This is a genomic window from Candidatus Poribacteria bacterium (assembly GCA_026706025.1).
Taxonomy (GTDB): Bacteria; Poribacteria; WGA-4E; order WGA-4E; family WGA-3G; genus WGA-3G.
Window position 1 is genome coordinate 1 of sequence record JAPOZO010000063.1, and the last position, 400,897, is coordinate 400,897.

Consider the following 400,897-nt stretch of genomic DNA (forward strand, 5'->3'; position numbering starts at 1 on the left):
AAAAATAGAGTGGAGACGGCTTTTTGTAAAGATATCCGGGGCCTTCTTGCGCAATGCTAAATAAATCCGTCCGAGATCTTAAGGTATTTAGAGATTTTGTGGTAGCATCATGATATTTCTGCATACGCACAGGGTGTTCCTCGATATGGATCATCGCGTTAATCAACATCAAAACGAAAAGCAATGCTGTCGCAAGTGCAAATCGGAGGCTATTAAGGTTGTCATACAGTTCACGTTTTGTAATATGCCAAATCATATCTTAGTTCTCGGTTGTCAGCAATTAGGAGTCAACAAGAAGCCTTGTGGTATTCAAGTGAGAGGTACCTACTTACATACTGATGGCTGATCACTGACAGCCATCTTACACTTTACTCCTTTGGAAAACCAAAAGTATTACTATAAAGAGAATTAAGTTCATCATGAACAGCAGGAGTAAATCGGGTAGTGCTCGCATCGCATTTATATCCACACCACTTCTCTGAAAAGAAAACTGAGGAAAATTTTCCCAATCCACCGATCCCTTGTCAGCAGAAAACCACCGTCGATCCCCGAACGCGTTTATATCGTAGAGATAGTCAACCACAGTCCTCCGGTACTTTCGCGTCGCCTCGTAAAAATCTCTGAGTCCAAATAGGTCTGTACCCGCCCACGCTTGCGTCGCAGCGTCATACATCCCGACTGGCGAGAACCTCAAAAAGATGCGATCAACTATCGCTGGCTGAACGAAAACAGATTCAAGTACCTGTTTTCGCACAAGCCACGCACGTTCCGCGGTGTCGATGGTCTTTGGCACCGTGAAGCGGTAATAGTTCTGCACGTGCGGCACCCGTGCTTCAAATTTATCATCAAGCTTCTCTATGTTTGAACCAGCAAGATAGGTGTATAGAAGTGTTGATTGTATTTTATGCCAATGCTCATAGTTGAAACCTGAACCACCTACCATACCAAAATGCGGATCTTCCCCTACTATACCAAAATGTGGATCTTCCCCTTGAATTGGATCATTGGCAAGGTAGTCCTTACGTTCTCGGTCGAATGCCTCCCATATCTGTTCAATCTGATTAAAAGCAGATTCCAGACGGTCTTGGGAAGGCTGCGCGGGATTAATCGCAACAAGAATCACATTCGGATATACCAATACCAAAAATCCCCAGACAAACATCGCAAGCATTAGCGCAGTACCTGTTCTGCGGGCCATTACTGAAATCAACATACCGCTGAGGTAGAAAACCGAAAGATACGCAATTGAACTCAAGACAATCCCACCAATACGAAGAAAATCATCAACCTTTAGTGATACAATGGACGATGTCATTAGCAATATCACAACTAAGAGAAGACTTATCAAAAGCGGCACCAGCAAACATATCATTGCGCTAATGTATTTCGCCAATAAGATTTTAGCACGACTCACCGGATGCATTAGGACAAGACGCAATGTGCCGCGCTCACGCTCCCCGGCAAGTGCATCGTAGGCAAAAATAAGTGCCATAAGGCTCAAAACCACCTCAAAGATAAAGGTAATATCAATGGATGAGAAGAGATTCAGAAATGGATTCGTTGATCCATACTTCTGACCATCCCACAGTGTGGGCACATAACTATAAAATACAAATACTTCGTTATTCAACCGCTTATCCAAGCCAACATTGAAAATACTCAACAGATTAGGTGGACGGACAACATCCCAACTTACCCCCGAATAGGTATCTCTTTCCTGCATTTGCTCGTGATTCGATTTAACAGCAGCACTGTAACTTGCTAACCGCCGATCATAATCCTTAATCAGCACAATGGTACTTGCAACAACAAGCAGCAGCATAATGAGAACAGCTGCTGCAAATCGGAACGTCATTAGATTGTCAAGGAGCTCTCGGCGGATGAGTGTTGTTAGTATCATGTATTCCTCTCAACAAGTTTACCAGTTCCCACTTTTTCTTCTCGCTTATCACGCTGATCCATCTATTATGTCTACTTACTGATCGATCCTAAGCCTAGAGAGCGGTTCTTTTAGTTGTAAAAATTAAAACAGCTTCATGCTAAAGTTGCGGTGTCCAGTCAAGAAACTCACGGGGATTCAAGTGATTCTACCTCGCTCGGTTTCTCAAGTACCTGCGTAAATCGGTCGTGTTGTGCTATGTCGCTTTCTGTCGTCCGGATAACGTGCCAGGAATACAGCAGGCTACCGCCGACAACAAGCACAAAGAACGCGAAACAGCCTTGGAACCATCGACTGGATAGTAAACCGTAACATATTGTTCACCTCTCTCAGAGGCAGTGATCGGAAATTGCCGATAAAGTCAAACGTTGGAGAGATAGCAATCTTCCATTTGCTATAGATTGTAGTGCTTTGTTTGGTATATAGTGACGCGACTTAGCAATAAAAGCGTACATAATTCTGCAAAAAAGTAGAATTCTTATGAAAAATATTGGTAGGAAGCTTGCCTAAAACGGGAACGGAATTGGTAAGGTCGGAAAGCGTACCATAAAACACAAACTATTTCTGATTTACATTCAAATTGCTACAGTTTATTTGACGATCCGACCATCAATATGATGCGCCGCCACGTTGCGTCCACAGAGGCTCAACACTGTTGGAAAGACATCAACAGAACGGATACACTGCTCTGCAATTGGATAATTCGTCGCAAGCGGGATGTGCATGTGCTCCGCAATTAACGCGCCGTGTGTAGCGTGATGCCTTGGTATTTCATAGCGGGCGCGTAAATCGTAACCGCTCTCAGCACTTAAGGTAAGGTCACCGGTTCGTTCACTGTTGAAAATCTGCCACAATTGAACGATACCATCGGGATACGAACTGTCGTAAGTTTCTCGAAGTGCTTCTCGTGAGGACAGACTTTTGTAGAGGACACCGTATCCGAGTGGGTCTGTTCCAGCAAACTCGTAAGAGAAACGTAGCGCGTCTGCACATTCAATAGAATTCGCTACAGTTTGTGGGTTTCCGTGATCCGTACCCAGTGAGTGACAAGAGATTTTCGCTTGTCCAGTTCGGCTTTGGACGATGATGTTTCCTGTATCACTCTGTCCCGCGACGAATCCCAATCCTTCTAGCTCAATCAGAGAACCAATGATGCCCATTCGGTAGAGTTTCTCGAAAGGTGTTCGTTCCCCCCATCCTTTTTTACCCGAACTGTTTTTAAAATAGAGATGCGTCATCCCATTTCCTGAGACCATGCTGGCGGATACGGTGCCTTGCCGCCAAACTTTGGGATAGTGCAAACACCGCCAACCGCCGTCATCTAAACGCTGTGGGATATCAATGTGCGTATGTGTGTCGCTCATCCCGTGGTCGCTGGTAATTAGAATAAGTGTATCTTCAAGCGTATTCGCCTTTTGCAAAATGTCAACAAGTTTACCAATCGCAGCGTCTATCTCTCGGTAAGTTTGGAGCACCTGTGGCGATTGTATCTCTGTGAGGTGAGAAAAAGTATCGACTGCGGGAAAAAGGCACGTGATAAACTGGTCACCTGTTTCAGCGGCTTTGTGTAACTGGCGAATTGCAATCTGGTTGACGAACCGCCATCGATGCGAAAAATGGGCGTAGGTATAGAGAAACGGTTTAATCCAGCGCGTCAGATTTTTAGCGGGTGGACACCCGCGGGCAAGTAGGTTGTAGATGTTACTTACGGGTGAGAAGAAATTAAATAAAGTAGGAGAATTAGGGGGCAAGTCGGCTTCAAAACGCAGTCCATCAAGTCCCATATAACTGCAGATGCCGGGTCGTTTGAAGCGGTGTGGGAGTTGAAAATTTGATTTGGATAGCCACCGAATCCCCGGGATATTAACTGTACCCGGATACAACCCCATAAAAAATGGGATAAAGGCAGGTCCCGTTGTTGAAGGGAAGGCAGAAATCCCTTTGTTCAGACTACCGCGATCTACGACGTACTTCTTGATGTTTGGCAGGTCACCGTTTTCAATCAACGCTTTAAAGATTTCGTAGGGTGCCCCATCAATGATAATAAAGACCAAACGTTTGAAGTCCGGTTCGCTTGATACCATCTCTCCTCCCTAAATATGTGGGTGCGGTTTATGACCGCGCTGGAACGTCAACCGTCAAACCGGGGCAGAAGACCATTCTACGAATTTCCTCGTTCGGTATAGACTTTCCATAGCCGCTGTGGATTCTCAACAGAGAGACCAACGTTACCACACTCACCACAGACAGTCGCCCTTAGTGCCTCTCTGTGAGCCTGCTTGAAAATCAAGGCATCCGGGTTACCCTGTACCTCAACTTCCAAATCTTGTCCTACGCCAGCATCGTAGCGATCCCGAATCCGTAAGTTGGGCATGATATTCTCAGAACCGCACCTGCCACATTTCATCGCAGCCATCTGGATGGATCTCCTTATTTCGATAATCTGTTCTCGTTGGTTTAACTTACGCAAACTATTATACCGCAAATTTCAACCGATGTCAATCTTCTGATAACGAAATCACAGGACCATTCAATTTTAAGGAATTATTGGATTGGACGTCTTTTTTTCCAGGATCCGGTGCGAAACGCTGCGATAGGCTGCGACAGGCTGCGAAAATTTCAGCGGTTTTTTAAAAAACATAACATATATTAAGTGTTATCGCCTGCGAAAAGGACAACACCAAAAACGGACAATTGAATGACCCTGCACGAAATCGTGAAATCGCAAAACGTGTGTAAATATTTTGTTAAAAGTTCAGATTGAAAGGGACCATACACAAGAGATATTTCGTTGTATCTTTTCAGCATTTTCCCGTCCATATTAGACATACTGCACACGGTTTTTCTGAATGGACGAAGAACTGATAATCCACAAATGAAATTTTAATTTGACAACCTATTATGTAATGTTGTATAATGATTACATGTAATTAAATTAACTGTATTTTTAGAGAAAGAGGAGATTTACAATGCCAGAATTGAATCCAAGACAACAAGGCAGAAGGCAACGTGGGCGACGTGGCCCGCGGCATCCAAGAGAACCACGAAGACGGAATAATGTGGTTATGGTCAGGGTCGATGAGGAAAATCTCAGTCGGATTGACGAACTTGTGGAATCAGGACAGTTTAACAGCCGTTCTGAAGCGACAGCATTCCTCATTGGTGAAGGCATCAAATCCAAACAGCAGATGTTTGATAAAATGGCGGAAAAGATTTCTCAGATCCAAGGCTTGAGAGATGAACTTGAGGTGATGATTGCCGAAGACGCAAAACCATCCGAATCAGCCGAGTAGAAAATAGATGAAACCCCCGATAACGGAGAAGAAAGTCAATGAGAAAGCCAGCGATGCAGATTATAGAAATACTTATCTTGATTTTGTTTTTTGTAGCCACAACCTTGGTACTGGCACAGCGTCGAAGATCCACGGAGGCTATGAAAGTCCCCGAAGGTATAACAGCTTATCGGGACATTGCTTATGTTACGGATGGACATGAACGACAGAAATTAGACCTCTATGTGCCAGACACCGGAAAAAACTTACCACTTGTTATCTGGGTACACGGGGGAGCCTGGCGTGGCGGAAACAAGAAGCATTACGTCCCAATGGCATATCTCAATGCTGGCTATGCAGGGGCGAGTATTAACTATCGCTTGAGCCAGCACGCTATCTTTCCTGCGCAAATTGAGGATGTGAAAGCTGCTGTTCGGTGGCTGCGCGCCAATGCGGAGACTTACTGCCTTGACCCAAATCGTTTTGCAGCGTGGGGTTCATCTGCCGGTGGACACCTTGTTGCTATGCTCGGTACAACTGGCGACGTAGAGGCGTTTGAGGTGGGAGAAAACTTGGAAGTATCCAGTCGAGTCCAAGGGGTAGTCGATTACTATGGTCCCACCGATTTCCTTCAGATGGATGCACACCGCCTGCCTGAAGGACTGGTGCATGATACCCCTGACTCTCCTGAATCTCAATTGGTAGGGGGTCCGATTCAAGAACATAAGGATCGCGTCGCGAAAGCAAATCCAATCACTTATGTGTCCGCAGACGATCCGCCTTTTCTGATTATCCACGGAGATCAAGACAAACTTGTTCCGTATCATCAGAGTGTGTTGTTGAAGGACGCGTTAGAAAAAGCGGGTGTATCGGTCACATTCTATAGGGTGGAAGGCGGCGGTCACGGCTGGTTTAGGGATCCAAAGGTTCCAGAATTGACGAAAGTTTTCCTTGAGCAACACTTGAAACCGACAAAACCGAAGTAGGTGCGGTTTACCAACCACCACTACTTCAATATAACTTGCGGATCATCTGCATACGCCGAGTCTATTTGAACGAGACGCTGTAAAATCAGGCAGAACAGTCCGAACAGTGCTTTTAGTAACGCTGTCTCTTTGATAACACCGACGCATTCAAAATACAATTCATCAACACCTTCAGGGAAGTCAGAACCGAACCGTCCTTCATCATCCTTGATCCTGAGATGAATCCTTGGCTGTGTTTGACACAATTCCTTTATTCTGTCATCCGCGAGTAACAATTTGATTTTCTCTGGATTGTTGCCTTTGATGACAAACTGCTTATCAAAAAACGGATCCCCTATTTCTATGTCCTGCATACCGAAAAATTTGCGAATTGAACTGAAAAATCCTTCACGAAAGATCTGGAAATAGAGTCCATCCTTGTTTATAAACGGTGCGCGCATCCGAGTGCATATGATAGTGGTTGTTCCGGTTGAAACGGTATAAGTATCAAGTAGAATCTGCCATTCACCGTGTTTGTAAATAAGAACGTCCTTGCCCCAAAAGCCACCCTCAATAAATTCACCGTCTATATCCGCGGCAATCTGTCCCCAAATTTCGTCTTTAGAAGGTCCAAAAATAGATTTGCGTTTACTCATTTTTCCCTCATAATGTAGATTTTATAGAAATAGCGGACGAAAATCACACCAATGAAAAGACGAATTAACGTTTTACTGCAACCGAAACACCGTCCCGGAGCGGAATGATCGTTGTGAACACATCAGGTGAACTATAGAGAAGCCGAGTCAACTCCTTAACACCAATCGTCGCGGCGTGAAACCACTGTTCCCGTTCATCAAGTCCTTCTGGTGGGTTGCTGCCGGGTTCCTGTGTGACAACGCGCCCACCCCAGATCATGTTATCTGTAATAAACAACCCGCCACTCCTAAGTCGTGGAATTGCTTTTTGGAACGCTTCGGGATATCCGTCTTTGTCGATGTCGTTGTAGATGATGTCAAAATCGCCTTCGGTTTCGTCAATAATTTCGAGCGCATTACCAACCCGATAATCGATGCGGTCTGCGATACCGCCGCGTGCAAGATAACCTGCTGCACGATCAGCGTTCTCCTGTGAACCGTCGGTACAGATAATAGAGGCTTCCGGTTTTTGCAGTGCTTTCGCCATCCAATACGCTGAATAACCAAAACCTGAGCCCATCTCAAAAATCCGCGTCGGATTGGTGAGCAGCACCAATTGATGCAAAACACGCCCGACGAGTGGTCCCACAATCGGAAAGCGGTTTGCGCGTGCGTGTGCTTCCATCTCCGTAAGCACTTCATCGCGTTCAGGGATAATGTCGAGTAGATAATTGTCAATCGACGGATGAAGAATATCCAAACGTTGCATAAATCGCTCCTTGCTGGCGAGGTATCAGTTCGCTGTTTTCAATTACTTTCTTCTCTTTTCCACCGTTCAAGCGGGTGTTCGCGTGGTGTGAGTGGCATAGGCACCCGAGCCTGCTGACGATGTGATTCCCACGTCGCATGGATCATTTCGAGGCAATCCCGACCGTCCCTGCCGCTGGCGAATGGATCCCGGTCCTCCTCAATCGCTTCAATCAGGTCGCGTAGCATGAGGCGTTGCAATAACAACCGTATTGATGCCTTGTCTCGTGGGTTACCTTGCTCGTCAAGGTCCTCAGCGGGTAGATGTACCGGTTCCCACGCTTCTGCGGGGGTCTTATGTTGTCCTTTGTGAATAAACATCGTTGTACCGACGCTCTCTCGGATAGCAATTCTGCCCTCGGTACCGATGATGTCAATACCGTAAGCGTTATCGTTTGTCTGGGGTTGTGCGAGGAACTGCACATCGGCATGGATGCCATTCTTAAAGCGGAAAGCAGCGTGTCCCCGTTCTCCAAGCACAAGTCCTGCATCCCGGTCATGTGGATGGACCTCTTGGGTATGTTTGATGTCATCAACGGTTGATTCGCGTCCATCCATCTGCACGAGGTGCGCATGCGTCCACTCGACATCGCCGGCAAAGAGACGCAACCAATCATAAAGGTGCGTGCCCATCTCCATCAGCGAGTTGCCTACCTTGCGTCCGCCTTTATCCGTTGCCTTCAGCAGCACAACATCCCCGATTTCGCCTTTTTCGATCAACGAAAGCACGTGACGATTGTAAGGGCTGGCACGCTTGATGTGGTTAATGGCAAACTTGACGTGATACTCGTCACAGGTTTCAACCATTTCGTCGGCTTCAATCAGGTTGAGAGCAGTCGGCTTCTCACAGAAAACATGGATACCGCGCTGTGCCGCTGCTATTGTTGGCGGGTGGTGCATCGGTGCCTGCGTTGGAACGATCACAATATCGGGCTGTTGTTCGTCAAGCATCTTTTCGTAGTCGTTATAGATGGCATTGACCCCGAACCGCTCACCCCATGCTTCCGCACGTTCTGGGTTGATTTCCGCCCCAGCGACGAGTTCGCAGTTTGCCTCTAACTGCACTGCCTCGGCATGTGCTCCACCCATGCCGCCCAAGCCGATAATTGCTATACGATAGTTGTTCATGCGTATCTCCGAAGTTTGCGAAAAAAGTGTGCTGGTTTATACCTATCATAGCAACTTCAAAGTCAGAGTGCAACAAAAAAGTTGAAGAAAATGCTGTAGATATAGTTGAATAAAGAGGGAATTGATTATCACGATACCGAAGCAAAATTTGAACCCCAAAATCCAACCCCAAGACGAACCTAATAAGTGAACCAACGACCCATTTGATGAATAGGAAATAAACAGATGACAAAAGAACGAATTCAGATTTTAGTTGATACTTCACGCGATACCGGTTGGTCAAACGGATTGATACGAATTGAACCGGACAACATCTATCAAACTACTAACAACCGAGAGTATCTCAGTGAAGCAGTGCTAAAAAATTATGATGTACTGACAATTTGCAACAGCACCGCGCTAAAATACACCAATGCAGAACTCCAATTGATCCACGAGTTTGTGGAAAATGGTGGCGGGCTGTTTTTATCCGCCAGCACAAGCCGGTTCGAGCGAGATGTCCGTGAGCCGATCTCGGAATTAGGGATTAATCAGGTTGCCTCTCTTTTCGGTGCACAATTTCTCCCATTACCCGAAGGACAAGGCGAAATGGATACCGACGCGAATCCTTTGCGCGGCTATGCAAAGAAAGACCTCTGCTTCACTAACCACGAAATTACCGATGGATTGGGAATTGACGACCTGGGTCTCACGTATTGCGGTATCCTTGATATCCCTGCGGAGGGTGGCGTTTTCCTTGAACACTGCGAGACGAAAGAACCTGTTGGGGCATGTCTCGATTTTGGATCAGGACGCGTCCTGTTAATCAACACACAACTCTTTCAATGGGAAAACCACCCTGTATCTGGGCGATTCATCGATTGGTTGGGAACCAACCGCGAAGAAACACCCCAGCAAAAACCTTCTTTGACAATGGATACACAGACGATTCCCGATGAAATTCCGATCGACGAACAGGTCAGAGAGGACGGCAAGATCAAGGTTTTCTATACGCGCTTCGTCGAGGACCGTGTGGATACGTGTATGGCATTTGCTAAAAAACTGGCGGAGGAGATGCTCTCAAAATTCCCTGACAGTGAGAAAATTGATTGGAAAATCGATTTAATTCCGTCGTGTGTTCATAAATACGGCTCCAATTGGGAGGATTCGGTCATGACAATCGGGGCATGTGTCAACCCTGCAAGACTTGCCTATTCGCTCGGTGTTGAGGCGAGTGGGTTGCTCGCTGAGAAAACGCCGTTTGGGAAGGCATCGGATGTTCTTTTTGACGGCTACCAATTCTTCTTTGGTATCTGGGCAATGAAATTGCTCGGATTTGAGCGAGAAGCGGCGATGATGGTCGCCGAAGCCGAGCGGCAATTTCATGAAAATGCTGACGAGAAGCTGGTTGATGTCGCTAAGATTTACGAACAACGCTCTCGCAAGCCGATTTGGATACTGAAGGTACTCCTTGAGAAATATGGAGACGAGCTGTTTGTCCGACTCACTGAGGTATTCTCCGAAAAGGATAGCGACACAGAAGAGAATATGCCCCACCCAACCTTCTCACGGGTGAATCGACAGATCTACTACCTCAGCCGAGCAGTCGGTGAAGACCTATTTCCATGGTTTGAAGAGAATGGTACGACCGTCCATCCGCTTCCATTGTTACCGAATGACAGCGACGAATTTGCGGCGGAGATTCGTGGATACCTCAACACAATAATTCGTGACACAAGCATAGATACAAGCGACAGGATCGATGCAATTGATAGCCTTCTTGAAATCACTGACGACGCTGAGCATCAGATTTCGGCGTGTAGGGACGAGGCAACCTCGCCCCTACACACGGCGGACAGATATGAACGACTGATTGCAGCGGCGAAACTGATCAGGAGCTGCGATGACCGAGCGGTGAAAGTGCTTGAAGCACTAACAGTTGAAACGGGAGATGATGGACTTGTGGCGATGACGGTTCTGATGTTGGTTCATAATAGTCGAGGTGGCGAAATCGCGGATCGGCTCGCGGAGATTGCGCCGCATCATGATCACAGATACCAACTTGAAACTGGATACCTACTTGCCAAAATTGGGCATCCAGCCGCCGAAGCGTTCTCATACAAAAAACTCACAGACGAAAATGGAACACGTCTTTTAACAATGGATGTCAAACGCAATGCGGAATTATATCACTATCCGATCATTGCAGACGATCGCGTTGCCATTTGCAATGTAATTCTCCATACACACCATTTCCCTCACAACACGCACGCTCCAGGTACTTATGTGAGTTGGGTGCATACCACGCCAAAGTATCGCCGAAAGGGAATCGCGCGGCGGGCATTCGGTGCGTCGATGTCGCATGAACTCGTTCGCCGGTACTCTTGTATCTCTCTTCACACCGGTACAGATAATAACGCCCATGGCATGTACAGGAATTTTGGGTTCGTTGATGGGTTATTAGGGCGACAATTCACCAAAGCGTTGCGGGACGAACAGACAAAGGTCGTTGAGGACTTAGTCGTCCGTCCCTATAGACATGGGGATGAAGTTGCGATGGCAAGCGTGTGCAACGCATTTTATGTGGACCAGGTAGCCCTTAGACCGAGACATGCCGAGAGGCGTAGAACGACAGAAACTCGGTTGATTTATCTCGCAGAGAAGGATAGAGAACTGTTTGGGTATGTGCAAGCGCAGTGTTTTGAGAAGGAAAAGAATGTCTCAATCACCGAATTCTGTCTTAAAACCCAACCACCTGAAGATTCCAAACACCCGGAAGGTTTCCTTGAGGATGTCGGTGCAGCGATGCTCTGCGCGTTACATAACGAATTGGTGAAACGTGAATATAAAAAAATAAAATGGGGATTTGAAGGAGAGGCGGAAAACAGTTATGCGAGAATGCTGTTCCACAATTTTGGGTACACGTCGGAAGATGCAGGTTGGGTATGGATGTTCAAGATCGTTAATTTGCCGATGCTACTTGGCGAACTTTCCCCACTACTTTTGAAGCGACTGAATGAGAGCGATGATTACAAAGGTTGGCAAGGGACAATCAGCATCAAAGGTTCGGAACATCGGGCAAGTCTTATTATCAAAGATGGTGAAATTCGCGTATCAGAAGAGGTCTCAGAGGCGACTGGAATTTGTCTTTCTACGGACGATGACACGATCACCCGGTTCATTTTGGGGGTCATTACACCCTATGGAGCATATCTACAGAATCAATTACACATTGCCCCGACAGTCAACAGTTCGGTAACCCGTTTGTTAGGGACGCTGTTCCCTTCACACCAGCGATAGCAATCAGCCGATTGTCATTAGAAACCCATCATGGCTCGAACAAACGTTGTATTACTTGTTTTCCGTTGAAATAGATTCGTAGTTCTCCGGTGACCTGAAAGAATGATGATATAGAAGCCGAGCCAACTGCCCCTGCTGATGATTTGCGTTTCAAAAATACGGGTTCGCAAGTCAGAACGGTACAGGTTTGGCACGCGAGTGTCCGCTGGGAAGGTTTGTAGGTAGTTCCTGAAGTTTTTATCCCGATTCGTAAATTTCCGATACTGGAATCCGCCAATGATACTTAACCGCTGCGTAAACTGATAATCGAGACGGACACCGAGAATATCCTCTCGACTTCGACGATTGAATCGCAAATATTCAATCGGTTGATCGTCGGTTGGCAGGAACAGGTCTGGGTTGAGTGTTTTTAGAATTTCTTCGGCAGTTCGATCAAAAGCGCGGTCCCAGACGTACTTAACCATAGGTGTCAGCGTTAAATCTTCAGCAATTTTGTTGACATACGGGAGTTTTACAAGCGGAATCTTGTATCTCGCCTTCAGAATAGTGAGCTGATTACGGATGTTCCGTTTGGGGTAACGGCGTTTTTTCCAATTCGCAGCGTTATAGATTAAACCGGTGTCAGTCGGGTCAAGTGCGTTAATTCCGTGATCGGGATAGAAGGGATAAATACGTCCAGGATTGTCAGCGCGGACCTGTTCAATTGGCACCATAAAGTCAACGCGTTCATCAGGTTTAAAGTTTTCTGATGCCGGATCGTATTCAACATCCTTGAAAAGTGCCTTTTCTGCATCTTGTTCAAACTGTTTTTGCATGAGAAGGAACAATTTGGCTTCAAGGGTCAAGTTTGATACTGCGGTATAGATGCATTGAAGGGTTGTTGTATTCACCCGTGCGTTGTAAAAATCAAGTTCGTCATTAATGTGGATTGGCTCCAATTCTCCAACAGGCAAAACAATTGTGTAATCCGGAATATCATCCTGCGCGCGTACGAATCGATTTTGGAAATCAAAGCTGCCAAAATCGGGGATGTCGCGTTTGTACGTGACATGTATGTATTTGGCGTTATTTTTACGCCGACTTGAAATTTCGCTTTCGTTTAACCAACCCATTTGGACAGTCAGGTTATCAAGCAGATTATATTTCGCTTTAAGGTGATACCCCTGGCGGTCTATCCCGTATTCATATTCCGGTTCAAAGTCATCCTCAATGGTATCAATGGTACCGTTATTGTTTAGATCAATAGGGTTGGTAAACACAGGCGGGTCAGCATCAAAGATGAGAAAATCTTCTTGATAGTCTAATATCCCGTTCTGATCTCGGTCATCAGCGTGTGGAATTACGCTATTGAAATTAATGCTATCGGGCAAGTCATTGTCATCATCGTCATCCTCAACCAGCGTATAATTGATTGCGTCCCACGGAATTTGCTCTTCCGGGAGTTCGTCTTCTACCAAAGGCACACCCGGTCGCCTTTCAAGCGTATAAATTTGCCCGCGGTTCGGATGTGCCCCGAAATTCAGATAGTTAGTTGTATAGCCTGGATCAATATGATACAAGACCGCCTCTAAGTGGAGTTTGCCAAAGCGAGACTTAAGTTGAACGAACCATGCCGTTTCTCTACCGAGTTTTCCGTCGCCATTTTCATCTGTTCCGTCCCCGCCTAAAAAAGCTTCAAAACGTTCGCCTTCAGTTTCCGAGTAAGTGGGGATACCATTTGCATCTACTGGGAGACCGCTGAGAAAATCAATAAAGACCCCTGTTTCTTCCTCACCATCTGGACCTTGAATAGTCGTTTGGGTTCGACTGAACCCTATTTTATCTTTCGGAATAGTCGGGTACTGCTTGTATTTACCATTAATAGAGTAGTGTGCCCTGACGAAAACATTGCTGACAGTTCCTTCAAGGTCAAGTCCATAGAGCGTTGCTGCCCGGGCGGCACCATAGCGATATCGGACTTTCCGAGGTCTCCCTTCCCGTTTCCATTGCGTCGGATTATCTACAAGTTTTTTCCTGTTTTTGATATAATCCGGCGATTGCCCGTAATTCCCCGGTGCCTGAATTATGTCGCGATACGGCATCTGAATGCGCCCATCCGTGGTTTTAATCCATTCTTGAAGGTCAGGACTTTCCTCTGCTCTATTCGCTTCACTAAAACCGATAACCGCGATATTATAATCGCCTGCAACCACCATGTCAAATACAACGGATTTGATTGTTCGCGGGTCAATGTTAATCTTATCGTCAGTCAGGTTAAGATCGTACTTCATTTTATTGAAACCATTGACAATTTTCCACTTTCCGTCAACGGAATCGCGTATTTCAGAAGTCCCTCCGGCGTGATCAACCGGAACAAGTTCGTCAGCGAAAACCTCGAATCGGTGCGTCATCTCAGGTAGAAGGGCGGGTTCAACGCCTTTCACTATAGCTGCAAAGGATAATTTTTCAAATCCTTGTGTAACAATTGTAATCTTCATGCTTTTGAAAGCTGCACCGACACCGGCTTGGATATGATCGTTATGTCTGTCCGGATCATAAGCACGAAAATCTGTGAACGCCCGCGTGTGATTGTCTTCAGGCGAGTCATCACGGAAGACAACGGATATTCTTTCAAGCGGTGTATTTGCGACAGTCCCCATTAGCGAACTTATCAAACGTTCTGGATGTTCTTTATGTAAATTTACATAGGTAAATCCGACGCGGAACATTTCGCCTAAAAGTCCTTGTCCACGAAAACCGATGAGGCGGGCGTTTTCTATGTTCCTGACACCGCTTGATTGGTTCAAGCCGTTTCGGCGTCCAAGATCCCCTGCGAGTCTTTGCACTAAGGTATCATCTGTTAGTTTAATAGGATTAGAAATACGTGAGTGGATGAGGCTAAAGAGATGGTGTTCTTGGGCAAAAGAGATGTCCCACCGAAGCCCATCAAATTCAGTTTTGTATAGAATATATCGGTTTGGAAACAGAGTAGCGGGTTTGAAACGCATGTGATCGCCAATAGCAAACTCCGTATGTCTACCGAGAAAAGTTTCCTCAACCAAAATGGTCCGGTCTAATTGCGTCGTGAAACGAAGGCTATCGAGTTGTCCGCCCCACCCAACCACTAATTTACCGTTCTGATCAAATTCTTTCTGATCAGTATACGTATTAAGTTCATTGCCTTCCACGATCTCTTTACCGTAGAGGTCGTAGAAAAATTGCGGTTCTTCTTCCAATTGAAATCTGTTTGAGAACTTAGCTTCGCTCTCAATGGCAGGCAAGAGCGGTTGGTAGGGTCCGAGACTGTCCGCGCCACAACTATAGAAGACAGATGTGCTCAGGGCGCAAGCCGCTACAAGCATAAAATTAATCGCTCGTTTTAACTTATCCATTGGTTAAGTCCCTCCTTACGGACGAATTAACTGGAGGCGTTGAAGTTTTTCGTCACCATCAAACCGTCTCATTTCTGAATAAGCATTTTACGGGTTGCCGAGAAATCGCCTGCGTGAATTGTGTAGAGATAGACACCACTACTCACAGACTCACCGATCTGATTACGTCCGTCCCAATAGACGGCTTGTGCCTGTGAGGAATAATCGCCAGCAGGCATTAATCCGAGAGATAAGCGTCGCACCAACTGACCCGTTGAACTGTAAATCTGAATCGTGACATGGCTTTCGTCTGTGAGTTGGAACGGAATCCATGTTTCTGGGTTGAACGGATTCGGAAAGTTTTGTAGGAGCTGATCCCGTTTTACCGCTCCCAACATAACCACCTGTTTACCTCCTGGCTCAACGGCAACAGGCTGCGAAGGTAGCAGTACACTTCCATCCCAGATGCGGATTTGACCGCTTACTGCCTCCGAAAGCAGAATGCCCCCCTCTCGACTGATGTCAAAATACACTGGAATGGATGGATGCTCAAGCGGTGTGCCTGTCTGCCAGTCCCAGACTTGAGAGTAACCGTCTCGACGGGCAAAGAGATAGCGGCCATCTGGGCTAAAGTGCACTGGGTGATATCCTCCATCCAAGGTTGTTAGAAGTTGAGGACCGTCTAACAAGAGTTTCCAGATGTGGAGTTCCAAGTCTCCAGATGCTGCTAACACCGTTGAACCATCTGTGTTAGAAGTAAAGGCAAGCGTTGGCATTGGGCTGTTAAGAAGTTCTGGCACCTGCCATGCATATTGAAAGACGAAAGTATCACCCTCGCGTTTCCATAATTGAATCCAATCTTGATGGTCTCTCGTTCTGCCGGAAGCAGCGAAATATTCGTCATTTTTGCTGAAGGCGATCTGGTAATAAATATGTATTGATGCAAGTGGATTTTCTGACTTAATCTGTTGTAGTTTCTCCGGATTTTTGGTGTCCAAAATGGAAAGCCCTTCCCAGTAAGTCATCGTTGCAATCCACCTTCCAGAGGCACTAAAGACAATTTCTTCAAGGTTCCCAATAGGCTGGAGAAATTGGATTTCAATATTACCGGTCTGAAGGTTGCGGACCTCAACCCAAGGGTCCCTGCCAACAGCGAGTTTCTGACCGTCTGGAGAGATTGCAAGCCCCTCGAAAGTCATACCTTCTGCCGAAATGATACGTTTCATCTGCTGGGACGCGACCTCCCATGTCTTAATAAAGTATTCAGAAGTAGAAACTACGGTTTTTCCATCAGGACTCAACCTCACCACATCGTAGAACCGATCTCTGAGGAAACCAGTCTGCACATTCAAGGGTCGCTTTTCCTCTATATCCCATATTACGACAGCGTCCCAATAGTGCAGAAGCACGATTTTCCCGTTCGGTGATAGTGTTAACTCTTTTAATTCGCGGAACTCACTGCCAAACGTATCAATCTGCTGCCCCGATTTGACATTCCAGATGCGGACTTGATCATCCCATCCTTGCCAGGGTCCGGGAGCAGACCGACTCAGTCCAGCGGTCTCAGTCGTAACATACAGGTGTTGACTATCTGGACTGAATACCACATCTGAAATCCTTCCAACGCCGCTTTGTGCTTTCCAGAGTAACTGCCTCGATGCCACATCCCACACGTGAACGGAAGCGGGTCCTCTCTCGAACGACGCGATGTATCTGCCATCCGGACTGATAGCGACATCTTCAACCCAATTTCCTGTGTGCCCCTCAAAGTGTGTTTCTAACCGGCGCGTCTCAACATTCCAGAGTTCAATATCAGGTCGCATTGAGGCGACGATTAGATAACGACCATCCGGACTAAAAATCGCAGTTCGATCACGGAGACCGGATGTACACGAGCTGCCGTTGTCGAAGTAATAACACGATTTCAATGGACGCCGTGCGCCTACCATTCTTTCGAGGTACTCACCAGTCTGCCAATTCCAGAGATGAATTCCATCATTAGATGGGATTGCAAACAGCGGCTCTGCCGGACTAAATGCCGCGACATCATAGATGCGGAATCCGACTCTCCATTCACTGACTTGCTCGCGGGCCTTAACATTCCAGATACTTACAGTAGCACTCTTTCCATCATGAGCATGTGTAAAAATTGCTAAATGTGAGGCATCTGGACTCAACACGACATCGCTGAAATACCTGCGTTCGGCGAATTCATCTATAACCGCGCCGGTATTCGTATCAATAATTTGGATACGTGCTGGAGTAACACGTACAACGGCTTCATTGGAAAGAAAAGCGTGCTGTTCTGGAAAAGGTTGCCCAACCGTGCCAATCGGTTCAATCGCAAACGCAAGAGAAGAAAAATAGACAAGGCTCATTAGGACAATAGCAGTTTGAAAACTTCGTCTTATAAGAGTACTGTGCGTTTTCATGAGAAACCTCCGAATAGTGCAGTAGTCCGGATAAAACAATCAATCTCGCCTATAAGTGGTCTGCTTCAGGTGAGCCCATGTTGTTACTGTCCTTCCGTGCGGTTGTACAGAAACAGGTGGGATAACCGGAAGTTCGGCACGGTAAATGCCGTTATCTCGCGTCCCCACGTATAGTCCGTCTCCGTACGAAAGGAGAGCGTCAATAGATAATCCCTGAAGTCCCATGGCAGACCACGTCTCTGAGTGAGCATCAAAGGCATAAACACCATGAGTGGCCAATCCGGCAAATAAGTACCCACCGCGGACAGCGAAACTATAGACGTACGGTCGGTCATTTGAATCCTCAGTGTTATCAATTGGCAATCCGTCCATCGGATATTCCCATGTTTGCAGTGTTTCGCTCCAACGTCCGACGCCTTTTTGGCCTGCGACATACAGTTGCCCTTGAAGCACTGCCCAATCATTAGTGCGGTCACATTGGGAGAATGGAAGATTTTGCCATGTCAGTCCATCGTCGGGCGATCGCGCCATCGAATTGGTTGAGATGGCAGTCCATAGATAACCGTCGAACGCTGTTATTGCGTAGATGCTATTGCCCGCATACCACTCCTCTGAAACGTCGTGCCATGTCTCTCCACGATCTGTTGAGATGTAGGTGCCCCCGTGGTACATCACATTGATGATCGTATTGTCGATGATAAGGATGTGTCGGACTGTGCCGTAAAAGTGTTCTCCATCTACATCTTGGAAGCGTAGACCCTCATTTAAGGGTTTCCATGTTTCTCCGGCATCATCTGATCGGAATATTCCGTGTCGCCACGTTCCGACATAAACGGTATTTCGATCGGTTGTAAGTGTGGTAATGACCTCATCTTCATTTCCGAATGTAGTAATGACCTCATCTTCATTCCCGAATGTAGTAGGCGACCATGTATTCCCGCCGTTTTCGGAAAAAAGTAAGCCCGCTGATGTACCAGCGTAGAGTCGATGATCTGCCCCTTCGAGTACCGATACATAGTGCATGGGTGTCCCGTTATCAAGTCGGATCCACTCCAATTCTAAATCGAGTTCCTGTGCCCACGCCGTTCCCACCACGATAACCAAGAAAACTATTCGTGTACAAAGCCGAGTCCACATTGTTTTACTCCTTTTGTCTGTGAGAATCATAAAATCCCGCTATTTGAGGGCAACGGTGTAAAACTGAATTGTCTCAATGCGACTATTAGCTGTTCTTGAGAGCTTTATGATTTTAACGGCATCTGTCTCCGCAGTGAGTGGAGTTTCAAATGGAAGCCGCCCACCGGGTACTTTCTTAGCGAGTTCCCATTGTCTGCTCTCATCGCGAACATGAATTTCAATGTTTTGCAATTGTCCAGAACCGAGCAGCGCAATTTTCCGAATATCCGCACTTTCTGGAAGCCAATAAATTTCCCCGTGGAAAGTTACCTTCCCGTTCACTGGACGATTGATCAAGATGTACTCCTGATCTGTCAAAAGTGTGGCACAACCGATATATGATAAACAAGCGAGTATGAAGAGTAGACCTTTCCATCTTTTCATGATTTTTCTCCTTGCATATAGTATTTCGGGTTGATAGGTGGAGCGATACGGCAAGTGAGATAGGAGAGCCGATCACATCGCTCCGTGTTTCTCCAAGGAGAAAGGCTTTCCCATGGTTTACTCAGCGTTGTTTAATATGTCAGCAATTTTCATGCCAATGCCAAATATGTTAAATATGCCCATTATCTTGGTATTACAACTGTTAATGCACGTCGCATTTGGGTGAGTACGCCGCAAACTTGCACAAAAAGGGGCGAAACGGTCTAAAAAATGCCCGAAGAAGTGCAGTCTTCGCAGTCCAAATCATTGAAGTCGAACTTCCCGTATGGGGCAATGGATTATTTCTAATCACCTTTATCAGCAACCGTGTAAAACTGAATCGTCTCAATGTTCCCGGCTCCAGTCATTGAGTATTTTATAATTTTGATAGCGTCTGTCTCAGCAATAAGTGAGATTTCAAACGGGAATTCGATGCCGCCTGGCACTTTCTTAACCGGCTCCCATTGATTTCTCCTGTCACGCACGCGAATTTCAATGTTTCGGATTTTTCCAGAACCGAGCAGCACAACTTTCCGAATATCCGCTCTCTCTGGGAGTGAATAAATTTCTCCGTTGAAAGTTGCCTTTTCACTCACTGGACGATCGATCAAGACATATTCTTGCTCCGTAAAAAGCGCGGCGCAGCCAATCTGTGATAAACAAGCGAGTATAAAAAGTAAGCCCTTCCACCTTTTCATGATTCTTTCTCCTTTGCACATAGCACAGACGGATAGAGGGAGCGATGCAGTAATTGAGGTAAGGGAAAGCCTTTTGCATCGCTCCGTATTCCCCAAGGAGGTAGGCTTTCCCAGGTTTACTGAGCGTTTTAATATACTAAGCAACTTTCATGCCAAAGGCAACTCAAGCGCAAAATATCTTTGAAAGCGGGTTTTCACTGAATATTAGACAGCCATATTATTTTTAGTGTCCAATTTCTGAACAGTTTTGTTCAAAAATCTGGTGGCACGGAAGTCCTTGACATCTGTCAATTTTTTAAGTATACTTAGCCATAGGGTAATTCTCGCCTTTCAAACGGATTGGAGACATTGATGAAGATTTTGATCATTGGTGGCACAGGGTTGATTAGCACTGCGATTACGCGCACGCTCATTACACGTGGCGATGATGTGGTGCTTTACAACCGTGGACAGACGGATACCGATATTCCAGAAGGATATAACACTATTACCGGCAATCGTAAGGACTACGCCACTTTTGAAGCACAGATGGCAGAAGCGGGGAATTTCGACGCAGTCATTGACATGATCGGTTTCGGACCGGCGGACGTTGAGAGTGCCATCCGAGCATTTCGGGGTAACATTGGTCAATTTATCTTCTGTAGCACGGTCGATGTCTACACCAAACCCGCGCGTCGCTATCCAATCCGAGAGGAGGCAGAGCGGCAACCGATGCAGTCTTTTCCGTATGCCTACAATAAAGCAAAGTGCGAACGACTCTTGGAAGCAGCACACGAACGCGGCGATTTTCCGGTCACAATCATCCGTCCCGCGCACACCTACGGCGAGAGGCGCGGGCTGATTCACTCGCTTGGACTCGGGGGTGCCTATTACTTCAACCGAATCCGTCTCGGAAAACCGATTATCACACACGGCGATGGCTCTTCGCTCTGGGCAGCGTGCCATCGTGACGATGTGGGGCAGGCGTTCGCTGAGGCTGTTGGCAATGAGAAGACATTCGGTAAAGGTTACCATACGGCAAGCGAAGAACCGATGACGTGGAACCAGTACCACCAGACAGTCGCACAAGCGATGACTGCAGCAGCACCCGATCTAATTCATATACCGACTGATTTCTTGTTTGAGATTGCTCCAAAGGAAACAGAATGGTGCAAAGAAAATTTCCAATACAACAACATCTTCGATAACGCCGCGGCGAAAGCAGATTTGAACTTCCGTTATACAATCCCATTTGTTGAAGGAGTGCGTCGGATTGTGGCTTGGCTGGATGCACGGGACCGCATTCACGATAAAGATGAACCCGCGATTTACGGCGAAATTATTGAAAGATGGAAAAACCTCAGCACTAAAGAGACCTTTTTCGGTTCATCCGGCAACACATAGATTTAAATGCAGTATTCAATCTTCTTTTATTTACGGCGAAACTTGAAAGTTTTGTCCTTTGCGACAGTATTGACGCTTTTTGTTATGATTATGACACCATCCAATTTGCAGGCACAAGATACCGAAATAACGCCCCCCAAAAAGGTAATATTTGAGACGGATATGTCTACCGACGTAGATGATGTCGGTGCACTCGCTGTGCTGCATACCTTAGCAAATAGTGGGGAGGCAGAAATCCTCGCTATTAGTTTCAATGAAGTGCATCCAAGTGCTGCCAATGCTATCTGCGCGATAAATACGTGGTACAACCGGGGCAACATTCCCATCGGTATCTATAAAGGCGATCTCGCTGACCCTGACGAATCCAGTTACCTGGACACCATCGCTAAGTTCCCACACGATCTCCCGACTATTCCAACACCCAGTTCTCTGGAACTTTATCTGCAAGTACTTGGTGAGCAACCCGATAACTCAGTGACAATTATTAGCGTTGGGTTCCTCAACAATCTCTACGATCTCCTGAAAACCGATCCTGACCTCATTTCTCAAAAAGTCACTGAATTGGTAGTGATGGCAGGGCTTGTTGATGATCCTTATAACACGATCCGCCACGATCTGATTGGTAAATCGGAATATGTGATCCACAATTGGCCCACATCTCTCGTTATCAGCCATTATGGAGCGTCTGTACACACGGGGGCGAGACTCGCGGAAACGCCTGCTGGAAATCCTGTGCGGGAGGCGTATTATCGTCGATTCAACGAGCAGTACAAAGGGCGTTCCAGTTGGGACCAACTTGCGGTCTTATACGGTGTGCGTGGTCTCGGTGATTATTTTACTGAGGTTACAGAAGGCAGTGGGAGACTAATGAACGGTTTTGAGTGGAAGATGAAACCCAGTTTCAGGTCTTACTTGGACCCAAAATTGTCGGACGATGAGTTTGTCCGTATTATTGAAGATTTAATGATCAAACCGCCCGGAAAATAATCTATAGCGAAACCTAAAAATAAAGAAACACTTTACATCCTCCGGTAGGTTCGGTTTTGCGGTGTACTCACCCAAATGCGACCTGCATTATTGTGCGTTTGTGCTTTATCACAAAGGAACGCCAACCACAATGGCTGGTTTTTACACAATTGAGAAGCGGGACGGACGTTGGTGGTTCGTCACACCCGATAGCGCGCTGTTCTGGTCCATCGGCATGAACCATATCGACTCAGCTGCGTTGCGGTATGCAGCGTCGGATGGCGTGTGGGAGCGCGAGTTCGACAACAGCCATGAACAGTGGCTACGCGCAGTCGCCGATGATCTACGCGACTGGGGCTTTAATACAATTGGCTGGACTCAGGAAGTCGTAATCATCACCGAAGGCTACCACCGCCATTCGCGCCCGTTCACCTATGAGGAATACCAATGGGCGGACATGCCTTACTGCCACCTGCTACCTTTCACCGAGGCACATCAGTGGCAAGTTGAGGTCCGTATGCCCGACTTGATGAGCTCTGACTTCGAGGAGTGGTGCGACTACGTCGCCCGCGATGAGTGCGTACGCTTGCGCGACGATCCGAAACTGATCGGCTACTTCTACTGCGATTGTCCGCAGTGGGTGCACGCCTCGCCTGCCACGAAGTGGCGTGGATCGTTAGTCGATCCAGTCCTGCTCGCATCAGAGGCGGGCCGCCGCGAACTCTCTGCCATCGCCGAACGCTACTACAGGATCACCCATGACGCTATCCGTCGCTATGACCCGAACCACCTAATCCTCGGTGACCGATGGGAGGCAAATGCAGTGCTACCCGAAGAGGTGGTACGTGCAGCACTGCCCTACGTTGATGTGTTCAGTTTTCAATGTTTTGGCACAGTGAAGAATATCGCTACGAAGATGCGACACTGGGCTGATTTCGCAGACAAACCGGTTCTGCTGGCAGACGCGGCGGGGCATATACGCGCCCACGGTGACACCCGCTGGCCCCCGACAGCGGACCGTTTGCACGATGCAGACCACTATCGCCAAGTGATGGATGCCCTTTGGGATATCCCGCAATGCGTCGGATACCACCTATGTGGTGCCTACATTAAGAACAACGCCCGCAAGTCCGGATTTCGCGACCACGCAAACAATCAGATTGACGAGACGGTGGCTGGTATTCGCGCCGTCAACACCGAAATGCAGCGGAGACACAATCGAATAAATTAAAAGTTTGTACCTCGCCTAACGGAAGGTTGCAATGACAAGATATATCTTACGAATAATAATCTTCACGGCTGCTTTTTTCTTAGGTATAGCAGCTGCCGTGAATGCACAAAAAAAATCGGAGGTGAATATGGTTGAACGTTGGGGAATATTTGAATTAACCTTGGATGGACCGGACACTGGAAATTCGTTCACTGAAGTCGAATTGACAGCAAAATTTGAGCAAAGTGGTCGGACTTTCGAGCCACACGGTTTCTATGACGGAGACGGAATATACAAAATCCGCTTCATGCCGGATTCAATCGGCGAATGGATGTACAGAACAAAAAGTAACCGCGCCGAACTCAACGGCAAGACCGGGCAGTTTACGTGCATCGAACCCTCTGAAGGAAACCACGGACCCGTGCAGGTCTATAAAGACTTCTACTTGCAATACGCCGATGGAACGCCGTATCACCAATTTGGGACGACCTGTTATGCCTGGGCACATCAAGGCAAGGCAATGGAGGAACAGACGCTCGAAACGCTCGTCGAAGCACCCTTTAACAAGATGCGGATGTGCATTTTTCCAAAAGATTACGTCTACAACAAAAATGAACCCGTCCACTACCCGTTTGAAGGAAAACCCTTAAAAGATTGGGACTTCACAAGATTCAACCCAGAATTCTGGCAGCACTTCGAGCAGCGCGTTCAAGACTTGTTGGACCTCGGTATTGAAGCAGACATCATCCTGTTTCATACTTATGACCGGTGGGATTTTGAAAACATGGATGCCGAAAGTGATGACCGGTATATCCGATATGCCGTCGCACGTTTAGCGGCTTTCCGTAACGTCTGGTGGTCCCTCGCAAATGAATTTGACATCATGCCTGCGAAACAGGAATCAGATTGGGACCGATTTTTCCAAGTTATCCGAGATCACGATCCCTATCAGCGTTTACGTGGCATCCATAACTGTAGACGTTGGTATGACCACAATAAGCCATGGGTAACACACACCAGCATCCAAACCTCTAACATGACCCAAGGTATCAACTATCGCACGCAATACGGAAAACCTGTTATCTATGATGAGTGCCGCTATGAAGGCGATGTTCCGCAGGGGTGGGGAAATATCACCGCAGAACAGATGGTCCAAAACTTCTGGGCAGGCACCGTTTCCGGGTGCTACGTCGGACACGGAGAAACATACAAACACCCGGAAGACCTCCTCTGGTGGGCAAAGGGCGGTGTGTTGCGCGGTGAGAGTCCATCGCGAATTGCATTTCTCAAAGACTTCATGGCGGATGCACCAGCGTTTGATACGCTTGAACCGATCGGCGATGCAGCGGGGAGATATGTCCTTGCCAAACACGGGGAATATTATCTCACTTACACAACCGATCCGCAGACGATAACACTGGATTTGAAGGGAGAACAACCCTATAAAGTCGATCGTATAGATACTTGGAACATGAAAGTCGTTCCAGTCGGTACGGCACAGCCCGGGGAATATACGTTCGCTGCACCGAACGGTGGTTCTGCCTATCGCTTTACACCGTACGCACCCGGCGAGAAACTCCGTCCGGAGGCGAAAGCATCCGCCGATGTGCTTCAGGGTAGTGCCCCACTTACAGTGACTTTCTCAGCAGCAGGCGATCTGGCACACCACTGGACTTTCGGAGACGGCACAACATCCACTGAATCGGATCCGACGCACGTTTACGAAAGCCTTGGTCAATACGTTGTAACGCTCACGGTGATGGACCCGGAGGGTGACACGGCAACGACATCTCTCGCAATTCACGTATCACCGGAAGCACCCGCTGACATCGGAACGCACACAGAATTCCCCGGTTCACGCGATGGGCTCGTTTTTCTCTGGCACGGCACGCTTGAAGACAGTGGAGATATTGAACCCCGCGGCGATGCAACAATCGGTGAAGATGGACGGATGAATCTGACCGGCGGTGCGTTTCTTGCAGAGGCTGTCAATGATACGCTGCTCGCAGCGTGTCAGGAAAGCAATCAATTAACACTTGAGTGTCTCGTTACAACGGAGAATCTGAATCAGGATGGTCCCGCCCGGATTATCACGTTTTCAAATGACATTACCCATCGCAACTTCACCTTCGGACAGGATGGAAATCGTTTTGCTGTGAGAATTCGCACGCCACGGACTGGATCAAACGGATTAGGCGGTGAGTTTTCTTTCGGTAAGATTGAGGCGGGGAAATCGACACACGCTATCGTTAGTTATTTTCAAGGAAACGTCTACTGCTATATCAATGGCGAACTTGTCCATGTTAGCAACGGAACGCAAGGGGATTTCAGCAATTGGGAACGCTATCGGTTGCTTTTCGGTGATGAAGCGAGTGGCGGTCGGAATTGGGAAGGCAAACTCAGCCGTGTAGCGATCTACAGCCGATTCGTTGGCGTAGAAGAAGCCGCGCATAAGTTCAAACTGGTTCAAGGTGAATAAAATCTACATACTTGAGCGTTTGGAATCGGTCAACAATGAAATCAAAAGCACCGGACATCACTTTACGCCTCTGGCAGTGTATAAACACCGCGTCGAACCTTTACAATTTCACCGATCCCCACAAGGCGCGTGAGTTCAGTATTTATTGCTTTTGGATGTCCTTGAATCGCCGCCACGAGTTCGGGTGTTTTTTTCTGTCCATCGGCGAGAAGTGCGAGAATTTGCTCTCGGAAAGGGATGCGTGCGATTTTCCCACCCCTCAGCCTTTGCAAGACTCGGTTCGCCTGCCTTGGGGAGCATCCTAATATACGTTCTACTTCTTGTCTGCCGGATTCAGGTGTCAGATTGTCGCGTTCTGTCTCAAAACGTTGGCGTGTCGCTATCACCTCGGAAAGTTTGTCTAACCCACCGGCAACCTCGAAATCTGCCCAGTCAAAAAGGAGCGTTTCAGGTCTGTCGGTGATCTCAGGAACTCGCAACCCCGTAATCAACACAACTTTCTTGTTTGCCAAGCGGTTCAGCTGAGCTAGTCCTATAATCTGTGTGCATATACAGGTGACCGTCTTTTCATAAATGCTCTGGACGCGTTCGTCTTTGTAACGGTAGAGTTCAGGTTCCATTTGATAGGAGAGCGGTTCCTCATCGTTTCCAAACAAGGTCTGCGTGCGCTCCAAAATGGCGTGTGGTTCTATTTCCGGCATGCCAACTATCCAGATGACTTCTGCCTCTTGAAAAGCGGTTTCCAATCCTTTCACCCTTCGGAAAGCCGTCAAAAAACAGACGTTCTCATTTTTCGCGATATCCTTCAGCTGTCTAATTGTGTAAACATGCGTTATAATCCCGTGTTTAATATTCGGATCCCGTTCAATTTCAGCTTGGATTCTCGAAAAAATGTGTTGTCCTGTTTCAGACACTCCAAGAACATCCCACGTGTTATTGATATCTAAAATTGTCTTCCATGGATAAGTCCCGGTGCGAATCTGGAAAACGCGGTTCCCAGGAGCCCACGCTATCGGTTGGGTGGAAAGAATCTCGGTTTCCGCATCCAAGAACGTCCGATGTAGATGCTCGCCGTAGAGAGCTGGGGAGGTGACCAAAAGGTGTCTGACACTTGGATGTAGGGCCGGCGGCACCCAGAAACGTAGGACTTCGTCCTCCCATTGCATCGGGGCGTCGGTGTCCCTCCTGTAATGGAGAAAGAAACGTTTGAGTTGATGCCAGAACGTCCAGTTTGGATCCGAACAAACGGTTGGGAATTCCTGAATGTTTTCAATAGTTGCCGCATCCAAGATCCCCAGCCTGACAGCATCCGCTATAGGCATCAAGATTTTCATGTCTTCATTCGGTACAAAAGTGTGGAGTTCAAAAAGGGGCAACTCTTGTGCCGCCAGTCTATCCACAGCTGTAGCGTCCAAAGGAATATAAGCAGAAATCCCTCGCTCAAACTCGATTGTATAGCGTGCTAATTCTTCTCCGGTCTCTGCATCAATTGCCCCTCGTTCGACCACTCTGCCCTGGACTTTGACGTTGCACATCTGTTGGATAATTTCTTTTCCCAGCCATTCAAACGTCTGCATCACTGTCCGGAGGCGTTTGATGGAGTGAGCATGGGATTTGTCTCTGATTCCTACTGCATTGAGTAGGAGTATGGCAAAGTTTCCTAAGGCACTACCTCGCCAGTTGGCAACCCATTCCTCTAATACAGTTTTTGATAATTCGCATTCAAGAAACAGCGCGTTTTCTCTCAGGACATTGATGATACAAAGCGGATGTGTTCCATCCTGCCTTTCGAGAAGTCGTTCCACTATTTTTCCGTATTGTGGATCTAAAAATAGTCGAGAATCCTCTAATATTTGTGTTTTGGTAGTTTGTAATGTGGAGAATTGTGATAGATAACCACGCGCCTGACATGCTGTATAGACGGGGCACTGCGGACAGATAATTTCGTTCGGATTCCCACCCTTTTTCTCAAGTGCTTCGCACCGCTGAGGATCCTCACAGACGTTGCCATGTTCAAAAGGAGTTGCCATGCGGATGTCAACGGGGATATCTTTCACTTCATCCCAGAGATACATCCGATCCCGCCAGCGTGTGACCGATCCCACATTTCGTTTATGAAAAAATTGCTCTGCTTCTGCCGCAAGTTCAGAATCCTGCACGTAAATTACCTCACTATTTTGCAGAAGGGATTCTACTTCATCATCTTTCTCCGCATCTATATCGGAAATAAATCCAAGAACGCGCACGCTCCTATCGAAAGCACGCTGCACCTGAACGCTAATTTTTTCTCGTGTTTCGTGAATATCTTCTGTAGGTCTAAACTTGTGCAAGACCGGAGCCGGACGTTTTATTGCCAATGGACTGAGTGTCCCTTCCCGAATGGCAGGCACCTTATCATCTACAGGGAGCCCCGTCGCGGGGACAGGCAGGAGGATGCCAGTATCCTCCCAAACATCTGTTATGAGTGTGGCTTCCATAGGCAGCCCAACATCAGAGGTAGAGGCACATACCCACACGCCTTCGTCGTTTTCCCACAGTGATACCTCCGTGTTGCCGCTCTCACTACTTCGTCGGTCCCAATAGTGACATCCATCCTCTTGCTTGAGATAAGAAAACCCGCGCTTGAAAAACGCCTCTTTGGCGAGATCGAGTTTACCCGATCCGAGAGAGTATGGCACGTCGGAGGCACTCTCCTTGTATTGAAGGCTTTGGGGAACCGGTTCATGAAGCACAGCGCGAAGTGCATCGATAGGGGCAAAGAGAACCTCTTTAGGAATCACAGGCGGATCTAACAAGTCCCCGAGCAGGATTTCAGCGAGCGCATCCCAGCAAGTGTGTCCTTTCTCACCGAAAATTTCAAGATACGCGTCGTATTGGTGGGGATCTTCTGCTGTCGGTGGACCTTTATAGACATACAATCTTGCTCGCTTGGTGTTCGGGTGCAGGTACCCCGGTACCCTGCAAGAAAAGCGCAACCCCCCGGAGTTTGACATCGTCAACAACGGGTTGGCAACGGCATCAACAAGTGCTTGAACACAAGCAAGAACGGCATCAGGTGCAGCACATAAGGCTTGATATGTAAAGGCAATATCGTGCCAGGGCGCGCCATCGCGTGCCGACGGCATACCGGTATACACGTGAATCCCCCACGACTTCAACCATTGGATGGTGGCCCAGTTTGCCGTCTGTTGACGTTTCAAGAACCGATCGCCTCCAAAAGATCGCGGCGGTCGGTCAGTTCCTGGGGCCTGTCCTATCGGCATAAAGGAAATATTTGCTGCCTCTAAGTCTTGAAGCATCACAGGGTATCTGTGTGCACAATAGACTGTGAAATGGTAAGGAAGCCCTTTGTAAAGCCGAGGTGTTACAGTCGTCTTCCGTTGCTTTAATGGCTTCCCATGCCGTTGGTGGCAGCGTGCAATCACATCTTGCAAGACATTGGTTGTCATTGACACACTTCCCTACAGTAAGGCGTTTTTCTTGAGCTGGGTAAATTCCAGATACCTATTCTGCCAAGAAGGAGAACGCTAAAATCCAAAGTAGAATCCCTGACCTTCGCGAGTTAAATCACAAAAGTCGTAAAATTGCAATTATACTTTTTAATTTCATATTTGAAAAATATGGTTCGATATGATTATTATAGCACCATCCAAGATTAAATACGAAATAAAAGTTATGCTGCTTAAAAATGGCAACTTAGGTTATCATAAATTTCATTTTTTGTCAAGTTTTAAATTTGATATAAAGTCAATAGTAATCAGAGCTTAAGCCTAAGTTAGATTGCGCCATATCTTATTGAATTAAAATAAAAAATACAGTAATATCTTGATAAAACTTTTTGTAATTCACCTCTATTTTTTGGCAAACCTTTGCGATAAATGTTCACATCAGATCCGAATTTGTGTTCTCTTCCTTTTCCATCACGGGTAAAGGAGATAACTTGCTTTCGCAAGTTTAGTACCAAGTCTTTAACAAACCTGAGCTTGATAAAGACTTAGGGATCTACGCATTTTTTCTTAAAGTCCGCCTGATACGGGGATTTAGGGGGTTAGATCACTAAAGCTCCCGTCTTTTTGGATGAATATATTGCTTTTTTGCTCAATGTGCGTATGCCTTCTTGGCTTCTAATACTTTTTTCAAACTGGCGTTTTAACAAACCACATTTATATTCGCATTTTGGGGAAAGTAAAACAAATAATGTAGGGTAATCACTTTTGCTGATAGTCTGTGAGTTTCGATAAATGTGTTAAAGATCCCCGCGGTATTTAGAAAATGGACTTTTCTCATAAGAAACCGGATGAAATTTTAAAGTATTATGCAATTTTTATTGACATAATTTGCTTTTTCCCTAAAAATATCATATAATTTACAGTTATGTGCAGACTTTTAAATTTATAAATACAAATAATTATAGAAATTGTCTAAACATAACTATAATGGCATTTAGAATTAAAGAAACATTTTCTTTAGGGGAGTAAGACCATGACAAAAACGAAATTAAAAATCAGGCGTATGTCCTAAGAAGACCCAAAATACCCGCTTCGCTGGTGGGGTTGCCCAACCTCGCCAATTTTTATAGATAGTGCATTCAATTAGCTTACAATCGGTTGTGAGGACCTGTACGAAGTGTATATCAAATGTTCACTGTTGCTGCTATTAGTAACATCGCCTTATGCGCAACAGCCTTTCACAGTAAACAGATTGACGCGATGCGTCAGCTTCAGCTAGCGAGTGTTCCTTGATACCTTGAGATCAACCGAACTTTAGAAGTCCAAATAGATGACGTAAAACCGAATCGGAAGATACCCCAAATGCAATCTTTTATGCGAACGCAATTACTTGATTTCTTGAGCAAATTGAATGTCACTCTGAGGAGCCATGATGGTGAATGGTACGCTGCGACCGCGCCGATCTATAACCACCTCGGCGTAAATAAGTCTCACGCCAACCGCAGAATGAGGAAATACGACAACTTGAGCGTGAAAATAAAGAATAAACGCTTCATTCGGTTAGAGTACATCCCCTGGCATCTGGCGAATTTATATGGGCATCACACACTATCGGATGAAACCCAACAACGTATAGCAGGGCTCCTAAATCACTGGGGCATTCCTGTACCGCAACTTCAAGGCGTTTTTGATAAACGGAACACATGACACGTTAGTGGCTTATGCAACGGAGAATACCCGCGCGGTCTTTGGTGAGGGGAGGCATTTAGACACTCACCAGATACTAAAAGGCACCTGCGGACCGATATACCCAAAGTTGAGTTAACCCAGTATATCGGTTTTAAGGGAAAACCCGATACAACGCGATTGAATTCAGTCGATGAATAATATAATTACCACCTTTGCTATAGGTACTGCCACAACCGCATCCAGTCTGTTATGGCTTGTAGACGAATTCTCTGGAGATATGCCAGAAGCAGAAGCAGAAGCGGAACTACTGAGAGCAATTTCATGTTTTGGATTCTACAATGGAAGTCTTGTTTGGGAGGTATTTTGTGGGCATATAAAGGCGTTTTTATCAAAATCTTTACGCCCACCCCCAATCTCTTAGTTGACTTTAATTGAAAAGAAATTCAGAAGCAATGGATACCAACCTAACCCATCTACGAAAGGAACACCATGAAAATTCGTCTTGGTCGCAAGACAATAGACCCTGAAAAGGTGAATCACTTCAAACCCATCGGCCCAAGAGTTTGCATACTCGAATTCATAACCGGAGAATCCATAACCGTGGCATGTAGTGTAAAAATACCAAACAACACTATATCATTCGCTGGAACTCCTGAAGACCTAAAAACACTCTTGGCAGAATATATTGAAGCCAACAACAAGTCAACCAATAGAAGAACCAACTAAAAGGAAAATCGTATGCTTACGACTAACAGCAGACGTTTCATAGGCGGTTTTTGCTTGGGTATTTCTTCAGCATCTGTGTGGAAACGTGCATCAATCAAACACCCAAGCCCCAGAATGATGGCATTTGTACGGACCATGAAAATTAGGGGATGTTTATGAAACTTCAACTCGGTGGCAAGCAGATCCAACTCAGCAGAGTTCAACGTGTCCGTAGAATTGGACAACACATTGCCCAAATTAACTTCAAAACTGGTGAATCCATACACGTGAAATGCGGTGTCCGTTCCGCGGATGGCATGACAATCTCTTATCACGGCACATTTGAAGAACTCAAAGCGTTGATTGATAAGTTCAAGTGAACTTATGAAAATGAATACGGCAGAACGACCTGTCTAACATCACAGACCATCAGGGTGAAAATGGTTGAGAAACCATGCCTCGGTGCGTTTCTCATCAATCGAACATGAGTTTGATAAATACTTAGGGCAGATGCATTCCCGATTAAAGCCGCTCCGATAACGGGATTTAGGGGTTAATATAACCAAATACTCCCACGGCGAGGCATTTTCAGCAAAATAGGTTTCCTATTTAAAGCGAGATTAAAAACCGCGCCTACATCAAAAGATGGAATTGATCATCGTGCCACTGAAGCGAGGATTCATACATCTATCCGATACACACGGGTGGCAGTGTCATGAAACAGAGATGTACGTTCATCGTCCGAGTAACCTGACGACAAACGTTTAAACGCGTTATACATCACATTGTAGGCGAACGAGACCTTATCGACCGGGAAATTGCTTTCAAACATACACCGTTCCGGCCCAAACTGCTCAATACAGTAATTCATAAAGGGTGCTATAGATCCCGCCAATTCCTCAGAACCGATCGGTTTTTCGCGTTCGTGCCAATCAAACCCGGTGCGCGGCATCCCGATACCGCCGAGTTTGATGTGGACGTTAGGGCAAGCCGCCACAGCAGCGATACCGCTCCGCCAAGTCGCTAACACTTCGTCATCCTTACCACCGTAAGGACCAACTCGCAGCAAACCACCGATATGGTTCAGAATAATAGTCAAATCGGGTACGGCTTTCGCAAAATCCACGAGTTCAGGAAGTTGTGGGAAATACATCCAAGCCTCAAAGGACATCGCCATACTTGCCAGCACCCGCGCTCCAGCACGGAAATCCTCACGCGCCAGTTGTCCGGCTGTTCTATATGCGGAAGTGCCACCTATTTCTGGATGTGGATCCGAGGTGACAGAGTGTCGGATACCTCGGAATCGATTCGGACTCGCTGCTTGTAAGGCTTCCAATACAGGTGCAACGCGTTCACCCAAGTTCAAATTAGCATGTCCAACAATCGCATCGGCAGCACGACTCGGACCGTATAAACCGCTTGCACTCGCAGCCGCCAACCCTTGCACAAATTCTACCTCTCCAACAGGACGCATCTCTTCCGGCCCATCAGCGCGATACATTGCCCGCGCCTCAACAAACACGGTAGAACGGACATTGTGTCCGCTATCAATATCTGCAATCAACTCATGGAGCAAATAACCTTGATAAGGAATACGTTCGGTTCGGAAATCCCAAAAATGGTGATGTGGGTCGCAAATCGGTAGTTCCGGTTCCAGTATCGGTTCCTTCGTTAAAGCGAGCCAGTCGTTGCCGCCAAATGGCATAGAATACCTCCATCTCTATAGTCACTCAAGTTGTTTGTTCCACTCCTCACGTACACTGTAGGATATTTTTGTATTTTTGTCAAACAAGTTTTGATTCCTTAATTACACTTCTCTTGCTTATGAAATGTATTTATGCCATAATAGTTGTCAAATACTAAAATGACTCTTGGATTAACTGCGGTGAAGGGGTAACCTTAGCAATGATGAACCGATTAGCTGACAACGATCCTCCGATTATGTTTGAAAGCTTAGGACTCAAGCATAACCGTTCGTACACCGTTCCGGTTGTATGTCTCCTTTTTTTATTTCTGCTTTTTATAATTACCGGTTGTGGTCCATTGGTAACCACCGATCCGCAGTCCAGTGTTCCACTTGAGGGTTCAGGTGCAGATTCACATCCGAAAAAGGTATGGCCAGTACAACGGACGCTCGTCAGTAACGAAGTTAACTGTATTGCTGCCGATGCGGACAACGTATGGATTGCGACAGCACGGGGGGTTTCACGCTGGATACGTCAGCAGGATAGATGGCTACACTATACGATGGAAGATGGGTTAGCAAACGATATGGTGAATGCCGTTGCAATTGAAGGGCAGTGGATTTGGTTCGCTACAGATGAAGGCGTAAGCCGCTACGATACCCAAACAGACACCTTTTCAACCTTCCGAACGATTGATGGCTTAGCGAGCGACCAGGTTTCCTCTATTGCCGTGGATGGGAATTACGTCTGGTTTGGCACATCCGAGGGGTTAAACCGCTATGACAAAACGATTGATAGTTGGGCGGTACGTACCCGAAAAGACGGTTTGGTTAGCAAAATAATCACAACGATCGCAGTCGAGGCAGAATACGTCTGGGTCGGCACAGATAGGGAAATAAACCCGGATCCCCACGGATGGGATGAGGATCCGAGGTTCAGCAGAGGCGGCGTGAGTCGTTACCACCGAGACACCGATTCTTGGAATAATTATACAAAATCAGATGGCTTGATAGACAGCGAGATCGCTACGATTGCCGTGGACGATGACAGCGTTTGGTTTGGTACGCAAAAAGAAGGGGTCAGTCAATACAACAAAGTTGATCAGACCTTCATCAAGACGTATACGAAGACCGATCTCCTGAAAAGCAATATGATCACCTGTATCCGTTCAGATGGATTTCAAGTCTGGTTTGGAACTGCCAATGCTGGCATCCATCGGTTCATCAAACCTGTCAATACATGGGTGCATTACACCAAAGCAGACGGATTAGCAAGTAACCATGTCAGTTGGATTACTACACAAGGGAATGATGTCTGGTTTGCGAGCAAAGAAGATGGTGTGAGTCGCTTCGATAAGGTGACCGGGGAATGGACAATTTACAAGCAAGCAGATTTTCTTGCCGACAATGATGTCCGCGATATAGCACGTGATGCCGATGGGAACCTCTGGGTAGCGACTGTTGCGGGAATTTCGGTTTACTCCGCTCAAACGCGCAGCTGGGAAGTTATCTCGAAAGAAGATGGATTGCCGACGCCTTATGTCACGTCAATACTTATTAGCCAGAATAGCCATCAGCCATCAGCAGTCAGCAGTCAGCAAGAGGACTCTCGTGGCAGTGATAACAAAAGCAACATCCACAACAAACCTACTGATAGCGGACAGCCGACGGTTTCTGATAGCCGACGGTTTCCGACAGCCATTTGGATTGGGAGCGATCGAGGACTTGGTGAAGGGACATATCTTAATGATGAATGGGCATTTCATACCCCACCTCAAGCGGAGACGCAAGGTGAAGCCTTTATAACAGCACTTGATGCTGACGCTGCACAGCCTAATCCTACCATCTGGATCGGCACCACTTTGGGACCCGCCATGTATGACTCAACATCTCAAAAATGGACGCAGCTTGCCGTGCCAGACGCGCCCAAAAACCCGCTTATATTATCTGTGCTTGTTCACGATGGCAGCGTCTGGTTTGGTGGCACTGAAGGCATTTGGCGATATTCAATTGCCGATAAGAAGATGCATGCTGCTGCTGACGGACTTCCCAATCTCAATGTTAATGTCCTGCTATCCACAAGCGAAACAGGAAAGGAAGAGACGCTTTGGGTAGGAACAGGTCAAGGGCTTGCGAGATATGACAGCACCCGGCAGCGTTGGGTGTCGTTGTCCTTTAATGCCCAATTGCCTTCGCCTAATGTCACCGCGCTCGCTTTTCGAGATGGCATCCTCTGGATCGGTACACCCCAAGGCCTGGGAAGCTATACAATTGCCTCCAATGCTTGGAGTTCTCTCTCAAATGTACCACATAACATCCGAGACATCCTGTGTGAGGCAGATGAAACGCTTTGGTTGGCGACAGATATCGGTCTTGTTGAATATAACGTACAAAATGGAAAAGAGGCACTGCATCAATCCCGTCCAGTACGGGAACCGTTCCTTGAAATCAGAGTCTCAGACATCAAATTTGATGGCGATTATATCTGGTTCAACAACTGGCGGGCTTCACCGAACGGTAGTATTGTGCGGTTTCATCGTCCAACAGAGACGTGGCGGCGTTTCACACGCTTAGATATTCTACAATCCACCCAAAAAAGATCTATGACGTTTATACGTTGGAGTTATGTCGATACCAATGCCGTCTGGTTCACAACGGATTACGGTGTGCTGCGCTACGATAAAAGGGCAGATACGTGGCAGCATTTTACGACAGAAGATGGACTCTCTACAGATGATGTGGATAAGATCGCTGTCAGTGAGCAGAGTGTCTGGGTCATTCCGATAATAGGGCTGGAATTAAATCATTATAGTAAAGCAACTGGAACATGGCAGGTAGTTGAAGAAGAAGGCCACCGTGAGATTGAGCGCATAAAGACACTTGGGGTTGATGGACCGAATGTCTGGTTCGCATCTGGCCGTGGACTCACGCGGTACAATGAAATTACTGGTGAATGGAAGAATTTTGGACCGAGGGATGGACTGGCAGGTCGAGGCGGCGAATGGATTACTATAGATGATGATTTCATCTGGGTGGCACGTTCAGAATGGGACAGAGGCAGCAACCGTCCATTGTCACGATACGATAAGAAAACGAAAAAATGGACGACGTTTTCAACGAATGACGTGCTTGCTGCGAGTACCATTAGACGCGTTATCGCAACAGAGAATGATGTCTGGATACTCTACAGGCCTTGGGACGACGCAGGTGTCACTCGATACGACAGGCGTACAAAGGAGTGGACGACGATCCGATCTGGACGCGGAACGCTCGAACTGGCAGCCGATGACGACTATCTCTGGTTAGCTGCACCGAACGAAGGACTTCGACGATTTCATTTCGCCTCTGGTACTTGGACAACGTTTAAAGATCTCAAGGGGCTGCTCCACAATCATGTCGGCGAGTATGGACTCGCAGTCGATGAAGACTATGTATGGGTAGGGACCCTGCGCGGGCTTTCCCGTTATGATAAGCGGAAAGAATCCTGGACACCATTGACCGCTCTACCCACTCTTATTGGACGCACTGTTCGGACAGTAGATGCCGATGAACGTTTCGTTTGGGTCGGCACCGACGAAGGTATGTCCCGCTATGACAAGGTTTTAGGGACCTGGAAGAATTATCGACAGGAGGGTGGATCCGAAAATATAGAAACCCACGGGGGCCATTGGCACCGGCATGGACGAAAAAAGAGAGACTCTCTCTCCGATAACGTTGTGAGTTCTATTGTAACAGATGAACAATACGTCTGGGTCGGGACACGCGATGGCGCGAACCGCTTTGATAAAATAGCACTGCAGTGGGACCAGTACAAGACTGAGCATGGGTTACCCGCTAATAATGTGACTTCTGTCAGCAGCGATGGCAATAGTATCTGGGTCGGGACTAATTCCGGGATTGGGAAGTATCCGCGCACAGCAGATGACCTCAACGCATGGATTACCTACACATCCGGGACCGAGATCCAACCTTCTGCCGTATCTAAGGAGTTCGCCGAATCATTGGTTACCGACCAAATTTGGTGTATCACAGCGAGCAAGAGACACGTCTGGGTCGGCACACGCCGAGGTGTGAGCAAATACGATGTCGGTAGAGACATCTGGAAGACAATCACAATGGAAGATGGACTCGCCAGCGATGAAGTCAGTTGTATCGCTATTGATGGCGACAATGTCTGGTTTGGCAGTGATCGCGGCGTGACCCTCTATAATGAAAGAACAGAGGTGTGGGCTGCCTACACAACCGAAGCGGGACTCGCCAGTAACAAAGTTACCACTATCGGTGTTGATGGCGCAGAAGTTTGGATCGGTACTTACAATGCGGGCATCAGTCGATTTGATCAGTTAACAAATAGTTGGACGACTTATACGCGAGAGGACGGTTTGGCGCATAACGGTATCCTCTCTATGGCTATTGATAGGAACTACGTTTGGTTTGGCACATATCGTGGATTAAGTCGTTTCGATAAACGCACAGGTATCTGGACGGTCTTCACAGAGGTCTATGGCCCCGAGGATATTTTGAGATAAAGATGGTTATCAGTTATCAGTCGTCAATTGTCAGTTAAAGAGGGTTTCTGTGGCGAATACAGCAAACTGGACTGCCACAAGGTGACTCTTAACTGAAAACCGATAACCGACAACTGATAACTAATTAACTATGAACACAAAAACAGAGGTCCGAAAGTGGCTTATCTCTTGTCTCCTTCTCTTACTGCTAAATTGTGCTTTTGTATTCTATGCTGACGCAGAGGACGTATACAGCCTATTTGGCAAGTTATTCCTTTCTGGACGCGTCGAATACGATTTCACAAACAGACGAAACTTTCTTGCAGACACTGAAGAAGAGCGAGTCAGGCAAGACGACTTTGATTTTGATCGCCTCTTTCGGCGCGGTTTCCACAGTGTCATGGTTATTGAGGAAACCGCGGGCAGCGTCAAAAACATCCTCAGTCTCGGAGAGGTCCCGACAACCTTTACGAAATTCACCTTTGATCAGATTGACCTGAGTGGTGTCCGTTGGGAGGTGCGTTCCAATCGCACGGATTGGACGATTCTAATGGTGCCTGGCTTGCTCAATCGCCTGAACGGGCAAGAGGAAAGGACGGAAGGGTCTGGCATCGGTTTGCGTGAGGTCACAAAGTTCGGCAATTCACAACTGGGGCTTTCTTGGTACTTCCGAGAGGTACCCGTGTGGGCGGTGGACCTGGAAACTAATTTTACCAACTACGGTGTAAAAGCAGAGGTGGCTGTCACGCCAAAGAGTGCGTTGCAAAAGAATCTGACTTCACGTTTGGATGCGACGACAACGATTTTCAAAGCCTTCCAAACCGTCGGTGACACGATTTTTCAGGCAGAAGCCTTTCGCGTCGGTCCCCGGTTCGATGCCTCCCGCTCCGTCGGCGATAATGATGACCAAGACCGCTACTCCGATAACACGTTTCTTGACCCACCCTCCCTGATTATTCCCGGCGATCTTGATAAAAATAACAACGGTATTTTTGACTATGAGGACGACATTCTGCTTTTCGATGTCGATGAGGATTTCCTTGACGAAAGCGATCGGAACAACAACGGTATTCGGGATGAGGAGGAAAATGATAAAGACCCGAATTACGAATTCGATGTCGGACTGCGAGGTATACGGCTTTTTATGAACCGTAAGATAAGTCAGCAGGTGAGCGTCGTTGACCTCGATCTTGGGTTGCAGATAGAAGAAAACCTCAGACTCAGAAATACCCCCACCTCAACGAAAGCATTCGCTAACATTGTTTACCAAAAACAACTCGCACAAGCTTCTTCGCTTGTTGTTGAGAACGAACTCAAATTGGTAAAAGATCGGATTCCTGACGAAACCTGGTATTATGCCGGATTTTTGGGGAGACAAGAAGAACGCCTCTATCGATCCCAGCCGGAAATCCAGAAAATGGTCAGAGAGGGAGATCTACAATTCTTCTATGTCGATGGGGGTGTCGAAGTCGAAAAAAGACGCAGGGACCCGCGGTTGATGCAGAACGACCTCATTAACACCGCCAAAATCACGTATGAATATCACGGAATTGAACGAATGGTTACGACGGCTCGCGCCAAAATTCAGTACGATTACGATTTCGACAGAGATAATGAACACTACGAAGTCGGTATTTTCAAGACGTTGTACCGCCTGCGTCCCTCCAAATCGCTGGAAATTAGTCCAATGTTCAAATATACCATCCGCAACGGTTTCCGCATGGCAGAAGACAGGATCGAGTACCTTCCGCTAACCGCGGAAATCGACGGCGAGGAGATCTCACGCGGGCTCCGATTGCGCGAAATCGAACGTACACACGTGCGTGATATGACACCAGCACTTATCCTCAAGGTTGTCTATCAGTTTACGAAGACTATCAAACTTACTGGTGGTGGTCAAATTCTTTTATTCAATGATATGCGTGATGATGATAACGATTTTGTCCGTCAGGCGTTATTAGCTGAGATGGAAAAAAGTTTCACCGCCTATCGGAAGCAGATGTTTCTACATATCGGTGCCAGATACATAGACCAACGCGCAATCGGGGAAGTTAACGACCAAAACTACATGGAACTTTTCGTCCGCGTCTTTGGGAAATTCTAATAAGCTGCCTACTGCATTTTTCCAAAATTTCGTAAATTATGCATTTTTTTTGTAATTTAATTTGACAAACAGATGTGTAGGGTGTATAATACTATTACTACGTATTTAGTTTTAGTATTTACAGACCGTAATTCGCAACATGCGCCTTAACATTTTGACTTGTAGATCACATTCACCTTTTATATATAAGGATCAAATCAAATGAGACCCCAGAGATTACACCATTTAGAACTTGAAGTGATGAAAGTGGTATGGAAATTGACGCATGCCACGGTCAACGATGTCCTTGATAACATTGACCGCAAGCTCGCCTATACCACCGTCGCTACCACTATGAAAAGCCTGGAAAAGAAGGGTTTTTTGTCGCATCAAGTTGATGGTAGGACGTTCGTTTACCAGCCTTTAGTCAAAGAGACAGAGATTACGCATTCGATGCTCAACGATTTGTTAGAACGGCTTTTTGACAACTCAGCCGAGAAGCTGGTGAACACACTCCTCGAAGTGCGACAAACGAGCGTAGATGAACACAACCGCTTACAAGCGTTAATTAACAACTATCAACCTGAAGGAGAAGAAACCAATGAGTAAGCAAATCCTCCTTTCCCTGCTCAACTGCTCCTGGCAATGGATGCTCCTGAGCGGCTTGATATGGTTTGTAACAAGTTCCATGTTTCGCAAAAGTCGTCGTTCCAACACCACTGTCCATCTGCTTTGGCTGTTGTCTTTACTCAGTCTACCGATCTTGTTCGGTTTGAACCAGTTTGTGCCAGCCCTCTCCATCGCGGGAGACCCGGTCCCCGAATTAACTCAGGCGAAGCCAATAAACGTATCAGGTTTAGCTGCACTGCCTACAGATTTGCCGGAAATCTCATCCACTGAAAATAACACACAATCCGAAAACCAACTGTTTGCTGGTGGTAAATCCCTCGTCAATTGGACGAAGATGGATTTCCTACTCTGCGTCTGGGCAATCGGTGCACTCGCTATGTTCGTCCGGTTCACGTTTGGTTTGTCCCGAATCTATCAGCTCCGACGCAGTGCTGTAGTGGCTGATGACTCCTATCAAGCAATTTGCCGACGATTGGCGCGACAGCTGGACATAAAGCGTCCGGTCACCGTGTGTTTCTCGGATCGGATAGCATCACCGATTTCATTCGGTTGGTTATCCCCGTCCGTCCTGATGCCGCGAAAACTGGATTTGGAACAGTTTGCGTTAGTCGCCGCTCACGAATTGGCACATGTGCAACGACTCGATTGGTTAACGAACCTCTTTTCGCACTTGGTCGGGGTTATCTTCTTTTTCCACCCAATTTACCATCTCCTTAATCGCGAACTCGTCCATCTCCGAGAACGCATCTGTGACGATTGGGTTATCCAATTGACGGGTGCTCGGAAAAACTACGCGCAATGTTTATTGGATCTGGTGCGCCACAGAGATAGGGCTATTCCACTCGCTTTATCTTTAAATCAGCCATCCCAGTTGGAATCTCGAATTGATACTATTTTGAAAAACAACCGACGGTTAGACGTGCAGCTGAAGCCGCGCTTGCGGTTAATGGTAGCGACTTTGCTCCTAACCTGTCTACCCTTGTTGGCAATGGCACAGTTGGTGCCGTTGAAAACTTTCCAAGTCTCACTCTTCGCACAGACACCTGAGAAATCAGAAAAAGCGGTTGATAAGACTGCAGAAAAGCAAGACATGGGAAAAACGAAAGCTGGAAAAATGGCTGGGAAACAGTACAAAGACGAATCATATATCACAGTGAAGGCCCCTGTACTGCTTGAGCCGTCTGAAGAAAACCGAATATTCTCTGGACCGCAGCCCGGGGAAAAACTTTCACCGTTGACAGTGACGGGTATTGGTGGTAAAATTGACGGAACAACGTTTGATATGACCACGAAAGCAGATGGAAAACCGCTCGTCCTCTTCTTGCAAGATACCAATGCAGTTGGTATAAAAGGGCTTGTTAACGTGTTTGAATTGCTGCTTCAAATTGACGCTTTCCAAAAAAGGCAGAGCCAGGCAACGGGGACCGAAATGCCTAATCAAGGGCTCCAGATAGGTGTTGTGTTCCTTGCAGATAATCTCGATACCTTACCCGAATGGGCGCGTAACATGTTAAAAGAAGAGATCCCAAATGCGGTATTAAAAGGGATATCTCCCGATGGGCGCGAAGGACCAGGGAGTTATGGACTGAACCGCAATGTCGCACAGACCGTTCTTATCGCTGAAGATGGGCAAGTGCTACACAACTTCGCTTTCACACAACCGATGCTCTATACCGATCCACATTTTCTCGGTGCCATCGCACAAGCGATTGAAGTAGCACCTGCCACACTGGAGAAATGGCTGAATGAAGCGTCAGCGAACCGCCACTACGAGAAAAAGGTGAAGGCTGTCATCATTAAAGAGGGCGACGATATCTCTGGTGATGCGCCTGAATGGGTGGAACTCCGCAATCTAACCGATGAAGAACTGAACATGAAAGGGTGGATATTCAACCTTGTCACCACCGAATTGGACACCGAGAGGAAACTCATCCGATTCACTAACCATGTTGAAATCCCTGCTGGTAAGGTGAAGTATGTCATCATTAACGATAGCGACGGTACCTCTGGTGATACGCCTGACTGGATGGAACTCCGCAATCCAACCGATGGTGATACGTCTGAATGGTTGGAACTCCACAATCCAACCGATAAAGAACTGAACTTAAAAGGGTGGGCACTCGAAATTGTCCCCACCGTATTGGATACTAAAGGGAAGCGTATCCGATTCACTAACGATGTTAAAATCCCTCCTGATGGTGTCCTCCTTCTGGTTCGCGACCCAAAATCGCTGAAAAAATCGGGTATTATCTTGGAAGAAGATGAGCAACCCCAGAAGGAAAAAAAGGAACGTGGACGGACAATGGAGAAAGACGGTGCTCGCGATCGTGAACGCATGTCATCTCGGGAAGAGCTCGTCAAACGGTTCGACAAAGATGGCGATGGCAAATTGAATGCGGAAGAAGGCATGGCAGCGCGCCGCGCCTTAGCAAATCGAGCATCTCAAAACCGAAACCGCAGAGCAAACGTTGAAGTGAAAAATCCCGCTGAATTCAAAAAGGTTCAAGGCGCAACACTCTTCTCTGGTCCACAACCCGGTGAAAAGCTGCCGCCGCTAATGGCGACAGGCATACGTGGTCGCGCGAAGGGTAAAACGTTTGATTTCATCGCTAAAACAGATGATGGAAAGCCGCTCGTTCTGTTTTTGCAAGATGGAAATGTTACAGGTTTGCACGGATTGATTGGTATTTCACAGATGATTGAAAAAATCGCCAACAAATCTAAGCAAAAACTGCACATGAGGGCAGTGTTTCTCGGTGACGACCCTAAAACGTTGAAACGAAGTGTGCTGCAGTGGATCAATAGTTCAATCTCGGTGGAGACTGATGATCCTAACATGCCGGCAGGAAGTGTGACTGTTAGCCCAATCTCACTGCGTATGCCAGAGAACGTTTTACTTGGCATTTCTCCTGACGGGCGTGAAGGACCGGGTAACTATGGATTAGACCGTAATGTAGCACAGACGGTCATCATCGCTAAGGATGGAAAGGTACTTCACAATTTTGCTTTCACACAACCGATGCGCTCTAACGATCCGCATGTACTGGGTGCCATCGCGCAAGCAATCGGAGAAGATCCAGCATCAGTAGAAAAATGGTTAAACGAAGCACCTGCTGAAGATGCACGTACGGAACGAGACAGAAGGCAAATGGAGGATAAAAGCAACCACACGGAAGAGCTGCAGAAACAACTCAATACACTTCGTGAAAGGTTGCAGCGCCTAAATGAAACCGTAGCCAAGACGAAGGGTAAAGAGGATAGGCTTGATCAGGTGGAAGAGTTGCTCGAACAACTCAACGCGGATGTAAAAATATTGCGGCGCATGCAAAAGAGCATCTCCCCAGCAAAGACGAAGGGTAAAGAGGATAGGCTTGATCAGGTGGAAGAGTTGGTCAAACAGCTCAACGCGAATCTGGAAGCATTGCTGCGCATAAATAAACGTGCCTCTGCAGCAAAGCGGAAGAACGAAAACCGATATAGTAGAAGTAACGTTGAAGTGAAAAATCCGGCTGAGTTCAAGAAAACGCAAGGGACAGCAATTTTCTCTGGTCCACAACCCGGCGAAAAACTTCCGCCTCTGAAGGCTAAGGGCATCAACGGTGAAACTCAAGGCAAAACGTATGATGTCATCGCCAAAGCAGATGGACAACTCCTCGTTCTCTTCCTACAAGATGAAAGCGGTCTCGGGTTGCGCGGGTTGCTTGGCATTTCTCGTTTACTTGCTCGAATCGCCGAGAAGTCTGAACAGACAATGCATATAAGCGCTGTGTTTTTAGGGGATACACCGGATACCGTGGAAAGCCAAGTTAGTAGGTTAGTCCCACATATTCCAAGTGAGGTCTTACTCGGTATTTCTCAGGACGGGCGGGAAGGTCCAGGCAGCTACGGGTTAAATCGTAATGTAGCGCAGACGGTTATCATCGCCAAAGATGGAAAAGTGCTACACAACTTTGCTTTCACACAACCTATGCTCCGCCCCGATCCCTATGTGCTTGGTGCCGTAGGAGAGGCAATAGGGATAAAACCTGCGACGCTGGAAAAATGGTTGAACCCACAAAATCCTGTAATCGAAATCAAGAATCCTGCCGAGGGTGGAAAAACTGGCGAAATGCGCCTCAACGGAAACATTGTACAGTTTGATGAATTGCCTGGCCGCCTTCTCAACTTATCTGAAGAACAAAAATCTACGCTTATTATCCAATCTGAACGAGATGTACCTCATGAACAGATCGTCAAAGTAATGGATATAGCAAAAGAGGCAGGTATTGATAAAATTGAGTTCGCGATGCGTCCGTCTGAAAATAAGCGCATGGAAAGCGGTAGGGAACAGATGCGCCGCGGTAAAGAGGAGTAAACCTCTGAAGGAGAAGTGCAATGAACGCCGTAAAACGATGTGATGGGATTAGCCGCCGTGATTTTCTCCGCGTCGGTGGATTAACAGCCCTTGGACTCGGATTAGGCGACTTTTTTCACCTGCAACGCGCTTTTGCTGTAGAGGCGAGGTCACCGCGAAGAAACACCCAAGCAAAACCCCCTACACAGCAAAAGCAAAATCCTGCATCCTAATATGGCTTGATGGGGGTCCCAGCCATCTGGAAACCTTTGACCCGAAACCGGATGCACCACAGGAGGTTCGTGGACCGTTAAAAACCATTCCCACAAATCTGACAGGCGTACGCATCAGTGAATGCTTGGAGCGGACAGCAGACATTATGGATAAGATTGCTGTTATACGATCAATGACTTCACCGCTTGGTGAACACAATCTCGGTACGCAGTACCTTATGACAGGCTATAAACCTACACCAGCATTGGCGTATCCAACCTTTGGTGCAACGGTCGCCTATGTCAAATCTCAGAACAATAAGAACACTTCAGGGGATACACTAACCGCTTTACCGCCAAACATCGCAGTTCCGAACTTCACAGGTCAAGTGTCTGGGAGCGGCTATTTACCGAATGCTACGCGCCCATTTTCTGTTGGCGGTGATCCGAAAAGACCTGACTTTAAAGTTCGCGACCTTGATTTCTATGAAGGGATCGATTTACAACGCGTTTCCCGGCGGAGGCAGTTCGTCAACGCACTCAACGAATTCAGTCGTGCCAAAGACGCTGACACAACGGCAGTATCGGATCCCGAGTTAGAACGTGCCTACAATCTGATTACATCGCCCGAAGCCAAAGCGGCATTCACGCTTTCCGAGGAGCCGCGAGAAACGCGCCAGCGATATGGCACAGATGGTGTAAACGGCATCGGGCAGAGTTGTTTATTGGCACGAAGGCTCGTTGAGAGGGGTGTACCATTCGTGACGGTCAACCATACCGGGTGGGATACGCATCAAGATATCTTCACACTCAAAGAACGTTACCCTACGGATCGGAATGCACATCTACCCTCTCTCGATCGCGCATTAAGCGCGCTGATTCAAGACCTTACCGATCGGCGCATGTTGGATGAAACCCTCGTGGTAGTGATGGGTGAGTTCGGACGTACCCCGAAGATTAACTCGCAAGGTGGACGTGACCACTGGCCCAACGTGTTCAGTGTGATGTTGGCTGGCGGTGGCGTGCAAGGTGGACAAATCGTCGGCAGCAGCGATGCACTCGGCGAATTTCCGAAGGAACGTCCCGTAACGCCGTCGGATCTGGCAGCCACAATTTACACACTACTCGGTATCAATCCAAGTCTTGAACTGCATACAAGTGACGGCCGCCCAGTCCGCGTCGCGCCTGACGGTGCTAATATTGTCTCGGAATTAATCGCTTAATCCAACTGTCGTAGAGGAAGTTATCTGTGAGAAAAATAATTTGCAGCTTGTTGATCGGGATTGTTTTCGCTTGCGCGCTTTACGCACAAGGTGAAACAAAAGAGAATTATTGGAGTCAGTTCCGCGGTCCAAACGGAGATGGTAAAGCAATTGCGACTGACCTCCCTATCGAATTTAGCGAAACGGAAAACGTCCGTTGGAAAACACCGATTCACGATAAAGGGTATTCATCGCCAGTGGTTTGGGGAAATCAGATTTGGTTAACAACGGCGCGTGAAGACGGAAGAGAACTCTTTGCGATCTGTGTAGACTTAGAGAGTGGAAACATCCTACACGATATAAAAGTGTTTGATGTCGCGAAACCACAACTCGAACACGGGGACCTCAACAGTCATGCTTCGCCTACGCCTGTTATAGAGGAGGGACGCATCTACGTTCATTACGGCACTTACGGCACCGCCTGTCTCGATACGAAAACCGGCGAGAAACTTTGGGAACGTCGAGACCTTAATTGCGATCACCGGGTACGTCCCGCCTCTTCCCCGATTATTGATGAGGATACACTATTTCTTACCTTCGATGGCGTTGATGTACAGTTTATTGCCGCACTCGATAAAAACACTGGGGACACCTTGTGGCTGCAGCATCGAAAAGTTGACTCAAATTTTGAGGATGTCCTCAGAGCCAAGGGTGTTAAGGATATAGAAGCAACGAAAAAGGAAAAACCAAACGACAATCGGAAATCCTACGCGACCCCGACAATCATTATGTATCAAGAAAAAAAACAGTTGGTGAGTCCTGCGGCAGAAGTCACAATATCATACAACCCGAAAACAGGCGATGAACTCTGGCGTGTTCGACATAAAGGGTGGGGCTGGAACGTTGCATGCCGTCCGATTTTTGCACACAATCTCGTCTATTTTACAACTGGCGTGGAAAAATTGTTGTTGGCTGTTGATCCGTCTGGCATGGGTGATGTTACGGATACACATATCGTTTGGAGCAATCGCAAGGGTGTCCCTGAAATACCGTCGCCGCTCATCATAGATGATTTGATGTTCACGGTTAACGAAGGCGGTGTGGTTTCTTGTGTAGAGGCAAAGAATGGAAATCTTGTATGGAGAGGTCGTGTCGGCGGAAATCACTGGGCATCACCGCTATATGCGGGTGGAAACATCTATTTTTTTACCATGGAGGGACGCGTATCGGTTATTTCTGCGGGCCGAGTGTTTAAATTACTTGCACGGAACGAGTTTGATGGAGAATTCATTGCATCTGGTGCGGTTGCTGGTAATGCCCTAATCCTGCGTTCGCTTTCGTATCTCTATTGTATTGAGGGGAGAAAAATAAAAAAGCAAGAGTAGAAGAAGGCACACAGGACGACTCTTTTTGTTGCACAATCTGTTAGATTGTGGCACTTGGAACGCATGCCTTAACCAGCTTCCATCGGGAGATTGCCCGCAAACTTCATGAAGTTTGAAAAAATAATTCGGTAATATTGTTATTTATGTTATGCTACCGCCAAAGGAGGTATTCTCTGATGGCAAAACCCCATAAACTTGAGTTAACTCAAGGCGAAATACAAGCTCTCGTTGAACTCCGAGATAACGGAGAACCGGCTTATCTCCGTGAGCGCGCAAGTGCTATCTTGAAAATACATGCGGGGTTTTCCCCACATGAAGTCGCACGCAACCGACTCTTGAAAAGACGCGATCCCGACACCGTCTATACTTGGCTTCGCCGGTATCGCGAGCACGGCATCCCTGGGTTGTTTCATAAACCCGGCAGAGGCCGAAAACCTGCGTTTTTTCCCAAGTCGCCTGAAGCCGCTAAGACAGAGATCTTAGCGGCTATAGGTCAGGGACCCGAACACCTCAACCCACATCAGACGCGCTGGACGCTCCAGACGCTTCGAGAAGTTCTACCATGGTTGGAAAACGTCTGCGTCTCGGGCGCACATCGCATGCTCTCACGACTCGGTATCAGCTATAAGCGTGCCAGAGACTATGTGCGAAGCCCAGACGCAGCGTATGCTGAAAAACTCGCCTACGTTCAAGAGGTGCTAGCAAAGACCCAGGCAACCCCTGAAACTTATGTCGCTGTTTACCAAGATGAGTTTAGTTTCACCCTACAACCCACGCTGGCAAAGGACTGGGCAGAGACCGGCACAAAGAACCCTTTGGCACGTCAGAGCCATCGTTCCCAAGAGACTTGCTATGGGATCGGAGCCCTGAACCCCCACACCGGAGATGTCGTTTATCAGCAAGTGAAAAGCTGCACCGTATCCGCCTTGCATGCGTTTTACACGCAGATTTCCAAACGCTACCCAAAGGCTGAGCGGATTTACCTTATTCAGGACAATCGCGCCATACATTTTCATGCCAATCTCATGGCAGCACTGTTGCCACAGACCAAAGAGTTTCACAAACCTACACCCCAGAAATGGACAGGTAAACATTCAAAGAAAATCGGTAAACTTGCCAACTTGCCCATAGAGATAGTGCAGCTCCGAACGTATGCGTCTTGGACGAATCCGATTGAAAAGTTGTGGCGATGGGTGCGCCAATCCGTCATACATCTTCACCGACTCAGTAATCAATGGACCGCACTCCAAGAGAAGGTGATTGCCTTCATGGAACAGTTCAAAGGCGGTTCACAGGAGTTGCTACACTATGTCGGATTATTACCGAATTAATATTTCAATCTTCATACAGTTTGCGGTACAAAAATATTACAAATGAAAACAAACCAATTCACCCTTATAGCATTGACAGTATCAACCGTGCTATTCTTGTGCGGTCACGTTCAGCAAAATATATCCTTTGCAAACAACGTAGGCGCATCAAAACCGTCTGACCGTGTTGACTTTGAAAATGATTTGATACCGATTTTTACCAAGTTTGGATGTAATGCGGGGGCATGTCATGGTGCAGCTGCTGGTCGGGGTGAATTCAATTTGTCGCTCTTCGGTGGTAATCCACAAGCGGACTACGAGGCGATTGTTCGGCAGCTCGCAGGACGGCGCATCAATCTGATGTCCCCAGAAGAGAGCCTCGTCATTCTAAAACCGACAGCGCAAACCAGTCATGGCGGTGGGCAGGTTTTGGATGAAAATGGAGAAGGCGCGCGATTACTCCGCAACTGGATCCGACAAGGCGCGACTTACGAAACGCTCCGTCATTTGAAGCGTGTTGAAATATCCCCGCAAAAACATGTTATCTCTAATCTTAAGAGTCCGGTTCAACTGCACGCAACTGCCCATTTTTTAGATGGGACAAGGGAAGACGTGACACGATGGACTGTCTTTACACCAGAGGACACTTCAGCGATTGAAATTAACACATCCACTGCTGTCGCCAAAGTGCTTCGCCGTGGTCGGCATATTATCCTTGCTCGTTATCTCACGGAAATCGTTCCCATCGAATTTATCGCCCCCTTGAACGAAGTTCTGCCACACAGCCCAATCCAGAAAAACGAGCCTGAAACGAAGTGGAAGGCGACCCAAGAGAGAAGCACGTTGATACCTAAACCCACTTCACTTAACCGCAAGGAAAATTTAAAAATTGATGATGAAATCCTCAAGTTACTCTCAACGCTCCGATTGCCAGTATCCCCAACTGTTGATGCTGCTACCTTCTTGCGTAGGGTGACACTTGACCTCACCGGACACCTCCCTACACCAGAGGCGGTAACCGCATTCCTTGGAGATCCAGATACAAATAAACGGGAAACGTTAGTGAATGCCTTGCTTAACTCCGATGAATTTAACGAGTACTGGACATTGCAGCTGGCGAAGCTGCTACGGATTGGCGCGCAGGAAAGAAATACACAAGGCGCGTTTGTCTATCACCAATGGCTTTCGGAACAGATTCGCGATGGTATTGGATATAATCAGATAGCACGGTCAGTTATTTTAGCAACAGGCGATTCCGATGAGGTAGGTCCAGCAAATTTTTACCGCACAGTAAATGGACCGCGAGAACAAGCCGAATTCATGAGTGAACTCTTCATGGGAGCTCGGCTCCGATGCGCTAATTGCCATAATCATCCACTGGATAAATGGACACAAGACGATTACCACGGATTAGTGGCGATCTTTGCCAAAATAGATAGCAATCAGATCGTTAAGGTAAAATCGTCTGGTGAGGTCATCCATCCAGCGACACGGGAAAAAGCGATACCGCGGATTCCCGGCAATCGGTTTCTGTCTGCTGATGTTCCTGATGGTCGAGTTGAACTGGTGGATTGGTTAACAGGTCAGGATAACCCATATTTCGCTAAAGCCATCGTTAACAGATTGTGGAAGACGATGATGGGACGCGGCTTAGTCGAACCTGTTGATGATTTTCGGTCTACCAATCCAGCCACGCATCCCGAATTACTTACAGCACTCGCTGACGATTTTGTGGCGCACGGTTACGACCTGCGGCGGACGCTCAAGCAAATTTCGCTCAGTGAGGCTTATGCTCGCAGTTCTAATGCACTTCCACGAAACAAGACGGACGATCGCTTCTATTCGCACGCGCTGCAAAAGCCGCTTGAACCGGAGGTGTTAGCGGACGCAATCTCAGATGTTCTCGGTATACCTGACACCTACGGCAATGAACCGGAAGGCACACGTGCTGTTTCTCTATTCAATCCAAACACTGAATCCGAGGCACTTGATATCTTAGGGCGATGTGGACGTGAAACCTCATGCGAAAGTTCTGCCGGAGCGATAGATGGACTTCAACGTAAACTCCACCTATTCAATGGCGATCTTCTCAATGCACGCATCGGTGTACCTGATAGTCGGCTTGATAGATTGGTCTCCACCGGAAAATTACCGATGGAGATTGTCAACGAGTTCTACCTCGCTGCACTAAACCGACATCCAACGGATACGGAACAACAGTTTTGGGCGCAACACATTGATGTCAGCGCATCTGCCAACTCCCAACGCGCGATCCTTGAAGATATAGTGTGGAGTCTGCTAACTTGTAATGAATTTGTGACCAATCATTAACAGGACTTACGCAGCAAACCCCTGTTCGCCGAGGTCCCCGTGCCTCGGCGAACTCTCTTTTCAGAGGTTCGCTCATAGGATCCGAAGCGTCCGCTTGCTCCACAAATGGCGTTTGCGTAAGTCTTAATTAATATAACGGCTCTATTCAAATGGAAATGGGTCGTATCTGTTGTTTTATAGGAAAGTTTCGTGCTAAGCCCTTTTCTTTCAATTTTACTTGTACTCATCTGCGTAGTCCCTATTGTCCACGCACAGGAGGAAATTATGCATCACCAAGGGACAGCCAAAGCATTGATTGTAGACATGGTGCGTGAGGCAGGCAGCAGTTCAGGTGTCAATGTTAATCCGCTGTCGGATCGCCAGAAAAAATCCCAATTTGCTGGAACGGAGGAAATAATCAGGGAGTGGATTGACGAGAACGGTGAATCAATTATTGAGACTCGCAGTGGTCCCTTTACGCCTACTGATCAGTATGTAACCACCTATAAGAATAACAAAATCTATGTTCATGTGCTTTCTTGGAATGGAAAGAACAATATCACTCTTCCAGCGATCACCGATCGGATAGTGAAGAACGCTTGGATTCTGGGAAATCCCGCGGTAGACGGCACTTCGTGGGGAATCGTGCGACAGCATCCGTGGGGACTTTTGATTGTAGTCCCAGAGGAGTATCAAAACGGTGTTAATGACATCGTCGTTCTTGATGTTGAAGGGGATCCTGCTACACTTAAGAAGCCAAGATTGATTGAGGCAGATCCTTCGTCGGTTATCTATCTGTTTGGAGACAGTGCTGAAGTAGGTGGGGGGCTTGCGCACCTACAGGCACAGGACTGGATTGAAGGTTGGAACCAACCATCCGCTTCACTTTCATGGAAGGTGAAACTTTCCACATCTTCCAGTTATAAACTCGCTATGACCTATACTGCTGATGCGCATGCGGTGGGTTCGGCGTTTGAGATTGTCGCTGGAGGAAATAAAAGTGTTGAAACAATTCGCCAAACGACTGGATGGGCAGGAGATTCGCAGAATTTTGAAAGGATACCACTTCCGGGGACATTGCACCTCCCTGCAGGCGAAAGCATAATTACGCTACGTCTCATCGGAGAGGCTAAATCTAAAGATCGCGTGAGAGTCCATTCGCTTGAATTGATTTCGCCGCTCGCTGACCAAGCAAGGATTGTTTCAAACGAGAAAGCACAGCAGATGCGTGCTAAGGCAAATTGGTTCGTTGAGGCGAAGTACGGCGTGATGTTCCATTGGTCGACAACGACACAACCGTTGCGGGGTCCTCAAAAACCTTATGAGGAAGCGGTGAACGCTTTTGATCTTGATGTTTTCGCCGATATGGTGCGTGAAACCGGAGCTGGCTACGTCATTTTCACTGCTGTCCACGGAATTATGCATTTTCCAGCACCCTTAAAATCGGTCGAAGCGGTTATGCCGGGACGCACCTGCCAACGCGATCTAATTGGAGAAATGGCTGGCAAGCTGCAAGAACATGGTATTCCCCTGATTCTTTACTTTCATCACGGTGTAGGAGATTCGGAGTGGGTGAAAGCCGCTGGGTTTTTAAGTCAAGACAAGTCAGGGTTCTTCAAAATTGAGCGTGACATTCTTACCGAGATCGGCATTCGCTATGGTAAAAAAATTGCGGGATACTGGTTCGATGATCGGTATCCGCTTCAACCGTTTGAAAAGTTGTATAAGGCGACCAAAGTTGGGAATCCCGAACGCATCGTCGCTTGGAACAGTTGGATTCTCCCCAAAACGACTGAATTTCAAGAATATTATGCTGGGGAGTTTGGCGGGGCACTCGTGAATCCACCCGCAAGTTTCTTTGCAGAGGGTGGCAGCGCAGGCAGTTTACAACCGCACGGTTTGATTTTTCTCGACGATCCTTGGCAGCACGGATATCCAAATACCGATATTGCTCCACCCTTATTTACCACGCAGCAGATTATCGATTACGTGGAGGCGTGTATTGCCCAAGAACTGGTGATTACGATGAATATCGGGATTACTCAGGATGGAAAGGTCTCGCCTGAAACGCTCGAACAGATGAAAGTCTTACAAAGAACGATCCGAGAGGATTCAAACGCATCGGGAGTTAATTGATGAAGTGTGAACAACACCTAAATTTAGCAGTCTCTATCTTTAGTTTAATATTTATCCTTGTGTTTGCTGCACTTCCTATCTCAGCGGAACCTCAAACCAAGATTAACTTTGAAACTCAGATTTTACCTATCCTCCAAAATCGTTGCTTCAGTTGCCATAGTGCACCAAAAGTAGATGCCAATGGGAACGCTACAAAATCGAAGGGTGGTGTTCAACTGGACAGTGTAAAAGGCATTGAGACGAGCCTGCACGGAGAGGTTATTATCGCTGGCGAACCTACGGATTCTCTGCTCTACCAGCGTATCACGTTACCCGAGGGTGATACCGGTATTATGCCACCCGTTGAGGAAGGTGATCCGTTGACGGAGCAGGAAATCGATCTCATCCGAAAGTGGATTGAGCAGGGAACAGACTATGGAGCATGGACAGAAAATCAATCGGAGTCCAAACCATCGACGACTGACACTCATCCGCACCAACCTACTGTGATGCCACCAATTACTGCGCTTGCGTTTTCTCGAGATGGGAAATCGGTTGTAGCATGTTCACAGGTGGGTTTGCATGTTTACGATTGGCCAACGCTCAATCTACAGAGAACTATTGCGGTCCAAGCCCGTAATATTCACGATCTTGCGTTTTCACCTGACGGGACTCAGTTGGCTGTTGGGGGTGGGAATCCTGCAACCACAGGCACTATAGAGATTTTTTCATGGTCCCAAGGCGAATCGCTCCGTATCCTTAGCAAGCATCGCGATTCCGTTACGGCTGTCGCTTGGCGGGATGCGTCGTCACTCGCCTCGGCAAGCTTGGACCGACGCATCATCGTTTGGGACTTGCCTACTGGCACTGCCATCCAGCAGTTGGAAGGTCATTCAAAAGGGGTGTCATCCCTCTGTTTCCTGAGTGATAAGGATATACTCGTGAGCACGGGGATAGATCAGAGTGTCCGCGTTTGGGATTTGACCTCTGGTGAATTGATTCGCAGTATGAACAATCATACGCTGCCGGTTCATGACCTTGCCCTGCATCCAAGTGATGCTGGACTCCCTGTAATTGTTTCAGCAGGCGATGACCGCACTGTTCGGCTTTGGCAGCCAACTATCGGACGCATGGTTAAGTTCGCACGACTCAAGGAAGCACCACTGAATATAGCATGGCTAAACAATGGCTCAAAGATTGTCGCCGCTTGTGCCGATGGCGTTGTCCGTCTCGTTGATCCAGATTCAGTAGAAGTTACGGGTGAGATTCCCGCGCTAAACGGTTGGGCTTACTCTCTGGCTGTTCACCCAACGGATGGTAGTGTTGTTGTTGGCGGTCAGAACGCGCAGGTAAAGAAGTTACCAGCGACCAGTTACCAGTAACCAGAAAAGAGTGCCGCGCAGTGAGAGTTAACTGGAAACTGGAAACTCTTAATTATTTATGTCATTTCAACGACGGTGCCCAATCCTTTTGTTTCCGCTTCTGCAAGCACTGCTGATGCAGAGACCGCATCTTGCACCGCTACGCCTACGGATTTGAAAAACGTGATTTCGTCATCTGACTGCCGTCCCTGTTTGTCGCCGTTGAGGATTTCGCCGATTTCGGCATCAATTTGAGCGTTGGGAATAATCAGGTCTCCCGCCTCCTCCGAGCAGGCTTCACGCGAGTCAACAACAATTCGATCTGATCGCCTTATTGTCGTGGTATCGACTTCCCGTTTTTCTGGCACAAACGTGCCGACGGCTGTGATGTGTGTGCCCGGTTGTAGGTCGTTCCCGTCGAAAAGAGGCGTTGCCGATGTCGTTGCACATAGGACAATATCGGCATCCGCAACGACTTCTTGTGGTGTGGATACAATATTGATTTTGGGTGGGTCTGTCCACCCCGAAATTTCGGTAGCGAGTTGTTGTGCCGAGGCTTGTGTCCGACTGATGAGATTCACGCACGCGATGTCTCTGACCGCCATTACCGCCTGTAACTGTGCTCTTGCTTGGACACCCGCTCCGAAGAGTCCGACCTTCTTTGCGTCTTGTCTGGCAAGCAGATCTGCTGCCACGCCACCACCGGCACCTGTTCGAATGGCAGTAAGACTGGTACCGTCCATGAATGCTTTCGGCAATCCCGTCGTTGGGTCAAGGACTAAAACTGTCGCGGTGATACGAGGTAAGTCAAGATTTGGGTTATCGTCATAAACAGAGACAACTTTGATACCGAACTCACTGCGCTCTGGGAGATAGGCAGGCATTATGAGCGTAACGCCTTTGTCGGTAGAGATGTGTTGTCGTGGCGGCGCGACCGCCTTGCTTGCTGAAAGTTGACCGTAAGCGTGCCGCATTGCATCAATCGCTTTCGGCATCGGTAGGGCTGCTCGGACATCGGACGCGGAGAGAATTCTGATAGGCATGCAATTACTCCACCTGAACTAACGCTTCGCCTAATACATTCATGTTTGGTGTAATACCCAAACCCGGTTGCGTTGCGGCTGCCATTCTGCCGTTGACGCGTTGCGGAGCACCTTCCGCTGTACTGACGGTGACGTAACTGTTGAAATCGGTGGCGGTGAAAAGGAATTCTGTCGGTGTGCTGTGGGCGAGGTGGGCAATCGCGGCGGTTGTAATGTCCCCGCCCCAACTATCTTCAATTGTCATCGCCACGCCGAGTTCAACGCAAAGATCTCTGGCGAGTTTCGCTTTTGTCAATCCACCGAATTTGCTGATCTTAATATTGACGACATCCATCGCACGGTCGGCGTGACCGCGTAACAGCACATGAATGCTGTCAACCGTCTCGTCAAGAACAAAGGGATGATCTGTCCGCTGACGGATGGCGAGGCACTCTTCGTAGGAAAGGCAGGGTTGCTCAATATAGACATCCACATCCCTGACCCCTCGGACGACGCGAATTGCCTGATGCATCAACCAACCGGTATTCGCATCCGCAATCAGCACATCTCCGGGTTCCATTAGTTCGGCAACGGCGCGGATACGTTCAATATCGGTATTTGGGTCGCTACCGACCTTCAACTGGAATTTGCGGTATCCTTCCGCACGATAGGTTGCCACCTTCGCTGCCATATCTTCAGGAGATTGTTGGGAGATCGCACGATAGAGCATGAAATCTTCCCCATACCTTCCACCAAGAAGTGTGCAAACGGATTGGTTTGAAATTTTGCCGAGGATGTCCCAGCACGCGATGTCGATTGCAGATTTCACGTACGGGTGTCCCTTGAGCGCGATATCCATACGCTGATTCAGTGGGAGCAGTTGCGTCGGGTCTTCGCCGATGAGGTGCGGTGCAAGTTCAGCGATGCCGGTCCGGGTTCCCGTCGCATAAGCAGGGAGGTAGAACGGTCCCAACGGACAAACCTCGCCGTACCCCGTGATACCTTCATCCGTTTCAATTGAGACGATGGTGCTATCAAAGATGGATACAGATTTCCCACCGGACCAGTTATAACTGCCTTCATGGAGTGGAAGGTTAACTTGATAGGCTTTAATACACTGAATTTTCATATTTTTAATTTACCTTGCGGTTCAGTGAGGAGGATTGGTATTTTCATACGCTTCTCCGTATATCCATCTCGGCGCGCTGCTTGGGACTACTTCTTACAGTAAAGCCCCTAATTACTTGAACACCGAAAGAACGGCGGGTTACAAACCCCGCCTGCAAGGGACAGGGGTTTTGTGTCTCCGATAATTACTTGAACTTACCTTGTAGTGTTAGTTACTTGGAGATGGTATCTGTTCGATGATACGGTCGGCAAGCCGCGAAAAGGGGAGGCTCTGAAGGTAAACGATACCTGTCCCTTGCAAGGTTGCGAGGAAAAGTCCTTCACCGCCGAAGAACATTGATTTTAAACCTTTTACCATTTCAATGTTGTAATCAACACTGGATGAGAAGGCAACAAGGCAACCGGTGTCAACACGAAGCACCTCGTTGTTGAGTTTCTTTTTTATAACTGATCCGCCAGCATGCACAAAAGCCATGCCATCGCCACGAAGGTGCTGGAGAATAAAACCCTCACCGCCAAAAAAACCGGTACCCAATCTACGTGAGAAGGCAATATCCAGTTCGGTACCCAAGGCGGCACAGAGGAAGGCATCTTTCTGACAGAGCAACTCTCCGCCCATTTGTGCAAGATCAATCGGGAGAATATGCCCAGGATAGGGCGCGGCGAAAGCCACACGTCTTTTACTGTTGCTTGTATTGGTGAAGTGCGTCAAAAACAATGACTCTCCGCTGAGTGCTCGCTTACCGGCACTCAGGAGTTTGCCCATAAGCCCTTCGTCCCTTTCGGAACCATCGCCCATCTTTGCCTCATAGACAATGTCATCCTCCATCCAGTTCATAGCACCCGCTTCGGCGACGATCGTCTCGCCTCTATCAAGTTCAACCTCGACGACTTGCATATCGTTACCGAAAATTTCATAATCTACTTCGTGACTCTGCATTATTTTGTTGTCCCTTTTAACTTTTGAATGTTGTCGCAGCAAGCGGAAACCCTACAACCGCGCTGCGTTTTTATTACAAATAGGACTTACGCATTTTCTTTAAAGTCCCTGATAAGGGGGATTTAGGGGGTTTAAAACACTGAAATTACTGCTTTTTGCGGGAGTCCTAAAAAAATAATAACATGTTTAATGGAAACCTTCAAGGAAAAATCAGGATGATTTAGGGGGTTTAGTTCTCCTATAGGAGGGATCTCCGAATCCTGACACATTCCTATAGAAACAGTTCCGAATCGTCATTTCCCGACCAGAATGGTTAAAAATTGAAAACAAAATAGCCCTATCTCTCGTATAATATAGAAACATGAGTTGGGTTCAAGGATTTAGAGAACGCCAATCTCTGGTAGATCGTTCACCCCAAAATTTTCAAGTAGGAAAGATTTCGATGAGTTTAATAATTACCACTGCGATAGGATTTGGCGCAGCGGGGCTGCTATGGTTTTTCTTTCGACCACCGTTTGGAAAGAATATCGTTCGCCTGAACACAGACCAACGGGTCGTCGCACTTACTTACGATGATGGACCGAATCCGCCTTATACGGATCGGTTGCTTGATGTTCTCGCCAAGCACAATGTAAAAGCCACATTTTTCATGATTGGAAATCGGATTGAAAGGCACCCCGAAACGACAAACCGAGTTATCGCCGAAGGTCACCAGATCGGTAATCACTCCTATAGCCATCCGCTGCTGGGTTTCTTGCCTCCGTCCTATGTCCAGCGGCAAATTGAACGAACAGATGCGCTGCTTCGGCAACACGGAATTGTGGAGACAGTTGTATTTCGGGCACCGATGCTAACAAGGTTTCTACCCGTCGCGTGGGTGCTTGCAAAAGATGACCGAACACATATCAGTTGCGATGTGTGGAGTTGGGATTGGACGACACAGAACCCTGACAAGATCACTGAAACAGTGGTAAAAAAGACAAAACCGGGTTCAATCATCGTCCTACACGATGGAAAAGCGGAAAATAAGAATGCAAATCGTTCAGGGACGATCGAAGCGACAGACCGAATCATCACGGCACTTAAGCAGGATGGGTATCGGTTTGTACGGTTGTCGGATTGCCTCGCAGTGGAGAGTAATCAGAGTTAACAGTTAACAGTCATCAGTTAAGAGATAGTTTGCTTGGGCAAATTCCTCTTTAATTGACAACCGAGAACTGACAACTGTTAACTGACCACTATTCTTCAGTCTGCTGGCTCTACAGAAATTTTTGCCTTAAAAGCGTTGACAGACGTTTCTGCTTCATTTGAATACCCAATAGCACCCAACTTAAAGAACTGACCTCGGTCAAAACGATGCGTAATTTGTCCTGTCTCGCCGGATTCACTCCACGCCCAAGCAAGTAGGTCTTTTTGAGGTATTCCTGCTGTTGTGGGAAATTCTGTATCGCCGTTAACCAGATAAAACGTGCCATCACCGTCTCCCCTGCCAACTTCAATATCAACGGTTAGCGTGCCGCCCTTTTCAAAGGCACTTACATCAATGATGACGATGGTATAATCATGGCGGCCGCCTATTGGTGTCTGAAAAGTGTCCAATACGGCTTGCGAAGGATGCTCAGGGGTAAAAACAAGATTACCCAGTCCGGGCTGTTTTCCTGCCAAAGCTTCTTTGAGAAATGTGAGATAATATTCAGATATTGAAAGTTCCTTCTTCTCACTGTCGTCGCTGAGTTCGTTGACCAATTGCCTACCCATTAGTTCAAACGCAGACGATATAACCAAGCAATCTACGGGTGAGCCTTTTTTCGGTCCGGTTTTCCACCCCTTAATAATTGCTTGAGCCAGAGGATGCTTTGTGTCAAAGTTCTTAGCCTCGCGTTCGCGTCTTTTAGCAATCGGTTCCCGCAAACTCTGAATACGTCCCAATTCAGAATTGGGGACCCAGGTGTTAATAAAATTGTCATTCAAGAATTCTATGATTTTATCTTCAGAGAGGACACCTGCCCTCAACCCCTTGCCGCTCCCTCAGCAAGATTCATCGGCGAGCGGTCCATTTATTGAAATCGCATGGATCGGTTTCTGTTCTGCGGGTGCCACCTCCAACGCTTCCGCCAGCGGGACCCAGTTAATTTGTTCTGATTTGTAGAAACAGCGTATCAGTTTGTGCTCTGCTTCTTCTTGTGTAATGGATTCTATAAATTCAGTGCTTGGCACGCCATCTTCTGTTCCTGTATGGAGTTCCATTTGGGGGCAGAAACCTATATCCGTAGACCAAGTAGGGGTTTCAGCGTCTTCCGTCCTGTTCCACCAAGTGTCGAAATTCAGGGTGCCTTTAGGGACGTGCATCTGAAAAAATACGACGCTCTCTTTGGCTCGATCAATAACAAGATGTCCAGCGAATTGAGAAGGTGTGAACCAACCGTTAGGTAAGGCAAATTCCGCATGGATACGAAATACAATGTCAACGCATTCATCGTTGTAGGCACGCAAACATGCCCACAGTCCACAGGAATCCCCTGAATCGCCGTGCATGTCCAGATGGGGTTCAGGATGGAGTTGCTTCAGCAGTTCGAGAACACCAGCGTGTTCAATCTCCCAGAGAGTTCCCACTGAAACGGCTTTCTTAGGAAGGAAATCGCGAAAAATTGAGGTAGAATACTGTTTTTCTGGATCAGCGACGTGCAGATTTGCCAAGGCGTCCCATCTTACATGAAAGTTGTATTGTGTGTATTCAATTGGCGCGATAAAGCCTTTAACAGAAATTTCTGCGTTATTGTCAAGATTAATCGTGATTTTGTTTGGTGAAGTTTTCATTTTAAGTTCCTTCTACAGAAATTTTTGCGTGAAAAGCGTTTATATCGCCTATTTCACTCCATTGGTCTCCAGTTGCACATAACTTAAAGCGTTGACCACGATCAAACTGATACGTAATTTGTCCAAATTCACCGGGGAATATCCCCCAGACTCTGGTAAGTGCGCCAAGTGCCTTCTTATATTCATCGCTTTCTTGGCTGTTCCATTCTGTGGGATCAATGCCATCAGGCACTTTTTCCGTCGGGAGTTTTTTGTCTCCGTCAAGGAGATGGAAAATCCCTATTCCATTGTCTCTCCCGACTTGGATGTTGGCAGTGAGTGTGCCACCAGCTTCAAACGCCGTGGCATCAATGTAGACAACAGTGTAATCCTGATGTGCGAGCATCGGGGTCCGAAAAGTATCTACGACCTCCTTTGAGGGTTGCTCCGGCGTAAGGATGAGATCACCCAACCCGGGACGTTTTCCTGCCAAGGACTCCCTGAGAAATAGTAGGTAAGGTTCGGCGTGGTCATCAGACTCCGTCAGTTTGTCAAGGAACATGTAAGCCGCGTGGTCGGGTTCCGTCATGTTGTCGAGAAATATATTGTAGTCCATGCCACCCATCGCTTCAAACTCCGGTGAGATAACCAAACAATCCACTGGTGAACCCTTTTTCCAGGTTTTGATAATTGCTTGTGCTAAGGGATGGCTTGTGTCGAAGGTCTTACCTTCGCGTTCGCGTCGCCTTGCAATCGGTTCTCGCAAACTCGGGGTTCGTCCTAACTCGGCGTTGGGGATCCATGCGTTGATGAAGTTTTCGTTCAAAAATTCTATGATTCGATCTTCAGAGAGCTCAACTGCCCTCAGGATTTTACCAGTCCCTCAGCACGCCTCATCAAAGAGCGGTCCATCTATTGAGATGACATGGATCGGTTTCCCTTGTGCGGGTGCTGTCTCCAACGCTTCCGCCAGCGATACCCAGTTGATTTTCTGAAACTTATAGAAACACGAGAACAGTGCGCGTTCGGCTTCTTCTTCTGTAATTGACGTGGCGAGTTCGGCATCAGTAGGTTGTGTGCCAGCAGCAAGTTCTATTCGTGGGCAAAAACCGATTTCCGCTGCGCCACCCGGGTGCGCCGGTGCTTTCCAACCCGCGTCAAAGTTCAGTGTCGTTTCAGGCACGTACATCCTGAACGACACAACTTTCTCTCGGATTCGGTCAATAACCAAGTGTCCAGTAAATTGCGAAGGCGTAAACCACCCATTTTCCATGACGAATTCGGCGTGGATACGGAACAGAATCTCGGCAAATTCGTTATTGTAAGCACGCAGACATGCCCACAAACCAAAAGAATCTCCATTATTGATGTGCAAATCCAAGCTCGGATTCGGGTGAAGTTGCCTTAGCAACGTTAGCGCGCCTTCTGCTTGAATCTGCCAGCATTCACCCACCGAAACAGCTTCCGATGGCAGAAACGCTTGAAAAACGGAGGCAAGATACTGCTTTTCGGGTTCAGCGACCCGAAAGTTCGCCAACTCGTCCCACTTCACGTGGAAGTTGTATTGCGTGTATTCGATCGGCGCGATGAAGCCTTTGACGTTAACTTCTGTGTCCCTATCAAGATTAAGCGTGATTTTGTTTTCTAAGGTTTCCATGTCAGTTCTCCTCTACAGAAATTTTTGCGCGAAAGGCATTGATACACGGTTCATCTTTCGCCCAATGTCCGGTAACACCCAACTTAAAAAATTGACCTCGGTCGAAAGCGTGCGTGATTTGACGGGTGTCACCGGGTTCTCCCCACTCCCAAGTAAGCATGTCTTTAGGAGTTTCTTCTTCTGTGGAGAGTTCGGTATCGCCATCAAACAGATAGAACGCTGCTTCCCCCTCTTCCCTACCAATTTCAATGTCAACGGTTAGCGTGCCTCCGTTTTCAAATGCCGTGGCATCAATCACAACTACGGTATAATCCTGATGGTTTCCAGCCGTTGGAGTCCGAAAAATGTCCAACACCGATTGCGAAGTCTGCTCAGGGGTGAGAACAATGTTCCCCAATCCGGGTTGTTTTCCTTCTAAGGCTGCCTTGAGAAACGCGAAATAATACTCATGTTTCGACAGTCCGCTACGCTCACTGTCTTTACCGAGGTCATTGACCAGTAGTCTACCCATCAGTTCAAACCCTGGTGATATGACGAAACAATCTACCGGTGAACCTTTTTTCGCGCCGATTTTCTCCCCTTTGATCATTGCTTGTGCTAAAGGGTTCGATGTGTCAAAAGTCTTACCCTCGCGTTCGCGTCTTTTGGCAATCGGTTCCCGCAAACCAGGGATACGTCCTAATTCACAGTTGGGGACCCATGTATTGATGAAATTTTCGTTCAAAAATTCAATAACTTCGTCTTTGGAGAGCACACGTGCCCTCAGGCTTTTACCGCTCCCTCAGCACGACTCGTCCAAGAGCGGGCCATCTATTGAGATGGCATGGATCGGTTTCTGTTGTGCAGGAACCATCTTTAACGCTTCTTCCAGCGATACCCAGTTAATTTGCGCCGATTTGTAAAAACGTAACATCAGTGCGTGCAATGCTTCCTCTTGGGTGATCGCTTCCGTGAATTTAGCATTTTGCAAAACGTCTTGTTCACCTGCACAGAGTTCCATTTGCGGGCAAAATCCGGCATCGGCTGCGCGGAGTCCTTCTCTAATTCTCCAACGTACATCGAAGTTCAGGGTGGCATCCGGAACGTGCATCTTGAAGGCAACAACTTTCTTTTTTAACCGGTCAATAACCATATATCCGGCAAGCTGCGATGGCGCAAACCAACCTTTTTCTAAAACGAATTCCGCGTGGATACGGAACAGAATCTCAGCAAACGCATTATTGTAGGCGCGTAGACATGCCCACAAACCGTAAGAATCCTCGCCACCAATTTCCAAATCCAGTTGTGGACTCGGATTGAGTTGTCGTAACAGCGTTAGTGCGCTTTCTTCTTCAATCTCCCAGCATTCACCTACAGAGACCGGTTCTTGTGGCAGAAAAGATTGAAAAACCGAAGCAGGATATTGCTTTTCGGGTTCAGCAACACACAGATTCGCTAATTCGTCCCACTCTACGTGGTAGTTCCGTTTGGTGTATTCAATCGGAGCGATGAAGCCTTTGACAGACACTTCTGCGTCCGCGTCAAGATTAAGTGCAATTTTGTTGTTAAAAGTTTTCATTTCTCGTTATGAACTTCCTTTCCGGTATAGGATACCATTGCTATCAGAAGGTGGCAATGATTCGCTTATACACGCCTTTGGATGCACTTTTACAGACCCAGTAGGTGCGGTTTGCAACCGCACCATAGGTGTCAATTTAGCGGCTTTAATGGCATTTTGTCGAGTAGATATAAACATACTGAAGAAACACCCTATCAAAAACCCCTTACAGGGCTAAGGTCCTTACTTGATACCGCTGCTATAAACATATCGTCCTTACAGGACTGAAGAGGTTTTTGAAGTTATCAAGGTTTCCGCGTAGAATCCGGTTCGGTTGCAAACCAAACCTACCGGACCTGGGGGTCGCGACGATTATTTTTTCTAAAATTGACACCTATGGTGCGGTTTGCAACCGCACCGGACTTCGTTAAGAAATTTAGGACACAACCTAAGGGTTTTCCGTTGGTTCTACAGCGATCCTTGCTTGAAAGGCGTTGATACTCCCTTTCTCATTAAACCAAGTTCCTGTAGCACCCAACTTAAAGACTTTACCACATTCAAAACGATGCCGGATTTCGCCTATCTGTCCGGACGGAACGTCCCATACAGAAGTGAGTGCTTCATTAGGAATTCCCTTTGTCGGTAGTTCGGTGTTGTTATCAAAGAGATCGAATGACCCCCCCGGTTTTGCAGTGCCCATCCGAATATTAATGGTGAGTGTGCCACCGTCTTCAAAGGCAGTCGCATTAATTTCAACGACAGTATAATCTTGATACCCGTATCTCGGTGTACGAAGAATATCCAGTACTTCTTGTTCAGTCTGTTCACGATTGAGCACAACGTTCAAACCGCTTGGAGGCGAGTCTGAAGTTTCATCGGCAAATCCGGGAAGTTTACCATCTAAAGAATCCTCAAGAAACTTAAGGTAGGCATCCTCTTCTGGAATATCCCTTTGCGAACAGTCATCAAAGAAATCATTTAGCGGGAGTTTCCCCATCACATCGAATTCTGGGGCAATAACTAAACAATCCACAGGCGAATGTTCTTTCCACCCTTCCATGATGGCTTTTGCTAACGGGTGTGTTCTGTCAAATGTTTTGGATAGATCCTTACGTCTTCGTGCCATGTAGGCTTGTTTTCTGGGCGTGCGTTCTAATTCGACATTGGAAACCCAAACGTTAATGAAGTTTCCATTCAAGAATTCGATAACTCGGTCATCAGAGAGGACACCTGCCCTCAGGCCCTTGCCGCTCCCTCAGCAGGACTCATCAGCCAATGGGCCGTCTATTGAGATGGCGTGAATTAATTTCACCTGTTCTTCTGCCATCTCCACCGCTTGATATGGGGATACCCAGTTAATTTGTTCTGACTTGTAGAAACGTCCTGCTAACACGCGTTCTGCTTCTTCTTGGGTGATAGATGTTAAAAATTCTATGTTCTGCGCAACATCTCGCGCCCCAGCACGGAGTTGCATTTGCGAGCAAAAACCTGCATCCGTAATAGAATAAGATGCCTCTTTGTCTTCTTTCCAACCGATATCGAGGTTCACCGTGCCTTCGGGGACGGACATTTCAAAGAAAGCAATCTTTCCTTTAAGTCGGTCAATTATAAGATTTCCGGCAAACTGCGAAGGCGTAAGCCAGCCATCCTCTAATTTAAACGCCGCATGAATCCGAAACGCGATGTCGGCGAATCTATCGTTGTAAGCACGTAGGCATGCCCATAGTCCGATCAAATCTCCCGAACCATCGTCCGTATTCAGATTTAGGACAGTATGTAATTGCCTGAGCAACGCCAGCACGCCAGATTCCTGGATCTGCCAGCATTCACCCACTGAAACCGGTTCATCTGGCAGAAACGCTTGAAAAACAGATACGTGATGCTGCTTCTCTGGTTCGGCGACGCGCAAATTCGCCAATGCCTCCCACTCTATATGGAAATGGGACAGTGTATGTTCAATCGGCGCGATGAAGCCTTTAACGGACACTTCTGCGTCCCCGTCAAGACTGAGTGTGATTTTGTTGTTCAAAGTTTTCATTTTTATCCGTCTTCCGTTGTTCTTGGGATAATATCGTGAACACCGCCTTCACGGATACTTGCTGAAGAGACTAACACAAATCTCGCTTTTTGACGAAATTCCGGTAGGGATATCGCCCCACAATTACACATAAGCGACCGGATTTTTGCGAGGGTCGTTTTCAAATTATCGTTCATCTTGCCTGCATAAGGCACATAAGCATCAGCACCCTCCTCGAACAGTAATTCTGGACCGCCACCCTCATGGTAGCGTTGCCAATTGGATGCTCGCTTTGTGCCTTCTCCCCAGTATTCTTTCACTGTATTCATCCCCAATTTTCTCAGCTTACTCGGACTTTCATCAAATCTTGCGAAATATCTGCCCATCATCACGAAATCGGCACCCATAGCAAGTGCCAAACCGATATGATAATCTTGGAAGATACCACCATCTGAGCAAAGCGGCACGTAAACACCGGTTTCCTTCAAATACAGGTCTCTTTGCCGAGCGACTTCAATGACGGCAGTCGCTTGCCCACAACCGATGCCTTTCTGTTCTCTTGTTATACAAATAGCACCGCCACCGATGCCCACCTTTACAAAATCAGCACCGGCTTCTACCAAATACATGAATGCATCTCCGTGAACGACATTCCCGCCGCCCACTTTTACAGCATCACCGTACTCATTTTTGATAAATCGGATGGTGTCTGATTGCCATTCTGTATACCCTTCGGAAGAATCAACACAAATAACATCAACACCCGCTGCGACCAATGCTGGTACTCTCTCTCTGTAATCTCGTGTATTAATTCCGGCACCCACGACAAGTCTTTTCTGGGAATCTACGGATTCAAGTGGATTTTTCTTGTGGTCATCGTAATCCTTCCTGAAGACCAAATGTACCAGTTTACGATTTTCATCAACGATCGGCAGACAATTTATCTTGTGTTTCCAAATGAGGTCGTTGGCATCCTCAATCGTAATTCCCTTTTGACCGACAATCAGTTCAGGAAACGGTGTCATGAATTCGCTTACTTTGGCGTTTAAATCCACTCGACTCAATCTATAATCCTTATCCGTTATGAGTCCGAAGAGTTCTCCTGAAGACGAGCCATCTTCGGTTATGGGAATCGTCGAGTGTCCAGTTTCTTCGGTTAGCTTCACGACATCTTCTATTGTATTATCACATTTCAAATTTGAGTCGCTGACGACGAAACCGGCTTTGTGGTTTTTAACTGCCCGGACCATCGCTACCTGCTCTTCAATACTTTGGGACCCATAAAGAAAAGAGACCCCACCCTGTCTCGCCAGTGCAATTGCCAAATTGTGGTCCGAAACGGCTTGCATGATCGCAGAAGCAAACGGAATATTCACTTCCAGAGACGGTTGTTGCCCTACTTTAAACTTCACGAGAGGGGTTCTCAGGATAACGTTTTCAGGGATACAATTCTTCGTCGTTAAGTTAGGTAAAAGCAGGTATTCGCTGAAAGTCCGGCTTGCTTCAGAAAAAAAGTGAGCCATGATTCATTCCTCCTGTCAAAACAAAAATGGTTATCGGTTGTCAGTACGGTTTGCTCCGCAAACCTTTCGGTTGTCGGTTAAGAGGGGTTTGGTTCAACAATATCCCTCTTTAACTGAAGACCGATAACCGATAGTCCATTTCCGCTCATGATGATTTTAAGATAAAAACAGGCACTGTTATAGTTAACCTACAAGTGCCTGGTTTGTTCAAGTCTTTTCTCAGGTGCGCCGAGAGAATGATTAGATCAGTTGCGGTAGAACTTTTATACGCTTCCTCGATTTTCAAACGCTGCAATGTCCGCTTCATATTGCAAAGTCCAACCGATTTCATCGAGTCCGTTGAGCAGGCAGTACTTCTCAAAATCACCGATTTCAAAAGTGTGGGCAGTGCCGTCAGAACAAATCACTGATTGCTCTTCCAAGTCTATCATCAACTGGTAGCTCTCGGTGTCTTGTGCCTCTTGACTGAGCGAGGCGATAACATCCGCAGGTAGTGCTATAGGGAGGATGCCGTTCTTGTAGCAGTTGTTACGGAAGATGTCGGCGAATGAGGGGGCGAGAATCGCCTTGAAGCCGTACTGCTGGAGTGCCCACGGTGCGTGTTCACGGGAGCTGCCACAACCGAAATTCGCACCGGCGATGAGAATACTCGCCCCTGCGTAGCGCGGGAGGTTCAGCACGAATTCTGGGTTCGGATCTCCGTTTTCAAGGTAACGCCAATCATTAAAGAGAAATTCACCGAAACCCGTCCGTTCAATCCGTTTCAAAAATTGCTTCGGGATAATCTGGTCGGTATCAACATTAATCCGGTCGAGTGGGACAACAAACCCAACGTGTTCTTTAAATGCTTCCATTCTTCTATTTTCTCCTTTTGGTGTTTTTGGCTATTTTCAGTTTCCAACAAGGCTTCAAGGGAAATATTGGTATCCGCGAGGTACACTAATCCCTCCAATCTGACGCTTTTTTCTGGAGTTCGAGGGCTGTAAACTGGTCACGATACGCTTTTAATCCGCCAACCCATTTCAAGTTTGGTTTTTTCTTCCGTTTTGAACTTTTTTCGTTCGTAGGAAATCAATGAAATGAATGACTTCTTCTTGGAGTTCCGGAGGAAGCTCCCTGATTTTTTCAATAATGGTAGATTCCATTGTTACCCGGTATTTTTCTTGATAGTGAGGACGTTGTTGGTACGCTCTTGGCCATCTCGTGCAAGCCCGTATTTGACCTATCCAAACGTTCGGATGTCTACAAATCGGCCTGTAACCGCCGTTGCGGCAGCCATCTGTGGACTGACGAGGTGCGTGCGTCCACCTTTACCCTGTCTGCCTTCAAAATTCCGGTTCGATGTGCTGGCACAGCGTTGGCCTGGACTCAGGGTGTCAGGATTCATGCCGAGGCACATGCTACAACCGGCTTCGCGCCACTCAAAACCCGCTTCACGAAAAACCTTGTCAAGCCCTTCCGCCTCTGCCTGGCGTTTGACCGCTTGCGAACCGGGAACGACCATCGCACTCACGTTCTCTGCGACTTTCTTGCCTTTGGCGACTTCAGCAGCAGCCCGCAGATCACTGATTCGGGAGTTGGTGCAGCTACCGATGAAAACCCTATCGACAGGAATATCTGTTATCGGGGTACCGGGTTGGAGATCCATATATTCCAAGGCGTGTTCTGCAGCGCGCTTGTCGTCGGTTGTATCCATGTCCGTAGGATTCGGGACACGTCCTGTCACATCGGTTACCATACCGGGGTTTGTGCCCCATGTCACTTGTGGTGCGATGTCTGCTGCGTCAAGTTGTAGCGTTCTGTCATAGGTTGCGCCGTCGTCAGTGGGGAGTTGCTTCCACTGTTCAACCGCCGCATCAAAATCTGCGCCTTTCGGTGCAAAACGTTTGCCTGCGATATATTCATAAGTGCTATCGTCAGGTGCGATCATACCGGCGCGTGCGCCTGCCTCAATGGACATGTTGCAGACAGTCATCCGTTCTTCAATGCTGAGTGTGCTGATCGCCGAGCCTGTGTATTCGACCACAGCACCGTTGCCCCCATCAATACCGATATGCCCGATAATCGAGAGGATGATGTCTTTCGCTGTCACGCCGTAAGGGAGTGTCCCATCAATCCGAATCTCAAAGGTCTCTGATTTCTGTTGCAAGAGGCATTGCGTGGCGAGTACATGCTCAATCTCGCTGGTACCGATGCCGAAGGCAAGCGCGCCAAGTGCACCATGCGTTGAGGTATGGCTATCACCGCATACGATGGTTGTGCCGGGCTGCGTGATACCGAGTTCCGGTCCGATGACGTGCACGATACCTTGCTCAGGACTGTCAATGTCATAGAGCGGGATGTCGAACTCAGCACAGTTTTCCGCCAGTGTCTCCATCTGCTTCGCCGCAATCAAATCAGTAATAGGCAGCGCCCTATCTGTTGTCGGTACGTTGTGATCCATCGTAGCAAACGTCAGATCCGGACGACGTACCTTCCGATTGTTGAGCCGCAACCCCTCAAATGCTTGTGGGGATGTGACTTCGTGAACGAGGTGCGTGTCAATATAAAGAATCGGCACCTCGTCTGCGGAAGCACGCACAAGATGCGCCTCCCATATCTTTTCATACATTGTTCGGGTTTTCATATTTTTATACGCTTCCAATAAATTAGGCTTGTAGATTTCCAGAACTTATAACGCAAAGGCTACTTGCAAGTCATCCTTTACTCAAAAGGTTGCAATGTACCGTCTTTGACTATCAGCACTCCCGGCGTATAAACAGCGTCCCCGTCGGCATTAAAAGAGAACTTACCAAATACTGTGTCAAAGTCCATAATATCCGCCAGCGCATCTCGAATTGCAGTTGAATCGGTTGCTTCGGCATTCTTAATCGCCTCCGCTAAAATATAGACAGTGGCATACGACGCGGCAACAAAGGCGTTCGGCTCCATCCCGTAAGTCGCGCTGTAACTCTTAACGAAGACTTGATTTCCGGGTGTGTCGTCTGTAGGGAGCCAATCGATAAAAGTGATTGCGCCCTCAGCGGCGGCACCTGCGGCTGCTACCTCAACGTTGGTTAATGAGCTCACAATAAACGGAGCGGATATGCCGAGTTCGTCCGCTTGAACCAGTATCAACGGTTTTTCGGGCGGCAACGCCGAAACAAAGATTGCATCGGGATTCAACGCCTGTATTCGGGTTAATTGCGCCGAGAAGTCGGTATCACCACTCTGGAAGGGTTCCGTGGTGAGCACCTCAACACCCTTTGCAGTAAATGCTTCCTGCAATGCTTTGTCTCTATCTGCGGAGAAGCCATCGGTTTCGTCATACATCGTAGCCACGCGTTGATAGCCGAGCTTCGCGTATGTTACCGGAATGCCTTTAGCAACCACAACGTCTGTCGCGAGCGGGATCCGAAAGACAAAATCACTGATCGCGCCAAGCCCACGGGCCCCCGCTGTCGGGCTAATTGCGACAACCTGATTTTCACCGGCAATCGGAAAAGCCGCCGCCGTCGCGCTTGACGATGCGGGCCCGAGAATAACAGACACGCCGTCTTCATGAATCAGTTTATTGAAAGCAGCAACCGCCCCCTCTGGCGTACTGGCATCGTCTGCAATAATAAACTTGACTTGGGGATTACCGAGTTGTCCGTTGTTAATTTCACTGAGAGCGAGGTCGAAACCTTGTTTCATGAGTTCGCCTGCGGAAGCCAAGTGCCCAGTCAAAGGTAAAACGACTCCGATAGTAATCTCGTCGTTTTTATCTTCTACCTGTGGTATGGTAGGTTGGACAATTTGTGACACTCGGTCACAAGCGGAAAAGCCTATTATCAAGGTGGCAATTGCCACGATCAACATAAATGATTTCATTCGATATGTTCCTTTCTTTTCGTAGTTGTCAGTCGTCAGTTATAAGTTGTCAGTTAAGAGGGTTTTTGTAACAATACACCCAAACTTGGTGTACGGTATGGAGGGTCGCATTCATTTCTACAGATAGTTTTCTCTTAACCGATAACTGGAGACTGACGGCTGATGGCTGAAAGCCGATAGCCATTATCAAACCCGCATAACAACGGGGAAGATGAGCGGACTCCGTTGCATCTGTTTTGAGAAAAACCGACGGAGCGCGCCTCGGACTTCATCTTGGACAATCTCCGATTCGTGTTTCTGCTCATCACTCAGGTTTTCGATGACCCTTCGGGTAATTTCTTTCGCTTCTTCTATGAGTTCTTCAGATTTATCCATGTAAACAAAGCCACGCGAGATAATCTCTATCTCTCCGGCGTTCAAGCCCGTTTTAGAGTCGTTATCGGTAGATTGTGTGTCAGTTCCCGCCGTTTCGTCCGCCACAATGCCCTCTTGCGAACTGGCATCACCTGTGTCGCTGTGCAGAACAATAATAGGGACGACGATGCCGTCTTCTGAAAGTTGAATCCGGTCGCGTAAGACGATATCCTCAAGCTCAATTTCCGGTTTGCCATCAACAAGGACGCGTCCAGAACGTCCCTCGCGTCCAAATACTTCGCACGTCTCAGATGTCAGGTAGATGAGTTCCCCGTCCTCAGCGACCGTGATGTTCTCGCTTGGAATACCGACAGATTCAGCGAGTTCAGCGTGTCGCACAAGGTTTTGGTATTCACCGTGCATCGGCATAAAGAACTTGGGTTGCAAAAGATTGAGCATCAATTTGAGATCCTCGCTTGACCCGTGTCCCGATACGTGGACATCGGCATTGCGTTCATGGTATATCTTCGCGCCACGTCTGAGCAGATGGTTCACTACATTCCCGATAGCCTTTTCGTTACCGGGGATAATCCGGGCAGAGATGACGACGGTATCGCCCTGTTCTACCTTTAAAAACGGGTGGTTATCAAGTGCCATCAATGCCATAGCGGAGCGAGGCTCCCCTTGGCTACCAGTGCTTAAAATCACAACTTCATGCGGTTTGAACATAGACGCGTCGCGGGCATCAATGAGATAGTCCGGGTTCACATCAAGGTAGCCGAGTTCGGAAGCAGTGCGCACATTGTTGAGAAGCGAACGTCCACTGACAGCAATAAGCCGGCGGTGTATATTTGCCAGATCAATGAACTGCTGGATACGATGGAGACTCGAAGAAAAAGTGCAGAGAAACAACTTTTGCGCAGTTCTCTGAAAGATATGGTCTATCGTATCATAAATACTCCGTTCGGAGGGGGTCTGCCCAGGTCGCTCCGCGTTGGTGCTGTCGGAGACGAGCATCAGCACGCCTTCCGACCCTAAACGCGCCAGCGTCTGGACATCACTCAACTTGCCATCGACAGGTGTCATGTCGAACTTGAAATCGCCCGTATGGACGATAACCCCGACTGGTGTGCGAAGCGCGATGGCTACAGAATCCGGAATACTGTGCGTAACATGGATGAATTCGGCGGAGAAATCGCCCAATTCAACTGTATCACCCGGCGCAATTGTATTGAGTTGTGCCTTACCGAGGACACCGTATTCACGCAGCCTGCCACTTGCAATCGCGAGCGTCAACTGCGTACTGTAAACGGGTACATCCAACTGTCGCAAGACATAGGCTAAAGCACCGATATGATCTTCATGTCCATGGGTTAGGAGGATCCCTCGAATCTTCTCTTTTCGTTCAATTAGATAGTGAATATCTGGGAATATCAGATCAACACCGGGCATATCTGAATTTGGCAGCATGAAACCCGTATCAATGACGATCAGGTCATCTTCGGTTTCGTACACCATCATGTTAAGCCCGAATTCACCTAAGCCTCCCAATGGTATGATCGAAACATTTCCGTTAACGATTTCTTCATTATTAACAAGTGTGGAATCTGTCATAAAATAGTTGTCAGTTGTCAGTTGTCAGTTATCAGTTAAAGAGGGTTCTGATTAACCGATATCCTCTTTGTAACCCTCGCCACTCCAATTTTCTAACGCCGTTAATAGTTGTCAGTTGTCAGTTGTCAGTTATCAGTTAAAGAGGGTTCTGATTAACCGATATCCTCTTTGTAACCCTCGCCACTCCAATTTTCTAACGCCGTTAATAGTTGTCAGTTGTCAGTTGTCAGTTATCAGTTAAAGAGGGTTCTGATTAACCGATATCCTCTTTGTAACCTTCGCCACTCCAATTTTCTAACGCCGTTAAAGGAAGATTTTCAGCAATCCGAAACCCAAAACTGATAACTGCTCTCACTGTGAGGCACGATAACTGAAAACTATTCCCTACTGGTGTTCTTTATCGCCAGTGGAGATCGAAATAGTCGTGCGTCGTTGAGGTTATCTGCTGCATTTCTCCAGTTTCAATGTCTAAGATAAAAATTTCGCTGGTGCGTCGTCCGTCCGGATTTTTACCGATAAATGCGACTTGGTTTCCGTCCGGACTCCATGTTGCGTCGCGTCCTGGGTAAAGACTGAGGTTCAGATAACTTTTAAACCGTCCTTGCTCTATAGTGGCAACGCAGATCTCGCCTGATGTATAAAACAAAAGTTTTTTGCCATCAGGCGACCATTCTTCAATGTTGCCACACGGCGGTTCGTCGCGTTGCAGAAACCATTTTCTACTCATACTGACGACTTCCGGTTCCGCAAGCGCGAGGATCCCTTCGGTTTTAAACGCGATCCATTTACGGTCTGGCGACCACTCGGGCCAGCGTGTTCCCTTTGGCAAGACTTCAAGCAATCTCCTTTTCGGTTCTTTAATTTTTTCGCCTTTCGCGTCCCAATGTAGCCATCCCATTGCCCACTGCTCGCTCCGCCACCGCTTTATTTTTCCATCAACCGTCACTTCCCAATTTTCCAGCCGATCTTTCGGACGGTCAATCTCTACGACAACCAGAAGTGCGTGACTTAACGGAGACCACCAGAAATCGTGGATATCATACTGTTTCTTGATGAGTCGCTTGTTCTTGGTCCCATCTGCCCACATTACGTATAACGATTTTGCCCCGTCTACCCCGGATATGTAAGCAATTCGTTCCCGATCCGGTGACCATCGCGGGTTCCGCGAAACCGCATCATCCGTGAGTCGGCGAAAATCTGTGCCGTCTGGATTCATCGTACAGATGTTATACTGATAGAATTCCCACCAATTTGCTGTTCCTCGGACTCTCTGAAGCGTCCGTGTTACAGCGCGGAAACCGTCTTCATTCAGAAACGGCTCACGGATGGCAAAGACGAATTTATCCGCACCCACCTCTGCAAACCCAACACGACCTATTATGAAAACTAATATGAGCACGCCCGTTACCCGTCCGATACGCATAGGTCCACCTTTTTGATAGTACTCAGTTATCAGAAGAATGGTTATCGGTTTTCGGTTTGCCTCGCAGTGAGAGTCTTCGGTAAAAGATGTTTTGATTAAATCACACCGCTCTTTAACTGATAACTGACAACCGTTAAACAACGATATTGATAAGGCGATTCGGGACGACGATAACCTTCCGAACCGGTTTTCCCTCAATAAACCGTTGAACGCGTTCATCTGCGAGTGCGGCTTCTTCAATCTCTTTATCAGTCGCATCGGCAGGCAGTTGGAGCCGGTTGCGGAGTTTTCCATTGACTTGCGCGATTATGGTTACGGTGGCACTCGTCAGAACGGATTCATCGTGTGTGGGCCACTGCGCATGCGCTATAAATCCTGTTTCGCCGAGACGATGCCACAACTCTTGCGCGATGTGCGGGGCGTAAGGCGAAAGCAGATGCAAGAAAATTTTCAAAGCCTCTTTCGGTAGCGTTTTCGTCTGCGTAGCAGTGTTAACGAAGATCATCATCTGGCTAATCGCGGTGTTCATCTTATCAATGGACTCGGTATCCTCGGTTACCTGCTTGATGGTCTTATGGAGTTCGCGCCAGAGTTCGGACTCCGTTGTTCCCGGAGCGTCAGTCAACTTCTCGCGGAGTGCGCCACTATCTTCATCAATCACAAGCCGCCAAACGCGTTGAAGGAACCGATAGACCCCCTCTACGCCAGCGTCTTGCCACGGCGTGCTTGCTGTAACCGGCCCGATAAACAGCAGATAGAGACGGAGTGTATCCGCGCCGTAATTGTCAATTACATCGTCTGAGTTGATGACATTAAAGCGGGATTTGGACATTTTTTCGATCTGCGTTTGGAGCGGTACCCCTGAAGCCTTTGCGACGAATTTATCACCCTTCTGTTCGGCTTCGTTCGGATAGTAGTATTTGCCTCTGGCATCTTGGTAAGACTCCGCGAGGATTGTCCCTTGGTTAAGCAGTCCTTGGAACGGCTCTCTTGTAGAGACCAATCCACAGTCGTAAAGCACCTTATGCCAAAAGCGCGCGTAGAGTAGATGTAAAACAGCGTGCTCGGCACCGCCCATATAGGAATCAACCGGCATCCAATAGCGTTCAAGTTCGGTATCAAAAGGTGCCTCGGTATTGTGCGCATCAAGGAAACGGAGATAATACCAACAGGAGCCTGCCCATTGTGGCATGATGTTCGTTTCCCGCGTCGCTGCGCGCCCATCTGGTAGTGTCACATTCAACCACTCGGATCCGGCGCGAGCAAGCGGAGGCTGCCCGTCTTCTGTAGGTTTATAGGCATCAATCGGTGGCAGTTCCACAGGTAGTTCCTCGTTCGGCAGTTGAACGATGGTGCCATCTTCAAGGTGTACAAGGGGAAAGGGTTCGCCCCAATAGCGTTGTCGAGAGAAGAGCCAATCTCGCAAGCGGTATTGCACCTGACGCGACCCTTTGCCTTCACCTTCAAGCCAAGCAATCATCTTCGCCTTCGCCTCAGCAACCTGCAAACCGTTGAGGAAATCTGAATTGACGCAGACTCCATCTCCTTCAAAAGGTGCCTCTTCAATTGGCTGATCACCGCCCTTAATGACTTCAAGGATAGGAATACCGAAAGCGGAAGCGAATTCGTGGTCGCGCGCATCATGACCCGGTACTGCCATGATCGCGCCTGTGCCATAAGTCATGAGGACGTAATCCGCAACCCATATCGGGATAGGCGTGTTGTTACACGGGTTTATAGCGGATGCCCCTGTGAAAACACCGGTTTTTTCCGTCGCGAGGTCTGTCCGTTGGAGATCAGATTTGTTGATGGCTTCCTTTACATAGGCACCAACAGCAGATGCGGCATCAGGATGTGTTATTTCGGAGACGAGCGGATGTTCAGGTGCCAATACACAATAGGTTGCACCGAAGAGCGTATCTGGACGTGTCGTGAAAACGGTGAACGCCTTATCACTATCCTTGATCTTGAAGGTGATGTCTGCGCCTTCCGATTTACCAATCCAGTGGCGTTGCATCTCCTTGAGTCCCTCGGGCCAGTCCAATAAATCCAAGTCTTCCAGCAGCTGGTCTGCATAGGCAGTGATTTTGAGCATCCATTGGCGCATCAGACGGCGTTCAACTGGATCGCCGGTTTCAACATATTTGCCATCTTTCACCTCTTCGTTTGAGAGGACAGTGCCTAACGCTGGACACCAGTTGACGGGTACATCAGCAAGATACGCTAAACCTTTTTCATAGAGTCGGAGGAAGATCCATTGCGTCCACCTATAATATTCGGGCACGGAGGTATCAATTTTTCGGGACCAGTCGTAAGAGAATCCGATGCGTTGGATCTGTTGCTGAAAGGTTTCCGTATTTCTTTTTGTAATGTGTGCTGGGTGTTCGTTTTCACGCACTGCGGTGCGCTCGGTAGGAAGCCCGAAGGCATCCCATCCCATCGGGTGCATGACGTGATAGCCCTGCATCCGCCGAAAATTAGCGAACACATCGGTCGGTACATAATTCTTTGCGTGCCCCACGTGAAGTCCGGCACCAGAGGTATACGGGAACATGCCAAGCACATAGAATTTCGGTTTGGTTTTCAGTATTTCGATATCGTTTGGAACCTTAAATGCTTCTTTTTTTCGCCACTCGGCTTGCCAATAGGGTTCTATCTCCGCCGGGGCGTACGGATGGTTCTCCATTTCTTGTTCTTCTCCTTTTGCATCCCTGTATATCAACTTTACATGTATAAATTTTAACACAAACCTGACCAATTGTCAAGATTACCTGCTGCCAGTCCGGTCATTCAATTTTAAGAAATTATTGGATTGGACATCTTTTTTTTTAGGATCCGGTGCGAAATGCTGCGAAAATTTCTGCGTTTTTTCAAAAAACATAACATATATTAAGTATTATCGCCTGTGAAAAGGACAACACCAAAAACCTACACTACAATTGAATGACTCTGCTGTCAGTCCCAGGACTATTCAGTTTTCGGTTTTTTCGTGCGATTTTGGACCCTCGGGGTCCCCACCCGTTACTGGCAAGGGGGCGGTAGGTGTGAAACCCAACTTGAGACCCACAGGTGCCCGGAAACCGCAACGGTGTTGGGTTTCTCTCGGTTTTCTGTTTGGCATGCGCTCTTTAGTGGAAGTTGAGTGTCGTGTTAATTTTCAGCGTTTTGGGGTATCCGTTCAACCCAACCTACGGAACGATACTCCATAGGGTTAGTGTGTCTGGGAGCCATGAACAAAATATTTACACACCGATTTGTAATAAACTTTTGAAATAATCTTAAAAGTATTGTAAAATATTAACATTATACTTTAATATGTGAAGAAAAGTATTCCGTCTGCAACATGAAAATTCTAATGACCCCTTTAACGTTCGCTCAACGAGGAACTTTATGAAGAATAAATTATCACGACGGCAGTTTCTACGTTCTGGCGCGTTTGCGACCGCATCTGCAGCAGTCAGCCTCGGATTTTTAGGGTGCAGCCAAACCCTGATTCAAAAAGTGCCGGGCTTTAGACCCGAACCACCCTTCCAGTTTACCCCGAGCGCAAACCGGCTTCTTGATCTTCCAGAAGGGTTCACCGCACACGCTTTTTCGCGAACCGGCGAACAGATGGACGATGGGCTTTGGGTACCGGGCGGACACGACGGCATGGCAGCTTTCCCCGGTCCTAACGGCAAAACGATCCTCGTCCGAAATCATGAATTGGTCGCTACTGCCAAAAACGTTGGCCCCTTTGGCTGGAATAACGAAAAGATTGAACGCGCCGCGATTGACAAATTCTACGACGCTGGATCAGGCGAATTACCCTGCCTCGGCGGGACAACGACACTCGTCTATGATACGCGCACGAAGACGCTGGAGAAACACTTTTTAAGTCTGATAGGGACGATCCGGAATTGCGCCGGTGGGCTAACCCCTTGGAACACATGGATCACCTGTGAAGAGACTATGCAGAAATCTGAAAAAGAAAACACTTACGAAGCAAACCATGGGTATAATTTTGAAGTTCCTGCTTCTGCCGACATAGGATTAGCTGACCCAATCCCGTTGAAAGCGATGGGACGCTTCAATCACGAGGCAGTCGCCGTTGATCCGAAAACGGGAATCGTCTATGAAACCGAAGACAGAGGAGATAGTTTAATTTACCGGTTTATTCCTGACCAACCGGGAGAACTCGCTGCAGGCGGCAAGCTGCAAGCACTGAAAATTCGAGACCTCAAAGCGGCAGATACCCGAAACTGGCGAAGTCGAAACCAAAAGATTTTTTGGTGGACGTATAATCCGATACCGGTTGGAGAAACACTTGCAGTTGAATGGGTAGATATTGAGAACGTAGAATCGCCGTATGATGAGCTCCGTTATCAAGGGGCTGATGATAAAGATGCTGCAAAGTTCGCACGCGGTGAAGGGATCTGGTACGGCGATAACCAAGGAACGGGAGAGTTCTATATCGCTTGCACAAATGGCGGCATTGAATACAAAGGGCAAATCTGGCGATATATACCGAGTCCTTACGAAGGCACAAGCCGCGAAGAACAAGAACCGGGGACTATTGAACTCTTTATTGAGCCAAACGACAGCAATCTCATGGAGAATGCTGATAATTTGACGGTCACACCGTGGGGCGATCTCATTATCTGCGAAGACGGTCCAAACGAGGAGTTCTTAATTGGCGTAACCCCCGAAGGGAACCTCTATCGGTTTGCCCGAAATGCTGGCAACCTGTCTGAACTCGCAGGTGCAACATTCTCACCCGATGGTACGACCCTTTTTGTGAACATCCAGAGTCCTGGGATTACGCTGGCTATTACTGGTCCTTGGCATGAGATTCGACAGCGCAGCTTGACCTGAAACAGACAGGCGAGCCGTTAGAAAAAGTTGATCTCACTTGCGGAGTCGGCTGACTCCCTCGCGGACATCTCAATCATCTCACCTAAAAAAGGATACCCCGTCATAGCAAGAACGTTGGGTTTCTCTTGGTATTTTTGCAGGCACTGTGTGTCAGACGAACCTGGGTTTTCCTTGATTGGAAAGCCCCAGAAGGTGCCCCGTTCAACCCAACCTAAATAAGCCACCTTTCTTCTAAAATCAACGCCTATAGTGGAAGAGAAAAGCGCACAAGAAGTGTGAGACCCTAGTGACGCAACTTTTGCGTATGGGCAACAAGCCAAGGATGGTAACGGTTTTCATTTTGGTCACTTCCAAGGGGGCGGCTTTCCTCCAAAGCCTAAAGACTTGGATTTCCAAACGGTGAAACTTGATGAAAAAATATGTTTCAAGCATATTCGCGTTTTCCTGTAAAGTGTTGATATGCCTTCTCATTTTCAGTTTATGGTCTCCGATAATAGTCCCTATTCTCTTTTATTTTACTTTCGCAGATGATGACATGAAAGCACAGTTGTTATGGGATTGGAACGAGTTCTATGGCTTGGTGAACTCTGCGCAGCGACTTCAAAATGAGGAAATCCCGCTTCGTTTTGAAGATAAAGCCGTTTTAGTTGCAAAAACAGTCAGTGATATAGGTTTTCTATGGATTCCTATTGGCATCCTTTGGGGATTTTCAAAGGGGTTATCTTTGTTGTGGCACCGCTATGTAGGGGCAAACATTTGATTTGATTCCTTATCACAAATATGATATTATTTTACTAAGTTGCCCCTATTTCGCGAAGGCTTTTGTAGGAGGGTTTCTAACCCCGATTTGTAATTCTTATATCATGAAGTGCGATTAAAGGCAGATCATTGAATGACAGCAATAAAAACAGACCTTAACTGGAAATCGAAAACACAGTGCCGTTTTTCCTAAGTCGCTGCCTGATTGGTTTATCAAGTTGTTTACAAAAGAAGATGATTGGGTGCTTGATCCGTTTGCAGGTTCCGGTACGACGTGTCAGGTCGCTCAAAAGTTGTTAAGAAATTCCGCTGGCATCGAAATTTCGCCTGAGTATTATCAACTGGCACAGGAGAATATTAAGCAAAAGCCACATCTTGAAAACCAATTCCAGACGCAATTCAGTTCAACCCAATCTACGCCTCGATAGTTCAACTCCCTTAACAAAATCTACATATACTAATAAGCCAACATCAACGTACCCGTCTCTTGGCGGCTAATAGCCGATTCATTGATGCTTCTGTTGGCTCGACAGAGACCGTGTCTCCTGTAACGCGTTCGGGTGAAGGCAGAGTGTCCCCTTGTCCACCTACCGATTTGTCTGCAGGCTGTCCGCGCAATCGTCCGAGAAACTCAGCGAGATGCCTATTTGCTATGCTGTAACGCCGGAGAATCATCTCCAATACAAAGAATAGCGCGGCAGCAATTAGCAACGCATGTGCAAGCGAAACCTGCTTCTCAATGGGTGTACCTGCGGGTGATGCCATCTGGGTCGGTGTGGGTTCGTAGGTGCCATCAGTCTCCGATGCAAGCGTTTTCAGCAAGTTGGTATTGACCTCGAATTCGGCGTATTCTGATGGATAAGGGAGTATCAAGGCTTTGGTGCGTTTAGGACCATCGCCTTCACGCTGAGCAGTGACGATATAAGATCCGCTGTCATGTATCTGAAATGTGCCGTTGTGGCGCGTCAATGTAATCTGTTGCATTTCAATAGGTTCACTTGTTCCGTTCGGACCGGCAACACGGGCCTCGTAAACGGCTTGTGACGGGGTTCGCGTATCAATATTGACTTCCGCTGCACCGTGGCGGAGCGATACAGTGAGATCAAAGTCGGCATCCGCATCCGCCGCAGGAAGCACCCAATTGACAGATTGCCCCCAAAACTTTCCGAAATTGTGCCACGGAATCCACTCTTTTGCCCATGCTTTAACGTCCGATGTCCAGGCAACCGCTTTCCCTAACCCGATATTCCACCCTGCGAGAACGGGTTCATCTTTATGTGAACGGATGAAAACCTGGGCGGTATCTTTTCCTGTCGTCGCAACGTAGCCGTGAAGTTCTGGCGGCGTGCCGATGCCCTCCACAATTGGTTCACTCGGAACAGTGACAACAGGTTGAAAAGGTTCTTGAACGATGTAACGCTGCGTTTCTCGGACGGCTTCCGTTAAAACTTTTGGCAGCTCCTGAACATTTTTAACGCGGACTACATTCTCTGTAAGCTGCGTGAGAAGCTCTACGTTTGCATCGCCAATCGCAATCGCCGTGATACTGATACGTGCTTCGGCAATTTGTTCTGCTAACTTCAAAAAATCGGATTTCGTATCATCAGATTTACCGTCCGATAAGAGAACGATGTGCTTCCGTTTCGCACTGTCTGCTTCAAGTATTTCGGAGGCTTTGTCAATCGCCTCCATCATCAGCGTTGTTCCGCCTGTCGGCTTAAGCCTGCCAACGGCTTGAAGTAGCACATTACGATCAGATGTGAGATCTGAGACGACGTGAGCATCTTTGCCTGCGCTGAAACTGATGACCCCGGCGATGTCATCCTCTTCAAGATTATCAATACCCGCACTGATCCCTGCAATAGCGAGATCAATTTTACGTCGTTGTCCACCGACATAATTTGCCATACTCCCCGACGTATCTAATACAAAAAGAATAGCGACAGTGTCCTTCTGTTCGCGGGGTGTCATTTTTACAGGAAGTACACGTTCCAAGGCAGTATCGGTATAACCTCCGGGTCCGTAGGCGTGTCCGCCGCCGATAACTATTAACCCGTGCCCGAGGTCACGGACATAATTTTCGATGCTTTGCAGATGCTCCAATGAGAGGACATCTACGGAAACGTTACTGAGAATGAGGACATCGCTGCGCTTGAGTTCAATGAGATCGGTCGGCATTTCCACGGGTTCCCTAACGTCCACGTCAAATCCGTTCTCCTGAAGGACGGTTTTCAGGTGTGTAGCCTGTGTGGGATCCTCCTCTACATATAAGACGTGCGGTTTACCCTGAATTTTTACAACGCCATATCCTTGGTTATTCTCAAGAATTTCGTCGCGGACATCCAGTTTTAGTTCATATCTATGGTTTCTCTCTTCGGAAACTGGTGGCACCGGTAAAGAAAGAGAATGTGTTCCACTCGGCAAAGTCCACTCAAATGTATCAATCAATGCGCCTTCGTGATAGAGGGTACCGGGCACCTTTGGGAGGCTACCATCGGTTTCAATTATGGCACGCATCTCAAAACGCTGCCCTTTGCGGACTTGGGTAGGAACCTGGAGCTGCACGACCCGAATTGCGTCTTTAAGCGTATCAAGCGGTATTGTTGCTATCTCAACATTATTCGCCGAAAGTAACGGTAGGTAATCCTCCAAGCGTGTACCACCGGCGTTATGAATGCCGTCACTCAACAGCACGATCCGCCGATGATAATCGTCTGGCAGCGATGCGATCGCGTGTTTAAGTGCGGTGAGAATATCGGTACCATCGCGTCTAATTGCCTGCTCCGCGAGCGATGCCAGTAGTCCTTTCGATATGCCTTCCAAGGGTTGATCTTGTTTCTGTCGAATTCCTGTAAGGACAGAGGTTTCCTTCCCAAAACCGATGATGCCGAACAGATCAGTAGGCTTCAATTTTGCGACAGCGGCGTTGATCTGTTTGACTGCTTCTTCGCGCTGGATAGGTTGAACGCTTTCGGAGGTGTCAATTAGAAATACGACTGCAAGCCGTTGTTCTTTCTGTGTCCGGTGGAGGCTCGCTAAGGCGAGGATTGCGCATAGCAGCGCGGCACCTCTGAGGAAGAAGGTTACGCTTTTTCGCCACTTCGTCGTCCCGAGGTGTGCTTGCCGTTGCACAAAGATTAGCGCAGGAATCGCAGCAAGTAAGAGTAAGAAGAAAGGGGATCGGAAATCAAACATTTTATTAGTTGTCAGTTATCAGTTATCAGTTATAAGTACAAGAGGTTCTTGGTTTATTAACGCTCTGCTTTAACTGACCACCGAAGACTGACGACGCTTTAACCCATGAATGAGATTATTGGCTGCGGAGTTCCTCAAAATATGCTTCTGCTGCTTGCGTTTCTGCGGCATGTGACATGTTATAGCGTTCACACAGCGCGATGTATTCATCAATCAATGTGAGACGCTCTTCGGATGGCATTTCGCCGCCTGCTACGAGCATCGCTTTGTAGGCAGGGATAGCGGCTTTTTCGACACGCGCCCGAATTTCAGGTTTATCGGCAAGTGCTAACGCCTGCTGGAAATAGTCGAAAACTGCTTGTGCACTCTCCGCATCTAAGCCAACATCTTCGGGGGTTGGGAAACACCTCGGATGGAGTCCCCGCGTCTCTACGTTATCGTGGAGGAAAGTAATATATTCGAGAATTGCTGGTGCCGCGGCTTCGTAGTGGAGGTTTACAAATTCGTTTAAAAGGGCATCAGCATCAAGGTGCGGATCCCAGATAAGGTGAGAGATGAGGTAATTCCGTAGATCGGAAAATTCGCCTGATAACCCGTTGCCGTTCGCTTGCATAAACACGCCTTTGGCGTTATTGCGTAAGAAGTAGCGGACATTCGGAGCAATACTCCGCAGATTTGGGAAAGGCAGATCATAGGAACGGAAATTGGTATTATAATTCCAAATCCAGATGTCGTCGCAGATTTTTCCCCATTCGTTGGTATCTTGGCAAAAGGCTCGGTTCTGCTCACAATCCGGGTTATCAATAGCATGCAGGGTACAACATTCAATACTACAGAGTTGAATTTGCACATTGTGCCGCGGCTTTATCGTCTGGGGTGGTTTGCGAGTATACCAATACGCCAGCGTGCCGACTTTGACGTGCGGGTGTGCTTTCTCGATGCGTTCCGCGACAGCATTAACGAAAGTCAGCTGCGACCCCATCGGTGAATCCTCCGCTTCGTTAAGGGTTTCGCACGCTTCACAGCGACAGTATGCCGCCGTATCCGCTTGACTCACGCTGATATTGGTGGCTTCTGGTCGATCTGTGAGTTGCTGAATTGCGGATGCCGCAGCAACCTCAATAACTTCGGGATTCGTCACACATAGCTGCGGACCGCCACCGTGGGTATTCATATCCCGTTTTCCGTCCACGAGTGCATAATATTCCGGATGGCTCTCACCATAAGTGCTATAAGGTACCAACGCATGAAATGAGTGGTTAATCAGCTGCTGTTGTGTTTTTCCACCGAGATTTTCAGCATCCGTGACGGTGTTGACTTTCCGTTTCGCCGCGAATGTCGGATCCTCTGAATTCTCTCGGTAATAACTCCAACGGAACGAAAACGGTGGGGAGTAGATATAACTGCCATACGGTATTTGCCGGGTAGATGCATCTGGGATATAGGTGTGATCGGCGGTTAAGAACCGGACACCGATCAATTCTTCAAGAAACTGATACACCGCGTAAAGGATACCGCGCGGTCTGCCGCCCTTGATCTGAATCTGGCTATCACTAACCGTGATTTCGATGTCTTCATCACCGAGCATAGATGACCCTTTGATTGTAATCCACCCGTTATTGGTGTCGGTATTCTCATGGACGGTATCCAGCGGTAATGTTAATCGGGTTGCTTGGTTAAACCATTTTTGAAATTCTTCAGCGGCGTATTTTTCAGAGGCAGTAGCGTTATCAGAGACAGCAATGCGCCAATGTTGTCTTGCTGAGACCCTTAAACTGCCGCGAGTCGGGTAAAATTCGAGTGTTTTCTGGGTTGACATAATTGCTCCTTATGATGTGTCGGCAGTGGCTTGTTCCACTGCTTGGGCATCTGCCTGATATTTCTGTTCGTTGAACAACACAATGAAGGCGATCGCAGCGAGCACTGTTATGACAATGGGAACCATAAATATTTTTGCCCAAGCGTGTCCACCTTCTGGATAAGCGAAGTAATCATGTACCCGTCCACTGACGATATGCCCGACCAGCATGCCGAACCCATTTGTGACAAAGAGGAGCAGTGCTTGCGAACTCGCGCGGATGTCCTGCGCACTCAATCGTTCCACAGCAATCATACCGCCGACGAAAAAGAACGAATAGCAGATACCGTGCAATGTTTGCGCACCAACAACCAACCACACCGGCTCACCAATGGCGAAGATAGCATACCGAACGGGCCACGCAAGGATACCTAAAAAGATAGTAAATCGCATGCCGAACCGGCGCAGACACGGAAAGAGCAGCAGCATGAGCAAAACCTCAGCGACCTGTCCGAGACTCATTGCCAAGTTAGCACTACTTCCAGCAAGCTCAACGCCATGTTCTGCTTCGGTCAGGAAGAGGTAGGTCAAGTTATAATAGAAAGGGAGTTCAATCGCAACAACGAAAGAAATAATTAGAAGCACGGCGAAATTTCGATTTGCGACAAGGGAGAAGGCTTCAAGAAAAGCGTACGGATTCTTTGCCTCCTTACTCGGCGGTGTGTTGGGGAGTGTCAAGCAATAGGCACCCATGATGAAGGAAAGTACGGCACCGAAGAGGAGACAGTCGCCAACGTGTGGCAGCGTTGTTTCTTGCCCTTCCCAGAACCGGAGGTATAGGCTCAGGATCCAGTTAATCGCAATCCAACCGAGCGTTCCGAAGACCCGGATATTTCCGAATTTGTCTGACTGTCCCATGTGGTGAAAAGCAATGGCGTTGGTCAGTGCGATTGTCGGCATATAGAGGACGGCGTGCAGGAAAATCATACTCCACATCATTGGGAAGGAGGTCTGCTTCCATGCGACGAAGAGGCAGATACCACCGAGTAGATGAGAGATCGCTGCAAACACCTGTGCTGGCATTAGACGATCCGCAATCCATCCTGCAACGATTGGAGAAATTATCGAACCGATAGCCGTCGTGCCAAAGACGTAGCTAATCTGCTTGCCGCTGAATCCGAGGTTTTGCATGTGCCCAGCGATAAGGACTGCCCACGCGCCCCAGATGGCGAACTGTAGAAACATCATCCCAGATAATCGCGCGAAGGTTCCCAATTCTGTTCGTTTATCTTCCATAAGAGGTCTCCTCTTTTGTTTGATCCTAAAATTGGTTACGGGACTTCATAATTGTTGCTTACCGCCACTGGGCTATCGGTTCTGTTGACTGTACTATGTGCATCCCTGCGTCCGAAGCCTTGGTAAACGCAGCGTCTGCGGGTTCTGTATAGTCTACGATTCCTGACACGACAACCGGTGAAGTCAGATCATCAACAAGGTAGATTTTCTTGACTAATTCTGTATCGGTCTGCTGAATTTCTGTGAGCAGATCGCTGACAGTCCAGGCGACACAGTGGCTTTTCGCTTGCCCCGCAATAATCACTCGATCGTATTCAAAAAGTGTTTGGAGGAATGGACTATTTTTTTCTGCGATTGGTCTACCGTCCGCATCGTTAAGTACCTCCGGACGTAAGACGGAATAGTTTTCAGTCAACGGGTTCTGTCCTTTAATTTCGTAATGGATCTGGGTCTTACGGGCGATGGTATGGAAAAAGCAGGCTTCATCGACAGCAGAGACAACGGCATGCCCGATCCCACCGAGCATCGCATGGTAGGGCCATATCGCCAGCGGATATTTGCCATCTGCAGTAAGCGTTTTGACGTAATGTTCGCCGTACGCCTTGAGCCATGCGTATGGATTCGATTCTGGAACCTGATTCGGTAAATTTAGACTGCCAACAACAGCAGGATTGACGCGCCATCTGCCTGTCTCTATATCTTCTGGCGTAATCAGTGTCTGCAGTGGTAACGGATGCTCACCGGCATCGTTAATCCAGAAGACTTCATGGAATATCTGCATCGCCGTATGCGTATCGAGTGTGCAAGCGATTTTGGTGATATGCGGCAGATTGTGATAGATGAACTGACACAAACGCACATTGTCTTCTACAGCACCACTTCCTGACCTACCACCAACAAATAGTTCAAAACCGGGGATACAGAATGTATTTTGGACATCGACAAGGAGTAGGCAGGTCCGAAAATTGTCTTCGGATGCTGCGGATATTGAATACTGGTCTGCCCACGCGAGTCCCTCACGTTGACGTTCTTGATACGGGATTCGCCAGACCTTGTCTACCTGATTAACATCAAAGTGTTGCGGGAGTGGGAGTTGCGATGCAGACATTGTTCTATCCTTTTTTAGAGTCGTCAGTTATCAGAGGAATGGCTATCGGAAACCATCAGCTGTCGGTTGTCAGAAGAATGGCTATCGATAAAGAAGCATTTAGTTTAACCAGAACCGCTCTTTGCTGACGGCTGATAGCTATTCTTCTGATATTGGGAATTTTATAGAATTTCTCGGTTTTTATCAACAAAAATCGGTTGATATATGTTATGCATATACGGTAGAATAGCGTAACATTCTCCGGTTAGCATCTTTTAGTACCCTAAAGTTTGTAGGAAAAACAAATGAAAAAGTTTTTTAAGCCACTCCCAGATTTAGAAGAGCGGCTTGATCAGGTCAATGAGCGGGTTCGACGGGCACGCCGAACTTTGGATTGGCGAACTCGCGAAGCACGTATCCCGCTTGACATTCAAGAGGACTTCGGTGTCTCTGAATTGCAAGGCGATGTGATGCTCGTTTCACGTGATGACTATTTACATAACAAAGTCAGGAACCTCATCCGATCCGAAGGCTATGGGTGTGATTTTCCAGAGCGAAGCTCGGAAGCCATCGGTATGTTAAAAATGCGCAAATATCAGATGATAATTGCCGACTACACCCGCCGCTCGCGAGGGAGACTCTTTGAATATGTCAGGCGGTATCAGCCGCATATCAAAATTGTCTCGATTGTTCGTAATAACGACGAAGGAAGACAGGTCATGAGAGCTGGCAGCTACAGCTACCTGTTAGGGCGGGGTTTTGATCCAGAGCAGTTACGTACCTGTATAATAAGTGCTCTTAAATTAAAGCATCGCGCCTGTTGGTTGTTAACAAACGGCGAGCGTTGTAACCGGTCCTGTGTTGATGATTTCCAATCCGATGAAGATTTCGCGGAAATTGAATGAAAAAACGCGCCGACACCCACCCCATCTTACAACAGCGACTGAAACAGGTAGAACGTCAAGCACATGTTGCCCGTTACCAACTTCAGCGCAAAGTTGAGACAGCACTTGGACCGCTTGATATTCAAAGAAACCGTGGCATTTCACAAGTCCAAGGGGATGTGCTATTTATTAGTTATCACGCGAATGTCCGGCGTAGGGTGGAAGATGTGCTCCGCGGTGAAGGCTACCGATACGATGTCGTTAGTGCTGAAGATGCGCCCCGTTTTCTACAACTCGCGCGGTATCGCTTGGTGATTTTCGATTGGACTTCGCGCGGATATTGGCGGATTTTTAACGATGTACGTCGGGATAAGAAGCACATCAAAATCATTGTCCTTGTCACGAGCGAAGCACGCGCACGCGCAACAATGGAAGGCGGCGGCTATAGTTACATCTGGGGTGAAGACTTCGATCCTGAGCAGTTGCGTACATGTCTACGAAGCGCGTTACAACTACGGCACCCAGTTTGTGCATTACTTAAAGATAACGAACCTTGCAATCGTTCTTGTGTTTATGATTATGAACCGGGGTCGTCAGTTCATATTGCTTAAATTTAGAGCAAGTTTTCGATACTCGGAAACTACACCAAAATGGCAACAAACTTAGAATTCAAAGCACACTGTCCGTCGCTTGAAACCCTCTATCCGAGGTTGGCTGATTTAGAGGCGACACACTGTGAAACCGTCTATCAAATTGATACCTATTTTTATGTGACGCAGGTAAAAGACGCTGCGATATTAGAAACCTGTAAACCGCGTCTTAAATTGCGTGAGATTAGCGAGGCACGCCATCGCGTGCCCTCGCAAGATGAAACAGATGAAGCGTGGCTTATCTACTATGAGCGTCCGAATCAAAGCGAATCTCGTTATAGTCAGTACCAACTCAGCAAGGTTAGCGACCCGTCAACCCTCAAAACGCTGCTAACCGTTGCCTTGGGAGTTGAAACGATTGTCCAAAAACAGCGAGAGGTCTGGATGTTCAAAAATACCCGTATCCATCTCGATACAGTTGCCAATTTAGGACAGTTTATCGAATTGGAAACGGTGTTTCAGGGACAAACAGAAGTCGAAGCAGCAAATGAACACCAGTACGTTAAAAGGATACTTCATTTAGGCACTGCTGACCCAGTTGCTGTCTCCTATAGCGACCTTGTTATGCAAAAGCCGTAACCGAATATCAGCGGTATTGCGTAAGTTCTAAATTTTCATTTCACTATAAAATCTTAACTCACTACCCAAACACACGCCCATTTCCTGCAGAATTATGCACCCGTTTTACGCCTAAGTAGCGTCACCAGATTTGAAAACAGAATGATGAAACTACTCTTTTTTGGAGGCGACGCATGAAAAATGACGATGCTGAACTCATTCAACGCGTCCTTGAAGGCGACGATGATGCCTTCTCTGTGCTTGTGAGAAAATACCAGAAACAGGTGCACGCGTTGGCGTGGCGGAAAATCGGGGATTTCCACACCGCAGAGGAGATTACACAGGACACGTTCCTGAAAGCATACAAGAAACTTGCAACACTCAAGGAACCGCAGCGTTTTGACAGTTGGCTTTATGTCATCGCCGCGAATCGCTGTAGCTCTTGGCTCCGAAAAAAGCGGGTGTGGACGCAGCCACTTGAGGAGCTTGAGGAGACAGACAACGCGCACGTACAAACAGGTACATATTCGGGATACGTCGCTGCGGAAAACGAGCGCACAACCGCAGAAGCACAGCGCGATGTCGTCAAAAAGTTGCTCGCGAGACTCCAAGAGAGTGAACGCACTGTCATCACGCTCCACTACTTCGGAGAAATGTCGTGCACAGAGATTAGCGCGTTTTTAGGGGTATCCGCAAATACAATTAAGAGTCGTCTCCGTCGGGCACAGCAGCGTCTAAAGAGAGAAGAACCGATGATCAGAGCGGCTTTGGATAACTTCAAAATCACCCCGAATCTCACAGAGAATATTATGCGAGAGGTCGCCCGTATTAAACCCGCTACACCGTCCAGTAGCAAGCCTTTCGCACCGTGGACAATCGCCGCTTCTACAGTAGCAGTGGTGTTACTAATGTTAGGTATTGGAAATCAACAACACGCAATCCGTTTTCAACAACCCTATAGCCTTGATGCCGCATCGGAGATGACGGTTGAACTGATTGAGACACCCATCGTGCTGAATATTGCATCAAAACCCGATATACGGACGCAGATCGGAAGCACCAACACACCCAACAAAAGCAGCAAATCTGGACAACCATTTAAGGATACCCAAGCATTCGTCAAAGAAGCACACGCTGACGAATTTGTTGATGATTACACAAAATGGGAACTCCCCAAAGCGGCGAAAGCGCGCCTCGGAAAAGGCGGTATCAACGCGCTTCAATTCTCACCCGATGGTACACAAATTGCTGTCGGAAGTAACATCGGTGTGTGGCTTTACGATGCAGAAACAGGAAAAGAAATTAATATGTTCCCAGGCATGTGTGAGTCCATTGTTTTTTCACCGGATGGGCAATTCATCGCAAGTAGCGGGAGCCGCCCCGGACTTCAGTTGTGGGAGATAGTTACTGGTCAGAAAATGTCCCATATTGAGAAACTACTTCCTGCCGCGGCACTGCATTTCTCTGAGGATAGCAAAACAGTTGTCAGTTTGGGGAACTGGACAAACACCATTGACAAGTTAGATATTGAAACAGGTGAGGCAAATGTGAAGAAAATCAAAGAAATGGTAAAGAGAGCAAATTCGTCTCAATCTTACGCCCTCACAGCGGATAAATTTGCGGTCGGTAGGCAGGACGGAAAGATCGAACTGGGAAGCACAATGACCGGTGAAAAATTCTCTACCCTCAGTGGACATACAGGCGGAATCCAGGAACGGTTACCCCCCGCAGCAGATGAGGAGATCCCGCCAGCAGGAGAGATTCGGTGGCAGTTTTCAGACGGTACCCCTAACTCCGTGTTAGCCTTAGCATTTTCACCCGATGGAACAAAACTCGCCAGTGGAAGTAAGGATAAAACGGTGCGATTATGGGATACTTTCACCAACGACGAATTGGTTACCCTCCGAAAACATACAGGTTCGACAAACGCTTTAGCATTCTCACCGGATGGGAAAATGCTCGCAAGTGGGAGCACCGATAAGACCGTGCAGTTGTGGGATGCTGCGACCGGCGCGCACCTCGCAACGTTCGATGAGCATATTAGCGGTATTGCAGCACTCACATTTTCGCCAGACGGACGTACCCTCGCAAGCGGAAGTACAGATGGTACAATCCAATTTTGGGACACAACCACCAAAACATTGTTACCGATTCGTCTCACAGAACACATGGAGTGGGTGAAAGCAGTCTCCTTCCTTGAAGACAATTCTATGCTCGCCAGCGTTGACTTTAACGGCGTAATTACTTTGTGGGACCTAAAGACATCGCAAAAAACCGCGGTTCAAACGATAGGACCTCGGCATTTCTTAATGACTTCAGCGTTTTCACCGCATGGAACGAAACTCGTTAGCACCGGTGCAAAATCCGCCACATTCCTCAACATAGGTCCCAGTAAGCTTGTCACCACGCAGGAGCCAGATCATCTGGTCCGTCTGACAGATGTTCGTACGGGACGTGAATTAGCAACCCTAACAAAGACAGTTGGCGGAATGAATCAAGAAGTAGGTATGGCTTTTTCGCCTGACGGAAAAGTGGTAGCCTTCCACGGTTCGGGTGGGATTCATGTATGGCAGACAGAAACGAGGGATGTTCTTACTATCCGATTCTTAGAACAAAACAATAATGACGCGATGGTCGAGCAGCACATGGTGGCTCAACTGCTAAACGAAGTCACGGTTCTGATGTTCTCACCAGATGGCAAAAAACTTGTTAGTGGAACCATGGGCGGAAAGGTTCAGATGTGGGATCCAGAAACGGGTGTTGAGTTAGCACCCTTCCTTGCTGGACAGGAGCTGCCTGCCGATTTTACCGTGAGTTATGAAGATCCGATTACAGCGTTGGCGTTCTCTCCAAATGGGGCATTACTCGCTGTCGGAAGTCAACAAAAAATCCGTTTATTGGGTAGCAGTAAGCAGCCTCGCGTTAAAGATGTTCCACGCGGCACCAAGTCGTTAGCGTTCTCACCTGATGATACTGTTCTCCTTGCAGGACTTAGAAACGGTGGAATTGAATTATTGGATATGACAACAGGGGAAAAAATTACCACACTCAATGGGCATACCGCAACAGTGGAGACGTTAGTATTCTCACCCGATGCAAAGACGCTCGTTAGTACTGGACAAGACGGAACTATTCTTTTGTGGGATTGGGAGGAAGCCATCAAGGGCTCATCTGCAATGGAGGAATAACAAGAAAATAGTTATCGGTTGTCAGATGCCGCCCCTACGGGGCTTGGATTCTTTGGTCTTCACGTTGCTACACAGATACCACCCCTACGGGGTTCAAGAGGGTTTTGGCGTATACACGGTTTGTGGCTATGATCTGGTGCGGTTGATTGAAGATTAATTTATTAATTCGGTAATTTTTGGGGAAGTTCGGTTAGGTTAGGAATGCAGGTCGCATTTGGGTGTGTACACCGCAAAACCGAACCTACCGGGCCTGGAGAAAATATAGAATTACCGATTTATTTTCTTTAACTTCATGAAACCGCACCTACCGGATTTACGATTACCCCTCTAAAACCTAATCCTGAGAGACATGCGGTGGCTGCCCCCTAATGCCGGATGGTTTGCAAATGCGTAGTCTAACCCCGCGCCTGCCCCGGTGACGAACCGGAGGTTCAACCCAACGCCTGCCGTCAAACGTCGAGTGCGTTCAATTCCTTTACGCTCATCAAAGCCAATACGCAACGAAAGTAGATCAAAGAGTGTCCATTCAGCACCGCCATGCAACTCAACGCCATCCTTGATATAGGTATCCAAAGCTAAGATAAGGGTGCTATGGAAAATGGCAAGTGTGTGTGTCGTTGCAATGCCGATTTTCAGATGCGGTGGTATCGTCTCGGTGTGGGATGTCAGGTCTGCTGATGGCGGCGGTGTGTTCCAATAGATTTTTGTCCGAAAAACATCGCTGGCTTGCAGTCCGAGCGTCAGACGATGCGATTTTTCTGGATTTGTCATCGCAACGAAACCGATGTCTGCACCGCCACCGATGGCGTTTGTTGTCCGATATCCGCTCATGTAGAGCAGCTTGAGTGTGCTACCGAGACGGAGATCAATACCGTGAAAAGAAGGGAGCATCCAACCAGATGCAAGGAGGAAGGCGTTATCCGTACTATTGAAAGTCCCAATTACTTTTGGACGGTTCGTGGGTCCGACAGGACGCGTGACTACCGGTAGACTGGTAATAGGAATATCGTCAACGCCAACGCGTAGCCAACTTATACCGATCGCACCTCGTTTTTTAATCGGATGGACATAACTCACAAAGTCATACGCGTCCTCTCCATTGAGTGTGGAATGCATGAAACTAACTTCGTATCGGGTGAGGTATCCCAATCCAGCAGGATTCCAATAAGCCGCGTAGGCATTGTCACTCAGTGCAGTCCCCGCACCACCCATAGCAAGTGCGCGAGCACCGACACCAAGCGTTAGGAAGTCCGCGGTATACTTCGCATCCGCAGATGGAATAGTTACTACACAGAACGCAATTATAGATAGAACAAAAAGTTTGCAAGTGTCTCTAAAGTGTTCTAAAGTCCGGAAGTGAGGGAGGGGATTTTGAATAACTTTAGCACACTTTATGGACTTCAGCACACTTTTAAACATTGATTTATGTTTCATTGTTTTGGGTTATCGGTTGAAAACTATCAACGGAGTTTCATCATTTTGAGTATCTCGGTAATGTCTTTTTCACCTTCACGTTGGATTTTGAGTTTGGCGTAGTAAACACCATTTGCGACTTCAACCCCATCTGCATCCCTACCATCCCATTCCACCATCAAGAACCCCGGTGTCGCTGGTATAGAGAGTTCCCGAATTAATCTTCCACTCAATGTATAGATTTTCACATCAATCGAGTCAGCAGGTGCCGTTAGTTCACACGTGATCGTAGTTTTGCGCGGAAATGGGTTTGGATAATTCAGAAACGATAGCAGCTGCAAGTCGTCATGAACCCGAAATGTGATGCGTTTCGTGTCAGTATTCCCGTGTACATCGCTCGCTGTCAAGCGAAGTTCGTACTCGCGTGGCTCAAGTTCTGGAGACGGATATGTCAAAACAAGTTGATTGGAACCCGGATGATACGTCAATTGATAGGCTTCTGGTAGAATACGTTCAAACTCTCCTGATACTCTCCCCAACTCTAACAGCAAGGGTCGTGTCAGATAATCAAGCCCACTTGGGTCGGTTAACGTCGCACCAATAAGAGGTTCGGGGTCTGTTGCATCACCCGGCACGAAGTGCTGCTGGTTCCCAATAGTGAGTTGGATATCTGGTGGCACAGTGTCGTCGCTGTACACGAGTGTGACCGGTCCCAGTCTGTCGGTTGTCGCCCGAATGATACCAATGGGTCGGGTTTCAAAACTAAATCTATCACCAGGCGTGAAAGGACGTTCCCCTTGTGTAAGTTGAAAACGTAAACCGTAAGGTTCGTAGACAAACGGCTGCCCGGCTGTCCCTCGGAGGGGTATACCCTCGGATTGGGAGCGCAAGATCCCGGTTTTCTCACCTTCAATTTGAAACTCGGTATCTGTCAGAAAGAGGACAAACCACCGATCTTCAGGCATAGCCGTATCCGGTGGAAGTTCAATGTAGTTAATGGTCCCGCTGCCGTGATTGGTGTCTCTGAACCCGGATGCATACCAACGTAATTCTTGTTGCGAGGGGTCTTCAGCGTTCGTTGCCCCTTCCAAGGGTTGGTTGAGCGCGGTAATATTGAATGCCCAGATATCGCCAAACCTAAAAGGTTGCTCAAAGTCCTGTTCCATGTTAAGGGATAAGCCGTGTTTCCAGTTCGGAAAGTCTACACTAAAACTGACAAGCTGCTCTGCTGGCGAAATAACTTCCAACGCTCCAAGATTCTGTGAGTCCTCTGTGAAAGGCGCGAGTAGAAGTCGGTAGGTTCGAGGTCCAGTAAAGAAGAGGACATATTTGCCGGTCCGTGTGCCTTCCGGTTGAATACGGACATCATTGAGCCGAGTTATGCCAACATTTTCCTTACTCATGTTTGCCACATGCAGGCGTTTTTGTAGCGCGCCTGAAGCATCGGTCAGCTGCTGAGAGGGGAGTCTCACCCAGTTTCCAAGCACGGAACTAAACATATAGACCCCCATCTCACGTACGCGAGCGATAACTGCGGTATCAATCGTGGAGGCGACCCCTAATCCCTCGGTTACCTCCTCCGAACTCCCTAACAATTCTTCGGCGAGTTGGGTACTGAGAGTCCCAAAATCAAAGCTTAAGTCAATTGCCACTGGAGAAGCAAGGAGAAAGTCTGCCTCCTGTCGGAAACCATCAACGGTTGATTGTTGATTGCTGATTGCCAATTCGTAACCATACGTGACTTTCCCAGGCAGCGGTGCCCGCTTAGACACGTCGGTAATCTGATTTATAGTTTCTTTGCTTGGGTGTTTCTTCGCGTCAGATGTCCCTGTTCCTATAGCAGCGAACCTCTGTTTATCCAAAGGACGAATTGAAAGCACAGTTTCCGTGTCCCGAAGTACATCGGGCGGTGCAGTGACAACACAGTTTCTATCCAAACTGATAATTTGACCCGCTGCAGTGCCGACCACCCCCATATTAACAGAGATCCGCCGGTAAGCGATATTATCTTTTTCGTCGTTTTCAAGTACCTCACCGGGCTGGTCGGCTTCAGTTCTTGTCGCATCGACATAGGCAAATATATCGTGTGTGCCAAGCGGCAATTGATCTGTCAGATTTAAAGTTGCAGTTGCGATCGGCAAAGTATTCAGTGGATCTGGCTCATAGACATCCTTCTTTGAAGTTTCCGTAGGGGTTGGGTTGCCCAATCCGTTCGGACGAGGGGACTTCGCCCCGACTAACGGTGTGCGCTGTATCCAGTCTTCAGGTCTAATCCGAGCAGTTCCGAGCGATCTGGCATCGCCATCAACAAGCATATCGTCGTCAACATCCGGATTACCGCTAAAAAAAACGACCTCTATAGGGTTCTGTACCTCTGGTCCCTCTATCTGCACATCCGCCGACAGATACCACTGCTTCCTTTCGGAGTTGTAGCCGTACCCAATAACATCCTCTCGCCCTACCTGCACAACGGAGAGATTCGGATAGACGTAAGGATAATACTCAAGTCTGTCGCTTACGGTTATATTACCATCTGAATCTGTAACCCGAATTTCGTATCGGACGACGGAGCCGTCCGTCGGTGCATTTAGCGGTTCAGGCGTTGTCCACCACGCGCCCCCGCTTGTTTTTTCTGCAGTAACGGGTGCCTCCCTCGGAATGAGCTCTACTATTTCCCACTGACGAGCCGCTAAATTACGCCACTCCAAGACCACTAAGAGCGATTGTTCATTTTCATCGGAAACCTGAACAGAGATACGAAACTTGTCGTCGCCGATTAATTCTGGATGGATATCAAGAATCTTTGGAACATTAACTGTAAAACCGTCGCCACCGACTGCGACAGTGTTTTTGCTTGGGTGTTTCTTCGCGTCGCTTTGTGCATAGTACTCAACATGTGCATCTCCGCTGGCGATATTTCGTGGAACGGTGAAAGTCACAGCCGGATAAGCACCGCGACTCACAGTAAGCGTTTTTGTCAAAGACACATCACCGGTGTAGTATTCAACGGGACCAGCGACACCTTGAGAGACAGCAGTCTTACCTGGAAATAGTGCTTTGACAGTCAGTGTTCCGTCAAAATCGGTGTCCCGAACAAACCGTTTTGTTCGACGCGATGCATCGTAAGTGGCAGTCTGAATGTACCCGGGTGCTATTCGGAGCGTATCTCCGGGGGCAACAGTCTTTGTTTCAATAGCAGGACGAATCTCACCATTCGCAATAGCAATTTGTAAGGCAGGATCCCCGAAAAGTGTGTATTCCATCATCACATCAATCTGCCCTGTGCCTTCCGTCATCAAAAGTTCGACCTTTGAGTCAAAACTCAATGGACCGAGTTGTCGTACATTCCGTTTAAAAATCATATCAAAGATGATACGATTCAGGGCATCGTTGCCGCTGCCGTAAGTGAGGCGTGTCGCACTCAACATGCCGATGATCCCGCCTCTCTCTTTGCGTAACAACTTCTCTGCCATGCTCGGTTCACCCGGTTTATCAAAATAACCGTTGTAACAACTCAGGACTAACATGAAAGGAATCTTGCCAGTTTCCTCTACCTGATCAACAGATACATTGTCAAAAATGATTTCGTGTGCCCAGACAGTGTTTCCGCCGTGTCCGGCATATTGCGCTATGACAGCACCCTCCCCGAGTGCTTCTATTATTCTATCTTTTGCGACACGCTGCGGGAAGACATCGGGGTAATCCTCAGGCTTTGCCTCAACCTCGTCAGTAATATCTTCAAGGAAAATCTCAATGGTTTCGTAGCCTAAGCGCGTATGGTCTTTCGCGATCTCATTGAGACTTTTCCTAAAAATAAAATCTCCAGAATTGCTGACTTCGTCGTCAGCAACAGAAATAATCTTCCGCCGCCAGTCCCCATTCAGAGGGGATTGTTCATAATCCAAAATTTTATTAACAATTGCATCGGCTTGGCTGACGGTCTCGGCACTGAGTCTGCCGATATACATATCGGTAAATTCATCGTGTCCGGAGATCGTAACATACCAGTGATCTGACGCGGTTCGTCCGAAGGAATCTGTTCGGATGTAGTGTGTTGGAATGTAACCATCAAGCTCTGGGGGTTCCGTGTGAATTTCTGTGTCAATACCACGAAAATCATAGGTGCCGTCGCCGAGGAGGACAACGTAAGTTGGTGCCGGTGGTGTCCAAGATTGATACGCATGCGTCAGAAAATCTTTGATTGCTTTCGGGTTGACGCCACCGTCCCCGTAAGTGTTGTAAATATCGTCAGTTGTTACAACTTTGGTTCGGTGTCCGCCACCTCCGGATGTTTCACGCCATCCGGCTAACCTCTCTGCCGCAGCAAGGAATTTGCGATGTGTTATGACCACATAATCTGCCCCGTGTGTTGCAGTCGCTAAGTCTGTAGGTTCGACGATTTCAATACGCTCGGGCTGCCGTAACGCCGTATCAGAGACTGCGATAAATTGGGTTTTACGGGTATCAGGTACCTGAAACAGAGCGTTATACATGCCTGTACGTGTTACATCCGTCTCTATAGCAAAACCGCGCAGCCGAGCCGTGAGGTACGTACCATCTGTTTCAAATATATGAATACCCGGGTCTCGGAACGCCTCAATTTTGTACTGGAGTTTACGCCCGCCTGGCAGTTGCGTGCGCGAAGTATCATCTTCGGTAGGTGATCTGAACCAGAGTTCATCTGCAACAGCGCGGAAGAGGCGGGTATACTCGACAGAAAAACGATTGAGATAGACATGATACGGATATCGAGTGGTATCTTCGTCAACATTATCATCAACACGCGCGAGAGATAAGACGTTCAGCTCGCCTTTCGTGTCGTCCTTGAGTATATTCCAAGTTCGTAAGAACCTGTCAACAGTGAGCGTATCTTGCTGATTCCATTCCGCGACTTCAATGCGGACCCCGTTAACAGAGACTAAAATCTGATGTGGGACGGGTGTGCCGCCCTGCAATTCAACAGAGATATGTGATGGATCGAAACTTTTTGCGACATCATACAACGGAAATTCAAGGCGCATCTCGGCGGCATCACCCCCATTTTTGATGCCATCCCAGTACCAGAAATCATTTTCCTCAAACCACTTGTGTTTATCATCGTTATAGACAAATTCAAGATTATTTGTTAGGTAATCCTCTTCAAAATTCACCTTAGAACGGAAAGTAGGAATTTGCGTTGCCGTTGGGTCCGTTGGACTGGCTGCCAGCTGCGGCACCCGCGTCCGGACACGGCTACCGTCAAGTGCCAGCCAATAAATGTTCCAACGGCTGTACGGATTTCTCGGCTTATTTCCAAGAAAAAAGATAGTATCGCCCGGATCAAACTTTCCGTCTTCTACCCCGGTGATGTAGATCGGAATATCTCTGTTCCCTTGCGTTATGCGAAACCTTGCTGGGTTTGTACCGATGAGTTCCACCCCCCAGTCGCGCGCGAGGGATTCTGCTGTCACGGCATAGATACCGGTCTCTCCGACGAACAATTTGTAGCGTGGGTTTCGATTACCGTTGTTAGAAACAAGCGTCGGTGCTGCAGGCACCTGTGGTTGGGGTGCCCGAAAATGAGCAGCTTGCTCAGCATTGAGGAGTTGATGCGACAAGGCGCGTTCAAAAGCCTCTGATTCGGCGGGAATGGCTGTCGGCAATCGCGCTTGCTTCGCAGTGAGAACTCTCAGCAAAGAGGTTTCTGATGAAGTTACGCTCTCTATCTGACGGTTGACGGCTGATAGCTGATGGCTACCATAAGAAAAACGGATGCTCACTGTGAAACGTGAATACAGACGCAGTTGTCGGGTTTTTGGGGAATACTGCACAGGGTATAACGCCAATGCGATGATACGTTGGCTGCGGATATAGCCCTCCCGTATAATACGGGCAAGCGGTAATCCAGGGTATGAAGGGTCACCGGTATTCGACTGATACGCGCTTCCACTTTCCACCCAACGTTGCGATGAAGAAGTTACCAGTGGCCAGTTCGCTTCGCTTCCAGTGGTCAGAGAAGAGCCCTCTTGTAACTGGTAACTGGTAACTGAAACCGGCAAAAGACGTACACCAGGGCGGGACTCGGTAGGCGCAGCTGAAACATCAACCGCTTCAATTGTAGCCGTCGCGGGTATACCCAGCATTAACCGTGTAACTGGAACTTTGGGATTGCCGGGTTCAGCAGTGAAGTGACAGTCGGCGTAATGTGCCTCGTGATAGCGGACATTGTCTCGGACTGTTTCAGAGACAGTGAGTTCAGGTAAGGTGAACTGAAGCGTGATGCCTTCGGCTGACGTAGATTGTGTAACACGCGCAGACGCGCTGGAAGACCAGAGGAAAAAGAAAAGGATGGGGATGCATAGCATGACCCCGAGCCGTACTCTGATACACCCGGGTTTGTTCTTCTCTTTTGTGTTTTTTAAATATAATTGCATTTTTTAGGGTTGTCAGTTCAAATTTGAAAAGCGAATCGGAACCTTGCTAACGAAAATGTTGTCTATTACCTTATATGTGTTTTGTGAGAGGTAATTTCTTCACTTTTTTCTATCTGAGCGCAAGTTGCTACGGACAAGATTTCAACGATGCGGTTTTCTGCGTTTTTGTACCGTAAACTCGCCTCGCAGTGAGAGTTGCGGACGCACACATACAGACTAACAGTCTATGCGACAAACAAAAGGGACAACTTCGGTCATTTGACTTTCAAAAGAATCTTACCGAAATTGCGATTTGCTTCCATATATTCATGCGCTTGTCGCGCTTCTGCTAACGGAAAAACGGTGTCAATTACAGGTTGAAGGGCACCACGTTTTAATTCTGGTAACCATCGCTCAACAAAACGCTGTGTGATAGCGATTTTTTCCGCAATAGATTGTGGTCGCATGACTGAACCGATGATCTTGAGTCGATTGCGCATTACTGTACCAAGATTAATTTCCGTGGTTGAACCACCGATCAATCCAACTTGCAACAGCCTACCTTTTGTTTTAAGTATAGAAAGATTCCGCTCAAGATAGGGAGCACCAATAAAATCTAAGACGACATCCACACCTTGTCCATCTGTTAAACGCGCAATTTCCGCGACGAAGTCAGCAGTTTTGTAGTTGATTCCCTCTACTGCTCCGAGTGCATTGCATTTCTCAATCTTTTCCGGCGTTCCCGCAGTGACAAAAACGTTAGCACCTGCATGATGGGATATTTGGACACCAGCACTGCCGACACCACTTCCGCCAGCATGAATTAGAATTGTCTCGCCAGCCGATAATTCACCTAAAGTGAAGATATTTTCGTTTGCGGTAAAAAACACTTCAGGAACTGCAGCAGCTTGCTCAAAACTCCACTTGTCAGGTATCGGCATTGCCATACGGTAATCGATAACAGCTTGCTCAGCGTAACCGCCACCACCGACGAGTCCAAAAACGCGATCGCCTTTGGTTACACCCTCTACAGCACTTCCCATTGCTGAAACGGTGCCAGCAATTTCTAAGCCGAGTATCTCGGATTCACCCGGCGGTGGTGGATATCCGCCGCGCCGCTGAAGCGTGTCGGCTCGATTTAAAGCAGTGGCATGAACATCCACCACAAGTTGTGTTTCAGTCGGTTGCGGCGACGGTGCTTCGCCTAATTGGAGTACCTCTGGTCCCCCATCGCCTGTTCTGATAATTGCTTTCACCATTTACCTCGCTTTCTGAATCATGATAAATTTAAGTGACATGACTGGACGGATACGCCCCATGTTCAGCGAGGTCCCCGTGCCTCGCTGTCCTTACCCAGCAACTTGGTGCACCGCTAATTATTGATTTCGCTATAACAATCTCTATTGTAAAAAAGAAAGGGATTACAACTTTTTAGGCTTATTAACGTCTAAATGAATAGGATAGCATACAAAAAGACTAAATTTAACCGAAGAGAGGCACGTAAGATGGCAAAAAAAAACACAAATACGCCGAAAAAGTCGGCATCTCGTCGATTCAACCCTGTGAAAGCGAAGTTGGAATCCATAAACGAATGCTTTGAGCAATTACAGAACGGGCTGCCTGAAAGTCAAGAAGCGTATGTTGATGGGGACAGAATCACACATTCCTACGTTAAAAGCTGCTTCCTCATGATTATCCAACGCGCCGTGGATATCAACAATGTTATCATTGAATTTAAGGGGCAAACACCACCGCAACAAAAACATCACAGTTTTTTGACACTCCATCAAGACAACGCGATTGACAAAAAGACACTGGATTTTTTCATCAAAGCCCTAAGTTACTATGAAAACATCATCAACCCTTATCAAGAGCTCACGCCCTCCGAATTGTACGATGTCTCCCAGGATCTTCTGAAGTACGGTGAAGCATACACGGATCAACTCGAAAATTACTTCGTCAATTTCTCACCTTCAGTAAAATAGGCGCGGTTGCTCCCGCGCCTATTATATCGACATAATTCGTTTGGTTACAGACCGCGCCGATACGCCTCAATTAAATTCGACGATACCACCAGTCCCTTTTAGTTCGATATCTGGTTTAAGCAGAATCTGCTCTTCGGGTTCCAATTTTAATCCAGTTGGATGGAGGCTATAAGCGATCCTGAGCGGGAGATATTTCCCCAAATCGGCATATCTCTCCTCCTCAGTCTTATAGATTTGCTGTTCGCTCATCTGGGTCTGATAGGCGTACCAGTACTTGAGGTATGACCGGATGCGGTTACTAAAAATAATCTCACTGGAATTTGTATCAACGACTTTAACTTGGGTACGACCAATCGCAGTCAGCCGGGTACGAATATAAGTGGATGTACCAGAAATACCGCCTTGTCTACCTTGTTTCATCAGATGTTGGTCAAAGTCGCGCCGAGTTAGACTCGGTTTTTCAACCATCCCGACGATAACCATATCCGCCTCAAGTGCTTGTCCGAGTTTCGCTGCCAAAGCAGGGTCTTCATAAACTTGCGCCAATGTTAACCCCAATTCTGTGAGTTTGTCGTCAATAGGCTTAAGTTTGCTCGAACGGTCATAAACCCACTCTGCATTTTTGAATATGATCTCGAGTCGGGTGGCAAGGTTCACGCTGATTCTTCCACCTAACCTGCTTACCTCTTCTGCCGCGCCTGCCTCAGCGTAGAGTGGGGTAATTACAATGCGCTTCGCTTCGCTTATCGGTGGTGGGGTGGTAATGTTAGGCTCGGGCATGCAACCTACCATTGCAACACAGAGAAGCGGTATAAACAGAATTGTCAAGAAACGTATCACTGAAGTGTGCCTCCTATAATTTTGGGCATAACTTGAAAGCCAAATTTCCCGGATTGAGAAACCGAAAATTTGTGCTAATTTACATACTCTAAAAAAGTCTTTCTCTCGCTTCGCGAGGAAATAAATAGCTCGGTCTTCGACCAAAAGGCTTAGGCTTCCCACACGCGGGTTTGTAATCTCGTTTAACTGTAGGTGAGATATATGAAACACGCCCCCGCATATCGGAAACTGAATTACCAACAGCATACCACAAATTGCCGAAATTAGTCAAGCCTTATCCGACAGCCAATGCTCGAACTTCCCCAAATTCGTGTGAGAGTTTAGTCCATGAATCGCCAGTATCTGTGCTGCGATAGAGTTGACCGCTTACACTACAAGCGATTAGCAGGTCGTTGATTTTCGGATTATGGGCAAATGTCCAGATTGTGCTGTTCGCAGTTCTGCCGATATCCGCGCGATCCCATGTTTGCCCGGCATCACGGGTTGAAAAGATACCACCTTGGTCGCCCGGGGGACCATTGCCAGCACCGATGAACACCCTGCCTGAATCGCCGTTGAGAAAGAACGCGGCACGACAGTAAGGCCACGGGTAATGTGCTTTGACATTTAAGGGTGTCCACTGTTTGCCCATGTCTGTCGTGACACAAACATCGTTGTTCGTCGCTGCGATGATCGTTTTCGGTGAACCGGGGACGACACAAAGCCCGTGAATGTCCAAACTACTGAGTCCTTCGCTGCGCTCTGTCCATGTTTCACCGCCATCATTGCTGAGACGCATCCCATCAATTTCGACCCCAGCATAGAGTGTTTGTGAATCTTCGGGATCAATCACAAAGGTCGTAACGCGTGGTACAATCGGGATACCTTCACATTCTTCCGCCAAGTCAACATCAAGTTGTTTCCAATTATCGCCACCATCAGTAGATTTGAAAAGTGCGGAAGGACACGTGCCAGCATAAAGCGTTTCTGGTGTCCTTGAATCGATCGCTATTGACCAAACTTCCCGTCCATCCATAGGACTTGGAAGGTGATGCCACGATTCAGCAGCATTGTTTGTTCGGAAGATACCGTTTTCGGTACCCGCATAGAGGGTGTCTGAGTCACTTGGGTTGACAGCTATAGCGCGAACATCAGCCTCCGGGAAGAGCCCGTTACTAATTCTGCGCCATGTATCTCCGTTATCCGTACTGTGCCAAACGCTTTGTCCAATAGTTCCTGCATAGAGTGTAGCTTGCATCTTTTCCCCCTTTTCAAAGAGAAGAACGTGAAAACATAATTTCCTTTTTACTAACAATGAAAACCGAGCTGCAGATCAATTCCAAAAAAGTCATCAAGCATAAGACTTACGCGATTTTCCTATGAACAACAACCACACGCCGCTGGCAAGGCTTCAAACCTCGTCAGCAATGGAGGATGCGTAAGTAGTGAAGAAAAAATAGTAACGCTGTTATTTACTGCAGCTTGATGCTAATCCGTCGTGCATATATTATATTACTCGGTTAACGATCCTGTGTCAACAATTCGAGAATCAAGTGAAATCTGATATATAACAGATTCTGGTGCTATCTCCGGTTCAAGAAGAAATGAGAGTCGGTATAGGTGACTGCCCTGCACATCTTGTGTGATTTGGTACATTGCCTGTGTTTCCCTATAGAGGCGTTCCACTTTATTCTCAAAGAGCATCACCGTCACAGTTGGGGTTAACCCAACGAGAGATTCACTCGGCTGGGCGATGATGTCCCAGTACCGAGGATGCACAGGATTCGGAAGCGCAGCCGTGATAAAAGTGATATGTGCGCCACGCGCTGCACTATATTGATAATTAGAGCTATGTGTCTCAGCGTTGATTGTCTCTGTTTGTAAACTCGGCACTAAGAGTACTTCTGTAACAGCATTCGGCACGACAACGGAACCCGAGTTACCCGCAGACAACGTTATCTCTCGCACATGGACATCACCAGTGCTATGAAATTCAATTGCATGCGCAGCACTGTTGACTCCAGAATTACTCGAAAAACCGAGTGTCAATCCACCAGCGTCCTCAAATCCGATGTAATCTGCTGAAAAGTTCCTGAGTTTTCCGTCCTGTGCGCCACTTGGATAGGAATCGTGCCAGCGACGCGGTGAAAGCGTAAGTCTAACAGCATGATAATCAGAGAGGTAGTTTGCCAACTTCCATTGAATAAAGATATCAGAAACCTTCTGTGTAATGCCTTCCAAGGCAAGCGCATCGGCAATACCAGTGAGCGATGTACCACGGTTTCGGACAATTTCAGCCAGGGTTCCTGTACCACCGTGCTGTTCATGGAGGTAGAGCATCCATAGGAAAGCGGCACCATAGTGTGGTAGCGCGTCTGCATCCCTTTCGGGCCACGCTATAAGCGAAACAGAAGGCGTTTTTTCAAATGCACCTATATGCTCCATCACAGAATAGCCACAGAGAAATGATGCGTATCCCGCACAACCCTCATCAACCCAAGTTGCTTCGTGTGGATCGTGCCGCCAATGGATGAGATGTAGGAACTCGTGCGCAATGACGTTATGAGCGACTTCACTATTTGGGTTAAGCGGTTGTGTGTCAATATACAACATGTCCGCTTCGTTACTACGAATTGGAAACCCACGGAACCCTGGTGTCCTAAGTACACCCCGACTTTGATCCGCGGGATTGAAAAATCCTGCCGTGTATTGACTGGCATGATTTGCGTCTTGAATATTGAGTAGCAGCAAAATAACCCTGCCATTTTCATCAATATCCGGTGGGAATCCGAAGAACCTTGTCAATGTAGGATAAATTCCTTGCTCCGGATTCGCTGGTGTAGCAACCTCAAAAGCATGCACTATTGATGCTACTGTTTCCACAGTGACTCGTGTGTTCCACTCAGCATCCTCAACAAAGATATAGCAGAAATTGCCGATCCCCTGTAAAACCGCAGAGACCGTGTATTGTTGCATACTCCTAAAGTCAGGGACAAAGAAGGTCCGTTCTGTACCAATCGGGAGTGCTGGCGCAGCTGGCAACGCAGGGGCAGTCAGGTTGCCGGGCATGTCGAGTGGCATTGTGTTCGCACCCGGGTCTCCGTCCGTTGTTGGGAACGGACGGAACGGCATTTTTGTGTCCGACAATTGCGGTGTGCCACAGAGGTATGCCGAACTTCGACAAGGCGACCCTAACAGCAGTAGCATAAGGATGAAAAACACTATTATATTTTTCATCACTCTTCGGGCAGGAGACCCCATGCTTTAGCTTGGGGAGGAATGCCCGCTCCTATTTTCCTATTTTTTCTTCACATTTCTATCAAGATGTGGTATGATATATGTATCACGTTGGCAAGTCTAACAAGAGTTGCTGCTTAGCAACTGACTTGCCTCCCATTTGTTAGGGGTTAGAAGCGTGATACGTGAAACCCAATGAAAAAGAAACGAAAAAAGAAACAACGTTGCAGAACGTATAAGTATCAGATACGCGAGCATCCTCAGACTTATGTCGAAGGTTTGACGCGATTGCTACTGAGAAACTCAACCTTAGAGGTATGAAACGTCTCTGGGGACGCAAAGTCTCCGACCTTTCCTTTGGGCAGTTTGTTGAGATATTGAAGTTTAAGTGTTTCAAACATAATCGTGAGTTCCTTCAAACTGGACAATGGGCCCCTACAACAAAACCTTGTTCGGATTGTGGGCATCACAACAAAGACCTTTCTCTTTCAGATAGGCAGTGGACGTGTCCTGAATGTGGTTCGCACCACGATAGAGACATCAACGCTGCTATAAACATCTTGAGGGCTGCTCGGGGTCCCTCTGTGGAGCAGATGTAAGACGTTTCCGCGGAAACGCTAACTGCTATGAAGCACAAGCCCCTGCCTTTAGGCAGTGGGTGCCTTGACGGGGAATAACTATTGGCGTATTAATCGTCAGTGATTAGGGCATTCACTTCGCTCATGATCAGCAAGAGGTTTTAGATGACCCAAAACACTTTGCTAATCGCTGACCGCGATGGCTATTCCACTGAACGCTGACTGCTAAGGACTGATAGCCATAAACTATCTGCCGGATTTGATGATGTCAAGTTTCTGGCGGAGTTCGACGTTGTCGGGTTCAATCTGCATGGCATTCTCTAAAGTCTGCAACGCCTTCTCTTTCAAACCTTTTTCAAGGTATGCCTCAGCGAGATGCAAGAGGATTTCAGGTGTATCGGGTAGGTAGTGATTTGCCTGCTCCAAATTCTCTATGGCGGCATCCAATTTTCCCTGCTTAAAATAGACCAGCCCTAAACTGTCAAGATATGCCCCGGATGTTGGTGCGCTTTTGAGTGCACGACGAATAAGTGTTGCTGCTTCATCTAATTTAATGCCCTGCTCTGCATAGAGATAACCTAATGCGTTGTACGCATCTGGTAATTCCTCCTGAGAGGGCTGCTCTATCGCCTTACGCAGGTAGTTTTCTGCTTGCGTCACATCATCCAGCATCTGGTAAGCTATCCCAATACCTGTAAGCGCAGGGACATATTTGTCATCATAATCCAAAATTTTTTCAAAGGTATCCACCGCTTTTTGTGCCTGGTTGAATCTAAGGTAAATTTGTGCGAGTGTGTAACGAGTATCCCTGATACGAACAGCCAATTCAATACGTTCTGTACTTCTCGCGCGGCTGGTCCGAGTTCCACTTCGCATTGAAAGCGCGCGTTTTTCTAATAAGGCGATAGCACTTGTGATATGATGTTCAGCCTTTTCAAAATTGCCTTGTGCCTGATAGGCAAGGCTGATACCACTATGTGCGTCAATTTCCGTCAAACCAAGGTTGCGAGGTGAACGGGGGACAGCACCACTTTCAAGCGATTCCAAAACAGTTTGAAAGGAGCGCACTGCCGCTGAATCGTCACCGGTCTGAAGGTAAAGTTGACCGAGACGGTTCCAGACCCGTATTTCTTCTGGACGGATGGTTATAACCCTCTCGTAGGACAGCAAAGCTTCCTCAAGAAGGTTTTGGACTTCATAGAGTTCTCCGAGTTCCCAATGATATTCAGCTTTAAATGGTAGGATACGGGTAAGTGCTTTGTAAGACGTGATCGCGAGTCCAATCTTGCCGAGATAGCGCGCGATACCACCAATATAATAATGTGCTTCACCGTGATCAGGATCCAATTCAATAATTTGTTGTCCGACTGAAAGCATCTCCTCTTCTAATGCCTTGGTACCCCGGTTTCCACGTCCATTTCGATCTATAGAAGAGATGTACCGTTCTTTTAATATCTTAGCAAGGATCCATTTCGCCTCTACATTTTCAGGATTAAGTTGAATGGCTTTTCTTGCATCTTCTTCAGCACCGTTAATATCTTGTAACCTTGGAAGAGATCGAAGCGCAGCACGTTCTGTATAGATGAAACTGATACCCTGTGCAGATAAGACTTTGTCTTCAATGGATTCACTGTCAAGCTCCAATTCCTCAATTAAAGCATCGTAGGCGATTTTACTTTTGCGAATGTTGCGTTCGCCGGTTCTGCAATAAGCGGCCCACATCAGTTTTGCATAGATATCTGCTGCACGTGTCATGTCGGCACTCAACGTTGTGTCAGCATCGGTGAGCGGTACCAACTCAGGTGTTTCATCTGCAAGTACATCTGTTTGGGCGTGCGAACCACGTCCTAAAGCGAAACTTACCGCGATGAAGACAAAAATCGTGAACATGCCAAGATATTTCATTTTTTCCTCCGTATGTAACAATCCATTATACACCCTACGCATCCTCAAGCAGAGAAGACGAAAGTTCAATTTTAGCGGCATCGACAAGTTTTTCGTCGGGTTGAAGTGCCATGATACGCACACCTTGGGTATTGCGCCCGATACGCCGAATGTCGCCAACAGCTGTTCGGGTAACATACCCGTTTGAGCTAATGAGAACAAGCTCATCAATATCGGCAACGCGTTTTGCAGCGACAACTGCGCCATTTCGGGTCGACTTTCCGATGGCGATGATGCCTTTCCCACCGCGTCTTTGAGAGCGATAAGCAGAGACAGCCGTGCGCTTGCCATACCCGTTTTCCGTGACAATCAACAAGGTCTCATCTTCCTTAGCTGCTTCTTGTCCGGTTTCGATTTCTTCCGCCTCAGTACCATCGCCGTTAACAATAACCATTTGCGCTACGAAGTCATCAGCACCGAGTTCTATACCACGTACCCCGCGGGTATTGCGTCCAAGAGGTCTCGCGTCTTTTTCACTGAACCGAATAGCGGTACCCTTGTGAGTAACAAGGATGACATCGGAATTACCTTCTGTTACTTGCGCGCCAATAAGTTTGTCACCGTCATCAAGTTTAACAGCAATGATTCCATTTGACAGTGTATTCTCAAAACTGGTGAGTGTTGTCTTTTTAACAATGCCTTGCTGTGTCGCCATGAAGACAAATTTATTCGTTGCAACTTCGCCAGTATCAGCTCCCTCAGTGCCTTGACTGCCTGCTTTCAGATATACCGTAACATAAGCGGTGATGTTTTCGTTTCGTGCCAATCGGAGTAGGTTAACAACCGCACGTCCAGCTGACTGGCGGCGCGCTTCAGGTATTTGGTACACTTTCAACGTGTAGCATTTGCCCAAATCTGTGAAAAACAAAATGTTTTGATGAGCAGTCGCGACGAAGATGTGCTCTAAAAAATCGCCATCCTTTGTTGTAGCTCCCTTAATCCCAACCCCCCCACGATGCTGTTTTCTATAGGTATCCATCGGCAATCGTTTGATGTAGCCAGCGTGGGATAAAGTAACCACCATCTCTTCGTCAGCGATGAGATCCTCAACCTCAAATTCTTTGACATCGCCGGCAATCTCAGTGCGGCGCTCGTCACCGAATTTCTCTCTGAGCGTTTCAAGTTCTGTCCGAATAATATCTGTTATCAGCGTCTCACTGGCAAGGATTGCACGGAATTCAGCGATACGATCTAATATTTCCGTATATTCATTGTGAATACGCTGGCGCTCAAGGCCGGTCAACTGGCGGAGCGTCATCGTGAGAATTTCTCTTGCTTGCTGCTCACTGAGTTGGTACGTATCCTGAAGTTCTTGCTCCGCTGCTTGCGGGGATTCAGCTGTTTGGACAAGTTCTATAATCGCCTCGAGGTTCTGCAGTGCTAAGAGATACCCTTCAAGGATATGATTTCTGCGTTCGGCACGAGCGAGTTCAAATTGTGTGCGCCGGCGAACCACATCCCGTCGATGCTGAAGATAATAGTGTAGAATCTCCTCAAGCGTTAGAACCTTCGGAAGTCCCTCTACAAGGCAGAGAAGGTTCGCACTGAAGTGCGTCTGCATCTTTGAGTGTTTGTACAACTGATTCAGGATAACCTGAGCAATTTCTCCGCGTTTAAGGGGGATGACGATGCGAATCTCTTTGTCAGACTCATCCCGGATGTCGCTAATCCCAGTGATAGTTTTGTTGACTACCAATTGATACATTTGCTCAAGCAACTGATTTTTCTTTACCTGATATGGAATTTCTGTTATGACTATTTGTTCCCGCTCGGTTTCCCCTTTAGCATCAGAGATTCTTTCTATAATTGCTTTGGCACGGACAGTCATACTTCCTCTACCGGTGGTGTACATCTCCTTGATGCCGCTGGTACCAACGATAACCCCCGCAGTCGGAAAGTCGGGACCCATGATGTGTTCCATCAGTGTTTCTGAGTCAGCATCTGGATCTGAGAGTTTGCGGAGCAGTGCCTCAATCACTTCACCCAAGTTGTGCGGTGGTATGCGCGTGAGATAACCAACACCAATACCAGTTGTCCCGTTGACAAGTAGGTTAGGGAGGAGACCCGGAAGAACTGTTGGTTCTTCGACGGAGTCCTTGTAGTTGGGTTGAAAATCAACCACCTGCTTATCAATGTCAGTGAGCATCTCTTCGGCGATGGCTGCAAGTCGGCATTCTGTATAACGCATCGCGCCCGGTGGATCGTCGTCAATGCTGCCGAAGTTCCCTTGTCCATCCACGAGCGGATATCGCGTGCTAAATGGTTGTGCTAAACCGACAAGCGTACCGTAAATGGGTCCATCACCGTGTGGATGATAGTTCTTCATCACCTCCCCTACGACAGCGGCACATTTGTCATAGGGCCGGTTCGCGGTGAGATTTATCTCTCCCATAGCATAGATAATCCGACGTGTGCTTGGTTTGAGACCGTCACGGACATCCGGTATTGCGCGATTCGTATTAACACTCATCGCATAGGTGAGATATGACGTTTTCAGTTCATTTTCTATGTTGCGTTCTTGGATATTTTCCATATATTTTTTCGGCTATCAGCCGTCGGCTATCCGTTTTCAGTGAAGAGGGCTGATTGCGTAAAACCCTCCTTTTTGACAGCTGGTGGCTGACGATTTCTTTCAATTACGAGCGATACAGCGTTGATAGTTCGTAAACAACGCTTTATCGGGATGTCCTCCTCTAAGCACCGTACAGGTCAAGATTTACCTGAGTGCCGTAGCGTTCTATAAATTCGCGACGAGGTTCCACAATATCCCCCATGAGCAGTGTAAAGATGCGGTCAGCTTCAACGGCATCTTCAAGTGTCACCCTAAGCAGAACACGCTCATCCTGGCGCATCGTGGTGTCGCGCAACTGTTCAGCGTTCATTTCTGCCAAGCCTTTGTACCGGGTAATCGCAAGTCCTCGGTGTTCCATCTCAAAAAGGTGCTGCACGAGCGAGACAACATCGTCTGTATGATGAATGTCACCATTTTCGGACTGGACGCTAAACAATTTTTGGTTTTCTGAATCGCTTGAGTCATCTGTCCTTGCTGCAGGCAAGAGGTCTGTGTCTTGGATGTGAAACTCAGCGAGTTTCTCAAGTTCCTGTCGCAGTTCGTGCCGCCAAGTTCGAGGGGTCGGGTCAATCGCACTTTCAGGATCTACTGCTGCTGGTACGTTTTCAAAAAGCATCGTCTGCGTATGCGCATCGGATGATACTTGTTCGGATTCTGGAGGCTCTTGCGATGCCATGATAATGTCACTCCCCTGAGAAGGAGATATATCAAGCATCTCAAGTAGCCGGTCTATGTTATCAGATGTATCAGTTTCATTCGTCTCGTTTTCTTCAACGTGCTCAGATTCTTCAATGTTGGAAAACTGTGTTGGTGTTACACCGCTTCGCTTGATTTGATCGAGGAGCATTTGAACCTTGCGTACGGCATTGGAGACGGTTCTGTACTCAGATGCTGTGTAAGGCGTACCCCGGCGAGCATTTGTTATTTGTACCGTGTCAAGGGCAAGGGTAAGGAGATAATCTTCCATCTGCTCATCGTCTTGCAAATATTGTGAACTTCTCCCTTTTTTCACTTGGTAAAGTGGCGGCTGAGCGATATAAAGATGACCAGAGGCAATGAGTTCGGGCATCTGGCGAAAGAAAAAAGTTAAAAGGAGCGTGCGTATGTGCGCGCCATCTACATCGGCATCTGCCATAATGATGATTTTTGCGTATCGGAGTTTTTCGAGGTTGAATTCTTCAGCACCGATACCTGTTCCCAAGGCGGTTATAATGTCAATAACTTGTGCGTTTTTAAGTATTTTGTCAAGTCTTGACTTGTCTACATTGATCCCTTTACCTTTCAGAGGTAGGACGGCTTGATTCTGCCGATCACGCCCCTGTTTAGCCGTACCACCAGCGGAATCACCCTCTACGAGGAAAAGTTCCGTTCGGGTAGGGTCGCGTTCAGAACAGTCGGCGAGCTTTCCGGGCATTGAGGCGGAGTCAAGGACACTTTTGCGGCGGATAACCTCACGCGCACTGCGGGCGGCTTCACGCGCTCGCGCGGCATCAATGGATTTTTGGATAATACGTTTAGAGACACTCGGGTTTTCTTCCAAAAGCGTTCTGAGCCGGGAACCGACAAAGGTTTGGACAATACCTTCAACCTCTGTATTTCCAAGTTTTGACTTCGTTTGCCCTTCAAATTGCGGATCTGGAACTTTGACACTAATAATAGCCGTCATTCCTTCGCGGATGTCTTCACCGGTCAGGTCTATTTTAACGTTCTTCAGGAGATCATTTGCATTGGCGTAAGTTTTGAAAACACGAGTAAGCGCGCTTTTGAAACCGCTTTCGTGAAAACCGCCTTCAGCGGTGCGAATATTATTCGCGTACGAACTTATGTTCTCCGAGTAAGAAGTGTTAAATTGGAAGGCGATCTCTACGGCAACATCTGATTGAATGCCTTCCATGTAGATAGGTTCCGGATGGAGTACCTCTTTGTTCTGGTTGTAATAGGTAACAAAAGAAGCGATGCCACCATCGTACTGAAAAACGATCGGCTCAGCGTTATCTTCATCGCGGGCATCGTGAAATTGAATGCGGACACCTTTATTCAGGAAAGCGAGTTCTCTGAGTCGGTCGCGAAGCGTGTCGTGCGAGAAATCGAGGGTATCAAATATTTCTGAATCAGGCATAAACGTGGTACGGGTACCAGTTTTATTACTATTACCAATCTTTTCTACAGATGTCTGCGGAATACCACGCGCGTAGCGTTGTTCGTAGGTTGCACCGTTCTGCTGGACTTGCACATGAAGCCACTCAGAAAGCGCGTTAACGCAAGAAGCCCCGACACCGTGCAAACCACCGGCGGTTTGGTACCCGACCTGCTCGCGACCGTCAAATTTACCGCCAGCGTGCAATGTCGTCATCACTACCTCAAGTGCTGAGACCCCCGCTGTCGCATGCATGTCAACTGGAATACCACGACCATCATCGGCGACGGTAACACTACCATTAGTATGGAGTTGTACGTTGATCTGTGTGCCGTAACCTGCACCAATCTCATCTATGCAGTTGTCAACCAACTCTGTGACAAGGTGATGTAATCCAGCGGGACCGGTACTGCCGATGTACATGCTCGGGCGTTTTCTAACAGCTTCAAGACCTTCAAGGATTTGGATGTCACTCGCCGTGTATGTTCGTTCATCTTTTGACATTTCTAATTGTGATACCTCACTTTGAATTGATCTCTGCCTATGATACAGGATATTATCTCTAAATTAGCGATCTAAAGGCGCAATCCACCCTATTGTTATCGCACTTAGATACTTAAAATAGGATACCTTATTTTAAAAGTTTTGTCAAGGCTTTTCTTTACGCTGTGTAATGAATAATTGCCGCAAGGAAATTTTTAAATCAGTATCCGTCACATCAGCTATTGCCTGCTCAATTTGTTCTAATTCTTTCGAGGTTGGTGTCCGGAGATTGCTTGAGCGAGACGTTGATGTTGGGGGCTTTGGCATTTCTGAATCAGTGGAGGCATGTTTCGCGTGATGGGATGTTGCTTGATGTGCTTGGCGTAACTCTATCCGGAGATCTGTAAGAACGGGCTGCCCTAATTCCGCATTCAGGTCTGCTATAATCCTCTGTTTATGGAATGATAGTTCTGTTCTGTACGGAGGATATTCCGTGTAGACTTTCAAAACGCCATCCGACAGCGATACCGGCACTGTTTTCGTCCCAAGTGGTGTTCCGAGACGTTTGCGCCAAAGGACAAAGACTTTCTGCTCAAGCATCTTGGGCTCAAAGTCGCGGGAGCGGGCGAGTTCAGTGAGGAGATCGCGTAGGTTTTGGGTCTTGCGCATTTTTATACTCGATGGTGTGACTTTAGAAGCACACGAGTGGTAGTGTGTTAGGAGGACTCATTAGTTTCGGCGGCATAACTTATCTGCGCGTTCTCTACCGTCAAAACATTCGGTTGATCAAGATGATTTACAAGAGGTTCAGCGTGTGTAGCTGTAATGAAGGTTTGGGCACTTAAATTTTCGAGAACCTCTAATAAGTACCCTATCCGCTTGTAATCTAACTCTGAGGTAACATCATCCAATAAAACTATCGGGTCCCTGCCTGTCAGGTGTCGAATCAATTTTAGTTCTGCTAATTTGAGTGCTAATGCAATAGTCCGCTGCTGCCCTTGTGATCCATAAGATCGTGCTACCTCTCGAAATGCTCCTGTTTCAGGATCCAAATCTTGCGTATCATTTTCACTATGGTAGTAAGTGATACGCTCTTCGGGGCCACTCTCCAATTCAATGAGGAAATCATCTCGGTGTGGGCCGACTAAGGTTGTACCTCTCTGTAAATCTGCCTCGCGTGAAGCATTTAATGATGTGCCAAAATGTTTGGCTACCTTCTCTTCATCTTCACGGGTAGTCTTAGGTTCCGCTAACAAGTTGGGGGCAGCAGTTTCTGAAGTATTGCATGCGATACTGTCGATTGACGTATCGTTCGACACCGATGCCGAACGATACGTCAGCGCGATATCTTCTGAATCGCCGGTAAGTTTTTGGTGGTTTTGGATCGCGTGCGCTTTCAGTTGATGAAAGATTTCCAATCGCTTTATAGTGATTGCGGTACCATGCATGAGCAGCAATTTATCCCAAGCATCCAATTGCGTTACGCTTGCGAACGTCGCACGAATCTGCTTTAGCAACTCATTTCGTTGTTTGAGAACGAGATTGTACTTTTGCAAATTTTTCAGGTATTCGTTGTCAATCTGTGAGATTAGGAGATCTAAGAATCGTCGTCTTTCTGAAGGTCCTCCCTTCACTAATGTCAGCGACTCTGGAGAAAAAAATACAACGTTAAATTGACCAATCCATTCGGAACGTCTTGGCTGGAGAATACCGTTTTTCTTCAGTCTAAACTGTCCGCGTGCCTGCTTTATCGCCTCAAGAGATGTTACTTCATCACTTCCATTCCTCAGTGTCCCTTTTAGATAGAATCCTGACTCATGATGCCGAATCAATTCGGCATCATGAGTCGCACGATGAGATTCCGCGGTGCAAAGAAAATAGATTGCTTCAAGCAAACTGGTTTTTCCCTGGGCATTCCCACCGACGATTAAATTAACAGGTTTAGGGAAGTCTACTTCGCAATTGATATAATTACGGAAATTGCGTAAGACGATATGATTTAATAACATCTTTTTTGAATGTAAATATTTTTATTGAGTCAGGTGCAAAATTGACCAACTTTTAGCACTTATCCACAATCTCTAATATTAATACTAATTTCTATATAAATTTATATAGTACTTAGTAGTAGTAGTAGGGGCTGTTGATAAGTGGATAACTCACCTGAAGGCTTATTATCATTGACAAGTACCCTGTTGATAACTTGTTGATAAATCAGCGAGTTATCAACAAGTTATCAACAAAACCATACAACAGTCAAGTTATGCACAAGTTATGCACAAGTTATGCACAATGTTTTAACATAGTTATCAACAAGTTATCAACAGGTTTAGGATGCGGTATATCGTTTAAAAATGCCTCAAAAACGGAAGATAAAACGCAGAATTTGGCTATCGAAATTGATCAAGCAAAAACACAATTGTTTGCCGTTCATCATCACTTTTTTCGATAGTATCTTCTATCTGTTTACAAGCGTGAATGACAGTAGTATGATTTCCCTTATTAAACGCTTGGGCAATGTTTGAATATGACATTTGTGTCAACTCTCTGCACATATACATAGCGATTTGACGCGGCTGCACTAACTCCTTTGTCCGTTTCTGAGAGACGAGGTCTGTCACGTCAATGCCAAAGTAGTCAGCGACGACCATTTGTATCCCTTTTGATGTGGCTGTTTTACGGTCTCGCATTGGTGACGGGGTGCCCACATCGCTCAGCACCTGTCGTGCAAAATCTAAGCTCAAATTTTCCTTGAGTATTGTAGCTTGTGTAACCAATCGTACAAGCGTGCCTTCGAGTTCTCGGATATTCGTCTCGACAACTTCGGCGATGTAACTGAGTACATCATCAGGTAGGTTGTCAAACCCTTGGTCTTGACATTTCTGCCGGAGGATAGCGATACGCATCTCGTACTGTGGCATACCAATCTCAGCTACCATGCCGGATTGAAATCGGGATCGAAGGCGAACTTCAAGATTTTCAAGGTTATTCGGTGTCCGGTCGCTGGTCATGACTATCTGGTTTGAGTTCATGTGGAGGTCATTAAAGGTGTTAAAGAATTCCTCCTGTGTGCCTTCCTTGCGTTGTAAAAATTGTATGTCATCAATCAAAAGCATATCTGCTGTGCGATACTTTGTGCGGAATCCCTGTGCCGATCCGCGGTTGACGATAGACTCAACGTATTCATTCATGAAAGTTTCTGATGTAACGTACAGAACTTTCTTATCGGGTTGGTTTGCTGAGAGTCTATTGCCAATTGCGTGCAAGAGGTGAGTTTTACCCAATCCCACCCCGCCGTAAATAAAGAGCGGATTGTAGTCGCGCCCTGGATTTTCTGAAACGGCTAAAGCGGTTGCATGACAGATCCGGTTAGGTGTATCAACGACGAACGTATCAAACCGATATCTTGGGTTCAGTCCTGTCTGATTTTGCGGGACGGCGGTAGAAGGGGCGTTAACAAATATTTCACTTTGATTGGCAGATTGATCAGAAGTATCTTCTACTTCTATTAGATTAGAATCCTCACTGCCGTGAGCCGGAGATTCGTCTACCACAGATTCGTCTATAGTCAGAGTGAGTACACATTGTGCACCAATGAGTGTTGCCAACACTCGTTGGATGTCAGTTCGGAAACGCTCTTCAATTCGCGCGCGTGTATACGCTGAAGGTACAGCTATCTTCAATGCGTCTGCTGTGAGCGAAAGCGGAACTGCTTGATGAAGATAAACATCCTGTTGTGCTGTGTCGTTGAGATTCTCCAGTATTTCTGACCAGATTTCGTTGGGGGTGTGCCGCATGAGCGTGTATCCTAGCCTAAATGGCACATGAGCTTTCAGCTTTAATATCAGTTTTAAAGCTTAGCCATTATAATTCCTTAATACTTAATAAATGTAAAATAAAAATGAGACTATGCCGGTTAATTAACCGAGAGGTATAATAATAAATAAAATCGTATCATTTTCCTACAGAAATGTCAACACTTTTATCAGAGAATATTAAATATATTCCAAATCCCTCGGAAGAATATTTTGAACTAAAACCGAAATTTTATCAAGTTATTTTTTCTATGACCAGCAAAAATTACAAGGTCAAAAAATTTGACAAATGTCGAAAAATAGCGTATCATTTTAAAACGCAACGTAATACCATTCTGACGAATAGAAATACTTATGTGTGTAATGACCTAACACATAAAAGGTAACGCCTACATAGAAAAAGGAGACATTCATGAAACGCACATATCAACCACATCGACGGAAACGAAAAAATAAACTCGGTTTCCGCAAACGGATGTCTACAAGACACGGAAGACAGACCATTGCTCGCCGCCGCGCCAAAGGGCGAAAAGTCTTGAGTGCCTAAGAATTCTCAATAAGTAGTATGTGAAGAAGTAGTATGTGAAGTAACATATTGGCGCAGGCACTGTGAATGAGTTTCTTTAATGTTTAAACGGACAGTGAAGCAGTGAAGCGGTCAGATAACAACAATCTACAGTTCTGAAGAAGATACCACCACTCCTGTTGCTACGGACGGAAGTGCGAATGCCTCGAACTTTCAAATTACCCCACTTCTATCATAGCCCAATTATCTCTGTGGTCAAACAAGCGCGCCGTGATATTGATGTTCGGAAGCGGGACCTTGCACCAACACTATTGGATTTCGGACCCGTTCGATTCAAAATAGCGCGACACTTCGGCTTCTGCTATGGTGTCGAAAACGCTATTGAAATCGCCTATCAGGCACTCGCAGAAAACCCAGACAAACGTATCTTCTTGTTGTCGGAAATTATCCATAACCCCCATGTCAATGAAAACCTGAGACAGCGCGGTGTCCAATTCCTAATGGATACTGCTGGCATGCCACTCCTCCCTTTTGACATTTTGATGCCAGACGATGTCGTTATCGTACCAGCTTTCGGTACCACCCTTGAGGTGGAGCAAACTCTCAAGGCGCGTGGTGTTACGCTTACTGCTTATAATACGACGTGTCCGTTCGTGGAAAAAGTTTGGCGGCGGAGTGAGGAGATTGGTAAGCAGGATTACACCGTTGTTATCCACGGAAAGCGTTATCATGAAGAGACTCGGGCGACATTTTCCCACGCACAAGCGAGTGCTCCCGTTGTCGTTGTTCGTGATCTTGAAGAAGCGCGAGATTTGGCAAAGGTTATCTCCGGGGAGGCAGACACAGCATTCTTCTTTGAAAAGTTCGCTGATCGGTTCTCTCCGGGTTTCGATCCTATTCTGCATCTGAAGCGTATCGGCGTTGTTAACCAGACCACGATGCTCGCGACGGAAACCGAGGCAATTGCCAATTTACTGCAAGATACTATTAAGACAACATACGGTGAAGCTGATATGTCTTCGCACTTTGCTGATACGAGAGACACTCTCTGTTATGCTACTAAAGAGAATCAGGATGCAACACTTGCGCTTATTGCCGATGGCGGCGATATTGCAGTTGTTGTTGGGGGCTATAATTCTTCTAATACGAGTCATCTCGTGGAACTCTGTCAACAACACCTTCCGACCTATTTCATTCGAGATGCAGATGAACTCCTGAGTCCCAAACGCATTCGCCATCTCGAATTAGAGACAAAACAGGTCCAAACGACAGAGGATTGGCTTTTTCAGACAAACGAGAATGAAACAGACCAGAAAACATCTACTGATATTGTTCTGACTGCTGGCGCGTCTTGTCCTGATGTTCTTCTCGATGAAGTTTTGCAAAAAATTGTTAAGTGGTTTCCGAGTACTCGCTCGGTAGAAGAGGTGTTGGAACCTTTTCTATAGTGTAGAGAGTGCTTCTAAGAGTCGAGATGTTTGCGCTGGAGTGCCAACGCTGACTCGAACGTGGTTCTGCAGACGTGGTGTATCAAAATATCGGATAAGAATCCCTCGTTCAGCTAACGTTGTTTTCAGCACTGCTGCATCTCTTCCAATCACCCGCGAGAGAATGAAATTCGCTTCGCTTGGATACGGTTCCAAAAAGTCAAACGCCTGCAGCGCCGCATAAAGTCTTCCACGCTCTGCCACAATTTTCTGCACATTCTCCTGCAATTGAGACACATCCGACAACGAAGCCAAAGCAGCTGTCGCGCCAGCAACGTTTACGTTGTACGGCTGCTTAATCTTCAAAAGATGTGAGAGTATCCAGTGTGGAAAGATACCGTATCCTACCCTCAATCCTGCCAATCCTGCCCACTTGCTGAATGTACGCAGCACAATTAAATTCTCATGTTCCAAGACCCAATTCGCACGACTCCCACCAGAAAATTCAATGTAAGCTTCATCCAGCACGACGATTAACGGCAGTTGAAGTAAATACCGAAGGCATGTATCGTCAAGTATACCGCCATCAGGATTGTTTGGGCTTGTAATAAAAATGAGTTTGACATTTTTGTCGTTGGTAGCGAGATCAACTACTGATTCAGTGTCTAACGAAAAATCCTCTTTTCGTTCAAGGTCAATTATTTTTCCGCCGTTGAGTTCTGTGTCGAAACGGTACATCCCAAATGTCGGAGGGCAGTTAACGACAACATCGCTATGAGCAACGAACAACCTAATTACAAGATCAATCAATTCATCTGCACCGTGACCTGCAACGATATGGGTCGCATCAACACCTATGTATTGACTCAGTGCTTGACGTAAAGATGAACTGTCAGGGTCTGGATATATGTGATAATAGGTTTCGTTTGCTAATGCCTGATATACGCGCGCTGAGGGCCCGTAAGGGTTCTCATTCGCATCAAGTTTAATGATGTCCCCAGCCGGGATACCGAGGCGTTGGCTCAGCACATCAAACGGCACGATGGGCGTGTAAGGTGCCATATCTGCGATGTCTGGGCGGATAAAATTTTTATATTCCGTTTTAGATGGCATTTTTTAGAAGTCGTCAGTTGTCAGTCGTCAGTGATCAGTTAAGAGATGTATGGTTAATGAAACGCTCTTTTAACTGATGCTTGATAACCGATAACTGACAACTCTTCACTGTTACTGGCTCGGACTCGGTGAGGTTCGGACCTCAACTGCTTTCGGGGTCAATGCCCCGAGAGGTGCCTCGCCCTTCAGCACCCGCACAAAGTCATCCACAGTCATATCCGCCACGCGTAGGTTGGAATCTTCCGTTCTACCGGCGATATGCGGTGTATGGACAACGTTATCCCGATTCCGCAATTCATCATCGATGGGGACCGGTTCAATGTCGTAGACATCAAATGCTCCGGCAAGTTCATCCTTTACAATCCGTTCCCGTAGTGCCTCCATATCGACAGCAAAGGCGCGCGTAATTATGACAACCAAACTTCCCTTGCGGAGATGGTAGATCCGTTCTCGGTTTAATAGGTGTTTTGCTGAAGGTGTTGGTGGTACTGCTACGAACACGATATCAGATGTATCGGCAAGTGTGTCCATATCGGTGCGTTGTACATCCCATTCTTGAAGGAGTTCGTCTGAGACATACGGATCGAAGCCCACTACTGTTGCGCCAAAAACTCGACACCATTTTGCGATTTTTCCGCCAATCTGTCCGAGGCCGATGACACCAATGTTTTTAGTGCCAAGGTCGCCGTTGACGAAATCTGGATCGTCACAGAACTGATGTGCTGCCGGAAGTTTATCAAGGGGCGCGTCGCTTTCACGGGCGTTTAGCGAACCCCACATCGGGTTCTCCCAATCCCAGAGTTTTTCACCCTGTGCCATCCGTAGATGCCATTGTGCTGTCCGGCGCAGTGAGGACAGTGCAAGACCGAAGGCGCACTCAGCTACGGATTGCGACCAGGCGCGCGTCGATTCAATGACAGGGATACCCCGCGCTTGAAGTGCTTGATATGGAATACCGTGCCCGGAATTATCTGTCATCGCTCCAAACACTTTGAGTTTCGGGGCTGCTGCGATGCATGCCTCCGTCAGGTTTCCGCCAAAATGGGATATGCCAATAGTCTCGCTTAAATCGACCTGTTCGTGGATAGGGTCTCTGTTATTGTTGTTGAGCACAAGTGTTACGCCGAGTTCTTCTAACCGGCGGACCATCTGTTCGTGCACATAGGGCCAAGAAACTTCTAAATTCGGATAACGTGTGAATACAAATTCGGGACTTGCCATAATGGTTTGCCTCGCAGTGAGAGTTGTCAGTTGTCGGTTGTCGGTTACGCCTCCTGGGACGCGAGTATCTTCCGATAAGCTTCCAACCTTTTCTTCCTTTCTCAAGTGAAATTGGCAACGAGTGCCAACCTTCGTTGCGTTATCGTCATCAGAAAACTCTTTAACCGAAAACTGAAAACCGATAACCGATAACTATTTCCGACGTATAAGCAGATGCGGTCCAGTCGGGTATCTTCCCATACGTGCGCCGTAGAGCGCGAACCCGCCTGTCGCTTCAGCATCCGCTTTCACTTCATAGCGGACTCTTAATGTATCTGTCTCGCCATTTAGGACAAGTGATGGATCTACCTTGACATTGTGCAGATACCCGTAGATACCGGGCTGTTCATGAATATAAGAGAGTACACCCCGCGCATCCGCAGGGCAATCAGGAATGCAAACCGTTTCAATTTCAGCACCGTTGACTGAAATCGTCACATCAGACGGATATTTCTCTGGCTCCGTTTGACGTGCCCCTCCATAAAAACTGGATGCTTCAAAGATGAGCTCTATCTCTGCAACATCTGCTGCACGAAGTCCTTCTGGCAACGAGACCTCATATTCGACGTAACCACTCCCGACTGCAGAGAAAAGCTGCTCTTCGGTTGTCGGTTCGTTCCAAGAGGATTCAGATATGCTATTGGGTGTATAGTTGAGGCGGACCGCTCCTGAATCGGTTCGGAATTCGGGATTAGAAACCGATCCTACCGGTGCGTCAACGAAATGCTCGAAATTGATGAAGTTACGGGCAACGACGGTCCCTGAATGATCTGTTACCCAGATATGGAGCGTGCCGACCGCGGGGTGAATATCGGGGATACGCAGTTCAAGTTCATGCACGTGTTGTACCTGATACTGCGGAAATGGAATCTCAACGCTTCCTGAGACATTCCCACGTGTGACGTGTCCGCTCGCTGACATCGTATCCAGTTGCCAGTGGAGGGTTGTACCGGTGATGGTTTTGTGTGAGAAGTGGCTCGCGTAGATATCCGCTTTTATCTCATCACCCGGTGCCACCGTTGTTCCGGGTGGATAGTCGATGGCGATAAAGTCAAGCGTATTGATGTCCAGGTAGTCGTATCCAAACGCCTTTACTGACCTGTCATAGTTCATGAAGCCGTTGTGTTCCCACTCAATGTCCTGTAATTCAGTATAGATATAGCCACAGATTTTTGGATGGAGTCGGAGTTCATTCGTCAGGTATTTAAAACACCATGAAACATCCTTGTCGCCTGCGCCTGCGGAAATACCACCATACTCGCTATTAATCAGTGGCGCATCGCTCTGGACGTTGCCACCGGCATAATTGAACGCTGAGCCCGGATATGTTTCTGCCACAACGTTCGCGATGTGTTCCTTCGCGCGGTCATAGTCATTAATATAAAAATGCCATGAGTTGATGTCCGTTTCCACATGATCGTACAGACACGGTGAATTATCTTCGATCAGGCGGGTTGTATCTAAGGATTTAGCGAGGTGGTACATCTCGCGCACCCATTCCTGTCGATCCGTCATCTCCTTGTACTCGTTACCGCCGAGTCCCCAAGTTTCGTTGAAATTACACCAAGAGATAATCGACGGGTGATTGTAATCACGCGCAATGTTTCCGCGAAGCGTCTCTACAAATCGTGCCTGTGCTTTCTCCGTGTAGGTGCCAAAATTCGGAATATCGCACATGAAGAGAAGCCCTAACTTGTCAGCCCAATAGTAGAGACGCGGTTCATCGACTTTGATATGGAGACGCAAAAAATTGAATCCGAATTCCTTTGCGCGTTCGACATCCGTACGGATTGCTTCGTCTGTTAGGAACGTGTACACACCTTCCGGGCTAAATGACTGATTAAGGGCACCAAGGAGATAGATAGGACGGTTGTTAAGGTAGATATACTGGTAGTCTCCACCCGGGGCTTTTGCGATGGAAACCTTTCGCATCCCAAAGTAAGTGAAAATCCGATCAATAACCGTCCCTTCTGCTACCAATTCCAGCGTAACATCGTAGAGGTTTGGGGTGTCTACATCCCACAAACGCAGCTGCTCAGGGGGGATACTCACTGTGAATTGCGTCTCATTACTGGAAACCTGCTCAGAACCGCTGAGTTCACCGCAATTCCAGCGTAAGGACAACTCGGTATTCTTTGTGTCTCCATCTATATTAACAGCAAAGGTAGCCGTAGCGTTATCAATATCAGGGGTGATATGGCACTGTGTAATGTGTGTCGTACTTCTTGGTTCGAGGTAAACGGTTTGCCAGATACCACTGGTCCGTACATACCAACCTATCTGTTTACCCGCAAGTTGTTCACCGTGATCTTGTGCATCATAAGCGCGAACAACGATGACCGTAGATTCCCCTGGCGTAAGTGCATCTGTAATATCAAATTCAAAGGGTAGGTATCCGTTTTCGTGCGTGCCTATTTGGTTTCCATTTACCCAGACGGTTGCTTCCCAATCAACAGCACCAAAATTCAAAATAACACGTCTGTCGCCCCAATTTTCAGGGATTGAGACGACTTTACGGTACCAGCCGATTGTATGACGCGGTTCGCCGCGATAATTGCCTTCACGGTCTAAACCGCCACAGGTAACTTCTTCGGGGTTAAGATATGCGTTTTTGCTCAGGTAGTTTACGTTGTCTGCTTGTTCTTCCGCTCCCCATGCTGCAAGGCTTTCCCAAGGATAGGGGACCTGTATTTGCATTGTCCATGGAGAATCATCAGTCGATTCTGATGAATACCATTGGTTTTGCTCGCCAATATCATCTGGATCAAATGCGAATTCCCATGTGCCGTTGAGGCAGATCCAGTCGATTCCTTCTGATGTCCCGCGTTGGAAATCCGGACGCGGGTATTCCGGGCGCGGTGTGTCTGTATTGTTCCCTCTCATGTTTTTCCTTTTTTTATAGTTTTCAGTTTTGACCAACAACTCGCGCCTTAGCAAAAGTATCTGTAGAGGAGTTGTTGGTCAAGGTTATCGGTTATCAGTTAAGAAGCGGTTTGTAATAATCTACCCAAACTTGGAGGACTCCAAGGCATCGTGAATTGTCACAAAAAACGCCTTGACTAACAACTGATGACTGACAATCAATATATCATAAATTTGTTTTTTAATCAATAACTCTGCACCTTTTCCATTGAAAACTGTGTCTTTAATTATAACAGGACTTACGCAATACTTTAAAAATGTGTTGCACTCTTCTGTTATGACGAATATTAAACCTTCTGAATTGAAATGTCTTTAATCGTTGTCAATAATGCGTAAGTCCTATCTAATTCTTTCACCGAAAAATCTTGCGCAACGAAACGAAAAATACATACCTTCTTTTATATAAGCCAAAGATATCCATATTGAACGGATGAAAGCGGAGATCATGATGCGATATACCAAACTTGAAACGAACCATTTCTTTGGCGAAATCATCGGCAAAACCGAAAAAATGCAGCACGTATTCACCCAGATTCAAACAGCGGCAGCAGCGGATATTAGCGTCCTGATTCAAGGCGAAACCGGGACCGGCAAAGAACTGATCGCAAAATTGATACACGATAGTAGTCGTGGGAAAGAAGGACCCTTCGTTGCCATCAATTGTGCTGCAATACCAACCGAATTGATTGAAGGTGAGTTGTTTGGCAATGAACCCGGGGCTTTCACCGGCGCAATCGCGCGGCGGATCGGATACTTTGAACAAGCGGACACCGGGACACTTTTTCTTGATGAAATTGGGGATATGCCACTCATTTTGCAAGCGAAGCTGCTGCGTGTCCTACAAGAACGAGAATTTCAAAGGCTCGGTGGCACAAGCACCATCGCCATTGACATCCGGGTTCTGGCTGCTACGAATCAGGGTTTAGAAGATGCTATCAAAGAAGGATATTTCCGTGAGGATTTGTACCATCGCCTCGCGGCATTCCCTATCACGGTTCCGTCTCTGAGAGATCGGCGCGAAGATATTCCTATCTTGGCAGATCACTTCCTGAAAAAATATGCCGCAGCCGCCGAAAAACCCATTCGCGACATTTCTACTGATGCCTTACAAATGTTGATGCAGCATGACTTTCCCGGTAACGTGCGCGAACTGGAAAACACCATTGAGAGGGCAGTTTTATATGAGACAACGGACCTACTGCAACCCCAAAGCCTCCTTTTACATCAGACGCAAGAGCGTTCACAATCCGCTGCAAGCAGCCCGACGGGTGCCACTACTATTCTTCCGCTTGACGAAGTTGAACGAAGAGCCATCGTCCACGCACTCAAAGTGACGGACAATAATGTCCCTGCTGCAGCACAGGCGTTGGGCATCGGCAGATCCACGCTTTATCGGAAATTGAAGGAATATAACCTGCCAGAGTAAAATGTTGTCTCAATATGGGACAGTATCCCATATTGAGACAACACGCCGGAACCCGTGTTATCAAAGGCTTGGTCCCCGATATGCCTCCCAAACTTGTCTCATTTTGGGACAATTGACGAAAAACAACTTTAAGCGATCCGATCACATCGTGTACAGCCTGGATTCCCCGTACCGCCTTGACTGGTAAAGGTATAATAGGGCTGGATATCACAATTTCACCGATTGGCACGGTTTTTGCTTAAGTAGTGAGGTGTAAGCCAAATCCCTTAGATGTTGGTTGCGTCTTACACGAAGTATCGCGGGATTTTGGCGTTGCATCGCAGACGGCTCCAACAAGCGTGGCCCTTTGCGATTCGACTTTTGGATTTGACAATAACGCCGGAATGTGCTATTCTTATGTCGATTCTTGTTGTTGTCATAAATATTCTACAATTGGCAGACTTTCTTTTTTATCCTTTGGAGAAACCCGGACACAAAAGCGTCTCTCCAAAATCCGATCCATGCGAGGTAGGTATTGTAAGTACCTACGCCGCGAAGCACTGCCATATCAGTTTTTTAGTCAAGTATGACAGCACTGGTCTCTATTGTATCATAGATGCAGGTATAATTGGAAACCAGCACGCTATAACAGAGGAAGATTGCCCCAGAACGCAACACACTTTTTTGCTTTCCCTATGCAATCCCTCTTTTCAAAACAGGAGAATAACTGTGCAAAGAATCAGTTCCAAAACATTACTCACTGTAGCTCTGCTACTGATGAGCAGTTTCATTTTAGCTGTCACCATACTCCCGAATGCTATTGGTGAACCCAAGATTGAGGAAATGAAGCCTACTGGTCCCGCAGAAAATGTCATAAAAAATGTGACAATAGATGTAGATAACTTTGATGCATCCGCTTACATCTCAGCGGAACGTCTTGATGGGAATGGTAATGTGATAGGGTTTGTAGAGGCATCTGTGAGTGCCTATAAAAGCAATGATGATATCGTCTATTATTCCGCCTCAGCATATAGTAGTGTCCAAGGCTGCGACGAAAATCAGATGCCGAATAGTGCTCGGGCCAATGCATGGGTTAAGGTTCCTGGGAACCCCCGCGCTCATGACCAGGGGGGGACTGGCGATTCTTGGATAAATTCGTGTGACCCAAGCTATCAGAGCGCATACGATAGCAACAACCAAAATTTAAATGAAGCTGGTAATGAGCGTTTAATGGCGGCGGCAGGACTGCAGATCCATGGCCCTCGCCTCGGTGTTAAAATTATAATATCAGGGGTCTAATGTATTACATCCGTATCCTCTGTTTTTTAATAATACCCCTGTGTGTCTCACAAACAGGGTGTCAACAGGATGGGGACACGTCCTCCCCATCCTCCACCGGTGCCCTGAAAAAGTCAAAACAACAGCCTTCTGTAGAGGTCACTGCAGGCGGAAAAGTCTGGAAGATTGATCCTAATCTTTCCTATCAAGCGACTGGCGTTTGGACAAACCCGAACCCACGACCGCTTACATCCGTGGAAGCAGCTCGCCTTAAGGAAATTCAAGTTGAGAGAGACGCACTTCAGGCGCGGCTTGATGCACTCGACATCGAATGGGGGGCTTTACTTCGTATTGACCAGCTACAGATCAAAACCCGTTATAGTTTTGGCAAACCCCCGCACAGGGGCACTGGCAAAATTATAAACTTAGGCGAGTTCCCGATGGAAATAGAGGACCCACCGCACCACTCCCCAGAGTAACCACAGCTTTATTCACAAGGGACACACTTCATGAAACACTTTTTGTATATCTTACTCAGCTTGAATTTCTGGGTTGTATTTTTGTTACCCCACACGACCGATGCCCAACTCACCGGTGAAGTTATCTTTAGACACTCTGAATTTTCTAACGAACTCTGGGTGACCAATGTGGAATCCCCGCGCACCCCGCGTAGGATTTTAAAACACATCAATTCTATTTACGGGCTATCTGTCCAAAAAAATGGGAACTTTCTCGTCTTCCTTGCTGACGGAATCGGTCATACAACAGGCGTTTATCTTCTTGATAGAATGCAGCGGCGGCCAGAAGCACGTAACCTCACACATCATCATTTTGAAGAAGTTTTAGATGTATCCATCTCCGCGCAAGGTGATGTTGCCCTCACAAACATGTTGAGTGACCCCCCGGAGGACCGCGGGCTCTTTCTCATTGAAAAAAAAGAACTTAAACATTGGCAACCAGAAGTCAAACTATTAAAACGAGGCGAAGTTTTTTCCGTTGATTGGTCCCCAGACGGCACTCAGATTGCCTACGAGAACAACAACGGTATATTTCTGTTCAATCTGTTGACTCGAAAGACGGTACGCCTGCGTTCCCGTAGAGGCGAATATTTCCCTACTTTTTCACCCAATGGGAAATACCTCGCTTTCGTTCGCAAAAAGCCAAACGTGGCTGATCAAATAAGTGTCATCTCTCTTGTGACCCTGCAGACCGTGAAAACCATAGTACCAGAAGCCCACACATATATCATAGGTTTCAACTGGTCCCCAGACGGACAGTACATCATTTACACAACCCCGGGCGGCGGAAAGTTGAAAAAATTATATCACAATTGGGCGGTATCGCTCTCCGGCGGTGCCCATCAAAAACTTTTGGACATCTCTAAGAAGGGTGTGTTCATTTTTGATTGGACCAGCGCGGTATATGCCGTTGACGCTACCCACAAGTTGACTATACTCTGGGGACAACTCAAACAGCAGAACGAAAACCGTTAGAAGATTAATCAGTCTTCCTTGTTTTCACCCCAGTGGTTTCTTTTATCACTTGTTGACATGGTCTCTCCGTCATTTGGGTTATGATTCCCTTTTAACCTTCGCGACAAAGAAGCCCACTGATGTCTTGAAACACATCGGTGGGCTTCTTGCTTTCCATTGAGTAACACAAGAGAAGTCGCACGAAAGCAAAGAAGTTTGGGGGTATTTGAAATCGAATCTCCACGTCTCCGCTATGAGTCTCGAAAGCAGAGAAGGCGCGTATACGAGTCTGGGTATAAAAGTCATGAGTTATCTCATGTTGCTACAAGTCAGTATTTCACAACGACGCACATTCATCAAATACAACTTCAACTCACCGGAGAAAAACAGATTCTCATAGAGTTCATGGCGAATTTTCATAAACCTACCCCTAAAGAACCTTGATAATTAGTGCTTTAGGAAAACTTTTGAGAAATATCAGTTAATCAAAAATGTATTTGTCGGATGACCAAAAATCAGTGAACAAGAACACACAATTCACCCATTATTATATCTAATATCTATTTTATGCAACCTTTCGTCCTAACATACGCGTTACAGTAATATGAGGACTCTATTTTTTGTTTCGCATTACATGAAATACAATAGAGCTGACGCAAACTTAGTACAAGATGATAGATTTTTGACTTTTAAATAAATCCCACTTATCAGGATGATTTTAGGGGAAATGCGTAAGTCCTATAATATCAAATCTGAAAAATAAATTCGCATTTAAGAGATTTTGGAATTCATAGCAAGGCGAATGTCTGAGGCGCAATAAGGCAGGGCGCATTTAGGCGGGTACGTCTCAAAATTGTGCGACTACTAACCGGTTTTTTATTAACCAGAAGCCGTTACTCAGAAATGGTATGAGTTACCGCGACATGTCAAAAGGTGTTCATATCCAGCAGATGAAAAGGAGATTATGGCATTACGAACCGAACTTGAGACGAACCATTCTTTTGGCAAAATCATCGGCAAAACCGAAAAAATGCAGCACGTATTCACCCAGATTCAAACGGCGGCAGCAGGAGCTATTAGCGTCCTGATTCAAGGCGAAACCGGGACCGGGAAAGAATTGATCGCAAAATCAATACACGATAACAGTCCTCGGAAAGAAGGACCCTTCGTTGCCATCAATTGTGCTGCAATACCAACCGAATTGATTGAAGGTGAGTTGTTTGGCAATGAACCCGGGGCTTTCACCGGCGCAATCGCGTGGCGGATCGGATACTTTGAACAAGCGGACACTGGGACACTTTTTCTTGATGAAATTGGGGATATGCCACTCATTTTGCAAGTGAAGTTGCTGCGCGTCCTACAAGAACGGGAATTTCAGAGACTTGGTGGTACAAGAACCATCTCCATTGACATCCGGGTTCTGGCTGCTACGAATCGGGATTTAGAGGATACTATCAGAGATGGATATTTCCGTGAGGATTTGTACCATCGCCTCGCGGCATTCCCTATCGCGGTTCCGCCTCTAAGAGATCGGCGCGAAGATATTCCTATCTTGGCACAGCACTTCGTAAAAAAATATGCCGCAGCTGCCGAAAAACCCATTCGCGACATTTCTGCTAATGCCTTACAAATGTTGATGCAGCATGACTTTCCCGGTAACGTGCGCGAACTGGAAAACACCATTGAGAGGGCAGTTTTATATGAGACAACGGACCTACTGCAACCCCAAAGCCTCCTTTTACATCAGACGCAGGAGCGTTCACAATCCGCTGCAAGCAGCCCGACGGGTGACACTACTATTCTTCCGCTTGACGAAATCGTCCACGCACTCAAAGTGACGGACAATAATGTCCCCGCTGCAGCACAGGCGTTGGGCATCGGCAGATCCACACTTTATCGGAAATTGAAGGAATATAACCTGCCACAGTAAAATGTTGTCTCAATATGGGACAGTATCCCATATTGAGACAACACGTCGGAACCCGTGTTATCAAAGGCTTGGTCCCCGATATGCCTCCCAAACTTGTCTCATTTTGGGATAATTGACGAAAAACAACTTTAAGCGATCCGATCACATCGTGTACAGCCTGGATCCCGCGTACCGCCTTGACGGACAAGGTATAATAGGGCAATGATAAGAACGTTTTCACCGATTGGCACGGTTCTTGCTTAAGTTATTAGTGAAGTGTAAGCCAAATCCTTAGATATTAGTTGTGTCTTACACAAGGTATTGAGGCATTTTGGTGTTGCATCGCAGACTGTTCCAACAGACGTGGTCTCTCGCGATGCGACTTTTTTCGTTTGACAATAACGCTGGAACGTGCTATTCTTAGGCATGTTTCCTACTGTTGTCATAAATATTTTTGTAAATGGCAGCCTCCAAAAGTTTTAGAGGTGCGTCACCGGTGCGCCACCACCAAGCGATGCGGCACTGCCATAATCGGGCTATGACAGTGCTAACTTAATTGTAGCACAAAACATCCATGTCTTGGCAACTTTTAAGTTAGCACCTTATACAGAATACAGAGGATTGCCACAGAACGCAAAATACCTTCTATCCGTATCAGGCAATCCGAAAATAAAGGAGAAAATCGAATAAAAAAGTCTTTGTCTCAAATCATTGCCATTGCCTGCATCCTCACTATAGGGTTCATCGGGCTCTTTTCACAAGTGAAAAGCACAGAGGCTAACCCCAGCCATAGATCGCAAACGCATCAACTCGTTACTTGTTTAAAAAAAGAGGTACTGGGGGGTTTGCCTTTTTATAACATTTGTGACAGTTGGACAGAGTCCTTAGATCCTGTAGATGTTTACCCCGATCCACACGAAATCGATGCCCATGGCAGGCACGTTCACGGACCTCACGGTTTTAAGAAAAATCAACATGTCTACGACAATGTTACCATGACGGTGACTGGTTGTAGTGATTGCGATGAGGATGATTAAGTCGCCTGGTGGATGTTTTTCTCCAAAACATCCACACAGTCCAATAGGAGCCGTAACATGAGAAAACTTATGATAGGGGCTATCCTCTCTGTCACCTTTGCTTGTGGATGTTTTTTCTACGCGAAGTGGGATACACAAAGAGTTGCCGACAGCGTGCCCGAATCACCCATTGTAGAACAACAAACTGTTGACGCACATCCACATGAGCATCCACATGAGACCCCCGTACCGGAAACCCCGCCCGCAAAAACCAGCGTGTTTGTACCTAAAACTATTATCGTAGAAAATTCGGTTTCCACACCCCCAAAGCCTGAAGATAGCACAACGCAAGTAGACGCGGCGGAACAGACCGAGGATGTGAAAGAAAACGGTGCAGCGTGGCAAACCGATGATGCACACGAACATAAAACCACCCGAAGTCCATTTGCCCGAGAACTTCCAGATATCAGTGAAATGGATCCAGATGAACTGGCCGATATGCTACTTGTCGGGCTACTAAAACGTTTTGGTGACATCCCCGAGGTTCACACATTTATGGAATTAGAGCGAAAGAGGCTCAAGAACCAGCCGTGGTCCTTGGATGAACGCATTGATTTTACGCGAGCTCAGTATCATCTGTGGCCAGATCCAAGAACCAAGGAAACCCTGGAGATTTTCTTGGAGAAAAGAGCCGCCGAGTATCCAAGAGGCACTAAAATCGTGAGGTGAACACAATGAAAACTTTGAACGCTTTACTCGTTTGTTTTATGGTCGTAACTGTGCTATCGGGTTGCAGCGCGAGGCACGCCAACGCGCCCTTCCCCAACACACCAACGGCTCACGATCAACAGGATCCCCCAGAGCCCTTCGTACTCGTGAACCCAATGCGGGATGATCCAGACAATCCCAGTCCACACAATCCGCTGATTAAGAAGTTCGGGGATATTCCGGAAGTCCGCACGTATATGCGGCTGCAGCAAAAATTCTACACGGGGACCGGAATGACCATTGATGAGGCAATAGAACTCTACACTGCAGAAGCCCATCTCTACCCCTCAGATGCCACAAAAGCAAAATTAAAAAGGTGGGAAAAGGACAGAGAGCGATACATAAAAGAGGGGATACCATTAGGTGAAACCCCTGTATTGAGGTACGCCGGGAGCACTTCACATTTTTATCACCGAGGCCCCAGTGGCTACTACAACGTCAGAACGCTGCCAGATGGCACGCGAATCATAAATGATTGGAGCCTCCCCGGAGGGAAAGCCGTCATCCCAGCAAAAGAAACATCAAAATCAGAAAGTGCTGCTGCCGATGCTCATGATCAAAATTCAGTTTCCACCGAAGATGAGGAGTGATCGCTCGCGATAATGCTCAACCGCTCAATGCTACTCAAATCGGTTCTCCTCGGTGGTTTTCTCTGTGTTGTCTTCTGGATTCGTGTTCAGAGTGTCGGCGCAATACCAGAAGGGCATTTCACAGGCGTTGACGCTTATCTCTACTATTTTCAGGCACAACAGATCTCGGATCAGGGGACATTACCCGCCCGCGATATGCACCGGTGGCTGCCCCTCGGTAGGGATAACGAGCAACTCCTCAACCTCTACAGTTATACCCTTGCATACACTCACAAAACTGTGGCGTGGCTATACCCTTCTGTCACACTTTATGATGTTACCGTCTACATGCCTGTGGTCTGCTTTTGTATCGGGATCGGCGCGCTCTGTCTCTATCTCACTTGCTCCTTCGGGCTGCTCACTGCGAGTCTCGTCGGTGTGCTTTTGGCAACGCTCCCGGGGGCCATCAATAGAAGCACTGCTGGCTTCGGCGACCGAGATGCCTACTGTCTGATGCTCGGTCTCCTTGCCGTTGTGACCTATCTTGTCTCTTTCCAAGCAGGAACACCCCGCAAACGGCTGATTTGGACGATTGTGAGTGGCTTTCTTGTCTTTCTGGGCGGTATGAGTTGGGAAGGTTTCGGTGTCTTCCTGAGTGTGATTATGGTTGTGGAGCTGTGGCGATTCCTCTCTTCCGAAAGCGAAAACAACTTCGGCCTCTATCTGCTGTGGGTGTGCTGCTTTGTTCCAACACTCTATCTTGCCTCACCGGGCTATCGGAACGGCTACGGTTTTGCCGAACACCTCTTTGCGTTTGTGCTTGTCCCACCCGTTGTGCTTTTAGGCATACGCGCCCTTCGGTACCTGTTGCTGTCAAAAGTAGAAAAACTCCGCCCGCATGCCCGCACCCTTGCGCTCGGAGTGATGGTGGCAACCGTGTGCCTTGCAATCGGGTATGTTTTGATACAACGAAACACCTTCGCAGAAACGACCGTGCCGTTGAGTCAAACCCCCTTGATGCAAAGCATTGGTGAACTCGTACACACAGATTCAAACTATTGGAGAATGCTCTACGGATATATCTTTGTATTAGGCATCATGGGACTCATGACGACAGCCATGCACCAGTGGAAAAACTATGGTGCCCACCTGATCCTGCCGCTTACGCTTTTTACATTAACCACCTTTTTTAGAGAATACCCTGATAGCTGGTGCGGGACACAGAATACCAATATCCTCTTTTTCATTGCTATCGCTGCAACTGTGATGACGATCATGTTTATGGCTTGGCGGCGTGACTTCCGTCCGAAAAATGAACTTGCTTCTGTAGCCGCCATTGCATGGTTTCTGATTTGGACAGCCCTCTCGCGTGATGCAGAACGATATTCCATCTTTACCAGCCCTGTCCTCGCTTTCTTTACCGCGGAACTCATACAATTCTGTAGCGCGAAACTCTGTAACGTGAAACTGATCCAAAAACTCAGCGGACGGATACCACAGCGGGTCCTGAAAACAAGCTTGGCACTCGCAATGCTTGCAGTTCTTATATGGATCCCTTCTCCATTCGGATACGCCCAGAAAATCCGGCATGCGACACATGTGCGCAGAAGCATGCCGATAAACAGCACCGTTGCTGAAACTTTTCAGTGGATGAAAGCAGAACTCTCACACTCGGCTGTCGTCGCTACGGACTGGATACACGGTAGCCAACTCAACGTCCTTGGCGGTGTCAAAACGATTACGGACCAGGACACTTTCATACAGCATTGGATCCATCTTTATTACCGATACCTCTTCTGTGGACAATCTGAAAAAGAATTCCTTCAATTCCTAAAAAGCCACGGGGCAACCCACTTGATGTTAACTGAAGTCGACATCGTTGCGGATGCACTCACCTATTCTGTTATTGGAAGTCCATCCGAACACGACAAGCACTTTGAAATCATTGTACTCCGAGACCCAATATACGAAAAAGGAAATATCTTTCTATTTCCTGAAAAAGCAACACCCTTTTTCGGGAACATCCAGATTGATATGCATCCAGAAAACAACACAGCAACCACCGCTATACTTGTCCGCAAAAAAGGGATAGCGACGACTCTCCCTTACGTCGCTTTTGAGAATAAAAAACGCACCACCTCCGAAAATCAAGACGGGTCAAAAACAGGAGGCATCCTCCTCTATTTTGATGAGTCTCAGAAGTTCCAAAAAGGCTATTATGTCCCGCCCATCGCATGGGAGAACGTCGCGATCCGCCTGTTCCTACGAGGCATCCCAAGTGACGCGTTTAAGCTTGTTTACGAAACTCAAAAAACTGGCGGAACGCCTGTCAAAGTTTGGGAAATACACTACCCTCCCGACATCCAACCGGATCTAAAATACCTCAAAACCGGTTTCTCTGAAATAGACGAGGATTTACAACTGCAATAAACATGCTCGCAAACACGATCACAATCGCTTGCCCAGTCTTAACCTTTGCCGTTATGGCCCTCTTTGGACATCAGCGCGCCCTATCCATCGCCTTGATTTTCACCATCGCCCTCATCTTTGCACTCGATGCCGTTGATGGCTACATCGCCCGCAAACGCAACAAAACCTCTAAACTCGGTGAAATCCTGGACACCCTCGCTGACAGAATTGAGGAAGGCAACATGTCAAAACTCACGATCTCCGAACCTCCTCTTAAGCAACAATCTGCTAACGGTTAAATGTTGGTGGTTGGTGGCTATTTTGTTTGCGGTTGGTTGTTCTGCGCGATTACTGAATTTCGCCGCGGATGGTGAGTGCGCTTGCGACTGAAAGGAAGTCTCTACCTTCTTCGACTCTGTCGTGGTGGTAGCTGAGACCGAGGTGGAAGTTTGCTGTAATATGCGTGCTGATTTTGTAACCGACGCGCAGTGTCGTCTCGTAACGCTCGGAACGTTCCTCACGGTTCGCACCGAAATTTTCCCTGCGAATCGCCCAAGAGAGGGTATTCGTCAGTTCCAAGTCGTGTTTAAGTGGGATTCTGCCGAAAAACGGAAACCGTATACCGTTTTCTGTGCGATACCGATAGTCAATACTAAGATTTGGTGTTACGATCAAAGCCTTACTCTGTATGCCGCTCCGTTGTTGGTCTCGGAGTGTCGTGCGTATACCCAATGCTGTCCGCGTTTCTTTACCCCATGTGTGTATCCAGCTGAGTGATGGCGTGTGTGCCGTGCTATCGCTAAGCGTCGTTTCCAGTGTTGAATTGTCTCGTTTTGTGAAACTATAGCGCAGTTGAAAACTGGAGGCTTCTTGTGCCTTCAGTTTTAAATCGGCTTCGTAGGACTCGGCGTGCGACGTGTACGTGCTCCCTAAACTTTTCCGGAAACTTTCAGACGTGCTGAAATTTGTTCCTAAGGATGCCCAACTCCACGGGTCTACCGAGCCGCGAACTGTGTAACGATTACTGCGCCGGGAATTCGTCCGTTCCTTTGCGTCATCCGCAAGCGACCAAATTTCTAAGGCAGACAACCCGGATGCAAGCTGCCGATACGATTCGGTAGCCGTAAAATTGGCATTCGTGCTAATCGTGAAACTTTTCAGAATTCTATGCAAGATACCATCTTGTGCTGCTTGATCGCGAGTAGAACTCGCTCCTACACTATTTCCTGTCTCACCTTTATCGCGTTCAATCCAGGTGCCGCGGTTTTCTTCTAATTCTTGGATCTGCGTCTCGTCAATACCACTTTCTCGCAACTGCTCAATTGTTTCAGGGTTTCCTTCGTTACTTGGCAAGGATAGGGAATCGGGGTTAGAAACCCCTCCTACTGAAGAGGGTGATGTGCTGTCTTGGGGGCCATCTGTAGGGTTCTCAGGGTTTGGCGTTTTTTCAGGATTCAAAAACCAGCTGAACCACTTTTGAACGCGGAGGTTCATGCCGAGGCTGACATTACCGTTAAGGGATGCGTTTTTTTGTTCTCTGAACCAATTCTCACGAAAACTCATACGGCTTGTTACAGTCGGACGCATGCCGAGCAAATCTCGATTCAATCGTGGTGTCAGGGAGAGTCGATGCTCCCGTTCAGCGATTGAGAAATCTTGTTCAGGAGTTTCCTCAGGTGCTTCCGGTTCTGTCGTTACACCACTTGTAAGGGGTGTTCTATAGTTCTGATCTTCACGTCTCTCAAGTGTCCGACGGACATCGTAACTTGGGTTCAAACTGAATATGTTTGTTGGGCTGATGTTGAATGCTATTGTGCCACTATCGGTTTTTTCGTCTCTATTTCTGCCGTAACCATAACTATAGTAGGATGTTGAAGTTGAGGTGGTATCGGTTGCCGTTTCTGGTTTAGCGAGCACATCTTCGTGGCGATACTGTACGTTAACACCGAGTTTTGATCCGAGTTCATATCGGAAACTGCCAGTGTAGAGGTGACTAATTTGCGTGCCTTGACGCTCGTTCCAAAAGTCTTGATAGTTATATGCGAAGCCGAGATTTGGGTACGGATTTCGATTGAATCGGACAGAGAAATCTCGGGTACGGGTCTCACTTTTCCCGCTCTGGAAACTGCTGTAACTACCACGCACGCTTTCAGTTTCAGTGTCTTGTTGTCGGATACCGTACCGGATCGGCAGCCACGGGAAAATGGTGACATCTGCATCAACGTTGTAGTCGTTGTTTGTGGTGCTATACCCGCGTGAAGAGAGCCGTTGTCTGCCAATTTGACCGGCACCGCTTTCAAAGTCTTTATCTTGACTTGCGTAACCGCCACGCAACTTCATGATATTGCCGAGTGACATTGACATATTACCGCGACGCGCCCAGCCAGCACGTACAAGTGGATCACCCAAGTGAATCTCATTCACCCAGATGTCACCGCTGATTTCACGACCTGTATCGTTGCGGATACCGAGCAGGATACCACCAATATTTTTGATAGAGAGCCGTGTGTTGTTTCTACCTCTGATTGTGAAACCATCTGGGTGTCCATCTGGGGCATCGTCTACGCTTTCGGGGTTGGTGGTAGGCACGGGTTCTCCAATTTCTGTTTCTACGCCAACCGGAACACTTGAAACATGCGCATCCAGATCAGGGTAAGCATTTCTACGCAGGTCCCGTAGATCAATTTCAATTAACTTCCAACCTTCAAAGTCAACAGGTACTGTGTATTCATAATAATCTGTTAGGTTCTCGAAAACGTTAATATCTTCTTCCTCTGCCTGGTTAACAAACGGATCCGAGCTATAAAATGAGCTGCGATAGCCGGTACGAACGGTCGGTGCGAGTTGCAAAACGAAGGTTGTATCGCTTTTGTCGCCATAGAGCCAAAAGCGCAATGTGTCGTGCTTACTGAAATCTTGACCATCGCTTTGGGTTACGCCTTTCAGTTGTTTGGAGGTAACACCGTAAGAACCAGGAAACAGGTAATATTCAAGGCTCAGCGTCTGTTCGCGTTGCTGTTGTGTTTGGAAACCCAGCGAGGTTGCTGTAAATGGGTGTAACTTCTTGAAGAGTTCATTATCTTCAATATCGAGATACGCGCTCTGATACGCATCGTAACTGAAATTATCCTTTGTACCGACGATAAACTTTTCGATTGTATCTTCCACAATTGTACTCGTTGAAAGTGTTTCGCCTGTAAGTCCAGCCTCTGGAGTTGTCTGTTGGGTTGAGCGAGTTATGATACCTTGTTGCCATTTATTTCCAACAATCTCGATTGATGCCCACTGCAGCGTACCTTTCGCACTCCCTGGAGCGTTTTTGCTCAACCAAAGTCGGAGGTGTTGCACAAAAACGAGGCTCGGCACCCGAGAACCTGTCGGCGTGAATTTAGAGAGTGGGATACTGAGAAACATCCAACCGTTAGCATTTTTACTTTTTACCCATTCATTCGGGATCTCGTTCAACGGGATTGAGATTTCAAAATAGGCGTTTATAGTGTCAAGCACGCCGTCACCGTTCAGGTCTTCGCTGTCCAAAATCTGGTTACCGCTACCGACAGATGTTCCTTTGAGGTGGCCATCGTAATTCCATCCTATGTCTTCCCCAGTATCGAGGGCACCGTTCCCGCGATAACGGTCTACATCTGATAGATTCTCTAAATCCAAATCCAAGGCATCGATACTGCCATCACCGTTTGTGTCTGTGAGTGTGTTTGGAAGGTCTTCGCTATCCAAGCGTTGGTCGTCATCTGTGTCTTCATTTACTACGCCAAGGTTCAAGTGTAGCGTCACATTATCATCGCCTTGAACGCGCATCCAGATTTCAACGAAGCTACGTTCGGAATAGTCAACCCCCGAAGCTGAGACACCATTTGAGAAGCCGCCCCATTCTGCCACTACATCTGTAAAATCATAGCCGAGTTCCATGATAAGACGTTCTTCGGTAGAGAGCGAGAGCGGCTGAATTGAAGATGCGGGTACATCTCGATTTCGCATATAGTTTCCAACTGCTTCCGACTCGTTTTTGTCTTTAAGGGCGACTTTAAAAATAACTCTGTTCTCACTTGTCGGTAGAATATTATAAACATCACCAGGTCCGGGGGTATCCTCCGAGATATAGGGAATGCTACTCTGTTTCCAGTTATATTTCAGCGTCGGCACCGTGGTTGATTCCTTCGCTCCTTCCATGCTATCAATGAGTGCGACACCGATGCTGTTCGGGTTGTTGTGTGAATAAGCCGCTTCTCCACTGAAGTCGAGCGAAAGTGGGATGTTTCTCACGTTAATAAACGGTAGTAGATTGAAGACCCCGGCCATATTGAATGCTCTTCCGAAACTTGTGTTTATGTTGAATGCTTGCAAACGGTTTGGAACGCCGTTTACATCTGGTATTTCTGCCGGTTTTTGCCCGGTATTCAGAATATAGCCTGTTGAAAGCATAAACCCTTTTTGGAAGACAGGGTTAAAATAATTCATGCCACCGCCGTAGCCGCCGTAATAGCTTGCACCTCTCCGCGACCTACCGCCCAGACTGCCGAAACTCCCATAACCACCACCGAAACCGCCGCCGAAACCGCTACCGAAACCACCACCAAAGCCGCTCCTGCCTAAACCGCCAAGACCGCCTCTCCGGCCCGCCAATGACTCACCGAATGCATCCGTTGTTCCATCACCGAGCCGACTTGAATCCATTGATTGGATACCACCGAGGCGATCGAATCTATCTTCGAGGCTCTGTTCTCTCTCCGATTTAGGTTTCGGTTTGTGTGTGTACTCTAACCAAATACCCGCTACCGCTTGTTGTGACGAACCGCCAAAAGGGGTCTTTTCAAATTCCACAACGATTTCATCAAATTCATCGAGTTGTCTGAAGAATCGGATGGTACCGACTTCATAGAGCATCATATAGTCCGTGTCCCGCGTCAGAAGTTGACCGTTTAATCGAACCGTCTCGCTGTTGGGAATCACAAACAACCCAACATTGTATGTTTCTGATTGGTATGTATAATCTGCTATAAGCGTGTAGATTTGGGCATCTGTCCGTACACCTTCGAGGTAAATGGCAGTGTTGTTAAGCGCGTCTCGGTAGGCGTAATATGGGTGGTTCGGGTCTATTATTTCAAAAGGGTTTGTCCATGGGAAACGCAGTAAACCTCTGTCGTAGTCTATGAATTGGGCATCAACGTTGCCGTCCCCATTTTGATCCAAACCGAAGATTTCAATATAAGGGACGAGCCCCTGATTCGTCTGGAAAGTTTCGTTCTGTCCTTGTCGGCGGATCGTCAGTTGGAAGTCGCGTGGGTTGATATTTCGGCTGCCGAGTTGGTAAACATGCGTCGCCTCCGTGCCACGAAACCCTTTTTCCTTCAGCACGATGTAGCCGGTCTCTTCTCCCTCTTCGTCAATCGTACCATCACCATTTTCATCAACAAAGACGCTGCCCGGTTTACCAATCGTACCGCCGCCGCTGCCGGTGTACTCATAAGCAACGACGATAGTATAGTTTGCAGAGATCGGGGAGAGAAATTCTATCTCACCGGTATCGTAGTCGATATTATAGTCCTGTCCAGCGAATTGTGGGTTAAAATAACCTTGACTCGTTCGTTTACCGCCCTGATTGTTGCCAACAACGCCGTCGTCGATGTAAATTTCTTCACTTCCGTGTTTGATGGGTAGGTAGCCTTCGTGTAGTAAATCGTCTTCGCCTTTGTGGATGTAGTAGTACCGGTTTTTGACGTAGTTGGTGTCTGGGATCTGGATCCCCGGCGGTCCGTAGCCGTATCCGCCCCCAGCACGCCGAGATTGTCCCCGGAAAGTACGTACCTCGCGTATCCCTTTGCTGCGAGAACCGAAAGCGGTCAGGCGCGTATTTTTCCATTCAAAGACACCCTCAAGTCCGAACAGATTTCGGTTGATGTTCAAAAAACGGGTGTTCGGCAGATTGAGCGTGATGTCACCGAACGAGATCGTTTTTATAATGTCTTCCGGTTTACCTTCATACCATATTTTAATTTTCTGTTCCTTTGTACCGCCAAGACCGTATCCACCACCATAGCCGCCGCCATATCCACCGCCATAGCCACCGCCCCCAAAGCCACTTCCACCAGCACTATAATCCACGGCGATATGTGTGCGTTGCCCGACGCGACCGTGTAGCCCAAATTGTTGTATCTGACGCAGATTAAAGCCTGTTGCGCGCGGGATACCACGGCTGCCGTATCCGCCGCCCCCAAAGCTGCTGCCATAGCCGCTGCCGTATCCACTTCCGTAGCTGCTGTATCCGCCACCGCCATAGCCAGAACCGTATCCGCCGCCCCCAAAGCTGCTGCCATAGCCAAAGTCTTCGTAACCGTAAGACGAAGTAAGTCCCAAGTCAAGCCCTGATGAATAGCTGCCGTAACCGCCGCCGTAACCGTATCCACCGTATCGGTTCAGATCGCCTTCACCGAAATAGTGCGTCTTGTTTGCCTCTACAGTTACAGATTGTAAGCCAGTTATTCGGAGATTGGAATCCATCGGCAGGGCGATACCTTTTTCGTCGCGTTTCGGTTTCGGTTTCCAATCATAGAGTTTACCGAGGTCTGTCAATTCGGGGGGATTCCGCCATCTGCGGAGGCTATCCAGATAGGGTTGGATGCGTCTGCCTTCTTCGTCTTTCTTGGGTTGTGCCTTTTCGTCTTGCCAGATGAAATGCTTTGGAACATGATCGGTATCGAAAGGGTTACGGTTAAACAACCCAAACTCACTGCCGTTTCTTTCTTTCGCTGATGTTTCAGGTTCGTCTGGATCAGGAACAGTAACGCTACTACTGGGTGTTGTGGTTTCTGCTTGTGTTTCGTCGTTTTCTTCAGCAATACGACTTATAGCAACATCAGACGTTACAGAAAGGACAGTAATAAGGATAAGCCCAATTTTGAAAAGCAGCCCCAGGTATCTTAAAAAGTGGTGAACTGCCAATTTAGGTAATGGATTTTTCTGCACGTGTATTCTCGTTTGTAGCATAGGAAACCGTTAGTTTCCTGTGCCGAGTTTCGTTATTTTTCAGCAATTTTTGTGGCGGGTGAACGCGTCCAAAGAATCCCTTGACCTTGAAAACGCGCCCGAATTGTCTAATCTACTAAAAATGCCCCAATTAACTCGCGTTTCGTCGGCACGGTGTATCACCCGCGATTCGGAATCTTGACTTGAAACGAGAAATTGGGACATTATGTTTACATGAATTTTGCAACGCCACTATATTATTTGTCGCTCTCTTTGAGTTGGCCCCATGTTACCGCTAACTTCTCTGAAGCCTCTACCGCTTGGAATTGCTTTGTAAGCCCTTCCATCACCTCAGCGATCTCGTCCTCGTCTAAAGCTACATTGTAGACAGCAACTTCATCGATGATGCCTCTCAACGGTCCGTTTTTCCCATCAGGGCCCTGCGCGCCGATTATAAATGGCGCGTTGTTCGTTGCCGGTTTGCCCGCGGCACCGCGTGGATTAAATTGCTCGCCATCAACGTAAGGGATCAGATTCTTTTCGTCGTACACACCAGCGACAAAGTGCCACTTCCCATCAGTGACCTCTTTACTACCTACCTGTAGGTCTTGTGCGCCGCCAGGGAGCGTGAACCCGAAAGTCATCACGCCGGGGCGAATCCACATCGTATAGTTTCGATCGGGCCACGCCTCTTTGCCAAGGATAATTTGGTATGGATCAACGATCTTAGGGACTTTTATCCACGCGGTCATTGTCCACTGCTTAAGGTTCATAACATCCGCATGCGGTACGCGTACATGACCACCGTCGAATTCAAGGGCGTTGTCAAATTTTCCATCAGACCACGCGACCTCACCGACGATTTCACCATGATGCCCGTTACCTGATACATCTTTAACGATTTCGCCAACTCCTTCATCAAAGAGCCAGACCCCTATTGCGTCGGCACTGGCACTGATAATCCCAAAGTAACAGAAAATGCTCATAAAAAGCATTAAAACAGTTATCTTTTTCATGTTCAGTATCCCTCCGCATATAAAAATAATCTTTTCCTTTCTATTTTATCAGATTTGGTATGAAGTTGCACACGTTTTTTCTCTTGACACCGCCTATACCTCTAAGGTAAGATGATAGATATTTCAGATTAGGATATCCAAATAATGCCAAAATATCGGAGTGCTATCATCGGCTGTGGCGGTAGAGCCTACGGTCACGCAAATGCCTATCGACACGTTTCGCGAGGCGAATTGGTCGCCTGTGCGAACCGATCAAATGTTGCCCGACGCGAAAAATTTGCTGAGACTTTCGGGATTACCGGCTATGCAAACGCCGAGGAGATGCTCCGAACAGAGAAACCCGATCTTGTTCACCTTATTACCATGCCGGACCAGTGGCGTGAGCTTATGCCGATGGTATCAGAATTTGGTGTGCCAGCGTGTCTCGTTGAAAAGCCAATAGCCTGCGGTGTTGAAGATTGGCGTTTGCTGTGCGAATTGGAAGCACAGACCGCCACAAAGTTCGGTGTTGGAAAACAATACCGCTGGCACCCTGGACTTATCAGGTGCCGAGAGGTAGTGCAGCGTGGTGAATTAGGAAAAATTTATCTTTTAGATTTCTCCTGCGGTATGAACCTCTCTGCCCAAGGCACGCATATCATTGATTGGGCGATGTCCCTGAATGGTGATTCCCCAATCGTCCGCGTCTTCGGCACTGTGAGTGGTGCGGAGTCGCTTGACAGTACCTATCCAGCCCCCGATACATCATCGTGCCAAGTCCTGTTTGAAAATGGTGTCTACGGGTCCTGGAACACCGGTTTTATATCCCCGCGGGTAATGGACGACGATGCCATCTACAAACACTGTCGCGTTGCCGCCTATGGTAAAAACGGGCACGTGTGCTTTGAGGAATTCAGTGGATGGGAAATCTTTACCAATGCAAAAATGGAAAACCATCGAACAACGCCTGATGAGTGGCGTGAGAACAACGACCTTGCACAAGCACGTCTAACAGAGGCGATGTTTGACTGGATTGAGGATGATGCCCGTCCAGTCGAAACGAATCTTAAACTCGCATTACACCAGTTCAATGCCGTTTTGGGCATCTATGCAAGTGCGATCTCTCACGAACCGATTGACATCCCTTTTGACCCTCCTATAGACCTTGATTCACGGATTCGTGAGGTGTTGTCGCGTTCCTGACCCGCCCATGCCAAAATTTGACAAATTCATCATTTTATGCTATACTATTAAAGATTTTATGTTAGAATAAGCATGGGAATTTTGACACTACGGAAGTGCTATCTTGTCCACGCCAAATACGGCATCTTCAGAGCCACACATCCACATCGCGCCATCGATGATGTGCGCGGATTTATGCAACTTGGAAGCCGATGTTCGGGAATTAGAAGTTGCGGGCATTGATATGCTCCATTTCGACTTGATGGACGCGCATTTCGTTCCGAATATGCCGATTGGGCTTGCCTTAATTGAACAATTGCGTCCAAAAACAGGCTGTGCTTTTGACATTCACCTCATGGTGGAAAACAACGATTTCTTTGTGGATGCAGTCGCAGAGATTGGCGTTCAACAGGTAGCCGTCCACGTTGAATCGGCGACACATCTTGATAGAACGTTGTCTCTTATTCAAGCGCACGGCATCAAGGCAGGCGCAGCACTCAATCCAGCAACACCACTCTCTGCCTTGGACTATGTTCTTGATCGCCTTGATTTCGTGCTGATTATGACGGTAAATCCGGGGTTTGCGGGGCAGAAGGTGGTCCCAGCGACGCTCCGAAAGATCGCGGAATGTCGCACTTTTTTGGATGCGAATGCTGTTGACCTACCAATTGAAGTTGATGGTAACGTGAGTTTTGAAAATATCCCGAGAATGGTATCTGCAGGCGCGGATATCTTGGTCGGTGGCACGAGTAGCGTTTTCCAGAAATCCGGTTCACGGCTTGGCAATGTTCAGCGAATTCAGCAGGCTATTACGCTCGGACTCGGAAATAGAAAAAACTGACAACTATTAAAATAATGGAAGTTGCCACCTATTTATCTACATAGCACTCCTACGGAGTGCGGCGGCTTAAATATGCTGTTTCTATAGACATAACACCCCTACGGGGTGAAGAAAGTGTCGGAAAAACCGCGTTACAATGCTCAAAATCCGTTGGTAGCAACTTGGGTTAAAATAATGGAAGCACTTGTCCTTCACGGCGTTGGAGATTTACGATTAGAGCAGATTCCGGTGCCACCTCTCGCTGAAGGTAAGGTCCGCGTCCGAATTGGGTTTTGTGGTGTCTGCGGTTCCGATATTCCGAGAATTTTCGTCAAAGGCACTTATAGTTTTCCAACGGTTTGTGGACACGAATTCGCTGGTATCGTTGATGCTTGTGGCCCGGGGGTTGACAATTTTGCCCCGGGTGATCCTGTCGTTGTATTTCCGTTGCTTTGGTGCGGCACCTGTGCAGCATGTGAACAGGGTAAGTATGTCCAATGCCACGACTATGACTATCTCGGTTCGCGAAGCGATGGCGCATTTGCTGAATATGTCGTCGCGCCGAAAGAAAATCTGATCGCTGTTCCACCGGGTGTGACTTTAGAGGAAGCATCGATGACAGAACCCGCTGCAGTCGCACTACACGCAATCTGCCGTGCGAATACACCGCTTGCTGGAAAGACAGTTGCTGTCTTCGGTGCGGGACCTATCGGATTAATGACAGCGCAGTGGGCAAGAATCATGGGCGCGACAACAGTGTTTCTCTTTGATATTGTTGCGGATAAACTGGAGCTGGCGAGGCAACTCGGATTTGACAAAGTATTTAGCACTACAACCGAGGCACCGGTTGAGATTGTAAACGCACATACTGATGGAAAGGGTGCGCACGTTTGTATTGAGGCTGCGGGGGTTCCCGCTACCTATAACGATGCCCTCGGGAGTGTCGGACGCGGCGGTAGCGTCGTTTTGCTCGGTAATCCTGTTACAGATGTAACGCTTCCAGTAGTGCTTATATCGCAGTTAATGCGGCGTGAAGTGAACATTTTTGGGACATGGAATTCTGATTATAGTGCCGCAGGTAACGACGACGATTGGCGTACTGTGCTTCAAGCGATGGCTTCTGGGATGTTAACACTCATGCCACTCATAACACATAAAGTACCATTGGCGGACAGTACACACATATTACATAAGATGCGAGATAAGAGTGAATTCTACGCAAAAGTTTTGATTCACCCCTGAAAAACGTAGCCTGAAACGTAGTGGAAGGGTTTTTGCGAACGCTAAAATCCAATGCGAAGAAAGTGTTTCTTCAGATATGCACCGAAGAATTTCAAAGTCCAAACCCATTTGCCTTAACCGCAAGGAAAGTTAAAAATATGAAAGCGGCTATACTTGAAAGTCTTGACAATTTGAGCGTGAAAGAAGTACCCGAACCCGAAATTGATGATGATGCCGCTTTAATGCGGATCGAAGCTGTTAGTATATGCGGTTCTGATGTCCGCATCCTCCATCACGGTAATCCAAGAGTTAAACCCCCCACTATTATTGGACATGAAAACTCCGGTGTCATTGTTAAAACCGGTAAAAACGTAACGCGCGTCAAAGAAGGCGACCGAGTGTCAATCGGTGCCGATGTCCCGTGTGGGCAGTGCCATTGGTGTCGAGATGGTCTCGGAAACAACTGCGACATCAACTACGCCATCGGTTACCAAATTTCCGGTGCTTTCGCAGAATATATGAAACTCCCACGCCTCGTTTTGGAAGAAGGACCGGTTACCCCATTCGATGCGACGCTCGGTTTTGATGAGGCTGCCCTCGCCGAACCGCTCGCTTGTGCTATCAACGGACTTGAGCTTGTTAATATGTCCCTCGGCAAAACTGTGGTTATTATCGGTCTTGGACCGATCGGATGTATGATGATTGACCTCGCGCGGATCATGGGTGCCACGAAAGTTATTGGTGTACAACGGAGCAGGCTCCGGATGGAGATCGCAAAGTTCTACGAGGCAGATGCCTACATCGCTTCTGAAGAGGAAGATGTCATTGAGAGATGCAAGGAAGAAACAGGTGGCGAGGGACCCGATATCGTCGTTACAACATGCGGTTCGGTTGAGGCACACGAACAGGCTATTGAAATGGTGGCACATCGCGGGTATGTCAACCTATTTGGCGGATTGCCAAAGACGATGCGCCCCATGAGCGTTCTCTCTAATATTATTCACTATAAAGAGTGTTTTGTTACAGGTTCACATGGATGTGTACCACGTCACCATGAATTGGCGGTCCGTCTCCTTGAAAAGGGGTTAGTCCGTGTAAAACCGCTTATTACACACCACTTCCCACTCGTTGAGATTGACAAGGCGTTTGAAGCAATGGAATCCCGAATAGGAATGAAGATTATGATACACCCACATCAGGAGGGTACAGGAGGATAAACGGATATAATGCAAGATTTTTCGAGATTTGTTCGAGAAGTGCCAGATTTTCCGAAACCGGGGGTTTTATTTAAAGATATCACGCCTCTTTTAGGAAATCCAACCGCCTTTCATCGGGTAATTGATGAGTTCGCGCGCCATTATAAATATGAAGCCATTGATGTTGTTGCGGGACCTGAAGCACGCGGTTTCATTTTTTCAACGGTGCTTGCTTATCGGATCGGTGCTGCTTTTGTTCCTATCCGGAAAAAGGGTAAGCTGCCTTATGAGGCGCACGAAGTTACATACGATCTTGAATACGGCAGTGATACGATCGAAATTCATCAAGATGCGTTCCCCAAAGACAGTAGAGTTCTCCTATGCGATGATCTCTTGGCAACTGGTGGGACACTCGCTGCATCCGTTGAACTTATTGAAAAGCTGGAGGGACACATCGTTGGGATCGCTGTCTTAATTGAGTTATTGGAATTTGAAGGCAGGGAGAAGATTCCGAACTACGATGTTTTTTCGCTCATGAAATATTAGGCTTACCACATGCGCCTGTAGCTCAGGGGACAGAGCAGTGGTTTCCTAAACCACGTGTCGGGGGTTCGATTCCTCCCAGGCGCGTTTGAAAGGGTTATCAGTCATCAGTTATCGGTTATCGGTTAAAAGGTTTTCTAATAAAGCCTCTTTTAACTGATGACTGACAACTGACAACTGATAACCAATTTTAACTGATAATTGATAATCATTCTAATGTTTAGGAGTAACTTGGATGTACAGATTCAATATCTGGAAAATAGTTTTAATCATCGGGGTGTTGCTAATCTCTGCGTTATACCTCATCCCGACCCCGGATAGTTTCTACAATCCACTATACGGGAATTTACCACTTTGGATGCAGGAAAAACTTCCAGCTTTTGAAGTCACTGAAGATAAAGGTTTTAAGGTGAGTCTCACAGAGGTTGAATACCCCGAAGGCATCAGTTTTCAGGATACGACGAGTGAATTAATGGATGTCTTTCGGGTCCATTTAGGAAAACTTGGGTTTGAGCATGGATTTGATTATGAATTTGATACGACTGAATCACACGAATTTTATGTTCGGCTCATCTCGGAGAACGCTCGTGAAGCACCAAGCGCGACGCTTGACAATTTACATCTATACGGGAGTCTCCCAGGCGTTATCCGACGACTCATACCTGACAACCGATTGAAGTTGGGATTAGATCTCAAAGGTGGGGTCCATCTTGTACTTGAAGTGGATTTGGAGACTTCCAAAACTGAGCTGTTCCGTCAACACGCGCTCTCTATCCCTGAGCAACTTCGCGCAGAGGAAGTTTTGTGTCGTGAAGTTAAACGGGTAGCCGGACAAGACGCACTTGATGTGTTTGTCGGTATCCCTTCACGACTCCGATCGGATACGAATCAAAAAACACAATACTTGGAAAAGGCGCAGCAGCTTCTTAACGAAATCGAATTTTTTGAGGATGCACAGGTAAATAACGAAACAGAAACACAATCCATATATCAGTTGAGACTCAGCCGAAGTGGGATTGAAAAATATAGTGAGCAGGCGATTGAACAGGTCCTTATCGTCTTACGAAATCGCGTGGATGCTTTTGGCGTTTCTGAACCCTCTATCCGACGAGAGGCGAATCACCCAAGAATCATCGTTGAGCTTCCGGGTGCTGAGGACTCTTCAAAACCGCTACAGATCGTTAGAGAGATGGGGCGGCTCGAATTTAAACTCGTCAGAAAATCGCCTGCTGGTGGAAATTTCTGGAGCGGGACTGCCGATACACCGCCACCCGATGATATTCCAGAGGATAGTGAAGTGCGCTATCATCGCGAAACCGGCAGCTGGTATGTTTTGGAAAGTCCTGTACTCCTAACCGGAGACCGGATTACCGATGCGTTTCCCACCACAGGCAGAACCACTTTTGACATTGTCGTTTCATTGAGTTTTGATGGTGCCGGGAGACGGACGTTTGCGAAAGTCACAGGCGACCATATCGGCGAGCATCTGGCGATTCTCCTTGATGGAAAAGTTCAATCTGCACCCGTTATTCAAGACCAGATCATCGGAAACGCTGTTATTCAAGGCAGTTTCACTTATGAAGAGGCAAGTTACCTTTCCAATATTTTGAAAGCAGGGGCGTTTCCTGTTGGTGTCCAAATTGCAGAAGAGCGTACCGTCGGTCCCACCCTCGGTCAAGAATCTATTGACAACGGCATTCGCGCTGCGCTTATCGGTTTGGGTATAGTCCTGATTTTCATGATAATCTACTATCGCCTCTCTGGGTTAGTTGCTATTGTCGCGCTCGTTTTTAATATGGTGATTCTTCTCGGTGCTTTGGCAGGCTTCGGGGCGGCATTGACGCTTCCCGGTATCGCTGGACTTGTACTCACAATCGGGATAGCTGTTGACGCGAATGTCCTCATCTTTGAGCGAATTCGCGAGGAATTACGGACCAATAAAGCCGTCTGGGCAGCTATCACAAGCGGCTATCAGCGCGCATTTATAACAATTTTAGATGCTAACCTTACCACATTCTTTACCGCACTTGTCCTCTATCATTTTGGTACAGGTCCGATTAAAGGGTTCGCGGTAACGCTCGGTATCGGTATCCTCGCGAGTATGTTCACGGCGATCGTCGTTACACGCGAGATTTATGGCTTAACAGTTGGGAACCGAGACGTGCAGCAACTCAGCATTTAATGGCTGTCAGAAGAATAGTTATCAGCAGTCAGTTGTCAGTCGTCAGTCACTTGCTTGGGGCGGATAAGACCTTTCCAACGGCCACACGTCCTACTAAAAACTGATAACTGATGACTCTGACATGGAGGAATGGTTGTCGAATGAATGGTTCTCGGTTATCAGTTTAACTGACGACTGACAACCGAAAGCTGACAACAATTAAAAAATTGGAACTACTTAGAAATACAAACTTTGATTTTATTAGCAAACACCGCACTGGCTTTGTATTCTCAGCAGTGCTCATCGTTATTGGTTTGGTTTTCCTCGGCATCCACCAAGGTCCTAACTTTGGAATTGATTTTCGCGGTGGTGTTAAAATCCAAGCCAAGTTTAACAGAGTTGTCACAGAATCTGAGCTGCAAGCCAAACTCACTGAAATCGGTTACGAGCGTGCCTCGATCCAAATAGATGCAGGCAAAAACGAGGCCTCTATCGCTCTGGGACATCGCCCCGAATTTCAGCAACAACTCATTAATATCCCAATTATGGCGGACCCGGGGGATGCAACCGCTACCAGCCTTCAGGTAAGTAAGACCGCTGAAAAAGCACATCTATTAGCAGAGGGCGATACCGTCCAACTCATTGATGGCACTTCGCAGCAGCGCAACGAGATTATCGCACGGGAAGACACGGCAGACGGCGACGCAATTAACTTAACCTTCGCAAACCCTATCGGAATTGACTTGAGTGAGAATGCCACTGTCCAAATCCAAGCGAGTGTCGGTAGAATCCTCACAGATGCACTTCTTGAAGGTAACTTTCAGGCACCTGGGGGTTGGCAAGCACTTGCTGGTGGGGTCAATGTCTCTGAGGTCGGTCCGAGTGTCGGGCGCGACCTTAAATGGGCTGCGCTCTGGTCTGTGCTCTGGTCGATTGTCATTTTGTTGGTTTATATCTCTTGGCGATTTGAGTTCCCGTTCGCTATCGGCGCGATAGCCGCGCTCGTCCACGATGTACTAATCACCTTAGGGGTCTTTGCTATTTTATCAAAAGAGATTAACCTGCCCACCGTAGCGGCGTTCCTCACAATTATCGGATATTCGCTCAACGACACAATTGTCGTGTTCGACCGAATTCGAGAAAACTCACAATCCTTACGCGGAACGGACTACGTTACGGTCATTAACCGGAGTATCAACCAATCGCTGAGTCGGACGGTTATCACATCCGTGACAACTCTCTTTGTTGTTTTGGTCATTTTTATCCTCTCCAGTACCGGTGAGGAAATTAACACCTTCGCCTTAGCACTTATCGTCGGTGTATTGATAGGCACCTACTCCTCGGTCTTCATCGCAAGTCCGATTTTGTATCTCTGGAATCGAGGACAGCAACCCGCGTCATAGCAAGAATGGCTATCGGCTTTCAGCCATCAGTTAAGAGGTTTTTGAGTAAGTCATAAGTTTTTTCGCTGACTGCTATCGGCTGATGGCTGATTGCTGTTAAGAGCGTTTTTCTCATGAGAATATTGATTTTAAGTCCTTACACAACTGGGCAAAAACAGAAGCCCGAGAATCCGCTCCGAGGTGAGGATTGTACGCCACCTGAACGTCTTGAGGCGCGAATCAAGGAATTGTGTGGTTACAATGCGGAGGGGTGGTATAGCGAAAACAGAGACTACAGTGCACCCGCTGGAGAGATGTTTTCGGGTCCCATGAATACGCAATTACGGGCAGGGTTAAAACAGATTCGGGAACATACTCAATACGGTGAGACAATCCTTGATCTGTATTTTCCGTGGTATTTTTGCCGCGTTGATGGGCAAAAGCGTCCGGTTAACGAGAAAGACATTATCGTTCCTTTTGATACCGCCCCACTTCACGAACTTGAGGTTTTAGAATACAATGAGAGCGGTGTCCCTGAGCGGACCGCGGATTTAGTTGACGGTTACGATCTCGTCTTTTCGCTATTGCGGCAAGACGATATTCAATCCCTGCAACGCGTTTTTGAGGTGGAACGGGCGACAACGCTAATTTTCTTGCTTCCGAAAAGTCACAAACAGGTCGTTAATGAAGACTTGCCGAATCTCCATGTTGTTGAAACTGGCAGCGATTTGCAGAAAAGCCTTCGCACCACAAATTGGGCTATGAAGGGTGTTGTGCTAAGAAGATTATGTGAAGCGGCATGTCGCGACGGTTTCCACGTCTTTGAGCAAGTCAAACAAGACCCCCAGCAGTTAATCGAAATCGCACGTAGTACCGAATCTGAAAAAAAATAGTAATCCGTGTGGTGAATAAATGAATCTTCCAACACCGGTTATCAGCGATAATTCACAACACATCATCGGTGAATCCGCACCGATGCAGGTTGTTTTGCGTCAAGTCGCTCAGGTCGCGCCGACGAAAGCGACTGTCCTCATTACAGGTGAAACGGGTGTCGGAAAAGATGTCATCGCACAGGCTATTCATGAAGGTAGCCCGCGTAAAAATAGACCCTTCAAAGCAGTCAATTGCGGTGCATTTTACCAAGACCTCCTGCAGAGTGAACTCTTCGGACATGAAAAAGGTGCTTTCACCGGCGCAACAAATCAAAGACGCGGCGTGTTTGAACAGGCAGATGGCGGGACGCTTTTTTTGGACGAAGTCGCGGAAATGTCGCCCGAAGTGCAAGTGAAATTTCTGCGCGTCTTAGAGACACAGGAATTCAACCGGCTCGGTGGTGAAAGAAATATTAAAGTCAATGTCCGAATTATCGCTGCTACAAATGTCAATCTTACAACATCGGTAAGGGAGAGAAAGTTTAGACAGGATCTCTACTACCGCCTCAATCTCTTTCGCATCCAGATCCCGCCACTCCGCGACCGTCGTGAGGACATTCCACTTTTCGTCTCCGCGTTCATCCCTGAATTAAGCGCAGAACACGGTAAACCGATTACCAGTATAACGTCGGACGCACTGAATTATCTCCAGAATGCTGATTGGTACGGCAACGTGCGTGAGCTTAGAAATGCCATAGAAACGGCTATTATCTCAGCCACCACCGAAGAACTGCAACTGAAAGATTTCCCGATGGATCCTGAATCCCAACAGGTTTCCTTAGTGCCTGTGCAAACCTCTGGCACGCAGCTCGTTGACGCAACCACCACCGAGACAGACTTACTTGATGAACCAGGAGGAGTTTTGCAGGTTGTTGATACCCCTGCTGGTGCAATCGCGACGGGAAATATAGCCATTTACAAGACAATTCTCGGACTTATCCTCTCGGCAATCCGTTTATTGGAACCAGCTGCCACAGCCGGTAATGAAGTGCCGTTCCTCATTCCAGATGAAGATACCAGTTGGATGCAAATTAGCGACACGGATGACGCAGCGGATGTCCTCAAAAAAGCGTTGGAAATCCTTTCAACGATCGCCAAAACGCTTGAGCATCGAGCGCAAGAAGGCGTTTTACCGATTGCTGCACCCATAGGACAGCGAGGCGGTTCACAGGGTGAATATCTGCCTGTGCTTGATGAAGAAGATGTCATCGGTAGGGTCGGTATGACAATGGCGGAAATTGAAAGGGCAGCGATCCAAAAGACGCTCGCAGAAGCAGAGGGTAATAAAACAGAAGCGGCGAAAATTCTCGACATCGGCGTACGAACCTTACACCGAAAGTTAGACGCTTACAAGCAGGAAGCCAATAACAATTCGGATGATAGTTTTAATCAGGAATAACGTTTACGAGAACGCTTATCAAATCTTCCCATTTCAGTGGAATGTAGGTGGGTTTTTATTTTTTCCTTGACAAAATATGTTAGGACGATTTAGTTTTAAGGATTTGTTGTGTTTCAGGTCTTTTTTTAAAGATCCGGTGCGGTTAGGAAACCGCACCTACCAGGGAATCGCGTGAGTCCTAATTCTAAAATGATCGGGGAACCTTCGTTACCAACCGTATATCAGTCGCACTTTACAAATTTAATTCTCGGAGCGGAGTGCGTCAATAGGTGAAAGTTGCGCTGCCCGAATTGCAGGATAGACCCCGAAACCCACGCCCATGACAATTGAAAAGGTAACAGAAATCAGTATCCACCGTAAGGATAATACGACGGGCCATGCATCCACAACTAACACAATCCGCACCGCAAGCCGTGACAGCGCGTGTGCCGCACCCCAACCGCCTACAATGCCAAGCAGCCCACCACACAAACAGAGACAGATTGATTCTGTCAAAAATTGATAAAAAATGTGAATCCGTTTCGCACCCACCGATTTCCGTAAACCTATCTCCCGCGTCTTTTCGCCGACAGAGACGAGACAGATATTCATGATGCCGATGCCGCTGACGAACAGCGAGAAACCCGCAATACTACCCAAAGTAATCTTTATCACCTTTTGGATGTGATCCAATCGCCGAAATGTCAGTTTCGGGATATAGTAAGTAATAAAGTTATCCTGCCCGCGGTGTCTTTTACGCAGGATACTCTTACCACAAGCAATGACACTGTTAACATTGGCATCTTTTTGAAAAAAGACAATCATGTATTCAACGTAGCGAATGCCTGTAAGCCGTTGTTGATAGGTCGTCAATGGAACACAGACAGCATCATCCAAGCAATACTCCCAAGTGAGACTACGTCCCTTGGGTTTCATCACACCCACGACGCGCATCCGTACTGGCTTTTGTCGCCAATAACGATAATACCGGACCTTTACTTCTTGTCCGACCGGGGATACTTCGCCAAACAACTCAATAGCAATGTCGGCTCCCAAAACGCAGACCTGCGCTGCAGTCTCTATATCGTTTTCGGTGAGAAATCTGCCAGTTTGTAGTTTCCAGTTCATGCCGCGGGCATAGTCTGCAGTCGCAGCTTCTATGAGTGCCAGGGCTTGGTTTCCAGTTCGGCTGCTAACAAAATTTTCAAAGGATTCATGATTCGGCAAGACATATAAGACCTCGGGGCATTCTGCCTCAATAGCATAGGCATCCTCAAGCGTGTATCGTTCAGTGGTTCGCCGGAGTCGTCCGCGTTTGAAAATAGATGTCCGCGTATAGAATGTAAACTGATTTGCCCCGCCAAGTTTTTCAATGTCTTCGACGAGGATTCTTTTCGCACCATCGCCAATAGCGACCATGCATAACACACCCGCAACCCCGATGAAAATGCCGAGAATGGACAATCCTGCACGGAGTCTATTTTGCGTGAGTGGTTGTACACCCGCGATGATCGCATCACGAAATTTCATTTCTGCCCGAGTGCTTTTAGGAACTCTTGATCATCTTTTACATCCGAAAATTCAGGGGTCTCAAGGAAATTCGAGTAGTACATATCTCGGTTAGGGTTTAGCACATAATCTTGAGTCGCCTTTAAATGGTGTAAAGTCTTCTCTCTGTCCTTCTCAGAAGCCCAAACACTTACTGCAAGAAAGAAGTGGGTATCAGCGTCGTAGCGGATCAAATCAATGGCAATTTGTAGGAAATGTCTCGCCTCGCTATACTTCTTTGACCGTAACAGGCAATAACCGACATCGTGGGCAGCCCATGTAAGGTCGCTGATATTTACAGAATGACCGGCATCTCGTTTTGCCATCTCGCCTTCAATAAACACGCTTACTTCCGTAAGTGCCTGATCGAAACGTTCCCAATCTTCCTGTTTGCTATACACCAGAAGTCGATTCGTTCTCACAGCCAACCAGAACCGAAAATAATGCTCCCAATCCGGTTCGCCGTTAGCATCTTCCAACTTTTCCATGCCAAGAAGCGTTTCATCTAACCGGTCGTAGGCGCGTAAGATTTCTGATCCGATTTGCAAGAAATCGCAACGTGCGTAGCGACTCAATTCAGGGTTCTCTAAGCGTTCAGAGGCTTCCTCATAAATCTGAAACCACTCATCAACACGCCCTTCCGCTTTCCAACATTCAATATGACTTAAACTACCAACAGTCTCCAGCACATCTTCATCTGACAAATGCTCGCATGCCCAACGATAAAGCCGAACCTGTTCTTCAACAGCTTCCTTGTTCCACCGAAGCCGGGCAAGGTTACCGCTGAGTTGCCGGTGCGACCAGAAACGCTCCTTATTGTCTGAAGCGACGTTCAGATACCTACGGTGCAGGGAGACGCTTTTTTCCATTCCGATTTTGCCTATATACTCGTATATCTCATCGGCGAGATGTGCCAAGTCAGGTGTGATTTCGCCTTTAAGCGCATCTTCAACTTGGTTGTGTGCTTCCTTAAGAATATCCTCGCCTGATGTCGGGTCGGATTTTGCCTGTGCTATGAATGAATCAAACTTGCTGCGTATGCTTTCCAACTGACGCATAATGTTCTCCTTCAGATTTTCTGATAGTTGTACATCATCAAGGACTTCTTGAACCAAGAGTTCTTGATCTCCCTGTAGACGCTTTCGCGCGCGGTGGAGTCGACTCGCAATTGTGTTTACCGACACTCCCAAGAATTTGCTGATCTCTTTCGTGGTCATTTCGTCGAGATAATAGAGCATCACGACAGTGCGTTCACTCTCTGGCAGCTTTTCCAAAATTTTTTTCACAAGCGCATGAGAATGCTCGGTACTCGCTGTTCTCGATTGTTCCGATGCATGATGTGTGTAAGAAGACCGCTCAATTTCTTCCGAACGTGTATCCTCCAGCGATTGCATCACAAACTTTTGCTCTCGCATCCACTTCTGCTTTCGCATCCAATCAATACAAAGCCGATTCGCGATGACATAGAGCCACCCGGCAAATTGATTCGGATCTTTAAGGGTCGAAAGTTTTTTATATGCCTGAAAGAAGGCATCTTGCATAATGTCTTCAGCGTAGTGATAATCGCCGATCTTCCGCCATACAAGAGTATGAACGCTCTTTTGGTACTTTTCGACCAAGATGCCAAACGCAGCATCGTCACCTGATAAAATTTTTCGAACCAGTTGAACATCGTCTTCTTTTTTTTCCACGAAACTTCCTCCTGATAAACAGATTGGATCGTGTTTGCATTCGCCAACAGGCTTAATCAAATACCGAGTTTTGTAAAATTAACACAGGTGATTCGTTTGTAACTCACACCCTCTATTATTAAAGACGAAATTTTGTGCACAAATCTTGCATCTTGGGAAAAAAAATGAAGAAACCTTCTTTGAAGTTGGAAAATTCTCAGGCGTTCAGCGATTTGATCCGACACGCTTGCTGGATTTGTAAACCGAGCGCACTCTAAACACGTTTATGAATGTAAGATTGGAGAGGCTGCCTAAATTCTTGGTGTTAATTCTCAAACGCTCCGCCGTCGGGAGGAAAGCGGTGAGATAGAACCAGCTAAAGGGGTACCAAAAGGCACTCGCCTCTACACGCATTAGGCATCGCCTTGATGGGCAACAACTATACATCCTATTTCAAACGTGAGTTTGAAAATAAAGACTGAAACTCCCGTAGCTTGGGTTGAGCGGTAAAAGACCAAGAACCCACCCGTTGATACAGAAGTAGCCGATTTTCAACGACCCGTTTTTGTAGATACAAATAGCGAAACCCAACACCCGAAACGCTGTGGATGTGAGAATACGTTGGGTTTCACTCGGTTTTCGGTGATTTCAGGTTTCTTGATGAACTCAAAAGTCATCTGCTCTATGCCATTTTTAGTAGATCTCCGTTCAACCCAACCTACAAAATTCAAATCTTTTATCAAACTCACGTTATTTCAAACAATCCCTGCTTGATAAAAGGAGTACCAAATGAATATTAAACTCTTTTTTTTCTTGTTGATTCTGTTTCCTGCTGTCACTTTAACCTGCTTTCTACAGAACGGTGTAGCGCAAGATTACACGCAAATACGTTTACCTGATGGTGCCACAGCGCGGTTGGGTAAGGGAACTTTATCTGACGTAGTATATTCGCCGGATGGCACGCGTTTGGCGATCGCTGGGAATCTGGGTATCTGGATATACGATGTGCAAAGTGGTGGTGAAATCAAGTTAATCGCTGGACGGTGGGGGAGTATCCGTAGTGTATCATTTTCTCCGGATGGTCAAACGCTGGCAGCAAGTGAAAGCTGGCACCGCACTATCTATTTATGGGATGCAGAGACGGGCGCGGTCAAGAAGACAATCACTGAAGATGCCGATGTCGCCTTCAGCAGTTTCGCCTTCAGCATGTCGTTTTCACCGGATGGTGAGACGTTGGCAAGCGGTGGCTGGTACGGCACCATCTATTTGTGGGATGTGAACACGGGCGAGGTCAAGCGGACAATCACTGAACGTGCAAGTAACGTCTTCACTGTCTTTAGCGTGTCGTTTTCACCGGATGGTCGGACGCTGGCAAGTGGAATCCGAGACGGGAGCATCGGGTTGTGGGATGTAGCTACTGGCACGCGCAAGCACACCCTTACTGGACATACAGATGTTGTTCATAGTGTATCATTTTCACCGGATAGTGAGACGTTGGCAAGTAAAAGTTGGGACAACACTATCCGATTGTGGGATGTAGCCACTGGCACGCGCAAGCACAGCTTTGCTGGAACTTTGGGTCTCACCCATAGCGTATCGTTTTCCCCTGATAGTGAGACGTTGGCAAGCGGGAGCTGGGACAACACCATCGGGTTATGGGATGTGAACACAGGCACGCTCAAGAAGACAATCATTGGACATTCGGGTACTGTCCATAGTGTATCGTTTTCCCCTGATGGTGAGACGTTGGTAAGCGGGAGCTGGGACAGAACTGTCCGTTTATGGAATGTGAACACAGGCACGCTCAAGAAGACAATCACGGGGTATTCAAATTCTGTCCATGACGTATCGTTTTCTCCGGATGGTCAGATGTTGGCAAGTGGAGACAGTAGTGGGATCATCCGTTTGTGGGATGTGAATACATTCTTACCCAAGCACACCCTTATTAGCTCATCCAAGCACACCGTTGCTGGTTGGAATGATGTCCATAGTGTATCGTTTTCTCCGGATGGTCAGATGTTGGCAAGTGGAGACATTAGGGGAGTCATCTGTTTGTGGGATGTAGCCACTGGCACGCTCAAGGATACACTCACTGGACATTGGGATTCTGTCTATAGCGTATCATTTTCTCCCGATGGTCAGACATTGGCAAGCGGCAGCTGGGACAACACCATCCGGTTGTGGGATGTAGACACAGGTGAATTCAAACGCATCTTCATTAATTCGGATGTAGACACAGGTGAATTCAAGCGCACCTTCACTAATCATGAAGAGAGAGTCCATGATGTATCTTTTAGTCCGGATGGTCAGACGTTGGCAGGTGGTGGCTGGGACAACACCATCCGGTTGTGGGATGTGGATACTGGCGCGCTCAAGCACACGCTTAAGTACACTCGCGGGAGCATAACCAGTCAGTATTCAGATTCTGTCTATAGTGTATCGTTTTCACCGGATGGTCAGACACTGGCAAGTGGAAGCACGGACACTATCATCTGTTTGTGGGATGTGGACACTGGCACGCTCAAGCACACCCTTGGTCAGGCGTATGCTCCGCATTGGAGTGATGTCTATAAGGTGGCATTTAGTCCCGATGGTGAGACGTTGGCAAGTGGGAGTCGGGACAACACCATCCGTTTGTGGGATGTTAGTGCTGGTACGCTCAAACACACCTTTAGACATCAGGGTGATGTCCATAGCGTAGCATTTTCACCGGATGGTCAGACAGTGGTAAGCGGAGGCACGGATACTATCTATATGTGGGATACTTCAACATTCGTACCGAGTACCGAAGTACTCACAGTAAACATCAATACAGTAGATGTTAATGGTGACGGAGTCGTCAACGTCCAAGATCTCGTGCATGTCGCGGCACGTATGGGTCAAGACGTTCCGGTAGGCGGAGATCCCGCAGATGTCAACGGTGATGGTGTTATTAACATCCAAGATTTGGTGCAAGTTGCAAATGCTATCGGCGATTAGTCCAGAAACGTACTTGACGAAAGCAGTCAAGAAACAAATCCATCTTTTTTTAACTTTTTCTGATAGGTATCCTATCCTTGCCTGCGAAAAACAATCAGCCGACCGGAGGCAGATCGTGAACTGTCCAAGATGTCAAGCAGCAAACTTCATCTTTTCCCTGTTAAACAACATACAGAAAACGATTTCCGAGAAGGATGAACTCTCTGATTTTTGTTATTCATTAGCACCGCCGAGAAGCACATATTTTGTAAAAATTGACCTTTTTTGTGTCGTAAAATATTTTTAATTGACATTTTTTGGCGTTTTTTCTACAATAAAAGATGGCAGTTACATTTTCGTTAGTGCGCCGCAGGTGTTACCGCACCCGCGACGCTTAGCACTGCCATAGGTCAGGTATGACAGCGCTGGTTTCTATTGTATCAGATAACACGATTTGTGTGTCATCTATAAATGGAGACCAGCACCTATATGGAAAGATTGCCATCACTCTGAAACGCGGTGACGAATCCTTGTCGTCTCCGTTTCTCTTGCATAAGCACTCCCCGTATAGAGAAACACTGACCCCAAAACACGTATATCAAGCAGTTTTGAGATTTTATATGTTCGGGTGTTGTCATGCTCTCACTTATGAGATGCAGGCATCCGTAGGTAACGCGTTGCCTAATAATATCTCTTTATTAACTGCAGATGATGATTTTGAAGTAATCATTTCTTTGTGGAGGCACGTTTGGAAGTCGTGCTTTCTCTAAATATACGAGGAATCAGAACGGTTATAGCGTAGATACCAAATGAAAAACAAAAATTATAGCCACCTAACACGTAGGCAATTTATAAAAAGCGGTTTAACGGGGCTCGCAATAGGCAGCAGTGTAGGAATCTCAGGATGTGATACGATGGGTATTCTCTTACCCACAGCAACCCCGACAGAAACCGAAGATGATGTTCCAGCACTGATTATCGGTAGTGGTTTTGGCGGTGCGGTGACGGCGTTGCGGCTCGGCGAGTCCGGGATCCGTACGATGGTATTGGAGCAAGGCAGGCGTTGGGATACACCGTTTTCTCGAAACATCCCACCAGATGGTCGCTCCACATGGCTGAGAAATAAAACGATTTTGCCGTTCGGTCCAGAGTTCTCTATTCAAAAATATACCGGTGTGTTGGATCGGGTCGACTACCCGAACATGAAAGTATACCGAGGGACAGCCGTAGGTGGCGGATCTATCGTATACGGCGGCATCAGCATTGAGGCACCTGAAGAACTATTTTATAAGGTTTTTCCGTCTGAGGTCTCCTACACAGAGCTGCAACCCTACTATGACCGCGTGCGGGATATGCTGCGCATTTCGACGGTTCCTGCGGATATTGAGCAAGAGCCACACTACGAGTATGCCCGTGTGTTTGCAAAGCACGCAGCGAACGCCGGATTAGAGACTACCTCTATAGGGCAGGCAGCGGATTGGGATATAATTCGTTCAGAAATCGCTGGTACGATACTCCCTTCTGCTATCATTGGAGAGATGTTGTACGGGGGCAACAGCGATTACAAAAACAGTTTGGATCGAAATTATTTGCCGATGGCTGAAGCGACAGGTTATGTAACCATCCATCCATTGCATCGCGCTATCAATATTAGACAACACAATAGCGGAAAATACGCAGTGACCGTCGAAAATATAGATGAGACGGGTAAGGTGCTACAAACCAAAGAAATTACCACGATGTATATCTTCTTTGCCGCAGGTGCTATCGGAACAACAGAACTTTTGGTCAAAGCACGACATACGGGTAGTTTGGGCAACTTAAATGAGATGGTTGGTAAGGAGTGGGGAACCAATGGGAACGTTCTATTTTCTCGCGCTGTGGAAGAATCGACAGGCAAGATGCAAGGTGGACCGGTTATCACAGGCGTTAGCGATTATGGCAATACACAGATCCCTGCGTCCGTAGAATCTGTATTTTTACCCATCGTGCACGACTGTCGCTGTTTACTACAACTTCTGATAGGTTTAGATACGGAGCGTGGCGAATTCTCCTATGACTTGATCCGTAATAAAGTTGTCCTGAATTGGTCGCCAACAGGCAATGCGCGTGCCGCAAGCGCAGCGGCAGATTTCACAGCGCGTATGAACGCTGCTAACGGTGGAACGCTCGGTATTTCTGAAGGTGTGCCTTTCTCGATACCGGATGTGTCGCAGATTTTACATATCAGCCCTTGGGTGGCATGGTGATGGGGAAAGCCTGTGATTTCTACGGGCGCGTACACGGGTATCCGAGGATGTATGTTATGGACGGATCGTTGTTACCGGGTTCTTGTGCGACAGCGAATCCATCCTTGACGATTGCGGCTTTCGCTGAGCGCAATATCGAGAGAATCCTAACCGATGATTTGACAATGAATCGTGAAAAAAGAGAAAAAAGAGAGATAGATCGGTGATGGTACCAACTGCTCACTCTTTTTTATTAATGAGTGATTATAGACTTTAGAGGAATTTATCAAGAATCTTACCATTGGTTCGCTGCCGCCATCTTCCAACCCGTTACATCCGCCTTGATGTCCCCGCCGATGCTGTAAAGGCAGATGCCAACATCTTTCGGCTTATGCAGTTGGCTCTGTACGACTGCCTGACGTTCATTGATAAAAACCTCCACGAGTGCTCTGTCGATGAATATCCGTAAATTCAAATCTTCCTCGGTTTTCAACTCGAACGGCGCAATGCCATAAGGTTGGGAACTACCGTACAGTTTTGCCGCTTCATTGCCATCACCTATCGAAATCGTCTTCTCGTCGGCTGAGTAGAAGATCTCCATCCCGTTCTGATTGGCTTTGTCGCAGAACACTTTTACACCATAGTCTTTCGCTTCGGTAGGCTTGATTGTGACATTCAGTTCAACCGTATCGCCTGAGATTTTCTTCAGCCTGTAGTCCTCGCCGTTTTTGACCGTAATGTCCTTCTCAACCGTTTCGTTGTAACGCAGACACTCAAGCTCACGAACCGGTTTAATACGTACAATCCCGTCATCAGGCAGGCTCAACTCCCAAGGCAATGAGAATATACAGCTCCATAAGGTGTTGCCAAGGTTAACCTGTATATTGGTAATGACGACTCTGCGCCCGTCTGGTGTGAGGAAGGTTTTGGGTGCCCAATAGATCGGTATGCCGCGATAATTGTTGGTCCAACTCATCTTGGTATGAAACTCGGGTGTGAACTTGTTATCCTTCCATTCACCGAGATAGTACCGCGCCCCCCAGCTATGGCTGATAAGTAGCATCATATGTTTGTTGCCAAGTTTGAAGAAATCGGTGCAGGAGTGATCGTGTTGCTCAAGTCCCGGCAACTCTTTCGTCATAAATTCACCGAGAAATTCCCACTTCTTAAAGTCTTTGGAGCGCATCAGTGTCGTCCGTTTATACCATGCCCCCAATCCCGGTCGGGTATCCTCCATAGGGTGATCGCCCGAAAATATGTAGTAGTAATCTCCCTCAACCCAAGCCGTCGGATCCCAGAATACCCAATAATCGGCATCTCGCGCCTCTTGCGGCACCTCAATCTCAATCGGTTTAGACCAGTCCTCCAGATGCTCATCCGAAGCCTCGACATAAGTCGGACGACCGCCAAATATGCCGACAAAGATGACTTTCTTGCCGTCTTTAGTGATAATCGTACCACCTGTACCACAACCGCCGCTGCCCAAAGCACAGTCGCCGCGCCGCCGCCAGTGAACAAGATCGGTACTCGTGAAGTGACCAAAAGCGTGCTCATCGCCTTTGCACATATAGCCGAAATGATACTGACCTTTCCAGTAGATCATGAAATTCGGATCGGTCGAATAGTTCCTTTCGTTATCGCCTTCGGAATTAACCAAGTGGTATGTCGGGCGACTCGGGTCATGCATCAGTCGTTGGCGAAAATCACGAGCGATCCGGACAGCTTCGTTGTCGAGGGTAAACATGTGTCTGTCGTCTCGATCGAAAACAATGTACGCGTCTTCATCGTTCTGTTTTATCGCTGCCATGTTTCTAAACTCAGGAAATTTTCCAGCACGATCTACCCACCAACCGTCTTTCGAGAAATCATACCAGCTGAACGGTTGAGTTGCGGAGGGTGCGTTCGGTCTCAGTTCCTTAATCTGCGCTTGCGTCAAAGCCTGAGCATAAATCCGTACGTCCTTGACTTTTCCTTTGAATGATGTGGCGTAGTTCGGATTTAGATTGACTGAGCCAATTACGAGTTGTAGATAGGGGTTGTTCAGAAAATCGAATGGCTCTTTGATGGTATAGTTGGCGTACACTTCCCCATCGCGGTAAATGGTGACCGAGTTGTCCTTGTAAACAGCTGCCATCATCATGAATTGCCCGAGTACAATTTCCTGTTCTGGATTTTGCGCGAGTTGTTCTGGGTTTTGCGTGCGAGTGTTATCATCACTGGCGGTGGACCACTTCCTTGGAGTATCCTGCCCAAAAGCGAGTGCGTCATACTTCTCAGCCGCCTGTACAGTAATCACGCTGCAGTGCTTTGGAGCGTCCTCATCAAAGCAGAACCAGCTGACGAGGGTCTTGTCCGTCGTCGTGGACATAAGTACCTACCTTTCAGTTTTATGTCTTATAGTAGATTCTGTAATTATTTATCCACTCAACATCGGTGCGGTTAGGAAACCGCACCTACGGGACTTTAGAGCGGGGTCTATCAGATAAATAGGTCACCAATCCTGCACTGAAACCCTTCAATAACGTTGCCGCCATCAAGGATGTCGTCTCCATGCAGAATGGTGATGTCTTCAGGGGACCGGTACACTTCTACAGTTTCTCGACGCGGATTCACAACCCACACCATCGCACACCCGGCATTTAACCATTCGTCTACCTTTTCTGCGACTTCAGTGTAGGTATCGCCTGGAGAGATGACTTCAACCGCAAGATCGGGTGCTCCTTCCCAATAGCCCTTTGAAATACCCCGTTCATCAATTATGGCTTGGCGAACAAACGCAGCATCTGGCGCACGCACAGTGTCTGGATTTTGGGCAATCTTAAATCCCGTTTCAGCACCACAAACGTAGCCTAATTTATGCTTTTCAACGTGCGCGTCAAGATGTCTTCCAATTTTAGCCGCTCGGATCCCGTGTTCAAATCCAGCAGGTGGCATTCTACGTATGACCCCTTTCACCAATTCATACCGATACCCATCATCAGGTTGTTTCCACAGATCCTCAGCTGTTAAAAGTGTGTGTTGCGCTGATGGCAATTTGGGTCTTGGTTGATTCTGTTGTGTTTCTGCCATTTTGTCTTCCTTATTTTGTCGTTCTGAAGTCAACAAGGTTGGTATTCATCGGTTTCTGTGTCAAACAATTTTAGTCCATTTGACATTGCTTTGGCAAGCGAAAAATTCACTGAAACCGCTCAAGTATCAGCACTTACCAAAGCATAGACCTACATATCTTCTGATATCGCGCTATAATAGATCGCATTGAAGAGCAACTTAAAAGTGCCATAAGACTGACCGCGATGCTGCGGTTTAAAACCGAACAGGATCACGCGTCCGTTGCCCAATAGTGTTTCCAAAAGTGCTACCTTCTGACGAATCCGTTTTTCACCTTCAAGCCACCCACTCATCAATGGATTGAATTCGGGGTACGTCGCCACGGCTTCTGAATCGCCGCGAACACCGTCAAAAACAGGTCCCGATTTAAAAAAGATTGCCATCTCGCTGTCTAATCCGTATCCAATCGGATGCCTTGTGTCTATCCGAACGCGCAGTAATGAACCCGGGCAGAAAAACGCGTCTTCGTTCGGCTGATTATTTTTCTCTACGACATTAACGATACCCTTTTCACCAAGTCCAAAGTATTTCAAAGGCAGTTCCGTCGCACGATTCAAACAAATAAGCGTCCCGCCGTCGGCCACGAACGTCCGCAAATTCGCCAACCCTTCAGTCCCGATGCCACCGGTATATTCCGGTGGTAATTTTCCAGCTGAATGTCCATTGAGAATACCCGAAGCACCCAGATCCGGCAAAATGATAGCATCGTACCGCCTTGCCAAATTACCCGCTCGGATTTCTGCATTCGTGAGACTATTGTAGTTGAACCCGTGTGTATCCAAAACCCAGCGCGTCCACCCTTCGTCCATGTTCGCTGTCCACGGTTTGTAGAGACCAAGGCGCGGCGCGTCCACTCTGGAAAATATACGACCGAGATTTTCTTCGTCAATAGATGCATCGGCGTGGATGTGGATGCCGTATTCCGATGCGAGTGCATTCAACTCCGCAATTTGCTGTAGTGGCGGTTCCACTGTCTTGATCAGGATAGCCCCGCGAGGCAGCGTTTTGCCAGCAAGTTCTACATCCCGTCGCGCCGAATAAAGTTTATATTTAGGACTGTCGTCGCCGAATCTCGCGTTGAACAGATGGTTGAGGAAAAGTGCCTCAGCGTTCGTTCGATTTTCAAATAGGTAACTTGTCGGTTCAGGTGTACCATCCAACGTGCCTTCCATCGTTGGAAGCATCGGCAGCTGTGCTAAATCCGCCTCGAACGGATGCACAACCGCGATCGTCCGCACCCCCATCTGTAATGGTAGCGTCCAACCTGCAATATCATAAGGTCGTTCGGGCGGTGATTCGGGGGATGGACGGCGTTCTGGATAGCGTTGCACCTCAAGCAGATCCTTCGCATGTGCCCGAAACGGTTGAGACATCAACACAACGTATGTATCCGCGGGATATTCTACACCGTCAGCGGTAAACGGGGCGTTTGCCTGATGAATCTGTACGCCGCCGCGTTTCAGAATATCCAACATCTTGAGTGCTGTGTGAATGTCGCGTTGTTCAGTCGGGATGAGGAACGCCCGCGGGGGTTCATCCTGCCCTTTTGCGATTGCATTGAGTCCCATCTTATAAAAGTTTGTTTTCAGCGTTACCCGATGCTCGGCGACGAAATTGAGGATTGAGAATGCCGCCGCCTTCTCGTAGTCGACAATATTGCGCAATCGCCACCAGCCACCGGGCCACGGTTCTGGGAAATTCGTGCGAAGTGCATATTGATCAAGTCCTCGCCGGTAGCCTTTTAAGGTGTGATGGGGTTGGAAAATCGGTGTTGCGATTTCCACTCGCGCCGCTTCCGTCAAGATGCCTACCATGTTATGGCGATACGGTACTGTCCGAAATCCGCCGTGCCACCATGTATCATAGACGGCGCTTGAAAGTACGCCTGTGAACCCGTCGCTCGTCAAGTCAAAGGCGAGTTGTGCACCAATGAGCGAAAGCGTCCGCTGTAGAAGCGGCGGGATATTTGGATTAACCGGCTCAAAATAGGGTGGTATCACAAATCGAGGACCGCGATAACTCATCTCATGCACATCGTAAACGACTTCAGGAAACCATTCTTCATAAAGCACTCGTGTCAGCAGCTGTGTTTCTATCTGTGTCAACATAAACCAGTCGCGGTTGTTATCGTGTCCTGTATATTTATGATATAACCACGGGATTTCCGACCCTTCGTGTGGCGTGCCGACGGTGCGGTTATACCAATCCACTACGATGTTTAACCCGTCGGGATTTGCGGAAGGGATGAGCAGAATTATCACATTTTCAAGGATCTCTTTGATTCGCGGGGTCTCGGCTGTTGCGAATTGATGTGCAAGCTCCATTGACATCTGCGAGGAGGCGATCTCTGTGGAATGGAGGTTGCAATTAATCAGTACAACTGCTTTACCTTCTTGCGCGAGTGCGTCGAGTTCGACACTACGTTTGGTCGGAATCGCTAATTCTCTCTGAATCTGCTGATAACGCGCCAAGTTCTCCAAGTTTTCCGGTGTGGAAATCAGCAGCATCAGAAGAGCATTGCCCTCGGTTGTTTTTCCGAGTTCTTCCACCAAAACCCGATCTGAATTTGCTGCGACATGGCGCATGTAATCGGAAACAGTTTTCCAACCTGCCACTTGATAATCCGAACCGACCTGAAATCCGAGGACCTCTTCTGGTGCCATCAGCTGCGCGGATGTTGGTCCTTGTAGCAAAACCGTGCAAATGAGCAACACACCGAGTATATTCCATAACTTTGTCGCTCTAATTTCCTGAAAATCTGCTTTCCGTTGGCGAGATAGCGATACAGAATTGACACAATGAGAACGAAAAAAAATCATGAGAAAATTCCTTCCTATAGGCGCGAGTTACAGAGTTTTTTTAATCTTTAGTATAATCAAAACTCGCGCGCATGTCAACCTTATTCAATTAATTGGCAACGGACTGCTGATCACTGACAACCTATAATCGCTGATTGACCGCTGCTGTAGAAATCGAAATCTACACTTGACTTTTTTAGGATTTTGTGGTATTGTTATAGGGGAATATTTCAAAGCCACAATTTAACCTGACGCGCAGTTACACGTGTGGATTAAAAAGCGCAATTCATATTCAGAGTATCCATACTACAAAAATCAGGAGGAGAGCAGATCACAATGAAAAGGTTTGTAATTATTCCGATCGTTGTTCTGTTGCTCGCGAGTTTAGGGTGTGAAACAAAACAGAAGGGACCGAGCAACTTAACAGTAGGCAAAAGTAAATTGATTGACAGCGGGAACGCCTTAGAAGCTGTTATACATCTCGAAAAGGCAGAAGAGGAAGAGGTCAATAAACTCGAACCTCGCTCGCTACTTCTTATCGCTTATTCATACGGACTTTCCACTGGGGATGCCAATGCGGGTGGTGATGAAGCCAAGTTCAAAAATCAACGGGAGCAACGGATTGAACAATTGACAGAGGCTGAGATGAAACACATCCTGCAGGTACTCAGTAAACCTTCACAGGTACGGAAAGCAGGCTTACAAGCACTCGTCGACAAGGGACATGACGCAGGTGTCTTAATTCTCGACAGTCTTGCCAAGGGGAGGTATCCCTCACTTCACGCCGATTTTACACAGATGTTGGTTGATATGGGACCTATTGGATTAGACCTCACTTTGGCCAGACTGACTGATGAGACGACCTCATCCGCTCTCAAAGGTAAATTGGTTCAGGTATTGGCTGGCATCGGCGACGCGAAAGCTGTGGACGCATTAAAATCCGTTCAGTCGGAAACAACCACGGCGCCTGGACTCAGGATGGAAATTAACACCACGCTCTATCAGCTCGGGGAGGAATCCTATAAAAGAGACATCATCGCTGGTATCAGTCATAGTGATGTTGCGGTGCGCCGTGCCGCCGCGAAAGCGATGGTAAATATCAAGGGGATATCGCCGAAAACGCTCATCGCAGGGTTAAAAGACGAGGACTCCGAAGTTGTCACATCGCTTGTAGAGGCACTCGCAGTCCATAGGGATGCAGCTGCTACCGATGAACTTATGAATATCATCACTGGTGAATTGAACAAAGACCCGAAGCAGGCAGCGATTAATACGCTTGACGTTTATGGGCAGAACAAACTCGCCAGAGGTCTTGCAAAACGCGCCACTATGTTACTTATTGGCGGAACGGTTAGCGATCCAGACAACCGCTATTATCTCGTGCAGCTGCTACGGAGAGAGCCGTTTAAAAAACAGATTAAAGCCTTAAAGACGATCGAAGATCTTGGGTCCAAGCTTCATGAGTACCACGACAAGAAGGAGCAAGAGGATCTCGTCAGAATTCCACTTGCCCAACTCCTTAATGAAGTTCAGTGATCTAAATTCGCCTTGTTATAGGATGGCATCTTCCGTAGAAGGGCGTTCTGTTTTCCGTTTGCCGCGCGTGTTATATAAATTAAATTCGGTATTTGGGAGTCGGTTTCCACAGCAGCATGAACTGTGATTCGGTAGGAAAATTGAACCGCTTTGTGAGTTGTGCCTTAAATTGTTGACATAAAAGTGTATTTATTTTAGAATATTCCTTACATCAGTACTTATCCCGATCTGTAACGACTATTCGGTAGATGTGCAAATATAAACGCGATATGGAGAACCTGCAAGTTTTATCCTAAATTTGATGCCACAAGCCCAACGAAAGGGTATTCGGTTGGCTCTTTTTTATCTGCTTATAGGTTGAGCAGTTGAATAATGCGCGCCCTTCATTATCTTCATGACGCATGGACGCGATACGCATCACGGACGGGTGAGTCTAATTGAGATTTCAGGAGGAAAAGAAAAACGGAACATGAAGAAAACTTTGATGATATTACTGCTTATAGGGGTTGTGAGCATCGGTTGTCAGGAACAGGTCATCACCCAGCTTGAAGTCGGCAGGAGTAAGTTATTAGACGCAGGGCTCACGCTGGAAGCCGTTGGGCACCTTGAACGTGCGGAACAGGAGGAGCAAAACAAGGTTGAACCGCGTGCACTCTTGGTTATTGCCTACAGTAACGCGCTTTCATCCGGTGCTGCGAGGGTCCACAAAGTGGATGCCAGGTACAAAACTGAGCGGGACCGACGCATTGGTGAATTGGGTGAATATGAGATGAAGAAGATCCTGCAAATCCTTGATGAACGCCATAGGATACAGAAGGATGCTATACAAATCCTTGTTGATAAGGGCGCACCCGCCGTACCTTTCATTTTGGAAGACCTTATTAAAAACCGGTATCGCCATGTCCACGGCGACTTCATTCATATCTTGCAGGAAATCGGCAGTCCAGGTATTAACGACATCCTGGCGGCAGCTGGTGATAGCAACACACCATCTGCTGTGAAGATTCAACTCGTCCGTATCGTAGGAGATATAGGGGACGCATCCGCCAGCGCGGGATTAAAAACACTCCAAAATTCAACTACGAATGAAGGGTTGAAGATGGAAATTAACACCGCACTCTATCTGCTTGGCGATGAAGGCTCCGAACAAAAAATCATCGAGGGATTGACTGATAGTAACGTGGATGTCCGACGGGCCGCCGCCAAATCTATGATATTCCTCAAAGAACACCCCACGACTAAGATGATTGATGCACTTGAAGATTCTGATAATGCCGTACGTACAGATATTGCTATAGCATTGCGGGAATATCCTGACGCAGGTGCCGTTAACAATCTCGTCGCAATTCTGACCAATGGCTCAGGTCCCGATACTAAACAAGCCGCTATTGACACCTTGAACCACTATGCAGAAAAAGGACTTGCTGATGGCTTGGCTGCACGTTTGATCCAATTATTAACGGATACCGAAATCATCGACCACGAAGATAGGCTTCGCATCGTGCAACTGCTTAAGAAACCTACCCTAATTAAGCAGGTTGAAGAGGCGGACCAGTACGACAATCTACCGCATAAGATTTATCTGTTCTACGAGGAGAAGGAAACCAACGATATGGTGAGGGACGAACTCAATCAACTGCTCCTTGTCCTTGAAGAATAGGTAACTGGGATGTAAAATTGGCGAGTGCCGAAGTGTCCAACGCTGGTGAGTGATTGTGTACAGTCAAATGCTAAAACTCTCTGACCGAATAGTGGAAGGTGATTAACGGCTATGCAGAATTATCCCGTCGACATCAAGATTATCAAAATTGAGCAGGTTACCGTCGAGATTGACCAACCCGCAATCGGTTGCAACTCTGGTGCGAAAGAGATAAAACAGCCCGGCCCGAATGGAAAGTGGCATGAGCGCCTTATCCGTATCTATACCAACGATGGGACGCTCGGATGGGGGGTTGGCAATTGGGCAGCAGCGTCCGCTAAAGATGCCGAAGCCGTACTTAATCGAAATCCGTTTGACCTCTTGAACCCTGAAGATGGGGTTGTTGAAGAATTTCGCGGGCTTGAAAATGCACTCTGGGATATTATCGGCAAAATTCTCGATAAACCTGCCTATCAACTCATGGGCAGTGATGTTAATTCAAATGGATTACCTGCTTACGACAGCACTATCTACTTCAACGATCTCCTCTACGAGACCAAAGCCGAAGGTCTCAAACGGATTGAAGACGATGTTAAGAGCAGCCTCGCTAACGGGTTTACCGCATGCAAGATGAAAATCGGGCGGGGTAACCACCTCATGGAACGTTCAGCGGGTTTACAACGCGATATTGAGCTTGTCCAACTTGCACGTAGCACAGCAGGTGAAGATTTCAATATCCTCGTCGATGCAAACAACGCATATACCTATGACGAGGTCATTACCTTCCTCAATGAAACCAGCAATTGCGATGTCTTTTGGATCGAGGAGATGTTTGAAGAAGACGTTGAATTGTACCGCAACCTGAAAGCCTTCATCCAAGACAAGGGATTGAAAACCTTCATTGCCGATGGCGAAACCCGAACGCGTGAACCGCTTGAATTCTATGATCCGTTCTTTGAAGCGGGTGTTATTGATGTCATCCAGCACGATATGAAGGGACTCGGCGTTACTGGATGGCGGCGACTTGCGGATATGGCAGCTGCGCACGATGTCCAATGTGCACCGCATAACTGGGGTTCTCTGCTCGGTTTCTTCCTCAGTCTCCAATTCGCAAAAACCATCCCCCATTTCCTCTATGGCGAAGTCGCAACCCTCACCAGCGATGTAATTGATACCTCTGGCTACACCTTCACCGGTGGCACGTTCACAGTCCCGGATACTCCTGGACTCGGACTGGAACTCAATGAAGATGTCTACGATGACCGCTACGCCGGAAAGGAAGATTGGCAGATCTCCTAACGCTTAACTGTTCCAATTAAAGTCGGTGCGGTTTCCTAGAAGAAACACCCCAGCAAAAACACCGCACCATAGGTGTCAATTTTTAGATTGAAAATTTCCTGATCAACGCGCCAGGCTTCCTCTCGATTTTGCTTCGGCATCCTCCACCTCCATTTTTTCATGTTCTGCAAGCATTCCGGTCAAAAATTCGTCTTTAACGTCTAAGGGTATCATGCCAGCGCAAGTGGATATGATCCTTGTTATGTATTACGATTTGAAATGCGGGACGTGGACAACGTTTTCCTGAGGATATTGACGACGAGGTTGTTATTGCAAACGACCCCATCGGAATGGAGGCTTTGTTATGTTAATTACTCTAATTCAGAAAGAGATGATGCATCATCTGCTGAGTGCTCGGTTTATAGCATTGCTTCTGATGTGTGTATTGCTCATCCCACTCAACTTCCATATCAATTACCATCGTTATCTCCAACGCCAAGTTGACTATCAAGAAACCGTCAAAGACGAAAACAATAAGGACCCAGCGGAGCAGCCCTGGCTACGGAAACAGCGAATAGATCCGAATCTTGAAGTTTCCAAATTGATTCTGAAGCCGACACCTTTAAGCGTGTTTGGGATGGGCTTAGAAGCTGCGCTACCGAGTTATCTCGGTATGACGCGCAACGGCATACAGCGCGGGGAAGCGGCGCTGTCTACCGCGCCAATCGCCTTTCTTTTAGGGCATCTTGATTTTGTGTTCGTTGTGAGTGCCGTCTTTAGTCTGCTCGCGCTCTTGTTTACCTTTGATGCCGTTACGGGAGAAAGAGAAGCAGGCACACTTCGGATAACCCTCGCCAACGCCCTTCCGCGCGATATCTTTTTGTGGAGCAAACTCATCGGTGGATATCTTGTGTTCATCGTTCCGTTCTTAGTTTCATTAATCATCGGCTTACTCGTGTTGGTCTGGCAAGGGTTTCCATTGGCTGAACCGGACATCTTTCCGCGTGTGCTCTACCTCATGGGCATCTCGCTGCTCTATATTGCGGTCTTTTTTGCAATCGGTGCTGTGATCTCGATTTATTTTGACAGTTCCAAGACTGCACTCATTGTCGCCTTTACCGTTTGGGTGTTCGCTGTTCTGATCTTACCACGAGTTGGGTTTCTTGCAGCACAAACCCTCGCACCGACTTCAACAGCGGAGAGCGTCTATAGGGAAAAGACAGCGGGGCGAGCAGAATTGCATGCCACTCTCGAAACGGAAAGAAACAAAATCATGGGTAAAATGGTACAGGAATCTAAGCAGGGAGAGGCAACGACCGGCTTCTTTAGATTAGATGAAGCGTTTGTCGCCAAAATGAATGCGAAGATGCTCCCGCTTGAAGAGACGGCGCGGTTAAAATACCGAGACCTCGCAACAGAACTCGACAGGCGTTATGAACAAGAAAGAAAATGGCAGGATAAAATCGGCATAAACTTTTCCCGGATCACGCCGACAGCCTCCTTCATTTTTCTGGCAACGGATGCCACACAAACCGGTCAGGTCAAAAGAAATACGTATTTTCAAACGGGCACTCGCTATTATGAGGTGCTGGATGCAGAAATGTTCAGCAAAATGTCAGACGCTGCTCTCATCGAAACAGCAGAAATCCCGTCCCCGCCGGCTCCGCCGCCGCTGACGGCATTGACTTTGGGAGAGATGCTCCAGCACGCTGCTCTGGATTTACTATTGCTCTGCTTTTTCACAGGTGGGTTCACAAGTATAGCGTTCCTAAAATTCTTCAGGTCGGATATTTGAGAGGAGTATCCCGATGGAAAAAGATGACGTTCAACTTATTCATGATATTTTAGCGGGCGACCACACCGCATTTACCACATTGGTTGAAAAATACCAAAAAAGCGTTCACGCCTTGGCGTGGCAGAAGATCGGTGATTTTCACCATGCTCAAGAGATCACACAAGACACCTTCCTCCAAGCATATCAGAACCTTTCTACACTCAGGAATCCTAATGTTTTTGCGGGATGGCTCTATGTGATCGCCAATCGGCTTTGCATTGATTGGCTACGAAAGCAAAAACCTGAGATGCAATCCTTGGAGGACCCACGTATAGAAAATATTGTAGAGAAACTCTCTTATACGCGTTATATGTCGGAACAGCGGGAAACAGAAACTGCTGAGCATTATTATGAAATTGTTAAACAACTCCTCGAAAGACTTCCGGAAAAGGAACGCACCGTCGTCACGCTCCACTACCTTGATGAAATGACGACTAAAGAGATTGGCAACTTTTTGGGGGTATCGGTGAACACAATTCATAGTTGGCTCTACCGGGCACGTGAACGCTTACGCGAACACTTACAAGGAGAAGAATTTCACATGACACAAGAAGGTAAAAGCGAACTGGATCAATCGACTGAAGAATTAATTCTAAAAGAATTTGTGCCTAAGATGCTCGGCACCATAGAAACAAAGATTCACGCCGAACTTCAAGGGCAACTCGGAAAAAGTATTCCCGATACACAAATGCTCGAACAAGTGTTGGAAAAGATGATGGGTGATATTAAGGAAAAAATACTGGCACAACTCGGAAAAGAATTCCCAAAGATAAAGATGTAAGAGAGACAGGGGATACTGAGCTAATTGTCGGTGTTGATGTCGCCGTTTGGACAAAAAACGAAAACTAAATAGCCCTGGAAGTGCCTCCAGGGTGATTTAGTTCTCCCTTTTGTAGCGCAAACTTTCCAGTTTGCGACCCATACACGCACAAACTAAAAGTTTATGCTACAAGGGTTCCCGTGTCTGGGCGACAAAGGTTCGTGCTGAAAATGGGGGCCATACGCGAAAACTAAATCGTCCTGGAAGTGCCCCAAATTTTGCCTGACAAATCGGCTATTATGTGGTATAATTAAGTAAAATTGGTAAGCGTGTTTACGCCAGATTTCTAACTTAACTGAGTAGTCCTATGAAAAAAATTCTCGTTGCAATGAGCGGAGGTGTAGACAGCTCCGTCACTGCTGCCATGATGGTTGACGCAGGCTATGATGTCACAGGCATCACCATGCGCCTCGGCGCGCCTGATACTATTGAGGTAGACCCAGAGCGTCCGAACTGCTGTTCGCTTGAAGGCATTGAGGATGCACGCCGCGTCGCCACGCAACTCGGTATCCCTTTCTACGGCGTGAATTACGAGGACGCTTTCCGCGAGCAGATTATTGACTACTTTGTGGAAGAATACCTCGTCGGCAGAACCCCCAGCCCTTGTATGGTATGTAACCGAGAACTCAAGTTTGGTAGACTGCTTGATCTCGCCAAAACATTGGCGTGCGATGCCATCGCCACTGGACATTATGCTCGCGTTGAGCAGGATCCAGAAACTGGACGCTACCTCTTACGCAAAGCACTTGATGTGAGCAAAGATCAGTCGTATTTCCTCGCCGCGCTGACGCAGGAACAGTTGCAATGTGCGATGATGCCGCTCGGTGAATACACGAAATCCGAAGTACGAGACCTTGCCCGAAAGTACCAATTGCGCACCGCTGAAAAAATCGAGAGCCAAGAACTCTGCTTTGTCGCTGACACTAATTATAGACGTTTCCTCCAACATAGAGTCCCTGAGAAAATTGAGGGCGGCGATATTGTGGATGGGAAAGGCAATGTTCTTGGTAAACATGATGGTGTCGCGTTTTATACCGTCGGACAGCGGCGAGGGTTAGGTATAGCCGTCGGCAAACCCCTCTATGTGACACAGCTCAATGCAACAGAAAATACCGTTGTTGTCGGTGACTCCGATGCCCTCCTTGAGGACACGATGCACGTTGAGCGTATCAACCTTATTGCCATTGAGAAGTTAACGGAACCGATCCGTGCGCACGTCAAAATCCGATCCCGTGATGACGGCGGTCCAGCGACCATCACGCCTATCAGCGATACCGAGGCGGTCGTGAAATTTGACGAACCACGCCGTGCTATCACCCCCGGACAAGCCACTGTCTTTTACAATGGCGAATACGTCCTCGGCGGTGGTTGGATTGTGGACCCTCGCGACACCACTGTGGAACGGTAACCCGAATACGGATTCCCAAATGCAAACTACATTTACACCCGAAAACTTCAGAAAGGCGTTTAAACCGTATCTGGTAAGATGGGGTGTTGTTTACACAATTTTAATTTCCCTCGTAATTATCATTACTGTCTGTATTATCATACCCAATTGGGGATTCTCACAGTGGCTTGTCTCCCTGTTTATGGACGCAGGTGCTATGTTTGATGGTAGAACGATAAGTTATAGTATATTTGCCATAGGGGTAAACCTCGCTAATATTATCGGTGTCGGTATGAATGTGGCTGGCGTTTTTGTTATTGGCATTAACGTTTGTGGGATTGTTGCCATCGGTGGAAATGCGGTTGGCATTATCGCCATTGGCGGAAATGCATTTGGCGTTGTTGCTGTTGGTTACAATGCATTTGGTATCTATGTACTCTCTTATTCACAGAGAAGCAGGGGCAAATACCTGTTCGCACCGCATCGACAGGACCCCAAAGCTGTTGCCTTCTTTACACGTTGGTTCCCCAAGTTGGGAGCGGTAGCATCCTGAAAATGAAAGCCGGACTCCTCTGCCTCCTCGGTCCCACAGCAGTCGGCAAAACAGAGATAGCCATTCAACTTGCACAACGCCTTAACGCCGAAATCGTTTCTGTCGATTCCCGACAAATCTATCGGCAGATGGACATCGGCACTGCCAAACCTACCCCTGAAGAACGGCAGACGGCACCGCATCATCTGATAGACTGTGTGGACGTTTCCCAACCCTTCTCCGTTGCAGACTATCAATCCCTTGCAGACACAGCGATCGCCGACATCCAAAATAGAGGGAAACGAGTGCTGCTCGTCGGTGGTGCAGGGCTCTACTTTCGTGCAGTTGTTGACGGTTTGTTTGAAGGCCCCGATGCTGATATTGCCCTTCGAGAACGACTTGAGCAAGAGGCAGCACAACGCGGAGTTGATGTCCTCCACGGAAGACTCCGTGCATGCGATCCAGCGTCTGCGGAACGGATTCATCCGAATAACGTCGTCCGTGTTATCCGTGCCTTGGAAGTCTATGAATTGACAGGCACGCCTATGTCTGAACACCAGCAACAGTGGGATCAAGGGAGCCAGCGGTATCCGTTTATCGCCTTCTGCCTGACGATGCCGCGCGCGCTGCTCTATCAGCGTATCGGACAACGCGTGGACGTGATGCTTGCGAATGGATTGATTGCCGAAGTGGAATCTCTGTTAGCAGCGGGTTATGCGCGTGATACCCTCGCGCTCCGAAGTTTTGGTTACAGAGAGTTAATCGCGTATCTTGATGGAGAATGTACATATCTGGAAGCGGTCGAGCAGTTGAAGCAGAACACCCGTCGCTTCGCCAAACGGCAGTTAACGTGGTTCCGTAAGGATACCCGTCTTGAGTGGGTGGATCGAAACTCGAAACCAGATATTGTCGCGTACCTGTTAGAGAAAATTGGGGGTATAGAGTAGGTTACGGTTATTGGTTATTGATGTATTGGAGACTAAATTCTCTGTTGATTTCATCAGCCGTGTGACAATTCGGAGTTATGTGATTCCTGTGATGCAGGAAGCACCTTCAAGGGTTTAAAATGCTTCCGAGATGCAGTAAAAAGAGTTTTCAATCAATACCGTGTTCCTTGCAATAGTCACGGATGATCGGTAAGAAATCATCAGCGTATTTTTCAATTTTCGCGGGACCAATACCACGAATCTGCCCGAACGCTTCTCGCGTTCGTGGGAAATGGGTGACCATTTCTTTTAAGATCTTGTCAGAAAAAATACGGAATGCCCTTACCTCTTCTTTATCTGCCACAGTTTTGCGTTTATCGCGAAGTTGCTCGAAAAGTTCTAGAGCGTGTGCGTTCAGTTCTGTAGAGGTTGGTGGATCAGTATTCAATGCTTCAGTTGAGCGCGCTACCGGCTTCGTTTCATGTTCCTTACAATAGGCACGAATAATAGGCAAAAAGACCTTACCGTATTTTTCGGTTTTTGCGGGGCCTACACTTGGCATCACTTTGAACGATTCCTCAGATGTCGGAAAGTAGGTCGTCATTGCTTGCAGTGCTTTATCGTGAAAAACCGCATTAGGGTGTACACCTTCCGCGTCAGCGATTCTGTCTCGTTCGGTCTGGAGCAATTTGAAGAGTTCGGGATCGTATTCAGTCAGCACTTCAGATGTGAGGTGGTGTACCGATTCTACCGAAAACCCCCAAAACTGATCGCCTCCATTCAGTACTCCCCATCCATGCTGAGTCACACGGAGGCTGCCGTGTTGGGTATCTCGTGCTAATAATTCTTGTTGGAGGAATTGATGAGACAAATATCTCCACTGCGTCTTGCTATATTCCATACCGATGCCATACGTAGAGAGTTCATTGTGTCTGTTCTCAAGAATCTTTTTCCGCTTTGACTCCCGTAATATATCAATGATATACGCTTCCCCGAATAGTTCTTCTGTCCGGACGACACACGAGAGAAATTTTTGTGCGGGTACCGTCAAGTCAACTCGCTCTATTTCTGATTTACGGCAGTTGTCACACATCCCACAATTCTCCTGATCGTATTCCTCTCCAAAATAAGCTAGCAACACTTTTCGACGACACGCTATTGAGGTTGCCCACGAAACCAGGGTGTGTGATCGTTCTTGTCGTCCGCGTTTTTCGGATTCTGCACCTTGATCAATGAAATGATTAATAGTGTCAACATCACCGTAACTAAATAGCAAGAGACACTCCGCTGGAAGTCCATCGCGACCACTACGTCCGATCTCTTGATAGTAAGATTCAGGTTCCTTCGGCAATCCAGCGTGTAGCACAAAACGCACGTCCGCCTTATCGATTCCCATACCGAAGGCGATTGTGGCGACTATCACTTGGATTTCGCCATTAATGAAAGCCTCCTGATTCTGTTTCCGAGTTGTATTATCAAGGTCTGCGTGATACGGACGGACTGGGGTACGTCTGGCAGTTAAATGACGACAGAGCGATTCAACCTGCTTCTTGGTTTGACAATAGATAATGCCAGATTCACCGCGATGCGTATTAAGAAACGCGAGTGTCTGTTCCAGTAATTCAACTTTCGGTTCAACAGCGATAAATAGATTTTCTCGGTCAAAACTGCCTATGAACTCATTTCCGTCGTCAAACTTGAGTAATTTCTTGATGTCGTTTTGAACCCGCGGGGTTGCAGTAGCTGTTAGGGCAACGCAAACGGCGTTTTTGAATCGTTCGCGAATGGAAACCAACTGTCGGTATTCCTGCCGAAAGTCGTGTCCCCATTCTGAAATGCAATGTGCTTCATCAATCGCAAGGCAGGCAACATCTGAATCATCAAGCATAACAAGTATTTCAGGGCGAACGAGCGTTTCAGGAGCAAGGTAAAGTAGCTTGATTTCACCTTGTCTTACCTGTTGCATCGTGGCGACGTATTCTGTGTTCCCAACAGTATGGTTGAGAAACGCTGCACGGATACCACGATTTTGTAGTTGCATTACCTGATCCTGCATGAGTGAAATTAGTGGCGAAATAACAACGGTTACACCATCAAACATGAGGGCAGGTAATTGATAACAGAGTGATTTTCCACCACCTGTGGGTAGGACAATCAACGCATTCTGCCGTTTTAGGATGTGGTTGATGATGGTTTCCTGAAATGGCCGAAACTGTTCATGCCCAAAAATGTTTGTGAGGATCTCTAACGGGGTTTGCTTCGGGGTTGGGAGTGACGGCTGTTCCTGCTCTCCGGGCTGTTCTAGTTCTCCTTGTTCTATTTCTTGAGAAAACCAGCCAGATATCTGGACATAGTGTCGTTCTTCAGCGTCGGGCTGATCTTTGGGTCTCCACCGATGTGCCAGAGACACGCGCAGGAGCATGCCCGCTGGAATTGTCTCAAGCGGTTCTTGAAAACCGACAAAGGTGAGCGTGCATCCGCCATTTTCGGTGGGGTAGCGATATCGTATTCGCCTTCCTTCTGTATCACGGGTAAGCGGTTGATCTGGCCTCCAAAACATAGTGCTGTAAGAGGGGATATCACCATCCACAGCGATGTAGAGCGAACCACTACTTGTGCTTTTCAATAAACCTTCATAGAGTTCACGCGGATGTCCTGTTTGCGGCGGCATCAGGAGTTCGATAGCACTCACCAAGCTTTTTGTATCTTTTGTTACGTGGAGACGGTGTTTTTCACGAACGATAGTGTTTTCGTTATGCGGTGGAATAAGTGCAGGTTCTGGGACGGGTTCGGCAGTTATTTCCCAAATATCGCCAACGTTATATTCATTGTTCGCGCCATCGTGGGGATCGGCGTTATACGGAATGAGCCGCACGCTTTTTCCTGTCTCTGTAATTGCGCCAATACACGCCCCTTTGTTCATTCGGGTTTTCGCAACAATTAAGACTCTCACGGTAGAATATCCTCGACCTCCAGATTAAATGTTTTCGCCAGTTTATCGGCTACCAAGGAACGGTGGCACGCCTCCGGTGCAGTTTCCACACAAAAAAGCGCGACAACTTTCGCGTCCGGTCCCAATTCGTCAAGCAGATTTTGTGGTTCAAACGCATCAAGGCATTCGATATGGTAGGCTTCAATAAACGCTTCTCCAAGTTCAGTCCGTTTGCGTTTAGCCGTTTTTGTGGCTTTATCGGCTGCTGCCTGTTTGTCTCGAACAGTTTGTGTTGGCGCGATATCTTTGCGATAGATATATCGGATGCCGAGTTCTGCAAGGCGTGCTTGCAAACGTTTGCTATTGGCAAATGCGTAAGTCGCACCGCGGACACCCCGCCGACTACGGATATCGCAGAAAGTATCAACACCTGCTTGGCATAAGGCATTAAAAAAAACGGCTTCGTCAAAGCCGTATACACCGATGGTGACAATTTTGATTTTCTTCATAGTGGATTAAGTTACGAGTATTTTTTTCGAGAGTGGAACGTATCTTCACCAAACATTGACAATTGCCCACCTGTCAGACGCTCAACGACTTTTTCTTGTGTCACTGGCGCGCCGTTTTCGTCGATATGAATGACTGGTATATTCTGCCTTGTGAGTGTCACACCGATAAGTTTACATCGGTGACATTCTTCCGGCTTCCCTTCACTGCACATCAGCACGACGCTTTGTTGTTGCACGAAAGCGGTGTGCAGGCGTTCAATCCCGCTCTGGTAAAACGCCGTGGCTTTGACTTTTTCGTAGTCAACTTTCCCATTGATGTAACACGCTTCGTCGTCCGGTCTGCCGCCGAGAGTATCTCCCATGAACACGTAGCGGATACCGTGTCGTTCGAGTTCATTCGCGAGCGGTGCTTTGGAGAATTCCGGCTTATAGCGAGAATAGGGTGCCGAGCGGACATCAATAAGGTAGTTGATCTCATGCTGGTGTAGCACTTCAATGAGTTCCATTATTGATCGGCTGCCATAGCCGATTGTGTAAATTGGAATGGCGGTAGGTGATTTTTCCATAATAGGTAAATGATACCACATAATTCCACCAAAAAGCAACCGAATTCTGTTCCATCTATGTCCTCCTTTGCTGGTGAAGTTTCTAATCTCTCCTACTGATAACTGACAACTATCAAAATATCCTTGCCATCTCTATGTAGGATTTGCTATATTATAGTAAATCCTATAGTTAATTGGGCACCCTCAAACAGTCTGAATACCTATAACAGGCATTCAGACTGGCACAAACTAACAGTTTTGCGGCGTACTCGCCCAGATGCGACGTGCATCATGCTACAAAGATGTTCATTTATTTGTGGGCTTCACTATAACTTACACGAGAAATAAGTGTTCAGAATGTAAGCTCCTGCAAACTCATATCCAGTCATGAAAAACTACAGTGTCAGAATGATCCGTGAGAACATGGAGAATATTCCCCAATTCCCTATTCCAAAAGGTTTTGCGATCCGCAATTACCGTCCCAATGAAGGGCATATCTGGACGCGGATTCAAAAAGCGGCAGAACCCTACATCGACATTGATGATGGACTTTTTGCGCGTGAGTTTGAACGCGATTTTTTGGCGATGGAGGATCGGAGTTTTTTCCTTACCACGGACACTGGCGAAGAGATCGGCACAATCACGGCGTGGTGGCAACCGGATATGGATGGCAAAACTTGGGGACAGATCCATTGGGTGGCAGTTCACCCGGACTATCAAGGGCATGGGTTATCTAAACCGATGATGTCTGTAGCGATGACGCGCCTGAAGCAGTCCCACGAGTGTTGTTTTCTCGGCACGTCAACTGGACGAATTGCGGCGGTCAAAGTCTACCTTGATTTCGGGTTTATCCCAGACCTTTCGCGTGAGAATAGTCAAGAGGCTTGGACAGAAGTCGCATCTGTCATAAAACACCCGATTTTGAGAACGTACGGTTTTTTAAGGTCAACTACCCAAGTCTAAAGACTTGGGCTTGTGCGAAGCGTATACCCAACGTCCACTCCACAAGTTAAACAGTTTTCTACAGTAAAATATCGCGGTATCTCTGTGTGGTAGCACATCCAACGTTTCGGATACTCCCCTCGTCTGATTCACTTTTGGATACTGCGATCTGGAAGGGGCAACACACAACCCGTAAGGGAGACTACAAACGATGTTTGTTCCAGTCAAGAGCAAGTCGGGCAAGAAACTTATGCCGACACACCCAAACAAAGCAGGGATGCTTATCAAAAAAGGCTTAGCGACACCTTATTGGTCTAACGGTATCTTCTGTATTCGGCTTAACTATGAGACTGAAGAAGCATACACGCAAGATATAGTTGTCGGTGTAGACCCCGGCAGTCAGAAGGAAGGTCTCACCGTCAAATCCGAATCTCATACGTATTTGAATATCCAAGCGGACGCTCATAGCGGTGTCGGCAAGAAAGTTGCCAAGCGTCGTGAACTGCGTCGGAGTAGACGTTCGCGTAAGTGTCCGAATCGCAGGAACAGAAAGAACCGGAATGCGGGGAAGGCAAAGATACCTGCGGGCACACGGGCGAGATGGGATTGGAAACTCCGGATACTGGATTGGCTATCAAAGTTGTATCCCGTCACGCATGTGTGTGTAGAAGACATTAAAGCACGGACAATAGAACGTGCGAAGAAATGGAATCAATCGTTTAGTCCATTGGAAGTCGGTAAGCAGTGGTTCTATGCGGAAATCCGAAAGCGGTGGCAGTTGCTAACATTACAAGGGTGGGAAACCAAAGAAATACGCGATCGGTTAGGACTCAAGAAGTCTTCTGACAAGTTAGCAGAAACCTTTAACGCACATTGCGTAGATTCTTGGTGTCTGGCACATCACACCGTAGGGGGTGTTTCTATTCCTGAGAATACCGATATATTCTGTATAGCCCCTATCCGCATCAAACGCAGGAGTCTCCATAGAGAACAAGAGGCAAAAGGCAGGCAGCGAGATAGATATGGCGGCACTGTGTTAGGAAACGGTCTCGTCAAAAACACATTGATAAAGCACGCCAAATATGGTCTGACACGCCTTGCGGGTGTGAATGCCAAAGGTTTATTCTCTATCTATACGCTTGAAGGGAAACGCCTGACAACAGGTGCGAAACGAAACGATTTTAGAGTGCTAACACGCCTTAACTTTAACTATAGGAGCGGGCATTCCTCCCAAACCTAAAGGATTGGGGCTCCTGCCCGAAGATTAGATGAAACACAGATTAATTCTAATATCCTATCTCATTTTAATAGTATTCGGATTCATCTTCAAAACACCCGCGCAAGATAGTGAACCTGTGCCGGTCACCGGTATACGCGTGTTGACATTAGAGGCTGTGAATTCAGGCAAGGCAGATTTGTTCTCAGCACCTTGGAAGTATCACCCGGGTGATAACCGAGAATGGGCAAGCCCAACTTTTGACGATACCGCGTGGAAATCCACGAGTACACTGCTATCTCGAAAGAAACTCTCCGAAAAGGAGTGGGAGGGTATCGGTTGGTTCAGACTTCATCTGTCTCTTCCTGATGAGCAGCTCTGGAATTTGCCGTTGGCACTCCATGTGACGTATCAAATGGGTGCGTCTGAAATCTATCTTGACGGGGAGTTGATTTATGAATTCGGGACAGTGGGAACACGGGAGGGAGAAGAAAAACCATATTGGGAGCGAGATCCACAGGTAATTTTGTTTTCAGGAAAAACTGACCATCTCATCGCGGTTCGGCATTCTAATTTCTCTTCTGATCCGTCGATGCCTGTGCTCGGTTTCGGTCTTAAACTGACACGGTTAAATTCAAACATTAAATCGCGTGTCGCTATTGTTCACGAAAGCACCACTTTTCAGATGGTGTGGACGGCGATTTCGGTTTTCATGATGCTGCAGCACCTGTTACTGTTTATCTTTTATCCGCGGGCACGAGAAAACCTCTATTTTGCGATCTCGACAGGGAGTATTGGGGCTTTTGTTTTTCTTTTTTTCCAACTTGGTCTTTTAACAAATCCAACACAAATTCTGTTTCTACTTCAGTTACTTGCGTGTGTCTATGTACTGATATTTTTGGCGGGAATGCGATTTCTCTACACGCTCTTTTATCCGAAGTTGCCCAAACTGTCTTGGTTCTTTCTTATCGGTTGGGTTATAACTATCTGTTTGATCTTCCTTCGTTTTGATACTGTCCCAACGTTCCGGGCAACTACAGTATATATCGAAGTGGCTAATGTCCCAATTCAATTAGAGATAACACTCGCTGGGTTTCTACTCCTACAACTGTTAACCGTCCTCACGTTTTTAGAGATGGCGCGTGTGATTATCGTCGCCATCTTCAAGAAGAAAGATGGCGCGTGGATTTTTGGGCTAGGCTCGCTCATGCCTATTATCCTGCCGTTCATGTTCGATTTTTTCGTCTCATATACAAAATATGATGGAAACATAAGCTGGCAATTTAGTACGCTCGCTATCACCCTCGCGCCACTTTTCTCAATGTCGGTATATCTTGCTCGTAATTTCTCTCGAACGAGACGGAAACTTGAGACGGAGGCACTTGAGCGTCAGCTTTTGGAAGTTGAAAACACCCGAAAAACGGAGGAATTGGAAGCAGCGCGTGAACTTCAGTTGTCAATGCTACCGCAAGCTCCACCGCGATTGCCTAACCTTGATGTCGCCTTTGAGATGCGACCTGCGACAGAGGTCGGTGGCGACTATTATGACTACAATCTCACGGCGGACGATCGGCTCACGATTGCAGTTGGAGATGCTACAGGACACGGCATGAACGCCGGACTTGTCGTTTCCGCTGTTAAAAGTCTTTTCAAAACATCGCCACCGGAGGCAGGGAACTTGGAGACGCTTGAACGAATCTCACAGGGTGTTAAGAGCATGAACCTGAAACGGTTGTACATGGCAATGACGCTCGCTACACTCAACGGCAACAAACTGACGCTGGCAGGAGCAGGGATGCCGCCTGCACTCATCTATCGAGCAGAAGAAAACCAAGTTGAGGAGATACTTCTTGAAGGGATACCATTAGGAGGCTTCATCGGAGCTGAGCGAGAAGAAGCATCATTGGATCTCCAGGGTGGTGATACGGTTTTGCTTATGAGTGATGGGCTACCAGAGATGTTGAACCCTGAAAACGAGATGTTAGATTATCCAAAAACGAAGGAACTGTTTGAAGAGGTAGCAGATCAACCCCCGGATGCTATTATTGATCATCTTTTCAAAGCGAGCGCGTCGTGGGCGGACGGGGAACCGCAGGCGGATGATATAACGCTTGTTGTCATTAAGGTGAAGTAACTTATTTTTTCTCCAAACGCGCAATCAATTGCGCTATTATTTTCTAAGGAGCTTTCATTATGACTGCGACCATAACATCGTCTCTCACCGAGCGACAGATCGCAGACTACCATGAAGATGGTTATATAATCGTGCGTAATGTTTTATCCGCGAAAGAAGCGGATGAGCTGCGGCGCGTCGTCCAACATGAGGTGAAACGCGACGCTTATCCGTCAACCCTTAAGTATCCGCAACCGGCGAAGTACACCGTCAGCGGCAACCGACTCGCTGAACCCGGACTCACTGCGATTGTTGAACATTCAACGGTTATTGGTACTGTGGAATCTGTGCTTGGGCAACCGGCGCATCTCACTGCTTACGTCGCCTATCTACGAACACCTGGTGATAAGGGTGCTGGTGCACATTGCGACTACAAACGCTGGCGACCTGTCGGTTCATCAATGAATTGGGTGTTTGCGATTATTCCGCTGACCGATTTCGATGCAGCGTATGGCCCCTTCCTCGTGTCCCCCAAATCGCACAAACTGACGCAGGTGATTGACAAAGATGCACGTATCTTGGACCTCACCCGTCCCGATGCGAAACAGTTGGCACCCTTCATTGATCCCGAACTCAAGGCAGGCGATCTGCTTGTCGTCAACGAGCATGTCTGGCATAAAGCACCCGCGGGAACCACGACTGAAGACCGATGCGGTATTTTCAATAAGTATTGTGCAGTGAACGCACCCCCCGCAGCGGGGTATTACCCTTACAACCCTGTCGCGTTGGAGGCATTAAGCGATGACGGTAAACGTCTCATACCCGTCTGTTTTGACAAACCGATTGCGACGACACGTCTCCTTATTGAAGATACATCAACGCAAGAATCAAAGTTTTTACTGCATCGTAACGGAGAATGGAAATTGCCGGGGGGTGAAGGTTGGGAAGAGGAGAAACTTGTCGGTTGGGATGTTGGCGCACGAATCGGTTCGATGCAAGAACTTGCTAAGACCCAACTTGATTTGGAAGTGCCGTGGATGTCCTACATTGAAGATGTTGAGACGGAAGACAGTATCTGTCGGGTCTACGGTTTTTCTGATGAGAATCTTGACCTTGATGCTCTCGCAAACGATGGCTACGACTGGTTTACAGAATCCGAGATGCGACAACGCCTCGGTGAGAGTCACACTATCTGTCGTGCGGTGGATACATGGTATCAGGCAGATATTATTCGCGGCAAAGGCAAGGCATGCCATCAAAGTCGAACCCAATTTGATCTTTAAACTATTGGGTTTCTGCTCGGTTTTCTCCGTTGTCGAAAACCGGTTTTTGCTTAGACGGGCAATGAATTGCCCTACTACAAACGGTCAGGTTCGTAGTAGTGCGATTCATCGCACGTTCCGGCATTACCGAATTAATAAATTAATCTTCATTCAACCTCGCCTACTCTCCCCTCTCAAGCCGCTTTTTCTGTTCCTCCAGCATTTGCTTTTGACGCTTAACACGTTCTGGTACTAAACGTTCCCGCGGTGCTGTCGGCTTAAAGTCCAAACGATCTTTCCCCAATCCATCTAATACTGCTAATTCCACCGGCGAGAAATCGTCCGGGTTCTCACGATTGAAATTCATCGGTTCCGCGAGACCGACGGGTGGGTTCGTAATAAAACGCGCACGGCGAGACGGGTTCTGTGATGCGGCGTGTAAGATGAAAGGATGCAGTAATACAACATCCCCCGCGTTTCCAGTAATCTCTACAAAATCTTTACATTTGCCAATGAGTTTCCCAAAACCGCTGCTTGGTAACAACCCTTCTGGGTGTTCATATAACCACTGTGCAACATGCTGGACAGAATCGCACGCTACAAACGTTCCACCACTCTGTGGATAGATATCCGACCAGACAACGATTGTGAGCAATCCTTGTTCTGGGCTATCCAAGAAGTGGCGGAAAAAATCGCCATCCTTATGCCAACCGCTCACCTCTGGAGAAGGTGGTTGCCAAGGTGTGTCCGCGCCTAACGCAAAGTTGATAATAAAGCCGTCGCCCCATGTCGGTTTTGCGTTATCCCGAAGATTGATAACCCTGTCTTCACCACCGACAAGATCACAGATAGCATCCCATGCCCTCGGCGCGATTTCCTGAATCGGCACGCGATTCATCGAAGGTAGATGGATGCGCGGTTGCTCCCACGTCCCTGGATCATCGGGATCATAACCGAGTCGTTTAAAAGCGAACGCCTGCCACTCTTCCGCCAATTCGCGTGGGAAGCAGTCCTTTAGAACAATATGCCCTTTCTCAATGAAATGATTAACATCTGATTTGGTAAGTGTTTTGTAGGTTCGTCCCATCTATTGCCTCTTTATTGTATGTTCGCCAGCAGCGTTTCTGCAAGTTTTGTTGCGAACTCGTCGTCGTTAATGTGAGCATCCATTTCAATAACTGTGACATTGTCGCCGATGTGTGCTTTCAAATTGTCAATCCATGCAGTTCTTGCTTCGGGTGAATCAAAGGGTTGCCCTGTTTTGTCAATCGCTGATACGCCTTGTGTTGGAATAATAACCGTAGTGGGTCCCTGCGCTTCGCTGAGTTTGCGTGCCATGGTACGTCCGAGTTCAGCGGTCTCTTCGGCAGTTGTTCGCATCAATGTTACTGTTGGATTATGCTGATAGAACAGCCTATCGCTAAATTTCTCTGGCACAGTGTCCGGTGGACCGAAGTTCACCATATCCAATGCGCCGGGCGCGACAACTTGTGGCAGTCCCGATTGACCTGCGGCTTCCAACCGGTCAGGTCCAGCACTCAGAATTCCGCCTACCAATTCGTCGGCGAGCTCAGTCGTCGTTGCATCTAACACCCCGGCAAGAAAACCACCTTTGACGAGGTCCTCCATCGCTTGGCCACCGGTGCCAGTTGCGTGAAACACGAGAACTTCATAGCCAGCGGCTTCAAGAATTTCTCGCGCTTTTGTAACACACGGGGTCGTCACACCGAACATCGTCGCTGCGATTAAGGGTTTGTCCGCTGCTGCCGCCGCCGGCGCTTCCGTACTCACCATCCCAACGATTGCACCCGCTGCGTTGGCGAGAATTTGTCGGGACAAACGGTTAATACCAGCGATGTCTACGACAGAGTACATCATACAAATATCTTTTGATTGTACATAAGGACTGGTATCACCCGATGCCAATGTGGATACCATAATTTTCGGAACACCCACAGGAACTGCCTGCATCGCCGTTGTGCCGATGGTCGTGCCTGCGGAGCCACCGAGGGAGATGATCCCGTCAATCTCACCTGCAGCCTGTTTTTCAGCAACAAGTACTGCCGCACCCTGCGCCATCACGGTGACGCTATTGCCTCGGTCACCTTCGTCTCTTAACGCTTGTAGAGAGGATCCTCCGGCTTGTGCAACTTCATCCGCAGAAATGTCCGGTGTTAATTGTGGGTCTCCTAATATTCCTGTATTGATTACGCACGTTGAAACCCCTGCTGATTCTATCTGCGTTTTGATGAATGCGAATTCTATGCCTTTCGTGTCCATTGTCCCAACAATGCCTACCGTTTTTGCCATCCCTGACTCCTCCACTTGTTGTATAGATTTAGGATTGCCTTACAATTGTGATAGGATATTCCATTTATAGCAGCTAATTATAGGGCGCGTAGTGAGAGGTGTCAAGCGATTTTTTAAATTGACACAACTTGGAAGATGTGATACACTAAAAACGGTTGTCAGTCTGCCTGGCAGTGAGAGTGTTCAGTTATCGGCAGCTATGGGAACCATAAACTTCTTTAACTGGCTACTGATAACTATTTTGTCCGTGCTATGTCAGATTAGACATGTATGAGCAGATTGCGGAGGAAAATGTGAAACCAATTGATTTGAAACAAGCAGGATTAACATCAATACAAATTTTAGTTGTCGTCGTCGTCCTTGGGATTATTGCCGCTGTGCTTTTCGCACCTCGGTTGCTCGGACAAGCAGGACGTGCGCTGCAAGCACAAGCCGATGCCGACATTGAAACGCTTGGCATCGCGCTGGATAGATATGCCAAAGATAACGGAGATTATCCGTCAACTGAACAAGGCTTGAAGGCACTCTGGGAAAAACCTGAGGCACCGCCGATACCTATAAATTGGCTGCTACCCTACATCCAGATCCCAATTACTGAGGATCCGTGGGGGAACCCTTATATCTATATCCGTCCCGGCATACACGACCGGTACGGGTACGATCTCATCTCGTTCGGAAGTGATGGTGTTGAAGGCGGAACAGGCGAGGCTGAGGATGTTGTCAGTTGGATCCGGCGGGATGAATAAGTCAGAAGAGTGGTGATTAGTTATCAGTTTTCAGCACGATTTTTTTCAAAAAATCTTTCGGTTGTCAGTTAAAAAAGAAAGTTGACTGAATCATGTCTCCCTCTTTAACTGAAGACCGATAACTGAAAGCTATTCCGCGGGGGTGCTTATGAAAATTACGCATATTGACGTTATCAAAGTGAAAGTGCCGTATCATGAAGGCATCTACGAGTTGATGACGCGTCGTAATCTGTATCAGATTGATTACGTCTACAAAGTCTATACCGATGTCGGACTTGTCGGACTTGGTGACGGTGCACACCAGGCGGACGAAGTCGTTCAACGCTATATCGGCAGAAATCCGTTTGAGTTTATGAACGGTTGGGCACCCACACCGCTTCAGCAAGCATTTTACGACATCATGGGCAAAGCACTCGGGGTTCCGGTGCATCGGCTTCTGGGCGAAAAGGTTCACGACAAAACCTCGTTCGGCTACTGGTCTATTGACATGACACCAGAGGAGTGGGCAGCAGAAGCGAAACACGCTTACGCCCTCGGCTATCGGCTCCACAAAATTAAGGCACGCCCATGGTTTGAAGTACTTGAGCAGGTCGAGGCAATCGCCTCTGTTGTGCCGGATGATTATCGGCTCCGCGTTGACGCGAATGACTCGTTTGAGACACCGGAACGCACACTTGAGGTTGCGCGCCACCTTCAAGATTACAACATAGAGTCATTTGAAACGCCGATTCCACAAGCCGACATTGAAGGTTATCAAAAAATTAAACGCCAGACTGACATGCCGATAACAATCCACTTCGGGAACCCGGATCCGATTGAAGCGATTCGGGCAAAGATGAACGACTCGTTTATTATTGCCTATCCCGACTCACGCGCTGCCAATGCCAAACGCGAAGCGACTATCTCGAATGCTGCACATCTTCCCGTCTGGATACAGATTGTCGGACTCGGTATCACAACTGCTTACGTCATGCATCTTGCCGCGGTGATGCCGAATGCCACCATGCCATCGATGACGCTTAATGCCTTGCGAGCCTATGATCTCGTCACACCATCAACGATTCCGCTTGTTGATGGGTATGCAACTGTTCCAGATAAACCCGGATTAGGGGTTGAATTGAATGAGGACGCACTTGACAATTGCCGCGTCTAAGGAGGGAGAAGTGAAAAGCGTAATTTCTGTTTGCCAAACGCAAGTTTTCATAGTCATTTTGAGTTTACCAATCCTCATGATCGGGTTCGGTGTTAACGCACACGCTGCAAAACTCGGTTTGGCGAGTGCTTGGCTCTTTGAGGATAACGGTGGAAAGGTTGCCAAAGATATCGTCAGCGGACACGATGGTGATATTAAGGGTAGCCTTGAATGGGTAAAAGACGGCAAATTCGGCGGTGCATTGAAATTCCCCGGCAAAGGTGATAGCTACGTCCGTGTTGATCACGACGACGTTTTCAACGCTGATCCCTACTCGTTTGTCGCGTGGGTGAAATTGGAAAACGCCTCGTGGCAATATGTTGTTTGGCGGAACGGAGATGTCTGGCCCGAACCAGAAAATGTGCGCCATCTTGATATATGGATTCACACTGACGATTATCCGGTCTTTATGTGGCACGTCAAGGGAAACGTCGGGCGTATTGATGGTAAAACGATCATTGCTGATGGTAAGTGGCATCACATCGCTAAAATCTATGATGGCAAAAACGTTCAGATGTACGTTGATGGAAAAGTAGATGGCGAGAAACCGAGCGGTGGGACGCTGGATACCAGTGAATCCCCAATCTGGATCGGCGCGCGACCTGGCAATGTTGCTGCAACTGGGCTTTTTGACGAAGTTGGGTTCTTCACCGAAGCACTCTCTGAAGACGAACTCAACAATGTCATGGATAATGGGTTAGCTGTTTATGCTGCTGTGGATGCAGCTGGAAAAGCGACGACAACTTGGGCTTTGCTAAAAACAACAAGGTAAAATAATAGGCACACCCTTGTGCTGTAGGGGCAGGTCTTGTGCCTGCCCATTGTATGCCTAAAAACGAGAAATGGAGAGAACGCATTATGCAAATGCACGTAGGTGGAGAATGGATTGACAAATCCGACAAGATTGACGTACTGAGTCCGTTCGACGGTTCAGTTGTTGATACCGTCCCCAGAGGAGACGCAAACGACGTTGAAACTGCTATTCGGACCGCAGAACGCGGCGCGAAGATCATGGCAGGAATGACAGGCTATGAACGCTATGAAATTCTGCGGAAAGTGGCGGATTTGATGGTCGAACGCGCAGGCGAACTCGCTGAGGTGATTACCCGCGAAGAAGGTAAAATCTTAGCCGAGGCAACGGTTGAAGCCACACGCGCTTCTGAAATCATTGCGCTCTCAGCAGAGGAATCAAAACGGTTAACCGGCGAAACGATTCCACTTGAAGGCGCGCCCGGTGTCAAAGACAAACTCGGCTTTACGGTACGTATGCCGTGTGGTATCGTTGCTGGTATTAGCCCCTTCAACTTTCCGCTGCACCTTGTTTGTCACAAAGCCGGTCCCGCAATCGCCGGTGGCAACGCAATTATCATCAAACCCGCGACGGACACACCGCTTTCCGCATTGAAACTCGTTGAACTCTTTTTAGAAGCAGGCACGCCCCCTGAAGCGATTCAGTGTGTGACGGGACCCGGCGGCGAAATCGGTGATACCCTCTGTGCAGACCGGCGCGTCCGAAAAATTACCTTTACTGGCAGCCGTGATGTCGGCGAACATATCTGTCGGGTCGCTGGATTAAAGCGTGTCACGATGGAACTCGGCTCAAATTCTCCGCTCATCGTCATGCCCGATGCCGACCCTGAAAAGGTTGCACGAGCGGCAGCAGCGTCTGGTTACTCTAATGCAGGACAGGTCTGCATCTCAACGCAGCGCGTCATCGCACATGAAAAAATCTATGGTGATTTCTTAGATGCGTTCCAGGCGGAAGTCGCCCAAATCAGTACTGGCGACCCACTCGCAGAAGGGACACGCATGGGACCCATGATCCGAGAAGGTGATGCCTCCCGTGTCGCCGAATGGATTCAGGAAGCCGTCTCGGACGGTGCGGAACTGCTCACCGGTGGCGAGAAGCAAGATCAGTTTGTTACACCCGCTATCCTCGCTAACGTCAAACCAGAGATGAAGGTCTCCTGTGATGAAGTGTTCGGTCCGGCTGTCGGCGTGACGCGTGTCAATGATATTGACGAGGCAATCGCACTTGCCAACGATACGAACTACGGACTGAGTGCCGCAATCTTCACGCAGAATGTCGACTGGGCAATGAAGTTCGTCCGTGAGGTCGAATCTGGTAACTTGATGGTAAACTGGGGCACACAGTGGCGTGCGGACTTGATGCCGTACGGCGGTGTCAAAGAGAGCGGTATGGGCAAAGAGGGGCCGAAGTACGCCATAGAAGAGATGACCGAATTGAAGATGGCGATCTTCCATTTGGATGGTTAGCGGGTTTTGACAACGGGCGGATGGTGTTATCTGCCCGTTTCCTTCACGCCTTTTGTGCCACCATACCAGCGAGGATACCGAAATGTGAATTGAACCGATACATTTTCAACTGAAAACGCTTGCAAATACCTTGTAAACTACGCCTACAAAATAAAAAAAGAGGCGAGGTTCAAAACCTCGCCAATAAGATTATCATTCTTCGTCGTCTGTTTTTGAGGCAGCGATGACCTTCTGTGCAACATCGTCAGGTGCGATGTCGTAGTGCGAGAATTCCATCGTGAAGTTACCACGCGCACTCGTCATCGACTTGAGATCGATCGAATACCGGAGCATCTCTGAAAGCGGAATGTTTGCCTGAATGATCTGCTTTTTCCCTGCCTGCTCAACACCCATCACTTGTCCGCGCCGTCCATTCAGGTCACCGATAATGTTTCCCATGAACTGTTCGGGGACTGTGATTGTAACATTCATAACCGGTTCAAGTAGACACGCATCGGCTTGTTCGGCAGCGGCAGCGAAAGCGATAGAACCAGCAATCTGAAACGCCATATCTGAAGAATCGACGGGGTGGTATTTACCATCATAGAGATCAATTTGGATGTCAACGATTGGGAAACCCGCAAGTAAGCCTCTATCCATTCTCTCGCGGATGCCTTTTTCGACAGCTGGGATATAGTTGCGCGGGATCGCCCCACCGACGATGTTGTTAACGAACTCAAAACCTTCGCCACGTTGCAAGGGGGCGAGATTTATCGTGACATCACCGAACTGACCTCTGCCACCGGATTGGCGTTTGTGCCGTCCTTGGACTGCCTGGACAGTTCTCCGAATCGTTTCTCGGTACGGGACTTTCGGTGGTTCAACATCCGTCTCTACGCCGAATTTATCTGCCATTCGCTCCCTATTGACGGTGATGTGCAGGTCGCCAAGCCCTGAGACGAGCAATTGCTTCGTGACTTCGTTCCGTTCAATTCTAAATACTGGATCCTCTTCAGACATGCGTGTGAGGGATGTCATCAACTTTTCATCATCGCCTTCACGCGTCGGGTGGATCGCGTAAGAGAGCACCGAGTTCGGGAAGTCAATACCTGCGAGTTGGATTGAGGCATCTCTATCGCAGAGGGTGTCGCCTGTTTGCGTCGCGGCAAGTTTAGTGAGTGCACCAATATCGCCTGCTTCCACTTGCGGCGTGCTAATCGCATTTTTGCCGTTCATGAACGTCGTTTTACCGAGGCGTTCAATTTCTCCACGCGTTGAATTACTAACTTGGGAATCCCCTTGCAACGTGCCGGAATAAACGCGGAAGAAGCTCAATTGTCCGGCAAACGGGTCAGCAATCGTTTTAAAAACAACTGCCGACATTGGCGCATCTGATGACGGTTCGCGGGTTTCTTCCGCATTCTCAGCACTTTTTACCGCCCCAACATTTACCGGAGATGGGCACCCATTTATGAGTGTATCCATCAATTGCTGCACGCCGACGTTGTTCAATGCCGTCCCACAAAGTACCGGTGCAAATTGGTTCTCAGAAATACCGAGTTGTAAACCGTTTTGAATTTCTTCGTCAGTGAGTTCGCCTTCAAAAAACTTCTCTATGAGTTCGTCATCGCTTTCTGCTGCGACTTCAACGAGTGCTTCACGCGTTTCTTCAGCCTGTGCCTCTAATTCTGCCGGGATCTCCGCTTTCGCGGCGCGCTTGTTGCCATCGGGGTGTAGATATGCCGCCATCTGTATCACATCAACGACACCTGCGAAATTGTCCTCTTTCCCAATCGGTAGTTGGATAGGGACAGCTCGGGTCTCTAAAATATCTTCAATGCTTGCGAGCGCGTTTTCAAAACTGGCGTTCTCTTTATCCATCTTATTGATAAAGATGAGACGCGGGAGCCCATATTTATCCGCGACTTCCCATACCTTTTCGGTGCCACCTTCGACACCGGTTGTCGCGTCAACAACAACGACGACTGCGTCGACAATTCGGAGTACGCTATAGAGGTCCCCGTAAAAATCTTCTGCGCCGGGGGTATCAATCAGATTTAGTTTGTGTCCTTCCCATTCTGCGATACAGACTGAACAATTGAGGGTGGTTTTACGTTCTATCTCATCAGCGGCATAGTCAGCTGCAGAAGTTCCACTATCAACAGCCCCCATACGCTCAATTGCACCACCGTTGTAAAGCATCGCTTCAACGAGTGATGTCTTGCCTGCTCCTGAATGTGCGATAATTGCAATGTTCCGGATCTCATCGGTTCTGTATTGTTTCATACGTCCAAAAATTTCTCCTTTTACTGTTAACCACTACGGAATAGAGTGAGCTATGCCGTTGAAATTACATTTTAGCACGATGCAACAAAAATGTCAAAGAAATTTTTGCGTGTGGTAGGGTTCGCTTCTCACGGTAGCATAAACTGTTGGTTTGTGCAGGGTTCTGTGGTGGCAAACTAATCGATTGGGTTCTTCTGGAGACGTGACTACCTCCAGTATCTGATCGGACGGGAATAGAATAGATTAGACAGCAAGGGTGGTTGGGTGGAAGGTTACAAGTGAGTACACCTCAGTGTGCTTTGGAGGCGGGGCGCGCGAGGTCGTCCCGCTATCGAATGTTATAAAAAAGGCGGCGAATAGGGAATCCACTGCATCTTCCTACTGATGTAAGTGTTCAGATTATTTTGTTGAAATTTTAACGGAATACCCACTTTCTGTCAGTTCCTCTTTGACGCTTATCCCCATAGAACGTAATTCGGCGATCGCCTCAGAATTTATGTTACCAATATCTTCAGGAGAATTACCGCGGGGATACAACCACTTATAATAAGCAAGCGTTTTTTTGTTCGTAGAGTTCGGGTAGAGTTTAACAAGTGCCTCTTGATATTCAATTTTTTCGTCCAAAGAGATCGGTGCATCGCTATCAAACTTTCGGTTAAACTCCATTACCGTATGCACTTCTGGTATATCGCCAAACTCCTCAAGCATTTGGTTTTGTTGAGCATTATACAATTCCTCACCCGACGTATCCGCGGTAATCAACGTACCACGCTCTATTGCCTCTTGTAACTCCAGATAATCAGAAAACGGATCGCTACTCTCTTGTTCTAATGTTTCAAGTGCTGTGTCGTTCTTCCAGTCAAAATCTAAAGGTTTCTCATTATTTTTCGCTGATTCCCGCGACGTTTCTGTGTTCTCACTAACCCGTTCTAAGTGAAATGAAGGCACAGGCTTATCAACTTCTAACACACTTGGAACAGTGCTGTCTTGAGGATTCTCTTTAATGGTAGGAGTTTTTGGAAGGCTATCCGCAAAATTGCGTGTGCTAACTTCGAGATATACACAGAAACCTACCAACACCACGAAAAAAACGCAAACAAAGATCATTGCTTTCATTTTCAGATTCCTTAAAGATGAAAACCCAGTCATAGCTGAGTCTTCATTCCTCTTGGTCCTTGCGCCACTCCTCAAGGATTTTTCTCTCATCTACAGACTCGAGTGGCTGCCCATTGGCTTTCGCCTGTAGATACGCTTCTAAAAATAATCGATTTAGTATGCGGTCAGGTTCTAACTTAAAGAGTGCTTGACGATAAGCAAAGAGTTCATCTATTGTCAAAGGTTGATTATCTCTGACTTTCATCTCAAAATCTATAACAATTTGAACTTCTGGAATATCTCCGTGCTTTTCTAAAAGTGCAACATGTCTTTCTTTTAAGTCTTCTATAGTGCCTTTCTTTGTTCGACCACCTTCAAAATCAGCGTGATCTTCGTATTCTGGAAGGTTCTTTATAACCTCGTCAACAAATTTTTTATTATGTTCATTCGGCCACAGAAAATAGACCGTCCGCGCAAAAGCCAATCCGATCTCGGGCGTTGAAACTTTATTTCTCCGATATTCTATGTAAAATCGGACGTGCGGCGTATCTCCGTGAGTCTTCAATACTTCCGCCTCAAAGTATTTCTCTAAGAGCTCCGGGTCTTTGGTTTGCCATAAGTCATCCGAGAACTTAAATGTTAATAGTTCTTCTACATCACTATCTGTTAACCGGACCCACCCTTTCGGATAGTATTTTATGTCTAAAGAGGGAATAGGCCCCATTGACGACTGACGGGGGACTATGGTTTCCGCGGGTGGGTCTGTTTCTCCACAACCGAAAAAAAACGACAAACTGAAGAGACAGATGAGTAAACTGAAAACTGTTTTCATGAGAGACTCCTTAACCAGAAACAAATACTATTATTTAGACAGTGCGCTCTGAAGACCTATTGGTGTTCTTCTACCTTATCCTTTTGAAGGGCTTCAAGGAGTTCTGCGTTTTTTTCATTCGGCCAAAGGACTTGAGATGCTTCAAGGTACTTGATCCATTGATCATCTGTAATCGGTACTTTTTTTGCTATTTGTAATTTATGTTCCCCGATGATGTGAACCTCCGGAATATCACCGAACTGCTTGAGAAGTTGGGCGTAAAAATACTCAGCATGTAATTCAGGATCTTCTGTTTTATACCAATCGCGTGGCGGATATTTATCATCGGTGTCATCTGTAGATGCCTGCTGTGGATAGGTTTGTTTCCAAGGATCATTCTTTTCAACTGTGGAATCAAATGCGCTATCATCTCGCCAGTCAACCTCATCATTGCTGGCAGGCGGTAGGGTGCCATGTGGATGATCATGGTCGTGCTCGTGTTGGACAGAGGATTTTGTTCTTTCAGTGTTGGTTTCAGTTATTGCACGCGTTTTGGGGTTTGGGATTACCATTTTATAGATTTTTATCGGTTCTTGCTGGGTGCGCGTGTTAAAGAAACCAAATCCGCCGATGCTAAGAACAAAAAGTGCAGCGAGTATCCAATGCCATTTTCGATGAAACATCAAAAAACTCCATGTATTGTTATATTCCGACTCAGGGGTTTTGTGTCACTATAGGTGTACTTGGTGGTTTTATACTTTTGTTGACTGAATCCCCAGATAATTCCGAGTGCTGGACATACCCACAAGAAACCTATCATTCCAATTCGGGCGACGATAATAACTCTTTCTGCAAGATATTTGTTGTTGGCACCATAGTTTTCTAGTTCCTGCGCGATGCTGTAGAATTCAAGTAGATCGCCATCCATACGTTCATTCATATAGTAACCTTCAAGATTTTCAAGATTATCTGTCTTCAGATAAAAAATAAAAGGAACTGCTATAAACCATAGGTACCCGACTGCAACGCCGAAGAAAAACCTAATCAGCAAAATTAATAAAAACAAAAAAGTCGATTTTGACTGCTGCCGGAACATAGTTTTTAGATTTTAAATTCCAAAGAAGGAGTTTTGAGGGATTTAGCGAACTGCCAATCCCTCAGAAATTAATAATTTAATTGACATCGGCGGTAGATTCATATCCAGGGTCACTTCCAGAACCAGAACCAGAACCAGAACTAAGGGTTTGGTCGATACTCCCTCTTGCCCTGCCGCGAGAGAATTGTCTCCTTACATCGTCTGCATCCCAATATCTGAGTTTCTCGGCTGCGGCACCCTTGCGCTCGTCATAGTACTTATCCGTTAGAGATTTACTCGCCCGTAGAGACCATTTAATAATTCCCGTACGGCGTGGTGTAGTTTCCGCCATTACGTCTATGGAGTATTCCCCTTCATGATGGAATCCCCAATCAGCATGGACTTTAGCATACGCTACAATTTCTATACCCTTTTTCCAAGCAAAGGGTTCGCCTGGGTAATCCACGTCAATCTGAACATGTGCTTTGGTTTCTAAAGTGCCTTCTGAATCTTCTGATCTACGGGTGCCAAACTTTTCGCTCTTTGAAAATGAATCTTCATTGTCTTTGTCACGGTTGTATGCCCAAATGGACGTTCCTCCGAGAAGTCCAAGTAGTAGGACGTAGGACAGTATACGTTTCATATTTCCTCCTAAGGTAAATTCAAAAATGTATAGGGATTGATTCCTCCATCTTCGTAAGTAACAATTTTAATGTCTGATGGAATGTCTGCCTCGGTAAAATCATCACCTTTCACTTCTATGATGTTTTCAAGACGATCACAAGCGTCCGGATCTCCTGCGATTTCAGATATGTATCGGTCACCTGTTTCACCATCCCATCTGATGTAGACTGTATTATCAATCGTTGGGTATACCAGACCATTTTCCATTGTTGCTCCGAAGGCATTTTTTCCTTGAGAGATAAGTTTTATCTGAACTCGAAGCATTAATTCATGATCCGCAGATTTCCGAGGCCATATATCAGCTGGCCACCCTTCTGGGAGTTCGGGATAAGGTCCAAACCCATAGGGTGAGACGGAGATATCTTCAACCGGTTCTTCCGATGAAACTATGTCATCGGGTAAGAACGCATCTTCTGCCACTTCAAGTAAATCCGCCTCATTAGGGAACGCTGTGATTTCCTCTGGTATCTCACTGGCTGTTTTGGTGTTTTCCACTGATGTTTCTACAAGGTTGTCATCGGTTTCGTTCGCGTTCTGAGCGTTAACCGCTTCTGCTCGGCGTATCTTGTTCTGTTTTTCAAGTCCCGGCAACAACTGATCATGCTGTTCTAACTCGGCTTCACTGGTGCGTTGGACGTGCCAACTATACAGCAGGCTCCCACCGACAACCACAACAAAGAAAATGAGTCCAACTTGGATCAATCTGTTTGAGAGTAAACCACGGAACATACAAGACCTCCTTGTGAATATGCATCATAGGGACTGATGGATATCTTTCAGACAGCACCTGAAAACCATCTATCTCTGTAAGGCACTCACCTACATAGTAGCAAGTATCATGCCAATGTGAGAAACCGCACTGTGACGGGATCTCACCATTTTTCAACTGGGAATATTTTTCACATGTGGGCATATTTTTCCACAGAACTGGTTAAAATATGCCCAGTGACACACCAAGAAGAACACTTCTGTCCGCGCTGCCGAGCGCGGATCTCAAGTCTATTACAACCCCGTGTCAGCAGTGTCGTGCCATACTAAGTTTCTTTACGCGTTATAGTCGTGTAACTTTTTGTGCAAGGTACGCCGATGTATCCCGAGGGTCTTCGCCGTTTTTGACTTATTCCCATTCTCTCGCGCTAAGGTTGCCAAGATGGCTGACTTCTCTATCTCTTTCAAAGTTGTCCCCGTCGGAAAGGGCAGCACGAAACGTTCTCCGGCGTTAGGGTTTGCTGCGGCTGTTGCATCCGCCAACGGCAATGCGTGGACTTGAGGCATCCGCACATCTTGTGGTAAGTGGTGCGGTAAGATTTCACCCCCTTCCGCTAAGAGGACGGCGCGACTTATGATGCCTTCCAACTCTCGGATATTGCCGGGCCAGCTGTAGGCATCAAATAACGAGAAGACTTCTGGATTTATATCTTCTATCTTTTGATTGGAAGAGTTGGCTTCCTTTTTCAAAAAGTGTGTTGCCAACGCGGGAATGTCTTCCCGCCGCTCCCGTAACGCCGGCAGCTGGATATGAAGCGGTTTCAATCGCTCATAGAGATCTCGGCGAAACTTGCCTGCTGCAACCGCTTCTATAAGGTCGATATTTGTAGCTGCAAGGACGCGCACTTTCACTGGAATCTGTTTTGTCCCGCCCATGCGGCGAATCTCGTTTTCCTGAAGGACCCGCAACAACTTTGATTGTAGAGGTTTGGGAAGTTCCCCGATTTCGTCAAGGAAGAGTGTGCCTCCCGATGCGGTTTCAAATAGCCCGATATGTCGCTGATCGGCACCAGTAAACGTACCCTTCTCATGTCCAAAGAGTTCACTTGCTATCAGGTTCTCCGCAATCTCCGCACAGTTCACGACGACCAGAGGGTGCATTGCATAAAGGTTCTCTGCGTGCAAAGCACGCGCGACCAGTTCTTTGCCTGTTCCTGTCTCGCCAGAAATAAGCACTATTTTAGCAGATTTTGCGAACGTGTCAATACGTTTCAGCACTTTAAGATGCGCTGGACTCTCACCGATAATATGGGCGTAATTCCCATGCAACTTCTCTCTTGATAACAGCATTTCGGACGGTGCCACCTTTTCTGCCCTTGGGGCGGTTATATAAGTCTTGAAGGTATCCTATTCATCTAACACTTCTTTTAAATCTGTAACTCAAAACTGAATGATGCTATTATCTAATACCTTCTCTATAATAGACATTGTAATCATCTTTACAATGTGGCTAATCTCCAATAAATTGTCTTAGGACTTACGCATTTCCTCTTAAAGTCCCTCTACCCCTGATAAGGGGGATATGGGGGGTTTAAAAGTCAAAAATCTATCATCCTGTACGAAGTTTGTGTAAGTTCTATTGTATTTCATGTAATGCAAAACAAAAATAGAGTCTTCATATTACTTTAACGCGTATGTCAGGACGAAAGGTTGCATAAAATAGATATTAGACATGATAATGGGTAAATTCTGACAAGATATGTTAGATTTAAGTTATAATTGGTTACAGTGATAAATTCTTGAAAGGAGGCACTTATGCAAAATCTTTTCTTTGCACTCGGTTCGGGTTTGAGCCTGCTGGGGGTTGTTTTTGGGGCATTTGGGGCACATACACTCAAATCAAAAATCTCGCCGGAGATGCTTGAGACTTTTGAGGTTGCGGTACGGTATCAGATGTACCACAGCCTCGGACTAATTGCAGCGGCGTGGGCGGTATCACAATGGCAGAACCAGCTCACGGCTGCATCAGGATGGTGTTTTTTGGCTGGCATCCTAATCTTTTCGGGGAGTCTTTATGTGCTGAGTCTCACGGGTATCCGGTGGCTCGGTGCGATTACACCTATCGGTGGGTTGGCATTTATTGTCGGTTGGGGTTGTCTGACCATCGCTGCGATCCGGGGTAGCTGAAAGTGATTGGCAAAGTCCATCCACGGAATAGACAGCCGCGTTTTCCGCTGCTACTGTGACGCCGTAGACAGTGCAATGCCGATAGTAAGTATACTGTCGGTGGCAACATCTTCAATATTTGAGCCATCGAGGTTGGCACGCTGAACCTTATATTTATGTGGAGTTGTCCAATATATTTTTCCGCCCGAAGTGTCTAAGGCAATACCAATCGGACTATTCGCATAATATATTTTTAGCCCTAAAATATCTAAGGGGATATTTATGGCAGTACCGATAAGTTTGCCATATCTAACAAAGAGAGTCTTGCGATTTGAACCATCGAGATTCGCAGACTGGATTTTACCGCTGAACTCATCTGCCCAATAAATTTTATTTCCATCCAAGTCCAGAGCGATCCCGTTTGGACCCAATAAAGCAGTGATGATGTCTTCAACATCTGAACCATTGAGATTTGCACGTTGAATCTTACTGGCACCAAGGTCTGCCCAGTACATTTTCCCATTGGGAACATCCAAGGCGATGCCACGTGGACTTTTCAAATCGGTAATAATGTCTTCAATGTCTGACCCATCAAGGTTGGCACGTTGAATCTTATTCGGCGTAGCGTTCCAGACGGTCCAGTACATCTTATTTCCATCAATATCCAGTGCAATGCCTTCCTTTATGCCTTTACTGGACGGAACCAGTTCCTCAACGTTTGAGCCATCCAAGTTGGCACGTTGAATCTTACAGCCGCTCGTCCAGTACATCTGACCGCCGAGAATGTCTAATGCTATACCAATTGGAGAGCATACGTCAGTAGTGAGGTTTTCAATGTCTGAGCTATCGGAGCGAATGCGCTGAATTCTACCCGATCTGTTTGTCCAATAGATTCGGACATCGTAGGGGCGATGTGCCCTCGCCCCTATAACAGATGATTCTTCAGATAATACCTCATGTGACATTTTCTCGTCTTTTTCATAAACGAGAAAAAAAATGACACATCCAGTTCCAATTAAAACGATAGCAAGTATTGATTTTTTTACCATAATTTGTTACTCTTTCAGGACTTACGCAAATTTAGCAGGCGATGGTAAATTTTGTAGTTTTAAACCCCCTAAATCCCCCTTATCAGGGGGACTTTAAGAGGAAATGCGTAAGTCCTATCTTTGATGATTACTATGCCCTAAGTTAGCACTCCAGTAAAATACGGATCAAATCAAAAACGGTATAAACGGACATAGAACCAATATATTTAATTCTATATATCATGTGTTACTGTGGTTTAATTATACTTTGTTTCCATTTAGCAGTCAACTTGGTAGGAATTTAGCCAGAGCCATTCCATTGTCCAAAGTCGCTTCAAAGATGGAAGACTAAATTGAGTAGAAGGTTGACAGATTACGCGCTGTTGTGTAAAATAGTTGGACTTTAGAGTAGTTGATAGGTTTCCAAAACTTACTGTGAAAACTCGTAAGGAAACCGAGCGAAAAATTTTGTGTTTAAAACCCCTATAAGGAGAATATCTCATGAAGCAGCTAAACGTTCAGTGCCTTTGTATATGTATCTGTTTCGCTTTCATATTAGCGATACACCCAGCATTAGCGATTCGTTACGAGTTTGATAGCGAGAAGGAGATTGCGGATTGGGAACTCGGGCCGCAGGCGACAGCGAAGGTCAAAGATGGTATGCTTGAACTTACTGTTGCCGGTGGGCAGAATTCGGGTATCTATTTCGGCGAAGATAACTGGAGTGATTACCGGATGGAAGTCAAAGCCCGGAAACTGGTTGGTCCCTATTTCCACCTGTTCGCACGGGTGCAGGAACCGGCAGTAGATTTCTATTTCATGGAAATCAGTTATAACTCGCATACCACTTCTCTGTTCATGTTTAGTGGTGGCGCTGCAAATGAGATTACGGGCGGTCCCCGCCCGAAACGTCCTGATTCAAAGGACGCCAAAGGTGGCGATTCCTATACCATTGTTTTTGAAACGGAAGGGGAAACCCTCAGAACCTACATTGATGGGAAATTGATGGTTGAAAACCAGGATAAGACCTACGATAAAGGTCGTCCGGGTTTAGGGGGCAGGGATTCAACTGTCCTCTATGAGTACGTAGAAATTAACGGTGAAGGTATCCCGCCGACAGCCGTTGAACCCGTTGACAAGTTAGCAACTATGTGGGGTGAATTGAAAGGTAGATAAATAAACATAAGGCGGGTTCCCCTGCCCGCCTATATTCACGTTCTAATAGGACATATAGGAGGAAAGCAGTGAAAAGACTGGTTACTCTTTTTTTTCTCACAGCTTTGATTTCTACTCAGGTTGAAGCCAATTTCAATTTCGCACTTCACACGGACGCGCATCCGTGGGCGCGTGAAGATGCCAAGGGCGCACAACAGGAAATTGATAACTTAATCAAAATTCTTAAAGGAGTAAACTTGGAGGTTTTTGAACCAAAAGATATTGACGGGTTGGCGACTTGGGTTAAAGCACATACCGATGGTGGTGGAAATACCTTGATTCTGACAGGTATCACCCCTTCAACGATCTATCCACCCGACAACGCGAAACCTGATGGTTCGATTCTCGAAGAGTTTCTGGATGCCGGTAATACGATTTTCAATACGGGTGAATATACCTTTTATACATCGGAAGGCCCCGCAGAAACGAACGGACAAAATGGATTACCCAATATCATTGATGTTCCAGAAGCCTTCGTGTGGCAGGCCAGAGGCCCGGACGCTTGGCAGCCCAATCCAGTTGAAATGACTCCGACACAGGAGGGCAAAGACCATATACCAAGTCTGAAAAAGTATAATACCTCTTATCCGTTCCACATAGAGGATTACGAGAAAACGCCATGGAAGTTAGAGATCGCGCTCGCTGAAAATAAGGATGAAGATTATCGGGTTGACCCTGCTGTGATATTCAACGAAGACACCGGGGGCCGCCTCGGTATCTTCCTTCAGGTCTATGTCGGCGATGTCCCACATCCCGGGGTTTCATGGAGCGATATTATGGGTGAATTCATTGTTAACTACTATGTGCCAGAGGTTCTATCCGTTGAACCGATCGGTAAATTAACCACTACTTGGGGAGAGTTAAAGTCCCCATATTGAAAAATTGGAGGAAAATGAGGTGTTGCCCCTGATAGCATGCGAATAATGTTTTTTAGGTGGTTTCCCTCAAAAAAAAGATGAGACAATTTGTTTGTTTTTTCGCAGTAGCAGTATTCTTGATAAGTTGTCTGCTCGCGCATGCAGCGGATCCAGACAAAGATTTACTAATCTACATACCTTTTGATGAAGGAGAGGGAAATAAGGCAGGCGATGTCGGACCTAACGGTTTCACAGGCGACATCAAGAACGCGAAATGGGTAGAGGGGGTCGTCGGGCAAGCACTCCATTTTAACAATGGAAGCGTTAACTTTGATCCGCTCAAAATTGATCAACCGAAAGAAATGACGATTGAGTTTTGGTTCAAACCCGACGAGAAAATTGAGGGTGGTAACCGTATTGATCTGCTATATCGTTTGAATGGTGGCGGACGACCGCATATTACGTTCAACCGTGGCGGCATTTTGTTCGGCTTCTATTTTGCAACGCAAGGCGTAGAATTGCCGATACACACGACTTATGATGTGTTTGAACCGGAGTGGTACTACTTTGTCGGGTCACAGAGCAAACAGATCGCATGGATGTATATTAACGGAGAGCTTGATGCCGAGGCGAAAGCCGGTGGAGATGCACGTATGGATTTCGGAACCCAAGGGATGTGCATCGCAGCGAGTCAAGGCAACGGCAATTTCTTCAACGGTGTCATTGATGAATTTAAGATGTGGAGTGTTGCTCTCACAGCGGAGGAGGTCAAAGCCAACATGGAAAAAGCCCTCGCTGTGGAAGCGGATGGCAAATTAACGACAACTTGGGGCAAACTCAAGTCGGATTTATAGTCGTCAACGGTCAGTAATCAGTAAAGAAAATATCTGTAAGCTTACGTCTTTACTGACGGCTGATAGCCATTAAAAAACTGAAATGTGGAGGGGACGACTTGCTGAACGCCCCTCCGCATCCACACAAGTAATCACGTGTTCCCCTTTGATAGGGGTCAACCAGTACGGCTGTTCAGCATTCCCCTTAAAAATCAATTCACCATCCAGAAACCAGAATAACTCCTGTGTCCGATTGGACGCTGAGGCTGACAATTGTATTTTTTGCTGCGCTAATGGGACCCCATCGCGTATGTAGTACACAGTATCTTCTGTGGGAGATAGGATGACCGGGGCAGTCCCTGCAATTGTGCCTGTACACAAGGGGTTGTGTGCTGGGAGCACTGGCATAGCAAATCCATTTTTTGCAAGCCAAGTCGCTGCCTCGGCGGGCCATTCTTCAAATATTTTCGTCTGTAGGTTTGTGTCATGTTGGCGAGACGCGTCTTGAGAATGGTTTTCTCCTGTTGTCGGCAGGTTCCGGCAGTGGGAACAGAGACTGTATCCGGTAACTTCATCGACATAGATGCGTTTGTGAATCACGCAGGCTTTAACAGGTGAAATACCGGGGATATATACATCGTTTTTACGAGTGGGACAGTGTGGTGAAGGAGGCGCACCTGTGAGTGCACAGACCTCTCGCGTTTTGAGTTGTTCAGGTGTTGTATACCAACGGTGTGTATCTTGTCCTGTGAGTGCTGTGAAGAGTGCGAACAGAACAGGCGTTGCTGCGTCTGTGCCGCTCAACATCGGAGCACCTTTTCCGTCAAAATTGCCGAGCCACACACCGATTGTTAATTTCGGTGAATACCCGATACACCACGCGTCCCGATGTCCATAAGAGGTACCAGTTTTCCATGCAATCTTCGGTAGATTCATGGTCATTTCAAAGGCTTCTGGATTTTTAACAGTGTTGACCGGTAGTTGTGAGGTTGTTAGCATCTCCGTTATAATGAAACTCGTCTCTTCTCGGAGTAAACGTTGTGAATAGGCTTTAGCCTTCAGCCATCGGGAACCTTCAGCAAGAAGATTTTCTGATTGATGACCACTGATAACTATTTGGTAAGGCGCGAATTCTCCCATATTTGCCAGCCCCGCGTAAAGTGTTGTCAACTCCAGCAGATTCACTTCGCAGCCACCGAGAACCATGGAGAGTCCATACTTTTTGCCGGATGCGAGTGTAGAGATACCTGCTCGTTTCAGAAAAGCGTGCAGGGTTCTATTTTTCAGCCGCGCATGAAGATTCACAGCGGGGACATTGAGGGAGCGAGCAAGTGCCTGACGAGCCGTAACGTAGCCATTATAGGTGCTATCATAGTTCACCGGTTCATATCCCTTGTATGTAACAGGAACATCAAAGAGCAGTGTTTCTGGTGTAATCAAGCCTTGTTCGATGCCAAGGGCGTAGACGAAAGGTTTAAGTGTGGAACCTGGAGAACGCGGGGCGAGTGTGCCGTTTATCTGACCCAATGCACGCTGATCGAAAAAATCGTGAGAACCTACCATTGCCAAGACTTGGCGGCTTTGGGTGTCCATAACGACGATGGCACCTGTGCTTGCGGTATGGGGTTGCAAGCGGCGGGAGTCTGCGATTCCAGCAGCGGACGCATTCAGGTATTCGCGAAGGATACGCACTGCCGTTTCTTGTACCTTCGCGTCTATTGTCGTGTATATCCTGCCATCTGCTGCCCCTTTCCAGTAACGGGTGGGGCCCCTGGTTTCTGTGTTCCATCGGTTTCCCTTAACCAATAGGCGTGAGAGATGTGGTGCTTTGAATGGGAGCGGGTAACGTTTTGTCGGTATAGGTTCTCGCAATGCCTCTTGCCACTGCTGTTCGGAAATCTGTCCGCGTGCGCGGAGGCGGTCCAGGACTTTTGCTCGCGCATGCCGGGCATTTTCTGGAAATCTGTCTGGACGTAAACGTTCTGGCGCGTTCGGAATGGCAGCAAGGAGAGCCGCCTCACCGAGACTTATTGCGTGCTGCGGTTTGTTGAAATAAAATCGGGACGCTGCCCCTGTTCCAACGATATTCCCACCGTAGGGAAGCATGTTAAAGTAAAAGTTTAGGATATCAGGTTTAGAATACGCCAGTTCAAGTTGGATTGCACGGAACATTTCAATCAGTTTGCTCGGAACAGTTCGTGCTTTCGGTTCCATCAGTCGGGCAAGCTGCATGGTGATGGTTGAGCCGCCGCGCACAACCTCTCCTGCTTTGACATTATCATAGAGGGCGGTTGCCATAGACACCGGATTGATCCCGCAGTGGTAGTAAAACCATCTGTCCTCCGCTGTTAGCATTGCTTCGTGTAGCCAAGGGCTTTCAGTTTTCGGTTTTCGGTTATCAGTTGAAGAGGGATCCTGCTCGACCAAATCACCTCTTAACTGATGACTGATGACTGATGACTGATGGCTAAAGCGCCACATACCATCCTCAGCTAAAAACGCGCGAAGCCATTCTCCGTTCCGATCTAAGACAATCCGAGAGGGTGGTGGGTGGAGACGTGCTTTGGGCAGCGGGAAACACCAATTCATGATCGTAAACAGGACAATAATAGAGAGAGGCAAAGTAGCCATCAGGCGAATAGTTATCCGTTGTCGGTACGATTTTTTCTCCGAAAAAATCTTTCGGTTTTCAGTTAAAGAGGTTTGCTGTTGCTTGAACAGTAGTTTTAACTGCGAGAAGAATCCTCTTAACTGATAACTGATAACTGATAACTGACAACTATTTTTCATTGCTCTGCAACCACTTGGATACTCATACTACCCGTTACAGCAGATTTTGTCGGATCGTACATCGCTTCTGCTGCGATGGGTGGTAAAGTAAAGTCACCTTGTGTGACAGCCCTTAGCGCGTAATAGAATTTACGTTCGCGTTGGCGCGGGAACGTCCCGAAGAAGATAAGACGATCATCGCGAATGTCAATATAATCGGGTTTGAAACCTTGCGCTTTCAGCCATGGAATGCCTGCTCGGGACTCCAGACGCGGGTTCTCAATCTCAAAACCTGTTGGTAACATATCGACCACGACGACATTTTCCAGATTCGCCGTCAGGGCTTTAACTGTTATCTCCGCGACGATTAAGTCGCCGTGTACAAATGTGCCCGTGAGACTTTCACCATCTTTGTTAAAATATCGACGACGTACCTGTAATTCACGTTCATATTCTTCAATGAAGGAGTCGCGTTGGATACCAAACGCACTCCAGTAATAGTAGCAACTCCCTTCGCCTTTGACGGTGAGTTGTATGCGTGCACCGTCCCATGCTTCATCGGTATAGCGCGTCTCGGTCGCGTCAAAATCTGCGAAGTGTTCACCGTTGAGTTTGAGAGTGCCACTGTAATTCCGATCTGCCTGTTTCTTCATAATTTTACCGAGAGCAAGGAACGCAAAGGCATTATCTTGTGTTGTCCGCCATCGGTTTCCGTCGGAGGCTGCCTCACTCAGATTCTTAACGAGCATCGGAATAGATGGATGGTTTTCGTTAACTTCAGCAAGCACGTCCAACATAATCGCTTGGGCACGAATAGGTGAGTTAAATGTCCCCCCGGTTTCCCATCCCGGGTTGCTTTTACCATTAAAACTTGGCGATACCGATACAGGTAACATGGAAAGAGCAGTTTCCAGTTCGCCGCTGAGGGCAAACGCCCCAGCAAGTTGAAAGTGACTATAATCACTGAGACTGCTGGCACCCCTGTTTTTTAGATAGTGCATCGTACCACGGTCGGGTTGTCCAGCAGCTGCCAAGACATAGGACGCATAGGTTGCGAGCGCGATGTTTGCTTTTACCTGTTTAGCATTATTGTTGCCTTCTATGTCGGGTGAAAATTTTGCCCGTGTACTTAAACCTTCCAGCATCGCATCGTAAACACGGTCTGCTACCTCGTACCCGGCTTTTCGGGCTTCAACGAGAAAATGGGACGCGTAGATACTGCTCCACGGATTCACGTAAGTGCCGCCGGGCCAGTATGAAAAGTTATTGTTCGACATCAGCATACTTTCAAGTTTCGTGATACCCGATGTGATGTAGTAGTCCACCGAATCTTCTGCTGCCAGCATCGGTTCGACACTTCGCGCCAAATCGCTGAAATAGAGCAAGGGGAAAACCTTACTTGTTGTCTGCTCCAGACATCCGTGTGGGTAGCGGACAAGATAGCGGAGGCTATCCGAAAACGCAATATTGGGAAACGGTGATAGTGTCAAACTAAACTCCGACGAGTTTGCTATTAGGTTTGCGGGGAGAATAAAATCAACCGATTTACCCGCATGTACCACCCCGTGCCCTGTTTTTGTGACCGGTGGTGCCACAGATCGCAGCGGCAGTTTCACGTCTATTTGCGTTGTTTCAGTGTTCCCTTCTGCGGATAGATTAAAATCTACTTTTCCTATTGCATCCTGAGCACGAATGTCGAAAAAGACTTGTGCCTCTGTGCCTGCCTCAACTTTTTTATCAACGCTGAGTTCATGCAGCAGCGGTTCCGTTTTTGACGGTTGTGATGGATTTTCTGGGGTCTTCTCAGTCATCGTATCAGAAGGATTGATGGCACTCGCTGACAGTAGTTGCACGTCCCCTGATGCTTGCAATTTGACGGTGAATTCTCCATCCGCACCTGTGCCGTTAAAAAGGGTGACTGGGACACGGATCTTATCACCGCCTGCGAGGAATCGTGGGAAAGTCGGTGTTAGGACAATAGGTTCGCGGACAGTCAAGTAGGCTGCCGTCGCGCCGTAATCTGCTCCGGCGAGAGCGACTGCCATCAACCTCAATTTCCCATTGAACTGTGGAATCTTGAATTGGACAGTCCCGCGTCCATTTCCATCGGTTTGTACGAATCCTGACCAAAGTGAAACCGGTTTTACGCGCCTGATACTGCTCGTATTCAGCCGCTTCCTTCCCAATCCGCGTGCGCTTGCTCCATCACCGCCCGTACTTGAGTTGTCGGTGACATCCGCGATTTCAGGTAGAATCCCACTATACAGATCAAAGGCGCGCGTCTTCAACCCGCGTTGTTGATAGAAAAAGTCGTGAGGGTTAGGTGTTTGGAAGTCGGTTAATGCGAGGATTCCCTCATCAACAGCTGCTATACAGACATCATATTTCTGCCAGGAGCGTCTGCCGTGGACCTCGAACGCGATGTTTATTTCGCTGTTTGGATGAACAACAGTTTCAGATTCGCTATCGGGAACCATCAGCCCTCGGTTATCGGTAAGAGGTGTTCGTTCTTGCTGATTGCTATCAGGCTTGAGCGACATTTCAATTGAGAGTCGTCTCCGCGTTGCATCTATTTTCAAAGGTATCACACCAAACGCGCGTGCCGGGAGAAGCGATTTGTTGTCTGGTTGTGAGCCCGTATCCGTCGGGACAGCTCGCGTCAGGGTTGCTGAGAGGTAGACGTTCGGTTTGTAACCTTCACGGACCGGAATTGACAAAGTTGCTGTATTTTCCTTTATTACTATTGTTCGGTGACTGAGCACCCGTTCTCGTTCGACAGTGAGCAGAAGCGTCCCTGGGAAGGGTGCCTTAATATTCAGTTTTGCTGTCTGTCCTGGACGATAGGCGGGCTTATCAAGCACCAAGTCTAATCGGGTAGGATGCTCCATAGAGACTGAAGTGTTGCGCCATCCACTCACGTAGAACCCTATTTCCGCTGCTGCCGTTGATTCGATGTCCTCAAGGCGAACGCGATATTCACCATAGCCCGTAGGGGTAAATGTCGCTGTTTTCGGTGTTTCTGCTGAAGTGAGTGCGTGTGTTTTCACCTCTGTCATTTGTGGTTCGGAGACGTACTCGTAACGTCCTGCGGCGTTCTGCCGAAGTATTGTATTCCAATGAAGTTTGTGGAGGCTGAGTTTTAAGGCTCTACCGGGTATAACTGCCATTGTATCGTCAACGGCTACGTAATCAAAGCGAAGCGGTTGGTTAATTTTGACCGCTCCGGTAGTTGTCCGCCGAATCCCTGCATAATGTGAGTACGGATGGATAACAACTCGGTGTGAAGCAGTGACAGCTCTGCCGCCGACCTCACTGACGGTTGCTGTTAGAATCCCGTTGAGTAAAGAAGGTGCTTTCAACGTTGCCGGAACAGTAAATTGGTAACGTGCTTTGCCCTCTGCATCGGTTTTGGCTTCTCCTAATTCAATCCGTTGGGTCTCAAATTGCTTGGTATTGCCGAAGACGAAGGAACGCCATTTTGTTGCATCTGTACCTGGTGGTAAGGTATCGTCAGAAACGGCAAACGGGACTGCTGCCAGTTGACATGAAACCTGAACTTTCCGTCCTACGGCTGGGGGACCGAACAGATTCATTGCATTTACTTCAATGTTAAGTTCGTCTCCAAGTTTATAAGAAGATTTATCAACACTTATGGCAACTTTCATTCGGTCTGGCATGAATTCCTCAACCTGAAATTGCACGCTTCCAACGACTCGATCGGCAATTTGCATCTTAGCAATATAGTTCCCTGTTAGCGCGTAGTCAGGAATCGGGATTTTCACTTCACAGGCACCACTTTTGTTAGTTTGCTGCCTTAATTCTCGTATGATTCTGCCATCTGGTGCGAGGATTTTGATGCGGGTGGGGAGCGGTTCAGGTGTTTTCTGCTTTGGTCCCCGAACGATGCCAGCAAGCTGAACAGTCTCACCTGGACGATAGACCCCCCTACTGGTATAGAGGAACGCTTCATAGCCTTTTTGCAAGTAAGCAGGGCCGGCAATGTCAAAGTCTGCTGTTGCAATTTCATGCCTGTCTAATTGGATAAAGGCGAGATCGTCACGTTTCGCGACCGTAATCATAAATGGTATGAAATCTTTTGTTTTTTCTGCAATCTCAGTGAATTCCGCAAATCCTGCCCAGTTGGTTGTACCGCTGAGCAGCGTCTGGTTGTTGGCACTGATGAGTTGCACACGCGCTGCTGGTACGGGGGTGCCAGTAGCAATGGATTTCACCCAAACGTATAAATTATCGCCCGCGCGTTTCGCACTGATTCCCAAATCTGTGATGAGCACCCATTGATGTGCTCTGTCCCACTGCCTATCGGCGTTTTGTGCCACAACCTTGAAAATACCGACATGTTCATCCGCGAGATAGTCCTCTAAGGAGATGGGTGTCGTTACCTCTTCGTTCAATTGAGGGGGTATATCAAGTACTTCCGAGTGAATAGGTTTACCTAAATTCCGACTCCATCGGCTCCATTTGTCTAATCTTGATACATAGATGAGGTTGTTCGCAAAAACTTTCTCAATATTGAGCTTTACACCTTTAACGTTAATCGTTGTGAGTCCAAGATTTAGATGTCCTTTTCTTGCGAGAAAGAAGCCGTCACCAAGGAACCGCAGCTGCGGTCGAATGTCTGGAATTTTGAACCGCGTCATATAGTCCCCTTTTAAAACTGCGTCGTTTCGTGCTGTCAAACCGCGCCGAATTTTCAGGGTGTAAGTGGTACGTCGTTTAAAATTACCGTGGATTCTAATGTTCCGATAATTGGATGTCACTTGATAGTCGACTGCAGGTGTAACTTCAAGATAAGGTTCAAGCGTATCGCTGAGTACTGGCGCGTTAAAACTGACTGAAATATAAGGGGTCCCGTCACTTTCTCGAACGTCTGAATATGTTACACCGAGGGTTCCTCTACCACGCAGTATTACCGGTGTAACGTTTGCTTTTTCCAGACCGATTTCCCCTCCTGTACATTTAAATCCCTTTTCAATCTTGACTTTTATTTCTTGGTTTACGTCGCTGCGTTTTATCCGTTTCGTCTCGAATGTTATTGTCCGCGCTGTCACCGTGTCGGTTTGAATCTGATACGGAATTTCTGTTCCATCATCTAATTCAATAGAGAGATGCGCCTTTAAATCGGCGGTCGTTACTGGATAATTAAATGTGATTGTGCCGAAACCTATTGCGTGTTCACGGGATTCGTCAGTGTTAAATTCCATGCGTGTCTGCTGAACTGCGAAAGGTTCTGTGGCGAATTTAAACTCTTTTTGCCCGGTGAGCTGGAATACTTCAGATGGATTGATTTCGGATGTGAGTTTGACAGTATATTGTGCGGCGGGTGCTAAAGGGGCATCTAAAAAGAAACCTATTCTATCAGGTGCTATCCAGCGAGCAGTGCCTTGAACGGCTGGTGTAAACCGAAGGGCTTCCGTTGGGACTTCGGTCCCGACACGCGATTTATCAACGATTCCCTCGGAAAAGGTAATCGAAAAATCGGTCCGTTCGGGGACTTCTCCTTGTGGCTCGAAAGTGTTGACGCTGTATCGTGTCTTGGTGCTCATGTTCCCCCGCACAATGTAGAGCAGGCAGGCACCAAGGAGGAGCGTCATCAATCCTATGACCCCGATTAAACTTTTTAGTAGCAAATTTCGGTTTCCAGGCTCCGCCGAAAGATTTTTGGAAAGTTTGGAAAACACCATGAGAAGTGCCTCCTTTACTTTACGGTTTTGTCCTTATCGGTTTTCTTGTTTGGAACGGTTTAAGGACTATTTGTAGAGAAATCTTCTGTTTAAAACGTTTTTTATCTACTCCGATAGGTTTAACGAATATAGTAGGAAAAAGATACTGGATAGGTTAAGCAATTTTCATGCCAAAGTTTTGGGGGCTTTGTGCTAAGCGTTTAAGAAGCGATAGTCGGATTTAGGCAGGGTTCAAGCGCGTGAGAAAAAGATGAGGAAAGTGTCTTTAAGTGGCGTTATGTGTAAATATAAACACATAGGAACGGATATGGGGATCCGTTCCTATGTGTAAGTTTCTGGTGTGGTTTCAGGTCAAACTGTATTAATCTTCAGAACCAAAATCGTGACATCAAAATAATCTGGTCTGTACCCTGAAGTTGGCGTAATGTGCCTTTATCTTGGATAGTTTCATCCTCGCCACGGTCAGCATTTGTAAGGTTTGCCCAGTAAAACAGTGAGATCGCCCCGTTTTCCATAAAATTGTATTGGGCACTGAGTGTCACCCGCTGGCTTGCGTCCCCTTTAAGTGTTCTATCTGGATCGAACAATCCGTATCGACCTGCGATGGTGAGCTGGGGCAGGAGTCGGTATTTTGCACCGACGTAATAACCTTTTGAGTTGATGTCATCCGATGCGAAAGAGGATATCGCGCTACTGTTCCCAAAATTGAACTCTCCTTCTATACTCAAACCCGCGTAGGATGCGGTGAGAAAGGCACCGATAAGGCGTTCCCAGTCTTCACCGGGTTTTTCGAGGATGCCAGAAATGCCAGCTCTGACGGGTCCGAGTTGCGCACCAAGTGTGCCGAGTCCGCCTTTCGCTGCAGCGTTATCGGCGTTAAAGAAGGCTGCATTGTAAAAAACTTTACCTGCATTTCCACCCAGTTCAACCCCGACATCCCGTTTGTTAGAACCGAGACCATATCCTTCCCGAACAAGTATGTTGTGATCCTTCTGTTTAATGGCGAACGGGAGACGGAATTGCCCAACTTTGACATAGAGGTATTTCGGGATAGCATCTACCGTTGCAAACGCATTCATCGTTGTTCCAGCATTATTAGAAAGCGTAAGTCTGATGTGTTCTGAGGCTTGGGCATTGAAGGTTACTTCTGCTTGCATCAATAGGAATCTGTCAATAGAGGAATGGCATGAATTGCAGCTGGCTATCGCATTTTGCTCTGCGTCAACATGTGTTGTTTTGATGAATGCGGTCTGGAAATCAAGCGATGTGGTGAGTTGTTTAACAACCTCTTTGGCTTCTTCAGTCACAGCTTCCATGTCGAAATCTTCGGGGAATTCAAAATAGTTCTCTTCAAAAATTTCACCGATACGGTTCCGGGGACCACCGCCTGCGGGGTCGAGGTGACAAAAGCTACACTCTTTCTCAAGTTCGGTTGCAAACTCAGGACGTGCTTCTGTATCAGTCGTTAAGAAAAAACTGAGCGCGATACAGACTATGAATGCGAACCGTAGCAACGATAGCGAGACACGGGACATATTCAAATGTTTTAATCGTGAGGTGGTGTGGCTGAAGTGCCGCACACAGTTATTATAATGTGTGTTCAACATTTTCTTCAGATTGGAATCTCCATGCTTTAGCTTGAAGAGGAAAATCTGCCTTTATATATCGAAAGTGAGTTGGAGTGCTAAGTTATTCTGTTCCACTTTCGGTTGTTTAGACACGAGGTCGTATCTAAAGTTAAGTCTGGTTAATATTTTACAATCCTCTAACTTTGCAGAAAGGATTAGTCTTTTACCACCTTGTATAGGTTGTAAAGATAAACCGCCTTTTTGGTAGCCACACACTGCTGCTATACCGTGTTTGACATGCTTCACAAGAGTGTTCTTTACTACACCGAGACACATTGTACCTCCAAATCGTGGTCTTTTACCACCTTTCTGTGGTAATTGTCTATGTAGTTGTCGTCTCTTAATCTGTAAAGGTGATATACAGAATATATCTGTATTATCCACAGTTGGTTCACCGCCAATCACATGATATGCCAGGCACCAGCTATCCACACAATGTGTCTCAAAAGATTTGGCAGTCCTATCAGATGATTTTTTCAAACCAAGACTATCACGTATAGACTTTGTTTCGTAGCCTTGTATAGTTAAGTAACTGCCACATCTTTTCAACCTCACCATAGAACCAGTTTTTACCCACTTCAAGCGGACTAAACGACTGGTTCCATTTTTTAGCACCTTCCCAGGGACTCGCCTTAATATCTTCTACGCATATATGTGTGACCGGATAGAGTTTATCGAGCCAGTTAAGTATGCGCAGTTTCCAGTCCCACCTGGCACGAGTTCCAGCGGGTATGCGTTCTTTATTAGCAAGACGGTTCGTGCGGTTTTTTCTGTTAGGACACTTTCGTGAACGCCTACCACGCCTTAACTCTCTGCGATTCTTGACCTTCTTCGCAGTATGAGTATGTGCATCCGCCTGAACATTCAGATATGTATGGGACTCAGATTTGACGGTGAAACCCTCTTTCTGACTACCAGGATCCACACCCACACATATCTCCTGCGTCCATTCTTTACTTTGATAATTCAGACGTATACAAAATATACCGTTGTCCCAGTAAGGCGTTGCCTGACCTGACTTAATCATCATAGCAGCGCGCGTTTCTGTTGTAGGCATTAACCGTTTACCCTCTTTACTCTTTACAGGAACGAAATTCATCGTAAACTCCCTTGCGGGCTATATGTTTCCCCATTGAGATCACAATACAGAGAGGAATCAGACTTGAGGAGCATCCGAAACATCTTGTTGTGTGCCACCACAAGCATTGCGATATATTACTCTATTCAGCGTCTCACGTTGTTAGGGTCCCAGCTGGCTGCCGATATTCTAACAATCTCCAGCCTTTAGGCTGAAGTCACTGAAGTTCTGTGAAAACATAATCAATGTCTTCAACTCGGGTGTGGCAGCCCCAACACACACCGTCTTTAGCAATGACGGTGAAGTCAGCATCCGGTGCGTTTCGGACATATTCGATGAACTCCCAATCGTTGTGATCAGGGTCTACGCCTGCTTTCTTCCGCATAATCGCGATGAGTCCCACATAATCCTTACCGGGACGATTTGCTTCCTTTACAACGATACTACCATCCGGGTATGGGAACTGCTGTTCGCCGTTTGGTGCGATGTCTTCCCGTGTTTTGTTGACATAAACGTTTTTGGTGCCGTTGTGTGGGTCCCCGCCAGGGACGGGAGGGATAGGTTCAGCGTTTAATTTGAGCCATTGTGTATAGCCTGCCACATCATCAGGTAAGCCGGGAAGTGCGACTACTGGTTCTTCAGGTTGGACAGGTTCTTCTGTCGTCTCAGGTTTTTCTTCTTCTTGCTGTTCAATGAGTTCTTCCAACTGTTTTTCGGCACACGCACTGAGAAGTAGACAGCTTATCAGTATTATTGCGAGGCAAGATAGCAGGTTTCGTGTTTGCGTTTTCATTAGAATACCCTCGATTTTTTGTATATGATTTGTTATATTGCGTTGGCGAGGTTTTGCCCAAGCCAATTTCTATAAGGATATGTTTTTATAGTGAATCGTAAAAATAAAGGGACACTTGCATCCCCCAGTAGGTTCGGTTTTGCGGTGTACTCACCCAAATTTGGTTTCCCACACGCGGAGCCCCAATTTTGCTTCGCAGTGAGAATGCTTATATTTCCGATCTGCATTCCTAACCGAACCGGCATAGGGTGTCCTATTAATTCTAAACTTTACTATAATACTCCAAAATGTAATACAAGGACAAATCGTCCTTTACCGGAATTTAGTATAAGACAAAATAGCAAACATTTCAAGGAAATTTGTAATTTGTATGTGTCCTATCTTTTTCCAGTAAGAAACGAGGACGTGGATATTTCGTTGACCATTGATAACTAATTTTAGTTTGCCTTTCTGGTTGTTGTTACAGTATCATATGGATGTAGAAAATTCAGATGCGGCTGCTGAAGCCACAAATACAATAAAAGAAAAAGGAGAGATAATGCTCAGAAATTTGTTTAAAGGTAGTGATGAAAGCCGCGAAGCATCCGACGTTGGAGGTAAGCAAGAGAACTGGTTTAATCGGCTCAAGTCCGGTTTAGCAAAAACTCGGAGCCAGTTGATGTCGCAGTTATCAGGGCTCTTGCGGATGGGTAGAAAGATTGACGAGGACCTGATGGAGGAAATCGAGGAGATTTTGATCCAAGCAGATGTCGGTGTTGATACGACGTTGATGCTAATGGATAACGTGAGGGAGAGAGTAAAAGCGGAGGGATTAAGTGATTCTTCGGAATTGGAATCGGTCATAAAATCGGAAATTCTGAAGCTGCTTGGTGAAGATATGCCGCTGGACGTTAAAGATGAAAGACCGTACACAATTTTAGTGCTTGGTGTGAATGGTGCCGGAAAAACGACGACTATCGGTAAACTTGCGAGTCGTTTTATCACGGATGGGCGGCGCGTGCTTGTCGCCGCGGGGGATACATTTCGCGCTGCAGCGGAAGATCAGCTCGCCATCTGGTGTGAGCGGGCGGGTGCCGAACTGATTCGCGGTGGAGAGAATGCCGAACCTGCTGCTGTCGTCTTTGATGCAATTCACGCAGCGAAGCATCGCAATGCAGATGTGCTAATTGTGGATACTGCTGGGCGGCTACATACCAAAAAGCCGTTGATGGATGAGTTAGCGAAAATCGGACGTGTGATGGGACGAGCGCATGCTGGGGCACCACATGAAGTACTCCTCGTCGTTGATGGGACAGTAGGTCAGAATGCTTTGATGCAAGCGAAGATTTTCAACGAGGCGGTACCAATTACCGGTGTCGCTGTTACGAAACTTGATGGGACAGCGAAAGGCGGTATTGTCATTGGGGTGAATGCTGAGATTGGCGCGCCGGTCAAACTCATAGGGATTGGTGAGAAACTTGACGATTTGAGGGATTTCACAGGGGCAGATTTCGTTGAAGCACTCTTTGCAGCAGAAGAAACCACGGACATATAGTTTACGGTCTTGTGCTTCTATCCGTGCGCCTGCCTACATGGCGGGAGTATGCGCGCTGGAGAAGCGCGCATACAGAAACTTTTTTAGGAATCTGCTTCTTGTAGGTAAGGACGTAGATGTTTCCGAAGATTGCGATGGGCGTGAAGCAGATGTGCCTTGACTGTGCCATCAGATCTACCAACGACTGCCGCAATATCTTTAAGCGAGAGTCCGTCCCAATGTCGCAGAATGAAGATTTGCCGTTGCTTTGGCGGGAGCCGGCGGACGGCTTTCCGGATGTGGGTTCTCAACTCTTTATTCTCAACCGCTTTTGCTGGCGACTCTGCCCGAGGGTCGGGGATGTTTGCCATCGGCAATTCTCCCGATTCATCGGAATCATACAGGAGCACTTCTGATCTCGCTTTTTTCCTTAAGAAATCGATACAGAGATTCACTGTGATTCGATAAAGCCAGCTATAAAACTGGCACTGGCTCTTAAAATCACCTAAGCCTTGGTAGGCGCGTATGAATGCGTCTTGCGTGAGATCCAAGGCATCTTCTCGGTTTGAGATAAAGCGTTGCACCAAGCGATAGGTGCGTTTCTGGTAGCGGGTAAAGAGCGCATCAAACGCGGCGGTGTCGCCTTGTTGAAATCGCTCAATTAGTTCGGTATCATTATAACACTCTGGAGGAAGGCTTTCGGGGCTTTGGGACTGCATGTTCTCCTCTTAAGCGTCATCGGCCGGAAAAGTGGTTTCTGGTTCCAAACCAGAAACTCTGGTGGCCATTGACAAAATAGTAGTCACTGGTTCGTTTGTTTATAAACACTACAAAACCAACGTTTATATCTTTGACTATCCTGAACCATCTGTTGTAGAAGTGTTAATTCTTCGTCTTCTTCAGCATGTGGCGCGGTCTCGAGTAAGGCAATCAGTTCCTCGTAGACGACGTTGTCTTCATGGGCAAGTGCTGAGAGTAGCACCTCCATATTTTCACCACGGCCGAGTAGATTCAACAGTCGGTTCGTATGACGAATTTCCTCGGAGGCGGCTTGGTTTAAGTACGCTGTGAGTTCGTGTTCATTCTGCTTTTCTGCGATTTGCGCGAGAATCAATCGCATCCCGACAAGTTTCAGTTTTGCCTGTGCGAGTTCGTCCAAGTCGGCTTTAAACCGTTTTTGGAGATGATCCGCATCGCGAGGGTGTAACTGCGCATAACTTGGCCATATAGGCTTCGCCATCACCTGTTTCAACCGTTTCAGGCTTTCAATCAGATTTTCACGTTCTTGCGTGGATAGCTGCCCAAAAGTACTTTGCCAAAAATCTGCCGCGTGTTCTACACCCTCTCGGAAAAGTTCTTCAGATTGCGGCGTGAGTTTAATCCGAGCGCGTCTCCGGTCCTTATCACATTTACGACGGATTACCCAACCATGTCGTTCCAGACGACTCACTAACCCAGATGTTGTGTTATGGGCAAGACCCAAGTGCTCACCGAGTTCACTCACTGACATACCAGCATCCCGACCATACCAATGTAGATGTTGTAGGGCGTTAAACTGGACAATCGTCAGGCGATTCGGGACAACTTCTTGAATGAATCTTGATTTGACAGCCGCTTGCGCATGACGCATCACACGCATTACGACATCAATCTCGTTATGGAATTCTTGGTCTTTAGACATTTTGGGTATCGTTAAAATATAGATTAATAGTAAGTATGAGTGCTAACTATTAAAACGGGCAAGTCGAAAGAGACTTGCGATGAAAAATAATATATCCCATATCGGATATATTTTCCGTCGTATACGATATAATAATTATACGCCCGTTTTGCCCAAATGTCAAATTAAAATACAAAAAATATTCAATTTTGGCATCTTTTTTAGCCAAAACTACGTATTTCGGGAAAATTATACGCATTTTTCGGAGAATTAACGTTTTTTTAGTTGCTGCCGACGAGACGTTGTGCTTTTATCTTTCGCTTTCGCTTCGATCTCGACTTACTTTTCTGCGGAGATGTTTGTGGCGGTTGTAATTCTTGAATATTTTCGCTCGGTTGTTGATTTTCTTTCCCTTCTTGTTGCTGTGCTATGTACTCGGCGTAGTTGCCTTCAAAAAGGTTCGCGGTGCCGCCAGGGGTTCCATCGAAAATCAGTAGTTTCGTCGCGAGGTTGTTCAGGAGATAGCGATCATGCGAAATAATAAATAGCGTTGCTGGATATTCCGCTAATGCTGCTTCTAATGCCTCGCGCGCCGGTATGTCAAGGTGGTTCGTCGGTTCATCAAGTAAAAGCACGTTGGCGTTTGCTAATAGCAACTTGGCGAGAAGTATACGGCTTTGCTCACCGCCGCTCAGGTTCCCGATCCGTTTGAAAACATCATCACCGGAGAATAAAAACTTACCTAAGAAACTCCGTATCTCGCCTTGTGTCTGCTGTGGACGCAGCTCCCAGATTTCGTCAATGATCTCGTTATCGGGGTTGAGCCCCTGCAGTTCTTGCGTGTAGTATCCAAACTTCAGGGTGGGACCTACCCACATTTCACCTTCTGTAGCGGGTTCCTCTCCGAGAATCATACGGAAAAGCGTCGTTTTTCCCGTGCCGTTTGCCCCGACAATTCCGACAACATCGCGACGGTACACCTCAAAATTCAGGTCTGTGAATATCGACTTTTCGCCGAATGATTTGCCGACATCTTTGCATCGGAGAATGTCGTTTCCGCCGCGGGTTTCAGGTGTAAAATTGAGTTTAAGCGTTGGCGCATCTGGCTTAGGTTTTTCGACTCTCTCCAATCGCTCCAATTTTTTCCGTCTACCTTGTGCTTCTCGGGTGCGTTGTCCGGCGATGTTACGGCGAATGAAATCTTCTTCGTGCTCAATGAATGCTTGTTGTTTTTTGAACGCTCGTGCGCCGACTAATTGCTCAACTTTTTTCGTTTCAACGTACTTGGAATAGTTCCCGCGATAAATTGTTATCCTATGTTCCGCGAGTTCCCATACTTTGCGGACAACCTTATCCAAAAAATACCGGTCGTGGGAGACGACAAGGACGGCACCGTTGTATTCGGTATTGAGATAATTTTCGAGCCACTCGATCCCTTTAATATCAAGGTGATTTGTCGGTTCATCGAAAAGCAGTAGGTCCGGTGCTTCAAGGAGAAGTTTTGCGAGTGTTGCCCGGCTTTTCTGGCCGCCACTCAATACACGAATTGGTAGATTAAAATCCAGTTCAGCGAAACCTAAACCGCCGAGGATTCGGTTAATCTGGTGTTCGTAGTCGTAACCACCGAGCCGTTCATGTTGTTCCTGAATCCGGGCATATTCTGCTAAGAGATGCGGTGACTCCTGTGTCTCCATTTCCTCCGCTAACAGGAGCATTTTGTCTTCAAGCGCGCGCCTTTTTTCAAAAACCTTAAGCATTTCTTGCCTTAACGTGCAGTCGCGCGAGAGGTCCGGTTCTTGGCTGAGATATCCGATACGCAACCCCTTCGCGGACACGACTTTACCCTTAAAATTGGCAAGCATACCGTTTATAATTTTAATTAACGTTGTTTTTCCGGTTCCGTTACGGCCAATTAACCCAATTCTGTCGCCATGCTCAATTGCGACCGAAATATTGTCGAGAATTAAGTCTGGATCGTAGAGTTTGGTGACGTTTTCTAATCGTATTAAAGACATTTTTTAATTTTACCTTGCGGCGGAACTTCAGATGCTTAGACTTTAACGTGCGTTCCTCTTACACTGCGATAATGTAATGTTAATTCTAAAATCGACCATAAAGGTCCGACTGATGACGCTTAAATTGAGTGCTACGGGTTATCATTTCCTGATACGTATTCGCGCGCTGCGCGTCAGGGCGGCGGATATTAAATTGTCTAAATCGCCAAAACGCTATGGAAAGTGCGGCGTAGTGAACGAAGCAATCCAAATGCTGCCATTCGCTTTCTGTCATGGGGCGCATCGCGTTGTAAGCGTCCAGAAATCTCTGTACAGTCTTTAAGTTCAGTTGGTGTTCCGGTGTATAGCAGCACCCAATGATCGTCATTCCAACGTCAAGTAACAGTGTATCGTAGCAACCTTCTTCAAAATCAAGGATTGCCACCATCTTATCGCCATTGAAGAGGGTGTTGTCTAAAAATAAATCTCCGTGTAGAAGCCCCATCGGAAGTGGCGTATTGAGTTGCGATGCCATCGTTTCCAATTCCGATTTTAGCGATGCAATGAACGGGTGCGCCGCAAATTCTGTATCTTGCACTTCTTGGAAAAAGGGTCGCATCTGCGATATTCCCATCGCAAAGCGTGGAAGTTCTGCAATTGGTGGAACGCGATGCAGTTGCGCTAACGCCGTGCCGAGTTGCGCGAGTATTTTTGGGGTGGAAGAAGGTTGTGTTCCTCGTAGAAACGGATAGATCATCACGCTGCCAAACGTTTCATGAATCAGGGGCTGCTTCTCCTTGGTTAGAATCGGGTATACTGTCGGGTATGCGTGCTGGTGGAGCTGCGCCAAAAGCGCGATTTGCATGTTGAGTTCTGCGGGGTCTTTTTCGTCGCAAATTTTCAGCAGAAACTCGCCGGTTGTGGTTGTCAGTTTAAAATTACTATTCCCGAACCCACCGCGGATCTCCTCAAGTTTCAGTGATGTACCGATTGGGTATTGTGCAACGATGTGTGCAAGTTCTGTCGGTGAAAGGTTAGTATAACGTGCCATATCTTGTGCTGCGTAGCATCAATTTTGTTGATTCTTCTCTTCAGCAGTGTGTTCCAATTCTTGAAATTCGGGGGTGCTACGAATGCCCTCAAGTGCTGGATCCACTTTTGCCGAGGAGAGAGCCTCCTTGTCTATCCGAATCGCTTTACGCAAGGATGCAATGGATCGTGTTTTTTCTTCCTTGTGTAAATAGGCAACGGCAAGGTTATAATGCGCCTTCGCGAAATCGGCATCTAACTGCGTCGCGCGCTCCCACACTTGGATCGCTTTGTCGAGTTCTCCTTGATTGCCATAGACAACACCTAATGTAAAAAACGGCATTACCCACCCCGGTTCGTTCTGGATAGCTAAGTGGAGTTCCATGATAGCTTGGTCGAAATTGCCGTTCTGAGCAGATGTCATGCCCCAATTGTAGTGTGCGACAGCGACTGCGTTCGGTTCGGGTGCGTCCGTGTTTTGAGAATACGGTATCGCTTTCGGACCACACGCGGTAAAGTAGAAAGTTAACGCTATGATTAACAGTAGCGCGCGCCATTTATATAAAATAGTCATATTGTTTCCTCCATCCGTACATTACATTTTAGCAGAAGATCGGATTGAAATCAAGGGGTGCCTACTTTTTCAACATAAATGGCGTAGACCTTCGGATCTTCTGGACGAATCCCTGTGAAATTGAGTCGGATGCGGATTGCTTCTCTTCCTTTAACCCATTCACCGCCTTTCCACTTCACTTTTTCATGAAATCCTGATGTAAAAGGGAGACAGTCCTCTCTGGAATACCCTTCAAGTGATTGGAAACGTTCGTCTAAGATGTCAACTGTAACCTGACTGTACTCGGATAATCCATCAATATTTAGAGATACGCTGCAAGGCTGTCCTTGAAGGTCAATAGGTGCTGAAATTACGTGTGGAGGCTGTGCCGTTTTCCGAGCCATGTCTGCTGTTTGGAGATAGCCGAGCCGATCGCGCTGCCACGTTGCGATTCGGACACCGTTGCTCAGCTGCTCTGGCCATGGAGCATACCAGAAAAGCGTCTCATCACCGACATTTTCAAAGCCTTGTCCTTGCATCAGGGCGGCATGTTTGAAGTTCATCAGTGTCGGTAGATGTTCAAAGTCATCCTCCGCCGCTTCTACCATCTGAAAATCAGGAATCGGTTCTCGGTAATGAAGCGCATCGTTGCTGACAACCAAACCGAGATCCATTGTCACGTGCCGTCGGTCGTTGTTTTTGGGTCCGTGCCACTGGCCGTAGAAGCCGAGAATCACGTTCCCGCGATTCCATAACGCTGCACCGAGGTGTACCTGCTCACCTTGGTGTGCCCCGTATACGACAGGTCTTGGTGGAATGTTACCCCGTCTGAAACCTAAGCAGGAGGCTTCAATCCAGTGTTCAAAGTCGTAAGAGGCATATATTACCATCTGCCGTGTGGGACCTATATGGTTACCGCCGTGTGCAGTTAGATAGTAGCAACCGTTGAATTTTGTAAGACCGGACATCTCGCAGGAGGGTGGGTGCGGGTGTCGTTCGGCTTCGTGCCATCGGAGTCCGTCTTCGCTAAACATGACTGCGAATTTTGGGGTATATTTGGAGGTTTCAATAATGGCTTTAAACCGACGCGCAGGATCCGGATCATCGGGTTCATAATACACCACACACGCCTGAATATGGTACTGTCCACCTTGGATATCCACGAGATTGTTGCGGATCGAGCCGTTATATTCTACGAGTCCGAGTTCCGGTTTCTCCCAGTTATAACCATCACGGCTTTTTGCGAAGCACACCCGATGGTGCCAACTGTCGTCATCGCCCTGTGCTAAGTACCACATCCAGAGTTCGTCGCCAACACGATGAACAGATCCATAGTAGATAACACGGGAACTGTCGGGTGCACGGGAAGGCCCCGGATGTACCACAATTCGGGTCCGATCAACGCCTGCTCTGTAAGGCACGAGTTGTAACCGAACGCCGTGTTGAAACGGGATGCTGTAGTCGTCAAAAGGGAACAGCACGATTTGATCAGTACTTACGTGTTCGGGGTTGTTTTTGATAATCATATTAGTAGTTGTCAGTTGTCAGTTATCAGTTGTCAGTTAAAGAGGTTTCTGATGTACATCAAATGTTTTTTTTAAGTGGAAACTACTGTTCTATCCATTTTCAAATTGAAGGTAAATCCAGTTCGTAGTAGGGCAATTCATTGCCCGTTTCTGCGTGCCGTAAATTTTACGATTAAGAGCCTACCCTAAAATCCAAACTGGATGAAGCACTACTCTTTTACGATTGCAGCGTAGACGAGCGGTTTGACCCTTTCGCTCAGTTCGGAAAAAGGGATGTGCTGTGCAAGTGTGATGACTACCAATTCATCTCGCGGTGAGATCCAAAATTCGGTGCTCGCGCCGCCGATCCAACCGTATTCGCCAACTTGAGATGTAGGTATCCAATCTGTCTGTTGCACCCGCACCGAGACACCGAGTCCAAAACCGAGTCCAGCATAACGCTTATCCGGTTTTTTGTCGAGCGGTATCAGGTGTGCTGGTAAGTGGTTGCGTGTCATCAATTCCACGGATTCCGTTTTCATTAACCGTTTTCCAGCGAATGTACCTTTGCATGAGAGCATCAGACAGAACCGGGCAAAATCAGCAGCGGTGGAGACTAAACCACCACCCGCGGATAGGAATTTCGGCTTCTTTCTAAAACTTGTTTCAGATACATGACCGGTTCCACCCTCTGGTGCGTCAATAACCTGTAAACCACCTTCTGGTGTTGGGGCGTACATACCTGTGAGCCGATTAATTTTCTCCGCTGGGACATAGAATCCGGTGTCCACCATACCTAACGGTTGGAAAATTCGTTCAGCTAAAAATACATCGAAAGGCTGACCCGAAATCACCTCAATTAATCTACCCAAAACATCTGCAGCGATGCTGTAATGCCATTTCGTCCCCGGTTGATATAACAGTGGAATCCTACCGAGTCGCTCAACCATTTCTTGTAAGTTGCATTCGTGTAGGAGATGCAAACCTTCCTCTCGGTAGCGTTTATCTACCGCAGTTTGCCCTGCCATGTATCGGGCAGCACCGGGCAACCCTGCGGTGTGTCGCATCAAATCTATGACGGTCATATCCCGATCTGCTTCAATCAATGTGAATGTCTCGGCATCTGCCGCCGCTGCCACTTTTAATTCGCCCAATTCGGGTAGATACGTTGAAGCTGGAGCGTCCAGTTGTAATTTTCCATCCTCACAGAGCAGCATCACTGCAGCAGCAGCGATCGGCTTCGTCATTGAGTAGATGCGAAAGATTGTGTCTCTCTGCATCAGTTTGTTCGCCTCAATGTCCATCATACCATAAGCCTCAAGGTGTGCGATTCTCCCGCGCCTCGCCACAACAGTCACCGCGCCAGCGAGGTGTCCGTCATCAATAAACTGCTGCGCAGCAGTGGAGATACACGTAAGTCGCTTCGCTGAAAGTCCTACCGCGTGCGGTGTTGTGCTGAGTTTGGGAATTCCATCGTCTTTTAGTATCATCTTTGTTTTCTTTGTTGGTGAGGAGTTGATTGCATTTGTCTATTTGATTGGAACATTCCAGAAGAGGATAGTGCCAACAGGACTTCGGAAGTTACTGCCCCCATTCGTGCTTGCGAGTGTTTTTCCATCAGGTGCGAACGCCAATTTGTTAATATAACCTGCAGAGGATTTGAATGTAGTGAGGTGTTTGCCAGTGGATAGTTCCCACAAGCGAATTACACCACCTGCATCTCCGCTTGCGAGGATTGTGCTGTCTGGCGAGAATGCTAATTGATAGATGATGTATTCGTGTCCTTTGAGTGTTGAAATACGTTCTTGTCTGGCAAGATTCCACAAGGAGATGTTCTTATCTTCATTTCCCTCGCCGATGGCAAGGGTTTCCCCATCAGGTGCGAACGCCGCTGCATCTGCCGGAATGTTGAGTGTTACAATTTGCTCGCCGGTGTATGTATGCCACAAGCGTACGGCACTGTCATCACTGGTTACGAATGTTTTTCCATCGGAGGCAAACGCCAATATAATATCCCCCCACGTCACATCAACGATAGTGCACAACGGTTTGCCAGTGGAAATATCCCATACCGTAATCTTTTCCCCTTTCTTCCGATTTTGAAAATCGTGAAAAACAGCCAGTTTTCCACCTCTTGCGGTCAATGCAGCTAATCCCGAAAGGTATTGAACGAAGGTGGTTTTAGAACTTTTTGACATTCTTATCCTTCCATCCCTTGCTGCGCCCGGAATGTTGTGAATGTTAATTTTTTTCTTATTGGAAACATTCCACGTTTCAATGTTACCATCGCTTTCACTGATAAGGGTTGCATTGTCTATGCCAAAGGTTAATCCGTCAATAGGTTTGCCTGCACTCGATGTAAAGGTCGTGCGCGTGGAACCTGTATTTAGGTCCCAGAGTTGAATTTTACCACTTGTATCTCCGCTTGCAAGTGTTTTTCCATCGTGTGCAAATGCCAAGGTCGTGAACATTTTTGTATAGCCTGTAGTGAAAGTACGCAATTGTATGCTGGTTAGGGGCTTCCATACATTCACTGTGCCGTTTTTATCTATCACGGCAAGGATTGTGCCATCTGGAGAAATGGCAGCAAGGGTTGGTACCTCCCGCTGCTGAGCAGCAGAGCGTTTCGGCATGAGCGCAAACCGCTCTCGGACTGTATTAAGCGCGGTGATTTGAGAGCGTTTTGCAATATCCCATATTGCAAAGTTATTGTTCCTTATAACGGCGAATATCTTGCTATTACCAGCAAATTTCACATCTACCTCCCCATTGAACACGGCAATTTCAGTGCGGGTGGTGACATCCCATATTGCACAACCGCCGCTTCCGATAATAGCAAGGGTTTTTCCGTCTTCTGAAAATTTTATGTCCACATCCGACCAACGGGATTCATAAGGAGGCAGTGCTGCGAGTTGTTCTCCTGCAACAACGTCCCAAATTTCAGTTGGACCTTGGTGCGCTGACCAACCACCATTCAGATGATCTACCATCCGGTACTCACTTCTACTCACAAGTGTTTTCCCATTCGGTGCAAACTCTAACCCGGTCACCCATTTCACCCATGTTGTGGGCAATTCATTTGGAATCGGACGGGCATTACCCGGGCGGCGCACTCTATCTTGAATGGGCAAAGATAGTTCAGCGTCGGTAGATCCTGTAAATGTCCTTATCTGTTGGTGGGTGGATCCATCTTGTATGCTAATTGTGCCTTCTTTGTCTCCAACAGCAAATGCAAAAGTGGCACCACCAGTGAGATCAACGAAAGTATCTGTCGCAAGTTTCCATTTGTCGGGAGCAGCAGGACTATCCATCTGAAGCCAAGTCTTGTATTTGTCGAGTCCGGGTTTAGGCAGCTTTGGACTGTAAGTGACAAACTGTTCCTCGGTAGTAATGTCCCAAAGCCAGACTGTTCCGCTTGAATTCTGAATCACAAGTGCTTGGCTATCGGGTAAAAATTTAAACGAATTAAGTGGACCACCAAAGATGATAAATATTGACTGCGTTTTGTGATCGGGTAAGAATTTAAAAGATTCCACTTCATCAGCAGGGATAATAGTTGTTGACCATGTACCATCAGTTAAAAATTTAAATAACTGAGCCGGAGCGACAGGCATACTTATTGTAAGTAGGTGTTTACCCGTCTCGGTGTTCCATATTCGGATAGTATCATCATATCCACTGCTGGCAAGTGTCCTGCTATCCGGTGAAAATACCACCCGTGGGATAGTTTCCTCAACTTTATGCTTATATTCTCTACTAAAGAGTGCGATTTCATTGCTTGTGTTGACATCATAGAGCCATACGCCAGCGGAACTCGCAATTGCTAAGCGGGTGTTGTCGGGCGAAATCTGTATATCCGTTACAATACCTTTTCCGAGACGCGATTTAGCACCTTCTGGCAGCTCCCACTTTGTATAGTCTTGTGCAAGGGTGTTCGTTGGAGATAGCACTAAAAGGATGAGTAACGTCGGAAAAGTAAAAAATAAATTTATTTTCATCCTGTTGAATGTCTCAAGTTGATTACATTTGTTATTTTGATGGCACATTCCAGAGGAATATGGTCCCATCATGACCACTTATGCTTGCTAAAGTTTTTCCATCAGGTGCGAATGCCAATGTGCGAACGTAACTTTTATGACCATTAAAGATGGTGAGGTGTCGGCGTGTCGGGAGTTCCCATAAATGAATTTTACCGCCTGTATCTCCGCTGGCGAGCGTGTTCCCATCAGGTGAAAATGCTAACTCACAGACAACGTATTTGTGTCCCTCAAGACTTCCAATATGCTGTTGGTCAGTCACATTCCACAATTGGATGTGCTTATCTCGGGTTCCAACCGCCAAGGTATTTCCGTCGTGTGTGAATGCCAAGGCATAAATACTACTATCACGGAGACGAAGCCGGACTAACAAGTCGTTTATCCAGTTTCCAGGCGTTTTAAGCGTGGCAATCCGTTTACCAGTGTGTGTGCTCCACAGGTCGGTAGCAGCATGGGAATCACTGCCGCTTGCTAAGATACTTCCATCAGGCGTAAATGCTATAGGTCCCCAATCTGTTACAAACTCTATAAGGTGGCGCGGCGGTTTATCAGTCGTTATATCCCATATCTCAATAGTTGTATCAAAGGACTCAATCGGACTCTTTTCCATATTTTTAACAGCCAGTTTCTCGCTATTCGGTGCAAATGTGACTCCCTTTCGTTGATAACTTGTGCCATCATCGAACCATGATGATTCCATGGAGATGTTTGTGTTTGGAAGTGTGTGAGCAGCGACCTGTTCGCTTGTAGCAATATTCCACTGTATGATGTCTTCTTGGTCGTTAGCGGTGGTTAAGGTTGTGTTATCTATAGCGAAGGCTAATCCCTCAATCCTGTAAGCGGCCGCTTTAATCGTGTTCTGTTTGGCCCCGGTGTGGGTATCCCAGAGGTGGATAGTGCTGGAGCTATCGCCGCTTGCGATGGTTTTGCCATCATGTGAGAATGTTAACGCCGTAAATGGTTTTGTATAATCTGTAATGGCGAGGCGCAGCTGCTTAGCGTTTTTGGTTTCTCTCACAGCAACAGTTCCGTATTCGTCTGCGGTAACAAGAAGCGTGCCATCCTGTGATAACATGAAGCGTTCTGGAGAAATTTCAAACCACTCCACAACTGGATTGTGTGAGGCGATTTCACTACGCGTGGCGACATTCCATATCTTATAGCTATCTTTCTCTATAATAGCGAGGGTTTTGCCATCACCAGAAAACCGAATGTTTAGCGTCAGTGGAAACTCAGCAATTTTACGGCGTGTCGCGATGTCCCATATCGCGCAATCACTTTTTCCACCTATAGCTTTTATAGCAACGGTTTTACCGTCACCTGAAAACGTGGCACCTATACCATACGGGAAGACTGCGAGTTGTTCTCCTGTCTCCACATCCCAGAGTTCCGTTGGACCTCCCCTTCCGCTTGAGCTACCGTCCCAGTGCGCAACTTGATAACTAATCCCATTCACCAATGTTTTACCGTCTGGAGAGAAATTTAAGCCGTTCACCCACTTCGTAGCGGGTTGTCCGTCTATAATTTTGCGTTTATAGGTGTATGGTCTCGGGGATTGAATCGGCAGGGCCGAGCTATCATCTGCTTGCACTATAAGTTTTCGCATCTCGCGACCGGTGCGTCCATCTTGTATACTAATTGTGCCGTCCTTGTTGCCAACTGCAAAAATAAAGCCAACCGTCTGGTCAATAAACGCGTCCGTTGCAAACGACCAAATCCTATCTTTTCCAAGTCTGATTTTGGGTAAGTTTGGCGTAAAAGTGTTTAACTGTTCTCCAGTAGTGGTATCCCAAAAACTGACTGTACCTTTCCTGTCTTTCCCTATGAGCGTTTTCCCATCGGCTGAGAATTTCAGATGAATCGGGTTGGTGGGAGGACTGAGGGACAATAGGGATTCACCAGTCTCTGTACGCCAGAGGCGAATAATTTTGTCGCTTCCACTGCTTGCGAGGATTTTGCCATCCGGTGAAAATGCGACATGCGTCACTGCCTCTGTGTGTCCTATAATCAGAGCAGTTTCGGATCCTGTGTTAACATCGTATAGCCAGACACCAATTGAACTCGCAACAGCCAAGTACTTACCATTAACCGACAGCTGTATATCGGTTATCACGCCTTTTCCGAGTCGTGCTTTCGCACCTTCCGGCAAATTGAGTTGGGTGTAATCTTGAGCGAAAGTGTTTGGCGGAAATAGTGTTGAAAGCAGAAGTGGTATCAAAAAGATGGAAAATAATCTGGTTTGCATTGCGTCGCGTTCCTTTCTACTTACCTGTAGTAAGATCCCATAGCAGCACCGTGCTGTCCCAACTTCCGCTGGCGAGCGTTTGTCCATCAGGACTGAAACGGATGCTCTTAACAGAGGACGTATGCCCTGTAAATGTCTTTTTGTGATCGCTTGTGGCTATATCCCATAGACGAATCATCCTATCGCTACACCCACCTGCAAGTATTTGTCCATCAGGACTAAAGCATAGGGTACTGACATTATCTGGATGCCATTTGATTGTTTGTGTCAGTTGTCCGGTGCTTGTATCCCACAGATGGATTGTGCCGTCTGCATTCCCTGTTCCACTTGCGAGTGTTTGTCCATCTGGGCTGAAAGCGACACTCAAGATAGAATTTCTATGCCCAGTAACGATTTTTTTATTTTCTCCTGTGTCTATGTTTCGCAGATAAAGGAGACCGGGCCCATAACCTTTACCGCTTGCGAGTGTTTGTCCATCTGGGCTGAAACATACGCTATAAACTTCACGCACGTTCTCTGAAAATGCTTTTTTGAAGCGTCCAGTATCTACATCCCACAGAACGAGGTCCCAAAGGCCGCCACTTGCGAGTGTTTTCCCATCTGGACTGAAAGCGACGCTCAGGACAGCGTCGGTATGATCTCTAATCGTTTTCAGGTTCTGACCTGTATTGACATTCCATAGGCGTATAGTCTCGTCGAAACTTCCGCTTGCGAGTGTTGTGCCATCCGGACTAAAGCACACACTACTGACAGGTGCAGTATGTCCTATGAGTGTTTGTTTATGCTCATTCGTGTCTACATTCCACAAACGGATGGTATGGTCCCCTCCTCCACTCGCAAGGGTCTGTCCATCGGGACTAAAGGAGATACTATTGACCCGCGGTGTATGTCCAGTGAGTGTTTTCAGCGGCTGACCCGTGGAAACGTCCCATAAGCGGATCGTATCGTCCCAACTCCCGCTGGCGAGTGTCTGACTATCTGGACTGAAACATACGCTTCTGACACTATCTGTATGTCCTATGAGTGTTTGTATATATTCGGCGGTGATACTATTCCACAAACGGATGGTTTTGTCATCACCCGCACTGGCAAATGTCTGTCCATCTGGACTGAAAGAGATGCTCTGAACTGCAGAAGTATGTCCAGTAAGCGTTCGCAAGTGAGTCCCTGTGCGGCCATCCCACACATAGATACTATAGTCAGCCCCTCCGGCACTAACAAGTTTTGCCCCGTCAGGACTGAATGCAACGCACTCGACACTATCTGTATGTTCTGTGAGTATTTTCTTATGCTCACCTGTGGTGGCATCCCACAAGTGGACTTCCCCAAAACTCGCACTTGCGAGTGTCCAATAACTTGGGTTGAACGCCACGTTCCTGACAGCAGACGTATGTCCTTTGAGCGTTTTCTTGTGCTCACCCGTGGCGACATTCCAGAAGCGTATTGTTTTGTCCGAACTTGCACTTGCGAGTGTCTTTCCATCTCGACTGAATGCAACACACTGGACATCACTTGTATGTCCTTTGAGTGTTTTCTTGTGTGTGCCTGTAGTAGCATCCCATAGGCGTATTGTTTCATCCCGGTTTGCACTTGCGAGTGTCTTTCCATCTGGACTGAACGCTAAACTGTAGACAACTCTTGTGTGTCCAGTTAGCAGCGCGAGTTCTCGGAAAGTTGCAACCTCATAGATCCAAATACCGATGGAACTGGCAACGGCGAGTCGAGTGTCGTCTGGAGAATACTGTATTTCATTAATTTTTCCCTTACCGAGTCGTGCTTTAGCACCTTCGGGGAGTTTCCATTTTGTGTAATCTTGGGCAAGAGAATTTGATGTAACTAACATTGAAAGGAGAAGTAAAACAAAAAAAGTGGAGAGCGATGTGGTTTTCATTGCGATGTTTTCCTTTTGGATTGAGATTCGAGTATTGTGGATTTTAATCTCTTTTTTTAAGAATACAAAAAAAAATATGGATTTTCACATTTCCGCGCTATTCTATACAAGCGAATTTAGAATTGGGAGCAGAGATCGCATTGTCGGGACATCTCGGAATGTGAAACCGAACTGCGAGAAATACGCGGATGCTTCTAACGCTTCCGCAATCAGCGAATTTTTTTCCAATTCCTTTGAGACACCAAGGATAAGGGACACATCTTTCTGTTCAGCAAGTGTGTTGAGTCTCACAATAAGGTGCCCTTGATGCCACGGATGGAACAACTCAATGGCTGTCTCTGTCCCGCTTTTGTGGACGAGTTGATAGTCTGGGAAGCAATAGAAATCGCCTGCGAGAGGGAGAAATTGGCTTCCGGGACGGACCTGCCAATCGTTGGTTTTATTCTGAAGCATCGTCTGAAAGAGTTGGATGTCTTCGGGGATGTACGCGAGAAATTGTTGTGAAATCGGCTTGATACCACACGATTCATCAAGCGATAACCGAGAACGCTGCTTGTTCCGAAACTGGATTTCTGCTGTGAGTTCCCATTTCGGTTGATGCAACACAGCAACAAAAAAGTTCGCCAAATTCATACCGTATCGTTTCGTTTTGTAAAAGAGGTTGAGTGGTCCGTCCACTGTAATTTCATATAGTTCGCCTTCTTTCCGAATTGTGGAGAGGAGTTGGTTGAATCTGAGGTATTTGAACAATTGACGCAGTTCGGCTGTCATGGAATCGGCGAGTTTTAGCGTGAGCGTGTTGCAATGGAGGAGTAACCCTTGCACTTGCGCGGTGTTGTAACGGTGAAGGAGGCGTTCGGCGGAAAGTGTATTGAATGTCAAGACCGGTTGGCTGCTCGGTAAATCCGCGTAGAGTTTGGCACTCAGCTCTGTCTGCTCCATAGGCGATTTACCTACCATTATCTGTAACACCTCACGCTGGTAGGCTGCGTAATCCTCGAACTGTTTTTGTGAAAGCAGACGGCTCGTTTCCGTAAAGAGTTTATGCCGAAATGCGATCAGTTCTTCGTTGGGGGCGGTATCAAACTCAGTCCGATCTAACAAGAGTTTTTCGAGTCCGCGCTTGATTATAGGTGCCACCGGTGTGCTGTCAATTATGTGCTTACTCGATTCCAAGAGCGTTGCGCGCGACTCATTCGGCGACGTTTCAAAAACAGCAATAAGCTGCTCAGCTACCCTCAACAATTCGCTATTAGTGGGTTCTATAAATTGTGGGTGGATTTGTCCCTTCTGGATTTTGTATTGAAGTAAGTCTTTGGTGAGCATTTTTTAATTGTACCTTGCGGTTAAATGACGTGGTTTTGGACTTTAGCATTGTTTTCTCGAATCCGCTCTCCATTTTGCGGCGTACTTGAAGAAATCTACAGAAATACCCAAGCAAAAACCCCATAAGCGATCTGCTTCATTACGAGCGACGCGATTTTAGACTATACGAATTTTTAAAGTGTCTGATAGGCGTCGTGTTGTCTTCGTCGCTTGTTGACAAAGTGTTCACTGGTCTGTTTAGAGATGAGTTCGTAAAGTACTGCCTGTTTGCCCTCGCGTTTGCGGAGGATACGTCCGAGCCGCTGCACATGTTCTCGTACACTCCCGCTCCCAGAGACGATGATGGCGACATTCGCCTCCGGCACATCTACCCCCTCGTTTAGCACTTTTGAGGTGACGAGGATGGAATAGGTGCCGTCGCGAAATCCGTTCAAAAAGGCGTTCCGCTCTTTGAGTTTCGTCTGATGTGTTAGCACCGGGAGGAAGAAGCGCGTGCCGAGTTGATAGGCTGTGTCGTTATCCTGTGTAAAAATAAGAATCCGATCGCCGCGATGTCTCTGTATCAATTTCCACACCCATTCCTGTTTTGTCGTGGAGGCGAAACTGATCTGTTTTTGGGTGAGATATGCTTTGAAGGCGGCGCGGCCTTCATCGGATTGTGAGGCTTTCCAGAGAAATGTATGCCAGCCGCGTGGCGTACCCATATTGATTCTCGACTGTTTGAGGAAACTTAAGTAAGTGCTGCGCGCTTCCTCGTACCGGATCCGTTCCGTGTCTTCCATCTCAACCGCGATGGTCACAACGCGATACTCGGAGAGTGTTTTCCCAGAGAGTTCCTGCACTTTTGCCTCATAACAACACTCGCCGACGAGCGCATAGAGTCGGCTCTCTTTTCCATCAACGCGTTCAGGTGTGGCTGTTAACCCTAACCGAAACGGTGCAATGCTACTGATTGCGGCATATTGGTACTGTTCCCCCGGCAGGTGGTGGCATTCGTCGAAAATGGCGAAACCGAACCGGTTGCCGTAATGCGGTGCGTGCATAACAGCCGATTGATAAGTCGTCACCGTAATATCTCGCAATTCGTGCTGACCGCCACCATAAAGTCCGATCTCTTGTCCGAAGTGGTCCGTCAACACCGTGTACCACTGGTGCATGAGATCGATTGTCGGCACATGCACGAGTGTCGGACGTTGCGTATCGGCGATAAGTAAAATTGCAATGAAGGTTTTACCTGCACCCGTAGGGAGGCTTACAACACCGCGTTTGCCGTTGGCGTGCCATGCATCAATCGCCTCGGTCTGATAAGGATAAGGTGAAACCGCTTTTTGGTGCGTGAAGGATTCTATTGTGAATTGCCGTGCTGTATCTTGATACGGGACATCGTGTGCGCGCAATTGCGAGACAAGTTTCCGATAGCGGTAGGCGGGTGCTCGGAAGGTGAGGGTGCGTTCGTCCCAACGGATGTCCGGCAGCTGCGATTCAAGTGCCTCTGGGACGTTCTGTAGGATGAGGGTGCCTTTGTCAAAATTGATTTTGAGTGGCGTTTCCATAAATCACACCTTTCACTCATACACTCAGGAAGAATTTGACATTTCTCTGGAATTGTGCTAAAATTCTGATGAAGTTCGTTTTAGTCTTTTAATACTAAGGGAGTCACACATGGACAATCAAGAATTTCAAAAGCTCGTTTTAAATTGGATGGAGCGCGTGGATACTCGCCTGGGTTCACTTGAGCAGGACGTAAGTTGGATAAAGGGAAAAATGGAAGGGCGTTCTGAATCATCGTCAACGCACCGCGCGAACCTTGCCATTGCTATTAGTATTGTTGTTGGTATTGGAAGCCTCATCGGACTCATCATTAGTTGGGTTAAGTAACAAGCAAATTAGTTTCCGATCATGAATACGTGCAGCTCGTCCTACGCTATTTCTCTACAGCGATCTACAGGTTAAATTATACCATATTTTTTGTTTTAAATGTCAAATGAAAAATTGAAAGAATTAGAGACGTTGACACCGCGCTGTACCCATCCAGAATCACAGTCTGTTCTGCCACCCTAAATCCTGTAGGGTCCGAAAAACCTTGATTTTCTGATGTTACTCTGCTAAAATAGGGATAAAAAGAGAGGAACAGACTACTCGTGCCTAAACTCATAATCACGCCGCCGCAGAACGCGGAATCACACGAATGGGCTGAACGTCTTCACAACGAATTACCCGTATACACCGTCGTCTTGCCAGAGACAGATGAAGCAGTCGCGAGACACCTCCCAGATGCAGATGCAGTCTACGGTTGGGTGTCGCCTGAACAACTGCCGTTGGCGAAAAGCCTCCGATGGCTACAGAACCCTGCCGCAGGTCCCTTCCCCGGCTACTACTATCCAGCACTCATTGACCATCCGGTCGTCGTCTGTAACCCGCGCGGTATCTACAACGACCATATCGCACAGCATATCATGATGTTCGTGCTTGCGCTTTCGCGTGGATTGCCGTATTATATGGACGCACAACGTGAAGGGGTCTGGAGCAAAGATGCCCGCAAAAGTGGATACATTGATCTCGCACAAGCGGTAGCACTAATTGTCGGTGTTGGCGGTATCGGGCATGAGACCGCACGCCTCTGTAATGAATTCGGGATGAAAGTAATCGGTGTTGACGCGCGCTGGGAGTATGAAGTCCATTTTGTGGAGAAACACGAACCTGCTGAACTGGACACACTCCTTCCGCTTGCCGACTTTGTGATCACCACGACACCGCACACACCCGAAACTGAGGGCATGTGGCACAAGGAGCGGTTTGCCCTGATGAAAAACACCGCTTACTTCATCAATATCGGGCGCGGCAAGACGACGAAACTCGCTGACCTCGTTTCGGCACTTGAAGAGGGTATCATTGCCGGGTGCGGTTTGGATGTCTTTGAAGTTGAACCGTTGCCTGTCGAAAGTCCATTGTGGCAATTGTCGAATGTGTTAATAACGCCACATATTGCTGTCAAAGATGCGGAGAATATTGAAGCACGGCGGTTTGAACTTTTCTTGGAAAACGCGCGTCGATTCGCTGAAGGCGAGCCGTTGAAAAACGTCGTCAATAAAGCGGTATGGTACTAAAAAGCAGGAGGTAGTGTGACAACAGTGAAACAACATCTTTTAAACGACGAGCAAATTCGCCATTTTATTGTCAACGGGTACGTCAACGTCACCGCTGATGTGCCGACACACATCCATGAAACCATCTATCACAAGACGGATGAACTTTTCGCTGGCGCGATAGATTTTCGAGGCGATCGGCAACACAACCCGCTCAATAACATTTTACCGTTAGTTCCGGAACTTCAAGTCGTCTTGGAGTCCCCAGAGGTGCGCGGCGCGCTTACCAGTATTTTGGGTAACGGATATGTCATGCATCCGCATCGGCACTGCCACCCCAATTTTACGGGAAGTAAACCGAGCGGAAAAGAGAACAGCGAAGAACGGTTGATGATGCCGCTTCACAAAGACGGACACGCCGGTGGAAAACGACCTCGTCACCGAACGCCGCGTTGGGCAATCCTGTTCTATTATCCACAACCCTGTCTCGCTGAGCAGGGACCGACTTGTATCATACCCGGAACGCAATACATCCGAGAATTCATGCTTGATGGCGAACGTCAACGGCACGAACCCCACGTCGAAGGTGGAAACGGGACGCGACGGCTCTCAGAGAATTTCCTGAATCGAAACCTCGTGCCAATGTCTGGTGAACTTGGCACTGTCTGGATTATGCACTTCGATATGGTGCATTCGTTTCTTCAAAACTATGTCTCCCTAAGTCGCTACGGCATGAAATTTGTCTTTATGCGTACGGAGCAACCCACAGCACCTTCATGGAACAGCGAGACCGATATTTGGCAACCGCCGGAAGTCAACCATGTCCCTTATGATGCCGAAATCCTCTGGACATATATCTGGAACTGGATGTCCGGCAAAGCAGATCTCTATGAAACCGAGCCTCTATCTGCCGCGCTGGATATAGAATCGGCAGTTACAGCACTGAGAGCAGACGACACAAGGGCGCGTATGGAAGCTGCCAACACCTTAGGTTTCATGCGTGAAGCTGCTGCCGAGGCGGTCCCCGCACTCATTGATGCCCTTGAAGATAGTTATGAACCGGTACGGCGAAACGCTATTTATGCCCTCGGTGCAATCGGGAAACCGGCTGTTGAGTCTCTTGCTGACGCGCTTGATGAAGAAAAAGAGGCGTTTGAGATGGAACCGATTCTCCATATCTGTGACGCAGCACACGGACTTGCTGCGGTTGGTGTCCCCGCTGTATCTGCGCTCGTATCTGCGTTGAAGGACGAACGCGAAAACGTCCGTGCTTCTGCGGCGTATGCGTTGGGTGAGATGGGACCTGTCGCAGCAGCGTCGGTTGACGCGCTTGTTGCATTGTTGACGGATGAATCGGAGGAGGTGCGTCGGCATACAATCTCGGCATTGGGTATGATTAAGGTGCCAACGTCGAAAACAGTTCCCGCGTTAGTGAGGGTTCTGGCGGATCGTGAAGACACAGATTTAGCGTTTTTTGCGGCGCAAGCGTTAACCCGTATTGGGCCCGATGCAGGAGAAGCTGTTCCCGCGTTAGGAGAGGCTTTGATGAGCGAGTCTGCTTATGTACGTGGATTCTCTTCGGAGGCGTTAAGCCGAATTGGCACTACCGAGGCGTTGCAGGCACTCGTACCGTTCCTTCGGACCGCACGTTGGTTTAACTACGTCAATAAGAGCATGCCAGTTTTCAGCATCGAGTTAACAGCATCCCCACCGAGCGATGCAGATTCTCTCACAAAACTGATTCAAGCGTGGGCAAAACAGAAGGACATCCCGTTGCCGAAAACAGAAGAAATCTTACAGGATTCTGATACACAATTTCAGGTGACATTCAGCGATGGCAGACGGGTGACTGCAAGAATTGAGGGCGACACGTTAAACCTCTATCATAAACGCCGAGTGGAGGCTGGATTTAAAGCGTATCGTTAGCCGAAATAACGCTGATAAAACTATAATAGTGTGATATTGTCTAAACCTTTTCTGTTGGTATGCGTCTTCTAATATAATTTGTATTGAAGCAAGTAGTAGAAAAGGATAGTAAACACCACATTTTATCAGGTTCTATGGAACTGTTTGTACCCGATGTCTATCTTTTTGCGTTAATTGGTTAATTGTACAAATTGGAGCATTTGGAGGATTGGGAAATGCCAAAATTAGCGGCTTTGAAAGCCTTAAAACTGGTAAATGTAAAAAAAACTACACTCTATAATGCCATGGGATGTCGGTATGGTAGTAATCACTATAGACGCTCGCGGTCGAGAAATCAAGGACACCGCACGCTTGCAACGCTGCTATGGTATGCTATCAATGCCCTTCCAAAACGAAAATAAGAAATAAATCAGAACAAACGCGGAATGCTGTGGCATATGCCATAAATTATTAAAAAATACCCAAGAAGTCGCTGCGTTGTAATCTGCGCGCAAGTGAAGATGGCAGGTTCTGTTTCTGGGGTTGCTGTTCCGTGAATGCCGAACAAATTTGTTGTCTTCATTAGATAAGGAATCTACCTTAAGGAAGGAACGATTCGTGTAAGGACGTGGCTCTATACCCACCTATTCTTTTCCGAGTTCATCTCTCGTTAGTTAGAGTCTTTAAGCAATCGATTGATGGTTTCTATGAGACTTTTGTTGCCTGCCTCTTTCGCTAATTTCAAAGCAGTTTGATAATCCTGTTTCGCTTCTGAGGTGCGTCCTAACGACGCTTTCATGAGTCCCCTACCATGGTAGGCTTTGGCGTAATCAGGTTTTAGTCTTATTGCAATATCGAAATCTGTCATAGCGGTTTTATATTTTTCCAGATTTGCCCTGGCAACTCCCCGATTGTAGTATGCGGAAGCATCATCTGGATCGAGCTGGATAGCTGTATCGTAATCTGCTATGGCGGCACTGTGCTGCTTTAGGGTTGCCTTAGCGACGCCTCGATTGTGATAGGCTTTGACGTGATCAGGTTTTAATCGGATTGTCATATCATAATCAGCGATTTCGGCGAAGTATTTTCCTAATTTACTATTTGCGATACCTCGATTGTAGTATGCTGAAGCGTGATCCGGTTTTAGGCGAATAGTTTCTGTATAGTCGGCAATCGCGGCATCATATTGTTCCAGTTTACGTTTGGCAATACCTCGGTTGTAATAGGCTGAGGCGTGGTCAGGTTTTAGTCGTATAGTTTCTGTATAGTCGGCAATCGCGGCACTATATTGCCCTAGTTCCTTCTTAGCGATGCCTCGATTGTAATAGGCTGATGCAGAATCTGGTTTTAAGCGAAGAACCTGAGTGTAATCGGCGATAGCACCTGCATAGTCCCCTAAATTGAGTTTCTTATTTCCCGAATTGAAATATGTCTTTGTAGGTATAGATTTACTGCCTTGCGTTAGAGGTTTGGCTGTTTCTGCGCGCGTGAGCAGGAGCTTGAGTTTGTTCACAGGAATCGCAAAATTAATATTCTGTGCATCCAGGTCTTGGTGAGCAGAAACAGACACACCAATAACCTCACCTTTACGATTTAATACGGGGCCCCCACTGCTTCCCGGAGAAATTGGTGCTGTCATTTGGAAACGGGTCTGAGCGTTCTCCCTCCGAATGCTGCTGATGATACCATCAGAGAATGTCCCTTCCATACCCTTCGGGTTACCAACGACGTACACTTCTGCACCAATCCTAATTGCATCGCTATCACCGAGCGACAAAGGTTGGATACCCTCAGCAATAACCTTTAGCAACACGAGGTCGTTGTCCTCGTCTGTGGCTGTGATACCTTCAATCGTGTATTTGGTATGTTTGCTGACCAATTTTGCGGTGCCTCGTGCAGCACCTTGGATGACGTGGAAATTGGTCGCAATCAAGTCTGGACGGACAAAAAAACCGCTACCAATACCGAGCGTTAAACCGGTACTATCCTGCATCTCTAAGTAAACCGTAGCGGCTAATGCATTCTCAGCGATCTCCTCGGTCGTTTGGGTGGGCGATGTTGTTGCAGTGGTGAGTAGGATTATGACCACAACCGTTGCATACAATATACGTGTAATCACTTTGAGGTTCCTTTGCTATTGTTTTTCGACGTTTTTGGGTTAAGGGAGTCCTGACGTGTCAGTATACCACATTTCTATTTTTTTAAGACAAGTTTCCAATTGATTTTCTATGCCAAATTTGCTAAAATAATAAAAAAAACCGTTCTTTGAGACTCTTCTGTTTTCCCTTAATTCAAAATGCGTAGCTCGTAATGAAGCAGATCGCTTATGGGGTTTTTGCTTGGGGGTTTCTTCAAGGACGCTGCAAAATGGAGAGCGGATATAAAAAAGGGGCATGTCAAAATTCAAACCCACATTGTTTAACCGCAAGGAATAATTAAAATAATGGATTGTATCTTTTGTGCGATTGTTGCTGGTGAGATTCCGGCAGCCAAAGTATATGAAGATGAACATGTCTTCGCGTTTATGGATATTGCCCCTGCAAACCCAGGGCATACCCTCGTGATACCGAAGCAGCACTATCGAAATATCTTTGATATGCCCGTAGAGGTCGGCACTAAAATTATGCAAGCCGCGATTCCGATCGCAAACGCGATTCGGGTAGCATTAACCCCTGATGGGCTTAATCTGTTTCAATCGAATGAAGCTGCAGGATTTCAAACTGTTTTCCATTTCCATCTGCACCTAATTCCGCGATGGGAAGGCGATCCGCTTCGGTTACCGTGGCGACCGAGCGAGGGTGATATGGATGAAATCAACAATATTGCAGCAAAGATTCAGGATGCTTTGTAGACGCAGTTCACAGATGATTTTTGTCCTGCACCGATAGGTCCTTAAACCTTTTAACACCCGATGTTGTATGTCCGCATCGGAAACCCGATTTTGACATCGGAAAAATCGGAGCAGAAACCTAATAATTAAAAAAATAAAAATTATGAATATTTTGATTACCTCCGCCGGTTCCGAACTGGCGCGCAATATAGCAGGCGTATTGAAAGAAGAACATACGCTCCGCTTAACGGAATTATATTCTGTTGAAAATGTTGAAGGCACATTCGTGCAAAGCGAACTTGGGCACGACGAATCGACCAACGAACTTGTCCGCGGCATGGATGCTATTATACACATCGCCGAAGTCCCGCACGATCTCCTCGCTGAAGCCGATCAATCGGACAATTACGCTATCGACTACCAGACGCGCTGCACCTATAATCTATTGATGGCAGCGTCGGCGGAAGGTGTGAAACATGCTATTTACGCAAGCACACTCCGCCTTTTCGAGCAACACGGTGAAGACTGGACCGTCACAGAGAGTTGGCGACCGCGTCCGTCAGTCGATAGTTTTGTGCTTTCAAAACATCTCGGTGAGTTCACGTGCAGAGAATTCGGTCGCGAGGGTAAAATCGACGTGACATGCCTCCGCCTCGGCAATCTCATCACAGTTGATGCCGTAGCAACCACCGAATATGACTCGATGTGGCTTGAAATGAATGATGCAGTCGCTGCTTTCCAAGGCGCGCTTGGATCTTCGTCGCCGTGGCGAATTTTTCATGTCCAATCAGAGTTTCCGGGTTCCCGATTCTCGATTGGGAAAGCCAAGGGACATCTAAACTTCGATCCGCAATTCGTACCATCACAGACAAAGGAGGCGTAGCATGAAGGTTCTCATTTTAGGCGGTAACGGTTATCTCGGACCACATGTCGTCAAAGCGTTGGAGCCTTATTATACTTTGCGCGTTACGGACATCAACGACATTGAAACGAAGCATGAATCGATGCATATTGATGTCGGTTCGTTGGATCAGGTCATGCGCGCCACTGAAGGAATGGACGCAATTCTCAACTGCTCCGTGCTCCGACACGACGGACAACTGGCTTTTGATGTCAGCACGCGTGGGTGTTATAATACAATGCGCGCCGCTGTTGAGCACGGGATCCGCCGCGTCATCAACACCGGCCCACATTTCACCATTCAAGGTGATGATTATACGACCTACGATTATGAAATTAATCCGGATGTTCCACCTCACACAAGCACCGGACTCTATCCGTTGACGAAAGGATTAGGACAGGAAATCTGTAAGGTCTTCACTGAGCATTACGACATCTATGTTCTCTGTTATCTGTTTCTCAGTTTCCGGGAACACGAAGACCAAGCGGAAGGCACCGATCTCAACCCGTTTTCTGTCAGTTGGCGGGATGCAGGTGAAGCGTTCCGGCTCGGTTTGGAGATTGATCTGGAAGACCTCCCTTCACGTTGTGAAATTTTCAATATCTTCGCAGACCTGCCGCATCAGCAGTTCTCGAATATCAAAACGAAACGTATCTTAGGGTTTACGCCGCAGGATAACTTTGAGCGGATGTGGCATAAGAAGAATTGAGTTACTCGGATACCTATTCTGCGCACACAGAGTAAGTTGAAGCCCACGGAAAGAAGTTAGGCTTAACCTATGAAGATTGAACTCTTAGCACATCGCGGGGGCATGGGGCGTGCCCCTGAAAACACCCTCGCTTCCTTTAAGCAAGCGTTGGCAGACGGTGCCGATGGATATGAGTACGATGTCTGTCTTACGCAGGATAAACAACCTGTGTTGATCCATGTCGACTTCAACCGAAATGATATACGGAAAGCTACAGGATGTACAACGCCGCTCAGTGAACTGAACTGGAAAGATGTTCAACAATTAACAGCGGTAGACTCGGATGAGCCGGTTGCACACCTTGATGATGCTCTCCGATTTACACGGGAAAACCAGATGCCGTGCTTCATTGAGCCGAAGGCGGACACGCCAGAACTGCTCCCTATCATTGTCCAACGCGTACGCAACTTCGAGGTCGTCCATCTCACCAGTATCCTCACTTTTTACCTCCGGAAGCAGCTACTTGTTGATGCCAAACATTTAGAACCGAGGTTAGGGACGAGCGCAATACTCATCAATCCGATGGCGAATTTCCTCAAAGCAGCCGCCGCAATTGATGCAGACCGCATGATCTTAGGGTGGAGCCGGATTAACCACTTTAAACTCTATAATACTTTCGTACCCACTGTTACGCGGCAGCTCAAGCAACTTCGGAAAAATGGGATTGTTGTGGAAGCCGGGTTCATTCAGACGGCAAAGGATGTTGCTTGGGCAATCAAAAACGGCGTTGAAGGATTGTGGGCAGATGATGTGCCTTACATCAGAAGTTGTCTCAAGGAAATTTAACTATCGCACCTGCCTTTAAAAGTTTGATCCCAACCATCCCGACAGAGAACACGAATTATGAACACTACTATCTGCAACCCCCTGTTAAGAACCCCTCTCTCTCTTATCGTTGACGATTCGTGTCCGGTCATCAATCTTACCTATTATTGGATACAGCAGCGACACGCATGGAAAGCACGGCATCAGCCCGGTGTGCCACCTGACCGTTGGGAGGGAAACGCCTCTCAACTGAAAAAAATACCGCCAACAATCCCCGCAGATTTCGCAGCAGAATGGGCAGAATGGTGTTGGGAGAACGGTGTGAAAGGTAAATTCAGCCTTATTCCTTATCCCGCTGGAATTGGGCGCGTTGATGAGGGGTTTCCCGATTTTTCGGCGTTGGAATATCAGGCATGGCTGCGAGTTTACCGAGAACTTATCTGGCCCAGTTTCGATTTGACACCGGAGATGCTCACGCATACGACTGTCGTTGATCTGGACACATTCACGCTCACCGAGGCGTGGGAACAGGTCGAATGGGTAGATCCGCCTGTTGATAATAGGCTCACAGACTATATCATCACAGCGATGGAAATGCTTGATAATGTCGGCATTCCGTGTGAAGGCGTGACCAGCCCGGGTGCCTTCGGAAAACGCCAAGAGGCAGCGTATGCCAAAGCCGTGCTAACTGCCTCTCAACATGTCAATAACAACCCACGACCCTTCTATTTCCTCTGGCTCAAACACGACGAACTTCCTGATGTGCCTATCTGGTATGTTGAGAAGGAGAACGGAATCGCAATTGCCAGTATTGTCGCATGTGCTGGCGACTGGTTCGGTGGATGGACAGGCTACGACTTAGGCGATGCTGACCGCTTTATCACGGAAGATTTGCAAGGCGGTCGCTTGCCACCAATTCTGGAAAAGGAACTTCCGTGTGTCCTGGTCGGACATTGGCCCGGGTTCTATTTCAACGGTGAAAAATGTGGGTTTGACATATTGAAGACTGTTAAGGCGAGACTTGACAATTATGATCCGGATGGCACGAAAACGCTTTGGATGAAAACCTCAGAAATCGGTCATTATTGGATGGCACGTGAACTCACTGATATCTCAGTCTCGGAACAAAATGCTTCTTGCCCCCCTGAGAAGGGGGGTAGGGGGGTTACGCGAGAGATTAACCTCTCTACTCAATTCCCTACAGCAAACTTTACACTCGCTATTGATGCACCGATACGTCATGTTCAGGTCAACGGGTGGGACCTGCGCGAAGTTCATTCCCGACGCGATTTTCAGAGCGATACATTTCTCTGTGAAGCCAAGCAGACGTTTGTCGCCTTTGATTTGGAAATTGGTGACACGGAACTTACCGTTACGGTATAAGGATACGTCCGCCACTTGCAATAACAGTTGATCCTGTCATATAACTTGATTCCTCGCTTAAGAGGAACGCGATCACATCTGCCATCTCTTCCGGTTCGCCGAGCCTACCAAGCGGTGTTGTTGAACGCAGCTGCTCAACCATTTCTGTTGAGACTTCGCCTAACATGTCTGTCGCTATTGCACCCGGCGCGACCGAGTTGATACGTATATTGTGGGGTGCAAGCGGACCACAGCACGATTTCGTCAACGAGATAACTCCGGCTTTCGCTGCCGCGTAAGGCAGCTGATTCGGACGGACTGCCAACGCAGCAATCGACGACACATTAACAATACGTCCAAATTGCCGCTCAATCATTCCCGGTTTGACTGCCCATAGCACGTTGAAGGGACCTGTCAGATTAATCGCGACAATCCGATCCCAGTGTTCCGGTGTGAGCTCGTCAAACATCATATCACCGACAGCTCCGGCGTTGTTCACTAACAATTCGATTGAACCGAGTTTTTCCGCCACGGTTGTCACCATTCTGTTCACGGCATCTCTATCGGCGATATCGGCTTGAACAGGTATCGCTTCCTGTCCTAAACCGCGAATCTCTTCACAGACGGCTTCCGCTTTATCAATCGCGCGGGAATAGTGAACAGCAACGCTCGCGCCTTCACCTGCAACTTTAAGCGCAGTTGCCTTCCCAATTCCACGGCTCCCGCCGGTTACCAATGCGACTCTTCCCTGAAATTTCATTTTTTAATTATACCTTGCGGAAGAATAACGGACATTAGGACTGTAGCGTGCGTTCCTTAAATCCGCCCTCCATTACATTACGGGCTACAGGTTTTGACGCTATCTTAAGAGTAACCCTTTGTTAGATGAACACTTCTTAACCGACAACTGACTTTCCTGTTACTTACAAAAGTGCCTGTAATTGTTTCCACACATCGTTGGGAACCGGTGTCGTAGCGGCGGCAAAGTTCTGCTCTACTTCTGTCGCATTCTTAGAACCCGTCAAGCTCATCGCAATCCTCGGTTGGCGGAAACAAAATTGAATGGCGAGGTTCAGCACGTTCAGGTTGTTTTCAGTTGCCCACTGATAGAGTTGATGTGCTTTTTCAGCGTCAGATGTGTCTAAGTGTGCGTTGCTGGCTGATACATCTGGCTCAATCCCGGAAAGCAACCCCATCGCAATAGGACTCCCGTTAATAATGCCAATATCGTTTTCAGCAGCAAGCGGTATCAACCACTCGTTTGCGGTTTGACTCAGGAGCGTGTAATCCAAATACGTTAGAATAACATCAACGACACCGGTCTCTATGGCAATTTTGTGGAACTCGTGTTGTCGGACCCCAAGTCCAATAAACTTAATCAGTCCTTCCTCGCGCATCCGCTGAAGTTCATCCAACGCACCACCTTTCGCGACGACAGGGTCCATACTATCTGGGTCATGTACTAAGCAGACATCGAGGTAGTCTGTACCCAGCAACCGAAGGCTATTTTCGACGCTACGGCGCGTGCCTGCGGCACTAAAATCGCCGCGCCATTCAGGATGTGTGCCTGTTTTCGTGGCAAGATAAATTTTCTCACGCCACCCATCAGCGAGTGCAAGTCCTACCCGTCTTTCGCTCTCACCGTAGAGTGGTGCGGTGTCCAGATAATTGATTCCCAAATCAATCGCTCGGTGTACCGCTTCGACCGCTTCATCGTCGGTGACATCGCCTCTGCCGAGACCTGCACCGCCCATACCGAGGCATGTGACCTCTAATTCCGTGCGTCCTAACCGCCGCCTTGACAACGGATTTGCTTGTGTTGACATAATTTTGCCTTTCTTAGTAAGCGTGTGCTATAGAATTATTCGCTTTTCTCCTTAAGAATCTCTTGGATTTCTGTCTTCAAAATCGGAATATTTGATTGCACCACACCCCAGACAATTTCAAGGTTGACATCAAAATATTTGTGAATGAGAATGTCTCTCAACCCAGCAATCTTGCGCCATGCAACACTTGGATACTTTTCTCAAACGGAATCAGGCACCTGTTTAACAGCCTCACCAATGACTTCAAGGTTTCGGATGACCGCGTCAACCCGCATCCGATCCGTTTCAAAGGTCTCGCGTGTAATATCCTGTACATATTCTTGAATCCTATCTATCGCCTCTAATATATCCTCGAGATAGATGTCAAAGTCCTGCGACATACTCAATTTCCTTTTCGATGCGTGGTCGCAAACGTGGTTTGAGCGAATCAGCGATGACGAGGTCAATCTTCTTCTGAAATAGATCTTCGAGAAAAATACGGAGCTCCATATACCGGTCAAATGATACTTCCTCAAGTTCTACAAGAAAATCAATGTCGCTTTCGCTATGAGCAGTGTCTTTAACATAGGATCCGAAAAGTCCAAGCCGTTTCACACCGTAAGTTCTCAGCGTATTCTGGTGGCTGAGAAGTGTCTGTTTGATCTCGCGTTTGGTAAGGGTTACTGTATTCATATTGTACATTCCGTGTCACGGCACAACGGGATATGCCTACACTTTTATACTGATGCGAATTCTCGGTGCAAATGCCCGCGACGGGCATCAGGATGAATCACGCTCACCCACTGCACCCCTTTAACAACATCGTCTGGGGTATGTCCATGCTCAACACCTTTCGGTGTGACGACCAAATCCCCAGGACCGATACGATAGGATTCGGATTGACCATCAGCCGTTCGGAGCGTCACGGTTGTTGTGCCTTCGGTGAAATACCAATACTCATCGAAATCGTGATAGTGAAGCTCAGTCGGGTTTTCTTTCGAAACAGCGAAAGCTCCAATCGTCGTCATATCTGGGGTATCCAAAACTTTCCCAAGTGTATCCCCGATCCGTTCTCCTTCACCGAGCCGAATAACGCAAAGATTCGTATCCATTAGATGACCCCTATATCTTTTAGGTGTTGCAACGAATCTGCCACGCGTGCTTTGGCGCCAGCTTCGTCAAGGTTTTCGCCTTCAACACCCTCTAATTCCATAGTGAAAGGACCGTAGAAACCGGCATCGTTCAGTGTCTGAAAGACCGCTTTAAAATCAACCACGCCTTCACCGAGCGTCGGAAAATGCCACGTGCGATAGCCGCCGTTTGTGTCCTTAAGGTGAACCGCACCGACGTGTGGAATAACCTTCTGGACTTCGCCAACAGCCGTCACATTATGGTTGTAATAATAGACGTTGCCTGTATCGAAATTGACACAGATATTCGGGTGGTTAACCGCTTGCATCGTCTCAAGCGCGATGTCGCCGTTGTGTATCAAATCCGGGTGTGTTTCCAGGCACACCTTAATCCCCGCGGGTGCAGCGTTCTCGCCGATAGCGCGGAGTCGATCGTATACGGCACTCCGGTCTGCGTCGCCAGCGTGCGCGCTGACAAATATTACCTTCACACCCATCTTGTCGGCAATCTCTAATGTTGGCTGGAAGTCGGAAACAACCGTTTCAGACTGAACGTCGCAACGCCCTAAAAGGCTTGTGGCGGTGAGCCCGTGTGCTTTCAAATTTGACTGAACTTCGCCGACAGATTCAGCCGAAGGCACACCGATCTCCACATTCGTCAAACCGATTTCTGCCAAGTGCGTATATGCATTGGCACCAAACTGTCGATAACTGCCTAAGTTACATGCAATAATATTTTCCATTTTTCTCCTATCCATTATGGTATTTTCCGTAGGACTGTGTTGCTCAATAGAATCTCCATTCCCAACAGGAACATTGTGGGTATCAGGAAATATCCTGCTAATTCTTTTTCAACAATAGCGTTGGCTACTTCAAATTTCGTCTTTTCAAACCTGTCAATTTCTGTATAGACCTGTTTCAGCGATTGTCCGTCTGTCGCGCGGAAATAACTGCCACCTGTTGTACTGGCAATCAGTTTTAGGGTCTTCTCGTCGAGATAGGTTAAAACCTCTCGGTACCGTTTGCCGAACGTCGTATCCGCGTACGGGATACGCGCACCGCCTTCTTTCCCCATGCCGATGGTATAAACCTTAATGCCGAAAGATTCCGCAACGGCTGCTGCTGTTTCAGGGGCAATACTCCCAGCGTTGTTCTCACCATCGGTCAGGAGAATAACAATCTTCGTTTTCGATTGCGAAACGCGTAACCGATGTGTGGCAGTCGCGAGTGCGTCACCGATAGCCGTTCCATCTTCCAGCTGCCCAAGTTTTACATCGCTAAGCAATTCTGCCAATACAGGGTAATCTAATGTGAGCGGACAGAGCGTAAAACTCTCGCCAGCAAAAACAACCAAACCGATGCGATCGTTTTCACGATGTGCCAGAAAATTGTTGATGACCGATTTGGCAGTTTGGATGCGATTGGTGCCCTCAAAATCCTCTGCCCGCATACTCTCCGAGATGTCAAGAACTAAGAGGATATCAATCCCCTCCGCTGATCTATACGCGTGACTTTGAGAGAGTTGCGGACGGGCGAGCGTAACGATGAGTAGTGCGAGAATGATGAATCTCAGAATTCTCAGAGCGGGTAACACTTTAACCGAAAAGGTCTGTCGCATCTTCTGAACGCTGGCTGCAAAGCCGTGGTTAAAGTCAGAAAAACGTACAACCGGGGTGATTGTCCGTTTCTGCAGCCATCGGGAAACAATAAACAGCAGAGGGACTATAATAAGCAAAATTAGAAAAAGGGGTGATGCTAATTGCATGTGAACTACATCCTTTCTGAGCGCGGACTCCATTCGTTACCGGGGAGCAGGGATGTGTTTCTCCGCCGGTCTTGTGATCTCATCATGCTGATAGCACTCAGTAGGCAGATTCCGATGCCAACTGTGTTGACAACAAGAAACGTTATCCAATCAATATATGGCAGTGCCGTCGCCATAAAGTAGAGGATATAACCGAAAATTACCGCAAGCGGTTTCAATCGACCTGAAAAGAGAGTCCCGCCGAGCGTAAGGAAGATCGCCGCTTTCCCACAGATCGCTAACGGCAGTAAAAAGGATAACCCCAACAACATAAACGGAACGCCAATAATTGACAACGTCAGCAGCGAAAGAATCAGCGGTATTACAACTAACATCAAGGCACTAAATAGTATACTGCTGACCGGTTGATGGGTCAATAGCCCACTGACAGCGTTTATCGGTCTTGGAAATATCGCGACGACCAAGAGATACATAAAGAGAAGTAGGACGAACTTAACGATCATCAACCGAAGGTCCATCTCTTTGCGGATTTCCCAGAAGGTTCGCGGATGCATCACAAGTTTCACTGCCGCGGGGATCATCTGCCAGCGATTACTTACCTGAAGATTTTCTACTTTCTCTATGTTTCCTGTAACCGCTCCACCAATAAGATGAAGTGTCCCTTTCACCTGGGCACTGGGTGCGAGTTCAACGTTTCCGCCGAGGACGACCACATTCTCGGTGACGCGCCCCTCTAACCTCGCGTCGCCCGCAATTATAATAAGGCTTGTTAATACCTCATTCGCTGCCAGTTCATAGTCGTTAACGACTTTGAGCACCCGCCGCGTCTTTTCCCACTGCACGGCTGTCTCTCCAGCGGTTTCGTTGTTCTCTGAATTGACAACTTCGGTTTGCTGGGTCGGCGTGTTAGGCGTCTGTTCCAAAGTTGATTCAGTGCCTGAGAGTTCAGTGTCCTCTGCTGAATTATCTTCTTCCGTTGGATGCTCCGGCTCGGTTTTCGTCTGCAAATCTGCTGCTTGCTCTGTTAAACCCTGCGCAATGAGAACGCCGTTTTTGAAATTTCCATATCTGAAATCGGAGCGTAATTGCAGATCATCACTTTTCGGATTTCCTAACGCTACAGACTGCCCAAACAAGGGCAGTATACCAACGCCTAAAAATAAAAAAATAAATCCTATTCCCTTCATATTTGCCTACACTTTATGTAAAAATATATAAGGATATTGTAGGTGAAACTTGCTTTGCTGTCAACGTTTTTTGTAATTTATCAGAACCGTGCAGTTCTTCCATAATTTTGATTTTCCAATCGCAGGTGCTTTCTTGTAAAAGCGACTCAATTGCTGATTGCTGACAACTGATAACAGAATACCTTTGCATTTTCCTCTTGACACATACCTCCGAATCTGATATGATAAATATATTGGTATTTTAAGCGTTTTATGCCTTAGGACGTGGTCGCCGTACTTGGATAAATCGCTTATGTATAGAAGTGCTTGAATTGTAATACCCAACAGGAGGTAAAAATGGATTTTAGATCTCTTTTTTCTCGGAAATTCTGGCTTTCGAGTATAACTCTTACATGTTTCAGCCTCTTTTCTTTTAGCATTCTGTTCATTTCCACTACTTCAGCCGAAATTGACCCAGATACCCTTGTCGGCATGTGGCTCTTTGATGAAGGCAACGGGAAAGTCGCAACCGATGCATCTGAAAATGGCTTAGATGGCGAATTGGTGGACGGTCCAAAATGGGTTGATGGTAAGTTTGGGGACGGACTTGAACTTGATGGCTCTGGTGCGCATGTCGTCATCCCGGAACATGATAACCCAAGAGACGCAATAACTGTCACGATCTGGGTGAGAAGCCATACCGATACTTGGAACCAGCACGGTTGGATGGTTGAAAAACGTAACGCCTATATTATCCATCCCAACCAAGGAACGAAGAACGTTTCATGGCCCATTTGTAACGGCGGATGTTGGAATAAACCCGGTGGTTGGCGCGATGGTGAAGTCGGTCCCAAAGATATTACCGAATGGCACATGTATACGACCACTTATGATAGCGACACCGGTGAGTGGTACATCTATATTGATGGTGAGATGGAGAGTGATATGGATCTGACTAAGAATCAGCTTGATCCGGATAGCGGTCCAGTTTACATCGGTAACGACACTTGTTGTGCGGGACGCTTCGCCGATGCCACCGTTGATGAGGTCGCGATTTTCAGTGTCGCTTTGGAAGAAGCCGACATTCAACAAATTTATGAGAAGGGTCTCGAATTTGCAGTCCTGGCGGTTGACCCAGCTGATAAAATGACGACCACTTGGGCAAACGTGAAGGTCAAGTATTAGGAACCTTTAAATATTCACGCGGCGTTTATAAGCCTATACGCAAATAGTGCTGTATACCGACTTTAAAATTGGCGTAGAGGGCGGGATACCATACCCGCCCATACCCACGCTGGAGTGAGTGCTAAACCCTCGTTTTACAGCATATATCGGATAGCCGAAGCGGGGGGTTGGTTCTCAAGCCTACCGGAATATAAAAACAGAAAACGGAGGAACAAATGACATTTAGTTATGACGAAGCAGATGATTTTGACGAAACCGATAACTTTGACGAAGCAGATGATTTTGACGAAACCGATGATTTTGACGAAACCGATGATTTTGATGAGGCACCGGAGGAGGCATTTCTGGAAGAAGATGATGACGACGATACCGATACCGCGCTCTCTCAGGCTTTTCGTCAAGCAGCGGCAGGCACAATAATGGACGAAGACGAGGCAGATGAAGACGAAGATGATATCGAAGAAGATGATACCGAGGAGGATGATACGAAAGAAAAAGATGTTGTGGAGGCTAATGCCGAAGAAGATAATACCAAGGAAGAAGATGCTGCTGCGGATGCTAATGCTTATGAACAACCACCTGTAGAGTTAGTAGACGCACTGCCCGACGAAGGCAAAGATGATTTAGAAGTAGAGCTGCCCCCACTTGAACTCGCTCCCACGGAGCCGGAAGTCCAACTTTTCCGACCCAAAGAACAGACTAACGCTGCCTATAGGGACGCGAGGACAGCCTACCATGAAGAGAAAGATTATCAACGGGCAATCGAAAAATTTAACGAGGCTATTGAATACGAAGTTCAAAGTACCGAGGACAGTCTCATCGATGCCAGCGAAATCGTCGCAAAATCGAAGTACTGGCAAGCAGAAGCATACGTCAAGTTACAAGACCTTCCGCAAGCTATTGGAACTTTTGAGGATCTGGTCAAAACTTGCCAAGCACATTATCTCTCATTAGCTGCACAACGAAGAGCGGATCAATTGAACGAGAAAAATTCTTAAACATCGGGTACTTGGACGTACTGATGCGATTCTATATGGCTAAAGGGCAAACCTATATTTAGAAAAAGGATTGGCGAATTTGTGGAAACCTTGAAGAACATTCTCAAACAAAAGGCAACTAACTTACGTATTCACTCCATAATCTCCACTTCGGAGGCAGGGTCTGGACATCCGACCACGTGTCTCTCAGCCGCGGATATCGTCTCTGCTCTCTTTTTCCACGCGATGCGTTATGACTGTGACGACGCGCAGCACCCTAACAACGATAGGTTCATCTTATCCAAGGGGCATGCGGCACCCTTACTCTATGCTGCGTATGCCGAAGCGGGGATCATTCCGACCGAAAAACTCCGGACGCTACGGCAAATCGACAGCATCTTGGAAGGACACCCTACACCTCGGTTTGAATGGACAGAGGTAGCAACCGGGTCCCTTGGACAAGGGTTATCGCTCGGACTCGGTATGGCACTCAACGGCAAATACTTAGACAAATCTGATTATCGCGTTTACGTGCTTCTCGGTGATGGCGAGACCGCTGAAGGTGGGGTCTGGGAAGCCGCCGCTTTGGCATCGCACTACCAACTTAATAATCTGATTGGAATTGTGGATGTCAACGCATTTGGACAGAGTCAGCGCACTATGTACGCCTTTGATGTTGACACCTATTGTCGGCGTTTCGAGGCGTTCGGATGGCAAACCATCGGGATTGATGGCCATGATTTTGATGAAATCTTGCCTGCCCTCGCGCAAGCCAAAGCTTCAACAGATAAACCGACGATGATAATCGCTAAGACGTTTAAAGGGAAGGGCGTTTCATTCCTTGAAGACGCAGATAACTGGCACGGGAAGGCTGTTGCCAAAGGTGAGGAACTTGACAAAGCATTAGCCGAACTCGGTCCATTAAATTTAGATGTCCCTGTTCAGATTGAATCACCTGATGCTGTCAATACAGATGGAAATCTTAATATCGATACCGAGTGTGAGCCGCCTGACTATCCGTCCGATGAAGAGGTCGCTACACGTGGTGGATACGGCGTTGGTCTCGCCAAACTCGGTAGTGCAAACCCTAATATTGTTGCCTTAGACGGAGATACCAAAAATTCTACCTATGCCGAACAGTTTATGGTGCTTCATCCGAACCGCTACTTTGAGATGTTCATCGCAGAGCAGAACTTGGTAGGGGCAGGTATCGGTTTAGCGAAGCGCGGGAAAATTCCGTTTGTTTCCACCTTTGCTGCGTTTTTATCGCGTGCCTACGATCAGATTCGGATGTCTGCGATTTCACAAGCAAATATTAAATATGCCGGTTCACATTGTGGCGTTTCAATCGGAGAAGACGGTCCCTCACAGATGGGCTTAGAAGACATAGCCATGTTCCGGGCAATTCCAGGAGCAGTTGTGCTTTATCCGAGCGATGCTGTCAGTGCTGAACGGCTTGTCGTCGAGGCTGCCGCACATAAAGGTATCGTTTACCTCCGAACCTCGCGCCCCAAAACGCCTATTCTCTATGATACCGATGAAAATTTCCCTATCGGTGGGTCTAAGGTTATTCAACAAAGCAACGCAGATAAGGTAACAGTTGTTGCCGCAGGTGTTACCATTCATGAGGCGTTGAAGGCATACGAAGCACTTGAAGCGGAAGGTATTGCTATCCGTGTTATCGACCTCTATTCCATCAAACCCGTTGACGCGGAAGCACTGAAAACAGCGGCAGCCGAGACAAACAACACTTTAATCACTGTTGAAGATCATTATCCTGAAGGCGGTTTAGGAGATGCTGTATTGGACGCTGTTGCAACTGAAGATATTTGTGTTCACAAACTCGCCGTTACGGGAGTGCCACGTTCTGGAAAACCCGAGGAACTCTTGGAACATCACGGTATTAGTGCGGATGCTATTATACAGAAAGTGAAGGATATTATCGCGCGGTAGCAGCGGTCTCTAAAACGGGTTGTAGGTGTGACTGAAACTACGACTCTCTAAAAAGGGTCAATCGCGCAAACTTGATGTGAACATGCAAAAGACAATTGTCTGGGGAACTGTCATAGGTGTAATCATCCTCGTAGGAATTGGAATGATCTATGCCTTGCGCGCGCCGCGCACAGTCCCAAAAACCTATCCAGCGGATAAGGGTCCTAATTTTATTGATGTTACTGCTTATCCTGTGAAGATGCAGGAGACTTACGAACTTTTTACCAATAAATGCAGCCGGTGCCATACAGTTGCGCGCCCCATTAACTCTACCTTCACGCCGGAAGAGTGGCGAAAATATGTATATAAAATGATGCGCAAGCCAGGTTCAGGGCTTACGCCGAAAACTGCTGAAAAGGTAATTGAATTCCTAATTTACGATGCGCAACATAGGGAGAGAAAGGGAAAATGATTGTTACTCGCAAACTTCGCTCTATAGTCGGACTCTCAACGTTGCTGGTATTATTTTTCGTAATGGGTGTACAAATGGGGTTCGCTGAAGGGGATGGTATGAAGAAAGAGAATTTTCAGGTTTCAATAGATGCGCGGCGCGTTACATTTACCGCACCACCTATTTTCAAAAATGGCACATGGTTAGTGCCTTTAAAACCCTTTGCTGAGCAACTCGGGTTGAAGATAGAATATCCAGAAGGATCGGAGATGGTGGTTTTGTGCGGCGGTGTAGAATTAGAACTGTGTGTACCGCTTCGATTCCAAGATGACAAAGACGGTGCTTTGGATATTGACGGTGTAACTTATGTACACCCGACTCACATAGCCGAAGTCTTTGGCTATGAAATTTATGAAGCATCAAAGAACCGATTGGAAGTGATCCATCCGGCGCACCTCGCTCCCGAATTCACGCTCCCCGATTTAACTGATACCCCAAGACATTTGCGGGATTTCCGAGGCAAAAAGACGTTTCTCTATGTTTGGGGTTCGTGGTGAGGCTGCCGTGGACAACTGCCGGGCTGGCAGGAATTTTACGCTAAACATAAAGAAAAGTTGAACTTGGTCTCAATCGCACTTGATGCACAAGGCGCATCTGTGGTACGTCCTTGGCATGATGCCGCGGATGCCGATTTTGTTACACTCGTTGATTCACAAAATATTTTCGGCACTCGCTATAACCTCAAAGCGATTCCTTATGGTGTCATGATTGACGAGTCGGGTCGCCTCGTTAAAGCACCTTTCAATGTCAATGTCAAGAATCAGAAAACGCTTGCAATGCTTGAAAAGTGGTTGTCAGACCCCGACTACAATGCGATGCTACTTCGTGAGATGAAACCATCAAACGGGTCAACTGCAAAGACGAACGCCGAAGCGGCTGCTCGTTTTCAACTCGGACTCATCTTACTGGAAAATGGTAAAAAGGACGAAGCAATGACAGAATGGCGAAAGGCACTCGCGTTAGACCCACAAAACTGGATTATCCATAAGCAAATTTGGGCGGTTGAGCATCCAGACAAATTCTATAAAGGAAGCGTTGATTACGGTTGGCAGAAGGCGCAGTTAGAGGTTGAGAAGAGTGAACCGTAAAGAAGGTCTCTATCAGATAAGTCACGCCGATACTGTTTTCAGCCGAACCCTATTCTAACTATTTTGTCCTAAAGGATGACGCGTCCGCGGTGAGGGTCAGAATGTTTTCATTATTTTCTATGAAATTTGCTATATTGTCTGTCGTTTTGCCTGACTCGCGTGCGAATACCGAAACGCTTTGGTGTCTTGAGAACCGTTGTTATGAGAGAGAGTTGGCAAAACCTCATTGATCTCATCGTGAGACCGAGTGCCACGTTTACGAGGCTGAAAGCCAAACCAAAGTGCGGTATTGCCTTCTTTGTTTTTTGCGTCCTTGTTGTGTTGTTGGCATGGATAGTTTTTCCGTTTACGCAGAAGTTCCTTAACCCACAATATGCCGGTAGTTTAGCTCGTATTGAGTTGTTTGGATCTACCAAAGCAGCATCTATGGTGTTTGTGGCGGTGAGTGGGATTGTTCTTGGAGTTCTCTGTGCTGTTGTATTCAGTATTCTACTCACCGTGGTATTGCGAGTTTTCAAGGTAAATGAGGCACTCAAATTTAAACACATTTTCGCGGCTTGGTGGCATACGATCTTGATTAATCCATTGGTGTTTTTTATCAATATCGCATTTCTCCCAGTCTTTAGGCACCTTGAGGATATTGAGACGGTTGTTGATATAAGAATTATTCCCGGCATCCACATGTTGGTGCCATTTGTCGAAAACCTCTATTTTCTGATGTTTTTGAGTTTTGTAGATGTCTTGGGTATATGGAATATCTTTGTTCTAACCGTAGCGGTTGCTACGCTCGCGGAAGTCAGTAAAACGAAGGCGTGTCTCACAGCAGTAATTATTTGGCTATTAAGAGTTGGCGTTGATGTTATATTTCAGGTTTCATCTGCTTCTTAAGGGACACGCAGATTGAAAAGAGCCGGTAGAATCTTATGGATCGTGGGTAATGTAGGTGGAGGAAAATATGAATACGCGAGAAGGTTACGCAGAATTACAGACAAGAATTTTGGATGCGCGACGCGCCTGGAAACGTAGTATTTTTTGGGCAGGATTTTCTATTGTCCTGACAGGTATAATTGCTGTATTTGTGGGTGAAGCGATCATTGATTGGCTGATGCCCCTTCCGAGTTTTGTGCGAATCGCTTTGCTAACAGCCGGTGTCGGCGTGACGGGTTACTTGCTTTATAAGTATCTCGTTCAACCCCTTCGAGCAACCCTCACGCTCCGTGATATCGCGCTCAACGTTGAGCAGAATCACCCTGACCTTGAAGATAGATTGGTGAGTGCGATTGAATTCGGCAATCGCGAGTCAACAGACCCAATTGAAGCGCACATGCTCCAACGCCTGCTTGAAGATACCACGCAGCGGGTAGAAAGTATTGATTTCAAAGCGACAGTCGATCATAGCCGTACCCGTAAGCATGCTGGCATTGCCGCTTTGGTTGTTGTTGGCTGCTGTGTTCTTGCACTCCTATTTCCGACGGAACTCCATACGAGTCTCCTCCGCGTGTTGGTCCCTTGGGAGAAGACTGAACCGGTTTTGACGACGAAGTTAACTGTTGAACCGGGAAATGTACGTATCCTTCGCGGCAAAAGCCTACCCATTCACGTCACTGTCACCGGAAAATCTGCTGAGAAGGCTGTCTTGACCTACGGAGATATTGAGAGGCAGGAAGCCCCTCCTTCCGAAACTCAGACAACCCAGCAACAGATTAATATGTTGCAAAACCCAGACGATAAACGCGGGTTTGCTTATGAAATTTTTAACATTGACGCGGATATCGAATACTACGTCGTCGCAAACGAGGCCACTTCAGAACGCTATACTGTTGAAGTCTTTGAGATGCCAAAGGTAACAGAAATCTCTGTCGCTTACACTTATCCTGACTACACAGGTCTTAAACCCGTCGTGCAAACAGGGACAGGTGATATTCAAGCGGTCGTCGGGACACAGGCAAAAATAAAACTCACGACCAATAAAGCTATCCAAACCGCAACGTTTACCCTGAAGACGGATGTTAAGCAGGAAAAATTGGACGAAACTCAAGAACCTGCTTCAACCCAGATGGCGATCTTCGATGGAAACATCCTCGCAACAACTGTAGATGTTATTGCAGATGGGACGTATACCGTTGAACTTCTCGGCATTGATGGTTTCCATAACGAGATACCCATTGAATACACCATAAAAGCCATCCCTGACGCTGTGCCTGAAGTTGTCATCAAAGAACCTGGACGCGATATCAAAACAACAAAGTTGGGTGAGGTGGAAATCATTGCTGAGGCGACGGACGACTATGGGGTCGCAGAACTAAAACTTATGTATCGCATCGGGTCTGACGAACTGCAGGAACTGACCTTAGAAACCTCCACGCCTGATGCTGTTATAGGATCAGGGATTACCGGCCCGGTTCAGCGCCGCGTCGCAGAGGGGCGTTATACATTCTACCTTGAGGAGTTTGACGTTGAACCCGGGGATATTATCTCTTACTACGCACACGCTGTTGATAATAACACGCGCACGGGGCCCGGTGAAGCCAGTAGTGATATTTATTTCATTGAAGTCCGGCCCTTTAATGAAAACTTTCAAGAGATGGAAGCAGAACAGGGACCACCGATGCCGAATCCGCTTTTAGAGATACTCGCCTCCCAGAAGCAGATTATTCGAGAAACAGCGAAGCACATTAACGCCAGACCGTCATCAGGTACGGAGGAATATCGCAGTGCCGTTAAGAAAACAGGAGACAAGCAAGATAAATTGAAGGATAAGACGCAGGAACTTGCAGATGAGTTTAGCATGGCGATGCAAGGCGACTCACCGATCACCCCTGAGATTCTGATGAACTTGGAGGACGCAATAGAAAAAATGCGTGAGGCAACCGATAGCCTGAACGCTGTCCAACCTGTTGAAGCCATTCCTGCGGAACAAGAGGCACTTGAGCTGCTCACAAAAGTTAGCCTTGAGCTTCCGAACATACTGATGCAGATGCGGAATAGTAATCCGCAACTTGCTGAGAATCTTGAACTCGAAATGGAAGAGCTGCAAAGCGAACTTGAGGATCAGCAGAACGAGCTTGATCAGGAGATGCAAGAACAGACGCAAGAGATGTTGGATCAAGCGCGTCAGATGTTGGGGGAACAACAGCAGCTAAGTCAGCAGAGCCAGCAGTTAGGACGTGAAAACGAACCCTCTCCGAGCGATATGCAGCAAAACAGTCAGCAACAGGGGCAGTTGTCACAACAGGCACAGCAGATGGCAGAGCAACTCGGCACCATGCAACAGGATGCTCAAGGTTCCCAAGGACAACGCTTGGATCAAGCCGGTCAAGCGATGCAACAGGCGGGTGAACAGATGCAGCAAGCCTCCCAGGGCATGCAACAACAAGAGCCGCAGCTCAGTGCCGCTAAGGGGCAAAAAGCGGAGGAAAGGCTTGAGGAGGCCATTGAACAGTTGGAGAGGGTCGCATCGGAATTCAGCGATGCTGCGCTCGCCAATGCTGCACAACAGGTCCAGGAATTGATAGACGAACAGTCCGGAGTCCAACAGGAGACGCAAGAACTCAGGAACCGTTCGCAACAGTCAGAAATGCGTCCCGAAGATTTCCGAAAGGCAACTGAGCTTGCTAACGAGCAGCGAGAACTTCAGCAGGATCTCGGATCACTTGAGAATACACTCGAAAATCTACCGGAGCAGCTTAGCGAGGAGAATCCAGAGGCAGCCCAAAATGTAAGGGATGCTACAAGACGACTTACTGAAGAGCAGACAGCTGGGGATATGTCAACGGCGCAACGCGCCCTGCAATGGCGTAGTTTCCGCGCCGCTGAGCTGAATCAGCAAGAAGCCGTAGAGACACTAAGGCAGGTACAAGCAGACCTACAACAGGCGCAAGCCAATATGGCAAGCACTGAAGAAGAGCAGCTGGAAGCCGCGCTCCAACAACTCCAGCGCGCCCGTGAACAGACGCAAGACATCCAACGCGAACTTCAAGCGATGGAGGGGCAAGAGCAGACGGAAGAACAACAACAGCGTCAGCAACAACTCGCTGAGCAGCAACAACAAATTCAGGAACAGATGCAACAGGCACAACAAGCCATGCAAAACGGACAGGAAGGGCAACAACCCGGGGAGGAGGGTCAGGAAGGACAACAACCCGGACAACAGGATGGGCAGGAGGGCGATAACCAAGAAGCACGCACGGGCGGTAGGGAATCCGAACGTGAAATTAACGAACTCTGGCTCGACCTTCTTGATACCATGGACTACCGACCTGGAAATCGCTCAACCCCATTCCCTAACTATGAATTCGTTATTCGGGACCTGACGAAATTAGAAGCTGCACTTGAAGAACGACTCAACACGCTTCAGGAGAAGAAACAGCTCACACAGGTTGCCAAAGAGGATGTCCCACCTGAGTATCGAAGGCTCGTTGATAACTACTACGAGTCTTTATCACAATAATAGTTGTCAGTACGGATTTTTCTTCCGAAAAATCCTTTCGGTTATCAGTTGTGGGTTAAGAGGTGTGTGTTTAACAAAACCCTTTTGTAATTGATAACTGACGGCTGATAACTATTAACTCTGACAACTGAAAGGGTTTTCGTAGAAAACCCGTACTGAGGACTGCTAACTACTAAAAATATGGAACTTGAGACTAAAAATATCGTCAAACCCGGTGAACACGTCAGTCTGAACGATTACGTACCCGGGTATACTGGAAGTTACACGAAAAAAGGTCAGACGAAGCGCAGACTGAAAAAACTACATAAGCAGCTCCTGAAACTTCAAGAACTGCTTTACGCCGAAAATCAGCGTGCGCTTCTCATTATATTGCAGGGCATGGATACATGTGGCAAGGATGGCACGATCCGGAAGGTTATGGCAGGTATAAACGTGCAGGGATGTGATGTCGTTAGTTTCAAAGTCCCTTCTGTGGATGAGCTTTCCCGGGACTTTTTATGGCGTGCACACAGAGCCGCACCACCAAAAGGGAAAATAGGTATCTTTAACCGTTCACACTATGAAGATGTCCTTGTCGTCCGCGTGCATAACTTGGTACCAGCACCCGTTTGGGGGCAACGCTACCAGCAGATTAACGATTTTGAGAAAATGTTGGTTGAAAATGGAACCGTTGTTCTAAAATTTTTCCTTCACATCTCAAAGGAAGAACAGAAAGCCCGTCTTGAATCCCGGATTAGCGATCCGACGAAGCATTGGAAAATCACGGAAGCCGATATTCGAGAACGTGCCTATTGGGACGATTACATGCAGGCCTACGAGACGGTTCTCCAAGAATGTAGTACTGATTGGGCACCTTGGCATATAGTACCCGCAGATAAGAAGTGGTATCGGAATCTCGTCATTACGGAGTGCATCGTTGATACACTGAGGAAACTCGGTATGCGGTATCCAGAACCCACGGCGGATGTCGCCAAATTCACAATTGATGACTGAGATATGTTCCTTGTGAAACATAGCCAGCGCGCCCTATTACTTTTAATTGAGGCACTTTTAACAGCGGCGGCTTTGTAGACAAAAATGGGCCCGAAATTAATCGATAACCGATTTTGGTTCTCGCTGCGAAGCAGGACAAAAATCGAGCGGAGATACCATAGTAGGACTTAAGCATGTTGCTCTTTTGTAGCATAGGAAACCGTTAGCCTGTGCACTGAGAACGTCTCTGTTTTTTGAGAGCTTACCCGCTGACGGAGCGTCATATCGTCAAAATTGCGTAAGTCCTGCATAGTTAAAAAAATGCTTTCAGAACAGCAATTAGCACAATTTGAAGAAGAAGGCTATCTGCTCCTTTCCGGGTTGATTCCACAGGAGACTGTCACAAAAGCCGAGGCAGCGATGTGGCAAATGATGGGTATGGATGCGGATAACCCAGACTCGTGGGGACATTTCAAACGTCCGGGGCTTGCTGGATTTTACATGGAGCAGCTGTCGAATGGGAACCGCATTGAGCTTTTCGGTGTTACGAATCCAGATGTCTTAGCGTGTTGTACGTCTGATTATCTCACTGTCCTTAACCAACTCGCATCCGGATACCCAGAAATCCCACACTGTAAAGATCAACGTCCTGATGGTATCTGGGCACTCAACCAATTCCCCGTTTCAGCCGAGTGGAAAAGCCCGTCGCCGCACTTAGATGGCGATTTCCGAGATTTCCGCTTGGATCCCGGCACTTTTCGAGCGACCAGTTTAACCTACCTCACCGATGCAAATTCGCATGGCGGAACGACTGTGATATGGCCCGAAGGACCACAGCGCATTCGTAAATTCCGTAAGAAAAATCCAGAATTCTCCAATCATGTTAGCGATGTCCGAGCACTCTTCCCGCAAATGGATTTAGGCGAACCGATGGAAGTCGTCGCTAAACAGGGCGATGTCCTATTTTTTCACCACCTCCTACCGCATTCTGGCACAATGAATGTCGGTCCCTCTCCACGTTTCGCGATTCGGTATCTGTGTTTATGCCTTGCATGCCGCAAGTGGGAGAAGAAAGGCGAGTGGAATATCTGGATGCCATAAAAAACTAAGAGGAAAAATAGAAGATGATTGAAAATAAACAGATCGCTTTTTACCAATATGTTCTCTTAGCACTTGTTGTTGCTTTAACCTTTGTTTTCGTGGGAGGTTCAAACGCACAGAAGGTGTTCGCACAAACCGGGTTTGAGGAATTCCCCACCGGTAATCCACCCAAAGATTGGGAAGTAATTGGCGGTGACTTTGAAGTTTCTGACGACACCGTCAAAACCGATAAAAAAGCACTCGCAATCTTGGGCGGTGGAGACGGAGACGGACTCGGTGTCCCCATAGAAACCGAAAATCCTATTATTTCGGTCGAATTCTGGGTGTATATTGAGGGTGGTGGTAGGTCTTTCAATCTCAAAGTCGCCACTGCTGATGGTTTCGGCGAAAACAATGGCTGCACCTACATCAACTGGGATGCGGGTGTTGTCCGACTTTACGACGGTGGTGCGTGGCAACTCATTGGAGATTTTGAAACCGATACATGGAAATACGTCTACATTGTTGCCGATGTCAGCAAAAGTGAATTTAACTTCTCTTCTGGTGACAGCAGAGACGATGCATTAGGTGCCAAACCGGAAAAAGATCTCCCATTTCGGAACGCTGCGCTCGGTCCCACCGCCAAATGGTTCGCTTTCTATACGTGGGGAATAGTTGTCCCCGGTTATGTTGATGATTTACTTGTCTATGAAGGAGAAGAAGCACTTGATCTCGCCGTTGACCCAAACGGAAAACTCACCACCTTCTGGGGACGTATCAAGACACCATAAGTGTCAATTTTAAAAAAGAATAACCTCTTCACTACCAGACCCAGTAGGTTCGGTTTCCTAACCGAACCGGATTTTACGCGGAAACCTTGAAGACTTCAAAACCTTCTTCAGTCCCGTTGGGACGCAATGTTTATAGCAGCGTTGGCAACTAAGAATCTTAGTCCCGTAGGGACGGCATGTTTATATCTACAGTTCCTAAAACGCTATCAAAAACCGCTAAATTGACACCTATGGGGCAGCATTTGTAGGGACTCACTTATTTTTTTGAAGTGTGGAGATATTTAAACTATGAAGGAGATATTTAAACTATGAAATTGATGCGAGATATGAAAGAGCGCATTCACACTGCCGCTACATCGTCACGAGACCTGTTAAGTACCGTTCGGGAGTTAACAGATGGTATCCGTTCTATAGACAGAGAGCGCATACCGGATCCTAAAGAAGCTACTCAGGCGTTAAAAAACGCCGCAAGTACTGTCCGTAAGGCGGGATTAGATGAGTTGAAAAAGTTGAGAGAGGCTATTCAGGATCTGCAAGATGCTATTGATTCTATGAAAATTGAAGCAAAAACACGGGTGCCAGATATGCCTTTGGCTGAGTGGTGGTGGAATTTGAAAAATGTCTTTGATAAATTGAAGAAAGCGGCTCCTTCTATAAGCGATATACGACTACCAAATCCAGATAACCTACCGTTAGGCGAGATAGTGGGATTAATTGCCGGATTTGGAGTCCCCGGCCTTGTGTTGGTTATGTTTATAACAACTTCATCTTGGACCGGTGCGGCAGCGATAACATCATCCCTTGCTGCCTTGGGCCCCTTTGGAATGCTTAGTGGAATCGCTGCGATGGGGGTTTTAGCATTCATTTCAAGGGCACTCGCGAAATATGGCTTTGAGAAAGTATTCCGAGCGGTGCTTATCAAGTTAAGAGAGGATGGCAGAACTTCTGAAGATATCCGAGAGGAGATTAATGCATATCCGATTTCCGATGAACTAAAACAAAAAATTGAGGAATTTATTGAAGAGTTCTACGAAGGAGAAAATCATGAGCAATGAAACGGTATGCCTAACGCCAGCACAACGACTCCATTTCGACATCTACGGTTATGTGTTATTAGAGAACGTCCTAAACAGCGATGAAATTCAACGTATGAAGGATGCACTCTATAAAATAAAAGCCGACGAAGATCGGGATGCTAAGCGTGTTTATGCGCGTCCGGGCGGAGAACACCATGTGCTTTTCGGTAACCTTGTTGCGTATGATCCGGCGTTGTTGGAATATGCCGCACATCCAAAACTTGTGCCGCTGGTCGAAGAAGTGGTGGGTGGCGCAGTCCGTCTTGAGGAAACCGAAGCAATCATTAATAGTCGTAACCCAGAGACAGAATTAGATGAACTCCATAAACGCCGCTATAACCCGACGGGGTTTCATCGCGGGACGCAACACGGGTGGGGCACCTATATAGAACAGAACAAGTTTCACTGTATCTTTGTAAAGACACTTGCATACCTTACCGATGTCGGTCCTGACGATGGCGGGACGTGTGTTATACCGGGAAGCCACCGCTTAACGTGGAACCATAACGAGATGATCGAAGCCGCATTGTCTGATGACAAACTCATCTACCAAGTCGAAGCCTCAGCGGGGTCCGTCCTGCTTTTTGCCGAGGCGTTGATTCACAGCACGACTGCCATCCGTAGCGACAAAGAGCGCGTCATTCTTATCTCCGGTTATACACCGCCGATGGTGCGCGAATGGCCCGGCAACGAAGTCAGTCCGGAGTTCATTGAGACCCTACCAGAAGACATCCGTCCGCTCATCTCAGGAAGCGACAGTTGGCACTGGAAGCGTCGGTATTGATTTACCGCTTTTCTGGTAAGCGCGCCTCTATACCTGTTATTGACGCTTGAGTTTTCCCCATGTAATAGCGAGTTTGCCGCTCGGTTCTACGGGAAGGGTTCCGGGACCGCCGTCTGGAATATTGCTCCCTGTGATTTTAACGTCATCAAACCGAGCCTGCGCACCTGAGACTATGAGCCCAGCTTTTCCGCTTTTTATCGGGTTTTTGTCAGTAACAGTGAACACCTCGTCATCAATTTGAAATTTAAGTTTCCCTCTGCTGTCAATAGATGCGGTAAGGGCATACCATCTATTGAGTTTCGCTGCAAAATCGAATTCGCCGAGTGTTGATGCTCTGCCTGTATACTTTGTAATATAGATGGTCTTCGACAGGTAAAAAATCTCACATATGTAGAAGGAAGATGCCTCCCATCTCTGATGCAGGATCAGTCCGAACGAGGCTGGTTTATCCTTGGCTTTAACTAACTTGGCTCTACATGAAAGCGAGTAGGCTCTCCAATCAAGTTCACCTGTTGACCATACGGTGGGCAAGTCATGGTGAGGTTCAAATGTTTCAGCCACTGCCTCACCTCTATCAATCCACCATTTTGCCTCTTCTTCGTCAAGAGTATTAAAGAGTTCCCATTCTTGCGTATTGTTATCTTCAAAAGCGTCTGTCCATGTACCAGCAAAGCTCTGTTGATTAAAGACCATAGCACACAGAACAACATAGAAGGGGCATAAAAAACCTCTGAATTTCTTGAATCTCATTGCCTTCTCCTTTGCAATTCTTACGAGTCGTGTTGATATAGCGGCACTTCGTTTATGCCCCAGCAGTCCGCGGCATCCACAACGGCTCTTTCCCCATCTCCGCAAACAGCAACTTCATAACCAAATCCGCCTTCAATTCGGCATGTTCAGCCGAATTCCAGAGATTATTGACCTCTCCAGGATCCGTTTCCAAATCGAACAATTCTCCATAGTCTTGATTGTAATAGACGGTGAGTTTATAGCGGTCATCAACGTAGGTTTTGACGTGTACCGTTGTCGGTTCGTGATGGTTTTCGACGAGGATATGGTCGCGTGCCTGTTCTGCTTGACCTGACCAGACCGGCATCTGATCTACACCCGTCATCGAACGCGGAATATCAATACCGGTAGCACTGAGAAACGAAGGAGCTAAGTCCACCAATGTCTGCAATGCCTCTGATTGTTTCCCGGCAGGTACAACACCCGGATACCGCGCGATAAACGGCACTCGGATGACATCTTCATAGTGGAATGCCCCTTTTGCGATAAGTCCGTGCTGTCCGTAAAAATGCCCGTGGTCGGACGTGAACACAACCAATGTGTTATCTGCAAGTCCGAGTTCGTCAAGTTTCGTCAAGATTTTCCCGATATACTTATCCATCAGCGTCACCATACCGTAATAGACAGCGATGTCTTTGGCGAGTTCGTCGCGGTCGCGTAAATGCGATCTGAATCCGTGTACGCCTTTCCCACTTTCGCGCCAAGCAGAGAAATCCGGCTTTTGCTGTTGTGTTAATTGGAAGTGCAGCGGATTATTATCATGCTCTCCTTCCGTCACAGAAGGCACAGTTAATTCTGCTGGGTCATACATCGTATCCCACGGTTCTGGCACAAGATATTTCGGATGTGGATCGAAGAAACTCGCCCAAAGGAAGAAGTTTTCGCCGTTCTGTTGGTACGTCTCCATGAGTGCGTTTGTGCGTTCCGCAATCCATGTATCGTAGTGGTATTCCTCTGGGATGGGCCACTTTCGATATTGTCCGCGGGCGTTCCCTGTCGGTGGCGCGAAGTAATCACGCCAATTGGTACAACCGTTTTCTTCCATCCAGATCGCATAATGCTGTCCGACGTGCGCTTCATCAGCATGGTTGCGTGCCAGTTCGACGTGTTCAAATCCATAGAACGGTTCGTCGAAACTCCGCCAGAAATCTAAATCTTGGAGGATCGGATAGGATTCCAAAGACGGGAATTCCTCAGTCCCATGCAGCGGTTGAAAATGCGCTTTTCCGACCAAGGCAGTCCGATAGTCTGCGTCCATGAAGTCTTCACCGACGGTGTGTTCATCTTCGGAGAGTTTTGTGCCGACGGACCAGGCACCGTGTTGACTCGGATACTTCCCCGTGATAATAGATGCGCGCGTCGGCGTGCAAGTCGGATTCGGGCAATAGGCTCTATTGAAGAGCGTCCCTTGCTGTGCCAATGTGTCTAAGTGCGGTGTCTGGATTTCAGGGTTGAGGCAGCCCAAGGTGTTCCAATGCTGCTGGTCGCTGGTGATGAGTAAGATATTAGGTCTGGTTTCGGTCATATTGTTTCCTTTGTGACTGATTTAAAGGAGGAGTTAGTATGAAGACAGTTATGGCTATGCCACAAGCTTTTCGTTAGTAGAAGAAAATTGAGTTTTAACAAATTCTTACTGCCGATTAATTTGTCCAATCTTCCAGTCGCAACCCGAATCCAGCGATTCTTTGAAAGTCTGAATCAGCAGTGACGAGAATCGCATCAAGTGCCATGGCAGTTGCAGCTATCCAAAGATCGTTCTCTGACAAGGGGGTTCCGTATTGTTCCGCGTGACTTTTCATTGCTGCATAGTAATCCGCAGCTTCTTTAGGGACTGCTAAACATGGCAATTCCTCAAACAAATTAATAGCTTGATTTCCCAAATCCTGTCGCCTACGCCCTATCGGCAGTTTCTGAATTCCAAAGAGGATTTCGCCTCTAACAATCGTACAGGTAAAGAGATAGTCATTGAGATCGGACAGAGAATTGAAATGAGAAGTAGCATAGGGGGCGTGCGCCATCAAGAGACTGCACGTTGATGTGTCCAGAAGGTAATTCATCAACTATTTACCTGCCGATTCGTCAAAATCAGAATCAAATTGGATTGGGATTTCACCTTCTTTAATGGATTGAAGTAATGCTTCAGCATCTTCTATCGACACCCGATGTGATCTGTTAAGGGCTGCTAAAATTTGTGTAGGTTGACCCGTTGGTTCAGATTTTGGCGAATCTGGTGGGGTTTCAAGACTTGTTGTTGAAAGTTGTGATTTCCAAATGAGGTATTCCAAATACCGCTTTAATTCTTCAATTTCAGAGACAGATAATTTCTCAACAGTATCAAGCACCCATTTTTTTTCTGCAACTGACACGGTTTTTCTCCCTCTTCGCGATGCCCCGAAGTTTACTAAAAACTGGTCACACGGCGATCTTCACGAACTTGCTGTACATTTTATCAGAGTTTACCGTCCATGTCAATGTTTTTCGATTTTTATGCGAACTCGCTACATACTGATATTACTGGAGACAACTGTCCTCTGATGAAAAAAGTCACAGTTGTTTTCTCTTGACAGTAGATATAAAGAGGTGGTATCTTAGACGAAATTGATAATTTTCCGATGATATTAGGAGTGCCATGCCTGCAAAACAACACCCCAATCTTCTCATCATCATGTCCGACGAGCACGCACCGATGTACAGCGGTCCGTACGGACATCCGCTCGTCCAGACACCGCACATGGACAGACTCGCTGAAGATGGTGTCACCTTCTCGAATGCTTACTGCAATTCGCCGCTCTGTATGCCGTCTCGGATGTCGTTTATGACGGGTCGGTATATCCACAAAATCGGTGCGTGGGATAACGCTGCGCCCTTGCGTCCAGATGCCGTCACATGGGCACACCTCTTACGGTCAGAAGGCTATGATGTTGTGCTCTCTGGGAAACAGCATTTCGGCGGCATGGATCAGCTCCACGGATTTCGTGCGCAACTCGCCCGCGATCTGCACGCAGAACGACAGCACGGACTTTCGGACTGGGATAACGGCACACCGCCAGCAAACCGTCCATGGCAAGGGTTAGCACAGGCACGTCCCGGAACAACTGGGGAAATTGAAGTCGATGACCTCGCAGAAACAGAGGCATTAGCGTATCTCCGAGACCCAGCACGACAGGAACAACCGTGGGCACTCAATGTCTCGTTTATCGCACCGCATTTCCCGCTCATCGTGCCGCAGCGATTTTGGGACCTCTATCCGCTTGACGAGATTGATTCCCCCAACATTCCAGAGGGACACCTTGAAAACCAGCATCCCGTCTATCAACGGATGCGACGCATGTTCGGTTGTGTTGATTTTCCAGAGGAACTCGTCCGGCGTGGGAGAGCAGGCTATTATGGATTGATTACCTATCTCGACGAAAAGATTGGCAACTTGCTTAAGACGCTTGAGGAGACCGGACAGTTGGAGAATACCGTGGTTATCTATACCAGCGACCACGGTGAAATGAATGGCGAACACGGGATGTGGCGGAAATCGAATTTTTATGAGGCTTCCGCTCGCGTCCCGCTGCAGATTATGTTCCCTGACCGATTATCTGCAGGCAAGCGTATTGATGAAGTGGTTTCACTCGTAGATCTGACAGCGACGTTTGTTGATATTGCCGGTGGGCAGTCTGTCCAGCAGTTTGATGGAGACAGTCTACTACCTCTGATGCAAGGCACTGCGAGCGACTGGAAAGATTTCGCGTTCTCCGAATACCTCGCACACGGCGTTGAACGTCCGATGGCGATGCTGCGGAAGGGGCAGTATAAATTCAACTATAGCCTCGGCGACCCGCCAGAACTCTACGACATCGCTGAAGATCCGGGTGAATTTCGGAATCTCGCCACTGACGAGGCGTATCAAACGATTTGCCATGGACTTGAGGCGCAACTATTAGCAGAGTGGGATCCAGTTGAAATCGAAAACCAAGTTCGCGCCAGTCAAAAAGCCCGTATCTTGATTGATCAGGTCACTGAAGGACAATGGAGAAAACTACCTTAGAACTTACGCATTTCGCCTTAAAGTCCCCCTGATAAGGGGGATTTAGGGGGTTTAATGAACGCGAATTCCAACTTTTTGCGTAAGTCCTGTACCTGATAAGTAGTAGCAGATAAGGAACGGGATGCAATTGGAAGAGTGGAAGGATGGCGCAATGCTACGCTTCCAACCTTCCACTCTTCCAGTCTTTGCGCTACTTCATGATGACCATCTTACGTGTTGCCGATGAATCAGGTGTGCTCAGTTGGTAGAAATAGACACCTGAAGCGAGCCTTTCCCCCAAATCGTTCCGTCCATCCCAGTAAGCGGCACGTGACTTCCCGATGTAATACCCCGCCTGTTGGAATCCGAGGTCCAAATGCCGAACAAGTTGTCCTGCTGATGAGTAGATGCGAATTGCGACTTCAGCGTCGTTTGCCAACTGATACGGCAACCACGTTTCTGGATTGAACGGGTTCGGATAATTGGCAAGCAGTACAGTCCGTTTTGGGATCAGGTCAGCCGGTGTGAGTCGAAGTTCAGTGAACGCTCGGTGAAGGTCTGCGACACTAATTTCGTGTTGGAGGGTGCGAATGAGTTCCCCGGTGGTATCACGGACTTCAATCGTCAGCGTATCACCAACAGAGACAACGGCGTGGCGGTTCATATCTGCCCAAGCAGCGTGGAAACCGTTAGCGGCAGCCGCTTCGGCAACTCTGGTGTGCTTGTTGTAGACAGTGAGCGTTACGCCACTAATGCCTTCAAGCTGCGCCCGTAAAACAAATGCCCACGTTTTCGGAATTGATGGCTGCAGCGGAGCCGCTGCCGTCGGTGGAGTGTTTTGCCAAGCACTACCACTGAAACTTACAGTCTTCGGTGTAGTGACGTTGACAATGTATCCCATTCCACCTTCAATCGGGAATCCGTTGCCGGTAGAATTCGCCGTGAATCCGGTGAATTGTTGTGTAGCGACATCGAATTCAATAACAGTCGTCGCACCAGTTTTTTCCATGAGTGAACGTGCTGTGTAGGGTTTGTTTGGCATGAGTGGTAGGCTAATCATGTTCAAACCTGTGCTGAGTGCGATATCAAAAGCGTTTTCGGCTGCCACCGGCACAACCAGGCTGTCGGCACGGAATGCGAGGTTTTGGATACGTTCATCGTTTTCGGGGCCAACATCTGTCAGGTCAAAGGGTGTTTCGGCGAAGTTCGCCGCAAGGTATTCGGCGAGCGCATCTTGTTCTGTCCCGGGATTAGCGAAGATTGCCTGTCCACCAGATTGCGCCTCTGTCATCGTTTCAGTAAGGTCAACGCGATGCGTATTCGGGAAATTAGCATACGGATAGTCGTCTCCACCATCAACAAGGAAAGTGATCGTGACCATTCGGAACGTGCGATCCGCATCGCCCACGATTTCACCATTCTGGGCAATTGTGTCCATCGGGTTTCCATCTGTGTCGGTAATGACAAGCGACTGAACCCTTGAACCCTCCGGCAGTGAAGTATCAAAGCTGAACGCCATGCCTGCGATTTGTGGGAAACGTCCGGGGGTTGAGCCTTCACCAGAAGCAGCAACTGTGTGTTCGATGACTTCAAGCAGTTCCGCTGCGCTTAAGGTCAAAAGTGTCAATCCGTTATTGAATCGAAGCGTATTTTCGATGTCAATTTGTGAAATCTGACCCATCGTTTTACCGACCAAAGCATTCGCAGGCGGAGGGAGCAATTCTCCATAGGCAGCCACGCCAATCGATGCACGAATACCGCCGCCATTTTTCAAAGACACAACGACGCTTGGGTCAACTTGTTGCCCCGCAGCAAGGTTTGCCTCGGCGATTAGGTTACCGATGTTTGTTTCCTCTGTGCGGATAGAACCACGGTTCCCGTTCAGATAGACACTCGTTTGTCCGAAAATATTGCCATCCTTTTCAGTCACGACATTCCGTACCGCTTCCGTAATTTCGACCACGCGTGCTGCCGGTTCCGCATTGCCCGTGTCTACAACACCTTGTTCGTCGGTGACAAAGGCACCGCTAACTGTAGCGTCAATCGATTCGGCAACTAAGACACCTGAGGCATCAAAATCGACGACCAACCGTCCGACGTATCGGTAGTTCCCATCTGTACCGACAATCGCAATCGGTTCGCCTGATGCGGATTGTGTCAAGATCGGATAGGGACGGTCTGCAGTATCACCGGGATGGAGGCGATCCGTTTCATCGGCGAGGCGTGTGTTTGAACCGCCAGCAATAATAATGTCAACATCCTTGATGTGTGCTGCGATGGCTTCATCAAGGCTAATTTGTTGGAGGTGCCCGGTAAGAATAATCTTATTGATGCCTGCTGCTGTCAGCGCGTCAACGGATTCTTGAACGATGGCTGCCAATGCCGCCATATCGTTCGGATCTGCGGGGGCAATGCCGACGTTTCCGGGTACAGAAAGACTGCCGAGCTGTGGCGTTGTCATACCGACAACACCGATTTTCTCGCCGGAAGGTGTCGTAATAACGACGCTCTTGGTGATACTATTCGGAATTGTGCTCGCTTCCTGTCCTGGTTCAACAACAAGAGCAGCGAGGTTGCTATCAAGGCCGAAATCTAAGTTCGCGCTCAAGAATGGGAACGCTGTTCCAACATACTCTCTATCTGCTGCAATCAAACTCGCAAGTGTACCCGTCCCTGCGTCAAATTCGTGATTTCCAAGGGCGCCCGCCATGAAGCCCATCGCGTTGAGCATCAGAATATCGGCGCGTCCTGAACCCTCGCGTCCTAATACTTCACGAAGGCTCCCGTTATTCGCAGCCGCAAAAAACGGGCCGGGAATATAACTATCACCGGCACCGATGATCACTGTATTTTCTACTTCGGCTTTGAGTGCGTTCAGCACGGATGAGAAGCGAGGCGCGTTTTCGAGTGCCTCAATACCGCCCTCCATGTCTGCTGCGTGGAGCAGTTGAAGTGTAGTTTGAGACGAGGGGACCTCGCCGTTTTGGGAAAAGGCAGGTGTGAGAAGACCTAACAGTAAAATTGAGAAAACTATTTTTGTAATATGGGCTTTCAGCCCTATAACATTCGGAACGACAGGTTCCTTATTCTGCATCAGAAAATACTCCTTAATAATGAATGTGGGTTTGAAAAAAGTAGAAGGTTTTCAGTAAAATGATGATGAGATAGGGGTTTCTCATAACGCTCTTGTCTCATCTTTGTTTATAGTGAAATCTAAAAATAAAGAGACACTTTCATCCCCCGGTAGGGTTTTTGATAGGGTGTTTCTTCGCGGTTTCCCAACCGAACCTACGCAGGGTGTCCTATTAATTCTAAACTTTACTATAGTAAGCATAAGTCTAACAGAAATCGGAAAAAATTGTGAATAAAAATCAGTCTGAGTTTATTGCTTTTCCCTAAAAAATACCGTTTTATCTTGAGGTGTCTACCAAAATATGCTATATTGTAGACATCACAAATCAAGGGGAATATTTTGATGTCTCGTTCAAGAAATAAGCGACCGAATCTCGTCTATGTTTTCGCAGATCAGCTCCGTTACCAATCGTGTGGCTATGCTGGCGATGCCCGCGCGCGGACACCTAATATTGACCAACTTGCAACAGAGAGTGTGAATTTCTGTAACGCTGTCTCTGGCAGCCCGATGTGCGCGCCCTATCGCGCCTCACTCTTCACCGGCAAATATGCCAGTAGCACCGGTATGGCAATCAATGAACTCAGGATGAATTCGAACCACGACTGTTTCGGACATGTTTTGCATCGAAACGGTTACCAGACAAGCTACATCGGAAAATGGCATCTGTGGGCAAATCAATTGGGAAGGCACAACGATCCGCAGAACTCCTACATTCCGCCCGGGCAGCATCGCCTCGGTTTCGATGGGGAGTGGTCAGCATACAATTTTCATCATCTCTATTTTGACGCGTATTATCACACGGATTCGCCTGAAAAGATCGTGCTTCCCGGATATGAACCGGACGGACAGACCGATTTAGCAATTGATTACCTACAACGAGCATCAACGACAGACGACCCTTTCGCGCTTTTCCTCTCAATCGGGACACCCCACGACCCGTGGACACAAGATAACGTGCCAGCCGCTGATTATGAGATATTCCAAGACATCGACTTCCCACTACCACCTAACTATCGCGATGAAAATGACCCTTACGGTGATACGTGGGCAATTATGTCCGATGCCCAAAGGGCTCAGCTACCTGAATGGCTGCGCGTCTACTACGCAATGACGACCAATCTGGATTGGAATATAGGGAGGCTGCTCCGGGCTATTGACGACCTTGGATTGCGCGATGATACAATCTTTGTTTTTACGTCTGATCACGGTGAAATGTTTGGCGCGCAGGGTCGCCGAGCGAAGAACATCTTTTATGAAGAGGCTGTCCGCGTTCCATTTCTGGTCCGGTGGCAAGAACAGGTTCCGGCGGGACACATCTCAGACGCTTGCCTGAATACACCCGACGTCATGCCCACGCTGTTATCAATGCTGGGTCTACCGATTCCAGAGGAAGTTGAAGGCTCTGATTTAAGCCAAGCTGCATTTAATCAACCCACCACTAACGAACCCGATGCAGCGTTCATGCAAGGCATGGGGTGTACCGCAAAATGGGAAGACGGCTATGAATGGCGCGCCCTCCGCACCAAGCAACACACCTACGCCGTCCATCGTCCAGATCGCAGTGAGAAGCTTTTCGATAATATCGCCGATCCGTTTCAAACCCGTAATCTGATTGATGATCCTGAATCCACCGAACTCCGAGAGCGATTCCGAACGATGTTGCAGCAACGCATGGATGCGCTTAACGATACCTTTGAGGCGTGTACCTGGTATCGCGATAATTGGACCGAGGATCGGGTTATCCTCCGTACAGCAACGTTGAATAGTAGTGTTGAGAAATAACCGAAGTTTTAATACGGAAAGAGGTGAACCCATGGATAAGAGATACCGTATTCAGAACGTTGAGACAATACCGAGTCCATCACTGGTCGTCTATCTTGCACAGGTTCAGCAGAACATTGAACACGCGATTGCTACTGTTAATGGGGATGTCTCAAAGCTCAGACCGCATGCGAAGACGCACAAAACCGCAGAGATTATCGCTATAGAACGGGATGCGGGTATCCTCAAACACAAATGCGCAACTTTACGGGAAGCAGAGATGCTGGCACAGAACGGTATTCAGGATATTCTAATCGCCTATCAGATGGTGGGACCCAACGTCAACCGTTTTGTTGCGATGCAACAGAAATATCCCGATGCTGACTTCAAGGTCGTCGTTGATCATACAGAAGCAGTGTCGGCACTCTCGGCGGAAGTGGCGAAGTTCGGGTTAACGGTCAAAGTTATGTTAGACTTGGACGTGGGGATGAACCGCACGGGGATACCCGTTGGCGATGCCGCTGTAGATGTCTACGCACAGATTGAAGCGGCAGAAGGGTTGCAACCGTGGGGGTTACACGTCTACGATGGACACATCCACGATGAAGATGTCGCTGAGCGAAAAGCGTCCTGCGACGGAAGTCTCGCACAGGTAGCAGAAATGCAGGATAAACTTGCAGCCAAAGGACTTGACGTGCCGTTAATTGTGATGGGCGGGACACCGACATTCCCAATCTATGCCGAGACACCAGGGGTAGAGACATCACCGGGAACGTTCGTTTTCCACGACCATGGTTATACAACCCGCTATCCCGATCTCGGTTTTACGCCAGCAGCTTTACTCCTAAGCCGTATTATTAGTATTCCGACACCGCATCGAATTACGCTTGATTTGGGACATAAAGCCATCGCTGCGGATCCTGATGGCGTGCGCGGTGTCGTTTTGAGTATTGACGATGCTGAGGTGAGCATGCAACACGAAGAACATTGGGCAATTAACGTCCCTGACAGTACACCGATGCACATCGGGCAAGAGATTTACGTCTGCCCGACGCATATCTGTCCGTGTGTCGCGTTGCATCCGTTTTACTATCTCGTGGATACCGATGGGTATTGTCGCGGAACATGGGAAGTCACGGCACGCAATCGGACTGCTGCATGAACCTGTAAAATATGACGCTTAGGGCCACGGGAAGAACGGGGCTGGGACATTTGCCGCCCAGCTGACGAGCGACCACACAACCGCCATGCTGAATTCCCCGAAGACCATGCCTAAAAAGAAAGGGCGAAATCGCTGATACTGCCGAATTCCACTGTAACGGAGAAGTGGCGTTTTGATCCCCCACGCGATTAAGACGGGAAACCAGAACACAATCAGTGTCCACGAAGCCGATAACGCATACCCAAGGGGGTGCAGGGGCCACCACCAGTATAGCATTCTCAAAATGACCAAACCGGTCGTCACGAATATGCCTATCCCGAAAAAAAGTCCGCCTGTCGTGCGGTGGTCTGTGCCTAATCCCTCCATCGCCGCGATGTTGTCCTGAAATGCCCAAAGCGGATTCCCGCGATACGTGTAGCCATACATATAGTTCGCACCGTGGGTGTAGGGAAGCCAGAGATGGATAGCTGCTGCGGTTATGAACGCCAACGTACTGCCTAATACGAACACCCCGACCAACGACCGATAAGACATTCCCACCCGATCCCTGATTTTTAAGCCGTCAAGGAAGCCTGTCAGGATTAACCCGCGCTGATCGCGAGTGAAAATTGCATCGAGGAACGACAGCACGGTGAGACTCTGCGCGCCTAATGAGGCTTTGCTCGCAATGAGTTGATATAAATCTAATGGTCGAAACGATGTTTCTGTCATCAATAGACCACCTTCTGCTGTACTACGCGCCATCACAACCGCAACAATGCAGATATAAACCAGTATCTCAAATGCTGCAAACCCTAAGTTCAGTCCTGCCGCGTAGCACCAACCTATCGCAAGGATCAAGCTGACGATAAGTCCCCAAACTGCTGTCCGGTAAGATAGGAGCTCCTCAGTATCATCTGTTTTGTTTGCGCTGAAGGCGTGACGAAATACACGTCGGAAATGTGGTAATCCCATATAGATAAACGAAATTACCAGCACCATATAAGCACCTGCGACTTGGTAGCCGATATAGAGACGGGTTGGATAGAGCGGCATAGTGCTGACTCGCCAACCAAATATCGCAGCGACAACATCTTGGAACCGTGTGAGAAGAAAGAAGAACCACAGACTGAAAAGTAGTTGCGTGGGGAGTAGATAGAAAAAGCCTATCGCCGCGAAAGAGAGAAAAATCGGTGTGTAGACCATAGCGTTGAACGGTCGTTCTGTAAAATATTGATTGAGTACGTACCTCAGCGAGATGTGGGGAATTTGGGGCCAGATTTCATGAAGTCCATTTAACGTAAAAATGAATGCTGGCAGTGCAAACCCAACCCACATAAGCCTATTCCGAAAGAAACCGCGCCCCTCGTGGACGAACTCAAGCGGGAGCGAAACTAACGGAAACGAGAGTTTCTCGTTTTCAATCCACTGTTTCCGCAAAATTGCTGCCAAGCAGAGAAACGCAGTGAACACTAAAAAGACCAGCACGCCCCAAACGCACAACGGCTCTAACCACGCTCGCCACGGGATAGCATCACCGGTTTGTATACCTTCATAGAAACTGCTGGCAATAGGTGCTTGCCCCGGTTGTTCAGGCGAGAATGGCACTAACCACGGCTTGATATGTGGAAAGAAGAGGGTATCCCAGCTGTTGGTTTCGTTGGTAAAATAGTTGACTGCGATGAGAGCAGGGATGAGTTTTTCCATGACCCCGCGCGACGAAATCATTGACGCAACGAGCATCATGCAGTAGATACACATCAATTCGCGCGGGGACAGCGCAAACCGATCGTTTAGTTTGGCAAGCAACCGATTCCCTAATACCAAGAAAAAGAACAACCCGATTACTGCTGGTGGCAGCTGTAAAAACCCGATTTGGATGTAGGTAATTACTAATTCGGCGTAAGAGACGATGCAGCATATTAGGATAACAAAGCAGATACCGAGCAGGAGGGAACGCGCAGATAGGCGATTTTCGTTCGAGGAAGGCAATAGCACACCGTCTTGTATGAAATTTGGTAGAGTTTACCACAACTTCAAAAAATTGTCAAAAGCAGCGGGATAGGTACATCAAAGGACGCTGCGCTATTCATGGACCAAGAAGATACCTGAGGTCATTTATTACTTTTTGTAACCCGTCTTCACTTACATACGTTATGCAAGGTATGAATAACTCTGCTTATCTATGGACTGAAGCAATGCCGAACGAATCGCTCCAATCCTTTGCTGAGATTAACCCACTTGTTGGATTGCCTCCAAGGACGCTGCGTTTGTACAATGCTTTGGAGGTTTTTAAAAAAAGATATCGTTCTTCCGATAACCCCGAGTGGTTTCGTATGCCACGCCGTGACCCGCTTCTTCAAAAGATCGGATTTTCTAAGACAGATATTGAAAACGGTCTGCAAGAATTGGTTCAGGCGAATCTGTTGCAAATCCACGAGGGACAAGATACAAAATGGTATTGTCTGAAATAGCATGCGAACGCGCGAATGCCCTGTAGAAATTCCGCCCCTAATTTTAGCTTCTGCATCACCTCGACGCTCAGCGTTGCTAACGCAGATTGGGTTAACATTTAAAATACACCCGAGTGATATTGTCGAACCGCCGCACACCGTCCACGCAAACAAGCCCGCGAGTGAAGTCACACAAGAACTTGCCGCGCTAAAGGCTGCAGCTGTCACACAACATTACAATCACGGTCTGATTATCGGAGCCGATACGTTGGTATCTTTAGATGGGGAGCTTCTCGGTAAACCCACTGACGATGCGGACGCATTGGCGATGTTGTCGCGCCTTAACGGCACCTGCCATGAAGTCGTGACAGGCCTGGCGTTAATTGACGCAGCAACAGGAACGGACACGGTCTGGGCAGAAACGACCCAAGTCTATTTTCGACAGTTAAATACCGCCGAGATAACCACCTATATTGAAAGCGGAGAGGCATCAGACAAAGCCGGTGCTTATGGGATTCAAGGACGCGGTGCCGCTTTTGTTCGGCGCATTGAAGGGTGCTATTTTAATGTCGTTGGGCTTCCATTAGCAAGCCTCGTTGAACATCTCTCGAATTTTCAATCCAATGTCGGCATCTAAAAATTATACACCTACCAACGGATACACCGAAATCGTGAAGCCCGGTGAGATGGGCATCACGAAACTCCATTTCGGGATACTGCGTCTCACACCTGAGACAACCTTCTTTGAGCATTCTGACGATACTGAAGTCGCACTAATTGCGTTAAGTGGAGACTGTACTTTATTAGTGGGGCATAACGGCAATAAAGCGTATGGGATTTTGGGTGAGCGTCCGGATGTTTTCCAAGGAGAAGCATGTATCGCATATATCCCCCATCACACAACCTATGAAGTACTCGCAAATGAAACGGGCGTCGAAATTGCGGTGTGTAAAGTACCATCTCACTCGGAATCCGCAGCGGTTATCTTAGAGGCGGGTGAGACCGTAAATCAAGATGAAACCCACCTTAGCATTCGCGAGAATACCTTTTCAGAGGATTCAGAAGTAAACGCAAGCGACGCGCACATGATACCTACCGGAGCGGAGGCGATCTGCCTCCATCGGTTCCAAAATGCCGATGGCGTTGCTGTTTTCGATGTCACGCGCACCACGGGGACGGCGCGCGTGCAATTGTATCACAACGATGTATTCGCTGTTCCAGAGCAAGAGAGCATCGTGTTGCTAACGTCTGAAGGCGTTGGCTACCGATTATGGGTACAGCCAAATTTCTGAAAAACCGATTATTTTCTTGTAGAAGCAAGTGTTTTGGCGTAGGTGTTTCTTGTCGCTCGCGACTTCTATACCCTTCAACTTTGACGTGCCAAAACACTACTCACCTTCAATGAGTTCGCCACCTTTTTTCAGAAAGGCGACAGCACTCCTCGAAATTTGAACCTTTACCTCTTGGCTATTCAGTTCTCCAACGACAATGAGGATCGTGTTTTTATCGTTACTAAGCCCAAGGATCTTGCCGTGAAGTCCGCCGTTGGTTACGATTTCGTCGCCTTTAGACAGATTTTCCAGCATATTCTGGTGTTTTTTGCGTTTGGCTTGTTCAGGTCGGAATAGCAAAAAATAAAAAATTGCACCCATTGCCACAAATAAAAATAGTGGACTTGCGATTGCTTCCATTCCCATGGAATATCTCCTTCTCTTTTGACGTAGTTTGCTGTTATAGTAAATCCCATAATTATTTGCCTACACGGTAACTCGTAGGGGTGTTTTTGCTTGGGTGTTTCTTCAAGGTAACCCAGCCCCTACGAAGGGGAAAGTGTAAACATATTTTCCGATTTTACTATAAAAGATCAAAGAATCAGCATGGCATCGCCATAACTGTAAAAACGGTAGTTGTGTTGGAGTGCCTCTTGATACGCTTTCTGAATCAAATCTCGTCCAGCGAAAGCACTCACAAGCATCAGTAAGGTTGATTTAGGTAGATGGAAGTTCGTAACCAAGGCATCTACCACATTAAATTGGTGTCCGGGATAGATAAAAAGTTCGCTATATCCCGTATAAGGGCAGACAATTCCCGTCGCACCAGCGGTTTCGAGCGAACGCACGACTGTCGTCCCGATGGCGACAATTTTCGCGCCTGCCTCCCGTGCCGTGCGAATCCGCCTCGCTTCTGTGTCACCGAGATGGATATATTCGGCGTGCATCTTGTGCGCCTGAATATTTTCAACTTTCACGGGTTGGAACGTCCCGGGACCGACGTGCAGTGTTAGCGTTACTATCTCTATTCCCTTATTTTTTAAGGTTTCCAGCAATTCTTGTGTAAAGTGCAATCCTGCTGTCGGGGCAGCAATCGCACCTTCACTCGCCGCGTAGATTGACTGATAACGCACCGTATCTTCAGCGTTCGGTGGACGACGAATATAGGGCGGTAAAGGCATCATGCCAATCTCAGCGAGGATAGCTGAAAACGCCTCGTTATGATCATAATCAAGGCGAACGATACAGTGTCCATCATCTGGTTTCGCAAGCACCTCTGCTATCAGTTGGTTTCCGTTACCGAATGTCACTTGTGTACCGGTTCGGAGACTCCGCCGCGGTTTCGCGAGCACTTCCCAAGTATCGGGTTCTTTTTCTCGGATGAGGAGCAGTTCTATCTTGCCTCCGGTTCCAATCTTATGACCGACTAACCGTGCCGGGATTACCTTCGTGTCGTTCAGAACTAACAGCGCGTTGCTCGGTAAGTATTCCCCAATCTGTGAAAACTGGATATGATGAAAAGCACAGGTGTCACGGTCAACTACCAGAAGTCGGGACGCATCGCGCTCTTGAAGCGGGCTTTGCGCGATCCGGTCAGAAGGGAGGTGGTAATCGAAATCTGTGAGTTTCATGACTGTGGGTGAAGTAGAGACCTCGCCAGAATTTACAACGAATTAAACAACGATGCTTGTGAGCTTACAGGATAGTTAAAATACTCGTAAGCTGCATCCGTTGCGACCCGTCCTCTGGGTGTCGGTGCCAAAAATCCTTCTTTAATATAGTAAGGTTCGTAAACCTCTGAAATGGTGCGTTCGTCCTCACTGAGCGCGACAGCGAGTGCCTTAAGCCCCGCACGTCCGCTGAAGTTCTCAATAAGCGTCTGAAAGTAGGCGTAATCCTGCGCGTTTAATCCACGTTCGTCAATTCCAAAGAATTCGAGTGCCTCCTCCGCAACCTCAAGCGAAAGCATACCATCGCCTTTGACTTCAGCATAATCCCTAACATTGGCGAGTAGTTTATTCGCAATTCGCATCGTGCCGCGCGAACGGCGAGCTAATGCATATTCTGCGTCTTCGTCAATATTAATCTTGAGTTTGGCACTATTGATACGGATTGCCTGTTGGATGTCTTCTGCTTCGTAGTAATCGAGATGGATACGGATGCCAAACCGATCCCGAAAAGGACCCGCAAGTAAGCCTTCGCGCGTTGTCGCACCAACGAGCGTGAATGGGTCAAGCGGTACTTGCATAATGTCGGACCCAGGCCCTTGACCGATCGTTAAATCGAGTTGATAATCCTCCATTGCTGGATAGAGCGATTCTTGCACATATCCTTTCACCCGGTGAATTTCGTCAATAAAGAGAATATCCCCCTTTTCAAGATTCGTCAGCGTTGAGGCTAAGTCTAACTTTTCCATAACAGGGCCGATCGCCTGTTTAAAATTGCTCTGAATTTCATTGGCGATGATCCGTGCAAGTGTGGTCTTCCCAAGACCCGGCGGACTCACAAGTAGGACATGCTCCAAGGCTTCACTACGCTTTTTGGCGGCTTCAATGTGAATACGAAGCTGCTCTTTAGCTTTATCCTGTCCGATAAATTCGTTTAACGTTTTCGGACGAAGACTATATCCAAAATCATCGTCTTCAGATAAATCTAATATTTTATCGTTATCCATTTCGTTTGGCCCTTGAATGGTTTTCAGTTTTCAGTTATCAGAAGAATGGTTATCAGTTGTCAGTTGCCAGTTATCAGTTACAAGAGGGGTTCGTTAAACGAAAACCTCTTACCTGACAACTGAAAGGTTTTTTTGAAAAAAAACCGTACTGACAACTGACAACTAAAAACTAATTTCGGATATAACGCAGTGCCTGTTTGATTAAGTTGTCCCGTTGTGCAGCGTCTCCGAGGACTTTTTGTGCTTTTTCGACGGCTTGTTCTGCTTCAAGTTCTGATGCCCCAAGATTGACAAGCATTTCGATTACCTCTGCGTTGGGTGCCATGGATTTTGAAGGGTCAGCGGCACCTTCAAATTTCATTTTACCGATATTCTTTTTCAGTTTGGTAATGATCACTTGCGCAAGGTCTTTACTTAGACGTGGCACCCGCATCAGTGTAGTAGCGTCCCCTCGGTTGACGGCGCGTTGGAATTGTAAAGGGGACAACCGCGCAACGATGTTTTGCGCGAGTGCCGGTCCTACACCCGACACAGTCAGGGCCAATTCAAAAACTTTTAGCGCGTCCCTTGAAAGGAACCCGTAGAGGGTAATCTTATTTTCACGGTTTTGGTAATAATAGGTGTAAAAGGTGACGGTATCACCTATAGGTGGTAAACCCGTTAGGACTCTCGGTGGTACATCAAGGAGATACCCGATACCGTTGACATCTACGATGACTTGCTTTGTCTCTTTATGGACAATAATGCCTTTGATATAAGCGATCATTCTGACATTCCTTTGGGCAGAGATGCGCCATTGCTACTCCCTAAGTTTTTTACGGAGTTCAAGGACTTTATGAGAGCGGGCATGGCAAAGTGCGAGCGCGAGTGCATCTGCAGCGTGATCAGGACGCGGCGGTTCTTTGAGTTTAAGTTGTACTTGCACCATCTTTTGCATCTGGGATTTTGTGGCTTTCCCGTAACCGACGACTGCTTGTTTGACCTGAGTGGGTGTATAGAGCGTAACTGGACAATCCGCATTTGCCGCTGCAAGTTTCACGATACCCTTGACTTCGCCAACGGCGAACGCACTGCTTACATTTTTACTAAAGAAAATATCCTCAAGTACGACATTCTCAATAGCGTGTTCCAGTACCAAACGGGTTACAGCATCGTAAATTTGTTTCAGTCGCACTTCTGATGCTGTTTTCGGACTGGTTCTGATATTTCCGAAGTCCCGCGGGGTGTGACGGTTGGCATGAGATTCAACCACGCCGTATCCAGTATTCGCAATGCCAGGGTCAATGCCAAGAATTATTTTTTTACTGTTCCTTGCGGTTGGCGGACGTGGATTTTGCATTTGATGTCCCTTTCCATAGATGCTTCGCAGTGAGAACCTCCACTACGTTACGGACTCGGTTTTTGATGCTGTGAAGAATTTTTAATTATCCTATTACCGAACACCTTGAGAGTTATGAGCAAGACTCGCTTCTACGAGTGATGGTTAAATAGTCGCGAGTTAGATGCAGCAGTTACGCTGCGGCTTCTAAGAGGTTGTCGGGGATATCGAAATTGGCATAAACTTTTTGAACATCGTCGAGTTCATCGAGGGCATCCATGAGGCGTAACATCCGTTCCGCTTCTTTCCCTTCGAGCTTCACCGTGTTTTGTGGAATCATGCTAATTTCAGCGAGTTGAACTTCAGCAGATGTTTCCTGAATTGCCGTTAAAACACCATCGAACATCTCAAACGGCGTAACAATTTCCATACCTGTTGCGGAAGCGGTTACATCTTCAGCACCGGCTTCAACCGCAGTCATAAACAATTCTTCTTCTTCAATACTATCAGGCGTGACGACGATCAATCCGCATTTATCGAATCCCCATGCGACGCACCCGCGTTCCCCGATTCTACCTTCGTGTTTGCTAAAGGCGTGTCGGATCGCCGCGACAGCCCGATTCCGGTTGTCGGTCAAGACTTCTATCATCACAGCGACTCCGCCGGGTCCGTAACCTTCGTAGAGGATTTCTTCGTAGGTTTCACCCTCAAGTTCACCCGTGCCACGCAGAATCGCTTTTCCTATATTATCGTTGGGAACATTGCTCGATTTTGCAGCCGCGATGGCGGTTCTAAGTCGTGGATTCGTGTCTATATCACCACCACCGACACGCGCAGCCGCTGTAATTTCTTTCACCAACTTTGAGAAGAGTTTGCCGCGTCTGGAGTCGTTCGCAGCTTTTTTATGTTTGATTGTTGACCATTTAGAGTGGCCTGACATAACCTATTTCCTTTCTGAATGATTGAATTAAAGCAGATAGCAAAAAATGCAACTTAAATTTCTGATTGACACAGAGCCATTCAGTTTTAAGAAATTATAGAGTTTCTCGTACTTTTTTCAGGATCCGGTGCGGTTCCAAACCGCACCTACCGGGCCTGGAGGGTCTGAAATTAAACGAAAAAACCGAAAACTGAATGGTTCTGCTGATTGACATAATTGGACTGGACAAAGATCAACATCTATGCTATACTTGTTACATCCCTCGTCTAAGGAGTTTAAATGGGTTGCTATGTTACCTTTTGTTCTGAAAATCGCGGACCAACCAGTGGAACGTTTACAGCGTATCAATGCTGAAAATCAGCCGCTTGACGTTAATGTACAAGTTGAACTTTACGCCCGGGAGATTAACCGGACCGATATGCCGCGTACACCAGAATCGCGGCGATTAAGTCAGTTAATCTTGGACGAAGCCACCGAAAACGCTTACACAACTTTTATCGCGTTCCTCCGAAATAGTGCGGAACTGGAAGATTTTCTGCCATTTGAACGTCTCGCGCAATATCCTTGTCGACAATATGCGTTGATCCTTTCTACTTCGCGTTCTCATGAACTCTTTGAAATCTGCCAGATGCAACCTGGGACAAATGCCTCTACTTTCCACTATGGTGGATACGAAATAACAATCAAACCGCGCAGATATATTTTGGATACTGCAGCGTATTTGGTAGCACCTGATAAATATACGCTTTTTATACGACAGGTGCGAGAAGAAAACACTATTCGGGTTTACCGTAGCGATTTTATTAACCTCGCCCGGAATTCACCACCGCCATTTAAACTGGATACCCGCGATATAATTGAGAACCTGCAGCTCCAACTTGCTGGTGAAAGAGAACAACCTTTACCTATAGAACAGTTACTCATGTTTCCACCAAGTACCGAAGATACAAGTTCGCCTCGCATTAATAAGTGCCCTGAGTGTGGCGGCAGCGTACGCCGACTTGGTAGAGAAGCCGATTTCTGCTTAGAGTGCGATTGGGATAACCTACCGCCTCTGAGACAGGTACGATGATTTATTGTCATCACCCATAACCTCCTCATGGAGGTCTAATAGTTTCAGAAGATTGACAAATATTTGCCATTAACTCCTGAGTGTTCGCCTGAAGGTTTCAAGGTTCTCAGATTCTGGCACCTCAAGGAGTACTTCCCGTAAAGCTTGCAAATCGTCTATAGCTTCAAGAGCGGGTCGTAATGCAGCGACAGCATCTGTCTCGAATCGCATATTGAGCAATGCGAGGATGCTTTCTATGGTGCCTCTCTTTTCGCCTTCTTGCCTGCCTTCTTGCCTGCCTTCTTGCCTGCCTTCTTGCTTGCCTTGTGCGATGCCTCGTTCCAAGTAATGTTCTGCCATGCTTTGCATGAGTTTTGCCTCCTCATCTGAAAGACCTAAATACGGATGCGTCTCCGAAACTATGTCTGCTAACACCGGTTGTTCATCAGCAGAACGGCGGTGGAAAATGAATAGATACAGATAGTGGATGACCTGTTGCCACACAGCACCCTCTGCATCCGGAAGACCCCGCAGATGATCCCTAAGACGCTCCAATACTGGAACGAAATCTTCCGGATCATAATGCTCCGCTTTCAGCACCGTCAGCAACCAACCAAGCGGATGGTCAGACCTTAACAGTCTCTCATCCGGTTCGCGCTTGACATCCAGCAAAAGCACATCAAATCTTGGGAGAAAACGACGCAGTGCCTCCGGTAAATCTATCACCGTCTCCAGCGAAGGCGGACGCACCCATCGCTGTTCGCCTGTATAGAAGATGACAGGGATAATGGGTTGAAAACGCCAGTCGGTCAGCGGTACTTCGCCCTGCATATACGCACGGCGCTGTGTGTTCCATATATGACACATATACGACAGCAACCGCAAACCCATCAATGGGTCTACCGTGGATTGATGCTCTACAAGAATGTAAATCAGCACGGTTTTAGCGGTCTTCGTCTTATCTTGGTCACGGAACGGCAGCAGATACACCAGATCAGATGCTTGTTGCCGGAGATCGTCAGGGATAAACGTCGTGTTCTGGATCTCGACGCGACTAAAATCGAGATGTTCAACGAGGTCGCTGGCGACGATTTCAAGGAGTCCTTTAAGGTTATCGGTGTTCTCTAATAACCACTTCGCACTGCGATCATGAAATTGGTGGATGCGCGTATCTAAATCCGCGAGAAGCGTTTTGATGTCTAACATAAAGGATTCTGTTTCTATTCAAGGTCGTCCTGATGAAAGTATAACATGTTTCGTTCTGTTCGTCAAGGAAAACGCTAAAATGATCCTTGAAAAGACACTTGACATCCGCTACCGGTTTTGCTATGCTTTTAGGCATGTTTATCGCTAGACGTTCCGAGTTGATCTATTCCAGAAATCCGTGCTTGGTGAAGTCCCGCAGGTGCAGTTACATTAAATTCGACTGGATATTCAACGCGCTGTAAAAGCCTCCATGCGGTTTCAGATTTATTAACCCGACCAAGGGGGAGACATCCGAGATGTTGTTATTCTGAAGATCCAAAGAAACCAAGTTTTTGAGTTCAGCGAGAGGCGATAGGTCCGAGATGTTGTTATCAGGAAGAAGCAAAATTCTGAGGTTGTGTGCGTGTTCAAGTCCGGTGAGGTCTTCTATCCCGTGATGGCTGGCAGATAAACGCCTCAGAGCCAGCATCGTGTGCGTCGTAATTGTGTTTTCGCCAGTCGCGTTTTTGATCGCTGCTGCTAAATTCGGATCGGGGATGTTCACGACTTGCGGTTCATCTTGTTGTGCGCGGACAGCACTCGGCAGTAAAAGCATGCAAATAACCGTCAGGATGAAAAATAAATGTTTGATTGGCATATAAACTGCTCATCCATCAGACTGCTGTTCTTTAAGTTTGACTGCCAAGTTGTGCCATATACAGAACAATTACCGTGGTACTGACAGCAAGTACTGCGCCGACAACGGTTTGAAGGAGCGTGTGCCGTTTGCGGTAGACTCGTGCCCAAGAAATCAGTGGAACTAATAAGAATAACCACGCGAACTGCGGGTTAACAAGCATCACAAGAACGGTAACACATCCCGTCGTAACGCTGCTGTGAAAACTGATTTTCCAGATCGGGGTAATTGCCGAAAAAATAACACTATTCGCGACGTAGGCAACGCCTGCCCAAACGATTTCACGTGCCGCACCGAGTTGGTGCAGTAAAACAGTGCCGACAATCATACTGATGAGCGTACAACATAAAGGTAGGAGGCGTTCCTCTCTGTTCTGCAGATGTAAGTCGCTCACTTTGGAAAACCGGACCATGAGTGCTATTGATAGGAGTGGTAGCACGGTAACAAATAGCACGACAATCACTAACCAGCGGAGGACATTTTGCGGGTCCGCATGTTTTTGGACAACACTGACAGCCGTGACGATTGGCACCAAAAACGGGCTAAACAGAACAGAGATTCCCCACGCAATGCCTGCCGGAATTGTTGATAAATTGCTACGCACCATCTATTAATTTGACGTTTCCAAAGTTTTAAAGAAGTTAACTAAGTCTGTTCCGTGTGTACTGGCGTTGACCGCTTTATCAATTTCTACGATCTTCCCTGTTTTATCAATGATAATCGCCATTCGCTGGATTTTGCCATCTGGCGTGTCCGTCGCGCCGTACAAAAGCGCGAGATTGCGTCCAGCGTCTACCAAAAGCGGAAAATTCAACTGGTTTTCTTCCGAAAATTTTTGACGCGAATCCGCGTCATTGTGGGTGATCCCGAAGATCTGGGCATCATGTTTCGCGAAACTACTCGACTCATCACGGAGCGAGCAAACTTGTGCCGTTCAGCCACGCCCGAAGTCGCGCGGGTAAAACGATAAGACGACGTTCTTTTTCTCGATTAACCCACTGAGTTGATAACTTTTGCCTGTACTATCAGTTGCGATGAAATCTGGGGCAGATTGCCCAACTTCTATCTTCGGTAGCACTTTCTTAAGCAGCGCGGCGACATCTTCACCGTGCGTTTTGACATTAACTTCTGTGTCGATGGCGCGGATGTATCCCGCTTTATCTATGATGAAAGTCGTCCGTTTTGAGGCGTTGAACCTTTCCATAACACCGCTGTACTGTTTACTCACCTCAAATTCGGTGTCCGCTAACAGCGAAAACCCAAATTTCTGTTCTGCTCTGAACCGTTTATGTGATTTGACATCGTCAACACTAACACCGAAAAGGACACTCTCGGTTGCTTCTATCTCGCTCAAATTATCCCGGAGCGAGCAAAGTTCTGCTGTTCAGCCACCCGTAAAATCTTTTGGATAAAATGCGAGAACGATATTCTTTTTTCCTAAGTAGTCGCTGAGACGCCGCTCAGTACCCGATTCATCTTTCAATGTGAAGTCGGGGGCGATCATTCCTACTTTTAGTGTGTCTGGAGTTTTCACTGCTTTCTCCCCTGAAGCTGCTACAATCAAAATGACTGTCGTGAGGATAACAGCCAACACGCTTACATTAAGTCGCGTTTGAAACATCGCGTTATGCCTCCGTTAATACGTTAGTTAATCAAATTATACGCTATTTTCTTACGAGTGTCAAGTGAATTGGTGTTCCGTCCAGAGCCATTCAATTTGTCACCAATCACTCTTGTGGGAGGGGTTTGTAACCCCGATTTTTATGCTTAGTTCGAGATAGCCCCGTGCTCTTCAAGCCAAATTTTCAGAGGGACATCTGCATCCTTGGGTGAAAAATGTCCATTTGCATTCGTTCCACCGCCGAGGAGCTGCTGTCGAATCGGATCGTTCCGTTCAAACATCTCTGCTGGAATGGTCATGTTGTCTTTACTCCGTAACCAACGATAGCCATATCCGTAAAAGAGACCTTTACGTGTGATGTCTGAATCATTTTCGCTGCGGGCGTGCCATATCCGGCGGTCAAAGAAAACCGCATCACCTGGTTTGCAACAGACTGGTACTGCACCTTCCGGCAATGATCCATCTGCTGGACGTTCAAGTTTATCCCAGAGATGGCTTCCGGGAATGACATAGAAATTCCCGCGCCCCGTTTCGGAGCAGTCGGAGAGCCAGTAAACGACTTTGATGGAGAGGCGTGGGCGTGGTGAGCTTTCGATCTCAATGTTAACGCGTCCGCTGTCTTGATGCCAACCCAGTGAGGCGGATTTGCCGCGAACTGCCTCCGGACGTGGCGGTGTGATAATGAAGTGGCTGTGGTAAGAGTAGATATTCCAGCCCAAGATGCCCCACACCTTCGGGAACGTTTTATACCAATCCAAAATATTCACAAAAATCTGGTCTCTGCCGAGGAAATTCGGATAGAAAAAGTTGCTGTGTGCAGTCATCTGATTTTTGGTATACGGATCATAGCCAGCATCAAGATGATTCTCATAGATATTATCTACCCGGGCTTCAAGGCGTTCAACAAGGTCTAACGGCAGCGCGTTTTCAACGGTGAAATACCCGTCCTCATTTAAACGAGTGCGTTGTTCGTCAGTAATCTGATGTTGCAGATGGCGTTCATCAAGCATAGATTCGATCTCCAATGCGTCATATTTTATCCAAGTACAGACACAAATTAATCGGGTAAAGGTCCTTCAATCTGATCCACGAGATGAATGGAGTGGATAACATCACGGAGGTCTGTGAGCGGGACTGTCCGATTGCGGACACTGTCAACGAAGTGTTGATGCATGGTTAGCACGCCTTCATAACTCGGTGAGTCGCGCTCGTCAACGCCATCAACTTCCCAGCCGCCCATTACATTTCTCTGGTTATCTTCATGAATTTCGATCTCTTCGGGAATCTTCATATAGCAACCGATGCCGACACCGTGCAATTCCGAACGCAGCACGCGTCCGCCCGACGCGCGACTCCCAAAAAGTACACCTGTAACGTTGTTATCAAAGCGGACAAAGGCGGTGTAAAAGTTGCGTTGTTCGGCACCAAACGTGTCGCGATGCGCAGTGACTTCTACCGGTTCACCACCTGCCATATACCGGAGTAGATCGACAACATGGCAGACATCGTTCCAAAGTGTTGTCGTAAACTCCCGATTCCCGCCCAACATCTGCTTGTTAAAGGTGGTGACGGCTAATGTAACGGGGCCCTTCTCTGCAACGCGCCGCATGGCTTCGCGTGTGACGGCGGCGTATCTACGCTGAAACCCCACCATGCAGTAGACATCGTTCGCAATCGCTGCATCCAGTAATTGCTGTGTTTCATCACTGTTTGCCCCCGGAGGTTTTTCAATAAACAGATGCTTGCCGGCGTTCAGACAGTCCAAAGCGGGTTGCAAAATCCACTTCTCGTTCATGACACAATAGACAACATCTAAATCTAAGGTATCTAACATCTTCCGATGGTCTGTGAAGGTGTGCGGAAACTCGTATTTTTGTGCGACTTGGGCAAGTTTGGACTCGTCTAATTCACACGCACCGAGCATCTCAACATCATCTTCCAAGCGATTAACGTTTGGGTAATGGGCACCTTGGCTACGTCCACCTGCACCGATAAATCCTGCTTTAAGCATTGGGGACTCTCTCCTACATCTCAGTGTTCGCTAAATTATATGCTTCACAAGTGTCCGTACTTTAGCACAGGATTAAGTCAATTGCAAGAAAATTTTTCAGAGTTTCGATTCCGATCAAACGCCGCTAAAAATCCCTGAATTGACTTCTATGGTCTAAAAATTTGAATTTTCTTAACGTTTTGTGGTATTCTTAACACTACATTGATTTTCAGATAATCAGAACATTGTCCTATTCATAGAACAACTTGGAATTGATCCAATTGATAAGGAGAAAGTCATGCCAGTTTTTGATGCAGAAGCCTTAGAATTTTGGGAAGAAAACGGTTATGTTGTCGTGCCAGAAGCGGTACCCCTTGAAAATTGCCGCGCAGCGGAACAAGCCGTCTGGGATTTTCTTGAAATGGATGGTGATGATCCGGACAGTTGGTATCCCGATCCACCGCGCCGGAGCATCATGGTAGAGATTTATCAGCATCAAGCATTATGGGATAACCGCCAATACCCTCGCGTTCATCAGGCGTTCACAGAGATTTGGGAAAACGATAAACTCTGGGTCAGTTTCGATCGCGCGAGTATGAATCCGCCGGAACGTCCGGATTGGAAGTTCACCGGTCCTTACCTGCATTGGGATATGTCGTTAGACAGTATGCCGGTGCGTTTAAAAGTGCAGGGTGTGCTATATCTGGCGGATACGCCGGGCAATCAAGGCGCGTTTACCTGTATTCCCGGTTTCCATCGGAAGTTGGAATCGTGGTTGAATGACCTTCCTGATGATGCCAACCCACGGGAGGTGGTGCGAGAATACCAAGCAGAAGCGGTACCAGTCGCAGGAAAAGCAGGCGATCTGGTTATCTGGCATAGCGCATTGCCGCACGGCAGCAGCCCAAACTCCGCTGAACGTCCGCGGATGGCACAGTACATCACAATGTCACCAGCACCGGATGGCGGCACAGCGACAAGCGAAGGCCGTGTTAAAGGATGGCGAGAACGGCTAACAGGACTCGGAAAAGAGCAACAAGAGAAGGAGCATCACCAGGGTAAGACTGCCGAATTGACACCTTTAGGCAAGAAACTTCTCGGACTTGAACCGTGGATTGTGTGATGCGTCTCTTCTCTATCGTTAATAAATAGGGTGGGTGCTTGGAGCCACTCGCTGGTGTGCAGCTCGTGCATGAAGGAGATCACTCTCATGACAGATTTGTTGGCAGCACGCGCACAGATGGCGATGTCACTCGCATTCCACATCATTTTCGCAGCAGTTGGCATAGCCATGCCACTATTGATGGTGATTGCCGAAGGGTTGTGGCTCAAGACGCGGGAAGAAGTCTACCTAACGCTGGCGAAGCAGTGGGCGAAAGGCACGGCTATCATGTTCGCTGTTGGGGCGGTCTCAGGAACCGTTTTGTCTTTTGAGCTCGGTCTGTTGTGGCCCAATTTCATGGCTTACGCCGGTCCGATCATCGGTATGCCGTTTTCGCTGGAAGGGTTCGCATTCTTCTTAGAGGCAATCTTCTTAGGACTTTACCTCTACGGTTGGGACCGTATCCCCAAATTAGCGCACTGGTTTGCGGGGATGATGGTGCTGCTCGGCGGCACATTTTCCGGTATCTTCGTTGTTACCGCCAACGCATGGATGAATACGCCTACTGGGTTCTCAATTGTTGATGGCAAAGTGACAAACGTTGATCCGATTGCGGCAATGTTGAACCCTTCCTCATTCAGCCAAGCACTTCACATGACGATTGCTGCCTTTCTGGCAGTCGGTTTTGCGGTAGCCGGCATCCACGCCTATTTTCTCAGACGCGACCCCGATAACCTATTCCATCGTCGGGCGTTTGCTATTGCCTTAAGTGTGGGGGCTGTATTCGCGCTCCTCCAACCCATTTCGGGCGACATCAGTGCCAAGCGCGTCGCAAAATACCAACCTATTAAACTCGCAGCGATGGAAGCACAATGGGAGACGGAGCGCGGCGCACCCTTGCGCATCGGCGGTATTCCCGATGAAGATGCCGAGAAAACTCGGTATGCACTTGAGATTCCGAAAGCACTCAGCTTCCTTGCACATTTTGATTTCAACGCAGAAATCATGGGGCTCAAGGAAGTGCCGCGCGAAGATCGTCCACCGGTGACAATCGTGCATTTCGCATTTCAGATTATGGTCGCGTGTGGGATCGTCTTGATTACCGTCGGTATCATTGGAGGCTGGTTGGCGTGGAAACACAAAAGTCTACCAACCCAACGCTGGTATCTTCGGTGCGTTACGTTCTGCACGCCGCTCGGATTTATTGCGATTGAAGCGGGTTGGACAGTCACAGAGGTCGGACGGCAACCGTGGGTTATCTACAATATCATGCGCACAGCAGATGCGGTGACCCCGATGCCGAACCTCGTTGTTCCCTTTGTCAGTTTTACTATCCTTTACATTTTTCTTTCAATTATTGTTGTTGTCCTATTACGCCGTCAAATCTTCCAGAGTCCGCGCTTGTATGATGGAAATTAATGTAGGACTTACGCAATTTTGATTTTAGCACACACTGTTTAAGTAGCGTGCTTGGAAAAAACACGGATGTTCTCTTGACACAGGAGACTAACGGTTTCCTATGCTACAAAAGAGCAGCATGCGTAAGTCCTATTAATGGAGAAATCTGATGCTAACACTTGAACTTTGCGTTGCGGGTGTGATGCTTATCTCCTTGATTATCTATATGCTGACAGGTGGCGCGGATTTCGGTGGCGGGATCTGGGATCTGTTCGCGACCGGTCCGCGTGCCAAATCACAACGCGCACTCATCACACAAGCCATTGCCCCTATCTGGGAAGCGAATCACGTCTGGCTAATTGTGATTGTCGTGCTGCTTTTCGTGGCATTTCCTGTCGCGTTCGCGGCGATTAGCACAGCGTTACACATTCCACTGACGTTGATGCTTATCGGGATTGTGCTGCGCGGTTCGGCGTTTGTATTTCGTACCTACGATGTCCAATCGGATACAACACATCGCCGTTGGAGTCGGGTGTTTGCGATTGCAAGTGCGATCACGCCTGTGATGTTGGGGATTACGTTGGGCGCGGTAGCCTCCGGCACAATTCACGTTGATGTGGAAAGCGGACAGGTAGACACCAATTTCATATCAGCCTGGCTTGCGCCGTTTCCGTTTGCGATCGGTTTCTTCACCTTAACGCTCTGCGCGTTGCTTGCAGCGGTATATCTCACACTGGAGACGGATGACAGCGCGTTGCAGGAAGATTTTCGGCGACGCGCGCTTGTCGCTGCAGTGAGTGTCGGTGCGATGGCGGGACTGAGTTTTATCTTATCTGCTGATGGTGCGCCAACAATTCGACGTGGACTCGGTAATGCCCCTTGGTCAATCCCGTTTCATATTTTAACTGGTGCCGTGGCATTGTGGGCAATCTGGACGATTTGGAACCGTCAATTTCGGCTTGCGCGTATCCTTGTCCCGATACAGGTTACGTTGATCGTTTTCGGTTGGGGGTTGGCACAGTATCCATCGCTCGTCACGCCTGATTTAACCTTTTCAAACACAGCCGCGCCAGATGCTGTGCTGCGTCCGGTACTGATTGTGTTGGGTGTAGGCGGTGTGCTGTTAGTGCCTGCATTCTGGTATCTTTACGCTGTGTTTAAAGGCACAACTCGAAAGGCGCGGCAAACCGAAGAAGATATTAGTACTTAACGTGAGTTTGATAGAAGATTTTGAATCTTGTAGGTTGGGTTGAGCGGAACATCTGTCTCTTTCTGAATAAAAGCTTGCAAGTAGTTGTCGCGTCCTGTTCTATGCGATTGCTCTGTCACCAATAAATTCCAATTCCCACTTTCCTTTTCTTCTGATCCAAATGTATGAAGCCCAAGACGCGCTAAGATTGCCTTCGGAGTATCCGCCAGAAATTTTAACACAATTTCCAAACAAACCAATCCATTGGTAACTGTCAATTCGGAATAGAAGACCATTCCCCTCCATTGGAACTTCTCCTTCAATCACGATACTGCCCCCCATTACAAATTCCGAACCCTTCTTTACGGGTGGCGAGTGTCCCTTAAACCGCGCAAGAAATTCTGGTGAAGGATCTTCTCCGTCAATTTCCAAGAAATACGCTTCGGCATCTTGTTTTTGTGCGGAGGCATTATTTTCAAACTTATAGCGAAAAAACGTCTCAAAGAGGTCGAGTATTTCGGGATCAGGTGCTTCGTCTTGCAAATCGCCGCATGAAGATAGGACGGGGACAGCCAAGCAAAAAACGGCTAACACACACATTTTCTGTTTTCTCTTGAATAAAGTCATGGAAATGCTCCAATCTTGACGATCTCTGCTTGGGTTGGTGTGTCGTCGTGAAGTTTAGTCATCTATACCAACCACACCGACAAAAATAATAATGGTCCCACCGGTTAGGGTTAGGCAACCAAAAGCGGATCCTGCGGCCCCTGATTTAATTTGATACGATCGCATTTTCGCCCGATAAGCATCGGCGTAAAACTTAACGTATTCAGGCGATTTTCCGATCAATCTTTCAGGTGGCGGATTCGGTGGATGGAGACGCATATAATATCGAGTCAGCAGACTGAAGACCGTTGCAGCACTCATTGAGGCGATTATGTATGAAGGTTCGGGCTGCCTATGTCCAAAGTGCAAGTCAGCGATACATCCTGTCATCAAAGCACACATCCCTGCAGCGAGAGGTGCACTCATGCCTGCTCCAAAATAAGCCGGTAAATTGACATCGCTTTTGGCATCCGATTCAGCATCTACTTTCGCCTGAAGATGTAGCGGATCATGTGGTATATTCTCATAACCTTTAGAACCACAACCTGTAAGAACAATTGACAAACAACAGAAATATAGCAAGAATTTCACAAGAAATCTCCTTACCGCTCAACCCAACCTATAGGAAACCGCTTTTCCTCATTTTCTTAAACCTTTTTCCCAAATGTTTCCCTCTTTAAGTCTAAAAAATTAGTGGTAAATTCGGATTGTTACCTTCAGTTTTTATGAGGGTGATATCTGGCTACCATCCTTTTTTGCCAGATACAGTTCTCCTTTTCCCTTGATTTTCCCCTTATTTCCTGCTAAACTTAAAGAAATTTCGGGTATCCCCTTATTCGCCTTGAAAACAGGTGGAAGTCCAAGCCTTGTCGGCAAACTCAAAAATCAGAGTCGGTCAACCTATTGAGACAAAAAATAAAAGATAATATCTTTCTAATAGTCTCGGTGCTGCTGTGTCTCTTTATCTTAGCCGAGGTCAATTACCCGCAGCTCGCACCACAATCAGAGTTAGCACTCTTCGCGATGTTGGGGTTAATAGTGGTATTTTTGAGGTACCCTATTCATCCACGTTTCGCGGACAACCCTGTTTTTCAAACGCTTGATGTTGTGTTTATAGGCAGTGTGATCGCCTGCTTCGGCTACGTTGTAGTGCAAACAGAACCGATTTTTCAAGGCTTCTGGTTAGACGATAAATCCCTCGGTGATCGCGCTGGTGCAGAATTGCCACTGGATTACATCGTCGGTGGAATCGGACTTATTTTAGTATTAGAGGCGACGCGCCGTTCTATTGGTCTGACACTCCCGCTACTTTCTCTCGCATTTCTTCTCTATGCTGGTTTTGGGCAGTTTATGCCGGATGGGTTGTTTCCACATCGTGGGTATTCCGTTCAACGTATTATCAGTCAAACTTTTTTACACAGTCAAGGCACATTTGGCATCGCGCTTCGGGTAATGTTCACGTATGTGTTCCTATTTGTCCTGTTCGGTACGTTGCTCGAACGGACGGGAGCAACCAGTTATGTCTTGGATTTGGCGAGGCGCGTATTCGGTACGAGTGCAGGCGCGCCTGCCAAGGTTGCTGTGCTGAGTAGCGGTATGATGGGATCACTGTCGGGTTCTGCCGTAGCAAACACGGCGACGACTGGAACCTTTACGATTCCGCTGATGCAACGCTCTGGGTTTCCGCCTACGATAGCAGGTGGCATTGAAGCCGCGGCGAGTTCTGGCGGCGCATTAGTACCACCGATCATGGGGGCAGCCGCATATATGATGCTCGAAATCGTGGAGCCTGCTGTCACCTATTTGGAGATCATCAGGGCGGCACTACTACCAGCTATCCTTTATTATACTGGTATGTTGTGTATGGTACACTTTTCTGCGAAGTTCGCGAGCCGAGAACTTGCGATGAAAAAGTCAGTGGAGTTTGACAGGCAATCTTCAAATCTGGCGGATGATGAAACATCAGACAGTCCTAACGAAACGCAAGACACGGTGCAGGAAGAAAAGCATGGAAAACTTTTGACGCTGCAAGGGTTTATCTTTCTCGCTGCGTTTGTTACGCTCATCGGTGTTTTGCTAATAGGTGCTACAGCGTTCCGCGCGGTGAGTTGGAGTCTATTAATAGTTATCGCAATAACGCTGTTGGGCTACCTGATACGTCGAATACGTGGACGCCCCTCTACCGCTGAAACGGGTGTTGGTGTTTCGGATTTGAGGCAAGGGGTCAACTTTTTAATATCGCCTTGTGAACGGGCAGCGCAGAGTGGCGTTTCGTTGATTGCGGCTGCAGCATGCGTTGGTATCATTTTAGGGGTCGTGACACTGACGGGTATCGGTAGTAAGTTGCCATCGGTGCTTTTACCGCTTGCATCCACTAACCTCGTGTTAGCACTGTTCTTTCTGATGATCTCGACAATTATCCTTGGGATGGGCTTGCCTTCATCGGTCTGTTATCTGCTGATGGCGATCTTAGTGGGTCCCGTGCTTCTGGATTTGGGCGTTGTTCCGCTCGCGGCGCATTTTTTTATCTTCTATTTCGGGATGATGTCGATGGTGACCCCACCTGTTGCATTGGCGGCGTATGCTGCGGCTGCAATCGCAGGTTCCGGGATAATGGCGACAGGGTTTGCAGCCTTCAGGTTCGCGCTCGTCGGTTTCGCGTTGCCTTACGCGTTTGTCCTGCGCCCCGCGTTACTCTGGCTGAATAGCGATGGTGGTATACCAGGTTTATGGACAGTTTTCGGGACTTTCTCTCTCACGCTGGTTGGCACTGTTATCTTTGCGGCTGCGATTGCTGGTTATGTCTTTAACAGGTTAGCCCTATGGACACGCGGTATTCTGTTTGCCGCTGCACTCATTCTCTTTTTTATCCCGACCGACGTTCAGTTTGTGTGGATTCATGGAATAGTAATGCTCGCAGGTATTGCCATTTTCTATTATAATTGGCGAATAAAGGAGACACACCATGAAAAGCCCAATTAGATGGGTGTTGTACTGTCTGCTCGTCCTACTGTTTTTTCTTCACAACGATTTCTGGTTCTGGCAAACACCGCAAATTGTTTTAGGGTTACCGGTAGGGTTGCTCTATCATATCGGTTACTGCCTTGTGGCAGCGTTGCTGATGGCCGCTTTCGTCAAAGCGAGAAAGGACTGGGGACAGAAATGAGTCTTGTTGTTATTTTTTCCTACCTTGCTGTGGTGTTGATTCTCGGTGTTTTGAGTCATAAACTTTTCCGAAATACTGGAGAAGACTACTTCGTCGCGAGCCGGACTATCAATTGGTTTATCCTGTTGATGACGCTTTTCGGTACGAATATGACAGCGTTCTCGATTCTCGGGGCATCCGGTGAAGCCTATCACAGAGGTATCGGTGTTTTTGCGCTGATGGCTTCTTCTTCTGCGATCGTTGTACCGTGTGTGTTCCTCTTTATCGGGACCCGCTTATGGCGAATAGGAAAACGATTCGGCTATGTAACACAGGCGCAGTACTTCCGAGACCGCTGGGAGTCCGATGGCATAGGACTATTGCTCTTTATTTTATTTGTGTTGCTGCTTATACCGTATCTACTGATCGGAGTGATGGGCGGCGGAGGGACATTGGCGACCCTCACAGATGGAAAAATTCCACAATGGGCTGGCGGCTTACTCATCTGTGCTGTTGTGCTCTGTTACGTTACCTACAGCGGGATGCGAGGCACCGCTTGGGTGAATACCTTCCAGACACTCGTTTTCATGACACTCGGAGGTATTACCTTCTTTGTTATCACAAATCGGATGGGCGGCTTTGCAAACGCAATCTCTAAAGTTGACACGGGTTTGCTGATGCAGGCGGAGCATATTAAACCGTTAGAACTATTGACATACCTCTGTATTCCGCTCTGTGTCGGTATGTTCCCACATATCTTCTCACATTTTCTAACCGCAAAAGATGTCGGGACGTTCCGTTATGCAATTATCCTGTATCCATTGTGTATCGCAATTGTGTGGATTCCGAGCGTGCTGCTCGGAATATTAGGAAATGTAGATGTTCCGGGCTTAAAGGGATCGCAAGCAAACAATGTGCTGATTCAGATGATCGGTATGCACGCGCCCGGTGTGTTAGCGGGGTTTTTAGGCGCAGGTGTCTTCGCGGCGATTATGTCGTCGCTCGACTCACAATCACTCGCTATTGGGAGCATGTTCACACATGATATTATTGGGCATTATCGTCGAGAGGCGTTTTCCGAGAAACAGCGGGTATGGGTCGGACGACTGTTTGTCAGCGGTGTGCTTTGCATCACTTATCTAATCTCTCTCATTGCGACACCGAGCATTTTTAGGCTCGCGATCTGGTCATTCACAGGGTTTTCGGGGCTTTTTCCGATTGTGGTAGCGGCACTGTTCTGGCGGCGGAGTACAAAAAGCGGAGTATTCGCCGCGATTATAAGCGTTATTCTGTTATGGCTCTATTTCTTTCTCCGCAACTGGCAGACCCCCGGATACACTGTGGGTGGAACTGGAATTATGCCTGTTACGATCCTAATCGTTATTTCGTCTGTCACCTTGATAATCGTTTCGCTACTCACGAAACCGCCGAATTCACAGACACTTGGGAAGTTTTTTGATTGAAGGAGTTGCGTTGAAAACGTGCAGCAGCGCGGCAGAGACCTCGCCGGACAACGCTTATATTTAAGGAGTGATATAAACTATGATACCCCAAAAAATAGTTTTATTTTTATTATTCGTGGTATGTATTTCTGCATGTGAAAAGGCTGAAGATCCACTTGAACCTGAACCTGAACCTGAAAAACCGGTCGTGCTTGCGTACGGTACAGTTTCTGGCACCATTACCGATGCTGGGACAGGAAACCCTATTCCGGGGGCTATTGTAAAACTGTTAGAGTCGTCAGTTGAAACTGGTGTGGAGGGGGTCTATTCTTTTCAAGGTATTGTTTACGGTGATGCGCACACGCTAATTGTTGAAGATGCAGATTACAAATCCTATAACGAACCGTTCGTGCTCAATCAGGAACGCTTAGTTGTGGATGTTGCTTTGACACCACTGAAGGATCCAGCAGTAGAGATCCAAGAATTCTTTGACAATTTTTCCGACCTCCTTGAATCCCTGGATATGGAGAACATTGAGGCGATCCGGGCACTCTTTTCGGAGACTTACGTCGCTGCAGACGATCCTGCTACACTCTTCGGTGTCGCATCAGGTATTATTCCCGAAAATTATGAAGATGTCGTTCCGGCGATGACACAACTTTTTGAGGAATACGTCTCACTTGAATTCATATTCAATGATATAGAGGTAGATGTGACACATGCCCGTAAAATGGCAGTAACACTTCGACTTGATGTAAACGCGGAAAAGGGAGAGCAACGGGATCTGAGAGAACTCAAAGCACATTGTAGGTTTGAGTTCCGCCGTGAAGGGTCAGATTGGAAGATTGTTTATTGGCAGCTGATTGAGTTAGACCTCCGCTTATAATCTCTTCTTGTAGGAGCGAGTTTTGCTCGCGCTCATAATCTCTCCTTGTAGGAGCGAGTGTGTTTACTTGGGGTGTTTTTGCAATGTAATACAAGGAACGGATTTAGTCTAACCCCAGACTAAATCCGGTATTTCTGCGTATTTCTTGTCGCTCGCGACCCGTAATGTGATTTCAAGATTATGTGTCTCAAACACCGGTCTTCGCTGATACGGATTGAGACAAGCAATTCGCAAGTGCTGCAAATTCGGTGATGTCCAATGTTTCAGCGCGCCGTTGTGGTGCTATACCAAGTTCCTTAAATGCAGCTGCCAATACTTCACCTGAAGCAAACTTGCCTCTGACTAAAGCATTTTTTAGCATCTTCCGTCGCGTCCGAAATGCAGTACGCACTACTTGAAAAAAGAGTTCCTCACTTTCTACCGCAACCTTTGGTGTTTCGCGCATTTCCAGTTTTAGAAGCGCGGAATCTACCTTCGGGGCAGGATAGAAATTTTCTGGCGACAGCGTAGCAATGAGTGTTGCCTCGGCGCGATAGGCGACACCGATTGTCAACGCACCGTAGTCCTTTCCCCCGGGACCTGCAACTATTCGTTCCGCTACCTCTTTCTGCATCATTAACACACAACTATGAATTTGTTTGTGATGCGCGAGGAGTTTCCACAGGATGGGCGTTGTAATATTATAAGGTAGGTTCGCTATAACTTTAAAAGTAGTAGGCACAGTCCCTGTGCCGTCAACCAACAGTGAATTGAGTTCCAATTTGAGAATATCGGCGTTGAGCAGTTGGACACGCGGATTTGTTGACTTTTGTAGTAGTAGGGGCGAGGTTACCTCGCCCCTACTACAAGTTGCGCCAAAATGAGATGCTAAGGCGTTGTATAATAGTTCGTCCACTTCGATAGCAATGACGCGTTCGGCATGCCGCGCCAGTACCTCTGTGAGACATCCTAACCCAGCACCAATTTCTATGACCGTGTCGTGCGCTGTAACTGCTCCAGCTTCAAGGATTATTTTCAGGGCTTCTGGATTAACGAGGAAATTTTGACCTAATTTCTTTTTAGGGCGGGTATGGTTTAGCGCGAAAAAAGCACGGATTTGTTGGTGGTTCATTTTTTAAGGGTTGTCGGTTCGGTTTTTTCTACGAAAAAACCTTTCAGCAGTCAGTTTTCAGTTAAGAGGTGTTTTTGCTTGGGCGTTTTCCCGCGTCTAACAAAACCCTCTTATAACTGATAACTATGACCTGAGGGAAATAATTTTTGTTAGAATAGCATCCGCCACGTCCCGTTTTGAGGAACGGGGTAGTTGTTCGCAAGTGCCATCCCGGTCCAGCAGCGTGACGATATTCGTGTCGGATTGGAAGCCCGCGCCTTCTTCAAGAATGTCGTTTGCTACAATTAAATCGCAATTCTTGCGTACCAGTTTCTTTCGGGCGTTCTCAAGAAGATCGTTCGTCTCGGCGGCAAAACAGACAAGCGTTTGATGCGTTTTCTGTTCGCCGAGCGTCTGTGCGATGTCTGGGTTTCTTTCAAGCGGGAGTGTTAATGTATCGGCACTCTTTTTGATTTTATGGGGTGTATATTCGCTTGGACGATAATCAGCGGGCGCGCCTGCCATAATGACGATATCTGTTTCATTGAATACCTCCAGAAGTGCATCATACATATCAAGGGTTGTTTCGACGTGCTGCGTCTTGATGCCAACGGGCGGAGAAACAGTAGCGGTACCGCTAATCAAGTGTACTTCTGCGCCACGTTGTGCCGCTGCTTCGGCGATGGCGTATCCCATCTTACCGCTGGAACGGTTTGTAATAAACCTGACTGGATCAATATATTCGCGTGTTGCCCCTGCTGTGACAAGGATACGTGTCCCTTTCAAGTCGTGTATTTTTTGTATTGACGCTATAGATGAGAGGATATCACTTGCACCTTCGAGGATCATCTCCACTGTATTTAAACGTCCTACACCTTCATAGCCGCATGCGAGATCACCGCTGTCGGGTTCAATGAAATGAACACCGTTCGTTTTTAGGAGGTCAATGTTCCGTTGAACGAAAGGGTTTTGATACATGTGACCGTTCATCGCGGGGGCGAGGAGTATCGGGCAGTGGACGGAGACAGCAACGGTGGAGAGCGCATCGTCAGCGATACCGTTTGCGAGCTTACCGATGATGTTCGCCGTCGCGGGGACAATTGCGAGCAGATCGGCACGGTCAGCGAGATCGATGTGCGGCGGTTTCCAATCTGTGCCTGCATCGAATAGATTCAGTAGGACAGGGTTCCGTGAGATAACTTGGAATTGCAAAGGTTGGACAAGGCGAGTGGCGTTTTCTGTCATCACGACGTGAACAGCGGCACCGATTTTGACAAGTTGACTCGTCAAGTCAAGGGATTTGTGGATGGCTATCCCGCCTGTAACACCTAAGATAATAGTTCGATTTCTGAATTCCATATTTTTTATGAGCGTTAAGATTTAGCCATTTGTGCGCGTAGTTTTTCCAATTCTGCTTCAGCCTGTTTTCTGCGTAGTGCTTCTTCTTCTGCAATTTAATCTGATTTATCAACACCGAGCAACGGGTTAATTGTCTCTATCAATTGTGTATCTATGCGGGAACGCTCTGCGGCGATAATAGCCTGAATCTGCTGAACTGCGTGTTGTAGCGCGTTTTCTGGGTTGCTGACCCAGTAATCAAAGTGTTCAATCTCAAGAATTTCAGATTTCGCGATAGCAAGGCGTTTGGTGAGTTCCGTTTCCGATTCTGTTTTTCTGCGATGGAGCCGTTCCTCCAAGATAGCGAAGGATGGGGGTATGATGAAGATAAACAGACTACGCGCTGGGGACAGGTCTTGCGATTGGATCTGCAAGGCACCCTTTACTTCGATTTCTAAAATAGCGTCTTTTTCTCCTTCGCGGGCAGCGACTATTTCAGATTTGAGCGTACCGTAGAAGTTACCACCATATTCCGCCCATTCTAAGAAACTTCCTTGCTGAATATGGTTTTCAAATTCTGCTTTTGACAGAAAGTGGTAATCAACCCCATCTACTTCGCTCCGACGCGGTTTACGCGTCGTTGCAGAGATAGAGAACCGCAAAGTTTCATCCGATTTGCAAAGGGCATCAATGACGGTGCTTTTCCCTGAGCCGGATGGCCCAGAAATGACGATGACAAGATTCGGTTTATAAAGAGGTGTATTCGCCATTGGAACATCGCACCCACAACGTTAATCCGCTGCTTCGGCTGCTTCAGCGAGTTCTACAAGAACAGGGGATTCAATGCGGATGGCATCCTTGATGCAGACTTCTTCGCATAACTTGCAACCGACACATTCTTTCGGTTTAACAAGTTCGCAGATACCGAAGAAACTTTCGGCGTGTTCGCCGGTGTCCGGATCCTTAAGTTCGAGACACTCCCAAGGGCAGATATGGACGCAGAAATCGCATCCAGAGCAGAGTTCTTCGTAGATAACGGCAATAGGACGGTGTGTCGGGCGGCGGATGAATTTACACACCTCGCCAAACTGATCGCGAATTGCTTCGACGGGACAGACCATCCCGCATGCAGTGCAATCGATGCATACGTCTGGGGCGATGATGTGCAGCATGTTCCTGTCCCCTGTAATCGCATCAACGGGACAATTCGTCAAACACGCCATACACCCAATACATTCGTCGGTGATATAGTATGCCATAGGTCCTTTTCCTGTTTTTTCAGTCCGATAGAACTTGTCTATTTCCTTAACACATATATTTTACCACAGTCATAATATATTGTCAAATCAATTTTATTTCAAGCCAGAACTATTCAGGATTTGCAAAATTAGCGTATGAACAGGATTATAGGGGCTACGAGCTTAATACTCGGAATCCTTTGAGTGCTGACAGTCGATTGCTGACGGCTGATAGCCAATGAAAAACTATCCCGTTGACATTTTCGGAGGTTGTCGGCTATAATAGCAACATAGAAATATTAGGGTGTTGCTTTCAAACCCATATTAAAAAAATAAAAGGACGTAGAATTCTAATGGATTTAGGACTAAAGGATAAAATAGTCGTTGTGACAGGCGCGAGCCGCGGTATCGGACGCGCCATCGCACACGGATTCGCTGAAGAAGGCGCGCGACTTAGCATCTGCGGCAGAACCGAAGATACACTCCAAGGCGTAACAGACGAACTCACGACAAAAGGCGCGGCGGTTTTCGCCAAGCTCGCAGATGTTACGGACACCGAACAAGTTGAAGCATTTATAGCGGAAACAGTCGAAACCTACGGCAGAATTGATGTTGTTGTAAACAATGTCGGGGGCAGCCGATGGACCCCTCTCGAAGAGATTTCGGATACCGAGTGGCACGAAATCCTTGATCTGAATTTAGTTTCTGCGGCGCGCGTTAACCGGCTCGCGATCCCTGAAATGAAAAAACAGGGTGGCGGTGTGATTCTGATGATAACGTCTATCTACGGCAGGGAAGGCGGTGGACACATTACATATAACGCCGCGAAAGCCGCCGAAATCAGTATGACAAAATCTTTAGCGAAGGAACTCGCGCCGGACAGTATCCGCGTAAATAGCGTCGCTCCCGGTTCAATCCTGTTCCCCGGTGGCGGTTGGGCGCGTCGGATAGCAGCAGATCCAGAGGCGATGGAAGCCTTTGTGAAAAGCGATATGCCCCTCGGCAGATTCGGGAAACCGGAGGAAATCGCGAACGTTGTCGTTTTTCTCGCATCCGAACGCGCAAGCCTTGTAACGGGTGCTTGTGTGAACGTTGATGGATGCCAGACCCATTCAAATATTTGACGCGTTGACTGTATTGTAGGTGCGAAATCGTTCAATCCGAAGAGTTGACTAATACATGTTTGTAGTGGATGTGTAGAGTATCTTTCTGTTATTCGGATTTCGCTGGACGGAAATTTTTCCCTTGTTTATAAAGACACAAACATGGTAGAATGGTATAGATAAAATAATTGAGGAGGGTGGACATGGACACAAAATTGTGGGTTCCGGAATACGACACACCCGAATTATGGCACAAAGAAATCTCACGGCGTGGTTTTTTCAAGAGCGGTATCAGTAGTTTTCTCGGACTGATTGCGATGCAGCACTTCGGGTCCAGTAGTTTCGCGCAGCTTGAAGATGTAATACCACGTGCGAAGCATTGTATCGTTCTTTTTATGAGTGGCGGTGCCAGCCAGTTAGATACATTTGATCCCAAACCCGGCACCAAAAACGGCGGTCCCTTTGCAGCGATTCCGACAAGTGCTAACGGTATACAGGTTTCCGAGCATCTACCGAATGTTGCCGAACAGGCACACCATCTCTCTATTATCCGTTCTATGGTTTCGCGTGAAGGAAATCATGAACGCGCTCGCTACTTACTACATACTGGGTATGCGCCTGGTGGAGCCGTCAGACATCCGACGCTCGGTTCAATCACATCTTATTATCTTGAAGACGCACTTTTGGACCTGCCGAGTTGCGTTAACATCAATTCGCCGATGTACTCCGGCGGCTTTCTCGGTGCGACGCACGACCCATTTGTCGTCAAAGATCCGATGAAGCCTGTGGAAGACATCTCTTATCCGGCACAGATGGACACGCACCGTTTTCGTGAACGGCTCAAGATGCTGAGAACGATTGAGAAGGATTTTATCGCAAAACGGACGGGACGCAGCACGGAAGCACACGAAGCAATTTACAAGAAAGCGGACGAACTCATCAATTCCCCTAAAATAGATGCTTTTCGGCTTGACGAAGAGCCAATCGCCATCCGCGAAGCGTATGGTATGAATAGATTCGGACAAGGATGTCTCATGGCACGGCGACTCGTAGAAGCTGGTGTCAAATTTGTAGAAGTCTCACTTGATGGGTGGGATACACATCAAAACAACTTTGATCGGACAAAAGAACTTCTTGATATGGTGGATCCAGCGTTCGCAATGCTCCTGAAAGACTTGTCCGAGCGGGATCTCCTCGAAGAGACGATCGTGCTCTGGCTTGGTGAATTCGGACGTACGCCGAGAATCAACGAAAACGATGGACGTGATCATCATACCAACGGTTGGTCGGCTGTTGTCGCAGGCGGTGGAACCCGTGGTGGGCAAATAGTCGGTGGTACCAATGAAGATGGTAGCGAAGTTGTCAATGGTGCCGTCGGCGTACCAGACCTTTTCGCATCCCTCTGCTTCGCACTCGGAATTGATGGTAATGAAGAGAACTATTCTCGCTCCGGACGACCGATTCGAGTCGTCAACGATGGATCGGTGATAGAGGAGTTGTTCAAGGCTTAATAGGTATCAGTTGTCAGTACTCAGTTTTCAGTTAAAGAGGTTTGCTGTTACTTGCACAGTAAACTCAACTGCCACAAGAACCCTCTTAACCGACAACTGACAACTGATAACCACTAAAAATGAGAGTTATCGCTGGCACATTCAGAGGCAGACGCTTGGTTGCACCCAAGGGAAATCGTGTCGTCCGCCCTACTGCTGATCGCGTTAAAGAATCTGTCTTCAGTATTCTGCGTGAACAGATTATTGATGCGAATTTTCTCGACCTTTGTGCTGGTACAGGGAATATGGGAATCGAAGCGTTGAGTCGTGGTGCAAAGCATGTCACCTTTTTGGAGCGTGATTCGCGGTGCATCCAGATTATAGAACAAAACCTTCGGACATGTGGACTTACTACTGAACCTCGCGCAGCCCGCAAACCGACTGATGCGATATCTCTGCTCCGTCGCGATGCTGTGAAAGGAATTACATATCTCCAGAAACAGGCTGCTGTGTTTGAAATTATCTATTTCGATCCGCCCTACGGTACGGGTTTAGAGGGCAGCTCAGAATTATACGCCGCCTGTTTAGCATTGCTGGCTGAGAATTCACTGCTCCGCACTAATGGCACACTGCTTGTTGAACATGCAAAGCAGTTTGTTGGACCTGACACAGTCGGAAGTTTGACCCGGAGTCGGCAGGCAAATTATGGGGATACAGTCGTATCATTTTATGAAAAAGAAGCCGTAGATCTTTAAGCCGTGTGTTATTTATTATAGGGTAATCTACCCTTTACGCGCTGGGTATAGACAGAAAAAATGGAAATTTTGAACCTTCAATCCGGAACACCCTTTCAGATGGGTAAAGGCAAAAATTGGCGTGTCGTACACCCAGATATGGGATCGACACAGTTGACGCTAAACCACGGACTCCACGCTCCCGGTCAAGAATTTACACAGCACTATCATGATGCATCGGAAGACGCTATTGTCGTCTTGGAAGGTGGTGGTGCTATCCGACAAGGGAGTGTCTATACACCGATTGCCGCAGGCGATGTTATTTTTGTACCGGCAGGCGAAGTCCACGGAACAGTCAATACGACGCCGAACAAGGCACGCTTGATTAGTTTCCAAGCACCGCCAGATATGGCACTCTATCGGGGTGAACGGGATACACCAGATGAAGTCCCAACACCGCAAAATGGGCATCGGAGCAACGTTCAGGTACTCAATATGGCACGGTGTGGACCTGTGTTCGGAAAAGCTGCCGATTGGCGAAGCGTCGTCTCACCGCAGAAAGGGTCTGTACATCTCTCCTTAGATTACATCTGTCTTGACAACGGACAACACTTTACGCACGAACCGATACACAGCGAATCAATTTATGTGCTAAAGGATGGGTGTGCTGAAGTGACGGATGACACTGGAAAGACACATACACTCGAACGACATGATGTTCTGTTCCTCTCCCCTGGAGATTCTTTTTCCCTTTCACATGCTGGAAATGAACAGACAACCGTTATATCTTGTCGGGCGGTTGCCGCTGCCATGTAAATCATGGTGTATGCCAGATGTTAAGGGTTTCCCGCAAAATTGTCCAAGTTCAGTCTATACACTTATGCCAAGATGAAAAGGAAATTAATGGATGAGACCAGATGATGTAGCAGTCTCACGGCAGGGGAACCTCACCGTGATAAATCACAATAAATTTCAGATTAAATTCAACCTTTCAAAAGGAACTTGGGATTACATTGATGAGAGCGGTGACACAATTATCCGAAACGGATGTACACAGATAACCTTTGATGACGGAACTGTCATCAAAACCGAAGACGCTGGCACCCGTGAATTTATTACCAAACTTCCCGAGACCGATGTGTTCGGTGATTATCATCAGCTCCGTTTCTCGCATGAGGCAACCGGTAAGGGCGTTCGGATAAATACCTACCTCAATTGTTATAGGGCGCATCCCGCCATACACCTCAAAGTTGGTGTTGAAAACCTAACACCTGAACCGTTGCAACTTGATAGTGTAACAGTGCTCGGTGTTTCAACAAACCGAGGTGCCGTCTTGTCTGGAGCAGCACCGTCGGACTGCCATCTCTTTATCAATATGCCTCCCATCTCTCCTGGTATTAGTAAAAGACTCTATGACGGGTTTCTTCTCAGTGAGACCGATGCTATGCATCCCAGCCATGATGGTGTGCTTCACGATACACAGAGTGGCAAAGCACTCGTTTTCGGTTTCCTAACGACTGAGAAATGGTGGCCCCGAATTCAGGTCGGTTGTCAAGGGAGTGGTGGGCAACGTTCAAAATCCAATGCTAAAAAGGCATCGGTGTCAGGTGTTAACCCGTGGGCACTCTATCATCAGTGTGGGCAGCGCTGCGATGCTGGTGAGGAATTCTTCTCCGAAACCGTCTATATCAACTTTACAGGTGGGGCTAAGGCTGCCTATGAGCACTATACCGCTCTCAGGGGAGAAAAAAGTGGACTCACGGATGTTCAATCTACAATGCCTCGCGATGATTCATTTGCTGCGTGGTCCTTTTCCGACGCATCAGAACCACTTGATCCCGATGCTCTATTAACCCAAGCAGATGCACTCGTTGCGCACCCCCTGTTTCAACCCAACTCCCCGGGAGGTATCGGTTATATTCAACTTGACACAGCGTCAGGATCGCAAAACCCGGAGACTGTCAATCAGATTCAAGCAAAAGGTTTTAAAACAGGGGTACGGATTAATCCGTTCGCGCTGACACTTGATTCAGAACTTGTACAGAACCATCCAGACTATTGCATACAGGAACGAATTGAAACTCGCGGCGGAAAGAGACATCCACGTAGACGCACTGCGCATAACAGGTCCAAACCCGCAACAATCCATCTGCCGGACACTGGCAAAGAAGTCGCACTCTTGGATGTTTCCCATCCAGAAATACAGTCACGTATTCGTGAACAGATTAAACACATGGTGAGCGATTGTAGGTACTCACTCATTAATGTAGACTTCACGGCGTATACAACAGGACTTACCAACGCCTCACACAACTTGAAATGGCATGATGACAGTCTAACAGCAGTGCAACTCTACCGTCTTGCCGCGGAATTCCTAAGAGATACAATTAATGAGGCCCGCTTGGAGAACGTGCCAACAAAAGAGAACGTTGTGCTGGTAGGATACAATGCTGTTTCGGACTTGTGTATCGGTAGTATTGCGCTCAACACGCCACTCCTCAATCCACCCTTCGCTGGTGGAGCTCAGAACCGGGCAAGCGATCAGTGGCATCACCAACGGGGCACGAAGCATCGTTTGAGTAGATATGCGGCGTATCTACGAGAGCATAAGGTCCTCTGGAACCATCTTTTTGGCGAACTTGCTGTTGATGAACCACGACCTATCAACGAGGCAATAGCGGAGATGACAGCCGCCGCACTCAGTGGTGGGGCTGTTCTCTGCACTGACTCGATTACAACGCTTGCGCCATTGCGGGCAGCGTACTTGGCAAAAATCTTTCCGCTGATCAATGAAGCCGCTATGCCTGTAGATATTTACGACGACCCTTTCCCGAAAGTTTGGAGCCTGCCTATTTCAACACCTCGCGAAACATGGCATCTCGCCGCAATCTTCAATTGGAATGATCGCGAAGATGACGTTTATTTTGAACTCAATGCGCTTGGTGTACCTGAATCTTCTAACGGGTTTCTTGTCCATGATTTCTGGATGCGTCAATACCTCGGTAGGGTTTCACAAGGCGTAAACTTATTGAATATTCCACCCCGTTCGGCTAAATTGCTCTGTTTCCGTGAGGAGCAGGACGTGCCCCAATTGCTCGCAACCGATATCCACTATACACAGGGCGGTACCGAGATATTATCTGCCGGTTGGGACAGTCACAGCCAAACCTATCTACTCGTTTGCAAGCCGCTTAGACAGACAGAGGGCACCTGCTTTATCCATGTTCCAGAGGATTATCTGCCCATAAGTGTGGCGACTTACGGCAGCAACTACGAATATAGTTGGGACAAACCGATTTATGAATTAAAATTTACCGAGACGCAACCGGATCAGTTAGTACACGCCAGTATTCACTTCGCAAAAACTTCGGGAGGCACCGTGTAACTTCAGTACGCCCCAGGCCCCGTAGGTGCGGTTTCCTAACCGCACCGGACTGCCCCAAGAAATTACCGAATTAACTTTTTAATTTTCATAGGAAAGTTGGTGTCAGAACATGAGCACTGTTCATACACAGATACAAGCCCTTAAAACGCGGGCAAGTGTTTGCACGGCTTGTGACTTAGCGGAAACCCGCACAAACGTCGTTTTCGGTAGTGGGGATGCCACCGCGAAATTAGTACTTGTCGCAGAGGGACCCTCCGCTGCAGATAATCACACAACGCTGCCATTTTCAGGGCCTACTGGGAATTTGCTTGATGAAGTATTGACAATAAATGACTTGACGCGCAGTGACATCTGGCTCACCAATATCATTAAGTGCCGAGCAGCAGGTCTCAAAGGGGGTGTGTTGAAAAACCGCCCGCCGAAAGTATCAGAGATTAAAGCCTGCTCCAAATGGCTTGATGGCGAACTCACCCTCATACAACCTTCCGTGATTCTCTGCATGGGGGCACCTGCAGCGAAGGCACTGATTCACCGAAGTTTCCGCATTACCGAAGAACGCGGCGTCTGGTTTACAGATACGCAGTACGCACCCTTTGTGATGGCAACGTTTAATCCTGCTTACATCCTACGACAAGAGGGTGAAGATTTCACGGCAATGCGACAAGTCCTCGTTAATGACATTGCTGATGCGGTCCGGAAGTTACAGGAGGCACCCGAAGTTCCCAGACTTACCCTTTTTTAGCTAAGATTTACCGTTTGCCATTTGTACCTATCGGCTCTGCTTGATTTTACCCCAAAGCGTCGCGGCTTTATCCGCAGGTTCAACCGCCAGTGTCGCGTCTAAACCGTTATCCATGAGCGATTGGATGTCGTCTTCCTCAAGTGCGACATCAAAGAGGATCATTTCATCGAACATACCCTCCCACTCTCTGCCGCCGCCACTCCATGAACCGATGCGTCCAGGTCCAAATTCCCCCGCCAAGGGACCCCATTTCCCCTCAGCGTCAAGTTCGCCGTCGAAGTAGACGCGAACCGATTCTTCGTTGCTACTGTAGGCGACTGCAAGATGGAACCATTTATTCAAGATGCTCTTATCCGCTGTGAAATCCGAATCGGGCCAACCCGGGTGCCGAACCGGGTTGTTGGAATGAATAGCCATCTCCATCTTATTATCCGGTCGAAATTGATAATGGACATACCCCGCTGCCCAACCGTCACGGTTAAAGAAACATCTCCACGCGCCAACTCTCCCTGTTGAATTGAACCATTTCATGAGCGTAAAGTCTTCGAGCGGTCCAATCTCTGGAACGGTGACCCAAGCGTCTTTTCCATTGAGTTCAATGGCGTTACCGAATTTGCCTTTCACCCATTTGGCACCGCCGACAAGGTCTCCATCATTACCATTGTCAGATGAATCTTCAGCCACTTTTCCATTTGTTTCGTCAAACAACCATGCACCGACAATAGATTCTGGGTCGATTTCAGCGTTACTGAGTTGCACAAACATGCAAACTACGATGATTAAACTGATGCTAAAACGTATCATCTTGGTTCTCCTCTGTTTATCGGTTGTCTATTTCTGAAAACTAAGAAAATCTCTAAGGGCGATTATATCACAAATTATCGAAAAACTGCGCAAAATTTTGCTGATTTCATCCAATTTATTGTGTTTATTGGGCAATATAATTGCTTTGAGACGGTAATAAAAAAAATACGAAGCAGTTCCCTGAAATTTTTCCAAATTCTGTGAGAAAATCGAAAAAAATGGTTGACAAATCTCTGAGAACATGTTATAATATTTAACGCTCACGATGCAAAATGGCGTTGGGTGAATTTTGTGTCTTGGATAATCGAGCCAATCTGGTATTGGCAAGTCTGTTTTACCCGCGCAGGAATGACTTTCAAATCAAAAATTTTGGTGATAGTTTGTTTAAAATCGGGCTATAATGTAGGCAGTTTGCCTTTAGTTTCGTAGAACCGACGCCTGAGCGTCTATCTACTAAATCGGGGGTGGAAGTGGTATCTCGACGTAAATTTTTCAAATTCCTTGGTTGGGGAAATTTCACTGCAGCACTGGGGCTAACCTTGGGACCAGGGCTCGTTCGGTATCTTTATCCGCGTGTCCTGTTTGAACCGTCCTCCATTTTTAAAGCAGGATTTCCAGCAGAGTATCCGCCGGGCAGTGTTAGCGAAAAGTTCAAAAAGGAACCTTATGGTGTTTGGATTGTCCGGAAACAGGATGGCGAATTCTACGCACTCTTAACTATGTGCACACATCTTGGATGCACGCCGCGCTGGCTCGGTTCTGAAAATAAATTCAAGTGCCCCTGCCACGGTAGCGGTTTTGACCGTGAGGGTGTCAACTACGAGGGGCCCGCACCACGACCGCTTGAACGCGTTAAAATTACATTAGCAGAAGATGGTCAGATCGAAATTGATAAGTCTGTGAAGTTTTTAGGTGAGAAGGGGCAGTGGACCGACCCAAGCTCCTTTTTGAAGGTCTGAAGAAAGGAGAGCATTTGTGCCTGACTTCGGTCAGGTAGAAAAGGCGTTTCGGCGTTATAGGGCGTATCTTGAATATTCCTTGTCGCAACGTACGCGTCGAAACTTGCTATAAAAAGTATGAACGAAGAACGTAAAGGGCTCAAAGAAAAGATTACGAATTCCGACATTTGGCGCTCTATATTCCGCCACGGATATGAAGATACAGGGCGCAGGTACACCTTACAAATTCTCCAAAACGTCTGGTTGCATCTCCATCCTCCTCGGGTTTCTCGCCATGCACTCAACTTCCGTTTTACATGGTGCATGGGCGGTATTACCTTCCTAATGTTCCTCGTGACAGCTGTCACGGGCGTGCTCCTGATGTTCTATTATCGACCGACTGCCGAATACGCCTTCCACGATGTACAATACCTCGAATTTGATATTCCGTTCGGGATGCTCCTACGGAACATGCACCGCTGGGCAGCGCACGGGATGGTTATTTCGGTGATGTTGCACATGTTCAGAGTCTTTTTGACCGGTTCCTATAAGAAGCCACGCGAATTCAACTGGGCAGTGGGTGTCATCTTACTGCTTGTGACATTTTTCCTGAGTTTTACTGGCTACCTGTTGCCCTGGGATCAATTGGCTTTTTGGGCTGTGACTGTCGGAACGAACATGGCACGCGCAACACCCGTGTTGGGACACGAAGGTCCATTCGCACCGCAAGACATCACACAATCCAACGATGTCCGATTTGCCTTACTCGCAGGTACGATTGTAGGACCCTCAACGCTCTTGAGGTTCTATATTCTACATTGTGTCGCTGTGCCGCTTTTGGCAAGCGTTTTGATGGCGTTGCATTTCTGGCGTGTCCGTAAAGATGGAGGCATCTCTGGACCGCTATAGACGGCATGGCTGGAACAAATCTTTGGTGGCAGCGGAACACAGTTTCTCTTAGCATGGGCAAGCAATCCTACCTTCAAAGGAGCAGAAAATCGTATGGAGCATTTTATAGCACTGGTGACGAAGCCGGATAATGTCCCTATTGTTGCTATTCTCTTTTTGATACCCTATTTCATCTGGCTCTCTTATCGGCAGGCACGCCTGACTGACAAAGCAGGTGTACCTTCGGATGCTGCACTCAACGATAAAGTCTATGTGTGGCCCTACCTCTGCCGAAACGAATTTATCTGCGCAATTATTGTGATGCTGGTGCTTGGGGTCTGGTCTATTATGATTGATGCCCCACTTGAAGAGCCGAGTGATCCGACGAAAACCCCCAATCCATCTAAAGCACCGTGGTATTTCCTCGCACTCCAGGAGATGTTGGTTTACTTCGATCCGTGGATTGCCGGTGTCGTACTGCCGGGGCTAATTATCGCAGGCTTGATTGCTATTCCCTACATTGACACCAATCCAAAAGGTAAAGGCTATTATACCATCAAAGAACGTCCGTTCGCTCTCGCCGTATTCTCTTTCGGATTTATCATTTTGTGGATCGTCTTGATGGTCGTTGGGACATTTCTCAGAGGACCCGGATGGAATTTCTTCGCGCCATGGGATTATTGGGACCCACACCTTGTTGTGCCACTGACGAACGTCAATTTATCGTATCTTTTCGGTATTCGGAGTGAGGTTACAGCAAACTTTTTCGGCTTCGCCGTCGTCGCAGGTTATTTCTCGCTCGGGCCGATTGTCTATTTATGGAAGCGAAATAGTAACCGTTTCTTACAGGAACTCGGTCTCGTTCGATATATTATTGTCTCGTTTCTGTTTTTAACTATGCTCGCACTGCCAATAAAAATGATTTTGCGAATATTCTTCAATGTGAAATATATCTGGGTCTCCCCGTGGTTCAACATTTAGCAAAAATGGCGCGCCCGTGGGCATTTTGTAGGCAATGACATCGTATCGTATCAATCGACATGGAGGTAGTAAAGTTCGTGAGGAACAAAAAAGAAATTCCTGCTGAAAATAAATCGTATTCTGCTTTGTTCTTTATTCTGTCCGGTCTGTTAGGGCTTGTAACCTTATGGGGGTTCTGGAGTGAGATGATCACTCGTCGCCCGTGGAAGCAGATCCAGCAGCAATTTTATCAGTATGAGTATGAGAAGACAGATGCAGAATTGGCAAACGCAAAGTTAGATTTGCCTGAACTTTCCACACCTCAAGAACCTGACGCGAAAGAGTTAGGTAGGTTAACAAAAACGGTTGAGACTGCTCAAGTTTCACTCGACGAAGCATTGCAGGAACGAAAGTTCCGGCAGAGCGAATCGGATGCGATTAACTATAAATATCAACATAGCCTCCACGTAGCAAAAGGTAAACGCAACGCGACTGTTGACAAATGGCAAGAGAAATTAGCTGGACTTGAATCTCAGATTGAAGGTGAACTCACCGAAGCCGTCTTAGCAGCAGAGGCGACTTTCGCGAGTGCCAACAAAGCATTGGCGCAGTTCTATCAAACCAGTAATGACCCGCAGCGCGCACTCAGCACCTACCTCATTGCCCAAAAATATAATGCCACAGACGCAGAAATCGTTGATGGTATCGCCGCTGCGCAAGCATCCCTACAATCACTACAAGCCGACAAAGCCAAGTATGATGAAGTCTCACGTCTGCAGGAAAAATTAGGTTCGGTTGGCGGTATCAAACGAACTTTCCTCGGTAGCCTATTAGAAAATCCGTTCCGTGAGACACGAACCATTACGCAATACTATCTTGAAGATTTCGGTTACACCGCAGATAGGTGTGCGACGTGCCATTTTTCTGCTGATAGGAGCGGCTACGAACAATCCGCACAAGAGACGTTTGAGGTCGAAGGTGATGGCGAAAATCCCGTCGTACATCGCCTCAAGCACGCAAGCGTCAAGGTCGGTAGTGAAAGCATCATAATTGATGGGTTTGATGCGGAAGCCGATGAATATACACTGGAAGCAGACGGGACGCTTACGTTTAGTGATGTGGATGTCTTCGGTGAAGTTGAGATTTCTTATGAGACCGGCTACCGGTCCGTCCTTCAAACGCATCCGCACCGCGATGTCCTCCTCGCGATGCACCCGATTGATAGATTTGGGTGTACACCATGTCACGGTGGACAGGGGCAAGCACTGACAGCGAAAGCCGCGCACGCGCTAACACATGCTGAATATTGGCTCAGTCCTGTACTCGGGTTAGATGAACATACCGGTGGAACGTCCGAAGAGACGAAAGGGTATATGGAATCTAACTGTCGCCGGTGCCATGATGGGGTCATGAAATTAGATTACGGCGTAGATCCTGAAACAGATGAACCTGTTGACTATGCGCCGAATCTCACAAAAGGGTTGGCTCTCTTTGAAGACCTCGGTTGCCACGGTTGCCACGCTGTGGAGGGGTATAGTGCAATCGAAAACATTGCCAAAGTCGGTCCATCGCTTGCCAAAGTCGGCAGTAAGGTGAAAGACACGGCTTGGCTCGAAAGTTGGATTAAGAAACCCGAAGCCTATCTACCAAATGCGACGATGCCGAACTTCTTCCCCGCCGAGGGTATGAGTCAAGTCGTCTATCTCAAGAACGGCGGAACGCGCACCGGCGTTGTCACAAAAACAACCAACGGTATTGAGATTAAAACAGATGATGGCACTGTATATCCCTATCCCGACGATTATGTCCTCCGTATCGTTGATGAAGTGAAGTCTATTGCAGCATATCTCGCAACGATGAGTGATGCAAATCTTGATGAATCCTCCGTAAACTATTCCCAATCTGAGAGCGTTATTAAGGCAGGCGAGGAAACTGTTAAAACCGTCGGCTGCCTCACATGCCATACTGTTGACGGTTTAGGGAGCGATTTCGGCCCAGCACTTGATAGTGTCGGGGCGAAGGTCACACCGAATTATCTCCGTCAGTGGATCAGCGACCCGAAGGCTTATGATCCCGATACCAGTATGCCGAGTTTGCGGTTAAGTAACCGCGAAATTGACAACGTTGTCGCCTATTTGATGAGTTTGCAGAAAGCAACTCCCAACGCAGCAGGTGAATCCATCGGTGAAGTGGACGTAGCAGAGGGCGAAACACTCGTCAGAACTTACGGATGTTTCGGTTGCCACGAAATACCTGGTTTTGAAGATGAATCGAAGGTCGGTGCTGACCTTGGCGAATTCGGCGCGAAACTCGCTGATGAACTTGACTTTGGCGATACAGTAGGCATTGAACATAGTTGGACCGGATGGACGATCGGCAAAGTTACTGACCCGCGACGTTATCAAACCCGACGGATTGCCTCGCGGATGCCTGTCTTTCATCAAATTAAGGACAACGAAGAAAATGCAAGGGCACTCGCTGTGCTTTTGAAGAGTTTCCAACCCGAAAAATATCCGCTCAGCTATATCCATAACCGATCCGAAAAGTTGAATCGTATTGATGCTGGCAGACGATTGGTTAAAAAATATAACTGCACCGGATGCCATGAGATTGAGGGTGCAGGTGGCGATTATCGCGACGTTATCATCGCACATGAAGGACTCAGTGATATGATTGCCACGCAGCTTGCACCACCACCATTGAAGGCTGAAGGCGCGAGAGTCTATCCAGACTGGTTGTTTAAGTTCCTCAAAGAGCCTTCTGATATCCGATACGGACTCAAAGTCCGGATGCCGACATTTGGTCTATCTGATGATGAAGCGACCACGCTTGTTGAATACTTCTCTGCGCTTGACGATGAACCGTTCCCTTATGAGACGCTTGAGGTGCCAACCCCAACACGGGCTGAATTGCGGGTCGGTAAACAGGTTTTTGACGAGCTTCAGTGCATCTCTTGTCATCCTTCGCAGGGTGAAGTGATTCCTGCAGGAAGTGACAAGGCCGGACGGCCCGATCTTTCATTGGCAAAAGAACGTCTTAAACCGGATTGGCTCATTGATTGGATGAAAGATCCACAGTCGTTCCAACCCGGAACGGCGATGCCACAAGCCTGGCCACTCGTCGGTGGACAACACATGGCAGTTGATGGTTACGCTGGCAATGATGCTGAAAAACAGATTCAACTCGTCCGAGATTATATGATCTCGTTAGGGCGTTAAGAGTTATCAGTTATCAGGCAACTGACAACTCTTAAAACTGGTAGCCATTATGAGACACCTTGCCGTCGTCATCGTCATGATTATTGTATGGCTCAACGGGTTAATCTGGTTGGGTAAGCAGGTCGATCCAAGTACGAAGTATCAGTCGGAGATAGAATACAAGTACGCACGATATTGCGCTGGATGTCACGGAAACAATGGAGAAGGCAACGGACGCATCGGTCGTTTCAAGAAACTGGACCCGGCAGACCTAACCGACAACAGCCTCTGGGAAATGCACGACGATGAACAATTGCTGGATAGCATTAACACCGGAAAGAACGACATGCCGGCGTTCTACTACTATCTCAGCGATGAAGAGCAACGTGAGATTCTCGCCTACATTAAGGAGACATTTCGTCCCTAACTTGAAGTCGGTCCAAGGTGGAGGTATGAATGCGACATTTTATTCTATGTATGCTGTTAATGTCCTTTTACAACTACGGTTTCGCGGATCCGGGTGAGGTTGATGAAGACGGTGGACATTATAATCAAAAAACAGGCGAATACCATTATCATATAGAACAGAAAGAACCTTCAGGTATTGTAGAACAGAAAGAACCTTCAGGTATTGTTTCTGTCCAATCGAAAGCCGTTGCGGATGCGCAACGAGATGCCTTACAGGTGGATAATAACATCTGGGTAGCCGCTGGCGTTTTCGGCGGTATATTTGGTATAGGTGCCGCTATGATTATAAAACCTACAATACCTCCCATGGCATTGATTGGAAAATCACCTGAATATGTTACTTTTTACACCCATGCCTATCAAACCGCCGTAAAAGACGCGCAGGTTAAAGCAGCAACGGCTGGGTGTGTCGGAGGAACCGCCATCTCCGTCATGTGTCTTTTGGTATTACAACAACAGGGTTACAGCTATTATTAAACTGAGGGCACATACGAGGAAACTAAGGTGTTAACACCAAAATGGCACTGATTTGTTACGATTGGTTCGTTTGATTTGCGTTCTTAATTGCTGTAATGTTAATATATTACAGAACAAATTTAAACTATAAGAAGGAGAAATAATCATGAAAACCCTAATTGCCTTGCTTGTCTTTGGAATGCTCGCAAGCGTTGCATTGGCAGGCAATATCACTGGCACGGTAATGTATGATGGCGACGCACCGGCGCGTCCAGAACTAACGGCTACTAAAGACGATCATTGCATTAAAACTGTAAAAGGCACAAAGTCAGAGGCACTCGTTGTCTCAAAGGGCAAAGGCATCAAAAACGTTGTTATTTACGCCCGTGTCCCCAGAACAAAAGTAACCTTGCCAAAAGAAAACCCTAAAATGGACCAAGTCGATTGTGCTTACTACCCGCACGTGCTTGTTGTTCCTGTCGGTGCTACAGTGGATCTTGTTTCCAGTGACCCAGTGGCGCACAACGTCCACTCACATGCCCAGAAGAATGAAGCAGTGAATACGCTGATTCCGAAGCCCGGGGTAGTCGTTCCACACACAATCACTAAGGCTGAAGAAATTAAGTTCACATGTGATATCCACGCGTGGATGACAGGTTACATCGTTGCTGTTCCCAGTAACTTTTATACTGTCACCGGTTCCAAAAACGCTGAAGGCGAAATGATCAGTTCAGATGCTTTTGAAAAATCGGCGGACACTGGTAAGTATACGCTCGAAAATGTTCCTGCCGGTAGAGCACGCGTTGTCGCATGGCATGAGGAACTCGGCTCAGCAAACAAAACGATTGAAGTGCCAGCAAGTGGCGATATTGCCGTAAACTTCACAAGTGCTGATTTTAAGAAAAAAGCCAAAAAATAACAGGCAGCAGCCAGCCTTCGGTGATTAGCAAGAGACCTGCTTTACTGACGGAAACCGAAAGGCGACGGCTAATAGTCTGTTTGGTTTGATAGGTTCAGAAAACTGAAAGGGATCCCGCTGACAGCCGATGGCTGACAGCCGAAAGCCATGAAAATATCTAAGAAGAGGCTCTATCTTATACTGGGCTGTGTGCTTGTCTTTTATGCTGTGTTAGCTATCGCACCGGCGTTCGCACAGGACGTGACCGAGGCGGAGTATCGCGCCTTCCCGAAGATTGGCAGCCGAAACGCAGCATGGATCGCCGCGCAGCTTCACCTCTTATTCGGATCCTTTATTCTCGGTGTCCCGATGTTCGCCGTTATCATCGAATTCATCGGTTGGAAAACCAAGGATGAGCGGTATGACCGGATGGCACAGGAGTTCATTAAACTCTGTATGGGGGCGTTTTCGACAACAGCCTTACTCGGTGGTGTTCTCGTCTTCATTCTTATCTGGTGCTATCCGAAAGTGATGAGCAAGCTCAGCGGGATATTCGGACCGACGATGATTTTTTACGTTGTCCTGTTCTTCGGTGAGACCTTTACGCTCTACCTCTATTCCTACGGATGGGACAAGATGCAGGGGCGACATAAAGGGTGGCATCTCTTCCTCGGTGTTTTATTAAATGTGTGGGGCACGGCGATTATGTTTGTCTCTAACTCTTGGTTGAGTTACCAGACGAGTCCGGCAACCCAATACGGCGTGCTATCTGAAGGAAGGCGGAAGTCTTGGATTGAAGAAAGATTGGCTGCGGACCCGGCTCTAACACCTGAAACCGCTATGGAGGGTGTTACAAGCCATACAATGGTGCCACTCCACAACGAGACAACAGGCGAGTTCATGGGAACCATTTGGGATGCAGTCAACAACTTTACGTGGATGCCAGTTAATCTCCATCGACTCGTTGGGAACATTGCCTTCGGTGGCTCGATTGTGGCGGCTTATGCGGCGTTCCGATTCCTCGTAGCGAAGACGAAAGAGGACAAAGCACACTACGATTGGATGGGGTATACCGGAAACTTCATCGCACTCTGCGGACTTATACCACTGCCATTCCTCGGTTATTGGCTCGGTAGAGAGATCTACATGTTCAATAACACGATGGGCATCAACATGATGGGTAGTCTTTTCTCTTGGTTGTTTATCATTCAGGCAGTGATGATCGGTGTACTGTTTATTGGCGCGAATTACTACCTCTGGTCAGGCATGGGGCGCATTCAGGGGGCGGAGATCTACGCACGTTACCGTCCATACATGATTACTATTATCGTTATCTGTGTTGCAGTCTGGATGACACCGCGAACGCTCTCTAAAATCTCAACCGCCAGTGAATTGAGCGCAATGGGCGGGGCAAATCATCCGCACCTCGGATTGTTCGGTTTGATGACTGCCAAGAATACGGCTGTTAACATCATTATCCTCGCCACCTTTTTGAGTTTTTTGTTCTATCGGCGTTCAGGGAAAACACCAACCGCAAGTTGGCGAAAGGTGGGGAACATAGCGATTTCCTCTATCTTCTTTCTCGCAACTGTCTCAATTGTGGTTATTGGCATCGTCGGATTTACCGTTCCTACGGACTTACGCGTCAATGTCCTAACCCCGTATCAAGTACTGGTCGCGCTCGCTGTCATGGCAGTCGTCACTGTTGTTGATATCTTCATGTACCGCAAAGCCACAACATCCGGTGCTATCAATTGGGGCGAAATGACGGATCGATCACAGTACGTCTTAATCCTCATCGCTATTACGTTTACGTCCCTGATGGGACTCATGGGTTATGCGCGTTCAGGGCTCAGGGAGGCATGGCATATCTTCGGGGTCATGCAGGATACATCTCCGGATGCATTTACACCGCTTCTCAGCGAGGCTGTGAACATGGTAGCGATTATCATGGTAGCCTTCTTTGCACTTGTCGGGTTTATCTTCTGGCTCGGTTTGTGGGGTGAAAAGAAAAAGCAAGCCGCCGCTCCTGTAGAAGCGGAGGTCGCTATGGAGAGCGATGATTAGTTTGCAAGAATGAAGGCAGGACCGCTTTTATCCTTTTGGTATTGTTAAATATGGGGTGTGTCACTTCAACCCCGATGTACTTACATCAAAAACCCGCTCACAATGAAATGGAGAGCGGATTTAAGATTAGGAAGCGGTAGAACAAAGTGCGTAGCTCGTAATGGAATGGAGAGCGGATTTAAGAATGGCACGTTAAAGTCTAAACCCATGTCATTTGACCGCAAGGAAAATTAAAATAATGTCAAGAAATACGCTCATAAAAATCGCAAGTTTAATCTTAATGGTGGTGAGTTTCATCGCCTATATTGCTGGGGCATCTGCGTTCCCAATTGCCTCCGAGAATCTGCTGCCTTGGTCGGTCTGGTTTCTGATCGCGGTAGTTGTAAACATTGTCTTGTGGACCAGTGTTATGAGATTATTGACGTTCTCGCTTGCTGTGATATGGTTTTACGCCTTTGTCGCGGGCTTGGTACCGGAAAGTTCCACTGCGGTGAATTTAACCGAACTCGATTGGAGCGACCCTGAGGCTGTGGCTGAACAAGGTGCCTTGGTCTTTAATGGAAAAGGACAGTGTAGCGCATGCCATACCGTGGATACCTCCGCACCGCCAGGAAGGTGTCCCGACTTGACAGACATTGGCGTTAACGCTGCAACCCGTGTACCCGGCATGGATGCCAAAGCGTATTTGATTGAGTCTATGTATCAACCTGCGAATTACCTTGTACCTGGCTACGGCAAAATTATGCCAGAGGTATGGAAAGCACCGATCGCACTCTCCAAATTAGAGATTGAAGCGGTTATCGCTTACCTCCAGAGTCAAGGTGGCGAAATTGATCCAACGCCGTTTGATGAACCGATAGACAGGGCAGATGTAGCGACAGCCGCTGCAGCACTCCCACCTTTACTTACCGGTGACTCAGAACTCGGTAAAAAGGTTTTTGTGGATGCCGCGTGTATCTCATGCCATGCTGTGACAGGGATAGAGAGTCCAGCAGCAGGCGAGACCAATGAAGATTTTGAAGTCGTTACTGCACCAGATCTCTCTGAAATCGCAGCCTTTAATGACATGCGGTATCTTGAGGAGTCAGTCCTTGTACCCGGTGCCCAAATTGTGAGTGGATACGGGGCTGTTACTGTGCGTGCCAAAGGAACAACTTTCCAAGGAACACTCGTCTCGCAAGACGAAGAGAAAATTGTCGTCCGAACCAAAACAGCGGATGGCGTGGAAGAAGAGCACACTATCTTATTAAGCGAACTTGATGACGAGCCGATTGAGGAACTCACAGATCTGGAAGCGAAAGGTTATCTTACATTAACACTAACGCCTGCAGATGCGAATGCGCCCGTAACTGGGCAATTGGTCTCGGAAACTGATGAAGTCGTAACACTTAAGGTTGGCGACGAGGCGCGAACGCTCTCTAAAACAGATGTGAAGAGCCTGATGACCGTTGTCACTTTTGATGGCGATGAAATTGTTGGCGAATATGTGTCAGGAACAATGGATGATGATGAGATCGTCTTAATCGTTGATGGGAGTGAAGAGATATTTGATACGTTTGATCTTGAGGAAGCTACCCTTACCCGTGCGTCTGGCAAGAGACTCCATGTTACATCACCGATGCCTGAAAACTTTCCAATCATCTTATCGGTGGCAGATTTGACCAATCTACTCTCTTTCTTGAGCACACTTACTGGTGCAACAGCGGAAGCAGCACCAGAGGAGACGGGAGATACTCCCGCAGAATAACAGACAAAGAATAGTAAAAAAACAGAAACCTTAGCCTGTAATGTAATGGAAGGGTTTTTGCTTGGGGGTTTTCTCAGATATATGTCAGGGAATGTCAAACCCCGAATCTACCTGACCGAACCGCAAGGAAAATTAGAAAAATGAAAAGACCTTCCCTTTTCACAATATGTCTCATAATTCTGGTTGGTTCTTGGATCTTCCTGAAATTCGTCGTTGGCGGACTTATCTCAGTTCCTATACCCGGTAGCGTGATCGCTATGTATATGGGGCTGATAGTCATCGCTATTTTGGTACATATCTCCGTTGAGGACTCGCTATTTCGCGAGTTTCGCCGCCCTATCCTTGAAACGCTGGTGAATGACAAACGCCGTCTCCACCGCCGGGTTCTTGTGGTATTGATCCCGCTCCTCCTGCTCGGTTATACCTACTCGATTATCGCACAACGAGCGAATCCACCGGGAAGCCCGCGCGACGCACATCCATCGCCGCCGCTTGAATTGACCTACAAAGATGAGGTCATCGGCACGATGCAAGATGTCGTTAACCCCTTCCGGCACTATGAAAAAGATGATCCGGAGGCGTTCAAAGCACATGTTGAAAACGGTAGACGCGTCTATCATCAGAATTGCTTTTATTGCCACGGAGACCACTTAGATGGGCAGGGACATTTCGCAGCGTACCTCCAACCGCTTCCCGCTAATTTCCAAGACCCCGGAATTATTCCGAACTTCCAAGAGTCTTTCTTTTTTTGGCGAATAGCAAAGGGCGGACCGGGATTACCCGCAGCTGGCACCCCGTGGGATTCAGCGATGCCTATCTGGGAAGATCACTTGACAAAAGACGAAATTTGGGACGTTATCCTGTTTCTATCTGATTACACCGGTTATCAACCACGAACCTTTGGGGAGGCGCACTAATGAGAATCAGAACAGTTGCTCTCCTACTTATCCTGTTTGGAACGCTTGCTGTGTTTAGTTTTACATACGCGCAAAATGCACCGGAGGCTTCCGAAAAAGGAAAAGCGGTTTATGAAAATAGCTGCGCACACTGTCACGGCACCGAAGGCAGAGGCGACGGCTCCGCAGCTGAGAATCTGCTCCCAAAACCGAGGGATTTCACACGCGGTTTGTATAAAATCCGGTCTACAGAAACTGGAGAACTTCCAACAGATCAAGATCTGTTTGACATCATCACCGAAGGGATGCCCGGCTCGTCTATGCCAGGGTGGGAAACTGCCTTAAGTGCCAATGACCGCTGGGAATTGGTGGCATACATCAAAACCTTCTACGACGGCTTTAAGGAGGCTGAAGCACCGCCAAAGCAGATTAACCTGTCCGGGAAAGTCCCTGACTCTGAACAGAGTGTAGAAACCGGAAAAGCCCTTTATACCGAACTCGGTTGTATTGAATGCCACGGCAACATCGGAAGAGGGGATGGCACTTCGGCACCGGACCTGACCGACGAGTGGGGATTCCAGAGCTGGCCCGCAAATCTGACGCAGGGTTGGAATTTCCGCGGCGGTGCAGACACCGAAGACATCTTCAAACGCTTCATCGGTGGACTCGCCGGTTCTGCTATGCCAGCGTTTGAGGGCGATAGCTTCCCGGGCTTCGGATTGACAGCTGAAGAATCCAGTCGCATGATTGAATTAGATAACAAAGATGAAATGACAGAGGCAGAGGAAGAAGAATCCGCCCAGCTTTACGAGAAATACGATGCTGCTGTTGACATCGCTCTCAATCTGGCAGAAGGTACAGAACTGTCTGCAGAAGAAAAACAGATTTATGATGATGCGATGAAAGTCGTCTATGAAAAGAGTTGGCATTTAGCGAACTACGTTAAATCGCTTATGCCTGAGAAACGCCCTGAACCCGCGATCGGCAACAACGTACTCCGTTCACAATACGTTCAAGGTGAGTTGCCTGAAATGGATAATGCCGCATGGGAGACGCTTGAAGCAAGGTATTTCCCGCTCGTCGGGCAAATAGTCATTGAGCCGCGGCAGTTTAATCCAACGATTGATGCTGTGAACGTCAAATCGTTTTACAATGATACGGAGGTCGTTTTCCTTTTTACGTGGGATGACCGAACGCACACGACTGGTGACGAAACGGATGAGGCGACAGGGAAAACGCTTGAGGACGCATTGGCAGTCCAATTTCCCGTGAAGGTACCGCAAGGACCGACCGCCCCAAAGCCCTATTTCTTATGGGGGGGTAGACTGCCGGTCTATCTATGGCACTGGAAAGCCTCCGCACCTGAACAGGTGACCGAGCTTACCGCTAAAGGTATTAACAATGCAAAAGTGCAGGACGCACAGGGCGAATTACAAGCACAAGGCACCTATACAGACGGGCAATACAAATTATGGGTGAAACGCGCTTTGAAAACTGACGACAAAAAGGACTTGCAACTTGATCCCGGTGTCTTCGTGCCTATCGCTTTCTCAGCATGGGACGGCGCGAACGGTGATGTTGACACAAAACGGGTCATGACAAGTTGGTATACTTTTGTTCTTGAACCTGTACCGTCTTCAAAGCGGTTCATTTATCCGCCCTTAATCGCACTGCTCTCTGTTGGCTTCCTCTTCGGTTTACGGGCATTCGTCCAACGCAGAAATTCAGAAGAAGCCTAAGAATATGGAAATACCTGCTGGTAGGCGTGCTTTGGAAGCGCGCCGATTGGTGGTGTATCCTTAATTATAAAATCTACTATTTTCAGTTATCAGCACTCAGTTCAAAAGATACCTGAGTCGAATCGAAAGGTTCTTTAACTGAAAACTGATAACTGATAACTGATAACTATTAAAAAGGAGAAAAAAATGAAATCCTATTTGTTGGCAAGTCTCACGGTACTACTCGCCTGCTGCTTTGTGGGTAACGTCTTCGCTGACCACCACGGGGCAGGTGAAATGGAAATGTTGGTATTCCCTAAAGACTATAAAGCTATGGCAGTGAACAACGGCGGCACAATTAGTGGTGTTGTGAAGTTTGAAGGAGACATGCCTGAGAAAAAAGCACTGGAAATCACAAAGGACGAGAAGGTTTGTGGTGCTGACGAAAAGTTTGATGAATCACTGGTCGTCGGTGAAGGCAACGCTTTAAAAAATACAATTGTCTATCTAATCGACATTTCAGAAGGTAAAGATTTTGACAAAGACGCCAAAGTGGAGATTGACCAGAAGGGTTGCAAATTTACACCACATATCCAGATCGTTCCTATAGGCACACGCCTAACAATGCTGAATTCCGATAAGATTATGCACAATGTGCATATCTTCAGTAAGATCAACAAACCGGTTAACAAAGCGCAGCCAAAAGCCCGTCGGAAGATGCCGCTCAAGGCTGTCCAGAAGGCAGAGGGCCCCGTTGAAGTCAAATGCGACGTTCACGGGTGGATGTCTGCTTGGATTTCCTACGTACCACACCCTTATTTTGCTGTTACCAACGAAAAGGGTGAATTCACACTTGAAGATGTCCCCGCAGGCGACTATAAACTCGGCTATTGGCATGAGGCTTGTGGCACGAACAGCAAAGCACCTGTCGCTGTTACTGTGGAAGCTGGCGGTACCATCACGCAGGATTTCACACTGAAAATGAAGTAAGCGATCAGCGATCGGCAGTCAGCAAGAGGGCTCCCTTGTGGCAGACACAAAGGTTTCGCATACCATAACTACTGATAGCCGATTGTCGACAGTTTCCAACAGCCGAATTGAGGTGGAGAATCTCTCCCATGCCTATCAGCGACGGCAGGCACTTGACAATATAAGTTTTGATGTCTCATGCGGCGAGATTTTTGGACTTCTCGGACCGAACGGAAGTGGGAAAACGACCCTTTTTAGAATCCTGTCTACGTTGATGCCAGTAACTTCTGGCACTGTTCGTATCCTCGGACATGACTTAGCAACCGAGGTGAAAGCAATTCGGAGCCTTTTAGGGGTCGTTTTTCAACACCCAGGGTTAGATGTCAAACTGACCGTCGTTGAAAATTTACGACACCATGGTCATCTTTACGGACTTGCTGGTAGAACCCTGCGTTCCCGAATTTCGGAGCTCCTGGAGTGTTTTGGAGTCTCTGATAGATCAACAGAACGGGTTGAACTCCTATCCGGCGGTTTGCAGAGACGGGTTGAAATCGCAAAAGCCCTGCTCCATTCCCCGCGCGTTTTGCTCCTTGACGAACCGACGAGTGGGTTGGATGTAGCCACACGCCGACAACTCAATAACTATCTCGGTATGCTTGCACAGACAGAGAATATTTTGGTGCTGCTGACAACGCACCTGTTAGATGATGCTGAGGCATGCAATCGGGTTGGCATTTTGGATGTGGGGAAATTGGTTGCAATCGGGGAGCCTAATGAACTGAAAAATCAAGTCGGTGGTGATGTTATCCTTATAGAGAGCAGAGACAATGAAACTCTTGGTACCGCTATTATCGAGCGGTTCGGCGTTTCAGCCGTATCTACGGATAACCAACTGCGCGTTGAGTGTAAGCGCGGACATGAGTTCGCTCGAAATGTAGTTGCCGCTTTTCCAAATGCGATTCAATCTGTTCGGTTTGGGAAGCCGACACTGGAGGACGTATTCGTAAAGTTGACAGGGAACCCATTCGTGGAGAGGAAGGATACGGAAAATTAAAAATTTGCTACCGATTACAACGATTTGGTGGCGCGAAATCATCAGGTTTTATCGCCAACGGAGCCGACTCTTCAGTGCTATCGCGCAACCTTTGGTATTTTGGCTTCTCATTGGCAGCGGTTTGAGTGCCTCTTTTCAGCCCTCGGGGGCATCAGACGGACCCGGTTATATTGAATACTTTTATCCCGGTATCGTCGTTTTGGTCTTGCTTTTTACATCTATTTTCGCTACAATTTCTGTTGTCAATGATCGGCGCGAAGGCTTCTTGCAGGGGGTACTCGTCGCACCAGTACCAAGGTGGCGGATTGTCTTCGCACAGGCGTTAGGTGGAACAACGTTAGCACTCTTACAAGGTCTACTGCTATTGCTACTCGCACCAACGGTAGGCATTCGGTTCGGCGTAATCTCTCTCTTACTTTCGCTCGGTGTGATGGCACTTTTAGCGTTTGGTCTGACAAACCTCGGATTACTTATCGCGTGGCGGATGGATTCAACGCAAGGGTTTCATGCAATTATGAATCTCCTGCTAATCCCGATTTGGCTTCTCTCTGGCGCGTTTTTCCCGAGTACAGGTGTCCCTGGTTGGTTAGCATGGACAATGAAATTCAATCCACTCACGTATGGGCTTGCAGCTTTTCGACACAGCCTTTACCTTGATACCACCGCAAAAGCATTCGGAGAGGGACCGCCCTGGATCCTCTCGCTGCTGATTACCGGTCTGTTTTGTGTTTTGACGTACATAGGCGCAACCCTTACAGCGTCTGCAGAAACGAATTAGACTTGTTAAAAACGAAACTCTTACGCGCTTGTCCCTTTTCAATGGGCGAAGCGCATTATTAAGGAGGACTGGATGCTTCAATGGCTACCAGAGAACGTATCAACGTTCGGACAAGGCGTTGATAACCTCTTTCACGCTATTTATTGGATTACCCTCGTTGTGTTTATCCTTGTGATGGGCACGCTTATTGTTTTTCTAATTAAATATCGACATCAGGAAGGCAAAAAGGCGGACTACATTGAGGGGAGCACAACATTGGAAATCGTCTGGACAGTTGTTACAACGCTGATTGTCTTTATCCTCGCGATGTTTAGTTACCCGCAATGGAACAATATTAAGTCGCCGACACAATTTCCTGAGAATCCAGATGTTGTCGTCCAGGTCAGTGGAAAACAGTTTAACTGGGATATGACCTATCCCGGCCCCGATAACGAGTTCGGGACAGACGACGACCTTGAATTGGAAAACGAATTGCATGTCCCTGTCAACGCGGTCGTGCATATCCGTTTAACCTCTATAGATGTCATTCACAGTTTTTTTGTGCCACAGTTACGGCTCAAACAGGACGCATTGCCGAACCGATTTATCAATGTCTGGTTTGAGGCGACACAGGCAGGACGCTATGAGATTCCTTGCGCCGAACTCTGTGGATTCGGACACTCCGGGATGCTCGGTTACCTTAATGTGCATACACAAGCAGACTATGATGCCTGGGTACAAGAAAGATGGCCGCAATAGGCTTAAGGAGGACGGTAAATATGCACGATAACGAACATGCGTCACATGACCACGAAGAAAGTTTTATTCGTAAATACATCTTTTCGCTCGATCACAAGACAATCGGTAAGCAGTTCCTTATCTATGGACTGATTATGTTCTTTGTCGGGGGCGGACTTGCACTGCTCTTTAGATGGCAACTCGCCTATCCTGATCAACCGCTACCGATCATCGGTGCCTCTCAACAGTATCTTGACGAAGGTGAAGTTGTCACTGGGGCTGACAGGATGTGGGAACGTATCTATGAGTCTGATAAAGAGGAATGGCTTGAGACAAACATGCCGAGTGGGGTCATCACACCCGAATTCTACAACATGCTCTTTACGATGCATGCCACCATTATGGTGTTCTTCGTTGTTGTTCCTATCTTGGTGGGTGCCTTCGGGAACTTCCTGATTCCGTTGATGATCGGTACACGCGATATGGCGTTTCCGATTCTCAATATGCTCTCATTTTGGCTCGCGGTTCTCGCTGCAATTGTGATGGCGATCGGGTTTTTTGTACCCGGTGGACACGCTGCAGCCGGATGGACGGGCTACGCACCACTCTCTGCTGATCCACAGTGGACAGGCGTGGAGTGGGGACAGAACCTCTGGGCAATCAGTCTACTCATTCAAGGGTTCTCCTCTTTGGTAGGTTCTATTAACTACATCACCACGATTATCAATATGCGCGCACCGGGGATGACCTTCTTTCGCATGCCGTTAGTCATCTGGTCGCTTTTCATCGTCGCGATCCTCTTGCTACTCGCATTCCCTGTGTTGTCTTCCGCACTCGCACTTCTCATCTTTGATAGGCTGGCGGGCACAACATTCTTCTCTGCAACAGCGGAAGGTGGGGGTGACCCGCTCCTCTGGCAGCATCTCTTCTGGTTCTTTGGGCACCCAGAGGTCTATATCCTCATATTACCCGGCATGGGAATCGCTTCCGAACTGATTCCTGTCTTTTCACGGAAACCGGTCTTCGGATATCGGTCCATGGTCTACGCAATGATCGCCATCGCGTTTTTAGGTTGGATTGTCTGGGGGCACCACATGTTCCAAAGCGGTATGCGCTCCGAAATGGGTAACTTCTTCATGACAACAACCATGCTCATTGCGGTGCCTTCTGCCATTAAAACATTTAACTGGCTGGGGACAATGTTCCGCGGTTCAATCCGATTTACGACCCCGATGCTTCACGGTATCGCCTTCGTTTCAATGTTTGTCATTGGTGGACTTAGCGGTATCTACATGGCAAATACGCCAGTCGATATCTTCATCCACGATACTTACTACATTGTGGCGCATATTCACTATGTTGTGTTCGGCGGAAGTCTGTTCGCTATCTTTGGTGGCATCATCTTTTGGTTCCCAAAGATGTATGGCCGCTATATGAACGATGCACTCTCCAAAATTCACTTTTGGTTGACGTTTATCGCATTCAACTGCACATTCTTCCCGATGCATATTCTCGGTGTCGGCGGACACATGCGACGCATCTCCAACCCGCAGCAGTATGAATTCTTGATGGAACCAACAACGATTAAGTTTTTAATGTGGCAGTTTGAATTCCAAGGATTTATAGGTATGAACATCTTTATCACAATGAGTGCCTTTACCCTTGGGTTCGCACAACTGATACTCGTCTTTAACTACTTCTGGAGCATGTACAAAGGTAAAGTCGCTGAACAGAATCCGTGGCAGGTCAATACACTGGAGTGGGAAGCACCGACACCTGTGCCACACGGCAACTTCGGTCAAATTCCAACTGTCTATCGGGGACCTTATGAATATAGTGTCCCCGGTGAAGAATCTGATTGGATTCCGCAGGCACAACCTGAACATGAACCCGCTACAAGCGGAGACTGAGCAGTTGTAGGCACGGTTTTCAACCGTGCCTCTGTAAAATTCTGAAAACGCAGCATGGAAAATCACGCTAATTACAGTCCATGGCTACACAGAATGGCACGCCTCACCGCAGGCGCGACATTCTTGTTGATTGTCATTGGAGGGATTGTCACAAGCACAGATTCTGGATTGGCTGTCCCTGATTGGCCAACAACTTTCGGATACAATATGTTCCTCTATCCCTTATCCGAAATGGTAGGGGGCATTCTGTATGAGCATAGCCATCGACTCATGGGTTCCCTCGTTGGAATCTTGACAATCGGTCTCTTATTCTTGATATTGGCGAGAGATTCCCGAAAATGGCTGAAATGGCTTGGACTCGCCGCACTTATCGCTGTTATTGTACAGGGCGTGCTCGGTGGGCTTCGCGTTACACAGATCAATCGCAACTTCGCCATAGTGCATGCATGTCTCGCACAAGCATTTTTCGCACTGCTCTGTGGCATCGCTTGGTTCACCTCGCGTGAGTGGTGGAAAAATAAAACTGAAACCCCGGTTCGTAGGGGCGAGGTCGCCTCGCCCAGACTGCGAAGGCTCAGTCTGATTACGACATGCCTCATTTATATGCAGCTCATCTTTGGGGCGATTTTGCGACATACCGGCAGCAGACTTGACGCGCATCTCCTCTTTGCTTTCTTGGTGGCACTACATATCTTTTTGCTGGCAAGACGTTTGTTAGCAGTGGATAGTGAATCAGACGGAATTGGACAATCAACGCCATTATTATTACTTGGACTGCTTGTCGTCCAGTTAATGCTCGGCACCGGAGCATTTTTCGCGAAACTAACCGCATTCGGGGAAACATTCGCAGCAGCACTTACAGTCACAATTACCACTGCACACGTCGCAGTCGGCGCACTCATGTTGGTGAGCAGTTTTGTGCTTACCCTGAAGATTTACCGGTTCACTGACGCATCGGTAACTCTTGAAACAGCAGCGAGCGGTACACTGGTTACAGAGTAAAATAAACATTATGCCTTCAACAACGGTAACGTTACCAGACAACACAGATACGGCAAATCCACCAGCGAAACACACGGTTTTTGCGCGACGCGCCGCTGACTATATTGAGTTCATCAAACCGAGGTTGGTGATGATGATCCTCGTTACGACCGCTGCTGGTTTCTATCTCGGTGCGCAGCAGACCGTAGATTGGCTGCGCTGCTTGCATACACTTATCGGGGCAGGATTGACAGCGGCGGGTGTATTAGGACTCAACCAATACCTTGAACGCGATGTAGATGCACAGATGAAACGGACGCAGGAGAGACCGCTCCCTGATGGTAGGATGAACCCGTTGGAGGCACTAATCGTTGGTGTTGTTCTCACAGGTAGCGGAATGCTTTACCTGACGTTCATTGTTAATACTTTGAGTGGATTCGTCATTTCGCTGATAGTCGTGAGTTACCTGTTTCTCTATACGCCGCTGAAGCGGAAGACTTCGCTGTGTACGCTGATCGGGGCAGTGCCGGGCGCGCTCCCGCCTGTCGTCGGATGGGTCGCAGCGCGAGGGACGCTAACAGGCGAGGCATGGGTGCTGTTTGCGATACTCTTTTTATGGCAGCTGCCGCATTCTCTTGCAATCGCCTACATCTATCGCGAAGACTACGCAAAAGCCGGATTCCGCCTATTACCGGTCATTCATCCCGATGGCGCAAGCACGTGCCGTCAAATTGTGATTAATTGCGTCGCACTCCTCGGAATAGGTTTGTTGCCTGCCTTGTACAACGTCGCAGGGAGTGTCTACTTTTTCACAGCACTGTTGACAGGTGGGACGTTTCTGGTATTCGGTATCTATTTACAACGTACACGCTCCGTAAAAGCCGCACGCTACCTGTTATATGCATCGTTGCTTTATCTGCCAGTGGTATTTATCACAATGGCGTTGGATAAAATTTAGATTAACGAGGAAGCAAAATGAACGCGCCAGAGCATCGCAAGCGAAATCGCCGCCTCGGACTTATCTTGGCCCTGTTGTTTGTAGGATTATTTGCTATTGTGACAGCAGCGATAATTACAGGCAGCAAAGCACCGCAATCTGTTGAAAGTGTTGTAAGTAGTCTTGTTGTTCCGGTTCTGGGCATTATCGGGTTGCTATTGATTATCGCAGCGATAGGGGAAATTGTTCAAAAGCGTCGCCTTACTATTATTTTATCTCTACTTGTGACAGTTCTTTTTGTCATAGGAGCAATAGCAGGGGGTGTTACTGCAACGATTTTAGGTGTTGCCGTTCGCATTATCGTCCTGCTACTGATTATTGCGGCGGTAGTTGAGATTGTTCTGCGAATTCTAAAAAATAGGGTGCGCGAATGATGACACATAATAACTCTGAAGTCCAGGAACGACAACCTTTGAGTAACGCACGATTGGGCATATTGGTCCTACTCGGTGCGGAGACAATGCTGTTTTCGGGACTCATCGGTACGTTCCTCGTCTTTCGGGTCGGGAATGTCACATGGCCCCCGCCATCGCATATCGGGATTGAGTTGCCACGTGTCGTAACCGGCATTAATACCGCCCTGCTTCTGCTCAGTGGTTACACAATGTTTCAAGCGTGGCGCGCGATCCAGAAAGACAGCGTAAAGCAGCTCCGTAATTGGCTTTTAATCACAGGGATGCTTGGGCTGCTTTTCCTCGGTGTACAGGGGAGCGAGTGGGTACAACTCATTCGCAACGGGCTTACACTCCAGTCTGGTGTGTATGGCGGCATCTTCTATGTGCTTATCGGGTGCCACGCTGTTCACGTCCTGAGTGCTGTTATCTGGGTGTTCATAGTTTTTGGCATGGCGATGGCAGGACGGTTCTCTGCAGACCGTTACACGGGCGTTGATACTTGTGCGATCTACTGGATTTTTGTCGTCGCGCTCTGGCCAATTCTCTACGTTTTGGTGTATCTCTCGTAAGATCGCGAAAGGAATTATTGGAATGCATAGAATATTTTGGCGCAGCTTGCAAGCCAAAACTTGCTATACAACAGTCTTAGGGGCTTCCGTCTTGATACTTGTCATGCTTATTGCCCCGATGTCTCTTGAAGCATGCCCCGGGTGTAAAACACTTGATGATCCGATCGGTAAAGGTTTTAATTGGAGTATCCTTTTTATGATAGCGATGCCCTTTACTATTTTTGGGATCATCGGCGGCACGATTTTTTTACAATGGAACGGTTATCGGTTATCTGTTATCGGTAGTCGGTTAAAGGAGCGTCTGCTACGCATCAGAAATTCTTAACTGACGACTGACAACTGATAACTGACAACTGATAATAAATAAAGGAGTTTAATGTAGTGGAACACGCTACCACTTTAGACCACACTGAAGACGTATACGAACCTTCACTTACGCCGGACAGCCTCGGCAAGCTCGGTATGTGGATTTTCCTCGTCGGGGATACCATGTCCTTTGGCGCGTTGCTTGCAGCGTACGCGGCGCTCCGGGCGGGTGCAGGCGTAGTCGGTTGGGTACCACCAGATGAAATCCTCGGTATTAACCTAACCGCAGCCATGACATTTCTGCTGATATGCAGTAGTGTCACGATGGTGAAAGCACTGGAGTCGATTCAGAATGGCAATGTTTCACGCATGTGTCTGTTCCTTGGACTGACAATTGCGGGTGGAATTATCTTCCTTGGACTACAGGCTTATGAATGGACACATTTGATTAAACACGGCTTGACTCTGACAGGTATCCCTGAGCACGGGTTAAAGAGTGCGACTATCAGTGGGTCAACGCTTTTTGGTCCCACTTTCTACGCCATCACAGGTTTCCACGGGATGCACGTGACTGGTGGTGTCATTTATCTCATCGTCATCTTGATACACGGTTTGCGTGGCAGATATACCGCTGAGTTTAACCATGAAGTGGAAATTGTTGGACTCTATTGGCACTTCGTTGACCTTATCTGGATTATGGTCTTTACCTTCATTTATCTACTATAGGAGTAATAAGAATGGCACAGGATGGACACACAGAACACCCGAAATACATGAATATCTTCTGGTGGCTTTTGGGGCTGACAGTCGCTGAGGTTTTGGTCGTGATTCCCGATCTCCCTATAGCAATCAAAGCCATCTTGCTTATCGGAATGGCATGTTCCAAGGCTGCCCTTGTCGCTATCTATTTCATGCATCTGAAGTTTGAAAGGAAAACATTAGCAGCTATCGTGATAACGCCCTTCCTTATCTGCGTTTTTCTCGTCGTCATGCTGATGCCTGATCTCACATTAGATACACGACTCGATGGCATAGAGAAACCGGCAGCAGAAGTTGTGGATACGTCGGCTCACTAACTACCCACTGGGTTTGGAATATGGAAGCACAAGTCGATAATGCCACTAAAACGAAGCGAAAATTTGACAAAAGCACCCTCATCTGGGTCATGCTGGGTGTTATCATTATCGCTATCGCCGGGATTAACTTATGGTCGGTATTTGGCACCAAACCGGAAGTATTAACTGAAACTGCTTCTATCAGCGTGCCAGACTTTAGCCTGACGAACCAACAGGGAGAGCCATTAGGGTTATCCGACATGGCAGGCAAAATTTGGGTCGCGGATTTCATCTTCACCAACTGCCCAACGATTTGTCCAGCGATGACACAGGAGATGGCACGCTTGCAATCCGAATTTGTTGCAGACCCCGTTTATTTCGTCTCGTTCTCTGTCGATCCAGAGCGGGATACGGCAGAAGTTCTCACGCGCTACGCAAAGGCTTATGGCGCAGACGATAGGCGTTGGCACTTTCTCACCGGCGACAAGGCACATATTTATCAGTTAGCCGAACATGGGTTCAGTTTGGCGGCGGGGCACAAGGGTAGCGAAATACTCCATAGCCCGCGGTTCGTTCTCGTCAAAGCGGATGGGAACATCCACGACTACTACGACAGTCGAAGTAAACCCGCGATGCTGCGTTTACGCCGAGATGTCAAAACGCTCCTCAAAAAATGAGAGACTTTGATCTGAATCTCTTAATCTCTCTTGCGGCTTTTGTAATTCACTTCACTTTCGGATTTTTCCGTGGACGCTTTAAAAGATTCAGCCGCCCGTGGAGCAGATGTCTCTACATTCCGATTACAATGAACATCGTTGTTCGACACTTTATCCTCAATTGGAAGTGGCAGACTGCGATGGTTTACTTATGGCCAGCAACACTGATTGCGCATATACTTGGCGGTTTTCTGGGAGCGCGTTACAGAAACCGTAGCCGGTAATGAAATTATGCCTTAAATGGCATAATTTTGCTTCGCAGTGAGAATGCTTTACATTTGGAGGGCGACTCTTAGGGAAGACGCGTGAAATACGAAACCTACGTTGTTCTCCCGCAAGGAAAGTTAAAAAGATGATCAAAAAAATCTATGTGCCTGTTGACAATTCGGACTACTCCGACGCAAGTATCGCTTTGGCGGTCGAATTCGCAAAGAAATTCGGTTCGCAGTTAGTGGGATCACACGTTTACGCCGCAAAGATGCACGATGTCCGCTTCAAGCAGATGGAATATACCCTGCCGGAGGAGTATCAGGACGAGGTCGAACTTGAAAAACAACGCCGCATCCACGATACCCTCATTACAATGGGGCTGCAACTGATCTCCGATTCCTACCTTGAGGTGATGAAACAGAAGTGCACCGAATTTGACATCCCATTTGAACCCAAAATGCCGGAAGGCAAACACTTTATAAAACTCGTTGAAGACATTCAGGAAAGCGATTACGATCTTGTCATTATGGGGGCACTCGGTATGGGTGCAGTCAAAGATAGCCTTATCGGCGGTGTCACTGAACGCGTCGTCCGCCGTATTAATACCGATACGCTCGTTGTCCGAGACCTTGAACCCATTGAAGCACATGACGGAAATATCCTTGTCGGGATTGATGGAAGTCCAGAGTCTTTCTCAGGTTTGAAGACCGCTATACAACTCGGACGTAAATTCAACAAACAGGTTGAAGCCGTTGGTGTCTATGATCCGTATCTGCACTACATCGTTTTCAATTCCGTCGTGAATGTGCTAACAGAACGCGCCGCAAGAACTTTCAGATTTAAAGAGCAAGAACAACTCCACGAGGAAGTTATTGATACCGGATTAGCGAAAATTTATCAGTCACATTTGGAAGTCGCACGCGCTATTGCAAAAGAGGAACACGACTACGCCCTAAAAATTACCTTGCTTGATGGAAAAGCCTACGAAAAAATTCTACAATATGCCCGAAAAACGAATCCATGGCTCCTCGTCTTAGGCAGAATCGGTGTCCATAGTGAACAGGAGATGGACATCGGAAGCACTGCAGAGAATCTATTACGTCTTGCCCCTTGCAATGTCTTTTTATCAAGCCAACGTTATTTCCCACAAATAGATGTAAAAGCGGAAGAGACCCTCGTCTGGACGCAGGAGGCGTTAGATAGAATGGAGAAAGCACCACCCTTAGTGCGCGGCATCGCTAAGACAGCCGTACATCGGTTTGCTATAGAACGCGGTCATTCTGTTATTACCGAGAGCGTCATTGATATGGCAATGGAAGCGATTATGCCGCAACGTGCCTCTGAAAAACTCACGCGTGTCGCAAAAGAGATCGCCGAACAGAAAGTCTTGGAATCAGATGCCGTCCAGACATATATCTGTGGCGAGTGTGGCTACGCCGCACACAACCAGCAACCCGTCCAGTGTCCTGTCTGTAGTTCACCGCCGGAACGTTTTCAGATGGTGGACAAAACTTCTCTGGAGAGCATGGCCGTAGACGAAGGCGGTGCTGCCGAGGAAGAAACTTTTGATGGCGTACGACTCCAATGGTCAGAACAGGCGAAAAAAGCACTACGTGGGGTGCCGCGCGGCTATATGCGGCGCAATGTCAAAGCACGGATCGAAAAATCCGCACGCGCCCAAAAAATTGGCACTATCACCAATGCCTTCGCAACAGAGATTATCAACGACAGCATGGGCGAAGCGGCTGCAGTCCGTGAAGATGCCCCTGAACTCAGAACCTTACAAGCACAGACTTCCGATTCCCAGAACGCTGAAGTCGTTCCAGGTTTTGAAAGTCCAGTGCAGTGGACCGAGGAGGCAATCGAACGTTTGAATTTAGTGCCTGCTGGGTTTATGCGGAATATTACGCAGACGCGTATTGAGCAGCGGGCGCAAGAGAACAACATTGAACAGGTTACACTCGATTTCGCCGCGCGTGTCATTGAGGATGGCAGAAGCCTTGCCAATGAGGTACTTGGACAGTATTATCAACAGCCAGATCAGGAGTAAACGGGTGACTGGCGACTTGAAAAAAATGGATGGTAAATAATGAGCGATATTCCAACGGTCACATTTCAAATCCTCGGTCCAAATGAGGGTGTTGCAGAGGGTTCACACAAAGGGTTATGGTTTAAGGTGCATTCAGATCCGCCACCGGCGCGTAATCTTCTCGTCGGTGTGAAGGTTTGCGCATCTAACGGAGAGGTTCAACAGTCCGGCACTGTCATGATCCTGAAACATGAAAGCCATTCTGCAGATTTTTTTTACAAGACAGTGGAAGGCAAACTGGATGTCCGACTGGAAATTGAACCTTTTGATGCTCTTGCGAAATTAGAGTTCCCTGTTTTCACAAACGAAGGGTATGTGATAGAAGCAGAACGTGAATTTCTGGAATATAGCGTTGGCGACTTGTCGAAAATAGTCCCTTACCAGTGGAATGGACCTGATCGAGGCTTATGGACAGACGAGAAACGTTGAAACTTATTATTGGCATTGGATCGTAGCAAGGTTCACTGAAAAGCGGAGGTTCATCATGAAAAAGAAGGTTTTGAGATGCACGATAATGTTCTTACTTGTGGCGTTTATCCTAACCGCTAACGGTTTCGCCGACAATTGGCAACAGTGGCGCGGGATGCACAACGACGGGATCAGCAAAGAAACCGAGGCACCCATCCAGTGGAGTCAAACCGAAAATATTAAGTGGCGTTTACCACTCCCCGGTGAAGCCGCCTCTACCCCCATTGTTTGGGAAGACAAGATTTTCCTCACCTCGGCTGAAGGCGACACCCTTGTTTTGATGTGTATTACCACCGATGGTAAAGAACTCTGGAAACGTACTCTCGGACATGGCAACCGAGATGTCCGTAGTGGCGAAGCCAATTCTGCCGCACCCTCTCCTGTAACCGATGGCGAACACGTCTGGGCGTTCCTCGGAACCGGTGACCTCGCCTGCTACGATTTTGAGGGGAATCAGGTTTGGCACACCAATCTCGCCGACCGTTACGGTGAATTCAACCTCTACTTCGTCATGTCCACTACCCCGCTCCTTGACAAAGACCGACTCTACTTCCAACTCATCCACAGCAATGCATGGGTCGTCCTCGCGCTTGACAAAATGACCGGTAAAGAGGTCTGGAAACATGATAGGGATAGTGACGCAACCGCTGAATGCGAACAGGCTTATACTTCTCCTATTCTCTATCGCGATACAGAACGTGAATACCTTGTTGTCCACGGTGCTGATTATGTCACCGCACACAGTTTGGAAGACGGCAGCGAAATCTGGCGATGTGGCGGTTTGAATCCAGTATTCAGTTATAACCACTCCCTCCGGTTCGTCGCTTCTCCTGTTGCAACAGAAGGACTCATTGTCGTTCCTTCCGCGAAAAACGGCCCCGTTTTGGGCATCAATCCAGCTGCCACAAAAGGCGATATAACTGAAAGTGAGTGGCAGATTTGGAAACGTCAGCAAGGCACACCCGATGTTCCTTCTCCGCTCATTCATGATGGCTTAGTCTACCTCTGCCGAGAAAACGGTGACCTGATCTGCCTTGATGCCGCAAGTGGCGAACAACTCTATCGAGAACGGACGCATCGACACCGACATCGCGCCTCGCCTGTCTATGCCAATGGGTTTATCTATTTGACCTCTCGTGACGGGGTTGTCACCGTGGTGAAAGCAGGACGTGAATTTGAAATCATCGCCAGCAATGCCATGGACGAAGTTATCGCTGCATCTCCTGCAATCGCAAACGGTACGCTCTATCTCCGCAGTTATCAAGCACTTTATGCCATTGGTGGAGAATAATGAAAACATACACCGATTTGCCAAGCGATGCCGGTTCCAACATTATCGGACAAGTCACGGCGCAAGCAAACCGACTCCAACAGCGATTGACTTCCGTAAAACATACCGTAGCCGTTATGAGCGGAAAAGGGGGTGTTGGAAAGAGCTCTCTCACCGCGAATCTTGCCGCCGCACTCACGCTAAAGGGCAACACTGTCGGAGTCGTTGACGCTGATATTAATGGACCAACGCTTGCAAAGATGATGGGTGTCCGCAACGCTACACTGGAATACACACCTACAGGGGTCAAACCTGCGATTACCGCACTCGGTACCAAACTGATCTCTATGGATCTACTTTTGGCTGAAGACGATGCACCCGTGCTTTGGAATGCACATTCTCAGAAGGACGCGTTCACATGGCGTGCTACGATGGAAGTAGGCGCGCTCCGAGAGTTCATCGCTGATACCGAGTGGGGGAACTTGGATTACCTCCTGTTGGATCTGCCGCCCGGGACCGATCGACTGCCAAACGTAGCAGAACTTATCCCAAATCTCGGTGGTATCGTCGTTGTGACAATCCCCTCTGAAGTCTCGCAATTGATCGTCAAAAAATCGGTGACCATGGCGAGAGATATTCTCAAAGTCCCGATTATCGGTGTTGTCGAAAATATGGCTTTCTATGTATGTCAGCACTGCGGTGAGAAAGAGCCTCTCTTTTCCGCAGACGAAACGCCTGATAAAGCATTCCAGCAGACCGTTCTCGGCAGCATCCCGTTTGATCCACGACTCGCGCATGCCAACGACAACGGAACCCCTTATATTGACAAATGCCCAGATACCGTCGCAAGTAAAGCACTCATACAAGTGGCTAAAAAAATCCAAAACTTTTTTAGTATGTAGTACAATTCAGTGAAGCACTGAAGTTCATTAGAAAAATGAAACTTAGCCCGTAATGAGATGGAGGGCGGTTCTACGGAAGGGTACTTCAAGTTTCAAACCCGTCCTGACCGAACCGCGAGGAAAGTTAAAATTATGAAATTTTTATGTACAGACTGCGACACGGCAATGAAATTTAAAGATGTAACCCGACCTGAACAAGGCTCCGTAACAGCACTTTTTGAATGCCCTGACTGCTTTACAGAGATCGCCATGTACCTCAATCCGTCGGAGACCCAGATGCTGAAATCCTTGGACCTTAAACTCGGTGGCACTAACGAAGCAGCACAACCGATGCAGCTGGTACGCTCACAATTAGAGACGGCAAAGGGTGAATCAATGCCTAATATGTTTGCGTCAGAAACCGATTCAGGTGAGACTACTGAAGGCGGCAAATGTCCCTTTACTGGCGTTATCTCGGATGCATTTCAGGAGGCCGCAACGCCTACCGAACCGACCGGTCCCACTTGGACAGCGGAGGCACTCGAACGCTTAGAGCGGATCCCCGCTTTTGTCCGGCCCATGGCGAAGATGGGGATTGAAAGTTTCGCTAAAGACAACGGTCACGATGAAATTACAGGCGAAGTCATGGATGCCGCCCGCGGCAACTTCCCCGCACAGTTCTGAGATATTCAAGTGCTTTGAAGAATTGGCGAAATCCACAAAATATATCCCGATCTATGGTTCAATGCCTTTATCCGACTGATGCCAGTCAAGTTGAAGGCGAGCATCCGAACGACCCGATAATAAGAGCGTATTGATGAAATTCCGGATATTATCAACTAACAAACGTCGGCAACGAGATGTTAGGAATTTTGGGATACTCCTACTGGTTATAGGTATTGCTTCACGAGATCCGGGCATAACGCCTTTGAGTGCCTTCGGGGCTATAATGTTGCTGTGGAGTGCTATGTCATGGGGACTACGGATCGGCATAGCAAAAGGGAAACTACAAGATACCGTTTGGATACATCTCATTGCCCTTATAACCCTAATTTTAGTAGACCATCAAGTAAATGGTATCCTTCAGATCACAAAATCCACCATAACTAACTTTTCAAAACAGGTACTATACGCTGAGTTGTCTGCACCCCCGGAAATACCGAAACCAATCCTGGAATTAGACCATGGACATGGTATCTATGCATTAGCATTTTCACCCACCGACCCAGATATCATCGCAACCACCGGAGACAATACCATAAAACTCTGGAACCAAAACACACCAGAAACACCAGAAACACTTCACAGTAAAAAACACAGAGATGACATTGAGACCCTCGCTTTTTCACCCAATGGGAAGTACCTTGCCGCGGGAAGCCCTAACGCCATAACATTATGGGATACCCAACAGAGGCAGCTCCTGCAAACCTTTGAAGACAGTGCCAACACACTCACATTTTCACCGGATAACCGCTATCTCGCGACAGCAAAATGGAATCTTAATCTATTCGACATCACTGACACGGATAATTGCAGGAAAATAACACTCTTTGAACATCGCAAACACGATGTACAGATAGAGTCCCTCGCTTTTTCACCAAACGGAGCATATCTGCTCGCCGGTGATAATCACGGTTACATCAAAATTTGGGACATAGAAAAGCAAGGTTTAGCGATTCGACCTTTAAAAGCAGGAAAAGCGACGGTTCGGGACATTAAGTTCTTAAACGATACAACGCAGTCCCGCTTCGTAACCGCAGGGACTGACGGAAGCATCAAATTTTGGCGCGCCACCGACTATCAAGTTGAGCGCAGCATTTCAACAGGTACCATCCTAAACCTTGCCTGTTCACCCGACGGAAAAACGCTGCTTACCGCCGCATGGAATAAAGTTAATCTCTGGGATGTCCAGACCGGTAACGCTGTCTTCTCATTTAAACAAAAACCGAGATCTGTCGGTTTCGGACCAGACGCATTTACCTTTGCTACCGGAGACCTCGACGGAACACTCCGAATTTGGGATATTCCACTACTCAATACCCACCAACAATTAGCTCATCAAAATGCAGTCAGGATCATTTACTTCTTACCCGACGGGCTCTCACCACAACTCAATATACACAGAAAAATAGAGAAGATAATGCAAAAGGTACAACGGTTTTATGCACAACAGATGGAAGACAACGGTTTCTCCAAAACCACTTTTAATATCGAAACTAACCCTAATGGGAAAATAAAAATCCATCTGGTCCAAGGGAAGTTTACAGCCGATTACTATCTTGAAGATACAGTCAAAAAAATTGACGAAGAAATCACGCAATACTTTGATATATCAGAAAATGTGTTCCTCGTCGTTTTGGAGAGTGCTATAGACGGTATCGCTGGAGATACTTTAGCCCTCGCGGGATTAGAAAGCACCTATATCGATGGAGAACGATGGCATGCACACGCAGGAACAGCGTATATCCCAACCGTTGACAACGCTTTTGACTGGCAAACCGTTGCACATGAACTCGGACACGCCTTCGGCCTCGGACACGACTTTCGCCGCTCCAGTTATATCATGTCCTATGGAAACGCTGTCAGATCAACGCTCTCATCTGCCGCAGCACATTGGCTACAGCGACATCGCGTTTTTCAACCGAATCAACCCAATTTCAATAGCCCTACCACCATTGATAGGGAAAACACTGCCCCCACTTTCCAAGTCGAAATTGTTGACCCCGATGGAATCCACCAAGTACAATGGTTCGTTCCACCCACTGGCAATCGCCCACCCTCCGGTTATGTCATTAGCCAAAACCGAAAAAACAACTTACGCAGCTGGAAAAAGTATACAGGCTACATTTTCAAGCACTATAGGAAGTTAAACGGCGAGGACCGAACAATCATCGAATTAAAACATCCGCATCAGAAAGTCCAAGTTCGTGTTATTGACAGCCATGGAAATATCACTCGGAGAACTTTCACGATAACGGCATCTGACTAACGCAGCACAGGACCCTGTCCGCCGCCTCTTAACCCTCCTTACGCCTCTTAACCCTCCTTATTCTAATTTTGCCACTATAAACGTGAAACCTAAAACTCCTATCTATCGTTTATTTATAACGTTTGATCGCATGCAAAAATGTATCATCTGTCATCTGCGTCAGTACTTCACACGGAGGAGCAACACTGTGAAAAATATGAAAATAAAAATCAACAATATAACCTTTTTAATCAGCTGTCTGCTCATTGTGTTTATCAGCGTAGCAGGCTGCACCGATGTCCCTTACTCAGGACCCGTAGTAACCTCCGGCGACCTGGACCAGTATCTTAACACAATAGAACAAGATACCGTCTGCCTGGAAGATGGATTCGACGCAATCTGTGTAAAACTTTTGTTGGATAAAACAGAAATCGACCCGACAAATATAGACTATACACCGACTGTCCACGTTCATCCAACAAACATCGCCTATGTCTTTAATTATCAAGGGCGAACCGTATTAGAAGCAAAACGACTCATGGATACCAGCCAAATTGTACAGGAATTGGTAGAAGCAGGCAAAGCCGAACTGCCATCAGATGTCAATCTGGGCGGTGGCGATACCAACTATATACCCGAGGGTTGGAGCATTGAGGTGTACTATCCAAGCGCATTCCGTGAAGCGAACCGCGGCAACACACCCGAAACCAGCGGACTCGGTATCAGAATCGCCGAAGGAGAGACAATCCCAACCAATAGGCGAAGCGATCTGAAGATCACTGAATTCACCCAAATCAACAAAAACGACGGTAGACGCGGCGTTCGATTTTCCGTCAAAACGCAAACTCCAGAAATAACAATTCAGGTAGACGGAGTCGTACCTGCAAATATAGCAACCTTCCATATCAACGGAGACAGTGTAGAAGCCGACAATAACCAAAATATCCTCCGCTTACAACCCATACAGTAGGGGGTTTTTGTTTGCGGTATTTCTGCGGATTTCTTCAAAGTTCCCTCGCCCGACATTCGCAGATACCTTCAAATTCAAACTTTATGCAGCAATAGGATAAACTTCGATGGAACAGGAGCAGCATCGTGAGAAAAACATCACAAATGAATTCCCGGAACCCGAAAAAATTTAAACCTATACCCGCGAAATTCATCATCGGAATCCTCATGATCCTTTTTGCTATCACCGGATGCTCCGATATGCCTTATACCGGATCAAACCCAACAGTTTTTGAGGTAAACCGCTATCTCGTCTCAACGGACGGTGAATCCGTCTGTTTTCAGGGTGATATCGACGCAACCTGTATAAGGCTTATACCTGAAACACAGAACACTGTAGATGCAAATAGCCGCCCTGCCGTCTATATCTATCCAGAAAGGCGCGTCTATATGCTTTATCATGAAGGGGCACCTATCTTGCGTGCAGAAAGAGCACAGATTGTACCAACACCCCCAGATACACAAGGAAACACATCAGCCGATGACCCCTCAACGCCTAACGGACAAACAGGAAATAATAACGGCAATAACGGCAATAACAATAACGGTGGCGGCAATAACAACAACAATAATAACGGTGGGGGCAATAACGGCAATAACAACAACAATAATAACGGTGGCGGCAATAACGGCAATAACAATAACAATGGTGGGGGTAATAATGGGGGCGATGACGCAGAGCAGACGAATGGTGGGAATAACAATAATGGCGATCCGTCTAATAATAACGATGATGGACACGGATGGATTATTTGGGTATATTACCCAGAAGGGGCATCTCCCCCAAATGCACCGACACTTAGCGAGAGCGGCGTAACAGTTACCATAAATGGGAGTCGACTAACAGATGAAGATATAGCAGGTTTCGCCCAATTCATTGGCAGCGCTGGCGAAAGAGGCGTTCAATTTTTCTATCCAACTGAGTCCGCGGAATTGTTAGACCTAAAGATCCGAATCGAAGGCGTCGTCAGTGATGATGAAACCGTCAAATTCAACATAAATTACTTATGGAACTCGCAATAATTCTACTGACATTTATTCGTCGAGTTGATGCACGACAGCAAGTGGTGTCGCCGCAAGTAGACCTGCATCAATCGGAATGACGACACCGGAGATCCATTTCGATTCGTCGCTGGCGAGAAAAACGGTTGCCCACGCCACGTCCCATGCGGTTCCCTCTGTGCCAAGCGGTCCAATGAGACGGCGGCGCTCCCGTTCCGCTTCACTCAGATACGGTGCAGGAAAGGAGGCATAGAGATGTCCAGGCGCGATACAGTTCACTCGAATGTTATCGCGTCCGTGATGAACTGCCATCACTGTTGTTGCGGAAATCATCCCACCCTTCGCGGCTGCATAGGGTAGATTCCGAGATGAGCCTGCACGCAGCGCGTCAATCGAAGAGACATTAATAATCGAGCCACCGCCTGCTTCCGCCATTCGAGGCACCGCATGCTTACACGCCATGATCATGCTCTTAAGGTTGACATCCATCACTCTATCCCACTTCTCTTCGTCTACTTCCGTGACCATCCCAGAACCGCCAAGTCCAACGTTGTTAAAAAGGACGTTCACTTTGCCAAAGCGTTCAACAGCAGCCTCTACCATTCCAGCACAGGCTTCCTCTGTAGACAAATCTCCGATGAACACCGAGGCTTCACCACCTTCTGCCTCAATTTCGGCAAGCGTGGCATTAGCGTTCTCAAGTGAGATGTCCGCCAACAGTACTTTCGCACCTTCTCTCGCAAAGAGCATTGATGTCGCATAGCCGGTCCCGTCAACTTCACCTTTTTTACCGGCACCCGTGACAATCGCAACCTTTCCGTTCAATCGCTCCATAGTTTCAACCAATTGTGAGGACGGAAGATTTCCAGCGTTTCAACCTTCCAATCCTACACAGAAATGAACATCCAATCGTAGAGGTTATATCTACACACCAATCCCGAGTTTATCGTTAATCTCTTTCTGATAGCCTTCGAGTTCACAGTTTTCGATCTCGGCAATTGTCACAGGGCGACCGAACCAACCGGATTCATAAACCGCCATACAGATGGCTTCAGAGCGCATCCCTTCAACAGCATCCACTTCAGGTTTACCACCGTTCCGAATCGCATCGGCGAAGTATTTCAGTTCAATTGCGACTGTATCTTCAACGCCACCTGGGAAGTAGTATTCCCGCTCTGAATCGCTGAGGCTATCCATGAATTCTTTCATTAAGTCTTCGTTAGAAATCGGTTCACCGCCGCGCGGCACCAAGCCTCTACCCCAGTCAAGCGCACCCTCGCTACCGTAAACGGTATGTTGACCGAAACCGTGTCCCGGTGCTGAACCGACCCACGTCCATTGCGCGGTAACGCCTTGTTCAAACTTGATAGTCGCAATCATCGCATCTTCAACATCAACAGCGTAACCACCTTCACGCTCACCTGGATTATCGTAGCGGAACGGTTCATAAGCCTTATTAATTGCGTACACTTCCTCGGCTTCCAGCCCGAGAATATAGCGCATTAGATCGGTGAAGTGCACACCGCCATCTAATGCCCAACCGCCGCCAGCGTCCATCTTAAAGTTGCGCCAACCCCATTTGCCTAACCCTTCACCGACTTCGATCCAGAAGAACATACGCGGTTCGCCGATACGCCCTTGTGCGATTGCCCAGCTCCGCGTGCGTTGAATGCGCGCCAGACGATAGTTTTCAGCCACAGAGATGATCTTATCGTTCCGATCCGCCGCTTCCATCATCAATTGGCATGCCCGCATCGTGATACCAAACGGCTTTTCAATAATAACGTGTTTCCCCGCCTCAAGTGCAGGCACGGCGAGCGTATGGTGTGCACTGTGAAGCGCACAGATGTCAACACACGCCAAATCAGGATGTTTCGCCAGCATCTCATCAAGTTCTGTATAGACAGCAGGTTTTGTACCGCCTTGAAATTCGTGTGCCTGATTCGCGCGTTCCGCTGCGCGTTCTTCGGCGATATCGCACGCTGCCACAATCTCAAAATCTCTAAGTCCTTTCGACCAGAGTTGACGATAACCGCCCATGTGTGCACCCGACATACCGCCGCATCCTACCAATCCCATCTTAATTCGTTCTGCCATCTAAGCCTCCTTATATGTTTGTCCAAATCACGATTCGCGCGTCCAACGCGTCTAACAAGACATGTGAAATTATATGCCATGTGAAATCTCGTGTCAACATTTTTTGGACCCCAGATCCGGTAGATGCGGAATGTAATACAAGGAACGGATTTAGTCTAACCCCAGACTAAACCCCCTAACCGCACGAGAATGGCATGGAAAATCCCTAAATTGACACCTATGGTGCGGTTTTGCGGCGCACCATATTAATTTTTAAATCTTCATGGAATCGGACCGGACTTGAAAAAGAATATCCAAAAATTGAGACAATCCGATAATTTACTTAAAACTAAATACCCGTACTGAACGCCCCAGGGGCATTCAATTGTAGGTGATACTACTTAATATATGTTATGTTTTTAAAAAACGCAGAAATTTTCGCAGCATTTCGCTAGATTTCGCACCGGATCCTGCAAAAAAAGATGTCCAATCCAATAATTTCTTAAAATTGAATGGTCCTGCTGAACGCCCTCTAAATTCTTGACTTAAAAATTCTTTTTCTGATAAAATACGGAAATAAAAGGAGGAGTAACTATGCACATCAGAGGGTTCTTGATTATTCTGCTCGCAGTTTCACTCCTGTTCGGCGGTGGATTTGCCGATGCAGCAGTTGATAAAAATACAGTCGCGGTCTGGCTCTTTGAGGAAGGTGCCGGAAAGACTGTGAAAGACGCGTCCGGTAATGGACACGACGGAAAATTCGCTGGGAGTCCCAAGTGGGTAAAAGCGAAGTTCGGGACAGGATTAGAGCTCCCCGGCGATGCTGGCGGCTACGTTGTCGTCGATTCTACTAAAAAACTGGAATTGGAAACACTCAGTATTGAAGCATGGGTTAAAGTGAAAGAGAGCACCGGTAAATGGCAGGGTATGGTCTGCAAACAGCAGGCAGGATGTAACAATCGAAACTATGGCATCTGGGTGCATGTAGATCAGAGCGTTCTACATGCGCAGATTGGGGCAAACGGTGGGTGCGCGTTCAATATAAATGGCACAAGCGATATTACCGACAACAAGTGGCACCATCTCGCCTTTACCTATGATGGCAAGATGGGACGCGTTTACGTTGATGGTGAATTGGAGACCGAGGCTCCCAACGCTGAGTCGTTTCAGAGCAACGACCCAATTACGATCGGCGTGCCGAACCTTGATAACGCAAACGGATTAAAAGGTATCATTGATGAGATACGCATCTCTAACGTTGCACGCACCGAAGATGAAATTCAAGAGGCGATGGAGGTCGGCTTGGCACAAATCCTCAACGTTGAACCCGGCGGCAAACTCGCAACGCGCTGGGGGTACCTTAAGGTCGTACAATAATTTATACTTATCGGTTTTCAGTACGGATTTTTTTTCGCAAAAAAATCCTTTCGGTTTTCGGTTAAGAGGGTTCTTGTGTCGGTTATAGATTGTATCACTGCCAGAAAGGACTCTTAACCGTTAATCGACAACTGATAACCATTAAAGGAGAGTGGATTGAAGATATTAATGTGTGCGTCATTACTACTGTTTTTCGGCACGACACTTGCATCCGGACAAGAACTTCCCATGGCTGTGCCGGAGGCGGTCGGTGTCTCCACCGAACGTCTTGAACGTATCCGTCCTGTGATGCAAGGCTATATTGATGACGGACGTATAGCAGGGCTCCTGACCGCCGTGGCACGACGCGGAAAAATCGTTCATTTTGAAACCGTCGGCATGCGAGATATTGAAAACAACAAACCCATTGAAGCGGACACAATATTTCGTATCCACTCCATGTCAAAACCGATTACCAGTGTCGCAGTCATGATGCTCTATGAAGAGGGACATTTTCAACTCAATACACCCGTGTCCGAGTTCATCCCTGAATTTAAAAACATGAAGGTCTACAACGCGGACCAGACGGAAATCTTGGATGCGAAGAAAGAGGTAACGATCAAACACCTTCTCACGCATACCGCAGGGTTAACCTATGGCAGGGGCAGCGAACCGGTTGATAACCGCTATAGGGGAGCGAACCTTTTTCAGCCCGGTACAACACTCGCAGATTCGATGAAGAAACTCAGCGAGATTCCCCTCGTTCACGAACCGGGTAAAAGGTGGACCTATGGGTTATCTACCGATGTCCTCGGCTACCTCGTTGAGGTGGTTTCCGGTATGCCGTTTGAAGAATTTCTCCAAACCCGTCTCTTTAAACCGATCGGGATGGTTGATACCGCATTTTCAGTGCCTTTAGAGAAGTTGGACAGGTTTGCCGCACTCTATCAACTTCACAAAGAAGGGTGGATGAAAGGTGATAAAGAGAAAGAAAAAAAGACGGACGGTGCTAAAGAAAAGGGGATCGAAGGCGATAAAGACCGAAAAATGAGGTTGGAACGTATTGAGAAAGATCCACCCCTCAAGAACGGTGAGGTCCGTTTCTTTCCAGGGGGTGGTGGTAAACTCCTCTCAACGGCACCAGACTATATGCGGTTTTGTCAGATGTTGCTCAACGGCGGCGAACTCGAGGGTGTCCGCATATTGAAGCAGGAAACGGTTGAACTGATGTGCTCCCCACATCACGATACTTGGTTCGGACTCGGTTTCGCTATTGTTACCGATAAAAAGGAGTCAACCGACGATAAAGAACCAAAAGGCACGCCGGAATCAACAGGAAGTTACAGTTGGGGCGGTGCCGCTGGTACCACCTTCTGGATTGATCCCGAAAAGGAGTTGATCGGTCTGCTCATGACGCAGATCAGTGATGTCTCCTCTTCCCACGATCAATTTAAGAAACTAACCTATCAGGCACTAACCGAGTGAAGGAGAATGAATTGAAAAAATTAACGTATATATCTTTATTACTTTTCTTCATCGCCTCGTTCGCTTTTGGACAAGGGCTGCCGATGATAGTGCCAGAAGAGGTAGGTGTTTCTGCCAAACGGCTGAAACGCATTCGCTCTCTCCTGCAAGGTTACTACAATTCAGGACAAGTCTCCGGATTCCTAACAGTCGTGGCACGACGCGGGAAGATTGTCCATTTTGAAACCATCGGCATGCGAGATTTTGAAAATAGCAAACCTATTGAACCGGATACGATCTTCCACATCTACTCTATGTCAAAACCCATTACCAGTGTTGCTGTGATGATGCTCTATGAGGAGGGGCATTTTCAACTCGGCACGCCTGTTTCCAGGTTTATCCCTGAGTTTGAGAACATGAAGGTCTACAATGAAGACCAGACCGAAATCTTGGACGCAAAGAAGAAGATAACCATCAAGCATCTTCTCATGCATACTGCTGGACTCACTTACGGTTGGGGCAATAAACCGGTCGATACACTCGATAGGGAGGCAAAAATCCGGGAACCCGGTTCAACCTTGGCGGATATGGTCAAAAAACTCGGGAACATTCCCCTCGTTCACGAACCCAATGAAAAGTGGACCTATAGTGTCTCTACTGATGTGCTTGGTTACCTTGTAGAGGTTGTATCTGGCATGCCTTTTGAGGAATTTCTCCAAACACGGCTCTTTGAACCCCTCGGTATGGTTGACACCGGATTTTCAGTACCCCCTGAGAAACGAGATAGGCTTGCCACACTCTATAGACGCACAAAAGAGAATGGAATTGAACGGACGAAACGAGCTGCGATCCCAGATGATGAATTCACGTTTTTCCCCTCCGGCGGTGGCGGACTCGTCTCAACCGCTGCGGATTATATGCGCTTTTCTCAAATGTTGCTCAACGGTGGTGAACTCGACGGTGTCCGCATATTGGGCAAAAAGACAGTTGAATTGATGCGCTATCCCCATCACAACAATCGGTTTGGACTCGGTTTCGGAATTGTTACTGATAGAAACCCACCGAACATTTTGGAGTCCGTTGGAAATTTCAGTTGGGGCGGTGCTGCCGCTACCACCTTCTGGATTGATCCGCAGGAGGAATTGGTCGGTTTGCTCATGACACAACTCCTCAATAACCGCTACCCTTTCCGACAGCAATTTAAAGTCCTAACCTATCAGGCACTCACCGAATAACACTTGTCATCAAGGGGTTGTAAGGGAAATTGATGCCGCTCTAACTGACAATTATTAAGGTGAATTATAAAAGGAGAATGGATTGAAAAGATTAACGTTCGCATGTTTACTACTTCTCTGTATGACTACACTCGCATTCGCGCAAGGGCTTCCGATGGCAATACCAGAGGCGGTTGGTGTTTCCGCCGAACGTCTTGAACGTATCCGTCCTGTGATGCAAGGTTATGTCGATGACGGAAGCCTATCGGGATTTCTAACGGTCGTAGCACGACGCGGAAAGATTGTCCATTTTGAAACCATCGGTATGCGAGATATTGAAAGTGAAAAACCGGTTGAACCCGATACGATATTCCGTATCTACTCCATGTCAAAACCGGTTACCAGTGTCGCTGTAATGATGCTTTATGAGGAGGGACACTTTCAACTCGGCACGCCAGTCTCCAGATTTATCCCTGAATTTAAAAATATACAGGTCTACACCGAGGATCAGACGGAAATATTAGATGCGAAGCAGCCCATTACAATCAAGCATCTCCTCATGCATACCGCAGGGTTAACTTATGGTTGGGGCAATAAACCTGTTGATGAACGCTATAAAGCGGCGAAAATTTTTGAACGCGGCACGACGTTGGTGGACATGGTGAAGAAACTCGGCGATATCCCGCTCGTTCACGAACCCGGTGAAAGGTGGACCTACGGAGTCTCCGTTGATGTACTCGGTTATCTCGTGGAGGTTGTATCTGGTATACCGTTTGAAGAATTCCTCCAAACCCGTCTTTTTAAACCGCTTGGTATGGTGGACACTGCATTTTCAGTACCGCCGGAGAAGGTGGACAGATTTGCGGCACTGTATCGGCATAACAGAAGAGAGGGGATGATGAAACGCGTAGGTGACGATGCACCACTCGCTAACGATGCAGTCAGTTTTTTCCCATCCGGCGGTGGCGGACTTGTCTCAACTGCTGCGGATTACATGCGCTTTTCTCAGATGTTGCTCAACGGTGGTGAACTTGATGGAGTCCGCATATTAGGGAAGAAAACGGTTGAACTGATGCGCTATCCGCATCACGATGATTGGTTTGGACTCGGTTTCGCGGTTGTTACGGACAAGGAACCGCCAAACATTCTGGAGTCGGTAGGGAATTTCAGTTGGGGCGGTGCCGCCGCTACCACCTTCTGGATTGATCCGCAAGAGGAATTGATCGGCTTGCTCATGACACAACTCCTCAATAACCCTCACCCGTTCCAACAACAATTTAAAGTCCTAACCTATCAGGCACTCACGGAATAAAAGTTGTCAGTTATCGGTTGTCGGTTAATACTCTGTGGCAGTTCAGTTAATTTGCTTTTCACAACAAACCTCTTTATAGTAGATTCTGTAATTACTTACACACTTAGCATCGGTTCGGTTAGGAAACCGAACCTACTGGGGGATGAAAGTGTATATTTATTTTTGGAATTTGCTATAACTGACAGCTGATGGCTGATAGCCGAATTATAGGAGATATTGATGGCAATATATGAAGGATTACCGCGAGTTGTGCCTGAAGATGTCGGCATGTCAACTTCGCGGTTGGGACGTATTACACCGGTCATGCAAGGCTATGTTGATGCCGGAAAAATCCCCTGCGCATTAACAATGATCGCGCGTGAAGGCAAGCTCGTCCATTTTGAAAAATTCGGTATGCAGGATATCGCCGCCAAACCGATACAATTTGACACCATCTTCCGCCTCTATTCAATGACAAAGCCGATTACCAGCATCGCTGTCATGATGCTCTACGAAGAAGGGCATTTTCAACTCACCACGCCTGTCTCCGAATTTGTGCCACATTTCAAAGACATGAAGGTTTACACGGAAGATGGTAGTGCTATTGTTGATGCCGAACGTGAGGTGACAATAAAACATTTACTCACGCATACCGCTGGACTTATCTATGAAAGCGATAGGGAGGATCACCCGATTGATCAGCAATATGAAGATGCCGATCTCTACGGCGGCGACCTCGCGAACATGATACAAAAACTCGGAGATATTCCGCTCATTCACCAGCCAGGTGACGCATGGAAGTACGGGATGTCTACCGATGTACTCGGCTACCTCGTACAAATCGTATCGGGTATGCCGTTTGAGACGTTCTTGAAAACTCGTATTTTTAATCCATTAGGTATGAACGACACCGGTTTTTCAGTGAAGGTTGAAAATGCTGACCGATATTCAAAGGTATATGAATTCGGGGAAGACGGTGAACTTCAGGCAATTGAGAAAGTCCATGCTGCAACTGGACCCCTGAGTTTTTTCCATTCTGGTGGTGGAGGCTTGCAATCGACCGCCGCGGATTATCTCCGTTTCTGCCAAATGGTGCTCAACAATGGTGAACTTGATGGTGTACGCCTGCTCGGAAGGAAAACTGCTGAACTCGTCACGATGAGCCACGTTCCACCCGATTGGTTAGCACCTAAGAGAACCGGTACCGGTTTCGGACTTGGGTTCGCCGTTGTCACCGATGTCGCTGATACGCACACGGTCGGCTCTTTAGGCACTTGCGGTTGGGGCGGCATGGCAAGTACCACATTTTGGATTGATCCTGTGGAAGACTTAATCGGTGTTTTCATGACACAATTGGTCGGTGCCGATTCGCCATTCCAGGCACAGTTCCGGGTCTTAACCTATCAGGCACTCACGGAGTGAGGAAGTTAACAGTTGTCAGTACGATTTTTTCTACGAAAAAATCTTTCAGTACTCGGTTAGGAGATTTTGGAACTATCGAAAACCTCTTATAACTGATAACTGATAACTATTCTTGCGGTTACCTTTCATATTCCGACCACAAGAGACCTCTTTAACTGATAACTCTCACTGCGAGGCAAACCGATAACTGACAACTATCTCATAGGAGTTTTTAATGACCTTATATGAAGGATTACCGCGGGCTGTTCCTGAAGATGTAGGTATGTCAACCTCGCGATTAGAACGCATCGCTCCGGTCATGCAACACTATGTTGACGACGGTAAAATCCCCTGCGCTTTAACGATGATCGCGCGTGAAGGCAGACTCGTCCATTTTGAAAAATTCGGCACGCAAGATGTCGCTACTGCGAAACCCGTGGAATTTGATACCATCTTCCGCATCTACTCGATGACGAAACCGATTACCAGCATCGCCGTCATGATGCTCTACGAGGAGGGGCATTTCCAGCTCGGCACACCCGTCTCTGAATTGATTCCCGCTTTCAAGGATATGCAGGTTTACACTGAAGGTGGCGAGGCGATTGTTGATGCTGAGCGAGAGATGACCATAAAACATCTGCTCACACATACCGCTGGAATTATCTACGGTGGCGATTGGGAGCATCCGATTAATGAGCGGTATAGAGCAGCGAATTTCTACGGCGGCGACCTCGCAAATATGGCGCAAGAACTCGGAAATATCCCGCTCCTTCACCACCCGGGTGATGGATGGAACTACGGGATGTCTACCGACGTACTTGGCTATCTCGTGGAGGTGGTATCAGGAATGCCGTTTGAGGAATTTTTGAAAACCCGAATCTTAAATCCATTAGGTATGCATGATACCGCTTTCTCAGTGCCGGACGAAAAGGCTGATAGATATGCGACATTATATGAACCCACAGAAGACGGTGGTATTCAAGTAATTGAGAATGCACCTGTTTCGAGCGGACCCTTGAGTTTCTTCCATTCTGGTGGCGCAGGTTTACAATCGACCGCCGCGGATTATCTCCGCTTCTGTCAAATGTTGCTTAACGATGGTGAACTCGATGGCGTGCGATTGCTCGGAAGCAAAACCGTTGCGCTCATCCGAATGAATCATATCTCTGACGATTGGCAACCCCTTGAGAGAACCGGATGCGGCTTCGGACTCGGATTTGCCGTTGTCACCAACGTCGCCGATACCAATAGCCTTGGTTCTGAAGGCACTTACAGTTGGGGCGGTCTGGCGAGTACGACATTTTGGATTGACCCTGTGGAGGACCTCATCGGCATTCTGATGACACAACTGATCGGTGATTCGCCATTCCACGCCCAATTCCGGGTCCTCACCTATCAGGCAATTACGGATTAGATCACGCGCTGCGTTAGAGGCAGAGCTATTCAGTTTTCGGTTTTTTGGTTTCCCAATTTTAGACCCCAGGACCGGTAGGTTCGGTTTGAAACCGAACCGGATTTACACAAAAACCTTGAAGTCTTCAAAAACTTCTTCAGTCGCGTAGCGACGGCATGTTTATAGAAACGCGTGTCCTCCTATCTTCAGCCCTGTAAGGGCGGTATGTTTATCTGAGGCATTGATTGGGCCCATTGTAAATGCAGTGATTTATGAACCACCTTCAATTAAATTGACGGAACCAAAGGTTTAGGAGAAAAAACTATGAAAATCGCAGTTGTAACCGGCGAACACGGATTTCAAGAAAAACAGTTTGACGCAGTTTTTGAAAGTATGGAAGGTATCCAATTCGTCCGGGAAGACCTGGATATTTTTGTAGACGACCCTAACCAGAAAGACTACGACACTGTCGTCTTTTACAACTTCCACCGTCCATATCCGACAGAAGCACAAGCACAGGCTATTCTCGGTTTGGCGGAACGTGGACAGGGCATAGTAATTCTGCATCACGCCATCTTGGCGTTCCCAGAATGGGATGTCTACTCCGAAATGTGTGGGATTGGCGATCGCGGCGAATTCGGATACTATCCACGGCAAACGCTAAACGTGCAAATCGCTGATGCGACGCATCCTATTACCGACGGTCTGACCGAATGGGAGATGGGTGACGAAACCTATACCATGAAATCTGCTGGCGATGATAGTTCAATCCTGCTAACAGTCGATCATCCGAACAGTATGGATGTCCTCGGTTGGGCGCGTGAATATGGAAAATCCCGTATCTTCTGCTTCCAGAGTGGGCACGATGATGTAACTTTTTCTACTCCAAACTTCCGGGAGGTCCTACGACGCGGCATTCATTGGTGTGCCAAAGCGTAGCGTAGGCGAAAAAATGATTCGTCTTTTCTTCTACCATCAATTCAAAGGACTTTGGAAGCACGCCCGCCGCATTGGCGCGTGTTATGTTCTGTTGTTATGTTTAACGATGCTCGTAAATGCAGATAAAGGGGAAACGATGGCGCATACATCATACACAGTCGCAGCAAAGACGGTTGAAGGTTTTCAAGTTTACTATATACAGCAAGATAACAAAGCAGTTGCTCAGATCGTGCCCGCACTCGGAAATAACTGCTGCGCTTTCAAGGTCGCAGACGGAGAGACTTGGTTGAATTTGATAGACGCACCGCCGGATCTTGCCACACTGGAAGAACGCCCGACTGCTTATGGCAATCCAATCCTCTTCCCGTTCCCGAACCGAATCCGAAATGGCACATGGCAGTTTGAGGGTGAGACCTATCAGTTTGACAAATCACCCGAATCCCCAACGACAATCCACGGTTTGCTATTGAATCAGCCGTATCAGGTCGAGAGCCATACCGCTGATGAAAACGGGGCAACACTGGTATGTTCGCTTAATTCTCAAGATTTTCCCGAAGTCGTCCGCCAATATCCGTTCCCTTTCAAAATTGAGATTACCTATACCCTTAAAGATACTGTGCTAACGATGGAGACTTCCATCAAAAATATCGGCGATCGGAATATGCCGATGGGGTTCGGTATCCACCCATATTTCAGCGTAGACCTCGGCACCGAAGCGGATGCGTCCCAAGCAGTGATTACCGTCCCCGCCGCCGAGTATTGGGAACTTGATGAAGTCCTCGTGCCAACCGGGAGACGGCACACTGTTAGCGGCACACTTGATCTACAAAATGGACAACCGTTTTCACGACTGAAACTCGATCATGTCTTTACAGACGTTCAATTCGTTGATGGTGTAAGTCGCTGCCTCATCGGGAATAAAGATACAGGATACGGTATGGTAATGGAATCCGACGCGCAGTTCAGAGAATTGGTTGTCTATACGCCTCCTAACAGAAATGCTATCTGTTTTGAGCCTTACACCTGCCCAACGGATGCTATCAACCTTGAAGCGCGCGGAATTCCCGCAGGCGTAATTGTACTGGCACCTGATGAAACCTTTTCCGGAACCGTCCGCTTTCTGTTACAGTAGTAGGCACGCTCCGTGTGCCGTTCACCTGAAAACGCAACCTTACTTATGGGGGACACCGCTTGATTCGTGCCTTATTCCTGCTTCCATTTTTTCTCCTAATTGCGCAGCCGTGTATAGCAATCCGCGAAGGCACAGCGACTGCTGACATCTTTATCAGACACTACGCGCGGTCTCGGGACTTCGGGAAACTTGCGCTCTGGCACGAAGCCGCCGCAGAATGCCTTAAACGCATTTCTGTCCCCATGAACGAGGTCGCGCACAACTACTACATCCAGCGCGGATACAAACAGTGGATGGCACGTGCAAAAAAAGAGGCGCGAGAGATTCAGGAGCAGTATAAATACCACCGCAAGCAGGCGAAAATTGCTTGGCAGAAATCGGAAACTCCCAAACCCGCTCTGGCTGCCGAGCGTGAAAATATCGCAAAATTTATCGCAACATGGCTCCCTCGCTATCCCGATCGGTTTTACGAGTTCGGCATCTATCCGACATTTTTCAGGAAACAACGGGAAATAGCAGAACAGAAAGGCGATTATGTAAAGGCTCTCCTGCTTGAAGCCGATGCAGCAGAGATGTGCGCAACGCAATACGAAAAGATTCCGATCGCCTATGGTCTCAAGGATTATCAAAAACACCGAGATGTCTATCGCCAACATGCATCACTGCTCCAGAACCTTGCACAGCAGCACCTAAAAACTTTGCCTGCAGAAATAGATAAAGGGAAACAAATACCAGATGTGTTGGAGACCTGCGTGTCGCCTTCTCGCCGAAAAGCAGACACAGTCCTTCACATCGCAAAATTGGATACACGTGTGAAAACCGCTTTAGGGACTCAAAGAGGGGTTCACGCATATCCACTGTTTCAAGGGTTCGTGTGGATAGTCACTTTCTTCAGTCACAGCCAAGGAAATATCGCTGTTGCAATTATTGACGAAAAAACTATGAAGGTGTTGGATGTGTTTTAACGTGTGTTCAGACTGGCGCGATTTCAAACCGAGCCTATCACTGTCCTTAATCTCTCCATTTTTTTCTTGACAATGGCTGCTAACTATGAAATAATAAAGTCGTTAAGTTTTTCACACCGAAAAGTCAAATTGGAATGTTTAGCACCAAAGCGATTTTTGAGTATTATAGTATGATCTGAAAATATGTTGACATTTCAGTGAACAGCAATTCTGTAAATGTGCTTTTTCGCTGACGGAGTTTGTAACCCCAGCATTCTGTTTGCGTATAGGTAATTGTATTTTTTAGTATAAGAGCGGCTTAATATAAAAGCTCGTTTTTCTTACAATAGCGAATTTGATTGAAGCGGTGCTTTTCTTAAATGGCACTATCCCAGTTTTTATTTGAAAATAAAGGAGTTTAACATGAACATAAGAAGAATCATAACATTCGCGTCTGTATTGGCGATTGTTGTTTTGGCTATCGGGCTTTCCAGTTGCGAAAGGGTGCCTTCAATGATGCCGGATGCTGAAACGCCGCCGATGCCGGATGCTCCGATGCCAGATGAAGGGATTCCTATCGGTCTGGTTGTATCTCTGACAGGGAAGGATGCCGAACCGTATGGGCTACCAATGAAACGCGGCTTTGAGTTGGCGCAAGAAGAGATTAACATGCTCAGTCCTATACCGCTCATGTTCATCCCCGCGGATGATCAGAGTTCCGAAGCGGGAGCGATTGAAGCCGTGCAGCAATTGGTGGATCAAGGCGTACCTGCAATCGTCGGAATCGCTATCTCAGATTACCTTGAAGATGCTTTTCCGATTGCGCAAGAGGCGGGAGTGGTCGCTTTTAGTTCCGTTTCGTCCGCAGCGGGTTTGAGCTCGATTGGGGATTATGTCTTCCGCACCGGTCTCGCTGTGGACATAATGAACCCCAGTGGTGTCATGGCAACCCACGGGAAACTCGGCTATACGAAGGCCGCATTAATATATGATGCCGCTGATACCTACTCCAAAAGCAGTAACGATGAGTTAAAGAAAGCACTTGAGGCAAGTGGTGTCGAGATCCTAATAGAGGAAACCTTCCAAACCGGCGACACCGATTTTTCTCCGCAATTGACCAATATCATGAACATGGCTCCTGAGGCACTCTTCGTCTCTGCGCTATCGGTAGAGATGACGCAGGTTATCATTCAAGCCGGAGATCTCGGTATTCCAGCCACTGTTCAACTGATTGTTCCCGATTTGACAGCAAAAGAAATTCAAGCAGCAGGCGATGCCGCTGAGGGTGCGATTGCTTTTACGGGATGGACAAGTCTGTCTAACATACCCGGAAACCAAGACTTCATCGAGAAGTATCGGGCGAAATACGAAATTGAACCCGAACCATGGGCAGCGCAGTCGTATGCAACCCTCCATATTCTCGCTGCGGCGATTGCGAAGGCGCAACCGGCAGATGCCGCCGCAATCCGAGACGCACTCGCACAGACGATGGATTTCCCGACAATTTTAGGAAATTTCTCGTTTGACTCCAATGGTGAAGCAGTGTATGACCCGATTGTCCTTATGGTCAAGGACGGCACACTTCAACTCTTTGAATAACCCACTATTGGATGAATATAATCAGAGCCTTGTCATCAGCTATTCGCTGATGGCAAGGCTCTTGCTTTTATTTAGGCATTTCTATGAAACCAGAAAGCGTGTAGGTGGTTAATAATTGATAGATGGTCTATTTCGCTTTTGCTACTTTTTTATTAATATGCTAAAATAATTCAACTTGCTAACGCCAATATATGCATTATTTTCATCCTTGCTACAAGACCCCGACTTTGGTCACGATAGATGATGAAAAAGACACATTATCCAGCAAATCCTAAAACCCTGACCCCGACAAGCGAAAGGTCAACAGTTGGTATCTGGCATGTGCATCTCACTTGGATACCACAAAACTCGCTTTCTGATAGCCGATTACTGACAGCCGACAGCCGATAGCCATTATGAAATGTTCTAACATTTTGCCAGTAGGCATCCTACTTCTAATTGTAATCTGCGCCGAATTCTCGCTGATTAAAGCAGAGAATTCACCTTTGGCGGATATTCATTCACATATCACCCCCGGTGAACTCCTAATCCGTTTGACACCAGGGGCAGCGGCAGATGTTGAGCAGTTGCACGCAAACGCTCCTATCTCTATCCTGCACGCAAAACACAATGTAGAATCGCTGCACCCGCTGTTTCCATATCTCGCGCGTCCATCGCTCAATCCAAATCTAAAGCGCATCTACCTGTTACGGTTTTCTCCTGACGCCTCCCTTGAAGCACTCAAAGCAGCATACCAGCAGAACCCGCTCGTTGAGGCAGTCGAATATAACTATCTCCGTCCGACGCTCGCAGACCCAGCCATCCCGAATGACCCAAAATATCCTGAACAGTGGAGTTTGCCACTGATGAAATTACCACAGGCGTGGGCAGTCGAAAAAGGAGACCGGAGTGTCGTGATTGCTATCATCGATTCTGGCATTGATTATAAACACGACGATTTAGCACCCAAAGCGTGGATAAACCCTGACGAAATCCCAGAAAATGGACTCGACGACGATGGCAACGGCTACATTGACGATGTCTATGGTTGGGATTTTACCGATGCACCCAATCTACAAGCCGAAGGCGATTACCTTGAAGGTGATAACGAACCTATTGATGAAAGCGGACACGGCACGCATGTTGCAGGTATTGCGGGTGCCATGCCGAATAACGGGATCGGAATCGCTGGGGTCGCATGGGAGTGTCCACTCATGGCGATACGCGCAGGACTCTCACTCGGTGGGAGCTCTCGCATGCAAGACGATGACTCCGCATCGGCGATCGTCTACGCCGCCGACAACGGCGCAAGCGTCATAAACATGAGTTGGGGTAGCGAGCGCCGTTCTTTTGTTATTCAGGATGCAATTGATTACGCTTATGCGCATGGGGCTGTTTTAGTTGCCGCTGCTGGAAATTCTCAGAAACCTGCTGCTATCTTTCCCGCCGCCTACCGGAAAGTCATCGCTGTGGCATCTACTGAGCAGAATCAACAACGGTTCTACCAATCCAATTTCGGTGCTTCCATTGATATCGGTGCCCCTGGTAACGTAATTCTCAGCACACAGATTAATAACCAGTATCGACTCCTCACCGGTACCTCTATGGCATCCCCGCACGTCGCGGGTGTCGCGGCGCTACTATTCGCAAAACGACCCGCACTGACACATGAAGAGGTGCGGCACATACTGATTAACACCGCCGACCCCGTCCATCAAGAGGATAGTGATGAATTAGATGAAAGATTCGTAGGGGCAGGCACTGTCAACGCTGAACGCGCACTCTTCGCAAGCGGCGCATTACAGGCACGCATCCTCATACCTGAAACCAATAGCGGCGGCGCGGATTCAATTACCTTTGTCGGTAACACTGGCGGCTATAAGTTTCAATCGTGGCAGCTGAGTTATGGCGAATCTACAGTTCCTACTGAATTTACGCCTTTCACGCAACCCGCAGCCACACAAAAAATCGGTGAAACGTTGGCTGTTTGGGATACCACAACCGTTCCAGAGGGTATCTACACTGCTCGGTTAACAGTAACCGCCACGGACGGACACCAAACACACGATCAGGTCGTCTTGAGCGTAGACCGAACACCTCCTCAAGTTATCTCTCTTACTGCAACAGAAACGCTTTACGGTGAGCGAAGTCTTACTATTTTCACTTGGGCAACCGATGATGTTACCCAGAATACCCTCTATTACCGACGTAAGGGGAGCCTCGCACCCTTCGCACCTATTGACACAACGGATCTCGGCGTAGAGCATTCCCTCTCTTTGGGTTTTGAGACTGGGGCTTATCAATTTTTTGTTGAATCAGAGAATACAACGCAGCTCAAAACAAGGGAAGACAACGGCGGCGCGTTTTATGCTATTGATGTCGTTGGCGGGCATATTTCTCCGAGCGGGTTTACTGAAAAACCCCTTGATATTCCGCCGCTTCATATTGCAAGTGTAACGACTGACTTTGACAGGGATGGTCAACCTGAAATCGTCGGAAGCCCGTTGTCATCTGATACGCTTGACACCGAGCTACAGGCTGCGATCGTTGCGATTTATGAACGCTTGCCAAGTGGTAGGTATGAACTTGCGCATACCGTTGAGAACGTTGAGAATCTCTCTAATCTTGAAGAGTTCATTACATGGGCAGTAGATGATACTGACGGGGACGGTTTACTCGAAATACTTGCAACGGATGATGAGCGAACTTTTCTCATGGAGAGTAGCACGCCTCGAGGCTATCCGCATCAAGTTATCTGGGAGACACCTTTCCTCTCTGGCGGTACCATCGCCGACGTTGATCGCGATGGTCAGAAAGAGATTATCGGCGCAGATAATAATAATGATCGACTCCTCGTTTTTGAATACGATAGTCTCACGAACACCCATATCGAAAAAGCAGCTTTGGTAAACGAAACCCCTGGTTCTAATGTATTTGCGCAGCGTTTTGCTATTGACGATTTTGATGGTGATGGGCGCACGGAATTGGTCGCAGGCGATGGTGAAGGTGAACTTTTTATTTATGAGTCTGTTTCTACCAACAATACCTTCCGTCTTGAGTGGCAGACGCAACTACCACTGAAAAATATTACCCAATTCACTTCAGGTGATCTGACGGGAGATGGTAGCCCGGAGTTTGTCGTCGGTGGCTTGCTCTCGCTACCCGATAACCCCTCAGGACCGCTGCTCTGGAAGTTTTTCGTCTTTACGCATACACCGCGCGGCTACGCACTACTGACGGAAGGGGAACGCGAGGCAACGCTCGCAATCGCCCCGCACCGCCGAAACGCTAACAGTCTTGCTATCGCGGATTTAGATCGTGATGGTGCTAATAATTTGATCATTGCGACCTATCCGAACCTCTATGTGACACAGTGGGATGGCACTGCCTTGAAGGCATTGTGGCACAGGAGAATAGAGAAAACACCGATGCTCTTCACTGCTGAACTCAATCAAAATGGATTTGACGAATTTTATGGTAACCTTGAGGACGGAATTTACCGTTTTGAGTCCGTTTTCGCAACAGACCCAGACGGTATTGATAGACTCACACCTTGGAATATTGAGGCGAAACCGTTGACAGAGAAGGCAGTACAGGTTACATGGAACGCTCAGCAGGACGACGAAACGACTGAAGAACAGCCAAGGTTGACACGATCTTTTACCGTCTATCGGGCGCAAGGCGAAAAGGAAGAGGCACCGACGGATGATATGTTTGAGAAAATTAGGGAGAACCTAACTGTCACAAGGTTCTTGGATAGGCATGTGGCGAAAGATAATACCTACTGGTATGCTATCACTGTAAAGGATACCAACGCAACCGAAACCCCTCGCACCGAACCTGTTGCTGCCACACCCAGGGAACCACCCCAATTAATTCGTGCTGCCTATCACCGACCCGGAGGAGAAACGCTGGCAACACAACTTGAGTTTCAGTCTGACATATCTAACGAGATTTCTAAACGCGGAAATTTCTGGGTTATTGTTACATTTGACCGACGCATGAACCTCGGCATTGCCGACGAGAGTCGGTATGTCCTGCGGAAGGTGAAACGGATTGACGGTGTGAATCCTGTATCTGCTATCCGCGACCGGATGGGAACACGCGCACTTTTAGCATTCGATGCAGAGCGTCTCCTTGAACACTTCGGGCAGTCCCTTACCGCTACAGCAGACCGGTATGAAATTTCTGTTTCCAATGTCGCTGATATTGACGAAAACGCTATTCGCGGTGCTACGCGACCCCTTGAAATGCCGAGCAGTATTGCCGAAACAGCCGTGTCCGATTTGATGCAAGTACGCGTCTATCCGAATCCAGTGCGACCCAACGTTGCTGATAAAGGCGTGATTACTTTTGACAGGATACCTATTGGCACACGCATCCAACTCTTTACAGCAAAAGGCGAATTGCTCGAAATATTAGACGTAACCGAGCAGGATCACAACCGAAAAAAATGGTGGCTTACAAGTAATAACACCGCAGACGTCTCCACCGGCATCTATATTTATGTGCTTGAATTTGGTGAGGAAAAAAAAGTGGGAAAAATTGCTGTTATTAAATAGTTATCAGTACGATTTTTCTGCGAAAAATCTTTCGGTTATCAGTTATAGGACTTACGCATTTCGTCTTAAAGTCCCCCTGATAAGGGGGATTTAGGGGGTTTAAAGGGCTAAATTACCGCTTTTTGCGTCCTAAATACCTGATATTCGCTCAATTTGCGTAAGTCCTGAGTTACAAGAGTCCTCTTAACTGAAAACTGAGTACTGACAACCGACAACTATTCAATGAACGACTTTATTCTCATCGCAAACCCAATCTCCGGCAAGGGACATGCTAAGAATGTTGCTGAGCAGGGCTACGCTGCCCTTACCGAATCCGGACAGCACGGACAACTCGTATTGACTTCGGCATCTGGCGACGCAAAACGTTTCGCACAAGAAGCCGTTGCTAATGGAACTCGGTACGTAATTGCTTGCGGGGGTGATGGAACGCTCCACGAAGTGGTGAATGGTATCGCGATGGCTCCAGATGTAACCTTGGGTGTTCTCCCGTGCGGGCGCGGCAACGATTTTGCCGCAGCGGTTGGTATCCCACTGAAGCCTGAAGCGGCGATCGCAACCCTCTTATCTGGCACCCCTATCCGTGTAGATTTGGGACGTTGCTATCAGAATAGTCCTCAGTTAACAGTTAACAGTCATCAGTTAAAGACGGATTTGTTAAACGAAAATCCGTTACCGACAACCGACAACCGACAACCGACAACTATCTCCTCTGATAACCGACAACCGACAACTGACAACTATTTCACCACCATTGCGACTTGTGGTTACGATACGGAAGTCAGCCGCCGCGCAGCCAAAGGCACACCCCTATTTGCTGGCACTGCCTCCTACGCCTATGCAGCTGTAGAGACGCTGTTCTACTACGATCCGCCGACTGTACGTCTTGAAGGCGATTTTGGTACTTATGAGGGACCACTCCTCCTCGCCGCTACCGGCATCACAAGTCGCTACGGTGGCGGGTTTCAGATTGTCCCGGATGCACGTATTGATGATGGACTTTTCGATGTCTGTATCGTCCGACCCGTTTCCTCTTTGACAGTACTCCGACTCTTAGTAACACTTTTCTGGGGCGGTCATGTCGGACACCCCGCCGTATCCATGCACCAGACCCGGACTTTAAAGATTGAAACCGATCCACCCATGCTGTTATATGCTGATGGCGAACCGATGTGCGAAACACCTGCCACAATTGAGATCATCAAGGGCGGATTAACTGTGATGGCACCGCGTGGCACGTAAGGGATACATAGGGCAGCGGGTTTCAAACTACCTTATTTTTCCTCCTGCGTTTCGTTAACATTCAAATGGTCGATACTGATATTATCTCGGATATCGGTGTGAAAGTCAATCCTTGATTCCGCCTACATCAGGGTCATTCAATTTTAACATTTCTCATTTTATTCTGACACCAAAAACCTACAATTGAATAACCCTGACCCAGCCCCTGAGCCATTCAATCCTGAAAAACTATTTTGTCGGAGCGAAACCTTGGAAACCCGATTGATGTGCCTGTCACCAACTATTTATAAGATACACTACTTTTTTCCATCATTTTTGGATAATTTATGACATTTTTTTCCTTTTTTGCACGAAAAGGGCTTAAAAAACTGGTCTATGTAAGATAGTGTTAGACGCATGTTTATACGATTTGTGATGGATATATCTCTCACTTGTAGCATAGACTGTTAGTCTGTGCATACCGATTTCGGCGCGGATGCACCTTTTCTCTCCAAAATTGTGTCTTTAATTATAAAGGGAGTTGATAGTATGACAGCAATGGTAAGTATCAATCCTTGGACTATAAGCACCCGATGAAATTTTTTTCTAGCAGAATCTGTTAATTTGTGGCTTCACGGAACGATATCCGTTTACACCAAACTAACGGTTACATTGAACTCACGTTAACTTTCACGAAAGCGGGTATCATGGCATTACAGAACGAATTTGAAACCAACCATTCCTTTGGCGAAATCATCGGCAAAAACAAGAAAATGCAGCACCTATTCACCCAGATTCAAACGGCGGCAGCAGGAGCTATTAGCGTCCTGATTCAAGGCGAAACCGGGACCGGGAAAGAATTGATCGCAAAATCAATACACGATAACAGTCCTCGGAAAGAAGGACCCTTCGTTGCCATCAATTGTGCTGCAATACCAACCGAATTGATTGAAGGTGAGTTGTTTGGCAATGAACCCGGGGCTTTCACCGGGGCAAACGAGCGTCGAATTGGATACTTTGAACAAGCGGACACTGGTACACTTTTTCTTGATGAAATTGGGGATATGCCATTCACTTTGCAAGCGAAGTTGCTGCGTGTCCTACAAGAACGAGAATTTCAGAGACTCGGCGGCACAAGCCCCACCTCCATTGACATCCGTGTTTTGGCTGCTACGAATCAGGATCTAGAAAATGCTATCAGAGACGGATATTTCCGTGAGGATTTGTACCATCGACTCTCGGCATTCCCTATCGCGGTTCCGTCTCTGAGAGATCGGCGCGAAGATATTCCAATCTTGGCAGATCACTTCCTGAAAAAATATGCTGCAGCCGCCGAAAAACCCATTCGCGACATTTCTACTGATGCCTTACAAATGTTAATGCAGCATGACTTCCCCGGTAACGTGCGCGAGCTGGAAAACGCCGTTGAGAGGGCAGTTTTATATGAGACAACGGACCGACTGCAACCCCAAAGCCTCCTTTTACATCAGACGCGAGGCGGTTCACAACTCGCTACAAGTGACCCGATGGATGCCACCGATATTCTTACGCTTAAGGAAGTTGAACGGAGAGCCATTATCAAAGCACTCAAAACGACGGGCGGTAATATCTCCGCTGCGGCACAAACATTGGGGATTGATAGATCCACGCTTTATCAGAAAATGGAGAAACATAACCTGCGACCGTAAAATGTGTTGTAATATACGACACTGTTGTATTTTACGACACAATACGCTTGAACCTGCTATATCAAAGGCTCCGAAATCCATACTGCTTCTAAATGTGTTGTATTTTACGACACTTGACGAAAAACAACTTTAAGCGATCCGATTACACCGCGTACAGCCCGTATCCCGCGTACCGCCTTGACAAACGAAGTTATAACAGGGCTGGATATCACGATTTCACCAATTGGCACGATTCTTGCTCAACTTATTAAGTTATTGAAGTGTAAGCCAAATCCGTTGATGTTAGTTGCGTCTTACAAAAGGTATTGAGGGATTTTGGCGTTGTATCGCGGACTGCTGCAACAAGCGTGGTTTTTGCGATACTATTTTCTGAATTGTTTGTGTATAATTTTAAGAGACGTGCTATGCTGTTTCATGTCTTTTTTACATAAAGGAGAGTTTTAGAATGGTTAGAAATTTTTTCTCAACGCCGAATGTCATAGGTCGGCTCATGTTTATCCTACTCTTTGTCGGTGGCGTAGTTTACGCGGGAGCGTTTGATGGGTTTGTCGTAGAAACCGAAGCCTCCAGCTGCTGTTGCGGCGGAATGGATGCCGAATCTACCGACGGTTGTTGCGGCGAAACGGATACTCAACGGATACTCTCTAATTATAGTGAGTCTAACTGTTCTGGTTGTATTGATGGTGATGGTGATATAGAATCTACAAGTTGCAGCGTGTGTGACAACTACAAGGACTGTGGTATTTCAGACCAATCCGGCTGTCCTAGCGGTAGTAATTGTGATGGGTCGGATTCATGCTATTGCTCCGACTGGATCTGCGGCGCGGATGACCAGTGTGGCGGGGATTGTGCCAGTGGTAGCTAAGTTTCCAATGTGGATGTTACCTCAAAGTGCAATCACTCGCATAGGACAAGGGGGAATCGTGCAGGATCCTGCATATTCTCATGATGGGAAACACCTTGTATTCGCGAGCAAAATAGGGATATGGTGGTATGATATATCCACTATGATGCCTACTGCCTTATGGGACACAGATCGAGGGTTTACCTCTGCTGTCGCATTTTCCCCAGATGGCCGGTGGCTTGCCACCGGCGACGGGGATGGTCTCGTCAAGATGTGGGATGTGCAGCGCGGTGTCTGCATTGCCCAAATGGAACGCGATGAATCGGAAAAACCCGATCACATGGTTTCTCGCCTCGTTTTTTCACCTGATAGCCAGCTGCTTGCTGTTTCTAGTTTGCGTGACTATATCTTATATGTTTGGAACACTGAAACAGGGGAACGGATTGCAAAATTTCACGACAATACCAATTACAAATGGTTTCCTTTTCTACTACGCCCTATTGCCTTCTCCTCGGAAGGCAATTTGATCGCTTGTACAATGCCTAATGATAGTTTATTACATGCAGATCGCCGCGGTACAATCCGGCCTCCCGAACATTCTTGCAACTCTATTTCTGTATGGGATATAAAAACAGGCGAGCAACTCACTTGTCTTACGGAACATCCTAATTTCGTTTACAGTGTTGTCTTTTCACCTTGCGGGAAGTTCCTTGCATCCGGAGGACGAGATGGCGCAGTTCGGGTTTGGTCGGTTGCTAATTGGGAGTTGCTCCACACTTTTCAGAATTATGGAACAGAACGGAAAAAGGTATTCTATTCACCAGAGAGTGTGCTGTACGCTTTAGAGATGTCTGATGAAGCTTGGAGCGTGTGGGACGTAACGAGCGGTGAAAGGACCGACCACTTCCTTGAAGAGCATATTTCTGTCCATAATACCCACGCTCCAAAGGGCACCCCATTCGTTTCAGCTTCTACCACCCGCCGTGAATTTAGGAAATGGACGGTAGGGGATTCCCAACCACACCTATTCTCTCATTTACATACTGGGGTTCCTTTTTCGCTTGTTTTTGCGCCAGATGGAAAGACCCTCGTAGGTGGGTATTGGAGTGACAGCGAAAAGGTAATATTATGGGATATTACAGACCCTTCCGCCATATTATCCACTTTCAATTTTCCTGGAAGAGGATACACTGTCTCTGTGTCACCACAAGGGGAAATCTACGCAACCGGACGTGACGGTCCAACTGCCAAGGTGTGGCACATTGGGAACAACGAGACACTGGTTAACTCTTTCAGACTTCCTAAAAAAAACACTGCCGATGAACAAGAACCGCTGGTAGTATCAACCGTAGCATTCGCATGCAAAAGCAATTTGTTGGCATGCGGCGATAACGAAGGCACATTATATATCTGGGATGTACAACTGCAGAACGCACAGCAAAATCTCAACGCGCATTCGGACTGGATCAAATTTATAGCATTTAGCCCCGATGAAAGGAAAATTGTGAGTATGACCCAAGACAGGTCTATTTCCATGTTGTGGGATGTTGAAAGCGGTGAACCCATTGAAACATTGCCAGGAAGAAATCGTGCGTTTGCGTTTTCACCTTGTAGTACTCTAATTGCTCTCGCTCAACCGAAGAAGATCCTTTTGTGGGATATCAGTCATCGTAGAACAGTCAAGTGCCTCTTCCTGCCGGAAGACAGCCGGTGGTCATTTGCGTTGGCTTTTTCACCATGTGGTCGTTATTTAGTTTCGGGTGCGTGGTGGTTACGCGGCAAGGGTATTAAGAAGTGTCCAGTACGGTTGTGGAATGTTGAAAGTGGTGAAAACATCGCTACCTTCCGAGGGCACTGCAGTGATGTCCAATGCTTGGCTTTTTCACCGGATGGTGCCCTCTTAGCAAGTGGTAGTTTTGATGGCACTATCCTCTTATGGGACATGAAGCCATATCTACACTATGAAACATGATGCGGCAATTACCGCTGGTATTGTCCACCTTGAACAAAATCGGATGCGTGCCGGATTGTCCATTCTCGGCATCTGCATCGGAGTCGCTAGTGTACTTTGTATGATGACGCTTGGCGATAGTACGAAACAAATCATCGCAGACGACATCGAAAAACTCGGGGGAACCAACCAAGTGCGATTCTGGACAAGCACTTTCGTGAGGAAACGGGGACGACGATACCGAACAACGGAGCGATATACCCTCGAAGATGCCTCCGCGATTGAGGCAGAATGCCCGAAGGTACTCTTCGTCCTGCCCGAAAATTATAGAAGCCGGAGATGGGTTACGACGGGACACGGCACCAGAACACGTGGGTATATAGCGGGCGTAACAGAAGGCTACGCAAAAGGCATCCATTGGGATGTTCAACATGGACGTTTCCTCTCTGAAAATGATATTGACAACGCCCTACAAGTGTGTGTGCTTGGTTCTAACGCCGCCAGAGAGTTGTTTGGAGAGGTTTCTCCAATCGGCAAAGAAGTGAAAATCCAGAGATCAAGAAATAGATCAGTAAGGTTGCATGTCGTTGGTGTTATGTCCCCGAAAGGCAGAATTTTAAGTGATCCTCGTCTAAGGGATGACAGTCTCTATATCCCGTTAACAACGAGCCAACAGCGGTTCTCGGGAAACCCTCATGTTGAAAGCCTTAATATCTTTTTTCAAAAGGGCACAGATGTCTACAACGTGGTTGAATCTGTTAAGAGAGTCCTCCGCAAAAGACACAGAGGTATTGATAATTTTATCAAATATTGGATACCTCAATTCAGAGTACGGAGGCTTGATCACATAAAAAATGTGATTAAAATTGCTTTAGGTGGCATTGCTGGTTTTTCCTTGTTTGTCAGTGGTATCGGTATCATGAACATCTGCCTCGTCTCCGTAGGTGAAAAGACACGTGAGATCGGGTTACGGAAAGCCGTCGGCGCAAGACGTATGGATATTTTCTATCAATTCTTGACAGAATCGATATGTCTATGTTTCTGTGGTGGGGTACTCGGCATCGTCGGTGGGTGGCTCTTTGCCCACGGTATGGCACGTATTGCCGTGCGTATCTTGCCCATTGTGGAAAAGTGGCCCGTCGTCCTCTCCGGACATTGGATACTCATTTCCGTCCTCTTTTCTGTTTTTATGGGGATTGCTTTTGGCATCTATCCTGCGATACGAGCGGCGCGACTTTCACCTATTGATGCACTCCGTACCGAGAATTAAGGAGGCGTTCTTGAAAAGTTCTTATTTACTTTTAACCTTTTATCTGTTTTTTCAGGCACTTGCTTGGACATCCGCAGACACGCCAAAGTCCCGTCCTGATAGCCACGCCCCTATCGGCGTGATGGGCGACCACGGACATAAGACCGGTGAAGTCATGCTCTCGTATCGATTCATGACAATGGACATGCAAGGATTGCAATCTGGCACCACTACCGTTGAAACAGCCGAGGTGCTAAAAGACTTTATGATGGCACCTACCACTATGCAAATGCAGATGCATGGTTTCGGTGCTATGTTCGCCCCGCATGATAAACTCACGCTCATGGCGATGGCGAATTATCAGTTTCTCCGTATGGAGATGGAAGGTGCACATCTTCACAAAGAAGGACACCATGGGCACCCTGTTGGACATCATGAAATGTCAAGTTCGGGCGTTGGTGATGCCAAGCTTGAGGGGCTGCTCACGCTCTGGAAAAGACCACACTTCACACTTCTTGGAAACATCGGCGTTTCACTTCCCACCGGTTCTATTTCAAAAAAAGGAGCGGATGGAAACTTGCTCCCCTACCCGATGCAGCTCGGGAGCGGTTCTTTTCAAGCGCGTCCAGGAGTCACGCTTTTTGGATATCACGGTAACTGGTCTTATGGCAGTCAATTGCGCGGCACGTTTCCATTGCATACCAATTCACAAGACTATCGGCACGGCACTGCGGTATCGGTGACAGCGTGGGGTGCCCGGCGGCTCAGCGACCGGCTCAGTCTGAGTGGTAGATTTTTCTTTACGCATTCGGGAAATATCACGGGAAGCCATCCAGAGTTGAATCTACTTATGAGTCCGAGCCATCGTCCCGACTGGCGCGGCGGCCAAAGACTCGATTTTGCGATTTCAAGCAATCTGATGGTTCCAACGGGCACCTTTGCTGGGCAACGGCTTGCTGTTGAGTTTCAGATGCCACTCTATCAAAACCTTACCGGTACACAACTGAAAACGACATGGAGGCTTGTCCTCGGTTGGCAGTACGCCTTCCATTTGTAGGGACACAATGAAATATTTAGAAAAATTAAGACCGCTTTGGAAACCCGCCCGCGCGTTCCTTCCATGGGTACCCTTGGGTGCTATTCTGATCGTTGCGTTCTGGATTCGCATTCAAGGCGTTCCGAACATTCCGGAAGGACAATTTACCGGAAACGATCCGTATGTTCACTATTGGCAAGCGCAAATCGTGTCTGAACAGGGCAGACTGCCCGCGCGCGATATGCGTCGCTGGCTCCCCCTCGGCAGAGACTATGAACAAAGCATGACCGCGTATGCTTACGGTGTCGCTTACACGCACAAAGCGATAACAGTTCTCTTTCCCAATGTCTCTCTCTATCAGGTCTCACTGTTTTCGCCTGCTGTTTGTTTTGTGTTAGGGTTGGGAGTGCTTTGCCTATTCCTTCACCGGACTTTTGGATTACTTTTTTCATGCGTTGTTGGCATATTTTTAGCAACGCTCCCCGGTGTCGTTGAACGCAGTGCCGCGGGCTTCAGCGATAGGGACAGCTGGTGTCTGATGTTAGGAATTTTCGCAGTCACAACCTATCTTGCGTCCCTACAGACGCAATCGTCTCGCTGGCGACTATTTCTAACGCTCGCTTCAGGTTTCTCTATTTTCCTCGGTGGTATGAGTTGGGAAGGTTTCGGCGTGTTTGTTAGCGTCATCCTCGTTATGGAACTCTGGAGATTCCTCACATCTGAAAAGGAGGAAGGACTCCGATTATATGCTCTCTGGGTGTGTACCTTCCTGCCGACGCTTTACCTTGCATCGTCTGCCTATCGAAGTGGAGAGGGTTTCACAAAGCACCTATTTGCCTTTGTGCTGATGCCGCCCCTTGTTCTATTAGGGATTCGCGCCTTCCGACATTTTCTAATCACGAAATCATCGCTTGCAGAAAAACTCCGTCCACACGCCAAGAATCTGTCTCTTGGGTTAGTGCTTGCGAGTTTTGCACTTGCACTTGGGTACGTTTGGATGCAATTGGGTACCTTCGCCAGCACCACCGTCCCGTTAAGCCAAAACGAACTCATGCAAACTGTTGGGGAGCTTAACAAACCGGATTACAGATATTGGGTATTCCGATACGGCAGCCTCTTCTTTTTAGGAAGCCTGGGTTTCATTGGTATCAGCGTCCACCTCTGGAAGAACAACGGCACAGTATTAGCGGTATTTATATTTTTATTTATGCTCGCTACCTTTTTTCGTGCAAGACTTGAAACGTTTTTAGGGGCATCCGGATGCAACATTCTTTTTTTCACATCGCTTGCCAGCATCTCTCTTCTGCTCCTTTACATCGCGTGGCGGCACGGAGAATCACAAGGACAAGAACTCGTTTATGTTGGGATGGCGGCATGGTTTCTCGTGTGGGTAGCACTCTCTCGTGATGCAAAGAGGTATGACTTCTTTATTGGACTTCCGATTGCATTCTTTACCACTGATTTGATACGTCGCGTCGGTCCCTATATAACTGAAAATCTCAAAAATGCGCAATTCCTGAGTGCGGGCTTCAAAGAACGACTCCCGCTGCGTGTTGTAAAAACCGTCAGCACTGTCATTATCGTCGCATCCCTTATGTACTGGAAACCTGCAGGCGAACACGCGACACGTGCCATTGCAGCCGCAACACGAATGCGCCAAGCCGCTCCGGGAGATACACCGGCTGCAAAGGCTTTTGAATGGATGAAGGCGGAACTCTCGCCTAAGGCTGTCGTCGCAGCAAGATGGGGGTTCGGCAGCATGCTCAACGTCCTCGGTGGTGTCAAAACCATTATTGATCAAGATCACTACATCCAACATTGGATTCTTCTTTTTAACAAACATGTCCGTGATGCCACCGACGCGCGAGTCGCGTTGGAATTCCTGAAAACCCACGGGGTAACACATCTCATGCTAATGCAACGACGACCTCCGGAAGTTTTTCTGCAAGGTGAACTCAGCCATGCCTTTGTTCCTGTCTATCCGACAGATAATTTCACAGAAGCAGGAGCCAAAGTGTGGCAGATTCGCTATCCGCCGGATATCCAACTGAATCCGAAATATCTCGCAACAGAACCGTAGGAGGGGTTTGTACCCCGATACATGATTGCAAACACCATAACGCTTTGCCGCCTCTTGTTAACTTTCGTCGTTATTGTCCTATTTGGCATGCATCAAACACTGGATATCGGGTTGATTGCAACGATTGCGATTATCTTCGCGCTTGATGGCATTGATGGGTATATTGCCCGCAAACGTAACGAAACATCAAAACTCGGTGAAGTTCTTGATACTGCTGCAAACAGAATCATCGAAAACACCTTTTGGGTTTATTTTGCGACGACAGGACACCTTCCATTATGGATGCCTATTGCTGTCGTGTCAAGAGGGTTTATCACGGACAGTTTGCAACGGTTTTTTGGATACCCAGAAACCGGATGGGCATACGCACTCACACGCTCACGCTTCAGTCGTGCCCTTTCCGGTATCACCAAAATGTTAGCCTTCACGAGTCTTGCCGGCACATGTTTCTTGAAAAACCCGGCTTTGGCGCAAGGAAGTCTTATACTTGCTACCATCGCCGTTGGATTCTGTCTCCTCCGAGGGTTGCCATTCTTTTTTATTAAAAATTCGGCAGAACTTGTTTTAGCCAGTACCGCCTTTTATCGCCGCAAGAAAAGTAATTTTTAACCGGAGTGCGGTTAGACCTTAGACAGGCAGGTTAGCAAGAAGATAAAATCTTCTTCCACCCTTCCATGCCTTAGGCATCCTCCGGATACATCCCTTCAATCGCATCCGCGTATCGCTCCATAATAACATTCCGCTTCAACTTCAGCGTCGGGGTCATCTCATCAGCTTCCTGCGAAAATTCCTTTTCAAGCAATGTGAACCGTCGCACCTGCTCAAAATCCGCAAAATCCGTCAGACGGCTCCGAATTTCGCTTTGAATGTGCCGTTGTACCTCGCGCGTCTGGAGCATTGCTGACAGGTCATCCGTAGCAACACCGTTTTCTGCTGCCCACGCCTTGAGCGCGTCAAAATTCGGCACAATCAACGCCGCAAGATTTTTCCGTTCGCTACCGACTACCATAACCTGACTGATGAACGGACTTCTCACCAATTCACTCTCGATCGGTTGGGGCGCGACATTCTTACCGTTGGAAAGCACGATGATATTCTTTTTCCGGTCAGTGATCTTAATAAACCCATCTGCGTCAATAATACCAATGTCACCCGTGTGAAACCATCCGTCTTTATTGATGACCTCTGCCGTCGCGGTGTCGTTGTTGAAGTAACCTTTCATGACGTGTGGACCGCGGGTTAAAATTTCACCGTCTTCGGCGATCTGTACCTCTACACCAGGGACATGTGCACCAACGGTTCCAAACTTCCATTTTCCCAGGTGGTTTATGCTAATAACAGGCGAGGTCTCCGTTAATCCGTAGCCTTCCAAAATCAAGATCCCCGCTGCGTGGAAAAATTCAGCAATTGACTGCGGTAACGCCGCACCACCAGAGACAAAAAACCGTAACCTTCCACCCGTTGCTTCCTTCAACTTCGCAAAGACGAGTTTATTTGCAATGTTCTGCTGCAATTGCAAAATCGCAGACGGTTTTCTTCCCTGTTGAATTGCGGAACTCACTGCTGAACCAACCGAAACGCCCCAGTGGAAAATTTTCTGTTTGACGGGCGAACCCTCTTGGACCGCACGTAGAATTCTTTCGTGCATGGTTTCGTAGAGCCGCGGCACACTGAGCATCACCGTCGGCGCGACTTCCTTCATGTTCTGCGCCACTGTGAATGTACTCTCCGCGTATGCTATCTTCGCGCCTGAGAACAGTGGCACATAATGTCCACCGAGCCGTTCAAATACATGCGATAGCGGCAGGAACGATAACAACACATCGGTTTCGCTTACATCAATAAGCGATTTGCACGCCTCTACATTAAAAATAAAATTCGCGTGCGTCAGCATAACCCCTTTTGGATTGCCCGTCGTGCCTGACGTATAAATAATCGTTGCGAGGTCTTCTTCGCTCGCAGCATTGTTGGTCTCCTCACCCGCGAGTTCACAGACTGCATCAAATTGGATAACGCCTTCTGGCGTTTCACCTTCAACAGAATCGAAAATAATTACCTGTTCAAGTGTCGGAACCTTATCTCGAATTGAAGTTACCTTCTCCAACTGTTTTTCGGTAGATACACAGATAATTTTCGCACCGGAGTCTTTCAGGATATAGCTTACTTGCGCCGCTGTCAGTGTTGAAAACATCGGAACGGTTACGGCACCGACTTTGAGGCTACCAAAATCCGTAATTGCCCACTCGGGACGATTCTCGGAGAGAATTGCAACGCGGTCATTCTTTTCCACCCCAAGCGCATTAAGTCCTTTACTGAAGGCAGCCACTGAAGCACTGAACTCGGTATAAGAAATATCTTGATAAGTGCCACCTTTCGGTTTGTGCGCCAAGGCGGGTTTATTGCCGTATTGTTGAACTGCGTCTTCAAGCATAGATATGAGTGTCATTATCGCTCACCTCTCCTGCTGTTATTTGCGAAAATATTAACATACACAGCGATGCAAGTCAAGTTAATCATTAACGCTTTAGTGTCTAAAAATAGAATAAAATCAAAACGCTACAGAAAATCGAAACGCGCTTTGATCCAGCGAAGCAAGATATCTATAAGTTGAGGGGCCCCGATAGGTGCCGTTTTGCGGTGTACCATAGGTGTCAATTTTAGAAAAAATAACCGTCGCGATCCCAGGCCAGTAGGTTCGGTTTCCCAACCGAACCGGATTTTACATAGAAACCTTAAAGACTTCAAAAATCTCTTGAATCCCGTAGGGATGGTATCTCTGTAGAAAAACGGGACCTCACACACCTAAGCCCCGTAGGGGCGGCATTTGTAGAGATGCTCCTACGAAATGACGAGAAATATCCCTAAATTGACACCTATGGTGCGGTTTTGCGGTGTACCATAAGTGTCAATTTAGTCCCGTAGGTTGGGTAGAACGGTGTTGAAAAGGTATGTCGGTGTGCCAATACCCTGAAATCCAACTTGCCGTGCTATACCTCTAAAAACGCAGTGAAACCCAACTTCAGCCCCTCAAGTGGCCGTAAACCGCAAAGGCGTTGGGTTTCTCTCGGTTTTCTGTTTGACGTGGCATCTTTGGGAGAGGCTGAGTGTTGTGTTAATTTTCAGGGTTTGGCAGTATCCGTTCAACCCAACCTACGGGAGGATACGTTTTTTTCTTAAATTGACACTTATGTGCGGTTAGGAAACCGCACCTACCGGGCCTGGGGAGAACGTAGAATTACCGAAATATTTTATTAATCTTCATCAACCGAACCAGTTCCTCCGCGGAAACAGCGTATTTCTCGTAGGTGTTAATACTTCATATATGTTATGTTTTAAAACAAAACGCAGAAATTTTCGCTGGATTTCGCTGGATTTCGCTAGATTTCGCACCGGATCCCAAAAAAAAGACATCCAATCCAATAATTTCTTAAAATTGAATGTCCCTGGTATAAAGTTGTTTTTTCTTGCATTTATGTTGCAACTTATGCTAAACTATTACAAATTATCACAGCAGAACTCAATTTGCACAGATTAAATCCCCCTGGTAAGGTGGATTTATCGGTTAGAAATCGGTTATCGGTTAAGAGGTGAACTTGATATATGAAGCCTTTCTCTTCACTGACAACCGACGACTGAAAGATTTTTGAAAAAAATCGTACCGACAACTTTTAAAATAAATATTCGCAAAATTGTGGGAAGTGTGGTAAACTCTATCGTAAAGTCATCCGCTTCTGCCTGAGGAGACATCAAATGTACGATAAGAAAAATCCGAAAGCTGCTGGCGCAAATCCCGACAGGTACGACCTGTTTACTGAAGATGACGAAGAAGTTGAAGAAGAACTCACCTCTGAAGAAGAGGAGATGAATTCCGGCTATTCGTTGCAGTTAATTCACCATCTTATCACTGAGACACCGCCAGAGGACAGTCGTCGTCGATGGCTCCTTGAGCTGCGGCGTTCTATTCTGAGTGATGAAGGTGAGTTTCGGGAAAGAATTCACGCGATTCAGCAGGAAGCACTCCGTATCCATGCGGAAATGGAGGCGCAGATTGAAAAACTCACTTCACCCGCAAATCGTATCGGCACCTTGCTCGGATTGCCGAAAGAAGACATCGCACGCGTCATCGTCGGGGGTTCCGAATACTACGCCAACCTTGATACCGAACTTGACCCGGGAACCTTGAAAAAGGGGTTCAGTGTACTATTAAACGATGCCTTTGTCGTCGTCGGTGAACTCGGATACAACGATGCCGGACCCATCGCAAAAGTATCTGAGGTTATACCAGATGGACGGCTCCGTATTGGACAAGAACCTAACGCGCAAACCGTTATCCTTGAACGCTCCGCAGACCTCATGGATGTCAAACTCAAGCCTGGCGATGAGGTCCGAGTTGACTCCAATTACCGGGTCGCTCTTGAACATATTGCTACCAAAGAGACGGACGCTTACGCGCTTGAGGCAGTGCCAAATATTCCCTGGTCTAAGGTCGGCGGGCTTGACGAAACGATCCAACGTATTAAAGATACGATTGAACTTCCCATCCTGCATCCCGAACTCTTTTCGCGTTTCCAATACAGTGCCCCGAAAGGGTTTCTCCTCCACGGGCCGCCAGGATGCGGAAAAACGCTCATCGGTAAGGCGACTGCCTATAACTTGACGCAGCAGCTCCGAAGGGAGGGTGGAGAAGATGTTGAAGGGTGTTTCCTCCACATTAAAGGCCCTGAAATTCTGAACATGTGGCTCGGAGAATCTGAACGGAAAGTACGTGAAATATTCCAGATCGCCCGTGAAAAAAAGGATGATGGCAAATTAGCTTTTGTGTTTATAGATGAGGCAGAGTCTATATTAGGAACACGGCGGGCACTCAGATCTCATAGCATCTCAAATACGCTTGTGCCAATGTTTTGCGCGGAAATGGATGGCATTGAGTCTCTACAGGATGTCGTTATTATTCTCGCTACAAACCGTCCAGATCTCATTGATCCTGCTATTCTGCGGCCAGGACGCATTGATAGAAAAATTAAAGTGACTCGTCCAGACGCAGACGCTGCGAAGGATATCTTCCGTATTTACTTTACACCCGAGCTACCTATCGCTCCAGAGGTAACCCGTGACCCAGAGACGGAGACACCAGACGAAGCACCACCCGAAGTTATACCGGCTGAAAAGGCAGTCGAAGACCTGATCGCGCAGGTTGTTGATGAAATGTTTCGTGAGGACGAGGACAACAGATTCCTTGAAGTCTCCCTCAGGAGTGGCAGACGCGATATTCTCTATCGTGGGCATCTCTGTAGTGGTGCTATTATTGAGTCGATTGTGCAGCGCGCTAAGGAATCCGCACTCAAACGCGCAATTCAGAACCCGGAAAAAGAAAGCGGAATCTCGCGGGCCGACCTGTTAGACGCACTCGCCGCGGAGTTTCTTGAGAGTGAAATCTTCCCGCCGACCGAGGCGACCGAAGACTGGCTCAAACTCCTGGATTACGATCCAGCAAACGTCGTCAAAGTTACACCTATCAAAGCTGAAAAGCGGGAACGGCGTAAAGCGTCTGGCTCGCGTGTCATTTAGGAGGATGGTTGTCAGTTTTCAGTACGATTTTTTTCAAAAAATCTTTCGGTCGTCAGTTAAGAGAGATCTTGGGACCGTCACGTTTACTGGTGAAGCAACGCTAACCCTCTTTAACCGATAACCGATAACCGATAACCGATGACCAATAAATGGAAAGACTTTTTGGAATTGAAACTGAATACGGAATCACACTCGAAAATGAAGCGCACATTGATGCCGTCAAGCAGTCTATTGAGCTCATAAAAAGTTACCGTCAAGAAGATTTTCGACCGGTGTGGGACTATCGCGGGGAAGACCCGTTGCGAGATGAACGCGGTTTTCGGGCAGACACACTCTCCAATCATCCTGATGAGAAGGAAGAGGAAGCGCGCGATCGGAAGCGAAATAAGAAAGAGCGACTCTCTTTCGCCGAAATTAAAAGTGATCACATTCTCGTCAACGGCGCGCGCCTCTACAATGACCACGCGCACCCGGAGTATTCTACACCTGAATGCAGCAACCTGTTTGATCTTGTGGCACACGATAAAGCGGGGGAACGTATCCTCCACCGATGTGCTGAAACACGCAGTCAGAAACTCGGAAAACGCGTGCTGTTGTATAAGAATAATACCGATTTTCACGGGCATAGCTACGGGTGCCACGATAATTACTTGATGGCGCGTGAAGTGCCTTTTGAGACGCTCAAACAGGGAATCATGTCGTTCTTTATAACACGACAAATCTTCGCAGGCGCAGGGAAACTCGGTATTGAGACTGAAGCCGGGCTTGCAACACCAGGGCATTACCAATTGTCACAACGTGCTGATTTCTTTCACGTTGAGGCAAGTGTTGATACCATGCACAACCGTCCTATCGTCAATACGCGCGACGAGCCGCATGCTGACGCATCTAAATACCGGAGACTCCACGGTATCGCAGGTGATGCCAATATGTCTGAATACGCAACGGCTCTCAAGGTCGGCACCACCGCGCTTGTTATTGCTCTGATTGAACAACGGAGGGTCCCGGAAAAGCTCGCACTTGCCAATCCAATTGATACCATCAAGACCGTGTCGCATGACCAGACGTATCGTTGGATGGTGATGACAGATGATGGAAAAACGATGTCGGCAATCGACCATCAGCGCGAGTACCTCGCACTCGCACAGAAACATCTCGACGATGTTGGGGGGTTTGAAACTGACTGGGTACTCACAGAGTGGGAAGATACGCTCAATACACTTGAGAAAGATCCAATGTCGCTTATTGATCGGCTTGATTGGGTCGCGAAGAAGTGGTTACTTGAAACCTTTGCAGAAGAAGAGGGAGTCCCATGGGACGATGCATGGCTCCAGAGTTTGGATTTAGAATATCATAACATTGATCTCGATGAAGGGCTTTACTATGGAATCCCCATGCGTCGTATCGTCACAGACGAACAGATTGAAGCAGCACTTCATAATCCGCCTGCTGGCACACGGGCCTACTTTCGCGGGCGCGCTGTTGATCGGTTTAGTGAATCAATAAAAGCAATCCAGTGGGATAGCATTACCTTTACTGTCAATGGGCGGACCCGAGAAGTTAACCTCAACGCACTCGCTGAGGCAGACATCGCACAGCAATATAATGAGGCTCTTGACGAATCACCGACCGTCGAAACATTAATTAAAAAATTACGTTTATGAGAAGATGGTTATCAGTTATCAGAAGAGGGGTTGTCAGTTATCGGTTATCAGTTAAAAGAGGGTTGGGACAATTCAAGAGGTCTCTTTTTCTCACTGCGAAGCAAACTGAAAGATTTTTCGCAGAAAAATCGCTCTGATAACTGAAAACCACTGACCACTGAAAGATTTTTTTCGGAGAAAAAAATCGTACTGATGACTGACAACTATTAAAAAAAGGAGAATTAAAATGGCAGCTAATATCATTGCTCAGCTTGAGCGCAAGCAGAGAGATACAAAACCCATCGGACCCGGTGATGGCGATAGTGATAACGAGGGACCCAAGCGCCAGAAAGTCAGTCGTCCTGATACACAAGAATTGCTCAAGCGCATGCGTCGTGTTGACAAAGATCAGTCCCGGCGTTATCGCCAAAGAACGGGGGAATAATGCACTATAACGGTGATTTCCTGAATCTAAGTGGTGCAGGACACCAAGAACTCGCACCCCACGGAGGAATAAACCACAAAGGCGACTTTCTCGACCTCTTGAGATACGCAAATTATCCCTTAAAGATAGAGGTGCCACCGGAAACCGCACGACACGGAGCAGATGTTGAAATAGCACATAGCACCACCGTGGTTGCTGTTCTTTACCGAGATGGTGTCATGATCGCAGGGGACCGGCGTGCTACCGCAGGCACCTCTGTCATCTATGATCGAGCCGAGAAAGTTTTGCAAATTGATAGGCATTCTGCACTTGCTATTTCAGGATCACCCGCAATCGCTTATGAAATTGCCAGAATATTGGAGCACTCGTTCCAATATTTCCGGCGCAGCCAGCTCCAAGAGTTAAGCCTCGAAGGCAAACTTCGGATGTTGTCAAGACTCATCCGTGAGAATCTGTCGATGGCACTCCAGGGTATCGGTGGCGTTATTCCGATCTTTGCACTGTATGATTTAAATGCCGCCGATGACGGGAACGGCGGAAAAATTTTCTTCTATGACGCACTCGGGGCGCACTTTGAGAACGTCGATTTTGCAACAACTGGTTCTGGTTCTATCTGGATCCGGGGCGTGTTGCGCTATCTGTCTCGGTTTGGTGAGACTGCCTTGCACGAAATGGACCAACGGCAGGCAGCCATCGCTATCTTAAGACTCTTGGACATCGCCAGTGAATACGATGCCGCAACGAGTGGATACAATGCTAAAGTGAAAATTTTTCCGACTCTCAAAACCGTAACACGCACCGGTGTTAATACCGTTTCTGATGATGATTTAGCAGAATGGTACGCTGAGGCACAACCAAATGTAGAGGAATAGCCATCGGTTGCCAGTTTGCCTTGCAGTGAGAGTTATAGGTTAAGAGTACCTCGCAGTGAGAGTTGGAACTGACAACTGAAAGATTTTTCGCAGAAAAATCGTACTGACAACCGACAACTATTAAAAAATGCGAGATGAACCATATCGCTGGATAGAGGCGATTCAGGACAGACGAGATTACATTGAAGACGAACTCCGATTGGGCAGTCCTGTCGTAGGTGTTACCTACGACGAAGGTATGATGCTCTTGACTGTCAGTAAGGGACAACGTAAAATATTTGAGGTGCATGATCGGATCGCACTCTCTGCAATCGGGCACCCGGCTGATATTGAACGTTTACGGATGCTTGTTACCGATACTGCCAGCGTCCAAGGCTTTCAAAATGCTACTGAAGATATAAATCTACACCGGTTAACTAACTATACGTTGGCACCTGCTTTTAAGCAGGCGTTTGAGTCCATTGCCGGTGAAGCTTATATCATCAAAATGTTGCTCGCTGAACTCGGCAGTGTTTCAGGAAAAAGCCAATTCACAGGGATCAACTTTGATGGCATTGTCCGAACCGATCCATCTTTTGCAGTTATCGCTGGAACAGAAACAATTGAAACAGGAATGCAAAAATATCTCACTGCTGCAAAGACTGACGCTGACAGAGATTTAACTACGGCGTTCCGGTTGGCGTTAGAGGCTTGGACAATCGGTAAAGAATTAAGTTCACGCGAGCCGGAAGACGCAGAATCGGAGGATACCCAGTTAGAGACTGCGCAGATGTACGAGATTATTGATACCGCACGTGAAGAAGGTCAAATTGAAGTAGGGGTTTTGGAAACTGCACAACACGGCACAAGTAAATTCCGACTCCTTACTTCTCAGGAGATTGAAGACGCACTGAAATAGCGAATAGTTATAAGTTATAAGTTATAAGTTGTAAGTTAAGAGGGGATACTGATTCGTCTAACGTCTCTTGTTACTGACAACTGAAAGGTTTTTTGAAAAAAAACCGAACTGAAAACTGACAACCATTAAGATGAACAAGCGTATTTTTGGAATCGAAACAGAATTTGGATGTATGACAGATACCGAGCGGATTCGCGGAACCTCTGAAGGGGTCGCCGCACGGGTTCGGGACTACGTTTTTGATGTACTTGAACTCGGACTCCGCGACATCCATTACCGAGACTGGGGTGAACCCCCCGGTAACGGTGGATTTCTGTTCAATGGCGGCCGTCTTTACATTGATATGGGGCATCTTGAATATGCAACCCCCGAATGTGCTACACTTTTTGATCTTGTCGCTTACGATAAAGCCATTGAAACAATCATCAATAACATCCTTGATGATACAGGATTGCCAACTGCCTTCTTCAAAAATAATATTGACCATTTCACCGGGGCAACCTTTGGATGTCATGAAAACTTCCAAGTCAGTCGAGAGGTTCCATTTTACCGGGTCGTCATCCCAACACTCATGCCTTTCTTCGTTACCCGACAAATTTATGCCGGTGCCGGTAGAGTCGGTGTCTATGATGAAATGATTGAGTTTGGGGCACAAGATGTTTTGGAAGGGCAGCAGCTCACTGAGCAACAAAATTATCAAATCTCGCAACGCGCCGATCATATTGTCACTGAAATTTATGAGTGGATTCAGTTCAGTCGTGCTATTATCAATACAAGAGACGAACCGCTCAGCGATTACACAAAATACCGACGGCTCCATCTCCTCGTTGGAGATTCTAATATGTCGGAGTACGCTACCGCACTCAAGGTCGGTACCACTTCGCTCTTGCTCTCCGCGATTGAGACGTTTTATGAAACACACGGTGAAAAATTACCGCTGCCCGGTTTTGAACTCGCTGATCCAGTCTTCGCTATTCGACACATCTCTCGTGACAGCACTTTCAAGTGGCGGATTGAACTTAAATCTGGGAAAACAATTTCCGCCGTTGATTTACAGCGAGAATATCTCAACTTCGTCCAGGCATTCATCACCGAACCTGACGAAGAAAACCAGTGGGTCCTTTCGGCGTGGGAGTCTATACTTGATGATCTTGAAGAAGATTGGGAGCGCGTTATTCCACGTGTTGATTGGGCCGCAAAAAAATGGTTGCTTGAAACTTTCATTGCCGAAGAAAAACTCGATTGGGATGATCCTTGGATCAAAAGTCAAGATTTAGAATATCATAACATTCGTACAGAAAGCGGGCTCTATTACGCACTGCAAGCACACGGACAGATGGAGCGCGTTATCACCGATGAACAGATTGGATATGCTATTAACAACGCACCACAGGATACCCGGGCTAAAGTTCGGGCTTTCTTGATGCGAACCCTTACACAATATCAGATGCCTTGTATTGTTGATTGGCATCAGATCTATGCTGGACATACGGAATATTTTGAGATGAAAGAACCGCTTGATACCAACATCGCGAAGGCGCAGCGATGGATAAGAAGGCTACGAAAGCGACCTTCGCGCAATTGATGTGTAGCCACCGCGTGGCGAAGAATGGTTATCGGTCTTAATAGTTATCAGTTATCAGTTAAAAGAGGTTTTTGAAAATCCGAACGTCTCTGTCTGACAACTGAAAGATTTTTCGCAGAAAAATCGTACTGGCAACTGATAACTAATAAAACTGAAAGATTTTTTGAAAAAAATCGTACTGACAACTGATAACTAAAAACCATTCCCGTATCACAAGGAGAAAATCATGGCTGAAAATAGATGCATACACACGGATTGTGAAGGATTTTACCGTCGGGACTTTCTAAAAGCAGGTGCTCTTGGATTGTTCGGCTTGAGTCTCACAGACTTGTTCCGACTCAAAGCACAGGCTGCAACTGCAGAAGCGAGCGTTAGCGCGCCGAGTGCTTCTACAGGTACTGCTACATCCGTTATTCTTGTCTGGTTAGGTGGTGGACCAAGCCACCTGGATATGTGGGATCTTAAACCGGATGCTCCTGAAGAAATACGTGGTCTTTTCAAGCCGATAGCGACGAATGTCAACGGCATCCAAATTAGTGAACATCTCCCCAGACTCGCACAACAGACCGATAAGCTCTGCATCATCCGTTCGATGACCTCTCCAGAGGCAGCGCATGAGCGTGGAACACACTATATGATGACGGGCTATCAACCCTTACCCGGTTTTGCTGTTCCAGGGTATGGGGCCGTTATTTCCAAACTCAAAGAACAGCGGAGTGCTTTGCCGCCTTACATCTCTGTCCCAGCACCTGTCGCCTATGGTGGTGGCGGGTTCTTAGGCGCATCGCTCGCACCTTTCTCGCCTGGCGGAAATCCGGCAAGCAATAACTTCAAAGTACGCGACCTCGAACCACCTAAAGGCGTCTCTGTTGAACGTGTTGAACGCCGACGCTCTTTACGCCAAGCTGTTGATGCTGCCTTCAAAAAATACGAGGCAGGCAACCCTGCTGCGGAAGCGGTTGACGACTTTTACACCTCCGCATATAACTTGATGAGTTCCACCGATGCCCGCGCCGCGTTTGAGCTCAATGCTGAACCCGGTAAAACGCGCGACGCATATCGACGCGACACTTTCGGACAAAGCTGTCTCCTCGCAAGAAGGCTCGTTGAAGCAGGTGTTAACTTCGTCACAGTCAGCAACGGTGGATGGGATAACCACAACAACATCTTCTCATCCCTGCCCGGGAAACTCAACGCTTTCGATCAGACGATGACTACCTTAATCACAGATCTCAGCGATCGCGGCTTATTGGAAACCACGCTTGTCATCGCGATGGGGGAATTCGGCAGAACGCCGGTCATCAACAGAAACGCTGGACGTGACCATCATTCCCGCGTCTTCTCGATCATGCTCGCTGGGGGCGGTGTCCAAGGTGGACAGGTCATCGGTGCTTCCGATCCGCTTGGCATGGAACCTGCTGAAACGCCGGTACGCCCGGAAGATTTATCAGCGACACTCTATCAATCCCTCGGTGTTGATTATAATCAGCACCTTGAGTCACCAGACGGAGTCCGTATCGTCCTCTCACGCGGCGGGAGACCCATCCGTGGTGTACTTAGTTAAGCGCGATTTTGCGGCGTACTCGCCCAAATTTGGTTTCCCACACGCGGAAACCAAATTTTGCTTCGCAGTGAGAAGGCTTTACATTTGCGATCTGCATTCTAATCGCTTACCAAGCAACGGGCTGAAGGTTAGAGGGATTCGCATCGAAGAATAGAAGGATGGAAGAATGAAGGGGACCGCCCTAATTCTTTTATCCTTCCAATCCTTGCTACCTACCTTCTAATCTTTAACCCCATAAAAAAATGCGTCATATTGCTTTCGTTACGCTCCGTAACATAGGAATCCTGGTAGCAGCGTCCTATATTATCTTTGCAATGCCGATCGGTTTTGCAGACCAACCGCTGTCTCCCATTTGGTCACTTGAATTTAGTCCTGATGGGAAAACGCTTGCTGTCGGGAAATATCAGTGGATTGAACTCTGGGATCTGGAGACACAAAGTATTATTCACACCTATGAACCGCATGCTGGCGAGGTCCGAAGTCTTAAGTTCGCAGCAGCGAATAATCAGGATACGTCGTCCTTGCGGCTCTATGCCGGTGGTGGTGTTCCCGCCCAAAGCGGTGAAATACGCATTTGGGATGTCGCCTCTGAAGAGCTCATAAAAAGTTTCGAGGTTCACGGTGACACCATTGAATCTATTGCACTCAGTCCGAGTAACACAACCCTACTCACTGCCAGCATGGATGAATATAGTGCTGTCATTGATGTAACGCTCCTTGAGGATACCGAAGATCCAATAGACAAACAAGCAAAGTGGCTTACCCAACACGTCGGGAGAGTCCTTTGCACCTTGTACCACCCACAAGGAACTTACTTTGTCACTGGTAGTGAAGATAAAACCATAAAAGTATGGAACCCTAACACTTTTAACGTCATGGTGAACTTTGATGCAAACGATGACGCTGTTTATAGTCTTGCCTATTCAGTTAATGAAGGCGTGATAGTTTCAGGATCTGCCGATAATACCGTCCGGACATGGCGCGTTACACCGGCCGAAGACGACGAGGAGATCGCAGTCGGACGAGATTCACTTGAGATGACAGGGGCTCGTGTTCGTGAATACGATGGGCATCAAGGTGCTGTTTATAGTGTTGATACTGCACTCGTTTTACCAAGACGCACAAACAATCAGACGGCAATGATTGCGTCCGGTAGTGCAGACACTTCCGTGATTATATGGAATCTCCGGTCAGGCAACCGTTATGGCACTTTTGATGAATCGACCGATGCTGTTTACGCTGTAAAGTTCAGTCCGAATGGCGAGTTCGTCGCCGCAGGCGGTCGAGATGGCAAAGTACGGCTCTGGAATCTCCGCAGACGCACCTTAACACACGAGTTCTAATATGGCAGTTGGCTTTCAGCAGTCAGCAATCAGGATGCCTCAGAGTGAGAGTTGTCAGAAAGAGATTTTGGGATACCCCGAAAACCTCTTAACTGACAACTGACAACTGAAAACTGAAAACCAGTCCTCTGATAACTGATAACTGATAACTATTTGGGGAGGGTCTTTCGCGATGCTTACCAATACTATACCCCTTTTGACTAAGCAATATAGCCTTGCAAGTACAATCCGAACGCTTTTTACGTTGCTCTTTATTTCTATTTCGCTTCCCGTCTTCGCACAAGGTACCCCGCGACTTAATTCTCTTTTTCCGGCGGGCGGCCAACCCGGAATGACTGTTGAGGTCGCCATCCAAGGTTCTGATTTAGAGGGTGCCCACCGAGTCATTGTTGAAGGAGAATCGGGGATTACCGCGCAACTTCATCCCGCTGGTGGTGAAGTTGATGATACTCATAAACCCGTCTTCGACGCGAATTGCGGGCAGTGCCACGAACTCCGCTCGCCGAGTAACAGGTCAATGACCCCGGCGCAGTGGAAAGCCACTGTTCAACGGATGATTACGGAGAAGGGCGCAGAGATCAGCGCGGAAGCACAGACGCAGATTGTTGCCTATCTTTCATCGGCTGCAAGAGCCAGTGCTGGATTAACCGCCGAATTATCTATCGCGCCGGATGCACCCATCGGGCTTCGCGAAATTCGGATTGTCGGCAAGCACGGCACCTCCACCGCATGGCCCTTTGAGGTAAGTCACACCCCCGATGTCATTGAAACCGAGTCGAATAACGAGCCAGAATCCGCTACCACTATTGAGCTACCAAGCCTTATCAATGGGGTCGTGAATCCGGGTGGCGACGAAGATTATTACGTTTTTCAAGGAAGCAAAGGACAACGATGTGTGTTTAGCGTCAAGGCATACCGCCTTAACAACATTAGCCAACAGTTCTTTAATCCAACGATCTCTGTTTTTGATGCAAAGGGTGTCGAACTTGCACGCAGTAACGGGTTCTACAGTCTTGATCCGCTCATTGATATAACGCTTCCTGACGATGGGCCCTATCTCCTACGTATTCGTGATCTATTGCATCGCGGCAACCCAGATTCCGTTTACCGGTTAACGGGCGGTGTTCTTCCGTACAATACCTATCTTTTCCCTGCTGGTGGAACGGTGCCTCTGGGTGGAGACAGGAAGGCTGCAAGTCTGACAGAGGCAACAGGCTCTCTTTCATACGGACCTGCCGTCCCGGCGAAAACCAACATTATTCAGTGTGTAATTGGCGGGGAAAATCTACCCGAAACGGAGTGGCAGGTCGAGTTGACTGCGGATGAGCAACCCGGTCTTAAACAGATTCGTACCCCGTACGGCATCTTTCCGTTTGTCATCAACGCGCACCCTGAAACTGTTGAAGAAAATATTGAACGTCAATCCGCTTCTGACGAACCTGCTACGCAAGATGCCACGACACAATTCACCGAATCCGAAATTCTTTTTGAAGCAAAGTGTAGTGTCTGCCATGAACTGCGTTCACCGAGCAACCGCGCACTCTCTGCCGAGGAATGGACAAACACTATTACGCGCATGGCAAATAAAGAGAATGCCGACATTACAACGACTGAGCGCGACCGTATCATCGCTTTTGTTGCCCAAGAAGCGCAACGTTTAGGGGCACTCATCGCACGCCAACTCGAACACGCGCAGCACCTCACAACCCCTGGCGCAATCAGTGGACGTATCTCAGAACCCGGTGAGGTGGATTACTACCGTTTTACCATCTCAGAAGGCACAAGCCTCGGTCCATGGTGGGTAATCTTCCCATTTGATAACGTTGATGAAAGGGGGTTTGATACAGTCTATCCCCCTGAAACCGAGATTGATCTCGATAAGGAGTACATCGGCAAAGAAGGGCGAAAAATCGGGTGGTATAAAACCAATCGTAGGGGTGAGAACGTCTTCTCAAACGTCCCCGAAGACGATGTTACTGGCTATGCCTTGACATACCTCGAATCTGACCGTGATCAGAACTATCTCTTGTCCCTCGGTTCTGATGATACCATCAAGATTTGGGTGAACGACAAACTTGTTTTCAGCAAATACATCCACCGTCCACTGCGTCGTGCCGATGATGTTATTCAGTTACCTGTCTCTAAAGGTAGAAACAAGATTCTTGTGAAAGTTACGAACGGCTATGGACCGTGGGGATTTTTCGCGGACATAGGCGGGTATTCGCTCACTGTCTCTGCAGAACGTCTGGGTTCACCATTGAGTCCATCTCTCACCTTACTCGATGCAGATGGGCAGGTGTTAGCAAATAATGCTGGCATTGGCGGCAGACGTAACGCTATTATTGATTACAGTTTCAACCAGCCCGGTGAGTATGCTGTCCGAGTTGAGGACATTGCTGGAAACGGTGGTGCAGGCTACGTTTACCACTTAGATGCTCGTCTAACAAAACCTGATTTTGCCATCTCCGTAACACCTGATAATCCCAATATCGGACGTGGGGGAACGATCTTGTTGGATGTGACGCTGCAACGCCGCGTTGGATTTACAGAACCAATACTCCTCTCCGTTGAAAACTTGCCACCCGGTGTCACTGCCAGCGAGAGCGCGATCCTTTCGGGGACTGGCGTAACACAAGGATACATTACGCTTACCGCCGCACCTGATGCTGAACTTGAACCTCGCGTCGTTCAGGTTGTCGGTGCCGTCACCACTGCTGCTGGCAATGAATATCGTCGCGCCGCAACACCGGTTGAAGTCTACCGAATTCAGAACAACGATCAGACCGTCCGGCGGCAAAACGTTGTCGTCAGCGTTACAGAGACTGCGCCTATTATGTTGTCAACGGGATTAGAGGAGATTGTGGTAACCCCAGATTCACCCATTGATATTATCGTCAAAGTTAATCGGCAAAGTGGCAACCGGCAAAATCTGAATCTTACCGCTGTCGGTTTGCCTTTCGGCGTCCGGCTCCGACGACAAAACACCTTACTCCGAAGGAATCAAACGGAGGCTACCTTAACACTCGTGCCAAATATTATCAGGGCTGGTGATAATGAGTTACGGCGTAATCCGTTCATCGGTACGCAGCAGACGCGTCCATACACTATTGTTGTCAACGCATCCGTCGGTCAACGGCTCGTAGCCAGCAGCCCTGCCATCAAACTTTGGCTCGGCAGCCGTCCAGGGACGAATCCAGAGGAACCGCTCGGCGGCAATTAAGCAAAACAGATAGGAAATATGTAGAATTGACCCAGTAGAGTACTAATCTTTGCTGACTGTGTCCTCAGGTTCTCCAGAACCTTGTTCGCCGAGGTCCCCGTGCCTCGGCGAACCTATTCTTCAGGGTATTATCTAAGAAACTTTTTGCGACACAACTTTGATGTAAAGGAGTCGGTTATGAGGCAGCTTACCGAAATAAAGGTGGATTCAACGAAAACCCTGACGACATTAATTTTTCTTCTGCCCCTTTTTTTTACCACTCCTTCTTTCGCGCTCTTTTTCAACTTTGATGATAACAAAAAACCGCAAGAATGGAAAGAAGAGGGTGGAAAATGGAAGGTCGAAAACAAGGTGTATATTGGCGAGGAACTCAACGCCGTAGAGGGAGTCACCTTGATTGGTGAAGCGAACTGGACTGACGTTACCTTTGAAGCGACCATCCGGAATGCCGAGGGGAACTGGATGGCATTAGTGGTGCGATGGAAGGATGTTAACAATCACTGTGGGTTGTGGGTGAATCTGGGGAATAGCACGGCTGAATGGTGGGTTAAAACTGGGGCGTATGCCCAACAGGATGTTGGCGCGATTAAATTGAATAAGGAGAAATATAAACTTAAAATCGTTGTCAAGGGCGATACCTTTGAAGGGTATTACAACGACAAGTTGGTCGCAACCATGAAGCATGGGGTCCACAAACAAGGCAGGGTCGGACTTCTGGTATGGCAGGGTAGTTCCAGTTTTGACGATGTCAGCATCACGGGACCAGGGATTCCTGGGTTAGCGGTAAATCCCGAAGGGAAGTTAGCCTCGACGTGGGCTCGAATTAAAACGTCGTATTGAATGAACGCATACTAAGAGACATTCATCGTCTATTTAGAACGGGTCGATGCTTAGTTTCCCTAAAAAAAGTCTAATTTTCACTTGACAAATTGCCTTTTCTGTAGTATTCTATGCGATATTGCAAAATAAATTTGACATTTTCAAAGTTTTGTGATATACTTAACTTCGGCGTGAGTTAAAATTCGACGGAATTCACGTTTTTGGCAAATCTTCGCGAAATAAATTTGACATTCACGTGGGTTTGTGGTATACTTAATAGTGCTTGCGTGCCAGTTGCTCAGATAGGAGCATCGGTTTTAGAAACCGAAGGTGGGGTGCAATTCCTCCCTGGTAGATTTTGAAGATAAATTTGACATTCATATCGTGATTGTGGTATACTTAAAAGCATGCCACGTGGGGGTGTAGCTCAGTTGGGAGAGCGTCTGGTTTGCAACCAGAAGGTCAGCGGTTCAACTCCGCTCATCTCCATCGCCTATAAGCATTATATGCTTCAACAAATAGGCGTTGTTCTTTGACAATTGTATAGAGAGGGTAAATCGGTAGAAATAATATCACCTTATTATCAAGCTACTAAGGGCTTACGGTGGATGCCTTGGTGCCAGGAGTCGACGAAGGGCGTGACAGGCTGCGA

At 47.5% G+C, this 400,897-nt stretch carries 306 protein-coding genes, 3 tRNA genes and 2 pseudogenes; 182 read left to right on the forward strand and 129 right to left on the reverse strand.

What is annotated here, in order from left to right; all coding sequences use genetic code 11:
• The 4 genes from OXH00_15040 to OXH00_15055 all read right to left on the reverse strand — a co-directional run.
• Positions 1–256, reverse strand: a 256-nt coding sequence (locus OXH00_15040) for a hypothetical protein (protein ID MCY3742328.1), incomplete at its 3' end; no start/stop codon positions are given.
• A 105-nt stretch (positions 257–361) separates the two neighbouring features.
• Positions 362–1,900: an ABC transporter permease subunit gene (locus OXH00_15045; GenBank protein ID MCY3742329.1), complete on the reverse strand. Its 1,539-nt coding sequence runs from the start codon at positions 1,898–1,900 to the stop codon at positions 362–364.
• A 629-nt stretch (positions 1,901–2,529) separates the two neighbouring features.
• Positions 2,530–4,023: an alkaline phosphatase family protein gene (locus tag OXH00_15050; protein ID MCY3742330.1), complete on the reverse strand. Its 1,494-nt coding sequence runs from the start codon at positions 4,021–4,023 to the stop codon at positions 2,530–2,532.
• A 77-nt stretch (positions 4,024–4,100) separates the two neighbouring features.
• Entirely contained in the window at positions 4,101–4,355 is a 255-nt protein-coding gene (locus OXH00_15055; protein MCY3742331.1) for a hypothetical protein, read from the reverse strand.
• A 553-nt stretch (positions 4,356–4,908) separates the two neighbouring features.
• On the opposite strand from OXH00_15055, the gene OXH00_15060 reads away from it, so the two are divergent.
• Both OXH00_15060 and OXH00_15065 read left to right on the forward strand, forming a co-directional pair.
• Positions 4,909–5,232 carry a ribbon-helix-helix domain-containing protein gene (locus tag OXH00_15060; protein MCY3742332.1) on the forward strand — a complete coding sequence of 108 codons (324 nt, stop codon included), beginning with the start codon at positions 4,909–4,911 and terminating at the stop codon, positions 5,230–5,232.
• 38 nt (positions 5,233–5,270) lie between these two features.
• Positions 5,271–6,197, forward strand: coding sequence for an alpha/beta hydrolase (locus OXH00_15065; protein ID MCY3742333.1), 927 nt, complete (start codon positions 5,271–5,273; stop codon positions 6,195–6,197).
• A 20-nt stretch (positions 6,198–6,217) separates the two neighbouring features.
• Here OXH00_15065 and OXH00_15070 read toward each other — a convergent pair whose 3' ends face one another.
• The 3 genes from OXH00_15070 to OXH00_15080 all read right to left on the reverse strand — a co-directional run bounded on the left by OXH00_15070 (position 6,218) and on the right by OXH00_15080 (position 8,746).
• On the reverse strand, positions 6,218–6,832 hold the full coding sequence (locus tag OXH00_15070) for a DUF3137 domain-containing protein (GenBank protein MCY3742334.1): 615 nt from the start codon (positions 6,830–6,832) through the stop codon (positions 6,218–6,220).
• A 64-nt stretch (positions 6,833–6,896) separates the two neighbouring features.
• On the reverse strand, positions 6,897–7,580 hold the full coding sequence (locus tag OXH00_15075; protein MCY3742335.1) for an O-methyltransferase: 684 nt from the start codon (positions 7,578–7,580) through the stop codon (positions 6,897–6,899).
• A 38-nt stretch (positions 7,581–7,618) separates the two neighbouring features.
• Positions 7,619–8,746: a Gfo/Idh/MocA family oxidoreductase gene (locus OXH00_15080; GenBank protein MCY3742336.1), complete on the reverse strand. Its 1,128-nt coding sequence runs from the start codon at positions 8,744–8,746 to the stop codon at positions 7,619–7,621.
• Positions 8,747–8,971: 225 nt separating this feature from the next.
• On the opposite strand from OXH00_15080, the gene OXH00_15085 reads away from it, so the two are divergent.
• Complete coding sequence (locus OXH00_15085; GenBank protein MCY3742337.1) at positions 8,972–12,025, forward strand: GNAT family N-acetyltransferase; 3,054 nt, start codon at positions 8,972–8,974, stop codon at positions 12,023–12,025.
• A 17-nt stretch (positions 12,026–12,042) separates the two neighbouring features.
• Here OXH00_15085 and OXH00_15090 read toward each other — a convergent pair whose 3' ends face one another.
• The 5 genes from OXH00_15090 to OXH00_15110 all read right to left on the reverse strand — a co-directional run bounded on the left by OXH00_15090 (position 12,043) and on the right by OXH00_15110 (position 20,104).
• On the reverse strand, positions 12,043–15,396 hold the full coding sequence (locus OXH00_15090) for a hypothetical protein (GenBank protein ID MCY3742338.1): 3,354 nt from the start codon (positions 15,394–15,396) through the stop codon (positions 12,043–12,045).
• Between the two features lie 68 nt (positions 15,397–15,464).
• Complete coding sequence (locus OXH00_15095; GenBank protein MCY3742339.1) at positions 15,465–17,807, reverse strand: T9SS type A sorting domain-containing protein; 2,343 nt, start codon at positions 17,805–17,807, stop codon at positions 15,465–15,467.
• A 39-nt stretch (positions 17,808–17,846) separates the two neighbouring features.
• Positions 17,847–18,944, reverse strand: a complete 1,098-nt coding sequence (locus OXH00_15100) for a hypothetical protein (GenBank protein MCY3742340.1) — start codon at positions 18,942–18,944, stop codon at positions 17,847–17,849.
• A gap of 39 nt (positions 18,945–18,983) precedes the next feature.
• Positions 18,984–19,367: a hypothetical protein gene (locus OXH00_15105; GenBank protein ID MCY3742341.1), complete on the reverse strand. Its 384-nt coding sequence runs from the start codon at positions 19,365–19,367 to the stop codon at positions 18,984–18,986.
• 344 nt (positions 19,368–19,711) lie between these two features.
• Positions 19,712–20,104 carry a hypothetical protein gene (locus tag OXH00_15110; protein ID MCY3742342.1) on the reverse strand — a complete coding sequence of 131 codons (393 nt, stop codon included), beginning with the start codon at positions 20,102–20,104 and terminating at the stop codon, positions 19,712–19,714.
• A gap of 351 nt (positions 20,105–20,455) precedes the next feature.
• Between OXH00_15110 and OXH00_15115 the strand changes: the two genes are divergently transcribed.
• The 4 genes from OXH00_15115 (at position 20,456) to OXH00_15130 (ending at position 26,142) form a co-directional block, all read left to right on the forward strand.
• Entirely contained in the window at positions 20,456–21,487 is a 1,032-nt protein-coding gene (locus tag OXH00_15115) for an NAD-dependent epimerase/dehydratase family protein (protein ID MCY3742343.1), read from the forward strand.
• An 84-nt stretch (positions 21,488–21,571) separates the two neighbouring features.
• Positions 21,572–22,474, forward strand: coding sequence for a nucleoside hydrolase (locus OXH00_15120; GenBank protein ID MCY3742344.1), 903 nt, complete (start codon positions 21,572–21,574; stop codon positions 22,472–22,474).
• A gap of 130 nt (positions 22,475–22,604) precedes the next feature.
• Positions 22,605–23,684, forward strand: coding sequence for an agarase (locus tag OXH00_15125; protein ID MCY3742345.1), 1,080 nt, complete (start codon positions 22,605–22,607; stop codon positions 23,682–23,684).
• Between the two features lie 127 nt (positions 23,685–23,811).
• Positions 23,812–26,142: a DUF4038 domain-containing protein gene (locus OXH00_15130; GenBank protein ID MCY3742346.1), complete on the forward strand. Its 2,331-nt coding sequence runs from the start codon at positions 23,812–23,814 to the stop codon at positions 26,140–26,142.
• A gap of 62 nt (positions 26,143–26,204) precedes the next feature.
• Here the strand turns inward: OXH00_15130 and OXH00_15135 are convergent, their stop codons facing one another.
• Positions 26,205–29,591, reverse strand: coding sequence for a hypothetical protein (locus OXH00_15135; GenBank protein MCY3742347.1), 3,387 nt, complete (start codon positions 29,589–29,591; stop codon positions 26,205–26,207).
• A gap of 1,362 nt (positions 29,592–30,953) precedes the next feature.
• Here OXH00_15135 and OXH00_15140 point away from each other — a divergent pair.
• The 3 genes from OXH00_15140 to OXH00_15150 all read left to right on the forward strand — a co-directional run bounded on the left by OXH00_15140 (position 30,954) and on the right by OXH00_15150 (position 32,365).
• A complete protein-coding gene (locus OXH00_15140) occupies positions 30,954–31,298 on the forward strand; it encodes a hypothetical protein (GenBank protein ID MCY3742348.1) in 345 nt (114 codons plus the stop codon).
• Between the two features lie 172 nt (positions 31,299–31,470).
• Positions 31,471–31,701: a hypothetical protein gene (locus OXH00_15145; GenBank protein ID MCY3742349.1), complete on the forward strand. Its 231-nt coding sequence runs from the start codon at positions 31,471–31,473 to the stop codon at positions 31,699–31,701.
• 460 nt (positions 31,702–32,161) lie between these two features.
• On the forward strand, positions 32,162–32,365 hold the full coding sequence (locus OXH00_15150) for a hypothetical protein (GenBank protein MCY3742350.1): 204 nt from the start codon (positions 32,162–32,164) through the stop codon (positions 32,363–32,365).
• A gap of 299 nt (positions 32,366–32,664) precedes the next feature.
• Here OXH00_15150 and OXH00_15155 read toward each other — a convergent pair whose 3' ends face one another.
• Positions 32,665–33,690, reverse strand: coding sequence for an amidohydrolase family protein (locus OXH00_15155; GenBank protein MCY3742351.1), 1,026 nt, complete (start codon positions 33,688–33,690; stop codon positions 32,665–32,667).
• Positions 33,691–33,890: 200 nt separating this feature from the next.
• Here OXH00_15155 and OXH00_15160 point away from each other — a divergent pair, with 200 nt between their 5' ends.
• The 11 genes from OXH00_15160 to OXH00_15210 all read left to right on the forward strand — a co-directional run bounded on the left by OXH00_15160 (position 33,891) and on the right by OXH00_15210 (position 55,139).
• Entirely contained in the window at positions 33,891–38,198 is a 4,308-nt protein-coding gene (locus tag OXH00_15160; protein MCY3742352.1) for a hypothetical protein, read from the forward strand.
• Between the two features lie 130 nt (positions 38,199–38,328).
• A complete protein-coding gene (locus tag OXH00_15165; protein ID MCY3742353.1) occupies positions 38,329–40,281 on the forward strand; it encodes a hypothetical protein in 1,953 nt (650 codons plus the stop codon).
• A 201-nt stretch (positions 40,282–40,482) separates the two neighbouring features.
• Positions 40,483–40,869 (forward strand): BlaI/MecI/CopY family transcriptional regulator, encoded by a 387-nt coding sequence (locus tag OXH00_15170; GenBank protein MCY3742354.1) that lies wholly within the window; start codon positions 40,483–40,485, stop codon positions 40,867–40,869.
• Complete coding sequence (locus OXH00_15175; protein MCY3742355.1) at positions 40,862–45,244, forward strand: biopolymer transporter ExbD; 4,383 nt, start codon at positions 40,862–40,864, stop codon at positions 45,242–45,244. The genes OXH00_15170 and OXH00_15175 overlap by 8 nt, the downstream gene beginning before the upstream one ends.
• A 20-nt stretch (positions 45,245–45,264) precedes the next feature.
• Positions 45,265–45,456 carry a twin-arginine translocation signal domain-containing protein gene (locus OXH00_15180; GenBank protein MCY3742356.1) on the forward strand — a complete coding sequence of 64 codons (192 nt, stop codon included), beginning with the start codon at positions 45,265–45,267 and terminating at the stop codon, positions 45,454–45,456.
• A gap of 26 nt (positions 45,457–45,482) precedes the next feature.
• Positions 45,483–46,658: a DUF1501 domain-containing protein gene (locus OXH00_15185; GenBank protein MCY3742357.1), complete on the forward strand. Its 1,176-nt coding sequence runs from the start codon at positions 45,483–45,485 to the stop codon at positions 46,656–46,658.
• Positions 46,659–46,684: 26 nt separating this feature from the next.
• Positions 46,685–48,022 (forward strand): PQQ-binding-like beta-propeller repeat protein, encoded by a 1,338-nt coding sequence (locus OXH00_15190; protein ID MCY3742358.1) that lies wholly within the window; start codon positions 46,685–46,687, stop codon positions 48,020–48,022.
• 176 nt (positions 48,023–48,198) lie between these two features.
• Positions 48,199–49,353, forward strand: coding sequence for an IS630 family transposase (locus OXH00_15195; protein ID MCY3742359.1), 1,155 nt, complete (start codon positions 48,199–48,201; stop codon positions 49,351–49,353).
• 42 nt (positions 49,354–49,395) lie between these two features.
• The gene (locus OXH00_15200) at positions 49,396–51,663 is read left to right on the forward strand and encodes a DUF1553 domain-containing protein (GenBank protein MCY3742360.1); all 2,268 of its coding nucleotides are present in this window, start codon (positions 49,396–49,398) and stop codon (positions 51,661–51,663) included.
• Positions 51,664–51,927: 264 nt separating this feature from the next.
• Complete coding sequence (locus OXH00_15205) at positions 51,928–53,778, forward strand: alpha-L-fucosidase (protein ID MCY3742361.1); 1,851 nt, start codon at positions 51,928–51,930, stop codon at positions 53,776–53,778.
• Positions 53,778–55,139 (forward strand): hypothetical protein, encoded by a 1,362-nt coding sequence (locus tag OXH00_15210; protein ID MCY3742362.1) that lies wholly within the window; start codon positions 53,778–53,780, stop codon positions 55,137–55,139. Before OXH00_15205 ends, OXH00_15210 begins: the two co-directional genes overlap by 1 nt.
• Before the next feature lie 56 nt (positions 55,140–55,195).
• Here OXH00_15210 and OXH00_15215 read toward each other — a convergent pair whose 3' ends face one another.
• The 3 genes from OXH00_15215 to OXH00_15225 all read right to left on the reverse strand — a co-directional run bounded on the left by OXH00_15215 (position 55,196) and on the right by OXH00_15225 (position 58,208).
• Positions 55,196–56,161: an ornithine cyclodeaminase family protein gene (locus OXH00_15215; GenBank protein MCY3742363.1), complete on the reverse strand. Its 966-nt coding sequence runs from the start codon at positions 56,159–56,161 to the stop codon at positions 55,196–55,198.
• 4 nt (positions 56,162–56,165) lie between these two features.
• Entirely contained in the window at positions 56,166–57,269 is a 1,104-nt protein-coding gene (locus OXH00_15220) for a mandelate racemase/muconate lactonizing enzyme family protein (GenBank protein ID MCY3742364.1), read from the reverse strand.
• A 207-nt stretch (positions 57,270–57,476) separates the two neighbouring features.
• The gene (locus OXH00_15225; protein MCY3742365.1) at positions 57,477–58,208 is read right to left on the reverse strand and encodes a TIGR00266 family protein; all 732 of its coding nucleotides are present in this window, start codon (positions 58,206–58,208) and stop codon (positions 57,477–57,479) included.
• A 442-nt stretch (positions 58,209–58,650) separates the two neighbouring features.
• On the opposite strand from OXH00_15225, the gene OXH00_15230 reads away from it, so the two are divergent.
• Positions 58,651–59,358 (forward strand): polysaccharide deacetylase family protein, encoded by a 708-nt coding sequence (locus OXH00_15230; GenBank protein MCY3742366.1) that lies wholly within the window; start codon positions 58,651–58,653, stop codon positions 59,356–59,358.
• A 95-nt stretch (positions 59,359–59,453) separates the two neighbouring features.
• On the opposite strand, the gene OXH00_15235 is transcribed toward OXH00_15230, so the two are convergent.
• The 16 genes from OXH00_15235 to leuS all read right to left on the reverse strand — a co-directional run bounded on the left by OXH00_15235 (position 59,454) and on the right by leuS (position 77,667).
• Positions 59,454–60,221, reverse strand: coding sequence for a hypothetical protein (locus tag OXH00_15235; GenBank protein ID MCY3742367.1), 768 nt, complete (start codon positions 60,219–60,221; stop codon positions 59,454–59,456).
• A gap of 15 nt (positions 60,222–60,236) precedes the next feature.
• Positions 60,237–61,025 (reverse strand): hypothetical protein, encoded by a 789-nt coding sequence (locus OXH00_15240; protein ID MCY3742368.1) that lies wholly within the window; start codon positions 61,023–61,025, stop codon positions 60,237–60,239.
• 1 nt (position 61,026) lies between these two features.
• Entirely contained in the window at positions 61,027–61,830 is an 804-nt protein-coding gene (locus tag OXH00_15245) for a hypothetical protein (protein MCY3742369.1), read from the reverse strand.
• A 57-nt stretch (positions 61,831–61,887) separates the two neighbouring features.
• Complete coding sequence (locus OXH00_15250; GenBank protein MCY3742370.1) at positions 61,888–62,661, reverse strand: hypothetical protein; 774 nt, start codon at positions 62,659–62,661, stop codon at positions 61,888–61,890.
• Between the two features lies 1 nt (position 62,662).
• Positions 62,663–63,415, reverse strand: coding sequence for a hypothetical protein (locus OXH00_15255; protein MCY3742371.1), 753 nt, complete (start codon positions 63,413–63,415; stop codon positions 62,663–62,665).
• Between the two features lie 27 nt (positions 63,416–63,442).
• Positions 63,443–64,219, reverse strand: a complete 777-nt coding sequence (locus OXH00_15260) for a hypothetical protein (protein ID MCY3742372.1) — start codon at positions 64,217–64,219, stop codon at positions 63,443–63,445.
• Between the two features lie 427 nt (positions 64,220–64,646).
• Positions 64,647–65,324, reverse strand: a complete 678-nt coding sequence (locus OXH00_15265; GenBank protein MCY3742373.1) for a hypothetical protein — start codon at positions 65,322–65,324, stop codon at positions 64,647–64,649.
• 129 nt (positions 65,325–65,453) lie between these two features.
• Positions 65,454–66,236, reverse strand: coding sequence for a hypothetical protein (locus tag OXH00_15270; protein ID MCY3742374.1), 783 nt, complete (start codon positions 66,234–66,236; stop codon positions 65,454–65,456).
• A 2-nt stretch (positions 66,237–66,238) separates the two neighbouring features.
• The gene (locus OXH00_15275) at positions 66,239–67,738 is read right to left on the reverse strand and encodes an IMP dehydrogenase (GenBank protein MCY3742375.1); all 1,500 of its coding nucleotides are present in this window, start codon (positions 67,736–67,738) and stop codon (positions 66,239–66,241) included.
• 263 nt (positions 67,739–68,001) lie between these two features.
• Positions 68,002–68,592, reverse strand: a complete 591-nt coding sequence (leuD, locus tag OXH00_15280) for a 3-isopropylmalate dehydratase small subunit (protein MCY3742376.1) — start codon at positions 68,590–68,592, stop codon at positions 68,002–68,004.
• Positions 68,593–68,760: 168 nt separating this feature from the next.
• Complete coding sequence (locus OXH00_15285; protein MCY3742377.1) at positions 68,761–68,883, reverse strand: DUF2281 domain-containing protein; 123 nt, start codon at positions 68,881–68,883, stop codon at positions 68,761–68,763.
• Between the two features lie 77 nt (positions 68,884–68,960).
• On the reverse strand, positions 68,961–70,364 hold the full coding sequence (gene leuC, locus OXH00_15290) for a 3-isopropylmalate dehydratase large subunit (protein MCY3742378.1): 1,404 nt from the start codon (positions 70,362–70,364) through the stop codon (positions 68,961–68,963).
• 77 nt (positions 70,365–70,441) lie between these two features.
• Entirely contained in the window at positions 70,442–71,590 is a 1,149-nt protein-coding gene (locus OXH00_15295) for an ABC transporter substrate-binding protein (protein MCY3742379.1), read from the reverse strand.
• A gap of 186 nt (positions 71,591–71,776) precedes the next feature.
• Positions 71,777–73,558, reverse strand: coding sequence for a ribonuclease J (locus OXH00_15300; GenBank protein ID MCY3742380.1), 1,782 nt, complete (start codon positions 73,556–73,558; stop codon positions 71,777–71,779).
• A 397-nt stretch (positions 73,559–73,955) separates the two neighbouring features.
• A complete protein-coding gene (locus OXH00_15305; protein ID MCY3742381.1) occupies positions 73,956–74,981 on the reverse strand; it encodes a hypothetical protein in 1,026 nt (341 codons plus the stop codon).
• A gap of 133 nt (positions 74,982–75,114) precedes the next feature.
• Positions 75,115–77,667, reverse strand: coding sequence for a leucine--tRNA ligase (gene leuS / locus OXH00_15310; GenBank protein MCY3742382.1), 2,553 nt, complete (start codon positions 77,665–77,667; stop codon positions 75,115–75,117).
• A 704-nt stretch (positions 77,668–78,371) separates the two neighbouring features.
• Between leuS and OXH00_15315 the strand changes: the two genes are divergently transcribed.
• The 3 genes from OXH00_15315 to OXH00_15325 all read left to right on the forward strand — a co-directional run bounded on the left by OXH00_15315 (position 78,372) and on the right by OXH00_15325 (position 81,022).
• Positions 78,372–79,835: a DUF839 domain-containing protein gene (locus OXH00_15315; protein MCY3742383.1), complete on the forward strand. Its 1,464-nt coding sequence runs from the start codon at positions 78,372–78,374 to the stop codon at positions 79,833–79,835.
• Positions 79,836–80,244: 409 nt separating this feature from the next.
• Positions 80,245–80,595, forward strand: a complete 351-nt coding sequence (locus OXH00_15320) for a hypothetical protein (GenBank protein MCY3742384.1) — start codon at positions 80,245–80,247, stop codon at positions 80,593–80,595.
• Between the two features lie 217 nt (positions 80,596–80,812).
• Complete coding sequence (locus OXH00_15325) at positions 80,813–81,022, forward strand: site-specific DNA-methyltransferase (GenBank protein ID MCY3742385.1); 210 nt, start codon at positions 80,813–80,815, stop codon at positions 81,020–81,022.
• Positions 81,023–81,065: 43 nt separating this feature from the next.
• Here OXH00_15325 and OXH00_15330 read toward each other — a convergent pair whose 3' ends face one another.
• The 4 genes from OXH00_15330 to OXH00_15345 form a co-directional block, all read right to left on the reverse strand.
• Positions 81,066–83,789 carry a VWA domain-containing protein gene (locus OXH00_15330; protein ID MCY3742386.1) on the reverse strand — a complete coding sequence of 908 codons (2,724 nt, stop codon included), beginning with the start codon at positions 83,787–83,789 and terminating at the stop codon, positions 81,066–81,068.
• A gap of 115 nt (positions 83,790–83,904) precedes the next feature.
• Complete coding sequence (locus OXH00_15335) at positions 83,905–85,608, reverse strand: DUF4838 domain-containing protein (protein MCY3742387.1); 1,704 nt, start codon at positions 85,606–85,608, stop codon at positions 83,905–83,907.
• Between the two features lie 9 nt (positions 85,609–85,617).
• Positions 85,618–86,883, reverse strand: a complete 1,266-nt coding sequence (locus tag OXH00_15340; GenBank protein MCY3742388.1) for an MFS transporter — start codon at positions 86,881–86,883, stop codon at positions 85,618–85,620.
• Positions 86,884–86,941: 58 nt separating this feature from the next.
• Entirely contained in the window at positions 86,942–87,991 is a 1,050-nt protein-coding gene (locus OXH00_15345) for an isochorismatase (GenBank protein MCY3742389.1), read from the reverse strand.
• A 284-nt stretch (positions 87,992–88,275) separates the two neighbouring features.
• Between OXH00_15345 and OXH00_15350 the strand changes: the two genes are divergently transcribed.
• The 4 genes from OXH00_15350 (at position 88,276) to OXH00_15365 (ending at position 93,250) form a co-directional block, all read left to right on the forward strand.
• The gene (locus OXH00_15350) at positions 88,276–88,875 is read left to right on the forward strand and encodes a hypothetical protein (GenBank protein ID MCY3742390.1); all 600 of its coding nucleotides are present in this window, start codon (positions 88,276–88,278) and stop codon (positions 88,873–88,875) included.
• A complete protein-coding gene (locus tag OXH00_15355; protein ID MCY3742391.1) occupies positions 88,872–89,465 on the forward strand; it encodes a hypothetical protein in 594 nt (197 codons plus the stop codon). The genes OXH00_15350 and OXH00_15355 overlap by 4 nt, the downstream gene beginning before the upstream one ends.
• Positions 89,466–89,504: 39 nt before the next feature.
• Positions 89,505–90,083, forward strand: a complete 579-nt coding sequence (locus OXH00_15360; protein MCY3742392.1) for a class IV adenylate cyclase — start codon at positions 89,505–89,507, stop codon at positions 90,081–90,083.
• A gap of 173 nt (positions 90,084–90,256) precedes the next feature.
• Positions 90,257–93,250, forward strand: coding sequence for a sigma-70 family RNA polymerase sigma factor (locus OXH00_15365; protein ID MCY3742393.1), 2,994 nt, complete (start codon positions 90,257–90,259; stop codon positions 93,248–93,250).
• Between the two features lie 327 nt (positions 93,251–93,577).
• On the opposite strand, the gene OXH00_15370 is transcribed toward OXH00_15365, so the two are convergent.
• The 3 genes from OXH00_15370 to OXH00_15380 form a co-directional block, all read right to left on the reverse strand.
• Complete coding sequence (locus tag OXH00_15370) at positions 93,578–94,669, reverse strand: PorV/PorQ family protein (GenBank protein ID MCY3742394.1); 1,092 nt, start codon at positions 94,667–94,669, stop codon at positions 93,578–93,580.
• Positions 94,670–94,710: 41 nt separating this feature from the next.
• The gene (locus OXH00_15375) at positions 94,711–101,076 is read right to left on the reverse strand and encodes a C25 family cysteine peptidase (protein ID MCY3742395.1); all 6,366 of its coding nucleotides are present in this window, start codon (positions 101,074–101,076) and stop codon (positions 94,711–94,713) included.
• Between the two features lie 254 nt (positions 101,077–101,330).
• Positions 101,331–102,314: an NAD(P)H-quinone oxidoreductase gene (locus tag OXH00_15380; protein ID MCY3742396.1), complete on the reverse strand. Its 984-nt coding sequence runs from the start codon at positions 102,312–102,314 to the stop codon at positions 101,331–101,333.
• 246 nt (positions 102,315–102,560) lie between these two features.
• Here OXH00_15380 and OXH00_15385 point away from each other — a divergent pair, with 246 nt between their 5' ends.
• On the forward strand, positions 102,561–103,040 hold the full coding sequence (locus OXH00_15385; protein MCY3742397.1) for a DUF86 domain-containing protein: 480 nt from the start codon (positions 102,561–102,563) through the stop codon (positions 103,038–103,040).
• A gap of 66 nt (positions 103,041–103,106) precedes the next feature.
• Here OXH00_15385 and OXH00_15390 read toward each other — a convergent pair whose 3' ends face one another.
• The 10 genes from OXH00_15390 to dnaA form a co-directional block, all read right to left on the reverse strand.
• Complete coding sequence (locus OXH00_15390; protein ID MCY3742398.1) at positions 103,107–103,880, reverse strand: hypothetical protein; 774 nt, start codon at positions 103,878–103,880, stop codon at positions 103,107–103,109.
• Positions 103,881–104,154: 274 nt separating this feature from the next.
• Complete coding sequence (locus OXH00_15395; protein ID MCY3742399.1) at positions 104,155–105,117, reverse strand: hypothetical protein; 963 nt, start codon at positions 105,115–105,117, stop codon at positions 104,155–104,157.
• Positions 105,118–105,371: 254 nt separating this feature from the next.
• A complete protein-coding gene (locus OXH00_15400; GenBank protein ID MCY3742400.1) occupies positions 105,372–107,096 on the reverse strand; it encodes a hypothetical protein in 1,725 nt (574 codons plus the stop codon).
• A gap of 266 nt (positions 107,097–107,362) precedes the next feature.
• Complete coding sequence (locus OXH00_15405) at positions 107,363–107,497, reverse strand: hypothetical protein (GenBank protein ID MCY3742401.1); 135 nt, start codon at positions 107,495–107,497, stop codon at positions 107,363–107,365.
• 423 nt (positions 107,498–107,920) lie between these two features.
• Positions 107,921–109,579, reverse strand: a complete 1,659-nt coding sequence (locus OXH00_15410) for a tetratricopeptide repeat protein (GenBank protein ID MCY3742402.1) — start codon at positions 109,577–109,579, stop codon at positions 107,921–107,923.
• Positions 109,580–109,613: 34 nt separating this feature from the next.
• Positions 109,614–112,151, reverse strand: a complete 2,538-nt coding sequence (gene gyrA, locus OXH00_15415; GenBank protein ID MCY3742403.1) for a DNA gyrase subunit A — start codon at positions 112,149–112,151, stop codon at positions 109,614–109,616.
• A gap of 160 nt (positions 112,152–112,311) precedes the next feature.
• Entirely contained in the window at positions 112,312–114,831 is a 2,520-nt protein-coding gene (gyrB, locus tag OXH00_15420) for a DNA topoisomerase (ATP-hydrolyzing) subunit B (protein ID MCY3742404.1), read from the reverse strand.
• Between the two features lie 144 nt (positions 114,832–114,975).
• Positions 114,976–115,479 (reverse strand): DUF721 domain-containing protein, encoded by a 504-nt coding sequence (locus OXH00_15425; protein ID MCY3742405.1) that lies wholly within the window; start codon positions 115,477–115,479, stop codon positions 114,976–114,978.
• A 47-nt stretch (positions 115,480–115,526) separates the two neighbouring features.
• Positions 115,527–116,819, reverse strand: coding sequence for a DNA replication/repair protein RecF (locus OXH00_15430; GenBank protein ID MCY3742406.1), 1,293 nt, complete (start codon positions 116,817–116,819; stop codon positions 115,527–115,529).
• 381 nt (positions 116,820–117,200) lie between these two features.
• Complete coding sequence (gene dnaA / locus OXH00_15435; GenBank protein ID MCY3742407.1) at positions 117,201–118,607, reverse strand: chromosomal replication initiator protein DnaA; 1,407 nt, start codon at positions 118,605–118,607, stop codon at positions 117,201–117,203.
• Between the two features lie 430 nt (positions 118,608–119,037).
• Between dnaA and rpmH the strand changes: the two genes are divergently transcribed.
• On the forward strand, positions 119,038–119,172 hold the full coding sequence (rpmH, locus tag OXH00_15440) for a 50S ribosomal protein L34 (GenBank protein MCY3742408.1): 135 nt from the start codon (positions 119,038–119,040) through the stop codon (positions 119,170–119,172).
• Positions 119,173–119,351: 179 nt separating this feature from the next.
• Complete coding sequence (locus tag OXH00_15445; GenBank protein ID MCY3742409.1) at positions 119,352–120,599, forward strand: 4-hydroxy-3-methylbut-2-enyl diphosphate reductase; 1,248 nt, start codon at positions 119,352–119,354, stop codon at positions 120,597–120,599.
• Here the strand turns inward: OXH00_15445 and hisC are convergent.
• From hisC to OXH00_15460, 3 genes are all read right to left on the reverse strand, one after another.
• Entirely contained in the window at positions 120,594–121,691 is a 1,098-nt protein-coding gene (gene hisC / locus OXH00_15450; GenBank protein ID MCY3742410.1) for a histidinol-phosphate transaminase, read from the reverse strand. The genes OXH00_15445 and hisC overlap by 6 nt on opposite strands.
• A 111-nt stretch (positions 121,692–121,802) precedes the next feature.
• Positions 121,803–122,912: an NAD(P)-binding domain-containing protein gene (locus tag OXH00_15455; GenBank protein ID MCY3742411.1), complete on the reverse strand. Its 1,110-nt coding sequence runs from the start codon at positions 122,910–122,912 to the stop codon at positions 121,803–121,805.
• Positions 122,913–123,104: 192 nt separating this feature from the next.
• Complete coding sequence (locus tag OXH00_15460; GenBank protein MCY3742412.1) at positions 123,105–125,834, reverse strand: glycoside hydrolase family 2; 2,730 nt, start codon at positions 125,832–125,834, stop codon at positions 123,105–123,107.
• A gap of 484 nt (positions 125,835–126,318) precedes the next feature.
• On the opposite strand from OXH00_15460, the gene OXH00_15465 reads away from it, so the two are divergent.
• The 10 genes from OXH00_15465 (at position 126,319) to OXH00_15510 (ending at position 136,998) form a co-directional block, all read left to right on the forward strand.
• Positions 126,319–127,299, forward strand: a complete 981-nt coding sequence (locus OXH00_15465; protein MCY3742413.1) for a sigma-54 dependent transcriptional regulator — start codon at positions 126,319–126,321, stop codon at positions 127,297–127,299.
• A 708-nt stretch (positions 127,300–128,007) separates the two neighbouring features.
• Positions 128,008–128,577 (forward strand): hypothetical protein, encoded by a 570-nt coding sequence (locus OXH00_15470; protein MCY3742414.1) that lies wholly within the window; start codon positions 128,008–128,010, stop codon positions 128,575–128,577.
• Positions 128,577–129,035, forward strand: coding sequence for a hypothetical protein (locus OXH00_15475; protein ID MCY3742415.1), 459 nt, complete (start codon positions 128,577–128,579; stop codon positions 129,033–129,035). Before OXH00_15470 ends, OXH00_15475 begins: the two co-directional genes overlap by 1 nt.
• A gap of 30 nt (positions 129,036–129,065) precedes the next feature.
• On the forward strand, positions 129,066–130,049 hold the full coding sequence (locus OXH00_15480) for a hypothetical protein (GenBank protein ID MCY3742416.1): 984 nt from the start codon (positions 129,066–129,068) through the stop codon (positions 130,047–130,049).
• 205 nt (positions 130,050–130,254) lie between these two features.
• On the forward strand, positions 130,255–130,428 hold the full coding sequence (locus OXH00_15485) for a hypothetical protein (GenBank protein MCY3742417.1): 174 nt from the start codon (positions 130,255–130,257) through the stop codon (positions 130,426–130,428).
• Between the two features lie 564 nt (positions 130,429–130,992).
• Positions 130,993–131,958, forward strand: coding sequence for a sigma-54 dependent transcriptional regulator (locus OXH00_15490; protein MCY3742418.1), 966 nt, complete (start codon positions 130,993–130,995; stop codon positions 131,956–131,958).
• A gap of 1,073 nt (positions 131,959–133,031) precedes the next feature.
• Positions 133,032–133,682 carry a hypothetical protein gene (locus OXH00_15495; GenBank protein ID MCY3742419.1) on the forward strand — a complete coding sequence of 217 codons (651 nt, stop codon included), beginning with the start codon at positions 133,032–133,034 and terminating at the stop codon, positions 133,680–133,682.
• Positions 133,683–133,687: 5 nt separating this feature from the next.
• Positions 133,688–134,311, forward strand: coding sequence for a hypothetical protein (locus OXH00_15500; GenBank protein MCY3742420.1), 624 nt, complete (start codon positions 133,688–133,690; stop codon positions 134,309–134,311).
• Between the two features lie 12 nt (positions 134,312–134,323).
• Positions 134,324–136,720, forward strand: a complete 2,397-nt coding sequence (locus tag OXH00_15505) for a hypothetical protein (GenBank protein ID MCY3742421.1) — start codon at positions 134,324–134,326, stop codon at positions 136,718–136,720.
• A 2-nt stretch (positions 136,721–136,722) separates the two neighbouring features.
• A complete protein-coding gene (locus OXH00_15510; protein MCY3742422.1) occupies positions 136,723–136,998 on the forward strand; it encodes a CDP-alcohol phosphatidyltransferase family protein in 276 nt (91 codons plus the stop codon).
• Between the two features lie 49 nt (positions 136,999–137,047).
• Here the strand turns inward: OXH00_15510 and OXH00_15515 are convergent, their stop codons facing one another.
• Together OXH00_15515 and OXH00_15520 are read right to left on the reverse strand one after the other, a co-directional pair.
• Complete coding sequence (locus OXH00_15515) at positions 137,048–143,701, reverse strand: hypothetical protein (protein ID MCY3742423.1); 6,654 nt, start codon at positions 143,699–143,701, stop codon at positions 137,048–137,050.
• 236 nt (positions 143,702–143,937) lie between these two features.
• Positions 143,938–144,696: a LamG domain-containing protein gene (locus tag OXH00_15520; protein MCY3742424.1), complete on the reverse strand. Its 759-nt coding sequence runs from the start codon at positions 144,694–144,696 to the stop codon at positions 143,938–143,940.
• Between the two features lie 144 nt (positions 144,697–144,840).
• Between OXH00_15520 and OXH00_15525 the strand changes: the two genes are divergently transcribed.
• The 10 genes from OXH00_15525 to OXH00_15570 all read left to right on the forward strand — a co-directional run bounded on the left by OXH00_15525 (position 144,841) and on the right by OXH00_15570 (position 155,511).
• Positions 144,841–145,878 (forward strand): Gfo/Idh/MocA family oxidoreductase, encoded by a 1,038-nt coding sequence (locus OXH00_15525; protein MCY3742425.1) that lies wholly within the window; start codon positions 144,841–144,843, stop codon positions 145,876–145,878.
• 103 nt (positions 145,879–145,981) lie between these two features.
• Positions 145,982–146,698, forward strand: a complete 717-nt coding sequence (rpe, locus tag OXH00_15530) for a ribulose-phosphate 3-epimerase (GenBank protein ID MCY3742426.1) — start codon at positions 145,982–145,984, stop codon at positions 146,696–146,698.
• Positions 146,699–146,812: 114 nt separating this feature from the next.
• Positions 146,813–147,919 carry a galactitol-1-phosphate 5-dehydrogenase gene (locus OXH00_15535; GenBank protein MCY3742427.1) on the forward strand — a complete coding sequence of 369 codons (1,107 nt, stop codon included), beginning with the start codon at positions 146,813–146,815 and terminating at the stop codon, positions 147,917–147,919.
• Between the two features lie 137 nt (positions 147,920–148,056).
• A complete protein-coding gene (locus tag OXH00_15540) occupies positions 148,057–149,115 on the forward strand; it encodes an alcohol dehydrogenase catalytic domain-containing protein (protein ID MCY3742428.1) in 1,059 nt (352 codons plus the stop codon).
• A gap of 9 nt (positions 149,116–149,124) precedes the next feature.
• Entirely contained in the window at positions 149,125–149,640 is a 516-nt protein-coding gene (locus OXH00_15545; GenBank protein MCY3742429.1) for an adenine phosphoribosyltransferase, read from the forward strand.
• Positions 149,641–149,651: 11 nt separating this feature from the next.
• Positions 149,652–149,724, forward strand: a tRNA-Arg gene (locus tag OXH00_15550).
• 148 nt (positions 149,725–149,872) lie between these two features.
• Positions 149,873–151,819 carry a protein translocase subunit SecD gene (gene secD / locus OXH00_15555; protein MCY3742430.1) on the forward strand — a complete coding sequence of 649 codons (1,947 nt, stop codon included), beginning with the start codon at positions 149,873–149,875 and terminating at the stop codon, positions 151,817–151,819.
• A 206-nt stretch (positions 151,820–152,025) separates the two neighbouring features.
• Positions 152,026–153,201: a protein translocase subunit SecF gene (gene secF / locus OXH00_15560; protein MCY3742431.1), complete on the forward strand. Its 1,176-nt coding sequence runs from the start codon at positions 152,026–152,028 to the stop codon at positions 153,199–153,201.
• Between the two features lie 113 nt (positions 153,202–153,314).
• Entirely contained in the window at positions 153,315–154,073 is a 759-nt protein-coding gene (locus OXH00_15565) for a hypothetical protein (protein ID MCY3742432.1), read from the forward strand.
• 19 nt (positions 154,074–154,092) lie between these two features.
• Complete coding sequence (locus OXH00_15570) at positions 154,093–155,511, forward strand: sigma 54-interacting transcriptional regulator (GenBank protein MCY3742433.1); 1,419 nt, start codon at positions 154,093–154,095, stop codon at positions 155,509–155,511.
• 240 nt (positions 155,512–155,751) lie between these two features.
• Here OXH00_15570 and OXH00_15575 read toward each other — a convergent pair whose 3' ends face one another.
• Both OXH00_15575 and OXH00_15580 read right to left on the reverse strand, forming a co-directional pair.
• Positions 155,752–157,020, reverse strand: coding sequence for an ABC transporter permease (locus OXH00_15575; protein MCY3742434.1), 1,269 nt, complete (start codon positions 157,018–157,020; stop codon positions 155,752–155,754).
• Positions 157,017–158,729 (reverse strand): RNA polymerase sigma factor, encoded by a 1,713-nt coding sequence (locus OXH00_15580; GenBank protein MCY3742435.1) that lies wholly within the window; start codon positions 158,727–158,729, stop codon positions 157,017–157,019. The genes OXH00_15575 and OXH00_15580 overlap by 4 nt, the downstream gene beginning before the upstream one ends.
• A gap of 768 nt (positions 158,730–159,497) precedes the next feature.
• Here OXH00_15580 and OXH00_15585 point away from each other — a divergent pair.
• From OXH00_15585 to OXH00_15595, 3 genes are all read left to right on the forward strand, one after another.
• Positions 159,498–161,687 carry a dockerin type I domain-containing protein gene (locus tag OXH00_15585; GenBank protein MCY3742436.1) on the forward strand — a complete coding sequence of 730 codons (2,190 nt, stop codon included), beginning with the start codon at positions 159,498–159,500 and terminating at the stop codon, positions 161,685–161,687.
• 788 nt (positions 161,688–162,475) lie between these two features.
• The gene (locus tag OXH00_15590; GenBank protein ID MCY3742437.1) at positions 162,476–163,915 is read left to right on the forward strand and encodes a GMC family oxidoreductase N-terminal domain-containing protein; all 1,440 of its coding nucleotides are present in this window, start codon (positions 162,476–162,478) and stop codon (positions 163,913–163,915) included.
• Positions 163,915–164,121 (forward strand): GMC oxidoreductase, encoded by a 207-nt coding sequence (locus tag OXH00_15595; GenBank protein MCY3742438.1) that lies wholly within the window; start codon positions 163,915–163,917, stop codon positions 164,119–164,121. Before OXH00_15590 ends, OXH00_15595 begins: the two co-directional genes overlap by 1 nt.
• A gap of 68 nt (positions 164,122–164,189) precedes the next feature.
• Here OXH00_15595 and OXH00_15600 read toward each other — a convergent pair whose 3' ends face one another.
• The 3 genes from OXH00_15600 to OXH00_15610 form a co-directional block, all read right to left on the reverse strand.
• Complete coding sequence (locus OXH00_15600) at positions 164,190–166,262, reverse strand: GH32 C-terminal domain-containing protein (protein MCY3742439.1); 2,073 nt, start codon at positions 166,260–166,262, stop codon at positions 164,190–164,192.
• 110 nt (positions 166,263–166,372) lie between these two features.
• Positions 166,373–166,963 (reverse strand): Uma2 family endonuclease, encoded by a 591-nt coding sequence (locus OXH00_15605; protein MCY3742440.1) that lies wholly within the window; start codon positions 166,961–166,963, stop codon positions 166,373–166,375.
• A gap of 149 nt (positions 166,964–167,112) precedes the next feature.
• Positions 167,113–169,821 (reverse strand): M14 family metallopeptidase, encoded by a 2,709-nt coding sequence (locus OXH00_15610; GenBank protein MCY3742441.1) that lies wholly within the window; start codon positions 169,819–169,821, stop codon positions 167,113–167,115.
• A 315-nt stretch (positions 169,822–170,136) separates the two neighbouring features.
• Between OXH00_15610 and OXH00_15615 the strand changes: the two genes are divergently transcribed.
• The 8 genes from OXH00_15615 (at position 170,137) to miaA (ending at position 179,773) form a co-directional block, all read left to right on the forward strand.
• The gene (locus OXH00_15615) at positions 170,137–171,336 is read left to right on the forward strand and encodes a hypothetical protein (protein MCY3742442.1); all 1,200 of its coding nucleotides are present in this window, start codon (positions 170,137–170,139) and stop codon (positions 171,334–171,336) included.
• A 469-nt stretch (positions 171,337–171,805) separates the two neighbouring features.
• Complete coding sequence (locus OXH00_15620) at positions 171,806–172,996, forward strand: HEAT repeat domain-containing protein (GenBank protein ID MCY3742443.1); 1,191 nt, start codon at positions 171,806–171,808, stop codon at positions 172,994–172,996.
• 111 nt (positions 172,997–173,107) lie between these two features.
• Positions 173,108–174,274: a mandelate racemase/muconate lactonizing enzyme family protein gene (locus tag OXH00_15625; protein MCY3742444.1), complete on the forward strand. Its 1,167-nt coding sequence runs from the start codon at positions 173,108–173,110 to the stop codon at positions 174,272–174,274.
• Between the two features lie 343 nt (positions 174,275–174,617).
• On the forward strand, positions 174,618–176,048 hold the full coding sequence (locus tag OXH00_15630; protein MCY3742445.1) for an ABC transporter permease: 1,431 nt from the start codon (positions 174,618–174,620) through the stop codon (positions 176,046–176,048).
• Between the two features lie 13 nt (positions 176,049–176,061).
• Positions 176,062–176,868, forward strand: coding sequence for an RNA polymerase sigma factor (locus OXH00_15635; GenBank protein ID MCY3742446.1), 807 nt, complete (start codon positions 176,062–176,064; stop codon positions 176,866–176,868).
• A gap of 346 nt (positions 176,869–177,214) precedes the next feature.
• Positions 177,215–178,315 carry a tRNA 2-thiouridine(34) synthase MnmA gene (mnmA, locus tag OXH00_15640; GenBank protein MCY3742447.1) on the forward strand — a complete coding sequence of 367 codons (1,101 nt, stop codon included), beginning with the start codon at positions 177,215–177,217 and terminating at the stop codon, positions 178,313–178,315.
• Between the two features lie 19 nt (positions 178,316–178,334).
• Positions 178,335–178,847: a hypothetical protein gene (locus OXH00_15645; GenBank protein MCY3742448.1), complete on the forward strand. Its 513-nt coding sequence runs from the start codon at positions 178,335–178,337 to the stop codon at positions 178,845–178,847.
• 2 nt (positions 178,848–178,849) lie between these two features.
• Positions 178,850–179,773 (forward strand): tRNA (adenosine(37)-N6)-dimethylallyltransferase MiaA, encoded by a 924-nt coding sequence (gene miaA, locus OXH00_15650; protein MCY3742449.1) that lies wholly within the window; start codon positions 178,850–178,852, stop codon positions 179,771–179,773.
• Positions 179,774–179,921: 148 nt separating this feature from the next.
• Here the strand turns inward: miaA and recQ are convergent, their stop codons facing one another.
• From recQ to OXH00_15665, 3 genes are read right to left on the reverse strand one after another with little or no spacing between them, the layout of a single operon-like run.
• Complete coding sequence (gene recQ, locus OXH00_15655; GenBank protein MCY3742450.1) at positions 179,922–182,705, reverse strand: DNA helicase RecQ; 2,784 nt, start codon at positions 182,703–182,705, stop codon at positions 179,922–179,924.
• Positions 182,702–183,193, reverse strand: coding sequence for a DUF488 domain-containing protein (locus OXH00_15660; protein ID MCY3742451.1), 492 nt, complete (start codon positions 183,191–183,193; stop codon positions 182,702–182,704). Before OXH00_15660 ends, recQ begins: the two co-directional genes overlap by 4 nt.
• Before the next feature lie 11 nt (positions 183,194–183,204).
• Entirely contained in the window at positions 183,205–183,780 is a 576-nt protein-coding gene (locus OXH00_15665) for a DUF488 domain-containing protein (protein ID MCY3742452.1), read from the reverse strand.
• Positions 183,781–184,125: 345 nt separating this feature from the next.
• Here OXH00_15665 and OXH00_15670 point away from each other — a divergent pair, with 345 nt between their 5' ends.
• The 4 genes from OXH00_15670 to OXH00_15685 all read left to right on the forward strand — a co-directional run bounded on the left by OXH00_15670 (position 184,126) and on the right by OXH00_15685 (position 189,292).
• The gene (locus OXH00_15670) at positions 184,126–184,701 is read left to right on the forward strand and encodes a GNAT family N-acetyltransferase (GenBank protein ID MCY3742453.1); all 576 of its coding nucleotides are present in this window, start codon (positions 184,126–184,128) and stop codon (positions 184,699–184,701) included.
• A 190-nt stretch (positions 184,702–184,891) separates the two neighbouring features.
• Positions 184,892–185,920, forward strand: coding sequence for an RRXRR domain-containing protein (locus tag OXH00_15675; protein MCY3742454.1), 1,029 nt, complete (start codon positions 184,892–184,894; stop codon positions 185,918–185,920).
• Between the two features lie 28 nt (positions 185,921–185,948).
• A complete protein-coding gene (locus OXH00_15680; GenBank protein MCY3742455.1) occupies positions 185,949–188,030 on the forward strand; it encodes a SpoIIE family protein phosphatase in 2,082 nt (693 codons plus the stop codon).
• Positions 188,031–188,089: 59 nt separating this feature from the next.
• Positions 188,090–189,292, forward strand: coding sequence for a phytanoyl-CoA dioxygenase family protein (locus OXH00_15685; GenBank protein ID MCY3742456.1), 1,203 nt, complete (start codon positions 188,090–188,092; stop codon positions 189,290–189,292).
• A gap of 160 nt (positions 189,293–189,452) precedes the next feature.
• Here the strand turns inward: OXH00_15685 and OXH00_15690 are convergent, their stop codons facing one another.
• Both OXH00_15690 and OXH00_15695 read right to left on the reverse strand, forming a co-directional pair.
• On the reverse strand, positions 189,453–190,358 hold the full coding sequence (locus OXH00_15690; protein ID MCY3742457.1) for a phytanoyl-CoA dioxygenase family protein: 906 nt from the start codon (positions 190,356–190,358) through the stop codon (positions 189,453–189,455).
• An 11-nt stretch (positions 190,359–190,369) separates the two neighbouring features.
• Positions 190,370–191,581: a Tm-1-like ATP-binding domain-containing protein gene (locus OXH00_15695; protein MCY3742458.1), complete on the reverse strand. Its 1,212-nt coding sequence runs from the start codon at positions 191,579–191,581 to the stop codon at positions 190,370–190,372.
• A 293-nt stretch (positions 191,582–191,874) separates the two neighbouring features.
• Between OXH00_15695 and gspG the strand changes: the two genes are divergently transcribed.
• The 4 genes from gspG (at position 191,875) to OXH00_15715 (ending at position 195,796) form a co-directional block, all read left to right on the forward strand.
• Entirely contained in the window at positions 191,875–192,327 is a 453-nt protein-coding gene (gspG, locus tag OXH00_15700; protein MCY3742459.1) for a type II secretion system major pseudopilin GspG, read from the forward strand.
• A 148-nt stretch (positions 192,328–192,475) separates the two neighbouring features.
• Positions 192,476–193,480 (forward strand): hypothetical protein, encoded by a 1,005-nt coding sequence (locus OXH00_15705; GenBank protein ID MCY3742460.1) that lies wholly within the window; start codon positions 192,476–192,478, stop codon positions 193,478–193,480.
• A 10-nt stretch (positions 193,481–193,490) separates the two neighbouring features.
• The gene (locus OXH00_15710; protein ID MCY3742461.1) at positions 193,491–194,291 is read left to right on the forward strand and encodes a LamG domain-containing protein; all 801 of its coding nucleotides are present in this window, start codon (positions 193,491–193,493) and stop codon (positions 194,289–194,291) included.
• Between the two features lie 86 nt (positions 194,292–194,377).
• Positions 194,378–195,796, forward strand: coding sequence for an aldehyde dehydrogenase family protein (locus tag OXH00_15715; GenBank protein MCY3742462.1), 1,419 nt, complete (start codon positions 194,378–194,380; stop codon positions 195,794–195,796).
• Between the two features lie 192 nt (positions 195,797–195,988).
• Here the strand turns inward: OXH00_15715 and fusA are convergent, their stop codons facing one another.
• The 8 genes from fusA to OXH00_15755 all read right to left on the reverse strand — a co-directional run bounded on the left by fusA (position 195,989) and on the right by OXH00_15755 (position 203,784).
• A complete protein-coding gene (gene fusA, locus OXH00_15720) occupies positions 195,989–198,061 on the reverse strand; it encodes an elongation factor G (GenBank protein ID MCY3742463.1) in 2,073 nt (690 codons plus the stop codon).
• Positions 198,062–198,460: 399 nt separating this feature from the next.
• Positions 198,461–199,177, reverse strand: a complete 717-nt coding sequence (locus OXH00_15725) for a hypothetical protein (protein ID MCY3742464.1) — start codon at positions 199,175–199,177, stop codon at positions 198,461–198,463.
• 43 nt (positions 199,178–199,220) lie between these two features.
• On the reverse strand, positions 199,221–199,988 hold the full coding sequence (locus OXH00_15730) for a hypothetical protein (GenBank protein MCY3742465.1): 768 nt from the start codon (positions 199,986–199,988) through the stop codon (positions 199,221–199,223).
• A 56-nt stretch (positions 199,989–200,044) separates the two neighbouring features.
• Positions 200,045–200,650 (reverse strand): hypothetical protein, encoded by a 606-nt coding sequence (locus tag OXH00_15735; protein MCY3742466.1) that lies wholly within the window; start codon positions 200,648–200,650, stop codon positions 200,045–200,047.
• On the reverse strand, positions 200,650–200,907 hold the full coding sequence (locus OXH00_15740; GenBank protein ID MCY3742467.1) for a hypothetical protein: 258 nt from the start codon (positions 200,905–200,907) through the stop codon (positions 200,650–200,652). The genes OXH00_15735 and OXH00_15740 overlap by 1 nt, the downstream gene beginning before the upstream one ends.
• Positions 200,908–201,139: 232 nt before the next feature.
• Positions 201,140–201,685 carry a hypothetical protein gene (locus OXH00_15745; protein ID MCY3742468.1) on the reverse strand — a complete coding sequence of 182 codons (546 nt, stop codon included), beginning with the start codon at positions 201,683–201,685 and terminating at the stop codon, positions 201,140–201,142.
• A gap of 8 nt (positions 201,686–201,693) precedes the next feature.
• The gene (locus OXH00_15750; protein MCY3742469.1) at positions 201,694–202,455 is read right to left on the reverse strand and encodes a hypothetical protein; all 762 of its coding nucleotides are present in this window, start codon (positions 202,453–202,455) and stop codon (positions 201,694–201,696) included.
• Between the two features lie 315 nt (positions 202,456–202,770).
• Complete coding sequence (locus tag OXH00_15755) at positions 202,771–203,784, reverse strand: sigma-54 dependent transcriptional regulator (protein MCY3742470.1); 1,014 nt, start codon at positions 203,782–203,784, stop codon at positions 202,771–202,773.
• 465 nt (positions 203,785–204,249) lie between these two features.
• On the opposite strand from OXH00_15755, the gene OXH00_15760 reads away from it, so the two are divergent.
• Complete coding sequence (locus OXH00_15760) at positions 204,250–204,621, forward strand: DUF423 domain-containing protein (GenBank protein ID MCY3742471.1); 372 nt, start codon at positions 204,250–204,252, stop codon at positions 204,619–204,621.
• Positions 204,622–204,671: 50 nt separating this feature from the next.
• Here the strand turns inward: OXH00_15760 and OXH00_15765 are convergent, their stop codons facing one another.
• On the reverse strand, positions 204,672–205,649 hold the full coding sequence (locus OXH00_15765; protein ID MCY3742472.1) for an SMP-30/gluconolactonase/LRE family protein: 978 nt from the start codon (positions 205,647–205,649) through the stop codon (positions 204,672–204,674).
• 480 nt (positions 205,650–206,129) lie between these two features.
• On the opposite strand from OXH00_15765, the gene OXH00_15770 reads away from it, so the two are divergent.
• From OXH00_15770 to OXH00_15780, 3 genes are all read left to right on the forward strand, one after another.
• The gene (locus OXH00_15770) at positions 206,130–206,804 is read left to right on the forward strand and encodes a DUF1080 domain-containing protein (GenBank protein ID MCY3742473.1); all 675 of its coding nucleotides are present in this window, start codon (positions 206,130–206,132) and stop codon (positions 206,802–206,804) included.
• A gap of 68 nt (positions 206,805–206,872) precedes the next feature.
• Positions 206,873–207,721: a hypothetical protein gene (locus tag OXH00_15775; GenBank protein MCY3742474.1), complete on the forward strand. Its 849-nt coding sequence runs from the start codon at positions 206,873–206,875 to the stop codon at positions 207,719–207,721.
• Positions 207,722–207,798: 77 nt separating this feature from the next.
• Complete coding sequence (locus OXH00_15780) at positions 207,799–208,554, forward strand: LamG domain-containing protein (protein MCY3742475.1); 756 nt, start codon at positions 207,799–207,801, stop codon at positions 208,552–208,554.
• Positions 208,555–208,623: 69 nt separating this feature from the next.
• Here OXH00_15780 and pbpC read toward each other — a convergent pair whose 3' ends face one another.
• The 5 genes from pbpC to OXH00_15805 all read right to left on the reverse strand — a co-directional run bounded on the left by pbpC (position 208,624) and on the right by OXH00_15805 (position 220,503).
• Entirely contained in the window at positions 208,624–211,164 is a 2,541-nt protein-coding gene (gene pbpC, locus OXH00_15785) for a penicillin-binding protein 1C (GenBank protein MCY3742476.1), read from the reverse strand.
• A 155-nt stretch (positions 211,165–211,319) separates the two neighbouring features.
• Positions 211,320–217,004: an alpha-2-macroglobulin gene (locus tag OXH00_15790; protein MCY3742477.1), complete on the reverse strand. Its 5,685-nt coding sequence runs from the start codon at positions 217,002–217,004 to the stop codon at positions 211,320–211,322.
• A gap of 368 nt (positions 217,005–217,372) precedes the next feature.
• Positions 217,373–218,611, reverse strand: coding sequence for a hypothetical protein (locus OXH00_15795; protein MCY3742478.1), 1,239 nt, complete (start codon positions 218,609–218,611; stop codon positions 217,373–217,375).
• Between the two features lie 511 nt (positions 218,612–219,122).
• Positions 219,123–219,689 carry an RRXRR domain-containing protein gene (locus OXH00_15800; GenBank protein MCY3742479.1) on the reverse strand — a complete coding sequence of 189 codons (567 nt, stop codon included), beginning with the start codon at positions 219,687–219,689 and terminating at the stop codon, positions 219,123–219,125.
• Positions 219,690–219,927: 238 nt separating this feature from the next.
• Positions 219,928–220,503 (reverse strand): cytochrome P460 family protein, encoded by a 576-nt coding sequence (locus OXH00_15805; GenBank protein MCY3742480.1) that lies wholly within the window; start codon positions 220,501–220,503, stop codon positions 219,928–219,930.
• Between the two features lie 538 nt (positions 220,504–221,041).
• Here OXH00_15805 and ftsY point away from each other — a divergent pair.
• The gene (gene ftsY, locus OXH00_15810) at positions 221,042–222,037 is read left to right on the forward strand and encodes a signal recognition particle-docking protein FtsY (protein ID MCY3742481.1); all 996 of its coding nucleotides are present in this window, start codon (positions 221,042–221,044) and stop codon (positions 222,035–222,037) included.
• 83 nt (positions 222,038–222,120) lie between these two features.
• On the opposite strand, the gene OXH00_15815 is transcribed toward ftsY, so the two are convergent.
• The 12 genes from OXH00_15815 to OXH00_15870 all read right to left on the reverse strand — a co-directional run bounded on the left by OXH00_15815 (position 222,121) and on the right by OXH00_15870 (position 239,809).
• Entirely contained in the window at positions 222,121–222,735 is a 615-nt protein-coding gene (locus tag OXH00_15815; protein ID MCY3742482.1) for a sigma-70 family RNA polymerase sigma factor, read from the reverse strand.
• A gap of 83 nt (positions 222,736–222,818) precedes the next feature.
• Positions 222,819–223,697 (reverse strand): MarR family transcriptional regulator, encoded by an 879-nt coding sequence (locus OXH00_15820; protein MCY3742483.1) that lies wholly within the window; start codon positions 223,695–223,697, stop codon positions 222,819–222,821.
• Positions 223,698–223,957: 260 nt separating this feature from the next.
• Positions 223,958–225,691: an ABC-F family ATP-binding cassette domain-containing protein gene (locus OXH00_15825; GenBank protein ID MCY3742484.1), complete on the reverse strand. Its 1,734-nt coding sequence runs from the start codon at positions 225,689–225,691 to the stop codon at positions 223,958–223,960.
• 85 nt (positions 225,692–225,776) lie between these two features.
• A complete protein-coding gene (locus OXH00_15830; protein MCY3742485.1) occupies positions 225,777–226,721 on the reverse strand; it encodes a homoserine kinase in 945 nt (314 codons plus the stop codon).
• Between the two features lie 18 nt (positions 226,722–226,739).
• Positions 226,740–227,273 carry a tetratricopeptide repeat protein gene (locus tag OXH00_15835; GenBank protein MCY3742486.1) on the reverse strand — a complete coding sequence of 178 codons (534 nt, stop codon included), beginning with the start codon at positions 227,271–227,273 and terminating at the stop codon, positions 226,740–226,742.
• 50 nt (positions 227,274–227,323) lie between these two features.
• Positions 227,324–228,778, reverse strand: coding sequence for a hypothetical protein (locus OXH00_15840; protein MCY3742487.1), 1,455 nt, complete (start codon positions 228,776–228,778; stop codon positions 227,324–227,326).
• A gap of 209 nt (positions 228,779–228,987) precedes the next feature.
• Positions 228,988–230,247, reverse strand: a complete 1,260-nt coding sequence (locus tag OXH00_15845) for a serine hydrolase (GenBank protein ID MCY3742488.1) — start codon at positions 230,245–230,247, stop codon at positions 228,988–228,990.
• 39 nt (positions 230,248–230,286) lie between these two features.
• Positions 230,287–232,755: a WD40 repeat domain-containing protein gene (locus tag OXH00_15850; GenBank protein ID MCY3742489.1), complete on the reverse strand. Its 2,469-nt coding sequence runs from the start codon at positions 232,753–232,755 to the stop codon at positions 230,287–230,289.
• Positions 232,756–232,786: 31 nt separating this feature from the next.
• Positions 232,787–235,039, reverse strand: coding sequence for a WD40 repeat domain-containing protein (locus OXH00_15855; GenBank protein ID MCY3742490.1), 2,253 nt, complete (start codon positions 235,037–235,039; stop codon positions 232,787–232,789).
• A gap of 16 nt (positions 235,040–235,055) precedes the next feature.
• Positions 235,056–236,930, reverse strand: coding sequence for a WD40 repeat domain-containing protein (locus tag OXH00_15860; GenBank protein ID MCY3742491.1), 1,875 nt, complete (start codon positions 236,928–236,930; stop codon positions 235,056–235,058).
• A gap of 102 nt (positions 236,931–237,032) precedes the next feature.
• A complete protein-coding gene (locus OXH00_15865; protein MCY3742492.1) occupies positions 237,033–238,256 on the reverse strand; it encodes a DUF790 family protein in 1,224 nt (407 codons plus the stop codon).
• Positions 238,257–238,429: 173 nt separating this feature from the next.
• Entirely contained in the window at positions 238,430–239,809 is a 1,380-nt protein-coding gene (locus tag OXH00_15870; GenBank protein ID MCY3742493.1) for a DEAD/DEAH box helicase family protein, read from the reverse strand.
• 109 nt (positions 239,810–239,918) lie between these two features.
• Here OXH00_15870 and OXH00_15875 point away from each other — a divergent pair, with 109 nt between their 5' ends.
• From OXH00_15875 to OXH00_15890, 4 genes are all read left to right on the forward strand, one after another.
• On the forward strand, positions 239,919–240,134 hold the full coding sequence (locus OXH00_15875; GenBank protein MCY3742494.1) for a hypothetical protein: 216 nt from the start codon (positions 239,919–239,921) through the stop codon (positions 240,132–240,134).
• Positions 240,135–240,397: 263 nt separating this feature from the next.
• Entirely contained in the window at positions 240,398–241,363 is a 966-nt protein-coding gene (locus OXH00_15880; GenBank protein ID MCY3742495.1) for a D-2-hydroxyacid dehydrogenase, read from the forward strand.
• Between the two features lie 24 nt (positions 241,364–241,387).
• A complete protein-coding gene (locus OXH00_15885; GenBank protein MCY3742496.1) occupies positions 241,388–243,268 on the forward strand; it encodes a HEAT repeat domain-containing protein in 1,881 nt (626 codons plus the stop codon).
• 215 nt (positions 243,269–243,483) lie between these two features.
• Complete coding sequence (locus tag OXH00_15890; GenBank protein MCY3742497.1) at positions 243,484–243,669, forward strand: hypothetical protein; 186 nt, start codon at positions 243,484–243,486, stop codon at positions 243,667–243,669.
• A gap of 248 nt (positions 243,670–243,917) precedes the next feature.
• On the opposite strand, the gene OXH00_15895 is transcribed toward OXH00_15890, so the two are convergent.
• A complete protein-coding gene (locus OXH00_15895) occupies positions 243,918–245,366 on the reverse strand; it encodes a tetratricopeptide repeat protein (GenBank protein ID MCY3742498.1) in 1,449 nt (482 codons plus the stop codon).
• A gap of 324 nt (positions 245,367–245,690) precedes the next feature.
• On the opposite strand from OXH00_15895, the gene OXH00_15900 reads away from it, so the two are divergent.
• The 5 genes from OXH00_15900 (at position 245,691) to OXH00_15920 (ending at position 249,874) form a co-directional block, all read left to right on the forward strand.
• Positions 245,691–246,098, forward strand: coding sequence for an HIT family protein (locus tag OXH00_15900; protein ID MCY3742499.1), 408 nt, complete (start codon positions 245,691–245,693; stop codon positions 246,096–246,098).
• Positions 246,099–246,240: 142 nt separating this feature from the next.
• On the forward strand, positions 246,241–246,960 hold the full coding sequence (locus OXH00_15905; protein MCY3742500.1) for an NAD(P)-dependent oxidoreductase: 720 nt from the start codon (positions 246,241–246,243) through the stop codon (positions 246,958–246,960).
• 1 nt (position 246,961) lies between these two features.
• Positions 246,962–247,687, forward strand: a complete 726-nt coding sequence (locus tag OXH00_15910; GenBank protein MCY3742501.1) for an NAD(P)-dependent oxidoreductase — start codon at positions 246,962–246,964, stop codon at positions 247,685–247,687.
• A gap of 69 nt (positions 247,688–247,756) precedes the next feature.
• Positions 247,757–248,512: a glycerophosphodiester phosphodiesterase gene (locus tag OXH00_15915; GenBank protein MCY3742502.1), complete on the forward strand. Its 756-nt coding sequence runs from the start codon at positions 247,757–247,759 to the stop codon at positions 248,510–248,512.
• Positions 248,513–248,569: 57 nt separating this feature from the next.
• Positions 248,570–249,874, forward strand: a complete 1,305-nt coding sequence (locus OXH00_15920; protein MCY3742503.1) for a hypothetical protein — start codon at positions 248,570–248,572, stop codon at positions 249,872–249,874.
• Here the strand turns inward: OXH00_15920 and OXH00_15925 are convergent.
• The 8 genes and pseudogenes from OXH00_15925 to OXH00_15960 all read right to left on the reverse strand — a co-directional run bounded on the left by OXH00_15925 (position 249,864) and on the right by OXH00_15960 (position 255,740).
• The gene (locus OXH00_15925) at positions 249,864–250,613 is read right to left on the reverse strand and encodes an SDR family NAD(P)-dependent oxidoreductase (protein MCY3742504.1); all 750 of its coding nucleotides are present in this window, start codon (positions 250,611–250,613) and stop codon (positions 249,864–249,866) included. The genes OXH00_15920 and OXH00_15925 overlap by 11 nt on opposite strands.
• A 163-nt stretch (positions 250,614–250,776) precedes the next feature.
• Complete coding sequence (locus OXH00_15930) at positions 250,777–251,679, reverse strand: aldo/keto reductase (GenBank protein MCY3742505.1); 903 nt, start codon at positions 251,677–251,679, stop codon at positions 250,777–250,779.
• A 35-nt stretch (positions 251,680–251,714) separates the two neighbouring features.
• A pseudogene (locus OXH00_15935) lies at positions 251,715–252,059 on the reverse strand (DUF86 domain-containing protein).
• Entirely contained in the window at positions 252,043–252,351 is a 309-nt protein-coding gene (locus OXH00_15940) for a nucleotidyltransferase family protein (GenBank protein ID MCY3742506.1), read from the reverse strand. Before OXH00_15940 ends, OXH00_15935 begins: the two are co-directional and overlap by 17 nt.
• Positions 252,352–252,395: 44 nt before the next feature.
• Positions 252,396–252,770 (reverse strand): cupin domain-containing protein, encoded by a 375-nt coding sequence (locus OXH00_15945; GenBank protein ID MCY3742507.1) that lies wholly within the window; start codon positions 252,768–252,770, stop codon positions 252,396–252,398.
• On the reverse strand, positions 252,770–253,531 hold the full coding sequence (locus OXH00_15950) for a sugar phosphate isomerase/epimerase (GenBank protein MCY3742508.1): 762 nt from the start codon (positions 253,529–253,531) through the stop codon (positions 252,770–252,772). The genes OXH00_15945 and OXH00_15950 overlap by 1 nt, the downstream gene beginning before the upstream one ends.
• 14 nt (positions 253,532–253,545) lie before the next feature.
• Complete coding sequence (locus OXH00_15955; GenBank protein ID MCY3742509.1) at positions 253,546–254,553, reverse strand: VWA domain-containing protein; 1,008 nt, start codon at positions 254,551–254,553, stop codon at positions 253,546–253,548.
• A gap of 5 nt (positions 254,554–254,558) precedes the next feature.
• Positions 254,559–255,740, reverse strand: coding sequence for a polymer-forming cytoskeletal protein (locus tag OXH00_15960; GenBank protein MCY3742510.1), 1,182 nt, complete (start codon positions 255,738–255,740; stop codon positions 254,559–254,561).
• A gap of 336 nt (positions 255,741–256,076) precedes the next feature.
• Between OXH00_15960 and OXH00_15965 the strand changes: the two genes are divergently transcribed.
• The 13 genes from OXH00_15965 (at position 256,077) to OXH00_16025 (ending at position 270,565) form a co-directional block, all read left to right on the forward strand.
• A complete protein-coding gene (locus tag OXH00_15965) occupies positions 256,077–256,904 on the forward strand; it encodes a LamG domain-containing protein (GenBank protein ID MCY3742511.1) in 828 nt (275 codons plus the stop codon).
• Between the two features lie 215 nt (positions 256,905–257,119).
• A complete protein-coding gene (locus tag OXH00_15970) occupies positions 257,120–257,902 on the forward strand; it encodes a hypothetical protein (GenBank protein MCY3742512.1) in 783 nt (260 codons plus the stop codon).
• An 81-nt stretch (positions 257,903–257,983) separates the two neighbouring features.
• Positions 257,984–259,834, forward strand: a complete 1,851-nt coding sequence (locus OXH00_15975) for a transketolase (GenBank protein MCY3742513.1) — start codon at positions 257,984–257,986, stop codon at positions 259,832–259,834.
• Positions 259,835–259,916: 82 nt separating this feature from the next.
• Positions 259,917–260,285 (forward strand): hypothetical protein, encoded by a 369-nt coding sequence (locus OXH00_15980; protein ID MCY3742514.1) that lies wholly within the window; start codon positions 259,917–259,919, stop codon positions 260,283–260,285.
• Positions 260,282–260,821 (forward strand): stalk domain-containing protein, encoded by a 540-nt coding sequence (locus OXH00_15985; GenBank protein ID MCY3742515.1) that lies wholly within the window; start codon positions 260,282–260,284, stop codon positions 260,819–260,821. Before OXH00_15980 ends, OXH00_15985 begins: the two co-directional genes overlap by 4 nt.
• Before the next feature lie 57 nt (positions 260,822–260,878).
• Entirely contained in the window at positions 260,879–261,412 is a 534-nt protein-coding gene (locus OXH00_15990) for a tetratricopeptide repeat protein (GenBank protein ID MCY3742516.1), read from the forward strand.
• A 201-nt stretch (positions 261,413–261,613) separates the two neighbouring features.
• Positions 261,614–262,300 carry a YIP1 family protein gene (locus OXH00_15995; GenBank protein ID MCY3742517.1) on the forward strand — a complete coding sequence of 229 codons (687 nt, stop codon included), beginning with the start codon at positions 261,614–261,616 and terminating at the stop codon, positions 262,298–262,300.
• A gap of 67 nt (positions 262,301–262,367) precedes the next feature.
• Positions 262,368–265,862: a hypothetical protein gene (locus tag OXH00_16000; protein ID MCY3742518.1), complete on the forward strand. Its 3,495-nt coding sequence runs from the start codon at positions 262,368–262,370 to the stop codon at positions 265,860–265,862.
• A 180-nt stretch (positions 265,863–266,042) separates the two neighbouring features.
• Complete coding sequence (locus OXH00_16005) at positions 266,043–266,855, forward strand: polyphosphate kinase 2 family protein (protein ID MCY3742519.1); 813 nt, start codon at positions 266,043–266,045, stop codon at positions 266,853–266,855.
• Positions 266,856–267,155: 300 nt separating this feature from the next.
• A complete protein-coding gene (locus tag OXH00_16010) occupies positions 267,156–267,935 on the forward strand; it encodes a phytanoyl-CoA dioxygenase family protein (GenBank protein ID MCY3742520.1) in 780 nt (259 codons plus the stop codon).
• 23 nt (positions 267,936–267,958) lie between these two features.
• Positions 267,959–268,705 (forward strand): hypothetical protein, encoded by a 747-nt coding sequence (locus tag OXH00_16015; GenBank protein MCY3742521.1) that lies wholly within the window; start codon positions 267,959–267,961, stop codon positions 268,703–268,705.
• Between the two features lie 308 nt (positions 268,706–269,013).
• Complete coding sequence (locus tag OXH00_16020; GenBank protein ID MCY3742522.1) at positions 269,014–269,760, forward strand: hypothetical protein; 747 nt, start codon at positions 269,014–269,016, stop codon at positions 269,758–269,760.
• On the forward strand, positions 269,750–270,565 hold the full coding sequence (locus OXH00_16025; protein MCY3742523.1) for a phytanoyl-CoA dioxygenase family protein: 816 nt from the start codon (positions 269,750–269,752) through the stop codon (positions 270,563–270,565). The genes OXH00_16020 and OXH00_16025 overlap by 11 nt, the downstream gene beginning before the upstream one ends.
• 36 nt (positions 270,566–270,601) lie before the next feature.
• On the opposite strand, the gene OXH00_16030 is transcribed toward OXH00_16025, so the two are convergent.
• The 4 genes from OXH00_16030 to OXH00_16045 all read right to left on the reverse strand — a co-directional run bounded on the left by OXH00_16030 (position 270,602) and on the right by OXH00_16045 (position 273,720).
• The gene (locus tag OXH00_16030) at positions 270,602–271,315 is read right to left on the reverse strand and encodes a hypothetical protein (GenBank protein MCY3742524.1); all 714 of its coding nucleotides are present in this window, start codon (positions 271,313–271,315) and stop codon (positions 270,602–270,604) included.
• 52 nt (positions 271,316–271,367) lie between these two features.
• Positions 271,368–272,879: a sulfatase-like hydrolase/transferase gene (locus tag OXH00_16035; GenBank protein MCY3742525.1), complete on the reverse strand. Its 1,512-nt coding sequence runs from the start codon at positions 272,877–272,879 to the stop codon at positions 271,368–271,370.
• Positions 272,880–272,994: 115 nt separating this feature from the next.
• The gene (locus tag OXH00_16040; GenBank protein ID MCY3742526.1) at positions 272,995–273,411 is read right to left on the reverse strand and encodes a type II toxin-antitoxin system VapC family toxin; all 417 of its coding nucleotides are present in this window, start codon (positions 273,409–273,411) and stop codon (positions 272,995–272,997) included.
• Between the two features lie 3 nt (positions 273,412–273,414).
• Complete coding sequence (locus tag OXH00_16045; GenBank protein ID MCY3742527.1) at positions 273,415–273,720, reverse strand: hypothetical protein; 306 nt, start codon at positions 273,718–273,720, stop codon at positions 273,415–273,417.
• Positions 273,721–273,983: 263 nt separating this feature from the next.
• On the opposite strand from OXH00_16045, the gene OXH00_16050 reads away from it, so the two are divergent.
• Positions 273,984–275,390 (forward strand): sulfatase-like hydrolase/transferase, encoded by a 1,407-nt coding sequence (locus OXH00_16050; GenBank protein ID MCY3742528.1) that lies wholly within the window; start codon positions 273,984–273,986, stop codon positions 275,388–275,390.
• 190 nt (positions 275,391–275,580) lie between these two features.
• On the opposite strand, the gene OXH00_16055 is transcribed toward OXH00_16050, so the two are convergent.
• Complete coding sequence (locus OXH00_16055; protein ID MCY3742529.1) at positions 275,581–278,463, reverse strand: 5'-nucleotidase C-terminal domain-containing protein; 2,883 nt, start codon at positions 278,461–278,463, stop codon at positions 275,581–275,583.
• A 381-nt stretch (positions 278,464–278,844) separates the two neighbouring features.
• Here OXH00_16055 and OXH00_16060 point away from each other — a divergent pair, with 381 nt between their 5' ends.
• Both OXH00_16060 and OXH00_16065 read left to right on the forward strand, forming a co-directional pair.
• On the forward strand, positions 278,845–280,284 hold the full coding sequence (locus OXH00_16060; GenBank protein ID MCY3742530.1) for a sulfatase: 1,440 nt from the start codon (positions 278,845–278,847) through the stop codon (positions 280,282–280,284).
• 31 nt (positions 280,285–280,315) lie between these two features.
• Positions 280,316–281,425: a D-TA family PLP-dependent enzyme gene (locus OXH00_16065; protein MCY3742531.1), complete on the forward strand. Its 1,110-nt coding sequence runs from the start codon at positions 280,316–280,318 to the stop codon at positions 281,423–281,425.
• A gap of 18 nt (positions 281,426–281,443) precedes the next feature.
• On the opposite strand, the gene OXH00_16070 is transcribed toward OXH00_16065, so the two are convergent.
• Positions 281,444–283,396: a hypothetical protein gene (locus tag OXH00_16070; GenBank protein MCY3742532.1), complete on the reverse strand. Its 1,953-nt coding sequence runs from the start codon at positions 283,394–283,396 to the stop codon at positions 281,444–281,446.
• 206 nt (positions 283,397–283,602) lie between these two features.
• Between OXH00_16070 and OXH00_16075 the strand changes: the two genes are divergently transcribed.
• Genes OXH00_16075 through OXH00_16085 form a run of 3 tightly spaced genes read left to right on the forward strand, consistent with a single transcriptional unit; the run spans position 283,603 to position 285,149 of the window.
• Entirely contained in the window at positions 283,603–283,878 is a 276-nt protein-coding gene (locus OXH00_16075; protein ID MCY3742533.1) for a hypothetical protein, read from the forward strand.
• A 1-nt stretch (position 283,879) separates the two neighbouring features.
• On the forward strand, positions 283,880–284,494 hold the full coding sequence (locus OXH00_16080) for a Maf family protein (protein MCY3742534.1): 615 nt from the start codon (positions 283,880–283,882) through the stop codon (positions 284,492–284,494).
• Entirely contained in the window at positions 284,481–285,149 is a 669-nt protein-coding gene (locus OXH00_16085) for a 5-deoxy-glucuronate isomerase (GenBank protein ID MCY3742535.1), read from the forward strand. The genes OXH00_16080 and OXH00_16085 overlap by 14 nt, the downstream gene beginning before the upstream one ends.
• A gap of 96 nt (positions 285,150–285,245) precedes the next feature.
• Here the strand turns inward: OXH00_16085 and yajC are convergent, their stop codons facing one another.
• The 6 genes from yajC to OXH00_16115 all read right to left on the reverse strand — a co-directional run bounded on the left by yajC (position 285,246) and on the right by OXH00_16115 (position 290,060).
• On the reverse strand, positions 285,246–285,554 hold the full coding sequence (yajC, locus tag OXH00_16090) for a preprotein translocase subunit YajC (protein MCY3742536.1): 309 nt from the start codon (positions 285,552–285,554) through the stop codon (positions 285,246–285,248).
• A 167-nt stretch (positions 285,555–285,721) separates the two neighbouring features.
• Positions 285,722–286,759, reverse strand: coding sequence for a tRNA preQ1(34) S-adenosylmethionine ribosyltransferase-isomerase QueA (queA, locus tag OXH00_16095; GenBank protein ID MCY3742537.1), 1,038 nt, complete (start codon positions 286,757–286,759; stop codon positions 285,722–285,724).
• A gap of 32 nt (positions 286,760–286,791) precedes the next feature.
• Positions 286,792–287,802 (reverse strand): Holliday junction branch migration DNA helicase RuvB, encoded by a 1,011-nt coding sequence (ruvB, locus tag OXH00_16100; GenBank protein MCY3742538.1) that lies wholly within the window; start codon positions 287,800–287,802, stop codon positions 286,792–286,794.
• 169 nt (positions 287,803–287,971) lie between these two features.
• A complete protein-coding gene (locus OXH00_16105; GenBank protein MCY3742539.1) occupies positions 287,972–288,568 on the reverse strand; it encodes a Holliday junction ATP-dependent DNA helicase RuvA in 597 nt (198 codons plus the stop codon).
• A 33-nt stretch (positions 288,569–288,601) separates the two neighbouring features.
• Positions 288,602–289,141 (reverse strand): crossover junction endodeoxyribonuclease RuvC, encoded by a 540-nt coding sequence (gene ruvC / locus OXH00_16110; protein MCY3742540.1) that lies wholly within the window; start codon positions 289,139–289,141, stop codon positions 288,602–288,604.
• A 172-nt stretch (positions 289,142–289,313) separates the two neighbouring features.
• Positions 289,314–290,060 carry a YebC/PmpR family DNA-binding transcriptional regulator gene (locus tag OXH00_16115; GenBank protein MCY3742541.1) on the reverse strand — a complete coding sequence of 249 codons (747 nt, stop codon included), beginning with the start codon at positions 290,058–290,060 and terminating at the stop codon, positions 289,314–289,316.
• A 289-nt stretch (positions 290,061–290,349) separates the two neighbouring features.
• Between OXH00_16115 and OXH00_16120 the strand changes: the two genes are divergently transcribed.
• The gene (locus OXH00_16120) at positions 290,350–291,132 is read left to right on the forward strand and encodes a hypothetical protein (GenBank protein MCY3742542.1); all 783 of its coding nucleotides are present in this window, start codon (positions 290,350–290,352) and stop codon (positions 291,130–291,132) included.
• 69 nt (positions 291,133–291,201) lie between these two features.
• Here OXH00_16120 and OXH00_16125 read toward each other — a convergent pair whose 3' ends face one another.
• The 7 genes and pseudogenes from OXH00_16125 to OXH00_16155 all read right to left on the reverse strand — a co-directional run bounded on the left by OXH00_16125 (position 291,202) and on the right by OXH00_16155 (position 296,625).
• Positions 291,202–292,317, reverse strand: a complete 1,116-nt coding sequence (locus OXH00_16125) for an Rpn family recombination-promoting nuclease/putative transposase (protein ID MCY3742543.1) — start codon at positions 292,315–292,317, stop codon at positions 291,202–291,204.
• 205 nt (positions 292,318–292,522) lie between these two features.
• Positions 292,523–292,954, reverse strand: coding sequence for a leucine-rich repeat domain-containing protein (locus OXH00_16130; protein ID MCY3742544.1), 432 nt, complete (start codon positions 292,952–292,954; stop codon positions 292,523–292,525).
• Between the two features lie 31 nt (positions 292,955–292,985).
• Positions 292,986–293,600, reverse strand: a complete 615-nt coding sequence (locus tag OXH00_16135) for a phosphatase PAP2 family protein (GenBank protein MCY3742545.1) — start codon at positions 293,598–293,600, stop codon at positions 292,986–292,988.
• A 3-nt stretch (positions 293,601–293,603) separates the two neighbouring features.
• Positions 293,604–294,071, reverse strand: coding sequence for a peroxiredoxin (locus OXH00_16140; GenBank protein ID MCY3742546.1), 468 nt, complete (start codon positions 294,069–294,071; stop codon positions 293,604–293,606).
• 72 nt (positions 294,072–294,143) lie between these two features.
• Positions 294,144–294,497, reverse strand: a pseudogene (locus OXH00_16145) (peroxiredoxin).
• Between the two features lie 263 nt (positions 294,498–294,760).
• Positions 294,761–295,624, reverse strand: coding sequence for a phytanoyl-CoA dioxygenase family protein (locus tag OXH00_16150; protein ID MCY3742547.1), 864 nt, complete (start codon positions 295,622–295,624; stop codon positions 294,761–294,763).
• Between the two features lie 47 nt (positions 295,625–295,671).
• Positions 295,672–296,625 (reverse strand): Gfo/Idh/MocA family oxidoreductase, encoded by a 954-nt coding sequence (locus OXH00_16155; protein ID MCY3742548.1) that lies wholly within the window; start codon positions 296,623–296,625, stop codon positions 295,672–295,674.
• A gap of 277 nt (positions 296,626–296,902) precedes the next feature.
• On the opposite strand from OXH00_16155, the gene OXH00_16160 reads away from it, so the two are divergent.
• The 3 genes from OXH00_16160 to OXH00_16170 all read left to right on the forward strand — a co-directional run bounded on the left by OXH00_16160 (position 296,903) and on the right by OXH00_16170 (position 300,314).
• Positions 296,903–297,727: a phytanoyl-CoA dioxygenase family protein gene (locus OXH00_16160; protein ID MCY3742549.1), complete on the forward strand. Its 825-nt coding sequence runs from the start codon at positions 296,903–296,905 to the stop codon at positions 297,725–297,727.
• A gap of 87 nt (positions 297,728–297,814) precedes the next feature.
• A complete protein-coding gene (locus OXH00_16165; GenBank protein MCY3742550.1) occupies positions 297,815–299,125 on the forward strand; it encodes a cytochrome ubiquinol oxidase subunit I in 1,311 nt (436 codons plus the stop codon).
• Between the two features lie 148 nt (positions 299,126–299,273).
• Complete coding sequence (locus OXH00_16170) at positions 299,274–300,314, forward strand: cytochrome d ubiquinol oxidase subunit II (GenBank protein MCY3742551.1); 1,041 nt, start codon at positions 299,274–299,276, stop codon at positions 300,312–300,314.
• 99 nt (positions 300,315–300,413) lie between these two features.
• Here the strand turns inward: OXH00_16170 and OXH00_16175 are convergent, their stop codons facing one another.
• Both OXH00_16175 and OXH00_16180 read right to left on the reverse strand, forming a co-directional pair.
• Positions 300,414–300,920 (reverse strand): hypothetical protein, encoded by a 507-nt coding sequence (locus OXH00_16175; protein MCY3742552.1) that lies wholly within the window; start codon positions 300,918–300,920, stop codon positions 300,414–300,416.
• A gap of 54 nt (positions 300,921–300,974) precedes the next feature.
• Positions 300,975–301,490 (reverse strand): hypothetical protein, encoded by a 516-nt coding sequence (locus OXH00_16180; GenBank protein ID MCY3742553.1) that lies wholly within the window; start codon positions 301,488–301,490, stop codon positions 300,975–300,977.
• A 312-nt stretch (positions 301,491–301,802) separates the two neighbouring features.
• On the opposite strand from OXH00_16180, the gene OXH00_16185 reads away from it, so the two are divergent.
• The 4 genes from OXH00_16185 (at position 301,803) to OXH00_16200 (ending at position 306,372) form a co-directional block, all read left to right on the forward strand.
• The gene (locus OXH00_16185; protein MCY3742554.1) at positions 301,803–303,881 is read left to right on the forward strand and encodes a TRAP transporter fused permease subunit; all 2,079 of its coding nucleotides are present in this window, start codon (positions 301,803–301,805) and stop codon (positions 303,879–303,881) included.
• Positions 303,865–304,065 (forward strand): hypothetical protein, encoded by a 201-nt coding sequence (locus OXH00_16190; GenBank protein ID MCY3742555.1) that lies wholly within the window; start codon positions 303,865–303,867, stop codon positions 304,063–304,065. Before OXH00_16185 ends, OXH00_16190 begins: the two co-directional genes overlap by 17 nt.
• A complete protein-coding gene (locus OXH00_16195) occupies positions 304,062–305,507 on the forward strand; it encodes a sodium:solute symporter family protein (protein MCY3742556.1) in 1,446 nt (481 codons plus the stop codon). Before OXH00_16190 ends, OXH00_16195 begins: the two co-directional genes overlap by 4 nt.
• Positions 305,508–305,586: 79 nt before the next feature.
• Complete coding sequence (locus tag OXH00_16200; protein ID MCY3742557.1) at positions 305,587–306,372, forward strand: carboxypeptidase regulatory-like domain-containing protein; 786 nt, start codon at positions 305,587–305,589, stop codon at positions 306,370–306,372.
• A gap of 187 nt (positions 306,373–306,559) precedes the next feature.
• Here the strand turns inward: OXH00_16200 and rsmA are convergent, their stop codons facing one another.
• The 4 genes from rsmA to OXH00_16220 all read right to left on the reverse strand — a co-directional run bounded on the left by rsmA (position 306,560) and on the right by OXH00_16220 (position 310,059).
• Positions 306,560–307,483: a 16S rRNA (adenine(1518)-N(6)/adenine(1519)-N(6))-dimethyltransferase RsmA gene (gene rsmA / locus OXH00_16205; protein ID MCY3742558.1), complete on the reverse strand. Its 924-nt coding sequence runs from the start codon at positions 307,481–307,483 to the stop codon at positions 306,560–306,562.
• 123 nt (positions 307,484–307,606) lie between these two features.
• Positions 307,607–308,821, reverse strand: coding sequence for a bifunctional phosphopantothenoylcysteine decarboxylase/phosphopantothenate--cysteine ligase CoaBC (coaBC, locus tag OXH00_16210; GenBank protein ID MCY3742559.1), 1,215 nt, complete (start codon positions 308,819–308,821; stop codon positions 307,607–307,609).
• 95 nt (positions 308,822–308,916) lie between these two features.
• Positions 308,917–309,570: a guanylate kinase gene (gene gmk, locus OXH00_16215; protein MCY3742560.1), complete on the reverse strand. Its 654-nt coding sequence runs from the start codon at positions 309,568–309,570 to the stop codon at positions 308,917–308,919.
• Positions 309,571–309,591: 21 nt separating this feature from the next.
• Complete coding sequence (locus tag OXH00_16220) at positions 309,592–310,059, reverse strand: 4Fe-4S binding protein (protein ID MCY3742561.1); 468 nt, start codon at positions 310,057–310,059, stop codon at positions 309,592–309,594.
• Positions 310,060–310,391: 332 nt separating this feature from the next.
• Between OXH00_16220 and OXH00_16225 the strand changes: the two genes are divergently transcribed.
• The 6 genes from OXH00_16225 (at position 310,392) to OXH00_16250 (ending at position 317,492) form a co-directional block, all read left to right on the forward strand.
• Positions 310,392–311,162, forward strand: a complete 771-nt coding sequence (locus tag OXH00_16225; GenBank protein ID MCY3742562.1) for an SDR family NAD(P)-dependent oxidoreductase — start codon at positions 310,392–310,394, stop codon at positions 311,160–311,162.
• 182 nt (positions 311,163–311,344) lie between these two features.
• A complete protein-coding gene (locus OXH00_16230; GenBank protein ID MCY3742563.1) occupies positions 311,345–312,652 on the forward strand; it encodes a DUF1501 domain-containing protein in 1,308 nt (435 codons plus the stop codon).
• A 119-nt stretch (positions 312,653–312,771) separates the two neighbouring features.
• Complete coding sequence (rsmD, locus tag OXH00_16235) at positions 312,772–313,386, forward strand: 16S rRNA (guanine(966)-N(2))-methyltransferase RsmD (protein ID MCY3742564.1); 615 nt, start codon at positions 312,772–312,774, stop codon at positions 313,384–313,386.
• A gap of 60 nt (positions 313,387–313,446) precedes the next feature.
• On the forward strand, positions 313,447–314,181 hold the full coding sequence (locus OXH00_16240; GenBank protein MCY3742565.1) for a cupin domain-containing protein: 735 nt from the start codon (positions 313,447–313,449) through the stop codon (positions 314,179–314,181).
• A 91-nt stretch (positions 314,182–314,272) separates the two neighbouring features.
• Positions 314,273–316,750: a hypothetical protein gene (locus tag OXH00_16245; protein MCY3742566.1), complete on the forward strand. Its 2,478-nt coding sequence runs from the start codon at positions 314,273–314,275 to the stop codon at positions 316,748–316,750.
• A gap of 109 nt (positions 316,751–316,859) precedes the next feature.
• Positions 316,860–317,492 (forward strand): uracil-DNA glycosylase, encoded by a 633-nt coding sequence (locus tag OXH00_16250; protein ID MCY3742567.1) that lies wholly within the window; start codon positions 316,860–316,862, stop codon positions 317,490–317,492.
• 27 nt (positions 317,493–317,519) lie between these two features.
• Here OXH00_16250 and OXH00_16255 read toward each other — a convergent pair whose 3' ends face one another.
• A complete protein-coding gene (locus tag OXH00_16255; protein MCY3742568.1) occupies positions 317,520–318,296 on the reverse strand; it encodes a LamG domain-containing protein in 777 nt (258 codons plus the stop codon).
• 470 nt (positions 318,297–318,766) lie between these two features.
• Between OXH00_16255 and OXH00_16260 the strand changes: the two genes are divergently transcribed.
• The 32 genes from OXH00_16260 to OXH00_16415 all read left to right on the forward strand — a co-directional run bounded on the left by OXH00_16260 (position 318,767) and on the right by OXH00_16415 (position 352,893).
• Positions 318,767–319,255 (forward strand): Rieske 2Fe-2S domain-containing protein, encoded by a 489-nt coding sequence (locus tag OXH00_16260; protein ID MCY3742569.1) that lies wholly within the window; start codon positions 318,767–318,769, stop codon positions 319,253–319,255.
• 117 nt (positions 319,256–319,372) lie between these two features.
• Entirely contained in the window at positions 319,373–320,143 is a 771-nt protein-coding gene (locus tag OXH00_16265; GenBank protein MCY3742570.1) for a cytochrome b N-terminal domain-containing protein, read from the forward strand.
• A 93-nt stretch (positions 320,144–320,236) separates the two neighbouring features.
• A complete protein-coding gene (locus tag OXH00_16270) occupies positions 320,237–321,103 on the forward strand; it encodes a cytochrome C (GenBank protein MCY3742571.1) in 867 nt (288 codons plus the stop codon).
• Between the two features lie 77 nt (positions 321,104–321,180).
• Positions 321,181–324,300 carry a c-type cytochrome gene (locus OXH00_16275; protein ID MCY3742572.1) on the forward strand — a complete coding sequence of 1,040 codons (3,120 nt, stop codon included), beginning with the start codon at positions 321,181–321,183 and terminating at the stop codon, positions 324,298–324,300.
• A 49-nt stretch (positions 324,301–324,349) separates the two neighbouring features.
• A complete protein-coding gene (locus OXH00_16280) occupies positions 324,350–324,706 on the forward strand; it encodes a cytochrome c (GenBank protein ID MCY3742573.1) in 357 nt (118 codons plus the stop codon).
• Between the two features lie 29 nt (positions 324,707–324,735).
• Positions 324,736–325,224 (forward strand): YHYH domain-containing protein, encoded by a 489-nt coding sequence (locus tag OXH00_16285; GenBank protein MCY3742574.1) that lies wholly within the window; start codon positions 324,736–324,738, stop codon positions 325,222–325,224.
• A gap of 145 nt (positions 325,225–325,369) precedes the next feature.
• Entirely contained in the window at positions 325,370–326,122 is a 753-nt protein-coding gene (locus OXH00_16290) for a hypothetical protein (GenBank protein ID MCY3742575.1), read from the forward strand.
• A gap of 147 nt (positions 326,123–326,269) precedes the next feature.
• The gene (locus tag OXH00_16295) at positions 326,270–328,168 is read left to right on the forward strand and encodes a cytochrome ubiquinol oxidase subunit I (GenBank protein ID MCY3742576.1); all 1,899 of its coding nucleotides are present in this window, start codon (positions 326,270–326,272) and stop codon (positions 328,166–328,168) included.
• 238 nt (positions 328,169–328,406) lie between these two features.
• Complete coding sequence (locus OXH00_16300; protein ID MCY3742577.1) at positions 328,407–329,915, forward strand: hypothetical protein; 1,509 nt, start codon at positions 328,407–328,409, stop codon at positions 329,913–329,915.
• A 140-nt stretch (positions 329,916–330,055) separates the two neighbouring features.
• Positions 330,056–330,832 carry a cytochrome c gene (locus OXH00_16305; GenBank protein MCY3742578.1) on the forward strand — a complete coding sequence of 259 codons (777 nt, stop codon included), beginning with the start codon at positions 330,056–330,058 and terminating at the stop codon, positions 330,830–330,832.
• Positions 330,832–332,550 carry a c-type cytochrome gene (locus tag OXH00_16310; protein MCY3742579.1) on the forward strand — a complete coding sequence of 573 codons (1,719 nt, stop codon included), beginning with the start codon at positions 330,832–330,834 and terminating at the stop codon, positions 332,548–332,550. Before OXH00_16305 ends, OXH00_16310 begins: the two co-directional genes overlap by 1 nt.
• 186 nt (positions 332,551–332,736) lie before the next feature.
• A complete protein-coding gene (locus OXH00_16315; protein MCY3742580.1) occupies positions 332,737–333,519 on the forward strand; it encodes a carboxypeptidase regulatory-like domain-containing protein in 783 nt (260 codons plus the stop codon).
• A gap of 37 nt (positions 333,520–333,556) precedes the next feature.
• The gene (locus tag OXH00_16320) at positions 333,557–334,552 is read left to right on the forward strand and encodes an ABC transporter ATP-binding protein (protein MCY3742581.1); all 996 of its coding nucleotides are present in this window, start codon (positions 333,557–333,559) and stop codon (positions 334,550–334,552) included.
• Between the two features lie 4 nt (positions 334,553–334,556).
• Positions 334,557–335,330: an ABC transporter permease gene (locus OXH00_16325; protein ID MCY3742582.1), complete on the forward strand. Its 774-nt coding sequence runs from the start codon at positions 334,557–334,559 to the stop codon at positions 335,328–335,330.
• 72 nt (positions 335,331–335,402) lie between these two features.
• Positions 335,403–336,068 (forward strand): cytochrome c oxidase subunit II, encoded by a 666-nt coding sequence (gene coxB, locus OXH00_16330; GenBank protein MCY3742583.1) that lies wholly within the window; start codon positions 335,403–335,405, stop codon positions 336,066–336,068.
• A gap of 20 nt (positions 336,069–336,088) precedes the next feature.
• Entirely contained in the window at positions 336,089–337,957 is a 1,869-nt protein-coding gene (locus OXH00_16335) for a cbb3-type cytochrome c oxidase subunit I (protein ID MCY3742584.1), read from the forward strand.
• Positions 337,958–338,011: 54 nt separating this feature from the next.
• Positions 338,012–338,959, forward strand: coding sequence for a COX15/CtaA family protein (locus tag OXH00_16340; protein ID MCY3742585.1), 948 nt, complete (start codon positions 338,012–338,014; stop codon positions 338,957–338,959).
• 10 nt (positions 338,960–338,969) lie between these two features.
• The gene (cyoE, locus tag OXH00_16345; protein ID MCY3742586.1) at positions 338,970–339,896 is read left to right on the forward strand and encodes a heme o synthase; all 927 of its coding nucleotides are present in this window, start codon (positions 338,970–338,972) and stop codon (positions 339,894–339,896) included.
• 17 nt (positions 339,897–339,913) lie between these two features.
• Complete coding sequence (locus OXH00_16350; GenBank protein ID MCY3742587.1) at positions 339,914–340,309, forward strand: hypothetical protein; 396 nt, start codon at positions 339,914–339,916, stop codon at positions 340,307–340,309.
• Positions 340,306–340,899 (forward strand): cytochrome c oxidase subunit 3, encoded by a 594-nt coding sequence (locus OXH00_16355; GenBank protein MCY3742588.1) that lies wholly within the window; start codon positions 340,306–340,308, stop codon positions 340,897–340,899. The genes OXH00_16350 and OXH00_16355 overlap by 4 nt, the downstream gene beginning before the upstream one ends.
• A 22-nt stretch (positions 340,900–340,921) precedes the next feature.
• A complete protein-coding gene (locus OXH00_16360; GenBank protein ID MCY3742589.1) occupies positions 340,922–341,224 on the forward strand; it encodes a hypothetical protein in 303 nt (100 codons plus the stop codon).
• A gap of 56 nt (positions 341,225–341,280) precedes the next feature.
• Complete coding sequence (locus tag OXH00_16365; protein ID MCY3742590.1) at positions 341,281–341,931, forward strand: cytochrome c oxidase subunit 3; 651 nt, start codon at positions 341,281–341,283, stop codon at positions 341,929–341,931.
• 11 nt (positions 341,932–341,942) lie between these two features.
• Positions 341,943–342,281, forward strand: coding sequence for a cytochrome C oxidase subunit IV family protein (locus tag OXH00_16370; protein ID MCY3742591.1), 339 nt, complete (start codon positions 341,943–341,945; stop codon positions 342,279–342,281).
• 20 nt (positions 342,282–342,301) lie between these two features.
• Positions 342,302–342,937, forward strand: a complete 636-nt coding sequence (locus OXH00_16375) for an SCO family protein (GenBank protein MCY3742592.1) — start codon at positions 342,302–342,304, stop codon at positions 342,935–342,937.
• Positions 342,938–343,328: 391 nt separating this feature from the next.
• On the forward strand, positions 343,329–345,236 hold the full coding sequence (locus OXH00_16380; protein MCY3742593.1) for a universal stress protein: 1,908 nt from the start codon (positions 343,329–343,331) through the stop codon (positions 345,234–345,236).
• Positions 345,237–345,275: 39 nt separating this feature from the next.
• On the forward strand, positions 345,276–345,704 hold the full coding sequence (locus OXH00_16385) for a hypothetical protein (GenBank protein MCY3742594.1): 429 nt from the start codon (positions 345,276–345,278) through the stop codon (positions 345,702–345,704).
• A 55-nt stretch (positions 345,705–345,759) separates the two neighbouring features.
• Positions 345,760–347,034 (forward strand): PQQ-binding-like beta-propeller repeat protein, encoded by a 1,275-nt coding sequence (locus OXH00_16390; protein MCY3742595.1) that lies wholly within the window; start codon positions 345,760–345,762, stop codon positions 347,032–347,034.
• The gene (locus OXH00_16395) at positions 347,034–347,915 is read left to right on the forward strand and encodes a P-loop NTPase (GenBank protein ID MCY3742596.1); all 882 of its coding nucleotides are present in this window, start codon (positions 347,034–347,036) and stop codon (positions 347,913–347,915) included. The genes OXH00_16390 and OXH00_16395 overlap by 1 nt, the downstream gene beginning before the upstream one ends.
• A gap of 132 nt (positions 347,916–348,047) precedes the next feature.
• Positions 348,048–348,578: a PCP reductase family protein gene (locus OXH00_16400; GenBank protein MCY3742597.1), complete on the forward strand. Its 531-nt coding sequence runs from the start codon at positions 348,048–348,050 to the stop codon at positions 348,576–348,578.
• 133 nt (positions 348,579–348,711) lie between these two features.
• Complete coding sequence (locus OXH00_16405; protein ID MCY3742598.1) at positions 348,712–350,883, forward strand: M12 family metallo-peptidase; 2,172 nt, start codon at positions 348,712–348,714, stop codon at positions 350,881–350,883.
• Positions 350,884–351,070: 187 nt separating this feature from the next.
• On the forward strand, positions 351,071–351,832 hold the full coding sequence (locus tag OXH00_16410; GenBank protein MCY3742599.1) for a hypothetical protein: 762 nt from the start codon (positions 351,071–351,073) through the stop codon (positions 351,830–351,832).
• A gap of 125 nt (positions 351,833–351,957) precedes the next feature.
• Entirely contained in the window at positions 351,958–352,893 is a 936-nt protein-coding gene (locus OXH00_16415) for a hypothetical protein (GenBank protein MCY3742600.1), read from the forward strand.
• Between the two features lie 12 nt (positions 352,894–352,905).
• Here the strand turns inward: OXH00_16415 and OXH00_16420 are convergent, their stop codons facing one another.
• Both OXH00_16420 and OXH00_16425 read right to left on the reverse strand, forming a co-directional pair.
• Positions 352,906–353,706, reverse strand: a complete 801-nt coding sequence (locus OXH00_16420; GenBank protein MCY3742601.1) for an SDR family oxidoreductase — start codon at positions 353,704–353,706, stop codon at positions 352,906–352,908.
• A gap of 90 nt (positions 353,707–353,796) precedes the next feature.
• Positions 353,797–354,969 (reverse strand): Gfo/Idh/MocA family oxidoreductase, encoded by a 1,173-nt coding sequence (locus tag OXH00_16425; GenBank protein MCY3742602.1) that lies wholly within the window; start codon positions 354,967–354,969, stop codon positions 353,797–353,799.
• A gap of 573 nt (positions 354,970–355,542) precedes the next feature.
• Between OXH00_16425 and OXH00_16430 the strand changes: the two genes are divergently transcribed.
• From OXH00_16430 to OXH00_16525, 20 genes are all read left to right on the forward strand, one after another.
• The gene (locus tag OXH00_16430; protein MCY3742603.1) at positions 355,543–356,325 is read left to right on the forward strand and encodes a LamG domain-containing protein; all 783 of its coding nucleotides are present in this window, start codon (positions 355,543–355,545) and stop codon (positions 356,323–356,325) included.
• A gap of 156 nt (positions 356,326–356,481) precedes the next feature.
• Complete coding sequence (locus tag OXH00_16435) at positions 356,482–357,789, forward strand: serine hydrolase (GenBank protein ID MCY3742604.1); 1,308 nt, start codon at positions 356,482–356,484, stop codon at positions 357,787–357,789.
• Between the two features lie 11 nt (positions 357,790–357,800).
• Positions 357,801–359,003, forward strand: a complete 1,203-nt coding sequence (locus OXH00_16440; GenBank protein MCY3742605.1) for a serine hydrolase — start codon at positions 357,801–357,803, stop codon at positions 359,001–359,003.
• Between the two features lie 82 nt (positions 359,004–359,085).
• Positions 359,086–360,294, forward strand: a complete 1,209-nt coding sequence (locus OXH00_16445; protein MCY3742606.1) for a serine hydrolase — start codon at positions 359,086–359,088, stop codon at positions 360,292–360,294.
• Positions 360,295–360,513: 219 nt separating this feature from the next.
• Complete coding sequence (locus OXH00_16450) at positions 360,514–361,695, forward strand: serine hydrolase (protein ID MCY3742607.1); 1,182 nt, start codon at positions 360,514–360,516, stop codon at positions 361,693–361,695.
• A gap of 214 nt (positions 361,696–361,909) precedes the next feature.
• Entirely contained in the window at positions 361,910–363,088 is a 1,179-nt protein-coding gene (locus tag OXH00_16455) for a serine hydrolase (GenBank protein MCY3742608.1), read from the forward strand.
• A 303-nt stretch (positions 363,089–363,391) separates the two neighbouring features.
• Entirely contained in the window at positions 363,392–364,006 is a 615-nt protein-coding gene (locus tag OXH00_16460) for a ThuA domain-containing protein (protein ID MCY3742609.1), read from the forward strand.
• Between the two features lie 13 nt (positions 364,007–364,019).
• Entirely contained in the window at positions 364,020–365,138 is a 1,119-nt protein-coding gene (locus OXH00_16465) for an aldose 1-epimerase (protein ID MCY3742610.1), read from the forward strand.
• Between the two features lie 59 nt (positions 365,139–365,197).
• Positions 365,198–366,103 (forward strand): hypothetical protein, encoded by a 906-nt coding sequence (locus OXH00_16470; protein MCY3742611.1) that lies wholly within the window; start codon positions 365,198–365,200, stop codon positions 366,101–366,103.
• Between the two features lie 402 nt (positions 366,104–366,505).
• Complete coding sequence (locus OXH00_16475; protein MCY3742612.1) at positions 366,506–367,681, forward strand: ABC transporter substrate-binding protein; 1,176 nt, start codon at positions 366,506–366,508, stop codon at positions 367,679–367,681.
• Between the two features lie 240 nt (positions 367,682–367,921).
• Positions 367,922–368,071: a hypothetical protein gene (locus tag OXH00_16480; GenBank protein MCY3742613.1), complete on the forward strand. Its 150-nt coding sequence runs from the start codon at positions 367,922–367,924 to the stop codon at positions 368,069–368,071.
• A 5-nt stretch (positions 368,072–368,076) separates the two neighbouring features.
• Positions 368,077–372,222: a S8 family serine peptidase gene (locus OXH00_16485; protein MCY3742614.1), complete on the forward strand. Its 4,146-nt coding sequence runs from the start codon at positions 368,077–368,079 to the stop codon at positions 372,220–372,222.
• A gap of 222 nt (positions 372,223–372,444) precedes the next feature.
• Positions 372,445–373,461: a diacylglycerol kinase family lipid kinase gene (locus OXH00_16490; protein MCY3742615.1), complete on the forward strand. Its 1,017-nt coding sequence runs from the start codon at positions 372,445–372,447 to the stop codon at positions 373,459–373,461.
• A 605-nt stretch (positions 373,462–374,066) separates the two neighbouring features.
• Positions 374,067–375,128: a sigma-54 dependent transcriptional regulator gene (locus OXH00_16495; GenBank protein ID MCY3742616.1), complete on the forward strand. Its 1,062-nt coding sequence runs from the start codon at positions 374,067–374,069 to the stop codon at positions 375,126–375,128.
• A 445-nt stretch (positions 375,129–375,573) separates the two neighbouring features.
• Positions 375,574–375,993 carry a hypothetical protein gene (locus OXH00_16500; GenBank protein ID MCY3742617.1) on the forward strand — a complete coding sequence of 140 codons (420 nt, stop codon included), beginning with the start codon at positions 375,574–375,576 and terminating at the stop codon, positions 375,991–375,993.
• A 58-nt stretch (positions 375,994–376,051) separates the two neighbouring features.
• A complete protein-coding gene (locus OXH00_16505; protein ID MCY3742618.1) occupies positions 376,052–377,944 on the forward strand; it encodes a WD40 repeat domain-containing protein in 1,893 nt (630 codons plus the stop codon).
• The gene (locus OXH00_16510) at positions 377,934–379,193 is read left to right on the forward strand and encodes an ABC transporter permease (protein MCY3742619.1); all 1,260 of its coding nucleotides are present in this window, start codon (positions 377,934–377,936) and stop codon (positions 379,191–379,193) included. The genes OXH00_16505 and OXH00_16510 overlap by 11 nt, the downstream gene beginning before the upstream one ends.
• A 10-nt stretch (positions 379,194–379,203) precedes the next feature.
• A complete protein-coding gene (locus tag OXH00_16515) occupies positions 379,204–380,229 on the forward strand; it encodes a transporter (protein ID MCY3742620.1) in 1,026 nt (341 codons plus the stop codon).
• A gap of 7 nt (positions 380,230–380,236) precedes the next feature.
• Positions 380,237–382,288 (forward strand): hypothetical protein, encoded by a 2,052-nt coding sequence (locus tag OXH00_16520; GenBank protein MCY3742621.1) that lies wholly within the window; start codon positions 380,237–380,239, stop codon positions 382,286–382,288.
• 21 nt (positions 382,289–382,309) lie between these two features.
• Complete coding sequence (locus tag OXH00_16525; GenBank protein MCY3742622.1) at positions 382,310–382,897, forward strand: CDP-alcohol phosphatidyltransferase family protein; 588 nt, start codon at positions 382,310–382,312, stop codon at positions 382,895–382,897.
• A gap of 70 nt (positions 382,898–382,967) precedes the next feature.
• Here OXH00_16525 and OXH00_16530 read toward each other — a convergent pair whose 3' ends face one another.
• Positions 382,968–384,734 carry a long-chain fatty acid--CoA ligase gene (locus tag OXH00_16530; GenBank protein ID MCY3742623.1) on the reverse strand — a complete coding sequence of 589 codons (1,767 nt, stop codon included), beginning with the start codon at positions 384,732–384,734 and terminating at the stop codon, positions 382,968–382,970.
• Between the two features lie 1,304 nt (positions 384,735–386,038).
• Here OXH00_16530 and OXH00_16535 point away from each other — a divergent pair.
• The 12 genes from OXH00_16535 (at position 386,039) to OXH00_16590 (ending at position 400,734) form a co-directional block, all read left to right on the forward strand.
• On the forward strand, positions 386,039–387,856 hold the full coding sequence (locus OXH00_16535; GenBank protein MCY3742624.1) for an AAA family ATPase: 1,818 nt from the start codon (positions 386,039–386,041) through the stop codon (positions 387,854–387,856).
• 149 nt (positions 387,857–388,005) lie between these two features.
• Positions 388,006–389,520 (forward strand): proteasome accessory factor PafA2 family protein, encoded by a 1,515-nt coding sequence (locus OXH00_16540; GenBank protein ID MCY3742625.1) that lies wholly within the window; start codon positions 388,006–388,008, stop codon positions 389,518–389,520.
• A gap of 226 nt (positions 389,521–389,746) precedes the next feature.
• Entirely contained in the window at positions 389,747–389,944 is a 198-nt protein-coding gene (locus OXH00_16545; protein MCY3742626.1) for a ubiquitin-like protein UBact, read from the forward strand.
• On the forward strand, positions 389,944–390,816 hold the full coding sequence (locus tag OXH00_16550; GenBank protein ID MCY3742627.1) for a proteasome subunit alpha: 873 nt from the start codon (positions 389,944–389,946) through the stop codon (positions 390,814–390,816). Before OXH00_16545 ends, OXH00_16550 begins: the two co-directional genes overlap by 1 nt.
• 127 nt (positions 390,817–390,943) lie before the next feature.
• A complete protein-coding gene (locus tag OXH00_16555; protein MCY3742628.1) occupies positions 390,944–391,714 on the forward strand; it encodes a hypothetical protein in 771 nt (256 codons plus the stop codon).
• A 130-nt stretch (positions 391,715–391,844) separates the two neighbouring features.
• A complete protein-coding gene (locus OXH00_16560; protein ID MCY3742629.1) occupies positions 391,845–393,299 on the forward strand; it encodes a proteasome accessory factor PafA2 family protein in 1,455 nt (484 codons plus the stop codon).
• Positions 393,300–393,525: 226 nt separating this feature from the next.
• Complete coding sequence (locus OXH00_16565; protein ID MCY3742630.1) at positions 393,526–394,863, forward strand: DUF1501 domain-containing protein; 1,338 nt, start codon at positions 393,526–393,528, stop codon at positions 394,861–394,863.
• A gap of 242 nt (positions 394,864–395,105) precedes the next feature.
• On the forward strand, positions 395,106–396,206 hold the full coding sequence (locus OXH00_16570) for a WD40 repeat domain-containing protein (protein MCY3742631.1): 1,101 nt from the start codon (positions 395,106–395,108) through the stop codon (positions 396,204–396,206).
• Positions 396,207–396,378: 172 nt separating this feature from the next.
• Positions 396,379–399,426 carry a hypothetical protein gene (locus OXH00_16575; GenBank protein MCY3742632.1) on the forward strand — a complete coding sequence of 1,016 codons (3,048 nt, stop codon included), beginning with the start codon at positions 396,379–396,381 and terminating at the stop codon, positions 399,424–399,426.
• A gap of 177 nt (positions 399,427–399,603) precedes the next feature.
• Complete coding sequence (locus OXH00_16580) at positions 399,604–400,266, forward strand: hypothetical protein (GenBank protein ID MCY3742633.1); 663 nt, start codon at positions 399,604–399,606, stop codon at positions 400,264–400,266.
• Positions 400,267–400,532: 266 nt separating this feature from the next.
• Positions 400,533–400,601, forward strand: a tRNA-Leu gene (locus OXH00_16585).
• A gap of 60 nt (positions 400,602–400,661) precedes the next feature.
• Positions 400,662–400,734 (forward strand) — tRNA-Ala (locus OXH00_16590).
• Positions 400,735–400,897: the final 163 nt, after the last annotated feature.

Coding starts and splice junctions, on each gene's coding strand:
- OXH00_15045 (MCY3742329.1), bottom strand. CDS start 1,900: ATGATACTAACAACACTCATCCGCCGAGAGCTCCTTGACAATCTAATG.
- OXH00_15050 (MCY3742330.1), bottom strand. CDS start 4,023: ATGGTATCAAGCGAACCGGACTTCAAACGTTTGGTCTTTATTATCATT.
- OXH00_15055 (MCY3742331.1), bottom strand. CDS start 4,355: ATGGCTGCGATGAAATGTGGCAGGTGCGGTTCTGAGAATATCATGCCC.
- OXH00_15060 (MCY3742332.1), top strand. CDS start 4,909: ATGCCAGAATTGAATCCAAGACAACAAGGCAGAAGGCAACGTGGGCGA.
- OXH00_15065 (MCY3742333.1), top strand. CDS start 5,271: ATGAGAAAGCCAGCGATGCAGATTATAGAAATACTTATCTTGATTTTG.
- OXH00_15070 (MCY3742334.1), bottom strand. CDS start 6,832: ATGAGTAAACGCAAATCTATTTTTGGACCTTCTAAAGACGAAATTTGG.
- OXH00_15075 (MCY3742335.1), bottom strand. CDS start 7,580: ATGCAACGTTTGGATATTCTTCATCCGTCGATTGACAATTATCTACTC.
- OXH00_15080 (MCY3742336.1), bottom strand. CDS start 8,746: ATGAACAACTATCGTATAGCAATTATCGGCTTGGGCGGCATGGGTGGA.
- OXH00_15085 (MCY3742337.1), top strand. CDS start 8,972: ATGACAAAAGAACGAATTCAGATTTTAGTTGATACTTCACGCGATACC.
- OXH00_15090 (MCY3742338.1), bottom strand. CDS start 15,396: ATGGATAAGTTAAAACGAGCGATTAATTTTATGCTTGTAGCGGCTTGC.
- OXH00_15095 (MCY3742339.1), bottom strand. CDS start 17,807: ATGAAAACGCACAGTACTCTTATAAGACGAAGTTTTCAAACTGCTATT.
- OXH00_15100 (MCY3742340.1), bottom strand. CDS start 18,944: ATGTGGACTCGGCTTTGTACACGAATAGTTTTCTTGGTTATCGTGGTG.
- OXH00_15105 (MCY3742341.1), bottom strand. CDS start 19,367: ATGAAAAGATGGAAAGGTCTACTCTTCATACTCGCTTGTTTATCATAT.
- OXH00_15110 (MCY3742342.1), bottom strand. CDS start 20,104: ATGAAAAGGTGGAAGGGCTTACTTTTTATACTCGCTTGTTTATCACAG.
- OXH00_15115 (MCY3742343.1), top strand. CDS start 20,456: ATGAAGATTTTGATCATTGGTGGCACAGGGTTGATTAGCACTGCGATT.
- OXH00_15120 (MCY3742344.1), top strand. CDS start 21,572: ATGATTATGACACCATCCAATTTGCAGGCACAAGATACCGAAATAACG.
- OXH00_15125 (MCY3742345.1), top strand. CDS start 22,605: ATGGCTGGTTTTTACACAATTGAGAAGCGGGACGGACGTTGGTGGTTC.
- OXH00_15130 (MCY3742346.1), top strand. CDS start 23,812: ATGGTTGAACGTTGGGGAATATTTGAATTAACCTTGGATGGACCGGAC.
- OXH00_15135 (MCY3742347.1), bottom strand. CDS start 29,591: ATGACAACCAATGTCTTGCAAGATGTGATTGCACGCTGCCACCAACGG.
- OXH00_15140 (MCY3742348.1), top strand. CDS start 30,954: ATGCAATCTTTTATGCGAACGCAATTACTTGATTTCTTGAGCAAATTG.
- OXH00_15145 (MCY3742349.1), top strand. CDS start 31,471: ATGAATAATATAATTACCACCTTTGCTATAGGTACTGCCACAACCGCA.
- OXH00_15150 (MCY3742350.1), top strand. CDS start 32,162: ATGAAACTTCAACTCGGTGGCAAGCAGATCCAACTCAGCAGAGTTCAA.
- OXH00_15155 (MCY3742351.1), bottom strand. CDS start 33,690: ATGCCATTTGGCGGCAACGACTGGCTCGCTTTAACGAAGGAACCGATA.
- OXH00_15160 (MCY3742352.1), top strand. CDS start 33,891: ATGATGAACCGATTAGCTGACAACGATCCTCCGATTATGTTTGAAAGC.
- OXH00_15165 (MCY3742353.1), top strand. CDS start 38,329: ATGAACACAAAAACAGAGGTCCGAAAGTGGCTTATCTCTTGTCTCCTT.
- OXH00_15170 (MCY3742354.1), top strand. CDS start 40,483: ATGAGACCCCAGAGATTACACCATTTAGAACTTGAAGTGATGAAAGTG.
- OXH00_15175 (MCY3742355.1), top strand. CDS start 40,862: ATGAGTAAGCAAATCCTCCTTTCCCTGCTCAACTGCTCCTGGCAATGG.
- OXH00_15180 (MCY3742356.1), top strand. CDS start 45,265: ATGAACGCCGTAAAACGATGTGATGGGATTAGCCGCCGTGATTTTCTC.
- OXH00_15195 (MCY3742359.1), top strand. CDS start 48,199: ATGGCAAAACCCCATAAACTTGAGTTAACTCAAGGCGAAATACAAGCT.
- OXH00_15200 (MCY3742360.1), top strand. CDS start 49,396: ATGAAAACAAACCAATTCACCCTTATAGCATTGACAGTATCAACCGTG.
- OXH00_15205 (MCY3742361.1), top strand. CDS start 51,928: ATGCATCACCAAGGGACAGCCAAAGCATTGATTGTAGACATGGTGCGT.
- OXH00_15210 (MCY3742362.1), top strand. CDS start 53,778: ATGAAGTGTGAACAACACCTAAATTTAGCAGTCTCTATCTTTAGTTTA.
- OXH00_15215 (MCY3742363.1), bottom strand. CDS start 56,161: ATGCCTATCAGAATTCTCTCCGCGTCCGATGTCCGAGCAGCCCTACCG.
- OXH00_15220 (MCY3742364.1), bottom strand. CDS start 57,269: ATGAAAATTCAGTGTATTAAAGCCTATCAAGTTAACCTTCCACTCCAT.
- OXH00_15225 (MCY3742365.1), bottom strand. CDS start 58,208: ATGCAGAGTCACGAAGTAGATTATGAAATTTTCGGTAACGATATGCAA.
- OXH00_15230 (MCY3742366.1), top strand. CDS start 58,651: ATGAGTTTAATAATTACCACTGCGATAGGATTTGGCGCAGCGGGGCTG.
- OXH00_15240 (MCY3742368.1), bottom strand. CDS start 61,025: ATGAAAACTTCACCAAACAAAATCACGATTAATCTTGACAATAACGCA.
- OXH00_15250 (MCY3742370.1), bottom strand. CDS start 62,661: ATGGAAACCTTAGAAAACAAAATCACGCTTAATCTTGATAGGGACACA.
- OXH00_15260 (MCY3742372.1), bottom strand. CDS start 64,219: ATGAAAACTTTTAACAACAAAATTGCACTTAATCTTGACGCGGACGCA.
- OXH00_15265 (MCY3742373.1), bottom strand. CDS start 65,324: ATGGCACGAAGACGTAAGGATCTATCCAAAACATTTGACAGAACACAC.
- OXH00_15270 (MCY3742374.1), bottom strand. CDS start 66,236: ATGAAAACTTTGAACAACAAAATCACACTCAGTCTTGACGGGGACGCA.
- OXH00_15275 (MCY3742375.1), bottom strand. CDS start 67,738: ATGGCTCACTTTTTTTCTGAAGCAAGCCGGACTTTCAGCGAATACCTG.
- leuD (MCY3742376.1), bottom strand. CDS start 68,592: ATGGAAGCATTTAAAGAACACGTTGGGTTTGTTGTCCCACTCGACCGG.
- OXH00_15285 (MCY3742377.1), bottom strand. CDS start 68,883: ATGGAATCTACCATTATTGAAAAAATCAGGGAGCTTCCTCCGGAACTC.
- leuC (MCY3742378.1), bottom strand. CDS start 70,364: ATGAAAACCCGAACAATGTATGAAAAGATATGGGAGGCGCATCTTGTG.
- OXH00_15295 (MCY3742379.1), bottom strand. CDS start 71,590: ATGAAATCATTTATGTTGATCGTGGCAATTGCCACCTTGATAATAGGC.
- OXH00_15300 (MCY3742380.1), bottom strand. CDS start 73,558: ATGACAGATTCCACACTTGTTAATAATGAAGAAATCGTTAACGGAAAT.
- OXH00_15305 (MCY3742381.1), bottom strand. CDS start 74,981: ATGCGTATCGGACGGGTAACGGGCGTGCTCATATTAGTTTTCATAATA.
- leuS (MCY3742382.1), bottom strand. CDS start 77,667: ATGGAGAACCATCCGTACGCCCCGGCGGAGATAGAACCCTATTGGCAA.
- OXH00_15315 (MCY3742383.1), top strand. CDS start 78,372: ATGAAGAATAAATTATCACGACGGCAGTTTCTACGTTCTGGCGCGTTT.
- OXH00_15320 (MCY3742384.1), top strand. CDS start 80,245: ATGAAAAAATATGTTTCAAGCATATTCGCGTTTTCCTGTAAAGTGTTG.
- OXH00_15330 (MCY3742386.1), bottom strand. CDS start 83,789: ATGTTTGATTTCCGATCCCCTTTCTTCTTACTCTTACTTGCTGCGATT.
- OXH00_15335 (MCY3742387.1), bottom strand. CDS start 85,608: ATGTCAACCCAGAAAACACTCGAATTTTACCCGACTCGCGGCAGTTTA.
- OXH00_15340 (MCY3742388.1), bottom strand. CDS start 86,883: ATGGAAGATAAACGAACAGAATTGGGAACCTTCGCGCGATTATCTGGG.
- OXH00_15345 (MCY3742389.1), bottom strand. CDS start 87,991: ATGTCTGCATCGCAACTCCCACTCCCGCAACACTTTGATGTTAATCAG.
- OXH00_15350 (MCY3742390.1), top strand. CDS start 88,276: ATGAAAAAGTTTTTTAAGCCACTCCCAGATTTAGAAGAGCGGCTTGAT.
- OXH00_15355 (MCY3742391.1), top strand. CDS start 88,872: ATGAAAAAACGCGCCGACACCCACCCCATCTTACAACAGCGACTGAAA.
- OXH00_15360 (MCY3742392.1), top strand. CDS start 89,505: ATGGCAACAAACTTAGAATTCAAAGCACACTGTCCGTCGCTTGAAACC.
- OXH00_15365 (MCY3742393.1), top strand. CDS start 90,257: ATGAAAAATGACGATGCTGAACTCATTCAACGCGTCCTTGAAGGCGAC.
- OXH00_15370 (MCY3742394.1), bottom strand. CDS start 94,669: ATGTTTAAAAGTGTGCTGAAGTCCATAAAGTGTGCTAAAGTTATTCAA.
- OXH00_15375 (MCY3742395.1), bottom strand. CDS start 101,076: ATGCAATTATATTTAAAAAACACAAAAGAGAAGAACAAACCCGGGTGT.
- OXH00_15380 (MCY3742396.1), bottom strand. CDS start 102,314: ATGGTGAAAGCAATTATCAGAACAGGCGATGGGGGACCAGAGGTACTC.
- OXH00_15385 (MCY3742397.1), top strand. CDS start 102,561: ATGGCAAAAAAAAACACAAATACGCCGAAAAAGTCGGCATCTCGTCGA.
- OXH00_15395 (MCY3742399.1), bottom strand. CDS start 105,117: ATGCAAGCTACACTCTATGCAGGAACTATTGGACAAAGCGTTTGGCAC.
- OXH00_15400 (MCY3742400.1), bottom strand. CDS start 107,096: ATGAAAAATATAATAGTGTTTTTCATCCTTATGCTACTGCTGTTAGGG.
- OXH00_15405 (MCY3742401.1), bottom strand. CDS start 107,497: ATGTTTGAAACACTTAAACTTCAATATCTCAACAAACTGCCCAAAGGA.
- OXH00_15410 (MCY3742402.1), bottom strand. CDS start 109,579: ATGAAATATCTTGGCATGTTCACGATTTTTGTCTTCATCGCGGTAAGT.
- gyrA (MCY3742403.1), bottom strand. CDS start 112,151: ATGGAAAATATCCAAGAACGCAACATAGAAAATGAACTGAAAACGTCA.
- gyrB (MCY3742404.1), bottom strand. CDS start 114,831: ATGTCAAAAGATGAACGAACATACACGGCGAGTGACATCCAAATCCTT.
- OXH00_15425 (MCY3742405.1), bottom strand. CDS start 115,479: ATGCGCAAGACCCAAAACCTACGCGATCTCCTCACTGAACTCGCCCGC.
- OXH00_15430 (MCY3742406.1), bottom strand. CDS start 116,819: ATGTTATTAAATCATATCGTCTTACGCAATTTCCGTAATTATATCAAT.
- dnaA (MCY3742407.1), bottom strand. CDS start 118,607: ATGCGGCACACCCCCAACGAAATCTGGTCAGAAATACTGGAGAATCTC.
- rpmH (MCY3742408.1), top strand. CDS start 119,038: ATGAAACGCACATATCAACCACATCGACGGAAACGAAAAAATAAACTC.
- OXH00_15445 (MCY3742409.1), top strand. CDS start 119,352: ATGCCTCGAACTTTCAAATTACCCCACTTCTATCATAGCCCAATTATC.
- hisC (MCY3742410.1), bottom strand. CDS start 121,691: ATGCCATCTAAAACGGAATATAAAAATTTTATCCGCCCAGACATCGCA.
- OXH00_15455 (MCY3742411.1), bottom strand. CDS start 122,912: ATGGCAAGTCCCGAATTTGTATTCACACGTTATCCGAATTTAGAAGTT.
- OXH00_15460 (MCY3742412.1), bottom strand. CDS start 125,834: ATGAGAGGGAACAATACAGACACACCGCGCCCGGAATACCCGCGTCCG.
- OXH00_15465 (MCY3742413.1), top strand. CDS start 126,319: ATGATGCGATATACCAAACTTGAAACGAACCATTTCTTTGGCGAAATC.
- OXH00_15475 (MCY3742415.1), top strand. CDS start 128,577: ATGTATTACATCCGTATCCTCTGTTTTTTAATAATACCCCTGTGTGTC.
- OXH00_15480 (MCY3742416.1), top strand. CDS start 129,066: ATGAAACACTTTTTGTATATCTTACTCAGCTTGAATTTCTGGGTTGTA.
- OXH00_15490 (MCY3742418.1), top strand. CDS start 130,993: ATGGCATTACGAACCGAACTTGAGACGAACCATTCTTTTGGCAAAATC.
- OXH00_15495 (MCY3742419.1), top strand. CDS start 133,032: ATGAGAAAACTTATGATAGGGGCTATCCTCTCTGTCACCTTTGCTTGT.
- OXH00_15500 (MCY3742420.1), top strand. CDS start 133,688: ATGAAAACTTTGAACGCTTTACTCGTTTGTTTTATGGTCGTAACTGTG.
- OXH00_15505 (MCY3742421.1), top strand. CDS start 134,324: ATGCTCAACCGCTCAATGCTACTCAAATCGGTTCTCCTCGGTGGTTTT.
- OXH00_15510 (MCY3742422.1), top strand. CDS start 136,723: ATGCTCGCAAACACGATCACAATCGCTTGCCCAGTCTTAACCTTTGCC.
- OXH00_15515 (MCY3742423.1), bottom strand. CDS start 143,701: ATGCTACAAACGAGAATACACGTGCAGAAAAATCCATTACCTAAATTG.
- OXH00_15520 (MCY3742424.1), bottom strand. CDS start 144,696: ATGAAAAAGATAACTGTTTTAATGCTTTTTATGAGCATTTTCTGTTAC.
- OXH00_15525 (MCY3742425.1), top strand. CDS start 144,841: ATGCCAAAATATCGGAGTGCTATCATCGGCTGTGGCGGTAGAGCCTAC.
- OXH00_15540 (MCY3742428.1), top strand. CDS start 148,057: ATGAAAGCGGCTATACTTGAAAGTCTTGACAATTTGAGCGTGAAAGAA.
- OXH00_15545 (MCY3742429.1), top strand. CDS start 149,125: ATGCAAGATTTTTCGAGATTTGTTCGAGAAGTGCCAGATTTTCCGAAA.
- secD (MCY3742430.1), top strand. CDS start 149,873: ATGTACAGATTCAATATCTGGAAAATAGTTTTAATCATCGGGGTGTTG.
- OXH00_15565 (MCY3742432.1), top strand. CDS start 153,315: ATGAGAATATTGATTTTAAGTCCTTACACAACTGGGCAAAAACAGAAG.
- OXH00_15570 (MCY3742433.1), top strand. CDS start 154,093: ATGAATCTTCCAACACCGGTTATCAGCGATAATTCACAACACATCATC.
- OXH00_15575 (MCY3742434.1), bottom strand. CDS start 157,020: ATGAAATTTCGTGATGCGATCATCGCGGGTGTACAACCACTCACGCAA.
- OXH00_15585 (MCY3742436.1), top strand. CDS start 159,498: ATGAATATTAAACTCTTTTTTTTCTTGTTGATTCTGTTTCCTGCTGTC.
- OXH00_15590 (MCY3742437.1), top strand. CDS start 162,476: ATGAAAAACAAAAATTATAGCCACCTAACACGTAGGCAATTTATAAAA.
- OXH00_15595 (MCY3742438.1), top strand. CDS start 163,915: ATGGGGAAAGCCTGTGATTTCTACGGGCGCGTACACGGGTATCCGAGG.
- OXH00_15600 (MCY3742439.1), bottom strand. CDS start 166,262: ATGTCCACGACGACGGACAAGACCCTCGTCAGCTGGTTCTGCTTTGAT.
- OXH00_15605 (MCY3742440.1), bottom strand. CDS start 166,963: ATGGCAGAAACACAACAGAATCAACCAAGACCCAAATTGCCATCAGCG.
- OXH00_15610 (MCY3742441.1), bottom strand. CDS start 169,821: ATGATTTTTTTTCGTTCTCATTGTGTCAATTCTGTATCGCTATCTCGC.
- OXH00_15615 (MCY3742442.1), top strand. CDS start 170,137: ATGAAAAGGTTTGTAATTATTCCGATCGTTGTTCTGTTGCTCGCGAGT.
- OXH00_15620 (MCY3742443.1), top strand. CDS start 171,806: ATGAAGAAAACTTTGATGATATTACTGCTTATAGGGGTTGTGAGCATC.
- OXH00_15625 (MCY3742444.1), top strand. CDS start 173,108: ATGCAGAATTATCCCGTCGACATCAAGATTATCAAAATTGAGCAGGTT.
- OXH00_15630 (MCY3742445.1), top strand. CDS start 174,618: ATGTTAATTACTCTAATTCAGAAAGAGATGATGCATCATCTGCTGAGT.
- OXH00_15635 (MCY3742446.1), top strand. CDS start 176,062: ATGGAAAAAGATGACGTTCAACTTATTCATGATATTTTAGCGGGCGAC.
- mnmA (MCY3742447.1), top strand. CDS start 177,215: ATGAAAAAAATTCTCGTTGCAATGAGCGGAGGTGTAGACAGCTCCGTC.
- OXH00_15645 (MCY3742448.1), top strand. CDS start 178,335: ATGCAAACTACATTTACACCCGAAAACTTCAGAAAGGCGTTTAAACCG.
- miaA (MCY3742449.1), top strand. CDS start 178,850: ATGAAAGCCGGACTCCTCTGCCTCCTCGGTCCCACAGCAGTCGGCAAA.
- OXH00_15660 (MCY3742451.1), bottom strand. CDS start 183,193: ATGAAGAAAATCAAAATTGTCACCATCGGTGTATACGGCTTTGACGAA.
- OXH00_15665 (MCY3742452.1), bottom strand. CDS start 183,780: ATGTGGTATCATTTACCTATTATGGAAAAATCACCTACCGCCATTCCA.
- OXH00_15670 (MCY3742453.1), top strand. CDS start 184,126: ATGAAAAACTACAGTGTCAGAATGATCCGTGAGAACATGGAGAATATT.
- OXH00_15675 (MCY3742454.1), top strand. CDS start 184,892: ATGTTTGTTCCAGTCAAGAGCAAGTCGGGCAAGAAACTTATGCCGACA.
- OXH00_15680 (MCY3742455.1), top strand. CDS start 185,949: ATGAAACACAGATTAATTCTAATATCCTATCTCATTTTAATAGTATTC.
- OXH00_15685 (MCY3742456.1), top strand. CDS start 188,090: ATGACTGCGACCATAACATCGTCTCTCACCGAGCGACAGATCGCAGAC.
- OXH00_15690 (MCY3742457.1), bottom strand. CDS start 190,358: ATGGGACGAACCTACAAAACACTTACCAAATCAGATGTTAATCATTTC.
- OXH00_15695 (MCY3742458.1), bottom strand. CDS start 191,581: ATGGCAAAAACGGTAGGCATTGTTGGGACAATGGACACGAAAGGCATA.
- OXH00_15705 (MCY3742460.1), top strand. CDS start 192,476: ATGAAAATTACGCATATTGACGTTATCAAAGTGAAAGTGCCGTATCAT.
- OXH00_15715 (MCY3742462.1), top strand. CDS start 194,378: ATGCAAATGCACGTAGGTGGAGAATGGATTGACAAATCCGACAAGATT.
- fusA (MCY3742463.1), bottom strand. CDS start 198,061: ATGAAACAATACAGAACCGATGAGATCCGGAACATTGCAATTATCGCA.
- OXH00_15725 (MCY3742464.1), bottom strand. CDS start 199,177: ATGAAAGCAATGATCTTTGTTTGCGTTTTTTTCGTGGTGTTGGTAGGT.
- OXH00_15730 (MCY3742465.1), bottom strand. CDS start 199,988: ATGAAAACAGTTTTCAGTTTACTCATCTGTCTCTTCAGTTTGTCGTTT.
- OXH00_15735 (MCY3742466.1), bottom strand. CDS start 200,650: ATGTTTCATCGAAAATGGCATTGGATACTCGCTGCACTTTTTGTTCTT.
- OXH00_15740 (MCY3742467.1), bottom strand. CDS start 200,907: ATGAATGAACGTATGGATGGCGATCTACTTGAATTCTACAGCATCGCG.
- OXH00_15745 (MCY3742468.1), bottom strand. CDS start 201,685: ATGAAACGTATACTGTCCTACGTCCTACTACTTGGACTTCTCGGAGGA.
- OXH00_15750 (MCY3742469.1), bottom strand. CDS start 202,455: ATGTTCCGTGGTTTACTCTCAAACAGATTGATCCAAGTTGGACTCATT.
- OXH00_15755 (MCY3742470.1), bottom strand. CDS start 203,784: ATGCTGTTATCAAGAGAGAAGTTGCATGGGAATTACGCCCATATTATC.
- OXH00_15760 (MCY3742471.1), top strand. CDS start 204,250: ATGCAAAATCTTTTCTTTGCACTCGGTTCGGGTTTGAGCCTGCTGGGG.
- OXH00_15765 (MCY3742472.1), bottom strand. CDS start 205,649: ATGGTAAAAAAATCAATACTTGCTATCGTTTTAATTGGAACTGGATGT.
- OXH00_15770 (MCY3742473.1), top strand. CDS start 206,130: ATGAAGCAGCTAAACGTTCAGTGCCTTTGTATATGTATCTGTTTCGCT.
- OXH00_15780 (MCY3742475.1), top strand. CDS start 207,799: ATGAGACAATTTGTTTGTTTTTTCGCAGTAGCAGTATTCTTGATAAGT.
- pbpC (MCY3742476.1), bottom strand. CDS start 211,164: ATGGCTACTTTGCCTCTCTCTATTATTGTCCTGTTTACGATCATGAAT.
- OXH00_15790 (MCY3742477.1), bottom strand. CDS start 217,004: ATGGTGTTTTCCAAACTTTCCAAAAATCTTTCGGCGGAGCCTGGAAAC.
- OXH00_15795 (MCY3742478.1), bottom strand. CDS start 218,611: ATGTTGAACACACATTATAATAACTGTGTGCGGCACTTCAGCCACACC.
- OXH00_15800 (MCY3742479.1), bottom strand. CDS start 219,689: ATGCCTACAACAGAAACGCGCGCTGCTATGATGATTAAGTCAGGTCAG.
- OXH00_15805 (MCY3742480.1), bottom strand. CDS start 220,503: ATGAAAACGCAAACACGAAACCTGCTATCTTGCCTCGCAATAATACTG.
- ftsY (MCY3742481.1), top strand. CDS start 221,042: ATGCTCAGAAATTTGTTTAAAGGTAGTGATGAAAGCCGCGAAGCATCC.
- OXH00_15815 (MCY3742482.1), bottom strand. CDS start 222,735: ATGCAGTCCCAAAGCCCCGAAAGCCTTCCTCCAGAGTGTTATAATGAT.
- OXH00_15820 (MCY3742483.1), bottom strand. CDS start 223,697: ATGTCTAAAGACCAAGAATTCCATAACGAGATTGATGTCGTAATGCGT.
- OXH00_15825 (MCY3742484.1), bottom strand. CDS start 225,691: ATGTCTTTAATACGATTAGAAAACGTCACCAAACTCTACGATCCAGAC.
- OXH00_15830 (MCY3742485.1), bottom strand. CDS start 226,721: ATGGCACGTTATACTAACCTTTCACCGACAGAACTTGCACACATCGTT.
- OXH00_15835 (MCY3742486.1), bottom strand. CDS start 227,273: ATGACTATTTTATATAAATGGCGCGCGCTACTGTTAATCATAGCGTTA.
- OXH00_15840 (MCY3742487.1), bottom strand. CDS start 228,778: ATGATTATCAAAAACAACCCCGAACACGTAAGTACTGATCAAATCGTG.
- OXH00_15845 (MCY3742488.1), bottom strand. CDS start 230,247: ATGATACTAAAAGACGATGGAATTCCCAAACTCAGCACAACACCGCAC.
- OXH00_15850 (MCY3742489.1), bottom strand. CDS start 232,755: ATGAAAATAAATTTATTTTTTACTTTTCCGACGTTACTCATCCTTTTA.
- OXH00_15855 (MCY3742490.1), bottom strand. CDS start 235,039: ATGCAAACCAGATTATTTTCCATCTTTTTGATACCACTTCTGCTTTCA.
- OXH00_15860 (MCY3742491.1), bottom strand. CDS start 236,930: ATGAAAACCACATCGCTCTCCACTTTTTTTGTTTTACTTCTCCTTTCA.
- OXH00_15865 (MCY3742492.1), bottom strand. CDS start 238,256: ATGCTCACCAAAGACTTACTTCAATACAAAATCCAGAAGGGACAAATC.
- OXH00_15870 (MCY3742493.1), bottom strand. CDS start 239,809: ATGGAAACGCCACTCAAAATCAATTTTGACAAAGGCACCCTCATCCTA.
- OXH00_15875 (MCY3742494.1), top strand. CDS start 239,919: ATGGACAATCAAGAATTTCAAAAGCTCGTTTTAAATTGGATGGAGCGC.
- OXH00_15890 (MCY3742497.1), top strand. CDS start 243,484: ATGCCAAAATTAGCGGCTTTGAAAGCCTTAAAACTGGTAAATGTAAAA.
- OXH00_15900 (MCY3742499.1), top strand. CDS start 245,691: ATGGATTGTATCTTTTGTGCGATTGTTGCTGGTGAGATTCCGGCAGCC.
- OXH00_15905 (MCY3742500.1), top strand. CDS start 246,241: ATGAATATTTTGATTACCTCCGCCGGTTCCGAACTGGCGCGCAATATA.
- OXH00_15910 (MCY3742501.1), top strand. CDS start 246,962: ATGAAGGTTCTCATTTTAGGCGGTAACGGTTATCTCGGACCACATGTC.
- OXH00_15915 (MCY3742502.1), top strand. CDS start 247,757: ATGAAGATTGAACTCTTAGCACATCGCGGGGGCATGGGGCGTGCCCCT.
- OXH00_15920 (MCY3742503.1), top strand. CDS start 248,570: ATGAACACTACTATCTGCAACCCCCTGTTAAGAACCCCTCTCTCTCTT.
- OXH00_15925 (MCY3742504.1), bottom strand. CDS start 250,613: ATGAAATTTCAGGGAAGAGTCGCATTGGTAACCGGCGGGAGCCGTGGA.
- OXH00_15930 (MCY3742505.1), bottom strand. CDS start 251,679: ATGTCAACACAAGCAAATCCGTTGTCAAGGCGGCGGTTAGGACGCACG.
- OXH00_15940 (MCY3742506.1), bottom strand. CDS start 252,351: ATGAATACAGTAACCCTTACCAAACGCGAGATCAAACAGACACTTCTC.
- OXH00_15945 (MCY3742507.1), bottom strand. CDS start 252,770: ATGGATACGAATCTTTGCGTTATTCGGCTCGGTGAAGGAGAACGGATC.
- OXH00_15950 (MCY3742508.1), bottom strand. CDS start 253,531: ATGGAAAATATTATTGCATGTAACTTAGGCAGTTATCGACAGTTTGGT.
- OXH00_15955 (MCY3742509.1), bottom strand. CDS start 254,553: ATGCAATTAGCATCACCCCTTTTTCTAATTTTGCTTATTATAGTCCCT.
- OXH00_15960 (MCY3742510.1), bottom strand. CDS start 255,740: ATGAAGGGAATAGGATTTATTTTTTTATTTTTAGGCGTTGGTATACTG.
- OXH00_15965 (MCY3742511.1), top strand. CDS start 256,077: ATGGATTTTAGATCTCTTTTTTCTCGGAAATTCTGGCTTTCGAGTATA.
- OXH00_15970 (MCY3742512.1), top strand. CDS start 257,120: ATGACATTTAGTTATGACGAAGCAGATGATTTTGACGAAACCGATAAC.
- OXH00_15980 (MCY3742514.1), top strand. CDS start 259,917: ATGCAAAAGACAATTGTCTGGGGAACTGTCATAGGTGTAATCATCCTC.
- OXH00_15985 (MCY3742515.1), top strand. CDS start 260,282: ATGATTGTTACTCGCAAACTTCGCTCTATAGTCGGACTCTCAACGTTG.
- OXH00_15995 (MCY3742517.1), top strand. CDS start 261,614: ATGAGAGAGAGTTGGCAAAACCTCATTGATCTCATCGTGAGACCGAGT.
- OXH00_16000 (MCY3742518.1), top strand. CDS start 262,368: ATGAATACGCGAGAAGGTTACGCAGAATTACAGACAAGAATTTTGGAT.
- OXH00_16005 (MCY3742519.1), top strand. CDS start 266,043: ATGGAACTTGAGACTAAAAATATCGTCAAACCCGGTGAACACGTCAGT.
- OXH00_16010 (MCY3742520.1), top strand. CDS start 267,156: ATGCTTTCAGAACAGCAATTAGCACAATTTGAAGAAGAAGGCTATCTG.
- OXH00_16015 (MCY3742521.1), top strand. CDS start 267,959: ATGATTGAAAATAAACAGATCGCTTTTTACCAATATGTTCTCTTAGCA.
- OXH00_16020 (MCY3742522.1), top strand. CDS start 269,014: ATGAAATTGATGCGAGATATGAAAGAGCGCATTCACACTGCCGCTACA.
- OXH00_16025 (MCY3742523.1), top strand. CDS start 269,750: ATGAGCAATGAAACGGTATGCCTAACGCCAGCACAACGACTCCATTTC.
- OXH00_16030 (MCY3742524.1), bottom strand. CDS start 271,315: ATGAGATTCAAGAAATTCAGAGGTTTTTTATGCCCCTTCTATGTTGTT.
- OXH00_16035 (MCY3742525.1), bottom strand. CDS start 272,879: ATGACCGAAACCAGACCTAATATCTTACTCATCACCAGCGACCAGCAG.
- OXH00_16040 (MCY3742526.1), bottom strand. CDS start 273,411: ATGAATTACCTTCTGGACACATCAACGTGCAGTCTCTTGATGGCGCAC.
- OXH00_16050 (MCY3742528.1), top strand. CDS start 273,984: ATGCCTGCAAAACAACACCCCAATCTTCTCATCATCATGTCCGACGAG.
- OXH00_16055 (MCY3742529.1), bottom strand. CDS start 278,463: ATGCAGAATAAGGAACCTGTCGTTCCGAATGTTATAGGGCTGAAAGCC.
- OXH00_16060 (MCY3742530.1), top strand. CDS start 278,845: ATGTCTCGTTCAAGAAATAAGCGACCGAATCTCGTCTATGTTTTCGCA.
- OXH00_16065 (MCY3742531.1), top strand. CDS start 280,316: ATGGATAAGAGATACCGTATTCAGAACGTTGAGACAATACCGAGTCCA.
- OXH00_16075 (MCY3742533.1), top strand. CDS start 283,603: ATGCCGAACGAATCGCTCCAATCCTTTGCTGAGATTAACCCACTTGTT.
- OXH00_16080 (MCY3742534.1), top strand. CDS start 283,880: ATGCGAACGCGCGAATGCCCTGTAGAAATTCCGCCCCTAATTTTAGCT.
- OXH00_16085 (MCY3742535.1), top strand. CDS start 284,481: ATGTCGGCATCTAAAAATTATACACCTACCAACGGATACACCGAAATC.
- yajC (MCY3742536.1), bottom strand. CDS start 285,554: ATGGGAATGGAAGCAATCGCAAGTCCACTATTTTTATTTGTGGCAATG.
- queA (MCY3742537.1), bottom strand. CDS start 286,759: ATGAAACTCACAGATTTCGATTACCACCTCCCTTCTGACCGGATCGCG.
- ruvB (MCY3742538.1), bottom strand. CDS start 287,802: ATGGATAACGATAAAATATTAGATTTATCTGAAGACGATGATTTTGGA.
- OXH00_16105 (MCY3742539.1), bottom strand. CDS start 288,568: ATGATCGCTTATATCAAAGGCATTATTGTCCATAAAGAGACAAAGCAA.
- ruvC (MCY3742540.1), bottom strand. CDS start 289,141: ATGCAAAATCCACGTCCGCCAACCGCAAGGAACAGTAAAAAAATAATT.
- OXH00_16115 (MCY3742541.1), bottom strand. CDS start 290,060: ATGTCAGGCCACTCTAAATGGTCAACAATCAAACATAAAAAAGCTGCG.
- OXH00_16120 (MCY3742542.1), top strand. CDS start 290,350: ATGTTACCTTTTGTTCTGAAAATCGCGGACCAACCAGTGGAACGTTTA.
- OXH00_16125 (MCY3742543.1), bottom strand. CDS start 292,317: ATGTTAGACATCAAAACGCTTCTCGCGGATTTAGATACGCGCATCCAC.
- OXH00_16130 (MCY3742544.1), bottom strand. CDS start 292,954: ATGCCAATCAAACATTTATTTTTCATCCTGACGGTTATTTGCATGCTT.
- OXH00_16135 (MCY3742545.1), bottom strand. CDS start 293,600: ATGGTGCGTAGCAATTTATCAACAATTCCGGCAGGCATTGCGTGGGGA.
- OXH00_16150 (MCY3742547.1), bottom strand. CDS start 295,624: ATGCTTGATGAACGCCATCTGCAACATCAGATTACTGACGAACAACGC.
- OXH00_16155 (MCY3742548.1), bottom strand. CDS start 296,625: ATGCTTAAAGCAGGATTTATCGGTGCAGGTGGACGTAGCCAAGGTGCC.
- OXH00_16160 (MCY3742549.1), top strand. CDS start 296,903: ATGCCAGTTTTTGATGCAGAAGCCTTAGAATTTTGGGAAGAAAACGGT.
- OXH00_16165 (MCY3742550.1), top strand. CDS start 297,815: ATGACAGATTTGTTGGCAGCACGCGCACAGATGGCGATGTCACTCGCA.
- OXH00_16170 (MCY3742551.1), top strand. CDS start 299,274: ATGCTAACACTTGAACTTTGCGTTGCGGGTGTGATGCTTATCTCCTTG.
- OXH00_16175 (MCY3742552.1), bottom strand. CDS start 300,920: ATGACTTTATTCAAGAGAAAACAGAAAATGTGTGTGTTAGCCGTTTTT.
- OXH00_16190 (MCY3742555.1), top strand. CDS start 303,865: ATGAAAAGCCCAATTAGATGGGTGTTGTACTGTCTGCTCGTCCTACTG.
- OXH00_16195 (MCY3742556.1), top strand. CDS start 304,062: ATGAGTCTTGTTGTTATTTTTTCCTACCTTGCTGTGGTGTTGATTCTC.
- OXH00_16200 (MCY3742557.1), top strand. CDS start 305,587: ATGATACCCCAAAAAATAGTTTTATTTTTATTATTCGTGGTATGTATT.
- rsmA (MCY3742558.1), bottom strand. CDS start 307,483: ATGAACCACCAACAAATCCGTGCTTTTTTCGCGCTAAACCATACCCGC.
- coaBC (MCY3742559.1), bottom strand. CDS start 308,821: ATGGAATTCAGAAATCGAACTATTATCTTAGGTGTTACAGGCGGGATA.
- gmk (MCY3742560.1), bottom strand. CDS start 309,570: ATGGCGAATACACCTCTTTATAAACCGAATCTTGTCATCGTCATTTCT.
- OXH00_16220 (MCY3742561.1), bottom strand. CDS start 310,059: ATGGCATACTATATCACCGACGAATGTATTGGGTGTATGGCGTGTTTG.
- OXH00_16225 (MCY3742562.1), top strand. CDS start 310,392: ATGGATTTAGGACTAAAGGATAAAATAGTCGTTGTGACAGGCGCGAGC.
- OXH00_16230 (MCY3742563.1), top strand. CDS start 311,345: ATGGACACAAAATTGTGGGTTCCGGAATACGACACACCCGAATTATGG.
- rsmD (MCY3742564.1), top strand. CDS start 312,772: ATGAGAGTTATCGCTGGCACATTCAGAGGCAGACGCTTGGTTGCACCC.
- OXH00_16240 (MCY3742565.1), top strand. CDS start 313,447: ATGGAAATTTTGAACCTTCAATCCGGAACACCCTTTCAGATGGGTAAA.
- OXH00_16245 (MCY3742566.1), top strand. CDS start 314,273: ATGAGACCAGATGATGTAGCAGTCTCACGGCAGGGGAACCTCACCGTG.
- OXH00_16250 (MCY3742567.1), top strand. CDS start 316,860: ATGAGCACTGTTCATACACAGATACAAGCCCTTAAAACGCGGGCAAGT.
- OXH00_16255 (MCY3742568.1), bottom strand. CDS start 318,296: ATGATACGTTTTAGCATCAGTTTAATCATCGTAGTTTGCATGTTTGTG.
- OXH00_16265 (MCY3742570.1), top strand. CDS start 319,373: ATGAACGAAGAACGTAAAGGGCTCAAAGAAAAGATTACGAATTCCGAC.
- OXH00_16270 (MCY3742571.1), top strand. CDS start 320,237: ATGGAGCATTTTATAGCACTGGTGACGAAGCCGGATAATGTCCCTATT.
- OXH00_16280 (MCY3742573.1), top strand. CDS start 324,350: ATGAGACACCTTGCCGTCGTCATCGTCATGATTATTGTATGGCTCAAC.
- OXH00_16285 (MCY3742574.1), top strand. CDS start 324,736: ATGCGACATTTTATTCTATGTATGCTGTTAATGTCCTTTTACAACTAC.
- OXH00_16290 (MCY3742575.1), top strand. CDS start 325,370: ATGAAAACCCTAATTGCCTTGCTTGTCTTTGGAATGCTCGCAAGCGTT.
- OXH00_16295 (MCY3742576.1), top strand. CDS start 326,270: ATGAAAATATCTAAGAAGAGGCTCTATCTTATACTGGGCTGTGTGCTT.
- OXH00_16300 (MCY3742577.1), top strand. CDS start 328,407: ATGTCAAGAAATACGCTCATAAAAATCGCAAGTTTAATCTTAATGGTG.
- OXH00_16305 (MCY3742578.1), top strand. CDS start 330,056: ATGAAAAGACCTTCCCTTTTCACAATATGTCTCATAATTCTGGTTGGT.
- OXH00_16310 (MCY3742579.1), top strand. CDS start 330,832: ATGAGAATCAGAACAGTTGCTCTCCTACTTATCCTGTTTGGAACGCTT.
- OXH00_16315 (MCY3742580.1), top strand. CDS start 332,737: ATGAAATCCTATTTGTTGGCAAGTCTCACGGTACTACTCGCCTGCTGC.
- coxB (MCY3742583.1), top strand. CDS start 335,403: ATGCTTCAATGGCTACCAGAGAACGTATCAACGTTCGGACAAGGCGTT.
- OXH00_16335 (MCY3742584.1), top strand. CDS start 336,089: ATGCACGATAACGAACATGCGTCACATGACCACGAAGAAAGTTTTATT.
- OXH00_16340 (MCY3742585.1), top strand. CDS start 338,012: ATGGAAAATCACGCTAATTACAGTCCATGGCTACACAGAATGGCACGC.
- cyoE (MCY3742586.1), top strand. CDS start 338,970: ATGCCTTCAACAACGGTAACGTTACCAGACAACACAGATACGGCAAAT.
- OXH00_16350 (MCY3742587.1), top strand. CDS start 339,914: ATGAACGCGCCAGAGCATCGCAAGCGAAATCGCCGCCTCGGACTTATC.
- OXH00_16355 (MCY3742588.1), top strand. CDS start 340,306: ATGATGACACATAATAACTCTGAAGTCCAGGAACGACAACCTTTGAGT.
- OXH00_16360 (MCY3742589.1), top strand. CDS start 340,922: ATGCATAGAATATTTTGGCGCAGCTTGCAAGCCAAAACTTGCTATACA.
- OXH00_16370 (MCY3742591.1), top strand. CDS start 341,943: ATGGCACAGGATGGACACACAGAACACCCGAAATACATGAATATCTTC.
- OXH00_16375 (MCY3742592.1), top strand. CDS start 342,302: ATGGAAGCACAAGTCGATAATGCCACTAAAACGAAGCGAAAATTTGAC.
- OXH00_16380 (MCY3742593.1), top strand. CDS start 343,329: ATGATCAAAAAAATCTATGTGCCTGTTGACAATTCGGACTACTCCGAC.
- OXH00_16385 (MCY3742594.1), top strand. CDS start 345,276: ATGAGCGATATTCCAACGGTCACATTTCAAATCCTCGGTCCAAATGAG.
- OXH00_16390 (MCY3742595.1), top strand. CDS start 345,760: ATGAAAAAGAAGGTTTTGAGATGCACGATAATGTTCTTACTTGTGGCG.
- OXH00_16395 (MCY3742596.1), top strand. CDS start 347,034: ATGAAAACATACACCGATTTGCCAAGCGATGCCGGTTCCAACATTATC.
- OXH00_16400 (MCY3742597.1), top strand. CDS start 348,048: ATGAAATTTTTATGTACAGACTGCGACACGGCAATGAAATTTAAAGAT.
- OXH00_16405 (MCY3742598.1), top strand. CDS start 348,712: ATGAAATTCCGGATATTATCAACTAACAAACGTCGGCAACGAGATGTT.
- OXH00_16420 (MCY3742601.1), bottom strand. CDS start 353,706: ATGGAGCGATTGAACGGAAAGGTTGCGATTGTCACGGGTGCCGGTAAA.
- OXH00_16425 (MCY3742602.1), bottom strand. CDS start 354,969: ATGGCAGAACGAATTAAGATGGGATTGGTAGGATGCGGCGGTATGTCG.
- OXH00_16430 (MCY3742603.1), top strand. CDS start 355,543: ATGCACATCAGAGGGTTCTTGATTATTCTGCTCGCAGTTTCACTCCTG.
- OXH00_16450 (MCY3742607.1), top strand. CDS start 360,514: ATGGCAATATATGAAGGATTACCGCGAGTTGTGCCTGAAGATGTCGGC.
- OXH00_16455 (MCY3742608.1), top strand. CDS start 361,910: ATGACCTTATATGAAGGATTACCGCGGGCTGTTCCTGAAGATGTAGGT.
- OXH00_16460 (MCY3742609.1), top strand. CDS start 363,392: ATGAAAATCGCAGTTGTAACCGGCGAACACGGATTTCAAGAAAAACAG.
- OXH00_16465 (MCY3742610.1), top strand. CDS start 364,020: ATGATTCGTCTTTTCTTCTACCATCAATTCAAAGGACTTTGGAAGCAC.
- OXH00_16475 (MCY3742612.1), top strand. CDS start 366,506: ATGAACATAAGAAGAATCATAACATTCGCGTCTGTATTGGCGATTGTT.
- OXH00_16480 (MCY3742613.1), top strand. CDS start 367,922: ATGATGAAAAAGACACATTATCCAGCAAATCCTAAAACCCTGACCCCG.
- OXH00_16485 (MCY3742614.1), top strand. CDS start 368,077: ATGAAATGTTCTAACATTTTGCCAGTAGGCATCCTACTTCTAATTGTA.
- OXH00_16490 (MCY3742615.1), top strand. CDS start 372,445: ATGAACGACTTTATTCTCATCGCAAACCCAATCTCCGGCAAGGGACAT.
- OXH00_16500 (MCY3742617.1), top strand. CDS start 375,574: ATGGTTAGAAATTTTTTCTCAACGCCGAATGTCATAGGTCGGCTCATG.
- OXH00_16510 (MCY3742619.1), top strand. CDS start 377,934: ATGAAACATGATGCGGCAATTACCGCTGGTATTGTCCACCTTGAACAA.
- OXH00_16520 (MCY3742621.1), top strand. CDS start 380,237: ATGAAATATTTAGAAAAATTAAGACCGCTTTGGAAACCCGCCCGCGCG.
- OXH00_16525 (MCY3742622.1), top strand. CDS start 382,310: ATGATTGCAAACACCATAACGCTTTGCCGCCTCTTGTTAACTTTCGTC.
- OXH00_16530 (MCY3742623.1), bottom strand. CDS start 384,734: ATGACACTCATATCTATGCTTGAAGACGCAGTTCAACAATACGGCAAT.
- OXH00_16535 (MCY3742624.1), top strand. CDS start 386,039: ATGTACGATAAGAAAAATCCGAAAGCTGCTGGCGCAAATCCCGACAGG.
- OXH00_16540 (MCY3742625.1), top strand. CDS start 388,006: ATGGAAAGACTTTTTGGAATTGAAACTGAATACGGAATCACACTCGAA.
- OXH00_16545 (MCY3742626.1), top strand. CDS start 389,747: ATGGCAGCTAATATCATTGCTCAGCTTGAGCGCAAGCAGAGAGATACA.
- OXH00_16550 (MCY3742627.1), top strand. CDS start 389,944: ATGCACTATAACGGTGATTTCCTGAATCTAAGTGGTGCAGGACACCAA.
- OXH00_16555 (MCY3742628.1), top strand. CDS start 390,944: ATGCGAGATGAACCATATCGCTGGATAGAGGCGATTCAGGACAGACGA.
- OXH00_16560 (MCY3742629.1), top strand. CDS start 391,845: ATGAACAAGCGTATTTTTGGAATCGAAACAGAATTTGGATGTATGACA.
- OXH00_16565 (MCY3742630.1), top strand. CDS start 393,526: ATGGCTGAAAATAGATGCATACACACGGATTGTGAAGGATTTTACCGT.
- OXH00_16570 (MCY3742631.1), top strand. CDS start 395,106: ATGCGTCATATTGCTTTCGTTACGCTCCGTAACATAGGAATCCTGGTA.
- OXH00_16575 (MCY3742632.1), top strand. CDS start 396,379: ATGCTTACCAATACTATACCCCTTTTGACTAAGCAATATAGCCTTGCA.
- OXH00_16580 (MCY3742633.1), top strand. CDS start 399,604: ATGAGGCAGCTTACCGAAATAAAGGTGGATTCAACGAAAACCCTGACG.